The organism is Streptomyces sp. CB02058 (genome assembly GCF_001905505.1).
GTDB lineage: Bacteria > Actinomycetota > Actinomycetes > Streptomycetales > Streptomycetaceae > Streptomyces.
Window position 1 is genome coordinate 1 of the sequence record NZ_LIPG01000006.1, and the last position, 461,373, is coordinate 461,373.

A 461,373-nucleotide genomic window follows, 5' to 3' on the forward strand; every position below is an offset into this window, starting at 1 on the left:
TCAACAGCGTGCCAAAAGTCAACGCCAGATATGTTGATACCCCGGCCTGCATCGCAGGTTGGTGGTTCCTTTGAAAAGTCCTGCTGGTCCTTCGGGTCCGGTGGGCAACAACAGCGAGGACGCTGTGAACGACCGGTCATATTCCGACCTGGTCGTTCCGCTCTCGTGTTGTGATCCCGATTACGGGAAAACATTCACGGAGAGTTTGATCCTGGCTCAGGACGAACGCTGGCGGCGTGCTTAACACATGCAAGTCGAACGATGAAGCCCTTCGGGGTGGATTAGTGGCGAACGGGTGAGTAACACGTGGGCAATCTGCCCTTCACTCTGGGACAAGCCCTGGAAACGGGGTCTAATACCGGATAACACTCTGTCCCGCATGGGACGGGGTTAAAAGCTCCGGCGGTGAAGGATGAGCCCGCGGCCTATCAGCTTGTTGGTGGGGTGATGGCCTACCAAGGCGACGACGGGTAGCCGGCCTGAGAGGGCGACCGGCCACACTGGGACTGAGACACGGCCCAGACTCCTACGGGAGGCAGCAGTGGGGAATATTGCACAATGGGCGAAAGCCTGATGCAGCGACGCCGCGTGAGGGATGACGGCCTTCGGGTTGTAAACCTCTTTCAGCAGGGAAGAAGCGAAAGTGACGGTACCTGCAGAAGAAGCGCCGGCTAACTACGTGCCAGCAGCCGCGGTAATACGTAGGGCGCAAGCGTTGTCCGGAATTATTGGGCGTAAAGAGCTCGTAGGCGGCTTGTCACGTCGGATGTGAAAGCCCGGGGCTTAACCCCGGGTCTGCATTCGATACGGGCTAGCTAGAGTGTGGTAGGGGAGATCGGAATTCCTGGTGTAGCGGTGAAATGCGCAGATATCAGGAGGAACACCGGTGGCGAAGGCGGATCTCTGGGCCATTACTGACGCTGAGGAGCGAAAGCGTGGGGAGCGAACAGGATTAGATACCCTGGTAGTCCACGCCGTAAACGTTGGGAACTAGGTGTTGGCGACATTCCACGTCGTCGGTGCCGCAGCTAACGCATTAAGTTCCCCGCCTGGGGAGTACGGCCGCAAGGCTAAAACTCAAAGGAATTGACGGGGGCCCGCACAAGCAGCGGAGCATGTGGCTTAATTCGACGCAACGCGAAGAACCTTACCAAGGCTTGACATATACCGGAAAGCATCAGAGATGGTGCCCCCCTTGTGGTCGGTATACAGGTGGTGCATGGCTGTCGTCAGCTCGTGTCGTGAGATGTTGGGTTAAGTCCCGCAACGAGCGCAACCCTTGTTCTGTGTTGCCAGCATGCCCTTCGGGGTGATGGGGACTCACAGGAGACTGCCGGGGTCAACTCGGAGGAAGGTGGGGACGACGTCAAGTCATCATGCCCCTTATGTCTTGGGCTGCACACGTGCTACAATGGCCGGTACAATGAGCTGCGATGCCGCGAGGCGGAGCGAATCTCAAAAAGCCGGTCTCAGTTCGGATTGGGGTCTGCAACTCGACCCCATGAAGTCGGAGTTGCTAGTAATCGCAGATCAGCATTGCTGCGGTGAATACGTTCCCGGGCCTTGTACACACCGCCCGTCACGTCACGAAAGTCGGTAACACCCGAAGCCGGTGGCCCAACCCCTTGTGGGAGGGAGCTGTCGAAGGTGGGACTGGCGATTGGGACGAAGTCGTAACAAGGTAGCCGTACCGGAAGGTGCGGCTGGATCACCTCCTTTCTAAGGAGCATCTAGATTCTCTTCGGGGAATCCAGAGGCCATTACGTCGGCAAATGTTCGACGGTGGTTGCTCATGGGTGGAACGTTGACTATTCGGCACGACAGGTTGGCCACTACTAGTACTGCTTCGGCGTGGAACGTATGGGTGATCGGTCGGGTCGGGCACGCTGTTGGGTATCTGAAGGTATGGCCGTAAGGCTGCCTTCGGTTGCCGGCCCCAGTGCACTCACCTGTAAGGGTGGGGTGATGGGTGGCTGGTCGTTGTTTGAGAACTGCACAGTGGACGCGAGCATCTGTGGCCAAGTTTTTAAGGGCGCACGGTGGATGCCTTGGCACCAGGAACCGATGAAGGACGTGGGAGGCCACGATAGTCCCCGGGGAGCTGTCAACCAAGCTTTGATCCGGGGGTTTCCGAATGGGGAAACCCGGCAGTCGTCATGGGCTGTCACCCGCTGCTGAACACATAGGCAGTGTGGAGGGAACGAGGGGAAGTGAAACATCTCAGTACCCTCAGGAAGAGAAAACAACCGTGATTCCGGGAGTAGTGGCGAGCGAAACTGGATGAGGCCAAACCGTATGCGTGTGATACCCGGCAGGGGTTGCGCATGCGGGGTTGTGGGATCTCTCTTTCACAGTCTGCCGGCTGTGAGGCGAGTCAGAAACCGTTGGTGTAGGCGAAGGACATGCGAAAGGTCCGGCGTAGAGGGTAAGACCCCCGTAGCTGAAACATCAACGGCTCGTTTGAGAGACACCCAAGTAGCACGGGGCCCGAGAAATCCCGTGTGAATCTGGCGGGACCACCCGCTAAGCCTAAATATTCCCTGGTGACCGATAGCGGATAGTACCGTGAGGGAATGGTGAAAAGTACCGCGGGAGCGGAGTGAAATAGTACCTGAAACCGTGTGCCTACAAGCCGTGGGAGCGTCGCGCATCGAGCTTGCTCGGTGCGTCGTGACTGCGTGCCTTTTGAAGAATGAGCCTGCGAGTTAGCGGTGTGTAGCGAGGTTAACCCGTGTGGGGAAGCCGTAGCGAAAGCGAGTCCGAATAGGGCGATTGAGTTGCACGCTCTAGACCCGAAGCGGAGTGATCTAGCCATGGGCAGGTTGAAGCGGAGGTAAGACTTCGTGGAGGACCGAACCCACCAGGGTTGAAAACCTGGGGGATGACCTGTGGTTAGGGGTGAAAGGCCAATCAAACTCCGTGATAGCTGGTTCTCCCCGAAATGCATTTAGGTGCAGCGTCGTGTGTTTCTTGCCGGAGGTAGAGCACTGGATAGGCGATGGGCCCTACCGGGTTACTGACCTTAGCCAAACTCCGAATGCCGGTAAGTGAGAGCGCGGCAGTGAGACTGTGGGGGATAAGCTCCATGGTCGAGAGGGAAACAGCCCAGAGCATCGACTAAGGCCCCTAAGCGTACGCTAAGTGGGAAAGGATGTGGAGTCGCAGAGACAACCAGGAGGTTGGCTTAGAAGCAGCCACCCTTGAAAGAGTGCGTAATAGCTCACTGGTCAAGTGATTCCGCGCCGACAATGTAGCGGGGCTCAAGCGTACCGCCGAAGTCGTGTCATTCACACATATAGGGCCAACGCCTGTGTGGATGGGTAGGGGAGCGTCGTGTGCCGGGTGAAGCAGCCGCGGAAGCGAGTTGTGGACGGTTCACGAGTGAGAATGCAGGCATGAGTAGCGATACACACGTGAGAAACGTGTGCGCCGATTGACTAAGGGTTCCTGGGTCAAGCTGATCTGCCCAGGGTAAGTCGGGACCTAAGGCGAGGCCGACAGGCGTAGTCGATGGACAACCGGTTGATATTCCGGTACCCGCTTTGAAACGCCCAATACTGAATCAGGCGATGCTAAGTCCGTGAAGCCGGCCCGATCTCTTCGGAGTTGAGGGTAGTGGTGGAGCCGACGAACCAGACTTGTACTAGGTAAGCGATGGGGTGACGCAGGAAGGTAGTCCAGCCCGGGCGGTGGTTGTCCCGGGGTAAGGGTGTAGGCCGTGTGGTAGGCAAATCCGTCACACGTTAAGGCTGAGACCTGATGCCGAGCCGATTGTGGTGAAGTGGATGATCCTATGCTGTCGAGAAAAGCCTCTAGCGAGTTTCATGGCGGCCCGTACCCTAAACCGACTCAGGTAGTCAGGTAGAGAATACCGAGGCGTTCGGGTGAACTATGGTTAAGGAACTCGGCAAAATGCCCCCGTAACTTCGGGAGAAGGGGGGCCATCACTGGTGATCCGATTTACTCGGTGAGCTGGGGGTGGCCGCAGAGACCAGCGAGAAGCGACTGTTTACTAAAAACACAGGTCCGTGCGAAGCCGTAAGGCGATGTATACGGACTGACGCCTGCCCGGTGCTGGAACGTTAAGGGGACCGGTTAGCTGACTTTCGGGTTGGCGAAGCTGAGAACTTAAGCGCCAGTAAACGGCGGTGGTAACTATAACCATCCTAAGGTAGCGAAATTCCTTGTCGGGTAAGTTCCGACCTGCACGAATGGCGTAACGACTTCTCGACTGTCTCAACCATAGGCCCGGTGAAATTGCACTACGAGTAAAGATGCTCGTTTCGCGCAGCAGGACGGAAAGACCCCGGGACCTTTACTATAGTTTGATATTGGTGTTCGGTTCGGCTTGTGTAGGATAGGTGGGAGACTTTGAAGCGGCCACGCCAGTGGTTGTGGAGTCGTCGTTGAAATACCACTCTGGTCGTGCTGGATGTCTAACCTGGGTCCGTGATCCGGATCAGGGACAGTGTCTGATGGGTAGTTTAACTGGGGCGGTTGCCTCCTAAAGAGTAACGGAGGCGCCCAAAGGTTCCCTCAGCCTGGTTGGCAATCAGGTGTTGAGTGTAAGTGCACAAGGGAGCTTGACTGTGAGACCGACGGGTCGAGCAGGGACGAAAGTCGGGACTAGTGATCCGGCAGTGGCTTGTGGAAGCGCTGTCGCTCAACGGATAAAAGGTACCCCGGGGATAACAGGCTGATCTTCCCCAAGAGTCCATATCGACGGGATGGTTTGGCACCTCGATGTCGGCTCGTCGCATCCTGGGGCTGGAGTCGGTCCCAAGGGTTGGGCTGTTCGCCCATTAAAGCGGTACGCGAGCTGGGTTTAGAACGTCGTGAGACAGTTCGGTCCCTATCCGCTGTGCGCGTAGGAATATTGAGAAGGGCTGTCCCTAGTACGAGAGGACCGGGACGGACGAACCTCTGGTGTGCCAGTTGTCCTGCCAAGGGCATGGCTGGTTGGCTACGTTCGGAAAGGATAACCGCTGAAAGCATCTAAGCGGGAAGCCTGCTTCGAGATGAGTATTCCCACCACCTTGAGTGGTTAAGGCTCCCAGTAGACGACTGGGTTGATAGGCCAGATGTGGAAGCCCGGTAACGGGTGGAGCTGACTGGTACTAATAGGCCGAGGGCTTGTCCTCAGTTGCTCGCGTCCACTGTGTTGTTCCCAGGCCACGAACAGTCGTGCTGGTTGAACAGCTTCACTACTTAACTGAAAAGTGTGCTTGTTCGCTAAGTGCCGATCTCCGCATTGCTGCGGAGTGGCCGATAGTGTTTCGGTGGTCATTGCGTTAGGGAAACGCCCGGTTACATTCCGAACCCGGAAGCTAAGCCTTTCAGCGCCGATGGTACTGCAGGGGGGACCCTGTGGGAGAGTAGGACGCCGCCGAACAATCTTTCAGGACCCTTGGTCCCAGCGTTCATGCTGGGACCAAGGGTCCTTTTTTTGTGCCGAAGCGCGTCGGATGGTCGGCTGCGCGAGAATGTCTTGTGGTACCCGATGACAGGAGTCACCCCCCATGTCCACCAACTCTTCCGACGACCGTCCGGAGCGCGAGCCGCGTCGCCGGGACGGCGGTGACAGGGGCGGCTTCCGGGGCGGCCGTGACGACCGGTCCGGCGCACCTCGCCGTGACAACGACCGTGACCGTGGCTTCCGTCGTGATGACAGCCGTGGTGCGGGCACCGGTGGTGGCGGTTTCCGCCGTGACGACCGTGCCCCGCGTCGTGAGGACGACCGTGGTGGCTACCGCGGCGGCCAGCGTGACGACCGTCGCGATGACCGCGGTGGCCGTCCCGGTGGTGGCTTCGACCGCCGTGATGACCGTCCCCGTGGCCCCCGTCGTGACGACGACCGCCCCGGCGGCTTCCGTCGCGACGACAGCCGTGGCGCTGGCGGCGGTGGCTTCCGGCGCGATGACCGCGAGCGTGGTCCGCGCCGTGACGACGACCGGTCGGGCAGCTTCCGCCGTGACGACCGTGCCCCGCGTCGTGAGGACGACCGTGGTGGCTACCGCGGCGGCCAGCGTGACGACCGTCGCGATGACCGCGGTGGCCGTCCCGGTGGTGGCTTCGACCGCCGTGACGACCGTCCCCGTGGCCCCCGTCGTGACGACGACCGCCCCGGCGGCTTCCGTCGCGACGACAGCCGTGGCGCCGGCGGCGGTGGCTTCCGGCGTGACGACCGTGCCCCGCGTCGTGAGGACGACCGTGGTGGCTACCGCGGCGGCCAGCGTGACGACCGTCGTGATGACCGTGGTGGCCGTCCCAGCGGTGGTTTCGACCGCCGTGACGACCGTGGCGGCAGCCGTCCCAGCGGTGGCTTCGACCGCCGTGATGACCGTCCCCGTGGCCCCCGTCGTGACGACGACCGCCCCGGCGGCTTCCGCCGCGACGACAGCCGTGGCGCCGGCGGCGGTGGCTTCCGGCGCGATGACCGCGAGCGTGGTCCGCGCCGTGACGACGACCGGTCGGGCAGCTTCCGCCGTGACGACCGTGCCCCGCGTCGTGAGGACGACCGTGGTGGCTACCGCGGTGGTCAGCGCGATGACCGTGGTGGCCGTCCCAGCGGTGGCTTCGACCGCCGCGACGACCGTGGTGGCTACCGCGGCGGCCAGCGTGACGACCGTCGCGATGACCGCGGTGGCCGTCCCAGCGGTGGCTTCGACCGCCGTGACGACCGTCCCCGAGGCCCGCGCCGTGACGACGACCGCCCCGGCGGCTTCCGCCGCGACGACAGCCGTGGCGCCGGCGGCGGTGGCTTCCGGCGTGACGACCGGAGCCGCGACCGGGACCGTGGTCCCCGTCGTGACAACGACCGTCGCGACGATCGCGGTGGCTACCGTGGCCGCGACGACCGTGGCGGCTACCAGGGCCGTGACGACCGCGACCGCGAGCCCATCAAGCGGCTCCCCATCCCTGACGACGTCACCGGCGACGAGATCGACAAGGACGTTCGTCAGGAGCTGATGAGCCTGCCGAAGACCCTGGCCGAGGATGTCGCACGGAACCTCGTCATGGTCGCCCGTCTGATCGACGAGGACCCCGACCAGGCCTATGCGTACTCCCGCATCGCCCTGCGTCTGGCGTCGAGGGTCGCCGCAGTGCGTGAGGCCGCCGGCTTCGCCGCGTACGCCACCCAGAAGTACGCCGAGGCGCTGGCCGAGTTCCGCGCTTCGCGCCGGATGACCGGCTCCGTGGAGCTCTGGCCCGTCATGGCCGACTGCGAGCGCGGCCTGGGCCGTCCCGAGCGGGCCATGGCCATGGCCGGTGAGCCCGAGGTGCAGAAGCTGGACAAGGCCGGACAGGTCGAGATGCGTCTGGTCGCCGCGGGTGCCCGCAGGGACATGGGGCAGATCGACGCCGCGATCGTCACACTGCAGAGCCCCGAGCTCGCCTCCAGCGCGGTTCACTCGTGGACCCCGCGTCTGCGGTACGCCTACGCCGACGCGCTCCTCGAAGCGGGCCGTGAGGACGAGGCCCGTGAGTGGTTCGGCAAGGCGCTGGAGGCCGACAAGGACGGCGCGACCGACGCGTCCGACCGTCTGGCCGAGCTCGACGGTGTCGAGTTCGTCGACGCGCTCGGTGACGACGACGAGCAGTCCGACGCACCGGCCGATGCCGATGCCGATGCCGAAGTTGCCGAAGTCCGGAACGAGCAGGACGACGACGAGGACGGGCAGTCCGACGAGGACGACGACGAGCAGGACGACGCGGACGGATCCGCCAAGGCCTGATCGCTGCTGACACGGCGTCACGAAGAAGGGCGGCACCCACCACGGGTGCCGCCCTTCTTGCGTTCGGCGCAGTTCGGCGCCGTCACCGCGCTCTGCTCGTCAGCCGATGTCCAGACTGCGCAGCACCAGCCCCGTCGCCGGCTTGGGGCCGAAGGAGGTCGACTTGCGCGGCATCGTGACGCCCTGCCGGGCCAGGTCCCGCACGACGTCCTCCCGTACCGGATGCATGAGGACCGCGGTGGCGCCGTGCCGCTCCGCCTGCTCGACCGCCGCCGACGCGTCGTGGAGGTAGGCGATGTGCTCCGGGGCGTCGGGGATCTCCCAGACGTCGTCCAGCAGCGTCGAGTGCAGCACCGTCGCGTCGAGCGCGCGCCACGCGTCGGGACGGTCGGTCCGGACCGTGCGGGCCAGCAGGCGCTCGTCCGGCCGGTCGGCCAGATGGAAGCGGCCGTCGCCCGCGAGGAGAAAGGCGTTGCTCTCCGACGCGGCCTCCGCCAGCGCGTCCAGTGCCCGGGGCAGCGGCCCGTCGACGGACCGCACGCGGAAGCGGCCGTCGAGGGCGCTCAGCGCCCGGTCGACCGGCAGCCGGTGCAGCAGCCGGTGGATCGCGCGGACCTGAAGCGGATAGCGGGCCGTGTCGACGAGCAGGACGAGACCGAAGTCCCAGGGGCCGGGGGCGGTCTGCTCCCCCTGGAGCCTGAGATAGGTGGCCCAGCGGTGGTGGCCGTCGGCGATCAGGGCCTGGCGGTGGGAGAGGTCGGACTCGATCTCCGCCCGCTCCGCGGGATCGGTGACCGCCCAGAGCCTGTGGCCGACGCCGTCCTCGGTCGTCGTCGTGAGCAGCGGAAGACGCGCCACCACGCGCTCGATGACGGCCGTCGCTCCCGTCGGCCCGCCGTCGCCCGCGTAGCTGAGCAGCAGCGGTTCGAGGTGGGCCGCTGCCGCGCGCATCAGGTCGGCTCGGTCCGCCACGACATCGGCCATGACGTCCTCGTGCGGCAGCACGATGCCCTCCGAGGCGGGCGACAGTCCGAGGGCCCCGATCACCCCGCGCTGGAGCGTGTCGCCGGTCCGCTGCTCGTAGACGTACAGCGCGGGCACCGGATCCGGGGCCAGGATGCCCTCGGCGAGCCAGTGCTTCAGGGTGTCGGCGGCCCGCCGGTTGCGTTCGGCGGCCGTGCCGGCCTGCGGGAGGATCAGCCGCACGATGTTGTGCGGGTCCGAGGACTCGAGGTGGTGCAGCCCGTCGGGCCGCACCACCACGTCGTACGGGGGCGAGGTCACCGCCGCCAGACTGCCGACCCGTTCGGGGACGTACCGCAGACCGCGGAAGGGGATCAGCCGCAGTCCCTGGTCGAGGGCGGGGCCGGTTGTGTTCATCCGGGCATCGTATGTGCGCTCGCGTGATGCGCGATGATCGGGGGAGAAGCTTGGAAAGAGGAGCGCAGGCATATGAGTCAGCAGTACAGGTCCCGGCCGCTCGGGAGCAGCGCGGTGCTGAGCGAGGCGTACGACACGGCCCTGCTCGACCTCGACGGGGTGGTGTACGCGGGCGGGCACGCCATCGTCCACGCCGTCGAGTCGCTGGGCACCGCGCGTGAGGGCGGCATGCACCTGGCCTACGTGACGAACAACGCCCTGCGCACCCCGGACGCGGTGGCTGCGCACCTGACGGAGCTGGGGGTGCCGGCCGAGCCGTCCGACGTGATCACGTCGGCGCAGGCGGTCGCCCGGCTGATGTCCGATCAGCTTCCGGCCGGGGCCAAGGTCCTCGTCGTCGGTGGTGAGGGGCTGCGGGTCGCCCTGCGCGAGCGCGGTCTGGTCCCCGTGGAGTCGGCGGACGACGAGCCGGTCGCGGTCGCCCAGGGGTTCGGAGGGCCGGACCTCCCGTGGGGCCGGTTCGCGGAAGCCGCGTACGCCATCGCGGGCGGGGCCGTGTGGTTCGCGTCCAACACCGACCTGACGATCCCGGGTGCCCGTGGCATCGCGCCGGGCAACGGCGCCGCGGTGGAGGTCGTCCGGATCGCCACCGGCGCCGAACCCCAGGTCGCGGGCAAGCCGCTGCCTCCGATGCACCGCGAGACGGTCCTGCGGACCGGGGCCGAGCGGCCGCTGGTCGTCGGGGACCGGCTGGACACGGACATCGAGGGCGCGTTCAACGGCGGCGTCGACTCGCTGCTCGTGCTCACCGGGGTGACCGACGCGGCGCAGCTGCTGGCTGCCGAGCCCAAGTACCGCCCGACCTATGTGGACAGGGACCTGCGGGGCCTGCTCACCGGTCAGCCCGAGGTCACCGCGGAGGGCGGGGCGTTCCGCTGTGGCGGCTGGACGGCCCTGGTGCGGGACGACGCGCTGGAGCTGGAGGGCGAGGGCGACGCGCTGGACGGTCTGCGTGCCCTGTGCGGAGCGGCCTGGACGCATGCCGGGGAAGGTTCGTGCGGCCTGGACGCGGGGAAGGCGGTGGCCAGGCTGGGGCTCCAGGGCCCGTCGGCCTGCGGCTCCGGGGAGTTGTCGCAGTAGGAGGATAGGCTAACCTAACCGCGTGTTGGTCGACAGTCCCCCCGAATCCGAACCCGGCCCCGCCGCGCCGGACAAGCCCGCTCGCGCCCGGCGCCACGCGGTCCGCGCCGCGGGCCTGCTGGTCGCCGTGGGCGTGCTGGTGCTGGTGTGCCTCGCGAGCGTCGCGGTCGGCGCCAAGGCCCTTCCGCTCTCCGAGGTGTGGCACGGTCTGTTCCACTACTCCGGGACCGGCGGCGACGTACTCGTCCGGGACGTGCGGGTTCCGCGCACCGTGCTCGGGCTGATCGTCGGAGCCGCGCTGGGGCTCGCCGGTGCGGTGATGCAGGCGCTGACCCGCAACCCGCTCGCCGAACCCGGACTGCTGGGCGTCAACGCGGGCGCTTCGGCGGCCGTCGTCTCGGCCATCAGCTTCTTCGGCGTCACCTCGCTGACCGGTTACGTCTGGTTCGCTTTCGCCGGTGCCGCGATCGTGTCCGTCGCGGTGTACCTCCTCGGCGGCAGCCGGTCCGCGAACCCCGTGCGGCTGGCTCTCGCCGGTACGGCGGTCACGGCGGCGCTCTACGGATACGTCAACGCCGTACAGCTGCTGGACGCCGCCGCGCTCGACCGGCTGCGCTTCTGGACCGTGGGGTCGCTGGCCTCCGCGAACCAGGAGACCGTCGGCAAGGTCTGGCCGTTCATCGCGCTCGGCGTCCTGCTGTCCCTGCTCATCGCACGGCCGCTCAACGCGCTGGAGATGGGCGACGACACGGCCAGGGCGCTCGGTGCCCATCTGACCCGTACCCGCGTCCTCGCGATGGTGGCCGTCACCCTGCTCTGCGGGGCCGCGACCGCCGCCTGCGGGCCGATCGTCTTCATCGGGCTGATGATCCCGCATCTGGTCCGCACCATCACCGGGCCCGACATGCGCTGGATACTGCCGTACGCGGCCGTGCTCGCCCCCGTGCTGCTGCTCGGCGCCGACGTCGTGGGCCGAGTCGTCGCCCGGCCGTCCGAGCTCCAGGTCGGCATCGTCACCGCGCTGCTCGGCGGGCCCGTCTTCATCCATCTCGTACGACGCAAGAGGATGGCCCAGCTGTGAAGGCCGCGCAGAACACCACCAGGACGGTCCGCGCCGTGCGGACGGCCGGAGGGTTCTCCTTCCGGGTGGACGCGCGGGCGTTCACCGTGATCGCGCTGCTCGTCGCCGCCGCGGCGTTCATGGCCGTGGTGCTCATCGGCAGCGGCGACTTCTCGATGTCGCCGGGCGAGGTCGTCAGCACGCTGTTCGGGAACGGCACCTTCCAGCAGGAGTTCATCGTCACGGAACTCCGGCTGCCCAGGGTCCTGGTCGCGCTCCTCGTCGGTGCCGCGCTCGGCATCGGCGGCGCCGTCTTCCAGAGCGTCTCCCGCAACCCGCTCGGCAGCCCAGACGTGCTCGGCTTCGGCCAGGGATCGGCGGTCGGCGCCCTCGTCGTCATCGTGCTCTTCCACGGCGACCCCACCGCGGTCGCCCTGGGCGCCGTCGGCGGCGGCCTGCTGACCGGCGTCGCCGTCTATCTCCTCGCCTGGAAGCGTGGTGTGCACGGCTACCGTCTGGTGCTCGTCGGCATCGGCGCCGCCGCCATGCTCACCGCCGCGACCCACTATCTGATCACCAAGGCCAACCTCGTCGACGCCACCCGCGCCGTCGTCTGGATGACCGGCTCGCTGGACGGCAGGGACTGGGCACAGGTCTGGCCCCTGCTGGCCGTCTGCTGCGTACTCATCCCCGTCGTCCTGGGCCACGGCCGCCCGCTGCGGATGATCGAGATGGGTGACGACTCGGCGCACGCCCTGGGCGTACGGGTGGAACGCACCCGCCTCGTCCTGCTGGGCTGCGCCGTGCTGCTCGTCGCCGTCGCGACCGCGGCGGCGGGCCCCATCGTCTTCGTCTCCCTCAGCGCCCCCCAGGTCGCCCGCAGGCTCACCCGCGCACCCGGCCCCAACCTGGCCGCCGCGGCCGGCATGGGCGCGGCCCTGCTGCTCGTCGCCGACTGGACGGCGATGAACGCCTTCGGCGACCGCCAGCTCCCCGTGGGCGTGGTCACCGGCGTGCTGGGCGGCTGCTACCTGCTGTGGCTGCTGGTGTCGGAGCGCAGAGCGGGACGGATATGAGACCGGGCACCCCGCACACCACCCCCATCGATTCCGGGAGTACGACCATGCAGCGCCTCACCGCAGACTCGGTGACCCTGGGCTACGACCAGCGGACCATCGCCGAGAACCTCTCGGTCGAGATCCCCGACAACTCGTTCACGGTCATCGTCGGACCCAACGCCTGCGGTAAGTCCACCCTGCTGCGCGCGCTCTCCCGGATGCTGAAGCCGAGCAGCGGAGACGTCCTGCTGGACGGGCAGTCCATCCACCGGATGCCCGCGAAGAAGGTCGCGAGGACGCTGGGCCTGCTGCCCCAGTCCTCCATCGCCCCCGACGGCATCACCGTCGCCGACCTCGTCGGGCGCGGCCGCTACCCCCACCAGGGAATCCTGCGCCAGTGGTCGCCCGAGGACGAGCGGATCGTGAAGGAGTCCATGGAGTCGACCGGCGTCGGCGAGCTCGCCGACCGTTACGTCGACGAACTGTCCGGCGGCCAGCGCCAGCGGGTCTGGATCGCCATGGCGCTCGCCCAGCAGACCCCGCTGCTGCTGCTCGACGAGCCGACGACGTATCTGGACATCCAGCACCAGATCGACGTGCTCGACCTCTGCGCCGAACTGCACGAGACCCGGGGCCGGACCCTGGTCGCCGTGCTGCACGACCTCAACCACGCCGCCCGGTACGCCACGCACCTCATAGCCATGCGCGAGGGCACCGTCGTGGCCGAGGGCGCTCCCGGCGACATCGTCACCGCGGAGCTGGTGGAGGAGGTCTTCGGGATGCGGTGCCAGATCATCGACGACCCCGAGACGGGAACCCCGCTCGTGATCCCGGCCGCCCGCAGGAAGCGCGCCGAGGCCGCCGTCTGAGCCCGGCGCGGGGCCGTCGTCCGGGCAAGGGGAACCGAGGCGGTCGCCCGGGCCCGGCAACTCCTACAGCAGGGACTTCAGCTTCAGGAGATCGCGGAAGCCCGCCTCCAGCCTGACGCGGCCGGACCCCCAGGCCTTCGCGAAGTTCAGCTCGCCCTCGACCATGGCCACCAGGTCGTCCCCGGTCATCGCCAGCCGGATCTCGGCCTTCTCCCTGGGCGGGCCCTCCAGCGTGTCCAGCACCCGGATCCTGCCGTCCGCCAGCCGTCCGGTGAACGTGACGTCGAGATCCTTGATGTGGCAGCTCAGCGAGCGGTCGAGGGAGGCGGCACCGCGCACGTCGCCGTCCGCGCCCGCCAGATTGTCGGAAAGTGTGTCGAGTGCGCTGCGGCACTCCTCCATGGTCGCCATCGTCACCGACCGTACACCGGCCCTTCGAGGTAGCGTTCCCGCATGAGCGACTGGATGCCGGAGCCGGACACGGCGCAGCGGGGCGAGGCGGGCGAAGCGGCCGAGGGGGTGCCCGCCGCACCCGACCTGCCCTCCTTCGCCCCCGCCCCGCCCGCACCCCTCGGTGTCACGCGCACCCCGACCGGGCACGCCGGTGTCGACGCCCGGCTGGACCGGCTGGCCGACGCCGACCACCTCGCGGCGGACGGTCACCACGAGGTGTACGAGGATGTACACCGTGGGCTGCGCGACGAGCTGACCGCGCTGGACGCCCGGCCCGCACCCGCACCGACGCCCGCGCACGACAACAGGAGCTGAACGAGAAGTGGCAGGAGTGGCACGTCGCCGCCTCGACGCCGAGCTGGTACGCCGAAAGCTCGCCCGCTCGCGGGAGCACGCGAGCCAGCTGATCGCAGCGGGGCGGGTGACCGTCGGCGGCAACACCGCGACCAAGCCCGCCACCCAGGTCGAGACCAGCGCCGCGGTCGTGGTCGTCAAGGACGACAGCGACCCGGAGTACGTCTCGCGCGGCGGGCACAAACTCGCGGGCGCCCTCGCCGCCTTCGGCCCCCTGGGACTGAGGGTCGAGGGACGGCGGGCACTGGACGCCGGGGCCTCCACGGGCGGGTTCACCGACGTACTGCTCCGGGCCGGGGCCGGCCATGTCGTCGCCGTGGACGTCGGCTACGGGCAGCTCGCCTGGTCGCTCCAGTCGGATGAACGCGTCACCGTCAAGGACCGTACCAACGTACGGGAGTTGACGCTGGAGCAGATCGACGGGAAGGCGGTGGACCTGGTGGTCGGCGACCTGTCCTTCATCCCGCTCGGCCTGGTGCTGCCGGCGCTCGCGCGCTGCGCCGCGCCCGACGCCGACCTGGTGCTCATGGTCAAGCCGCAGTTCGAGGTGGGCAAGGAGCGCCTCGGCAGCGGCGGTGTGGTCCGCAGCCCCGAGCTGCGGGCCGAAGCGGTACGGGAAGTGGCGCGCCGGGCCGGTCTGCTGGGCCTCGGTGTCCAGGGCGTCACGGCGAGCCCGCTCCCCGGACCGTCGGGAAATGTCGAGTACTTTCTGTGGCTGCGGGCCGGAGCACCTGAGCTGGATCCCGCGGACGTCGACCGTGCAGTGGCGGAGGGGCCCCGTTGACGACGCATGCGGCACAACCAGGGAACGCGGAACGGACCGTCTTCCTGCTGGCACACACCGGCCGCCCGGCCGCGATCCGCAGCGCCGAGCTCGTCGTCCAGGGCCTGCTGCGCAACGGCCTGGGCGTGCGGGTGCTGGCCGTGGAGGCCGAGGACCTTCCGCTGCCGCCGTCCGTGGAGACGGTCACGGACGCGACCCCCGCGGCCGTGGACGGCTGCGAGCTGCTGATCGTGCTCGGCGGGGACGGGACGCTGCTGCGCGGCGCCGAGATCTCCCGTGCCTCCGGCGTCCCGATGCTCGGCGTCAACCTCGGACGGGTGGGATTCCTCGCCGAGGCCGAGCGTGATGACCTGGACAAGGTCGTCGACCGGGTCGTCACCAGGGCCTACCAGGTCGAGGAGCGGATGACGCTCGACGTGACCGTGCGGAGCAACGGCGACGTCGTGCACAACGACTGGGCGCTCAACGAGGCCGCCGTGCAGAAGGTCTCGCCCGAGCGGATGCTGGAAGTCGTCCTGGAGATCGACGGCCGCCCGGTCACCGGCTTCGGCTGCGACGGGATCGTCTGCGCCACCCCGACCGGATCGACCGCGTACGCCTTCTCGGCGGGCGGCCCCGTCGTCTGGCCCGAGGTCGAGGCCCTGCTGATGGTGCCGATCAGCGCCCACGCGCTGTTCGCGAAGCCACTGGTGACCTCGCCCGACTCGGTGCTGGCCGTGGAAGTCCAGCCGCACACCCCGCACGGGGTGCTGTGGTGCGACGGGCGCAGGACCGTGGAGCTGCCCGCCGGGGCCCGGGTCGAGGTGCGGCGCGGCGCCGTGCCCGTACGGCTCGCGCGGCTGCACCAGGCCTCGTTCACCGACCGGCTGGTCGCCAAGTTCGCGCTGCCCGTGCAGGGCTGGCGGGGCGCTCCGCACTGATGGGCGGGACGCCCGGGGGACCTCTGCTCACACCCGCGTGAGTGAACCGGTCACCGGGGTCCGTCGCACACCGGGCCCCGGACCTCGTAAGGTCATGTCCGTGTTGGAGGAGATGCGGATACGGTCGCTCGGAGTCATCGACGACGCGGTGGTGGAGCTTTCACCCGGTTTCACCGCGGTGACGGGTGAGACCGGCGCGGGCAAGACCATGGTCGTCACGAGCCTCGGGCTGCTGCTCGGCGGGCGCGCCGACCCCGCCCTGGTGCGGATCGGCGCCAAGGCCGCCGTCGTCGAGGGGCGCATCACGGTGTCCCCGGGCGACGCCGCGGCGGTGCGCGCCGAGGAGGCCGGGGGCGAGATCGAGGACGGTGCGCTGCTCGTCAGCCGCACGGTCTCCGCGGAGGGGCGCTCCCGCGCCCATCTCGGAGGCAGATCCGTGCCCGTGGGCGTGCTCGCCGAGCTCGCCGACGAACTCGTCGCCGTCCACGGCCAGACCGACCAGCAGGGGCTCCTCAAGCCCGCACGGCAGCGGGGGGCCCTCGACCGGTACGCCGGCGACGGGGTGGAGGTCCCGCACACCAAGTACGCCGCCGCGTACCGGCGGCTGCGCGCGGTCGTCACGGAGCTCGACGAACTGACCACCCGCGCCCGGGAGCGGGCCCAGGAAGCGGATCTGCTGCGCTTCGGCCTCGACGAGGTCGCCGCCGTGGAGCCGCTGCCCGGCGAGGACACCGAGCTCGCGGCCGAGGCCGAGCGGCTCGGGCACGCCGAGGCGCTCGCCTCCGCCGCTGCCCTCGCGCACGCCGCGCTCGCGGGCGATCCGGAGGACCAGGAGGGCGTGGACGCCACCACGGTGGTGGCCGCGGCCGGACGGTCCCTGGACTCCGTGCGGGCGCACGACCCGGCGCTCGCCGCGCTGGCCGACCGGATCGGCGAGATCTCGATCCTGCTCGGCGACGTGGCCGGGGAACTCGCCGGATACGCCGACCAGCTCGACGCCGACCCGCTGCGCCTGGCCGCCGTGGAGGAGCGCCGCGCCGCTCTCACCGCGCTGACCCGCAAGTACGGCGAGGACATCGGCGCCGTGCTCGCCTGGGCCGAGGAGGGTGCCGGCCGGCTGACCGAGCTGGAGGGCGACGACGACCGGATCGGCGAGCTCACGGCCGAGCGCGACGCGCTGCGCGCCGAACTCTCCGTCCTCGGGCAGGAACTGACCGACGCCAGGACGGAGGCGGCGGCGCGCTTCGCCGGAGCCGTCACCGAGGAGCTGGCCTCGCTCGCGATGCCGCATGCCCGGGTCTCCTTCTCGATCGGCCAGACGGAGGCGCCCGACGAGGCGTCCGGCATCGACATCGGCGGCCGGAGCGTGCTCTACGGGCCCTCGGGGGCGGACGAGGTGGAGCTCCTGCTCGCCCCGCACCCCGGTGCTCAGCCCCGGCCGATCGCCAAGGGCGCGTCCGGCGGTGAGCTGTCCCGGGTGATGCTCGCCGTCGAGGTGGTCTTCGCGGGCTCCGACCCCGTGCCGACGTATCTCTTCGACGAGGTCGACGCGGGCGTGGGAGGCAAGGCCGCGGTCGAGGTCGGCCGGCGGCTCGCCAAGCTCGCCCGGTCCGCCCAGGTCGTCGTGGTGACCCACCTCCCCCAGGTGGCCGCCTTCGCCGACCGGCAGTTGCTGGTCGAGAAGACCGTCGACGGATCGGTGACCAGGAGCGGGGTCACGGTCCTGGAGGGCGAGGACCGGGTGCGGGAGCTCTCCCGGATGCTCGCCGGCCAGGAGGACTCGGAGACCGCCAGGGCACACGCGGAGGAACTGCTGGAGACCGCGCGGGCCGACGGATAGCGGCCGACGGACGTCAGCACGGCGCCGCCCTGCTCACTCGAACGAGTGGGGCGGTTCCGCTCGTCGGCGACGTGACGACGGGAAGAACGTTTCGTCGGTCCCGGAACGCGCGTACGGACTGGCATCCTTGGCGCTGTACATACCACCGACTCGGGAGCCCCGGGAGCCGATCAACGTGTCACAGCTGCGTACGGTCCAGGTACTGGGCGGCGGTGCCGGAAGCAGCGCTCATGTCAGCTCGCTCGCCGCGGGCCTGATCGCCCGGGGGGTGCAGGTCACCGTCTGCGCGCCCGCCGGCGCGGGCCGCGCCCACGGCCTCCCGGCGACCGGCGCACGCTTCGTCGCGGTGCCCCGGCGCAGTGACCCCGCGGCCGTCGCCGCTCTCCGCACGGCGTGCACCGGCGCGGACATCGTCCACGCCCACGGCCTGCACGCCGCCCTGCGCGCCGGGATCGCGCTCAGCGGCCGGGGGACCCCGCTCGTCGTGACCTGGCACTCCCGCGTCCACGCGGAGGGCGCCAGGGGCCGGCTCCAGCGACTGCTGGAGCGAAGGGCCGCCCGCGCGGCGGCCGTTGTGCTGGGCACCTCCTGGGACCTCGTCGACCGGGCCCGCCGCAGGGGAGCCAGGGACGCCCGGCTCGCCCCGGCCGCGATCCCGGCGGGCCGCTTCGCCGGTACGGCCGACGGCGGCAAGCTGCGCGCCGAACTGGGCGCGGTGGGCAGGCCGTTGCTGGTCTCCGTGGCCCAGCACGGCCATGACGCGCTGCTGGACGCCGCTCGTGAGTGGCGGGCGCTCGACCCCGTACCCCTGCTGGCCGTCGTGGGGGAGGGGGCCAGGACCGGCGCTCTGCGGCGCAGGGTCGCGGAGGAAGGGCTCCCCGTCGTCCTCGCCGAGGGCCGGGACGGCATCGGCGACCTGCTCGCCGCCGCCGACCTCGCGGTGCTGGCGGGCCGGGGCGAGGCCGGACCGCTGCTCGCCCAGGAGGCCTTGCGGCTCGGCGTCCCGCTGGTCGCGGCCAGGTCCGGCGGCCTGCCCGAACTCGTGGGCGACGCCGCCGAGCTCGTCACGTACGGCGACGCCGCCGCGCTGGCCGGCGCCGTCACCCGGCTCCTCGGCGACCCCGGGCGGCGCGAACACCTCGCCGACGCCGGGCGCGAGCAGGCGGCCGGATGGCCGACCGAGGACGACACCATCGCCCATGTGCTCTCCGTGTACGACGAGCTGGCGACGCCCGTGGCGGCAGGCTGACCCGGGTCCGGCGGTCCAGCCCCGGAGACCGGGAGCGCGGGCGTCAGAAGGTGTGGCGCCGGGCCCGCAGGGCCAGGCTCAGGGCCAGCACGGATTGCGGGTCGTCCAGATCGGTGCCGAGCAGCTCCCCGATCCTGGCCAGCCGGTTGTACAGGGTCTGCCGGTTCAGATGCAGTTCGCGCGCGGCCTCCGCCTTGCGGCCCGCGTGGGCGAGATAGGCCTCCAGCGTCGGCAGCAGCGGCGGTCGTGACGTCCGGTCGTGCTCGCGCAGCGGCCCGATCGCCCGGTCCACGAAGGACGCCAGATCCGGGTGGTCCCGCAGCCGCCACAGCAGCAGGTCGATGTCCAGACTGCGCGCGTCGTACCAGGGGCGCTCCCCGAGCCCCTGCGCGGCCGTCGCCGCCTCGGCCGCGTGCCGCAGCCCCGCGCCCGCCGCCGCCCAGCCGCCCGCCGCCCCGACGACCACGACCACCGGCGTCCGGTCCCCGGCCCGTTCGAGCCCCGCCCGCTCGGCCCCGGCCCGCAGCGCCGCCGCCACCCGGTCACCGAGCGCTGCCCGGTCCGTGCCCTCGCGCAGGGCCAGCAGCAGCGGAACCCTGCCCTCCACGGGGCGCACCCCCACCAGCACCGGTACGCCCACCGCCGTGAGCTCCTCACCCACGGCGCGGGCCAGCAGCGCCCAGCTGCCCGAGGGCGCCGACTCCGGGGCCAGCCGCATCACCACGGGCAGCAGCGCGTCGGAGCCCGGCCTGAAGCCCAGCACCCCGGCCTGCGCGGGCGCGTCACCGGGGGCGATCCGGCCCTCGGCGAGATCCGTGAGGAAGTCACCGCGCCCACGCGCCGCGACCTCCTCCTCCTGGCGGGCCTGCATCAGCACGACGGCGATGATGCCCGCCGCCCGCTCGGCCGCCATCCGGTGCACCGCCGCCAACGGCCCCGACACGGCGAGCAGCGCCAGCCGGGCGCGTACGGAACCGGTGCCCGGCCCGCCTCCCGGCACATCCACCAGGACCGTGCCGGCCGGGGGAGCCTCCCGGGCCGCACGCCCGCCGCGCAGCCCCTCCCAGACCTGGAGCGGCTCGGCGCCCACCGGACCGGTCCCGGAGCCCGCCGCGTACAGGAGCCTGCCGTCCGGGGTCTCCAGGAAGACCGGGTTGGCGGCGAAGTCCGCCAGAATCCCCAGGACCTGAGGCACCCCGCCGCCGCCGAGCACGGCGCGCGTACACCTGCTGTGGACCTCGTCGGCCCGCTGGAGCAGTGCGTAGTGGCCGTTGACGATCTCGGTGTGGATCGCCTCGGTCACCGCCACGAACGGCACCTCACGGTGCAGCTGCACGAGCGGCAGCCCCGCCGTCCGAGCCGTGTCCACGATCGCGGCCGGCAGCCGGGTGAAGCGCGGACCGAGCTCCACCACCAGGGCGGCGATGCCGCTCTCGGCCAGTCTGCGGACGAAGGCGCGCTGCTCGGCGGGGCGTGATCCGATGCCGATCCCGGTCGTGAGCAGCAGCTCCCCGCCCTTGAGCAGGGCGGGGATGTTCGGCGCCTCGCCCGCGTGCACCCAGCGCACCACACGGTCCAGCCGGTTCTCGCAGGTCAGGACCTCGGGGAGCCCGGCGCGCAGGCCCGGCAGCTCCAGCGCCCGCCGCACGGTGATCCCGCCCTCTGTCTCCACTGGCCCCGGCCTCGTGCTTCCACTCGTGTGCGACGGGCGAACGCCCTGGCCAGGAAGCTACCGGGCGGGGACCGGCGCGTCACACCAGGGCCACCGCCGGCCTGATGTTGTGGTTCAGGTGGAAGACGTTGTCGGGGTCGTACCGGGCCTTCACGCGGGACAGCCGCTCGTAGGCCTGCTCACCGAAGCCGGCGACGACCCGCTCCTGGCCCTCCCGCCCGATGAAGTTGAGGTAGACGTCCCCGCTGGCCCACGGCATCGCGGCGGAGCGCACCCCGCGCACCCACTCCTTGACCCGCTCGTCGTCGGCCGCGTCCTCCCAGACGCCGAAGGGGTGCACGGCCCAGGGGGAGGAACGCCAGGGCAGCGGATAGTCCGACGGGCCGCGCGCCACCGCGCCGCCCATCGGGAACAGCACGTGCTGCGTGCCGGTGGGCACCGGCATCGTGGCCGCAGCGGCGCAGTAGGCGGCCGCCGCCTCGTCGGGGAAGCCGTTCAGATACTCCGCCGACCAGTAGTTCCGCATCCCGGGCGGGTCGTCGAGCAGGCACTGCAGATCCGCGTACGGGATCTCGTCGATCACTTCCGCCTCGTGCTCCAGCGCCAGCACCGGTGCCATCACGTCACGCAGCTCCGCCAGGGTGCCCGCGAACGTGAACAGCATCCCGAGCGCGAGCTTCCCCACCATGGGCTCGGGCACCCACTCCTCCGGCGGGCCGGTGAGGTAGATGCAGCCGCCACCCGTCTCGTCGGGGGCGGACTCCATGACGTCCCGGTAGGTGCGGACCGCCTCGGGGCCGTTCTCCGGGCGGAAGAGGAGCAGCGCCATGCTCATCGTGGGCAGCTCGTGGAGCCGCAGCGTCAGCGAGGTGACCACCCCGAAATTGCCGCCGCCGCCGTGCAGGGCCCAGAAGAGCTCGGGATTCTCCTCCGCGCTCGTGCGCACGGTGCCGCCGTCCGCCGTCACCAGATCGGCGGCCAGCAGGTTGTCGCAGGCCAGCCCCCACTTGCGCTCCAGCCAGCCCGACCCGCCGCCCAGCGTGAAGCCGCCGACGCCGGTGGTGGAGACCCGCCCGCCCGTGGTCGCCAGGGCGTACGGCTGGGTGGCCCGGTCGAGATCGCTCATGGTGGCGCCCCCGCCGACGCGGGCCGACCGGGCGTCCCGGTCGACGCCCACCGTGTGCATCCGGCGCAGGTCGATGACCACACCGCCCTCGCTCAGGGCCATGCCCGCCACGCTGTGACCCCCGCCGCGCACGGCGACCTCGAGGTCGTGGTCCCGGGCGAGACGCAGAGCCCGCGCGACATCCGCCTCGGTGGCGCACTGGGCCACCACCGCGGGTCTGCGGTCGATCATGCCGTTGAAGACGGTCCGGGCCTCGTCGTAACCCGGGTCGCCGGGTGTGTGGACCTCACCGGCGAAATCACTACGGAGGCCGGTCAGAGCGGCGTCCGTCAAAGGTGTACGGGGCGTCATGCGGTGCCCCCTTCGCAGGGCGTGACAGGACCCTCCCATCGTAGGCCCGGCCGACGGTATCGGCCGTTCCGCGGGGAGGGTCCCGTCACGGTCCCGGGTCAGCCGACGTACGCCCCGCTGGCCGTCAGCCGCAGCGCGGTGTCGATGAGCGGCACATGGCTGAACGCCTGCGGGAAGTTGCCCACCTGGCGCTGGAGCCGGGAGTCCCACTCCTCGGCCAGCAGCCCGAGGTCGTTGCGCAGGGACAGCAGCTTCTCGAAGAGCCTGCGGGCCTCGTCGACCCGGCCGATCATCGCCAGGTCGTCGGCCAGCCAGAACGAGCAGGCGAGGAACGCGCCCTCGTCGCCCTCCAGGCCGTCCACACCCGCGTCGTCGCCCTCGGTGGGGTAGCGCAGGACGAAGCCGTCCTCCGTGGACAGTTCCCGCTGGATCGCCTCGATCGTGCCGATGACCCGCTTGTCGTCCGGCGGCAGGAAGCCCATCTGCGGGATCAGCAGCAGCGACGCGTCCAGCTCCTTGGAGCCGTAGGACTGCGTGAAGGTGTTGCGCTCCGGGTCGTAGCCCCGCTCGCAGACATCGCGGTGGATGTCGTCCCGCAGCTCGTACCACCGCTCCAGCGGGCCGTCCGTGTCGCCGGACTCGATCAGCTTGATCGTGCGGTCCACCGCGACCCAGGCCATGACCTTGGAGTGCACGAAGTGCCGGCGCGGCCCGCGCACCTCCCAGATGCCCTCGTCCGGCTCGTCCCAGTGCTTCTCCAGGTAGCTGATCAGCTTGAGCTGGAGGCCCATGGCGTAGTCGTTGCGGGTCAGACCGGTCATGTGCGCCAGGTGCAGCGCCTCGGTGACCTCGCCGTAGACGTCGAGCTGGAGCTGGTTCGCCGCGCCGTTGCCGACCCGGACAGGGCCGGAGTTCTCGTAGCCGGGCAGCCAGTCCAGCTCCGCCTCGCCGAGCTCCCGCTCACCGGCGATGCCGTACATGATCTGCAGGTTCTCCGGGTCGCCCGCGACCGCCCGCAGCAGCCACTCGCGCCACGCGCGGGCCTCCTCGCGGTATCCCGTGCGCAGCAGCGACGAGAGGGTGATCGCCGCGTCGCGCAGCCAGGTGTAGCGGTAGTCCCAGTTCCGCGAACCGCCGATGTCCTCCGGGAGCGAGGTCGTCGGGGCGGCCACGATGCCGCCGGTCGGCGCGTAGGTGAGCGCCTTCAGGGTGATGAGCGAGCGGACGACGGCCTCACGGTAGGGGCCGTGGTACGTGCAGTGCTCGACCCACTCGCGCCAGAAGTTCTCCGTGGCCTCCAGGGAGTTCTCCGGCTCGGGCATGGCGGGCGGCTCGTGGTGCGAGGGCTGCCAGCTGATCGTGAACGCCACCCGGTCGCCCGGGGACACGGTGAAGTCGGAGTACGTGGTCAGATTCTGGCCGTACGTCTCCGCGTCGGTGTCCAGCCAGACCGAGTCGGGGCCGGCGACGGCGACCGTACGGCCGTCGACCTTGTGGACCCACGGGGTGACGCGTCCGTAGCTGAAACGCATCCGGAGCTCGGAGCGCATCGGAACCCGGCCGCTCACGCCTTCCACGATGCGGATGAGTTGCGGGGCCCCGTCACGCGGCGGCATGAAATCGGTCACGCGGACCGTGCCGCGGTCCGTGTCCCACTCCGACTCCAGGACGAGCGAGTCGCCGCGATAACGGCGCCGGTCGGCCGCCGGGGGCTCGGCGCCCTCGGGGCGGGCGGGACCGAGCCGCCAGAATCCGTGCTCCTCGGTGCCGAGAAGTCCGGCGAAAATCGCGTGCGAGTCGAAGCGGGGAAGGCACAGCCAGTCAGCTGTGCCGTCCCGGCAGACCAGGGCGGCGGTCTGCATGTCTCCGATGAGTGCGTAATCCTCGATGCGCCCGGCCACGTGCGTCTCCAGTCGAACGGCCATGTCGCCCCGCAGGGCGCTTACTGCTGGTCAAGGGGTCGTTGTAATAGAACCGACGAGCTCTTGCACGGGTGAGCGGGCTGGGGTGGAGCCGCTGGGCCGGCCAACTCGGCAGCGAGTGTCCGAGCAGGATACGACGCACCGTGGAGATCCGCGCGCCTGTCCACAAGTTGTCCGTCGCCCGTCCTCGGCGAATGGGTGGGACCTGTAAACGGTCGTGATGATCTTGTGTCGGGAGTGGACGGGGCATGGCCGGAAGCAGCCTCTCCTCGTCGCTGTTACCCTGGTAGCCCGTGGACCGGTGGTCGTCCCGACAGTGGACGAGGCCCCCGAACCGCAGCGACGGCGCCTCCGGAACTCCGGACGGCACGCCGGCACGCACCTCACGATCGCGACCACGGGAGCCCCCTTTGGCTATGCAGCCCACATCCACGACGACCAAGCACATCTTCGTCACCGGGGGTGTCGCCTCCTCCCTCGGCAAGGGTCTGACTGCCTCCAGCCTGGGTGCCCTGCTCAAGGCACGTGGCCTGCGGGTCACCATGCAGAAGCTCGACCCCTACCTGAACGTCGACCCCGGCACGATGAACCCCTTCCAGCACGGAGAGGTGTTCGTCACCAACGACGGCGCCGAGACCGACCTGGACATCGGCCACTACGAGCGCTTCCTCGACGTCGACCTCGACGGCTCGGCCAACGTCACGACCGGCCAGGTCTACTCGCAGGTCATCGCCAAGGAGCGGCGCGGCGAGTACCTCGGCGACACCGTCCAGGTCATCCCGCACATCACCAACGAGATCAAGCACCGCATCCGCCGCATGGCCACCGACGACGTGGACGTCGTCATCACCGAGGTCGGCGGCACCGTCGGCGACATCGAGTCGCTGCCCTTCCTGGAGACGGTCCGCCAGGTCCGTCACGAGGTCGGCCGCGACAACGTCTTCGTCGTGCACATCTCGCTGCTGCCCTACATCGGCCCCTCCGGCGAGCTGAAGACAAAGCCCACCCAGCACTCCGTCGCCGCCCTGCGGAACATCGGTATCCAGCCCGACGCCATCGTGCTGCGGGCCGACCGCGACGTCCCGACCGCCATCAAGCGCAAGATCTCGCTGATGTGCGACGTCGACGAGGCCGCCGTGGTGGCCTGCGTGGACGCCAAGTCGATCTACGACATCCCCAAGGTGCTGCACACCGAGGGCCTGGACGCCTACGTCGTGCGCAAGCTGGACCTGCCGTTCCGCGATGTCGACTGGACCACCTGGGACGACCTGCTGGACCGCGTCCACAACCCCGACCACGAGGTCACCGTCGCCCTGGTCGGCAAGTACATCGACCTGCCCGACGCCTACCTCTCGGTCACCGAGGCCATCCGGGCCGGCGGCTTCGCGAACAAGGCCCGCGTCAAGGTCAAGTGGGTCGCGTCCGACGACTGCAAGACCCCGGCCGGCGCGCAGAAGCAGCTCGGTGACGTCGACGCCGTCTGCATCCCCGGCGGCTTCGGCGAGCGCGGTGTGATCGGCAAGGTCGGCGCCATCCAGTACGCCCGCGAGAACAGGGTGCCGCTGCTCGGCCTCTGCCTGGGCCTCCAGTGCATCGTGATCGAGGCCGCGCGCAACCTCGCCGGGATCGCCGACGCCAACTCCACCGAGTTCGACGCCGCCACGGCCCACCCCGTCATCTCGACGATGGAGGAGCAGCTCGCGTACGTCGAGGGCGCGGGCGACCTGGGCGGCACCATGCGGCTCGGCATGTACCCGGCGAAGCTCGCCGAGGGCTCCCTGGTCCGCGAGGCCTACGCGGGCGAGCCGTACGTCGAGGAGCGCCACCGCCACCGCTACGAGGTGAACAACGGCTACCGCGCGGAGCTGGAGAAGAAGGCCGGTCTGGTCTTCTCCGGCACCTCCCCGGACAACAAGCTCGTCGAGTACGTCGAGTACCCGCGTGAGGCGCACCCCTACCTGGTGGCCACCCAGGCGCACCCGGAGCTGCGCTCCCGCCCGACCCGCCCGCACCCGCTCTTCGCCGGTCTGGTGAAGGCCGCCGTCGAGCGCAAGGTCGCCGCACAGGAGAAGGGCGCCGACGCGTAAGGCGCCGACGCGTGAAGCGATACGGTTGACCGGGGTACGCGTCCTTCAGGGACACGTACCCCGGTTTCTGTTTGTTCGTGGGAGGACGTACATGGGTTTCCAGGACACGCCCGAGGAGTGGCAGGTCACCGCGACGGTGACCCCCTTCACCGGTAACAAGACCAGCGTCCGCACCGACGACGTCGTGATGCCCGACGGAAGCGTCCACAGCCGCGACTACCAGGTCCACCCCGGGTCCGTCGCCGTGCTCGCCGTCGACGACGACGGCCGCGTCCTCGTCCTGCGGCAGTACCGCCACCCGGTGCGCCACAAGCTCTGGGAGATCCCGGCCGGACTGCTCGACATCCCCGGCGAGAACCCGCTGCACGCCGCACAGCGCGAGCTGTACGAGGAGGCCCACGTCAAGGCCGAGGACTGGCGGGTGCTGACCGACGTCTACACCACGCCCGGCGGCTGCGACGAGGCCGTGCGCATCTTCCTCGCGCGGGACCTCTCGGAGGCCGAGGGCGAGCGCTTCGCGGTCTCCGAGGAGGAGGCCGACATGGAGCAGGCCCGGGTGCCCCTGCAGGAGCTCGTCCGGGGCGTGCTCGCCGGTGACCTGCACAACAACTGCCTGGTCGTGGGCGTCCTCTCGCTCACCGCGGTGCTCGCGGGCGACGGGGTGGACTCGCTGCGCCCCGCCGAGGCGCCCTGGCCGGCCCGGCCGTTCGAGGCCTGACCCGGGGACGCCCCCCGGCCGCCGTCGGTCCGCTCCCTCGCGGGACGTGGCCGACGGGCCGGCCGTACGGGGAGGACCGCCGGCAGGGTCCGGCCGTACGGAGCCGATTCACTGATGGACCGTCACGGATGGCCGTACGGTCGCCCGTAGAACATCGGCAGATCGTACGAAACGCTGATCCTTTCGGGGGATCCGCCCGCCGCGCTCGGCCGTGATCGTCCGCACCACTGAACTACGCTCGAAAGGTCCCGCCCGGAGTTCCGGCGGGCAACCGCGTGCAGCGAAGTGGAGCGTGGCCCGTGACCGATCAGGCGGTGGACACCAACGGCCCGGCCGGAGCGGCGGGGACGGCGGGAGCCAAGGAACCGCCCGAGTCCACGCCACCCCGGTTCTTCGGCCGCGCACGCGAGCTGAAAGCCCTTCAGGAGGACATCGAGGGAGCGGGCCTGGACACCCTGGCCGGCCGCAAGGCGGCCCGTGCCAGGGTCCTGCTCATCGCGGGCAGGCCCGGATCCGGACGCACCGCCCTCGCCGCCGAACTCGCCCGCAGGCTCGCGGAACCCGGCGACTACCCCGACGGGGTGTTCCGTGTCTCGCTCACCGACCCGGGAGGCGAACGCGTCACCGGTGAACGCACCGCGCGCGAACTCCTGGACACACTCCGCGTCGCCGCCCCGCCGGGCGCCGACGAGGACGAGCTCTCCGAGATGGTCCGCGAGGCGTTCGCCGTACGCCGCGCCCTGATCCTGCTCGACGACGCCGTGGACGCCGAACAGGTCGATCCCCTGCTCCCCGACAACCCGGACTGCCTGGTCGTCGCCACCTCGACGGGCCCCCTCACCGGGATCTCCGGGGTCCGCCCGTGCACCATCGGCGGGCTCGACACGGGCGCCGCCGTGCAGCTGCTCGCCCACACCATCGGCCAGGTCCGCATCACCGTCGACCCCCGGACCGCCGAGACGCTCGCGGAGGAGTGCGGAGGGCTGCCCGCCGCACTGACCCTTGTCGCCGGATGGCTCGCGGCCCGCCCGGGCGCCTCCGTCGCCGACGTCACCAAGCAGCTGTGCGACCAGCAGGACGATCCCGAACAGCCCACCGGGGCAAGGCCGCTGGCCCGCGCCTTCCGTCTCGTCCACGACTCGCTGCCCGCGGTCGCCGCCCGGATACTGCGACTGCTCGCCCTGGCGCCCGCCGGACTCGCCGACGCCCACACCGCGTCCGCGCTGGCCGGGTGCTCCGTGTCCGCCGCCCAGACGACCCTGGACGACTTCGTCCGCTTCGGGCTGCTGCGGACCAACGGCGCCGCGCTCCCGCAGTACGAGGTGCCCGGCTGCCTCGCCCCCCTGGTGCGCGCCGTGCTGGAGGAGCGGGAACGCCCCGCCGAGATCCAGCTCGCACGGGCCAGGATGCTGGAGCGGACCGTGCGCCGGCTCCAGGCGTGCCGCGCGGTCACCGACCCCGAGGACTCCCCGGCCCGCCGCAGGCTCGCCGGGCTGCCGCGCTCGCTGCGCTTCCCCAACCCGGAGTCCGCCGCCGAGTGGCTGCGCATCCGTGAGCCCGCCCTGGTGGCCTCCGCCAGGCTCGCGGTGCGGGACGGCGGTCTGGACACCCTCGCCCGGCGGCTGGTCGCCGCGCTGGTCCGGGCCCTCGCCGTGCACCGGGGCACCGAGGACGCAGCTCCCGTGCTGTACGGGCTGCACGGGCTGGTCCTGGACGTGGCCGAGCGCCGCGACCTGCCCAGGGAGAAGGCCGCCGCGCTGCTCAATCTGGCCGATCTGGACGCCAGGACCGGCCGTACGCGCGAGGCGCTGGCCCGCTACAGGGCCGCGCTGGACGCCGGACGCGCGGCGAACGACCTCTACGCGACCGGCCGCGCGATGGAATCCGCAGGCGGCGCCTACGCGGAGCTGGGGGACTACAACCGGGCCTCCGACTGGTACGGCCGGGCCCTCGCCCAACGCCTCACGCAGGGGGAGCAGGCCGACGCGGCACGCCTGTACGGACGGCTCGGGGCCGTCCACACGTACACCGGGCGCTACGGCGAGGCGCTGCGCGAATGGCGGGCCGCGGCCGCCGGCCACCGCAGGCTCGGGGACCTGCCGGCCCAGGCGCGGGCGCTCAGCGAGGCCGCCCGTGTGCAGGAGTACGCGGGCCGGCCGCAGGAGTCGCTGCACACCTGCCGCGAGGCGGTCGACCTGGCGCGCAGGGCGGGTGACGTGCGTCTCCAGGCGGCGCTGGAGCTCAGACTCGCGGACACCCTGGACCGGCTCGGGGACCCCGCGGCGGCCCGGCTGCACCGCTCGGCGGCCGACAGATTGCTGGGCGAGGAGAGTCCAGCCTACGAAATCCGTAGTGCTTCGAACGAAACTTAATGCTTTGTAAGGCTAGACAGCGGGAAGCCCTTCATTAATGATGGTTCTGCCGCAGATCTCTGCGGTGTCTCCCTTTATGCTTGGTTCATACGGGTATGACCCGCTATGCCCCGGCGACCCTCTGAGTCAAGGACCGTGATCGACGTGAAGGTCGGCATCCCCCGCGAAGTCAAGAACAACGAGTTCCGGGTGGCGATCACCCCCGCCGGAGTGCATGAGCTCGTACGCCACGGCCACCAGGTCCTCGTCGAGCGGCACGCCGGTGAGGGATCGTCCATCCCGGACGAGGAGTACGTCGCCGCGGGCGCGAGCATCCTGCCCACCGCCGACGAGGTCTGGGCCGCCGCCGACCTGCTGCTCAAGGTCAAGGAGCCGGTCGCCGAGGAGTACCACCGCCTCCGCAAGGGCCAGACGCTCTTCACCTACCTGCACCTCGCCGCCTCCCGCGCGTGCACGGACGCCCTGCTCGCGTCGGGCACGACCGCCATCGCGTACGAGACCGTCGAGACCGCGAACCGCGCGCTGCCGCTGCTCGCCCCGATGTCCGAGGTCGCCGGCCGCCTCGCCCCGCAGGTCGGCGCGTACCACCTGATGCGCTCGGTCGGCGGGCGGGGTGTGCTCCCCGGTGGCGTCCCGGGCACGGGCTCGGCCAGGGCCGTCGTCATCGGCGGCGGTGTCTCCGGCTGGAACGCGACGCAGATCGCCGTCGGGCTCGGCTTCCACGTCACGCTGCTCGACAAGGACATCAACAAGCTCCGCGAGGCCGACAAGGTCTTCGGCACCAAGGTGCGCACGGTCGTCTCCAACGCCCTCGAGCTGGAGAAGGCCGTCGTCGAGGCCGACCTCGTCGTGGGCGCCGTGCTGATCCCCGGAGCGAAGGCCCCCAAGCTGGTCACCAACGAGCTCGTCGCCAAGATGAAGCCCGGAAGTGTTCTTGTCGACATTGCGATCGACCAGGGAGGCTGCTTCGAGGACTCGCATCCGACCACGCACGCCGAGCCGACCTTCACCGTCCACAACTCGGTCTTCTACTGTGTCGCGAACATGCCGGGCGCGGTGCCGAACACCTCCACCTACGCGCTCACGAACGCCACGCTGCCCTACATCCTGGAGCTCGCGAACCGGGGCTGGGCCGACGCCCTGCGCCGTGACGCCGCGCTGGCCAAGGGTCTCAACACCCATGACGGCCAGGTGGTTTACCGCGAGGTGGCCGAGGCGCACGGTCTCGACCACGTGGAACTGAGCACGCTTCTCGGCTGAGCGGTCAACCCCCTCCGTCAACCTCATGCGTCCGGCCGGACCTTGCCCAGCAAGGTCCGGCCGGACGCATGAGCGGCCCCGGCTCAACTCGCCGGAGACGTAACCCTCTACCCTTTTTGCACCCCGGCGAAAGGTGCGCCTCGGGCGCTCCGCACCCTTGACAGCGGGGTGTTCGATTGCCGACACATCGGGCCGGGTCCGGCGGATTGTGTTGCTGCGAACCGGTGACACGCCATAGAGTCGCCAATCGTCGGCATGGTGCCACGCTGACCTATCGATAAGTTTCCTGGTCACATCCAAGGAGGTAAGACGACTTGTGAATGAGTCGACAATTACTCCCGGGGGTGGTCAACCAGGGATGCCTGCACGGGGTCTGAGCCCGATCGGGCTCGAAGCTGTCGGCTCCGTCGCTGTCCGCACCTTCGCCACCCACCAGCACATGACGACAGCCCCCCAGATGATGGACGGCCTACACGTGAACGCCATGGCCGGCAACGAAAGTGGCCGAGAGACCGCCCACTTCGCCGACTTCGCCGAGGTGCCCGAGGGGCACTTCTACGACCCCGATGCCGAATACGAGCCCGATCCGGAGTACGCGGCCACCCTCGCGCCCGACGCCGCCCGTCAGCGCCGCGAGCGGATCGGCCCCACCGGCCGGCCCCTGCCGTACTTCCCGATTCCCGGTCCGCTGACCGATCACGGCCCCGCGAAGATCATCGCGATGTGCAACCAGAAGGGCGGCGTCGGCAAGACCACGTCGACCATCAACCTGGGCGCCGCACTCGCCGAGTACGGCCGACGCGTCCTGCTCGTCGACTTCGACCCGCAGGGAGCCCTGTCGGTCGGCCTCGGGGTCAACCCGATGGAGCTCGACCTCACCGTCTACAACCTGCTCATGGAGCGGGGCATGGCGGCGGACGAGGTCCTGCTGAAGACCGCGGTGCCCAACATGGACCTGCTCCCCAGCAACATCGACCTCTCGGCCGCCGAAGTGCAGCTGGTGAGCGAGGTGGCCCGGGAGTCGACGCTCCAGCGCGCCCTGAAGCCGCTGATGGCCGACTACGACTACATCGTGATCGACTGTCAGCCCTCGCTCGGTCTGCTCACGGTGAACGCCCTGACGGCGGCTCACAAGGTGATAGTCCCGCTCGAGTGCGAGTTCTTCGCGCTGCGCGGTGTGGCACTGCTCACCGAGACCATCGAGAAGGTCCAGGAGCGGCTCAACCCCGAGCTGGAGCTGGACGGCATCCTCGCCACCATGTACGACTCCCGCACGGTGCACAGCCGTGAGGTGCTCGCACGCGTCGTCGAGGCCTTCGACGACCACGTCTACCACACGGTCATCGGGCGCACCGTGCGCTTCCCGGAGACCACGGTCGCGGGTGAGCCCATCACCACGTACGCGTCCAACTCGGTCGGTGCCGCCGCCTATCGCCAGCTCGCCAGGGAGGTGCTCGCCCGGTGTCACGCCGAGTGAGTCTGCCGGGGGCCGACGAGCTGTTCCGTACCACCGGGGGCATGGGCCTGCAGGCCTCGTCCCCAGCCGAGAGGCGACGCAAGGCGAACGGTGAGGCACGGGTGCCCGCACCGACCGGGCCGAACGATCCGGCGGAGCAGGGCGGCGCACCCGGAGGCGGCGGTGAGACTCCCGCCGGGGCGTCCCGGGAGGAGCACGCCGCGGCGGACGCCGACGGCGGCGGCTCGCGCGGCCGCGCCGAGGGTGAGGAGCGCGGCGCGCCCGTCCCGCCCCGCACGGCACCGCCCCAGGAGGCGGCGGCCACCACCGTGCAGCCCCAGCGGGCACGCGGAGGAGGCCGGGGGGCCAACCGCCGGCCCAGCGGCCGGGAGCGGCACGACGAGAAGATCACCGTCTATGTCTCGGCCGAGGAACTGATGGACCTCGAACACGCGCGGCTCGTGCTGCGCGGCGAGCACGGTCTGGCCGTGGACCGTGGGCGCATCGTCCGTGAGGCGGTCGCCGTGGTGCTCGCCGACCTGGAGTCGCGGGGCGACGCGAGCATCCTCGTGCGGAGGCTGCGCGGCCGCTGAGCGGCGCGACGCCGGTAGCCTGCCGGGGGAGGGGAGCCGCCGAGGGCGGCCCCGCCCCAGGGCCACCGCCCGATTCCCCGCCGGACCTCTGGACCCCAGCACATGCCGACTGCCGACGACCCGCCCCGCCCGACCCGCCGTGCTCTCGGCCGGGGGCCGGGGATACGGCCGGCGAAGGCCCCCGTGGACGCCGGGACGCCTGCGGGCCCGCCCCGGGCACCCGCGGACCTCCATGGGGCCCCTGCGGCCCTCCAGAAGGCCTCCGAGGGCCTCGCGGCCCCTGCGGCTCCCCAGGAGGCCCCTGAGGGCCCCACGGCCCCTGCGGACCTCCACGACGGCTCCGCGGGCCCTGCCGGCGCCGCTGCGGCTGCCGCGGACCCCGTGGCACCTGCCGGCCCCTCCGCGCCGTGCGTGGATCCGCCCTCCGGACCTCCTGCGGCCACTGAGGTCCCCGGGGCCCCCGAGGCCCAGGCGGACGCTCCGGGCGCGGTCGGGAGCGCGCCCGGAGAGAACGACGGGGCCGGTGAGGCGTCCGCCGTTCCCGAGGCCGGTGACGACCGCCGTTTCACCGTGCGGCTGGTCAACTTTGAAGGCCCCTTCGACCTCCTCCTCCAGCTGATCTCCAAGCACAAGCTCGATGTGACCGAGGTCGCGCTCTCGAAGGTCACCGACGAGTTCATGGCCCACATCCGTGCCATGGGGCCCGACTGGGACCTCGACCAGACCACCGAGTTCCTCGTCGTCGCCGCGACCCTGCTCGACCTGAAGGCCGCCAGGCTGCTCCCCACCGCCGAGGTGGAGGACGAGGCCGACCTCGCCCTCCTGGAGGCGCGGGACCTGCTCTTCGCGCGGCTGCTCCAGTACCGCGCGTACAAGCGGATCGCCGAGATCTTCAGCGACCGCCTGGAGTCCGAGTCCCGCCGCCACCCCCGCACCGTCGGCCTGGAGCCCCAGTACGCCGAGCTGCTGCCCGAGGTCGTGATCAGCATCGGCCCCGAGGGCTTCGCCCGGCTCGCGGTGAAGGCGATGCAGCCGAAGCCGAAGCCGCAGGTGTACGTCGACCACATCCACGCGCCGCTGGTCAGCGTGCGCGAGCAGGCCGGGATCGTCGTGTCCCGGCTGCGCGCGGAGGGCGCGATCAGCTTCCGGGAGCTCACCGAGGACGCGGCGGACACCCTCACGGTCGTGGCCCGGTTCCTGGCGCTCCTGGAGCTCTACCGGGAGAAGGCGGTCGCCCTCGACCAGGAGGAGGCGCTCGGCGAGCTGATGGTCCGCTGGGCTGGGGGAGAGGGAGCCGAACCGCTGGTCACGGACGAGTTCGACCAAGAGGTGCACGAGGCGGAGGAGGACGTACGGGAATGAGCACGGACGACGACGGGCGCGAGGGCACGGTGGCCGGGCTCGACCTCAAGCCCGCCCTGGAGGCGGTCCTCATGGTCGTGGACGAGCCCGCCACCGAGGAACACCTCGCCAAGGTCCTCCAGCGCCCGCGCCGGGCCGTGGCGGACGCGCTGCGGGAGCTGGCCGACGAGTACACCGTCCAGCGTCGCGGGTTCGACCTCAGGCTCGTCGCCGGGGGCTGGCGCTTCTACACCCGCCCGGAGTACGCGCCGGCCGTCGAGGGCTTCGTCCTGGACGGCCAGCACGCCCGGCTCACCCAGGCCGCGCTGGAGACCCTCGCGGTGGTCGCGTACCGCCAGCCGGTGAGCCGGTCGAGGGTCTCGGCGGTACGCGGAGTGAACTGCGACGGCGTCATGCGGACCCTGCTCCAGAGGGGTCTCGTCGAGGAGGCGGGCGCGGAACCCGAAACAGGTGCGATCCTGTACAGGACGACGAACTACTTTCTGGAGCGCATGGGCCTGCGAGGCCTGGACGAGCTCCCGGAGCTCGCGCCCTTCCTCCCGGAGGCGGACGCGATCGAGGCTGAGACGCTAGAGGGTGTGCCGTCGTTCGATCCGGACGCACCGGACACCCCGGATACTCACGCAGACGACAAGACGGATTTTTGATGCGAAGCAGTGGCAGGAACAGCGGAAGCGGCAGCGGCGGCAGCAGGAGCGGCGGCAACAGCGGCGGCGGCCGGAGCGGTGGCGGCAGCCGGAGCGGCGGCAACAGCGGTGGCGGCGGCTGGAGCGGCAACAGGAACAACGCCGGCACCGGCAGGAACAGCAACCCGAACCCCCGGGTCTCCCGCTCCGAGCGTGACGACAAGCAGCAGGAGCAGCGCCCCCGCCGGCCCCGCCCCGAGGAGCGCCGCTACGACGTGGGCTCCGACAGGCCCGGCGGCGACGGCGGTCCCCGCAAGGGCCGCGGTGCCGCGGCGCGCGGCGGCGCCAAGGGCGGTCCGAAGCCCGCACAGAACGTGAGCAAGGGCGGCCGTCGCCAGGGCGCCCCCAGCCGCCCGCGCGAGCTCGACGCCAAGATCGAGCAGCGCAACCGCGACCGTTACGCGGACAAGCCCGAGATCAGGACGCCCAAGACGCACCCGGGCGCCGAGCAGGAGGGTGAGCGTCTGCAGAAGATCCTCGCCCGTGCCGGCATGGGCTCCCGCCGGGCGTGCGAGGAGCTGATCGAGCAGGCCAGGGTCGAGGTCAACGGCGAGATCGTCCTGGAGCAGGGCATGCGCGTCGACCCGCAGCACGACGAGATCAAGGTCGACGGCCTGACGGTCGCCACCCAGTCGTACCTCTTCTTCGCGCTGAACAAGCCGGCCGGTGTCGTCTCCACCATGGGGGACCCGGACGGCCGCCAGAACCTCGGTGACTACGTCACCAACCGCGAGACCCGCTTGTTCCACGTGGGGCGCCTCGACACCGAGACCGAGGGCATCATCCTGCTCACCAACCACGGCGAGCTGGCCCACCGTCTCACGCACCCCAAGTACGGCGTGAAGAAGACCTACCTGGCCGCCATCCAGGGCCCGCTGCCGCGTGACCTCGGCAAGCGCCTCAAGGACGGCATCCAGCTGGAGGACGGCTACGCCCGCGCCGACCACTTCCGGGTCGTCGAGAACACCGGCAAGAACTACCTCGTCGAGGTCACCCTCCACGAGGGCCGCAAGCACATCGTCCGCCGGATGCTGGCCGAGGCCGGCTTCCCGGTCGAGCGGCTCGTGCGGACGTCCTTCGGCCCGATCCCGCTGGGCGACCAGAAGTCCGGCTGGCTGCGCCGCCTGACCAACACGGAGGTCGGCATGCTGATGCGCGAGGTCGGCCTGTAGCCGCCCGATCCCGAACGGCCCGCGGCCGGTTCCTCGTTCATTTTTCCGAACGGGAACCGGCCGCGGGCCTTTTGCCGCCGCCGTTCCTTCTTTATAGTCAGAGTGACCATAAAGAAGGAGGTGGCGGCGTGTCGCTCGCGGACATACTCGAACCCCTGCAACAGCCCCTGGTGACGGTCCTGGGCACCCCGGTCAGCTGGACCGAGGTGCTCGGCTTCGGCAGCGGTGCGCTGTGCGTCTGGCTCGTGGCCCGCCAGCACCTCGCCAACTGGCTGATCGGCATCGCCAACAACCTGTTCTTCATCCTGCTGTTCACCCAGTCCGGTCTGTACGCCGACGCCGGCCTGCAGATCGTCTTCATCGCCCTCGCCGCGTACGGCTGGTGGACCTGGACCCACGGGGGTGGACCAGGTGCATCCGTCCTGCCGGTGCGCAGCACGAGCCGCACCGAATGGACCTGGCTGCTCGCGGCGGGGGCGGCGGGGACACTCCTCCTCACGCTCCTGCTGTCCCGGGCCACGGACTCGACCGTGCCGTTCTGGGACGCCCTGACCACCTCGCTGTCCCTCATGGCGACGTACGGGCAGTGCCGCAAGCGCGTCGAGTCCTGGTGGCTGTGGATCGCCGCCGACGTGGTCTACATCCCGCTGTACGCGTACAAGGAGCTCTACCTCACCTCCCTGCTCTACCTGGGATTCCTCACGCTCTGCCTCATCGGGCTGCGCGGCTGGAGCCGGGACCTCGCCGCGGACCGCCGCGAGGGCGTGGTGGTGCCGGTATGAAGCGCCACGGGCACGGTCTGGTCCTCGGCAAGTTCTATCCGCCGCACGCGGGGCACCACCATCTCGTCCGCACCGCCACGGACCGCTGCGAGCGGGTCACCGTCCTGGTCTGCGCCGCGTCCGTCGAATCCGTCCCGCTCGCCGACCGGGTCGCCTGGATGCGTGAAGTGCACCCGGACGTAAGGGTGGTGGGCGCCGTCGACGACATCCCGATGGACCTGGAGGACCCGGCCGTCTGGGACGCGCACATGGCCGTCTTCACCTCGGCCGTCCCCGGACGCGTCGACGCCGTCTTCACCTCGGAGGAGTACGGCGACGAACTCGCCCGCCGCTTCGGCGCGGAGCCCGTCCTCGTCGACCCCGCCCGCACCGTCTTCCCCGTCTCCGGCACCGCCGTCCGGGCAGACCCCGCCGGCTGCTGGGACTTCCTCGAACCACCGGTCCGGGCCGCGCTGACCCGCCGCGTCGTCGTGCTCGGCGCCGAGTCCACCGGCACCACGACCCTGGCCCGCGCCCTGGCCGCGCACTACCGCCGGCGCGGCGGAGTGTGGGCGCGGACGCTGTGCGTCGACGAGTACGGGCGGGAGTTCAGCGAGTCGAAGCTCGCCGCCCTGCGCAGGCGATGGCCGGGCGCCCAGTGGGAGGACGTCGGCTTCACCACCGACGACTTCCCGCTCATCGCCGAGACCCAGAACGCCAGGGAGGACGCCGCCGCACGGGTCGGCTCCCCGGTGCTCTTCTGCGACACCGACTCCTTCGCCACCACCGTCTGGCACGAGCGCTACATCGGCGGACGCAACCCCCTCGTGGAGAAGACGGCCGACCGCAACACCCACCATCTCTGGCTGCTCACCGACCACGAGGGCGTCGCCTTCGAGGACGACGGACTGCGGGACGGCGAGGAACTGAGGCCCTGGATGACCGGCCGCTTCCGCGCCGAACTCACCCGTACAGGACGCGGGTTCATCGAGATCACCGGTTCCCGCGACGAGCGCCTCGCCACGGCCGTCGACGCCGTCGACGGACTGCTCGCCGCCGGATGGCACTTCACCGCACCCCTGCCGGAGCGCCGATGAGCACCGTCCCCGAGGGCTACGACCCGCACGCCTTCACCCCGTTCGCCGTCACCGTCGACCTGGCCGTCTTCACCGTCCGCGAGAGCAGGCTCCACGTCCTGCTCGTGGAGCGCGGCGAGGACCCGTACAAGGGCAGCTGGGCGCTCCCGGGCGGTTTCGTGCTGCCCCGCGAGTCCGCCGAGGAGGCGGCCCGCCGCGAGCTCGCCGAGGAGACCGGCCTCACCCAGAACACGGTCTGCGCCTTCCACCTCGAACAGCTGCGCACCTACAGCGATCCGGACCGCGACCCCAGGATGCGGGTCGTCTCCGTCGCGTACGCCGCGCTCGTCCCCGATCTGCCGGAACCGCGAGGCGGCGGTGACGCGGCGCACGCCCGGTGGTGGGAGGCGGGCGGCACCGTGCCGCTGGCCTTCGACCACGACCGCATCCTGGCCGACGCCTACGACCGGATCGGAGCCAGGCTGGAGTACTCCTGCCTGGCCACGGCGTTCTGCCCGGCCGAATTCACCCTCGGCGAGCTCCAGCAGGTCTACGAGACCGTCTGGGGCGTCGAGCTCGACCGGCCCAACTTCAGGCGCAAGGTCCTCACCACGCCCGGCTTCGTGCAGGCCGTGGACGGACCGCCGCGCCGCACCGGCGGACGGGGCAAACCGGCCGCCCTCTACCGGGCGGGTGCCGCTACCGCCCTGCACCCACCACTCCTGCGCCCGGAAGGACGCCCGGAAGGACGGACATCATGATCCCGACAAGGATTCTCACGAAACAGGCGGCCACGGGCGCGCTGACCGGGCTGGCGCTCGGCGACGCGCTGGGCTTCCCCACCGAGTTCGACAACGTCCCGGCGATCCTCGCCAAGTGCGGGCCCTGGCGCCAGATGCGGCTGCCGAAGCCCGCCTTCGTCACCGACGACACCCAGATGACGCTCGCCCTGGGGCGCGGCATACGCACCGCGATGGACCGGGGGCTGCTCACCCCGCCGCGGCTGGTGCGCCCCGTCCGCGAGGAGTTCGTCGACTGGTACCACTCGCCCGACAACAACCGCGCCCCCGGCCGCACCTGCATGACCGCCTGCCGCCTGCTCGACAGTGAACGCCCCTGGCAGGAGGCCAGCCAGACCGGCTCCAAGGGATGCGGCGCCAACATGCGGGTCGCACCCGTCGGCCTCGTGCCGGGTCTCAGCGAGGAGCAGCGCGCCGGCGCCGCACAGCTCCAGGCCGCGCTGACCCACGGTCACCCCACCGCGCTGGCCGCCTCCGACCTGATGGCGCGCGCGGTGTACCTGCTGGCGCAGGGGGCCGAACCGATGGGCCTGGTCGGCCAGTTGCGCAGTTACGCCTACGAGAACAGCGACCGCTATCCGGAGCGCTGGCTGGGAGACCTCTGGCGCTACGCGGGCGACGCCTCCCCCGAGGCGTACATCCGGCGCGGCTGGGAGGAGTGCCTCACCGCCCTCGCCCGGGTCCAGGACGCCCTGCGGAATCCGTCCCCCGAGACCGACCCCTGCGAGACGACCGGCGACGGCTGGATCGCGGAGGAGGCCCTCGCCACAGCCCTGCACTGCTTCCTGCTCTTCCCCGAGGAACCCGTCACCGCCCTTCGCCGGGCCGCCTGCACCCGGGGCGACTCCGACTCGCTGGGCTGCCTGACGGGAGCACTGGCCGGAGCGCACCTGGGAGCGGACGCCTGGCCCAAGGAATGGTCGGAGCGCATCGAATACCGCAGCGACCTGCTGTCGCTGGCCGCGCTCTGGGACGCGTGACCGGCTCCCCCTCACGGAGCCCGGACGCGGACCTGCGGGGGGTCCACGTCCTGTCCGCGGAGGACCACGTCCGCGGGCGGCCGGGGGAGAGGGACGCGTACTGACGGCCCGGAGGCCGCCCTCTCACTCGCTCTCGCGCAGGTGGGAGCGGCGGCCCTCCCGGTCGAAGATGCCGAGGACCTCCGCCGGGCCGCCGACGGCGCCCAGCGCGTGCGGGAGCATCGTGGTGAACTCCGCCGCCTGCCCCTCCTCCATCCGCAGCCGCCGTTCCCCAAGCAGCAGCACGACCGTGCCGGACAGCACCGTGAACCACTCCCTGCCCGGGTGCGCCTTGAGGGCCGACGGGCCCTCGGGCGGCGGTTCGGTCAGCCGCATCCGCGCCACGGTGACGCCCGGCTCACCGCGCAGGGCCCACTGGGTCAGGCCCCGCCCCGGATGACGCGTGGGGTTCGTGACCACGTCGTCGGGAGCCGACTCGACGAGCTGGTCGAGCGAGGTGCCCAGCGCCCTGGCGATCACGGTGAGCTGGTCGAGCGCGATCCTGCGGTGCCCCGTCTCGATCCGGCTGAGCGTGGAGGGGCTGAGGTGGCAGCGGGCGGCCAGATCGTCGAGCGACCAGCCGTGCGCGGCCCGCAGGGCGCGGATTCTTTTGCGTACGAGGCTGTCGAGAGCACTGCCTTCTTGCGTCATGGGCAAGACGGTATGCGCTGGAGGCAAAGGTTCGTAGGCTCGGTCCCATGACACCCAGCACCTCCCACTCGGGCGCCCCGCACGCGCACCACCACGGCCACGACCACCACGACCACGGGACCCCGGACCAGCAGGACGGCCTCGCCGAGGTGCTCGACCTCGACGCCGAGCTGTTCGCCCCGTACCTCACCTCGGTGACCGCCAGGGTCGCCGACGCGGCCGGGGACGGCGGTGTCACCCGGATCGTCGACCTCGGGGCGGGCACGGGCACCGGCACCTTCGCCCTGCTGGAGCGGTTCCCCGGCTCCCGGGTGACCGCCGTCGACAGCTCCCCCGACATGCTCGCCCGGCTCGCCGGGGCCGCCCGCGCCAAGGGCCTGGGCGACCGGGTGCGCACCCTGGAGACGGACGCGGGCACCGGGCTCGCCGGCATCGAGGACGCGGACCTCGTCTGGGCGTCGGCCTCCCTGCACCACGTGGACGACCCCGCGGCGGCGCTCGCCGGGGTCCGCGCGGCGCTGCGCCCCGGCGGACTGCTCGCCGTCGCGGAGATGGACGGGATGCCTCACTTCCTGCCCGACGACGCCGTGGCGGAGCGCCCCGGGCTGGAGGCGCGCTGCCGCGAGGCGCTGAGCGCCCTCCACGCCGAGCGGCTGCCGCACCTGGGCGCCGACTGGGGCACCCTGCTGACCGCGGCGGGGCTCACCGTCGAGCAGGAGCGCACGGAGCACCTGGAGCTGCGCGCCCCGCTGCCCGCCTCCGCCGGGCTGTACGCGCACCTCGTGCTCAGCCGCATCCGCGAGGCACTCGACGGCCGGGCGGACCCCGCCGACCTGGCCGCGCTCGGCACCCTGCTGGACGGCGGCCCGCAGGACGTGCGCCACCGCGACGACCTCGTCGTCCGCTCCACCCGGCAGCTCTGGGTGGCCCGCCGCCCGGCGGACGGCAGCTGACGGACCCTGCGGACGGAGGCCGGGGAGGGCCCCTGCGGACGGAGGCCGAGCCCTACCCGGCCGCCGCCGAAGCCCTCCGGGTCCGGACCAGGAAGGCCTCCACGCGCTCCCGGTCCGGCTCCGGAGGCAGCGGTGAGCCGGAGACGGCCTCGTCGCTCTCCTCGGCCAGGCGCGTCATCCTGCGCTCCACCTCGGCCCACGGGACCTCGCCCCGCTTCACGGCCAGCAGGTCGTCACGGGCGTCGCCCACACCGATGACCAGCTCGCCCGTCCGCAGCAGGTCCCGGCAGCTCGTCAGCAGCCGCAGCAGATGCATCGCGTGCTTCCAGCGCGGAGCCCCGTACTGGCGCACATCCGCCTCCAGCTTCCGCCGCTGGCCCAGCGCGTAGCGTACGAACGTCGTGTGGGCGTGCCGGGAGAGGAAGGCGCCGCGCAGGTCCAGGAGCTCGCGGCCCGTGGCGTCGATCCGCTCCACGAGCGGCGAGTGCAGGCACTCCAGAACGTTCGGGTTGCCGCGGATCGCGAGCTCGCAGAAGCGCTCCAGCTCCCAGGAGAACTGCTCGTCCGCCGGCCCCTCGACATGGGTCGGCGGCTTCGTGAAGCCCCAGAACAGCGGCGTCGGCGCGAGGAAGACCCCGCGCCGGTCCGTATCGCTGTCCTCGGTGGCCAGTCCGAAGGCGCGGGAGCCCATCACGCAGGAGTAGACGGTGTGATCCCGCACGAGCCGTGTGCCGTCAGGGGTGATCATTCGCGCGAGCGTACGCAGTCCCGCCGACGGCCGCGCCCCGTTTTCCGCCCCGACGGGGCAGCCCTCAGCCCTGACGGATGCTGTCCCCGTCCACGGTGATCTTCTCGGCGGGCAGCGCGCGTGTCGCCGGGCCCTGCTCGACGGCCCCGTCCGTGATGCTGAACCGGCTGCCGTGGCACGCGCAGTTGATCGTGCCGTTCTCGACCGTCGCGACGATGCAGCCCGCATGGGTGCACACCGCCGAGAACGCCTTGAACTCACCGTCGGCCGGCTGGGTCACCACGATCTTCTGCTCCTTGAAGATCGTGCCGCCGCCGGACGGGACGTCGGAGGTGCTGGTCAGCTCCGCGCCGCCGGACGCGGGGGCGGAGCTCTCGTCGCCGCCCCCGTCGCCGTCCGACGAGCCGCAGCCGGTCACCAGGGCCGCGGCTCCCGCCGTCCCCGCGGCCAGGACCGTCCTTCGTCGTGCGTTCATGGCTCTCCTCGTGTGGTGGTCGCTGAGAGGCATCGTGGTGCCCCTGGCCGCCCGGGCGAAGCCACCGCGCCCGGGAGCCCGCCGACATCGCCGCGGTCCACGCGGGGATTCCCCCGGGAGGCGGGCACCCGCCGCGTCTCACGTACAGAGCGGGGTGACCACGTCTCCCGCAGCCCCTCTAGGCTGAAAGGGCACGCAGCACGAGGCGACGAGGGGTACGACGTGGCGGTACGAGCGGTCCGTGGGGCAGTCCAGCTGGATCGGGACGAGGCCGGGCACATGGACGAGCGGGTGAGCGAGCTCCTCACCGCCGTCCTGGAGCGCAACCAGATCGTCGCCGACGACCTGATCAGCGTCTGGTTCACGGCCACCCCGGACCTGCACAGCGACTTCCCCGCGGCGGCGGCCCGGGGCCTGGGCATCGTCGACGTACCGCTGATCTGCGCGCAGGAACTCGACATCACGGGGGCCATGCCCCGCGTGGTCCGCATCCTCGCCCATGTGGAGACGTATCTCTCCAAGGCCGAGATCAGCCACGTCTACCTCGGCGCCACCGGCGCCCTGCGCAAGGACATCGCCCAGTGAGAACAGCCCTCGTCATCGGAACCGGCCTGGTCGGGACCTCCGCGGCCCTAGCCCTCGCGGGGCGCGGCATCCAGGTGCACCTGGCCGACAGCGACGCGTCCTCGGCGCAGACCGCCGCCGCGCTCGGAGCGGGCACCGGCGAGGCCCCCGAGGGCCCCGTCGACCTGGCGGTCGTCGCCGTTCCGCCCGCCCACACCGCGTCCGTGCTCGCCAGGGCCATGCGCGAGGGGATCGCCCGCGCCTATCTCGACGTCGCCAGCGTCAAGGGCGGCCCGCGCCGCGAGCTGGAGGCGCTCGGCGTCGACCTCGCGCCGTACATCGGTACGCACCCCATGGCGGGCAAGGAGCGCTCCGGCCCCCTCGCCGCCACCGCCGACCTCTTCGAGGGCCGGCCCTGGGTCCTGACCCCGACCCGGGACACCGACACCGAGGTCCTCAACCTGGCGCTGGAACTGGTCGCGCTCTGCCGGGCCGTCCCGGTCGTCATGGACGCCGACGCCCACGACCGCGCGGTCGCCCTGGTCTCCCACACCCCGCAGCTGATCTCCTCCATGGTCGCCGCCCGGCTGGAGGAGGCCGACGAGACCGCCGTACGCCTGTGCGGGCAGGGCATCAGGGACGTCACCCGCATCGCCGCGTCCGACCCCCGGATGTGGGTGGAGATCCTCTCCGCCAACCCCGGCCCGGTCGCCGACGTGCTGGCCGGCGTCGCCGCCGACCTGGACGAGACGGTACGGGCGCTGCGCGGCCTGCAGTCCGGCGACGAGGACGAGCGCCGCAGCGGCACCGAAGGCATCGAGGACGTCCTGCGCCGGGGCAACGCGGGCCGGGTCAGGGTGCCGGGCAAGCACGGGGCCGCCCCGGCGTCGTACGAGATCGTCGCCGTGCTCATCAGCGACCGGCCGGGCGAGCTGGCCGCGATCTTCGCCGACGCGGGCAAGGCCGGGGTCAACATCGAGGACGTCCGCATCGAGCACGCCACCGGCCAGCAGGCCGGACTGGTCCAGCTGATGGTCGAGCCGAGCGCCGCACCCGCGCTGAGCGCCGCCCTGAGGGAGCGGGGCTGGTCGATCCGCCCGTGAGGCGCGGACGGGACGAGCCCCGGAGACAGGGGTACAAACGCGCTTCGCGCACTCGGTAACCTTGTGGGGAGGGCGCCCCGGTCTGCCCTGCCCCGCTCAGCCCACCCCCGTGTACCAGGAAGGTGTCCACCACCGTGGAAACCGTAAGCGCCGCCGCCCGGACCGCCCCGGCCGCAGTGATCGTCGCCATCGACGGCCCCTCCGGCACGGGCAAGTCGAGCACCTCCAAGGCCGTCGCAGCCCAGCTCGGCCTGAGCTACCTGGACACCGGCGCCCAGTACCGCGCGATCACCTGGTGGATGCTGAACAACGGCATCGACGTGCGGAACCCGGCGGAGATCGCCACGGCCGCCGCCAAGCCGGTCATCGTCTCCGGCACGGACCCGTCCGCCCCGACGATCACCGTGGACGGCGAGGACGCCTCCGGCCCGATCCGCACCCAGGAGGTCACCTCCCAGGTCAGCGCCGTCAGCGCGGTGCCCGAGGTGCGCGCCCTGATCACCGAGCTGCAGCGCTCGATCGCCAAGGAGGCCGAGCGCGGCATCGTCGTCGAGGGCCGGGACATCGGCACGACCGTGCTGCCCGACGCCGACATCAAGATCTTCCTGACCGCCTCCCCGGAGGCGCGCGCCGCCCGCCGCAGCGGCGAGGTCAAGGGCTCCGATCTCGCCGCCACCAAGGAGGCGCTGATCAAGCGGGACGCGGCCGACTCCGGCCGCAAGACCTCGCCGCTCGCCAAGGCGGGCGACGCCGTCGAGGTGGACACCACGGAGCTGACCCTCTCCCAGGTCATCGAGTGCGTCGTCACCCTCGTCGGGGAGAAGCAGGCCGCGAAGTGACCGAAGCCACCGCCGCGCCCACGCTGCGCGGAGCGGCCGTCGGGCGCGGGATCGGCATCGGGCTCATGTACGGGCTGTTCAGGCCCCGTGTGCTCGGCGCGTGGCGGGTCCCCGCCTCGGGACCCGTCATACTCGCGGTGAACCACGCGCACAACATCGACGGGCCGATGCTGATGGGCACCGCGCCCCGGCCCGTCCACTTCCTGATCAAGAAGGAGGCGTTCGTCGGCCCCCTCGACCCGTTCCTGCGCGGAATCGGGCAGCTGAAGGTGGACCGCACGACCGCCGACCGCACCGCCATCACGCAGGCACTCGGCGTGCTGGAGGACGGCGGGGTCCTCGGGATCTTCCCCGAGGGCACCAGGGGCGAGGGAGACTTCGCCTCCCTGCGTGCGGGGCTCGCGTACTTCGCGGTGCGCGGCGGGGCGCCGATCGTCCCCGTCGCGGTCCTGGGAAGCACCGAGCGGCGCGGACGGTTGATATCGGCACTGCCTCCGCTGCGCAGCCGGGTCGACGTCGTCTTCGGCGACGCCTTCCAGGCCGGTGACGGCAGCGGGCGGCGGACCAGGAAGGTGCTGGACGAGGCGACGCTGCGCATCCAGGCCGAGCTGACCGCGCACCTGGAGAACGCCAGGCGTCTCACCGGACGTCCTGTTAAGACTTGAGTAGTGGGCCGCGCCATCGTGGCCCATCGATGATGATGCAAAGAGGAACGGACTTCATGAACGACCAGATTCACTCCGACGGCTCGGACCACGAGCACGGAGCACTTGGCGATGCCGAGTACGCGGAGTTCATGGAGCTCGCCGCGCAGGAAGGGTTCGATCTCGAGGAGGTCGAGGGCGCGATCGGTGAGGCCGGTCACGGCCCGCTTCCCGTGCTCGCCGTCGTCGGCCGCCCGAACGTAGGCAAGTCGACCCTGGTGAACAGGATCATCGGCCGCCGCGAGGCCGTCGTCCAGGACAAGCCCGGCGTCACCCGTGACCGCGTGAGCTACGAGGCCGAGTGGGCCGGTCGCCGCTTCAAGGTCGTCGACACCGGCGGCTGGGAGCAGGACGTGCTGGGCCTCGACGCCTCCGTCGCCGCCCAGGCGGAGTACGCCATCGAGACGGCCGACGCGGTCGTCTTCGTGGTCGACGCCACCGTCGGGGCCACCGACACCGACGAGGCCGTCGTCAAGCTGCTGCGCCGCGCGGGCAAGCCCGTCGTCCTGTGCGCCAACAAGGTCGACGGACAGAGCGGCGAGGCCGACGCCACCGCCCTCTGGTCGCTGGGCCTCGGCGAGCCGCACCCGGTCTCCTCCCTGCACGGCCGCGGCACCGGCGACATGCTCGACGCCGTGCTGGAAGCACTGCCCGAGGCCCCCGAGCAGACCTTCGGCACCGTGCTCGGCGGCCCGCGCCGCATCGCACTCATCGGCCGCCCCAACGTCGGCAAGTCCTCCCTGCTGAACAAGGTCGCGGGCGAGGATCGGGTCGTCGTCAACGCCCTGGCGGGCACCACCCGCGACCCGGTCGACGAGCTGATCCAGCTCGGCGGGACCACCTGGAAGTTCATCGACACGGCGGGCATCCGCCGCAAGGTCCACCTCCAGGAGGGCGCGGACTACTACGCCTCGCTGCGCACCGCCGCCGCCGTCGAGAAGGCGGAGGTCGCCGTCATCCTGATCGACGCGAGCGAGTCGATCAGCGTGCAGGACCAGCGCATCGTCACCATGGCCGTGGAGGCGGGCCGCGCCGTCGTCGTCGCCTTCAACAAGTGGGACACCCTCGACGAGGAGCGCCGCTACTACCTCGAGCGCGAGATCGAGACCGAGCTCGCCCAGATCGCCTGGGCCCCGCGCGTCAACGTCTCGGCCGTCACCGGCCGGCACATGGAGAAGCTGGTCCCGGCGATCGAGACCGCCATCGAGGGCTGGGAGACCCGCGTCCCCACCGGCAGGCTCAACGCCTTCCTCGGCGAGATCGTCGCCTCCCACCCCCACCCGGTGCGCGGCGGCAAGCAGCCCCGCATCCTCTTCGGCACCCAGGCGGGCACCAAGCCCCCGCGGTTCGTGCTCTTCTCCTCCGGCTTCCTGGAGCACGGCTACCGGCGCTTCGTCGAGCGCCGCCTGCGCGAGGAGTTCGGCTTCGAGGGCACCCCGCTGCACATCTCGGTCCGGGTCCGCGAGAAGCGCGGCCGCAAGAAGTGATCTGAGGGCGTACGGCGAAGCCCCGGTCCCCCGCGCAGAGCGGGTGGGCCGGGGCTTCGCCGTACGCCCTCAGGAGTCCGTCGACCCGGGCGGCAGCGCCGCCGGCCTGCCACGGCCCGCGTGGCGCCCGACCCGCTGCCAGGAACCCGGGTTGCCGCCCGAGGCGCTGTGGCTGCCCTGGGCGTTCGCCGCCGTACGGCTGTTCAGCGGTGCGCGGCTGCCGAACATTCCGATGCCGAACGTTCTGAAGCCGAGATTCTCCTCACCGGTACGGTCCCCGGGAAGCGCCCTGAACGAGCGGCGGTACTCGGAGTACAGCGCGTCGTAGATCGGCGTCGCGGACTTGCCGCCCGCCGGTTCCCGTGACGGGCGCATGGCCGGGATGGGGGGCTGCTGCTGGCGAGAAGGGTCGTATGAGTGCACGTAGGTGCCAACGACCTCATCGCCCGTCGGATGCGGGCCGGGCGGAGAAAACGATGTTCGGCGGGCCGGGGAGGGCGGAGCCGCCACCGTCAGGTCCCGGCCAGCGGCATCGTCGCGGCGACCAGCAGACCGTTGATCGCGGCCTTGTCCAGTGCGTCCCGGAGCAGGTCCTCGCGCGGCTGCTGGCCGATGGAGCCCGCCGGTGCGGCGAAGACGAGCACGCTCTGCGCCTTGTTCGCCGCCGTACGCCAGCCGTCGGTGACCTGGAGCGGCTGATGGGCCTGCCACCAGGCGACCGGGCTGCCGCCGCCGGCGCCCGGCTGGAGCACGGCGTGGAGCTGGCCCATGGCGAGCAGCACCGACCAGCCGGGGAGCACACCGGGCAGCCTGTTCAGATGGGGCGTGGGCTGGAAGCCCTGCTCCAGCAGCAGCTGGAGGAACTGGTCGCCGCTGCTGCCGTCCGTGCCGGGCCGGGCGATCGGCCCCGTCGGTTCGACGACCAGGGCCGGACGGAGGTCGTCCTCGATCAGGACGAGACCGCTGGTGATGCCGAGGACAGCCTGTTCGGGCATGAGGCCCTCCGGATTCTGTGGCTCGCTGCCGGTGATGGACCGCACGGCGCCCTGGAGCTGGTCCTCCGCGACCTGGACGACCTGCGAGGGGATGCAGGTCGCGTGGGCGAAGGCGAGCACGGCGGTCTCGTCGCCCACGAACAGCACCGTGCTGGTGCGTTCCTGGTCGGAGTCGCCGGGAGTGCGGCAGGAGGTGCAGTCGTAACTGCCTGGGGCACTGTCGCCGACGAGCAGCCGGTCGGCTTCGGCGTCGCCGATCTCGGCACGTACGTCCTCGCTGACGTCGAGCATGCGCGGCACGGGTGGCTCCTCGAACTCGGTGCGTGGGCCGGGTGGTTCCCGGCTCATGAAGAGACAACGGACGACCCGGGGCCTGGGTCACGCGCGAATCGGGAGATTAAAGCGGGGGAACCGGCGGGCCGATGCACCGACAGATCGAGAGGGAGACATGGAGCCGAACATTCCGCCCGTGGACCCCTGGTGTGCGTGTGTCAGTTCGAAACGTCACGGCTTTGTGCGACTCCTGTGCGAAAGCTGTGCCCCTTCCTGACGCCACGTAAGGTCCGACGCAGACCAGTCGAACAGGGGAAACGACTACGTAATGCATATTTCATTTCTGCTCCATAATGCGTACGGCATCGGGGGAACGATCCGTACGACCTTCACGCTCGCGGGGACCCTGGCCGAGCAGCACGACGTCGAGATCGTCTCCGTCTTCCGGCACCGGGACGCACCGGCGCTCGGCGCACCGGGCGGCGTACGCATGAGGCACCTCGTCGATCTGCGGAAGTCGAGCCCCGGATACGAGGGGGACCACGCCGAACACGCGAAACAGGCCTCGGTCTTCCCGCGCGGCGACACCAGGCACCGGCAGTACAGCAGGCTCACCGACCGGCGCATCGCGGCCCATCTGGGGGCGGTCGAGGCCGACGTCGTCGTCGGTACACGTCCCGGACTCAACATCCACATCAGCAGGCAGGCACGGCGCGGACCGGTGCGCGTCGGCCAGGAGCACCTCACCCTGGAGAGCCACAGCTACCGGCTGCGCCGGGAGATAAGCCACCGGTACGGACTGCTCGACGCCGTCACGACCGTCACCTCCGCCGACGCCAGGGACTACCGCGCCAGGCTGCGGCTGCCCGGCGTACGTGTCGAGGCCATCCCGAACAGCGTGCCCGAGCCGAGCGGCCCGCCCGCCGACGGCGACGCCAAGTGGATCGTGGCGGCCGGCCGGCTGCACCGGGTCAAGCGCTACGACGTACTGATCCGGGCCTTCGCCGAGATCGCGGCCGCACGTCCCGAATGGCGGCTCCGGATCTACGGCGCCGGCGACGCGTCGGGCAACGAGCAGCGGCCGCTGCGCGCGCTCGTCGAGGAGCTGGGGCTCCGGGAGCGGGTGCGGCTCATGGGCTCGGCCGATCCAATGGAGAAGGAGTGGCCCAAGGGCTCCATCGCGGCCGTGACCTCCGAGCGGGAGTCGTTCGGCATGACCATCGTGGAGGCGATGCGCTGCGGGGTGCCGGTCGTCTCCACCGACTGCCCGCACGGGCCCGCCGAGATCATCGACGACGGGACCGACGGACGTCTGGTGCCGCTGGGCGACACCGGGGCCTTCGCCAAGGCCCTGCTCGGCCTGATCGACGACGACGGGCTGCGGCACCGGATGGGACGTGCCGCGCGGGCTTCCGCCGCGCGCTTCGATCCCGCACCGATCGCCGAGCGGCACGAGAGGCTCTTCGCCGAGCTGGCCGCGCGGGGATCGAGGGGCCGCTCGCAGGGCGCGCTGCGCAACGCGCTGCACCGCTCCAGGGGCAGCGCGCTGGACGGGGCGTATGCGCTGCGTTACCTGGCCTCCTCGGCGATCCGCCGCGGAAGGGCCTGAACCCGGGGCACCCGGACCGCGGTCCGGGTGCCCCGCGCCCCGCGTCCCGGACCGTTCCATTCCGGATGGTCCGGCGGTGCGGGGCCGCTCTCCGGCGGGGGAGGTACGGACGTGGGGCGGCGGAGAGTAAGAGTGGCATAAGGGCGAGTTAATTCCAGGTTGCGTGGTCGTATATTCTCCATTCGGCCCGGTCCGGAAAAGCTCTGGAGCGTGACGTCCACCCGTGTGCAATTTCCCGCCGAAGGCCGCCGGGGCGCCCATTCCTTGAGCGGGTGAATTCCGGTTTCCAGGCCTTCCGTGTGTCCGTTCGGGTGAAGTGCTCCGGCGTAAACGGGCGTGGGGATCCTGTGACACAAGCGTGACCGCCGAGGTACATGGGGCCGCTCCGGCATCCGCGGGCGTGATCGCTTCCGCCCCGGTCCGTGACGGCCTACGGTGAGAGGTATGGCACCTCTACCGAACTCTCCCGCCCAGCCGGACGACGCTCCCGAGTCGTATGTCGGCCTCGACGCCGAGGCCGCCGAGCGGCAGGCCAGAGCGCGTGGCTGGAGCACGGTCCGGGCCCTGCCGCCCGGCACCGTGATCACCATGGAGTTCCGCGGCGGACGCATCAACTTCGAGGTGGACGGGGCGACCGTGACACGCTGCTGGGTCGGCTGAGACCGCCCCGCACGACGAAGGCCCCGACATCCGTCGGGGCCTTCGTCGTGTGCTGTCCGGGCAGGTCAGGGGGCGACCGAGCCGCCCGTCACCGGGCGGGCCTGGGTCCCGTTGCTCCGCGGGGCGCGGTCCGCGTGCGGCGGACGGCGTGAGCCCGCGGGGGTGACCGGAGTCCGCTCCGAGCGCAGGGGATGCCCCTGGTGGGCCCTGGCGCGGGCGCCCGGGTGGCCGATGGCTCCCTGTCCCTCCGGCGCCGGCTCGACGCTCACGGCCTCCAGGGCTCCTTCCGCGCCCGTCCCGCCGCTCAGCGACTGCGGGAGCAGCACGGGCTCCGGCGCCGCCGGGGCGGCCGGGGCGGACGCCCGCAGCCTGCGGCGAGCCCGCCACTGCTCGCGGACCGAGAGGACCAGGACCTCGGCACGCGTGATCAGCGGCTCGAACCACGGCAGGGCCAGCAGGATCAGCAGCCCGGCCGCCCAGCCCAGCAGGACGTCGCTGAGCCAGTGGGTGCCGATGTAGACGGTGGTGAGCCCCACGCCGAGGGAGACGAACGCCGACAGGGCCGACAGATAGCGCCTCGCGCGCGGGGTGGTGGCCAGGTAGGCGAGGATTCCCCAGGTCACCACGGCATTGGCGGTGTGCCCGGAGGGAAATATATCGCCGCCGGCGAAGAGCTCCGCCGAGCCGATCTGAGTGGCGTAGTGCGGGCCGAGCCGCCCCAGGCCGAGCTTGACCGCGCCCACCGACAGGTTGAGCAGCAGCAGGGAAGCGCCCAGCGTCAGCAGCGGACGCAGCGTGTGCTGGCGCCAGGAGCGCCAGCCGAGCCAGGAGGCGACCATCACGGCCGTGGGGCCACGCTGGCCGAGCACGACGTAGTAGTCGAGGAAGGCGTGGAGTTCCGGCCACTGCTGATAGGGCCGGAACAGCATGACCTTCCAGTCGAGGGCCACCAGCCAGGACGAGACCAGCACGGCGACGACGATGGCGACATAGAACGCCAAAGTCCCGCCGAAGAGAGCGATGCGGTGACGACTCATCCGCGGGGTCTCTATCTTCGGCGGTTCCGGCTCCCGGTCCAGACGGGCAAAGATGTCGGTACGCACGCAATGGACGTTACAGCGAGTGAGTGTGTGATCCGGCCGATCCCGCGTCTTTGTGATGACGATGTGATGTGGACTTTGTCTCAGACAGGCATCTATTCCCTCTGCTCCGGGGAATCGTTTCGACCCCTCCGGCTATTCGTTCCTCGCATTAATCGCAGAAATGTTTGATCGTCGAAGAAAGTGGTGCGGCGTGACACCGCCGGGTATGCGCGGGGCCATTCGGGGCAGGGGCCGCGCGGCGCCCGGCCGTCCGGCGGGGGTCTCCGGCGTGGCGGCGGAGGGGTTGCCCCGCGTGGGCGGTGAAGTGGTGTACGCCACACTCGGTGGCCCGTGAACGTATGAGCTGCACCACGTGTGACCATCTGGAACTCGCGTACTCTGGCGGCTCACTCGCCCGTCGATGCCGGGCCCCGGGGTGCCGGAACGGACCCCAGCAGGTCTGCCGAGCGCGAGGGACACATTGTGGGAGGTACGTACATGACTGGGACGTCCACGGCCGTGAGCAGGCTGCGCGCTGCAGCCGGCGGTGCCAACCGCTGGGTCGTCCTGGTCGTCCTCTGCCTCAGTCTTCTGCTGGTCGCGCTCGACGCGACCGTGCTGCACGTCGCCGTCCCCGCCGTCACCGAGGACCTGCGGCCCAGTGCCGTCGGGCTGCTCTGGATCGTGGACGCCTACCCGCTGGTCTGCGCCTCGCTGCTGATCCTCTTCGGCACGCTCGGTGACCGGATCGGCAGACGCCGTGTCCTCCTCTTCGGCTACGCGATCTTCGGGATCGCCTCCGCCGTCGCGGCGGCGGCCGACAGTCCCGGTGTGCTGATCGCGGCCCGCGCGCTGCTCGGCGTCGGCGGCGCGATGATCATGCCGGCCACGCTGTCGATACTCCGCCAGGTCTTCCCGGACCGGCGCGAGCGGGCCCTGGCCATCGGGATATGGACCGCGGTGGCCGCGGTGGGCGCCGCGACCGGGCCGGTCATCGGCGGATTCCTCGTCGAGCACTACTGGTGGGGCTCGGTCTTCCTGATCAACATCCCGCTCATGGCCGTGATACTCCCCGTCGGACGCTGGCTGCTGCCCGAGTCGCGCGGCGGGGAGGACGGCCCCTGGGACGTGCTCGGCGCGCTGATGGCCGCGGCGGGTGTGCTCGGCGTCGTCCTCGGCATCAAGCGGATCGGCGGCGGCGAGGGACTGCTGAACCCCGCCACCCTCGTGCCGCTGCTCGCCGGGGCGGCTCTGCTCGCCCTCTTCGTGCGCAGGCAGCGGCGGCGCACCCATCCGCTGATCGACATCGCGATGTTCTCCCGGCCCGCCTTCACCACCGCCGTCGGCTGCATCGTGCTGGCCATGCTGGCGCTGGTCGGCCTGGAGCTGATCGCCGTCCAGTACCTCCAGCTGGTCCTGGACCTCAGCCCGCTGGAGACCGGTCTGCGGCTGCTGCCGCTCACCTTCGCCGCGATGGCCGCGGGCGCCACCGGCTCGTACACCCTGAGCAGGATCGGGCCGCGCCGGATGGTCGGCTGGGGCTTCGTGCTCACCGCGGCCTCGGTGCTCCTGCTGACCCTGATGGGCCAGCACGACCGGCCCGTGCTGCTCACCACCGGCTTCGTGCTGCTCGGCTTCGGGCTCCAGTCCACGCTGTTCGGGGCGTACGAGTCGATGCTGAGCGAGGCCCCCGCCGAGCGCGCCGGAGGGGCCGCCGCGATCGGCGAGACCTCCTACCAGCTGGGCGCGGGCCTGGGGATCGCGCTGCTCGGCAGTGTCATGAACGCCGCCTACGCGCCCGGACTCTCCCGGCTCCACGAGGAGGGCGTGCCCGCGTCCGCCGGATCGGCGGCCTCGCATTCGCTGGGCGAGGCGTACCAGGTGGCCGGCCGGCTGGGCGGGCCCATGGGGGACCTGGTGCGCGACACGGCCCGGCACGCCTTCGTCGACGGTCTGCACCTCACGCTGCTGGTCAGTGCGGGGCTGCTGCTCCTCGGGGCGCTGGCGGCGCTGCGGCTGCCACGCGTCATGGAGTGCCCGCCTGCCGTCAAGGCGTGCCGGGAGCCGGTCGCCGGGGTTCCCGCGCAGGCGGGCGAGCCCGACGCGGCCGCGTCGGGGACCCGCCGGGAGCCCCGTACGCCGAAGCCGCTGCCGCGTCCCGCGCGGCGCGAACCGGCCGAGGCCACCGGCTCTGGACGGGCCGCACGCTGAGCCGTAACGTCGGCGGGGCGCCATAACTATCACTGCTAGTTTCAGTACGGTGGCGCGTTTCCGTACCGTGCGAGCCGCCGGAGGCATCCTTGTCCACCACCGAGTCCTCGAAGCCGAAGCCCCCGCCCTTCGATCCGCGCGACCCCCTCGGCATCGACGACCTCCTCGACCCGGAGGACCTCTCGATCCGCGACACCGTGCGCACCTGGGCCGCCGACCGGGTCCTCCCGCACATCGCCGAGTGGTACGAGAAGGGCGAGCTCCCCGGCATCCGCGAGCTGGCCCGCGAGCTCGGCTCGCTCGGAGCGCTGGGCATGTCCCTCCAGGGCTACGGGTGCGCGGGGGCCAGCAGCGTGCAGTACGGCCTGGCCTGCCTGGAGCTGGAGGCCGCCGATTCCGGGATCCGCTCACTGGTCTCCGTACAGGGCTCCCTCGCCATGTACGCCATCCACCGCTTCGGCTCCGAGGAGCAGAAGCAGCGGTGGCTGCCCGGCATGGCGGCCGGCGAGACCATCGGCTGCTTCGGCCTCACCGAACCGGACCACGGCTCGGACCCCGCCGCGATGCGGACGTATGCGAAGCGGGACGGCGACGACTGGATCCTCACCGGCCGCAAGATGTGGATCACCAACGGATCGGTCGCCGGGGTCGCCGTCGTCTGGGCCCGGACGGACGAGGCGGACGGCGGCTCCGGCATCCGCGGATTCGTCGTGCCGACGGACAGTCCCGGCTTCTCCGCGCCGGAGATCCGGCACAAGTGGTCGCTGCGCGCCTCGGTCACCAGCGAGCTGGTCATGGACGGCGTACGGCTGCCCGCCGACGCCGTCCTGCCCGGCGTCACCGGGCTGCGCGGGCCGCTCAGCTGCCTCGGCCACGCCCGCTACGGCATCGTCTGGGGAGCCATGGGCGCGGCACGCGCCAGCTTCGAGGCGGCGCTGGACTACGCGAAGTCCCGCGAGCAGTTCGGCAGGCCGATCGGCGGATTCCAGCTCACCCAGGCCAAGCTCGCGGACATGGCCCTGGAACTCCACAAGGGAATTCTGCTCGCCCACCATCTGGGCCGCCGGATGGACGCGGGCAGGCTCCGCCCGGAGCAGGTCAGCTTCGGAAAGCTCAACAACGTGCGGGAGGCGATCGAGATCTGCCGCACCTCGCGGACGATCCTCGGCGCCAACGGAATCTCGCTGGAATATCCGGTGATGCGGCATGCGACGAATCTGGAGTCGGTGCTCACCTACGAGGGAACCGTGGAGATGCACCAGCTCGTGCTGGGCAAGGCGCTCACCGGCCTGGACGCTTTCCGGTAGGGCTCTCCGGCGAGCGCCCCGCTCAGCTCTGGTTGAAGAAGCCGTCGGCGGGCCGGCCGGCGGCTTCGCCGTTGACCACCTGGGTGTGGGCGGGAGTCAGCAGGAAGACTCTGGTCGCCACACGCTCGATGGAGCCGCGCAGCCCGAAGGTCAGACCCGCGGCGAAGTCCACGACGCGCTTCGCGTCGGTGGGGTCCATGGACGTCAGGTTGACGATCACCGGCACGCCGTCCCGGAAGAGCTCGCCGATCCCACGGGCGTCCCGGAAGCTGTCGGGGGTGACGGTGGCGATCCGGCGGCCCGTGTCCTCGGCCTTCTCGGACGCCACCTGGACGCGGGGGTCGGTCACCCAGGCCTGGCCGGTGCCGGTCTCCGCGTCCTCGGAGTACTCGTCGTCGTAGTACCGCTCGTCGTTGTCCTCCACGAGGCCCAGCCAGGCACTTGCCTTGCGCACCGATCCCATGGACGCCTCCTCTCACCGCGGTTCGTTCGTGTTCCGCATCTCTTTCCTATCCCTATGGTCGTCCATGATGCGGATACAGCGCCAAGGGGATAGGCGGCGCGCACGCGATTCGTGACGCTACTGGTGCAGAGCATGTGGCGATTCGTCAGGGTTCCTCCCGCATAAGGGGGGTTGCAAAAGGAAAATATGATGCGCCGGGCCGTACGGGTGACATGGCGTGCGTACGGGTGAACGGAGAGCTCGGTACGATGCACGCCGCGCGGGCGCACGAGTGCCGCGGCATCGGTTGAACGGCTCTCGGGGGATCGTCGTGTTCGGAATCGTCAGGCCCTGCACCCATCGGCTGTCCGAAGGGCTCAAGGCCGAGTGGATGGCCCATCTCTGCGGGCTCTGTCTCGCGCTGCGCGCGGATCACGGGCAATTCGCCCGGATCGTGACCAACTACGACGGCCTGATCGTCTCGGTCCTGACGGAGGCTCAGTCCGCGCGCACCCGCGGGCAGCGGCGCACCGCGGGCCCCTGCCCGCTGCGCTCGATGCGCACGGCGCCGGTCGCGCGCGGCGAGGGGGCCAGGCTGGCCGCCGCCGTGTCGCTCGTGCTGGCCTCCGCCAAGGTCCGCGACCATGTCGCCGACGGCGACGGGCTGTTGAGGCGCCGTCCGGTCGCCGCCGCCGCACGCAGGGTCGCCGCGGGCTGGGACAGGGCCGGGGCGCGCACCGGGGCCGAGCTCGGCTTCGACACGGCGGTCCTGGTCGACGCCGTCGACCGGCAGACCGGAATCGAGTCGCTCGCCGGGCCGGGTACCCCGCTGCTGGCGGTCACCGAACCCACTGAGACGGCGACGGCCGCGGCCTTCGCGCACACCGCCGTCCTCGCCGGCAGGCCGGGGAACGCCGAGCCGCTCGCCGAGGCCGGCCGGCTCTTCGGACGGCTCGCGCACCTCCTGGACGCCGTGGAGGACCGGGAGGCCGACGCCGCGTCGGGTGCCTGGAACCCGCTCGCCGCGACCGGCACCACGCTCCCGGAGGCCCGCCGGCTGTGCGACGACGCGCTGCACGGGGTGCGCCTCGCGCTGCGGGACGCGCAATTCACCGACGGCACCCTGGCGCATGTGCTCCTGGTGCACGAACTGCGGCGCTCCGTGGACCGGGCCTTCGGTCCGGCGTCCTGCTCGCACCACCCGGCCGGGCAGCCGGAGGGGAGCTTCGGGCCGCCGCCCGGCAACCCGTACGCGCCGGGCGGACCCTCCTCCCCGCCCGGACCGCCGCTCCCGCCCGAGCCGCCCCGCAACCGGCGCGGCCTCGTCGCGGGCTGCCTGGTCTGGGCCGGGCTCGCCTGCACCTGCCAGCTGTGCTGCTCCGGGAGCTTCCACGACCCGTGGAGCGGTCAGGAGCGCGAGGGGCTCTGCCACAAGTGCGACTGCGGGGACTGCTGCGATGCCTGCGACTGCTGCAACACCTGCTGCGGTGACGGCGGCTGCTGCGACTGCGACTGCGGGTGCGACTGCTGAGGCCGAGGGCACGGTCCGCACCCGCCGGGCTCACCTGATCTCGGGCGGCGAGATCTGCGAGGTCTCGATCGCCGACTTCTCCGTGCCCCACTTCTTCAGGATGCGGTCGTAGGTCCCGTCCTCCTTGAGGCCGTTGACCGCGGCCTGGAAGGCGGGCGCCAGCGGGGAGCCCTTCTTGAAGGCGAAGCCGACGTCGAGCCGCTTGTACTCGTTGAGGAAGCGCAGCCCGTCCAGCTGGGTCACCGCGTAGCGCAGTCCGTTGATCGTAAACATCAGCACATCGCTGCGGCCCTGCTGGAGCGAGCTCCAGACGGCGGCCTGATCGGCGTACGTCCTGACCTCGTACGCCTCCTTGCCCGCGTCGCCGCAGACGTGCTTGTTCTCCTCCAGGGTCGCCTCGAAGGTGGTCCCGGCGCCGGTGCCGACGGTCAGGCCGCAGAGCTGCGTGAGATCGGTGACCTCCTTCAGATCGCTGTCGTCACGGACGGCGAACCCCTGCCCGTCGTTGATGTACGTCACGAAGTCGATCGTCTTCCGGCGCTCGTCGGTCACCCCGAAGTTGCCCGTGCCCACCTCGTACTTCCCGCTGCCGAGCGCCGGCAGGATCGCCTCGAAGGAGGCGACCTCGCGCTTCAGCTCCAGTCCCAGTGCCTTGGCCACCGCGTCCGCGAAGTCGATGTCCGCGCCCGCGAGCGTCTTCCCGTCCGCCTCGTAGAACGCTCCGGGCGGGGCGCCCACGCTGGAGGCGAGGGAGAGGGTGCCCGAGGAGCGGACCCCGGCGGGCAGCAGCTCCGCCGCGGCGTCGTTCTTCTTCACCGCCGAGACCACGTCGGTGGTCGGGGTCTTCCCCCTGCCCGCGGAACCCGCTCCGGCCGGGGCGGCCGCAGGGTCGCCCGATCCGCATGCGGTGAGCGTCAGGGTGGCCACGGTGATCAGTGCGAAGGCAGCGGTGTGCCGGGTTCGGGGCATGACGGAGTTTCTCCGGGTTCGTCGACCGCGCTCGCGTGCTGCGGCAGCACGGAGCGGCGGGGCGGGAGATCAACGGTGCGAGGGGAGGGCGGAGCGGCGTCGTGTACGCGAAGGAACGCGGAGGAAGGTGCTCGAGCGCCCAGCGGGGCGCGAGCAGGGGTGGGGCAGACGCAGGGGGTCAGCTCAACAGGAGGAGGACCACACGCGACCGAAGTCGATGTGGGAGCGGGTGACCAGCCACTGCTGCGCATGCATGGCCCAAGTGGAACAGGCATCCGGTTGCACGTCAACCGAGGTGAGACGTACGGCTCACACTGTGGACAGGCTTGACAACACAGCCCTGTTGGGGCTTTTCTCGAGAACGGACCGGCGCTGAGGGGCCCGGTCCACGTTGTGTTCCGCGCTGAAGGCACGCCCCGTGTTCGATCTCTGCATCCACGGAGCCTTCGTATGTCCGCGCAGACAGACAGCCTTCCCTCCCCGCTCGCACCCCCGCCCCGCAAGGACACCGGGGACCCCGTCCCGCGCATCGTGCCCGTACGCCGAACAGGCCGCTGGGCAGCGGCGGTCGCCGTCCTGGTCCTGCTCGCGGGCGCCCTCGTCTCCGTCGTGCGCAACGACGCCTTCCAGTGGGACGTCGTGGGCACCTACCTCACGACCGGCTCCGTGCTGCGGGGCCTCGGCCTGACCCTGTGGCTCACCGCTCTCGTCATGGTGCTCGGCTTCGCCATCGGCACCCTGCTCGCGGTGTTCAGGCTCTCGGGGAACCCCGTCCTGCAGGCGGTGAGCTGGGGCTACATCTGGCTGTTCAGGTCCACCCCGATCCTGGTCCAGCTGCTCTTCTGGTTCAACATCGGCGCCCTCTACCCGCGGATCCTCGGCGTCGAGACCGTCGACCTGCTCGGGCCCGTGACCGTCGCCATCATCGGACTGACGCTCCACGAGGCCGCGTACGCCGCCGAAGTGGTCCGCGGCGGCATCCTCTCCGTCGAACGCGGACAGATCGAGGCGGCCCAGTCGCTCGGCCTCGGGCCCTGGCGGCGGCTGCGCCGCATCGTGCTCCCGCAGGCCATGCGCTCCATCGTCCCGCCCGCGGGGAACATGCTGATCGGGACGCTGAAGGGCACCTCGATCGTCAGCATCATCGCCGTGCAGGACCTGCTCTACTCGGTCCAGCTCGTCTACCACCGCACGTACGAGGTCATCCCGCTGCTGCTGGTCGCCACCCTCTGGTACGTGGCCGTGACCTCGCTGCTCTCCCTCGGCCAGTACTACGTCGAACGCCACTACGCGCGCGGCACGGCGGACGCCCGATGAGCGGCACACCGACGCTCGTCGTCATAGGCGCGGGACCGCGCGGCACCGGAGTCGTCGAACGCATAGCCGCCAACGCCGCCGAGCTCTACGACGGCCTGCCGCTGGACATCCACCTCGTCGACCCGTATCCGCCGGGCGGCGGCCGGATCTGGCGGGAGGACCAGTCGCCGCTGCTCCGGATGAACTCCATGGCCGAGGACGTCACGATGTTCACCGACGACACCGTCCAGCTGGACGGCCCGGTGATCCCCGGCCCCGACCTGCACACCTGGGCCGGGGACGTCCGCGAGGGGCGGGCGGCGGCCGCCGCCGGACCGGAGGTGCTGGAGGAGATCCACGGTCTCGGCGGCCAGGACTTCCCCAGCCGGCGGCTCCAGAGCGCCTATCTGCGCTGGGTGTACGAGCAGGCGCTCGCCGCGCTGCCGCCCGGCATCACCGTCCACGAGCACCAGGGCACCGCCCTGCGCGTCCAGGGTCCCCGCGACGGCCGGCAGAAGGTCTGGATCGAGGGCCGCGCCGAGCCGCTCGCCGCCGACCTGGTCGTCCTCACCGTCGGCCATCTCGACTCCGAACTCCCCGCGGAACAGCGGGAACTGGCCGCGTTCGCCGCGCGCCACGGGCTGGTGCACCTGCCGCCCGACTTCACCGCCGACAGCGACCTCTCGGCACTCCGGCCGGGCGAACCCGTCATCGTGCGCGGATTCGGACTCGCCTTCATCGATCTGATGGTGCTGCTCACCGAGGGCCGCGGCGGACGGCACGAGAACGGGGTCTACGTGCCCTCCGGGCAGGAGCCCGTCCTCCACGTCGGATCACGGCGAGGCGTCCCCTACCACTCCAAGATCGGCTACACCTGGCAGGGCGAACGGCCGCCCCTGCCCCACCACTTCGGCCCGGAACAGGTGACGGAGATCCTCGACCGGCCCGGCCCCGTCGACTTCCGGCGGGACGTGTGGCCGCTCGTCGCCAAGGAGCTCGGCCACGCCCACTACCACCGGCTCTTCACCGCCCATCCCGAGCGCACCGCCGTGGACCGGGGCGACTTCGAGGAGAAGTACGCAGTCGCCGAGCCCGGCAGCCCCGAGCTCGCGGCCCTCGTCGCCTCGGCGGTCCCGGACCCCGCCGACCGGCTCGACCTCGACGCCCTGGACCGCCCGCTCGACGGAGTGCGCCACGCCTCCTACGACACGCTCCAGGACGGGCTGCGCGCCTACATCGGCGCCGACCTCGCCCGCCGGCACGACACCCGGCACAGCCCCGACCTCGCCGTGTTCCTCGGACTGCTCTCCGTCTACGGCCAGTTGACCGGCCTCGGCGACATCGGGGAGACGTGGCACGGCTTCTTCAGCTACCTCGCCTCCGGGCCTCCGGGACCCCGGCTGCGGCAGCTGCTGGCCCTCTCCGACGCCGGGATCGTCCGCTTCCTCGGCGCGGGGATGACCGTCGAGACCGACGAGCGGGAGGGCGTCTTCCGGGCCGGCAGCGCCACCGTCCCCGGTGCGTACACGGAAGCCCGCGCCCTGGTCGAGGCCCGGCTGCCCGACCCCTCCCTGCTCAGGACGCGCAGCCCGCTGCTGAGCGGGCTGTACGCGGACGGGGCCGCCGGCACCGACACCGGCCTGCTCTCCGTCGACCCCGCCGACGGCCGCGTCCTGTACCGCGACGGCCGCCCCCACCCGCGCCGCTTCGCCCTCGGCCCGTACACCACCGCACGCTCCAGCGGCGCCTTCACCCGGCCGCGCACCGGCGGCCCGGCCTTCCGGCAGAACGACGCCACCGCCCGCACGGCGCTCGCCTTCCTGCGGGACCTCTCCTGTAGGGACCGCGTCACCGTCCGAGCCCGGCCCCCGTTCGTACCCCTGTCGCAGAAGGAACCTCCACCATGGCGCTGACCAGCGATCCACCCGTCCGTCCACCGGCGGCCGACCCGGGCAAGGAGCAGGACACCGACGACTACGCGGCCCTGAAGGTCGTCCCCGTACGCCATCCCTGGCGCTGGGTCGCGGTGGTGGCCACGGCCGTGCTCCTCGCCCAGTTCCTCAACGGGCTGATCACCAACCCCGGCTGGGAATGGGACGTGTTCGCCCGCTTCGTGACCACCGAGACGATCCTGCACGCCGTCTGGGTGACCCTTCAACTGACCTTCTACGGAACGGTGATCGGCTTCGCGCTCGGCATCGTCCTGGCCTTCATGCGGCTCTCCGCGAGCCCGTTCCTCAGGGCGGTCGCGTACGCCTACATCTGGGCGTTCCGCTCGATCCCGCTCATCGTGCAGCTGCTGTTCTGGTTCAACCTGGCCTATCTCTACAAGGAACTGGAGTTCGGCATCCCCTTCGGGCCCGGCTTCCTCACCTTCGACACGATGAACCTCGTCGGCGCGATGAGCGCGGCCGTCCTCGGGCTCGCCCTGCACCAGGCCGCCTACGCCGCGGAGATCGTCCGGGGCGGCGTACTCGCCGTGGACGGCGGACAGCTGGAGGCAGCTGCCGCACTCGGGATACCCCGGCTGCGGCAGCTGCGGCGGATCGTGCTGCCGCAGGCGATGCGCTCCATCCTGCCGAACGCCGCCAACGAGATCATCTCCCTCTTCAAGGGCACCTCGATCGTCTCCGTGATGGCGATCGGCGAACTCTTCTACCAGGTCCAGGTCGTCTACGGGCGCAACGGCCGGGTGGTGCCGCTGCTCATGGTCGCCACGGTCTGGTACATCCTCCTGACCACCGCGCTCTCCGTCCTCCAGCACTACGTCGAACGCCACTACGCCAAGGGGGCCGTGCGATGAGCGCACCCACCGAAGAACGCAACGCCGACGAGGCCATGGTCGAGATCCGGGGGGTGCACAAGAGCTTCGGCCCGCTCGAGGTGCTCCGCGGCATCGACCTGTCCGTCCGGCCCGGAGAGGTGACCGTCGTCCTCGGCCCCTCGGGATCGGGGAAGTCCACCCTGCTGCGCACCATCAACCACCTGGAGAAGGTCGACCAGGGCTGGATCAGCGTCGACGGCAGCCTGGTGGGCTACCGCAGGTCCGGCAACAAGCTGTACGAACTGCGCGAACGCGAGGTCCTGCGCCAGCGCACCCGGATCGGCTTCGTCTTCCAGAACTTCAACCTCTTCCCGCACCTCACCGTCCTCGACAACATCATCGAGGCCCCGGTCGCCGCCCTCGGCCGCCCCCGGAAGGAGGCCGTGGCCGCCGCGGAGAAGCTCCTGGCGCGCGTCGGCCTCGCCGACAAGGCCGGGTCCTACCCCAAGCAGCTCTCCGGCGGCCAGCAGCAGCGCGTTGCCATCGCCCGCGCCCTCGCGCTGGAGCCGAAGCTGCTGCTCTTCGACGAGCCCACGTCCGCCCTCGACCCCGAGCTCGTCGGCGAGGTCCTCGACGTCATCAAGGACCTGGCCCACGGCGGGACCACGATGATCGTCGTCACGCACGAGATCGGCTTCGCCCGTGAGGTCGCCGACACCGTCGTCTTCATGGACGAGGGGCGGATCGTCGAGCAGGGCACGCCCGCCGAGGTACTCGACCGCCCCGTCCAGGAACGCACCCGCGCCTTCCTCTCCAAGGTCCTCTGACCCATGTCCCGCCAACCGAGGAGCAGTCGCATGTCCGTCCGCCGCACCCTCACCGCCGCCCTCGCCGTCCTCACCGCCGCGGGGCTGCTCGCCGCCTGCGGCGCCAGCGACGCGACCGAGGACGTGATCCGCCCGAAGGGCCAGAAGGACACGGGCATCAACATCGGTCCCGACCAGGACCGGATCAGGGGCAAGAAGGTGGACGCCATCGCGGCCCGGGTGCCGGCCGCCGTCCGCGAACGCGGCACGCTGAGACTCGGCGCGAGCGCCGACGCCTCGCCACCGCTGGGCTTCTACGCGACCGACGACAAGACCCGCATCGGCAGCGAGATCGACCTGGCGACCCTGATCGCCGACACGCTCGGCCTGAAGCCGGAGTTCGAGGAGGTCTCCTGGGAGAACCTCTTCGTCGGCCTCGACAGCTCCAAGTTCGACGGGGTCCTCTCCAACGTCACCGTGACCGAGGAGCGCAAGGAGAAGTACGACTTCGCGACCTACCGGCTCGACAACATCGCCTTCGAGGCCAAGAAGGGCTCCGGCTGGAAGGTGAAGGGCCCAGCCGACGTCGCGGGCAGAACCATCTCCGTCGCCTCCGGCACCAACCAGGAGAAGATCCTCGTCGACTGGAGCGAGGAGAACGTCAGGGCCGGGCGGAAGCCGGTGGAGATCACGTACTTCCAGAAGGACACCGACTACTACCTGGCCCTCCAGTCGGGCCGCATCGACGCCTATCTCGGCCCGAGCCCCTCCGCCAACTACCACGTGGCGTCCGCCGGGCAGTCCGAGATCATCGGCACGCTCTCCGGCGGCGGCGACGGCGTCCAGGGGAAGATCGCCGCCACCACGAAGAAGGGCAGCGGACTGGCCGAGGCGTACGGCGCCGCCATCGACCACATCATCGAGGACGGCTCGTACGCCGAGGTGCTGGGGCGCTGGGGCCTGTCCAACGAGGCCGTCGAGAAGTCGGAGATCAACCCGCCCGGCCTCCCCAAGACCGAGAACTGACCCCGAGAGGTCCGCATGTCCGCCACCAGGCCACTCCACCTCGCCGCCGAGATCGGCGGCCCCCCGCGCTACGACGCCGGCTCCCATGTCGCGCTCGCCCGCCTCGCCGAGGGAGGCGCGCTCGACTTCGTCACCCTGAGCGACTCCTTCGCCCGCCCCGGCCCCGACGCGCTCGCCGTACTGGCCCGTGTCGCCCCGGCCACCACCAGGATCGGCCTCGTGCCGACCGTGACCACCACCCACACCGAGCCCTTCCACGTCTCGTCCGCCGTCGCCACCCTCGACTGGGTCAGCAGGGGCAGGGCCGGCTGGCACGTCGACGTGTCGACGACCGAGGCCGAGGCCAGGCTGTTCGGCCGGCGCCCGGCCGCCCCCGCCACCGCGCTGTGGCAGGAGGCGGGCGAGGTGGCCGACGCCGGGGCACGCCTCTGGGACAGCTGGGAGGACGACGCCGAGATCCGCGACGTCGCCACCGGCCGCTTCATCGACCGCGACAAGCTGCACTACATCGACTTCGAGGGCAGCACCTTCTCCGTCAAGGGACCGGCCATCGTGCCCCGGCCGCCCCAGGGCCGTCCCGTCACCGTCGTCGACGCCACCGGCGTTCCCGCCAGGGGACCGGCCGCGCTCCACGCCGACGTCGTCTACGTACGGGCCACATCGCCCGAACAGGCGGCCTCGCTCCGCGACGAACTGCGCCGCGCCGCCGCGGCGCACGGCAGGGACCCCGACACCCTGCGGGTCCTGGTCGCGCTCACCGTCGACCTCGGGGACGCGGAGACGGCACCCGAACCGGGACTGGAGAGCGGACCACAGCTCGCCGGCCGGGGGACCTACTTCCGGGGCGGCCCCGTCGACCTCGCCGAACTCATCACCCAGTGGCACCGGGGCGGCGCCGTCGACGGCTTCCACCTCACCCCCATCACACCGGAACGCGACCTCGAACGGATCGTCAACGGGACCGTGGCCCTGCTCCAGCACCGCAGTCTGTTCCGCACCTTCTACCCGGGCGGCACACTCCGCGAGCACCTGGGCCTGGGCAGGCCGGCCAACCGCTACGTGTCCGCGAGGACCTCAGGGGGGACTTCATGAAACAGATGCACCTCGCCGCCCACTTCCCGGGCGTCAACAGCACCACCGTGTGGACCGATCCCCGCTCCCGGAGCCAGATCGACTTCAGCTCCTTCGAGCATTTGGCCAGGACGGCCGAGCGCGGGAAGTTCGACTTCTTCTTCCTCGCGGAAGGGCTGCGGCTGCGCGAGCACAACGGCCGCGTCCACGACCTGGACGTGGTGGGCCGCCCCGAGTCCCTCACCGTCCTGGGCGCCCTGGCCGCCGTCACCGAACGCCTCGGCCTCGCCGCCACGGTGAACGCCACCTTCAACGAGCCGTACGAGCTCGCCCGCCGCCTCGCCACGCTCGACCACCTCAGCGCGGGCCGCGCCGCCTGGAACGTGGTGACCTCCTCGGACGCCTTCACCGGCGAGAACTTCCGCCGCGGCGGATACCTCGACCGGGCCGACCGCTACACCCGGGCCGCCGAATTCGTCGCCACCGCCCGGGAGCTGTGGGACTCCTGGACCCCGGACGGGACCTCGCGCCCCTTCGCCCACTCGGGGCAGCACTTCGAGATCTCCGGGGAGTTCACCGTCCCCCGCTCGCCCCAGGGGCACCCCGTCGTCATCCAGGCGGGGGACTCCGACGAGGGCAGGGAGTTCGCCGCGTCCGCCGCCGACGTCATCTTCACCCGGCACGGCACCCTGGAGGCAGGCCGGATCTTCTACGCCGACGTCAAGGCACGCCTGGCGAAGTACGGCAGGCGGCCCGAGGACCTGAAGATCATGCCCGGGGTCACCGTCGTGCTCGGCGACACCGACGCGGAGGCCCAGCAGAACGCCGCCGAGATCCGCAGGCAGCAGGTCTCCCCGCAGAACGCCATCCTCGCCCTCGAACAGGTCTGGGGCCGCGACCTCTCCTCGTACGATCCCGACGGGCCCCTGCCGGAGACCGACCCGGACCCCGAGTCCGAGCTGGTCCAGGGCAGGGTGCGGATCGCGGACCCGCTCGCCGTCGCCGCGAAGTGGCGGGCGCTCTCCGAGGCCAAGGGGCTGTCCATCCGCCAGACGGTCATCGAGTCCACGGCACGCCAGTCCTTCATCGGCTCCCCGGAGACGGTCGCCGCCGAACTGGAGACGTTCGTCTCCACCGACGCGGCCGACGGCTTCATCCTCGTACCGCATCTCACCCCGGGCGGCCTCGACGGCTTCGTCGACCGGGTCGTCCCACTCCTCCAGGAACGCGGAGCCTTCCGCTCCGAATACACCGGCTCCACGCTGAGGTCGCACCTCGGGCTGGCGGAGCCGGTATGGAAAGGTTGACCGCATGAGCACGGACGCACAGCAGGACAGCGAGGAGTTCCACGCCTGGCAGCGCTGGCACGAGGGGCGGATCGTCGCCGTCGCCGCGCCGCACGGCCCGCTCTCCCTCACCGGCACCCACTGGCTCGCCGACCACCCGGAGGGTCGAATTCCGGCCGTGCCGGGGCTGTGGCGCGCGGAGGACGACGCGGTGGTGCTCACCGCCACCCCCGACGAGGGGCTGACCGTCGACGGGAAGCCGCCGACCGGCGAGGTCCGCCTGGGTGCCGACCGGGGCCCCATCGACGAGTCCCGGGTGGCGCAGGGGCAGCGACGGCTGGTCGTCCTGAGCCGTGAAGGACTGTGGGCCGTACGGGACTTCGACCCCCAGTCACCGGCCAGGCACGCCTTCCGGACCATCGACGCCACCCCCTACGACCCGCGCTGGTCGCTGGAGGGCACCTTCCGGCCGTACGAGAGCGACCGCACCATCCGCGTCGAGAACGCCGACGGGCGGGAGCGGGGGCTCGGGCTCGCCGGTGAGATCGCCTTCACCGTGGACGGGACCGAGCACACCCTCCAGGCCGCGGTCGAGCCCGACGGCTCGCTCTGGGCCGTCTTCGCCGACACCACCAGCGGGAACGGCAGCTACCGCTTCCGCTTCCTGCGGCCCCCTGCGCCCGGTCCCGACGGCAGGGTCCGGGTCGACTTCAACCGCGCGCTGCTGCCCCCGTGCGCCTTCGCCGATCACTTCATCTGCCCCTTCCCGCCGCCCGGCAACACCCTGACCGTGGGCGTCCCGGCGGGGGAGCGGAACCGTATCGACGGCTGATCCGTCCCACCCCGGACGCAAGCACGCGGGAGCACCGGCCCCGGCAGCCCCAGCGCTGCCGGGGCCGGTGCTCCCGCGTGCCGGGGCGGCCGAAAGGCGCCCTTGCGCGGCCGGTTGACGCCCCGAATACTCCCGAGCAGCGCTCGCCAGGAGCACGACGCATCCGGATCACCGAACACCTTCCCCGGAGCGTCGCCGTGCCCCGGGCCGCGCCTCACGGGTCCGGCCACCCCACAGGCGGGCCCCCGATTCCCCTCGGGAGGAACGAAAAGTGAGGATCAAGCGCACCAACCCCCGCAACGCCGGCACGGCGAGACGAAGCCGCGTCACCGCCGTCACCGCAGGTCTCGTCGCCGTCGCCGCCCTCGCCGTCCCGGCGGCCAACGCCGACCAGGCCGCGACGTTCGGCGCCGATCAGCTCAGCGCGGCGGGAGAAGCCGTGCTCGACGCGGATGTCGCCGGCACCGCCTGGAACGTCGACCCGGCGACCGGACGGCTCGTGGTCACGGTGGACAGCACCGTGTCGCAGGCGGAGATCGACGAGATCAAGGAAGCCGCCGGAGCCAACGCCGGCGCCCTGCGCATCGAACGCACCCCCGGGAAGTTCAGCAAGCTCATCTCCGGCGGCGACGCGATCTACGCCTCCAGCTGGCGCTGCTCCCTCGGCTTCAACGTCCGCAGCGGCAGCACCTACTACTTCCTGACCGCCGGTCACTGCACCGACGGCGCCGGTACCTGGTGGTCCAACTCGGCCCGCACCACGGTCCTCGGCACGACCACGGGATCCAGCTTCCCGACCAACGACTACGGCATCGTCCGCTACACCAACACCTCGGTCACCAAGTCCGGCACCGTCGGCAGCCAGGACATCACCAGCGCGGCCAACGCCACCGTGGGCATGGCCGTCACCCGCAGGGGTTCCACCACGGGCACCCACAGCGGCTCCGTCACCGGCCTCAACGCCACGGTCAACTACGGCGGTGGCGACATCGTCTACGGCATGATCCGCACCAACGTGTGCGCCGAACCCGGGGACTCCGGCGGCCCCCTCTACTCCGGCACCAGGGCGATCGGCCTCACCTCCGGCGGCAGCGGCAACTGCACCAGCGGTGGGACGACCTTCTTCCAGCCCGTCACCGAAGCGCTGAGCGCGTACGGAGTCAGTGTGTTCTGACCCGGCAGGGCATCGCCGCACTCCCGTGAGCCCCCGCCGATCCCCGGCGGGGGCTCCCCCTGGGGCCCCCGCTCTTGAGAAGATGTCAGGACGGTCGGTCGCAGAGGCATCACGGGGGCGGATACTGTGCCGGACCGGAGGGATGCCCTCCGGGCCCCCGTCGACACCAGGGGGTTCCAGGTCCGTGAAACGCATCGGAGTGACCGGTCATCGCTCCATCCCCCAAGAGGTCCACGACCATGTGCTGGAGCAGCTGCGGGCGGCGCTCTGCGGCCACGAGGGCTCCCTGGAGGCGCTCTCCAGCCTGGCGGTCGGCGCCGACCAGCTCTTCGCCGACCTGGCGCTCGCCCACGGCGCGGAGCTGACCGTGGTCGTCCCCAGCGGGGACTACGAGGCCGGCTTCGACGAGGCGGAACTCGCGCGCTACCGGTATCTCAAGGCCCGTGCCACCCGCGAGATCCTGATGGACTTCCCGCACTCCACCGACGAGGCCTACTACGCGGCGGGCGCCTACATCGCGGACCACTGCGACCGGCTGCTCGCGGTCTGGGACGGCAGACCCGCCCGGGGCCTCGGAGGCACGGGCGACATCGTGACGTACGCCCGAAGTCTCGGACGGCCGGTCACGGTGATCTGGCTGGACGGCGTGGAGCGCGGCTGACCGCACGGTCCTCGTGGTGATCCGGCCGGACGGGCGCCGACCGGTCCCACGGGTCCTCACATCCGGTGCCTGACCAGCCAGTCCGTGTGTTCGGGCGAGACGATCCGCTCGGTCTCGAAGACGGCCGCCGCCCACTGGCGCTCGGTGAGGGTGGTCTCCATCGCGGCTTGCATGTTCTCCAGGTCGTCCTCGACCAGCGAGTGGGCGGTCACCAGCGGGTGGTGGCGGCGCATCTCGTTCCAGGCGAGGCACGCGGCAGCGGCGGCGGAGAAGGTCCCCGTCAGCGCGAAGGACCCGGCACCGCCGAAGGTCTGCGACACCGCCAGGACCAGTGCGGGCAGCGTGAGCGCGGCGATGGTGCTCGACCACACGAGCGCTCCGCGCCGCGACACCAGCCTGCGCCTGCGGTACCAGCGCCGCTGCTCGATCAGCCGGTCCCGGATGTAGGTCTCCTTGCGTACGGTGAACGCCTTGTCCCGCAACTCCCGCATGGACGCGGTGATGAGACCGCCACCCGAATCGCCCAGATCCTCCCTGGGGTCGTCCCACCCCACCTTCCGCAGCTCCTGGAGCCCTTCCTCCAGCCGGCTGGCGAACACCGCCTCCGGGTGCTGGGTGCCGGTGTCGAAGGGGGAGCCGTGGACGGCGTAGCGCCAGCAGTTCGACTTGATGAACTCCGCTGCGGAGCGGTTGAGTTGCCAATGCGACTTTGCTTTGCGGCGGGAGGCGAGGTAGGTCGTGATCAGGACACCGAGGTACGCCAACACAGCGATGGCGTCCAGGAGTTGTAGATTTTCACCGACCTCGATGTGCCAGGGCAGGGCAGCGGGTACGGTGCCCAGTACGAGCAGGACCAGCTGCCCCCGGGTGGTGTTGACCGCCTCACGCTGGCGTGCGACGGCGACGGCATCGGTGTGGTGGAAGAGTGCGGGCAGATCAGCGCTTCGGAAGACCATGCTCTGCAGAGGTCCGGGAATCGCTGCCATGGTCACTCCTGTATTCGATGTAGGTGGTCCCCCGGCCTCGGATGAAAGGGTTCCCATCCATTTGGAGTAGTCCTGGAAATCACTCGGGTTACGGCTGTACGAGCCGAGTTGCACACCGGGGCCATGAGAGTAAAGTCGTGCCGCCGGACACTGCAATGGTGCAGGTGCCGGTGCTGTTTCCGTGTCCGGAACGAGCCCATCAAGGACGGCCGTGAAGACCTACGAATCCACCCCGAACTTCGCTGTAGCGAAGAGTCGTGTGCCGCTTGCGAAGATCGAAGCAACCGGCAGTGCAGCAGCCGAGAAGATGGGCAGGGTGCTCGCGACGGCAGGCGGCCGCCCGACGCAGATCTCCACTTTCAACTCCTCGCTGTAGACGCGGTGCGGGCCCTCGGAGCCGTAAAGCTGTAAGAATTCCACCCTTTCGGTCGGTCCCGGTGGTGGACCGCCGGAATCAAGGCACTGCTGCACTAGAGTGGTGGAATGACAGGCCCCGCGGTCCCGTTCCGCGAAATCATTCTGAAGGTTCACAGCAGGTGTGACCTCGCCTGCGATCATTGCTATGTCTACGAACATGCGGATCAGAGCTGGAGAACCCGGCCGAAGACGGTTTCTGATCAAGTCATCTCCAAGACGGCTCAGCGCCTTGCCGAGCACGCGAAGACACACGCACTGCCCTCCGTGTCAGTGATCCTGCACGGAGGGGAGCCTCTGCTCGCCGGTCCGGCCCGACTCCGACGCGTCTGCGAGGAGTTCGGATCAGCCCTCGCCGGCATCGCCGAGCTCGATCTCCGGATCCACACCAACGGCCTCCAGCTCAGCCCCCGCTATCTCGACCTCTTCGACGAGTTCGACGTCAAGGTGGGCATCTCCCTGGACGGAGACCGCGAGGCCAACGACCGCCACCGGCGCTTCGCCGACGGACGCAGCAGCCATCCACTGGTCCTGAAAGCGGTCGAACTGCTCCGGCAGGACCGCTACAGCCACCTCAACCTCGGCCTGCTGTGCACCATCGACATCGAGAACGACCCGCACGCGGTGCTCGACGCCCTGGTCGCACTCGACCCCCCGCTGATCGACTTCCTCCTGCCGCACGCCACCTGGGAGGAGCCGCCGCCCCGCCCCGACGGATCGCCCACGGCCTACGCCGAGTGGATCCTCGCGATCTTCGACCGCTGGCAGGACCAGGGGAGGCCGGTGCCGGTGCGGCTGTTCTCCTCGGTGCTCTCCACACTGGGCGGCGGCCCGAGCCTCACGGAGTCCCTGGGCCTCGCCCCCACCGATCTGGTGGTCGTCGAGACGGACGGCCAGCTGGAGCAGGTCGACTCGCTCAAGAGCGCCTACGAGGGCGCGGCCGCCACCGGCTTCGACGTGTTCTCCCACTCCTTCGACGACGTCGCCGCCCACCCCGGGGTCCAGGCGCGGCAGCTCGGCCTCGCCGGCGTCAGCGAGACGTGCCGCAAGTGCCCCGTCGTGCGCTCGTGCGGCGGCGGGCTCTACACGCACCGGTACAGCCCGGCGAACGACTTCGACAACCCGTCCGTCTACTGTGCCGACCTGGAGGCGCTGGTACGGGGGATCGAGGCGCGCACGGGCGCGGCCATGGTGTCCCCGGCACTGTCCGGCCCGCGGGAACTCGCCGCCGGGCAGCACGACCTGACCCGCACGCTGCTCGCCGCCCTCCACGGCACGCTGGACGGCCGCGGCGGCGCCCGGTGGGACGAGGCGTGGGGGCTCGCGGGCGCCCTGGAGGCATCCGCCGAGGGCGCCGCGGGACTCGACCACGTCCTGGCGCACCCGTACACGCGCACATGGCTGCTGGACGTCCTGGAGGGGTTGCACGCCGAGCGGCCCGAGGCCGTCGGCCAGGCGCTGAGGCTGCCGTCGTACGTCGCGGCGGCGGCGGTGCGGGCCGGCACCGGCCTCGAGGTCCCGGCGGACTTCCGGGACGGCAGGCTCTTCCTCCCCACGCTCGGCGAGCTGCGCGTCGGCGGGCCCGGCGAGGCGGGCAGGGTCCGGGTGCGGGCCGAGGGTGAAGGGTTCACGGTCCGGCGGGAGGACGGCGGTGGGTCCAGGACGGTCCGGAGCGCGGCGGAGGGTCCCGGCTGGCTCCCGGTGCGGCACTTCGCCCTGGGCGGCACACCCGGCTTCGTCCTGGACGACCTCGATCCCTACCGCGACTGCTTCGAGGCTCCCGCGGCGCCGAGGCTCGGGCCGGCCGAGGCAGAGGCCTGGATCGAGGCCGTCGGCCGGGCGTGGGAGCTGCTGGAGCGGTCCGCGCCCGGGCAGACGACGGACGCCGTGGAGCGGCTGACCACGCTCACCCCACTCGTCGAGGGCCGGAACACGGGGCGGCCACACGGCTACGGCTCCATCGGCCTCGTGATGACCGGAGACACCCGGGAGCTCGCCCTCTCGCTGCTGCGGGCGCTGCGGCGCGCCCGGCTGCGGGCGCTGCTGGACGTGACCGATCTGTACGCGCTGGACGGCGCCTGGAAATACCGGTCCCCCTGGGATCACCATATGAAGATCCCTTTTTCCGGACTGCTGTCCATCGCTTATGAACGGGTGGGTCTCTCCGCACTCGATCCCGCATTCATGGACGGTGTTCCGGAGGCACTCGACATGATGGAACGGGCCGCCGAACCGACCGTGGGAGGAAAGAGGCTGCTCGTCTCACTCCGGGACGAGGTGAGAGGTGTACATGGGACAAGTGGGATGAACATCCGCACGAATACGGTGGATCAAGAACCTGTTCGATGAATCCTGGGTATGGATGACTGAAAAGCGGCGTTGAATGACCGAACGCCATGGGGGTGGAGCACAGTCCGCTCCGGAATGATGAATTCGCTCGCACCCTCTCCATTGTCCTGGGATGCGGGTGCTCACACAGGACGGGGGTCGTGTGCACGCATGACGCAACAGCGAGCGGACCATCGGCCGTACTTTTTTCTGAGCTACGCGCATACACCGGGGTACGGCGGTGGATCGGACCCAGACATGTGGGTCGAACGGCTTTTCCAAGATCTCTGCGGTCATGTGATGGCCATGACCAATCTGCCCGCGGGTGCGGCGGCCGGATTCATGGACCGGGAGATACGCTCCGGCGAGGGCTGGTCCGAGCGGCTCGGCAGCGTGCTGGCGAGCTGCCGGGTCTTCGTACCGCTGTTCTCGCCGCGCTACTTCGCCAGCGAGATGTGCGGCAAGGAGTGGTACGCCTTCGAGCAGCGGGCCATTCACCACAGGGCCCGGTCCAACCAGCCGGCCGAGGCGATCGTGCCGGCGCTCTGGGTTCCGGTTCCGCCGAGCCAACTCCCGGGCCCCGCAGAGCGGTTGCAGTTCAATCACCGTGACTTCGGGGACCGCTACGTCAGCGACGGGCTCTACGGTCTGATCAAACTCAGGCTGTTCGCCCAGGAATACGAACGGGCCGTCTACGAACTGGCCAAACGCATCGTCAACGTCGCCGACACCGTGCGGCTCGACTCCGGCAGGCCGTTCGACTACCGCCTCGTCCCCAGCGCCTTCGGCCCTCCGGACAGCGGCGTGGGCGCACCGAGGCCGATGCGGATCACCATCGCCGCACCGACCCGCCACGACCTGCCTGAAGGCCGCAACCCGGAGTACTACGGGGACAATCCGCAGGAGTGGAATCCCTACCACCCGGCCGCCGCCCGGCCCCTGGCCTACGTCGCCGAGGAACTGGTGCGCTCCCTCAACTACCAGGCGGTCATAACGTCGTTCGACGAAGGGCCCGGGCAGCCGGAGGGAAAGCAGTCCCCCAGCACCCCGGAAATACTCGTCGTCGACCGCTGGGCCCTGGAGGACGAGGACCGCAGGCGCAGGCTCGCCGCGTTCGACGCGGAGAACCGGCCCTGGGTGACCATGGTCGTGCCATGGTGCCGGGAGGACCATCAGAGCAGAGCCTCAGAGGCCGCACTGATCGAGAAGCTCGAACAGACGATGCCGGTCAAGATGCGGCAGGGGCGGGCCTTCTGCCGTGCCGCGGCCAAGGGGGTACCCAGCATGGAGGCGTTCGGACAGGTCCTTCCCCAAGTGGTCGAGGTGGCCGCCCAGCAGTATCTGAGACATGCCACGGCCTACCCGCCAGCGGGTGGGCGACACAGTGAACGGACGCGCCTGATGGGGCCCATGGGCAGCACGCAGTTCATACCCGACATGCACGACCCTGCGATGGATGCGGAGGACGTATGACAGCCGGTCGTGACGGGCGCATCGTCACTTTCTACTCGTACAAGGGCGGCACGGGGCGCACCATGGCCCTGGCCAACACCGCCTGGATCCTCGCGGCCAACGGCAAACGGGTGCTGGCCGTCGACTGGGACCTGGAAGCCCCGGGACTCCACCGCTTCTTCCACCCCTTCCTCGACCCCTCGACGCTCGGGGCCACCACCGGGGTGATCGACCTGATCACCGAATACGCCTGGGCCGCGACCAACCCCGCCCAGCGGTCCGAGGACTGGCACCGGGACTACGCCCGTATCCAGCCGCACGCGGTCTCGCTCACCCCGGAGGCGCTCGGCTGGGAGTTCCCGAGGGGCGGCACCCTCGACTTCGTCTCCGCGGGCCGGCAGAACCGCGAGTACTCCGCGACCGTCTCCACCTTCGACTGGGACAACTTCTACGACCGGCTCGGCGGCGGCCACTTCTTCGACGCCCTGCGGGACGACATGAAGGCCAACTACGACTACGTCCTCATCGACAGCCGTACGGGCCTCAGCGACATCGCCGACATCTGCACCGTCCACCTCCCGGACGTACTCGTCGACTGCTTCACCCTCAGCGACCAGTCCATCGACGGCGCTGCCTCCGTCGCGCGGCAGATCGCCGAGCGCTACACGGGGCGGCCCATCGCCATCTTCCCCGTCCCGATGCGCATCGACGAGGGCGAGAAGGAGAAGGCCGACGCCGGCCGGGCCCTGGCGCGACTCAAGTTCGACCGGCTGCCCCGGGACCTCTCCGGGGACGAACTCACCGCCTACTGGGGCGCGGTGGAGATCCCCTACCGCCCGTACTACGCGTACGAGGAGACCCTCGCCACCTTCGGCGACGAGGCCGGGCTCAGCAACTCCCTCCTGTCCGCCTTCGAACGTCTCACCGCTGTCGTCACACAGCAGGAGATCACCTCCATGCCGCAGGTGGGCGAGGAGGTGCGGCTGCGCATCCGTGACGCGTTCACCCGGCGCAGGCCCGCGCTGCCCGCGGATCTCTTCCTCAGCTATGTGGCGGAGAACCGGATGTGGGCCGACTGGATCGAATCGGTCCTGACCCGCGCGGGCTTCCGTGTGGTTCCGCGTGACGTCTCCGCCGACAACGGTGCCGCCGACGCCACGCAGGCCGTGGCCGAGACGGCGGCCCGGACCGTCGTGCTGCTCTCCAGCGCCTACCTCAAGTCCCAGCGCGCGGTGGACCTGTGGGAGCGCTCGGTCTCCGAGGATCCCGGTGGGGGCAGGCGCCAGCTGCTGCCGCTGAGGGTCAGCGACGTCCGTCTCTCCGCGCCGTACATCGACCGCAACCCGGTCGACCTGTTCCGGCTCGACGAGGTGCACGCCACCACGGCCCTGATGCGCGCTCTGGACCGGCCGGTGCAGCTCGGTGACGGCGCCGCGCCCGGCCCCAGGTTCCCCGGCACCGTGCCGAGGATCTGGAACGCACCACCGCGCAACCCCGGCTTCACCGGGCGCTCCCTGGTCCTGGAGCGGATGCGCGACCAGCTCGGCGGAGGCATGGCCGTCGTACTGCCGCAGCCGCAGACGCTGTACGGCCTCGGGGGAGTGGGCAAGACCCAGGTCGCCCTGGAGTACGTGCACCGCTTCATGGCCGACTACGACCTGGTGTGGTGGATATCCTCCGAACAGATCGACGACGTCGTGGCCAGCCTCGCCGAGCTCGCCGTACGGCTGGGCGCCCAGGGAGGCGACGACATGGGGGCCGCCTCGCAGGAGGCGGTGGACCTGCTGCGCCGGGGCGTGCCCTCGGAGCGCTGGCTACTGGTGTTCGACAACGCCGACGATCCCGAACGCCTCAGGCGCTACTTCCCCCAGGGCGGCTCGGGGCACATCCTCGTGACGTCCAGGAACCAGACCTGGTCCCAGCACGGTGACGCGCTCCCCGTCGACGTCTTCCTGCGGGAGGAGTCGATCGAGCACCTCCAGCGCCGGGCGCCGGGACTGAGCAACGAGGACGCCGCACAGGTGGCCACGGCGGTCGGAGACCTTCCGCTCGCCGTCGAGCAGGCGGCTGCCTGGATCGCGGAGACCGCGACCCCGATCGACACCTATCTGGAGCAGCTCGCGCAGCAGGCCCCGCAGGTCCTGGCCCTGAACCAGCCGGCCGGTTACCCCCAGCCCGTCGCGGCCACGTGGAACATCTCCATCGAGCGTCTCAAGGAGCGCTCGCCCGCCGCGGTGCGGCTGCTCCAGCTCTGCGCGTTCTTCGCACCCGAGCCGATCTCCGCGAATCTCCTCTACAGCAAGGAGATGATCGAGGCGCTGAAGCCGTACGACGCCTCGCTCCAGGAGAAGCTGGTCCTGGGCCGGGTCATCCGGGAGATCGGCCGTTTCGCCCTCGCCAAGGTCGACCAGGTGTCGAACTCCATCCAGGTGCACCGCCTGGTGCAGGCGGTGATCAGGGCCCAGCTCAGCGACGAGGAGCAGCGGGAGGCCCGGCACGTCGTCCACCGGATCCTGGCCGGTGCCAGGCCCGATGACGACGAGCCGATCGACAACCCCGAGACCTGGCCGCGCTTCTCCACGATCTGGCCGCATCTCGGCCCGTCCGACGCGCGCAACTGCAGGGAACCGGAGACCCGCAGGCTTCTGATCGACCGCGTGCGCTACCTCTGGAAGCGCGGGGACGTCAGGACGGCGGGCCGGCTCGGCGACGAGCTCCGCGAGACCTGGGAGGAGATGCTCGGGGAGCGGGACCTCCAGTACCTGTACCTCTGCTTCCACCTCTCCAACATCATGCGTACCCGTGGCCGGTACGTGGAGGCCAAGGAGCTCGACGAGTTCACGCTGAGCCGGCAGCGCGAGGTGCTGGGGCCGGAGCATCCGCACACCTACATGACCACCAGCAGCCTGGCCATCGACCTGGGTCTGCTCGGTGACTACACCAAGGCCATCGAGCTGGCGACCGCCGCGCACGAGGGCTTCAGCCAGATCTTCCACGACCGGCACCCCAGGACGCTGGCCGCGGCCAACAACCTGGCGCTCAACCTGCGCAGCGTCGGGCAGTACGCCCGGGCCAGGGAGATCGACCAGGACGTTTATGACCTCCGGTCCGAGGTCCTGGGCCCCGAGCACCCGTACAGCCTCTCCTCCGCGATCAGCCTGGCCCGCGACCTGCGTGAGGTCGGGCGCTACGAGGACTCTGTCGGGCTGCTCAGCCGTACGTACGACAGCTACAAGGCCACCCTCGGCCGGACCTACCCCACGACGCTGACCGCTGCCAAGAGCCTGGCGGTGTCCCTGCGCAGGGCGGGCCAGCTGGAGGACGCGCGCAGGCTGACGGTGGCCACCCGGGCCAGGTACCGGTCCAAGTACACCTCGGCCAACCCCGAGTCGCTGGCCTGTGACCTCAACATGGCGGCCGACCTCTACGCCGCGGGGGACGCCGGCGCGGCCAGGGACGCCGCGCAGGAGGTGGTCGACCAGTACATGAAGGTGCCGGGCGAGCGGCATCCGTACACCCTGGCCGCCCAGAACAACCTCGGTGTCTACCTCTCCGGCGCCGGCGCGTCCCAGGAGGCGGAGAAGCTGCTGACGCGGGTGGTCGGTCTGATGCGTGAGGTGTTCGGGCGTGAGCACCCGAACACCCTGCTCTGCGTGATGAACCTGGCCAACGCGACGGCGGAACGGGGCGAGCTCGACATCGCACTGGAGACGGAGCGCAAGGTGGCCGGGCAGCTCAGGGAGGTCCTCGGGGCGCACCACCCGGAGACCCTGGCCATGACCTCGAACCTCGCGGTCACGCTCGACGCGATGGGACGCGGTGACGAGGCGCTGAGGCTGCGGGTGGAGACAGGCGACGAGCTGGCCCGGCAGCTCGGTGACGACCACCCGCTGACGCGGATAGCGAGGACGGAGGAGAGGTTCCAGCGCGAGCTGGAACCCATGTCGGTGTGAGCCCGAGGGCTCCGGGCTCCTGGAGCCCGGAGCCCTCGGTGGTCAGCAGACCGCGGCTTCCCGCTCGTCCAGCAGCCAGTTGAGCACGGTGGGAAGCACGGACAGCGCGTCGAAGTGCGCCGCCGCCGGCTCCAGGACCGCGGTGGCGCCCGGGATCTGCCCGGCCAGCCAGCGGGAGTGCCCGACCGGGGAGAACACGTCCTTCACGCCGTGCCACAGCATCACCGGGCACGTGATGTCGGCGGGGTCGAACCCCCACGGCCGGGAGAACGCGAGCGCGTCGTCGATCCAGCCGTACGCCGACGTGCGCAGCCCTTCGCGGAAGTTGTCGAGGAGCATGGTGCGGATTCCGGCGTCGTTGACCACGGTCCGGTCGGAATCGGTCAGTTCCCGACGCAGATCGTCCAGGAGCTGGACCGGGTTCTGCCGGATCTCCGCCGAGCGGCTGATGAAGGACTCCGCCAGCCCTTCCGGGTCCAATGCGGCCCGGGAGTAGGCGAGCACGTTCGAGGCGGCCATCCCGTCGAACCAGTCGAGCCCCTCGGCATCCCGGGGGGCCAGACTCACCAGCGCGGCGGCACGGGTGACCCGTTCGGGCATCAGTGCCGCGCAGGCCAGCGCGTGCGGGGCGCCGCCGGAGCGCCCGACCACGGCGAAGCGCTCCAGATCGAGAGAGTCGGCGATGGTCCGCACGTCTTCGGCAACGTCCATCACCCGGCGTCCCGGCAGCCGGTCCGAGCCGCCGTAGCCGGGGCGGTCGTAGGAGATCAGCTGCATGTTGCGCTGGTAGAGGACCATCCCGCGAGGAGCGGGGCCCAGCCTGCTGCCCGGCATCCCGTGGAGGAGGAACACCGGTCTGCCTCGTGGGTCCCCCTGACGTACGACCGTCAGATGCCGTCCGTCCGCCACGCGAACTCGATTCGGCACGCCGCCCCCTCCACTCGGTCACCAAGTGCGCGGACCGGGCACCAAGTGCCCGATGTGTACTGCCTGTTCGATGATGACCTATCGCGAGCGATACCGGCACTCCCTTTCGCAACCGACCGGTGGTGTCGGGGACGTTCGGTGACGTTCGGGGGGCGCTCGCCGGGTGTTCGGCTTCAGGAGCGCTCTGCACAGCATGCGGACTCCAGGGGCGATTACAGGACAGGACTAGTCCTCACCCGCCGGCCATCTCCGGTTGCACCGGGTGTTCGCGAACGGAACCGACGTGTGCGGCAGCCGCTTGTGAACGCGTCGCGGGTGAACGGTTGCTGTCGTGTGCGCGTCCTGAAGTCGACCTTGTGTGCTATCCGCCGCGTCGGAATAGTGGGCGCCCCATCCTCCGTGTTCCGGGTACCCCACTTGCCCGAGCACGGCCCCACAGGAGGTCGTAAGTTGAAGCACCGACGCATATCCAGGAAGCGTGTGACCCTGGCCGGATCGGCCGTCCTCGCCCTGGTCGCGGCTGGAGTCACCTTCCAGTCCGCGAACGCCAGTGATGACGTTCCCGAGTTCACCGCGCGCACCCTCACCGCTCACGCGGCCGGAAATCTCGCCTCCACCCTGCACAAGACCCTGGGCGGCGACACGGCGGGCGCCTACTACGACGCCGAGGCCGAGAACCTCGTCGTGAACGTCGTCGACGAGGCGGCGGCCGAGGAGGTCCGTCAGGCGGGCGGCAAGGCCAGACTGGTTCAGCACACGCTCGCCGAGCTGACGACCGCCAGGCAGACCCTCGCCGACAAGGCCACCATCCCCGGTACCTCGTGGGCCGTCGACCCGGTCAGCAACAAGGTCGTCGTCACCGCGGACCGCACCGTCGAAGGCGCGGCCTGGGACAAGCTCGGCAAGGTCGTCGAAGGTCTCGGCTCCAAGGCCGAACTCAAGAAGTCCGCAGGGGAGTTCAAGCCCCTCATCGCGGGCGGCGACGCGATCTGGGGCGGCGGTGGACGCTGCTCGCTGGGCTTCAACGTCGTCAAGGACGGCGAGCCCTACTTCCTGACCGCCGGCCACTGCACCGAGTCGATCACCAGCTGGTCCGACACACAGGGCGGCGCGGAGATCGGCGCCAACGAGGGCTCCAGCTTCCCCGACAACGACTACGGCCTGGTCAAGTACACTTCCGACGTGGAGCACCCCAGCGAGGTGGACCTCTACGACGGTTCCACCCAGGCGATCACCAAGGCGGGGGAGGCGACCGTCGGCATGTCGGTGACCCGCAGCGGCTCCACCACCCAGGTCCACGACGGTGAGGTCACCGCCCTGGACGCCACCGTCAACTACGGCAACGGCGACATCGTCAACGGCCTCATCCAGACCACGGTCTGCGCCGAGCCCGGCGACAGCGGCGGCTCGCTCTTCTCGGGCGACACCGCGATCGGCCTGACCTCGGGCGGCAGCGGCGACTGCTCATCGGGCGGCGAGACGTTCTTCCAGCCGGTGCCCGAGGCGCTGGCGGCGTACGGCGCCGAGATCGGCTGACGCCCGCCCGCTCCCGCGCGTGCTTCTGAGCGAAGGGTCCGCCCACCCCATGTCCGGGGTGGGCGGGCCCTTCGCCGCCGCGAGCACGTGCGTGCCGCGAACCCCACGAGCTCCGCGCCCTACGGCTCGATGAGGATCGAGTTGATCGGCGAGAGGTTCACCCACCACAGGTAGTCCGGCTGGAGGGCGGTCCCGCAGCCCGTGCCGTTGCCGCCCGTGCACAGCCGCACGGTCCAGCCGTCCGTCTGGTTGTTGTAGACCCAGTGGAAGTTCTCCTGGTTGTAGAGCTTGTGCACCCCGCGGGAGTAGTAGATGTTGGTCGGTTTGGTGGTCTTCTCGCTCTTGCCCTCGGGGTAGATGCACACGGCCCCGACGGGACAGTCGCTCTGTGCGGCGGACGCCGGACCCGCGCCGGCGGCCAGCAGCCCGGACGCGAGAGCGAGGGACGCGGCACCGCCCGCGAGCGCACGCTTGAAGTGGTTCATCGGATTCCCTCCGTCGTGGTTTCCCTGCACCAGCAGGTTCCGGCCGCGGCCACCCGCCGCGCACCACACTTCGGCCTCAGCCAAATCGGCCGCCGAGCAGGCGGAGCCCCAGCGGCGTCACCGAGTGCAGGACGTGCCTGCCCGCCCGGCGGCTCGTCAGCAGGCCCGCGTCCCGCAGCACCGCCAGCTGCTGGCTCCCGCTGGGCAGGGAGATCCCCACCGCCGCCGCCAGCTCGGACGTCGTCCCGCACGTCTGCTCGGCGGCCTCCTTGAGCAGCGCCGCACGGGTGGGACCGAGCAGCCCGGTGAGTGGGGTGGCACCGGTGTCCGGCACCGGGAGCACCGTCTTGTCGACGGGGTAGACCAGTACGGGCCGCAGGGAGTCGTCGACGAGGCTGATCGGCCGCCGCCAGCAGAAGTACGAGGGCACGAGCAGCAGCCCCCGGCCCTCCAGGCGCAGATCCCGCTCGACCGGGTAGTCCACTTCGAGTACCGGCGGGCGCCACACCGCCATCGGCCGGAAAGTGGCGAGCAGCCCCCGTGTCCCGCCGGTCACCAGGGCTCGGGAGCGCCAGGCGACATCCGCGCTGACGGCCGCACCGATCCGCTCGCGCGCCGGATCGAGGAACGCCTCGTGGTAGACACGCAGTCCGCTTCCCAGCTGCTTCATCGCCTCCGCGTCACCCCGCGCGAGCGCCGCTCCGGCGAAGGGCTTCCCGCCCGAGGCCGCCAGCAGGCCCAGCTCGCGCCGGAGTTGCCGGCGCGGAGTCACCAGCACCCGCTCGACCCCGTCCCGCAGACCGGTGCTCCCGCCTTCGACGGGCGGGGTCAGGAAGTCCGGGATGTACGTGGCGTACGGCACCAGACTGCGCAGCGCCATCGCGGCACGGCGGGCCGGCCCGTCCCGTCCGAGCCGGTCGCGCACCTCCCGGCGCCACGGACCGAAGGCGAGGACGCCGTCTCTCGTCTGAAGGCGGCACAGGCTGCACACGATCTCCCAGAGCGGATCGGGGCCCCGCGCGAGGCTGATCCGTTCCAGGTCCTGGCCGGTGAAGTGGATCCGTAACACGATGTCCCCCGCTGTTCGGACGCAGAGCCTGCGTACGGCCAGGCTGGGCCCTTCCCATGGACATACGGTTGATCCGGGATAAACGGTGCCGCCGCCCGACCGGGGCCGGGACGATCCGGGCGGCCCGTCGCGTCAGACCCGGGTGGTGTGCTGGTCCAGGAGGGCCCGCAGCCGGTCCAGGTCGCCGGCGTCCCGGGCGGCGCGCTTGGGAAGGACGTCGAGGCACATGATGTTGGGGTCCTTGCTGAGCAGGACGAAGTGGTCCGGCGCCTCCCGGTAGCCCCGGAAGAGGGACCACTTCTGGGTCAGCGTGCTGTGGTCGTTCGTACAGCTCACGCCGGCCGGGGAGACGGTGACCCGGTACTCGCCCTGCCACCCGACGAGCCGCTGCACCTGGGCGGCCTGGGTCCGCGGGTAGCCCCACACCATCAGGACGACGAACACGGTCAGAAGGGTCGAGACCGCGTCGGCACTTCCCCTGCCCGCGGTCGCGAGCAGCCACTGACCGGCCCACAGGCCGGCGAACGCCCAGCGCAGCACCAGCCCGGTCTTCTTGATCCGCGCGCGTACCCGGAGACCGGCCAGGGTGTCCGAAGGCTGCGGCAGATACGTCAGCCGGACGTCGGCGGCCTCGTCCACGGCCGCCCGGGGGACGTCTGCGCCGCCGTCGGTGCTGCCGGTACCTCTGCTGATGCCGCCCTCGGTCATGGAGCCCTCCCCGGTGTCGCTGCCGCGATGAGCCGTGATCGTAGCGGCAGGCCCGGCCGTCCGGCATGCGAGGAGCCGGACTGCCGGGCCCGCGCCGTTCAGGAGGCCACCGACTCCAGGTGGTACGTGGTGTCGACCCAGAAGCCGTTCGTGGCCCTGGCCTTGATCTCCAGTACGTACTGGCCGGGAAGCAGCGGCGAGACACCGCCCCAGATACCCCACGCGTAGCGCTGCGTCAGCCCCGTCCTGAACGGTGCGGTGAACTCCCGCAGCGGCAACGCGATGCCGTTGAGCGACGCGGTGGCTTCCGCCACCTGCATCGATCGCGGCACCCTCGAGTACGAGCGGGTGTGCTGCATGTTGAGCACCGGGAAGAAGACCGGCCGGTCCGAGGGGAGCGCACACCGCCGCACGACACGGCCACCGTAGGTTCCGGCCAGGAACCACAGGTCGTCCGGCTGGTTCCAGGCGGCGTGCTCACCCGTCGTGTCCTCGACCGGGCTACGGCCCTCGGGGGCGGCCAGTGCCCACTGCCACCACCGGCCCGCGAGCCTTCCGCCCTCTTCACCGCTCAGCTTCCACTCGCTGTCGACCGACCCCGTACCGCTCATGACACCCCTCCCGCGCGGCCCCTGACGCGGGGCCCGTCCCGAACGAGCAGACAGTACCCGGGCGAACGACCGGCTCTCCGTCGGCCTCCACGTCGACTCAGGCGGCGGGCGAGGGCGATGCCTCGACCACGGGGTCCTTGGCGAGGGGGTCGTTCTCGCAGCCGAGTGCCTCGGTGGCCCTGCGGGTCATGAGGTAGAGGAAGGTGACCTGCTGGTCCACCGTCCTCTGCTCGACGTCGGTGCCGATGAGGAGGGTGTTGGAGACCTGCCCCTCGAGCATGACCTTGGCGGACGGGTCCCCGAGGTCACCCGGCATCCTGCAGGGTACGGTGAGCTTCGCGTTGATGTCGTTGGCCTGGACGGTTGCGCCGTTCAGGTCGTAGTGACGGACCTGCCCCGGCAGTTCGTTCGCCTCGTCGAGGGGCAGCCAGCCGAACTCCAGGCTCACCGTGCGCGCTCCGGTGGCCGCCTCCGGGCGGTACGAGCACATGCGCAGCGGGAGCGCGGACTTCTCCGCGCCGCCCGGCTTCAGCCAGTTCTCCATGCTCTCGACGAGATCGCCGTCGTCGTTGGAGATCTCCGTCCTGATGTCGTTCCCGCCGACCAGCCCGCGCAGCGACGTGCTCTCGGCGGAATCCTGGCCGAGCCGGCACAGCTCGCCGTTCGACCGGGGCTCGGCGGTGTCACCGGACGTGCACCCGGACACCGCGATCGCCAGCGACACCACCGCACACGCGACAGCCGTACCGCCGCGCCCGCTAACCAAGGTGGGCTTCCGCGGCCGAGCGCCCGCTGGAGTATCCGCCGTTCGCCTCGTCCTTGGCCGTGGTGTGAGCCCCGCTGCCGGAGATCCCATTCTGTTCTCCCCACTTGTCCATGAGCTTGTTCGTTCCGTCCTTTCCCTTGGAGTAGTTCTCGCTGGAATCCTGCTTGCCCTGCTCCTCGGCCGCGTCGGTGACGTCCTTCGTCCAGTCGTACTTGACGGAGTCGATCAGCGCTCCACCCGCGGTGCCCACGATGGGGATCTCGCCTATGAGCCCGTTGGCCCCGATGGCTGAGTACTCAGCGGTGTCCTCGGCCCATTCGACCCGGTCCTCCTCCTTGTCCTTGTAGACGTCGGCGCCGATGCCGTTCATGGCCCCCATGGCCGTTCCGACTTCGTGTCCGCGGTGGTTCCAGTCCGCGCTCACACCATGGGCGGGGTCACCGCTGAACCTGGGCGCCTCGGCGAGGACGTCCGCCGAATAGGCCCGCTCCGCTTCGTACAGCAGGGAGAAGGAGGGCGCGTCGTCCGCGATGCCCCGCATCACGCGGATGAGGCTTCCCTGGCCGACGGCGATGTGGGACTTGTCGCCCGATCCGTAGATGGAGTCCTGGCCGCCGGAGCCGCCGTAGTTCGAGTCCTCACCGTTGAGAATGATGTGGGTGTCGGAGACGTAGTCCGCCATCGCCTTGGCCATCGGCTGGCGCAGGTTCTCCAGGTCCTCCGGGAACTCGTCGCCGCCCATCTCGCTGTCCAGGTAGCGGATGGCGTTGTGCATGACACGCGCCTGGCCCTCGCTGTGCGGACCGGCCTCGCCCAGCTTCTCTCCCGGCTCGTGCCCGGTGGCGGCGGCCTGGATGGCCGCTCCCAGCCCCGTGGCCTTGCCCTGGTCCTCGACGTCCATGACCGCGCCGGGGCCCGAGAAGTACTCGTCGGGCCATTCCTTGCGTTCCGTCAGCAGGTACTTGAGGTGCTCGTTCTTGTTTCCCTCGGCCTCCGGGTCGAGGAAGTACGTCGCCGCTTCCGGGTCCTTGCTCATGATGCCCAGGAGCCCGTCCAGCGGGTCGTTCTCCAGGGTGGGGCGGCTGGAGTCGACGTGGTGCAGCCAGACGTTCGGGTTGGCCTTCTCGGCGGCGATGACGTCGTTCGCGACGTCGTTGAGGAACTGCTTCCCGTAACCGTTGCCGTGCTGCATGAGGGTGACCGCGGTCTGGTAGCCGTTCACCGGCCGCAGATTGTCGCCCATGTTGTCCGTGCCGATGTCCTTGAGCCCCTCGACGAAGGGCTTGTAGGCGTAACCGGACGGATCCTTCGTGCCCGAGGCGACGGTGTTCGCCAGGCTGGTGTTGATCGAGTCGTAGAGCTTCTGGTCCGCCTTCGAAGCGCCCCGTTCGTTGGCCGCGAGCTCCATCTTGTCGGCCAGCTCCAAGGTGCCTTTCGCGCCGAGGCCGTGGATGTAGGCCTCGCTGAAATGCTGGTCCTTGGAGTTCTCGTTCATGATGTCCCGGTACTGCTTCAGCTCCTTCTCGGAAGCATCGCCGGAACGGACCTTCTCCGTGAGGTTGAGCGCTTCGACGGCCTCGACGTCGTTCACCGGGTTCGCGTTGAATCCGAAGGGGCCCGGCTTGTCGGCCCCCGACGCCTGCAGCAGGGCCACCTTGATGTCGTGATCGTATTCCGTCACGGCCTTGACCGCGTCGGCGATCTTCTGGGTGTAGGAATTCTCGACGTTCCGGAGTTCGGGGTCGTGCTGGATGGTGTATTTCGTCTGCGCGTCGACCTTGCTGAAGTCATAGCTCGCGGTGCCCTGGCCCGAAACCTTCATCCCGGCTTCCTTGGCCTCCGTCACCGCGGACTTGACCCGGCCGATCAGCTCGGTGAGCTGTCCATGGGCGTCGCGAAGGAGTGACTCCATCGCCTTCGCCTCTTTTTGCGCGGCGTCGTACTCATTGCGCGTCATCGAGAAGTTCGTCGAGGAGACGGAGGCGCTCTCACCCGTCCAGAGCTGCCCCTTGGATATGCTCTGCACGTCGTCCTCGTACAGGTCTTCCAGCGTCTTGAACTTGCCCGCCATCGTCTTCCAGCCGTCCGCGGCCGTGGTGAGCACGGACAGCTTTATCTGCATGATCTCTTCGTACGTAGGCATCGGTTCCCCCTAGATACCCGACACCTTGGACGACTTCACCGGCGCGAAGCCGGCCTCGGTCTCCAAGTCGTTGTTGCTGAAAAGGACGGCCGTGTCGCGGAGCGCCGACTTCTCCTGGCTCAGGCGCCCCATCAGCCTTTTGACCTGCTCGTCCCACTGGTGGTGGGCCTTCTTCAGTCCGGTGGCCGTTTCCCATCCCGTGAACTCGGCGATGGCGCCGCGGACCGACTCGTCGGCGGCGTCGGCGGCGGTCCTGGTCCCCGGCTCGATGTTGTTCTCGATGCTGTTCGCCGCCTTCTTCTTCTTGGCGGGCGTGGTGGCCAGGTCCGGGGAGCTGCTGCTGCCCAGCAAGGGCGGCTGCGGGGTGGCCCCTTGGTCGGCGGGGAGCTGGTTCAACCGCGTCTGCGACGAGTGGCGCTCGGCCACCTCGCCCTTCTGCTGAGCCCACTCTTCCTCGAACGACACGGGTCCCCCTTGCTGCGCCACGCTCTGCCGGACTGTTCAGGTGGCTCACTCTACCGAGTGACCCACCCCCGGAGCGCCGGTGGCATTGCACATGTAACCGACCCCACGCGCACCGTATTTGCTGGCCTCCGTCCTCTCCGGCGCCCTTCGGGGCAGGGTGTTTTCCGTCCTGCGAATTCGCAGGAGCGCCACAGTGTGCGGGACGTGTGAAGTCCGCCGTGCCCGCCACCCGGCCGGGCGGAGATCCGTCAGCCGTGCGCGCCGTTCCCCGGGGCGGTGGGCGCCGGCTCCGGGATGCCGTCCCGGTCCCGGCGGCGCATCGACAGCAGCAGGGTCAGAGCCGTACCCACCACCGCCCAGGCGGAGAGCACCAGCAGGGGGCCGGTGACCGCGTTGCCGTGGAAGTACGCGATCGAGCGGGCCACCCAGGTTCCCGCGCCGGGTGGCAGCGCGGGGCCGATCGCCCGCCAGAAGTCCGGCAGCATCGGCAGCGGGAACGCGCCGCCCGCGCTCGGGTTGCCCGCGATCACGATGAGCAGGACGGCGAGGCCGATGCCGACGATGCCGGTGAGCGCCTCCAGGGCGAGCGTGATCATGCCGACGGCGAAGACGACCAGGGCGCCCAGACCGGCCAGGGCCCACACGCTGCCCGGCAGGGCGCCGAGGATCGGCCCGATGATCACGGCCCCGCCGATCCCGCCCGCGATCGAGTACAGCGCCATCACGGCGGTGCGGATCGCCGCTCGCTGCCGGTTGGCGGGCTTGGTGCCCGCGCTGATCGCCAGGATGGAGGCGCAGAGGTAGCCGCCGACGCACCAGCCCACGACCAGGTAGAACGAGGAGAGCCCGTCGAAGTCGTCGGGGGAGGCGGGAGCCACGTCCACGGTCCGCAGCGCGCGCTTCCGGGGCGTCTCCACCTGCTCGACGATCGATTCCAGGGACGTGGCCAGCACGGTGCCGCCGCCGGAGGCGACGAGCAGGGTGTCGGTCCTCCCCGTGGGGCCGACGATCAGGGCGCCGTCGATGTCGCGGTTCTCGATCTGCCGGCGGGCCTCGGCGGCGTCGGAGACCGCGCGGGTGTCCAGCGGGCCGCCCGGCAGGCCGCCCAGCTGGGTGACGAGCTGCCCGGACACCTGCTGAGGGGCGACCACTCCGAAGGGGACGTCCGTCGGGTCCGGCCTGTGCAGGGCGCCGACGTAGGAGGCGATGAACAGCAGCTGCAGTCCCAGTACGCCGATGACCAGCAGTGCGGCCCGTGCGGTGACGGCGTTCTTCACCTCGTCAGCGAAAGTCATGCCCCCACGCTCCGGGGAGAGGGCTGTACGCGCAGTCGGGGGCGGGCCGAATGGCGGAGGGGGTGGCCGCCCATCCGGTTATCGTACGAACGTTCGAAACTTGGTCTATGGTGGAGAGCGAGGGGTGGTGAGCAAGGATCGGTCCAGGAGGTGCGGATGCCAGGGTTCACGCATCTGCATACCGTTTCCGGGTTCTCCCTGCGGTACGGGGCCTCGCACCCGGAGCGGCTGGCCGAGCGCGCCGTCGAGCGGGGGATGGACGCCCTCGCGCTGACCGACCGCGACAGCCTCGCGGGCACGGTCCGCTTCGCCAGGGCCTGCGAGAAGGCCGGTGTCCGGCCGCTCTTCGGGGCCGAGCTCGCGGTGGCACCGTGGGCGGGCGGGGGAGACCGTACACACCGGACGCGCACCCCGGCCCGCGGAGGTGCCTTTGTCGATGAATCCGCACCCCGGGTCACCTTCCTTGCCAGGGACGGCGCACACGGCTGGGCCGAGCTGTGCCGGCTGGTCACCGCCGCCCACGCCCCCGGTGGAGCCCCGGACGCCGGCCGGCCCCTGGTCGGCCGGGACGCGCTGTCCGCCGAAGGGCTCACCGTGCTGCTCGGCCCCGCCTCCGAGGTGGGCGCCGCGCTGGCCGCCGGCCGGCCCGACCGCGCCGCCGCCCTGCTCGCGCCCTGGCGGGAGATCTACGGCGACGCCCTGCGCCTCGAAGCCGTCCACCACGGCCGCGAGGGCACCGGGCCCGGCTCGCTGCGGCTCGCCGCCCGCACGCTCGGCTTCGCCGCCGAACAAGGGGTGCGGGCCGTGCTGACCAACGCCGTCCGGTACGCCGACCCCGGGCAGGGCCCCGTCGCCGACGTGCTCGACTCGGCCCGCAGGCTCGTCCCGGTCGACCCGCGCCGCTCCCCCCTCGACAGGGGGGAGCGCTGGCTCAAGGACGCCCGCGCGATGCGGGAGACCGCCGAGCGGATCACCTCCGCCGCGGGGCTCGGCCGGGGCGCCGGGGAGCGGCTGCTCGCGGAGACCCGGCACACCGCCGACGCCTGCCGCGTCGACCCGGCGGACGACCTGGGACTGGGCAGCGTCCACTTCCCCGAGCCGCGCCTGGTCGGCGCCGGGCGGCGCACCGCGCAGCGGGTGCTGGCCTCCCGGGCCGCCGCGGGCATGGTGCGGCTCGGCTACGACCGCAGGCGCGACTACTGGGAGCGGATGCACCACGAGCTGGACATCATCGCCCACCACGGCTTCGCCACCTACTTCCTCACGGTCGCCCGGGTCGTCGACGACGTGAAGGAGATGGGCGTACGGGTCGCCGCGCGCGGCTCCGGGGCGGGCTCCCTCGTCAACCATCTGCTCGGGATCGCCCACGCGGACCCGGTCGCACACGGGCTGCTCATGGAGCGGTTCCTGTCCAAGAGGCGCTTCGTGCTGCCCGACATCGACATCGACGTCGAGTCCGCCCGCCGTCTCGACGTCTACCGCGCGATCATCGGCCGCTTCGGCGCCGAACGGGTCGCGACCGTCTCCATGCCCGAGACCTACCGGGTGCGCCACGCCATCCGCGACGTCGGCGCCGCGCTCTCCATGGACCCGGCCGAGACCGACCGGCTCGCCAAGGCGTTCCCGCACATCCGGGCCAGGGACGCCCGCGCCGCCATGGAGGAACTGCCCGAACTGCGCGCCGTGGCCGGGACGAAGGAGAAGTACGGCCGTCTCTGGGACCTGGTGGAGTCGCTGGACGCCCTGCCGCGCGGCATCGCCATGCACCCGTGCGGGGTGCTCCTCTCGGACGACTCGCTGCTGCGGCGCACCCCGGTCATGCCCACCAGCGGCGAGGGCTTCCCGATGGCGCAGTTCGACAAGGACGACGTGGAACACCTCGGGCTGCTCAAGCTCGATGTGCTCGGCGTGCGCATGCAGTCGGCGATGGCCCACGCGGTGACCGAGGTGAAGCGGGCCTCCGGGCGGGAGATCGACCTGGACGCCGTGCCGGAGGGCGACCCGGAGACGTACCGGCTGATCAGGAGCGCCGAGACGCTCGGCTGCTTCCAGATCGAGTCGCCGGGCCAGCGCGACCTGGTCGGCCGGCTCCAGCCCGCCACCTTCCACGACCTGGTGGTCGACATCTCGCTGTTCCGGCCGGGGCCCGTCGCCGCCGACATGGTGCGACCGTTCATCGAGGCCAGGCACGGCCGCGCGCCCGTGCGCTACCCGCACCCCGACCTGGAGGAGGCGCTGCGCGGCACCTACGGGGTGGTCGTCTTCCACGAGCAGATCATCGAGATGGTGGACATCATGACCGGCTGCGGACGCGGCGAGGCCGACCGGGTGCGGCGCGGGCTCTCCGATCCCGAGTCGCAGGACCGGATCAGGGTCTGGTTCGCACGGCGGGCGGCGGAGCGGGAGTACGGCGCCGAGGTGATCGCCCGTGCCTGGGAGATCATCGAGGCGTTCGGGAGCTACGGCTTCTGCAAGGCGCACGCGGTCGCCTTCGCCGTGCCGACGTACCAGTCGGCCTGGCTCAAGGCGCACCACCCGGCGGCCTTCTACGCCGGGCTGCTCACGCACGACCCAGGGATGTACCCGAAGCGGCTGCTGCTCGCGGACGCGCGGCGGCGCGGGGTCCCGGTGCTGCCGCTGGATGTGAACCGGTCGGCAGCCGCCCATCGGATCGAACTGGTGTCTGGCGATAACGGTGACAAATGGGGATTGCGGCTGGCGCTCTCGGACGTCCACGGCATCAGTGAGGCCGAGGTCGCCCGGATCGAGGCCGGGCAGCCCTACACCTCGCTGCTGGACTTCTGGCAGCGGGCCAGGCCCGGGAAGCCGGCCGCCGAACGGCTGGCCCAGGTCGGCGCGCTGGACGCCTTCGGCGGCAACCGCCGGGACCTGCTCCTGCATCTGTCCGAGCTCCACCGCGCCCAGCGGGGCTCCGGCTCCGGTGCGGCGGGCGCCCAGCTCCCGCTCGGCGGCGGGCACAGGACCGGCACGGTCGGGCTGCCCGATCTCAACGACGCCGAGCGTCTCAGCGCCGAGCTCGGCGTCCTCAGCATGGACGTGTCCCGTCATCTGATGGGCGATCACCACGCCTTCCTGGAGGAGCTGGGCGCGGTCTCCGCCAAGCGGCTGCGGGAAGCCAGGCACGGGGAGACCGTGCTGGTCGCGGGCGCCAAGGCGGCCACCCAGACCCCGCCGGTCCGCTCCGGGCGCCGGGTCATCTTCACCACCCTGGACGACGGGACGGGCCTGGTCGACCTGGCCTTCTTCGACGACAGCCACGCGGCCTGCGCGCACACCGTCTTCCACTCCTGGCTGCTGCTGGTGCGCGGGGTGGTCCAGCGGCGCGGCCCGCGCAGCATGAGCGTGGTCGGCTCGGCGGCCTGGAACCTCGCGGAACTGGCCGAACTCCGGCGCACCGGCGGCCTCGACGCCGTCGCGGCACGCCTGGCGGAGGAGCCCGCCACCGGCGAGGAGGAGGCACCGGACGACGGCCGCCGCATCCAGCTGCCGACCGGCTACGAGATGAACCCCTGGTCCGACCTCCAGCCCGCCGGTGAAGGGACGCCCACCGGAAGGAAGCTGTGGCACCAGAGCCCGGGGAGCGCGGGATGAACGACGAACCGGCCGTCCTGTGCCTGCGGTTCCGCCGTATCGGCGGCGGGCTGCCGGACAGCGCGGACTACGAGGGACTGCTCGCCCTGCTCGGGGCGTTCACCCCGGTCGTCGAGGCGGCCCCGCCCGGCGCCGCGCTCGCCGATGTCGGCGGCGCGCTGCGCTACTTCGGCCAGGACGCGGCCGGCCTGGCCTCCGTGATCCGGGTGCGCGCCCTCGCCCTGCACGGGGTGGACTGCGCGATCGGGGCGGCCTCCAACCCCATGCTGGCCAGGATGGCCGCACGGCAGGCGGCGACCGGAACCACTTTCGTGGTGGCCCCCGGCGAGCACGCCGGCTTCCTCGCGTCCAGGCCCGCCGCGGCGCTGGACGGTGTCGGGGCGGCGACCGCGCGCACCCTGTGCGGATACGGGCTGGACTCCATCGGCCGGATCGCCGCCGCGCCCCTCGCCACCCTCCAGCGGATCACCGGCGTACGGACGGGGCGCGAGCTGTGGGAGCGGGCCAACGGCATCGACCGTACGCGGGTCGTGCCCAACGCCGCGGCCCGGTCGATCGCCGCCGAACGCACCTTCCCCCGCGACGAACTGGACCCCGGGCAGCACCGCCGCGCGCTCCTCTCGCTCACCGAGGAGCTGGGGGCCAGGCTGCGCGCCGACGGCCAGGTGTGCCGCTCGCTCGCGGTCTCCGTGCGCTACGCGGACCGGACCGGCTACGCGACGCTGACCCGCAGCCGTACGCTCACGGAGCCCACCGCCCACTCGGCGGCGCTCACCTCGCTCGCGTACCGGATCCAGGACTCGTTCGCCCTGCAACGGGCGCGGGTGCGGGGGATCGGGCTGCGGGCGGAAGGGCTCCACGGAGCCGAACGGGCCGCCCATCAGCTGACCTTCGACCCGGTGGACGAACGGGCCCGGCGGATCGAGGCGGTGTCCGACAGGCTGCGGGCCAGGTTCGGCCCGCAGGCGGTGAAGCCGGGGCGCCTCGCGGCCTGACCAGGGGCAGGGATTTTTTACCGACGCGTAACTTCCCCCGGCACTTTACCCGTGCGTAACTTGGCATGAGCACGTGAAAACGTGCCATCCGCTGTGGTCCGGACCGCAGGGCGCACCGACATCGCAACTCCCTTGAGCCGCAAGGAGAACACCCGATGCTGCCCTGGACCCGTGCCCGCACCCCACGCGCACGCCGCCTGCTCGCCGCGCTGCTCCTCACCCTCGCCGCGCTCGCCGCCCCCACGGCGACCGCGACCGCGGCCACGACCGCCTCCCCGTCCCGTGGCTGGAACGACTACTCCTGCAAGCCCTCCGCCGCCCACCCCCGCCCCGTCGTCCTCGTCCACGGAACCTTCGGGAACTCGGTCGACAACTGGCTGGTCCTCGCGCCGTACCTCGTCAACCGGGGCTACTGCGTCTTCTCGCTCGACTACGGCCAGCTCCCCGGCGTGCCGTTCTTCAACGGACTCGGCCCGATCGACAAGTCGGCCGGACAGCTCGACGTCTTCGTCGACAAGGTGCTCGGCGCCACCGGCGCACCCGAGGCCGACCTCGTCGGTCACTCCCAGGGCGGCATGATGCCCAACTACTACCTGAAGTTCCTCGGCGGCGCCGACAAGGTGAACGCCCTCATCGGGATCGCCCCCGACAACCACGGCACCACGCTCCTGGGACTCACGAAGCTGCTGCCGTACTTCCCCGGGGCCGAGGACCTGCTCACGGCGAACACCCCGGGTCTCGCCGACCAGATCGCGGGATCGGCCTTCATCACCAAGCTCAACGCGGGCGGCGACACCGTGCCGGGCGTCCGCTACACCGTCATCGCGACCCGGTACGACGAGGTCGTGACCCCGTACCGCACGCAGTACCTGAACGGGCCGGACGTACGCAACGTCCTGCTCCAGGACCTGTGCGCGGTCGACCTGTCCGAGCACGTCGCGATCGGGACCATCGACAGGATCGCCTTCCACGAGGTGGCGAACGCCCTCGACCCGGCGCACGCCACCCCGACGAACTGCGCCTCGGCCATCGGCTGAGCACGCGCTGCCGGTCCCCCGGTCGCCCGGGGGACCGGCGGTCGTCGGATCAGGCGCGGTGCGCGCCGCCCGCCGACCGGCGCCGCACCGAGACGAACAGGGCGCTCGCGCCGAGGGCCAGCGCGGCGGCTCCGCCCATCGCGAGGTACGAGGTGCTGCTGCTGCCACCCGTCTCGGCGAGGACGTCGCCGGCGGGCGCGGCGTCCGCCCGGGGCGCGGCGACGTTGTTCGGCTCGGGGGCGTTGGCCCCGGTGTCCTCGGCCGGGGCGGCCGCCTCGGTCACCTCCGCGTTGGTCGCCGCGTCGTCGTCACCGTGCCCGTTGTGCTCGACGGACGACTTGTCGGCGCCCGCGTCGATGTCCTCGTCGGACGGGGCGGACGCGGCCGGCGCCGGCGCCTCCTCGGCGGTGTCGCCCTCCGTGCTCGCGCCGCTTCCGGTGCTCCCGCCTCCGAAGACCACGTCGGAGCAGGCGTAGAAGGCCTCGGGGGAGTCCGACCGCTGCCAGACCGTGTAGATCAGCTGCCGCCCGGACGCCTGTGGCACGGTGCCGTCGAAGACGTACGACCCGTCCTGCAGCGTCGGGTCGGTGGCCGTGGCGAACGGCTTCTCCTGGAGGTCCGACCACTTCAGGGGCTGCGTGGGGTCGTAGCTCGCCTTGGTCAGGTACAGCTCGAACTTCCCCTTGTGCGGGGCGGTGGCCCGGAACTTGAAGGTGTGGCTGCCCGCCTCCATGGGCGTGGACGGCCAGTCGGCGCGCGGGAGGTCGAGCCCCTTGAACTTGTCGTTGGCCGCGCTGCACAGCTTCCCGTCGGGAATCAGCTGACGGTGGTTGCCCGCCGCGTTGGCGATGTTCACCCCGTTCCAGTCGTACAGCGCCTGGGTGCCGCCCGCCGCCACCGCCGCCTTGCACGCCGCGGACTGCGGGTTCTCCGGCCCCTCCGCGAAACAGGCCGAGACCCGGCTGACCGGGTCGCTCAGCGAACCATGGGCGGCGGCCGGGGCGGCGGAGAGCCCGGTCAGCGCGAGCGGCGCGACACCGAGCGCGACGATGCTTCCGGCGAGCCTGCGGCGGGTGGTGGTGATGACGGCCATGGTGGTGGTTCTCCTTCGGCGACACGGCTGTTGACCAGGTCTGGTGATCAGCAAGCTAGTCGCCGTCAGGAGGTGGATCGGGGCTGAAAAGGCGCAGGTGGGGATCGTTATGGTGCTCTTAAGGAAGGGTTAGGAGAGGGCTCAGGAAGGCGGCCCGCGAAGCCTGTCCGCCGCGGGTGGGGGGCCGTGTGTGTCATGCGTCCGGCACGGGCCACCGCACCTTCACCTCCTTGCCCTGCCAGGACGACAGGACGGAGACCTCCGCGTCCGGAGCCAGCCGCAGGCCGGCCAGGGCCAGGAAGTCGGGCAGGGTGATCTCCCCGTCGTCGGTCCCGTCCTCCCAGAGCGTCCAGAGCCTCGACTCCTCGCCGTCCCAGGTGTCGGTGTCCGCGCTCGGGTGCTGTTCGACGGTGCCCTCGCCGTGCCTGTACCGGAAGTAGAGGTACTGGCCCTCGGTCGTCCACGCGTCCCACTGCGAAGGGGAGGCCAGGCAGGTCCGGACGACCCGGGCCAGCGTCACGTCCTCGTACAGATGGGCTTCGACGGCGCCCAGGTGCTGGTCGTGGGCGACGACGAGCCCGCCGTCGAGCGCCAGTACGCGGACGTTCCCTCCGGGGAAGTGGAAGGTGAGGCCGGCCACCCGGTCGACGCCGTCGTGCCGGTGGCGGATCTCCCGGACCGAGCGGATCGGGGAACCGGTGAAGCGGGCCATCGCGTTGTCCGGCGCCTCCTCCTCCGCCGCCGGAGTGCCCTCGCCGGGCAGGACGGCGGCCGTCAGCGACAGGGTGTCCCCGTGCGGCTGGAGGCTGACCGGCCCCTGCCCCTCCGTGTGGAGCACCAGGCGCGACGGACTCCCGCCCGGACCGGTCCGCGAGAGGGCCGCGCCCAGCAGCTGCTTGCCGAGCAGATCGGAGAGGTACGGTTCGTCGTCGTCCATCCGCCGATGGTCGCACCCGCCCCGTCGCGCGGAAACCGGATTACGCGGTGATCCGCCCGGACCCGCTCCTGACCAGCAACGATCACGTGGGCGCGCCCCGTCGGGACACTGCGCCCGGCCATCGTCACGCTACGGCCGCCGATTCATCCGAGGGCTGTAACAACCTCGGCTTTCGTGTTACGCGACCGGCCGACGCGATCAGAATGACTGCGTCGCATGCAGACCGACCGGTCCTGCGGGCTGGTCACGGGGGAGTGGGAAAAGGCATGAACTCGAAGACAGCCAGAACCGGTTCGGTACGCAAGGGACTGCGGGGCGCCCTCCTGGGGACGGCCCTGGCCGCCGCCCTGCTGGCGACCACCGCGTGCCAGTCCTCCGAGGACGACGGCAAGGCCGCCTCCCCGGGCTCCGCGTCGGCCGGGGCGAGCAAGCCGAAGAACGCCGAGCCTTCCAACGACTCCGGGACCGGCACTGTCAGCCCCGCTGACGAGACGTCCGGGGACAGCGGCGAGACCAACGGCGGCAACGGCACCAGCCATCCGGACTGCGTGGTCACCGACCTCGTCACCGCGGTCGAGCTCCAGGACCCGGCGGGTGAGACGCCCCGGCACTTCCTGCTGACCGTCACCAACGGCAGGAGCACACCGTGTGTCCTCAACGAAGCACCGCTGGTCCGGCTGGCGGCAGGCAACGACGCCTCGGTCGTCGAGTCGCTCGGAGAGCCGGACACCGAGCCCGTCGTCGTCGAAGGAGGCGGCAAGGGGTACGCCGGTCTCTATGTCTTCGGCAACGACGAGGGCGGCGAGGCGGAGTACGACCAGGCCGACCGGTTCACCGCCACCCTGGTCGCCGGTGAGGGCACCGAGCACAACGGCACGCTCGTCTTCGACCTGCCCGACGGCCTCGACTCCGTCTCCTACGACGACGCGGCACGGGTGAACGGCTGGGCCGGCACCGAGGGACTGGCGATGCGCCCGGTCAACCAGCTCTGACCGCCCCACGCACCGGCGTGGGCGCCCTCGTACAGGCTGCCGTTCCGACCGACGTACCGTGACACCATGCACAGCACCACGATCCGACTGATCGAGCCCGCCGACGCCGCGCCGATAGCCGCGCACCGGGTGCGGGACGTCGAGGCCTTCCGGCCGTGGGAACCGGACCAGCCGGCCGGCTTCTTCACCCCGGAGGGCCAGGAGGAGCGGATCGACGGCCTGCTGGCCGGACACCGGGCCGGCACGGTCTGGCCCGGTGCGGTCCTCGCCGACGGCCGGGTGATCGGGCAGGTCACCGTCGGGGGCATCCTGCCCCAGCCGCATCTGCGCCGCGGCTCCGTCGGGTACTGGATCACCGGCGCCGCCCAGAACCAGGGGCACGCGGGGCGCGCCGTGGAGCTCGTCCTCCGGGTGATGGCGGACGAGCTCGGGCTGCACCGCGCCGAGGCGTCCACCAACCTGGCGAACCTGCCCTCGCAGCGCGTGCTGCGCCGCAACGGGTTCAGCCCCTACGGCGTCTCCCACTCCTCGATCCTTCTCGACGGGAGCTGGCGTGACGCGCTGCTCTGGGAACGCATCCTCGGGGACTGAGCGTGTCCCCGGCCCCGGTGGCGCCCCGTCAGACCTGGACGCCCGGCGTGCCGTCCTCGACGACCACGCTCGCGCGGGTGCTGATCGTGGCGTCCGGCTTCGTCACGAACGGCAGGACGCGGAAGTCGCTCGTCCACCGGTCCCGGTCCACCGTGACGCGTACGTAGCCGCGCTGGCTGTTGAAGAACTTCATGTGCGGGTTCGCCGCGAGGAACGTCTCGCCCTGGGCCGTCATGTCGGCGCCGTCGCCGCCGCTCGTGATCGAGGTGCCCACGAACTCCGAGCCGACGGTCGCCGATCCGGGGTCGGCGTAGTCGCGCTTCAGGTCCCAGGCGTAGTTCTGGTGACGGTCGCCCGTGATGACGACCAGGTTGCGCACCCCGCGGGTGTCCGCCTCGGCCAGCAGCCGGTTGCGCTCGGCGACGTAACCGTCCCACGGGTCCATCCAGACCGTCGTGCCGGGACCCGGGTCGTGGTCGGTCTGGCCCATCGGGGCCTGGTTGCCGAGGATCTGCCAGCGTGCCTGCGAGCGGCTGAAGCCCTTGAGTACCCAGTCGCGCTGCCGGGCCCCGAGCAGGGTCCGGTCCGTGTCGAAGCGGTCCGCGCAGTCGGCCGACACCCCGTCGCCGCACGGCTGGTCGTCGCGGTACTGGCGGGTGTCGAGCATGGTGAAGTCGGCGAGCCGGCCGTAGGAGAGCCTGCGGTACATCTGTACGTCGGGGCCGTCCGGCAGCTGGGTGCGGCGCAGCGGCGCGTGCTCGTACAGCGCCTGGAAGGCGGCGGCGCGGCGCAGCAGGAAGGTCTCCGGGTCCTCGTTGTTCTCGGACGTCTCGTCCGCCCAGTTGTTCTCCACCTCGTGGTCGTCGAACGTCATGATCCACGGGAAGTTCGCATGCGCCTCGCGCAGCGGTGCCTCGGACTTGTAGAGGCCGTACTGGAGGCGGTAGCGGGCGAGGTCGAGGGTCTCCGTGTGGAACTTCGGGTCGGTCGTCACGCCCCGCTTGTTCGTCTTCACGCCCGACTCGTAGAGGTAGTCACCGAGGTGCACCACCAGGTCCAGGTCCTCCTGCGCCATGTGGTGGTACGCCGTGAAGTAGCCGTCCTGCCAGGCCTGGCAGGAGGCGAAGGCGAACTTCAGCTCGCGGGGGGAGTCCGAGGGGGCCGGGGTGGTGCGGGTGCGCCCCACCGGGGAGATCGCCGAGCCGGCCCTGAAGCGGAACCAGTACGTGCGGTCGGGGGCGAGCCCGTGCACCTCGGGGTGGACGGAGTGCGCCAGTTCGGGAGTCGCCACGACACTGCCGCGGCGCACCACGCGGCGGAACCGCTCGTCGAGCGCCACCTCGTACTGGACGCGGACGGGCGTGGCGGGCATCCCGCCGAGGCCGTCCTGTGCGAAGGGCTCGGGGGCCAGACGTGTCCACAGCACGACGCCGTCCGGCCTCGGGTCGCCCGACGCGACACCCAGGGTGAAGGGATCTCCCTTCAGGGCGGGCGCGGCGTACGCCGACCGGGTGTCCCACGCCCCCGTCCCGAGCATCAGCGCGACGGCTGCCGCCCCGCCGTAGCCGAACATCTGCCTGCGGGACACGGAATTCGCGATCACGGGTCCGTCCTCCTCGGTCGAGTGCGCCAACCTCGGAAACGGTGCCGGGAGTTGATGTCATGCTCACGCGCAGCGCATGGCCGGGGGCCGAGCGGTACATGAACAGGACAGCCATATGGGGACCGGGCCGCTCAGGACACCGCGCGGTAGCGCCGCTCGGGGCGGCCCGTCCCGCCGTAGCGCAGCGACACCTCGGCGCGGCCCGTCTCCGCGAAGTACTCCAGGTAGCGGCGCGCGCTGACCCGTGACAGGGCGCCCGCCTCGGCGCACTCGGAGGCGGACAGGCCCGCCGGGTGTTCCCGCAGGACGCGCTCCACCAGTTCCGCGGTGCGGACCGCCAGGCCCTTGGGGAGCTCGCGGGAGCCCGGGGGGCGGGTGCCGAAGATGCGGTCCACGTCCTCCTGGCGGGCCTCCTGGCACGCCTCGTCCAAGGCGTCCAGACGGTTGCGCAGCGAGGCCACGTGCTGCAACTGCTCCTGCAGGGCCGTGCGGTGGAAGGGCTTGATCAGATAGTGCAGGGCGCCGGCCCGCAGGGCGGCCCTGACCACCCCGGCGTCGCGGGCCGCCGTGATGAAGAGCGCGTCGGCGCTGTGCCCGGCCCCGCCCCGCTCCTCCTCCGCCCGCAGCTCCCGCAGCACCTGGATCCCGTCCATGTCGGGGAGGTAGATGTCGAGCAGGACCAGGTCGGGGCGCAGCAGCCGGGCCGCGCGCAGGGCCTCGGTGCCGGTGTGGGCCACGCCGACGACCGTAAAACCGTCCATTGCGGACACGTAGCGGCTGTGGAGCTTCGCGACCATGAAGTCGTCGTCCACCACCAGCACTTTCGTCACGCCGGACACGGTAGGGCGCGACCACAACGACCACAACGTCCATTGGTTCCGGAACGGCGACAGCCCGTTTACGCGCAGGCAACATGTGGGCCACCTCACATCCGTCCCCACCCAGCTCGAAAGGCGGCATCCGGTGCGACTGCGCACTCCACTCGCCCTGTTCGGGGCAGCGCTGCTGGTGGTCGTCGGGCCGCCGCTGCTCTCCACCGGCAGCGGTTCCGACACCGGCACGCAGATCCCGGGACTGCGCCTCATGGTCCCCAACACACCCGGCGGCGGCTACGACATCACCGCGCGCACCGCGGCGAAGAACGCCGAGGACGCCGGACTCACCCACGGCATCGAGGTGTTCAACCTGCCTGGTGCGGGCGGCACCGTCGGGGTGACCCGGCTCGCCGCCGAGCACGGCAACGGCAAGCTCGCCATGTCCATGGGCCTCGGCGTCGTGGGCGCGGTCCACACCAACAAGTCGCCCAGGACCCTGGCCGACACGACCCCGATCGCCCGGCTCACCGAGGAGCAGGACATCGTCGTCGTCGCCAAGGACTCCCCGTACAGGACGATCGGCCAGCTGCTCACCGCCTGGAAGAAGGACCCGGGAAAGATCCCGGTCGGCGGCGGTTCCTCACCCGGAGGACCCGACCACCTGGCGCCGATGCTGATGGCGAAGGCCGCCGGGATCGCGCCCAGGCAGGTCAACTACATCCCCTTCGACGGCGGCGGCGAACTGCTCGCCTCGATCCTCGGCGACAAGGTCGGCTTCGGCGTCTCCGGCGTCGGCGAATACCTCGACCAGATCGAGGCCGGTGAGCTGCGGCTGCTCGCCGTCACCGGGCCGAAGCGGGTCCCGGGCCTCGACGCGCCCACCCTCCGCGAGGCCGGACTCGACACCGAATTCACCAACTGGCGCGGCATCGTCGCCCCGCCCGGACTCTCCGACGCCGAACGGGACAAGCTGATCGGGCTGGTGAGCGAACTCCACGACTCGAAGCAGTGGCGCGACTCCATGAAGAAGAACGGCTGGGACGACGCCTTCCTCACCGGCGACGACTTCGGTGACTTCCTGGACGGCCAGGACCGCCGTGTCGCCACCGTCCTCAAGGAGCTGGGACTGTGAACGACCCGAGCACCTCCCCCCGGCCCGGCACCGCCCGCGCCTGGCTGCGCGAGCACTCCGAACTCGGCGTCTGCGTCATCCTGCTCGTGCTGGGCGTCCTCGTCCTGACCGACGCCCTCACGATGAGCGTGGACATCACCCAGCGGGGCCCCGTCGGCCCCAGGACCGTCCCCGTCGTGGTCGGCACCGGACTGCTGGCCGTCGCCGTGCTGCTGGCCGTCGACGTCCTGCGCGGCGGTCGCGGCGAGGCGGAGGGAGGCGAGGACGTCGACCTCGCCGAACCCGCCGACCGGCGCACCGTCGCCCTCCTCACCGGCGTCTTCCTCGCCTTCGCCGTCCTCATAGGCCCGCTCGGCTTCCCCGTCTCCGGCGCCCTGCTCTTCTGGGGCTCCGCCTACGCACTGGGCAGCCGCCACCACGACCGCGACCCGCTGATCGCGGCCGGACTCTCCCTCGCGACCTACTTCGTCTTCGACAACCTGCTCGGGGTGCCCCTCCCGGGCGGCCCGCTGATGGGGGTGCTCTGACCCGTGGATTCCCTCAACTCCCTGATCGACGGCTTCGGTACGGCGCTCACGCCCGTCAACCTGCTCTGGGCCGCGCTGGGCGTGCTCCTCGGCACCGCGATCGGCGTGCTGCCCGGCATCGGACCCGCCATGGCCGTGGCGCTGCTGCTTCCCGTGACGTACGGGCTCGAACCGACCGGCGCCTTCATCATGTTCGCCGGGATCTACTACGGCGCGATGTTCGGCGGCTCCACCACCTCGATCCTCCTCAACACCCCCGGGGAGAGCGCGGCCGTCGTCGCCGCGATCGAGGGCAACCCGATGGCGAAGGCCGGACGCGGCGCCCAGGCGCTCGCCGCCGCGGCCATCGGACACTTCGCGGGCGGCATGATCGGCACGATCCTGCTGGTCGTCCTCGCCCCGACCGTCGCCTCGCTCGCCGTCGACATCGGCGCGCCCGACTACTTCGCGATCATGGTGCTGGCCTTCATCGCCGTCACCTCCGTCCTCGGCTCCTCACGGATCCGCGGCCTCGCCTCCCTCCTCATCGGCCTCACCATCGGCCTCGTCGGCCTGGACCAGATGACCGGCCAGCAGCGGATGACCTTCGGCTCGCTCCAACTGGCCGACGGCATCGACGTGGTGATCGTCGCGGTCGGCCTCTTCGCCATCGGCGAGGCACTCTGGGTCGCCGCCCATCTGCGCCGCACCACGGGCAGGCCCATTCCCGTGGGCCGCCCCTGGCTCGGCAGGTCCGACGTCCGGCGCACCTGGAAGTCCTGGCTGCGCGGCCCCTTCATCGGCTTCCCGTTCGGCGCGATCCCGGCGGGCGGCGCGGAGATCCCGACCTTCCTCTCGTACGTCACCGAGAAGCGGCTCTCCAAGCACCGGGACGAATTCGGCAAGGGCGCCATCGAGGGCGTCGCGGGACCGGAGTCCGCGGCCTCCGCGTCCGCCGCCGGGACCCTGGTCTCCATGCTCACCCTCGGCCTGCCCACCACGGCCGTCGCCGCCGTCATGCTGGCCGCCTTCCAGCAGTACGGCATCCAGCCCGGCCCGCTCCTCTTCGAGCGTGAACCGGAGCTGGTCTGGGGGCTGATCGCCTCGCTCTTCGTCGGCATGGTGCTGCTGCTCGCGCTGAACCTGCCCCTTGCGCCGGTCTGGGCGAAGCTGCTGCGCATCCCGCGCCCCTATCTCTACGCGGGCATCCTGTTCTTCGCCGCCGTCGGCGCGTACGCGGTCGGCGGGGAGGCCGCCGACCTGGTGATCCTCCTGGTGATCGGTCTGATCGGCTTCGGGATGCGGCGGTACGGGCTTCCCGTGCTGCCCGCGATCATCGCCGTCATCCTCGGCCCGTCCGCCGAACAGCAGCTGCGGCGCGCCCTCCAGATCAGCGACGGACGTGTGAGCGGTCTGGTCGACACCCCCTTCTCCGTGACCGTGTACGTGATCGTCGTCCTGATCCTGCTCTGGCCGCTGGTGAGCAGGGTGAGGGGACGGAACAAGGCGTGACGGACTGTCGGCGGCGGCTGCGACAATCGTCGGTATGACCACGACCGACTGGGACGCCGCCGCCGAATCGTTCGACGACGAGCCCGACCACGGGCTCCTCGACCCCGTGGTCCGCAGCGCCTGGGCCCGGAGGATGGAGACCTGGCTGCCCGCCGCGCGCTCCGCGGTCCTCGACCTCGGATGCGGTACGGGCAGCCTCTCCCTGCTCGTCGCCGGGCAGGGACACCGCGTCACTGCCGTCGACCGGTCCCCGCGCATGGTGGAGCAGGCGCGGGCCAAGCTGGCCGGCACCGGCACCGAGGTGCTCGTCGGCGACGCGGGGCACCCTCCCGTCGGCAAGCAGCGGTTCGACGTGATTCTCGCCCGGCACGTGGTGTGGCTGCTGCCCGACCCCGAGGCCGTCCTCCGGCACTGGTTCTCGCTGCTGAGGCCGGGCGGGCGGCTGGTGCTGATCGAAGGCGTGTGGAACGGCACCGGGCTCTCCGCCGCCCGCCTCACCGAACTCCTCGCCGCGCACACCGAGCGCGTCCACCACGAGCCGCTCTCCGGCGACCCGCTGCTCTGGGGCAAGGAGGTCGACGACGAGCGGTACGCCCTGGTCGCCCGCGCCGAACCCCCGCGCCGGCACAGGGAGGTCGTCGACGTCCACCTGATCCTGCGCCGGGGCCCGGACGTGCTGCTCGCCCGGCGCGACGGCACGGGATACGCCGACGGGCTGCTCCACGCCCCCTCCGGCCACGCGGAGGACGGCGAGGACGTCCGGGAGGCGATGATCAGGGAGGCGGCCGAGGAGATCGGCGTCGAGCTGGACCCGGACGAGCTCCGGGTCGCCCTGGTCATGCAGCACAGGGGCCCGGGCGGCAACCCCAGGATGGGCTGGTTCTTCGAGGCGGACCACGATCCTTCGCGCCCGCCCCGCAACGCGGAGCCGGACAAGTGCTCCGAGCTCGCCTGGTTCCCCCTGGACGCGCTGCCGGACGACATGGTGGCGTACTGCCGCGCCGCACTCGACGGTTACCGCGCGCAGGAGCGCTTCCTGATCCACTGGCACGAGGACGGCGACCCCGTCGCCCACGCCCCGAGCGGGCCGCGCCGCGTCGTTCCGTTGCCGGTCGCGGGACCCCGCACCGGCCGGGTGCACCACATCGAGCTGTGGGTGCCCGACCTGGCCCAGGCCGAGGCGGAGTGGGGCTGGCTGCTGGGCGAGCTCGGCCATGTCCCGTACCAGCACTGGGCGCACGGCCGCAGCTGGCGGCGCGGCGACACCTATGTGGTGGCCGAGCGCTCACCCGACCTCACGGACACCACCCACGACCGGCTGCGCCCGGGCCTCAACCACCTGGCGTTCCACGTCGAGGACCGCGCCACCCTCGACGCCCTGGTGGCGCGCGCCCCCGCACACGGCTGGCGCCCGCTCGTGCCCGGAGCCCGCCCGCAGGAGAGCAGCGGGCACCACACGGCGTGCCTGGAGAACACCGCGGGATACGAGGTGGAGCTGGTCGCCCCCTGAGGGCGCCCCGCCCGTACGCCCCCGGGCCGGGTCAGCCCACCGGCACGGGCGCGCTCCCGAGCAGCCTCGCGACGAGGTCCTCCTCCGCGATCCGGGTGCTGCGCCCGTCGACGACCACGGCCTCCCCGTCGACGAGCACCGCCGCGACGGTCCGGCCCCCCGCACAGGTCAGCAAGGTCGCGCCGGGATCGCGCACCGGGAGCACCGCGTAGTCGCGGGAGAAGCGGTGCAGCACCAGGTCGGCCTGCACACCCGGCACGATCCCGAGCGGCCTGGACTCCAGCCCCAGGGCGGCGTTGGCCCCGTCCGTACCGATCGCGATCATCTCCTCGAAACCCAGCAGATCGGCCTGGCGGCGGGAGGCCCGCTGGAGGTAGGAACCGATCCGCAGGGCCTCCATCGCGTCCTGTGTGTCGTTGCTCGCCGCACCGTCCACGCCGATGCCGACCCGGAGGCCCGCCGCGAGGAATTCCGGGACCGGAGCGATGCCGCTGCCCAGCCGCATGTTGCTGAGCGGGTTGTAGGAGACGGCCACGCCGTGCGCGGCGAGGGCCCGCTGCCCGGCCGCGTCGAGTTCGACGCAGTGCACCGCCAGCAGCCTGTCCCAGAGGAAGCCCGACTCCGCCAGATACTCCACCGCGCCGAGCCCCGCGTGCTCACGGCACATGACCTCGTCGGTCGGGGTCTCCAGCAGATGCAGGGAGACCGGCATGCCACGCTCCTCGGCGAACGCCCGTACCTCCCGCATGCCGTGAGGTGTCAGCGTGCGCGGGTTGGGGACCGCGAGGCCGACACCGATCCGGGTGGAGCGCGCGGCCGCGGCGAGCGCGTCGGTGTGCGTGAAGACCTCGTCGAGAGGTTGCATCAGCCGGGGGTCCATGCCCCAGCGGCGGGTCGGGTCGGGCCGGTCGCACACACCCCGGCCGAGCACGGCGCGGATGCCCGAGTCGTCCAGGGCGCGCAGCACGGCGTCGTGGACCTCGGTCGAGGGGTGGGGCCACATGTGCTCGACCAGGGCGGTGGTCCCGCTGCGCAGTGCCTCCAGCGCCGCCGCCGCGGCGGCCGTGTACGCCTGCTCGGGGGTGAGGTCCACGGTCTCCTCACCGACCAGGTGCAGCCAGGCGAGCAGCGGCTGCCCCTCACCGATGCCGCGCATCCGGGCCTGGTGGAGATGGGTGTGCGTGTTCACGAGCCCAGGGATCAGATGGCCGTCCGAACCGTCCAGGACGCGCGCTCCCTCCGGTACGGGCACGCTGCCGGTGGGCCGGAGCGCGGCGACCCTGCCGTCCGCGATCTCCACGTCCTGCCCGGGCAGCCACGCGCCCCGGCTCCACACGGTGACGTCGGTGACGAGGTCGATGTGCGTCACGGCGCCACCCCCTCATGGCCGCGAGCGGTGCGGTGCCCGGGGCGGGCGGGGTACGGGACGAGGCAGCCGTGTGCCATCGCTCCTCCTCGAATCGACGCAGGGGAAGGGACGGCTGGTTCGCGAAGCCGGCGCCCGGCGAGGTTCCCGCGCGGGGTGGCGGCGCACACCGGCCGTTGCAGCCATGACCGGTGTGGCCCCGACGGTAGACACCTTTTGTTTCCGCCCCGTTGCGCGCCCGCGACGCGTCACCGCCGCCGGATCGGAACATGTGCGTAACGCGCCGATACGCGTCCGCAACACGCTCCGGGCAGGCTCGGACCCATCGCGTACGACCCAGGTCGTGCCAGCCGCGCCCCCGGTTCCCGGCCCTCATGGCCTCCGGCAGGCGCAGCCGCGGTCCCGTACGGACCCGGGCAACCGGTCCCGTCCGGCTGCGGACGAGGAGCAGGGGCGGTGACTGCACCTCGCACCCACATCCGCGAGCAGCGCACAGGGAGACACCGCGATGGGACAGGACACCCAGCACACCGCTCCGCCCGGACCCGCCACCGCCGCCATGGTCGAACTCGACCGGGAGTCGGCGATGGGCGGGCTCGGCGCGGAGACCGCACGACGCGAGATCCGCCGTATCGACCTCACCGGCTTCGAGGAGCGGCGCGCCGAGATCACCGACCAGCTCTGGGAGGCCGCCACCGACATCGGGTTCTTCCAGATCACCGGGCACGGCATCACCCCGCAGGAGACCGACGCCGCCTTCGAGGCCGCGGCGGCGTTCTTCGCCCTGCCCGCCGCGACCAAGCAGCGGTACACGATGGCGCCGGGCACGAACGCGGGCTGGGAACACCGCAGCCAGGTGCGGCCGTCGGTCGGCATCCCCGACGAGAAGGAGTCGTACCAGCTCACCCGGCCGCGCATGGAAGGGCTGTGGCCCGCCGACGAGGAGGCGGCCGGCTTCCGCGACACCGTCCTCGCCTTCGAGTCGCACTGCCGGGAGGTGGCGATGCGGGTGCTGTCCTGCTTCGCCGACCGGCTCGGCATGGAGCGGGACTTCTTCGCCCGCGCCCACGATCCGCTCAGCGCCGGACACCAGTCGACGCTGCGCCTGCTCCACTACTTCGAGGCGCCGAAGGCCCCGGACGGCTCCGGGGTGTGGTGGCGGGCCGGCGCCCACACCGACTTCGACTGCCTCACCCTCCTCTTCCAGCGGGAGGGCCAGGGCGGCCTCCAGGTCTGCCCGGGCGCCGAGCGCGACGCCCAGGAGTGGACCCCGGTACCCGCCACCGCCGACGCCATCACCTGCAACATCGGGGACATGCTGATGCGGTGGAGCGACGACCGGCTGCCGTCGAACTTCCACCGGGTCAAGGCGCCCGGCCCGGGTGACGACCACGGGGCACGCCAGTCCATCGCCTACTTCGCGCAGGCGGACCGGGACGTGCTCATCGAGAGCCCGCAGGGGCTGTACCCGCCGATCACGGCGGGCGACTACATCAAGCAGCGCATCGCAGCGAACTTCGCCGGCGCCCCGCGCGACTGACCCCCGGCCGTATACGGCCCGGTGGGTGAAGGCCCCGCGGCACGTGGTCCCCGAGGACCACCGCCGCGGGGCCTTCTCGCGTGCCCCGGCCACGGAAGGCCCATGCGCACGATCGCCGCGAAGAGCCGCGAAGAGCCGCGAAGAGCCGCGAAGAGCCGCGAAGAGCCGCGAAGAGCCGGGACGGCCGGGAAGAGCCGCGCGCACCGGCGCCGGGGCCCGTGCCCGCGCGGTTCGCGCGGTACGGACCCCGGCGTGAGGGGACGGGGTGCGGATCCGGGGTCAGCCGATGCCGACGGAGTGATCGGTGTAGGCGTCGGAGAAGACGTCCCCGGGCTTCAGCCCCGTCGGCACGGCGGACCCCTTCTCCCTTATCACCGGCGCGAGTTCACCGACGAACGAGGCCACGCGCTTCATGTCGTACGTCCCGAGCGAACCGTCCGCCTCCTCGGCGATCAGGCCCTCGTCCTTCAGGAACGCCGCGCTGTAGTCGGCCTCGCCCTGGGTGTACGGAGAGTAGGAGCTGTCCTGCGCGACCACGTCGACGATGGTCCTGTTCGCGGCCTTCGGGGAGCCGATGTAGGCGGCGCCCGCCTTCTGCACGATCGGGACCAGCTTCTCCAGACAGGGCGCCAGCTTCTCCAGCCGGTCGGCGCGGACCGTGAGGTTGGACGCGTAGATGTCGTAGCCCGCGTCCTTCAGGAGCTGGAACCCCACCTTCCTGCCCCAGGCCGGCGTCTCCTTCTCGTAGGTGTACGGCTCCGAGTTCGCGAAGCCCTGCTGGACGACCTCCGGGTCGCCGACGAAGCGGGCCGGGTTGCCGTCGTAGCCGGTGTCGAGCTGCTTCTTCTTCACCAGGCCCTTCGCGACCAGCCAGTCCGGGTAGAACTGGTCCTTGGAGACCAGCACCGTCGCCCCCGAGCCGGCCAGCGAGCCGAGGGTCAGCCCCGGATGCGCCGACGGATCCCACATCAGCATCGCCGGGCTGTACTTGAGCAGCGGGGTGACACCCACGACGCGCTGGGTGCCCGAGGCCGCTATGAGCTGGTCGGAGTGGACGAGACCGAGGTGCACGGAGTCGTCGGCGTACATCTGGGAAGGCACGGACTGGAAGCCGATGGCCGGTCCGCCCGCCTTGAGCGTCAGATCGACGCCCGTGTCCTTGCCGCCCGCCACCAGGGGGCCCGTCACGGACTTGTCGGAGCTGTCGACCCGGTAACCGGGGCCCAGCATCTCGAAGAGCGCGCCCATGTCGGACTGGGGCTGCCACTGGAGCTGGACGACGACGGTGGAGGGACAGACCCCGTCGAGCCGGTCGGCCGCCGCGGCGGGCGCGATGTCGACGGACGCCGTGGCCGAGCCGCCGCCTCCCTCTCCGCAGGCCGTGGCGGCCAGGAGCGGGCCGAGAGCGAGGGCGAGTGCGCCGAAGCGGCGGAACGTCATGGGCCTCATGCGGTTCTCCAGGGAAGGTCGCGCCGGAAGGGGCGGGATTCGGATGCGCCGGGGGGCGAGGTCGCGGTCGGCAGGGGAGTGACCGACTGCCTCGATGCGCCACTGTGGCCGAACCCTGTTACGACGTCATTACATGCAACCAGTTGGATTCTGTCGTTCTGGAAAGTTGATTGCATGTTCTGTCTCGGAGGCGAGTGTTGGTCGCCCGGTGAGCTCGTATCTCGCTTCAACTTGGGATTATCTGGGATCTGGGCGGCCGCGTCACGAGAAGTTAACGCGAGTCTTCTTGTGTCGGGTTACATGCAGTTCCAGACTGGCAGACATTCCGGCGCCCCGGTCTCCCCGGTGGCGCCGGGACCCCGCCACCAGCAGAACGGAGAGCCCGTGCACCTCGTCGACACCCTGCGGAACGTGGACGCCAGCCATCTGATGAAGGGGGTACGGGTCTCGTTCGACCACGTCGGTGTCCGCTATCCCACCGGCACCCAGGCGCTCGACGACGTCACCCTCGCGGTGCCGGACGGCCAGTTCACCGCCATCGTCGGACCGTCCGGCTGCGGAAAATCCACCCTGCTGCGCCTCGCCGCCGGACTGGAGAAGCCCACCGCCGGCTCCGTCGCCCTGGACACCTCCTCCGTCGGATTCGTCTTCCAGGAGGCGACGCTCCTGCCCTGGCGCACGGTCAGGCGCAACATCGGCCTGCTCGCCCGGCTGGCGAAGGTCCCGAAGGCGGAACGTGAGGCGCGCGTCGACGCCGTCATCGACGCCGTCGGCCTCGGTGACTTCGCCGGCCAGCTGCCCCGCGCACTCTCCGGCGGTATGCGCATGCGCGTCTCGCTCGCCCGGGCCCTCGTGCTCCGCCCCGATGTGATGCTGCTCGACGAACCCTTCGGCGCCCTCGACGAACTCACCCGCCAGGACATGCAGGTCGAGCTCCTGCGCCTGTACGAACAGAGCCGGTTCACCGCCCTGTTCGTCACCCACTCCGTGGCCGAGGCCGTCCTGCTCGCCCAGCGCGTCGTCGTCATGTCCCCGCGCCCCGGAAGGATCGCCGCGGTCGTCGACATCGACCTGCCCGCTGCCCGGGGCCCCGAACTCCGCTACGACCCGCGCTACGTCGAACACGTCGCGGCCGTCTCCGCACTGCTCCAGGAGGTCCGATGACCAGCACAGCCGCCCCCACCGGCACGGCACCCGCGCCCTCCGCCGAACGGGCCGCCGAAGAGCCCTCCGAGAAGCCCACCGGGAAGCCGGCCGGTAATCTCACCGCGCGCCCCTCCGAAGAAGCCCCGGCCGCCGCCCCCGGCTCACCCTCCCGGGCGCGCCGGGCCCTCGCCGCCGTCGCGGTGCCCGCGCTCGCCCTGGCCCTCGGCATCGGGGTCTGGTACGCCGTCAGCTATCTGCTCCTGGACCCCGCCCGGCGCTTTCTGCTCCCGCCCCCGCACCAGGTGGTCTCCAGGTCACTCGCCGATCCCGTCCATCTGGAACCCATGCTGCAGGCCCTCGGGGTGACGGCCAGGATCGCCGCCATCGGCTTCGTCCTCGCCGCACTGATCGGCATCGGCACCGGCTCACTCATGAACCAGGCCCGGTGGGTCGAACGCCTCGTCTACCCGTACGCCGTCATGCTCCAGGTCATCCCCGTCCTCGCGATCGTCCCGCTCATCGGCCTGTGGTTCGGCTTCGGCACCGGCTCCCGGGTCATCGTCTGCGTGATGATCGCGCTGTTCCCCGTCATCACCAACACCCACTTCGGCCTCCGCTCCGTCGACCGGGGCCTGCACGAGCTCTTCACCCTCGGCCGGGCCTCCAGGCTCCGCCGCCTCGTCAGCCTCGAACTTCCCGCCGCGCTGCCCTCGGTGTTCACCGGGCTGCGCATCGCCTCCGGGCAGGTCGTCATCGGCGCCATCCTCGGCGACATGTTCTTCGCCAAGGGGGAGCCCGGCATCGGAACCCTGCTCGACACCTACCGGGCGACCCTGCGCTCCGAGGACCTCATCGCCGCGATCGCGCTCGCCTCGCTGTTCGGCATCGCGGTGTACACCGTCTTCACGCTCGCCTCACAGGCCGTCGTGGGCCGCTGGCACAGCTCGGGCGACCGCCGCTGAGACCGTGTCGCCAGCCGCCAGCCGCCAGCCGTCAGCCCGTGCGATCCGGTGACAACAGCCACCGCCACCGCGGCTGTTCGGTGACGAGCACCGAGGCCGCCAGCACGGACACCGGGACCGCCGCCCAGGCGGGCCAGGCCAGCCACGCGAAGACCACGGCCGCCGCGAGCTGGAGCAGGACCAGCAGCACCGTGACCGGGCCCGGCACCGCCACGATCACCTGCGCCTTGTCGCCGGGGGTCGAGAAGACCGTGGGCAGACCGATCAGGAGGAGGACGGCCACGACGGCGAGGACCCAGGAGTACGCGGCCAGTGCCCAGGGGGTCGCGACCCAGGCGACGAGTTCGGCGGAGAAGCGCAGGACCGACGCGGCGCGGTCGGGCGGTCGTTCCATGAGAGTCCCCCGGGTCACTGGTTCCGATGAGCGACAGCAACCTACAGCCCGGCGCGCGAGCCCGCAGGGCCACGCAACCCGTCAGCCGGCCGGGCGCACTATGCTCGGCCCCGGAACGTGAGGGACGACCACCCCGCATGACCACCACACCGGCACCCACCGTCCCGGCGCCGGGACGCAGACCCGCACGCCCGGCGGCCGGCACCGCGCCCAGGAGAACCATGACCCTCGACAGCGGCGAACTCCTGGCCGACGCGGTCTACCAGCGCCTGCTGGACCGGATCTTCGGCGGCGACCTCGTCCCCGGCGCCCCGCTCAGCGTCCCCGCGCTCGCCGCCGAGATGGACGTCAGCCGCAGCCCCGTACGCGAGTCGGTCCAGCGCCTCATCTACGACGGCCTCGCCGTGCACATCCCGCACGCCGGAGCGAAGGTCGCCCAGCTCGACCAGGAGTCCGTCTTCGCCGTGCTCCAGGTCCGCGAGGTGCTGGACGGCCTGGCGGCGAGGGAGGCCACGCTCCGCGCCCGTACGAGCGATGTCGCCGTCCTCGAAGCGCTCGTCGCACAGCAGGAGGCGCTGCTCGGCGAGGCCCCCGACCCGCAGCGCGAGGCCGCTCTCGACCTGGAGTTCCACACCGCGATCCGGGCGCTCGCTGCCAACACCGCCCTCAGCGACGCCCTGCACCGCCTCGACGCCCAGGCCCATCTCTACCGCTCGGCCCTCTGGTCCTCGCAGCACAACAGGGAACTCGCCCTGCGGGAACACCGCACCATTCTGGCCGCCATCGACGCGGGGGACGCGCCCACCGCCCAGACGGCGGCCGCCGCCCATGTCGCCGCCCTCACCGTCCGGATGCGCCGCTGGACGGCCGAGAGGAGCTGAGCCGGGCCCGGATCAGCGCACCAGCCCAGCCAGACCCTCGGTGCGGGCCAGGTGTTCCAGCTCGTCCAGCGCCCGGACGGCCGCCTCGGCCGCCGCCGGGTCGCGGTCGGCGAGGCCGCTCTCCTCGAACTCGTCCTCGTCCAGACGCAGTACGGACGAGCGGTCCGCCGACACCCACAGGTCGAGATCCAGGTCCTCGACCAGGAGCTCCGCGCCACGCAGCACGGCGGGCCGGGTGATGTCGCAGTACCAGCCCTTCAGCTCCCCCTCACCGGTGCGGACCTCCTTCACGGCGTACCACCGGTCGCGCCAGTAGTGCTCGGTGAAGACATCGCCCGGCTCGAAACGTACGAAGCCGAAGTCCCGGACCCCGGGGGCCGCCCAGGGAGCGCGGACGGTGATCCGGGCCCCGTCGTCGCGCACCTGCTCGGCCGGGTAGCGGATCTTGGTGCGGCCGGCCTTGACCAGGGCGACCGTCACCGTGGCCGGGGAGTCAGACGAGTTCGCGGACATGACGTACCTCCGTGGCGCAGATCTCGTAACCGAACCCCCGGTTGATGGCCAGCATCGGGGTGTTGCCGGCGTCGTTGCCCGTGTAGGCGTCGGTGTATCCGGCGGCCCGCGAGCGGTGCAGCGAGTCGTTCTTGGCGAGCTTGGCCAGACCTCGTCCGCGGAAGGCACGCACGGTGCCGGTCATGCCCGACCAGTAGCGGGTGCGGCCGTCGGTCTGCGCCACGCTGAACGCCGCGACCTTCCCGTCGACCACGACGACCGAGGTGAGCTCGTGGTCCAGGCCGGGCGCCCGCCAGGTCATGCTGAGCCAGCCCTCGTAGTCGGAGAACTCCACCGGGACGTCGCTCGGTTCGTCCGCCGTTGCCTCCGCGTCGGCCTCGAACAGCGGCCGGGGATCGTCCTCGAAGTCGGCGCCCGTGCGCAGCTCCACCCCGGCGGGCAGTTCCGGGAGCGGCGGCAGCGTGCCGTTCGCCAGGTCGAGACGGGAGAAGTGAGCCTGCCTGCGCGGCGCGTAACCGCGCTTCTCGGCGAACGCGCGGTTCGCCGGCTCGTCGAGCACCCAGCTGTACACGGCCCTCGCACCGGCAGCGGTCAGATGCTCCTCGGCGGTCCGCACCAGCAGCGACCCCGCGCCCCGGCCCGTCCTGCCCGGAAGCACATACGGATTGCAGAACCCCTGGCCGGGCTCCGTGCTCTCGTGGGAGATCCCCACCTGCGCGGTGCCGATCATCTCGCCGTCCTCCTCGGCGACCAGGAGCCGGAAACGCCGGTCCGGAGGGGAGTTGGCCAGATCGCTCAGGACCTGCTCCGGAGTCGTCACCATGAACGGGAGCGCGGCACGCCGCACCCGTACCCAGTCATCCGCGTCGCCGGGCAGGAAGTCACGCACGAGAACGGTCATGGGCCGGACGCTAACGCGGTGCGCGGCCAGGCCGCCTCCGAATTTCCGGCGGCGCCACGGGTCGCGCCACGCGGGGTGCGAGAGAATCGGCGCGTGACCCTGAAGATCGCCGTTGACCCGGACTCCGCCACCGCCCCGTACGAGCAGCTGCGCGCCCAGCTCTCCGAACAGGCCCGGTCCGGTGCCCTGCCCGTCGGCTACCGGCTACCGACCGTGCGCGGCCTCGCGGGCGAACTGGGCCTCGCCGCCAACACCGTGGCCAAGGCCTACCGCGCGCTGGAGACCGACGGGGTGATCGAGACGCGGGGGCGCAACGGGACCTTCATCGCCGCCGCGGGCGACGCGGCCGCCCGCCACGCGGCGACGGCGGCCCAGGAGTACGCCGAACAGGCCCGGCGCCTCGGTCTGTCCCGTGCCGACGCGCTGGCCCTCGCCGAGGACGCCGTACGGGCGGCCTACGGGAGCTGACGCCCGGCAGCCCGGCCGCTCACAGGTACAGCCCCGCGTCCGCCCCCGCGTCCTGCTTCGGTACGGACGCGGGGGCGTTGCCGCGCCGCAGCGCGAAGAGCTCCGCGAGCGTGCTGCCCTCCCGGCCGAGCCCCTCCTCCGTGCCCAGCCAGGAGACCGACTCCGCACGGGTCAGCGGGCCGACCTCGATGCGGGCCAGGCACCGGCCCGGCCTGACCACCGCGGGGTGCAGACGTTCCAGGTCCTCGTTGGTCGTCACGCCCACCAGCACGTTCCGGCCCTGACCCAGCAGACCGTCCGTCAGATTGAGCAGCCGGGACAGCGCCTGCCCGGCCGTGTGCTTCGCCTCGCCGCGGATCAGCTCGTCGCAGTCCTCCAGGAGCAGCAGCCGCCACCGGCCCTTCGCCGAACCGTCGTCCTCACCGATGGCGATGTCCATCAGATAGCCGACGTCGTTGAAGAGCCGCTCCGGGTCCAGCACGCAGTCGACCTGGCACCAGTCGCGCCAGGACCGGGCGAGGGTACGCAGCGCCGAGGTCTTGCCGGTGCCCGGCGGGCCGTGCAGCAGGAGCAGCCGGCCGGCGATGTCGTCGGGCGTGACCTTCATCAGCCGGTCCATCGCGTCGGCCACCGGAGCGGTGTAGTTGGGACGGACCTCGTCCCAGGTGCCCGCGGCGATCTGCCGGGTGGTGCGGTGCGGCCCGCGGCGCGGCGAGACGTACCAGAAGCCCATGGTCACGTTCTCGGGCTGCGGCTCCGGCTCGTCCTGTGCGCCGTCGGTGGCCTCGGACAGCACCTTCTCGGCCAGCTCGGAGCTGGTCGCCGTCACGGTCACATCGGCGCCGCGGTTCCACCGTGAGACCAGCAGCGTCCATCCGTCGCCCTCGGCGAGCGTCGCGCTGCGGTCGTCGTCCCGTGCGGCGCGCAGCACCTTGGCCGCCGAGGGCAGCAGGGTCGCACCCGACTTGACCCGGTCGAGGGAGGAGCTGTGCGAATAGGGCTGCTCGCCCGTCGCGAAGCGGCCCAGGAACAGTGCGTCCACGACGTCCGACGGCGAATCGCTGTCGTCGACGTTGAGCCGGATCGGCAGAGCGGATTCGGGGTTGGCAGACATGGCGCCCATGATCCGACACCACGGCACCCCGCGCACCCAGGTTTCGCGAGCCCGCGGAGGAGACCAGCCGGAGGGCCGGACGGGCACCCGCGCCCGCCCGGCCCTCCGGGATCAGCCCCGGCCCGCGGCCGCCCCGGGCGCGGCGAGCCTCCGCCGCGCCCGGCGTGCGCCGCGTACGACGGCGAACCCCTTGGTGAGCACCCGGTCGGCCGCGAACGTACGGGCGACATCCCGGCCCTCGACCAGCCGTGCGAACTCGGCGGCCCCGGTGCTCCGGCGCACGGTCACCCGCTCCAGGGCGTACGGCCCCTGGCGGCGGCGGGCCAGCGCGTTTCCCACGGCGAGGGACTGCGCGAAGCCCGCCGCCCTGACCGACCGTCTCACCCGGCGGCTGGAGTAGCCGTAGGGATAGGCGAAGGAGACCGGAGGCGCGTCCAGTTCGGCGCCGACGATCTCCCGGCAGCGCACGGCCTCCACCCGCAGTGCCGCGTCGCCGAGCTGGTCCAGCTGCGGGTGCGTATGGCTGTGGCCGCCGATCTCCACACCCGTGGACGCGAGTTCGCGCACCTGGCCCCAGTCGAGCATGGTGTCCAGGGCGCCTCCCTCGTCGTACGTCCCGCGCAGCCAGCCCGTGGTGACGAAGACGGTCGCCGCGAAACCGTGCTCGGCGAGCACCGGCAGGGCGTGCCGGTGCACCCCCTCGTAACCGTCGTCGAACGTGATCAGCACCGGACGGGACGGCAGGGGCCGCCCCGTGCGCCAGCACTCGCCCAGCGCCGCCGTGGTCAGCGGGGTGTACCCCCGCCCGGCGAGGATCTCCATCTGCGTCCGGAACGCGCCGGGCGACACCGACAGGCCGTACACGGCATCGGCCGGGCGGCGGCTGACGGCGTGGTACATCAGGATCGGCACGGCGCCGTCCGGCGGACTCACCGCACCTCCTCACCCACGACCGCCGCCGGGCGGGCCCCCGGTACGGCGAAGGACGTGCCGTCGCGCCGGGCCCGGACGCTGCCCACGGCGTAGCCGGCCGCCGCGGCGAGCACCCCCGTCACGATGGCACCCGCGCGGCCCGCCCCGCCGGGACGGCCGAGCAGACCGTCCCGCAGGCCCCGCAGCACCCCGGCAGGGAGCACCCGGGTGGTGTAGCGGCGCTCGGACTCGAGACCCCGGGCCGCCCCGACGCTCCGGGACACGAGGGCCTTGGAGAGCCCCTCGGCGTAGGTCCTCGTACGGAAGTAGCCGAACCGCTCCCTGGGCGCCGGGACCTTGTGGTGGATCACCGCGCGGTCGTCGATCAGCAGCACCGCCCCCGGGAGCGCGCGGGTGAGCCGGATGCACAGCTCGGCCTCCTCGCCGCCCAGCGGGCGCCTGTCACCGTTCCGTCCGATGCCGGTGGCGAAGCCGCCCGCCGCGTCGAAGGCCGTACGCCGGAACGAGGCGTTGCCGCCGAGGACGTTGCGGACCCTGACCGTGCCGGGCGGCAGCCCCCGGTAGGTGCAGCCGACCACCCAGTCGAACTCCTCCGGGAACCATGCGGGCCGGCGGCCCGAGGCCCAGGACGGCAGGGTCCGGCCGCCGACGGCCATCACCCCCGGATCGTCGTAGCCCTTCTCGAAGTGGCGCAGCCAGTCCCGCTCGGCGACCGCGTCGTCGTCGAGGAACGCGACGAAGCCGCCCCGGGACGCGGCGATGCCCGTGTTGCGGCCCGCCGAGAGGCCGCGGGGACCCGCGTTCGCGAGCACCCGCACATCCGAGGAGTCCCCGTACTCCTCGGAAAGGCGGTCCAGCAGTGGACTGTTGTGGTCCACCACCAGCAGGATCTCCTCCGCGGGGAGGGACTGCTCCCGTACGGAACGGACGGCCGCGAGGATGTCCTCCCAGCGCTCCTCGGTGTAGACGCAGATGACCACGGAGAAGCCGCGCCTGCTCACAGGGCCCGCCCCCGGCCGATGACGGCGGGCAGTGCCGCCGGGCGGCGGACCCGGCGTACCCGCTTCTCCCGGAGGATCACCCTGAGCACCCGGAGCCCGTCGCGCACCGCGCTGAGATTGCTCACCCCGTGGATGCGGTTGTACTCGTGGCTGGGCACCTCCTGGACGCGGAGACCCGCCTTGACCACCCGGATGTTCATCAGGGTCTCGATCTCGAAGCCGGTGCAGTCCAGGGTGATCCTGTCCAGACAGTGCTTCCAGAAGGCGTTGTAGCCGTAGCAGAGGTCGGTGTAGCGGGCCCCGAACTTGCGGTTGACCACCGTGCACAACGCCCGGTTGCCGAGCTTGCGGACGGGTGTCATGTCGTCCGTGCCGCCGCCGTTGGCGAAGCGCGAGCCCTTGGCGAAGTCCGCGCCGCCGACCAGCGCGGAGACGTAGCTGACGATCTCCTCGCCGTCCGCCGAGCCGTCCGCGTCGACCATCACGATGATGTCGCCGGTGCAGGCGGCGAAGCCACTGATCAGGGCGTCGCCCTTGCCTTTGCCGACCTGCTTCACGACGACGACGTCCGGCCTGAGTTCACGGGCGACCCGGATGGTGTCGTCGGTGGAATTCCCGTCGACGAGCACGACTTCATGAATCCAGTCGGGCAGGGTCTTGAACACATGGGGAAGATTCTCCGCCTCGTTCATGGCGGGGATCACGACACTTACCGGCGGCGCTATCGCGAGATGGGAAGAGATCGGTCGGTATTCGCTCTCCATTCGAGCGACTTCGGTCTCTTCGGTGGCGGATCTGGTCGAGGAAGGCAGAACTGAACTCATGAGTCGTTTCCCTCTCGTCCGGTGGACGGCCCGCCCCCGGGCCGTCCGGATAAAGGTCCGGTTCGAAAGGGGGGTCCTCATTCCGGCCATGGCGGAGCCACGCTCCGAGCAGGCTGGATGAGCTGGCACAACTGGCCGCACGGCGACCGGCTCGAACGAGCACGGCCGCTTGGCGCGGCACCCCCCTGACGCGCACCGCTCCGGTATCCACCGCGGCTGCCTGAGCCCTCCCCTGGAGCCGCTGCGTGATGGGCCGTTGCGAGTGGATGCGCGACGTTATGAACGAGGGGAACTGTATGCCAAGACCTGTGGTGAGGTCTCGGCTTTTCCGGACTTTGACGGAACTGTCACATTCTGCCGTGGAATTGATGCTTCCTATTCCCTCGCGTTTTGCGGATCACCGGGAGCCGCGCCGCCGGGAAAATGATCAGAGTGAATACGGGAATGATCAGGACGGAATTCCGTGCTGACCTGCTGCCCGGTGCCGCCGGGGTGCGCGCCGCCGCGAGATCGACGACGGGCGGTCCGGTGGCCGGGACGGTCGGCCGTCCTGCCTGCTCCGGGCCCGGCGGGCAGGCGTGGAGTGCGGCAACCGGGTCGCGAAGGGGTGGAACGGCGCAAAGGGCGCATGCGGTGGTGAATCGAGGTCCGCGAGAGCCGGAATCGCACGCACCCCTGCCGCCGCCGCACCGCCCGGCGGAACGTGCGGCGCGTCCGCCTCTGCTGTCCCCTTCTCATCGGTGATGATCCGCATTGGCGACTTTGCCCCCCGGTGCGCCGGATGCCGGATTTCAATGTGACGCAACGCCACGAGCCCGTCAAGAAGACCTTGTTCAAGCTTCTTGGCATGGACACTTCCGGGACCCGGGCTCGTACTGCTACCACGGAGTAGGCAGAGATCCTGCCCAAGGAGGTCCCATGAAAATGTCCAGACTCGTGGCGTTCTCGTCCTCTCTCCTGCTCGGCACCGTCCTCGCCCTGACCGGTGCCGGCGTCGCCCAGGCCAAGGAATCCGCGGCCGTCGACTACGTCGCCCTCGGTGACTCGTACTCCTCCGGGGTCGGCGCCGGCAGCTACGACAGCGCGAGCGGCGACTGCAAGCGCAGCACCCGCGCCTATCCCGCCCTCTGGGCCGCCGCCAACAGCCCCGCCTCGTTCTCCTTCAAGGCCTGCTCGGGAGCCAGGACCAACGATGTGACGGCCGGTCAGCTCGGCACGCTCAGCTCCTCCACCGACCTCGTCTCGATCTCCATCGGCGGCAACGACGCGGGCTTCGCCGACGTGATGACCACCTGCGTCCTGCAGTCCGAAGCCACCTGTCTGAGCCGGATCGCCACCGCCCGCGCCTACGTCGACTCGACCCTCCCCGGCCGGCTGGACTCCGTGTACACGGCGATCAGCGCCAAGGCGCCCGCCGCGCGGGTCGTCGTCCTCGGCTACCCCCGCTTCTACAAGCTCGCCGGCAGCTGCATCGCCGGTCTGAGCGAGAAGGAGCGTTCCGCCATCAACGGCGCCGCCGACTACCTCAACGCGGCCACCGCCAAGCGCGCCGCCGACCACGGCTTCACCTTCGGCGACGTCACCACGACCTTCACCGGGCACGAGATCTGCTCGGGCAGCGCCTGGCTGCACAGCGTGAACTGGCTGAACATCGGTGAGTCCTACCACCCCACTGCCGCAGGGCAGTCGGGCGGCTATCTGCCCGTCCTCAACTCGAAGGCCTGACCGGAACCCGAGGCGGGTCGCCCGGAGCCCGGGACCCGAAGACCGGAGCGGCGGGAAGCGATCCCGCCGGGAGGAGGTCCCGCCGTGCCGGGGCTCCTCCCGGCGGGCTCGTCCCCGCGGATCAGGGGCGGCGTACGGAAGCACTTCGAACCACCGGTCGGCGGATGAAGCCCCGGCGTGCGCCCCGGCGCGCGGATCTCCGTGTACCGGTCGCGCGCATCCCCGTGAACCGGTGAGGGCGCCGCGAGCAGCCGGATCCCCGCTGATCCCCCCATTTCGGCCCGGAACAGGCGGGGTCCGGTAACGGGCCGTCAACCCCCGTACACGGGTGTGCAATCCTGCGGCCGGGATACACGGGTGTAGTCGGGGGACGATAGGGTTAACCTGCCCGGGCCGGGTGCCCTCGTACGGGTGGGGAGTGACATGGAACAGATAACGGTGCGCAGCAGGCCGCGTGTGCCTGCCATTACATGTGGGAGCGGTGCGACCAGTTCGCGCCTCGACCGCCATCTCGCAGTGCTGGGCGGCCCCGCCGTTCCGCAGCGCGAGTCGGCCGAGGCGACGCTGCTGATGCTCGAACTCACCTCGCGCGACGCCGCGCACAGCCGCAGGAGCAGGAGCGCGCGTGTCTCGCTCTTCGCCCCGCTGCGGCGGCTGCGGCGCTCGCTCTTCGGCAGCCGCCACTGACCGGAGGCTGTCACGACCGGTCCGGCCCTCCGCTCAGGGCCGCGTCCACGATCACTCCGTCCCGGCGCAAGGCTGCCGTCTGCCCGTCCGTCATCCCCAGGGCGCGCAGCGTTGCGTCGGTGTGTTCCCCCAGCGCCGGTACGGCACCCATCGGCGTCGGCGCTCCGCCCGGCAGCGTGATCGGGGGCATCAGGGCACGCAGTTCGCCGACGGGCGTGGTCACGTCCCGCCATCGGTCCCGCGCGGCCAGCTGAGGATGTGCGGCGACGTCCGCGACCGTGTTCAGCCGCGCGCAGGCGATCCCCGCCGCGTCCAGCCGCGCCAGCGCCTCCTCCCCGCTCAGCGCCGCGAGCGCACCGGCCACCACCGCGTCCGTCCGCTCCCGGTTGGCGGTCCGCGCGGTGTTCGTCGCGAAGTCCGGATCGCCGGCCAGCCCGGGCCGCTCCAGCACCTGTTCCGCGAGCCGCCGCCACTCCCGGTCGTTCTGCACGGAGAGCAGCACCCGCTCCCCGTCGGCGGTGGCGTAGGCGTCGTACGGTGCGATGACCGCGTGCGCGAGCCCGGTGCGTGCCGGAGTCCCGCCCCCGTGCATCCCGTGGTGCAGCGGGTGCCCCATCCACTCGGCCAGCGAGTCCAGCATCGAGATCTCCACCGGGCCCCCGCGCCCGGTCGTGGCGCGCCTCAGCAGAGCGGCCAGGACACCGGAGAAGGCGTACATGCCGGCCGCGATGTCGGCGGCGGGAATCCCGGCCTTCACGGGCTCCCCGGGGGTTCCCGTGACGGACACCAGGCCCGCTTCGCACTGGACGAGCATGTCGTAGGCCCGCTTGTGGGCGTACGGACCGTCCGCGCCGTAGCCGGAGATGTCGACGGCGACCAGCCGGGGGTGCGCGGCGCAGAGGGTGGCGGCATCCAGGCCCAGCCGGGCCGCGGCCCCCTGTGCCAGGTTCTGCACGAACACATCGGCCCCGGCCACGAGCCGGCGCACCACCTCCAGGCCGCGCGGGTCCTTGAGGTCGACCGCGACGGACTCCTTGCCCCGGTTGCACCAGACGAAGTGGGAGGCGAGCCCGCGCGCCGCGGTGTCGTAGCCGCGCGCGAAGTCGCCCCCGTCCGGGCGCTCGATCTTGACGACCCGCGCGCCGAGGTCGGCGAGCTGCCGGGTGGCGAAGGGCGCGGCGACCGCCTGTTCGACGGCCACCACGGTGACACCGTACAGGGGGAGGGGCTGTGTGCTCATGAGGAGCGTGCTTACCGTGTACGCGGCCCTCCTGTCACGCAGGGCGCCGGTGACCGGGCGGTCAGAGCAGCGCGAACTGCCCGTCCGGGCCCTCCTCCTGGTGGTCGAGCACGGACGCGGGGCGCCGGGCCGCCGCGGGCACGGGGAGCACTCCGGCGGCGCGCAGCGCGTCCCGGGTCGGGGCGTCCGCCCGGTCCGGTCCGTCCGCCCCCTCCAGCCGGTCACGCAGTGCCGCCCGGCGCGGCCCGAGGCCGTCGAGCAGGGCGAGCACGGTGATCAGTTCGAGCAGCTCCGAGGTCCGTTCGCGCGGCCAGTCGCGGGGCCCGACCGCCGCGAGGCCCTCGGCCGGCGCCGTGCGCCGCTCGAACCAGATCTCCAGCATGCGCACTCCGCCGACCCGGAAGTCCCAGGCTCCCGGGGGCACGGGCGAGACGCGCCCCTCGCCGAGGAACAGCGTCTCCTCGGCGGCGTCGTAGCGCAGACCGTCCGGCCGGGCCGGGATCGCGGCCCGCACATACGGGCGACGGCCGCCCGGCAGCCGGGGGCGTTCCCCGTCGCGCGCCCCGCGCAGGTGCAGCCGCAGCAGCTCCCGGCCCAGCTCGACGCCGTCCGCCCACAGGTCCCCGTCGGCCGGCAGGGGCACCAGGGGCCCGGCAGGGGAGGGCAGTGCGGCGGCGAGGGCCCAGCAGAGGACGGACTCGGCGGTGACGGGGGCCCCGTAGCGGGCAGCGAGCAGGGCGGACAGGCCGGGGGCGAGATTGGGTTCGAGGCCGCCGGGCCGCCGGTAGAGCGGGCGTATCCGCCCAGGGCGCCCGGCGGGGGAGTGACCGTCGGGCAGCAGCGCGGTCGCGGACAGCGCGGGACCGGCGCCCTGCGGCACATGGCCGTGCTCCACGGCGAAGAGCTGGTGCCCGTCGGCGACCCGCCACAGCTCGGGGCGCGCGGCGTCCAGCAGCCGGTGGTCCGGTATCAGCCACTGCTCGTCGAAGGGGCCGTGCAGGATGCGCACCGGTTCGGGATACGGCCCCGGGTCCCGGGCGAACGCGCTCGTCCCGGTGGACCGGCCCGGCAGCGCGGCGGCCGGGGTCATCGGCGTACGGGAACGGCTCGTCCCGAACAGCCGCTCCCGCTCGGCGCCTTCGGCCCGTACGAGCAGGTCCCAGCGGGCCCTGAGCGAGGCGGCCTCGGGGGCGGTCACCCAGGCGCGGCCCGTTCTCAGCGGGCGCACGGACCAGGGCATGAGGTCGTCCAGCAGAGGGAGCGCTCCGCGCCCGCCCGCCATGGCCGCCGCCCGTGCTGCCACCGTGTCGTCCTCCCCGTCACCAGGTCCGCCGCCCCAGCATCGTAACGACCGCCCGCCGCGCGCCGCCGCCGGTGCGCGGACCTCACGGAGTCAGTGGGCGTCCACCGTCACGGAGAAGGCGAAGCGGTCACCCCGGTAGCGGATGCGGGCCACGTCCACCACCGTGCCGTCCTCGTCGTACGTCACGCCGGTGTAGTGGAGGATCGGGCTGAGCAGCGGCACCTGGAGCAGCTCGGCCGTGACGGGGTCGGCGAGGCGGGCCTCGACGGTGTCCGTGATCCGGGAGATCCGTACGCCGACGGCGTCGCGCAGCACCTTCGTCATCGGCCAGCGCTCCAGATCGGTCACGTCGATCCGGGCGGCGATCTCCGGACGCACCGCGTTCTCCGCCCAGTTGGTGGGCTCCCCGGTCCCCTCGTCGCAGCGCAGCCGCCGGTAGCTGACGACCTCGGGGCAGCCGGGGAAGTACTCGGCGAGATCACCCGGGACGGGCGCCCTGCCGTGGCCGAGCACGGTCGTCCGCTCGCCCGACTGCTGGGCGACGATGGCGTCGATCGACCCCAGCAGCCTGACCGGCGACACCCGCCGGGCGCGCGGCTCGATGAACGTTCCGCGCCGCCTGTGCCTGCTGATCAGCCCCTCGGTCTCCAGCTCCTTGAGCGCCTGGCGCATGGTGAGAACGCTGACGCCGTAGTGCGCGGCGAGCTGCTCCTCGGTGGGCAGCCGCGTCGACGCGTCCTGGGGGCGGCCCAGTATGGAGGCGCGCAGGGACTGCGAGACCTGGTACCAGAGGGGCAGTTTCCGGTTCAGCACCAGGGAGTCGGGGGCGAAGCCGGGCGTCCGGCTCGCCTCGTTGACCTGATCCATCCGGTTCACCTGAGCTCTCTGGGCTGCGGCCGGCCGCGCGGTGTCACGGCCGGAAGTTGCGGCTCAGACCCTGCCACACCTCGTCGTATCCGCGCTGGAGATGGCCGGCGCCCGCGGCCTGCGCGGTCGCCGTGACGGGCCAGCGGGTCTCGAACATGAAGGCGAGGCCGTCGTCGATCTTCTGCGGCTCCAGCTCCGCGGTGCTCGCCCGGTCGAAGGTCTCACGGTCCGGGCCGTGCGCCGACATCATGTTGTGCAGGGAGCCGCCGCCCGGCACGAAGCCGCCCGCCTTGGCGTCGTACGCGCCCTCGATGAGGCCCATGTACTCGCTCATCACATTGCGGTGGAAGTACGGCGGGCGGAAGGTGTCCTCTCCGACCAGCCAGCGCGGGGCGAAGACGACGAAGTCGACCCCGGCCAGGCCCGGGGTGTCGGACGGCGAGGTCAGCACGGTGAAGATCGACGGATCGGGGTGGTCGTAGCTGATCGTGCCGATGACGTTGAAGCGGCGCAGGTCGTAGACGTACGGAGTGTGGTTGCCGTGCCAGGCGACGACATCGAGCGGTGAATGGCCGTACGTCGCCGACCACAGGTTTCCGCAGAACTTGTTGACCACCTCGACCGGGCCCTCGCGGTCCTCGTACGCGGCGACGGGCGCCAGGAAGTCCCGGGCGTTCGCCAGGCCGTTGGCGCCGATCGGGCCCAGGTCGGGCAGGACGAACGGCTGCCCGTAGTTCTCGCAGACATAGCCGCGGGCGGTGGCGTCCAGCAGCTCGACGCGGAAGCGCACGCCGCGCGGGATCAGCGCCACCTGGCCCGGACCGGCGGCCAGCAGGCCCAGCTCGGTGCGGAGCAGCAGTCCGCCGCGCTCGGGGACGATCAGGAGCTCGCCGTCGGAGTCGCTGAAGACCCGGTCGGTCATGGAGGCGTTCGCGCTGTAGAGATGCACGGCCATGCCGGTGCGCCGGGTGACGTCGCCGTTGCCGCCCAGCGTCCACAGGCCGGTCAGGAAGTCCGTGCCGGACGCGGGTTCGGGGAGCGGGTCCCAGCGCAGCCGGTTGGGGTCGGGCACCGACTCGGTGAACGGCGCGCTGCGCAGGGCGCCGTTGTCGATGCGGACGAAGGCGGGATGGGCGGCCGAGGGACGGATCCGGTAGAGCCAGGACCGGCGGTTGCGGGCACGGGGTTCGGTGAACGCGGAGCCGCTGAGCTGTTCCGCGTACAGCCCGAGAGGGGCGCGCTGGGGGGAGTTGCGGCCGTGCGGCAGGGCGCCGGGGACGGCCTCCGAGCTGTGCTCGTTGCCGAAGCCGGGACTGTGGCCGAGGCCCCGTGCCGTCTTCCTCGCCTGCTCGATGCCACTCATCATGCGCTCCCGTGGATGAGGAATCCCATGGATCCCCTGACGAAGAATCCTATGCATCACCGTAGGAATCGAAACGTTGCCCGTCAACGGCATACGGGCATCATGGGGTCCGTGTCCCACGCTCATACGAACCTCCGACGCGTCCCCGTGCAGCAGCGCAGCGCCGACCGGCTCGCCCGGATCCTCGACGCCGGTGCGGAACTGCTCGACGAGACCGGCTACGAACTGCTCTCCACCCGGGCGGTCGCCGACCGTGCCGGGGTGCCCATCGGCTCCGTCTACCGCTTCTTCCCCAACAAGCGGGCCCTCGTCGACGCCTTGGCCGAGCGCAACCTCGACGTCTACGCGGGGCGGGTCGTCGCCAGACTGGAGGCGATACCGGAGCGGGAATGGCGGGCGGCCATCGACGCCGTGCTCGACGAGTACCTCGCGATGAAGCGCTCCGTCCCCGGCTTCGCCCTCGTCGACTTCGGGCCTCCCGCGCCCGTCGCCGGTCCGCAGGACGAGGCGAACCGGCGCGTCGCGGACCGGCTGGCCGGGCTGCTCTCCGGCCATCTCGGGCGGGGCGGCGACGGAGCCCTGTCGGATGCCGGGCTGCTCCGGACGGTGCTGGTCTCCGTGCAGGCGGCCGACGCCCTGCTCCAGCTCGCCTTCCGCTCCGACCCGGAGGGCGACCCCGAGCTGATCGCGGAGACCCGGGTGCTGCTCCAGGCGTATCTGGCGCGTGTCCTGGCCTGATCCGGACGGGAGGCTCCTTCCCGGCCGGGTGGCATGACCCTCGCCCGCCCCGCCCCTCGCCGGGAGCCTCGTTACTTGCCGGGAGCCCCGTCCCTGTTCGGGAGCCCCGTCCCCCGCCGCGAGGCCCGGAACCGGTGGCGTCCGCGTCTCGCCTCCATCCGTACCGGTCGGTATGCTCGGTGCGGCCGGAGCCCGCGTCCGCCGTGCGGGCGGCGGGCGGCCGGATCACGCCCGCGCGCCACCGCTGCCGCCGCCCCGGGGAGGACCCATGTCCCACGATTCCCGCACCGCCCTGCGTGTCTGCCCGCTCTGCGAAGCCACCTGCGGGCTGACCCTCACCATCGAGGGGACCACGGTGACCGGTGCCCGAGGTGACCGCGACGACGTCTTCAGCCAGGGCTTCATCTGTCCCAAGGGCGCCTCCTTCGGCGGGCTCGACGCCGACCCCGACCGGCTGCGCACCCCGCTCGTCCGCACGGACGGCGTCCTGCGCGAGGCGACATGGGACGAGGCCTTCGACGTGATCGCCGCGAAGATCACGGCACTGATCGACGAGCACGGCAAGCAGGCCGTCGGCGTCTTCCTCGGCAACCCCAACGTGCACACGATGGCCGGCGGGCTCTATCCGCCGCTGCTGCTCGCCGCGCTCGGCACCCGCAACGTCTTCACCGCCAGCACCCTGGACCAGATGCCCAAGCACGTCTCCAGCGGGCTGCTCTTCGGCGATGCCCAGGCCATCCCCGTACCCGACCTGGACCGTACGGCCCATCTGCTGCTGATCGGTGCCAACCCGCTGGAGTCCAACGGCAGTCTGTGCACCGCCCCCGACTTCCCCGGCAAGCTCAAGGCCCTGCGCCGGCGCGGCGGCACCCTCACCGTCATCGACCCGCGCCGCACCCGCACCGCGCGCCTCGCCGACCGGCACGCCGCGATCCGGCCCGGCACCGACGCCCTCCTGCTCGCCGCACTCACCCAGGTCCTCCTGGAGGAGAAGCTCGCCGACCCCGGGACGCTCACCGAGCACCTGGACGGTTTCGACGAACTGGCCGAGGCCATGGCCGACTTCACCCCCGAGGCGGTGTCGGCCGCCTGCGACCTGGAGCCGGACACCATCCGCGGGATCGCCCGCGAACTGGCCGCCGCGCCCTCCGCCGCCGTCTACGGGCGCATCGGCAGCTGCACCGTCGAGCACGGCACGCTGGCCAGCTGGCTCGTCGACGTACTCAACATCCTCACCGGCAACCTCGACCGCCCCGGCGGGGCCCTCTTCCCGCTCTCCGCCACCGGCCGCGCGCCCCGTCCCGCGGCCCCCGGCAAGGGCTTCGCCCTCGGCCGCTGGAGGAGCAGGGTCTCCGGACACCCCGAGGCCAAGGGCGAACTGCCCGTCGCCGCGCTGGCCGAGGAGATCGAGACCCCGGGGGAGGGCCGCATACGCGCCCTCGTCGTCATCGCGGGCAACCCCGTGCTCTCCGCCCCCGACGGGGACCGGCTCGACCGGGCGCTCGCCGACGGCCTCGACTTCATGGTCAGCGTCGATCCGTATCTCAACGAGACCGCTCGCCACGCCGATGTCGTACTGCCCCCGCCGCCGCCCTCGCAGAGCGCTCACTTCGACTTCGCCCTCAACTCCCTGGCCGTCCGCAACCAGGTCCGGTACGGCAGGGCCGCCGTGCCGCTGGAGGAGGGCGGGATGGACGAGTGCGAGATCCTGGCCCGGCTCGTCCTCGCCGTGGGCGGCAACCACGGCGCGCCGCCCGAGTCCGTCGACGACCTGGTCATCGCGGCGACGCTCGCCAAGGCGGGCGCACCCGAGACCCTCGCGGCCGAACTGACCGGCCTCACCGGCGCCGAGCGCCGCCTCGACCTGATGCTGCGCATGGGACCGTACGACCTCACGCTGGAGCAGCTCCTCGCGCATCCGCACGGGATCGACCTCGGTGCGCTCAAGCCGCGCGTCCCGCAGGTCCTCAGGACCCGCACCGGCCGCATCGAGCTCTTCCCCGAGCCCATCGCGGCCGACCTGCCCCGGCTGCGTGCCTCGCTCGGCGCCCGGCCCGCCGGGTTGGTCCTCGTGGGCCGCCGCCATCTGCGGTCCAACAACAGCTGGCTGCACAACGTCGCGGCGCTCCGCGGCGGTTCGAATGTCTGTACCCTCCAGATCCATCCCGAGGACGCGGCCAGGCTCGGTCTCGCCGAAGGGGACACGGCCCGGATCAGCGCGGCGGGCGGGGAGGTCGAGGCGCCCACGGAGATCACCGACTCGGTACGGACCGGGGTCGTGAGCCTCCCGCACGGCTGGGGCCACAGCCGCGCGGGCACCCGTCTGACGGTGGCCGGTGCCGATCCCGGCGTCAATGTGAACCAGCTCCTGGACGGCAGCCTGCTGGACCCGCTGTCCGGGACCTCGGTGCTCAACGCCGTCCCCGTCTCCGTGACCGCGGTGCGCGGCGCCGTCCCGGTCTCCGTGACGTCAACTCGTTGACCTGGGGTTTTGCTCGTATTGCTCACACGTCAACATCTTGTTAACGCCGATTGGGGGCACCTAACGTCATCCGGACCGCCGGCTTCGGTCAGGGTTCAAAGGTGAACGTTAGGTATCCCATATGTTGACAATTCTCGGCTTTGCCATGATCGCGACCTTCCTGGTCCTGATCATGACGAAGAAGATGTCGCCGATCGCGGCGCTGGTCCTGATCCCCGCCCTGTTCTGCGTGGCCGTAGGACAGGGCGCGAAGCTCGGTGACTACGTCATCGAAGGGGTCGGCAACCTCGCGCCGACCGCGGCGATGCTGATGTTCGCCATCGTCTACTTCGGCGTGATGATCGACGTCGGCCTCTTCGACCCGGTCGTCCGGGGCATCCTGCGCTTCTGCAAGGCAGACCCGATGCGGATCGTCATCGGCACGGCGCTGCTCGCGGCGGTGGTCTCGCTGGACGGCGACGGCTCCACCACCTTCATGATCACCGTCTCGGCGATGTATCCGCTCTACAAGCGGCTGAAGATGAGCCTGGTCGTGATGACCGGTGTCGCCGCCACGGCCAACGGTGTCATGAACACCCTTCCCTGGGGCGGTCCCACCGCCCGTGCCGCCACCGCCCTCAAGGTGGACGCGGCCGACATCTTCGTCCCGATGATCCCGGCCCTCGCCGTCGGCCTGCTCGCCGTCCTCCTGCTGGCCTGCGTCCTCGGCCGCCGCGAGCGCAAGCGGCTCGGCATGCTCACCCTCGACGAGGCGCTGGTCACCGAGCCCGAGACTGTCCTGGTCGGTGCGGGCGGTGGAGGGGACCGGCTCACGAAGGCCCCGAAGGGCACCGGGGCCGGGACCTCGAGCGGTACGGGCGGCGCCGAAGACGCGGAGGCGGACGAGGAGTTCAAGGGGCTCGACCCCCACCGGTCCACCCTGCGTCCCAAGCTCTACTGGTTCAACGCCGGTCTCACCGTCGTCCTGCTGGCCGCGATGATCCTCGAACTGATGCCGATCCCGGTGCTCTTCCTGCTCGGCGCGGCCCTCGCCCTGACCGTCAACTTCCCCCACATGCCCGACCAGCGGGCCAGGATCGCGGCCCACGCCGACAACGTGCTCAACGTCTCCGGCATGGTCTTCGCCGCCGCCGTCTTCACCGGCGTGCTCACCGGCACCGGTATGGTCGAACACATGGCGGACTGGCTCGTCGGGGCCGTTCCCGACGGCATGGGCCCGCACATGGCCCTGGTCACCGGTCTGCTGAGCCTCCCCCTGACGTACTTCATGTCCAACGACGGCTTCTACTTCGGAGTCCTGCCCGTGCTTGCCGAGGCCGGCGCCGCCCACGGCGTCTCCCCCCTGGAGATCGCCCGCGCCTCCATCGCGGGCCAGCCGCTGCACATGTCGTCCCCGCTCGTGCCCGCCGTCTACGTCCTGGTCGGCATGGCCAAGGTCGAGTTCGGCGACCACACCCGGTTCACCGTCAAGTGGGCCGTGCTCACCTCGCTGGTGGTGCTCGGCGCGGGCATCCTGTTCGGAATCATCTGATGCCTCCGGAACCCCGGCCCGGCAGGGGCTGGCTGCTGCGCCTCGTCATCGCCTTCGCCTTCGCGCAGGGGGCGGTGTCGATGGCGCGGCCCGCCGTCTCCTACCGGGCCCTCTCGCTGGGCGCCGACGAGCGGGCGATCGGCGTCATCGCCGGTGTCTACGCACTGCTGCCGCTCTTCGCCGCCGTACCGCTGGGCCGGCGCACGGACCACGGCCGCTGCGCGCCGCTGCTGCCCGTCGGGGTCCTCCTGATCGGCGGCGGCTGCGCGCTCAGCGGCACCTCGGGCTCCCTGGCCGCGCTGGCGGCGTGGAGCGGGGTCATGGGCCTCGGCCACCTCTGCTTCGTCATCGGCGCCCAGTCGCTCGTCGCCCGGCAGTCGGCCCCCGCCGACCAGGACCGCAACTTCGGCCACTTCACCATCGGGGCCTCCCTCGGCCAGCTCGTCGGGCCGATCGCCGCGGGCTTCGTCATCTCCGAGCAGGACGGTGCGATGGCGCGCACGAGCGCCCTGGCCCTGCTCGTCTCGGCGGTCGTCGCCGCTGTCTCCCTCACCTCGCTCTGGCGCATCGAGCACCGGCGCACCGCCGTGACCGCCCGGAAGGAGGCGCAGAAGGTGCCCGTGGGCGCCATCCTGCGGACCCGGGGTGTCCCGGCCGGCATCTTCATCAGCCTCGCCGTGCTCAGCGCCACCGACATCCTCACCGCCTACCTGCCGGTCGTCGGCGAGCACCGGGGCATCGCACCCGCCACCGTCGGGCTGCTGCTCAGCCTGCGGGCCGCCGCGACCATCGCGTGCCGGCTGGTCATGACGCCGATGCTGCGCAGGGTGGGCAGGGCCGCCCTGCTCTCCACGACCTGCCTGCTCGGCGGGCTCCTCTGCGCGGCGATCGCCCTGCCCGTCCCCGTGTGGGGCCTCGCTGTGATGCTGGCCGTGCTCGGCTTCTGCCTGGGCGTCGGCCAGCCGCTCTCGATGACCACCGTCGTCCAGGCCGCGCCCGAGGCGGCCCGTTCCACCGCGCTCGCGCTCAGGCTCACCGGCAACCGGCTCGGCCAGGTCGCCGCGCCCGCCTCGGCCGGGCTGATCGCCGGAGTGGCGGGCACCGCCGCCCCGTTCGTGATGCTGGGCGTGCTGCTGGTCGGGGCGGCGGGACTCGGCCTGCGGGGCGGCGGACGCAAGGCGCCGGTACCGGCCGCCGAGGCGCCCGCACCCCGAGCCGAGGCACCCGGCGTCGAGGCACCCGGCGTCGAGGCATCCCGAGCCGAGGCACCCCGAGCCGAGGCATCCGGCGTCGAACGGCCCCGCGCCGAGCGGGACGCCTCCTGATCCCCGGCTCCTGAAGTCCCGCCCCGCTGGATTCCGCCCCGCCGCGCCCCGGACACCGGCCCGCCCGGCGTGGGACGGTTGCCGTGGTCGGTGCGTGACCTGTGTCTCCGGCAGTTCCCTGGCGCCCAAAAACTAACAGCGCTAGTTTGGGCCCGGGACGGCATCCGTCCGTACGACGCACGGCTTCGGCGGCAGGCACAGCGAGCCCGGGAGGAACAGCATGAAGGCGCATGACGGGATGTACATCGGCGGGGAGTGGCGGCCCGCCTCGGGCCAGGACACGATCGCGGTCCTGAACCCGGCGGACGAGCAGGTCGTCGGGCACGTCCCCGCGGGCACCGCCGAGGACGTCGACGCCGCGGTTCGCGCCGCGCGCGCCGCGTTCCCCGGCTGGGCGGCCACCCCGCCCGCCGAACGCGCCGCGAGGATCGGCGCCCTGCGTGACGTGCTCGCCGCCCGCAAGGACGAGATCGCCGAGACCGTCACCGCCGAACTCGGCTCGCCGCTTGCGCTGTCCCAGATGGTGCACGCGGGAGTGCCGGTGCTGGTCGCCGGTTCGTACGCCGAACTGGCCGCCTCCTACTCCTTCGAGGAGAAGCTGGGCAACTCCACCGTCCTGCTGGAACCCGTCGGTGTCGTCGGCGCGATCACGCCCTGGAACTACCCGCTCCACCAGATCGTCGCCAAGGTGGCCCCGGCGCTCGCCGCCGGTTGCACCGTCGTCCTGAAGCCCGCCGAGGACACCCCGCTCACCGCGCAGCTCTTCGCCGAGGCGACCCACGAGGCGGGACTGCCCCCGGGCGTCTTCAACCTGGTCACCGGGATCGGCGCGGTCGCCGGACAGGCGCTCGCCGAGCACGAGGGCGTCGACCTGGTCTCCTTCACCGGTTCCACGGCTGTGGGCAAGCAGATCGGCGCCACGGCGGGAGCGGCCGTCAAGCGCGTCGCACTGGAGCTCGGCGGCAAGTCCGCCAACGTGATCCTCCCGGGCGCCGACCTCGCCAAGGCCGTCAACGTCGGTGTGGCCAACGTGATGTCCAACTCCGGCCAGACGTGCAGCGCCTGGACCCGGATGCTGGTCGACGCCGAGCGCTACGAGGAGGCCGTGGACCTCGCCGCCACCGCCGTCGCCAAGTACGTACCGGGGGAGCGGGTCGGCCCCCTCGTCAACGCCAAGCAGCAGGCCCGGGTGCGGGGTTACATCGAGAAGGGCATCGAGGAGGGCGCCCGCCTCGTCGCAGGAGGCCTCGAGGCGCCGAAGGAACAGGGCTACTACGTCAGCCCCACCGTCTTCGCCGACGTGACCCCCGACATGACCATCGCGCAGGAGGAGATCTTCGGCCCGGTGCTCTCGATCCTCCGGTACGAGGACACGGACGACGCGCTGCGGATCGCCAACGGCACCGTCTACGGACTCGCGGGGGCCGTCTGGGGCGCGGACGACGCGGAGGCCGTGGCCTTCGCCCGCCGCATGGACACCGGCCAGGTGGACATCAACGGCGGGCGCTTCAACCCGCTGGCTCCCTTCGGCGGCTACAAGCAGTCCGGGGTGGGCCGCGAACTCGGCCCGCACGGCCTCTCCGAGTACCTCCAGACCAAGTCCCTGCAGTTCTGATCCCCGCCGATCCCACCGATCCACCGAGGAGTCTGTTCGTGGTCCGCGCCGCCGTACTGCCCGCTGTCGGAGCTCCGCTGGAGATCACCGACATCGAACTCCCGGAGCCCGGTCCCGGCCAGGTGAGCATCAGCCTCGCCGCCGCCGGTGTCTGTCACTCCGACCTGTCCCTGTCCAACGGCACGATGCGCCTGCCGGTGCCCGCGGTCCTCGGCCACGAGGGCGCGGGCACCGTGCTGGCCGTGGGCGAGGGCGTCACCCACGTCGCCGCTGGCGACCCCGTCGTCCTCAACTGGGCGCCGTCCTGCGGGGCGTGCTTCCACTGCGGGATCGGCGAGGTCTGGCTCTGCGCCGACGCGCTCAAGGGCGCGGCGAACATCCACGCCCGCACGGCCGACGGCACCGAGCTCCACCCCGGCCTGAACGTCGCGGCGTTCGCCCAGGAGACCGTCGTCGCCGCCAACTGCGTGCTGCCCGCCCCGGCCGGCATCCCGCTCGACGACGCGGCCCTGCTCGGCTGCGCGGTCCTGACCGGCTACGGCGCGGTCCACCACTCGGCCCGGGTGCGCGAGGGCGAGAGCGTCGTCGTGTTCGGCATCGGCGGGGTCGGCCTCGCGGTCCTCCAGGCCGCCCGTATCGCCGGGGCGTCGAAGATCATCGCCGTGGACGTGTCACCGGAGAAGGAGGAGCTGGCCCGCCGGGCCGGCGCCACCGACTACGTCATCGCCTCCGACACCACCCCGCGCGCCGTCCGCAAGCTCACCGGCGGTCAGGGCGCCGATGTCGCCGTGGAATGCGTGGGCCGCCCCGCGACGATCCGCGGCGCCTGGGAGTCCACCCGCCGGGGCGGCCGTACGACGGTCGTCGGCATCGGCGGCAAGGACCAGCAGGTCACCTTCAACGCGCTGGAGATCTTCCACTGGGGCCGCTCCCTCACCGGCTGCGTCTACGGGAACAGCGACCCGGCACGCGACCTCCCGGTGCTCGCCGAGCACATCCGCGCGGGCCGGTTCGACCTGTCCATGATGGTGACGGAACGGATCTCGCTGGACGGCATCCCGGCCGCGTTCGACAACATGATCGCCGGCAAGGGCGGACGCGCGCTGGTCGTGTTCTAGCCGACGCCACGAAAGGCGGGGCCGCACGACACGCGGCCCCGCCGCAGGCACCGGCCGCACGCCCGGCGGCCGGGCCTCGGCTCGGGAGGCCCGGCCCCCGGGGACGGCACTCCACGCACGGCGACGCGCACGGACGGGCCGGTCCCCCTGCGCCTCAGTGCGCGGGTTCCGCCGCCGCCCGGGCGCGGCGTGAGCGCGTCCGCGAGACCGCGACCCCCGCCAGACAGAGCAGCCCGCCCGCGACGGTCAGCAGCGCGGGCACCTCGTCCAGCAGCAGCCACGACATCAGCACCACCAGGGCGGGCACCGCGTACGTCGTCGCGCCCATCCGGCCCGCGGTCGTCCTGGCCAGGGCGTACGCCCAGGTGGTGAAGGCCAGCGCGGTCGGGAACACCCCGAGGTAGACCATGTTCAGCGTGGCGGACAGCGGGGCGTCGGCCGCCTCGGAGACCAGCACGCCGCTGAACGGCAGACAGGCGACCGTGCCGATCAGGCAGCCGAACGTGGTGATCTGCAGGGCCGATCCGTGCCGGAGCGCGGGCTTCTGGCTGACCACGCCACCGGCGTACGTCACCGCGGCCACCAGGCAGAGCACGACGCCCAGGACCGACGAACCCCCGTGCTCCGACATGGAGAGCCCGACCACCGCCGCGCCACCGAACGAGACGGCCATCCCGACGAGCAGTCTGCGGGGGAGTCCCTCGCCGAGGAGCCCGGCGCCGAGCAGGGCGATCAGGATCGGGCCGATGTTCACCAGCATCGCGGCGGTGCCCGCGTCGACCAGCTGCTCACCCCAGTTGAGCGCCACCATGTAGAGCCCGAACCAGAGCAGGCCCGAGCCGATGATGCCCGGCCATGCCGCCCGGGACGGCAGCCCCTCGCGGCGCACGAGCAGGATCGCGCCGAGCGCCAGGGTGCCGGCGAGCAGCCGGCCCAGCGCCAGCGCTCCTGGTGAGTACGCCTCGCCGGCGCTGCGGATGGAGACGAATGCGGAGGCCCAGAGGACGACCGTGGTGCACGCGGCGGCAGGGGCCCGCCAGTCGCGTTCCGCGGTGTCCGGCGCGGCGGGGCGCGCTGCAGGTGTCGTCATGGGGTCGACGGTAGGGCGGGAACCGTTCGGCGCGTACCGAATTGTCATCCGCCGGCAAGCGTCGCGGGCTCGATGCCCAGATGCAGCGAGAACGCGCGCAGCCCGGCAGGCGTCGGGCGCACCGCCCGTCCCGTCCCGACCCGTTCGCACCACCCGGCGTCCAGCACGTGCCGGCACAGGGCGGCGCCCGAGGCTCCCGCCAGATGCGGCCGCCGTTCGGTCCAGTCCAGGCAGCCGCGCGCCAGCGGACGCCGTGACGCCGTGCCGAGGCGGACACCGAGGCCGCCGAACCACTCCAGGCCCTCGTCGGTCAGCGCGAAGCCGGTGTCCTGCCGCAGCAGTCCGCGTTCGGTCATCGCGTCGGTGATCCGGATGCCGAGGCGCCCGGCGAGGTGGTCGTAGCACGTCCGCCCCCGGGCCAGCGCGTGCTGGAGGCTCGCCTCGCGCAGGCTGCGCGGGGGATGCGCGGCGCGCGGGGCGGCGTGGGCGGCCAGTTCCTCGATCAGCTGGGCGGTCCGCCCGTCGGTCAGCCGTACGTAGCGGTGACGGCCCTGGCGTTCCTCGGTGAGCAGGCCGCCCTCGACCAGCTTCCCCAGATGCTCGCTCGCCGTGGACGGCGCCACCCCCGCGCTCCGGGCCAGCTCACCCGCCGTCCAGGACCGCCCGTCGAGCAGGGCGAGGCAGAAGGAGGCGCGGGTCTCGTCGGCCAGCAGTGCGGCCAGCGCCGCGAGCCGGGGCACGGCGGGATCGTTCGGTCTCGTACGGGCCATGCGTCCAGGATGCGTCAGGCACCGTTCGGCGCGGGCCGAACCGTGCGGGTGGCGACCGTCTCCTCGTACTGGAGCGCGAGGCCGTCCAGCAGGGCCCGCAGGCCCGTCTCGAAGGCGCCCTCGTCGACCTGCTGGCGACGGTCGGCCAGCAGGTGGGCCTGGCCGAGGTGCGGATAGTCGGCGGGGTCGTACGCCGTCTCGTCGTCGACGAAACCCCGGGCGAAGGAGCCGAGCGCGGAGCCGGTGATGAAGTAGCGCATGAGGGCGCCGATGTACGTCGCCTGCGCGGGCGGCCACCCCGCCTCGACCATCGCGCCGAAGACCGCGTCGGCCACCCGCAGACCGGCCGGACGGCGGCCGGGGCCCCGGGCGAGCACCGGGACGATGTGCGGGTGCGCGGCGAGCGCGGCGCGGTAGGAGACGGCCCAGTCGTGCAGGGCGGCGGGCCAGTCCCTGGGGTCGGACTCCTCGAACATCGACAGGTCGACCTGTGCGGACACGGCGTCGGCGACCGCGTCGAGGATCTCGTCCTTGTTCCGGAAGTGGTTGTAGAGCGAGGGCCCGCTGACGCCCAGCTCGGCGGCGAGGCGGCGGGTCGACACCGCGTCCAGTCCCTCGGCGTCCACGAGCGCGCTCGCCGCCTCGACGATGCGGTCTCTGCTGAGGAGGGGCTTGCGCGGTCGGGCCATGCGGCACATAGTAGGGCCTGCAAGCGAAAAACTAGCAGTGCTAATTTAAAGTGGGGTGTCGCAGGATGAACCTGGAGCTGAGCGAGGAGCAGGATGCCGTCCGGCAGCTCGCCGAGGACTTCGTCGCGCGGGAGATCACCCCGCATGTCGTCGAGTGGGAACGGGCCGAGAGTGTCGACAAGTCGATCGTGAAGAAGCTGGGTGCCCTCGGCTTCCTCGGGCTGACGATTCCGGAGGAGTACGGCGGCTCCGGTGGCGACCACCTCGCCTACTGCCTGGTGACGGAGGAGCTCGGCCGGGGCGACTCCTCGGTCCGCGGCATCGTGTCCGTCTCCCTCGGTCTGGTCGCCAAGACGATCGCCTCCTGGGGCGACGAGGAGCAGAAGCGGCAGTGGCTGCCGAAGCTCACGGCCGGCGAGGCCGTCGGCTGCTTCGGTCTCACCGAGCCCGGCACCGGCTCCGACGCGGGCAATCTCAGCACCAGGGCCGTGCGGGACGGTGACGACTACGTCATCAACGGCTCGAAGATGTTCATCACCAACGGGACCTGGGCCGATGTCGTCCTGCTGTTCGCCCGTACCAACGACACCCCGGGACACCGGGGCGTCTCAGCCTTCCTGGTGCCGGCCGACGCCCCCGGGCTGACCCGGCGCACGGTCCACGGGAAGCTCGGGCTGCGCGGCCAGGCCACCGCCGAACTGGTGCTGGAGGACGTCCGGGTGCCCGCCTCCACCCTCCTGGGTCCGGAGGGCAAGGGCTTCTCCATCGCCATGTCCGCCCTGGCCAAGGGCAGGATGTCGGTCGCGGCGGGCTGCGTCGGCATCGCCCAGGCCGCTCTGGACGCCGCCGTGCGCTACGCGGGCGAGCGTGAGCAGTTCGGGAAGTCCATCGCGAGCTACCAGCTCGTCCAGGAGCTCATCAGCGACATCTCCGTGGACGTCGACGCCGCCCGGATGCTGACCTGGCGCGTCGCCGACCTGATCGACCGCGGCCAGGACTTCGCCACGGCCGCCTCCACGGCCAAGCTGTTCGCCTCCGAAGCAGCGGTCCGGGCCGCGAACAACGCCCTCCAGGTGTTCGGCGGCTACGGCTACATCGACGAGTACCCGGTCGGCAAGCTGGTCAGGGACGCGCGCGTGATGACGCTGTACGAGGGCACCAGCCAGATCCAGAAGCTGATCATCGGCCGTGCGCTGACGGGGGTCTCCGCCTTCTGAGGCCAGGGGCACGTACTGAGTACCGGATGAGTACGCCGGCGGATACCGGCGTACGCCACCGCGCCGGATGCTGTGCGGCATGAGTGACACGACATCGGTCAAGCAGCAGAGCACCGCCGCCTTCTACGGCCAGGCCGTCCTCTCCTTCGGAGTGGCGATGGGCGCGGTGGCCCTCGGTATCTTCTTCCTCGACGCCGACGCCTGGGTGCGGGCCTTCCTCGCCATCGGCGTCCTCTATCTCGTCACGTCCTGCTTCACCCTCGCCAAGGTCATCAGGGACCGCCAGGAGGCCGGCCAGATCGTCAGCCGCGTCGACCAGGCCAGACTGGAGAAGATCCTCGCCGAGCACGACCCCTTCCAGAAGCTCTGACGTCTCACCCCACGAGCGCTCTAAGCGCTTGCTCAGGTTCGCGGTATGGTGTTCGTCCTGCCAGCGGAAAGGGGCACGTGGCGATGAGCACGGCGGAGGAGACCCACGGCGACGACACGCCGTGGAGCGAGGTCACACCCGAGGCGGCCAGGAGGCTGCTCGTCGCGGCGGTCGAGGCCTTCGCCGAGCGCGGCTACCACGCGACCACCACCCGTGACATCGCAGGCCGCGCCGGGATGAGCCCGGCCGCTCTCTACATCCACTACAAGACCAAGGAAGAGCTGCTCCACCGGATCAGCAGGATCGGTCACGACCGGGCGCTGCTCCTCCTGGAGACGGCGGCCGAGAAGGACGGGACGGCGGCCGACCGGCTCGCCGACGCGGTCCGGTCCTTCGTCCGCTGGCACGCGGAGCGGCACACCACGGCCCGGGTCGTGCAGTACGAGCTGGAGGCGCTCGGCGACGAGCACCGTACGGAGATCGTCGCCCTGCGCAGGAGGAGCGACGCCGTGGTGCGCCGCATCATCGGGGAGGGCGTCCGGGCGGGCGAGTTCGACGTGCCCGACGTCCCGGGCACCACGCTCGCCGTGCTCTCCCTCTGTATCGACGTGGCGCGCTGGTTCAGCGCGCAGGGCAGCCGGACGCCGGAGGAGGTCGGCACCCTCTACGCGGACCTCGTCCTGCGCATGGTGGGCGCCCAGAAGTGACGCCGGCCGGCCGGAGCTGACGCCGGGCGCTCCCGCGGGCCCGGCGCACTCCGCGAGCGGCGGCGCGGCCGGTGGCCGCGGGGTCCGCGGCCGCCGGCCGCGCACGCACCGGCCCGGCGGCTGCTGTCCGGCAGCGGCTCAGAAGTAGTAGCGCGACACCGACTCCGCGACGCAGGCCGGCTTGTCGCCGCCCTCGCGCTCGACCGTGACCAGGGCGGTCACCTGTACGCCGCCGCCCGCCTCCTCGACGTTCTTGAGCACGGCCGTGGCACGCAGCCGGGAGCCCACCGGGACCGTCGAAGGGAAACGGACCTTGTTGGTCCCGTAGTTGATGCCCATCTTCGCGCCGTCGACCTGAAGGATCTGCGGCACGAGCACGGGCAGCAGCGACAGCGTCAGATAGCCGTGCGCGATCGTCGTCCCGAAGGGGCCGCTCGCGGAGCGCTCCGGGTCCACATGGATCCACTGGTGGTCGCCCGTGGCCTCGGCGAACTGGTCGATCCTCTTCTGCTCGATCTCCAGCCAGTCGCTGTGCCCGAGCTGCTCGCCCACCGCGTCCAGCAGCTCCTGTGCGGACGTGAAGATCTTCGGCTCTGCCATGTTCCTGGTCCCTGCCTTCCGGCTGTCGGCCGCCCACTCCCGGGGCGATGTCTAAGCGCTTGCTCAGCATGGTTGGGCCGCGCGCCCCTGTCAACGACGGACCGGTGGGGTTTTCGAAGCGGGCGGCCGGGGCCGAGGCGCGGCCGCTAGGGTTCGGGGAGTGCCACAGATTCCGCAGACATGCCAAGAACTCACCGTCGGCCAGCTCTCCGCGCGCAGCGGCGCCGCGGTGTCGGCCCTGCACTTCTACGAGGCCAAGGGCCTGATCAGCAGCAGCCGCACCAGCGGCAACCAGCGCCGCTACACGCGGGACGCGCTGCGCCGGGTGGCGTTCGTCCGTGCCGCCCAGCGGGTGGGCATCCCGCTGGCCACGATCAGGGAGGCGCTGGCCGAGCTCCCGGAGGAGCGCACGCCGAACCACGAGGACTGGGCGCGGCTCTCCCGCGCCTGGCGCTCGGAGCTGGACGAGCGCATCAAGCAGCTCGGGCGGCTGCGGGACCACCTCAGCGACTGCATCGGCTGCGGCTGCCTCTCGCTGGAGACCTGTGTGCTGTCCAACCCCGACGACGCGTTCGGCGACAGGATGGCCGGCTCGCGCCTGATGCCCGAACGGCGGGGCGCGACGGACCGCTCCTGAACCCGGCCGTGCTCCGGGCGGCCCCTTTGCGTGCCCGCGTCCCTCAGGCCGCCGACGCGGTCAGATTCCGGGTGTGGCCGCCTCCGGCCCGGGCCAGCGCGCCCGCCGTCAGCACCGGCCTGGGGACGAGGATGCCGCACCCCGTGCAGACCGGCCCCGACCATGGTTCGCGTTCCAGGTCCTGCCGCCAGACGATCCCGGTCCCGGCGCAGACCGGGCAGACCGCGCCGGGCTTCGCGCCGAGGGCCGCTATCAGCCTGCCCAGGACCTCGGCCAGCGGTGCGTTCGGGTGGACCCCCGGATCGTCGCAGTGCGCGATCCCGTTGCCGCCCCACGTCAGCCGGTGCCAGTCGTCGAAGGTGCCGGGCCTGCGCAGCCCGTCGTGTTTCTCGCGGCGCCGCCGTTCGGCGAAGCCCGTCTCGTACGCGAGCCAGACGGCCCGCGCCTCCTCCAGTTCCTCCAGTGCGCGGATCAGGCGCGCCGGGTCGGGGGCCCGGTCCTCGGGCTCCATGCCGTGCCGGGCGCACAGATGGTCCCAGGTCGCCCGGTGCCCGTAGGGGGCGAATCGTTCCAGGCATTTGCGCAGCGAGTACCGCCGCAAAGCCAGATCGCCCCGTGGGTCGCGGACCTGTCTCGCGAGACTCCGGAAACCGGCCATGGCACTGCCACCTCCGTCGGTCGTACTTCGGCGTCAAGGGATGGACGTACGACTGCCCGATTCGGCTCCATCGAAAGGTGAAAACCGTCCACGGATCGAGATGGTCCATGTGAGGCCATGTGCGAGAGGGTGAACCGGCGTGTGGCGATTCGGAAAAAGTGACTGATGTTCATCTTACCGGCGGGGCGTACCGCCAGTAACCTCCGGCGCACCGTCCACCCGGAGGAGCATGCATGCCCCCACGCACCCGCACCCTCAGAACCGCCGCGGCCGCCGCGGTTCTCGCACTCGGCACGTCCCTTCTCGCCTCGGTCCCCAGCGCCGGAGCGGCGGAAACGGAGACCCTCGCGGTCACCGACCACTGCGGCAGTCAGTGCGCGGACATCCTGCCGCCCGGTGAGAACGGCAACGCCACCCTCGTCGAGATCCTCGGCAACAAGGCGTTCGGCACCCACCCCGCGCACAGCGACGACCAGCTCGACCGCTACAACGGCCTGGTCGCGGGCCATACGAGCCTCACCGACCAGAAGCTGAACGACTTCTTCAACGACGCCTCCTTCGGAGTCGCCGCCGGCCAGGTGGAGTCCGTCATCTCGCCCCGGTCGGACGTCACCATCACCCGGGACAAGAAGAGCGGCGTTCCCCACATCAAGGGCACCACCCGCTACGGCACCGAGTTCGGCGCCGGCTTCGCCGCCGGCCAGGACCGGCTCTGGCTGATGGACCTCTTCCGGCACATCGGACGGGGCGAGCTGACCTCGTTCGCCGGGGGAGCGCTCGCCAACCAGGGCCTGGAGCAGCAGTTCTGGCCGCAGGCCCCCTACACCGAGGCGGATCTCGAAGCCCAGGTCGAGCGGATCAGGGCCACCGAGGGCGCACGCGGCGAACAGGCCATGGCCGACGCCCAGGCCTATGTCGACGGCATCAACGCCTACCGTGAGAAATCCAAGAAGGGCCGCTACTTCCCCGGCGAGTACGTCCTCACCGGGAAGATCGACTCCATCACGAACGTGGGCGAGATCCAGCCGTTCAAGCTGACCGACCTGATCTCGATCGCCTCGGTCGTCGGCGGACAGTTCGGCGGCGGAGGCGGCGGCGAGGTCCAGGCCGCGCTCTCCCTGCTCGCCGCCCAGCAGAAGTACGGCGTCGCCGAGGGCACCCGCGTCTGGGAGTCCTTCCGGCAGCGCAACGACCCCGAAGCCGTCCTGACCGTCCACGACGGCACCAGCTTCCCGTACGCGACCAAGCCCGACCAGGCGCGCGGCACCGCCCTGCCCGACGCCGGCTCCGTCACCGCCGAACCGCTGATCCACGACCGCACCGGCTCGGCGGGCACGAACAGGAAGGACCCCGTCGACGCCCCGGCGAACCTCAAGGCCGCCCAGGGCATGTACGACGACGGGGTCATCCCCGAGGGCTCGCTGCCCGGCTCGGGCGACGGCGCCCAGAAGCGGGGCATGTCCAACGCGCTGCTGGTCTCCGGGAAGCACACCGCGAGCGGGAACCCGATCGCCGTCATGGGCCCCCAGACCGGCTACTTCGCCCCGCAGCTGATGATGCTCCAGGAGCTCCAGGGCCCCGGCATCAGCGCACGCGGTGTCTCCTTCGCGGGCGTCGGCATGTACATCCAGATGGGCCGCGGCCAGGACTACGCCTGGAGCGCCACTTCGGCCGCCCAGGACATCACCGACACGTACGCCGTCGAACTCTGCGAGCCCGACGGCTCCACGCCCACCAAGGCGTCCACGCACTACCGCTTCCGGGGCGCCTGCACCGCGATGGAGAAGCTGGAGCGCACCAACTCCTGGAAGCCCACCGTCGCCGACTCCACCGCCGCGGGCTCCTACCGGATGCAGGTGTGGAGGACCGGCTACGGCATCGTCACCCACCGGGCCACGGTGGACGGCAAGCCCGTCGCCTACACCTCGCTTCGCACCACCTACCGCCACGAGGCCGACTCCATCATCGGCTTCCAGATGCTCAACGACCCGGCGTACGTGACGGACGCGGCCTCCTTCCAGCAGGCAGCGAGCCACATCGACTACGCCTTCAACTGGTTCTACGCGGACTCGCGCACGACGTCGTACTACAACAGCGGGATGAACCCCGTGCGCGCGGCCGGAGTGGACGCCGCCCTGCCGGTCAGGGCCGAGAAGGCGTACGAGTGGCGGGGCTACGACCCGGCGGCCAACACCACCGACTACACGCCCTTCGCCGAACACCCGCACTCCAGCGGCCAGGACTACTACATCTCCTGGAACAACCGTCAGGCCCGGGACTACTCCACCGCGGCGTTCGGCTTCGGCTCGGTGCACCGGGGCGATCTGCTCGACGACCGGGTGTCCGCACTCGTCGCGGACGGCGGCGTGACCCGCGCCTCCCTCACCCGCGCCATGGCGGAAGCGGCGCTCACCGACCTGCGCGGAGAACAGCTGCTGCCCGAACTGCTGAAGGTGCTGCGCTCCCAGCCGGTCACCGACCCGGCGCTCGACGCGGTGGTCCAGCAGCTCGACTCCTGGCGGGCGGCGGGCGCGCAGCGCAAGGAGACCAGCCCGGGATCGCACACGTACACCCACGCGGACGCGGTACGGATCATGGACGCGTGGTGGCCGAGGCTGATCGAGGCGGAGTTCCGGCCGGGGCTCGGCGACGGGCTCTGGTCGGCGCTGACCGCGAACCTGGCCACGGACGAGTCACCGGCCGCCAGCCACGGGCCGAGCGGGGCGCACAGCGGGTCCGCCTTCCAGTACGGCTGGTGGGGCTTCGCCGACAAGGACCTGCGCCAGGTGCTCGGACAGTCCGTCAAGGGGCCGCTGGCGAAGACGTACTGCGGCAACGGTGACCTCAGCAGCTGCCGTGCGGCACTCCTGAGCACCCTGAAGGAGGCGGCGGCCGTTCCGGCGGCCACGGTCTACCCCGCCGACGACAGCTGCTCGGCGGGACAGCAGTGGTGCACCGACTCCATCGTGCACCGGCCGCTGGGCGGGATCTCGCAGAAGTCCCTGCACTGGCAGAACCGGCCGACGTACCAGCAGGTCGTGGAGTTCCCCTCGCACCGCTGACCGGGGCGCGAGTGCCGTACGGACCGGGGCCTCCCGGTCCGTACGGCGGCACCCGCCGGCCCGTCACCGGTAGAGCAGGTACTCCTTGCGCTTCGCGCGGAACGCCGCCAGATCCGCCGACCAGGCGCCCACGACCTCGTCCGTGTCCGCACCCGCGTCGATCATCGTGCGGACGCGCGTGTTGCCCGTGAGCTTGTCGATCCAGTTGTCCGCACGCCACGCGAACCCGCTCCACGACCGTTTCGCGGTCACCAGCAGTGCGATGCCCGTGCGGACCGGGTCGAAGACCTCGCGGTCCTGGACGTGCACCTGCACCCCGCCCACCGTCCTGCCCTGGAACTTGGAGAACGTCGGCGCGAAGTACGCCTCACGGAAGGCGACCCCGGGCAGCTCCAGCGCGTTCGCCGCCGCCGCCCACCGGTGGTCGACGCCCTCCGCGCCCAGCAGCTCGAACGGACGTGTCGTCCCGCGCCCCTCCGAGAGGTTGGTGCCCTCGAAGAGGCAGGTGCCCGGGTAGACCAGCGCGGTCTCGGGCGTCGGCATGTTCGGGCTCGGCGGCACCCACGGCAGGCCCGTCTCGTCGAAGAAGTCGGACCGCCGCCAGCCGGACATCCTCACGACGTCCAGCTCCAGCGGCCGGGCCGTCAGGAACTCCCCGTCGAAGAGCAGGGCCAGCTCCGCCACCGTCATGCCATGCGCCTGGGAGATCTCCCGGCGCCCCACGAACGTGCCGAAGGCCGGATCGAGCACGGGCCCCAGCGCCGCCCGCCCGGTCACCGGGTTGGGCCGGTCCAGGACGACGAACCGCTTGCCCGCGAGCGCCGCCGCCTCCATGCAGTCGTACAGCGTCCAGATGTACGTGTAGAAGCGGGCGCCCGCGTCCTGGATGTCGAACACCACGGTGTCCACACCGGACGCGGTGAAGACGTCGGCGAGCGGCTGACCGCTCTTCAGATACGTGTCGTAGACCGGCAGCCCCGTCGCCGGGTCGTCGTAGCGCCCCTCCGAACCGCCCGCCTGCGCCGTCCCGCGGAAGCCGTGCTCCGGGCCGAAGACGGCGGTCAGGTCCACCCGGTCGTCGGGGTGCATCACATCGACGATGTGGCCGACGTCCGAGGTGATCCCGGTGGGGTTGGTGACGATGCCGACCTTCTGCCCGGCGAGCAGCCCGTAGCCGTCGGCGGCCAGCCGGTCGAAGCCGGTGCGGACCCGGGTGCGCGTGGCCCCGGAACCCCGGCCCGCGGCCGATGCGGTCCCGGGCCCGGCGGTCGCGGCCAGGGCCCCCATCGCACCGCCGGCGGCCAGCACACCACGTCTGGTCAGGGTCATTCCGCTACCTCCATGATCGCGCCGACTGTCATGGTCACGCACGCTAGCGCGGGTGCGGGCCACACGGAACGGCCATGACTGGGCAGATTCCCAGTCCTGCCCCGAACCCCTTCCCGGATCACATACCGACTGGTTAGTCTGCCGGGGAAGACGGCTGAGAGAGGCGGGACCGATGAGCACGGTGCAGGGCGCTGGCGTAGTGGTAACGGGAGCCGGAGGCGGCATCGGCGCCGCGCTGGCCCGCAAGTTCGCCGCGGAGGGCGCACGGGTCGTCGTCAACGACCTGGACGCCGACCGGATCAAGCCCCTCGCCGAGGAGATCGGCGGCACCGTCGTGGCGGGCGACGCCTCCACGATCGTGGAGGCCGCGCGGGACGCGCTCGGCGGCACGATCGACGTCTACTGCGCCAACGCCGGCCTCGCGTCGGGCGGGGACGCCTTCGCGGAGGAGGACGTCTGGGCCAGGGCCTGGGACGTCAACGTGATGGCGCACGTCCGCGCGGCCAGAGCCCTGCTGCCCGAGTGGCTGGAGCGCGGCAGCGGCCGTTTCGTCTCCACGGCCTCGGCGGCCGGGCTGCTGACGATGATCGGGGCGGCCCCGTACAGCGTCACCAAGCACGGCGCCGTCGCCTTCGCCGAGTGGCTCTCGCTGACCTACCGGCACCGGGGCGTCAAGGTCCACACGATCTGCCCCCAGGGCGTGCGCACGGACATGCTCACCGCGGCCGGCTCCGCGGGCGACCTCGTCCTCGCCCCGACCGCCATCGAGCCCGAGGCGGTCGCCGACGCCCTGTTCGAGGCCATCGAGCAGGACCGCTTCCTGGTCCTGCCGCACCCCGAGGTGGCCGGCTACTACCGCGCCCGCGCCAAGGACCCGGACCACTGGCTCGGCAACATGAACCACTTGCAGCAGAAGTGGGAGGAGGCGGGAGCATGACCGGGTCGATCTACGCCGCGAAGCCCTGGACCGCCCTCCTCAGCGAGGCCCAGCTCGCCCCCGTCCATCCGGCCGAGACCATGGTGCACGCCTTCCGCGCGGCCGTCGGCCGGGCCCCGGACCACACCGCCCTCGCCTACTTCGACGGGCGCCTGAGCTACCGCGAGACCGACGAGCTGTCCGACTCCGTGGCGGGCCATCTCGCGGCCGAGGGGCTGCGGCACGGCGACCGGGTCGCGATCATGCTCCAGAACACCCCGCACTTCGTGCTGGCCCTGCTCGGCGCCTGGAAGGCCGGAGCCACGGTCGTCCCGCTCAACCCGATGTACAAGTCCGGCGAGGTCGGGCACGTGCTGAAGGACGCCGGGGTGACTGCGCTGATCTGCTCGGACCGGGCCTGGGAGTCCTATCTGCGGGACACCGCCGAGGCCGCCCCGAGCGTCCGGATCGCCGTCACCGCCTGCGAGCTCGACCTCCAGTCGGCGGACGACCCGCGCGTGCTCGGCTTCGAGAGGCTCCCCGCGCCCGGCCCCGGCGACCGGGCCTCCGATCTGGTGGCCGTCGCCCGTCTCGGTCTCGCGGCGCCCGGGGGCCGGGAGCTCACCGCGTCGGACACCGCACTGATCAGCTACACCTCCGGGACGAGCGGCACCCCCAAGGGCGCCATGAACTCCCAGGGCAACATCATGGTCAACGCCGAGCGGCAGCGCGCCGGACACCCCATCGAGGAGGGCTCCGCCTACTTCGCGCTCGCCCCGCTGTTCCACATCACCGGCATGGTGTGCCAGCTGGCCGCCTGTATCGCCAACGCGGGCACCCTGGTCCTCGCGTACCGCTTCGAGGCGAGCGTCGTCCTGGAGGCCTTCGCCGAGCACCGCCCCGCCTACACCGTGGGCCCCTCGACCGCCTTCATGGCACTGGCCGCGCACCCCGGGGTCACCCGGGAGCACTTCGCCTCCTTCAAGGTGATCTCGTCGGGCGGTGCGCCGCTCCCGCCGGCGCTGGTCGAGAAGTTCCGCGACGGCTTCGGCCCGTACATCCGCAACGGCTACGGCCTCACCGAGTGCACCGCTCCCTGCGCGTCCGTGCCGCCGGAGCACGAGGCCCCCGTCGACCCGGTCTCCGGAACGCTGTCCGTCGGGGTGCCCGGGCCCGACACGCTGGTCCGGATCATCGACGAGCAGGGCGACGACGTCCCCTTCGGCGAGCAGGGCGAGATCGCCGTACGGGGACCGCAGGTCGTCTCCGGCTACTGGAACCTCCCCGACGCCACCGAGGCGGCCTTCCCGGGCGGTGAGCTGCGCACCGGGGACATCGGCTTCATGGACACGGCGGGCTGGCTCTACGTCGTCGACCGCAAGAAGGACATGATCAACGCCTCGGGCTTCAAGGTCTGGCCCCGGGAGGTCGAGGACGTCCTCTACACCCACCCGGCGGTCCGCGAGGCCGCCGTCGTGGGCGTTCCCGACGCCTACCGCGGCGAGACCGTACGGGCCTACGTCAGCCTGCGGCCGGGGGCCGAGGTCGCCGACGGAGAGCTCGGCGCGTACTGCAAGGAGCGGCTGGCGGCGTACAAGTACCCGCGCGAAGTGGAGATCCTGACCGAACTCCCGAAGACCGCGAGTGGGAAGATCCTCAGGCGGGAACTGCGTTCCCCCCGTTAGAACAGTTCACGCGTGGTACGAGAGGGCAGGTGGCGGCACATGGCCAAGGCGACGGACGGGAACGGTACGCCCGTTCCCCAAAGGCTGCTGGCCGCCGCCACCCGGCTCTTCGCGGAGCGGGGCTACGACCGCACCTCGGTGCAGGAGATCGTCGAGGCGGCGGGGGTCACCAAGGGGGCGCTGTACCACTACTTCGGTTCCAAGGAGGACCTCCTCCAGGAGGTCTACGCCCGGGTGCTGCGGCTCCAGCAGGAGCGGCTCGACGCCTTCGCGAACGCCGACGCCCCCGTCGAGCGGCGGCTGCGTGACGCGGCGGCGGACGTGGTCGTCACGACCATCGAGAACCTCGACGACGCCTCGATCTTCTTCCGCTCCATGCACCATCTGAGCCCGGAGAAGAACAAGCAGGTGCGGATCGAGCGCCGCCGCTACCACGAGCGGTTCCGTGCCCTGATCGAGGAGGGCCAGCGGACCGGTGTCTTCTCCTCCGCGACCCCGGCCGACCTGGTCGTGGACTACCACTTCGGCTCGGTCCACCACCTCTCCACGTGGTACAGCCCGGAGGGCCCGCTCACCCAGCAGGAGGTCGCGGACCACCTGGCGGACCTGCTGCTGAGGGCTCTGCGGCCCTGACGGCCTCCCGGGCGCACTCCCGGCCGCGCCCTGCGCGCAGGGCGCGGCCCCCGGGTCGTCGCGGTCCCTCCGCGCGGGACGACGCGGCACGGACCGGCACCACGCGTCCGGGCCCCCGTGCGTCCGGCGTCAGGAGACGGGCGGGCAGAGCACCAGCAGACAGCTGTGGACCCGCACGTCGTCGATGACCGGACCGCCGACCCCGGGAGTGCTGCTGGCGAAGGTGAGGGTCACGGAGGTCTTCAGGAGGCTGGTGAAGACGGCGGTCTGCCTCGTGTAGCCCATGTTCCGGAAACCGTGGCCCGTGATGTCGAAGGAGAACGTCTTCACCGGGACGCCGTCGACTCTGAGCTCACCCGTCTTCAGGGCGGGAGCCCAGGCGGGGTTGCCGGCCAGCTCGAAGCTGACGATGTACGAGGTCAGGGGGAGCGTCGCTATCTCCTGCGAGACGCTGCCGGCCGCACTGCCGTTCAGGTCCAGCGACTGGCTGCCCTCGGCGGCGTCCCACAGGCGGTCGGAGGTCAGGTCGACGCTGTGGCCGCCGGACGCCCAGGGGCCGACGGCCTGTCCGCCGGTGTAGCTGCTGAAGGGGGACGAAGCCGGGACCACCGGCGTCTCGAAGCCTCCGCCGGTAATGGCCGGCACGGTGGTGTGGGTCTGCGTGCCGAGCGTCCGTGTGCCGTGCGTCTGCTCGTCGTGCGGGTGGGCGGACGCGGTCGTGGAGGCGGCGGCCAGCAGGAGGGCCGCGGCGGACAGGGATGCTGCGGACAGGCGGAGCGGGAACATGGAGGGCCTCTCGTTTCGCGCTGCGTGGACGTCATGGCCGGGCCCCGTGGGGAGCCCTTTCGGAGTCTGCGGCCACCCGCACACCCCGCCAAGAGGCCGGAGCACGGCGCGCGAATCGCGTTGAGCAGGCAGAACACCCTGAACGAGCGCCCCCGGCGCGTGGTCCTCCGCCCGACGCTCCGGCACACGCGTGAGCCGGCTCCGGGAGACGCGGTGTCCGTTCAGCGAACACGTCTGTCCGGATTCCACCCTTGACGGTGCTCGGTCATCTCCCCGAGCATCGGGGGCGCACTTCCAGCCCCACCGCTCCAGGTCCAGGGCCGTGCACTGCCCTGGGACCCCCCGCACGTTCCGTCAGTCCCCGAACGGAATCCGGAGCCCCAGATGAGACCCGCACGACTCAGATCCCTGCCCGCCGCCGCACTCGCCGTCGCGGCCCTGCTGGCGACCGCCGCGCCGGCCGTCCAGGCCGCGCCCGTGGCCGCTGCAGCCGCCCCCGACATCCCGCTCGCCAACGTCAAGGCGCACCTCACCCAGCTCCAGTCGATCGCCACTGCCAACGGCGGCAACCGGGCCCACGGCCGGACCGGTTACAAGGCGTCCGTCGACTACGTGAAGGCGAAGCTGGACGCCGCCGGATACACCACCACGCTCCAGCAGTTCACCTCCGGCGGAGCCACCGGCTACAACCTGATCGCCGACTGGCCTGGCGGCGACCCGAACCAGGTCCTCATGGCCGGCTCCCACCTGGACTCGGTGACCTCGGGCGCCGGGATCAACGACAACGGCTCCGGATCGGCCGCCGTGCTGGAGACCGCCCTCGCCGTCTCCCGGGCACAGCTCGCCCCGGACAAGCACCTGCGCTTCGCCTGGTGGGGAGCCGAGGAGCTGGGCCTCGTCGGATCGAAGTACTACGTCAACAACCTGGCCACCACGGAGCGCGCCAAGCTCGCCGGGTACCTCAACTTCGACATGATCGGCTCGCCCAACCCCGGGTACTTCGTCTACGACGACGACCCGGTCATCGAACAGACCTTCAAGGACTACTACGCGGGTCTGTCGATACCCACCGAGATAGAGACCGAGGGCGACGGCCGCTCCGACCACGCCCCGTTCAAGAGTGCCGGCGTCCCCGTCGGTGGCCTGTTCACCGGGGCGAGCAACACCAAGTCCAGCGCCCAGGCCCAGAAGTGGGGCGGCACGGCGGGCCAGTCCTTCGACCGCTGTTACCACTCCTCGTGCGACACGACGGCGAACATCAACGACACGGCACTGGACCGCAACAGCGACGCGATCGCCCACGCCGTCTGGACCCTGTCGGCGGGTACGACGACCCCGCCGACCGGCACGGTCTTCAGCAACGCAGCCGATGTCGCGGTGCCCGACAACGGCGCCGCGGTGACCTCGTCGGTCGCGGTCACCGGACGTACGGGCAACGCACCGTCAGCCCTCAAGGTCGGCGTGGACATCAAGCACACCTACCGCGGTGACCTCGTCGTCGACCTGCTGGCGCCCGACGGGACGGCCTACCGGCTCAAGAACTCCAGCAGCAGTGACTCCGCGGACAACGTGATCGCGACGTACACCGTCAACGCGTCGAGCGAGGTCGCCAACGGCAGCTGGAAGCTCCGGGTCCAGGACGTCGCCGCCCAGGACACCGGCTACATCGACAGCTGGCAGCTCACCTTCTGACCCACGGGAGACCGGCGGGAGACCCACGGGGGAGGCGCCTTCAGGGCGCCTCCCCGCACCGGGACCACCGGGGCTCAGAGGTACTTCTTGATCTCCCGCCGCGCCAGCGACCGCTGGTGCACCTCGTCGGGACCGTCCGCCAGCCGCAGCGTCCGCGCCGACGACCAGAGTTCGGCCAGGGGGTAGTCCTGGCTGACGCCCCCGGCGCCGTACAGCTGCACCGCCTGGTCGAGGATGTCCACCACCGCGCGCGGGGTGGCGATCTTGATCGACTGGATCTCGGTGTGCGCGCCCCGGTTGCCCACCGTGTCCATCAGCCAGGCCGTCTTCAGCACCAGCAGCCGCAGCTGCTCCACCGTCACCCGGGCGTCCGCGATCCAGTTCTGGACGACGCCCTGCTGGGCCAGCGGCTTGCCGAAGGCCGTACGGGCCACGGCGCGCCTGCACATCAGCTCGATCGCGCGCTCGGCCATCCCGATCAGCCGCATGCAGTGGTGGATGCGGCCCGGACCCAGCCGCGCCTGGGCGATGGCGAAGCCGCCGCCCTCCTCGCCGATCAGGTTCGCGGCGGGCACGCGTACATCGGTGAAGACCACCTCGGCGTGGCCGCCGTGCGAGTGGTCCTCGTAGCCGTACACCTGCATCGCCCGGCGCACCTGGAGGCCGGGGGTGTCGCGCGGCACGAGGATCATGGACTGCTGGCGGCGGATGTCCTCGTTGTCCGGGTCCGTCTTGCCCATCACGATGAAGATCGCGCAGTCCGGGTTCATCGCCCCGGAGATGTACCACTTGCGGCCGTTGATGACGTAGTCGTCACCGTCCCGCGTGATCCGGGTCTCGATGTTCGTCGCGTCCGACGAGGCCACCTCGGGCTCGGTCATCGCGAACGCCGAGCGGATCTCCCCGGCGAGCAGCGGCTCCAGCCACTGCTTCTTCTGCGCCTCGGAACCGAACTGGAAGAGGACCTCCATGTTCCCGGTGTCCGGCGCGGCGCAGTTCAGCGCGGTCGGCGCCAGATGCGGGCTGCGGCCGGTGATCTCGGCCAGCGGGGCGTACTGGAGGTTGGTCAGCCCGGCGCCGTACTCGGCGTCGGGGAGGAAGACGTTCCACAGGCCCTGCTTGCGCGCCTCGGCCTTGAGGTCCTCCACGATCTGCGGGGTGTCCCACGGGGAGGCCAGCGCCGCGCGCTGCTCCTCGGCGACCTCCTCGGCCGGATACACGTGCTCGTCCATGAACGTGAGCAGCCTGGTGCGCAGCTCTTCGGTACGGGCGTCGAATGCGAAGTCCACGGGGGGATCAGCCTTCCTGGAGGGTGGTGAGGCCGTGCGCGATGAAGACCGGGACCAGGTCGCCGATGCGGTCGAAGCCGGCGCCGACGGTCTGGCCCAGGGTGTAGCGGTAGTGGATGCCCTCCAGGATCACGGCGAGCTTGAACCACGCGAAGGCCGTGTACCAGGAGATGGCGGAGGTGTCGCGGCCCGAGCGGGCGGCGTAGCGCTCGATCAGCTCGGCGGGGCTCGGGTGGCCCGGGGCGCCGCTGGTGGTGGAGACGGGCGACTCGGGCAGGCCCAGGTCGGAGCTGTACATCACGAGCAGACCGAGGTCGGTCAGCGGGTCGCCCAGCGTGGACATCTCCCAGTCCAGCACCGCCTTGATCCGGTCGTCCCGGCCGATCAGCACGTTGTCCAGGCGGTAGTCGCCATGGACGACGGTGGGCGCGGGGGAGACGGGCAGGTCCCGGCCCAGCGCGGCGTGCAGCTCGTCGATCCCGGCCAGTTCACGGTTGCGCGAGGCGTCCAGCTGCTTGCCCCAGCGCCTCAGCTGCCGGTCGAGGAAGCCCTCGGGCCGGCCGAAGTCGCCGAGGCCGACGGACGCCGGGTCGACGGCGTGCAGGTCCACGAGGGTGTCGACGAGCCCCAGCACGACCGCCCTGGTGCGCTCGGCGCCGAGCGGGGCGAGCTGCTCTGCCGTGCGGTACGGGGTGCCCTCGACGTACTCCATGACGTAGAAGGGGGAGCCGATGACGGCGTCGTCCTCGCAGAGCAGGAGCGTCTCCGGCACCGGGACCGCCGTCGGGTGAAGGGCGCTGATCACCCGGTGCTCGCGCTTCATGTCGTGCGCGGTGGCGAGCACATGGCCCAGCGGAGGCCGGCGCACGACCCACTGTCCGGTGCCGTCGGTGACGATGTAGGTGAGGTTCGAGCGGCCGCCCTCGATCACCCGGGCTTCGAGCGGTCCGTTCACCAGCCCCGGCCGCTCGCGGTCGAGATGGCCGCGCAGCAGGTCGAGATCGAGACCTGGCGGGTGGACTGGGCTCATGGTGCGCACCTCCGGGGCGGTTGGACGGTCGGGACCATGATGCCGACCAGTCGGTATGTCGTCCAGTGCCCTCCCGGAATCCGAGAAGTGATCTCCGGCTCCTCCCCGGCGCCGGGGGAGGGGCTCAGTCGTCCCAGCCCTGCGCCGCCACGAACGCGTCCCCGTGCGCGGCGGACCAGCGGCCCAGCGCCTCGATCGGCTCCAGCAGCGTCCGGCCCAGCCCGGTCAGCGAATACTCCACGCGCGGCGGGGCCTCGGCGTACGCCCGGCGCTCCACCAGCGCGTACTCCTCCAGCCTGCGCAACGTCTCGGTGAGCACCTTCGCGCTGATGCCGCCGATCTCCGTACGCAGCTCACGCGGCCTGCGCGGGCCCGCCGCCAGCGCGTACAGGACCACGGGATTCCAGGTGTTGCCCAGCAGGTCGAAGCCGAGCCGTGCCCTGCAGTCGGCGAGCAGCCGGTCCATGCGTTCCCCTTCCCCCGCCCGTTCGGCACCGAACGGTGCGCAACGGATCTCCTAACGTCCCCATCGGCACGACGCTACGTGACCGCCCTGTGGAGGAGAGAGACATGCGTATCGGCATCATCGGGACCGGCAACATGGCGGACGCACTGGGAGGCCGGTGGGCGGAGGCCGGCCATCAGGTGCTCTTCGGCGGCAGGTCCGCCGCACGGGCACGAGCGCTCGCGGAGCGCACCGGCCAGCGGGCCGGCACACCGGCGGAAGCGGTGGCCCACGGCGACGCGGTGCTGCTCGCCCTCCCCCACGCGGCCGTGGCCGGCGTGCTGGACGCGCTCGGCGCGGCGGACGGAGCGCTGCGTGGCCGGCTCCTCGTCGACTGCACCAACGCCGTCGGCCCGGGCTTCCGGCTCACCACCGGTACGGGCCCCGGCGCCGCCCGTGCGATCGCCGATGCCACCGGGGCGCGGGTCGTGAAGGCCTTCAACCACCTGCCCGACTCCGTGTGGAGGCTCGCCGCGCCCTCCTTCCCCGAGGGCCCCCTCGCCGTCCCGCTCTGCGGCGACGACGCGTCGGCCCTGGAGACGGTCGGGACCCTGGTCCGGGACCTGGGCTGTGTGCCCCTGACCGTGGGCGGGCTCGACCGGGCCGCGTATCTGGAGGCGGCCACGGCCTTCCTCATCGGGCTCTGGCACTCCGGGCACGACCCGCGCACACTGCTGCCGCCCTTCGACGTGGTCACGGCCTGAGTTGCGGGGACCCCGGGGCGCCCCGATCGTCGGAGGATGAAGGCGATCAGCTACAGCAGGTACGGCTCGGCCGACGTCCTGGAGTACGGCGAGCGGCCCGACCCGAAGGTCGGCCCCGACACGGTCCTGGTGAAGGTCCGGGCCGCGGCCGTGAACCCGGTCGACTGGAAGGCCCGCGAGGGCTACCTCCAGGCCGGGCTGGAAGCCGTCTTCCCCGTCATCCCCGGCTGGGACGTGTCGGGGGTCGTCGTCCAGCCCGGCGCCGCCGTCGACGAGTTCGAGGTGGGGGACGAGGTCATCGGCTACGTACGCGAGGACTTCCTCTCGCGCGGCACCTTCGCCCAGTACGTCGCCGCCCCCGTGCGGACCCTCGCCCGCAAGCCGCTGAGCCTGAGCTTCGAGGAGGCCGCGGGCCTTCCGCTGTGCGGCCTCACCGCGCACCAGGTGCTGCACCGCACGCTCAGGATCCAGGAGGGCGAGACCGTTCTCGTCCACGCGGCCGCCGGCGGGGTCGGCTCCCTCGCCGTCCAGCTCGCCCGGCACGCGGGCTGCCGGGTCATCGGCACCGCGGGGCCCCACAACCACGACTACGTGCGCACCCTGGGCGGCGAGCCCGTGGAGTACGGCGAGGGGCTGGCCGCCCGGCTGCGGGAACTGGTGCCCGAGGGCTTCGACGCCGCGTTCGACACGGTCGGCGGTGAAGCGCTCCGCGCCTCCGCCGAGACCCTCGCCGCCGACGGCCGGCTCGCCTCCATCGCCGACGCCGAGGTCTTCTCCTACGGCGGGCACTACGCCTTCGTACGGCCCGACGCCGCCGACCTCGCCCATCTCGCGGAGCTCGCCGAGCAGGGCATCGTCTCCGTGAACGTGGACCGGGTCTTCCCCCTGGAACAGGCCATGGACGCCTACCGGCTCAACGAGCAGGGACGCACCCGGGGCAAGATCGTCGTCACCGTGGACTGGGAGGGCTGACGGCGGCGGGCCGGAGACGGGTCAGAACAGCGCCGTCGCGGCGAACACCGCGAGCGCCACCGTGCACGCCGCGGCCGCCAGCGCATGGCGCGGCGACAGCGTGGCCGGTTCGGCCCCCATGGAGGACACCCGGCGGTGCGCCACCACGAGGAACCCGAGCCAGGCCAGCAGGCTCAGCGCCACCGCGAGCACCCCCGCCCCGGCCGTCCCGCCGTACAGGCCCTGCCGGACCGCCAGCAGGGCCACCACCGTGCACGCCAGCGTGGTGCGCCGCCAGGCCAGCCGCGTCCGCTCCGGCTGCAGGCCCGGATCGCGCGTCCGGGAGGTCACCTGCCCTCCCAGCCGAACAGCACGACCACCACCATGGCCACCGCCACCACGGCGACGACGAGACTGAGCAGTGCGGGGAAGCGCGACACCGGCAGATCCTCACCGCGCCGCATCGCCCGCTCGCACCGCACCCAGTGGCTGACGGCCCGCAGCGCGCAGAGCACCCCCGCCGCCAGCAGCCCGAGCGCGAGACCCGCCCGGACGCCCCAGGCGAGATCCGGCAGGAACTGGTCGACGGCGAATCCGCCTCCGATCAGGGCGAGTGCCGTACGGATCCAGGCGAGGAAGGTGCGCTCGTTGGCGAGGGAGAAGCGGTAGTCGGGGGTGTCGCCCTCCTCGCTGATCCGTCCCGGCGCGAACCACAGCCGCAGCCCGCGCGCGAAGCCGCTCACGCGGTGGCCCCCGGCCCGCCGTCCCGGAACCGGCGCAGCCGGTGGTAGGCCTCCAGGCCGTCCGGCACCCAGGTCCACTCCCCGAGGTGCCGCTCCAGCTCCTCATCGGTCAGGAAGGCGTGCCAGTCGACCTCCTCCACCTGCGGATCGACGGGGAGCCCGCAGCGCACCTCGTAGACGTACGACCACCAGCTGTGCCCGGGGCTCCGGTAGAGGAACTTGAACAGCGGCACGGGCCGGGAGAGCCCGGAGACCCCGAGCTCCTCCTCGGCCTCCCGCAGCGCCGCCTCGTCGTAGGACTCGCCCGCGCCCACGACCCCGCCGACGAACATGTCGTAGTGGGAGGGGAAGACCAGCTTCGTGGCCGTCCTGCGGTGCACGAACAGCCGGCCCTCCGCGTCCCTCGCCTCGATGAAGACGCAGCGGTGGAGGAGGCCGCGCTCGGTCGCCTCGCCGCGGGGTGCCTGCCCCACGACCTGGTCGTTCTCGTCGACAATGTCCAGGATCTCGTCAGCCGGAGTCATGAGGTCCATCCAACATCAACCGGTCGGCGGCCGTTGATCCGTGCCTGTCCTTGCCCTCCGGCATCGCCGGGTGCAGCCCCAGCAGCACGATCCCCCCGACGATCGCGGCGAGCCCCGCCGCCTGCCAGGCCAGGGCGGCCGTGTCGGTGCGCACCTGGTCGCCGAGGAAGCCGATCCCGCACACGATCCCCGCCAGCGGCTGCGCGGCGGTCAGCGCGGGAAGCGACTGCCGCAGCGGGCCCGCCTCGAACGCGCTCTGGACCAGGAGCAGTCCGGTCAGCCCGATGACGACGACGGCGTACGGCTGCCAGCTGGTCAGCAGTGCCGTCCAGCCGTCCTCGGTCAGCCGCACCCCGCTGACCCTGGTCAGGGCGTCCTGGAGCCCGTAGAGCAGCCCCGCCGCCAGGCCGAGCATCACGGGCGTGCCCCGGGCCCTGGGGTGCCGGGCGAAGGCGGTGAGGAGCAGGGCGACCCCCGCCACCACACCGATCACCAGCCAGTGCCGCAGGGGTGCCGTCACCGCCTCCCCGCCACGCGGCTGTCCGGCCAGCAGGAACGCGGTGACACCACCCGCCAGGAGGGCGAGGCCTCCCCAGCCCTGCCTGCCGAGCGGCTGGCCGGTGCGGTGGCGCGAGAGGGCCATCGCGAAGAGCAGATTGGTCGCGAGCAGCGGCTCCACGACCGACACCTCGCCCTGGCCGAGCGCCAGGGCACCCAGCACCATGCCGCAGACCATCAGGCCGATCCCGACGAGCCAGCTCGGCACCCGCATCAGGTCCAGGAGCAGCCGGGGGGAGAGGAAATCGCGCAGGGGCGCGCGGCGGGCGGCGTCCTGCTGGAGGACGAAGCCGAAGCCCAGACAGCAGGCGGCGCTTACGGAGAGCAGGATTACCAGCACCGACACGGTCCGACGATAGCCCCGAGGCCGCGCCGGATCGGTGAGGGCGCCACCGACCGGACGGTTGACGTGGGCGCGGCCCGTACCGAAGATCTGACCCACAAGTAACTTTGCCGCCCCGGCCCGCCGCTGCCCCGCACCGCCCCGAAGGATGGAACCCATGGCGTACGACGCTGATGTGATCGTGATCGGGGCAGGGCTCGCGGGGCTCGTGGCCACCGCTGAACTCGTCGACGCGGGCCGCACGGTGATCCTGCTCGACCAGGAGCCCGAGCAGTCCATCGGAGGCCAGGCGCACTGGTCGTTCGGCGGGCTCTTCCTCGTCGACTCGCCCGAGCAGCGCCGCTTCCGGATCAAGGACAGCCACGAGCTGGCCCTCCAGGACTGGTACGGCACGGCCGGCTTCGACCGCGAGGAGGACCACTGGCCGCGGAAGTGGGCGGAGGCGTACGTCGACTTCGCGGCCGGGGAGAAGCGGTCCTGGCTGCACGCCCAGGGGCTGCGGTTCTTCCCCGTCGTCGGCTGGGCGGAACGGGGCGGATACGACGCGACGGGCCACGGCAACTCCGTCCCCCGCTTCCACATCACCTGGGGCACGGGTCCCGGCGTCGTCGCCCCCTTCGAGCGGCGGGTCCGCGAGGGCGTGGCCAAGGGCCTCGTCCAGCTGCGCTTCCGCCACCGGGTGACCGGCCTCGGCCGCTCGGCCGGGGCCGTCGACACGGTCACCGGCGAGATCCTTCAGGAGAGCGGCGCCGAGCGGGGCACCGCCAGCAGCCGCGAGGTGAAGGGCGCCTTCGAGCTCAGGGCCCAGGCCGTGATCGTCACTTCCGGCGGCATCGGCGGCAACCACGACCTCGTCCGCGCCCAGTGGCCCGAGCGGCTGGGCACCCCGCCCGAGAAGATGCTCTCCGGGGTCCCCGCGCACGTCGACGGGCTGATGCTCGGCGTCGCCGAGAAGGCGGGCGGCCACCACATCAACCGCGACCGGATGTGGCACTACACCGAGGGCATCGAGAACTGGAACCCGATCTGGGACAGGCACGGCATCCGCATCCTGCCCGGCCCGTCCTCCCTCTGGCTGGACGCCCGCGGCAAGCGTCTGCCCGTCCCGCTCTTCCCCGGCTTCGACACGCTGGGCACGCTCGAACACATCATGAGGTCCGGCCACGGATACACCTGGTTCGTCCTCGACCAGAAGATCATCGGCAAGGAGTTCGCGCTCTCCGGCTCCGAGCAGAACCCGGACCTCACGGGGAAGTCCGTGCGCGACGTGATCGGCCGGGCGCGCGCCGACGTACCAGGGCCCGTGAAGGCGTTCATGGACAAGGGCGTCGACTTCGTCGTCGAGAAGGACCTCGGCGCGCTCGTACGGGGAATGAACGCGCTCACCGGCGAGGACCTCATCGACGAGGACGGGCTGCGCCGCGAGATCACCGCCCGCGACCGCGAGATCGCCAACCCCTTCACCAAGGACCTCCAGATCACGGCGATCAACGGCGCCCGCTCCTACCTGGGCGACAAGCTCATCCGCACGGCGAAGCCGCACCGCATCCTCGACCCCGCGGCCGGCCCGCTGATCGCCGTACGACTGAACATCCTGACCCGCAAGTCCCTCGGGGGGCTGGAGACGGACCTGTCCTCCCGCGTCCTGACCGAGGACGGTTCCCCGCTGGCCGGGGTGTACGCGGCGGGGGAGGCGGCGGGCTTCGGCGGCGGCGGGGTGCACGGCTACCGCTCGCTGGAGGGCACGTTCCTCGGCGGCTGCATCTTCTCGGGCCGCGCGGCGGGCCGGGCCGCGGCGAAGGCCGTCGGCTGAGGAAGCGGCCGGAGACACCGGCGCCCGGCACACCACCGGTGTGCCGGGCGCCGGGGCCGTGGATCAGGAGAAGTCGGTGATGACGACGCGCGCGGTGCTGCCGTCCTTCAGCGACTCGTAACCCGCCTCGATCTCGCCGAGGCCGATCTCCTTGGACACCAGGTCGTCGAGGTTCATCCGGCCCTGGAGGTACATCGAGGCGTAGAACGGGATGTCCCGCTTCAGGTGGGACGAGCCCATGTAGACGCCCTGCACCTTCTGCGAGGCGCTCAGCGTGGCGATCGAGTTGACGTCGACACCGGCGTCGTTGGCGCTCACGCCGATCAGGTACAGGCCACCGCCCTTGCCGAGCATCTGCATGCCCTGTGCCGTGACGGGGCGGACGCCGACGAAGTCGAAGACGTGGTCCGCGCCGTGCCCGGTGATCCCGCGTACGGCCTCGACCGGGTCGTCGGTACGGGAGTTGACGACGTGCGTCGCGCCGAACGCCTTGGCGCGCTCCAGCTTGCCGTCCTCGATGTCGGTCACGATGATCTTCTCGGCGCCGGCGATCCGGGCGCCGCTCACCGCGTTCATGCCGACGCCGCCCGCGCCGATCACCACCACGGTCTCGCCCTGCTGGACGTTCGCGCTGTTCAGCACGGCGCCCGCGCCGGTGAGCACACCGCAGCCGATCAGCGCGGCCGGTGCCCAGGGCATCTCGTCCGGTACGACGGCGAGCTGGTTCTCGTGGATCAGCGCCTCCTGGGCGAAGCCGCCCAGGCCCATGCCCTGCGCGACCGGCGCGCCGTTCCAGGAGATCCGGGGCGGCTGACCGGGGGCACGCAGGGTGCTGTCCGGGTTCAGACAGATGTGGGTGCGGCCGCCGAGGCAGTTCACGCACGCCCCGCAGTACTGGATCAGGCTGGCGACGACGTGCTGGCCGACCGCGACCTGGGTGACCTCGGGGCCGACGCCGACGACCACACCGGCCACCTCGTGCCCGAGCACGACGGGGAACTCCCCGCCGATGAAGGTGGCGACGCTCAGGTCGGAGTGGCACAGGCCGGATGCCTCGACCTTCACGCGGACCTCGTGCCCGATCGGGTCGGCGAGGTCGACCTCCTCGACGACGAAGCCCTGGCCGAGACCCTTGGTGACGGATGCCTTCATGATGCTGCTTCTTTCGATGTCCGGACCATCGGCGTCGCCTGGTGCGGCGGTGCCGGGGAACAGGCCGCGCGAGCCCGGGACTCGAGGAGCGCCGACGCGGGCACGGTCGGAGGCATGGCCCTGGAGGGTGTTCCCGGGCGGCTCTGCCCCTGAGGCGATTGTGGCACCGTGTGAACGAAAAGAAAAGAGACAGGTGTCGATCAGTGCACGTCATAAGGGTGCGATAAGCTCTCCGCGTGTCAGGTGATGTGCAGACCCCCCCGCCCTCCCACTCTCCGGACGAGGCCGGGCGGAGCGATTCCGACGACGGGTCCGCACTCGACGTCCGCGTCCGGCGCACCCGGAACCGTCTGCGGGAGGCCGCCGTCCGGCTGGCCTCGCAGCGCCCGGTCGAGGACGTGGCGGTCGCCGACCTCGTGCGCGACGCCAGGGTCAACCGCACGACGTTCTACAAGCACGCGGCCAGCCCGGCCGAGGTGCTGGAACAGGTGCTGTACGCCGACCTGGACCGGGTCCGCGCCGGCTGGATCGCCGACACCCTGGCCGCGGAGCTGCCGGTGGGCGAGATCTGGGAGCGGGCGTCCGGCGCCCTGCTCGACCATCTGGAGCGTTACGACGCCCTCTACACGGCCGGGCTGGTGGGGCGGCGCAGCGCGGTGCTCCACCGGCTCCTGGTCGACCACTTCGCCGCTTCGGTGCGCGACCTGATCGCCCGTGACCCGGCGATCCTGCCCGCCGGGGAGGGCCCGGCCGCCTGGCGCCTGGAGGCCTACAGCCGGTTCGTCGCCCATGGGGAGGCGGGCCTCGTCGAGGCATGGCTGGCGCTCCCCGCCCCACGCGACCGCAGGCTGTTCGTCTCCGCCGTGGTCTCCGTGCTGCCGTCCTGGCTCGCGTCCAGGCCGCACCCGCCGACGGAGGACGCGGCGTCCGGCTGAGGCGCCCGCGGCGGCCGGGGTGTGGCCCGGCCGGGACTCTCGCGAGCCGCCGTCGGGCGACCCGCGCGCGCCGGATCAGGCTGTTCGGCCGTCGGGCGACCCGTGCGCGTCGGGTGAGGCGTTCCGGCCGTCCGTCGGGCGACCCGTGCGCGTCGGACGCGGCTAGCCGGCCGTCAGGAGAGCCGCTCCACCACCCGGAAGCGCTCCGCCACGATCATCGTGTCGTCGTCCACGGTGAAGTGCGGGTCGTCCAGGGCGTCCCGCATCTCCTCGCTGTGCCAGAACTCCTCGTGCCCCGCCCGCCACTCGGCCACGGACGCGTAGCCCTCGCCCTCGTCGAGCGCGTGCTGCAGCCCCACCGACCCCAGGGGCAGCACCCGTACCTCCGTCAGCTCGACCACGGCGACCTCCCGCCCGTCGGAGTCGATGAGCGCGGACCGCTCGCCCACCGGCGGGAGCTCCTCCCGCTCGGCCTCGTACTCCACGAGCAGCCCGGACGTGGAGACCTTCTCGCCGGAGAGGACGGCCGCCACCAGACGGTCGCGCAGGGGGCCGGGAAAGGCGAGAAGGAAGGGCTTGAGCGGTTCGCGGTTCTCCATGGCGGCAGTGTGGCACGCGTCACGCCGCCCCCACCCGTCACACCCGTGGCGGTGTGACGAACTGCGCGAACGGCCCAGGTCGCCCCTTGTGAACGTCAACTACATGTTAAACACAAGCAGTTGGGCCAAAGCCGCCCTTGACTCGGAGCAACGCCTGCCGCTTTGCTGTGCGCGATCGTTTGCTCGCACACAGCATCGAAATGTGCTGGTGTCATGTCGAAGTCGAGAAGGAAGCCTGCGGATGTCTCCGCCTCCGCCGCCCCTGGGCCGCTCCCGCCGCCGGGGCGGACGCCCGGACCACACGTTCGATCCGGCCCTCGACGACAGCGAACTCATCGGCGTACGGGACCAGTTCACCCAGGGGCGATGGACCAGGGCCCGGTCCCTGCTCGTCTCGACGGGGGCGGACTGGGACCGGCGGGGCCATCGCGTCCTCGCCCTCGCCGCCGTACCGTCCGCCGCGGGCTGGGCCGGTGACTGGCTGCTCGCCGAACCCGACAGTCCCGACGCCGCCACCCTCCTCGCCCTGGCCGCCGTCGCCCGCGCCCAGCGCCCCAAGGCCCGCCCCGGGGACGAGGACCGGGCGCGCGAGGCATGCCGGGCCGCCGCCGCTCTGGCACCCGCCGACCCCACCCCGTGGCTCGGGCTGATGAGCCTGGAGCGTACGCACGGGACCCAGGAGCAGACCGCCCGGTACTTCGAGGAGATCCGGGCCCGCCACCCCGAACACCACCAGGCCCACCACCTGATGACGGCCGGGCTCGCCGAGTCACGTCCCGAGAGCGACCCGCTCCACGAGGTGTACGACTTCGCGGCGTGGGCGGCCGAACAGGCCCCGGCCGACTCGCCCCTGGCCGTCCTCCCCGTGGTGGCGCACGCCGAGCGCTACCGCGTCCTCGTCGCCGCCGGAGCGGTGTCAGGCGACCCGGCCTCCTCCGGCCACTGGACCGGCCGCCGGGCCCGACAGGTCATGAAGGCCGCCTTCGACTGGTGGCTCGAATGGGAACGCGAGGACCACCCCCGCCACCGCGCCGACCTCAACTTCCTCGCCCACGCCAAGATCTGCGAGGGCCGCCCCGCCGAGGCCGCCGCGCTCTTCCACCGCATCGGCCCGCACGCGACCGAGGCCCCGTGGTCCTACTCCGGCCGCGACGCCCACCAAGAATTCCTCGCCGCGCGCACCTACGCGCTCGGTGCCCCCTGATGCACGTTGCTCTCAACGAAGGGACCACCCCCGCCATGTCGACGGGCACATCGGATACGAGCGAGACCGGCACCACCAGGACCGCCGGCGGCACCGGCGGGATCAACACGTACAAGGGGGAGGAGCGCGCCCTGCGCGCCGACCGGCTCGGCACCCCCGGTCTGCTCCTCTCCGTCCTGGCCGCCAGCGCGCCGCTGATGGTCGTCGCCGGGGTGATGCCGACCGTGTTCGGCGTGATGGGCATCGTGGGGCAGCCCCTGCTCTACGTCATCCTCGGCATCGTCCTGATGCTGTTCGGCGTCGGCTACGCGGAGATGAGCCGGCACGTCCACAACGCCGGTGCCTTCTACGCGTACATCGCCCGGGGCCTCGGCCCGACGGCCGGCGCGGGGGCCTCGCTCGTCGCCCTGGTCGCGTACAGCGCCATGCAGGTCGGCATCTACGGCATCCTCGGCTTCGAGGTCTCCGGGCTCTTCGCCACCTATCTGGACATCGAACTCCAGTGGTGGATACCGGCCCTCGCCTCCGTGGCCGTCGTCGGCGTACTCGGCTGGCTGAAGATCGACCTCAACGCCAAGGTCCTCGGTGTGCTGCTCGTCGTCGAGTGCGCCCTCGTCGTCATCTTCGACATCGCCGCCGTGAGCGACCCCGGCCCCGAGGGCCTGTCCCTGCACGCGTTCAACCCCGAGACCCTCACCGGAGCGGGCCTCGGCACCGCCCTCTGCTTCTGCATCGCGGCGTTCGTCGGCTTCGAACAGGCCCCGGTGTACGCCGAGGAGACCAGCCGCCCGCAGGTCGTCGTCTCCCGCGTGATGTTCCTGGCCGTCGGATACGCCGCCCTCTTCCTCGCCGTCAGCTCCTGGGCGCTGACCGTCGCGGCCGGACCCTCCTCCGTCGCCGACACCTCGCTCAAGGAGGGACCGGGGATGCTCTTCGGCCTCACCGCGGAGCGGCTCGGCACCACCTTCACCGACGTCCTGCACGTCCTCTTCGTCACCGGGATGTTCGCCGCGCTGCTCAGCTTCCACAACGTGGTCGCCCGCTACGCCTTCGCCATGGGCCGCGAGGGCCTGCTGCCCTCCGGCTTCGGCCGCACCAACAAGACGAGCGGTGCCCCCGCCACCGGCTCCATGCTCCAGTCCGCCGTGTCCGTCGTGATCGTGCTGGCCTTCGCCTTCACCGACGACAACCCGGCCGGCGACCCCACGGCGCCCGTCCTGCACCTGTTCACCTGGATGGGCAACGTCGGAGCACTCGGCGTCATCGTGCTGATGGCCGCGGCCTCCTTCGCCGTCATCGCGTTCTTCGTACGGCGCGGAGCCGGCCGTGCCCAGGCCCCCAGGCTCGTCGCCTCCGGGCTCGCCGGACTCGCCCTGCTGGCCATCGCCGTCTTCACCGTCCGGGACTTCGACGTCCTGGTCGGCTCCGGCCCCGGCTCGGCGCTGAACTGGCTGCTGCCCGGCGTCATCGTGCTGGCCCTCGCCGCCGGCCTGGCCTACGGCGAGGTGCTGCGCCGCACCAAGCCGGAGGTCCACGCGCGGATCGGCCTCGGCAACGAGGCGTTCCAGCTGGAGAAGGCCGCCGGGACCGCTCACGACCCGCGCTGATCTCCCGGCGTGACGACGTACACCCGCGGCCCCTGGTGAAGGACGGCCGCGGGTGTTCAATGGGCGGGTGGACACTTCCCCTCCCGACGAGGGCGGCACGCCCGTCGGCCGCCGCCTCGTCCTCGGCATGCTCGGTCTCGGGGCCGTGGGCGTCGCGGCGGCTCCCGTGCTCCAGCACGGTCTGGAGAGCGGCCTCGGTGCCGTCGCCGACAAGGACCCGACCGGCCTGACCGGGCTCCTGCCCAACGGAGGGGGCTTCCGCTACTACTCCGTGACCACGTCGGTGCCGGAGAAGGACGCCTCGGACTACCGCCTGACCGTGGACGGTCTGGTGGACCGCCCGGCGACGTACACACTGGACGCTCTCGAGGCCCTCCCGCAGACCCGCATCGTGCGCGACGTCCAGTGCGTGACGGGCTGGCGGGTGCCCGAGACGCCGTTCGAGGGCGTCAGGCTCTCCGCGCTGCTCGACGCGGCCGGTGTGCGGCCCGGAGCGAAGGCGGTCAGGTTCACCTGCTTCGACGGGGCGTACAGCGAGAGCCTCACCCTCGAACAGGCCCGCCGCGACGACGTCATGGCCGCCCTGCGGATGCAGGACGAGCCGCTGGCCCACGCCCACGGCGGCCCGGTCCGGCTGTACGTCGCCCCCATGTACTTCTACAAGTCCGCCAAATGGCTCTCCGGGATCACCGTCACCGACTCCGTGCGCCCCGGCTACTGGGAGGAGCTCGGCTATGACGTCGACGCCTGGGTCGGCCGGTCCAACGGCCGGGACGACGCCCCCACCGTCTGAACCCGCCCCGAGGATGCGGCGCTTCAGCACCGCCGAGCGCTGGGTGCACCGCACCACGGCCTGGCTGGTGCTGCTCTGCGTGGCCACGGCCGCCTGTCTGTACGTCCCGCAGCTCGCCGAACTCGTCGGCCGCCGCCACCTCGTGGTGACCGTCCACGAATGGTCCGGGCTGCTCATCCCCGTACCGCTGCTGGCGGGGCTGGTCTCCAGGGCCCTGCGGGCCGATCTCTCCCGGCTCAACAGGTTCGGGCCGCACGACCGGCAGTGGCTGATGTCGGTCCTGCGCCGCGACCGCACGCCGGGCGCGCGGCCGGCCGGGAAGTTCAACGCGGGCCAGAAGCTGTACGCCGCGTGGATCGCGGGCGCCGTGCTCGTGATGACCGGCACCGGACTGCTGATGTGGTTCACCGGCCTCGCCCCGCTGGTGTGGCGGACCGGCGCGACCTTCGTCCACGACTGGCTGGCGCTCGCGATCGGTGTCGTGCTCGCCGGGCACATGGCGAAGGCGCTCGCCGACCCGGAGGCACGCCGTGGCATGCGCACCGGGTCGGTCGAGCGCCTGTGGGCCCGTTCCGAACACCCGCTGTGGCGGGAGCCGGGGGAGTAGCGCCGGCTACAGCACCAGCGACAGCAGCATGATGAAGCCCAGCGCGACGACGGAGATGATCGTCTCCATCACCGACCAGGTCTTGACCGTCTGCGGGACGTCCATGCCGAAGTACTCCTTCACCAGCCAGAAACCCGCGTCGTTGACGTGGCTGAAGAAGAGCGAACCGGCGCCGACCGCGAGGACGAGCAGCGCGACGTGCGACGAGGACAGGTCGGCGGCCAGCGGGGCGACCAGACCGGCGGCCGAGATGGTCGCCACGGTCGCCGAGCCCGTCGCCAGCCGTATCGCCACGGCGATCAGCCAGCCGAGCAGCAGGGCGGGGATCGACCAGTTCTGCGAGAACTCCAGGATCATCTGGCCGACACCGGCGTCGATGAGGGTCTGCTTGAACCCGCCGCCGGCGCCCACGATCAGGAGGATGCCCGCGATCGGGGCGAGCGACTTCTCGACGGTGGTGGTGATGCGGCCCTTGGTGAATCCGGCCGCGCGGCCCAGGGTGAACATGCCCACGATGACGGCCGCGAGCAGCGCGATGAGCGGCGAGCCGATGACATCGGTGATGCGCTGGACGTGGTTCTCGGGGTCGTCCACCACGATGTCCACGAGCGCCTTGACCAGCATCAGGACGACGGGCAGCAGGATGGTCACCAGGGTCGCACCGAAGCTGGGCCGGCGGTCCAGGTCCTCGGACGGGCGCTGCGGGATCATCTTCTCCGGCGCTTCGATGTCCACCCAGCGGGCGGCGTAGCGCGAGAAGACCGGGCCCGCGATGATCACCGTGGGGATGGCGACCAGCACACCGAGGGCCAGCGTGATGCCCAGGTTGGCGCCGAGGGCGTCGATGGCCACCAGCGGGCCGGGGTGCGGCGGGATCAGCCCGTGCATCACCGAGAGACCGGCGAGCGCGGGGATGCCGATCCGCATCAGCGAGTAGTTGCCCCGCTTGGCGACCAGCAGCACCACCGGAATCATCAGCACGATTCCGACCTCGAAGAACAGCGGAAGCCCGATGATCGAGGCGATCAGGACCATCGCCCACGGCATCGCACGGCCGCTGGCCTTCGCGAGGATCGTGTCGACGATCTGGTCGGCGCCGCCGGAGTCGGCGAGCAGCTTGCCCAGGATGGCGCCGAGGGCGATGAGGACACCGACACTCGCGACGGTCGAGCCGAGGCCCGTGGTGAAGCTGGTGATCGTCTTCGCCGGGTTGGCGCCGGCGAAGGAGCCGAGGGCGAGCGAGCCGATGGTCAACGCGAGGAACGCGTGCATCTTGAGCTTGGTGATGAGCAGGACGATGACGGCGATGCCCGCCAGGACGGCGATGCCCAGCTGCGCGTTGCCGGCCGAAGTGATGGGTTCGACGGCGTCCGCTGCCAGCATCTCGACGCTGAGACTGGTCACGGTGGTGATCCTTAGTTCGCGAGCCGGCGCAGCGCGGCGACGGCCCGGTCGGTGATTTCCTCGGGGGTGCCGGACACGTCCACACAGACGCCCGCCTCATCCTCCTGCAGCGGCTGCAGGGTGGAGAACTGGGAGTCGAGGAGCGCGGTCGGCATGAAGTGGCCCTTGCGGTCCGCCATGCGGCGTTCGATGAGGGACCGGTCGCCGGTCAGATGCAGGAAGACGGCACCGGGGGCCTCGGCCCGCAGCCGGTCACGGTAGACGCGCTTGAGAGCGGAGCTGCTGACGACACCGCCGAGCCCCGCCCGACCGTGCGCCCACTGCCCGATCGAGTCGAGCCACGGCCAGCGGTCGTCGTCGTCCAGGGGCGTTCCGGCGGTCATCTTGGCGATGTTGGCCGGCGGGTGGAAGTCGTCGCCCTCGGCATAGGGGACGCCGAGTGCTTCGGCGAGCAGGGGGCCGATCGTGGTCTTGCCGGTCCCTGCTACGCCCATCACCACGACGACGTGGGGGGTGCTCATTGGTGCCTCGCTGTCTTCATCGACATCGGTCCGTCGACATCGGTCCGTCGCGCTACTGAAACCCATTACATACGACTTATTCAAGAGGCTGTGACATAAACGTCGTACTTTTTGTTCCTCAAGGGCGCCCCGTAGGCTTGTGGGCATGACCACACCTGCCCAGGGACTCCATACGCATGTGCTGGACACCCTGGGTCTGGCGATCGCCGCCGGTGAGTCCCCGCCCGGCCTGGTCCTGCGCACCGACGAGCTCGCCCAGCGCTTCGACGTGTCCCGCACCGTCGTCCGCGAAGTGGTCCGCGTCCTGGAATCCATGCACCTCGTCGAGTCCCGGCGCCGGGTGGGGGTGACCGTGCTGCCCACCGAGGAGTGGAACGTCTACGACCCCCAGGTCATCCGCTGGCGCCTGGCGGGCGCCGACCGGCCCCGGCAGCTGCGGTCGCTCACCGTGCTGCGGTCCGCCGTCGAGCCCGTGGCCGCGGGCCTCGCGGCCCGTCACGCCACCGCCGAGCAGTGCGCCGCGCTCACGGAGTGCGCCCTCGGCATGGTCGCCACCTCGCGCGGCCAGCAGCTGGAGGGCTACCTCCGCCACGACATCGCCTTCCACCGCATCGTGCTCAACGCCTCGGGCAACGAGATGTTCGCGCGGCTCGGCGACGTCGTCGCCGAGGTCCTCGCCGGGCGCACCCACCACCAGGTGATGTTCGAGGACCCCGACCCCGCGGCCGTCACGCTCCACGTCCGGCTCGCCGAAGCGGTGCGCGAGGGGGACGCCGAGGGCGCCGAGCGGCTCACCAAGGAGATCGCGGTCGGCGCGCTGCACGAACTGGACGTCCTGGCCCCGTGAGCGGGTCCCCGCCCGGGTACGGTGGGCGGGTTCGATCTTTGTCATCACGGGGCAGTCGGGATGGGAGCCAGGGCATGGCGCAGCAGGTACAAGGGGTCATCGCACCGGGGAAGAACGAGCCCGTGCGGGTCGAGACGATCCTCGTGCCGGACCCCGGCCCCGGCGAGGCCGTGGTCAAGATCCAGGCGTGCGGCGTCTGCCACACCGACCTGCACTACAAGCAGGGCGGGATCAACGACGACTTCCCCTTCCTGCTCGGCCATGAGGCCGCGGGTGTCGTGGAGTCCGTCGGCGACGGCGTCACCGACGTCGCGCCCGGCGACTTCGTCGTCCTCAACTGGCGCGCGGTGTGCGGCCAGTGCCGCGCCTGTCTGCGTGGACGCCCGCAGTACTGCTTCGACACCCACAACGCGAAGCAGAAGATGACCCTCCTGGACGGCACGGAGCTCTCCCCGGCGCTCGGCATCGGCGCGTTCGCGGAGAAGACCCTCGTCGCCGCCGGACAGTGCACCAAGGTCGACCCCGAGGTCTCCCCGGCCGTCGCCGGACTGCTCGGCTGCGGTGTCATGGCGGGCATCGGCGCCGCCATCAACACCGGCCAGGTCGGCCGGGGCGACTCCGTCGCCGTCATCGGCTGCGGCGGCGTCGGCGACGCGGCGATCGCGGGCGCCAGGCTCGCGGGAGCGGCGAAGATCATCGCGGTCGACATCGACGACCGCAAGCTGGAGACGGCGAAGAAGATGGGTGCCACCCACACCGTCAACTCCCGCTCCGGCGACCCCGTCGAGGCGATCCGCGCGCTGACCGACGGCAACGGCGCGGACGTCGTCATCGAGGCGGTCGGCCGCCCGGAGACGTACAAGCAGGCCTTCTACGCCCGCGACCTCGCCGGCACCGTCGTCCTCGTCGGTGTCCCCACCCCGGAGATGCAGCTCGAACTCCCGCTGCTCGACGTGTTCGGCCGCGGCGGCTCGCTCAAGTCCTCCTGGTACGGCGACTGCCTGCCCTCGCGCGACTTCCCGATGCTGATCGACCTGCACCAGCAGGGCCGCCTCGACCTGGGCGCGTTCGTCACCGAGACCATCGCGCTCGGCGAGATCGAGCAGGCCTTCGACCGGATGCACGACGGCGACGTCCTGCGCTCGGTGGTGGTCTTCTGATGGCCGCCCGCATCGACCACCTGGTCACCTCCGGCACCTTCGCCCTCGACGGCGGCGAGTGGGACGTCGACAACAACGTCTGGATCGTCGGCGACGACACCGAGGCCGTCGTCATCGACGCCGCCCACGACGCAGCCGCGATCGAGGCCGCACTCGGCGGCCGTACGCTGCGCGCGATCATCTGCACCCACGCGCACAACGACCACATCGACGCGGCCCCGGCCCTCGCCGACGCGACCGGCGCGCCGATCCTGCTGCACCCGGACGACCTGCCGCTCTGGAAGCAGACGCACCCGGACCGGGCGCCCGACGGCGCACTGGCCGACGGCCAGGAGCTGGAGGTCGCCGGGACCCGGCTGACGGTCCTGCACACCCCGGGACACGCACCCGGCGCCGTCTGCCTCCACGCCCCCGAGCTGGGCACCGTCTTCACCGGCGACACCCTGTTCCAGGGCGGCCCCGGCGCCACCGGACGCTCCTTCTCGCACTTCCCGACGATCATCGACTCGATCAGGGACCGGCTGCTCGCCCTTCCGCCGGAGACGGCCGTGCGCACCGGCCACGGGGACTCCACCACCATCGGCGCGGAGGCTCCGCAGCTGGAGGACTGGATCGCCCGCGGACACTGACCGCGGACCGTCTCACCGGTCCGGCCACGCGGCCAGCCGCAGCCCGCTCCCGAAGCGGCGCGGCTCACCCGTGACCGGATCGGTGAACTCCAGTACCTTCGCCAGCAGTTGCAGCGGCCGGCCGTAGTCCACGGCCGCCGGCTCGGGCTCCACCACCGGATAGACCGGATCGTTCACCAGAGGCAGCCCCAGCGCGTTCATATGGACCCGCAGCTGATGGGTGCGCCCGGTCGCGGGCAGCAGCCTGTACCGCCCGAGCCCGCCCCGGTGCTCCAGCAGCTCGATCCGGCTCTCGCTGTTCGGCGCCCCGGGTTCCTCACGCGCGGCGATCACCCCGCGCTCCTTCACGATCCTGCTGCGCACCGTGCGGGGGAGCGCGAGAGCGGGATCGTACGGCGCCACCGCCTCGTACTCCTTGCGTACCTGCCGGTCCCTGAACAGTGTCTGGTAAGCGCCCCGGTCCTGGGGCCGTACGACACAGAGCACCAGACCCGCCGTCAGCCGGTCCAGCCGGTGGGCGGGCTGGAGCTCCGGCAGCCCCAGTTCGTCGCGCAGCCGCGCGACCAGGGTCTGGGTGATGTGCCGGCCGCGCGGGGTGGTGGCCAGGAAGTGCGGCTTGTCCGCGATCACCAGGTGTTCGTCGCGGTGGACGACACCGACGGGGAAGGGCACCGGCTCCTCGGGCGCGAAGTCCCTGTGGAAGAAGAGGTGGCGTCCGGCGGTGTACGGCTCGTCGGCCCGCACCGGGGCCCCGTCGGCCCCGACGAAACGGCCGTCGGCCAGCATGGCGTCCACCCGTCCGGCGCCGACCGCCCCCGCGAACCGGTCCAGCAGATGGTCCCGGACGGTGGGCCAGGCACCGGCCGGGTCGGCGGGGAGACGGACCCGCACCGGGTCCACTCCCGCGCGCTGGGGGAGCGGGGCGGCGGGCGGTCTGGCCCGTCCTCTCATCGCATGGTCCTTGTCGCCGGAGGGGCCCGGCACGGACGGGCGCAGCCCCTCCATCATCCCACCGGCGCGCGCGCTCGTCGGCCGTGCCTCCGTCAGCCGCGTCCGCTCCGGCCGCTGCGGGCTCCCGGCTTCCCGGCGCATTCGGTGCTGTGCACGGGGTCCTGTGGATGTTCGTGATACCGGACGGCGTTCGCGCAACCGGACTGACCGTATGGGGGTCGGCGGGGCGCGTCAAGGGTGCGGGGCGGAATCGTCCGCACCGTAGAAAGCGCTTGCCGATGCCGCTAGGGTTCCCGCTCGTTGAATCCATTCAACGAGCGGCTCGCCGAGCCGTCCGCCCGATCAGCCGAACCCGTTCTTCGACGAGGAGCCCGTCATGCGCCGAACCGGAACAGCCCTGCTGGCCGCCTGCACCGCCGTTGCCGCCGTCGCCGTCCTGACCACCACCGCCGCCGCACCCGCCCTCGCGCGGGACGCCGTCCCCGGCGCGGGGAGCGGCCTCGCCGGCTGCGCGGGCGACTCACCCGTCGTCTGCCACTTCGACGTCGCACCCGGCACCTACCGCGTCCGGCTCGTGCTGGGCGGCGGCTCCGTCGCGGGCTCCACCGCCGTGACCGCCGAGACCCGCAGAGCCATGCTTGCCGAGACGCCCACCGCCCCGGGCGAGACGGTCCGCCGCAGCTTCACCGTGGACGTCCGCGACCCGGAGGGCGAGCCCACCGGGGCCACCGGCAGCCCCGGTCTCGACCTCGTCGTCGGCGGCGCCGCCCCGCAGCTCGCCGGGCTGCACGTCGAGCGCGTCCGTACGCCCCAGATCCTCCTGGCGGGCGACTCCACCGTCTGCGACCAGGCCGGCGAACCGTACACCGGCTGGGGCCAGCAGCTCCCGCAGTACCTCACCGACCGTGTGACGGTCGCCAACTACGCCGCCTCCGGGGAGGGGTCGCAGTCCTTCCTCGACAAGCCCGTGCTCTTCCCCGCGCTGCGCGCCCGCATCCACCACGGCGACCTGGTCCTCGTCCAGCTGGCCCACAACGACAAGCAGACCGACCGCGAGACCTACCGGGCCAACCTCACCACGATGATCGAGAACGTACGCGCCGAGGGCGGGCGGCCCGTGCTCGTCACGCCGATCGTCCGCCGCTGGTTCAACACCGACGGCACGCTCGACAACGGCACCGCGCTGCTCGTCAACGGCCTGGGGGTGGACCTGCCCGCCGAGATGCGCGCGCTCGCCGACGAGCAGGACACCCCGCTCGTCGACCTCACGGCCCTGACCAAGGCCCGGGTCGAGGAGCTCGGTCCTGAGGGATCCAAGGCCCTCTACCTCTACGACGAGAAGCGCGACAACACCCACACCTCGGTCCGCGGTGCCGGTGAGTACGCCGCCCTCGTCCTCGCCGGACTCCGCGACCAGGGGCTGCTCGCGCCCCGCGCGGTCCGATGAGCCCCCGCCCCGCGGACCGGCCGGCCTTCCGCGACCCGCTGGCCGAGCGGCGCGCCGACCCGCACATCACCCGGCACACGGACGGCCGTTACTACTTCACGGCGAGCGTCCCCTCGTACGACCGGATCGTCCTGCGCTCCTCCCGCACCCTGGACGGACTGGCCACGGCCGAGGAATCGGTCATCTGGACCAGGCATGCCACCGGTGACATGGGAGCCCACATCTGGGCCCCGGAGCTCCACCACGCCGACGGCGCCTGGTACGTCCACTTCGCCGCCGCGCCCGCCGACGACGTATGGAAAATACGGATCTGGGTGCTGGAGAACACCCACCCGGACCCGCTCAGGGGCACCTGGACCGAGAAGGGGCGGATCGCCACGGCCTGGGACACCTTCTCGCTGGACGCCCACACCTTCACGCACCGGGGCGAGCGCTACCTCGCCTGGGCCCAGCAGGAGCCCGGGCAGGACGCCAACACCGGGATCTTCCTCTCCAGGATGGCCGACCCCTGGACCCTGAAGGGACCGCAGATCCGCCTCAGCACGCCCGAGTACGCCTGGGAACGCGTCGGCTTCGCGGTCAACGAGGGCCCCGCGGTCGTCCATCGCAACGGCCGGGTCTTCATGACGTACTCCGCGAGCGCCACCGACGCGAACTACTGCATGGGCCTTCTCGACGCGGACGAGGGGAGCGACCTGATGGACCCGGCGTCCTGGACCAAGTCCCCGGAGCCGGTCTTCGCGAGCAGCGCGGCGACCGGGCAGTACGGCCCGGGCCACAACTCCTTCACCGTCGCCGACGACGGCCGCACGGACGTGCTGGTCTACCACGCCAGGCCGTACGAGGTGATCACCGGCGACCCGCTGGACGACCCCAACCGGCACACGCACGTCCAGCCGTTCGGCTGGCGCGCGGACGGCACCCCGGACTTCGGGACCCCCGGGCGCTCCTGAGGCCGGTGCTCCGGCCGGTACCGGCTCCCGGTTCCGGAGTCCGCCGGGTTCGGGCGAGGGAGCCGGTGGCGGGGTTTCCGGGGCCCGCCGGGTGTCCGGTCCACCGGCCCGTGGGCTCCGCGGACTCCTTGGACTCCTTGGGCTCCGCGCGTCGGCGGAGTGCCAGGGCGAGCGGCGGGCCGGCCGCCAGCAGGATCGCGAGGGCGTCGTAACCGGCGGTGAGGGTCGAGACGGTGGCGACACCGGCGACGAGCAGGGGGCCTCCGGCGTCACCGAGTTCGCGGCCGAGTCCGGCCGATCCCATGGTCCGGCCCATGCGTTCCCCGGGCGTGGAGGCGGCCGGGGCGGCGAAGCCGAGCGGGCTGATCAGGCCGGTGCCGCCTCGGGCCGACCCCCGAGTCGGGGTGAGGGATTACGGTCTGGGGGTGGGCGCGATCCGGATCTCCCGGCTCGACCCACGCGGCGGTGTCCCGGCGGCCACTGAGCGGTTCCACGGCGCCGCGGGGCCGCCTGCCCGACGGGCCGCCGCCCACCGCCCCCGGTCCGCACCCCCGCGGCCCGGAGGTCCGTCCCGCCGTTTCCCAGGAGGAGTACGTACGTTGCCGCAGTCATCCGGCCCGATCGACGTCATGGAGCGCCATCAGGTCGCCGTCTACATCGGCGCCCTGGCGGCCGGCGGCCTGGTCGGCCGGGTGGCTCCCGGTGCCGGTCCGGGCCTGGAGCACGCCATCAACCCGGTGCTCGCCGTGCTGCTCTACGTGACGTTCCTGCAGGTGCCCGCGGCCGAGCTGCTCCGCTCGCTGCGCGCGGGCCGGTTCCTGGCCGCGGCCCTGGTGGTCAACTTCGTGGTGGTGCCGCTGCTCGTGGCGGCCATGTTCCCCTTCCTGCCCGCCGGCCAGGCCGTCCGCCTGGGGGTGCTGCTGGTCCTGCTGGCCCCGTGCGTCGACTACGTCATCGTCTTCAGTGGGCTGGCCGGCGGCAGCAGCCGGCGGCTTCTGGCCGCGACCCCGCTGCTCCTGCTGGCCCAGATGATCCTGCTGCCCGTCTTCCTGCTGCTGTTCATGGGCTCCGGCCTGGCCGACGTCGTGGAACCCGGCCCGTTCCTCGACGCGTTCCTGATCCTGATCGTCATCCCGCTCGCCCTGGCCTGGCTCACCCAGGCGTGGGCCGCCCGCCGCGCCGCCGGGCGGAAGGCGGCTGACGCGATGGGCGCCACGATGGTCCCGCTGATGGCCGCCACCCTTTTGACCGTGGTGGCCTCCCAGGTCCCCAAGCTCGGCGACAGTCTGGCCGACGTGGGGCGGGTCGTCCCGTTCTACGTCCTGTTCCTGCTCGTGATGGCCTTCATGGGGCGGGCCGTCGCCCGTCTCTTCCGCCTCGACGCCCCCGACGGGCGGGCCGTCGTGTTCACCGGCGCGACCCGCAACTCCCTCGTCGTCCTCCCGCTCGCCCTGGCCCTGCCCGACTCCCTGGCCGTCGCCGCGGTCGTCGTGGTCACCCAGACCCTCGTCGAGGTGATCGGCATGGTCGTGTACGTCCGGGCGGTTCCGCGGCTGCTTCCGGCCCACGACGCCCGAGCGGGCCAGGAGTAGGGGCGCAGACCGGAAGGTCCCCGCCCCCGGAGCGCCGACCCGGGCCGGCGGTGCGTCGTGCGCCGCCGAGCGGCCGGGCCATGGGGTGCGTGGGTCAGGAGAGGCAACCGGTAACCGCGATACGGATGTTGGCCGATCCGTTGACGCGCTGCCGAGCCCTGCCTATCTTACGTTCGAAGTTCTGGGCAACGTCCGATATCTCGAACAATGATCCCTGGAGCGTCCATGCCGCACCCGCACCTGTGGCCGAGACTCACCGTCCCGGTCATCGCCCTCATGCTCGGCACGCTGGTGGCAGCGCCCACCCGCGCCGACGACGGCGCCCCCGTGGCGGAGCCGACCGACTACTCGCTCACCGTCCACCCGGACCGCACGGGCCCTGTGATCAGCGACTCGATGTACGGGGTCTTCTACGAGGACATCAACCACGCGGCCGACGGCGGCCTCTACGCCGAGCTCGTCCAGAACCGCTCCTTCGAGTACGACCGCGCCGACAACGCCGCGTACTCGCCCATGACCGCGTGGAGCGAGACCTCTGTGGCGGGCGGCACCGGAAGCGCCGGGACCGTGGACGACGAACAGCGGCTGGGCGAGCGCAACCGGCGCTACCTCCGCCTCGACCTCGAAGGCACGGGGGAGCGCGACGGCGGCTTCGGCGTCACCAACTCCGGCTACAACCAGGGCCTGACCCTGCGCAAGGGCGAGCGTTACGACTTCTCCGTCTGGGCCCGCACCGACCGCCCCTCGACCGCGCTGACCGTCGCCGCCACAGCGGCCGACGGCACCGCGCTCACCGCACCCCTGCGGATCACGGCCCGCGGCGACCGCTGGAAGAAGTACACCGGCACCCTCACCGCCCGCACCTCCGCGCCGGACGGCCGGCTGACCGTCACGGCGGGCGGCAGCGGCACCGTACGGCTCGACATGATCTCGCTCTTCCCCCGCGACACCTACAAGGGCCGGGCCAACGGCCTGCGCAAGGACCTCGCGGAGAAGACCGCCGCCCTGAACCCGGGCTTCCTGCGTTTCCCCGGCGGCTGCATCGTCAACACAGGGAGCCATGAGGCCTACGAGGCGCCGGGCTGGGAGCGGAAGCGCTCGTACCAGTGGAAGGAGACCATCGGGCCCGTCGAGCAGCGCCCCGTCAACGCCAACTTCTGGGGCTACAACCAGACCTACGGCCTGGGTTACTACGAGTACTTCCAGTTCGCCGAGGACATCGGCGCGACGGCCCTCCCGGTCGTGCCCGCCCTCGTCACCGGCTGCGGCCAGAACAAGGCGACCGACGACCCCGCCCTGCTGCGCCGGCACATCCAGGACACCCTCGACCTGATCGAGTTCGCCAACGGCCCGGCCGACTCCACCTGGGGCGCCGCGCGCGCCGCCATGGGGCACCGCGCGCCCTTCGGCCTCACCCACCTCGCGGTCGGCAACGAGGAGAACCTCCCCGACGAGTTCTTCGCCCGCTTCACCGAATTCCGCGAGGCCATCGCGGCGAAGTACCCGGACATCACCGTCGTCAGCAACTCCGGCCCCGACGACAGCGGCACGACGTTCGACCGCGCCTGGCAGCTCAACCGCGACGCGGACGTGGCCATGGTCGACGAGCACTACTACAACAGCCCGCAGTGGTTCCTGGAGAACAACGGGCGCTACGACACCTACGACCGCCAGGGTCCGAAGGTGTTCCTCGGCGAATACGCCTCCCTCGACAACCGCTTCTCCAACGCGCTCGCCGAAGCCGCCTTCATGACGGGGCTGGAACGCAACGCCGACGTCGTGAAGCTCGCCTCCTACGCCCCGCTCCTCGCCGACGCGAACGACTCCCAGTGGCGGCCGGACCTGATCTGGTTCGACAACGAGAAGTCATGGGGATCCGCGAACTACGAGATGCAGAAGCTCTTCATGAACAACGTCGGCGACCGCGTCGTGCCGAGCACCGCCTCCACGACACCCGCCGCCACCGCCCCGATCACGGGCGCCGTGGGGCTGTCGACCTGGGCGACCAGCGCCGCGTACGACAACGTCCGGGTCACCGGGGAGGACGGTGCGCCGCTGCTGAGCGACGACTTCTCCGGCGGCGACGCACAGTGGACGCGGGCGACGGGAACGGGCACCTGGGCCGTCGAGGACGGGGCGTACGTCCAGAGGGACGAGACCGCCGAGAACACCCTGGTCACGGCGGGGGACCCCGGCTGGCAGAACTACGACCTGCGGGTCGAGGCCACCAAGAAGTCGGGCAAGGAGGGCTTCCTCGTCGCCTTCGGGGTCAAGGACACCGGCAACACCTACTGGTGGAACCTCGGCGGCTGGGGCAACACCCGCTCCGCCGTGGAGAAGACGGTCGACGGCGCCAAGCAGACGATGACCGAGGACGCCACCACGATCGAGACGGGACGCACGTACGACATCCACATCCAGGTGCGCGGCCGTCAGGTCACCCTCTTCCTCGACGGTGAGCAGTGGGGCACCTTCACCGACGACAAGCCGGCCGAACCCTTCCGGCAGGTGGTCACCCGGGACGACGCCACGGGCGAGCTCGTCGTCAAGGTCGTGAACGCCCAGGCGGCCGACGCCAGGACCCGGATCGACCTGGGCGCGGAACCTGCCTCGTCCCTCGCGCGGCTGACCACCCTCCGAGCGGCCCCGGACGCGGTGAACACCGCCGACGACCGCCCGGTGGCCCCGAGGAAGTCGACCCTGCGCATCGACGGGGCGCGATTCACCCATACGTTCCCGGCGCACTCCGTGACGTTCCTGCGCATCAAGGACTAGGCACGGGAGAAGGCGGAGACCTCCGGGCGGGCCGCGCCCGGGGGCTTCGTCCGTCCCCGGCCCGCCCGCCGGGGCCGGCGGGTCACCCGGGCGCGGGCCCGCCGGTGGAACGCCTGGCCGGCCGAGGGTCCCGGAAACGCGAAAACCCCCAGGTGACCTGGGGGTTTTCCGCTGTGTCCGAGGGGGGACTTGAACCCCCACGCCCGATAAAGGGCACTAGCACCTCAAGCTAGCGCGTCTGCCATTCCGCCACCCGGACCGGGTGTGTCTTCCGGGCGGTGCCCGTTCCGACGTGGAAAACCATAGCAAACATTCGGGGGTGCTCGATCACGCCCCCGGGCATGTGAAAGGCGCATGACGGTGGCCGGGCGGCCTTGGGTGTGCGGGGCGGGCGCGGGAGGATGAGGGGGAGTACCACCGCGACAGTGGAAGGAAGCAGCGTGAGCGAGAGCAACACGGCCCCGGCCGGCATCGGCAAGTCCGCCGAGAGTGAGGTCGTGGACCTCTGTCGTGACCTGATCCGTATCGACACCAGCAACTACGGCGACCACTCCGGCCCCGGGGAGCGTGCCGCGGCCGAGTACATCGCCGAGAAGCTCGCCGAGGTCGGTCTGGAACCGAAGATCTTCGAGTCCCACAAGGGCCGCGCCTCGACCGTGGCCAGGATCGAGGGCGAGGACCCCTCCAGGCCCGCGCTGCTGATCCACGGGCACACCGACGTCGTGCCCGCCAACGCGGCGGACTGGACCCACGACCCGTTCTCCGGGGAGATCGCGGACGGCTGCGTCTGGGGCCGCGGCGCGGTCGACATGAAGGACATGGACGCGATGACCCTCGCGGTCGTACGCGACCGGATGCGCACCGGCCGCAAGCCCCCGCGCGACATCGTCCTGGCCTTCCTCGCCGACGAGGAGGCGGGCGGCACGTACGGCGCTCGCCACCTCGTCGACAACCACAGGGACCTCTTCGACGGCGTGACCGAGGCGATCGGCGAGGTCGGCGGCTTCTCCTTCACCGTCAACGAGAACCTGCGCCTCTACCTGGTGGAGACCGCGGAGAAGGGCATGCACTGGATGCGGCTCACAGTGGACGGCACCGCCGGGCACGGCTCGATGACCAACACCGACAACGCGATCACCGAGCTCTGTGAGGCCGTCGGGCGGCTCGGGCGCCACAAGTGGCCGGTCAGGGTGACCAAGACCGTACGGTCCTTCCTCGACGAGCTCTCCGACGCGCTCGGCACGGAGCTCGACCCCGAGGACATGGAGGCGACGCTCGCCAAGCTCGGCGGGATCGCCAAGATGATCGGCGCGACCCTGCGCAACTCCGCGGCGCCCACCATGCTCGGTGCCGGTTACAAGGTCAACGTGATCCCCGGGCAGGCCACCGCCCACGTCGACGGCCGCTTCCTGCCCGGCTTCGAGGACGAGTTCCTGGCCGACCTCGACCGCATCCTCGGCCCGAAGGTGAGGCGCGAGGACGTCCATGGCGACAAGGCCCTGGAGACCAGCTTCGACGGCTCCCTCGTCGACGCCATGCAGCTCGCGCTGAAGGCCGAGGACCCGATCGCGCGCGCGGTGCCCTACATGCTCTCCGGCGGCACCGACGCGAAGTCCTTCGACGACCTCGGCATCCGCTGCTTCGGTTTCGCCCCTCTGAAGCTCCCGCCGGAGCTGGACTTCGCCGGCATGTTCCACGGGGTGGACGAGCGGGTTCCGGTGGAGGGCCTGACCTTCGGGGCCCGGGTGCTCGACCGGTTCATCGATCACTCCTGACGTCGCCCGCGCGACCGGATTCGCCCGCCTGTACGCACCTCACCGGAAAGGGTGAAAGAGATCGTCCGCTCGTAGCCCCCTCACCACCTCCTCGTTACACGTGATGCGGTCCGCGGCTGGGACCGCACTTGTCAACACAGGAGGAATAATGATCAAGAAGGTCGTCGCAATCGCGGCTGCTACCGGTGGTCTCGTGCTCGCGGGTGCGGGTATGGCTTCCGCCGACGCCGGTGCCCAGGGTGCCGCCATCGGCAGCCCCGGCGTGCTCTCGGGCAACGTCATCCAGGTTCCGGTCCACGTTCCGGTGAACGTGTGCGGCAACACCATCTCCGTGATCGGGCTGCTGAACCCCGCCTTCGGCAACACCTGCGTCAACGCGTGACGATGCGCGTCAACCCGTGAGGGTTTGAGTCCGGTCGGCCCCGGAGTGCGCGCCATGCACTCCGGGGCCGCTGGGCATTCGGCCCCGCGCACGGCTGTGCCCGGGGCATTTCGGTAGGCAGAAGGCAGGAAAGCAACCTATGCGACAGGTCACACGTAAAGGCCTGATCACCATGGCAGCGGCGGGCGGAGTGCTCGCGCTCGGTGGTGGCTACGCACACGCCGACGCGGGAGCGTCCTCAGGTGCGTCGAACTCACCGGGAGTGCTCTCGGGGAACTCGATCCAGGTCCCGATCGACGTTCCCGTCAACGTCTGCGGCAACTCCGTGGACGTCGGCGGTCTGCTCAATCCCGCGAGCGGGAACGAGTGCGGAAACGGCTCCTCGGGCTCCGGCCACACGTCCACCTCGGACGGCGGCGCCGCCGGGCACCACTCCGGCAGCCAGGCGTCCGGCCACCAGGGCGGGCGCGACGGCGGTGAGGGAACAGGCAGGCACCGGGCCCCCGGCACCTCGGCACAGGCGGAGACGACCGGTTCGCCCGGCATCCTCTCCGGCAACCAGGTGCAGGCGCCGGTGGAGATCCCGGTCAACGTCTGCGGCAACAGCGTCTCCGTCGTCGGACTGCTCAACCCGGTCTTCGGCAACGACTGCGAGAACGGCGACGAGGCGGCCCCACCCCCCGTCGTCCCGCAGACGCCGCACACCCCGGAGACCCCGGTCACGCCGGAATCCCCCCATGCTCCCGAGACCCAGCTCGTACCGGGCGAGCAGCTCGCGCAGACCGGTGCGGGCGGGCTCGGCCTGCTGATCCCGGCGAGCGCGGGCATGCTGCTCGCCGGCGCGGGCACGGTCCTGTACCGGCGGTCGCGCAGCGCCGCGTAACGGCATCACGACCCGGTGCGACGAGCGGGTTCCGCGCACGCGGAACCCGCTTCGTGCTACCAGGTGGCCCGGAGCTGGCGGATGATGCGGCGGCGCAGCCGCACCCGGCGGCTGCCGTCGAGGCGCAGCGTCAGCCGGTCCAACTCCCAGTGCCCGTACTCGGCATGGTCGGTCAGCAGTCGGGTCGCCTCCTTGCGGGACACCCCGCGCGGCACGTACACGTCGATAAATTCGTATTCCGGCATCGCATCTATTGTGCGGGCAGACCCCCGGTACGGATAGCGTCTGTCCCATGTCTGATGCTGCGCAGCCCACCGCTGCCGAGGTACGCGCCGCCGCCGATGCAGTCAAAACCGCGCTCGACCGCCACCTCGAGGCCGTCGAACGCCGTACAGGAGACGACGACCCCGCCGTCTACGACGCGTTCAACGCACTGGCCGCCGCGGCCGAGGTCTACGACGAACTGCTCTACGACCGTTACGACGAGGTCACCCCCTTCGAGATCCCTGGCGCCGAGGACTCCCTCCCGCCCTACGCGGGCCCGGAGGAGCCGCACGCCCTCAGTGTCCTGATCAGGCGCGACTACGCGGTGGCCGAGCCGGAGCGGCTGATCGCCCAGGCGCAACGGCTCGCCGACCTCGACCCGGACGCCCAGGACGCCGCCCCGGTCACGGTCGCGGGTGCCGGGGTGCACGCCGCGATCGGTGTGCTGTTCGGCGAGTACGAGGCGGACGAAATCGCCTCCCGGCACAAGGAGTTCGGCCTGGAGGAGGGCGATTCCACCCTCTGGGTCTCCGCCCTGGAGGACCTTCCCGAGCCGGGGGAGTGGCTCGGGGCGCCCTTCGAGGACGCCGACCCCGCGCTGGTGGTCTGCCGCTTCGACGTCAGCGCCGTCTTCGACGAGGACGACGAGCTGGACGGCGACCGGCAGGAACGGCCCGGCATCCTCCCGGGCCGTCCCTGACCGCTACGAGGCGTCCGGCGTCGGCAGCGCCTCCAGCAGGGGGCGCAGCCGGGTCGTGCGCTCCTGGGCCGGGACCTCGGCCACCGCGCGCGGCAGGGCCTGGTCCACGCCGTGCACCACGGACAGGTGCCGTTCCCCACGGCTGAACGCGGTGTACACCCAGGGCCTGCTGAGCCCCTGAGCCGCGTCGCCCGGCAGGACGACGACGGCGGCGGGCCAGCGGATCCCGGCCGCCTGATGGGCGCTGAGCGCCCAGCTGTGGCGTACGGAGGACTCCACGCGGTCCGGCGGTACGACGACGGGGGTGCCACCGCAGTCCAGATGGAGGCCCTCGGCGTCGGCCGAGACCACCGAGCCGGGCACCGCCCTGCCCGGCGCGGGCACGTGGACCACGCGGTCCCCGGGGTCGAAGCCGCCGAACCGGCCCGGCCCCGGATTGAGCCGCTGCTTGAGCGCGGTGTTCAGCGCCCTCGTGCCCGCCGAGCCGCCGTGGCCGACGGTGATCACCTGAGTGTCGGCCGAGGGCACGCCGATGGCGCGCGGCACCGAGTCGGCCACCAGCTGGACCGTGCGGTGGACCGCCTCCCCCGCGTCACGCACGGGCACGATCACCACTTCCTTGCCCGGCGCCTCGACCTGGGCCAGCTCGCCGATGCCGATGCCCGAGACCAGTTCGCCGATCGGTCCGGGATCGGGCGTGCGCGAGACCACGTGAGGACAGGCGCGTGCCGCGATCACGTCCGCGAACACCCGCCCCGCACCGGCGGATCCGAGCACCCCCGGATCACCGCTCAGCACCAGCCGGGTCCCGTCCGCGAGGGACTCCACCAGCATCGCGGCCGTCTCCACGTCGAGCTGAGGGGCGTCCAGCACGACCAGCAGGTCGAGCGCGAACGCGCCGTCCGCGTCCCGGCCGTGCCCGCTCTCGCCGGAGAGCAGGGCGGACAGGGTGGCGGCGGACCGGGGATCGCCGACGGCGTCCGCAAGCCGGCGCAGCCCGTCGGTGCTGTGCGTGGTGCCGAGGGCCCGCAGCCCGAGCCCGTGCGCCGCGGTGATCAGGGCGGCGGGCTCGGCCCGGGCGCTCTCGCCGCCGCTGTGGACGACGAGGCCCGCGGTGGCGGCCGTCCGGATCAGCTCGGCCGCCGAGGGCGAGGAGGCGGCGGCAGCCGCGTCGGCCCAGTCGCCGCCCTTCTCGCAGGAGTTGACCAGCCGGGCCAGGCCGTCGGCCAGGCTCTCCTCGGCCAGGGCGTAACGGTCGAGCCCGAGCAGCACCTGCACCGGCTCCTCGTCGCCCCCCGTCCCCTCCTCGTCGCCCTCGGGGTGCTCGGCGGACTCCTCCGCGGCTTCCGGCTCCCCGGTGGCGTCCACGCCTTCCTGGAAGACCAGCACGACGCCCTCCGCTACGGCGTTCTCGACGGCCGCCCCGGGATCGGTCACCGCGAACCCGGCCAGGCCCTCGCGCACCGCGTCCGCGTCCAGCGCGGTGTGACCACGCAGCGCGGCCCGCTCCAGAAGCCAGGCCACGAGAGCAGCCGTACGCCGCTCGTCGTCGGGGCCGCACTCCGCGCCCAGCAGCGCCCGCGCGAAGCCGTCCGCCTGTTCCGGCCGGACGCCCGGCACGGACAGCAGCTGCCAGGGGTCCTGTCGCAGGAGGTCCGCGGCCTGCTCGCCCAGCGTCGCGGCGGCCGGGCCCGCCAGGGCCTCGGGAGCCCCGCCCTGGGCGAGCACCGACGCGACCGATGCCGCCGCCTCGGGGGAGGCCACCCGCGCGGCGGGCCGCTCCGGGACGTGCGACGGACGCACGGGCTCGGGCGTGGGAGCCGTGCGGCGGGGTGCGGGCGCGGACCCGGGGGAGTCGAAGAAGGCGGCGCCGGACTTCTCCCCGCTCTCCACGGCCCGTACGGCCGCGAGCAGGTCGGCGGCCGGGCCGCTCAGCTTCGTGCCGGCCTCGATGGGCCCGTCCTTCTCGGCCTTGCGCTGCTCGATGCGCCGGCGCAGCTCGCGCTGTGCGGCCAGCTCCGCCTCGGCCTCCGACAGCCCGGCCGCGCCGGGAGTTTGCTCCGCGTCCCCCGTGCTCCCGTCGGTCTCCTCGGTCTCCTCGGTCCCCTCCGGGGTCGCCGCACCCGCCTCGTCGGCGTCCTCGGACGCACCGGCCGGGTCCGCGTCCGGCGCACCGGCCGCGTCCGCCGTGCCGGGCGTGCCGGCGGCCCCGGGGCCCGCGTCCTCGCGGTCCTCGTCGTTCTCGGCCGCGGGGTCCGGGGTCTCTCCCCGGGGATGCGCAGTCACAGCGTGCTCCAGTCCTGGTCGGGATAGCGGTGCACGGGCGCCGACACATCGTCGAGCGCCTGGCAGATCTCGTCAGGAAGACTAAGCGCCTCCACCGACAACGCCTCGGTCAGCTGCTGCGCGTTGCGTGCGCCGACCACCGGAGCCACCACCCCCGGCCGGTCCCGCACCCAGGCGAGCGCGACCTGGAGGGGCGTCGTGGCGAGGCCGTCGGCGGCCGTGGCGACCGCGTCCACGATCCTGCTCGCGGGCTCGTCGAGATACGGCTCGACGAACGGGGCCAGCTGCTCCGACGCGCCGCGCGAGCCGGACGGCGTACCCGTGCGGTACTTGCCGGTCAGCACCCCGCGGCCGAGCGGGGACGACGGGAGCAGGCCCACGCCGAGGTCCAGCGCCGCGGGCAGCACCTCCCGCTCGACGCCCCGCTGCAACAGCGAGTACTCCATCTGCGTGCACGCGAGCCTCGTGCGCTGCCCGGGCGCGGCGAGCTGCCACGTCGCCGCCTTGGCCAGCTGCCAGCCGCTGAAGCCAGACACCCCGGCATAGCGGACGCGCCCCGACGACACCGCCAGGTCCAGCGCCTGAAGGGTCTCCTCCAGAGGGGTCACCGGATCGAAGGCGTGGATCTGCCACAGATCGACGTAGTCCGTCCCCAGCCGCCGCAGCGACGCGTCGAGCGCGGCGAGCAGATGCCCGCGCGATCCGTCGGAGCGGCGGTACGGATCGGGCACGCTGCCCGCCTTGGTCGCGATGACCAGATCCTGGCGCGGCACCAGATTGTCCAGAAGCCGCCCCAGGAGGTACTCGGCCTCCCCGCCGCCGTAGACGTCGGCGGTGTCGACGAGAGTGCCGCCCACGTCCCAGAAGGCCTTCAGCTGGTCGGCGGCGTCGTGTTCGTCGGTGTCCCGGCCCCAGGTGAGGGTGCCCAGCCCGATCCGGGACACGCGAAGGCCGGTACGGCCGAGATGCCTCTGCTCCATGGGCGCTGAGATTACTGGCCAGGGCCCGACAGGGTGGAAGCCTGTGGACAACGGGCCGCACCCGGGCGAGCCTGCCGGATTCCGGCCACCCGCGCTAGAGTCCGGGACACAGAACGTTACTGATCAGTAGAGGGAGTGTGGGTATGCGGCTCGGCATCAATCTCGGTTACTGGGGTGCGGGCATGGACGGCGACAACCTCGCCGTCGCCCAGGAGGCCGACCGGCTCGGCTACGACGTCTGCTGGGCGGCCGAGGCCTACGGCTCCGATGTGCCGACGGTCCTCGCCTGGGTCGCCGCCCAGACCGAGTCCATCGACGTGGGCTCCGCCATCATGCAGATCCCCGCCCGCCAGCCCGCCATGACGGCGATGACCGCGGCCACCCTCGACTCCATCTCCGGGGGCCGGTTCCGCCTCGGTCTGGGCGTCTCGGGGCCGCAGGTCTCCGAGGGCTGGTACGGCGTCAAGTTCGACAAGCCGCTGGCCCGCACCCGCGAGTACGTCGAGATCGTGCGCAAGGCGATGTCCCGTGAGCGGCTGTCCTACGAGGGCGAGCACTGGACGCTGCCGCTGCCCGACGGCCCCGGCAAGCCCATCAAGCTGACCGTCCACCCGCAGCGCGAGCACATTCCGCTCTACATCGCCGCCATCGGACCGAAGAACCTCGAACAGACCGGTGAGATCGCCGACGGCGCTCTGCTGATCTTCCCGGCCGCCGAGCACCTCGAGGAGACCGCGGTGCGGCACCTGCGGGCCGGACGCGAGAAGGCGGGGAAGACGATGGAGGGCTTCGACGTCTGTCCGACCGTCCCCCTGGCCGTCGGCGACGACATCAACGGCCTGGCCGACATGTTCCGCCCCTACACCGCCCTGTACGTCGGCGGCATGGGCAGCCGCAAGCAGAACTTCTACAACCAGCTCGCCCAGCGCATGGGCTACGAGAAGGAAGCCGCCGAGATCCAGGACAAGTACCTCTCGGGGGACAAGACCGGCGCGGCGGCGGCCGTACCGCACGAGCTCATCGACAAGACCACGCTGCTCGGCTCGGTGGAGCGCATCGCCGACCGGATGCGGGCCTACGCGGCGGCCGGTGTCACCACACTGACCCTCGCACCGGCCGGCTTCACGCTCGACGAGCGGATCGCGGCCCTGCGCGCGGGCACCGAGGCCCTGGAGCGCTCCGGCCTGGCCGCGTGAGCCGTACCGGCCCCGTGACCGCCACGGAGCGGTAGTCCCGGGCGCAGCACTACGGCCGTGGTGGGGGCTCGGGGGTCCTCCCCGCCACGGCCGTCGTACGGAACAACGCGCCCGGCCCCCTCCCGGTTACGGCCCGTCCCCCTGCCGGGACACCGGAGCAGGTCCGGGCGCCGCGCGGCGCCCGTTCGGACCCGCCCGGACCCCCTCGTGTTGCCTACCGACGCGTACCGAATTTGACTGTGCCTCTGCGGACACCGGTGCGAAAGGTGGCAGTGATGCTCTCGGCAAAGAGTCTGTTCCAGGAGATCCTCGACAACGACGAGTCGTTCCGGCTCTTCTGCTCGATCGCGGCCGGCGGGGAGTCGCAGGGGGGCTGGGAGAACGGGCGCATCGCCGCCCTGGTCCCCGCCGGACTGCGCGAGCTCGCACCCAAGATCACCCGGCACGGTGCCGACGAGGACAAGCACGGCCGGATCTTCAACGCCCTGCTGAAGCAGCGCGGGCTCGAACCCGTCGCGGTGCCGTACGAGACGGACTACACCCTCCTGCTGGAGCGCCAGGGCATCGGTCTCTCCCACGAACGGCTCGGCGGCGAGACGCCGCTCACCGAGCGCGACATCATCGTCTACCTGTCCCACAGCCGGGTCACCGAACAGCGGGCGTCCGAGCAGATGCGGCTCCTGCTCAAGTACTTCTCCGACCACCCCTCCATCGGCCGCGCCGTGCGGATGATCTCCCGGGACGAGGACAACCACCTCGCGTACTGCCACGAGGAACTCCTCCGCTTCGCCAGGGCCGGGCACGGCCGGACCATCCAGTCCGTGCTGCGCGACTGCGCCCACGCCGAGATCCGTGTGTACCGCGACGTCAGCCTCGCCGTCATGAGCCACATGGGAGACGTGCTGGGCTGGCCCCGCGCCAAGGGAGCCGTGCTGGCGGCCGGCATCCACGCGATGTACGCCTACGAGCGGCTGGTGGGCTGGCGGCGCATGGTGAGCCTCGAACAGCCCTCACTGGTGAACGCGCTGGGCGGTCCGGCCGTGCCGGAGACCGAGTACGCCTGAGACCGGGCGGGCTACAGCCAGCCCCGGCGCTTGAACAGACGGTGCAGGCCGAAGACCGCGAAGCCCATCAGCGCGATCACCGTCGGATACGTCCACACGTAGTCGAGCTCCGGCATGTGGCGGAAGTTCATGCCGTAGATCCCGGCCACCATCGTCGGTACGGCGGCCATGGCGGCCCACGCCGAGATCTTCCGCATGTCGTCGTTCTGCCGCACGCCGACCTGCGCCAGGTGCGCCGACAGGATGTCCGAGAGCAGCCGGTCGAGCCCTTCCACATGCTCGACGGCGCGGGTCAGATGGTCGTTCACGTCGCGGAAGAAGGGCTGCGAGCCGGAGTCGACGAAGGGCACGCCCGGACTCGCCAGCCGCGCCATCGGGGCGCTCAGCGGGTTGGTCGCCCGGCGGAACTCGAGCACCTGCCGTTTGAAGGTGTAGATGCTCGCGGCGGTGTTCGAGGAGTCCCCCGAGCCGGTCGGGGCGAACACCTGGGCCTCCAGCTCCTCCAGGTCGATCTGGAGCTCCGCGGCGACCTCGATGTAGTGGTCCACCACCGCGTCGCTGACCGCGTAGAGCACCGATGTGGGCCCGTGCCTGAGGACTTCGGGCTCGGCCTCCAGGCGCCGGCGCACCGCCGCGAGAGGCGCGCCCTCGCCGTGCCGCACCGTCACCACGAACGAATCCCCTATGAACAGCATCAGCTCACCGGCGCTCACGGTGTCGCTCTTCTGCTCGTAGACCACGGGCTTGATCACCACGAACAGCGAGTCGTCGTAGATCTCCAGCTTGGGCCGCTGATGGGCGCGCAGCGCGTCCTCGACCGCCAGCGGGTGCAGGGAGAACTCGCTGGTGACGAGGTCGAACTCCTTCTCCGTCGGCTCGTGCAGCCCGATCCAGAGGAACGCGTCCCCGCTCGCACGTGCCTCGTCGAGGGCATCGGAGAAGTCGGCGGGACCCTCGGTCCTGCGCCCGTCCCGGTAAATTCCGCAGTCGACGATCATCCCGCGCATTCTTCCCTGCCGCGGACCGTTCACGCACCTCTACGCTGGCACGTATGCCCACGCTCATCCTCGTACGCCACGGACGCTCGACCGCCAACACCTCCGGAGTGCTCGCCGGGCGGACCCCCGGCGTCGCCCTCGACGAACGCGGTGCCGAACAGGCCGCCGCGCTCCCCGGCCGGCTGGCCGCCCTCGAATTCGCCGCGGCCGTCAGCAGCCCCCTGCAGCGCTGCCGCGAGACCCTCCAGCCGCTGCTCGACGCCCGCCCCGGGCTCCCGCTGCACACCGAGGAGGGGATCAGCGAGTGCGACTACGGCGACTGGTCGGGCCGCAAACTCGCCGAGCTCTCCGACGAACCGCTGATGACCGTCGTGCAGCAGCACCCCTCCTCCGCCGCGTTCCCCGGCGGTGAGTCCATGCGGGCCATGCAGGCGCGGGCCGTCGAGGCCGTGCGGGAGTGGAACGCCCGGATCGGCGCCGAGCACGGGGACGACGCCACCTACGTGATGTGCTCGCACGGCGACATCATCAAGGCGCTCGTCGCCGACGCGCTCGGCATGCATCTCGACCTCTTCCAGCGCGTCCACGTGGACCCGTGCTCCGTCACGGCGATCCGCTACACGAGGCTGCGCCCGTTCCTCCTCCGCCTCGGCGACACCGGGGACCTGGCCTCCCTGGCGCCCCGGGAACAGTCCATCGGGGCCGACGCGGCGGGGGACACGGCAACGGATGCGGCCGTCGGGGGCGGCGCTGGGGCACCGTGATCTCTCCGCGCAGTAGGGTGGACGCGCCGTAGGTGGCCTCGTGGGGCATCCCGCGGTGCCCCGGGGCCGCCCCCATCCGCCATCTCATTGTCAAGGGAGACAGGACGTGTCCCGTCAGGTGTTCCTCTACGACCCGCCGGACCGCTTCGTGGCCGGCACGGTCGGGCTGCCTGGCCGCCGTACGTTTTTCCTCCAGGCATCCTCCAGAGGACGGGTCACGAGCGTGGCCCTGGAGAAGACCCAGGTTGCCGCGTTGGCCGAACGGATCGACGAACTCCTCGACGAGGTCGTCCGGCGGACCGGAGGCAATTCACCGGTGCCCGCCGTGGCCCCCATGGACGTCACCGACACCGCCCCGCTCGACGCCCCCGTCGAGGAGGAGTTCAGGGTCGGCACGATGGCACTCGCCTGGGACGGCGAGGAGCAGCGCATGATCGTCGAGGCGCAGGCCCTGGTCGAGCTCGACGCCGACTCGGAGGACGACCTCGCGGAGGCGGAGGAAAGGCTTCTGCAGGACGAGGAGAACGGCCCGCCGATGCTCCGCGTCCGGCTGAGCGGCGCACAGGCGCGGGCCTTCGCCAAGCGCGCCCTGGACGTCGTGAACGCCGGCCGGCCGCCCTGCCCGCTGTGCAGCCTGCCCCTCGATCCGGAAGGACACGTATGCCCGCGCCAGAACGGATACCGTCGCGGGGCCTGACGGAGGCCGGGCTGCGCACCCTGCTCGCCGAGGGGGAGCTCACCGTCCTCGGCCAGGTCCGGGGCGCGTCGAACGCGGTGCTGTACTGCACCGTCGCGTACGAGGGCGAGCAGCGCCCCTGTGTCTACAAGCCGGTCGCCGGTGAGCAGCCGCTCTGGGACTTCCCCGACGGCACGCTCGCCCAGCGCGAGGTCGCGGCGTACGAGATCTCCGAGGCCACCGGCTGGGGTCTCGTGCCGCCGACCGTGCTGCGCGAGGGCCCGTACGGCGAGGGCATGTGCCAGCTCTGGATCGAGGCCGACGAAGCCGACGGGAGCGCCGGGGCGTCCGGGGCCGACGAGGCGCACGGACTGCCGCCGCTCCTCGCGCTCGTGGAGGGCGAGGAACCGGGGAACGGCTGGAAAGCGGTGGGCTTCGCCGAGGTGGGGGAGGGGAAGACCGCGCTGCTGGTGCACGCGGACGACCCCCGGCTGCGCAGGCTCGCGGTCCTGGACGCGGTGATCAACAACGGTGACCGCAAGGGCGGGCACCTGCTGCCCGCACCGGGCGGCCGGCTCTACGGCATCGACCACGGAGTCACCTTCAACGCGGACGACAAGCTGCGGACACTGCTCTGGGGGTGGGCGGGCGAGCCGCTGACGACGGAAGCGGTCGAGGTGCTCGACCGGCTGTCCGCGGGACTGGAGCAGGGCGGTGGGCTCGCCACCCGGTTGGGGGAACTGATCACCCCGGCGGAACTCGACGCCCTGCGGGCCCGTGTGGAGGACCTGCGCAGTTCCGGCCGCCACCCGCAGCCGAGCGGGGAATGGCCCGCGATCCCCTGGCCGCCGGTGTGAGCGGGCGCCTGGCGTGAGGGCTGTCGCGCGCTCTCCGGAGGGCGCACGGCGACAGCTACGGCCTACCCCCGGACTCCGTCCGGGGGTACCCCCCGCCGCGTCGTCGGACCGCCCGGATGCTCCGGTACGCGGACGTTCCTCCGCCGTGCGCCGCACCGCGTCCGGCGCCCCGCGCCGACCCACCGGGGAAGAGAGGGCGGCCCTTAGGTGAGAAACGCCATCCGCGCAAGACCGCGAATTCGGCCGCTCTGCGCCATCCGGTTCGTATCCGGAAGCATCATCCGGTTACGCTCATGACATGCATGCCTGGCCCGCTTCTGAGGTCCCCGCCCTGCCTGGCAAGGGCCGCGACCTTCGGATCCACGACACCGCGACCGGCGGACGGATCACCCTTGACCCCGGTCCCGTCGCCCGCATCTACGTCTGCGGCATCACGCCGTACGACGCGACCCACATGGGTCATGCGGCGACCTACAACGCGTTCGACCTCGTTCAGCGCGTGTGGCTCGACACCAAGCGGCAGGTTCACTACGTCCAGAACGTGACCGACGTGGATGATCCGCTGCTTGAGCGGGCCGTGCGCGACGGCGAGGACTGGACCGAGCTCGCGGAGCGCGAGACGGCGCTCTTCAGGGAGGACATGACCGCTCTGCGCATGCTTCCCCCCAAGCACTACATCGGCGCGGTGGAGGCGATACCCGGCATCGTCCCGCTCGTCGAACGTCTCAGGGACGCGGGCGCCGCCTACGAGCTCGAGGGCGACGTGTACTTCTCGGTGGAGTGCGATCCGCACTTCGGCGAGGTCTCCAACCTCGACGCCGAGGCGATGCGGAGGCTCTCCGCCGAGCGCGGCGGAGACCCGGAGCGCCCCGGCAAGAAGAACCCGCTCGACCCGATGCTCTGGATGGCCGCCCGTGAGGGCGAGCCGAGCTGGGACGGCGGCAGCCTCGGCCGTGGCCGGCCCGGCTGGCACATCGAGTGCGTCGCCATCGCCCTGGACCACCTCGGCATGAGCTTCGACGTGCAGGGCGGCGGCTCCGACCTCGCCTTCCCCCACCACGAGATGGGTGCCTCGCACGCCCAGGCACTGACCGGCGAGTACCCCTTCGCCCGCGCCTACGTGCACGCGGGCATGGTCGCCCTCGACGGCGAGAAGATGTCCAAGTCCAAGGGCAACCTCGTCTTCGTCTCGGCGCTGCGCCGGGCCGACGTGGACCCCGCCGCGATCAGGCTCGCCCTGCTCGCGCACCACTACAGGTCCGACTGGGAGTGGACCGACCAGGTCCTCGCCGACGCCGTCGAGCGTCTGGCGCGCTGGCGCGCCGCGGTCTCCCGGCCCGACGGGCTGTCCGCGGACGCCCTGGTCGAGGAGGTGCGGGAGGCGCTGGCCGACGACCTGGACGCCCCGGCCGCACTGGCCGCGGTGGACCGGTGGGCCGAGCGGCAGAGCGCCGGCGGCGGGACGGACGAGGGCGCGCCCGGTCTGGTCTCGCGCACGGTCGACGCGCTGCTGGGCGTCGCTCTGTAACCCGCACACCCGTACCCGTACGACATGGAACGGCCCCGGACCTCGCGCGTGATCGCGGGGGGTCCGGGGCCGTTCTTCCGTCACAGGGCCGGTCCGGGCGTCCGAGGCGTCCTCGTCGGTCCGGCAGGCCGTCCGGACGGTCCGGTCAGCTCTCCGAGGAGTCCTCGTCCGGCCCGGCCGACGGCGGGTCGTCCGACGCGCCCTCGTCGCCGTCCTTCGGCCGGCCCTTCTCCGGACGCTGCGGCTTCGGCGGTCGTGTACGGCCGCCGGAGGTGTCCCGCAGATAGGGCACGTCACCGCTCTCGGTGGCGTGACCGCCGGGCGCCTGGCCGGGCCCGCCGATGTCCCTGCGCCTCAGATATCGCTCGAACTCGCGGGCGATGGCCTCGCCAGAGGCCTCGGGAAGCTCGGCGGTGTCCCGCGCCTCCTCCAGCGTCTGCACGTACTCCGCGACCTCGCTGTCCTCGGCGGCCAGCTGGTCGACGCCGAGCTGCCACGCGCGGGCGTCCTCGGGCAGCTCGCCCAGGGGGATCCGCAGCCCGAGCAGATCCTCCAGGCGGTTCAGCAGCGCCAGCGTCGCCTTCGGGTTCGGCGGCTGCGAGACGTAGTGCGGGACCGCCGCCCACAGGCTCACCGCGGGGACCCCCGCGTGCGTGCAGGCTTCCTGGAGGATGCCCACGATGCCGGTCGGGCCCTCGTATCTGGTCTCCTCCAGGTCCATGGTCCTGGCCAGGTCGGGGTCCGAGGTGACCCCGCTGACCGGCACCGGCCTGGTGTGCGGGGTGTCGCCGAGCAGCGCCCCCAGGATGACGACCATCCCGACGCCGAGCTCGTGGGCGAAGCCCAGGATCTCGTTGCAGAACGAACGCCAGCGCATGGAGGGCTCGATGCCCCGGATCAGGACCAGGTCACGGGGCTTGTCGCCGCCGACCCGGACCACGGAGAGCCGGGTGGTGGGCCAGGTGATCTTGCGTGCCCCGCCCTCCATGAACACCGTGGGCCGGTTGACCTGGAAGTCGTAGTAGTCCTCGGCGTCGAGCGCCGCGAAGACCTCGCCCTTCCACTCCCGGTCCAGATGTCCGACCGCTGTGGAGGCGGCGTCACCGGCGTCGTTCCAGCCCTCGAACGCGGCCACCATGACCGGGTCGATCAGCTCGGGTACCCCCTCGAGCTCGATCACCCAGGCCTCCTTCCGAAGTTCCCTTGTGTACGGACCAACCTTACGGCTTCCGCCCTGTTCCGCCGCAGTCCGTTTGCCTCCTGGGCTGAACCGTGCCACCTCCGGATTCATCCGAGCTGTAGGGAGAGAAGTTGATCTATTTTCCCCTGCACCCTGGACTCTCGACCCTCAGGGAGGCTATACATCGGATGACCATGCAGAGATCCGATGTTATGCCTTTGGGGGCGCACCCATGAGTCCGATCGTCACCGACTTCGAGGTCGACGACATCCGGTTCCCCACCTCGGAACAGCTGGACGGCTCGGACGCGATGAACACCGACCCCGACTACTCCGCCGCCTATGTCGTGCTGCGCACCGACGGCGCGGGCGAGGAGGGGCACGGCTTCTGCTTCACCATCGGGCGTGGCAACGATGTCATGGCCGCCGCCGTCGAGGCGCTGCGGCCCTATGTGGTCGGCAGGCCCGCACCGCGCACCGCCGCCGACCTCGGTGAGCTGTACCGCCTGCTCACGCACGACTCCCAGCTGCGCTGGCTCGGCCCCGAGAAGGGCGTGATGCACATGGCGGCCGGCGCCGTCGTCAACGCCGCCTGGGACCTCGCCGCGCGGCTGGCCGGCAAGCCCGTCTGGCAGTTCCTCGCCGGGATGACACCGGAGGAGCTCGTCTCCCTCGTCGACTTCCGCTACCTCACGGACGCGCTCACCCCGCAGGAGGCGCTCGGCATCCTCCGGGCCGCCGAACCGGGCCGCGCCGAGCGCGCCGAGCAGCTGCTGGCCGAGGGCTATCCCGCGTACACCACGTCGCCCGGCTGGCTGGGTTACGACGACGACAAACTCGTGCGCCTCTCCAAGGAGGCCGTCGCCGACGGCTTCACCCAGATCAAGCTGAAGGTCGGCGCCGATCTCGACGACGACATCCGGCGGCTCTCGCTCGCCCGGCAGGCCGTCGGACCCGGCGTCCGCATCGCCGTCGACGCCAACCAGCGCTGGGACGTGGCCGACGCCGTCTCCTGGATGAACGCGCTCGCCCCCTACGACCCGTACTGGATCGAGGAGCCGACCAGCCCCGACGACGTGCTCGGCCACGCGGCCGTGCGCGCCGGACAGCCGGTCAAGGTCGCCACCGGTGAACACATCGCCAACCGGGTCGTCTTCAAGCAGCTCTTCCAGGCGGGCGCGGTCGACTTCGTCCAGATCGACGCCGCACGGGTCGCGGGGGTCAACGAGAATCTCGCCGTCCTGCTGCTCGCCGCCAAGTTCGGGGTCCCGGTCTGCCCGCACGCGGGAGGCGTCGGGCTGTGCGAACTGGTGCAGCACCTCTCGATGTTCGACTACGTCGCCGTGTCCGGTACCTGGGAGGACCGGGTCATCGAATACGTCGACCACCTCCACGAACACTTCGCCGACCCGGCCGTCATCGAGAACGGCCGCTACGTCACCCCGCGCACACCGGGCTTCTCCGCCCGGATGCTCCCCGCCTCGATCGCCGCCCACCGCTACCCGCAGGGCCCCGTCTGGCAGGCCCGTCGCACCCCCGAGGAGACCGACTGATGCCTGATACACAGGATTTCGACGGACTGTCCGCCCTGGTGACGGGCGGGGCGTCCGGAATCGGAGCAGCCGTGACCGCCCTGCTGCTCGCCAGGGGCGCCCGCGTCGCCGTGCTCGACCGCGATCCGAAGGGCGCGCCCGCGGGGGCGCTCGCGATCGAGGCGGACGTGACGGACGACGACGCCGTACGGAGCGCCGTCGACCGGGCCGCGGAGGAACTGGGCGGCCTGCACACCCTGGTGTCCAACGCGGGCATCGGCTCGATCGGCACCGTGGAGGACAACTCCGACGACGAGTGGGCCCGCGTCCTGGACATCAACGTGCTCGGCATGGTCCGCACCGCCCGCCACGCCCTGCCCCATCTGCGCCGGTCGGCCGCCGGACTCCCCGGGGCCGTGTCGATCACCCAGACCTGCTCGATCGCCGCAACCGCGGGCCTGCCGCAGCGTGCCCTGTACAGCGCGAGCAAGGGGGCCGTGCTCTCCCTGACCCTCGCGATGGCGGCCGACCACGTCCGCGAGGGGATCAGGGTCAACTGCGTCAACCCCGGTACGGCCGACACCCCCTGGATCGGCCGGCTGCTCGACCGGGCCGACGACCCGGCGGCGGAGCGCGCCGCGCTCGACGCCCGCCAGCCGCTGGGCCGGCTGGTCTCCGCCGACGAGGTGGCCGCGGCCGTCGTCTATCTGGCGAGCCCGGCGGCGGCCTCCGTCACCGGCACCGCGCTCGCCGTCGACGGAGGGATGCAGGGCCTGCGGCTGCGCCCCGCGACCTGACCGCCCGCCGGGTCAGCCGAACCGCTCGATCCTGATCCGGTCCACCGGCATCCCGAGGCCCACCACCAGCCGGGAGGCGTGCTCTGCGAAGGCGTTGGAGCCGCAGATGTACGTCTCCCAGCCGCCCGGCGGCTGTTCGGCCACGACCTGTTCGAGGTGCTCGGACGACAGTCGCTTCCGCGCCCCCGCGCGGGTCAGGACGGTGGTCGTCTCGTCCCCGTACTCCTGGGCGTAGATCAGGCTCTCGGGGGTGCGGGCCGAGACGATCAGGCGCAGCGGCACGCCGGGGGCGCTCCGGCGGCGGTGGCGGAGCATCGACATCAGCGGTACGACGCCCGAGCCCGCGCCCAGCAGCAGCGCGGGCCGGTCGCCCGGCCAGGCGAAGAAACCGCTGACGGGACCCCGCACCTCCACGGTGTCGCCGGGGCGCGCCACCGTGTGCAGATGACCGGAGACCTCACCGCCCCGCACATGGTCGAGGGTCAGCTCGACCTGGCCGTCCGCGTCCGGCGCCGAGGCGATCGAGTAGTGGCGCTGCGCGGTGTAGCCGTCCTCGGCGGTGAGCCGCAGCATCAGGTGCTGGCCGGGCACATGGCCGCTCCAGCCCGGCACGTCGAAGCGGAAGGTGGCGGCGTCCGGGGTCTCGTGGCGGATCTCCGTGAGGGTGGCGCGCTGCCAGGACGCGGCGGCGCGGTTGCTGCTCACGATCCGGCCGGGCACGGCGAAACGGGTGGCAGGGGTGAAGGTGTCAGTCATCGGAGTATCGCTGTTCCTGCCAGGGGTCGCCGCGGTGGTGATAGCCGTTCTGCTCCCAGAAACCGGGCTCGTCGTGGTCGAGGAGCCGGATGCCCGCGATCCACTTCGCGCTCTTCCAGAAGTAGAGGTGGGGCACGATCAGCCGTGCCGGGCCGCCGTGCTCGGGGGCCAGTGGGCCTCCGTCGTACTCCCAGACGATCCACGCTCGGCCGCCCGTCAGATCGGACAGCGGGAGGTTGGTGGTGTACCCGGTGTGCGCGTAGGCCACGGCGTGCGTGGCCGTGGGCAGCGGACCCGCCCGGTCCAGGAAGGCGTCCAGGGACACACCGGCGAAGCGCACCCCGAACTTCGACCAGCTGGTGACGCAGTGGATGTCGCCCTCGTACGCCGAGGGCGGCAGGGCGTGGGCCTCGTCCCAGGACCAGGTCCCGGGACGGGCGACCAGGCCGTCGACGCGGAAGGACCAGTCCTCCGGCGCGAGTCCGGGTGTGACCTCGGCGGAGAGGACCGGCCAGGAGTCGCCCGCGTCGTACTGCCCCGGAGGGAGCCGCGGATCGCGCTCGTCGGCGCGGGAACGGCCGGTGAAGCCGCGGGTGACGTTCACCGCGCACGCTCCGTCGCGCGCAGGACGGAGGGCTCGTCGAGCGTCAGGAGGACACGGTCCCGCATCAGCACACGGCCGTCGACGACCGTGTCGCGCACATCGGACGCCTGTGCGGCGTACGCCAGCATCGACCAGGGGTCGTGGCGGGGGGTGAGATGCGGCCGGCCGAGGTCCAGCACGATCAGGTCGGCGCGCTTGCCGGCCTCCAGGGAGCCCAGCAGGTCGCCGAGCCCGAGTGCCCGCGCGCCCTCGATCGTGGCCATCCGTACGGCCTGTTCCGCGCCGACCGCCGTCGGGTCGCCGCCCGCCTTGTGGACCAGCGCCGCCTGGCGGACCGCGCCGATCATGTCCAGGGTGTTGGAGCTGACCGCCCCGTCGGTGCCCAGCCCGACCGTCACCCCCGCCCGCAGCAGCGCGGGTACGGGCGCGATGCCGCAGCCGAGCTTCAGGTTGGAGACCGGGCAGTGCGCGACGGACGTGCCCGTCCCGGCGATCGCCGCGATCTCGGCCCCGGTCAGATCGACCGCGTGGGCGAGCAGCGTGTCGGGGCCGAGCAGCCCGAGCGATTCGAGGAGCTCCACGGGCCGCTTGCCGTGGCGCTGGAGGACGGTCTCCACCTCGGCCGCGTTCTCCGCCGCGTGGATGTGCAGGAGCGCCCCGAACTCCCGGGCGAGCGCGCCGATACCGGTCAGCTGGTCGGGCGTCAGCGTGTAGGCGGAGTGGGCGAAGACCACCGGCCGGGTGCCGGGCGCCGGAATCCGCGCGGTGAGATGGTCCCTGGCCCAGGCGAGCCGGTCCCCGTAGACGATCGTGTCGGCGGGGTCGGGCACGTCCATGAAGGTCGGCCCGCCGTGCAGCCGCCAGCCCGCCTCGCGCGCCGCCTCCTCGGCCGCCGCGTGGAACCAGTACATGTCGAGCGCGGAGGTCACCCCCGCCCGGATGCTCTCCGCCATCGCGACCCGCACGCCGGCCGCCACGTTCCGCGGGTTGAGCAGCGCGGCCTCGGCGGGTATCACGCGGGCCAGGAACTCCTGGAGGTCCACATCGTCGGCGAGACCCCGCAGAAGGGTCATCGCCAGATGCGTGTGGGTGTTGACCAGGCCGGGGGCGACCAGGCAGCCGCGGGCGTCGATCTCCTCGGCGGCCGTGACCCCCAGGTCCCGTCCGACCGCGACGATCTCCCCGTCACGCACCGCGACCGAACCGCCGGGCACGACCGTGCCCTTGTCGTCCACGGTCAGCACATCGCCGCCGTGGACCAGCAGATCGACCCTTCCGTCGCTCATCGGGCACCCTCGGCCAGCAGCCGCAGCGCCTCCAGGCCGACGACGCTGCCGCGCGCCACGCCCTCGGCGACGACGGCGCGGTGCGGGTCGTAGCCGCCCGTCGTCTCCTCGTCCACCAGGTCGTCCGCGTTCACACCGTCGATCACCAGCACGCCGCCCGCGACCAGCCCGCGCAGCGACGCGGTGACGTACAGAGCGGAGAGCTCCATCTCGATCGCCGCGAGCCCCGCCTTCTCGTACGCGGCCGTCGGCAGCGGAATCAGGCCGGGCTGGAAGGCGGCCCGCGTCCACACGATGCCCCGGTGGTACGGAGCCCCGGTCGTCTCGGCGGCCCGCTGGAGCGCGAGCACGGCCTCCGGCGCGGACACGGCCGGATACTCGGCGGGCAGCAGCTGCTGGGTGACGCCGTCGTCGCGCACCGCGGCCTCGGCGATCACCAGGTCGCCGTCACCGATGCCGCGCCGCATGGCCCCGGCGGTCCCGAAGCGGATGAACGTACGCACACCCGCGTCGGCGAGCTCCTGGAAGAGCAGGATCGCGCCCGGGCCGCCCACACCGTGCGAGGCGACGACGACGGGCAGGCCCTTCCACGTGCCGGTGAAGGTGCGGTACTCGCGGTGGTACGCCACCTCCTTCGCGTCCTCCAGCAGATCGGCGACGGCGGCCGCGCGGGCCGGGTCGCCGACCACCAGGGCCTGGGCGGGCAGCCCCGTGCGGGGTATGCGGGTGACGGGCAGCAGGGACGGGGTGGTCATGCGGAAGCTCCAGCGGGGGTGCGGCGACGGCGCTTTGCCGTGGTCAGGAAGAGGGCGACGAGAGTGACGGCGTACGGTGCGGCGTCCGTCGCCTGTTGCGGAAGGCCGAGGCCCTGCAGCCGGAATCCGGCCGCTTCCGCGATGCCGAAGAGGAGCCCCGCGAGGAGCACCCCGACGGGGGCGGCGCGGCCGAGCATGACCGCGACGACGGCGATCCAGCCGCGGCCCGCGGTCATGTTCTCCGAGAACAGCGTGACGTTGCCGAGCGCCAGCTGGGCGCCCGCGAGACCGCACAGCACACCGGAGACGAGGATCGCGGCGTACTTGTACCGCGCGGGGCTCACCCCGAGCGTCGCCGCCGCGTCCGGCGTCTCGCCGACGCCGCGCAGCCTGAGGCCCCACGGGTGGCGGAAGAGCAGCACCGCGGCGACCGGTACGGCGATCCAGGAGAAGTAGACGAGGGCGGAGTGCCCGGACAGGGCGGGACCGACGAACGGGATCGAGGCGATGCCCGGGAGGTCGACCGTCCCGAGGCCCGCCAGCGCGGGATCGTCGAAGGTGCCCTGCACTCCGAAGGTCGTACGCAGCAGAAAGCCCGTCAGCCCGACGGCGAGGAGGTTCATCGCGACGCCGAGCACGACCGCGTCGCCCTTGAGGGTGACCGTGCCGACGGCGAGGATCAGCGAGTAGGCCGCCGCGGCGAGGGCCGCGACCAGCACGCCGAGCCAGGGCGAGCCCGAGAACCAGCTGACGGTGACCGCGGTGAAGCAGCCCATCAGCATCATGCCTTCGAGGCCGATCATGAAGACACCCGCGCGCTCGCAGATCGCGCCGCCGAGGGCCGCCAGCAGGATCGGGGTGAGCGCGCGGAGTGCCGAGAAGAGGAGATCGGAGTCGAGGAACATCAGGCGGTCTCCTTCTCGGGGGCGGCGGCCGGAACGGCCGGCGTGGGCGCCTGTGCCGGGGACTCGGGTGAAGAGGCGGCACGCCTGCGCCGCTTGAGGGTGAAACGCGCCGCCAGGAAGACGATCACGATGGCCTGGAGGATGTCGGTGAGCTCGCTCGGCACCTCGGTGACCCGCTCCATGTTGAGCCCGCCGACCTTCAGGGCGGCGAAGAACAGCGCGGCCAGCGCCGTGCCGACCGGTGCGGCGGAGGCGAGCAGCGCCGCCATCAGACCGGTCCAGGTGTCCCCGGACGCGGTCAGCGAACCGTCGGTGAAGCGGAAGGGGAAGGCCAGCACGCCGACCGCGCCGACCAGACCGGCCACCGCGCCCGACACGGCCATCAGCCGGAGCGTCAGCCGGGGGCGGTCGATGCCCGCGTAGGAGGCGAACCGGCTGTTGAGGCCGGTCATCCGGATCTCGTAACCGGCCGGGGTGCGGGTGTCCACGAAGTAGAACGCGGCGGCCACCGCGGCCACCAGCACGAGGCCCAGCGTGACCGTGGACGTGCCGAACTCCGGCAGCGCCACACCGGCCGGGAGCCGCCGGGTCTGCGGGAGGCTGGAGGCGGGGTCCTTCAGCGGATAGCGCGCCAGATACGAGGCGAAGGACACCGCCGGATAGCTGAGCAGCAGGCTGGTGACCAGCAGCGGAACCCCGAAGCGGTTCTGGCAGACGGCCGCGAGCGCGGCATAGGCCGCGCCCGCCGCCATGCCCGCCAGCAGGCACAGCGGCACGGTGAGCACCGCGGGCAACGGCGCGTACAGCCCGACGGCCGCGGCGGTGATGCCCCCCAGCACCATCTGCCCGTCACCGCCCAGGTTGATCAGCCCCGCCCGCAGCGGGATCGCCAGGGCGACGGCCAGCCCGATGACGGCGGTCGAACTCGACAGGGTGGACCCGATGCCGTCGGCGCCGAACGCCCCCTCCACGACCGCGCCGTAGGCCGTCACCGGGTCCGAACCCGTGGCCAGCAGGAACAGCGTGCCGACGACGAGCGCGCCCAGCACGGAGAAGGGGACGGGGGACCTCAGGACCCGGCCGAAGGGGGATGGATTCGGACTCTCGGTGGCCATGTCAGCGCTTCTCCTGGGCGGGCACGGATGCGGCGGGCACGGACGCGGCTGGGGCGGATGCGGTGGACTCCTCGCCGGGCCGGGGCCCGGACGCTCCGGAACCCCCGCCGGACGGCGGTGCCGCACCGCCCGCCATCGCGAGGCCGAGAGTGCGCTCGTCGGCAGCCTCGCGGTCGTACTCCGCCGCGATCCGGCCCTCGTACATCACGAGCACCCGGTCGGACAGGCCCCGGATCTCGCTCAGTTCGGCGGAGACCAGGAGCACGGCGTGCCCGGCGTCGCGGTAGGCGACGAGCTGCCGGTGGATGTTCTCGATCGCGCCGATGTCCACCCCGCGGGTGGGCTGCTCGACGATCAGCAGGGGGGCCTCGTGGGCCAGTTCACGGCCGATGACGAGCTTCTGCAGATTGCCGCCGGAGAGGGCGCCCGCCGGGATCTCGGGCGAGGACGCCTTGATCCCGAAGCGCTCGATGAGCTCCATCGCGTGGCTGCGGACGGCGGCGCCCGGCAGCAGGCCCCGCCGGGACCTGAGCCCCTTGCGGTGATGCCCCATCGCGAGGTTCTCGGCGACGGACGCGGCACGCGCCGTGCCGACCTCCCCGCGGTCCTCGGGGACATAGGCGAGCCCGGCGGCACGCCGCTCTGCGGCCGTCGCGCCGGTGACCTCGCGGCCCGCGACACGCACCTCGCCCGAGACGGCGGGGCGCAGCCCGGCGAGGGCCTCGACCAGCTCGCCCTGGCCGTTCCCGGCCACGCCCGCCACTCCGACGATCTCCCCGGCCCGCACCGACAGCGACACATCGGTGAGGCCCGGCAGGCTCAGGTTCCGTACCGTCAGCACCTCCTCGCCCGGGGTGCCGCCCGGGTGCATCCGGTCCAGCTCGACGTCACGGCCCGTCATCGCGGCGGCGATCTCCTCCGCGGTGGTCGCCGCGGTGCGCAGCCGGGCGGCGACCCGGCCGTCCCGCAGCACGGTGACGTTGTCGGAGCCTTCGAGCACCTCGCGCAGCTTGTGGGTGACCAGCAGCACCGTGCGGCCCTGGTCGGCGAGCCCGCGCAGCACGGCGAAGAGGGAGTCGGCCTCGGCGGGGGTCAGCACCGCCGTCGGCTCGTCCAGGATCAGCACCTGGGCGCCCCGGTGCAGCAGCTTGAGGATCTCCACCCGCTGCCGTACGCCGACGGGCAGGTCGCCCACGCGGGCGTCGGGGTCGACGTCCAGTCCGTGCTCGGCGGCGAGTTCCGCCGTACGACGGCGTGCCGCCGCCCGGTCCACCAGGCCGAAGCGGCGCGGCTCGGCCCGGTAGACGACGTTCTCGGCGACGGTCAGCGACGGGAACAGCTTGAAGGACTGGTGCACCATCCCGAGCCCGGCCGCGATGGCCCGGCTCGGGTCGGCGAACGAGACCTCGCGTCCGTGCAGCAGGACCGTGCCGGAGTCGGGCCGCTCCATGCCGTACAGCACCGACATCAGCGTGGACTTGCCCGCGCCGTTCTCACCCATGAGGGCGTGGATCTCGCCCCGCCGCACGGTCAGGTCCACATGGTCGTTGGCGACGACGCCGGGGAACGCCTTGACGATCCCCCGCATCTCGACCGCGGGGGACTCAGGCCGCGGGGTCATCGACCGTCAGCTTCCCGGTGACGATCTGCTCGCGCAGCTTCTCGACCTCGGCGATGACGTCGGTGTGCTCGGCGATCACACAGCCGGAGTCCGCGACGCCGTCCTCCAGGCCGGTGAGGCTCATGCCGCCCTCCTTGAGACCGTAGGAGACGGTCCTGCCGGTGGTCCCGGAGAGGATCGTCCCGATGCCCTTCTCCACGGCGACATCGGTCCGCTTGACGACGTTGTCCACGACGGTGCCCTCGGCGGCCGAGCACTGGTTGACGTCGACGCCGTACGCGAACGCGCCCTTGGCCTGCGCGGCCTCGAAGACGCCGTAGTTGCCCGCCGCGGCGGCGGCCATGATGTGGTCGACCCCGCCGGAGATCAGCGAGCTCGCCTGCTCCTTGGCGCGCGCGGCGTCGTTGAACGGGGAGTCACCGCCCACGAAGCGGGTCGTGGACTTCGTGCCGGACGCGGTCTTCTTCGCACCCGCCGCGAACGGCTCGCTGTAGCGGCGGAACTGCGGGGTGTCCAGCACGTCCACCGCGCCGACCTTGCCGCTCTCGCTGAGCAGCCCCGCCTCGGCGCCGGCCAGATAGACCGCCTCCTGCTCGCGGAAGGTGGCGCAGGTCACGTTCTCGTACGTCTTCGTGGTGCAGGAGTCGACCAGCAGGAACTGCTGGTCGGGGCCGGCCTCGGCCTGCTGGGCCGCGAGGTCGGCGAACTCGAAGCCGATCAGCACGATGACGTCGGGGGAGGCGTTCACCGCCGCCTTGACGTTCTGCTGGCGGGAGGCGTCGTCGGTGGACTCGTAGACCTTGGAGGAGGCGTCGTGCGCCTTCGCGGCCGACTTCACACCCGCCACGGCGAGCTTGAGGAACTCGTTCTGGGCGACCGCGTCCGGGGTCACCAGGACGAAGGACTTGCCGCTGCCGGCGGAGCCGGAGGCCGGGTCCGACTTCGAGGCGGACGCGTTGCAGCCGGTGGCCAGGAGGACGGCGCCGGTCGCGACGGAGGCGGCCCGGAGGGCGGTACGGAGTCTCTTCGACATGAGTGGGTCAATGCCTAACGGGCGGGCCCGGCACGGGAGTCGCGCTCGGGCGGCAGCGGGGGAGTGGAGATCGCACGCACGGGGGCGGGGGTGCGGGCGGGAACGACGGGAGCCCGGCGCCTCAGAGACAACAGCCGGCGGCGGCGCATCGGCAGAGGTCGATGTGGCGGCGCGAGGTGAGCGTGCCCTGGGCTCGGGTTCCCCCGGGCATTCGGTGTTCGCACACCGCTGCGGGACGCGCTCCGGTCGTGAGTACGTCCATGAGAACCCCCCTCCAGTGGCTTGATCCGGCGTCGTGCCGAGGACATTAACACCCGCTCACGACGTGATTGAGCGTCAGTCCGAATTGCGGACAAGCATCTCAAAGGACCATCACCGCAGCTCATGTACGGTGACCGGGACTCAGCAGGACCGCCCGGGAGGAAGCCCAGATGACCCAGCCCGCAGCGCACGGGGAGCTCCGCGCCGTCGAGTGGGCCGCAGGCCGTCTGCGCCTCATCGACCAGACCGTCCTCCCGCACCGCCTCGAACACATCGAGATCGAGGACACCGAGGGGCTCCGCGACGCGATCGCCGCTCTGGTGGTCCGAGGGGCGCCCGCGATCGGCGCGGCCGGTGCCTACGGCGTGGCCCTCGCCCTCATCGAGGGCGAGCGCGAGGGCTGGAGTCGCGAGCAGGTGCTCGCCGCGGTCCACCGGGTACGCGAGGCCCGGCCCACCGCGGTGAACCTCGCCGTCTGCGTCGACCGCGTCCTGCCGTTCGTCGAGAAGGGCCTGGACGCGGTGCTTGCCGAGGCGGCGGCCATCCAGCGCGAAGACGTCCAGGCCAACCGGGACATGGGCGTCTTCGGCGCGGACTGGCTCATCGCCCGCACCGGCCTCGACCGCCCCCTGCGCCTGCTGACCCACTGCAACACCGGCGCGCTCGCGACCGCCGGGTGGGGAACCGCCCTGGGCGTCATCCGCGAACTGCACTCCCGCGGTCTGGTCGAGCTGGTGTACGCCGACGAGACCCGCCCGCTCCTCCAGGGATCCCGGCTGACCGCCTGGGAGCTGGACTACGAGGGCATCGAGCACTACGTCCAGGCCGACGCGGCGGCGGCCGGGACCATCCTCAGGGGCGAGGTGGACGCCGCGGTCGTCGGCGCCGACCGGGTGGCGGCCAACGGCGACACCGCCAACAAGGTGGGGACCCTCGGCGTCGCGCTCGCCTGCGCCGACGCGGGCATCCCCTTCCTGGTGGCCGCCCCCACGACCACGGTGGACGTCGCCACCGGGTCCGGCGACGACATCCACATAGAACTCCGCGACGGCGCCGAGGTCGTGGAGTGGGGCGGCGTCCGTACGGCGCCGCCCGCCACCCGCGGCCACAACCCGGCCTTCGACGTCACCCCCGGCCGGCTGATCACGGCCCTGGTGACCGAGCGCGGTGTGCTGGACTTCACTGCGGGCGAACTCCCCGGCACGCACCTGAAGTGACGGTGGCGCCGGGGTGCGCGCCGCGCGCTCCGGCGGCTACCGGTTCGTCAGGGTGAGTTCGAGGAGCCACTCCACGACCTCGGTGTGGTGGCGGGCCTGCCGGGGATCGGCGCCCCAGACGTACAGGCCGTGCCCGGCCACGACCACCGCGGGCATCCGCGGGTCGCGGGCCGCCTCCAGCCGGTCGCCCAGCACCTTCATGTCCTGGCTGTTGGCGATGACCGGAAGGGTGACCTCCACGCCCTCGGCGCTCTGGCCGACGCCCTTCAGCATCTCCAGGTCCTTGAAGACGATCCCGCCCGGTTCGCGGTGCCCCATCGCGACCGAGGCGACCGTGTGGACGTGCACGACGGCGCCCGCACCGGTCAGCCGTGCCACACGCGCGTGCAGTTCGGCCTCCGCGGACGGCTTGCCCTCGCCGGTCGCCCTGCCCTCGCCGTCGACGAGGACCACGTCGTTCTCCGTGAGCTCACCCTTGTCGTGGCCGCTGGCGGTCACCGCGAGGAGAAGCGGGTCCCGGGAGAGCACCTGGGAGAGGTTGCCCGAGGTGCCTCGCATCCAGCCGAAGGACGCGAAGCGCGCCGACTCGGCGGCCAGCACGGCACCCGCCGCCCTGAGAGTCTGTTCCGTCACGTCACTCATCGTCCTGCTCGCCCTTCAGATGGATCCCGGCGAACGAATCCGCCTCGGGGTGGTCCCCCACCCCGCTCGCGTAGTACGGCTCCCCGGTCCGCCGGATGCCGAGGGTCTGCCAGCCCGCCGTGCGCGCCGCGTCCAGCTCGGCGGCGCGGTCGGACAGGAAGAGCGTGCGGCCGGCCGGGACCCCGGTCGCCGCGGTGATCGCGCGGTAGGAGTCCGGCTCCTGCTTCGGGCCCGCGTTCTCGGTGTCGTACAGTCCGGACAGCAGTCCGGTCAGGTCGCCCTCGGGGGTGGAGGAGAACCAGGCGCGCTGGGCCGCCACCGAACCGGACGAGTACACGTGCAGGGCGAACCCGGCGCGGTGCCAGGCGCGCAGTGCGGGCAGCACGTCGTCGTAGAAGTGGGACACCAGGTCGCCGCGTGCGAAGCCCTCCGCCCAGACGACGCCCTGGAGCGTCTTGAGCGGGGTGGCCTTGCGGTCCTCGTCCAGCCAGCCGTTCAGGATCTCCTCGATCCGCGCGGCGGAGGCGTCCGGCTCCCCGGCGAGCTCCCGCACCTGCGCGACGGCCCGGGCCACCGCGGGCTCGGCCGCCCTCGTGGTGAGCAGGGACGCGAACCGGCTGCGGGAGTAGGGGTAGAGCACATCGACCACGAACCCCGTGGCGCTCGTGGTGCCCTCGATGTCGAGCACCACGGCGTCCACGGCGAAGACCCTGCTCACGCCCGGTACTCCGCGTCGATGGTGTCGAAGTCCGGGAAGCGCCCGGCGATCGGGTCGCCCGTGAAGTTCCCGATCCAGCCGTCCTCCTCGTGGAAGAAGCGGATCGCGGTGAACGAGGGGCTGGTCCCCATGTCGAACCAGTGGGTCGTGCCGCGCGGAACGCCCAGCAGGTCGCCCTTCTCGCACAGCACCGCGTGCACCTGGCCGCCGGCGTGCAGATAGAAGATGCCCGACCCGGCGACGAAGAAGCGGACCTCGTCGTCGTCGTCGTGGGTGTGCTCCTGGAGGAACTTCGCGCGGGCCGCCTTCGCCTGCTCGGGGAAGCCGGGGTCGTCGCTGGGGTGCAGCGCGATCACGTCGACCATCTTGAACGCCTCCTCCTCCGTCAGCTTGTCGATGTCCTCGCGGTACGCGGCGAACACCGTGTCGCTGTCGGCGTCGGGCGCCACGTGGTCCAGGACCGGCCACTGCTCGTAGCGCACGCCGATCGGTGCCAGGGCGGCGGCGATCTCGGCGGGGTCGGTGGTGCGGCGTACGACGGTCCCGGGTCCGGACTCGGGCCAGGTGGTGAGAAGGGTCATGATGACTCCCGGAAAACTGGAAAGTGGGGTGCGCGGCGGGGGAGATGCGGTGGTGCCAGGACGGGAAGGCGCGTCAGGCCGTGCGGCGGCAACAGGTGCCGGTGCGGCCGGGACCGGGCAGGCGGCGTCCGGCCGGGAGGCGGGTGCGCCCGGTTCCCGGCTGTGCCGCTCGTGCGGTCGTGAGTGACGTCAACGCTTGCTCCATGGCTTCCGGGCCCGTGCGAGGACACCGGTTTCCACCGGATCGTAACCCGAGTGTCCGGGCACGGGAATGCGGCAGTCATCAGGTGGGACGGAGGGGCTGCGGACCGATGTCCCAGCTCAGAGCATCGACCGCAGCCACTGCTCGACGCTCGCCACGTGCACGGTGGCCCACGAGCGGGCGGCGTCGGCGTCCCGGTCCCGCAGCGCGGCCAGGATCGCCCGGTGCTCCCGAAGGGTGCGGCCCACCGCGTCCTCCTGCGTCAGTCCGCGCCACACCCTCGCCCGGGTGGTCGGCCCCGACAGGCCGTCCAGCAGGGAGCAGAGCACCGAGTTGCCGCAGGACCTGACGATGCCGCGGTGGAACTCCAGATCGCAGGCGACCAGCTCCTCCACGGACGGGTTCTCGCCCAGCGCGTCCAGCTGGGCGCTCAGGGCGTCCAGTTGCTCGTCCTCGATGCGCAGCGCGGCCATCGCCGTCGCCGCGGGCTCCAGGATGCGGCGGACCGCGAGGAACTCCAGGACCGTGTCGTCGCGGTGGAAGTCCACCACGAAGCTGAGCGCCTCCAGCAGGAGCTGCGGGTCGAGACTGGTGACGTAGGTGCCGTCCCCCTGGCGGACGTCGAGGATCCGGATCAGCGACAGCGCGCGCACCGCCTCGCGCAGCGAGTTGCGCGACAGGCCCAGCTCGGCCGCGAGCTCGCTCTCCTTGGGAAGCCGGTCCCCGGGGGCCAGAGCACCCGAGACGATCATCCCCTTGATCTTCTCGATCGCTTCGTCGGTGACGGCCATGGAGGGCCTCCTCGTACAAGACATCCGATGTATGGCCTCATTATGCGTCCGTGGCCACCCGCGCCGTGCCCCGCGCCTCCCCGTACCGTCCTAGAGGTTCCGCGCCTGCTCCACGAGGAGGCGGTGCAGGTCACGGGCCGCGCGGGGGAGGGAGCCCGAACTCCGCCGCTGGAGCATCAGGAGGACGGCGGCGCCCTCGTCCTCCAGCGGACGCCAGACGATCGTCCCGCCGCGCTCCAGCGGATCGCCGACGATGCTGAAGTCGGGGAGCACCGTCGCGCCGAGTCCCTCCGCCACCATCAGCTTGCCCATCTCCGCGCCGTCCGTGGAGTACGAGAACGCGGGCGTCCGGCCGTCCAGCAGCCGGTGCATGTACCGGTGCATCACATAGCCGGCCCGCATCACCACCAGAGGCACGGCGAGCAGATCGTCCACCCGTACGGTCTCCCTGGCCGCCAGCGGGCTGTCCGGGCGCACGCACACCACGGCCCGCCCGCGCAGCAGCTCCGTCGTCCGGAAGTCCGGCGGCAGGTCGTCGCCCTCCAGGTAGTTGACGAGGCCCAGGTCGAAGCCGCCCTCCAGGAGGGAGCGGTGGATGTCGTCCTGCTGCGCCCCGACGACCTCCACCTGCGTCATGGGATGTGTCTCACGGAACGCGCGCACCGCCGGGACGAGCAGCGGGACCGTCGCGGCGTTCACCGTTCCGAGACGGACCATCCGGCTGGTGCGGTGCTGATGGCCCGCCGCCTCGCGCAGCCGGTCCACCGCGTCGATCACACCGATGATGTGCGGGAGCAGCTCCCGCCCCTCGTCGCTGATCTTCGCTCCGGAGCGCCTGCGGTCCAGCAGGTCCACGCCCAGCTCGCGTTCGAGGTTGCGCACGGTCTCGCTGAGCGCGGGCTGCGAGAGATGGAGCTCCTCGGCGGCCCTGCGCAGTGATCCCAGACGGGTCACCGCCTCGATGTACTCGAGCTGTTCCACACGCACGTCCACGCACCCCCGGGACCGGGAACGGCCCATGAACCAGGCCTGTTGAAAGGGAAACCCTATCAACGCCTCGTGAATGCCTACTCGACCGCCGACGCCCGCCACGACTAACCTGACCGGCATGAAGGACCGACGGAATCTCACGCGGCGACGTCACATCGACCTCGCCCGCGTCGCCAGTTCCTTCTGTTGTCGCGCTTTCTGACCGCCGTCGCGGAGTCCGAGGCACCCCTCCTCCGCGCCCGCCCGCACACACCCTCCTGAGCAGGACCGGCCCGTCCTTCCCCCGGGCCCGTTCCCACCCCTGATCCACCGTCGTCCGTACCCGCCCGGCTCCGCCGTGCACCGCCGTGCCCCGGCATCCCGTCGCACGCGCCCCGCGCCGGACGCGGGGGCGGCCCCGCCATGCCCTCTTCCCCACCACCGGGAGTCCTCATGTCCCTTCCCCGCTCCGCCGGCCCCGTGAGCTTCGCCTACTGGGTGCCCAACGTCAGCGGCGGCCTCGTCACCAGCCGGATCGAGCAGCGCACCGACTGGGGTTACGACTACAACCGTGAACTGGCCGTCCTCGCCGAGAACAACGGCTTCGACTACGCCCTCAGCCAGGTCCGCTACATGGCGAGCTACGGCGCCGAGTACCAGCACGAGTCGACCTCCTTCAGCCTGGCCCTGCTGCTGGCCACCGAGCGGCTCAAGGTCATCGCCGCCGTCCACCCCGGCCTGTGGCACCCGGGCGTCCTGGCCAAGCTCGGGGCGACCGCCGACCACCTGTCCAAGGGGCGGTTCGCCGTCAACGTCGTCAGCGGCTGGTTCAAGGACGAGTTCACCGCGCTCGGCGAGCCCTGGCTCGAGCACGACGAGCGCTACCGCCGCTCCGAGGAGTTCATCCGCGCCCTGCGCGCCCTCTGGACCGAGGACCACGCCGAACTCGCCGGGGACTTCTACCGGATCCGGGACTTCTCGCTCAAACCCAAGCCCCTCACCACCGCCACCCGCCCGCACCCGGAGATCTTCCAGGGCGGCAACTCCAGCGCCGCCCGGGCCATGGCGGGCCGGGTGTCCGACTGGTACTTCAGCAACGGCAAGGACTTCGACGGCGTCACCGAACAGATCGCGGACGTCGCCGCCTCGGCCGCCGCAGCCGGACGCACCGCTCCGAAATTCGGCCTCAACGGCTTCCTGATAGCCCGGGACACCGAGGCCGAGGCCCGGGAGACGCTCCGCGAGATCGTCGCCCTGGCCGACTCCGAGGCCGTCGAGGGCTTCGGCGCCGCCGTCAAGCAGGCCGGACGGTCCACCGCCGACGGCAAGGGCATGTGGCAGGACTCGTCCTTCGAGGACCTCGTCCAGTACAACGACGGATTCCGCACCGGCCTGATCGGCACCCCGGAGCAGATCGCCGAGCGGATCGTCGCCTACAAGCGGCTCGGCGTCGACCTCTTCCTCCTCGGCTTCCTCCACTACCTCGAAGAGGTCGAGTACTTCGGCAAGAAGGTCCTCCCGATCGTCCGGGAGCTGGAAGCCGCCCGGCCGGCCCCCGAACCCGCCCGCGCCTGACCTCCCCGGCACGTCACCACCGCGCGGGGCACGCCACCCCCGCAGCGCCTCACGAGAAGAGGGCCCATGGCCACCGTCCTGTCCGTCTCGGGAAGTCCCTCCGCCACCTCACGCACCGCCCGGCTGCTGCGCCATCTCGACGCACAGCTCTCCGACCGGGGCCACACCGTCATACCGCTCGACGCCCGGTCCCTGCCCGCCGAAGCCCTGCTCCGCGCCGACTTCGGGCATCCGGCGGTGGTGGGCGCCACCGAACTGTTCGCGCGGGCCGACGGAGTCGTCATCGGTACGCCGATCTACAAGGCCGCGTACTCCGGACTGCTCAAGTGCCTGCTCGACCTGCTGCCGCAGTACGCCCTCGCGGGCAAGACCGTCCTCCCGCTCGCCACCGGCGGCACCACCGCCCACGTCCTGGCCATCGACTACGCGCTGAGGCCCGTGCTCAGCTCGCTCGGCGCGTCCCACATCACCCAGGGGTGGTTCGTCCTCGACCGCAACATCAGCGTCTCCGGCGACGGAGTGCTCACCGTCGCAGCGGCGGACGCCGAGGCGCTCGGCGCGACCGTCGACCGGTTCGCGACCGCGCTCGAGAGCACCGGGCGGGTGGCCGTCCGTGGCTGAGATCATCCGCGACGACGCGCAGGCGCTGAAGAAGGCCACCGAACTCGCCGCCGAGTTCCGCACGGGCGCCTCCCGGCGCGACAGGGAACGGCTGCTGCCCCGGGCGGAGCTGGAGAAGCTCTCGGCGTCGGGGCTGCTCGCCGTCACCGTCCCCGCCACCCATGGAGGCGCGGACGTCGGCGCCCTCACCCTGGCCCGTGTCTTCCGGGTGCTCGCCTCCGCCGACGCCAGCCTCGCGCAGATCCCGCAGAGCCACTTCGCCTACGTCAACGTGATCCGCAGACAGGGCACCGCCGGACAGCAGGACTTCTTCTACGGCGAACTGCTGGCCGGCAAGCGTTTCGGGAACGCCCAGTCGGAGGCGGGGACCAGACACGTCCAGGACTTCCGCACCCGGCTGGAGCCGCGACCCGACGGCTCGTACGTCCTCACCGGGGTGAAGAACTACGCGACCGGCGCGCTCTTCGCCCACTGGATCCCCGTGCTCGCCCTCGGCGCCGGGGACAAGCCGTACGTCGCCTTCGTCCGGGCGGACGCGCCCGGAGTCACCGTGACCGACGACTGGGACGGCATGGGCCAGCGCACCACCGCCAGCGGCACGGTGCGCCTGGACGGGGTACGGGTGGCCGCCGACCGGGTGTTCGCGCACCACCTCACCTTCGAGGGCCCTCAGCTGCACGGCGCCCACGCCCAGCTGCTGCACGCCGCCATCGACGCGGGCATCGCCGCCGGAGCCCTGGCCGAGGCCGCCGAGTTCGTCAGGACGAAGAGCCGGCCCTGGTTCGAGAGCGGATTCGAGACCGCGGCCGAGGACCCCCTGCTCATCCAGCGGTTCGGCGAACTCGACCTGAGGGTACGGGCGTCCGACGCGCTCCTGGAGACCGCGGCCCGCGCCGTGGACACCGCGAGGGCCACCCTCACCGACGAGTCCGCGGCCGACGCGTCCCTCGCCGTCGCCGCCGCGAAGGCCTACGCGGCGGACGCGGCGGTCGAGGTCGCGGGGGCGCTCTTCGAGGTCGCGGGCACCCGCTCCGCGCTCGACTCGCTCAATCTCCACCGGCACTGGCGCGACGCCCGCACCCACACGCTCCACGATCCCGTCCGCTGGAAGATCCAGCACCTCGGCCGCCACGCCCTGCAAGGAACCCGCCCGCCCCGCCACGGCCTGCTGTGACACACCCGATCGGAGAACACCGGTGACCCTCACCTTCCACTGGTTCCTGCCCACCAACGGCGACAGCCGCCATGTCGTGGGAGGCGGACACGGCACCCCCGTCACCGCGGCCGGCGGCGACCGGCCGCCCACGGTCCGCTACCTCGCCCAGATCGCCCGCGCCGCCGAGGACCTCGGCTTCGAGGGCGTGCTGACACCCACCGGCGCCTGGTGCGAGGACGCCTGGCTGACCACGGCCATGGTGAGCCAGCACACCGAGCGGCTGAAGTTCCTCGTCGCCTTCCGGCCCGGCTTCGTCTCGCCCACGCTCGCCGCGCAGATGGCCTCCACCTACCAGCGCCAGACCGGAGGCCGGCTGCTGCTCAACGTGGTCACCGGAGGCGAGAGCCACGAGCAGCGCGCCTACGGCGACTTCCTCGGCAAGGACGCGCGCTACGCCCGTACCGGCGAATTCCTCGAGATCGTCCGCGGCCTCTGGGACGGCAAGACCGTGAACCTCGACGGCGAACACCTCACCGTCGAGGAGGCCCGGCTCGCCCGGCTCCCCGACCCGGTGCCCGAGGTGTACTTCGGCGGCTCGTCGCCGGCGGCGGGCGAGGTCGCGGCCCGCCATGCCGACGTCTATCTCACCTGGGGCGAACCCCCCGCCCAGGTCGAGGAGAAGATCGCCTGGGTGCGCGGGCTCGCGGAGCGCCAGGGCCGCACCCCGCGCTTCGGGATCCGGCTCCACGTCATCGCCCGGGACACCTCCGAGCAGGCCTGGGCCGAGGCACGCCGGCTCCTCACTGGCTTCGACCCCGCCACGGTGCGCGCGGTCCAGGAGGGCCTGGCCCGCAGCGAGTCCGAGGGGCAGAAGAGGATGCTCGCCCTGCACGGCGGCGGGCGCGACGGCCTGGAGATCCACCCGAACCTCTGGGCCGGCATCGGCCTGGTCCGGGGCGGCGCGGGCACCGCGCTGGTCGGCAGCCACGACGAGATCGCCCAGCGGATCGAGGAGTACCACCGGCTCGGCATCGACGAGTTCGTCCTCTCCGGCTATCCGCACCTGGAGGAGGCGTACTGGTTCGGCGAGGGCGTCCTGCCCCGGCTCGCCGCCCGGGGACTGTGGAACCACCCGGGCGGTCCGGCCGACCCCGGAACCGCCCAGGTGCCCTTCGCCGAGGCCCCGCCCCGGCGCTGACCCGGGAGGTCAGCCGCCGGCCGGGGCCGCCGGCGGGTCCCAGAGGGTCGAGGGCGCCTCCCGTCGCACGACGGGGGCGACCTCCTCGGCGAACCGCTGGAGCGTCTCCAGCTGTTCGCCCTGCGACAGGCCGAACCCGTCGACGGTGACCGACTGGAGATCGTGCCCGTACACCTCGTGGTAGCCCAGGATCTTGTCGATGATCCGCTGCGGGGAGCCGATGAGCTGGGGCCCGTCGGCTATCGCGTCCTCGATGGTGCGGAACGGCGTGTTGTAGCCGGCCCTGCCTTCGAGGTGCGGTCTGAAGGACTGGGCGACCTTCGCCTCGTACAGCTCCTTGTAGCGTTCGACGGCCTGCCCCGTGGTGTCCGCGATCAGCAGGCCGCCGGACCCGGCCGCGACCCGCGCGTCCGCCGGGTCGTGGCCATGCGCCTCGAACCGCTCCCGGTAGTGGGCGATCAGCCGGGCGTACGCCTCACGGGGCTGGATCGCGTTGGCCGTGAACAGCGGGTCGCCGTGCCTGGCCGCCAGTTCGGGGGAGTTGAGACTGGTCGCCGAGCCGTGCCAGACGCGCGGGGGACCGGCGTACGGACGGGGCACCGTCGTCACGTTCTTCAGCGGCGGACGGAACTCCCCCTCCCAGTCGACCCCTTCCTCGGTCCACAGCCGCCTCAGCAGCTCGTACTTCTCCTTCTGCAGATCCCACTGCCGCTCCTCGTCCAGCCCGAACAGGCTGAAGTGGCCGGCCTCGGCGCCCTTCCCCACGACCAGCTCGATCCGGCCGCGCGCGATCTGGTCGAGCGTCGCGAAGTCCTCCGCCACCCGCACCGGATCGAGGATCGCGACGACCGTGACCCCGGTCAGCAGCCGGATGGTGGAGGTCCGTGCGGCGAGCGCGCCGAGCACCACGCCCGGGCTCGACGAGAGGAACGGCCCGGCGTGCCGTTCCCCGATCGCGTACGCGTCGAAGCCGAGCCGCTCCGCTGCCGCACCGGTCTCGATCACCTCGGTGAACCGCTCTGCTGCTGAGGGGAGTTCGCCCGTGAGCGGATGCGGGGCGTGCCCGATGAGGGAGAGTACGGAGAACTTCAAGGCGGGACTTCCTTCCGTCGCGGGCAGGGTCAGGCGGCGGCGAGGCCGAGGTGGCCGCGCAGGGTGCGGGCGGTGTACCCCGTACGGAAGAGCCCGCGTTTCTGCAGGACGGGCACCAGCCCGGTGGCGATCGCCTCCAGGTCGTCGGGGATCACCGCGGGGCGCAGCCGGAAGCCGTCCGCGCCGCCGTCGACGAACCACTCCTGCAGAAGGTCCGCCAGCCCCTCCGGGGTGCCGGTGAACACGAGGGCGTCCGAGGTGAAGGGCGCGCCCGCGGCCTCCTCCAGGGCCGCCGCGCGCGCCTCGGCCGCCTCCTGGCTCCCGCCCAGCACCACATCGACGTCCGCGAAGACGCGGAGCGCGCCCGCCGGGCGCCCCGCCTCCTCCCGCAGGGTCCCGACCTCCTCGCGGATGGAGACCAGGTCCGCTGTGTCCGCCGGGGTCACGAACACGACGTCACCGTGGGCGGCCGCCAGCCGGTAGGGGATGGTCGCGTGCGCGAGCAGGGCCACCGGCGGCCTGGCGTGCCCGGCGGGCAGGACACCGTCCAGCGCCCCGACGGCCTCGGTGAGGAAGTCGCCCGCCTCGCCGAAGAGCCCGGCCAGCAGCCGGTCGCCCTCGGGAGTGCCCAGCAGCGCCACGAGCCGGGCGTGCTCCGCGTCGCTCGTCGTGGCCCGGGGACGCACCCCGGCCCGTCCCGCGCTCAGATGGTCGAGCGTCGCTATCCGGGTCGCCCACGCCGTGGGGTCACCCGTCGTCGGCCCCAGCGGTACGAGTCCGATCCGTTCGGTGGCCTGTGCGGCGTGGGCGAGCAGCAGGGTGGAGTCCAGCCTCCCGGGGCCGTCCTCGACCGTGATGAAGTCGAGCAGTCCCGTCTCGGCGACGCGCACCAGCCGGGCGTACTCCTCGGGCGTGAAGGTCCTGACCGGCGCGGCCGGGTGCGAGCCGCCGCCGTTCAGTGCCACTGACAGATGGAATCCCTGGTGTTCGGCCATCTCTCCACTGTCCCCGCGTCACATTGCACCCGTATGGCGGCTGCATGGCACGTCCGGGGACCGACGGCCGCAGGGGCGGTCCCCCGCACCGGGGACCGCCCCTGCCGACCGCCGCCGTCAGCGTCCTTCGCCGAGCATCTCCTCGACCCGGGTCCGGATGCCGTCCGTGGCGAGCCCGCGGATGGTCAGCGTCGTCCGGCGGCGCAGCACGTCGTCCGCCGTCTCGGCCCACTCACGGTCGCGGGCGTACGCCACCTGCGCCCAGATCTCCGGGGCGTCGGGGTGGACGCGCTCGGCCAGCGCCGGGTCCTCGTTCGCGAGGCGCGCGATGTCGAAGGCGAGCGAGCCGTAGTGGGTGGCGAGGTGCCGTGCGGTGTCGGCCGCCATCCTCGGCCCCGGCGTACCGCCGTCGACCAGCAGCCGGTGCGCGACGGCGTTCGGGCTGGCGATACCGGGCAGCGGCATCTTCCTCGGCAGCCGGGCCATCGGCTCCATGTCCTCGGAGAGCGGGTGCCCGGGGAGCTCCGCCAGCTTGTTCATCACCGTACGGCCGATGTGACGGAACGTCGTCCACTTGCCGCCCGCGACCGACAGCATCCCGCCGCGTCCCTCGGTCACGACCGTCTCACGCTTGGCCTTGGAGGTGTTCCCGGGACCGCCCGGCAGCACCCGGAGCCCCGCGAAGGAGTAGGTGATCAGATCGCGGGACAGCTGCTGGTCGCGTACGGAGAACGCCGCCTCGTCCAGGATCTGCGCCGTGTCCTTCTCGGTGACCGCGACGTCGGCCGGGTCGCCCTCGTACTCCTCGTCGGTCGTGCCGAGCAGCAGCATGTCCTCCCAGGGCAGGGCGAACGTGATGCGGTACTTGTCGATCGGCGTCGCCAGCGCCGCCTTCCAGGGGCGGGTCCGCTTGAGGACCAGGTGCGCGCCCTTGGACAGGCGTATGGAGGGCGCCGCGTTCGGGTCCTCCAGCTTCCGCAGGTGGTCGACCCACGGGCCGGTGGCGTTCAGCACCAGCCGGGCGTCGATGCCGAACTCCGTGCCGTCCTGACGGTCCTCCAGCTCGGCGCCGGTGACCCGGCCCCTGGTGAACCGGAGTCCGGTGACGGCGGCGTGGTTGAGGACCTCGGCGCCCGCGTCGACGGCCGCGCGGACGGTCATCAGCGCCATCCGGGCGTCGTTCATCTGGTCGTCGCCGTAGACCGCGACGGCCTTCAGACCGTCCGTACGCAGCTCCGGCACGTCGCGCTGGGCGCGTGCGGGGCTGATCACATGCCCGACGCCGTCACCGAACGCGGACAGCGCCGAGTAGGCGAAGACGCCCGCGCCGAGCTTGGCCGCGCCGTGCGGGCCGCCCTTGTAGACGGGCAGGTAGAAGGTGAGCGGGTTGGCCAGGTGCGGGGCGACCTGGCGGGAGACCGCGCGCCGCTCGAAGTGGTTCTCCGCGACCAGCTTCACCGCGCCGGTCTGGAGGTAGCGCAGACCGCCGTGGAGCAGCTTGGAGGAGGCGGAGGAGGTGGCGCCGGCGAAGTCACCGGCGTCCACCAGGGCCACCCGCAGTCCGGACTGCGCGGCGTGCCAGGCGGTGGAGATGCCCAGGATGCCGCCACCGATCACCAGGAGGTCGTACGTCGCCTTGGAAAGCCGCTCCCGGGTCTCGGCACGGCTCGGGAGGGAGCCGGAGGCCGGATGCGTCCCGAGGGCGGGGACGCTCTGCAGGGTGGTCATGTCGGTTGCTCCTCAGCTTTCTTCGTCCTCGATCCAGCCCATGGTCCGTTCGACGGCCTTGAGCCAGCTCTTGTACTCGCGGTCACGCGTGGCCGCGTCCATGCGGGGTGTCCACTCGGCGGCACGGCGCCAGTTGGCGCGCAGCGCGTCGGTGTCCGGCCAGAAGCCGACGGCGAGTCCGGCGGCGTAGGCGGCGCCGAGGCAGGTGGTCTCGGCGACCATGGGGCGCACCACGGGCGCGTCCAGGAAGTCGGAGAGGGTCTGCATCAGCAGGTTGTTGGAGGTCATTCCGCCGTCGACCTTGAGCGCGGTCAGCTCGACACCGGAGTCCTTGGTCATGGCGTCGCTGATCTCGCGGGTCTGCCAGGCGGTCGCCTCCAGCACGGCACGGGCGATGTGCGCCTTGGTGACGTAACGGGTGAGACCGGCGATGACACCGCGGGCGTCGGGACGCCAGTACGGGGCGAACAGACCGGAGAACGCCGGCACGAAGTACGCGCCGCCGTTGTCCTCGACGGAGGAGGCGAGCGTCTCGATCTCGGCCGCGGACTTGATCAGGCCCATCTGGTCGCGCATCCACTGGACGAGCGAACCGGTGACGGCGATCGACCCCTCCAGGGCGTACACCGGCTTCTGCTCGCCGATGCGGTAGCCGACGGTGGTCAGCAGCCCGTTGTAGGAGTTCACCGGGGTGTGGCCGGTGTTGATCAGCATGAAGGTGCCGGTGCCGTACGTGGACTTCGCCTCGCCCGCCGCGAAACACGTCTGGCCGAACAGGGCGGCCTGCTGGTCGCCGAGCGCGGAGGCGACCGGGACACCGTCCAGCACCCCGCCCTTGGCGGTGCCGTAGACCTCGGCGGAGGACCGGATCTCCGGCAGCACGGCGGAGGGGATGTCGATCGAGCTGAGGATCTTGTCGTCCCACTGCATCGTGTGCAGGTTCATCAGCAGGGTGCGCGAGGCGTTGGTGACGTCGGTGACGTGGACGCCGCCCTCGGTGCCGCCGGTCAGGTTCCAGATGACCCAGGAGTCCATGGTGCCGAAGAGGATGTCGCCCCGCTCGGCGCGCTCGCGCAGCCCCTCGACGTTGTCGAGCAGCCAGCGGACCTTGGGCCCGGCGAAGTAGGAGGCGAGCGGCAGCCCGGTCTCCCGGCGGAAGCGGTCCTGGCCGACGTTGCGGCCGAGCTCCTTGCAGAGCGCGTCGGTCCGGGTGTCCTGCCAGACCAGGGCGTTGTAGACCGGCTCACCGGTGTTCTTGTCCCAGAGCAGCGTGGTCTCGCGCTGGTTGGTGATGCCGATCGCCTTGACGTCGGCGGCGGTGATGCCCGCCTTGACGATCGCCCCCGCGACGACCTCCTGGACGTTCTCCCAGATCTCCTTGGCGTCGTGCTCGACCCAGCCCGGCTTGGGGAAGATCTGCTCGTGCTCCTTCTGGTCGACGGAGACGATCCGGCCGTCCTTGTCGAAGACGATGCAGCGGCTGGACGTGGTGCCCTGGTCGATGGCCGCGATGAACGGGCCTGTGGTGTGTGCGTCGGTCACGGTTGGCTCCCGGAAGTCTGTGTGGTGTGGAAGGTGCGGCTCAGGCGAAGGCGAGGTTGTAGAGCCCGCCGGCCAGTGCGGCCCCGATGAGCGGTCCTACCACCGGTACCCAGGCGTAGCCCCAGTCCGACCCGCCCTTGTTCGGCAGAGGCAGCAGTGCGTGCACGATGCGCGGACCGAGGTCGCGTACCGGGTTGATCGCGTAGCCGGTCGGCCCGCCGAGCGACAGGCCGATCCCGACGACCACCAGAGCGGTGATCAGGGCGCCGAGCGCACCGAGGCCGTTGCCCTCGTCGTTGAGGCCCTGCGTGAGGATCGCCAGGACCAGTACGAAGGTCGCGATGACCTCCGTGACCACGTTCTGCACCGCGTTCCGGATCTCCGGGCCCGTGGTGAAGATGCCGAGCACGGGACCGGCCTTCGGTGCCGCCGTCTGGTCGACCAGGCCTTCCTCGGCCGGCTGGGCCTTCACGATCTCCGGATCGGTGAGGTGCGCGTGGAACTGTCCGTAGTAGACGGCCCAGACGAGCACGGCGCCGATCATCGCGCCGAACAGTTCGGAGGCGAGGTAGAGGGGCACATCGCTCCAGGCGGTGCCGCCCTGGATCGCGAGGCCGATCGTGACCGCCGGATTGAGGTGGGCGCCGGATACACCGGAGGCGATGTAGGCGCCCGTCAGCACGGCGAAACCCCACCCGAAGGTGATGGCGAGCCAGCCGGCGTTCTGCGCCTTCGAGCGCTTGAGCGTGACGGCGGCACAGACACCGCCGCCGAGCAGGATGAGTATGGCGGTACCGATGGTCTCGCCGATGAAGATGTCGGAGCTGGACACCCGCGACTCCTTTGTCCTTCGTCCAGGGGAAGGCGAAACACCGGGTCCCTCCGGTGGATCGCGCCCCAGATGGGTACCTCTCAGGAGAGGGCAGCCCACCTGTAGGGCTTGACCGGCCCTCGGCACTGTCACACCCTAACGCGTATTGCCGTTAGGTGTTCGGCAATGCCGACCGGTGAGCGGCAATGTTTCTCCCCGATGGGTGGTGCGTCAAGGGGTGTGTGACGTGCGACTCGATCGTTACGGACGCGGCGGGGTGTGCCCGGAAGCCTCAGAAGCGCCCGGCGCCGAGATCGCGGGACACGGCCCGCGCGCAGTCCCGGACGGCCGCGACCAGCTCGGGGCGCAGCTCGCCGCCGGCGCAGACGCGCTCCACGGCGCCGGTCACCGCCACGGCGCCGACCGGCATCCTGCGCCGGTCGTGGATGGGCGCCGCCACGGCGGCCACGCCCTCCCAGGTCTCCTCGACGTCGGCCGCCCAGCCCTGGGCCCGGATCAGGTCGAGCAGCGACTCGAACTCCTCCTCGCCCGTGACGGTGCGCGGCGTGAAGGACCGCCGCTCCACCTCCGTGACCTCGCTGTGCGCGACCGGGTCGTATGCGGAGAGCACCTTGCCCAGGGCGGTGGAGTGCAGCGGCTGCATGGCGCCCACCTCCAGCACCTGGCGGCTGTCGTCGGGCCGGAAGACGTGGTGGACGATCAGTACGCCGTGCTGGTGCAGCACGCCCAGGTGGACGCTCTCGCCGCTGGACCGGGCCAGGTCGTCGGTCCACACCAGCGCGCGGGCCCGCAGCTCGTGCACGTCGAGGTAGCTGTTGCCCAGGCGCAGCAGCTCCGCGCCCAGCTGGTAGCGGCCGGACGCCGTGTCCTGCTCGACGAAGCCCTCGTGCTGGAGGGTGCGCAGGATGCCGTGCGCGGTACCTTTGGCCAGGCCGAGCGAGGACGCGATGTCGGACAGGCCGAGCCGGCGCTCGCCGCCCGCCAGCAGACGCAGCATCGCCGCCGCCCGCTCGAGCGACTGGATGTTCTTCGCCATCGCGCCGTACTCCTCCACCTCGGTTCGACAATGCTGAACACTATCGGTCGATGCCGACCTCTGTCCGGTGGCGCGAAGATTATGCGTCACACCCGCGAGTGGGCCCGTTCCCCGCACAGCATGCAGTCCGCCCCGTGGGACGCGACGACCGCCCCGGCCGCCTCCCGGCTACGCTGGCCGCGTGCCCCCTCCGTAGAAGGGCGCAAAGCCGACAGCCGTCGCATCCCAGGGAGAACATCCATGGCCTCGTCGCCGACCCCCTCAGCTGACAGCCGGACCCGAGCCGCAGCGCTCCGTGAGGCGCTCGCCACCCGGGTGGTGGTGGCCGACGGTGCGATGGGCACCATGCTCCAGGCCCAGGACCCCACCCTCGAGGACTTCGAGAACCTCGAAGGGTGCAACGAGGTCCTGAACGTCACCCGCCCCGACATCGTCCGCTCGGTGCACGAGGAGTACTTCGCGGTCGGCGTCGACTGCGTCGAGACGAACACCTTCGGAGCCAACGCCTCCGCCCTGGGCGAGTACGACATCCCCGGCCGGATCCACGAGCTCTCCGAGTCCGGCGCGCGCATCGCCCGCGAGGTCGCCGACCGCTTCACCGAGTCCACCGGACAGCAGCGCTGGGTCCTCGGCTCCATCGGCCCCGGCACCAAGCTGCCGACGCTGGGCCACGCCCCGTACACCGTGCTGCGCGACGGCTTCCAGCAGAACGCCGAAGGCCTCATCGCGGGCGGCGCCGACGCGCTGATCATCGAGACCACGCAGGACCTCCTCCAGACCAAGGCGGCCGTGCTGGGCGCGCGCCGGGCCCTGGAGGCCATGGGGAGCGACCTCCTGGTGCTGTGCTCGCTGGCCTTCGAGACGACCGGCACCATGCTGCTCGGCTCCGAGATCGGCGCCGCGCTGACCGCGCTCGAACCGCTCGGCGTCGACATGATCGGCCTGAACTGCTCGACCGGCCCCGCCGAGATGAGCGAGCACCTGCGCTACCTCACGCGCCACTCCCGTATCCCGCTGCTCTGCATGCCGAACGCCGGGCTTCCGGTGCTCACCAAGGACGGCGCGCACTTCCCGCTCGACGCCGAGGGGCTGGCCGACGCCCAGGAGACCTTCGTCCAGGAGTACGGCCTCTCCCTCGTCGGCGGCTGCTGCGGTACGACGCCCGAGCACCTGCGCCAGGTCGTGGAGCGCGTGCGCGGCACCGTGCCGGGGACCCGTGACCCGCGCCCCGAGCCGGGCGCCGCCTCGCTCTACCAGACCGTCCCGTTCCGCCAGGACACCTCGTACCTCGCGATCGGCGAGCGTACGAACGCCAACGGCTCCAAGAAGTTCCGTGAGGCCATGCTTGACGCCCGCTGGGACGACTGCGTGGAGATGGCCCGCGACCAGATCCGCGAGGGCGCGCACATGCTCGACCTCTGCGTCGACTACGTGGGCCGCGACGGCGTCGCCGACATGGAGGAGCTGGCCGGCCGCTTCGCCACCGCCTCCACCCTGCCGATCGTCCTGGACTCCACCGAGGTGCCCGTCCTGCGCGCCGGTCTGGAGAAGCTCGGCGGCCGGGCCGTGCTCAACTCCGTCAACTACGAGGACGGCGACGGCCCCGAGTCCCGCTTCGCGAAGGTCGCCGGGCTGGCCTCCGAGCACGGCGCCGCGCTCATCGCGCTGACCATCGACGAGGAGGGCCAGGCCCGTACCGTCGAGCACAAGGTCGCCATCGCCGAGCGGCTCATCGACGACCTCACCACCAACTGGGGCATCCACGAGTCGGACATCCTCATCGACTGTCTGACCTTCACCATCTGCACCGGGCAGGAGGAGTCCCGCAAGGACGGCATCGCCACGATCGGAGCCATCCGCGAGCTGAAGCGCCGCCGCCCCGACGTGCAGACCACCCTGGGCCTGTCCAACATCTCCTTCGGCCTGAACCCGGCCGCCCGCGTCGTGCTGAACTCCGTCTTCCTCGACGAGTGCGTCAAGGCGGGACTGGACTCCGCGATCGTGCACGCCTCCAAGATCCTGCCGATCGCCCGGCTGGAGGAGGAGCAGGTCAAGGTCGCCCTCGACCTGATCCACGACCGCCGCGAGGAGGGTTACGACCCCCTGCAGAAGCTCATGGAGCTCTTCGAGGGCGTCAACATGAAGTCGATGAAGCAGGGCAAGGCCGAGGAACTCCTGGCCCTGCCGCTCGACGAGCGGCTCCAGCGCCGCATCATCGACGGCGAGAAGAACGGCCTGGAGGCCGACCTCGACGAGGCCCTGCGGACCCAGCCGGCCCTCGACATCGTCAACAACACCCTGCTCGAAGGCATGAAGGTCGTCGGAGAGCTGTTCGGCTCCGGCCAGATGCAGCTGCCCTTCGTGCTCCAGTCCGCCGAGGTCATGAAGAGCGCGGTGGCCTACCTCGAACCGCACATGGAGAAGACCGACGACGACGGCAAGGGCACCATCGTCCTCGCCACCGTGCGCGGCGACGTCCACGACATCGGCAAGAACCTGGTCGACATCATCCTGTCGAACAACGGGTTCAACGTGGTCAACCTGGGCATCAAGCAGCCCGTCTCCGCGATCCTGGAGGCCGCCGAGGAGCACCGCGCCGACGTCATCGGCATGTCCGGCCTCCTGGTGAAGTCCACCGTGATCATGAAGGAGAACCTGGAGGAGCTGAACCAGCGCAAGCTGGCGGCCGAGTACCCGGTGATCCTGGGCGGTGCCGCCCTCACCCGTGCCTACGTCGAGCAGGACCTGCACGAGATCTACGAGGGCGAGGTCCGCTACGCCCGCGACGCGTTCGAGGGGCTGCGGCTGATGGACGCCCTCATCGCCGTCAAGCGGGGCGTCCCGGGGGCCAGCCTCCCCGAGCTGAAGCAGCGCCGCGTCCCCAAGCGCGACACCGCGGTGCTGGAGGTCGCGGAGCCGGAGGAGGGCGTGCGCTCCGACGTCTCCGTCACCAACCCGGTCCCCGAGCCGCCGTTCTGGGGCACCCGCGTCGTCAAGGGCATCCAGCTCAAGGAGTACGCGTCCTGGCTGGACGAGGGCGCCCTCTTCAAGGGCCAGTGGGGCCTCAAGCAGGCGCGCGCCGGTGACGGACCGACGTACGAGGAGCTCGTGGAGCGGGAGGGCCGCCCGCATCTGCGCGGCTGGCTCGACAAGCTCCACACCGAGAACCTGCTGGAGGCCGCCGTCGTCTACGGCTACTTCCCGTGCGTCTCCAAGGGCGACGACCTGATCCTGCTGCACGAGGACGGCTCGGAGCGCACCCGTTTCACCTTCCCGCGCCAGCGCCGCGGCCGCCGGCTCTGCCTCGCGGACTTCTTCCGTCCCGAGGAGTCGGGGGAGACGGACGTGATCGGCCTCCAGGTCGTCACCGTCGGCTCGAAGATCGGCGGGGCCACCGCCGAGCTCTTCGAGTCGAACTCCTACCGTGACTACCTGGAGCTGCACGGCCTGTCCGTGCAGCTGGCCGAGGCCCTCGCCGAGTACTGGCACGCGCGGGTCCGCAGCGAGCTCGGCTTCGCCGGGGAGGACCCCTCCGACGTCGAGGACATGTTCGCGCTGAAGTACCGCGGCGCGCGTTTCTCCCTCGGCTACGGGGCCTGCCCCGACCTGGAGGACCGGGCGAAGATCGCCGAGCTCCTGGAGCCCGAGCGCATCGGGGTGAAGCTCTCCGAGGAGTTCCAGCTGCACCCCGAGCAGTCCACGGACGCGATCGTCATCCACCACCCCGAGGCGAAGTACTTCAACGCGCGGTAGGGCGGTGTTCAACGCGCGGCAAGCGGCACTCCGCGCGCCGTGCGCGGGCGAGTCGTAGAATGGTCGGTCCAGTGCAGGCCGGTCGCCGTTCCCACCGGGAAGGCGGCCGGCCTTCTCGTCCCTCTTGGAGGTGTGCCGGATGACCAGTACGGTCCCCGCGTCCCTGACCCGTACGGCCGAAGGGTCGGCGCTGCAAGCAGTCCTGCTCGACATGGACGGCACCCTGGTCGACACCGAGGGATTCTGGTGGGACGTGGAGGTCGAGGTCTTCGCGGACCTCGGTCACCGGCTGGACGAGGCATGGCGTGACGTGGTCGTCGGCGGCCCGATGACCCGGAGCGCGGGGTACCTCATCGAGGTCACGGGCGCGGGCATCTCCCTGGAGAAGCTCACGGTGCTCCTCAACGACCGCTTCGAGGCGCGCATCGGCGACGGGGTGCCGCTGATGCCGGGCGCCGCCCGGCTGCTCGCCGAGCTGGCGGCGCACGAGGTACCCACGGCCCTCGTCTCCGCCTCCCACCGGCGCATCATCGACCGGGTGCTGGACTCGGTCGGCCGCCACCACTTCGCGCTCACGGTCGCGGGCGACGAGGTGACCCGCACGAAGCCCCACCCCGAGCCCTACCTCGTCGCCGCCGCGGGCTTCGGGGCGGAACCCTGGCGCTGCGCGGTCGTCGAGGACACCGCGACCGGGGTCGCCGCGGCGGAGGCGGCGGGCTGCCATGTCGTCGCCGTCCCCTCGGTCGCGCCCATCGCCCCCGCGCCCGGGAGAGCGGTGGTGCCCTCCCTGGAGCACGTGGACCTCGCCTTCCTGCGCGGCCTCGTCTCCGCCGAGTGAGGGCTGCGGATCTTGCCGCAGAACAGGTCCATGTCAATGCGTACGCCCGGACCCGGGCGTGATGTTCGTCACTCCATGTGACATTCGGGCCCTCCGAAGATCGGCCCCGCTGTCCGTTTTGGGCTCCCATACGTCCCGCTTGGTGGACTCGTGCACGAAACATTCCTGGGCGCTACATGGACAACCCGTCATCGGTGATCACCGAGTGGATACGCCCCTGATCGGCACCGGTCAAGGCCCCCCGGAACGCCAACTAACCTCGGTTTTCTCACGTGTCGGACCGAGGGAGAACGTCCAGATGAACCGCAAGACGCTGGTGTTGCCGGCCGTAGTCGGCCTGCTCGCGCCCGTGCTCGCCGCCTGTGGTGGGTCGGAGGACGGGGGCGATGCCATCGTTGTCGGGACGACGGACCAGTTCATCGCCTCGGCCGACAACCCGGCCCCGCTCGACCCCGCGATCGGATACGAAGCGGGTGTCTGGAACGTGCTGCGCCAGACCGTGCAGACCCTGACCCACATTCCGCGCGGCGGCGGCGAGCCGGTCCCCGAGGCGGCAGAGAGCTGCGCCTTCACGGACACCGAGAACGAGAGCTACCGCTGCACGCTGCGCGAGGGGCTCACCTTCGCGGACGGCACACCCGTCACTCCGGACGACGTGAAGTACTCCATCCAGCGCGTCCTGGACATCAAGGACGAGAGCGGCCCCGTCGGCCTGCTCGCCAACATCGACACGATCGAGACCAAGGGCGAGGACCAGGTCGTCTTCCACCTGAAGACCCCGGACGCCACGTTCCCCTACAAGCTCGCCACGCCGTCCGCCGGCATCGTCCAGCAGGACAAGTACCCGGCGAAGTCGGCCCGCAAGGGCTTCCAGGTCGACGGGTCCGGCCCGTACACCATGAAGCCCGAGGTCGAGGGCGACCAGGTCGTCAAGGTGGTCTTCACCAAGAACCCGAAGTACAAGGGCGATCTGAAGGTCAGCAACGAGAAGGTCGAGCTGGACCTCTTCCCCGACGCCGCGGCGATGGGCAAGGCGCTCGACGACAAGAAGATCGACATGATGACGCGCACCATGTCGCCCGAGCAGGCCCAGGGCATGCTGGAGACGCCGAAGGACGGCATCAAGCTCACCGAGATGCCCGGCCTCGCCATCAGCTACCTCGCGTTCAACACCGAGGACCCCGCGGTGAAGGACAAGGCCGTACGCCAGGCCATGGCCCAGGTCATCGACCGCGGGGCCATCGCCAGCAAGGTCTACGGCAGCACCGCCGACCCGCTCTACTCGCTGATCCCGTCCGGCATCACCAGCCACTCCAACTCGTTCTTCAACAAGTACGGCGAGCCGAGCGTGGGCCAGGCATCGGAGATCCTGGAGAAGGCCGGCATCAGTACGCCGGTGAAGTTCACCCTGCACTACACGACGGACCACTACGGCCCCGCGACCAAGGCCGAGTTCGAGGCGCTGGCCAAGCAGCTCAACGCCACGCGGCTCTTCGACGTCGACGTCGAGGGCACCCCGTGGGCCAAGTACCGCCCCGCGCAGAAGAACGGCGACTACGCGGTCTACGGCATGGGATGGTTCCCCGACTTCCCGGACGCGGACAACTACACCGCGCCGTTCCTCGACGACAACAACTTCCTCAACTCGCCGTACAAGTCGGCGCTCGCGCAGGACACGCTGATCCCGCAGTCCCGCCGCGAGGCCGACCGCAGCGCGGCGAGCCCGGTCTTCGAGAAGCTCCAGGAGATCGTCGCGGACGACGTCCCCGTCCTCCCGATCTGGCAGGGCAAGCAGTACGTCGCCTCGCTCGACGGGCTGACCGGTGTGGAGTGGGCCGTCAACTCCTCGGCCGACCTCCAGCTCTGGGAGCTGGGCCAGGGCGACGCCTGACGAGGCACCTGACGAGAACCGGCGAGGGCCGGGGCCGACCGGCCCCGGCCCTCGCCGGTTTCCACGTTCCGCCCCCCGCGCCTCACTGGGCCCCGGGGCGCACCAGCCCGCTCTCGTAGGCGTAGACCGCGGCCTGGACGCGGTCGCGCAGACTCAGCTTCGTCAGCACATGACCCACATGGGTCTTCACGGTCGTCTCGCTCACGAACAGATCGGCCGCGATCTCCGCGTTGGAGAGGCCGCGCGCCACCAGCTTCAGCACCTCCACCTCACGCTCGGTGAGGGTGTGCAGGGCGTCCGGGACGGGGTCCTCGCCCGAGGGCAGATGGTCGGCGTACTTGTCGAGCAGCCGGCGTGTGATGCTCGGGGCCAGCATCGCCTCTCCGGCCGCCACCACCCGGATGGCCTGCACCAGCTCGTTGGCCGGCGCGTCCTTCAGCAGGAAGCCGCTGGCCCCGGCGCGCAGCGCCTCGACCACGTACTCGTCGAGGTCGAACGTCGTCAGCACCAGGACCTTGGCCGGACCGTCCCGGCCGGGACCCGTGATCTGGCGGGTCGCCTCGACGCCGTCCATCCGCGGCATCCGGATGTCCATGAGCACGACATCCGGCTGCAGGGCCCGCACCTGGTCGATGGCCTGCAGACCGTCACCGGCCTCACCGACCACCGCCAGATCGCCCTCGGCCTCCAGGATCATCCGGAAGCCCGTGCGCAGCAGTGGCTGATCATCGACCAGCAGGACGCGGATAGCCACGTAATCTCCTTAAGGACCTTCGAGGGCCACCGGTTGGCCGGCCTCGGGCCGCACCGGCTCCATTCTGCCCTGCACACCCTCCACCGATTCCGCCGGGCGGACGGACAGGGGATAGACCGGGGGAGTCCCACCGAACTCGGGGCAGACCGACCGGTGATCGCACCAGCCGCACAGCTTCGTCGGCCTCGGCCGCCACTCGCCCGTCTCGGTGGCGAGCCGGATCGCCTCCCACAGCGCCAGCAGCTTGCGCTCCACCCGCTCAAGGTCGGCGGGCACGGGGTCGTACGTCAGGACGTCGCCGCTGCCCAGATAGACGAGCTGGAGCCGGCGGGGCACCACCTTCTTCAGGCGCCAGATCACCAGGGCGTAGAACTTCATCTGGAACAGCGCGCCCTCCGCGTACTCCGGCCGCGGCGCCTTGCCCGTCTTGTAGTCCACGATCCGGACCTCGCCCGTGGGAGCCACGTCGATCCGGTCGATCACACCGCGCAGCCGCAGGCCCGAATCCAGCTCCGTCTCGACGAAGAGCTCCCGCTCCGCGGGCTCCAGGCGCGTCGGGTCCTCCAGCGAGAACCACCGCTCCACGAGCCGCTCGGCCTCGCCCAGCCACCCTGCGAGCCGCTCGCCCTCCGGATCCCCCTCGAACAGCTCCGTGAGCTCGGGCTTCGACTCCAGCAGCCGGTCCCACTGACCCGGGATCAGCGCCTTCGCCCGCGGCGCCGTACGGTCCACCGCCGGGGCGTCGAAGAGCCGTTCGAGCACCGCATGCACGAGCGTGCCCCGGGTAGCAGCCTCACTGGGCTTCTCGGGCAGTTTGTCGATGACCCGGAAGCGGTACAGCAGGGGGCACTGCATGAAATCGCTCGCGCGCGACGGCGACAGGGACGAGGGTGGCTGAGGCGGGCGCGGTACGGACGTCATGTCGCAGACCCTACGGCCCGCCACTGACAGCACGCGGCATACCATCGACCACAGAGCTCGTACACAGCAAGACCGTGGCACAGGCCACCTACCGAAGGGACCCCGTGGACGAGAGCGGCGACAGCGGGCGCCCGCAGCCCGGCGCAGGGGGAACCGACCCCGGCACCGGACCGGACAAGGGCAAACCGCGACGCCCGGAAGATCCCGGCGGCGGCCTCCTGATGGGCCGCCCCTTCGGCGTGCCCGTCTACGTGGCGCCCAGCTGGTTCGTCGTCGCGGCCCTGATCACCTGGGTCTTCGGCGGCCAGCTCGACCGCGTGCTGCCGGAGCTCGGCGGAGCCCGCTATCTCGTCGCGCTCTTCTTCGCGATCGCGTTCTACGCCTCCGTCCTGGTGCACGAGCTCGCCCACACCGTCGCCGCGCTGCGCTACCAGCTGCCGGTACGCCGCATCCAGCTCCAGTTCTTCGGCGGTGTCTCCGAGATCGAGAAGGAGACCGAGACCCCCGGCCGCGAATTCGTCCTCGCGTTCGTGGGCCCGCTGCTCTCCCTGGTCCTCGGCGGCCTCTTCTACATCCCGCTCCAGTTCGTCGAGGCCGGCACCGTCCCCGGAGTGCTCCTCGCGGGGCTGATGATCTCCAACCTCATCGTCGCGGCCTTCAACCTGCTGCCCGGCCTCCCGCTGGACGGCGGACGCATGCTGCGCGCCGTCGTCTGGAAGATCACGGGCAAGCCCATGAGCGGCACCGTCGCCGCCGCGTGGGTCGGCCGCGGTCTGGCCATCACCGTCTTCGTCGGCCTCCCGCTGCTCACCCATACGGGTGTCCTCGGGAACGCCACCGGCGAGATCAGCGGATTCGAGACCGTCACCGACGCCCTCCTCGCGGCGATCCTCGCGGCGATCATCTGGACCGGGGCCGGGAACAGCCTGCGGACCGCCCGGCTCCGCGAGCACCTCCCCGAACTGCGCGCCCGCACCCTCACCCGGCGCGCCGTGCCCGTCGAGGCGGCCACCCCGCTCTCCGAGGCGCTCCGCCGCGCCAACGAAGCGGGCGCCCGCGCCCTGGTCGTCGTCGACGGACTGGGCAGCCCCAAGGGCCTCGTCCGGGAGGCGGCCATCGCGGGCGTGCCCGAGCACCGCCGTCCCTGGGTGGCCGTCAGCGGCCTCGCCCAGGACCTCACCGACGGCATGAAGGTCCCCGCGGAGCTCGCGGGCGAAGCCCTCCTGGACCGGCTCAAGGCCAACCCGGCCACCGAGTACCTCGTGGTCGAGGACACCGGCGAGATCTACGGCGTCCTCTCCACGGCCGACGTCGAACGCGCCTTCATCAAGGCCATGGCCCGTCCTTCCGCCTGAGAGCGGTGAGCCCGGGGCCCGAGGCCCCGGGAAGCGGCCCCCGGATTACCGGTAGGCTGGTCACATGTCCGAACCGACCGGTGCCGCCCGCCGTCGCGGCCCATTCAAAGTCGGGGACCAGGTCCAGCTCACCGACCCCAAGGGACGCCACTACACCTTCACGCTCGAAGCCGGAAAGAACTTCCACACCCACAAGGGTTCTTTCCCGCACGACGAGCTGATCGGTGCTCCCGAGGGCAGTGTTGTCCGTACCACGGGAAACGTCGCCTACCTCGCGCTGCGCCCCCTGCTCCCCGACTACGTCCTGTCCATGCCCCGCGGTGCCGCCGTGGTCTACCCGAAGGACGCGGGCCAGATCCTCGCCTTCGGTGACATCTTCCCCGGCGCCCGTGTCGTCGAAGCCGGCGTCGGCTCGGGTGCCCTGAGCACCTTCCTGCTGCGCGCCATCGGCGAGCAGGGCATGCTGCACTCCTACGAGCGCCGCGAGGACTTCGCCGAGATCGCCCAGCAGAACGTCGAGCGCTACTTCGGCTCGCCGCACCCGGCCTGGCAGCTCACCGTCGGAGACCTCCAGGACAACCTCTCGGACACCGACGTCGACCGCGTCGTCCTGGACATGCTCGCCCCCTGGGAGTGCCTGGAGGCCGTCTCCAAGGCCCTCGTGCCCGGCGGCATCCTCTGCGCCTACGTCGCGACCACGACCCAGCTCTCGCGGACCGTCGAGTCCATCCGTGAGATCGGCTGCTTCGCGGAACCGCAGCCCTGGGAGTCGATGATCCGGAACTGGCACGTCGAGGGTCTGGCCGTGCGGCCCGACCACCGGATGATCGGCCACACCGGCTTCCTCGTCACCGCCCGCCGCCTCGCGGACGGCGTCGAGCCGCCGCTGCGCCGCCGCCGCCCGTCCAAGGGCGCCTACGGCGAGGACTACGACGGTCCCGGCAAGCGGAGCGGATCGGACGCGGGCCGCGACTGACCCGTGCAACGCGCAGGCGCCGCCACCGAGTTCCCCGGACCGACCCGGGAGCCCGGCGGCGGCGCCTTTCCGCTGCCCGGGACGCCCCCGCCGTTCCCCTCGGGTGTGAGGTGTGGCACGATGCTGGCCACCCCCGCCCGCCGGCCCCGTCCGGCACCGCCTGTCCAGGCATCCAGGAACCACAGGAGACATACCGCGTGCAGACCTCCGCGCTCCCGGACCTCGCGCACACCGACGCCAAGCCGGTGCACTGGCTCGCCACGGCCACGGCGATGGCCGCCGTCGTCGCCCTCGCCGGAATGCTCCAGCCCGACGCGGCCACCGCGACGGCCTCGGCGTCCGAGCACCGCGCCACCACCCAGCAGGGCGGCGCGCCGGCCGCGCAGGCACCCGACCCGGCCGGTGTGTCCTTCCCGCTGGACTGCGGTGCCGCCGGGCAGACCGTGGCCGAAAGCGCCCCGGGAGACCTCGACGGTGACGGCGGTCCCGAGACCGTCGCCGTGGTCCACTGCGCCGCGGGCTCCGGCACCCCGCCCAGCGGCATCTACGTCCTGACACAGGCGAGCGGGGCCGCACCCAGGGTCGTGGCGACCCTGGTGGACCCCGCTCAGAAGCTGACGGTCACCGACTTCGCCGTCCGTGACGGCCGGGTGTCGGCGACCCTGCTCGGCTACTCGTCGGCCGACGTGCCGCGCTGCTGCCCCGACGAGCGGGAGACCGCCGGCTGGGAGTGGAAGGGCAACGCCTTCATCAAGTCGGCCGGCCCCGTCGGGAGCGCCGCGCGGGACGTCTGAGCCGTCACTCGGCGTCCGGCCCGAAGACTTCCACGTTGTCCGAGACGCGACGTACATGGATGCAGTCGCCCGGGCATTCCTTGGCCGAGTCCACCACGTCCTGGAGCAGGGGCAGCGGCACCGGCGTGGTGGCCCCCACCTCCTGGAGCAGCTCGTCGTCGGCGCTCTTCACGTAGGCCAGACCGTCGATGTCCAGCTCGAACACCTCGGGGGCGTACTGCACGCAGATGCCGTCGCCCGTACAGAGATCCTGGTCGATCCAGACCTCGAGGTCCTGCGTTCCGCTGTCGCCCGGAGCGTCCTGCTGCACGGTCATGTGTCCTGCCGTTCCCTGCGTATCTGCACCAATTGAAGCCAGCCCTGACGGGTGTTGAACACTTCGACGATACAACCGGCGGCTTTCCGGTGGCGAAGGGTGGGTATTCCCTTGGCGTGAGGGAGAGCGCAAGGGTGAAGATCGGACAGAGTCCCGGGTCTTTGTGATCTAGGGGTTTCAATCATCACCCACCCAGGTAGGGTCAGGAAGCGTCCAGCTCCCCTTGGAGGAGGTGAGGACCGTGGCAGCCCACGACGACGACATCAACCGCGGCATCCGGCCCGGGCGGGGGTCAGAAGACCCAGCCGGCCAGGTTGCCTATCTCGAGCAGGAAATCGCCGTCCTGCGACGTAAGCTCGCCGACTCTCCGCGTCATACGAGGATTCTCGAAGAGCGGATCGTCGAGTTGCAGACCAACCTGGCAGGCGTGTCCGCGCAGAACGAGCGGCTCGCCAACACACTCCGGGAGGCCCGCGACCAGATCGTGGCCCTCAAGGAGGAGGTCGACCGGCTCGCACAGCCGCCGGCCGGCTTCGGTGTCTTCCTGCAGGCCAACGAGGACGACACCTGCGACATCTTCACCGGGGGCCGCAAGCTCCGGGTGAACGTCAGCCCCAGCGTCGAGCTCGAAGGCCTCCGGCGAGGCCAGGAAGTCATGCTCAACGAGGCGCTCAACGTGGTCGAGGCCATGGAATTCGAGCGGGCCGGGGACATCGTCACCCTCAAGGAGATCCTCGAGGACGGCGAACGCGCCCTGGTGGTCGGGCACACCGACGAGGAACGGGTGGTGCGGCTCGCCGAGCCGCTGCTGGACATCACCATCCGTCCCGGCGACGCCCTCCTGCTCGAACCCAGGTCCGGCTACGTCTACGAAGTGGTCCCCAAGAGCGAGGTCGAAGAGCTCGTCCTCGAAGAGGTCCCGGACATCGACTACAACAAGATCGGCGGTCTGGGCGACCAGATCGAACTGATCCGCGACGCGGTCGAGCTCCCGTACCTCCACCCGGACCTCTTCAAGGAGCACGAACTGCGTCCGCCGAAGGGCATCCTGCTCTACGGCCCACCGGGCTGCGGCAAGACGCTCATCGCCAAGGCCGTCGCCAACTCGCTGGCCAAGAAGGTCGCCGAGGTCACAGGACAGCCCGCGGGGAAGAGCTACTTCCTCAACATCAAGGGGCCCGAGCTCCTCAACAAGTACGTCGGCGAGACCGAGCGGCACATCCGCCTCGTCTTCCAGCGTGCCCGGGAGAAGGCGAGCGAGGGTACCCCCGTCATCGTCTTCTTCGACGAGATGGAATCCCTCTTCCGCACCCGTGGTTCCGGTGTCAGCTCGGACGTGGAGAACACCATCGTCCCCCAGCTGCTCGCCGAGATCGACGGTGTGGAGGGCCTGGAGAACGTCATCGTCATCGGCGCCTCCAACCGTGAGGACATGATCGACCCCGCGATCCTGCGGCCCGGCCGTCTCGATGTGAAGATCAAGATCGAGCGTCCGGACGCGGAGGCCGCGAAGGACATCTTCGCGAAGTACCTCACGCCCTCGCTGCCGCTTCACTCGGACGACCTGGCGGAGCACACGGGCTCCAAGGAGGCCGCCGCCCACGCGATGATCCAGTCGGTCGTGGAGCGGATGTACACGGAATCCGAGGAGAACCGCTTCCTCGAGGTCACCTACGCGAACGGCGACAAGGAAGTCCTGTACTTCAAGGACTTCAACTCCGGAGCGATGATTCAGAACATCGTGGACCGGGCAAAGAAAATGGCCATCAAGGCATTCCTCGAGCAGGGCCAGAAGGGCCTGCGCGTCTCCCACCTCCTCCAGGCCTGCGTGGACGAGTTCAAGGAGAACGAGGACCTGCCCAACACGACCAACCCGGACGACTGGGCCAGGATTTCCGGCAAGAAGGGCGAGCGGATCGTCTTCATCCGCACGCTTGTCACCGGAAAGCAGGGCGCGGACACCGGTCGCTCCATCGACACGGTGGCAAATACCGGACAGTACCTGTAAAACGCAGACCGGCTGCGGATTCCCGGAAGGGCGTCCGCAGCCGGGCGTTTTCCCGGAAGTCCGGCCACACCCGAACAATGACGTAATTGATCTCCCCACCGGCGCAGAGGCGCTCTAGGCTCTGCGGTACCGCCGAGTCGCGCAGCGCGGGTACGGGCACCGCACGCGTACCGGACCAGCAGCGGTACTTGAGCGCCGCTCCCGGACGGGAGCGCCGCCGGGCAAGGAGGGCCGCATGACCGTACGGCGAGTAATGGGCATCGAGACGGAGTACGGGATCTCCGTCCCCGGTCAACCCAACGCCAATGCCATGCTCACCTCGTCCCAGATCGTCAACGCCTACGCGGCGGCGATGCACCGGGCGCGCCGCGCCCGCTGGGATTTCGAGGAGGAGAATCCGCTGCGCGACGCGCGAGGCTTCGACCTCGCCCGTGAAACCGCGGACTCCAGTCAGCTCACCGACGAGGACATCGGCCTGGCCAATGTCATCCTCACCAACGGTGCGCGGCTGTACGTCGACCACGCGCACCCCGAATACAGCTCACCGGAGATCACCAACCCGCTCGACGCGGTGCTCTGGGACAAGGCCGGCGAGCGGGTGATGGCGGAGGCGGCCGAACGGGCCGCAGCCATCCCCGGCGCCCAGCCGATCCACCTCTACAAGAACAACACCGACAACAAGGGCGCGTCCTACGGCACGCACGAGAACTACCTGATGAAGCGGGAGACCCCCTTCTCGGACATCGTGCGCCACCTGACGCCGTTCTTCGTCTCCCGCCAGGTCGTCACCGGCGCGGGCCGGGTCGGCATCGGCCAGGACGGCCATGAGCACGGCTTCCAGATCAGCCAGCGCGCCGACTACTTCGAGGTCGAGGTCGGCCTGGAGACCACGCTCAAGCGCCCCATCATCAACACCCGCGACGAACCCCACTCCGACGCCGAGAAGTACCGCAGGCTGCACGTGATCATCGGGGACGCGAACCTCTCCGAGATCTCGACCTATCTGAAGCTCGGCACCACCTCGCTCGTGCTGGCCATGATCGAGGACGGCTTCATCAACGTCGACCTGGCCGTCGACCAGCCGGTACGCACCCTGCACCAGGTGTCGCACGACCCCACGCTGAAGCAGCTGGTCACGCTCCGCAGCGGCCGGACACTCACCGCCGTACAGCTCCAGATGGAGTACTTCGAGCTCGGCCGCAAGTACGTCGAGGAGCGGTACGGGGCGGACGCCGACGAGCAGACCAAGGATGTCCTGGCCCGCTGGGAGGACACCCTGAACCGCCTGGAGAACGACCCGATGAGCCTGTCGGGGGAGCTGGACTGGATCGCCAAGCGGGAGCTCATGGAGGGCTACAGGCGCCGCGACGGCCTGGACTGGGACGCCCCCCGCCTTCACCTCGTGGACCTCCAGTACGCCGACGTACGGGCCGACAAGGGCCTGTACAACCGCCTGGCGGCCCGGGGGAAGATCAAGCGCCTGCTCGACGAGAGCGACGTCGAGCGGGCCCGTACGAAGCCGCCCGAGGACACCAGGGCCTATTTCCGGGGCCGCTGCCTGGAGCAGTACGCGGACGACGTCGCCGCGGCCTCCTGGGACTCCGTGATCTTCGACCTGCCCGACCGTGACTCTCTGCAACGGGTGCCCACGATGGAACCGCTGCGGGGTACACGTAGTCACGTCAAGGACCTCCTGGACCGCTGCCGCACGGCGGAAGAGCTGGTCCGGACGCTGACGGGGGGCTGAAAGGCGCTCCGGCTGGGAATCAATCAGATGACCTCCGGACGTTGAGGAAAGTACCGGGCCAATGTCGGACCCCGTAGGTAGGGTCTGATCAAGTGCTTCGAACCGAGCGGGGTGAGCTACATGGCGACCAAGGACACCGGCGGCGGACAGCAGAAGGCGACACGTTCCACCGAGGAGACCGAGGAGCAGGCGCAGGAGGCGCAGGCGTCCGAGGACCTCGCGGAGCGACAGGAGAAGCTCAGCGACGACGTCGACGACGTCCTCGACGAGATCGACGACGTGCTCGAGTCGAATGCCGAGGATTTCGTTCGAAGCTTCGTCCAAAAGGGCGGCGAGTAACAGCCGGAGATCGTGACCGCTCGCCGGCGGATCGCTCCGTCGGCCGGCGCATTCCGTGGGATGTCCCCGCCCCTGCAGGGGCATCCCACGGATGTGCTTCGGCACCCGGGATCATGTTGATCACCGTCACAGGGCGGGTAGGGTCCGTGGCGTACTGCTTCAACTGCAATTCGGCCATCGGCAAGTTGGGGGATGATCCTGACTCCTTGCGCAGGGCCATCGCATACCTGGAGGGAAACGCGTGGAAGCCAACACTCGTAGCACCGGGCGTCTACCAGCTGCCTTCCTGACGCCGGGTTCGTCCTCGTTCATGGACTTCCTGTCCGACCACTCACCCGAGATCCTTCCCGGCAACCGCAGCCTGCCGCCGCTGCAGGGCGCCATCGAGGCGCCGCACGGCACCACGATCGTCGCGGCCTCGTTCCCCGGCGGAGTGGTGCTCGCCGGTGACCGGCGCGCGACCATGGGGAACATGATCGCGCAGCGGGACATCGAGAAGGTGTTCCCGGCCGACGAGTACTCCGCGGTGGGCATCGCCGGCACGGCGGGCCTGGCCGTGGAGATGGTCAAGCTGTTCCAGCTGGAGCTGGAGCACTTCGAGAAGGTCGAGGGCGCCTCCCTCTCCCTGGAGGGCAAGGCCAACCGGCTCTCCACGATGATCCGCAGCAATCTGGCGATGGCCATGCAGGGGCTCGCGGTCGTCCCGCTCTTCGCGGGGTACGACCTCGACCGCGAGAGAGGCCGCATCTTCTCGTACGACGTCACCGGCGGGCGCTCCGAGGAACACGGCTACGCGGCCACCGGCTCCGGCTCCGTCTTCGCCCGTGGATCGATGAAGAAGCTGTACCGCGACGACCTGACGGAGGAGCAGACACTCACCCTGGTCGTGCAGGCGCTGTACGACGCGGCCGACGACGACTCGGCGACCGGCGGTCCCGACGTGGCCCGCAGGATCTATCCGATCGTCACCGTCATCACCGACGAGGGCTTCCGCAAGCTGAACGACACGGAATCCTCGGAGATCGCGCGCGCGATCCTGGAGCGCAGGCTGGAGCAGCCCGACGGCCCGCGCGCCGCGCTTCTCTGACCGGTCCTGATGCTTCTCCGATGCACTCGTCACTGACAGAAAGGGACGGATAGCCGGTGTCGACGCCGTTCTATGTCTCACCCCAGCAGGCCATGGCCGACCGGGCGGAATACGCCCGGAAGGGCATCGCCCGTGGTCGCAGCCTGGTTGTGCTGCAGTACGCCGACGGCATTGTGTTCGTCGGCGAGAACCCGTCCCGCGCGCTGCACAAGTTCAGCGAGATCTACGACCGGATCGGCTTCGCCGCCGCCGGCAAGTACAACGAGTACGAGAACCTCAGGATCGGCGGTGTGCGCTACGCGGACCTGCGCGGCTACACCTACGACCGCGACGATGTGACGGCGCGTGGGCTGGCCAACGTCTACGCGCAGACGCTCGGCACGATCTTCTCCAGCGCGGCCGAGAAGCCGTACGAGGTGGAGCTGGTGGTCGCCGAGGTCGGCGCCGGGCCCGAGGGCGACCAGATCTACCGGCTGCCGCACGACGGCTCGATCGTGGACGAGCACGGCTCGGTCGCGGTCGGCGGCAACGCCGAGCAGATCAGCAGCTTCCTGGACCAGCGCCACCGCGACGGGATGTCGCTCGCCGAGGCGCTGAAGCTGGCCGTGCAGGCCCTGTCCCGGGAGGCCAACGGCAACGAGCGGGAGATCCCCGCCGAGCGGCTCGAGGTCGCGGTGCTGGACCGCACACGGCCGCAGCAGCGCAAGTTCAAGCGGATCGTCGGACGGCAGCTGGCACGGCTGCTGGAAGCGGACGGCGCCGGGGCCACCCCGACGGACGCTCCGTCCGACACGGAGGAACCGGAGGGCACCACGGCCCCCGGGACCGGGACCGACACCCCGGCGAAGGGCGCCGACGGCACGGACGGGTCCGGCAAGGAGTAGCCGGTTCCACGACGGCTCGTGACGATGCCCCCGGACGCGCACCGCGCGTCCGGGGGCATCGTCACGCGGTGGGCGCGGGCGCGGTGGAGCCGCGTACCACCAGCTCCACCGGGAGATCGCGGTGCTCCTCCGGCAGGCCCTCCAGGACCGCCAGCAGCGCCGTCATGCCCCGCTCGCCGACCTGCTCGGCGGGGAGGCGCACGGTGGTGAGCTCGGGCTCCACCGCCGTCGCGAGCGCCAGGTCGTCGAAGCCCGTCACGGAGATGTCGTCGGGCACCCGCAGCCCCCGCCGGCGTACCGCCTTGCAGGCGCCGGCCGCCAGGATGTCGTCGTCGCAGACGATCGCCGTCGGCCGCGGGCCGGGAGAGGCCAGAAGCGCCTCGACCGCCTCCCGCCCCGCCCCGACGTCCAGCGGGGCCGTGACGGTGCGCAGAACGGCTCCCGGGACGTCCCGGGCGGCCTCCCGCAGGGTCCGGGCGCGCACCGCGAAGGTCCAGGTCTCCACGGCGGACGCCAGATGGACGATCCGGCGGTGGCCGAGGTCCAGCAGATGCCCCGCCACCTGGCGCATGCCGTCCGCGATGTCGAGGTTCACCCGGGCCGCCGCGCCGCGGTCCCCCGGGTCGCTGTCCAGCATCACCAGCGGCAGGCCGGTCTCCCGCAGCGCGCCGAGGGCGCCGGTGGCCATCGAGGACGCGATCACCCCGTCGAGGGCGGCGCTGGCGGAGGCGAACGGGTCCCTGGCGGGGCCTGTGCCGTCCGGGGAGGGGTAGAGGACCACGCCGAAGTCGTGCTCGGCCGCCACGGCGGCGGCGCCGGTGTAGACCCGGGCGAAGAACTCGTTGGTGAGCGCCGGGACCACCAGAAGGGCCGTGCGCGTGCGGCCCAGCCGGAGGCTCCGGGCGGCGAGGTTCGGCCGGTAGCCGAGCTCACGGGCACTGCGGCGCACCCGCTCGGCGGTCGTCGCGGAGACCCGCCCGCGCCATTTGTCGCCGAGCACGAGGGAGACCGTGGCCTGGGAGACGCCCGCGGCCCGTGCCACGTCTCGGCTGGTGGGCCGGGGTGGGGCGGGCTGCCGCGCGCTGCTCACTCGTGCCTCCGTGCTGCCGTTCGGGGATGTCGCGGGATGGACTCGCGGACTGCCCACATGGTACGTATGGACACTGAAGTTATACGTAAAACCCCGAGGCTGTGACTCCGTCGGGGGAGAGGGGCGGACATGGCCGCGGGATATCTGGACATCCTCCGGACGCGGCACGCCGCCCGGCTGCTGGCCGGGACGCTGGTGGGGAGGCTGCCGAACGGCACCGCCCACATCGCGATCGTGCTGTTCACGAGGGCCGAGGGCGGCAGCTACACCCTGGCCGGAGCCCTCGCGGCGGCGTACGGCCTCGCCACGGCCGTGGGTCAGCCCCTGCTCGGCCGGGCCGTGGACCTCCACGGCCAGCCGCGCGTCCAGCTCCCCGCCGCGGTCGTCTCGGCGCTCGGCATGGCCGCGCTGGCCCTGCTGGGCCTCGGCTCGCTCCCGGCGGCGTACGCGGCGGTCGTCGTGGCCGGCGTCTTCACGCCACCGCTGGAGGGCGGGCTGCGTGCCCTGTGGCCGACGGTCCTCGGCCGGGAGGACCGGGTGCACCGGGCGTACGCCATGGACGCGGTGGCCCAGGAGGTCATGTTCACCGTCGGGCCGCTCCTCGTGACCGTCCTGGTGTCGCTCTGGTCACCCGCCGCCGCCCTTCTGGTCATCAACGCCATCGGAGTCCTGGGGGCGCTGTCCGTCGTCCTGTCCGAGCCCTCCAGGGCCTGGCGCTCGGCACCCCGCGAGGCGCACTGGCTCGGCGCCCTGCGCTCCCCGGGACTGCTCGCCCTGCTCGGGGCCTTCTTCTTCGTCGGGCTCGCCCTCGGCTCGATCACCGTGGCCGGTGTCGCCTACGCCGACGACCACGGCCGGGAGTCCGTGTACGGCTGGCTGATGGCCGCGCTCGGCCTCGGCGCGCTGATCGGCGGAGCGGTGTACGGGGCGCGGCAGTGGGCCGGGGCGCCCGAACGGAGGCTGCGGGTCATCGTCGCGCTCCTGGCCCTGGGCTACCTGCCGTTGACGCTGACGCCCGGGGTGCCCGCCATGACCGCGCTGGCGGCACTGGCCGGAGTGTTCCTCGCGCCCGCGATCGCCTGCTCGTTCATCGTCGTGGACCGGCACACCCCGCGGGGCACGGTGACCGAGGCCTTCTCCTGGCTCGTGACGACCTTCGGCGTGGGGGCGGCGGCCGGAACGGCGGTGGCGGGCCCGGCCGTCGAGCTCGGCGGGACGGCGTGGAGTTTCGCCGTGGCGGGGGCCGGTGGAGTGGCGGCGCTGCTGGTTCTGCTGGCCACCGGAAGGGTCCTCGCAGCTCCCGGCCGTACGCCCGCGGTTGTGGCCGGTTCGGAAAATGATCGAAACGGTGCTGCCGAACCCGGTTTCAGCTCAGGCCATAAGGCGTAATGTTCAGTCATGGACCGCCGCATTTTCGGGCTGGAGAACGAGTACGGCGTCACGTGCACGTTCAGGGGACAGCGCCGACTGTCACCTGACGAAGTGGCGCGCTACCTCTTCCGCCGTGTTGTGTCATGGGGCCGCAGCAGCAATGTCTTCCTGCGGAACGGCGCCCGCCTGTACCTCGACGTGGGATCGCATCCGGAATACGCGACACCCGAATGCGACAACGTGACCGAACTGGTCACGCACGACAAGGCCGGCGAACGCATTCTCGAAGGACTGCTCGTCGACGCCGAACGCCGCCTGCACGAGGAGGGAATCGCGGGCGACGTCTATCTCTTCAAGAACAACACCGACTCGGCTGGAAACTCCTACGGATGCCATGAGAACTACCTCGTGGCCCGGCACGGAGAATTCTCCCGGCTCGCGGACATCCTCATTCCGTTCCTCGTCACCCGTCAGCTGATCTGCGGTGCCGGCAAGGTGCTGCAGACGCCGCGCGGCGCCGTGTACTGCGTCAGCCAGCGGGCCGAGCACATCTGGGAGGGCGTCAGTTCCGCGACGACGCGCTCCCGTCCGATCATCAACACCAGGGACGAACCCCACGCCGACGCGGAGCGGTACCGCCGCCTCCACGTCATCGTCGGTGACTCCAACATGTCCGAGACGACCATGCTCCTCAAGGTCGGCGCCACCGACCTGGTGCTGCGCATGATCGAGGCGGGCACGGTGATGCGCGACCTGACCCTGGAGAACCCGATCCGGGCCATCCGCGAGGTCAGCCACGACATCACGGGACAGCGCAAGGTCCGTCTCGCCAGCGGCCGGGAGGCCTCGGCCATCGAGGTCCAGCGGGAGTACTACGAGAAGGCGGTCGACTTCGTCGAGCGCCGCGGCATCCGCACCGGCACGGTGGACCAGGTCCTGGAGCTCTGGGGCCGCACCCTGGACGCCATCGAGGCCGAGGACCTCGACCGGATCGGCACCGAGATCGACTGGGTCATGAAGTACAAGCTCATCGAGCGGTACCGGGCCAAGCACAACATGACCATGTCGAACCCGAGGGTCGCTCAGATAGACCTCGCCTACCACGACATCCACCGGCGCCGCGGGCTCTACTACCTGCTGGAGCGCAAGGGGCAGGCCACCCGCATCTGCAACGACCTGAAGATCTTCGAGGGCAAGTCCGTGCCCCCGCAGACGACCAGGGCGCGGCTGCGCGGCGACTTCATCCGCCGGGCCCAGGAGCAGCGGCGGGACTTCACCGTCGACTGGGTGCACCTCAAGCTCAACGACCAGGCGCAGCGCACCGTGCTGTGCAAGGACCCCTTCCGTTCCGTCGACGACCGGGTGGAGAAGCTGATCGCCGGCATGTGATCCGGGACGTGAATGTCCCACCCTGCACGCGACCGGGCCCCGTACGTTCCTCGTACGGGGCCCTTCGCTCGGCCTAGAGTGTCGGGGACCATTCACGTGTCGTCTGAGATCTGAGGAACCAGTGCGCCGACTTGCCGGCCTTCTCGTTGTCCCCCTACTGCTGCTGTCCGCAGTGGCATGCGGCGACGACAAGGCCTCCGACTCCGCCTCGTCCGAGAACGGCGTTCCCGCGATCACCGCGGGAGCGAAGTTCGGCGAGAAGCCCACCCTGTCGAAGGGCGAAGGTGACCCACCCAAGGAACTGAAGACCGAAGTCATCAGTGAGGGTGACGGCGCGAAGCTCAAGAACGGCGACGCGATCCAGGTGAACTACCTCGGGCAGGCGTGGGACTCCGCCAAGCCGTTCGACAACAGCTTCGACCGCGGGCAGCCCTTCGACCTGACGCTCGGTGCGGGCATGGTCATCCAGGGCTGGGACAAGGGCCTCGTGGGCCAGAAGGTCGGCAGCCGCGTCGAGCTGGTCATCCCGCCGGACCTCGGTTACGGCGAGCAGGGCCAGGGCGACATCAAGCCCAACGCCACCCTCGTCTTCGTCGTCGACATCGTGAAGGCCACGCAGATCCCGGCCTCCGCCGAGGGCACCCCCGTCGCGCAGGACAACATCGACCTGCCCAAGGTCGGCACCAAGACGGACGGCAAGGCCCCCACGGTCACGATCCCCAAGAGCGATCCGCCGAAGAAGCTGGTCTCCAACTACATCCTCGAGTCCAAGGGTGAGGTCATCAAGGAGACCGACAGCGTCGTCGTGAACTACGTGGGTCTGCTCTGGAAGGACAGCAAGGCCTTCGACAGCACCTACGAGGCGGGCAAGACCCAGACCTTCCCGCTCGCCCAGGTCACCCTCAAGGGGCTGAAGAACGGTCTGGTCGGCAAGAAGGTCGGCAGCCGTGTGCTGCTCGTCATCCCGCCGGACCAGGGCTTCGGTGACGAGGCGCAGCAGACCGTCCCCGCCAAGTCCACTCTCGTGTTCGCGGTGGACCTCCTGGCAAAGATGTAAGACTGTCCCGGTTGCGCAGTTCATCATTCAGAGGAGCAAGTCAGTGAGCATCGAGAAGCCCGAGATCGACTTCCCGGGTGGCGAGCCGCCGGCCGACCTGGAGATCAAGGAGATCTGGGAGGGCGACGGACCGGTGGCTCAGGCGGGCCAGACCGTCTCCGTGCACTACGTCGGCGTGGCGTTCTCCACCGGCGAGGAATTCGACGCCTCGTGGAACCGCGGCACCCCGCTGCAGTTCCAGCTCGGTGCCGGTCAGGTCATCCAGGGCTGGGACAAGGGTGTCCAGGGCATGAAGGTCGGCGGCCGTCGCCAGCTGACCATCCCCGCGCACCTCGCCTACGGCGACCGCGGTGCCGGCGGCGGCGCCATCGCGCCGGGTGAGACGCTGATCTTCGTCTGCGACCTCGTCGGCGTCTGATCCGTCCGTCTACAGCAGTCAGGGCCCGTGCCGCAAGGCACGGGCCCTCGCTTTGGCCCGGACACCCCGGGGCGGTACGGTCGACGGTCACGGAGCACGTCGAGAAAGGGCGTCGATGGCGATTGCCAAGGCCGAACGGCTGATGAACCTGGCACTGTGCCTGCTGGGTACCCGGCGCCCGCTCAGCAAGCGCGAGCTCCGCGGGTCCATCGAGGCCTATCTGGAGGCGGGCTCCGACGAGTCCTTCAACCGGATGTTCGAGCGCGACAAGGACGATCTGCGCGAACTCGGCCTGGTCATCGAGACCGTGGAGAACCTGGACGGCGACACCGGCTACCTCGCGCGCCGCGACAGCAACCGGCTGCCCCCCATCACCCTGGACGCCGAGGAGGCAGCCGCCCTCGGGCTGGCCGCCAAGGTCTGGCAGCAGGCGAGGCTCGCCGGAGCCGCCAGCGGCGCCCTGCAGAAGCTGCGTGCCGCCGGGATGCCCGTGGCCGAGGACGCCTACGAGCCGCACAGCGCCCTCGAACCCCGCATCCCGGTCCACGAGGCCGCCTTCGAACCACTGATGCTCGCCTGCCGGGACCGCCGCCCGGTCACCTTCGACTACCGCAAGGGCAATGCCGCACGGCCCGAGCAGCGCCAGGTCGAACCCTGGACGCTCGAATGCTGGCGCGGCCACTGGTACCTCGCCGGATGGGACCGCGACCGGGGCGCCGAGCGTGTCTTCAGGCTGTCCCGGATCTCGGGCCGCGTCCGCTCCCGTGCCGGCGCCTTCACGGCCCGGGTGCCCGACGCCGTCACCGTCCGTGAGACCGTCGAGAGCTGGGCGGGGGAGACCGCGACCAGGACCGCCCGCATCAGGCTCCGTACCGGCTCCGGCTACCCGCTGCGCTCCCGCGCCATATCGGTACGGGAACTCGGTGACGGCTGGGACGAGTTGGAGATTCCGTACGGGCACGGGCTGGACGCCTGGCTCGTGGAGTTCGGCCCCGACGTGATCGTCAGCGAACCGGCCGATCTGCGGGCCGATGTGATGGACCGGCTGCGCGCCGTGGCCAAGGACTGAGGGGAGCCGCGACCGTGGCCACGAACGCCATCGACCAGACCCGGCGGATGCTCTCCCTGGTGACGTATCTCCGTGAGCGCCCCGGCGCACACGTGCAGGACGTGGCCCGGGCCTTCGGGATCACCGAGGACGAGCTGATCTCCGACCTCGACGTGCTTCCCATGTGCGGGACCAGCTTCCGCGGCGGGGACCTGCTGGACATCGACACCGACGGCGACCGGATCTGGTGGCACAACCCGGACGACGTCGCCGAGCCCCTGAGGCTCGCCGCCGACGAGGCGACCGCGCTGCTCGTCGCCGCCCGTGCCGTCGCCACCCTCCCCGGCCTGCGGGAGAGCGACCGGCAGGCACTGGTGCGGGCGACCGCGAAGCTGGAGACGGCGGCCGGCGAGGTGGGTGCCGCCAGCTCGCGGCTCTCGGTCACCTTCGAGTCCGAGGGCGGTGTCTTCGCCGACGTGGACCGGGCGATCTCCGAGCGGCGCAGACTCTGGCTGCGCTACTACTCGCCCGCCCGCGACGAGCTGACCGAGCGCGAGGTGGACCCGATCCGGCTCTTCGCAGTCGGGCACACCTATATGGAGGGCTGGTGCCGGCTCACCGAGGCCCGGCGTACGTTCCGGCTCGACCGGGTCGCCGAGATCAGGCTCCTCGACGCCCCGTCCGCCCCGCCCGAGCTGGAGCTGCGCGATCTCTCGGAAGGGCTCGTCCAGCCGGCGGCCGAGGACCCGGAGGTCGTGATCGAGGTCGGCCCCGGCGGCCGGTGGGTCGCCGAGTACTACCCGCACGACAGCGCGGAGGAGCTGCCCGACGGCGGCCTGCGGATCACGCTGCGCACCCCCGACCCGGCCTCCCTGCGCAGGCTCGCCCTGCGGCTGGGCGGCGAAGGCCGCATCACCGCGCCCGAGGAGCTGGCCGAGAGCGCCCGGCTGGCCGCGCGTGAGGCACTGGCCGCCTACGACGGCGCTCTCTGAGAGGCGGCCACCGGTGCACCGAGGAGACAGACGTCACATGACCGCGATATCGAGCACCCGGACCGGACCCGTTCCCGCCCCGGTGCCCGCCGCCGTACGGTTCCGGGCCGCTTGCCCTGACTGCCGTGAGCGGTTCGAGCTCCCGTCGGCCGCGCTGCGCCTGGCGATAGGAGCCAGCCGGCGTACGACCTTCTACTCCTTCACCTGCCCCGCGTGCGGCTCCGCGGTCCGCAAGCCGGCCGGGGAGCGCATCATCGAACTCCTCAGCGGCGGAGGCGTGCGGACGCTGCGTCTGCACACCGCGCTGGGGTAACGAGACACCGAGGACCGCACATGTTCTGGCCCATGCTCGCCATCGCCCTGGGATTCGCCGGCCTGGCCGTGCTCGGGGTGCTGGCCGTCAAGGTCTACGTCGAGGCACAGCGGCTCGCCGGTCAGGTCACCGAGACCACACGGCGGATCAACCGAGCGGCGGAGGATCTCGAACGAGCGGCGACCACCCTCTCCGATACCGGTGAGGCCCTGAGATAGCGGAGCGCGGCCTCCAGATTCACTGGTTCGGGGGGTACGCTGCTTGAGCGGCCCAGGCAGGGAGGTGTGGGCCGCAATCGGGAGTACGCACGGGCATTGCCTCGTGTTTACCCCTGCGGGTTACGATCGCTGCCAGCGCGAAGGTCGGACATGTGTCCGTTCGAACGGGCGGCGAGCCCACCCTCCAGACGCCTCAGTGAGAAGGAAGTCGCACATGATCGGCAATCTGAAGCCCCTCGAGATCGTTCTGATCATCGCTGTCATCCTGCTGCTCTTCGGTGCCAAGAAGCTTCCCGACATGGCGCGTTCGCTCGGCAAGTCGGCCCGCATCCTCAAGAGCGAGGTCAAGGCCATGAAGAAGGACGACGCGGAAGCCGCGGCGCCCACCACGGAGACCGTGGCGGACACCACCCCGCCCGCGACCACCGCGCGCACGATCCAGGCCGCCCCGGGAGACGTCACCAGCTCCCGCCCGGTCAGCGAGGCCAAGCCCACCACCCAGAGCTGACAGCTGATCCGCACCACCGGAAGCTGCCGCACGAGACGAGGGAAGTGGGTTGCTCAAGTCTGCCCGCAAGCAGGAGAAGGACGACGAGGGGCGGATGCCCCTCCTCGATCACCTGCGTGAGCTGCGCAACCGGCTGCTGAAGTCGGTCCTGGCGATCGTCGTCGCCGTGATCGTGGCAGCGTTCTTCCAGAAGGAAATCTTCGAGTTCCTGATGAAGCCGATCCTTGACTCGGTCGGCTGCAAGAACGGTGCCGTGACCATGGTCAACGGTCGGCCCTGCGCGGAGATGACCACCAACGGTCTGCTGTCGCCCTTCACCATCGCGCTGAAGGTGTCCCTGATGGCGGGCGTGCTGGTGGCCACGCCCGTGTGGCTGTACCAGCTGTGGGCGTTCGTCGCCCCGGGTCTGCACAAGCAGGAGAAGCGCTACTCGATGGCGTTCGTCGCGGCGGGCGTCCCGCTCTTCGTCGGCGGCGCCTACCTCGCGTACTCGATCCTTCCGCAGACCGCCGAGATCATGCTCGGCTTCACGCCGGACAACGTGAAGAACCTGCTGCCCCTCGACGACTTCCTGGACCTGATCACCCGCATGGTGATCGTCTTCGGGCTCGCCTTCGAACTGCCGCTGCTGCTCATCCTGCTCAACATGACCGGCGTGCTGTCCGGTGTCCGCATGCTGCGCTGGTGGCGCGGGATGATCGTGGGCCTCACCGCCTTCGCGGCCATCGCCACTCCCGGTGGCGAGCCCATCTCGATGCTGCTGCTGGCGGGTCCGCTGGCCGTGCTGTACTTCATCGCGGTCGGTGTCTCCCTGCTCAACGACAAGCGCAAGCAGCGTGCCAACCCCGACGCCGAGCTCGACGACGACGAGGCTTCGCGCCTGGACCTCACCCCCGAGGCCGTCGGCGCGGTCGAACCGGTCTCCTCCCGCCCGGCCCTGCCCGAGCAGGCGGACGGCGAAGCGGACGGCGGGCGTTCCCACCGGCTCAACGGTTACGACGACATCACCTGACCTTGTAAGGTCCGGCGGGTGACCAGCGAGATCACCCTCTTCGTCAATCCCACCGCGGGAAGCGGCCGGGGCGCGCGTGCCGCGCAGCCGGCCGCTTCCGCTTTGCGGGACGCCGGATTCTCCGTACGGACGGTGCTCGGCGAGGACGCCGACGACGCGCTGCGGCGCGCCCGGGAGGCGGTCGCGGGCGGGACCGGGGCACTGATAGCCGTGGGCGGGGACGGCATGATGTCCCTCGCCCTCCAGGCCGTCGCCGGGACCGACACCCCGCTCGGCGCCGTGGCCGTCGGCACCGGCAACGACTTCGCCCGCGCCCTCGGGCTCCCCGTCCGCGATCCGGCCGCCGCCGGTCGGCTCGCCGCCGAGGCGCTCAAGGCGGGAACGGCGCGCACGATCGACCTGGGCAGGGTCGGGGAGCGCTGGTTCGGCTCCGTGCTCGCCTCCGGCTTCGACTCACGGGTCAACGACCGGGGGAACCGGATGCGCTGGGTCGGCGGACGCTTCAAGTACGACCTGGCCATCCTCGCCGAGCTGGCGGCGTTCAAGCCCGTCCCGTACCGCCTGCGGCTGGACGGCGGCCCGGTGCGCGAGATCGAGGCGACGCTGATCGCGGTCGGGAACGGGACCACCTACGGCGGCGGCATGCGGATCTGCGCCGACGCCCTCATGGACGACGGCCTCTTCGACGTGACCGTGGTCGGCGACTGCAGCAGGACCACCCTGCTCAAGGTCTTCCCGAAGGTGTACAAGGGCACGCACCTCGGGCACCCCAAGGTCACCGTGCACCGGGTCTCCTCGATCGAGCTGGCCGCCGCGGGGGTCACGGCCTACGCGGACGGCGAACCGCTGGGCGCGCTGCCGCTCACCGCCACCTGCGTACCCGGCGCGGTCAGGGTCCTCGTACCCTGAGACACCGGGGTCCGGGAGCCGGGACCGACGGTCCTTGCACCATGAATTAAAGATCGGGCTGACTGTCATACGAGGCGGGTAGGCTCGTATCAAGATGACAGAGGACCTCTCACCAGCTGAGCGATACCAGGCGTCCCGGGTCCGTGCGGCCGAGCGGGCCACGGCTCTCGCGCCCTTCCGCGACATGTACGAATTCGGGCTGGATCCGTTCCAGATCGAGGCATGCAAGGCCCTGGAGGCGGGCAAGGGGGTGCTGGTCGCCGCCCCCACCGGTTCGGGCAAGACGATCGTCGGTGAATTCGCCGTGCACCTGGCCCTGCTGCAGGGCCGCAAGTGCTTCTACACGACGCCCATCAAGGCCCTGTCCAACCAGAAGTTCACCGATCTCGTCCGGCGTTACGGCGCGGACAAGGTCGGTCTGCTGACCGGTGACAACAGCGTCAACGCGGACGCGCCGGTGGTCGTCATGACCACCGAGGTCCTGCGCAACATGCTGTACGCGGGCTCCCAGTCGCTCACCGGCCTCGGCTATGTGGTCATGGACGAGGTGCACTACCTCTCCGACCGCTTCCGGGGTGCCGTGTGGGAGGAAGTGATCATCCACCTGCCGGAGTCGGTGACCCTGGTGTCCCTGTCGGCGACGGTGTCCAACGCCGAGGAGTTCGGCGACTGGCTGGACACCGTGCGCGGCGACACGCAGGTGATCGTCTCCGAGCACCGCCCCGTGCCGCTGTGGCAGCACGTCATGGCCGGGCGGCGGATGTACGACCTCTTCGAGGAGGAGACGGACCACGGCGGCAGGGGCACCGGCCGGCGGGAGGTCAGCCCGGATCTCGTGCGCCTCGCCCGGATGGAGAACCAGCGCGGGTACAACCCGCGCGAGCGTCGGCGCGGGAAGATGGTGCGCGAGGCGGACCGCGAGCGCGAGCGCCGTCAGCGCAGCCGCATCTGGACCCCCTCCCGGCCCGAGGTCATCGACCGCCTCGACGCCGAGGGGCTGCTGCCCGCCATCACCTTCATCTTCAGCCGGGCCGGCTGCCAGGCGGCCGTGCAGCAGTGCCTCCAGGCCGGGCTGCGGCTCAACGACGAGGACAAGCGCACCCTGGTGCGGGAGATCGTCGAGGAACGCACGGCGTCGATCCCGCCCGAGGACCTCCACGTCCTCGGCTACTACGAGTGGCTGGAGGGCCTGGAGCGGGGCATCGCCGCGCACCACGCCGGGATGCTGCCGACCTTCAAGGAGGTCGTGGAGGAGCTGTTCGTCCGGGGCCTGGTCAAGGCGGTCTTCGCGACCGAGACACTGGCGCTCGGCATCAACATGCCCGCGCGCTCCGTGGTGCTGGAGAAGCTCGTCAAGTGGAACGGCGAGCAGCACGCCGACATCACCCCCGGCGAGTACACGCAGCTGACCGGGCGGGCGGGGCGCCGCGGCATCGACGTCGAGGGCCACGCGGTCGTCCTGTGGCAGCGGGGCATGGACCCCGGCGCGCTCGCCGGGCTCGCCGGTACGCGTACGTATCCGCTGCGGTCCAGCTTCCGCCCGTCGTACAACATGGCGGTCAACCTCGTGCAGCAGTTCGGCCGGCACCGGTCGCGCGAGCTGCTCGAGACCTCCTTCGCGCAGTTCCAGGCCGACCGGTCCGTCGTCGGGATCTCCCGCCAGGTCCAGCGCAACGAGGAGGGGCTCGCCGGTTACAAGGAGGGCATGACCTGCCACCTCGGGGACTTCGAGGAGTACGCGCGGCTCCGCCGCGACCTCAAGGACCGCGAGACGGACCTGGCCAAGCAGGGCGCGGCCCAGCGGCGCGCGGCGGCCGCCGCCTCCCTGGAGAAGCTGAAGCCCGGTGACGTCATCCACGTGCCCACCGGCAAGTTCGCCGGGCTCGCCCTGGTCCTCGACCCGGGTCTGCCCGCGGGCCGGACCAACGGCCACCGCGGGCTGGAGTACCACGACGGACCGCGCCCCCTGGTGCTCACCGCGGAGCGGCAGGTCAAGCGGCTGGCCGGCATCGACTTCCCGGTGCCGGTCGAGGCGCTGGAGCGGATGCGGGTGCCCAAGTCCTTCAACCCGCGCTCCCCGCAGTCCCGCCGTGACCTGGCGTCGGCGCTGCGGAGCAAGGCGGGCCACATCGACCCGGGACGCCACCGCAAGCAGCGGGCCGCGGCGGCCGACGACCGGGAGATCGCCCGGCTGCGCACGGAGCTGCGCGCCCACCCCTGCCACGGGTGCGACGAACGCGAGGACCACGCCCGCTGGGCGGAGCGGTACCACCGCCTGCAGCGGGACACCCGGCAGCTGGAGAACCGCATCGAGGGCCGGACGAACACCATCGCCCGGACCTTCGACCGCATCGTCGCGCTCCTGACCGAGCTCGACTACCTGCGGGGCAACGAGGTCACCGACAACGGCAGGCGGCTGGCCCGGCTCTACGGCGAGCTCGACCTGCTGGCCAGCGAGTGCCTGCGCGAACGCGTCTGGGAGGGGCTCAACCCCGCCGAGCTCGCGGCCTGTGTCTCCGCCCTGGTCTACGAGGCGCGCCAGGCGGACGACGCCGTGGCGCCCAAGCTGCCCTCCGGGCCGGCGAAGGTCGCGATGGGCGAGATGGTCCGCATCTGGGGCCGGCTCGACGCCGTCGAGGAGGACTTCAAGATCAGCCAGACGGAAGGGGTCGGCCAGCGCGAACCCGACCTCGGCTTCGCCTGGGCGGTCTACATGTGGGCCTCGGGCCGCACGCTGGACGAGGTGCTCCGCGAGGCGGAGATGCCGGCCGGCGACTTCGTGCGGTGGTGCAAGCAGGTCATCGACGTGCTCGGCCAGATCGCGGCCGCCGCACCCCGGGACGGGAGTTCCGTCGCGAAGAACGCCCACAAGGCCGTCGACGCGGTGCTGCGGGGCGTGGTCGCGTACAGCTCGGTGGGCTGAGCGGGACCGGGGGACGAGGTGGGCCGACGAGTGGCCACAGGCGGAGTGTGCGCGCCTGTGGCCGCTCCGGCGTGTCCTCCCGTCAGGTCTTCTTGCTGTTCTTCATCGAAAGTCCCGCGCAGGCTGCCCCCAGCACGATCGCCAGACCACCGACGATGACGTTGTTGAGGATGACGCCCGTGTCCGGGCTCTGGCCCACGACCCAGGTCGACACGATCAGCCAGGCGCCCAGGGCGACGATGGCGATGCTCATCCCGGTCATCCGCTCGGGCATGGCGGTGAAGCAGAGCGCCAGCACGGCTATCGCGATACCGATGACCAGGTTGTGCGTCACCAGTGAGGGCTGGCTCGCGGTGAAGTGAAGCACCCACGGCGAGACGGCGCAGTACAGACCGAGCAGAAACACCGGTGCGTCCGCCATGGCCGTGGTCCGGCCGCCGCTCATCACGCGATCGTGGCGGGCCCGCATTTCTTCGGCATCGGGATGGGCGGAGATGTCCCTCCCGGTGTGCGAGATGTTACTCATGAGGATGTTCTCCTTCGCACTTGCTGGAGCGACCGCTGTGAGCAACGCGGTCATCAGCTCTCCTTGCCCAGTGTGCTCTTATATGTCCCTTATGTGTAGTGCTCCGGGCGGTTGATTCCTGCGGTTCCGTCGAGCCGGAGTGCAAGCCTTTCCAGGTCCCCCGTCCGCAGGACCCTGCCCCCGTGACCCGGCAGCGGTACGTGCAGCAGACGCGTCCAGCGCTCCGGGACGGCGCCGGCCCCGTACACCGCGCCGGCCAGCCCGCCGGTGACCGCCGCGACCGTGTCGGTGTCCCCGCCCCTGTCCACGGCCGCCCCCAGGGCCTCCTCGAACCCGTCGGTGGTGCGCAGCGCCCACAGCGCCGTCCCGAGGCACGGCCACACCGCGCCGTTGAACTCGGTGGCGTCGTCCGGATGCCAGTCGGGGGCCAGGACGACGGCCCAGCGGGCCCGGTGGTCCGGGTGGACGGCGGCCAGCGCGTCGTCGACGGCGGCGAGGGGATCGCCGCCCTCCAGCGCCACCCGCACCAGCTCGTGGAAGACGGCCGTGCCCTCCCAGGCCGCCCGGTCGCCGTGCGTCAGTGCCGCGATCCGGCGCGCCGCGTCCATCGTCGCCGTCCGCCCCGAGCCGGCGAAGTACACCGCCGAGGTGGTGGCGCGCATCAGTGAACCGTTGCCCGCGGCGCGGGTGTTGACCTGGAAGTGGAGTGCGGCGGCCAGGTCCCAGGGATCGCCGCTCGTGAGCACGTCCTCGGTCTGCAGACCGATGTCCTTCGGCTCGGCCGCCGCCCACCGGCGGAACCGGCCGAAGATGTCCGGGAGGTCCAGGCCGCCCCGCTCCAGCAGCGACTCCCCGACGAGGACGGCCATCTGCGTGTCGTCCGTCGCCTCGCCCGGATCCCAGCCGCCGCCCCCGCACATCGTGCCCGCCCCGTCCGGGAACCTGGCGCCGTAGACGCCCGGGAGCCCGAACTCGAAGGGGGCGCCCAGGGCGTCACCGGCCGCGGACCCGACGACCGCGCCCACCGCACGAGCCCCGCGGTCCGTGCCGCTCCGGTCGGGTCGGAGAGCGCGGTCCTCGGGGCTCGTGGGAGTCGTCATCCCGTCAGCGTACCGACGGGGGCACGACGGGTCAGGCGGCCGGCATCAGGACGGTGTCGACGATGTAGACCGTGGCGTTGGCGGTCGGGACGTTGCCGCAGACGACCTTGGAGGAGTCGTTCACGGTGTACTCCTCGCCCGAACCCGCGGTCGTCAGCTTGGTCTTGGCGAGGGTGTCGAACGAGCCCTTCTCCAACTGCTGCGGCGTCAGCTTCTGGCCGACCACGTGCGCGGTGAGCACCTTGGTGAGCTCGGCCTTGTTCGCGAGCAGCTTGTCCAGGTCGGCCTTCGGGATCTTGGCGAAGGCGTCGTTGGTGGGGGCGAACACCGTGATGTTCTCGGCGCTGTTCAGGGTGTCGACAAGACCGGCCTGCTTGACGGCGGCCACCAGCGTGGAGAGCGCCGGGTTGTTCGACGCGGCCGTGGCGACGGGGTCCTGGGCCATGCCCGCGAAGGAGCCCGCACCCTCCTTCGGCACCGACGCACAGCCCGGACCGAACGGCTCGTCCATCGTCGAGGCGCTCTCGGTCTCCTTGGCCGGCGCGCTCGACGCGGCCTTGTCGGCGCCGGAGTCCGAGGAGGAGCTGCCCGAGTCGGAGGAGCAGGCGGTCAGCGCGAGGGGCAGCAGGGCCGCGGCGGAGACGCTGACGGCGATACGGCGGAGGTGACGGGTGTTCATGGTGTTCTCCTGGATGGATCGTTGTTCGAATGAGGAAAGAAAGAAAGGGGAGCGGTCCGGTGCCGGGCACCGGTGGTCAGGCCACGTCGACCACCACCGAGTGCCACCCGGTCGCACCGTCGGGGACGGTGCCGACCCGCTTGTCGGTCTGTGTGGCGCCGGTACGGTCCGTCGCGCGGACCTCGAGGGTGTGGTGACCGCTCGTGGCGGGCCACTCCCACACCCACTGGCGCCAGGTGTCACGGCCGGCCTCGGCGGCCAGCCGGGCGGTGTGCCACTCGCCTCCGTCGACCCGGACCTCGACCCGGGCGATGCCCCGGTGCTGGGCCCAGGCGACACCGGCGACCGGTACGGTCCCGGCTCGCGGAGAGGCGAAGGGACGAGGTGTGTCGATCCGTGACTGGGTCTTGACCGGAGCCTCGCGGGACCAGTCCCGCTCGACCCAGTAGGCGTCGTACGCGTCGAACGTCGTGAGCTCGATGTCCTGGATCCACTTGCACGCCGAGACGTAGCCGTAGAGGCCGGGGACGACCATCCGGACGGGGAAGCCGTGGTCGAACGGCAGAGGTTCGCCGTTCATGCCGAGCGCGAGCAGCGCGTCGCGACCGTCCATGACGTCCTCGACCGGGGTACCGATCGTCATGCCGTCCACGGAGCGCGACACGATCTGGTCCGCCGGCCCGCCCTTCGACGGAGGCTTCACGCCCGCCTCGCGCAGCAGATCGGCCAGACGTACGCCGATCCACCGGGCATTGCCGACGTACGGACCGCCGACCTGGTTGGACACGCAGGTCAGCGTGATGTCGCGCTCGACGAGCTCGCGCCCCAGGAGGTCCTGGAAGCTGAGGGTGACGGGTCGCGCCACCCCCTTCCCATGGATGCGCAGCCGCCACCGGTCCGCGTCGACACGCGGCACCACCAGGGCGGTGTCCACCCGGTAGAAGTCCTTGTTCGGGGTGGTGAACGAGCTCAGGCCACGGATGTCCAGCTCCGCTCCGCCCGGTATCGCGGTGGCGGGCGAGGCCGGCGCGGGGAGCACGACGTCACCCCGCGAGGCGGAGACCCCGGCCAGCCGAGACGCCTGGAGCCGTCGCCCCAGAAGTCCCGCACCGGCCGAGGCCGCCGCTGCTGCGGTCGCCGCGAGGACGAATCCGCGGCGGTCGAAGGCGCCCTGTTCCCCGCCGTCGCCCGTCTCCCCAGCCGCGGGAGGCGGGACGTCGACGGGGGCCAGCCGTCCGGTCAGGAGATACAGCACCCCTGCGGCCACCAGCGCGCCCACGACCGAGGGCAGCACGTCGGCGGGGCGGCCCTCCGGCCGCCCCGCCGCCGACACTGCCCCGACCACACCGAAGACCAGGACGGCCGCGGCGCCGGCCCACCGGTGCCGCAGCGCGAGAACCCCCACCGACATGGCGAAGGCCGCCAGGAGGACGAGGATCCCGAGCTGCAGGACCAGCTTGTCGGCGGTGCCGAAGTTCCGTACGGCGAAGTCCTTCACGGCCGGGGGAGTGCGGTCGATGACCGCCCCGCCCACGGCCGTCACGGGACCCGCCTCGGGACGCACGGCTGCCGCGACCAGTTCGGCGACGCACAGGGCGGTGAACCCGGCGATCAGACCGCTGAGCGCGGCGGACGAGGCGCGCACCCAGCGGGATCGCCGGGAGCCGCCGGCCCCGTGCTTCAGCGAAGTGTCTTGGTCTCTTGTCACGCCGGGAATTCGGCGCGGATCGCCCGGCGGATTGGTCGTTCACTCGATCGAGGGAAGTCCGATCATCGGCCAATCCAAGACGTCCGCTGTCTCGAATGACCTCTGAGGAGCACTGGGGAACGACCCCGGCCAGGCACGCACGACCGGAGGGAACACGGATGTCAGGGGAGCGGCGGCGCACAGCCGTAGTGGGCAGCGGGGTGGCGGGACTGACCGCCGCGCACGTCCTGGGGAAGGCGCACGACGTGACGCTCGTCGAGGCGGACGAGCGCGCCGGCGGACACGCGCACACCCACGACCTGACCTCGTCGGACGGCCGGACACACCGCGTCGACTCGGGCTTCATCGTGCACAACCGGCGGACGTATCCGCATCTGCTCCGGCTCTTCCGTGAACTCGGAGTGGAGACGCAGGAGTCCGAGATGAGCATGTCCGTGCGCTGCGAGGGGTGCGGACTCGAGTACGCGGGCGCCCGGGGCGCCGCCGGGCTGTTCGCCCGGCCCGGCTCCGCCGTACACGGCCCCTACCTGCGGATGCTGACCGAGGTGCCGCGCTTCCACCGGGCGGCCAGGGCGCTGCTCGCCATGCCGGAGGGGACCGGGGACATGACCCTGGGGGAGTTCGCGGAGCGCGGGCGGTTCTCCGCCTACTTCCGCGCGCACTTCCTGACCCCCATGGTCTCCGCCGTCTGGTCCTGCGACCCGGTGACCGCGACGCTCTACCCCGCCCGCTACCTCTTCCGGTTCCTCCAGCACCACGGGATGCTCTCGATCGGCGGTTCCCCGGTCTGGCGGACCGTCACCGGCGGGTCGCGCTCGTACGTCGACCGCGTCGTCAAGCAGGTGTACTCCGTGCGGACGGCCACCCCGGTCAGGACCGTCCGCAGGCACAGCGACGGCGTGGAGATCGTCACCGAGGACGGCGCGACCGAGGAGTACGACGCGGTGGTCCTCGCCACCCATCCCGGCCAGGCACTCCGGCTGCTCGCCGACCCGACCGACGAGGAACGGCGCACGCTCGGGGCGTTCCGCTACACCCGCAACCCCACGCTGCTGCACACCGACACCACGCTGCTGCCCCGCAGCCGGGGGGCCGCCGCCTCCTGGAACTATCTGATGCCGTCCTGCGCCGCCGACGCCGACCGGGTCACCGTCAGCTACGACATGAACCGCCTCCAGCGGCTGGACGCCCCCGAACGGTTCGTCGTCACGCTGAACGGCGCGGACCGGGTCGACCCGGACTCCGTACGGGCCCGCATGGTGTACGAACACCCGGTGTTCACGCCGGAGTCGGTGGCCGCCCAGGCCCGGCTCCCCGCGCTCTCCGGGCCGGTCACCGCCTTCGCGGGCGCCTACCACGGCTGGGGGTTCCACGAGGACGGCTGCCGGTCCGGCGCCGAGGCCGCCGCCGCGCTGGGGGTGACATGGTGAGCAGCGCCCTCTACCCGTGCACCATCACCCACGTACGGACCGCGCCCCGCCGGTACGCCCTGCGGCACCGCACCTATCTGTGGCTCATCGACCCGGACCGCCCGCCGGAGCTGCCCGCGCTCCTGCGCCCGCTGGCCGGCTTCGACGCCCGTGACCACTTCGGCGGCACGGCGCCCACGGTGCGGGCCGGGCTCGAACGGTTCCTCTCGGCCCAGGGCGTCGACCTCGCCGACGGCACCGTCACCATGCTCACCCAGGCCCGCGTCCTCGGGCACGTCTTCAACCCGCTGACCGTCTACTGGTGCCGCCGCCCCGACGGCAGCCCCCTCTGCGTGGTCGCCGAGGTGCACAACACCTACGGCGAACGCCACTGCTACCTGCTGCGCCCCGACGCCGAGGACCGGGCGGCCACCGGCAAGGACTTCTACGTGTCGCCGTTCTTCCCGGTCGACGGCGACTACCGCATGCGGCTGCCGGAGCCGGACGGACGGCTCAGCCTGACGGTCCATCTGGAGCGCGAGGCCGCCCGCCCGTTCACCGCGACCGTACGCGGGACACGGCGCCCCGGCACCCCCGCCCAGCTGCTGCGGCTGTTCCTGCGCCACCCCTTCTCCACCGCGGTCGTGTCCGCCGCCATCCGCCTGCACGGCATCCGGCTGTTCCTGCGCCGGCTGCCCGTCCAGCCCCGCCCCCGTCACCACACCCAGGAAGGCATGCAGTGAAGGTGCCCACCTCTCCCACCTCTCCCACCCCGCCCCTCTCGCCCGTCGCGCCCGCCCCCGGCGGCCCGATCCCGGCCCAGACGCGGGCCACCACGACGACCCCCCTCACCGGCGTCGATCCCGGCCGATGGCCCGACGTCGCCGCCCAGCCACGGGCCTCCGGCATCAGGACGGCCGTGGCCGAACGGCTCGTACGGCACGCGCTGTCCAGGCTTCCGCTGCGCGCCCGGTTCGCCGGCCGCGACAGCATCGGGCTCGGCGGACCGCTCATGGAGATCCGCCGGCCCGACGCGTTCTTCCGGCGGATCGGCGCGGGCGGCCTCGTCGGGTTCGGCGAGTCGTACATGGCCGGGGAGTGGGACTCGCCCGACCTCGTCGGAGTGCTGAGCGTCCTCGCCGGGAACGCCGCGGACCTCGTCCCCGCACCGCTGCAGAAGCTGCGCGGCCTCTGGGCCCTGCGGCAGCCCGCGTCGCAGGCCAACACCCCCGAGGGCTCACGGGAGAACATCAGCCACCACTACGACCTGTCGAACGACCTCTTCGCCCTCTTCCTCGACGAGACGCTGAGCTACTCCTCGGCGGTCTTCCGCGGCTTCCCCGCCGAGCAGGGCCTGCTCCCCGCCGCCCAGCACCGGAAGATCGACCTCCTGCTCGACCTGGCCGGCGTGGGACCCGGCACCGAACTGCTGGAGATCGGCACCGGCTGGGGCGAACTCGCCATCCGCGCCGCCGCGCGGGGCGCCCGCGTCACCACCCTCACGCTCTCCCGGGAACAGCGGGAGCTGGCCAGGGGCCGCATCCGAGAGGCCGGTCACGAGGACCGCGTCGACGTGCGGCTCTGCGACTACCGGGACGCCGCGGGGGAGTACGACGCGATCGTCAGCGTCGAGATGATCGAGGCCGTCGGCGAGGAGTTCTGGCCGGTGTACTTCCGGACGCTGGAGCGCTGCCTCGCCCCGGGCGGGCGTATCGCGCTCCAGGCCATCACCATGCCGGACGACCGGATGCTCGCCAGCCGCAGCACCTACACCTGGATCCAGAAGTACATCTTCCCCGGCGGGCTGCTCCCCTCCACCGAGGCCGTCGAACGCGTCACCACCGCCCACACCGGACTGCGGATCAGACAGCGCGGCGCCTTCGGCATGCACTACGCCGAGACCCTCAGGCTGTGGCGGGAACGCTTCGAGGAGCGCGCCGCCCAGGTCGACGCGCTCGGCTTCGACGCGACCTTCCGCCGGATGTGGACCTTCTACCTCGCCTACTCCGAGGCCGGATTCCGGTCCGGCTACCTCGATGTGCAGCAGATTCTCCTGACCCGTGAGGACACCGCGTGAACACCTTGACCGACACCCCGGGAACCGGAGCCGCGCAGCGGATCGCGCCGGTCGTCGAGCAGTTCCTCGGCGGTCCGCCGCCGGTCAGGATCAGGATGTGGGACGGCAGCGAGACCGGCCCCGAGGACGCCCCCACCGTGCACGTACGCTCCCGCCGCGCGCTGCGCAGGCTCCTGTGGCAGCCGGGCGAACTCGGCCTCGCCGAGGCCTACATCACCGGTGACATCGACATCGCCGACGACCTCGGTGAGGGTCTGCGCGCCATGCGCCGCGCGTCACGGGAACAGGGCCTCGACCTGCCCCGTCCCCGTGTCGCCGACCGCCTGCGGGCGGCCGGGACCGCACTGCGCCTCGGCGCGGTCGGCCCCCGCCCGCCGGTTCCCGCCGCCCGGGCGGGGCTCAGCGGCGCCCTGCACAGCAAGGCCCGCGACCGGGCGGCCATCAGCCACCACTACGACCTGTCGAACGCCTTCTACTCCCTGCTGCTCGACGAGACCATGGCCTACTCGTGCGGCTACTGGACCGGCACCGGCCCCGAGTACGGGCCGGCCGACGCCCAGCGCGACAAGCTGGAGCTGATCTGCCGCAAGCTCGGACTGCGGCCCGGCGCCCGGCTCCTCGACATCGGCTGCGGCTGGGGGTCCCTGACCCTCCACGCGGCGGGCAGGCACGGGGTCCGCGTCACAGCGGTCACCCTGGCGCGGGAGCAGGCGGCGTACGTACGCGGACAGGTGGCGGAACGCGGCCTGGAGGACCTCGTCGAGGTGCACTGCTGCGACTACCGCGACGTCCCCGGCCTGCCGGACTTCCGGGGCGGGTACGACGCCGTGTCCACCGTGGAGATGGGGGAGCACGTCGGGGACGCCGAGTACCCGGCCTTCACCGCGCTGCTCCACTCCGTGCTCCGGCCGGGCGGCCGGGCCCTGGTCCAGCAGATGTCCCGGGGCACCACCGCTCCCGGCGGCGGGGCCTTCATCGAGTCCTACATCGCCCCGGACATGCACATGCGCCCGCTCGGTGAGACGGTCGGTCTCCTCGAAGGGGCGGGGCTGGAGGTCCGTGACGTGGAATCGATGCGCGAGCACTACGTGCTGACCGTCGAGGCGTGGCACCGCACGCTGGAGGAGCGCTGGCCCGAGTTCACGGCCCTGGTCGGCGAGGAGACCGCCCGGGTGTGGCGCCTCTACCTGGTGGGCGGCGCCCTGGCCTTCGAGGAGCGGCGCATGGGCGTGGACCAGATCCTCTCCGTCCGGCCCGGTGCGGAGGGCTCGGCGGGCATGCCCCTCACCCGCCACGGCTGGTACGAGGGCCTCGGCCGGGCGGCCGGAGAGGGCGGCCGTACCCAGGCCGGATCCGGCGTCGCGGCGCCACGCACCGGGGCCGGCCGGTGAACGGCTTCGCCTGGCAGGAGTTCGCCACGAACCTGGCGGCGGCGGCGGGCGCCGCCCTCGCCGTCATGCTCGTGACCTTCCTGATCGCCCTGCGCAAGGGGATGCACAGGATCGTCGACGTCGCGTGGGGCCTCGGCTTCGCGGCCGTCGCCCTCGTCTCGTACGCGATGTCGGCCGGCGGGGGCAGCGACGCGCGCCGGCTCCTGGTGACCGTGCTGACCGTGGTGTGGGGCGGGCGGCTGGCCGTGCACATCGGCCGTCGGGGCCGGGGCCACGGGGAGGATCCGCGCTACGAGGCCATGCTGGCCAAGGCGCCGGGCCACCCCGCGCTGTACGCCCTGCGGAAGGTCTATCTGCTCCAGGGCGCGCTGGTCTGGCTCATCTCCCTGCCGGTGCAGGCCGGGTACTACCTTCCGGGGCCGCTCGACGCGTGGGCCTGGGCCGGTGCGGCGCTCTGGGCGGTGGGACTCGTCTTCGAGGGGGTGGGCGACGCGCAGCTCGCCCGCTTCAAGCGCGACCCGGCGAACAAGGGCCGGATCATGGACCGGGGGCTGTGGTCCTGGACCCGGCACCCGAACTACTTCGGCGACTTCTGCGTCTGGTGGGGGCTCTTCCTCGTCGTCTGCGGCGACCCCGCGGTCGCGGCCACCACGCTCGTCTCGCCCGTGGTCATGAGCCTCCTGCTGACCAAGGGCAGCGGCAAGGCCCTGCTGGAGCGGCACATGGAAGGACGGCCGGGATACGCCGAGTACGTCGCCCGCACCAGCGGCTTCCTCCCGCTGCCCCCGGGCACGCCCCGCCGGGGCTGAACCACCGGACAGGGGTGTGCCCCCGGCCTCGCGCTCGGGCCGGGGGCACACCCGCGTGGTGAGGGCTCAGGCGTCCCGGAACTCCATCAGCGCCACCGGCGCGGAGGTCGGCTGATCGGATCCGCCCGTCGGTTCGACGGTGATGCCCATGCCGGAGGCCCGGTCCACGGGCCCGTCCAGCAGGACCGCGTCGTCCGTCGCGGACGGATTCATCAGCCCGGCCGACCGCATGCCGCCGGCGTCGTCGAACCACAGCTGGTACACCTTGCCGCCGGGCGGCGGTGCCATGTCCGAGGCGAGGAACACCGCCCGGTTCACGCTCTTCGAGACGACCACGGTGCCCCGGGCGCCGTTCCCGAGATCCGCGGCGGTGGTCGTGGCGTCCGGCGCGGTGAGCACCCGCGCCACCTGCTCGTTGTGCCGCTGGGCCCGGTCGGTCTCCTGCCGGGCGTCCTGGGCGACCTGGTTCTGCCACACGGCGACCCCGCCGAACGCGGCAGCGGCGGCGACGCAGGCGGCGAGCGCGTACGTCGACCAGCGGCCGGCCCGCCCGGAGGGGGACCCGGCGCGCGGGCTCCCGGCATGGGGCGGCGGATCCTGCCGTACGGTCGAGATCTCCCGCAGCACCCGCTCCCGCAGCGCGGGCGGCGGGGTGGCGGAGACGGCGAGCCCGAGCCGGGCGGCGGTGGCCGACAGCTCGCGCACCTCCTGGGCACACGCCTCGCAGGCGCCCAGATGCCGTTCGAACTCGACGCGCTCGTCCTCGGGCAGAGCGTGCAGGGCGTAGGCCCCGGTCAGTGTGTGCAGTTCGGCCGTGCTCATGCGCTCACCCCCAGGCAGTCGCGCAGCCGGATCAGTCCGTCGCGCAGTCGTGTCTTGATCGTTCCCAGCGGTACGGAGAGCAGCTCGCCGACCTCGCGATACGTCAGTCCGCGGTAGTACGCCAGTGTCACCGACTCCCGCTGGAGCTCGGAGAGGGTCCGCAGACAGCGCCGGACCTGCTCCCTCTCCAGCCGGGACTCGACCTGCTCGGACACCTCGTCGAAGTCCGGGGTGCGGTCCAGCAGCGCCGCCTTGTGCTCCCGCGCGGCGGCGGCCTCGGCCGAGCGGACGCGGTCCACCGCGCGGCGGTGCGCGAGGGTCAGCACCCAGTTCATGGCGCTGCCCCGGGACGGCTGGTAGCGGGCGGCGGTACGCCACATCTCGACCAGGACCTCCTGGGCCACCTCCTCCGACTGGGCCGGGTCCCGGAGCACGCTCCGCACCAGACCGAGGACCGGCCCGCTGACCTGGTCGTACACCTGGTTGAAGGCGTCCTGGTCGCCACGGGCGACCTGGACGAGCAGGTCGTCCAGGCGGGGGCCCGGCGAGGGGACCCCACTGATGTGTACGGCTTCTCTCACGCGGACGATCCTCCCGGAGCACGCATCGGTTTCCTGACTGATTCGGAGCCGGCGTCTCTCCGGATTGGTCGAACAGGATACGGATTTCAGGGACCGGCCCCGGCCGAGGCCCTCGCCTGCCCGGTCCGGGACCCCACGGCCGCGCGGACGACCAGGAAGACCACCAGGCCGATCGGTGACAGAAGGATCGTCAGCACCAGCACGGGGCCCATGACGAGTGGGTGCACCCCCCTGCGGCGCGACTCCAGGAAGATCCATTGTCCGAGCAGCAGATCCCACGCGATGATCTGCGCCCAGACCGCGCCGGCGCCGTTCGCCGACGCCGTGAGCTCGCGGAACGTGTCGATGTCGGGGCTGCTCACCGCCGCCCACAGCTCGGGGAACACCGGGACGGCCATCACGGCCCAGAGGGTGAGCACCGGAAGGACGGTGAGCGGGGACGCGGCCACGCGGGCGGTCAGGGGCCGGTGCGGCGCGAAGATCATCAGCAGCCAGACGGGGGCCACCGCCATGAACGTGATCTCGAAGAGGGCGCCGGTCATGACACGAGCTCCTTGTCCTGCGCTCCGGCCGACGGGGTGGAGCCGTCACGCCGCAGCGCGACGAGGGATCCGGCGGCCGTGGCGGCGGCGATCAGACCCGCGGCGGCGAGCGTCGCCCCGTCGGGGTGGACCAGCGGCTGACCGCGCAGCGCCTGCCAGGTCACCAGGGCCACGACGGCGGCGTACGAACCGGAGGCGACGAGCACCAGACGCAGACGCACGCGGGGGTCGCGCAGCCGGGTGATCCGGGGCGCGAGAAGCATCAGGGCGAGCAGGAACAGCGGGAGCAGCTGCAGGGCGTGCATGCCCACGAAGTGCGGGACGCGCAGGTCGCCGCCCGTCGTCGACCAGCCGGTCAGGGCCATCGAGGGGCCGCCGTCCGGCACACCGACCGCGTGGGCGCCGACCACGTCGGCGGTGTCGAGACCGCCCGCCGCCCGCTGTCCGGCGGAGGGCTGGGTCATGAGGTAACCGAACGCGGCACCCACCAGGGCGATCAGCACCCCGGACCGTACGGCCCAGGCGGAGGCGCGGTCGGCGATCCGTGCCCGGAACAGCAGGACCGCGATGACGAGGGTGCCCGTCCAGAGGATCACGATGGTGACGGCCATGACGTCGTAGAGCGTCGAGTCGAGCGGGGTCGCCTGGTTGAAGTGGCTCCGCCTGCCCCTGATCACCTGGCCGGTGATGACCGCCATCTCCCCCGCGCACGCGAGAGTGACGACGGTGCCCGCCCACCACCCCACGCGCCGGGCACGGGTCAGGAGCGTCAGCATCCACGCCAGGGCCAGGGCGTACACCACGAAGGAGACGGCGAACTTGAACGGCTTGGCCCAGATCGCCGAGCCCGCCAGGACCCGGTCGTCCACCAGGATCCCCACCGCGGCGACGACGGCCATCACGGCCATCGCGGCGGCGAAGAGGACTAACGGCCGGTGCCATGTGCGCCAGGACTGCATGAAAACCCCCCCAGAAAGAATAGATAGCGGTACTGTCCACTATCGGATAGTGAAACTATCTATGATGGAGGTCGGCCTGGCAAGCTCCTGAGAGGTGAACGCACAGTGCGCATCGGTGAATTGAGCCGGCGGTCCGGGGTTCCGGTACCGACGATCAAGTACTACGTACGGGAAGGGCTGCTGCCCCCGGGCGAGCTGACCAGCCCGAACCAGGCGCGGTACGGCGACGGGCACGAGCGCAGGCTGAGACTGATCAGGGCCCTCCTGGACGTCGGAGGGCTGTCCTTGTCCGCCATCGCGGAGGTCCTGACGACGATCGACGACCCGGGGCAGCCGGTGCACGAGGTGCTCGGAGTGGCGGCCAACCGCATCACCTCCGCAGAGGTCGCGGAGTGCGGGGAGTCCGATGAGTCCGATGAGGCGGGGCCCGGGTCGGCCGAGGCGTGCGAGGAGGTCGCCGCGCTGCTGGCGCGGCGCGGCTGGCGGGTGAGCGAGGACAACCCGGCGGCCCGTTCCTTGGTGGGTGTGCTGGCCGCCCTGCACAGGGTGGGCCACGGCGGATTCGCCGAGCTGCTCGACGTCTACGCGGACGCGGCGGAGCCCGTCGCCCTCGCCGACCTCGACTACGTTCGGCGGCGGGTGGCCCGCGAGGACCTGGTGGAGACTGCCGTCGTCGGCACGGTGCTCGGGGAGGCCATGTTCGGTGCCCTGCGGCGGCTCGCCCATGTCGAGGCCTCCGCCCGTGCGTACGGGGAGACGGACGTGGCGGAGGGGGCCGAGGGGGCCGAGCGGCCGTGAGGCGGGCCGGGCGGTGGGGCGGCACGGCGGAACCCGGTCACCGTCCACGACGGTGACCGGGTTCCGGGGTCTTCGGGGGCCGGTCCGGCCCGATCCGGACGGCCCCTACGCGGCGCTCTCCTGCTCGCGCTCCACCTGCTCGTTCCACTCGCGCTTCACCGCGCGCCAGGCGTCGTCGTTCTGGCCGAGGCGCCAGTAGCCCGAGATCGACAGCTGCTGGAGGGGGATGCCGCGCTCCAGACGCAGATGGCGCCGGATCTCCTTCACGAATCCCGCCTCGCCGTGCACGAAGGCCTGTACCTCGCCCTCGGGGAAGTCCAGCCCGCTCACCGCGGCGATCAGGGACTCGCCCACGGGGCGGTCCCCGCGGTGCAGCCAGGTCACCGAGACGCCGTCGGGCGCCACGAGCTTCTGCTCCTCGGAGGCGTCCGGCACCTCGATGAACGTGTGCACCAGTGCGCCCTGCGGCATCTGCTCCAGCGAGGCGGCGATCGCGGGGAGGGCGCTCTCGTCCCCCACCAGCAGGTGCCAGTCGGCCGATGCCTCCGGTACGTAACCCCCGCCGGGGCCCAGGAAGGTCACCTGGTCACCGGGGGTCGCCCGTGCCGCCCAGGGGCCCGCGAGGCCCTCGTCGCCGTGCACCACGAAATCGATCGCGAGCTCGCGGCTGCCCGGGTCCCAGGAGCGCACCGTGTACGTACGGGTGGTGGGCCACAGCTCGCGGGGGTACTCCTCGCGGATGGCGGCCATGTCGAAGGGGTGGGCGTAGTCCGCACCCTCGGGCGCGAAGCACAGCTTGACGTAGTGGTCGGTGTAGCCCGCGAGGGCGAAATCGGCCAGGCCGTCGCCACCGAGGACCACGCGCACCATGTGCGGGGTGATCTGCTCGGTGCGCAGGACCTGCGCCCCCTGCGCCTTCGGTGCCCGGCGTTGCGGCCGCTCTGCCACGAGGTTCTCCCTGCTCTGGACCAGCTCTTGACCCGTATGGGGTACTGAGTACTTAGGTTTACCTAAGCTAGCACCTTCAGGTCTGGAGCGTGAGAAGCAGGCGCTGCAGCGCCCCTCCCAGGCCCCACCGGGTGGCGAGGGTCTCCAGGGCCGCCGGATCGCGCGGTTCACGGGGGAGGGCGGGGTCGAACGGGGGCAGGGGCACGTCGTCCGCGACCCGGACCACCTTGGGGGCCACGGCCACGTAGTCCCGCGCCTCGTCCAGCCGCTTGCGCTGGGACGGGGTGAGCCGGGCGGCCGGGTCGTCCACCGCGGCCATGATCCCGGCCAGGTCGCCGAAGGCGTCCAGCAGCTTCGCCGCCGTCTTCTCGCCGATCCCGGGGACGCCCGGCAGGCCGTCGCTCGGGTCGCCGCGGAGCAGGGCCAGATCGACGTATCCGGCGCCGTCCACGCCGTACTTCTCGCGCAGCCAGGACTCGTCGGTCAGCTGGAGCGACCCCACGCCCTTCAGGGGGTAGAGCACGCGCACCCCCCGGGCGTCGTCGACCAGCTGGTAGAGGTCGCGGTCCCCGGTCACGATGTCCACGGGGCCGTCGGCCCGCCGGGCCAGCGTGCCGATCACGTCGTCCGCCTCGTACGGCGAGACGCCCACGCGGGCGATGCCCAGGGCGTCGAGCACGGCCTCGATGACGGGGACCTGAGGGGAGAGGGTGTCCGGGGTCTCCTCCTCGTCGGGCACGCCGGCCGGAGTCTCGGCCGCCACGCGGTGCGCCTTGTACGTCGGGATCAGCTCGACCCGCCAGTGCGGACGCCAGTCCGCGTCCATGCAGGCCACCAGGTCGTCCGGCCGGTGGTCCTGCACGAGCCTGGCGATGAAGTCGAGCAGTCCGCGCACGGCGTTGACCGGCGTCCCGTCCGGTGCGCGCACCGAGTCCGGGACGCCGAAATAGGCGCGGAAGTAGAGGGAGGCGGTGTCGAGGAGCATCAGGCGTCGCGTCACACCCCGATGATGCCGCACCCCTGTGACAGTCGGCCCGCTGGTGCGGGAGGGGCGCGCGGTTCCCGTGATGCCGGTTTCTTTCGGGTGAGCTGGATCACACAAGTGTTTGGGTCGCGTAAGTGGGGGCAGGCGCGCCACCGGAGCGGACCACGTCCATTTTTCAACGAATGCGCGTGCTCTGCGGGCCGAATCCGCACCGCTCCACGGTCTGCTGCGGGGGCGGCAGACCGTTTCGGTTCAACGCGTGAGGTGTATGTGTCAAGGCTGCAAGCGGAACACCTGTACAAGGTGTTCGGCAGACGACCCGATCAAGCCGTGCAGAGGCTCGAAGGCGGTACCCACCGCGACGAGCTGCGCGCCGACGGAACGACCGCAGCGGTGATCGACGCCTCGTTCACCGTGGAGCCGGGCCAGATCTTCGTCGTCATGGGGCTCTCGGGATCCGGGAAGTCCACCCTGCTGCGGATGCTCAACGGCCTGCTGGAGCCCACCGCCGGGCGCGTGCTCTTCGACGGCCAGGACCTGACCGCCCTGAGCCCCCGTGAGCTGCGCAGCGTCCGCTCCACCAAGATCAGCATGGTCTTCCAGCACTTCGCGCTCTTTCCCCACAGGAGCGTCCTGGAGAACGCCGCGTACGGCCTGGAGGTCCAGGGCGTGGCGCGTGCCGAGCGTGAGGAACGCGCCGCCCAGGCACTGGAGCTGACCGGCCTCGCCGGCTGGGAGAAGTCCTGGCCCGACGAGCTGTCCGGCGGAATGCAGCAGCGGGTGGGCCTCGCCCGCGCGCTCGCCACCGACGCCGACCTGCTCCTCATGGACGAGTCCTTCAGCGCGCTCGACCCGCTGATCCGCCGCGACATGCAGGACCAGCTCCTGGAACTCCAGAAGCGCCTGAAGAAGACCATCGTCTTCATCACCCACGACCTCAACGAGGCCATGCGCCTCGGCGACCGTATCGCCGTCATGCGCGACGGCGAGATCGTCCAGCAGGGCACCGCCGAGGACATCCTCGTGCGGCCCTCCAACGACTACGTCGCCTCGTTCATCCAGGACGTCGACCGCTCCAGGGTGCTCACGGCCGGTTCCATCATGGAGGCGCCCGCAGCGGGTAGCGCCGACGAGGACCTGCTGGCCGAGGCGCCCGCGACGGTGACCTCGGAGACTCCGATAGCCGAGCTCTTCGCCCCCTGTTCCACCAGCGGTGCGGCCGTCGCCGTGACCGACGAGGACGGCGGTGTCATCGGCCTCGTGCAGCGCGAGACGCTGCTCGCCGCGCTCGGCGAGGAACCGCAGGTGGAGCCCCAGGCCGACACCCAGGTGCCGGCTCCCCGGGACGAGGCCGAGAAGGTGATCGCCGGTGCCTAGGCTCTCCTTCGGCAGCTGGGTCGAGGACGCGGTCGACTGGCTCCAGTCGAACCTGACCTGGATCTTCGACTTCATCAAGACCGTCCTCGGCGGCATGTACGACGGCGTCAACGCCGTGCTCAGCGGTGGTGAACCGCTCCTGATGGCCGGCATCTTCGCCGTCGTCGCCTTCTGGCTGCGCGGTGTGATCCCCGCCGTGCTCACCTTCGTGGGCTTCGCGCTCATCGACTCCCTCGCCCTCTGGGACGAGGCGATGGCCACGCTCTCGCTGGTCGTCGTGGCCGCCGTCATCACCATCGTGATCGCGGTGCCCACGGGCATCTGGGCGGCGCGCAACAACCGGGTCAGCGCCGCGCTGCGGCCCGTCCTGGACGTCATGCAGACGATGCCCGCCTTCGTCTACCTGATTCCCGGCGTCATGTTCTTCGGCGTCGGTGTCACCCCCGGCGTCATCGCCACGATCGTCTTCGCGATGCCGCCCGGCGTCCGGATGACCGAGCTCGGCATCCGCCAGGTCGACGGCGAGCTGGTCGAGGCCGCCGAGGCCTTCGGCACCACGCCCAAGCACACCCTCACCCGGGTGCAGCTGCCGCTGGCCCTGCCGACGATCATGGCCGGAATCAACCAGGTCATCATGCTGGCCCTGTCGATGGTCGTCATCGGCGGCATGGCCGGCGCCGGCGGCCTCGGTGAGAAGGTCTACGCCGCGATCACCCAGCTCCAGGTCGGCCTCGCCGCCGAGAGCGGGATCGCCGTCGTCATCCTCGCCATGTACCTGGACCGGATGACCGGAGCGCTCAACGAGCGGGTCTCCCCGCTCGGCCGCCGCGCCGCCGCCAAGGTCGCGGCAGGTGCCCGCCGGCTCAAGTTCACGCACTACAAGCCCGGCACGGCCGTCGCGATGACCGGTGTCATCGTCCTCGCGCTCGTCGCGGGCGGCCTCAACATCGCCGGTTCCTCCGACTCCGAGGGCGCGAAGGCCGACGCCTCGAACGTCGGCCAGGGCCAGAAGATCAACATGGGCTACATCCCCTGGGACGAGGGCATCGCCTCCACGTTCCTGTGGAAGGAGATCCTGGAGCAGCGCGGCTACGAGACCGGGATCACCCAGCTCGACGCCGGCCCGCTCTATTCCGGTGTCGCCCGCGGCGACATCGACTTCCAGACGGACTCCTGGCTGCCGACCACGCACAAGGACTACTGGGACAAGTACAGCGACCAGCTGGACGACCTCGGTTCCTGGTACGACCCCACCTCGCTGGAGCTGACGGTTCCCTCGTACGTGAAGGGCATCGACTCGCTCGAGGACCTCAAGGGCCAGGGCAAGAAGTTCAACGGCAAGATCATCGGCATCGAGGCCAGTGCCGGGATGATGGGCACCCTCAACAAGAAGGTGCTCAAGGAGTACGGCCTGGAGGGCGAGTACGAGGTCGTCTCCTCCAGCACCTCCTCGATGCTGGCCGAGCTCAACGCCTCCATCAAGAAGAAGGAGCCGGTCGTGGTGACCCTGTGGTCGCCGCACTGGGCCTACGGCAAGCACGACCTGAAGAAGCTCGCGGACCCGAAGGGCGCCTGGGGCAAGGGCGAAGAGGTCCACACCGTCGCGCACAAGGGCTTCGCCAAGAAGGCGCCCGCCGTCGCCAAGTGGCTCAAGGACTTCGAGCTCACCGAGAAGCAGCTCACCAGCCTCGAGAACGAGATCCAGAACGCCGGCCAGGGCAAGGAGCAGGACGGCGTCCGCACCTGGCTGAAGAAGAACCCGGGCCTGGTCGACAAGCTGGCCCCCGTGCCGGGCGGCGGCAGCTCGCAGCAGGGCAAGGACGCGGGCAAGACCGTGAACATGGGCTACTTCCCGTGGGACGAGGCCATCGCCTCCACCTACCTCTGGCAGAACATGCTGGAGGACCGGGGATACAAGACCACGGTCAAGCAGCTCGACCCGGGACCGCTCTACACGGGTCTCGCGCAGGGCCAGCTCGACGTCCAGTTCGACTCCTGGCTGCCGACGACGCACAAGGACTACTGGGACCGGTACAAGGACAACCTGACCGATCTCGGCTCCTGGTACGGGCCGACCTCGCTGGAGCTGACGGTTCCCTCGTACGTGAAGGGCATCGACTCGCTCGAGGACCTCAAGGGCCAGGGCAAGAAGTTCAACGGCAAGATCATCGGCATCGAGTCGAGCGCCGGGATGATGGGCACCCTCAACAAGAAGGTGCTCAAGGAGTACGGCCTCGAAGGTGAGTACGAGGTGGTCTCCTCCAGCACCTCGTCGATGCTGGCCGAGCTGAACCGGTCGATCAAGAAGAAGGAGCCGGTCGTGGTGACCCTGTGGTCGCCGCACTGGGCCTACGGCAAGCACGACCTGAAGAAGCTCGAGGACCCGAAGGGCGCCTGGGGCGACGGCGAGCAGATCCACACGGTCGCCAAGAAGGACTTCGCCAAGGACTTCCCGGAGCTGACCGGCTGGCTGAAGGACTTCAAGCTCAGTGAGGCGCAGCTCGCCTCGCTGGAGGTGGAGATCCAGAAGGGCGGCGCGGGCAAGGAGAAGGAGTCCGCCCGCCGCTGGATGGACGCCAACCCGGACGTGGTGGAGAAGCTGACGCCCGTCGGCAGCTGATCCGCCCGCCTCGCGGCGGCTGGTCCGCGAGCCCCTCGGAGGCAGGTCCAGCAGTTCGTCCCATGAAGGGGGCGGCCCCGGTAGCGAACCGGGGCCGCCCCCTTCAGGCTGGTCGAAGGGAGTCCCCGAAGGTTCTCCGTCCCTCCACTTCCGCTCCATCCTGCCGACGACATGCGTAGGGTGCTGGCAACCGGGAGGATGGCGATCCGGGGAGGGAGCCGGACATGGACGACAAGGAAGCCCTTCGAGTGGGTGCCGCGGTTCGCCGACGCCGCAGGACCCTCGGACTCACCCTGGCCGCGGTCGCCGGGCGCAGCGGTCTGTCCGTACCGTTCCTCAGCCAGATCGAGAACGAACGGGCGAGACCCAGCCCCCGGTCCCTGGACCGGGTGGCCGAGGCGCTGGAGACCACGACCGAGCGGCTGAGGGCCGCGGCGGACTCGGCACGCGCCGTGGACGTCGTGCGGGCGGACGACGAGAACGGCGTACGCCGGCTCGTGCGGGGCCGCCACCAGCTCAGCGCGCTGGAGTTCGTCGGGGAGACGGACCTCGGGCAGGAGTTCCAGCACCGCAACGACGAGGTGATGTACGTCGTGGAGGGCGCCGTCGAGGTCGAGGCGGAGGGGCAGGCCCATCGGCTCGGCCGGGGCGACACCCTCTTCCTGTCCGGCGGGGTCCGGCACCGGTGGCGGGCGACCGTCCCGGGCACCCGGCTGCTGGTGGTCTCGGTCGCCGAGCACATCGACGCGACCTACGACTCGCGCCGCTGACCCCGCCGGCGGCGCTCACCGCGCGGCGCGGATCATGTGGCGCGGACCGCCGCCGGGCGCAGCTGCCGGGGCGCCGCGAGCAGCGCCCCGCTGAACAGCCCGCCCAGCGTCCGTACGCCCGCCAGCGCCCAGGCGGTCACCAGCAGCGCGTAGAGCCCCACCGCCAGCCAGGTGAACGCGTCCAGCCCGGTGTGCCGGGCCAGTCCCGCCGCGCCCGTGACGCATGTGCCGACCGGGAAGGTGAACCCCCACCAGGTCATCGTGAACCCCATGCCGCGCCGGACCGCGCGCACCACCATCGCGCCGGACAGCGCCAGCCAGAGCAGGGCGAAGCCCATCACCGGTACCCCGTACAGCACGGCGAAGGCGCCGAAGGCCGAGGCGTACGGCGCCCCGATCGCGCCCGGCGCCACATCGGCCAGCTGATTCACCGCGGTCGTGGACTGGCCCAGCGGGCCGAGCACCAGGAACAGCGTCGGGGTCGCCGCGAGCGGCAGCGGGCCCTCGTGCACCAGCCGCGCGAAGACCAGGGGCACGACCACCAGGGTCGCCAGGATGGACAGCCCGAACATCGCGTAGCAGGCCAGCAGCAGTGCCTCGCGCGCCTGGCCGGGAGGCAGCTCGGGCACCAGCAGCGGCCCGACGGCGGCGGACACCATCGGGGCCACCAGGGGCAGCAGCCAGACCGGCGAAGCGGTACCGGCCGCGGGGCGGTGGCGTACGACCATCAGATACGGGATCACCACGGCCGCCGCGAGCCCGGCCGCCGTGCCCGCCGTGAACAGCACCGCGTCCACGGCGACGGCCGCCGGGCGCCCGACGAGGTCCCGGCCCACCACCAGGGTGCCCGCGCCCACCGCGAGCAGCGCCATGGACAGGCAGCCGTGGAAGGGGGCGACGGCGGGGTCGAGGAGGTGCGCGCGGGCCTGGTCCCGGTGGGCGATCCAGTGCCCGGCACGGGCCACGAGGACGGTCACCAGCAGGACGGCGGACAGCGCCCACACCCCGAGGCAGACCGTGCGCAGGCCCGGCACGTCCACGGGCAGCGCGACGCCCGCGGTGGCCACGATGGCGGTGCCCATGACGGTCGCGTACCAGTTCGGGCCCAGATGCCGGAGCGAGGGAAGCCGTACGGCGGCGGGCCGGAGGGCGGGGGTCCGGGTCTTGGTATGCGGAAAGATGGCCATGCCACGATTCTCACCGGGCGGCCCGGGGCCCACCAGGGAGCACGCGGCTATGGGGTCATAGGCTGGGGTTATGACCAGCCCGGAGCCCCTGCCCGCCGCCCTGCCCCATCGGGTCCCCGACCTGGGAGCCATGGTGCTGCTCCTCGCCGTCGCACGGCACGGGAGCCTGGGCCGGGCGGCACGGGAGGTCGGCATCACCCAGCCCGCGGCCTCCAGCCGCATCCGGTCGATGGAGCGGCAGCTCGGTGTGGCGCTCCTGGACCGCTCGCCGCGCGGCTCCCGGCTCACCGACGCCGGGGCCCTGGTCACCGACTGGGCACGGCGGGTCGTCGAGGCCGCCGAGGCCTTCGACGCGGGGGCGCAGGCGCTCCGCGACCGGCGGGACTCCCGGCTGCGGGTCGCGGCCAGCATGACGATCGCGGAGTACCTGATGCCCGGCTGGCTGATCGCCCTGCGCGCGGGCCGTCCGGACACGGCGGTCTCCCTGCTCGCCGGGAACTCCGCCGCCGTCGCGCAGCGGCTGCTCACCGGCGAGGCCGACCTCGGCTTCGTCGAGGGCCTCTCCGTACCGGAAGGGCTCGACGGCACCGTCATCGCGCACGACCGGCTCGTGGTCGTGGTCGCCCCCTCCCACCCCTGGGCCCGCCGGCGTACGCAGCTGACCCCCCGGGAACTCGCGGCGGCCCCCCTGATCCTGCGCGAACGGGGCTCTGGCACCCGCCAGGTCCTGGACGCCGCGCTCGCCGTGCACGGCGGCCTCGCGAGCCCGCTGCTCGAACTCTCCTCCACGACCGCGGTCAAGGGAGCGGCGGAGAGCGGTGCAGGGCCCTGCGTGCTGAGCGAACTCGCGCTGGACGAGGAGCTGTCGGCCAGGCGCCTGGTCGAGATCCCCGTGGCGGGCGTCCGGCTGCGCCGTCAGCTGCGCGCGGTCTGGCCCGCCGGCCATCGCCCGACCGGCCCGGCCCGCGATCTGCTCTCCCTGACCGCGCATCCCTCGGGCCCGGCGCGGGGCTGAGGACTCGGGTCCCCGGGACGGTGTCGGGCGGGACGCGCGTCCGGCCGCCGGTTCATGTGCCGGACACCTTCGGTTGACCCCACGTCAGGGCGGTCGTCCCCGGCCGGATTTCCATGAGACGAAGATCACTTCTGCATGTGTGGTCGGCGTGTGGATGTCGGTCGAATGTACCCATCTGTGCAGGTGGACGCGTTCATTCGCCGTCCCTACGGTCACTTGGCAGTCACATCATGTGATCTTGTTCTGGGGGCTCTGGGGAGGGCTGGGGGATGTTTCGTCGTGCCCGCGCACGCAGGGGGGCCGGTGGACCGGCGGCGTTGACGCTCGCCGTCGCACTGGTGGCCGGTACGGCTTCGGTGGCGGGCGTCGCGCCTGCCAGGGCGGAAGCGCCGCTCGCGGCGCCCCGCTCCGCCGCGGCCGACGAGGGGGCGGAGGTGGCGGTGTCCGAGGACGAGGCGCTGGCCGAGGCCCGGCGTACCGGCAAGAACGTCGAGGTCACCTCGGCACGCGGTGAGAGCCGCGACGTGTTCGCCACGCCCGAGGGGCGCTTCGAGGCGCGCGAGTACATGCGCCCGGTCCGCACACGTGCCGGGGGCGCCTGGGTGCCGATCGACACCACCCTCGCGGTGACCGCCGGGGGAGCGGTCGAACCGAAGGCCGTCTCCGGGGGCCTGTCGTTCTCCGGCGGCGGGGACGGCCCGCTGGTGCGCATGGAACGCGCCGGACGCACGCTGGAGTTCACCTGGCCCGCGGACGTGCCGAAGCCGACGCTGGAGGGCGACACCGCGACGTACGCCGACATCCTCCCGGACGTGGACCTGCGGCTCGGTGCCCATGAGGACGGCTTCACGCAGCTTCTCGTCGTCCGGTCCGCCGAGGCCGCCGGGAGCCCCGCGCTGGCCGAGCTGCGGATGGGCCTGGCGGCCGACGGCATGACGGTGCGGGAGACCGCGGAGGGCGGCCTGGCCGCCGTCGACGACGGAGCGGGAACACCGGTCTTCGAGGCCGCGAAGCCGATGATGTGGGACTCGAGCCCCGGTGCCGCACCGGCGGCCGGCGTCGCGCGGTCCGCCGCCCAGGAGTCCGCCGCCGCGACGGGGGACGAGCCGGCCGCGGGGGAGTCGGGGCAGCTGGCTCCCGTGGGCGTGGAGGTGGCGGCCGGCGGTGAGGAGCTGGTCCTCACCCCCGACCAGGAGGTACTGGCGGGTGACGGCACGGTCTACCCGGTCTTCATCGACCCGCAGTGGTACTCGCCGAAGACCTCGGCGTGGACGATGGCGTCCGAGTACTGGGCGAGCTCACCGCAGTGGAAGTTCAACGGTGATCCGGACGCGGGCCTCGGCTACTGCGGGTGGGCCTACTGCAAGCCGTACGACACCAAGCGGCTCTTCTACCAGATCCCCACCTCGCAGTTCGCGGGCAAGTCGATCCTCTCGGCGGAGTTCGTGGTGCGTGAGACGCACGCGGCCTCCTGCGACAAGCGCGAGGTGCAGCTCTGGCGTACGAAGGGGATCAACTCCTCGACCACCTGGAACACACAGAAGGCCTCCGGCTTCTGGGTGGACCACCTCGAGACCCGCAGCTTCGCCTACGGGTACGACGGATGCTCGGCGGCGGACGCGGAGTTCGACGTCAAGGGCGTGGTGGCGCAGGCCGCGGCCGGGAAGTGGTCGAGCCTCACCTTCGGCATGCGGGCCACGAGCGAGTCCGACATGTACACCTGGAAGCGGTTCTCCGACGACGCCTTCCTCCGGGTGAACTACAACCGTCCGCCGGGGCAGATCAGGACCTCGCAGCTGACGCAGGACCCGGGCGGCGCGTGCGGCACGCCCGGTTCCCCCAAGCGCGTACGGACGCTGCCGACGATGCGGGCGAACGACGTGACCGACCCGGACAAGGACCGGGTGCGGGTGCAGTTCGAGGCGTCCTGGGACAGCGGGGACGGCAAGGGCTTCACCTCCCGGTGGACCTCGGCCGCTTCCACCTACAAGGCCTCGGGCTCCGACTTCTCGCTGTCGCTGCCCAGCACCCTCCCGAAGAACAGGACCGTCGGCTGGTCGGCCCGTTCGAACGACGGTGCCCAGTGGTCGCCCTGGTCGTGGGCCGGTTCCGCCACGGCGTGCAACACCGTCTACGACACCTCCGTACCGGCCGGACCGTCCATCACGTCCGCCCAGTACCCGGCCTCCGACCCGGAGGACCCGCAGGACCCGTGGCTGGACGGAGTGGGGCGGTACGGCACGTTCACCGTCGACTCCACGTCCACCGACGTCTCGAAGTACTGGTTCGGCGTCAACGGCGACCCGAGCAGCGCGCACACGCTGACCACCTCCGGTGGCGGCGCCAGGACGATGAAGTTCATGCCGACCAGACCCGGCGTCAACTTCATCACCGCGCAGGCCTTCGACACCGCGGGCAACGGCAGTGAGATCCGCACCTACCAGTTCCGCGTCCGGGCCGGCCAGCCGGACCGGCTGACCTGGGACCTCGACGAGCCCGCGGGAGCGACCGGCGCCGCGGGCGAGGGCGGGGCCTGGCCCGCGGAGCTGGCGGGCGGCGCGCAGCCCGGCGTCGAAGGCGTGTCCGGCAAGGGGCTGCGCCTCGACGGAGTCGACGACCACGGGGCCACCGTGTCCCCCGTGCTGAACACCGGCAAGAGCTTCTCGGTGTCGCTGTGGGCCAAACTGCCCACGGACAAGCGGGACGCCGCGACCGTCGCCGTGTCCCAGGCCGGGCACAACACGAGCGGCTTCGAGGTCTACCACTCCAGCGCGATGGGCGGCTGGGTCTTCCTGCGCCACTCCGTGGACGCCGCGGGCGCCACATCGGTGCGCGCGGCCCAGCCCGCCTGCCCGGCCGGCGACACCGCGTGCGTGAGCGGACGGCTCGGCGTCTGGACCCATCTCGTCGGGGTGTTCGACAACCCGGCCCAGCAGCTGAAGCTGTACGTCGACGGAGAGCTCGTCGGCACCGCCCCCTTCACGGCCCCGTGGGACGCGCGCGGCAGCACCATCCTGGGCGCGGCCTCGCACTACGGCACGATGGGCAACTTCTTCCAGGGCGACCTGGACGAGGTGCAGCTCTTCGACTACCAGCTCTCGCAGGATCAGGTCACACGCCTGCACTCCGAACAGCCCGTGAACACCAACCGCCCCGCCAAGCTGGCCTGGCCCCTGGACGAGGACTCCACCGCCACGGCCGTGACCGGTCGCGCCCAGCCGGTGGTCGCCACGCTGAAGGGCGGAGCGACGAGCGGCGCGGCCGGCGTGGACGGCAAGGGCCTGCAGCTCGACGGCGTCGACGACCACGCCACCAGCGGCCGTCCCCTCCTGGACACCTACCAGAGCTTCGCGGTGTCCGCCTGGGCCAAGCTGCCGAAGGACAAACCCAACAGGGCCATGGTGGTGGCGCACCAGAGCGGGGCCGCCAACCGGGGCTTCGAGCTCTACCACACCTCCACCGGATGGGTCTTCCAGCGAGCCACGGCCGACACCGGCGACGCCACCCTGGTCCGCGCGCTGGAGAACGCCACCAGCGACCCGAAGTGCCCGATCGCCCCGCTGGGCGAGTGGGCCCACGTGGTCGGCGTGTACGACATCGACGCCCAGCAGATCCGCCTCTACGTCAACGGCTGCCTGAAAGGTACGCAGCCCTTCACCACCCCCTGGCTCGCCTCCGGTCCGCTCACCCTGGGCGCCTCCGGATATCCGGGCGGCGTCGCCAACTTCTTCCAGGGGACCCTGGACGACGTCCGCCTCTACGACCGCACCGTCACCGACGACGAGGTACGTCAGCTCTTCAAGCAGCGCCCCCTCGTCAAGTCCCGCTGGCTGCTCGACTCCGCCACCGGCACCCCCGCCGCCTCGCCGAACGCCGTCGGCGGTGCCCCCGCCCTCACCCTGGGCGGCCAGGCGGCCGTCGGGCCCGGCTGGGTCGACGACGCGGCACTGTTCCTCGACGGCGTCGACGACTACGCGTCCACCACGGGCGTCCCGGTGGACACCGGTGCCAGCTACACCGTGACCGCCTGGGCACAGGCCGCGGCGGCACCCGGCCGGCCGGCCACCGTGATCAGCGCGGAGGGCGCCACCAGGAGCGCCTTCGCGGTCCGCTACGCGCCGGCGGCCGATCCCGCGGCGGGTCCGGGAAGCTGGCAGATCCAGATACCGGGAGCCGACTCCGCGGCGGCGACCACGGTGACCGTGGACAACCACCAGTTCTACGACCCCACCGAGTGGAACCACCTGGCCCTGGTCTACGACGGTTTCGCCGACCAGGTGCAGCTCTACGTCAACGGGCAGCTCGAACAGGTCGCCTGCGCCGACGCGGACGCGGACGGCAGCCCGGACGACGCCACGTGCGGCGACCAGGTCTCCTGGGCGTCCAACACGCCCGCCTTCACCGCGACCAAATCCCTGCAGTTCGGCCGCAGCAAGGCCGGCTCCACGGCCGGTGACCACTGGGCGGGCGGGATCGACGACGTGTGGACGTTCCAGGGAGCCCTGACAGAGTCGCAGATCGCCCACCTGTCGCTGGGCATGCCGGGCGTCGCCACCGAGGTGCCCGGCACCGACTGACCGGACACGGTGGCGGACCCTCGCCCGCGGGGCACGGTCCGCCACCGCACCGCACCGGACCGTCGCCACCGGCCCCGGTCCGGCACCGCACCGCGGCTCCCGCCGCACCGACCCATGCACCAGGCCAACCGCCCAGAGCCGCCGGGTCCTGTCCCGCGCGGCCGGGCGCGAGCGGATCCGAGGGGAACAATGAGGCAATCGTCATCAAAGGGATGGGCGGTGCGGTGGAGACACCGGGCCGCGCTCGCCTCCGCCGTCGTCATGACCGCCACGCTGCTCCAGGGCGTCGTCGCCCCCGCCGGTTCGGGAGCGGTCGCCGACGACGGGCGCGGCCGGCCGGCTCTGCCGAAGGCCGAGCGGCCCGTGGCCGGTTCCGCCGCCGGGGCGGCGAAGCCGCGCACCGTGGAGCGCGGGCCGCGCACCCCCCGTACCGCGCCCGAGGACGCGTGGCCGGCTGCGGGCTCGGCCGATGTGACGCTCCGCCGGCCGCCGGAGGGCGCGAAGGCGGCGGCACCGGAACAGGCCGGCGGCCTGCCCGTGTACGTCGGCCCCCGCAAGGCGACCTCGGCGCACGCTGCGGGGACGGACAGGAGAGCCGTGGCGGCCGAGCCCGCCGACGGCCGGATGCGTGTCCGGGTCGCCGGACACGACCAGGCCCGGCAGGCCGATGTCGACGGGCTGGTTCTCGCACTCACCCCGGACCGCGAGGAGTTCACCGACGGCGCCGCCCTCGTCCGGGTCGACTACCGCCGGATCGCCCAGGCGTACGGCGGCGGCTACGGCGCGCGGCTGACCCTGGTGCAGCTCCCCGCCTGCGCGCTGACCACCCCCGAGGCGGAGCGCTGCCGCACCCGGACACCGGTCGAGACGGTGAACGACACGGAGAAGGGCACGCTCACCGCCCCGGCCGTGCGGGTCGCCGCCTCCGGAGCCACCGTGCTGGCCGCGGTGGCGGACGACACGGCGGCCATCGGCGACTACAAGGCCACCCCGCTCTCCCCGTCCGCCACCTGGCAGACCAACCTCAACACGGGTGACTTCGCCTGGTCCTACGAGATGGGTGTCCCCGACGTACCGGGCGGGCTGAAGCCGAGCATCGGCCTCGGGTACTCCTCGGGCTCGGTCGACGGCCGCACCGGGGAGACCAACAACCAGTCCTCCTGGATCGGCAGCGGCTTCGACCTGTGGCCCGGCTACATCGAGCGCCGCTACAAGCCGTGCGCGGACGACGGTGTCGAGAACAGCGACGGCATGAAGCCCGGTGATCTCTGCTGGGGCTACGACAACGCCTTCATCAGCTTCAACGGCAAGGGCGGCGAGCTGGTCCCCCTCGGCTCCGACCAGTTCAGGCTCCGCCAGGACGACGGCACCCGGATCGCCCGGCTCACCTCCGCGGACCGGGGCAACGGCGACGACAACGGTGAGTACTGGCGGCTGACCGACCCCGACGGGGTGCAGTACTACTTCGGCTACAACCGCCTGCCCGGATGGAGCGACGGGAAGAAGACCACCGCATCCACCTGGACCGCCCCCGTCTTCGGTGACGACTCGGGCGAGCCCTGCCACGCGTCGGCCTTCGCGGACTCGTGGTGCCAGCAGGCCTGGCGGTGGAACCTCGACTACGTCGTCGACCCCCGCGCCAACGCCATCTCCTACACCTACGTCCAGGAGCAGAACTCCTACGGCCGCAACCTCGAGGCCGCCGACGACACCCGCTACACCCGCGGCGGCTACCTCGACGAGATCCAGTACGGCCTGAAGTCCACGTCGATGTACACCACCCCCGCCCTCGCCAAGGTGGTCTTCTCCAACGCGGAGCGCTGTCTGCCCGACGCCCTCACCACCTGCTCCTCCATCGGCACCGACGCCGCGTACTGGTACGACACGCCCTACGACCTCAACTGCGAGCAGGGCAAGGACTGCGACCAGGGCCGGCTCTCGCCCTCCTTCTGGACGCGCAAGCGCCTCGCCGAGGTGACCACCCAGGTCCGCGACGCCTCCGGTGTCTACCAGAAGGCCGACTCCTGGAAGCTGGCCCACCGCTGGGGCACGGCGGACATCGACTACCAGCTGCTGCTCGACTCGATCCAGCACACCGGCCACACCGCGACACCCGCGATCACCCTCCCGAAGACCACGTTCGCCTACACGCAGCTGGCGAACCGGCTGGACCGGACCGGTGACGGCTACGCGCCGTTCATCAAGGACCGGCTCTCCACGATCGCGGACGAGTACGGCGGCCAGACCGACGTCGACTACTCGGCCGCGGCCTGCGACTGGGCCGCACTGCCCACCCCGCAGACCAACACCACGCGCTGCTTCCCGCAGTACATCGGCGGCAGCTCCACCGTCGACCCCGAGATCCACTGGTTCAACAAGTACGTCGTCACCTCCGTCACGGCGACCGACCGCACGGGCGGCGCCCCCGACCAGGTCACGGCGTACACGTACATGGGCCCGGCCGCGTGGCACTACGACGACGACGACGGCCTGACCAAGGAGAAGTCCAAGACCTGGTCCCAGTGGCGGGGGTACGGGCAGGTCCGCGTCAAGACGGGCGGCCAGGGCGGTGACGCGGCCATGAAGTCGCAGTCCGACTCCTACTTCCTGCGCGGCATGGACGGCGACCGGGAGACCCCCTCCGGGGGCACCAAGAACGTCGCCGTGACCCTCGGCGACGGCGAGGGCGACCCGATCACCGACCACGAGGCGTTCGCCGGCTACGCGTACAAGACGGCCACCTACTCCGGCAACGGCGGCAAGATCCTCGGCAAGACCGTCAACCGCCCCTGGCGCCACGAGACAGGGAAGCGGACCCGGGACTGGGGCACCGTCACCTCCAACTTCACCGGTACCGCGGACACCACCTCCTGGACGTCCCTCGACGGCGGGGCGGGAGCGTCCTGGCGGACCACCTCCAGCTCCTCCACCTACGACACCGTGGCGGGGCGGGTCACCCGGACCGACGACCGGGGCGACGAGTCCACCGCGACGGACAACCGCTGCACCCGGACCACCTACGCCACCAACGACAGCGCCAACATCCTGACGCTGCCCGCACGGGTCGAGACCGTGTCGAAGGCGTGCGACGCGACCGTCGACCGCACGAAGGACGTCATCGCCGACGTCCGCTCGGCGTACGACGGCGGAGCCTACGGCGCGGCTCCCACCAAGGGGGACGCCACCGCCACCGCCCTGCTGAAGAAGCACGACGGCACCACGGCCACCTATCTGGAGTCCGGCGCCACCTTCGACTCCTACGGCCGGGTCCTGACCAGCACCGACCTGACCGCGAACGTCACGGTCACCGGCACCGCCGCACCGGTGCGCACCGCGCGCGCCGACGGGCGGACCACGACCACGGTCCGCACCCCGGCCACGGGGTTCGTCACGAAGACGGCGACGACCACACCCCCGGCCAAGGCCGGTGACGCGACGACGGCCCTGACCAGCTCCGCCACCCACGACGCACTGCGCGGGCTGCCGCTGACGCAGACCGACGCCAACGGGAAGGTCACGACCTTCACCTACGACGCGCTGGGCCGCTCCTCCAAGGTCTGGCTCGCCGACCGCCTGACCACGCTGTCGCCGAGCTACGAGTTCGGCTACCTGATCACGGAGGGGCAGCCGGTCGCCGTCGTCACGAAGGCCCTCGGCACCAACGGGACCCAGGTCGCCGCCTACAGCCTGTACGACGGGTTCCTGAGGCAGCGGCAGACCCAGAAGCCCGGGCCCGACGGCGGGCGGCTGCTCTCCGACGTGTTCTACGACGAACGCGGCCTCCAGGCCAAGAGCTTCGACACCTACTACGCCACGGGCGCGCCCTCACCGACCCTGTTCAAGCCCACGGACGCACTCGCGGTCGAGACCCAGACCCGCACCACGTACGACGGCACCGGCCGCCCGACCGTCACCGACCGGATCGCGGGCAACGGGGACGGCGGCGCGGTGCTGGCCACCACCCGCACGCTTTACGGCGGCGACCGCTCCACCGTCATCCCGCCGGAGGGCGGGACGGCGACCACCACGCTGACCGACGCCCGCGGCCGGACCACCGAACTGCGCCAGCACCTGACCCGTTCGGCGGACGCCGCGTACGACACCACCCGCTACGCCTACACCCCGCGCGGTGAGCTGGCGAAGCTGACCGACCCGGCCGGCAACGACTGGACGTACACCTACGACCTGCTCGGCCGCCTCACCGCGACGACCGACCCCGACAAGGGCGCGGGCTCCACCGTCTACGACGACCGCGGCCAGGCCGTCTCCGTCGAGGACGACCGGGACACCGGTCTGTACTACGCCTACGACGGACTCGGGCGGCAGACGGAACTGCGGGAGACCAGCGCCACCGGGCCGCTCCGTGCCAGCTGGACCTACGACACGATCAGTGGTGCCAAGGGACACCTCGCGGAGTCGGCACGCTTCGCGGACGGGCACGAGTACACCAGCAAGGTCGTCGCCTACGACCGGCTGTACCGCGTGCTGCGCTCCACCGTGACCGTCCCCGAGGCCGAGGGAGCGCTGGCCGGCACCTATCTGTCGGCGTCGGCCTACAACGTCGACGGCTCCGTGCGCACGACCGGCTCCCCGGCGGCTGGCTCCCTGCCCGCCACCACGGTGGCGTTCACCTACGAGGAACAGACCCAGCGGCTCGTCGCGCTCAGCGGCAGCCAGGGGATCGACGCGACCACCCGCTACAGCCTGACCGGCAGCCCCCTCCAGCACGAACTCTCCGACAACGGGGGCAAGAAGGTCTGGGCGACCAACACCTACGAGTGGGGCAGCAGGCGTCTGGCCACCGCCCGGGTCGACCGCGAGGACGTGCCCGGCGTCGACCGCCAGAACACCTACCGCTACGACCAGGCGGGCAACGTCCTCTCGGTCTCGGACGTCTCCCGCTCGGGCACCGACACCCAGTGCTTCGGCTACGACCATCTGCGCCGGCTGACGGACGCCTGGACCCAGGCCACCGGCACCTGCGCCGGTGCCCCGGCCGGGGGGCAGGCGGGCGGCCCCGCGCCGTACTGGAACTCCTACACCTACGACAAGGTGGGGAACCGGCTCACCGAGACGCTCCACGACCTCTCCGGTGACGCCACGAAGAACACCGTGCGCACCTACGACTACCCCGACGCGGGGGCGCCGCGCCCCCACGGTGTCACCTCCGTGACCCAGAGCGGACCCGGCGGCACTGCCCGGGACTCCTACGGCTACGACGAGACCGGCAACACGGACACCCGCACCCTTGCGGGCACCAGCCAGAAGCTCGACTGGGACGCCGAGGGCCGTCTGGCCAAGGTGACCGAGCCGGTGGAGGGCGGGGCGGACGAGATCACCTCGTACGTCTACGACGCCGACGGCAACCGGCTCATCGCCCGTACGGCGAAGGAGACCACGCTCTACCTCGGTGCCACCCGCGTCACCCTCGCCAAGGGCGCCACCGCTCCCGAGGCCACCCGCACCCTCGACGTCGGGGGCGGCAACCAGGCGGTGATCGAGGACGACGGTTCGGTCTCCTTCACGATCGCCGACCACCAGGGCTCCGGACAGCTGGCCGTCGACGCGGACGACCAGAGGCTGGACCAGCGCCGCACGCTCCCGTTCGGCGGCATCCGGGGCACCCGGCCGAGCGCCTGGCCGGGAGTACAGGGATTCGTCGGCGGGGTGGACGACTCCGAGTCCACCGGGCTCACGCATCTGGGCGCCCGGGAGTACGACCCGGCGACCGGCCGGTTCATCTCCGTCGACCCGCTGCTCACGCCCGACGACCCGCAGGCGCTGAACGGCTACGCCTACAGCAACAACAGCCCGGTCACCTTCAGCGACCCCGACGGACTGGGCTGCATCCACGGTGCGCCCGGCGGCGGAGCCGACGGCATCTGCGCGGGTGTCGAAGGCGACACCGACGGGGTCATCGGCCCCGATTCCAACAACTGCCAGCGCACCGCCGCCTGCTACGACACCGCCGTACAGATGTCCAAGAAGGCGAGGAAGAACGGCACCTACGGGAAGAAGCCGATCGTCATCCAGCCCAAGGGTGACTCGATCACCATCCAGGGCGTCTACGTCCCGACCCAGGCGGAACTCGCCGAGCACTTCCCCTACTACCACGAGCGCCTGGACTACCAGCACAACGTGCAGAACTGGGCGCGGGCCCGGTGCAGCAGCCTGGAGGCATCGAGTTCGGAGTTCTGCACCGCGGTCGGCAAGCTCGGCTGGTTCGGTGACCAGAACGGCCCCGGCATCCTGGAGGTCCTGGGCGTCGACGACTACGTCGGCTGCGTCCAGGGGTCCGGCAGTGCCTGCAAGTCGGCGGCCGTCGACGCCGCCGTGTCGGCGGGCACCGGCCTGCTCGGCAAGGGGGCGAAGGTCGTCTTCAAGGGCTTCAAGGCGGCCCTGAAGAAGGCCGACTCGGTGCCCATCCAGTGCCTGGTCGGAGGAGGCCGGCACAGCTTCACCCCGGGCACGCTCGTCCTGATGTCCGACGGGTCCACCCGTCCCATCGAGGACGTCGCCATCGGGGACGAGATCGTCGTCACCGACCCGGAGAGCGGACTCACCACGACGCGGACCGTGGTCGCCACCATCGTCACCGAGGACGACAAGGACTTCGTCGACCTCACGGTGTCCCGCAAGGGCGTCAGCGGTACTCAGTCGCTGACCTCCACCACCACGCACCCCTTCTGGTCCCCCTCGGAGAAGGCATGGGTGGACGCCGGGCACCTCGAGCCCGGCATGACCCTGCGCACCGTCGACGGCACCACCGCCGAGGTCGGGAGGACCTGGGCCCACCGCGCGCGGCAGCGCACCCACGACCTCACGATCGACGACATCCACACGTACTACGTCGTCGCCGGCACGACCCCGCTGCTCGTCCACAACGACGACGGCGGATTCGACTGGGAGAAGGGGCTGGAGGACCTCAGGAACGACTGGGACTCCGGTGACCTGGACGACGACGGCTATCACGCGCCGCGCGGCAACCAGGCCGAGAACCGGGAGTTCAAGGACGCGCTCAAGGAGATCGAGCGGGGGCTCGGACGCGACGTCACGCCCGCCGAGCGGCGCATGCTGCACGACCGGATCACCGGACAGGGCTACGGTTACCACCGGATCATCGAGGAAGGCAGGGGGCTGTTCGGTGGCTGCTGAGACATCGCCCGGCGCGGTCACCGGGCTCCTGGAGGGCGCCGTCGTCCGCTCCGTCGGCAGGGCCGCCGACATGGGCGTCGTCGAGCTGGAGAGCCCCTCGGGCGAGACGGTCATGATCCACGCGCAGTGCCCCTTCCGTGTCGTGCACGAGGGGAGGACGCTGCTCGGCTCGGCGGACATGAGATTCGCCCGGAAGGGGGCGGGGGACAGCGCCTTCGACGACTTCCGCACGGTCTACGACGCCCGGGCGGAGACCCTCAACAAGGTCCTCGGGCAGCTGCGTCCCCGTGTCGACGACGTGGCCGTCGGCGAGGCGGGGGAGCTCGCACTGAGCTGGGCGCCCGCCTTCCGGCTCGCCCTGTTCCCCGACTGCTCGGGCGCGATGGAGGCCTGGCGGGTCTTCGTCCGGGGCGGCGCACACCACGGATTCCCGCCCGACTCCGTGTGACGCACGGGTGAGGGCACCGGCGCCCCAGGGGCCGGTGCCCGCCCTGCGGGTGGACACGCGCGGTGCGTACGCGCGTGTCCACCTCGTCGTACCGGGCGCCGTGACCGGTCACCGGCGCCCCGCGCGGTCAGCCCCGGCTGACCGCCGGTGTCCTCGCCCCGGCGCGGGCCGCCTCCACGAGGGCCCGCATGATCCGCAGGTCGTCACCCATCTCCGGGTGCCACTGCACGCCCAGCACCCACTGGTCGCCCGGCAGTTCGACCGCCTCCACCGTGCCGTCCGCCGCGTGCGCGGACGCCACCAGTCCCGGCGCGAGCCGGTCCACTGCCTGGTGGTGGTACGTCGGTACGGACGCCTCCTCCGGTACGAGCGAGGCGTACAGCGTGCCGGGGACCGGTGCCACCGTGTGCTCGCCCAGGACCCCGGCCTTGCCGAACGGGCCCGTGTGACCGTCGAGATGCTGGGTCAGAGTCCCGCCCAGCGCGACGTTGAGCAGCTGCATCCCGCGGCAGATCCCGAGGACCGGGGTGCCCGCCTCACGCGCCGCGCGCAGCAGGGCCACCTCCCAGCTGTCGCGCTCGTGCGCCGGAGGGCCGGTCCTGAAGTCACGCTCCGCACCGTACAGTCCGGGATCGACGTCCGCGCCGCCCGCGATCACCAGACCGTCCAGCCGGGCCACGACCGCCGCGGCCCGCCCGGCCTCGTCCGGGGGGAGCAGTGCGGCCAGGCCGCCGGAGCGCTGGACCAGCCGTGGATAGGCGGAGGGGAGCACCGCCGCGGGGAGTTCCCAGACGCCCCAGCGAGCCGCCGGCTCCAGATAGGTCGTGACGCCGATGAGCGGTTCGTGCATGGTGCGGTCCCTCCGGCGGCCGGTCTGCGGACCGGCCCGGTGCAATGGTGTTGCGTCATACCTTTGTTCGTGCCGGGCCGACGCGCAAGAGCAGTGATCCGGAAGGGCTGGATCAAGCCAGGAAGCCCCGGAGCAGTGCCGCCGTCCCCGCGCAGTGCTCCCGCATCACCGCACGGGCCGCCTCCTCGTCGCCGTCGAGCACCGCTTCGACGAGCGCGGTGTGCTGGTGCTGCGAATGCTCCAGGTTCCGTACGAGCAGGGGTATGCAGTCCAGCAGGTCGTTGACGCTCGCCCGGACGGCCGCGTGACGCGCCGCGAGGGAGGGGGAGCCGGAGAGCTCGGCGAGCGTCAGATGGAGGAGGGTGTCGAGCCTGCGGTATTCGGGCAGAGGTGCCTCGTGTGTCGCCGCCAGAGCCGCCCGCAGCCGCTCCGCCCCCTCGTCGTCCAGGCCACGCGACGCGCACAGACCGGCCGCGCCCGTCTCCAGCACCTCACGGAACAGCAGCAGGTCCTCGATCCCGGCGTCCGCCACCCGGCGGCGCAGCTCACCGCCGTCGGCCGGGCGGCTGCGGGGCAGCACGAACGTACCGCCGTACCGGCCGCGCCTGGACTCCACCAGCCCTTGGTCCTGGAGCACCTTCAGCACCTCGCGCAGGGTGACGCGGCTGATCCCGAGGAGCGCGGCCAGCTCGCGCTCGGCCGGCAGCCGTCCGCCCGCGGGCACCAGGCCGAGCCGGACCACCTGGAGGATCTGCTCCAGCGCCTCCTCGAAGCCGTTGCCCGCGCGGACCGGCCGCAGTGCGGGCAGCAGCGGGCCCGGGAGCCCGGGCTCCCCGTTCTCCTCCGCCACGTCCCGATTCCCTTCCCCCCAATGGTTTTCTCCCATACCTTAGACCGACCCAACGAGGAGTGTCCCGTGGCAGACCGAACACCTCCGCTCCGGATCGAGGAGCTGCGCGTGCTCGTCGGGAGCGGAGAGATCGACACCGTCGTCCTCGCCTTCCCCGACATGCAGGGCCGGTTGCAGGGCAAGCGGTTCGCGGCGTCCTTCTTCCTCGACGAGGTGCTGGAACACGGCACGGAGGGCTGCAACTACCTGCTCGCCGTCGACACGGACATGAACACCGTCGACGGATTCGCCATGTCCTCCTGGTCCAACGGCTACGGCGACTTTGCGATGCGCCCCGACCTCGCCACCCTGCGCAGAATCCCCTGGCACGAGGGGACGGCCCTGGTCATGGCCGATCTCGCCTGGGAGGACGGCACACCGGTCGTCGCCGCGCCCCGCCAGATCCTCGGGCGGCAGCTGGAGCGGCTCGCCGCACACGGACTGACCGCCCACGTCGGCACCGAACTCGAGTTCATCGTCTTCAAGGACACCTACGAGCAGGCGTGGGACGCGAACTACCGCGGGCTCACCCCGGTCAACCAGTACAACATCGACTACTCCGTCCTCGGCACCGGCCGCATCGAGCCCCTGCTGCGCCGCATCCGCAACGAGATGGCGGCCGCCGGGCTCACCGTGGAGTCCGCCAAGGGCGAGTGCAATCCCGGCCAGCACGAGATCGTCTTCCGCTACGCCGAGGCCCTCACCACCTGCGACCAGCACGCCGTCTACAAGACGGGTTCCAAGGAGATCGCCGCCCAGGAAGGCGTCGCGCTCACCTTCATGGCCAAGTTCAACGAGCGCGAGGGCAACTCCTGCCACATCCACCTCTCGCTCAGGGACACCTCGGGACACAGCGTCATGGCGGACCGGGACGGCGCGATGTCGCCCCTGATGCGCCGCTTCCTCGCGGGCCAGCTCGCCGCCCTGCGCGACTTCTCCCTGCTCTACGCGCCGAACATCAACTCCTACAAACGCTTCCAGCCCGGCTCCTTCGCCCCGACCGCCGTCGCCTGGGGCCACGACAACCGCACCTGCGCCCTGCGCGTCGTCGGACACGGGCGCTCACTGCGCTTCGAGAACCGGCTGCCCGGCGGCGACGTCAACCCGTACCTCGCGGTCGCCGGCCTCGTCGCCGCCGGACTCCACGGCATCGAGAACGAACTCGAACTCCCCGAGGCCTGCGAGGGCAACGCCTACACCGCCGGATACGACCAGGTCCCCACCACACTCCGCGAGGCAGCCGGGCTCTGGGAGAGCAGCGGCATCGCCCGCGCGGCCTTCGGCGACGAGACCGTCGCGCACTACCGCAACATGGCCCGCGTCGAACTGGAGGCCTTCGACGCCGCGGTGACCGACTGGGAGCTCCGCCGCTCCTTCGAACGTCTGTGAGGCACCCCGTGATCCACGAGCACCGCGTCCTGAACCCGGCGACCGAACAGCTCGTCGCCACCGTCCCCGCCACCACCGCGGCCGAGGTCTCCGCCGCCGTCACACGCGCCGCCGCGGCCCAGCGCGTCTGGGCCGCCCTGGCACCCGCCGACCGAGCCCGGCTGCTGCGCCGCTTCGCCGTCCTCGTCGACGAACAGGCCGAACGGCTGGCCCTGCTGGAGGTCACCGAGGCGGGCCACACCCTGGGCAACGCGCGATGGGAGGCGGCCAACGTCCGGGACCTGCTGGACTACGCCGCCGGGGGAGTGGAGCGCCTGACGGGGCGCCAGATCCCCGTACCGGGCGGCATCGACCTCACCCTCCTCGAACCGCTCGGCGTGGTCGGGGTGATCGTCCCGTGGAACTTCCCCATGCCGATCGCCGCCTGGGGCGCCGCCCCGGCGCTCGCCGCCGGGAACGCCGTCATCCTCAAGCCCGCCGAGACCACCCCGCTCACCGCCCTGCAACTGGCCCGCATCGCGCTCGACGCCGGCCTGCCCGAGCACCTCTTCCAGGTGCTGCCCGGAGCCGGGGACGTGACGGGCAGCGCCCTGGTCGAGCACCCCGGTGTCGCCAAGATCGTCTTCACCGGATCGGCCCGCGTCGGCAAGCAGATCATGGCGAGATGCGCGGACCGGGTGAAGCGGCTGACCCTCGAACTCGGCGGCAAGAGCCCCAACATCGTCTTCGCCGACGCCGACATCGAGGCCGCCGCGGCCTCCGCGCCCATGTCCTTCCTGGACAACGCGGGCCAGGACTGCTGCGCCCGCACCCGCATCCTGGTCCAGCGGTCCGTCCACGAACGCTTCATGGAACGCCTCGTACCGGCCGTCGCCGCCGTCGTCGTGGGGGACCCCGCGGACGAGAAGACTCAGATGGGCCCCCTGATCTCCCGGGCCCAGCTGGAGCGCGTCCGCGCGCTCGTCCCCGGCGACGCGGACGGCATCCGTGGCAGCGCGCCCTCCGGCCCCGGCTTCTGGTTCCCGCCGACCGTCCTGACCGGGATCGCCCCGGACGCGCCCGTGGCCACCGAGGAGGTCTTCGGACCGGTCGCCGTGGTCCTTCCCTTCGACGACGAGGAGGACGCCGTACGGCTGGCCAACGCCACCGAGTACGGGCTGGCCGGCTCGGTCTGGACCCGCGACGTGGGCCGCGCCCTGCGGGTCTCCCAGGCGGTCAGAGCAGGGAACCTGTCCGTCAACTCCCACTCCGCCGTCCGCTACTGGACACCCTTCGGCGGCTACAAGCAGTCCGGGCTCGGCCGTGAACTGGGGCCCGACGCCCTCACGGCCTTCACCGAGACCAAGAACGTCTTCATCGGCACGGAGGCCTGACACATGAGCACCGACACGGGGAACATCTGCCGCCGGCTGACCGGCCGGACCGCCGTCATCACCGGCGCGGGCAGTGGCATCGGACTCGCCACCGCCCGCCGGCTGGCGTCGGAGGGGGCGCACGTCGTCTGCGGCGACATCGACGAGAGCGCGGGCAGGGCCGCCGCGGAGGAGGCCGGGGGCACCTTCGTGCGCGTCGACGTCACCGACCCCGGCCAGGTCGAGACGCTGTTCGCGACGGCGCACGAGACCTACGGCTCCGTCGACATCGCCTTCAACAACGCGGGCATCTCGCCGCCCGACGACGACTCCATCCTCACGACCGGCCTCGAGGCGTGGAAGCGGGTCCAGGACGTCAACCTCACCTCCGTCTACCTCTGCTGCAAGGCCGCCCTGCCCTACATGCGCCGCCAGGGGCGCGGCTCGATCATCAACACCGCCTCCTTCGTGGCCAGGATGGGCGCGGCCACCTCCCAGATCTCCTACACCGCGTCCAAGGGCGGCGTCCTCGCGCTCTCCCGCGAACTCGGGGTGCAGTTCGCCCGCGAGGGCATCCGGGTCAACGCGCTGTGCCCCGGACCCGTCAACACCCCGCTGCTCCAGGAACTGTTCGCCAAGGACCCGGAGCGCGCCGCCCGCAGGATCGTGCACATCCCCCTCGGAAGGTTCGCCGAGGCGACGGAGATCGCCGCGGCCGTAGCCTTCCTGGCGAGCGACGACTCCTCCTTCGTCAACGCGACCGACTTCCTCGTCGACGGCGGGATCTCGGGTGCGTACGTGACACCGCTCTAGGCGCGTGCCGCCCGCGTACGCGACACCGCTCCAGGCGCGCCCCGCCCGCGTACGCGACACCGCTCCAGGCGCGCGCCACCCGGGTGTGCGACACCGCTACGGGGCGCGCGCCGCCGAGGACGGCGGGATCCCGGGTACGGGACACCGCCGCGGGCGCTCTCCCTACAGTGGTGCCATGAGCAACGCGACCCCGCCCGGCTGGTACCCGGACGTGAACGTGCCCGGCACCGAGCGCTGGTGGGACGGCGCGGCCTGGACGGCGCACACCCGCGCCCCCGCCGTCCCCCGGCCGCTGTCCGTGCCCCGGCCGCCCGCGGCACCCGCCCGCCGGGCCGGCCGGACCGTCGTGCTCACCGTGGCGGCTCTGGCCGTCGTCGCCGCGGCCGTCACCGGCGGTCTGATGCTCGGCGGCGACGGGGGCGCGACCCCGGAGACGGCGCCGACCGCGGCGCCGCCGCCCACCGCGACGGACAGCGCGAGCGCGCCCGCCCCGTCGCCCGCCGGGGGCCCGGAGGAGGACCCCGCGGTGCTGACCGACCAGCTCAACGGGGTCACGCTGCCCGTCCCCGACGGCTGGGAGAAGCCCGAGAGCACCCTCGACGACGTCACCACGATGCGCACCGTCGACTCCTACACCTGCCCCGGCGACTCGGGGAGTTTCTGCTACCACGGGACCGTCACGGTGCGTACGGCCGGCGGGACCGACCTCACGGTGATGAAGACCCTGGCCGAGCAGGACATCGAGAAGGCCGCGGAGCTCGCCTACGGGGAGAACCTGACCGGCGACCTCGTCCACGGCGGCATCAGGTCCCACCGGACGCTGGCGTCGAAGCCCGTGACCGTGGCCGGGCGCACCGGGCACCTGGTGCGGTGGCGGGTGACCACGGGCAAGGGCCCCGGCGGATACGTGCAGTCGCTCGTCTTCCCCTCCGCGGTGGGCAGCGAGACACCGGTCATCGTGCGCTTCGCGTTCGACGCGGACCAGGACGGGCTGCCGCTCTCCCTCATGGACACCCTCACCGGGGGCATCCGCCCGGTCGGTGACGCCACGGGCGGCGGCGTGGGCAGCACCGTGGCGCCCTGAGGGGGCCTACAGGAACGTCCGGCCCTCACCGCGATACGTCGGCACGGTCGCCGTGATCCGCTCGCCCTCGATCAGCCGCAGTTCGTCGAACCGCTCGCACAGCTCACCGGCCTTCGCGTGCCGGAACCACACCTTGTCGCCGATCAGCAGATCGTCCGCCGGGGCGCCCAGCAGCGGAGTCTGGACCTCACCGGGGCCCTCCTGCGGGTCGTAGCGCAGCCCCTCCGGCAGATACGGGACCGGCAGCCGGTCCGCGCCCGCCGCCCCCGACGCCGGATAGCCGCCGCCGAGCACCGTCACCACACCCACGCCCGGCCGGCGCACCACCGGCTGCGCGAAGAGCGCGGCCGGACGGCCCGTGAACGACGTGTAGTTGTCGAACAGCCTCGGCACGTACAGCCCGGAACCCGCCGCGATCTCGGTCACCGCGGACTCCGCCGCGGTGTGCTGCACACTGCCGGTGCCGCCCCCGTTCACGAACTCCAGGCCCGGGGCCACCGCCCGTACCGCGCGCACGACCTCCGCCCGCCGGGCCGCCAGCTCCCTGCGCGCCACCGTCTGCATCAGCCGGACCGCGCGCGAGCGCAGCGGACGGCCCGCCAGCGAGTCGCCGACACCGGCCACATGGCCCTCGTACGCCATCAGCCCCACCAGCCGGAAGCCCGGCCTGCGCTCCACCGAGCGGGCCAGCTCGGCCAGTTGGTCCGGGGAGCGGAGCGGGGAGCGCAGCGCGCCGACCCTGACCCGGCCGCCGAGCAGCCGCAGCGAGGTGTCCAGCTCCAGGCAGACCCGGATCTCCTCGGTGCCGCCGGACCGCGCCGCGTCGATCAGTTCGAGCTGCGCGGGATCGTCCACCATCACCGTGACGTTCGCCGCGAGCTTGGGATCGCCCGCCAGTTCGGCGTACGCGGCGCGGTCGGCCGACGGATAGGCCAGGAGTACGTCGTCGAAGCCGGCCCTGGCCAGCCACAGGGACTCCGCGAGGGTGAACGACATGATCCCCGCGAACCCCGGACGCGCGAGAACCCGCTCCAGCAGGGCACGGCAGCGCACCGACTTGCTCGCCACCCGGATCGGCTTCCCGCCGGCCCGGCGGACCAGATCGTCGGCGTTGGCGTCGAAGGCCTCCAGATCGACGACGGCCACCGGGGCGTCGAGATGGGCGGTGGCCCGGTCGTAACGGGTCCGGTCAGTGGCGCGGGCAGTCATGGCCGCAGCTTGCCAGACGGCCGTACCACTGGGTAGGGGGATGTTCGGCGCAGATCGTCCCGCACCTCCTCTCCCCGTCCCACGGGGCGCCGTCCACCCCGTAGAGTGAACGTCACGCGAGCGAACGACGGGCCCGTGCGACACGGTGGCCCGCGGGCGGTACGGGGACGTGGACCAGGGGGACGGATGAGTACCGAAGCGCAGCGCGCTCCAGTGCCGCCCCGCCCGGCCGGTCCGCCGCCCGTCCCCGGACAGGCCCCCGCGCCGCACGCCGAGCCGGCACCCCCCGCGCCTCCCGCCCCGCAGGCCCAGCCGGTGCGGCCCGCGCCTCCCGCGCCCGGCTCCGAGCCCACTCCGGCGGAGACCACCACCAGGCTGCGCCGCGTGCCCCCCGCGCCGCCCGTTCCCCCGGCGCCGCCCGTCACCCGGCGACGGCCCGTCGGCGCCGTGGACCTCACCCCGCGCCCCGACGCCACCCCCGCTCCGCCCGGCGCGTACTACGCCTACGCGGAGACCCCCGCCGAGACCACCACCCGGCTCCGCCCCGTCAAGGCCCGGCGCCCCGTCAGGACCGTGGCCGCCGCGGTCTGCGCGGTCCTCGGCCTCGGGCTCATCGGCGGTGCCGTCACCGGCAGCTGGCTCACCGGCGACTCCGCCGCCGAACCCGGCGAGGACGGCGCGTACACCGTCGGCCGCTCCCTCTGGCACAGCGTGCCCGTCGACACCCTTTTCCCCCGCACCCTCAAGGGCGCGGGCGCGGGACCGGGAGCCACCGACCGCGTCTGGACGAGGGTCGCCGTCGCGGGCGACAGCGGCTGCGCCGCCGGACTGGACCCGCTGCTGCTCAAGACGCTCGGCCCGGTCGGCTGCGAACGCCTGGTGCGCGCCACGTACACCGACGCCACCCGCAGCAGCGTCACCACCGTCGGCCTGGTCTTCACCGAGGCGGACACCAAGGGGATGAACGCGCTCAGCACCCGCTTCACCACCCAGAAGCTCGACGCGCGTACCGACCTGATGCCCCGTACCTACCCGGCCGACAACACCGTCGCCGCCGGGTTCGGGGCCGGGCAGCGCGCGAGCTGGACGGTGCACGTGCTGACCGAGGTCCCCGTCGTCGTCTTCGCCGTCTCCGGCTTCGCCGACGGCCGGCCGGTCGCCGACCCGCAGCCCGTCGCCGAGGCCATGGGCTCCGGCGCCACGACCGCCGTCGCCCAGGCCGGGCTCGGCCACGAGGCGAAGGGCATCGCCGACCGGGTGGAGCGATCACTGCGCAGGACCGTCACCGACCTGACGGAGAAGCCGGAATGACCCGTCCCCGCCGGCTCCGGGCGCTCGCCGCCACCACCGCGGCCACCGCCTTCGCGCTGCTGCCCGCCGTCCCCGCCCACGCGGACGCCATCCGCGACCAGCAGTGGGGCCTCGAGGCGCTCCACACCGACCAGGCCTGGCGCACCACGAAGGGCGAGGGCATCACCGTCGCCGTCCTGGACACCGGGGTCGACGACCAGCACCCCGACCTCACCGGCCAGGTGCTCCCGGGCAAGGACCTCATAGGCTTCGGCGCCGGCCGCGGCGACCGCTCCTGGGCGCTGCACGGGACGGCCATGGCCGGCATCATCGCCGGCCGGGGCAACGGCCCGGGACGCGGCGACGGGGTGCTCGGTGTCGCCCCGGAGGCGAAGATCCTGCCCGTCCGGGTGATCCTGGAGTCCAACGACCCGTCCCGCACCAAGGCCCGCGAGTCGCGCGGCACCGCCCTCGCGGACGGCATCCGCTGGGCGACGGACCACGGCGCCGACGTCATCAACCTCTCCCTGGGCGACGACAGCAAGTCCGCCCACCCGGAGCCGGGCGAGGACGCCGCCGTCCAGTACGCCCTCGGCAAGGGCGTCTCCGTCGTCGCGTCGGCCGGCAACAGCGGGGAGAAGGGCGACCGCGTCTCCTACCCCGCCGCCTACCCCGGCGTGATCGCCGCCGCGGCGGTCGACAAGTACGGCACGCATGCCTCGTTCTCCACCCGCCGCTGGTACGCCACCGTCAGTGCGCCTGGGGTCGACATCGTCGTGGCCAATCCGGACCAGCACTACTACATCGAGTGGGGCACCTCCGCGGCCTCGGCCTTCGTCTCCGGGGCCGTCGCCCTCGTACGCGCCGCCCACCCCGGCCTCTCGCCCGCGCAGATCAAGACCCTGCTCACCGACACCGCCCGCAACGCCCCCGACGGCGGTCGCGACGACGCCCGGGGCTACGGCCTGATCGACCCCGCCGCCGCCATCGAGGCCGGGGCGAAGCTGCGCCCGGAGGACCTGGGCGCCCGGTCCGCCGCGGTGGGCCACACCGAGCGGTACTTCGGCTCCGGTCCCACCCCGAAGCGGGAGGACGAGGACCCGGTGGGATGGCTGGCCCCCTCGGCGGGTGGCCTCGGAGCCGTGCTCCTCGCCCTGGCCGTGGTGCTGTGGCGCGGCCGGAACCCCGTCAGCCGGACCCGCTGACCGCACCGGTCACCCCGGCCGCGGCCCTGGCCACGGACTCCACGAGGGCGATGCCCGCCTCCTTCGTCGCGTGCCCGCGTGACAGCACCGCCACCAGCAGGGTGTGCCCGCCGCTCCGCACCCGCCCGATGCTGTTGACGTCCCACAGCCCCGTCGTGGTCCGGGGCATCCAGCCGTTCTTCAGCACCGCGCCGGTGCCCGCCGCGGACACCCCCCACCGCTGATCCGCCTCGACCTGGCCCATCAGCTCGGCCAGATACGCGCGCGAGGCCGCCGACAGCTCCGAATCCGTACCGGACACCGCCTCCAGCAGCCGCACCTGGTCGGCGGCCGTGGTCTGGGTCAGCCCCCAGGCGTGGACGGCGCGCGTCTCGGTCAGGCCCAGCCGTTCGTTGGCCTCGTCCAGTCCCTCGGCGCCGCCGATCACCTTGAGCAGCTCGGTGGCCGACGTGTTGTCGCTGCGCTCGATCATGGCCTCGGCGTACGCGTGCTCGGCCCCGCTCAGCTCCCGGTCCTCGTCCTGCGCGCGCAGCAGCAGCGCCGCGAGGATGTCCACCTTGACGATGCTCGCGGTGTCGTACGCACCGTCGCCGTAGGTCGCGTGCGCCCCGGTCTCCGTGTCCAGCACGGAGACGGACACGTCGGCGTCCCCGGCCAGGTCCGCCAGCGCGTCGGCCAGCTCCGCGTCGAGATCCACCTCTGGCTCCTCGCTCGCGCCCGCCTCGGCCGGCGGGCTCGACGGGGACGATACGGCGGCCACGGCCGAGGGCGCGTCATCCGGCGGGCGACCCACCAGCCAGGCGCCCCCCGCGGCGGAACAGGCCAGCAGCACGGCGGCGGTCACCGAGGCGGACAGCGCGGACCTGCGCGTTCTGTGACGGGGCATGGCCCGGACGCTAGGGAGCGGACCTGGCAGTCACCTGTGCCCGACCTGTCGCCCGGTTGAGAGAACACACCCACTACGCTCGTCGTGTGGAGCTCAAGAACATTCCGGACCCTGGTTTCTCCGACGACGACGGCACCGCCGCCCCCGAGCTGACGGCGGCCCTCGCGGCGTGGGCCGGGGACCGCACGGCGGTCGGCCCGGTCCTGGCGGCACTCCGCGACGCCAGGCTGCTCGTCCCGGTCGTCGCCGTCCTCGGCGAGGTCGAGGAGGACGAGAAAGGGCTGCGGCGCGAGAAGACCAGCGACATGGCCGTGCCGACGCTCCAGGCCGGTGACCGGCGCGCGCTGCCCGCCTTCACCTCCACCGCCTCGCTGGCCCTCTGGGACCCCCAGGCGCGCCCCGTCGCCGTACCCCTGCACCAGGCGCTCCAGGCAGCCGCGCACGAGAAGGCGGACACGGTGGTGCTCGACCTCGCGGGACCCGTCCCCTTCGAGCTGACCGGCCCGGCGCTGCTGGCCCTGGCCGAGAACCGCGCCAGCGCCGACCCGCTCGACGACCCCGCCGTCGTCGCCGCCGTACGGGAGGCGGTGGCCGCCGAGCCCGCCGTGCTCCGCGCCCATCTCGGCCCGGGCACGGCCGACGGCACCCTCGCGCTGGTCCTCGACCGGGACGCGGTGGTCGCCGACGCCGCCCGCCGGGTCGCCGACGCGCTGTCCGCCAGCGAGGTGCTGCGCGCCCGGCTGGTGCGCGGCATCGACCTGGCGCTCCTGCCCGCCGGCGCCGAGGCCCCGGGCGAGCCGCTGTTCAGCCGCTGACGCCCCCGAGCACACGAGCCCGCCGCCTGCGACAGGCGGCGGGCTCGTGTGCTCGGGGGCGGCGCCCTCTAGCCGTAGACGGGGCCGGTGTACTTCTCGCCGGGGCCCTGGCCGGGCTCGTCCGGTACGAGCGAGGCCTCGCGGAAGGCCAGCTGGAGCGACTTCAGGCCGTCGCGCAGCGGGGAGGCGTGGAAGGTGCTGATCTCCGTGGCGCTCGCGTCGAGCAGCCCGGCCAGCGCCGCGACCAGCTTGCGGGCCTCGTCGAGGTCCTTGTGCTGCTCGCCCTCCTCGGTCAGCCCGAGCTTCACGGCCGCCGCGCTCATCAGGTTGACGGCGACGGTCACGATCACCTCGACCGCGGGAACCTCCGCGATGTCGCGGGCCATGTCGTCGAAGCCGGGGTTCTCGGTGCTGGGAGTGGTCGCGTCGCTCATGCCCCACACGATAAGGCCACGTGGGCGCTGTCCCGCCCGCGGGAGCGGTGCGGGGCAGTGGTTAGCCGTCGCCCCCGGGAGCTGCTAACCTTGTGTAACGACCGGCCGGACACCTATGTGCTCGGCCCACAAGTGGAGGCTCCGATCTCCCACCTGACCGTCCTCACGGACGGCGGGTCACCGGTCAGGTGGCAGCCATCGTTCCGTACGGACGATGGGGCCGCCCGATGCGCCCCGCGGTAGACGCGGCGGTGTTCCGGTAGTTCCTGGAGCCCCGCCTGTGTCCCGTCCGGGGCATTTTTGGTATCCCGGCTCGGTTGGTCTTACGAAAAGACGTTACGTGGCTGTCCGCCAGGCGGTCGCGTGGTGCTACCGAGGAGGATCCATCAGCGCCGAGCCCCGCATCAACGACCGGATTCGCGTTCCCGAGGTGCGACTTGTCGGTCCCAGCGGCGAGCAGGTCGGGATTGTTCCGCTTGCCAAGGCCCTGGAGCTCGCACAGGAGTACGACCTCGACCTGGTCGAGGTGGCGGCGACAGCCCGTCCCCCCGTGTGCAAGCTCATGGACTACGGGAAGTTCAAGTACGAGTCGGCCATGAAGGCCCGTGAGGCGCGCAAGAACCAGGCGCACACGGTCATCAAGGAAATGAAGCTCCGGCCGAAGATCGACCCGCACGACTACGACACCAAGAAGGGTCACGTCGTCCGGTTCCTCAAGCAGGGGGACAAGGTCAAGATCACGATCATGTTCCGCGGTCGTGAGCAGTCCCGCCCCGAGCTGGGCTTCCGACTGCTCCAGCGTCTCGCTTCGGATGTCGAGGACCTCGGCTTCATCGAGTCCAACCCGAAGCAGGACGGCCGGAACATGATCATGGTTCTGGGCCCGCACAAGAAGAAGACCGAAGCCATGGCCGAAGCCCGCGAGGCCCAGGCCGCCCGCAAGGCGGAGCGTCAGGGATACACCCCCGACGCCGAGTCCGAGGGTGAGACCGCTGAGGCCCCGGCCGCAGCGGGCGAGGCTCCGGCCGAGACACCTTCCGAGGCGTGACCTCCGGGGGCCGCCACCCAGGCGCCCCCGGGTCCCTCGGGAACCACCCAAAGATCTGACGCCCCTGCAGTCCGGTGCCCGCACCGAGAGGGGCGCCACTGACGAGGAGATAACGGCGCGATGCCGAAGAACAAGACGCACAGCGGTGCCAGCAAGCGCTTCAAGATCACCGGCTCCGGCAAGGTGCTTCGCGAGAAGGCCGGCAAGCGCCACTACCTCGAGCACAAGTCGTCCAAGAAGACCCGCTCGCTGACCGGCACGGTCGTCGTGGCTCCGGCCGACGCCAAGAAGATCAAGAAGCTTCTCGGCAAGTGAGGTCCGGCCTCCGGTGAACCCGGGGGCGCGCGATCTCGATCCGACCGGGACCAATTCGTTTCCGGGCCGGGGTGAGTCCCTACTGCGACCACCCGGCCCCGCTGCAAGGAGTTAAAAGTGGCACGCGTCAAGCGGGCGGTCAACGCCCACAAGAAGCGCCGGGCGATCCTCGAGGCCGCCAGCGGTTACCGCGGTCAGCGTTCGCGCCTGTACCGCAAGGCCAAGGAGCAGGTCACCCACTCCCTGGTCTACAACTACAACGACCGCAAGAAGCGCAAGGGCGACTTCCGTCAGCTGTGGATCCAGCGCATCAACGCCGCTGCCCGCCAGAACGGCATGACGTACAACCGCCTCATCCAGGGTCTGAAGGCCGCCAACATCGAGGTGGACCGCAAGATCCTGGCCGAGCTCGCGGTCAACGACGCCAACGCGTTCGCCGCCCTCGTCGAGGTCGCCCAGAAGGCCCTCCCGAGCGACGTCAACGCCCCGAAGGCCGCCTGACCCAGGCAGCACTTCAAGCGTCCCAGCGTTTGAGCCGGACCCGCAGGCGCGCGCCGTCTGCGGGTCCGGTGCGTTGCACGACGTCCGCGTACGTAGTCAGCCGTACGCAGAGAAACGTACGCAGAGAAGCCGACTTACGCAGAGAGGCTCGCCGCCGACCATGGGCACCCCCGAACTGATCTCCGCGCGATCGCCGCGCGTCGCCGCCGCACGCCGGCTGGCCAGGCGCAATTTCCGCGGCAAGGAGCGCAGGTTCATCGCCGAGGGGCCGCAGGCCGTGCGGGAGGCCGCCGCGCACCGGGGCGGCGACGGCCAGCCCACCCTGATCGAGCTCTTCGCCACCGTCGAGGCCGCCGACCGGTACGCCGACATCGTCGACGCCGCCCACGCGGCCGGGGCCCGCGTGCACCTCGCGGACAGCGAGGTCCTCGCCGACGTCTCGCAGACCGTCACCCCTCAGGGCCTGATCGGCGTCTGCCGCTTCCTGGACTCGCCCTTCGAGGACATCCTCGCGGCGAAGCCCACCCTGGTCGCGGTCCTCGCCCACGTACGTGACCCCGGGAACGCCGGCACCGTGCTGCGCTGCGCGGACGCCGCGGGAGCGGACGCGGTCGTCCTCACCGACGCCTCCGTGGATCTCTACAACCCCAAGTCGGTACGCGCCTCCGTGGGTTCGCTCTTCCATCTGCCGGTGGCCGTCGGCGTGCCCGTGGAGCAGGCCGTACAGGGCCTGAGGGACGCCGGGGTGCGCATCCTGGCGGCCGACGGCGCGGGCGAGGACGACCTCGACGACGAACTCGACGCGGGCACCATGGGCGGGCCCACCGCCTGGGTGTTCGGCAACGAGGCGTGGGGCCTGCCGGAGGAGACGCGCGCCCTGGCCGACGCCGTGGTCCGGGTCCCGATCCACGGCAAGGCCGAGAGCCTGAACCTCGCCACCGCCGCCGCCGTGTGCCTCTACGCCTCCGCGCGGGCGCAGCGCCCCCGGCGCGAGGGCTGACCCCGCGGCCCACCGGCCGTTACGCGCCACACCCCGCCCGACGCCCGCCCCGAGGGTGTCGCACGGCCGCCGACGCCTAGTAGGGTGACGAACTCGGGGGCCCACTGCACCGGTTCGAGAGGTGGGGTACGGGAAGATGGCTGTCGGCATGAGCAGGCCGCGAGCGGCACGCACGGCCGCTGTGCGCGCCCTCTCCGACGGGGCGGGCGAGAGTCAGGCCACCGGGGACCTCCCCATGGGCATCGACCCGGACGATCTGCCCGACGGCCTCGTCGTCGCCGACGAGAGCGGCACGGTCATCTGCTTCAACAGGGCCGCCACCCGGATCACCGCCACCCCCCGCACCGCCGCGATCGGCAGCCCACTGCACCAGGCGCTGCCGCTGGAGGACCTCAAGGGGCGGCGCTGGTGGGAGCTGACCGACCCGTACGGCGGCCTCGCCACCCGGGTCGGCCAGCCGGAGCGGAACCTGCTGCTCCCCGGCGGCCGCGAGGTCCTGGTCTCCGCGCGCTACGTGCGGGAGACCCCGACCGGGCCCCTGCGCCGGCTCGTCGTCTCGCTGCGCGGCACCGAGGCCCGCAGACGCACCGAACTCAGCCATGCCGAGCTGATCGCCACCGTCGCCCACGAGCTGCGCTCCCCGCTGACCTCGGTCAAGGGCTTCACCGCCACCCTGCTGGCCAAGTGGGAGCGGTTCACCGACGACCAGAAGCGGCTGATGCTGGAGACCGTCGACGCCGACGCCAACCGCGTCACCCGGCTCATCGCCGAACTGCTCGACATCTCCCGCATCGACTCCGGCCGGCTGGAGCTGCGCCGCCAGCCCGTGGACATCTCCGCCGCCGTCGAACGCCACGTCCAGGCACTCACGGCGAACGGCCAGGCGCCGGACCGTTTCCTCGTGCACACCAGGCAGCCGCTGCCCGCGCTCTGGGCGGACCCGGACAAGGTCGACCAGGTCCTCGGCAACCTCCTGGAAAACGCGGTGCGCCACGGCGAGGGAACCGTCACTATTGAGATCGCCCCTGCACCCGCACCGGCGAAGAGCGACGAGAGCGGAACGGCTGTCACCGTGAGCGACGAAGGCCCCGGCATCCCAGAGGAGTCGATGGGCCGCGTCTTCACCCGCTTCTGGCGGGGCAGCAAACGTGGCGGGACCGGCCTCGGTCTGTACATCGTCAAGGGCATCGTCGAGGCCCACGGCGGCACCATCACCGTCGAGAGGGCGCCCGGCGGCGGGGCCGAATTCCGATTTATCCTGCCCGTGAGCGCGCCGGCCTATCTGGCCTGAGCGGCCCACGGGCTTCTTCGCCCCCCGGCGGCCCGTAGACTCGACTTTTGGCACCTTTGCGTCCTCAGTCGTCGAACCAGGGTCGCCTCCAGCCAATCGGAAGCACGGGAAGAGATGTCGGCACCGAACAAGTCGTACGACCCAGTCGAGGTCGAGGCACTGAAACCGGAAGAGATCGAGCGCATGCGGGACGAGGCGTTCGCCGCCTTCGCCGCCGCGGGCGACCTCGACGCGCTCGCCCAGGCGAAGACCGCGCACACCGGTGGCACCTCGCCCCTCTCGCTCGCCAACCGGGAGATCGGCGCACTGCCGCCCCAGGCCAAGGCCGAGGCGGGCAAGCGCGTGGGCCAGGCCCGCGGCGCCGTCTCCAAGGCGCTGGCCGCCCGCCAGGCCGAGCTGGAGGCCGAGCGTGACGCCCGCGTGCTGGTCGAGGAGGCGGTGGACGTCACACTGCCCTACGACCGCGTCCCGGCCGGTGCGCGCCACCCCCTGACGACCATCATGGAGCGCGTCGCCGACGTCTTCGTCGCCATGGGCTACGAGATCGCCGAGGGCCCCGAGGTCGAGGCGGAGTGGTTCAACTTCGACGCCCTGAACTTCGTGCCCGACCACCCGGCGCGGCAGATGCAGGACACCTTCTTCGTCCAGGGCGCCGACGGTGCGAAGAGCGACGAGTCCGGTGTCGTGCTGCGCACGCACACCTCGCCGGTCCAGGCCCGCTCGCTGCTCAGCCGCAAGCCCCCCGTCTACGTGGTCTGCCCCGGCCGGGTCTACCGCACCGACGAGCTCGACGCCACGCACACCCCGGTCTTCCACCAGATCGAGCTGCTCGCCGTCGACGAGGGCCTCACCATGGCCGACCTCAAGGGCACCCTGGACCACATGGTCCAGGCGCTCTTCGGCCCGGACATGAAGACCCGGCTCCGGCCGAACTTCTTCCCGTTCACCGAGCCGTCCGCCGAGATGGACATGGTCTGCTACGTCTGCCGCGGCGAGTCCGTCGGCAACCCGGACCGCCCCTGCCGCACCTGCGGCAGCGAGGGCTGGATCGAGCTCGGCGGCTGCGGGATGGTCAACCCGAAGGTGCTCGTCGCCTGCGGTGTGGACCCCGACAAGTACAGCGGATTCGCCTTCGGGTTCGGCATCGAGCGGATGCTCATGTTCCGCCACAACGTAGAGGACATGCGAGACATGGTCGAGGGTGACGTCCGGTTCACCCGGCCGTTCGGGATGGAGATCTGATGCGCGTCCCGCTTTCCTGGCTGCGGGAATACGTCGACCTGCCGGTGACGGAGACCGGCCGTGACGTACAGGCCAAGCTCGTCTCCGTGGGCCTCGAGGTCGAGACCGTCGAGCAGACCGGAGCCGGCCTCAAGGGCCCCCTGGTCGTCGGACAGGTGCTCACCATCGAGGAGCTGGAGGGCTTCAAGAAGCCCATCCGCTTCTGCACCGTCGACGTCGGCTCCGCCAACGGCACCGGTGAGCCGCAGGAGATCGTCTGCGGCGCCCGCAACTTCGCCGTCGGCGACAAGGTCGTCGTGGTCCTCCCGGGCGCCGTCCTGCCCGGCGACTTCGCGATCGCCGCGCGCAAGACGTACGGCAAGACCTCGCACGGCATGATCTGCTCCACCGACGAGCTCGGCATGGGCGACGACGGCACGCACGGCATCATCGTGCTGCCGCCGGAGTACGAGCCCGGCACCGACGCGATCGAGCTCCTGGAGCTCGTCGACGAGGTGCTCGACATCGCCGTCACGCCGGACCGCGGCTACTGCCTCTCGATGCGCGGCGTCGCCCGCGAGACCGCCATCGCGTACGGGCTGCCGCTGCGCGACCCGGCGCTGCTGGACGTGCCCGCGCCCAACGCGTACGGCTACCCGGTGAAGGTGTCCGACCCGATCGGGTGCGGCAACTTCACCGCCCGCACGGTCACCGGCCTGCGGCCCGAGGCGCGCTCCCCGATCTGGATGCAGCGCAGGCTGCAGAAGGCCGGGATGCGCACCGTCTCGCTCGCCGTGGACATCACGAACTACGTGATGCTGGAGCTCGGCCAGCCGCTGCACGCCTACGACCGCTCCCGCGTCGAGGGCGCGATCGGCGTGCGCCGTGCCGAGCAGGGCGAGAAGCTCACCACGCTCGACGGCGTGAAGCGCGTCCTGGACGCCCAGGACCTGGTCATCACCGACGACCGCGGGCCGATCGGCCTCGCGGGCGTCATGGGCGGCGCCGACACCGAGATCGCCGACCACGCCGAGGAGGCCGGGACGACCGAGGTCGTCATCGAGGCCGCGCACTTCGACGCGATCGCGATCGCCCGGACCGCGCGCCGCCACAAGCTGAGCTCGGAGGCGTCCAAGCGCTTCGAGCGCGGCGTCGACCCGCAGGCCGCATCCGCTGCCGCGCAGCGCACCGTCGACCTGCTGGTCCTCCTCGCGGGCGGTACCGCCGAGGCCGGGGTCACGGAGATCACCGCCCCGTCCGCACCCCGCAGCATCGCGATGCCCGCGAACCACCCCGACCGGGTGGCGGGTGTGGAGTACGGCCGTGAGACCGTCGTACGCCGCCTCCAGCAGGTCGGCTGCGACGTCTACGGGCAGGACGAGCTGATCGTCACGGTGCCGTCCTGGCGCCCCGACCTCGCCGAGCCGAACGACCTGGCCGAAGAGGTCATCCGGCTGGAGGGCTACGAGAACCTCCCCTCCACGCTGCCGACCCCGCCGTCCGGCCGCGGGCTCACCGACCGCCAGCGGCTGCACCGCCGCGTCGGCCGGGCGCTCGCGGGCGCCGGTTACGTCGAGGCGCTCAGCTACCCGTTCATCGGCGACGCCGTCCTCGACCAGCTCGGCCTGGAGAAGGACGACGCCCGCCGCCGTACGGTCGCCCTCGTCAACCCGCTCTCCGACGAGGAGCCCGCGCTGCGCACCACGCTGCTGCCGGGCCTCCTCGGCGCGCTGCGGCGCAACGACGGCCGGGGCAGCCACGACCTGGCGCTCTTCGAGACCGGCCTCGTCTTCAGGCCGACCGGCGAGGAGACCAAGGCCGTCCGGCTGCCCGTCGACCGCCGTCCCACCGACGAGGAGATCGCCGGTCTGGACGCGGCGCTGCCGCGCCAGCCGCGCCGCGCCGCCGTCGTCCTCGCGGGCGCCCGCGAGCAGGCCGGCTGGTGGGGCAAGGGGCGTCCCGCGACCTGGGCGGACGCCGTCGAGGCGGCCCGCACGATCGCCGGTGAGGCGGGCGTCGAGCTGACCGTCCGCGCCGACCGGCACGCCCCGTGGCACCCCGGCCGCTGTGCCGCGCTGTACGTCACGGTCGACGGCGAGGAGACCCTCTTCGGACACGCGGGCGAACTGCACCCGCGCGTCGTCAAGGAGCTCCACCTGCCCGAGCGGACCTGCGCCATGGAGGTCGAACTCGACGTCCTGGAGCGGGCCGTGGACGGTGCGCTCCAGGCGCCCCGGATCTCCACCTTCCCGGTGGCGACCCAGGACGTCGCGCTCGTCGTCGCCTCGGACGTGCCCGCCGACGCCGTGGAGGAGGCGCTGCGCGAGGGCGCGGGCGACCTCCTCGAGTCGCTGCGGCTGTTCGACGTCTTCACCGGTGAGCAGATCGGCGAGGGCCGGAAGTCCCTGGCGTACGCGCTGCGGTTCCGTGCCCCGGACCGGACGCTGACCGTCGAGGAGGCCTCCGCGGCCCGTGACACGGCGGTGGCCCTGGCCACCGAGCGCACCGGCGCGGTGCTGCGCGGAGCGTAGCCGTCACCGAGCGGTGAGAAGGGGCGTATCCGGCCACCGGATACGCCCCTTCTGTTCTCGCCGGACGGCCCGGGGACCGCACACGGCCCGTCTGTCATCGGGGCAGTGGGCCGCGCGGTCCGGCGCCGTCCGCCCTGCCACGGAGTGTCGGGCAGGCCGGCAGAACGAACGGCGCGGGGGCGGGTCGTCGAGCTGTTACGAGGGGGAGCCGACGACCCGGCCGCCTCTTGCGAGGGACTTATTCAACCGAGCGGTGCCCCGGTGCGGCAGAGTGCACAGCAGGATGGTTCGGGCATTCCGTTCACACCCCGTGTGAATCGTGCTCCACTAGGCTCATTGCGACGCGCACATGGGGGGGCAATGGAGCCCAACGTCCTGCTCGAATCCCTGATCGACGAGGCGGGCGTGTCCCGCGCGGGGCTCGCCGGTCATGTCAACCAGGCCGGCCGTGGCCGCGGGCTCCGCCTGCGCTACGAGCACACGGCGGTCGCCCGCTGGCTCAAGGGCCAGCGCCCGCGCGGGCAGGTGCCCGACCTGATCTGCGAAGTCCTCGCGGCCCGGCTGGACCGTCCGGTCACGCTCGACGACATCGGCATGGGGATCGCGGGGGCGGACACCGCGCAGGGCGACACGGGGCTCTCCGGCTTCGTCGAGCACGCGACCGCCCTGTGGCGCTCCGACGACCAGCAGCGCCCGCATCTGGCCACCGCGCCCGCCGTCACGGGCACGCGTGCGGTGATGCCGGTCTGGGAGTGGGAGAACCCTCCCGAGGACGCCGATGTCTCCCGCCCCGGCCCCTGCCGGGTGAGCATGGCGGACATAGCGATGCTCCGCGCCGCCCGCGCCCACTACGAGCAGATGTACCGGAAGGCCGGCGGCATCGCGACCAGGTCGCGCATCGTCGGATTCCTGAACGCCGAGACCGCGCCGCTGCTGCGGGGCGGGTACAGCGACGCCACGGGCCGCAGCCTCCATCGCGCGACCGCCGGTCTGGTGGCCGTCGCCGGAATCTGCGCCTACGACTCCGACGCCCATGGACTCGCCCAGCGCTATTTCCACCAGGCCCTGCGTCTGGCCAAGGCCAGCGGCGACCGAGGGCTCGGCGGCTATGTGATCGCGCTGCTGGTCAACCAGTCGCTCCACCTGGCCGACTTCCGCAGGTCGGTCGCCTTCGCCGAGGCGGCCCTGCGGGCGGCGGGCCCGCACATCACCCCGGCGCTGGCCACCGACCTCCACGCGATGCAGGCCAAGGCCTACGCGCAGCTCGGGGACCACCGCGGCGCCCTTGAGTCGATCCACCGCGCCGAGGCCGAGGCCGCCCGCATCCGCGCCGTCCACGAACCCGACGAGACCGGATACGTCCAGCCGGGCCTCGTCAACGTCCAGGTGGCGGAGGCGCTGCTGAGCCTCGGGGACCTCGCCGGGGCCCGGGAGCACGCCGCGGCGGCCGTACGCTCCCCGGCGCACGATCGCGGCACGGTGCACCGGCTCGCCATGCTCACGCATCTCCAACTGCTCCAGGGAGACGCCGACAAGGCGGCCCGCACCGCCTCGGAGATGGCGGAACGCACCCGGGGCATGGAGTCCCAGCGGCTCCGCGACCGGCTGCGCTCGGTCCGGGAGCACCTGGCCGCGAGCGGCTCCGCCGAGGCGGAGGCCGCCGCCGGACTCATCGACGGGGCGCTGCGCGTGCCCCTGTGAGCCTCGGCACGGGAGCCGCACCGCGTTCCCCTGCGGGGCGGACCCTGCTCCGATGTTGCCATCGACCAGTCGGAAGGTGGCAGAACTGTGCAGTGGACGAACTTAAACGAACAGACCGTGTACGAGAATCGCTGGTTCCGGGTCAATCTGGCGGATGTCGTACTCCCTGACGGAAGGCACCTGGACCACTTCCTCATCAGGCTCCGGGCGGTCGCCGCGGCGACGGTGGTCAACGAGGCCAACGAGGTCCTGCTCCTGTGGCGGCACCGCTTCATCACCGACAGCTGGGGCTGGGAACTCGCCGCCGGCGTCGTCGAGGACGGCGAGGACATCGCCGTGGCGGCGGCGCGCGAGATGGAGGAGGAGACGGGGTGGCGGCCCGAGGGACTGCGTCCGCTGATGACCGTCGAGCCGGCCAACGGCCTGATCGACGCCCGGCACCACTTCTACTGGTGCCATGAGGCGGAGTACACCGGGCACCCGGCGGACGACTTCGAGTCCTCGCGCCGCGCGTGGGTCCCGCTCAAGCTGGTGCCGGACATGATCGCGCGGGGTGAGATACCGGCGGCCAACATGGCGGCGGCCCTGCTGATGCTCCATCACATGCGACTGGACTGACGGCTCCTGCCCGTGCGGTACGCGGTCCTGCCGGTCCGGGGGGCCTGGAGCGCCTGCCGCGCGGGCGGAGGGGGGCGCCGCGGCCCGCGTGCCCCTGCGCCGGGGCGGGCCGGAGGGAGTCGCGTGACCCGAGTGGGTGAAGTCGTTGCAGGGCCCCCCGGGCTGCAGCAGCTCACGAGTGACGGCTGACGGATCGAAGAAGTCACCTCCGGCACAGCAGTCCCCGTCGCCTCTGACGTACCGTCAAAAATCTTTCTTCGAACGTGGACTCGGCAGGTTGCCAGGTAGCAGAATGAGAGGCGACGAGAAGGTGGTCGGCCATCTGGTGGCAACCTGAACGCCAGAGTCACACTGATGGGTGCCTTCTTGCTCAACCACGAGTTGCGAGGCGACTGATTGGCCTAGGCTTCCGATTTTCGGGACGGATCTGCCGGTGTTCCGGCGGGCCGTCGGTCGGACGTGGGTCAACGGAAGGCGAAGAAGTGGCGGCAGAGGAACAGCGGCAGGACCCGGTATACCAGGGCCACCGTCTGAGGAAGCGTCTGAGGGCGGCGAGGGAGGCTGCAGGCTTCACGCACGTGGATGTGGCGGAGAGGCTGGAGTGGTCACCCTCCAAGATCAACCGCATCGAGACGGGCAAGGTGGGCCTCTCCATCACGGACGCCCGCGTGCTGCTGGAGCTCTACCGGATCACCGGTGAGGACGAGGTCCAGGAGATCACCGCCCTCGCCCGCGCGGCCCGCCGTCCACCGTGGTGGGCGCCCTACCGTCACGCCGCGCCGCCGGAGTTCATGCGCCACCTGAGCTACGAGTCCTCGGCGAGCCGGATCTCCGCCTTCCAGTGCACCGTCATTCCCGGACTCCTGCAGACGGAGGAGTACGCCAAGGTCGTGCTGCAGGGGTCGACCGACCCGGAGCAGCAGCTCGAACTCCGCCTGCAGCGGCAGGAGCGCCTGGTGCACTCGGAGGGGCCCCGCCTCAACTTCATCCTCGACGAGGCCGCGGTCCGGAGGGTGATCGGTGGCGAGCGCACGATGAAGCAGCAGATGGAGAAACTGCTGGCGGTGCAGGAACTGGAGAACGTCCAGATCAAGGTCGTCCCCTTCGCGGCCGGGATGTACCCGCAGTTCCGCGCCCCCTATGTCCTTTTCGAATTCGAGGACGAGGACGAGGACCTGATCGCCTACCTGGAGAAGCCGGACGGCCAGGTCTTCTTCAGTGAGCGGTCCTCGTATTCGGGTATGGGGAATGACCCGTCGGACTATCTGGACGCGTTCTGGACCGTGAGCAGGACCGTCGCCGAGGACCTCACGCCGGAATTCCTGTTCGGCAACGTGGCTTAGGGGGAGGCGTGCGGGATGGGTGAGATACGAAAGCCGTCGACAGGGCTCCCGGCCCGGCGTCACGCATTCTCGTCGATGGCCGACGACTCCTTGACGAAGCTCACGAAGGCATGCCAGCTCCCTTGCGACAGGGAAAGAACGGCGTGTTCGGGACAGCTCGAATTCCTCACCCAGACCTTTTCGGAAAGGGCAACCTCGACGCAGTCCGCCCCATTCGCGCACGAGGAACTCCTACGCCACCGTAAGGTCGATATCTCCATACTGCCGCGACCCCCGCCTTCTGCAGCACACAGAAAACCGCAAACTCGTCCAAGCCGAGTATGCGGCAGGTCATTGTGCATGCCAAGAGCGTCGCACGCGCAGAGGAATCCCGATAAAGCACTGGAAATCGGGACAAAATGTGGCCATGGGTGAGAGTTGTCCGAAAAGCGTGGCACTGTCTTGAACCCAATGGCACAGCAAAAGGGGAGCTCCGTGGCCTTGCCGGCAAGCATCCGGCCGCGGACTCCCCTGAGCGAAGCAACCCCTGATGAGGTCAGGAAAGGAAGCTCCAGCCATGCAGTTTAGCGGCTTACCCCAGGACGGACACCCCGCAGGCACGAAACGGAAGGTGCGCACCAGGACACGGTGGGTGCGCATGGCGGGTGTCCACGCACTCCGCGGCGCCGCCTCGGCGTTCGGTGCGGGGGCCGTGTCCCTGGTCCTCTGGTGGATCCAGAGCCGGTGATCCGAGCACCCGTCGCCGCTGCCGTCCCGCATCCGCGTGGCGGCAGCGGCCCCGGACGTGAGCGGCGCGCCGGGTGCCGGGCCGGGCTCCCGGCCCGGCACCCACGGACGGCCCGTCAGTCGTACGGGTAGAAGCCCGAGCCCGTCTTGCGGCCGAGGCGGCCCGCGTCGACCATGCGCTGGAGCAGCGGGGGAGCGGCGTACAGGGGCTCCTTGTACTCGGCGTACATCGAGTCGGCGACCGAGGCCACGGTGTCCAGGCCGATCAGGTCGGCGAGCTTCAGCGGGCCCATCGGATGGGCGCAGCCCATCTCCATGCCGTTGTCGATGTCCTCGCGGCTGGCGATGCCCGACTCGAACATCCGGATCGCCGAGAGGAGGTACGGGATCAGCAGGGCGTTGACGACGAAGCCGGACCGGTCCTGGGCGCGGATCGCGTGCTTGTCGAGCACGTCGTGCACGACGGCTTCGGCACGCTTTATGGTCTCGTCGGACGTCGTCAGCGCGGGAATCAGTTCGACGAGCCGCTGCACCGGGGCCGGGTTGAAGAAGTGGATGCCGATGACCTGGTCCGGCCGGGAGGTCGCCACGGCGAGCTTCACCAGCGGGATGGACGAGGTGTTCGAGGCGAGGATCGCGTCCGGCCGGGTCACCACCTGGTCGAGCACCTGGAAGATCTCGGTCTTGACCTGCTCGTTCTCCACGACGGCCTCGATCACGAGATCGCGGTCGGCGAACTCCCCGAGGTCGGTGGTGAAGCTGAGGCGCGCGAGGGTCTCGTCGCGCTCCTCCTCGGTGATCTTGCCGCGCTCGGCCGCCTTCGAGAGCGAGTTGTGCAGCCGGGTACGCCCTATCTCCAGGGCCTCGCCGGTGGTCTCCGCCACCTTGACCTCGAGGCCGCTGCGGGCGCACACCTCCGCGATGCCTGCGCCCATCTGGCCACAGCCGACCACTCCGACGCGTGCAATGTCGGCCATAGAGTCCGTCACCTCGTGCCTTTCGCTGATCTTCGTGCGGCAGTCCCGTTTGATTCCGGTGCCCGCCTCGACCCCACGACGTTACTCCGCGATCCGGCTCCGGTGAGCTGCGGGTCGCGCGGGCCGGGGGCGGGCATGATCTGCGTCACGCAATGGCGGAGTGACACACGGGAACAGCGGAACGAGAGGTGGGCACATGCGTCGTATGGGCCGAAGGTCATTCGTGGTGGGCGCGGCCGGGACGGTCGCCGCGCTGATGACGGCGGGCGACGCCGTCGCGGCGCACCGGCACCCTCGCAGGCGCCGCAGGGCCGGGGCGGGGGAGATGCGCGGCATGTGGATCGCCACCGTCGCCAACATCGACTGGCCGTCCGCGCCCGGCCTGAGCGCCGCCGTCCAGCGGGCCGAGCTGATCGCCCATCTGGACCGCGCGGTGGAGCTGCGGCTGAACGCCGTCGTCCTCCAGGTCCGGCCGACCGCGGACGCCCTGTGGCCGTCGCCGTACGAGCCGTGGGCCCAGTGCCTCACCGGAGTCCAGGGCAAGGACCCGGGGTGGGACCCGCTGGGGACGGCGGTGAGCGAGGCGCACGCCCGCGGTCTGGAGCTGCACGCGTGGTTCAACCCGTACCGGATCGCCAACCACACGGACCCCTCGCGTCTCGTCGCCTCCCACCCTGCACGGGTGCACCCGGACTGGGTCCTGCCCTACGGCGGGAAGCTCTACTACAACCCCGGGCTGCCCGAGGTCAGGTCCTTCGTGCAGGACGCCATGCTCGACGCGGTGAGCCGTTACGCGATCGACGCGGTGCACTGGGACGACTACTTCTACCCCTACCCGGTGGCCGGACAGGTCTTCGCCGACGACGAGGCGTACGCGATGTACGGCGGGGACTTCCCCGACCGGGCCGCCTGGCGCCGCGACAACACGGACCAGCTGGTGCGGGAGACCGCCGAGCGCATCAAGGAGGTCAGGAGCGGGGTCAGGTTCGGCATCAGCCCCTTCGGGGTGTGGCGCAACGCCTCGACCGATCCGCTGGGCTCGGCGACCTCGGCGGGCGTGCAGACGTACGACGACCTCTACGCCGACACCCGGAAATGGGTGAAGGAGGGCTGGATCGACTACATCTGCCCGCAGATCTACTGGAACATCGGGCTCCCCGCCGCCGACTACGCGAAGCTGCTGCCCTGGTGGGCCGAGACGGTCCGGGGCACGGGCGTCGGGCTCTACGTGGGGGAGGCGCTGTACAAGGCGGGCGACCCCGCCCAGCCGGCCGCCTGGCAGGACCCGGCCGAACTCTCGCGGCACCTCGACTTCGCCGCCGGGTACCCCGAGGTGGGCGGCCACATCTACTTCTCCGCGAAGCACGTGAAGGCCGACCCCGTCGGGGCCATGGCCCGAGTGGTGGCCGACCACTACCAGGTGCGGGCCCGCGCCCCCCGCTGAGCCGGGCCGCCGCGCCTGATCCGCGCGTGCGCCGGGAACCACTCGTGCCCCCGGCGCACGCGCGCTCTACCGCTTCCGGTCCTCGGGGGCGGCGTGCTGGACGACGCTGTCGGGGCCCGGGGACCTGATCGATTCATGACCGTCCTCGAAGCGCAGGCGGTACGGGGGACCGCCCTGGTCGCCGAGCACTTCGATGATCTCTGCGACCCGGTCGTGCTGTCCCACGGTCCTGCCGTGCGTCAGCAGCCGGTCGCCCGCGTGTGCCTCCATCGGGAGTGACCTCCTCACGGGTGGCGGTCCATGTGGACAAGTCTATGACCGGATGCGCTCACCGTCCTTCGGCGCGGCGGGCCCCGTCTCCCGGGCGGCCTTCGCGCTGCCCGGCCGGCGGACCCCGGAAGTGCCCGTCCGCCGGGCCCCGGCACGGCCCGCCCGCTGGGTGACGGCGATGCAGACCAGGACGGCCACCGCGGCCACCGGGGCCGCGGCCGACACCTCCTCGCCGAGCGCCAGGAACGACCAGACCAGCGTGAGCAAGGGCTGTGCCAGCTGGAGCTGGCTGGCCCGGGGGACGCCGATCTGCGCCATGCCCCGGTACCAGACGTACAGGCCGAGGAAGGTCGACCCGGCGGCCACCCAGACCAGCCCGACGACCCCGCGCACCGTGAGGTGCACCGGCTCGAACGGCAGGGCCGCGGCGGCGCCGGCCGCCGCGAGCGGCAGAGCGAGGATCAGCGCCCAGCCGATCACCTGCCAGCCGGGCATCACCCGGGCCAGCCTGCCGCCCTCCGTGTAGCCGGCCGCGCAGACCAGCAGCGCGCCGAAGAGGTACAGATCGCCGCCCGAGAGGGTCCCGCCGCTCTGCTGGACCGTGAAGACGATCACCACGGCCGCCCCGGCGAGGGCCGCCGCCCAGAAGGCGCGGGGCGGGCGCGAACCGGTGCGCAGCGCCGAGAAGAGGGCGGTCGTCAGCGGCAGCAGACCCACCACCACGGCCGCGTGCGAGCTCGTGGAGGTCTGCAGGGCCAGCGTGGTCAGCAGGGGGAAGCCCACCACCACACCGCCCGCGACGACCGCGAGGCCGGCCCAGTGGCGGCGCTCGGGCGGTGCGACCCGGCCCACGAGCAGGGCGCACCCCGCGATCAGCGCCGCGAGCAGGCTGCGCAGCGCGACCAGGGACCAGGGTCCGAAGCTGTCGAGGCCCCACACCGTCGAAGGGAAGGTCAGCGAGAAGGCGACGACGCCGAGTCCGGCGAGCAGGACACCGCCCGAGGGCTGGTCGCGCACCGCCGGGCCGGGGTCCACCGCTATCGTCGTCCGGCCGGTAGCGCTATTCTGTGCTGTCATGCACGAGCGTAGCAGTGTGGCAGAGCTGGTGAGTTCCCTTCGGAGTGAGCTCAACCGCTACTCACCTGGTGGAAAGCTGCCGTCCAGCCGGGCCCTCGTCGAGCGCTACAGGGTCAGCCCCGTGACCGTCTCCCGGGCCATCGCGCAGCTCGCCGCCGAAGGCCTCGTCGTCACCCGCCCCGGCTCCGGCGCCTTCCGCGCCGAGGCGCGCGCCGCGCTCCCCGCCCCCGGTGACACCTCCTGGCAGGAGGTGTCCCTCAGCGGTGACAGCGGACCCGAGGTCGTCCCGCGCACCGTCGACGCGTCGGGGGTCCTCGTCACCCTCGCCGCACCGCCGCCCGGAGTGATCGAGTTCAACGGGGGCTACCTCCACCCAGGCCTCCAGCCCGAGCGGGCCCTGGCCGACGCCCTGGCCCGGGCCGGACGCCGGCCGGGCGCGTGGGGCAGGCCGCCCACCGACGGGCTGGCCGAACTGCGCTCCTGGTTCGCCCGGGAGATCGGTCCCTCCGTCACCGGGGCCGACGTCCTGGTCACCGCCGGAGGGCAGAGCGCCCTGGCCACCGCGCTGCGGGCGCTCGCCCCGCCCGGTGCTCCCGTCCTCGTCGAATCGCCCACCTATCCGGGCATGCTGGCCGCCGCCCGCGCCACCGGGCTGCGGCCGGTCCCGGTACCGGTGGACGCCGACGGGGTGCGGCCCGACCTGCTCGAAGCCGCGTTTCGCGCCACCGGGGCCAGGGTCTTCGTCTGCCAGCCGCTCTTCCAGAACCCGACGGGCGCGGTTCTCGCCCCGGAGCGGCGCGAACGGATCGTGCGGGCCGCCCGCGAGGCCGGAGCCTTCGTCGTCGAGGACGACTTCGCCCGCCATCTCGTCCACGCGGACGCCGGCCCCCTGCCCGAGCCCTTGGTGGCGCACGACCCGGACGGTGTCGTCGTCCATGTGCGCTCGCTCACCAAGATCACCTCGCCCAGTCTCCGGGTCGGCGCCCTGGCCGCCCGCGGCCCCGTGCTGGAACGGCTGCGCGCCATCCAGGTCGTCGACAGCTTCTTCGTGCCGCGCCCGATCCAGGAGGCCGCGCTCGAACTCGTCGGCTCTCCTTCCTGGGAGCGCCATCTCCGCACCGTGGCAGCCGAACTCGCCGCGCGCCGCACCGCGATGACGGCCGCCGTCCGCAGCGAGCTGCCCGAACTCGCCCTGCCGCACGTGCCGTCGGGTGGCGGCAGCATCTGGCTCCGGTTGCCGGGCCCGGTGGCCGGAGAGCCCGCCCTGGTCTCCGCCGCCCTGCGGGCCGGCGTCGCCGTGGCTCCCGGCAGCCCGTACCACTGCGCCGAACCCCCCGCCGGACACATCAGGCTGAGCTTCGCGGCGGTGTCCGGTCCCGCCGAGATCGCCGAGGGCGTGCGCAGGCTGCGTGCCGCCTGCGACGAGCGGGGGGTAGCCTCCCCGTCATGACGGTCGACGACACGCCCGAGCGGCGTCACGAGATCTCCAGCGACCCCGCCCGCCTCGACGCGGCCCGCATCCACCACTGGCTCTCCACGGACGCGTACTGGGCCCTCGGCCGCACCCGCGCGTACCAGGACCGTGCCATCGCGGGCTCGCTCAACTTCGGTGCGTACGACGTCGTGACGGGCGAACAGGCCGCCTACGCCAGGGTGGTCACCGACCACGCCTCCTTCGCGTGGCTCTGCGACGTGTACGTCGACCGGGAGGCCCGGGGCAGCGGCCTCGGGACCCGGATCGTCACCGCCGTCCGTGACCACCTGGAGCCGCTGGGAGTGCGCCGGATACTCCTCGCGACGAACGACGCCCACGGGGTCTACGCGAAGGCGGGGTTCGAGCCGCTCGCCGAACCGGACATGTGGATGGCCCTCAAGCTCGGCTGACCCGGAGGGCGTTCGCACAGACGGCCCGTCCCCCTCTTGACCGGTGCGGCGCCGGGCCCCACGATCGCGCCCATGAGTGTTCGGGTGTCCCTGGTCGCCGCAGCGCGCAGCTCCGCCCTCCTCGCCGAGCGTTTCGACGACGACCGGCCGCTCGACCACGCCGGCTGGCGTGAGGTCCAGCTCGCCGCCCACACCCTGGTGCGGCTCGGCGCCGCGGAGCTGCGCTACTGCTCGCCGACCCCGCGCAGCCGCGCCACGGGCGACGCCCTGGGCTTCGCCCCGCTCGTCCAGCTCGCACTGCGCGACTGCGACATGGGCCGCTGGAGGGGGCTGACCCTCTCGGAGGTCGCCGCCCGTGAACCGGCCGCGGTGGATGCCTGGCTCGCCGACCCGCGCTCCGCCCCGCACGGCGGGGAATCCCTGCTCGCCTTCATATCCAGGGTGGGGAGCTGGCTCGACACCCGGCCGGTCCAGGAGGGCGCCCTCGTCGCCGTCGCCGAACCCGCGGTCGTGCGCGCGGTCCTGGTGTACGCCCTCAAGGCCCCGCCGTCGACGTACTGGAACGTCGACGTCCGCCCGCTCTCCGCCGTGACGATCACCGGACTCCCGGGGCGCTGGAGCGTCAGCTTCGAGGCGCTCCCCCGCTGACCGGGTCACCCGGTCGAAGGAACGGGCCGTACAGCGCCTTCCCGCCAGTCCGACCAGTCGGTATGGTGCGTGCCACCGAGACGAGGAGAGACCTGTGCCGCAGATCCATGGCCACTGTGACGACCGGTTCGCGGCGGTACGCGACGCGTTCGAGGCGAACTTCGCCGAGCGCGACGAACTGGGCGCCGCGGTCACCGTCCTGCTCGACGGCGCCCCCGTGGTGGACCTCTGGGGCGGCTGGGCCGACGGGGAGCGGACCCGCCCGTGGGAGCGGGACACCGTGGTCAACGTCTGGTCCACGACGAAGGGCCCGACCGCGCTCTGCGCCCACGTCCTCGTCGACCGCGGCCTCCTGGACCTGGACGCCCCCGTCTCCGCGTACTGGCCCGAATTCGCCGCCGCGGGCAAGGAATCCGTCCGCGTACGCCATCTGCTCTCGCACCGCTCCGGGGTCGCGGGCCTGCGCGATCCGCACACCCTCGCCGAGCTCTACGACTGGGAGCTGACCACGGCGCGCCTCGCGGCCACCGAGCCCTGGTGGGAGCCGGGTACCCGCTCCGGCTACCACGCCATCTCGTACGGCTTCCTCGTCGGCGAGGTCGTCCGCCGGATCACCGGTCTGCTGCCCGGGGAGTTCCTGCGGCAGGAGATCACCGGACCGCTCGGCATCGACTTCACCGTCGGCTTCCCCGAGAAGGAGGCAGGCCGGGTCGCCGAACTCGTCCAGCCCAAGGACGTCTCCCGCGAACAGGCCGCCCTCTTCGCCACGATGGAGCCGGTGGCCATCGCCTCCCTGCTCAACCCCGGCACCGGCACCGCCGCCGCCAACACCCCCGAGTGGCGTGCCGCCGAGATCCCCGCCGCCAACGGCCACGGAACGGCCCGCGGGGTCGCCGCCCTCTACGGCATCCTCGCCGGACGCGGCAGCCTCGACGGCAGGCGCGTCCTCTCCGAGGAGGCGGCCGAGCGGGTCCGCGAGGGCCAGGGCAGCTGCCGCGACCTGGTGCTCGGAGCCGGCTTCGCCCACGAGACCGAGCTGGGCCTCGGCCTCTGGCTGAGCGGCCCCAACGCCAGCTACGGCCCGAACCCGCGTGCCGTGGGCCATGACGGTGCGGGCGGCTCCTGCGGCCTCGCCGACCCGGAGGCCGGGATCGCGCTCGGTTACGTCATGAACCGCATGGGCCCCCACATCGCCGACGACCCGCGCAAGATGGCGCTGGTCGACGCGGTGTACGGAGCGCTCCCGGCTCAGTAGCCCGACGGCCGGACCAGCCCCGACTCGTACGCGAACACGGCGGCCTGGGTCCGGTCGCGCAGGCCCAGCTTGACCAGGATCCGGCTCACATGGGTCTTCACCGTCTGTTCCGCGACGATCAGCCGGGCCGCGATCTCGGCGTTCGACAGGCCCTGCGCGATCAGGGACAGCACCTCGGTCTCCCGCTCCGTCAGGTCGCCGACGCGCTCCTTCCGGGGAGCGCGCGGCCCGGTGCTCACCCGCGAGAACTCGGCGATCAGACGCTTGGTGATGTTCGGGGCGAGCAGTGCGTCCCCGGCCGCCACCACCCGCACCGCCTGGGCGAGTTCGTCGGCCGATGCGTCCTTCAGCAGAAAGCCGGAGGCGCCCGCGCGCAGCGCCTCGTACACGTACTCGTCGAGGTCGAAGGTGGTCAGGACGAGGACGCGGACGGCCGCGCCAGGTGTCCCGGTGATGCGGCGCGTGGCGTCGATACCGCCGAGGCGTGGCATCCGTATGTCCATCAGGACGACATCGGGGGCGAGTTCGTCCGCCTTCTCGACGGCCTCCACACCGTCCACCGCCTGGCCGACGACCTCGATGCCCTCCTCGGCGTTCAGCAGCACCGTGAACCCCTGGCGGACCATCATCTGGTCGTCGGCGATCAGCACGCGGATGGTCATGAAGGTTCCTCCAGGGGAAGCGTCGCCACTACTTCGTAACCCCCGCCGGGGGTGGGGCCGTGGGTGAGGTCGCCGCCCAGCATGGCGGTGCGTTCGCGCATGCCGAGCAGCCCGTGCCCGACGCCGTCCATCGGCCGGCCCGGCGCCTCCGGGGCCGTGTTGGTGACCCGGACCGTCACGGCCGAGGAGTGGTAACCGACCTCCACCCGGGCGCCGGCCCCCGGAGCGTGCCGCAGCACATTGCTCAGCGCCTCCTGCACGATCCGGAACGCCGACAGCTCCACGCCCGGTGGGAGCGGGCGCCGTCTGCCCGTCGTCCTCGTCGCGACGGAGACGCCCGCGCTCCGCACCTTGCCGACCAGCTCGTCCAGCCGGTCCAGGGTGGGCTGCGGGGCGTGCCGGCCCCCGTCCGCCGGCGCGTCCTCCGAGCGCAGCACACCGAGCACCCGGCGCAGTTCGACCAGCGCCTCCACGGCGCTCTCCCGTATGCCGGCGAGGTTCTCCCTGAGCTCGGCCGACGGATTCTCGACGAGGTGCGGGGCCACCTGCGCCTGGATGGAGATCACCGACATGTGGTGGGCCACCACGTCGTGCAGCTCGCGCGCGATCCGGTTGCGCTCCTCCAGGAGGGTGCGCCGGGCGCGTTCCTCCTCCGTCAGTTCCGACTGCTCGACCAGCTGGCCGCGGGCGACCCTGAGGGCGCGCAGTGCCGCGCCGATCACCACGGCCGTGATCACGACCAGTGCGCCGACGTCCAGGGAGTAGTTGTGGGCCCTGGTGGTGAATCCGCTGGAGACCAGCCCCGCCAGCAGGCTCAGCGTCAGCGCGAGGACCGCCCTGCGCGGCTGGACCCGCAGGGTCAGGAGGAACAGCGCACCGCTCTGCAGCGCGATCTCGGCACCCGTCCACGGGAACATCTCGCCGGGCGTCATCGCGGACTCCGCGATCCGGACGCTGACGACCATCAGGACCAGCGAGGCCCACCAGGCGTACAGGGGCTGCCACATGCCCGCCAGGAGCGCGAGCGACTGGCACACGACGAGGAGCACCGCGTACTCGGGCACGCCCGCACCGTTCCGGACCAGGTCGGGCACGTGCCACAGGGCGACCGCCGTGACCCCCAGCGTGAGCAGCATCCCGAACGCGGGCCGCCACACCGGGGCACCGGGCGCGCCCATGGGCGGCACCGGATCGACGGGCGAGGTCCACAGATCCTCGCGCAGCCTGCGCGGCAGCCCGCGCAACGCCGCTGTGATCCGCCCCCCGGCCCCGGTCATACCGCTCAGCTTAGACACCGCGCGCCTCCCTCACCCGGTCGGGGGAACCGGACCGTACGACGGTCGAACTCCCGCCGCTCCGCTGCTCGTACGCCCCGAACGCCGCCCGGCACAGCAGCAGCGCCAGTGCGAACACCGGCAGCCAGGCGAGCCTGGCGAGCACCCAGCCGGGGCCGTCGGGGACCGTGTGCAGACCGGGCAGCGGCCCGCCGCTCAGGAACAGCGCGGTCGACGTGACCGCGATCATCGCGGTCTGGTGCCACAGGAACACCGTCATCGCGGACAGATTCAGCAGAGCCACCGCCGCCCAGACCGCCGGCCGCGCGAGGACCCGCCGCAGCGGCCCGAGCAGCAGCAGGGCCGCACCGCACTGGGCGAGGCCGAAGGTTACGGCCGCGAGCGACGGCGGGTCGAGGTTGGAGAGAGTCCCGCCCGGCACCCCGACCATGGAGGCGGGGTACCCGGCGAACAGCACCAGCCCGGCCGTCGCCCCGGCACCCCCGAGCAGCAGTACCCATCCGGTCCGGCGGTCGCCCAGCCCGCCCCGGGCCCACGCCGCCCCCAGACAGTAGGGGACCAGCCAGCCCGCGGCCACGTTGATCCAGCCCAGGGAGGCGGGGCCACCGCCCCCCAGCCTCAACAGGTCGACGTACAGGACGACGGCCAGCGGCCACAGCGGGTGCAGTCGCGCGACCAGCGGGGTCGCCGCCGTCAGCGCGGCGAACACCAGGAGGAACCACAGCGGCGACCACACCAGCTTGCCGAGCGCGCGCACCGACGCCCCGTCCACCCCCGAGGCCAGCATCACGGCAGCGGCCACGGCCCATACGGCCGTGACGACGGCGACCGGGCGGAACAGCCTGGCCATCCGCGCCCCGAGCCAGTGACCGTAGGACTCGCCCCTGGCCCGGGCCGAGGCGTAGCCCTTCGCGCCCACCTGACCGCCCACCAGGAAGAAGACCGCGAGCGTCTGGAACACCCAGGAGACCGGGGTGAGTCCGGGCATGTACCGGAGCGGACTCGCGCCGTGGACCGTGCCGCTGTCGGCGACCAGCGCCGTCACCAGCCAGTGGCCGCACACCACCCCCAGGATGGCGACGGCCCGCAGGGCGTCGACCGCGCGGTCGCGGTCCGGGGGAGTGGCCGCGTCGATCCGCCGGGCGAGGGAACGCAGCTCCGTGCGCCGCACGAGGTCACGCATGACGGGCACCCGCCGTCCCCGCGACGATCGAGGCGATGCCGCGCAGCGCCACGCTCCCCGGTCTCAGATAGTCGCTGTGCGCGGCGTCGCCCGCGTCGAAGACCTCCGCGCCGAACTCCGGCGCCACCGGGTCCGTCCCGAACCCGACGGTGCCGAACGGCAGCGTCAGGACCGTGTGCGGGACCCGGCCGATCCAGTCCTCCCCACCCCGGCCCGCCCAGACCGTGGCCCGGGTGCCGAGGGAGGCCGCGGCCTTCGCGCCGGTGCCGGGACTGCCGTACAGGACGATGTCCGCCACCTCGAGCCCGGACGCGGCCCGGGCGCAGACCACGGAACCGTAGGAGTGGCAGAGGAGGGAGACCCGGGCGGCGGGCCTGACCCGGCGCACCTCCCGTACGAAGGTCCGCAGACCGGGAGCCGCCCCTTCGGCACGTGCCGCCGTCAGGGAGGAGGGGCCCAGCGCGGTGGGTGTCCGGTAGCCGAGCCAGGCGACGACGGCGGTCCCGGGGCCCAGTTCACCGAGGAGCGCCTCGGCGCCACGCCGTAAACGGATGTAGTGGTCGAGGTCCACACCCGCTCCCGGCACCATTACGGCGATCCGTCCGGCCCGCGACAGGTCCCCGAAGACCTCCACCCCGCGGCCGCCGTCGCGCCCGTCGAACATCAGGAAGGCGCGCCCCGGAGCCGCCATGGCCGTGAGCGCGGCGGCCCGACGCCGGTCGCCGTGGCGGGCGGCCATGTTCCGCGCCGCGCGGATCTCCTGCCGGGCGGTGGTGTACCTGGCCTGAAGTGCCGGGGGCTCTGCCGTGTCCAGCGGCGCGAGGCGCGCGGGGACGGGTGCGGGAACGGCGGCCGGGCGGGCCGCCCCCGACACCGGCAGCGCCACGGACGCGGTGACGAGCGCGGCGAGCAGGGCGCGGGCCGGGCGGCCGGCGCGTGGGCGGGACACCATGGGTGGTCCTTCCGTACCGGGGTTCGAGCTGAATCCGGTACCGAAGGTAGGGAGCGACCCGTGTGGCCGGCGTCCCGCCAGGGAGTGCACCTCGCGCGTAGCTCCGGAGTATGACGGGTAGCCCGTCGGCCGGCGAGGTCTCAGCGGCCCTGCGCGAAGACCGGGTTCGAGCGGAACCGCGGGGCGTCCCGCGGACGCTCCGGGCCGTCGGCGAGCGGCTCGGCCTCGTCCGTGCCCGTGCGGCGCACCCGGGCGTGGAGGCCGCCCTCCACGGCACGCCGCCTACCGGCGGGGCTTGCCGCGCTTGCCGCCGCCCTTGGCGTTCTTGGCACCGCCCGAGCCGCCCCGGGGGTTCCGCCCCGCCGCGGGCTTGCGCGGGGCGCCGCCCTTCTTGTCGCCGGCCTTCGCCGTCCTGGCCCTGGCGGCCTTGGGCTGCGGCGGTGTCGGGGGACGTCCCCGGGTGCTGTTGACCGTCCGGCCCCGGACGATCCCGATGAACTCCTCGACGAGGTCGGTCGTCTTCTCCTCCGGCCACGAGAGCGCGATCCGCGACTCGGGGACACCCGTCAGCGTGCGATAGGTGAGGTCCTTGCGGTGGTACAGGCGCGCCAGCGACTGCGGTACGACGAGCAGACCGATGCCCGCGGCCACCAGTTCCACCGCGTCCTCGGTCGTGGCGGGCCGTTCGAACGCGGGCCGGCCCGGCGGGCGCTCCCAGTCGAGGGTGTCGTCGAGGGGATGCAGCACGATCTCCTCGGCGAGGTCCTCGGCCGACATCTCCTCGACGGCCGTCCCCTCATGATCCTTGGGGATGACGACCACGGTCGTCTCCGTGTAGAGGGGGATCGCGCTGAGGTCCGTACGGTCGACGGGCAGCCGCACGAAACCGGCGTCGGCGCCGCCGTCACGCAGCAGACCGGCGGCCTCCGCGGCGGGGACGCCCACGAGGGTCAGCGGTGTACCGGGCAGTCGCTCGTTCCAGATCCGCACCCACTTGGTCGGGGTCACGCCCGGGACGTAGGCGAGCCGGAACGCAGGGGGTTCTTCCGAGCCTGTCACTCCGCCAGGTTACCGGCCGTGGTCGGAGGGGGCGCACATGCTCGATACCCTGGACACCATGACGTCGCACCAGACCACCCAGACGATGAAGCCCGCCACCGCGGCGAAGAAGCTGGGTGTGTACCTCGAAGCCACCCCCGCCGAGTTCCAGGAGGGCGTCGTCTCGCGCGCCGAGCTGAACGCGCTGCAGTCCGACCCGCCCCAGTGGCTGCAGGACCTGCGCCGCAACGGCCCGCACCCCCGGCCCGTGGTCGCGTCGAAGCTGGGCGTCTCCATCGCCGGGCTCGCGCGCGGCGGTGTCACCGAGCCGCTCACGACCGAGCAGATCGACGCGCTGAAGCAGGACGACCCGGAGTGGCTGCAGAAGGAGCGCGCCACCCAGGCCGAGGTCCGCAAGGAAGCGGCACGCATCAAGGAGCGCAACGCGGCACGCGCCGAGCAGGCCGACCGCGACTGACCTGCCCTCGGCGGTCCGACCTTCCTTCCGGCGGCACCCGGTTCGTCGTGGCCGTCCGCCGGAAGGACGCGTCGCGGCGGTCGGGCGAACGGGCCGCACCCTCGCCGGACACGCTTCCGCCTTCTCCGGCCGGACCGGTCGCTCCCCGGGACCGGTCCGGTCACTGCCCGGCGACCGGTCCGGTCACTCCCCGGTGTAGAAGGCGATCGTCGCCACCGTCGTCGCGGTCACGGTCTCCGGGTCCGCGCCGGATGCGGCGAACGCACGGCCCCATTCCTCGCCCGAGCGAGCCACGAAGGCCCTCGCCTCGGGCGAGGTCTGCCACTCCACGGCGTCCTGAGGGCTGAGCCCGCCGCCCGTCAGGTGCCATCCGAGTCCCAGCAGGGCCAGGTCCCAGCCGACCCCGGCCGCGCCCGGACCGTACTGGCTGCGGAACTCCTCCGGGATCACGGCGACGTGCTCCAGCTCCAGCACCGTCCGGTCGTCGCCCTCCGCCGCGAGGCGTACCTCGACCTCGCTGAAGCCCGGAGCGGAGCCGGGTTCGATCAGCCAGGACACGCGCAGCCGCTCCCCGGGCAGGCATTCGAGGATCTCGCCGCCCGCGTTGTCCTCCAGCTGGTAGCGCCCGCCCACCCGGAACTCCCCGGTCACCGGCAGGAACCACCGGGCGATCCGCTCCGGAGAGGTCACGGCGTCCCAGACATCGGCGACACCCTTGTCGAAGGTGCGCCGCAGCAGCACCGAGCCCGCCTCCTCCGAGGCCACCCGGCAGGTGCCGACCTCACGGTGCACCCGGCCGATCTCGTCGGTGATCTCACTCATGGCCGCTCGCTCTCCTTCTGCGTGTCCGCGCACGCGCGTACCCCGTCGGCCATGTAACCGAAGTTCCGCCCGGCCCGCCTCACGGGGCGCGTACGGCCCCCTCGGCTTCGGCCTCGGGCACGCCCATCTGCCGGCCCTCGACGGCAACCCGGGCTTCGAGGCCACGGCCGACATGAGTACGCACCCGCCCAGGTGGACGGGTGCGTACGCGCCGACGACCTCCGGTCCACCGGCTGGCGCCGTGGCGACTTCCGGTCCACCGGGACGCCGCGGACGATCTCCGGTCCACCGGCTGACGCCGGAACCGAGACGGAAGCCGGAGCCCGCCGTCCCGGCCCCCGGTCAGCCGTTGGCCAGAAGCTGGAGCGTGTCGATCACGCGGTTCGAGAAGCCCCACTCGTTGTCGTACCAGGCGACGACCTTGACGTGGCGGCCGTCGACACGCGTGAGGGCCGAGTCGAAGATCGACGAAGCCGGATTGCCCGTGATGTCGGACGACACGAGCGCGTCCTCCGAGTATTCGAGGACCCCGGCGAGCGGGCCCTGTGCCGCGGCGCGGTACGCCTCCAGCACGTCCTCGCGCGTCACGTCGCGGGCGACGGTCGTGTTGAGCTCGACGATCGAGCCGACCGGAACCGGAACCCGGATCGAGTCGCCCGACAGCCTGCCGTCGAGGTTCGGCAGCACGAGGCCGATCGCCTTCGCGGCGCCCGTGGTGGTCGGCACGATGTTGACGCCGGCGGCACGGGCGCGGCGGGCGTCGCGGTGCGGGCCGTCCTGGAGGTTCTGCTCCTGCGTGTAGGCGTGCACAGTCGTCATGAAGCCGTGCTCGATGCCGGCGAGGTCGTCGAGCACGGCGGCGAGCGGCGCGAGGGCGTTCGTCGTGCACGAGGCGTTGGAGACGATCGTGTGGAGGGCCGGGTCGTACGCGCCGGTGTTGACGCCGAACGCGAGCGTGACATCGGCGCCGTCCGCGGGTGCGCTGATCAGCACCTTCTTCGCGCCCGCGTCGATGTGGGCGCCCGCGGCCCTGGCCGACGTGAAGCGGCCGGTCGCCTCGAGCACGATGTCGACGCCGAGCTCGGCCCACGGCAGCTGTGCCGGTTCACGCTCGGCGAGCACGGTGATGCGGCGGCCGTCCACGACGAGGGTGTCCCCGTCGACGCTCACCGGGCGGCCGAGCCGGCCCGCCGTCGAGTCGAAGGCGAGCAGCCGCGCGAGGGCGGCGGGCTCCGTGAGGTCGTTGACGGCGACGACCTCCAGGTCGCTGTCGCGTTCGAGCAGGGCGCGCAGCACGTTGCGTCCGATGCGGCCGAATCCGTTGATGGCGATGCGAGTCATGAGTGGTGTCCCTTCTGGTTCGCCACCAGGTTCGCGCGCCGCCCGGGCCGGTGACAGCGGCGTGATCGCCACGGTCCGAAAGGATCGCGCCAGGCGCGGACGGCGGGCTACCCGCCCTCGGTGAAGGTGCGCCGGTACTCGCTCGGAGTGGTGCCGAGGATGCGGTGGAAGTGCAGCCGCAGATTCGTCCCCGTGCCGAGACCCGTCTCGGCCGCGATCTGCTCGATGCTCCGCTCCGAGCGTTCGAGCAGCTCCCTGGCCATGTCGATCCGGGCGCGCATGACCCACTGCATCGGCGTGTACCCGGTGTCCTCGACGAAGCGCCGCGAGAACGTGCGCGGCGACACCGCCGCGTGGCGGGCGAGCGCTTCGAGGGTGAGTGTCCCGCCGAGCCGGTGCAGCGCCCACTCCCGCGTGGCGGCGAACCGCTCGCCCAGCGGTTCGGGCACGCTGCGCGGCACGTACTGCGCCTGCCCGCCGCTGCGGTAGGGGGCCGCCACCAGGCGCCTGGCCGCGTGGTTCGACGCGGCCACTCCGAGATCGCCGCGCAGGATGTGCAGGCAGAGGTCGATGCCCGACGCGGCACCGGCCGACGTCAGCACGCTGCCCTCGTCCACGAACAGGACGTTCTCGTCGACCTGGACGAGCGGATGCTTCGCGGCGAGCGCCCGTGTGTAGTGCCAGTGCGTCGTGGCGCGCCTGCCGTCGAGCAGGCCCGTGGCGGCGAGCGCGAAGGCGCCCGTCGAGATCGCGGCGAGCCGCGCGCCCCGGTCGTGGGCGCCGACCAGCGCGTCGACGACGGCCCGCGGCGGGTCCTCGCGGTCAGGGAACCGGTAACCGGGGACGAAGACGATGTCGGCCCACTCGAGTGCCTGGAGGCCGTGGGCGACGGAGTACGACAGGCCGTCGCCACCGGTCACGGGACCGGGCCGCGCGCCGCACACCCGCACCTCGTACGGCATGCTCGCGCGCGTGGTGAAGACCTGTGCGGGAATACCGACATCGAGCGGCTTCGCACCTTCGAGCACGAGGACCGCTACGCGATGCGGGGATGAGGCCGGCACAGGGAAGAGGGTACGCGGATACCCGCACGGCTTTGCATAAAACTGCAATGGTGCGTATAGTCATGCCATCGACGAGGAGGATTTCCGATGGTGGTACGTGCGGCAGTGGCAGGAGCGAGCGGATACGCCGGCGGAGAACTGCTCCGTCTGCTCCTCACCCACCCCCAGGTGGAGATCGGAGCCCTCACCGCCCACTCCAACGCGGGGGAGCGGCTCGGCGCCCTGCAGCCGCACCTGAGGCCGCTCGCCGACCGGGTGCTCCAGCCGACCACGGCCGAGGTGCTCGGGGGACACGACGTCGTCTTCCTGGCCCTTCCCCACGGGCAGTCCGCCGCCGTCGCCGAGCAGCTCGGCGACGAGGTGCTGGTCGTCGACATGGGCGCCGACTTCCGGCTGAAGGACGCCGCCGACTGGGAGAAGTTCTACGGCTCCGAGCACGCCGGTACCTGGCCCTACGGTCTGCCCGAGCTTCCCGGTGCCCGCGCGGCCCTGGAGGGGACCAAGCGCATCGCCGTTCCCGGCTGCTACCCGACCGCCGTCTCGCTGGCGCTCTTCCCGGCGTACGCCGCCGGTCTCGCCGAGGCCGAGGCCGTCGTCGTCGCCGCGTCCGGCACCTCCGGCGCGGGCAAGGCGGCCAAGCCGCACCTGCTCGGCTCCGAGGTCATGGGCAACATGACCCCGTACGGCGTCGGTGGGGTCCACCGCCACACCCCCGAGATGATCCAGAACCTCGGCGCCGCCGCCGGCGAGCCCGTCTCCGTGTCCTTCACCCCGACCCTCGCCCCCATGCCCCGCGGCATCCTCGCCACGTGCAGCGCGAAGGCGAAGCCGGGCGTGAGCGCCGAGTCCCTCCGGGCGGTCTACGAGAAGGCGTTCGCCGACGAGCCCTTCGTCGACCTGCTGCCCGAGGGCCAGTGGCCCTCCACCGCGGCCGTGTACGGGTCCAACGCCGTGCAGGTCCAGGTGGCCCACGACGAGGCGGCCGGGCGGATCGTCGTGATCAGCGCCATCGACAACCTCGCCAAGGGCACCGCGGGGGGCGCCCTGCAGAGCATGAACATCGCCCTCGGGCTTCCCGAGGACACAGGTCTTTCCACGATCGGCGTCGCCCCGTGAGCGACGCACACGCAGCCGTTCGGCTGCGGGCCACGACGAAAGCCGCGCCGCTGCGCTGCGTGGGCGGAGAAGCGAACGAGGAGATGCAGTGAGCGTCACGGCAGCCAAGGGATTCACGGCGGCGGGCATCGCCGCCGGAATCAAGGAGAGCGGTAACCCGGACCTGGCCCTCGTGGTCAACGACGGCCCCCGCCGCGCCGCGGCCGGCGTCTTCACCTCCAACCGCGTCAAGGCCGCGCCCGTCCTCTGGTCGGAGCAGGTCCTCAAGGGCGGCGAAGTGACCGCCGTCGTCCTCAACTCCGGTGGCGCCAACGCCTGTACGGGCCCCCAGGGCTTCCAGGACACCCACGCCACCGCCGAGAAGGCCGCCGAGGTCCTCGGCGGCCACAGCGCGGGGGAGATCGCGGTCGCCTCGACCGGTCTCATCGGCGTACTCCTGCCCATGGACAAGCTCCTGCCCGGCATCGAGAAGGCGGCAGAGGCCCTCAGCGAGCACGGCGGCGAGAAGGCCGCCATCGCGATCAAGACCACCGACACCGTCCACAAGACCGCCGTCGCGAGCGGCGACGGCTGGACCGTCGGCGGCATGGCCAAGGGCGCGGGCATGCTCGCCCCCGGCCTCGCCACCATGCTGGTCGTCCTCACCACCGACGCCGACGTCGAGGCACCCGCCCTCGACGCCGCGCTGCGCGCCGCGACCCGCACCACCTTCGACCGGGTCGACTCCGACGGCTGCATGTCGACCAACGACACCGTGCTCCTGCTCGCCTCGGGGGCGAGCGGAACCACCCCCGCGCAGGCCGACTTCGAGCAGGCGGTGCAGAGCGTCTGCGCCGACCTCGCCCGGCAGCTCATCGGCGACGCCGAGGGCGCGTCCAAGGACATCCGGATCGAGGTGGTCAACGCGGCGACCGAGGCGGACGCCGTCGAGGTCGGCCGGAGCATCGCCCGCAACAACCTCCTCAAGTGCGCCATCCACGGTGAGGACCCCAACTGGGGCCGGGTGCTCTCCGCGATCGGCACGACGAAGGCCGCCTTCGAGCCCGACCTGCTGAACGTCGCCATCAACGACGTCTGGGTGTGCAAGAACGGCAGCGTCGGCGAGGACCGCGACCTGGTCGACATGCGCTACCGGGAGGTCCGGATCACCGCGGACCTCGCCGCGGGCGACGAGTCGGCCGTGATCTGGGCCAACGACCTCACCGCCGAGTACGTCCACGAGAACAGCGCGTACAGCTCATGAGCGCCGCGAGGAAGCACACCGCGCTGCCCAAGGCGCAGATCCTCATCGAGGCGCTGCCCTGGCTCACCCGGCACAACGGCAAGACCGTCGTCATCAAGTTCGGCGGCAACGCCATGATCGACGAGGAGCTGAAGGCCGCCTTCGCCCAGGACGTCGTCTTCCTGCGGCACGCCGGCCTCAAGCCCGTCGTCGTGCACGGCGGCGGCCCGCAGATCAGCGCCCAGCTCGACAAGCAGGGCCTGGTCAGTGAGTTCAAGGCCGGACTGCGGGTCACCACGCCCGAGGCCATGGACGTCGTACGCATGGTGCTGGCCGGACAGGTACAGCGCGAGCTCGTCGGTCTGCTGAACCAGCACGGTCCGCTCGCCGTCGGTATGACGGGCGAGGACGCGCACACGATCACCGCCGTGCAGCACCGCCCGGTGATCGACGGTGAGGCCGTCGACATCGGCAGGGTCGGTGAGATCACCGCCATAGACACCGGTGCCATCCAGGCGCTGCTGGACGACGGACGGATCCCGGTGATCTCGTCCATCGCCCGCTCCTCCGAGGACAACCACGTCTACAACGTCAACGCCGACACGGCCGCCGCGGCCCTCGCCGCGGCGCTGGGCGCCGAGACGCTGATGGTCCTGACCGACGTCGAGGGCCTCTACGAGGACTGGCCCAACAGCGACGACGTCATCAGCCGCCTCACCGCCACCGAGCTGGAGAAGCTGCTGCCCGATCTCTCCAGCGGCATGGTGCCCAAGATGCAGGGCTGCCTCCACGCCGTACGCAACGGCGTCGAGACCGCCCGTGTCATCGACGGCCGGGTCCAGCACTCGATCCTGCTGGAGATCTTCACCGACGAGGGAATCGGCACGATGGTCGTGCCGGACGCGACATCCGCCGCACAGCCGGAAGCAGAGGGGGAGTCATGAACAACGAGGAGATCACACAGCGCTGGCAGGGTGCGCTGATGGACAACTACGGCACCCCGCAGCTGCCTCTGGTGCGCGGCGAGGGCGCCCGGGTGTGGGACGCGGACGGCACCGAGTACCTCGACTTCGTCGGCGGTATCGCGGTCAACGCGCTCGGCCACGCCCACCCCGCGGTGGTCGAGGCCGTGTCCCGGCAGATCGCCTCCCTCGGCCATGTCTCCAACCTCTTCACCGCCCAGCCGCCGATCGAGCTCGCCGAACGGCTCCTCCAGCTCTTCGGCCGGAAGGGCAGGGTCTACTTCTGCAACTCCGGCGCCGAGGCCAACGAGGCCGCCTTCAAGATCGGCCGGCTCACCGGGCGCACGCACATGGTCGCCACCCACGGCGGCTTCCACGGCCGGACGATGGGCAGCCTCGCCCTGACCGGCCAGCAGGCCAAGCGCACCCCGTTCCTGCCGCTGCCCGGCGACGTCACCCACGTGCCGTACGGCGACATCGAGGCGCTCCGGGCCGCCGTGACGACCGACACCGCACTGCTGATCATCGAGCCGGTGCAGGGCGAGATCGGCGTCGTCGTACCGCCCAAGGGCTATCTGGAGGCGGCCAGGGAGATCACCCGGGCCACCGGGACGCTGCTCGTCCTGGACGAGGTGCAGACCGGGATCGGCCGCTGCGGCACCTGGTTCGAGTACCAGGCCCACCAGGGGGTCGAACCCGACCTGGTCACGCTCGCCAAGGGCCTCGGCGGCGGACTGCCGATCGGCGCCACCGTCGCGTTCGGTGAAGCCGCCGAACTGCTGAAGCCCGGGCAGCACGGCACGACGTTCGGCGGCAACCCCGTCGCGTGCGCCGCCGGTCTCGCGGTGCTGGACACCCTCGCCGCCGACGGCGCCCTGGACGACGTGAAGCGGCTCGGCGAGCGGATCAGGGAGGGCGTGGAGGGCCTCGGCCATCCGTTGGTCTCCCACGTACGCGGCTCCGGACTGCTGCTGGGTATCGTGCTCACCGGGCCCCTCGCACCCCAGGTGCAGCAGGCGGCTCAGGGAGCCGGTCTCCTGGTGAACGCGCCCGCCCCCGACGTCGTACGGCTCATGCCGCCGCTGATCATCGGTGACGCCGAGGTGGACGCGTTCCTGCGGATTCTGCCGGGAGCTCTCGACGCGGCTTACGGGGACGGACGATCCGGGGAGTGACGATCCGGAGAATGAGGCGACGACGATGACCGAGGCGCAGGACACGGACCACGGCGGGCCGTCGGTGCCGCAGACCCGCACCGCACGCCACCGCAGGATCGTGGACATCCTGAACCGGCAGCCGGTGCGCTCGCAGAGCCAGTTGGCCAGGCTCCTGTCCGACGACGGGCTGAGCGTCACCCAGGCGACGCTCTCGCGCGACCTGGACGAGCTCGGCGCGGTGAAGATCCGCAACACCGGCGGTGAGCTGATCTACGCCGTGCCGAGCGAGGGCGGATTCCGCACCCCGCAGGCGCCGCTGGGCGGCTCGGCCAAGGAGGAGCGGATGCGCAGGCTCTCGGCCGAGCTGCTCATCTCGGCGGAGGCCTCGGCCAACCTCGTGGTGCTGCGCACGCCTCCGGGCGCCGCGCAGTTCCTCGCCTCGGCCATCGACCAGGCCGAACTCCAGGCGATCCTGGGCACGATCGCGGGTGACGACACACTGATGCTGATCAGCCGCGACCCGAACGGCGGTCAGGCGCTGGCCGACCATCTGCTGCGGCTGGCCCAGAACGACCGCTGACGGGTCCTCAGTAGCGGACGATCGCGGTCGGTCCGGACTCCGTACCGACCGCGATGTGCGGGCGGCGCGCCGGATCGGCCCAGGCCAGGATCCGGTCCATCGCGGCCGCCGGCACGGACACACAGCCGGCGGTCGCGCCCTTTCCGTCGACGTGGAGGAAGATCCCGGCGCCCCTGCCCCGCACCGGCCGGTGGTAGTTGAAGCCGATGACGAGCGCGCGGGCGTACTGGGTGGCGTAGGCGACGAGGTGCTCGGACTCCTCCGCGCGGCAGTCGGAGGGCCTCGGCTCCACCCAGCGGTTGTAGGCCGTGGACGCGTTGTCCTGGCACCACCACGAGTCCTCACCGATCCGCCGGTACGGGTAGCGGGCCCCCTTCGGGGCCTGACCGGTCCCGAAGGCGTACGGAAGGCCGTAGAGCCCGGTGGGCGTGGTGTTCGTGCCCTGTTCACGGGTCGCGCCCTCGGCCAGCCCGTTCGCCCCGAAGCGGGCGGGTGCCGAACCCGCCGCCACCCAGCCGTCCCCGCGCCGGTCCCACCAGGTCACCGTGCCCGTCGTGGAGCCCGTGCCGGGAGCCTCGGCGGTGATCAGCTGCGTACCGCCGCCGGTGTCGGCCAGCCGCTCCGGAAGGGGCGGCGGCTCCGCGGGCCGGGCGGCGAGCGAACCGGCCAGGGCGAGCAGGACCGAGGCGGTCACCAGGAGTCTGCGCATGCTCCGGACCGTACGGCGCACGGCGGCCCGCCCCCACCGCGCCTGCTCCGTACGGCCCAGCGCCCCACCCCGCCGGGGCGCGAGGGCACCGCGGGCGCCCGACATCTCACAGCCCGGAGTGGCCTCGCTCCCGGGCGAGGAGCTGGGCATCCAGCAGCAGCCGTGCCGCCTTCCTGGTGGCCGGAAGCCGGTCCGGTGCGAGCCGCGCACGCAGCCGGCCCTCGTCGAGCCCCGCCGCGTACGGCCGCAGGGCGCGTGCCGCGGCCCGGACCACCGCGGGCACCGGGTCGTCGAGCAGCGGCTCCACCCGCTCGGACCGGACGGCGTCCAGCGCGCGCAGTCCGGACACGGCGTGGGCCCGCACGGCGGCCAGGGGATGGGCCGTGAGAGCCGACAGCGTGTCCGCCTCCGGAGGTCCGCCGCATTCGCCGAGTCCGGCAGCCGCCGGAGGGCGGGCCGCCGGTTCGGCGCACATGGACCGGTACAGCGGGAGGGGATCGATGCCTGCCTGTCGCAGGACGTACCGGGCACAGGCCCGGACCATGGCCGACCGGTCGGCGAGGTGGGGGACGGCCTTCTCGTGCCGTCCGGTCCGCCGCAGGCCGGTCACACCCGCCGACCTGACCATGGCCGACCGGGCGGACAGCAGCGGCACCACCACCTCCTCGTGATCGCCGCCGTCCGTCCTGGCGAGGGCGGCCTCCGCGCACAGGATCTGGAGCCGTACGTCGTCCGTCGCGCCGACCGCCGTTCGGGCGAGCTCCGCCGCGGTCAGCAGCCGCCGGTCGATCGCCAGGCCATGGCCGAACCGGCGCACCTCACGGTCCCCACTGGTCAGCAGTGCCCTGACATCCGCGTCAGGTCCCTTGCGCAGTGCACCTTCCAGCAAGGTGAAGGCGAAGCCGCCCCGGTCGCGCCGGCGCAGGAACAGGATGAGGCCGGACAGGGCGATCAGCTCGGTTCCGGGGACGTCCGCGAGGAGGGCCTGCGCCCGGTCGCGGACCGGCCCCGCCCAGTCGGCGCAGCGGATGGCCAGCAGGGGCCGCAGCTGCCGGGACCCGGCTGCCCGCTCCAGGGCCGCCGAGCGCACCCTGCCGTTGGGGTGGCACAGGGCCAGCGCGATCACGGGCTCCACCACGGGGGACGGCGGACCGGGCGGGAGGCTCCTGAGCCGGTGACGCGTCGGCAGCGAGTCGGCGATCCGAAAACCCGGGGTCCGCACCTCCGCGTCCAGGGCCACCCAGGACGCGGGATCGGTGGTGTCCAGTGCGGAGCCCAGCGGTGTCCCCCGGGCCAGGCGTTCGGCCGCCCCGAGTCCCTCGTCCATGCGTCCCCCTGCGATCCGTGCGCGGACTGCCGATCGTAGGCCCGGCCCCCTCCCGGGCCCACCGGATTTCACCGCCCCGACCAGCAACTTTGACAAGGCATGCATACCACTGCATAGTTATGCCATCACGCCGTGAGGCGGACGTACATCCCTTGCACCCCCGAGGAGCACGCAGTGAGCAACGGCACCGGAAACAGCGACGTACGCCTCTGGGGTGGCCGTTTCGCCGATGGTCCGGCCGAGGCGCTGGCCAAGCTGTCCGCGTCCGTCCACTTCGACTGGCGGCTCGCGCCGTACGACATCGCGGGCTCCCGCGCCCACGCGCGCGTCCTCACCAAGGCGGGGCTGCTGACCGACGACGAGCTGGCCCGCATGATCGAAGGGCTGGACTCGCTCGAAGCGGCGGTCGCCGACGGCTCGTTCACCGGCACCATCGCCGACGAGGACGTCCACACCGCCCTGGAGCGCGGTCTCCTGGAGCGGCTCGGTCCCGACCTCGGCGGCAAGCTGCGGGCCGGCCGGTCCCGCAACGACCAGGTCGCCACGCTCTTCCGGATGTACCTGCGCGACCACGCCCGGATCATCGGCGGGCTGATCGCCGAGCTCCAGGACGCGCTGGTCGGCCTCGCCGAGGCGCACCCCGGTGTGGCCATGCCCGGGCGCACGCACCTCCAGCACGCCCAGCCCGTCCTCTTCGCCCACCACATCCTCGCGCACGTGCAGCCCCTGGCCCGGGACGCCGAGCGGCTGCGGCAGTGGGACGAGCGGACCGCGGTGTCCCCGTACGGCTCCGGCGCACTGGCCGGCTCCTCCCTCGGGCTGGACCCGGAGGCGGTCGCGGCGGACCTCGGCTTCGAGCGCGGCTCCGTCGCCAACTCGATCGACGGCACCGCCTCCCGTGACTTCGTCGCCGAGTTCGCCTTCATCACCGCGATGATCGGGGTCAACCTCTCCCGCATCGCCGAGGAGATCATCATCTGGAACACGAAGGAGTTCTCCTTCGTCACCCTCCACGACGCCTTCTCCACCGGCTCCTCGATCATGCCGCAGAAGAAGAACCCGGACATCGCCGAGCTGGCGCGCGGCAAGGCCGGCCGCCTCATCGGCAACCTCACCGGGCTGATGGCGACCCTGAAGGCCCTCCCGCTCGCGTACAACCGCGATCTCCAGGAGGACAAGGAGCCGGTCTTCGACGCCTGCGACCAGCTGGAGATACTGCTCCCCGCCTTCACCGGCATGATGGCCACGCTCACGGTCAACCGGGAGCGCATGGAGGAGCTGGCCCCGGCCGGCTTCTCGCTCGCCACGGACATCGCCGAGTGGCTGGTCAAGCAGGGCGTCCCCTTCCGGGTGGCGCACGAGGTCGCGGGCGAGTGCGTGAAGGTGTGCGAGCAGCAGGGCATCGAGCTCGACGAGCTGACGGACGAGCAGTTCGCGAAGATCTCCGAGCACCTCACCCCCGAGGTACGCACGGTCCTCAACGTGCCCGGCGCGCTCGCCTCCCGTGACGGCCGGGGCGGGACCGCCCCCTCCGCCGTCGCCGTCCAGCTGGCCGAGGTGAAGGCCGACCTGGTGACGCAGCACGCCTGGGCGACCGCGCGCGGATGATTCACGGGCATCGCGGGCTACGTTGACGGGAAGGCGTTTCGGAACGACCGACCCAGAGGAGCCCGCGATGCCCTTCGCCCGCCTGAACCGAGCGACCACCCCGACCTCCCACATCGGGCTCGGCCTGGCCGCCGTCGGCAGGCCCGGCTACATCACCCCGCACCGTGACCGCGACCTGCCGGGCGACCGCAGCGTCGACGCGCTGCGGGCCCGTACCCATGAACTCCTGGACGCCGCCTACGCGCAGGGCGTCCGCTACTTCGACGCGGCCCGCTCCTACGGCCGCTCCGAGGAGTTCCTCGCCGAGTGGCTCACCGCCCGCCCCGATGTGACGGACGTGGTCATCGGCAGCAAATGGGGCTACACCTACACCGCCGACTGGAGCACCGACGCCGAGACCCACGAGGTGAAGGACCACAGCCTCGCCTCGTTCGAACGCCAGCGCACCGAGACCGCCGGACTGCTCGGTGAGCGGCTCGACCTCTACCAGATCCACTCGGTGACCCCGGACAGCCCGGCGCTGAGCGACAAGGAACTGCACGCGCGGCTCGCCGGGCTCGCCGCCTCCGGCACCACGGTCGGGTTCTCCGTCAGCGGTCCCGGCCAGGCCGACGCCATCAGGGCGGCCCTGGCGGTGACCGTGGACGGCGAGCCCCTCTTCCGTACCGTCCAGGCCACCTACAACGCCCTGGAGACCTCCGCCGCGTCCGCGCTCGCCGAGGCCCACGACGCGGGGCTCACCGTGATCGTCAAGGAGGTCATGGCCAACGGCCGGCTCGCCGGGACCGAGGCGCCCGCCGCCGTACAGGAGATCGGCGCAGACGCGGGGCTGGACGCGGACGCCGTCGCCCTGGCGCTCGCGCTCCACCAGCCGTGGGCCGGAGTCGTCCTCTCCGGCGCGGCCACGGTCACCCAGCTGGCGGCCAACCTGCACGCCCCGCTCCTCGACCTGGACCCCGGCCGCCTCGACCGGCTGGCCTCGCTGGTGGAGGAGCCGGAGGCGTACTGGCGCCACCGCGCGTCACTTCCCTGGAGCTGAGGGCCGAGCCGGACCCAACCTCACGCCCAGTCGGCGAGCGCCTCGAAGTCCGCCCGCGCCAGCCCCACCCAGGGGTCGATCCGCCGCAGCAGGGCCCGCCCCGGGTGGTGCGCGGCCACCCAGGCCCTGTCGGGCTCCTTGATCTCGTCGTCGACCCAGGCGAACGGCCTCCCGTCGGCGTACTGGACGACGTACCGCGTCTTCCAGTACGTCCCGTCGGTCATGACCGCGTGCATCGCGGGCCAGTCGATGTACGGCAACCGCGGCAGCCCGAGACGGGGGCCGACCCACTCGTTGGCCTCGTCCTTCCAGGTGGTCGCCCAGACGAGTTCGTACCGGCCGGCCAGCGCCAGCAGCGCCTCGCCGTGGCCGGGGCTGAGCAGGACGGGCAGCGGCGTCCCCACCGTCCATCCCGTCGGCCGCATCCGGTGGAGCAGATAGCCCTCCGGGGGAGTGGTGCGGGCCAGGGCCGCGTAGGGGTTGAGCGGACCGTTGATGTCGATCAGCAGCAGCGGCTTCATTCCCTGATGGTGCCCGGTGGACCACGCCCCGCACCGCTGTGGGGTGCCCGGTGCCCCGGGTGGAGGCCGCATCACCCGGCCGGTGGGACGTCGCTGTCTCATTTGATCTATTGTCGTCTCATGACTCTTGATCGTGAGCAGGTGCTGCGCAGCGCCGCCGCACTGCTGACCCGTAAATCCACGGCGACCATGGACGAGGTCGCCCGGGCCGCGGGCATCGGCCGTGCCACCCTGCACCGGCACTTCGCCGGGCGGGACGCCCTCGTGGGCGCGCTGGAGAACCTCGGGATCCAGGAGTTCGAAGCAGCCCTGGACGCCGCCGGGCTCGACGAGGGCAGCGCCGAGGACGGGCTGCGGCGGCTGATCACGGCCGTCGAGCCGAGCGCGGGACTGCTGTCCTTCCTCGTCACGGAGAACCAGCTCTTCGAGGGCGACGACGTCAACGAGGGCTGGAGCCGTCTCGACGCGCGGGTGTCGGCGTTCTTCCGGCGCGGCCAGGAGGGCGGCGAGTTCCGGATCGACCTCACCCCGGCCTGGCTGACCGAGGCACTGTACGGCCTGATCAGCAGCTGCGCGTGGTCCGTGCAGACGGGGCGGGTCGCCGCGCAGGACTTCCCCTACATGGTCGTCGAGTTGCTGCTCGGCGGAGCACGCCGGAGCGTGGAGAAATGAGCAGCACCGATCAGCGGGCAGGCATCACGGGCGACACCCACTACCAGGGGCGGTGGATCGCCCTCGCCGTCCTCGTCCTGGCCGTGCTGCTGGTCGCCGTCGACGCCACCGTCCTCGGACTGGCGACCCCGTTCCTCAGCGAGGATCTCGAACCGACCGGCACCCAGCTGCTCTGGATCGGCGACGTCTACTCCTTCGTGATCGCCGGACTCCTCGTCTCGATGGGCAGTCTCGGCGACCGCATCGGCCGTAAGAAGCTGCTGCTGACCGGCGCCACCGCCTTCGGCGCCGTGTCCGTGCTCAACGCCTACGCCACCAGCCCCGAGATGATGATCGTGGCCCGGGCGCTGCTCGGTGTCGCGGGCGCCACCCTGATGCCGTCCACCCTCGCCCTGATCCGCAACCTCTTCCACGACCCGCGCGAGCGCAGCCTCGCCGTCGGCATCTGGGGCGCGATGGCCTCGGCGGGCGCGGCGGTCGGACCGGTCGTGGGAGGGCTCCTGCTGGAGCACTTCTGGTGGGGTTCGGTCTTCCTGATCAACCTGCCGGTGATGGCCGTCCTGGTGGTCGTCGGCATCAAGATGATCCCCGAGTCGAAGAACCCGGCGCCCGGCCCCTGGGACCTGCCGAGCGTGGGGCTCTCCCTGGTCGGCATGATCGGCGTCGTGTACGCCATCAAGGAGGCCGCCTCACACGGTGTGAGCTGGGTGAACGTCGTGGCGGCCGTCGGCGGGATCCTGGCCCTCACCTGGTTCGTGCGCCGTCAGCTCAAGCTCCCCGCGCCCCTGCTGGACATGCGGCTCTTCCACCACCGGGGCTTCTCCGGCGCGGTCCTCGCCGACCTGCTGACCATCCTGGGCCTCTCCGGGATCGTCTTCTTCCTCTCCCAGTTCCTGCAACTGGTCCAAGGGCGCGGTCCGCTCGAGGCCGGTCTCGCCGAACTGCCCGCGGCGGTCGGCGCGGTGACCGCCGGTCTCCTGGCGGGACGGGTGGCCCGCCGCTACTCCGTACGCTCCGTCGTCGCCCTCGGGCTCGGAGCGATCGGCGTGTCGCTCGCCGTGGTCACGGTGATCCACAAGGAGACCGGCTACCCCCTGATCGGGGTGCTGCTCCTGGTGGTGGGTGTCGGCGCGGGCTTCGCCTTCACCGTCACCTCCGACGTCATCCTCTCCAGCGTCCCGAAGGAACAGGCCGGCTCGGCGTCGGCGGTCTCCGAGACGGCGTACGAACTCGGCGCGGCCCTCGGCATCGCGCTGCTCGGGTCCGTCGTCACGGGGGTCTACAAGGGATTCGGCATCCCCGAGGGCACCCCGGCCGCTGCCGCCGCTGCCGCCCACGAGTCGCTCGGCGGCGCCGTGGAGACGGCCGAGCACCTGCCGGCGGAGCTGGGCGACAGCCTCGTCGTCGCGGCCCAGGAGGCCTTCGTCAACGGACTGCGGGTGTCGGCCGCGGTCGGCGCGGTCGTCCTGCTCGCGACCGCCGTGGCCGCGTGGTTCCTGCTGCGCGACCAGAAGCTGGAGGACGGCATCGTCGCGGACGAGTGAGCCGGCATCCGGACGGGCGAACGGCCCCGTACGGCCCGGACACCCGGACGGACGCGGGGCCCGACGCCCGGACAGGGGAACGGCCCCGGACGCCCGGATCGATGAGCGGCCCTACGCCCGGACGGACGAGTGGCCCGGCGCGAACCCGCGCCGGGCCACCGCGACACCCGTCCGGCTCAGGCGGCCTTGGCCTTCGTGGCGTACATGTCGACGTACTCCTGGCCCGACAGCCGCATCACCTCGGTCATCACCGAGTCGGTCACCGCCCGCAGCACATAGCGGTCGCGGTCCATGCCCTCGTAGCGCGAGAACTCCATCGGCTCGCCGAAGCGGACCGTGACCTTGCCCGGGCGGGGCAGTCCGGCGCCGCCCGGCTGCAGCTTGTCCGTGCCGATCATCGCGAACGGGACCACCGGCGCGCCGGTCATCAGGGTCAGTCGCGCGATGCCCGTACGGCCCCGGTAGAGCCGGCCGTCGGGGGAGCGGGTGCCCTCGGGGTAGATGGCGAAGGCCTGTCCCTCCTCCAGCACCCGGCGGCCGGTCATGAGCGCCGCGACGCCTCCGCGTCCGCCGTCCCGGTCCACCGGGATCATGCCGCAGCCCGTGAAGAACCAGGCCATGAGCCGGCCCTTGAGCCCCTTGCCGGTGACGTACTCGTCCTTGCCGATGTAGAACACCGGCCGGTCGCAGCAGATCGGCATGATCATCGAGTCGATGAACGTCAGATGGTTGCCCGCGAGGATCACCGGCCCGTCACCCGGGATGTTCTCGGCGCCCTCCACCTGTGGCCGGAAGAGCAGGCGCAGGATCGGTCCGAGCACTGCCTTGATGACCGTGAGTCGGGACAACGCTTCCTCCGGTGTCGTGGCCGGGCGGCCGGTGCGGGTATTCACGAGGGTCTGTGCAGGTGAGGACGATACTCGCGGGTACCGCCTCCACGCACATCGGGTTCACCGAGCCGATACGCAGTGTTGACGTGTGTTTCCGCCATGTTCGTCCACGGGCCGCCCCACCGATGGCGTAGCTGCCTACGATCAAGCCTCCCCAGAAGGTGCCGGACATCACATGCGAGGAGCATTCATGACAGAGCGCGCGCAGACTGCACCCGGACGGCGGACCCTCCTCGGGGCGGCCGTCCTCGGTACGGCGGCCCTCGGACTGTCCGGAACGGCGCACGCCGCCATGCCCGGCACCACGCGGGGCGGTGGCCACGGCTCCTACCGGGACCTGCCCGTCCCCACCGTCATAGGCCACCGCGGCGCCAGCGGCTACCGCCCCGAGCACACCCTCGGCTCCTACCAGCTGGCCCTGGACATGGGTGCGCACATCGTCGAGCAGGACCTCGTGCCGACCAAGGACGGCCACCTCGTCTGCCGCCACGAGAACGACATCACCGGCACCACGGACGTCGCCGAGCACCCTGAGTTCGCGAACCGCAAGGCCACCAAGCAGGTCGACGGGGTGTCGCTCACCGGCTGGTTCACCGAGGACTTCACCCTCGCCGAGCTCAAGACCCTCCGGGCGAAGGAGCGCATCCCCGGCACCCGCCAGGAGAACACGCTGTACGACGGGCGCTGGGAGATCCCCACCTTCGAAGAGGTCCTGCGCTGGGCCGAGGAGCAGGGGCGCAGGAGGGGCAAGCCCGTCTGGCTCTACGTCGAGACCAAGCACCCCTCCTACTTCCGGGGACTCGGGCTCGGCCTGGAGGAGCCGCTCGCCCGTCTGCTGCGCCGCCACGGCCGGCACCGCGCGGACTCCCCGCTGATCCTCCAGTCCTTCGAGCCCACCTCCGTGCAGCGGCTGTCGAAGCTCGTCGCGACCCCCCGGGTGGTCCTGCTGTCCGGGCCGAAGGAGCGGCCCTGGGACTTCGTGGAGGCCGGTGATCCCCGTACCGTCGCCGATCTGGTGAAGCCCGCCGGGCTGAAGTGGATCGCCTCGTTCGCCCAGGGCATCGGCCCCACGCTCGACCTGGTGATCCCCAAGGACGCGGCGGGCAGGCTGACCACCCCCACGACCCTGGTGGCCGACGCGCACGCCCGGGGCCTGATCCTGCACCCCTACACACTGCGCAACGAGAACTCCTTCCTGCCGGCGGACTTCCGGCGCGGCACGGACCCGAACGCGTACGGCGACGCGTTCGGCGCCCTCCGGGCGTACTTCGAGGCGGGCATCGACGGGGTGTTCTCCGACAACCCGGACACCGCCCTGCTCGCCGCGGCCGACTTCGCCAAGGACTGACGACGTCAGCCTCCCGGCCCACGTGCCCCGGACGGGTGGAGCTCTCCGCGTGCGGCAACCGGCCGCGCGCGGGGAGCGTTGACGGGACATGACTCTTCTTGATCATGCTCCAGGGGCATCGAACGGGGTCCCGGCCGGGGTGTCCACAGAGGCTCTCGCCCAGGTTCCGGCCAGGGCGTCCGCGGAGGTTCCCGCCGGGGTGTCCGCGGAGGCCCCGGCCCAGGTCCCGGCCGGGGTGTCCTCCTTACCCTCGGCCGGTACATCCGCCGAGGCGGCGGGCGACGGTGGGCGGGCAGTCGTCCACGCCCTGCACGCGCTCGTGCGCGCTGAGGCGAGGGCCGAGGCCCAGGCCGCCGGTGTCGAGGCGGCGGACCTGGAGCAGGCGGTGTGGCTGCGGCTGCTGGAACGCCGGACCGGGCCCGGCATGCCCGACGACCCCGCCCGCTGGGTCCGCGCGGCCGTACGGGCCGAGGCGCGCACCGCCCGCCGCAGGGCCCGGCGCGAGCGCGCCTACACCGGGGGCGAGTCCCCGGCCGACTGGAGCGGCTGCCCCGAGCGCATCGCCTTCGGGGCCGACGAACGCCGGGCGCTGCGCACCGCGGTGGGCCGGCTGCCGGGCAGGTGCCCGCGTCTGCTGGAGGCGATGCTGGCCCCCCACGATCCGACCTACCGTGAGATCGCAGGGGAGTTGGGTATGTCACAGGGCAGTTTGGGCCCTATGCGTTCCCGATGCCTGGGATGTCTGCGCAGAATGCTCGCGGCGGAGGTTGTAGCTCCTGAACTGCGGGGAAAGGAGCGGTAGACAACCGGCGGACCAGGTGAGCGGGAGGCATGCACACATGGGCATGAGCGTGACCATCTCGGCGGCGACAGCGCAGGACGTCGAGCAGATCTTCAGACTCCAGTACCTCTGCTTCCAGAGCGAGGCGGAGCTCTACGGCAACTACCGGATCGATCCACTCGTCCAGACACTCGATTCCGTCCGCGACGAAGTCGCCGCGGATCTGGTGTTCGTGGCCCGGCTCGGCGAGGAAGTCGTCGGTTCCGTACGCGGCTTCACCGATGAGGACGGCGCGGGACGGATCGGGAAACTCTGCGTCCACCCCCGGCTCCGCAACCACGGTCTCGGCACCCGGCTGCTGCGGGCCGTCGAATCGGGTCTGGCGGACGGGCGTTCGGCCACCCGCTTCCGGCTGCACACCGGCGAGCGCAGCGAGGGAAACCTGCGGCTCTACCGCAAGGCCGGTTACGCCCTGGTCGGCAACGCCACCGGAGGCGACGGCGTCAGGCTGGTGCTGCTGGAGAAGGAGGCCACCGCGCCGGCGTACGTGGCCAGTGCCTGAACCGCTCCTGTGAGGCCCGGTGTCACGCGGTCCGCGCGCGGCGCAGCCACATCATCCCGGTGACCGGAAGGATCACCGGGATGAACAGGTAGCCCATGCCGAATCCCGACCACACCGTGCTGTCCGGGAACGCGGACGGCTCCACCAGCGTCCAGGTGCCGACGATCAGCACACCCGCGAGCTCGGCGGCGCAGCACATCAGCGCCGCCCTGCGCGCCTTCTCCCCGCCGCGCACCAGCGAGTAGGTGATGAAGCCGTATACGACCGCGGCGAGGGCCGAGAGCACGTACGCGAGCGGCGCCTTCTCGAAGTCCAGGATCATCTCGACGATCGAGCGGGACGCGGCGGCCACGGTGAACACGCCGTAGAACCACACCAGTACCCGGCCGGGCCCGGTGCCGAGCTCGAACTGCCGCTTCTGCTGCGGGGCAGGCGTGTCCGTGCGGTCGGTGTCGCTCATGGTCAGTTTCCCCAGATGTCGTAGAGCCGCACTTCGAGGACGGCGAGCACGACCGCGCCGGCCGCCACCGTCACCGAACCCCAGCGGGTCCGTTCCGACAGCGAGAGGAAGCCCGCCGCGGGAACGGCCGCGAAGGCGCCGATCAGATAGGCGATGAAGATCGTCATGCCCTGTTCCGGCCGCTCACCCCGCGCGAGCTGCACGATTCCCACGAACAGCTGCGCCAGCGCCAGGACGGAGACGACCGCCATCCCGATGAAATGCCAGTCCTTCGTGGGCTGGTCCCGGTAGGCGGCGAGTCCGCACCAGGCGGCGAGGGCGAGCGCGGTCACGGCGACCGCGACCGTCAGGGCGTCAAGCATGAGCCGAGGGTATTACGGACGGCGGGAGCCGCCGCGTGCGGGCCCGGCGGCGGGGCGGGCCGGGCGGCGGCGGGAGAGCGGTGGGGCGGCCCCCGGGATCGTGGCCTTTGCCACAGCGTGCCCACAGCGTGATCGCCCGGCCTCCTGACGCACAGGCCGGATGTACCCGGCGTTCACGCAGGTCGGAGCCGCATCCTCCGGTATTCCGGCACGCGCCGCACACCCTCCGGTCCGTCCGCTATCCGGACACCTCGGCTCGGCGGAACGTTACGTCTGTTTTACTTGGCCCATGACCACGACGAGCTACCGCAGCCCTGCGACCGAGGCGATCACCGCGCCCGGTGCTCGTTGTATGTGTCGAATGCGCGCCTTCTGAGGGCCCCCGCCTGAGCCTCGCGCCCCGAAGCGAGACCGAGCCCGGTGCCGTCCGCATCCAGCGGACCGAGCCCGCCCGGCTCCCTGCCCTTCCCGGCCGTCCGCCGGTCCGGGCCCATGCCGAGACTCCCACCGGTCGACCACTGAGAACAGTCTCAACAGACGAATGCCCCGTGCCCGGCGGACACCGCGCCGTGCACTCGACAGTGACGGAAACCCTGTGATCACCACTTCGGGCCTCACGAAGGTCTACCAGTCACGCGGCCGTGAGGTCACCGCCCTGGACGGCGTGAACCTGCACGTCCGCGAGGGCGAGGTCTACGGCGTCATCGGACAGAGCGGCGCCGGCAAGTCCTCCCTCATCCGCTGCGTCAACCTCCTCGAACGCCCCACGTCGGGCACCGTGACCGTCGCCGGCCAGGACCTCACCGCCCTCGCCGGCCGCGGCCGGCGCGCGGGCAAGGAGCTCCGCCAGGCACGCAGCCGTATCGGCATGGTCTTCCAGCACTTCAACCTGCTGGACTCGCGCACCGTCCGGAACAACGTCGAGCTGCCCCTGGAGATCCTCGGGGTCTCCGGCCAGGCGCGCACCCGCAAGGCCCTGGAGCTCCTCGACCTCGTCGGCCTCGCCGACAAGGCGAAGGCCTACCCCGGGCAGCTCTCCGGAGGCCAGAAGCAGCGCGTCGGCATCGCCCGCGCCCTGGCGGGCGACCCCAAGGTGCTGCTCTCGGACGAGGCGACCTCCGCGCTCGACCCCGAGACGACCCGCTCCATCCTCCAGCTCCTGCGCGACCTCAACCAGGAACTCGGCCTCACCGTCCTGCTCATCACGCACGAGATGGACGTCGTCAAGACCGTCTGCGACTCCGCCGCGCTGATGAAGAAGGGCCGCGTCGTCGAGGCGGGCACGGTCGGCGAGCTGCTGGCCACCCCCGGCTCCGAGCTGGCCCACACGCTGTTCCCCGTCGGTGGCTCCCCCTCCGCCCCCGACCGCACCGTCGTCGACGTCACCTTCCACGGCGAGGCCGCCGCCCGCCCGGTGATCTCGCAGCTCTCCCGGACGTACAACATCGACATCTCGATCCTGGGCGCCGCGATGGACACCGTCGGCGGCAGGCAGATCGGCCGCATGCGCATCGAGCTGCCCGGCCACTTCGACGAGAACGTCGTCCCGATCGGCTTCCTGCGCGAGCAGGGCCTCCAGGCCGAAGTCGTGAACGGCGACACCGCCGCCGTACCCGCCCAGACCCCCGCACCGCTCACCAAGGAGGTGGCGAAGTGACCTGGTCCGAAATGCAGCCACTGCTCACGCAGGGAACCATCGACACCCTCTACATGGTGCTCTGGTCCACGCTCGTCACCGTCGCGGGCGGCCTGCCGCTCGGCATCCTGCTCGTCCTCACCGACAAGGGCGGACTGCTGCAGAACACCGTGGTGAACAAGGTCATCGGCGTGATCGTGAACATCGGCCGCTCGCTGCCGTTCATCATCCTGCTGATCGCCCTGATCCCCTTCACCACCTGGGTCGTCGGCACCTTCATCGGCCCCTCCGCGATGATCGTCCCGCTCGCCGTGGGCGCCATCCCCTTCTTCGCGCGCCTCGTCGAGACGGCGGTGCGCGAGGTCGACCACGGGCTCGTCGAGGCCGTCCAGTCGATGGGCGGATCGATCCCCACGATCGTCCGCAAGGTCCTGCTGCCGCAGGCCCTGCCCTCCCTGGTCTCCGGCGTCACCACCACCGTCATCGTCCTCATCGGCTACTCCGCCATGGCCGGCGCGGTCGGCGGCGAAGGGCTGGGCTCCAAGGCGATCACGTACGGATTCCAGCGCTTCGACGACCAGTTCATGCTCATCACCGTCGTGCTGCTGATCGTCATCGTGACCGTGGTCCAGCTCATCGGCGACGGCGCCGTGCGGCTGCTGGCCCGCCGGGGCCGGACCGCCTCCTGAACCTCATCTCCCCATGAAGCCCGAACTCCTTGTCCGGGCGCACCACCATCACCACCGGAAAGAGGCACTCTTCGTGCGTAAGAACATCAAGATCACCGCTGCCGCAGCCGCCACCGCCGCTCTGGCCTTCGGGCTCAGCGCCTGCGGAACCGACTCCGACCCGGCCTCCAAGAGCGAGTCCGGTGCGAGCGCGGACAGCTCCAAGGCGCTCGTCGTCGCCGCGTCCCCGACGCCGCACGCCGACATCCTGAACTTCGTCAAGGACAACCTGGCGGAGAAGGCGGGCCTCAAGCTCGAGGTGAAGGAGTTCACGGACTACGTCCTGCCGAACACCGCCACCGAGAACGGCCAGGTCGACGCCAACTTCTTCCAGCACAAGCCCTACCTGGACGACTTCAACAAGAAGAACAACACCCACATCGTCCCGGTGGTGAACGTCCACCTGGAGCCCCTCGGCCTCTACTCCAAGACGGTCAAGGACCTCAAGGACATCAAGGCCGGCCAGACCATCGCCGTCCCGAACGACACCACCAACGAGGGCCGCGCGCTCCAGCTGCTCGCCGACAACGGGCTGATCACCGTCAAGGACGGCGTCGGCACCAACGCCAAGCTCAGCGACATCACGGACAAGAAGGGCCTGGAGTTCAAGGAGATCGAGGCCGCGACCGTGCCCCGTGCCCTGGACGACGTCGACGCCGCCGTCATCAACGGCAACTACGCGATCGAGGCCGACCTCCAGCCGGCCACGGACTCCCTCGCCCTGGAGAGCGCCGACAGCAACCCGTACGCCAACCTCCTCGCCGTCAAGGAGGGCAACGAGAAGGACGCCCGCGTCCAGAAGCTCGTGAAGCTCCTGAACTCCGACGAGGTCAAGAAGTTCATCGAGGACACCTACAAGGGTTCGATCATCCCCGCCTTCGGTGAGCCCGCCAAGTCCTGACCCCCGGGCGCCACTTGCCCCGCGAGCCCCGCACACCCCCTCCGGGTGTGCGGGGCTCCGCCGTGCCGACCCGGCCATGCACATCATCGGCCCGATGCTGCATGCTGTGTCTTCACACGGTCTTCGGCATGGAGCTGCGCATGACTCTCACCTTCCCGTCCATCTCCATCAGCACGGACAGGTTGGTGCTGCGCCCCTTCGACATGGCCGACGTGCCGTCGTACATCGAGATGATGAACGACGAGCTGGTCACGGCCTGGACCGACGCCCCTCACCCCTACACCCAGGTCGACGCCGAACGCTGGGTCCGCAGGATCGCCCCGGCCGAGCGCACCCAGGGCGGCGGGATCGTCTTCGCCGTGACCGAGTTCCTCACCCAGCGGCTCGTCGGCTCCGTACGGCTCCTCAACACCGACCGGCGCACCCTGGCCACCGAGGTCCGCTACATCACCGCCCCCTGGGCTCGCGGTGAGGGATACGCCACCGAGGCCGTGCTGGCAGTCGCCGAGTGGCTCTTCCGCGACCAGGGCTTCGAGCGCATCGAGCTGCGCACCCCCGCGGGCAACACCGCCTCCCAGCAGGTCGCCCAGAAGCTCGGCTGCATCAGCGAGGGCGTCCTGCGCAACGCCCGCATAGCCCGCACCCGGACCGAGAACGGCACCGACGGCGGCTGGACCGACATCAGGACCGATCTCATCGTGTGGGGGCTCCTGCCCGAGGACCTGGAGGGCGTCGCCGAGCAGCTGGCCGACGCGGGAGGCTACGGCACGTACAACGACTGGAACTGACGCCCTTCCCGGGCCCGGGGAGCCCCTGGCAGGGCGGTGGTACGGACCGGATACGCTCACCCTTGCTCCGCGCACCCCCGCGGGGACCCCGCCTGCTCACACCTCAGGAGACTGACGACGATGGCCGACCGGGTCACGGTGATCGGCTGGGACGGCTCGCCACTGACCAGAGCGGCCACGGCCGCGCTCTCGGCCGCCACGCTCGTCGCGGGCGCCGCCCACCACCTCGCGCTGCCCGAAGTCCCAGAGGACGCGGAGCGCATCCGCCTCGGCAGCGTCGACCTGGCCGCCCGCAGGATCGCCGGACACCGCGGCAGCGCCGTGGTCCTCGCCGACGGCGACCCCGGCTTCTTCGGCGTCGTACGCACCCTGCGCGCCCCCGAACACGGCCTGGAGGTCGAGGTCGTCCCCGCCGTCTCCTCGGTCGCCACCGCCTTCGCCCGCGCCGGAATGCCGTGGGACGACGCCGAGATCGTCGTCGCCCACCCGCGCACCCTGCGCCGCGCGGTCAACGTCATCCGCGCCCACCACAAGGTGGCGGTCCTCACCTCGCCGGGCGCCGGCCCCGCCGAACTGGCCCTGCTCCTCGAAGGCGTCCACCGCACCTTCGTGATCTGCGAGGAACTCGGCACCGTACGCGAACGCGTCACCGTCCTCACCTCCGACAAGACCGCCGACCACACCTGGCGCGACCCCAACGTGGTCATCGTCGTCGGCAGCGGCCCCGAGGCCACCGCGAACGGCGCCTGGATCGCGGGGCGCCGCCCCGCGAACCCGGAGGGCGTCAGGGGCTGGGCCCTGCCCGCCTCGTCCTACGGCCCCGCCCGTGAGGGCGCGGTGGAGGGCGGCGAGGGCGAGTCGCCCGGGCTCCGCGCCGCCCAGCTGGCCCGCCTCGGCCCGCGTACCGGCGACCTGGTCTGGGACATCGGCTGCGGCAGCGGAGCACTCGCCGTGGAAGCGGCCCGCTTCGGCGCGGCGGTCCTGGCGGTGGACAGCGACCCCGACGCCTGCGCGCGCACGGCTGCCGCCGCCCGCACCTTCCAGGTCGCCGTCCAGGTCGTCCGCGGCACCGCCCCGCACGTCCTGGAGAGCCTGCCCGAACCCGATGTCGTACGGATCGGGGGCGGCGGTGTCAGGGTCGCCACCGCGGTCGCCGACCGGCGGCCGGAACGTATCGTCACCCATGCCTCGAACCGTGACGAGGCGGAGGCGCTGGGCGCGGCCCTCGCCGAGAACGGCTACACGGTCGAGTGCGCGCTGCTCCAGTCCGTCGAACTGGACACCGCCGCCTGGGCGGAGCGCGAACGCTCCGTCGTGTTCCTGCTCTCCGCGGTGCGTTCCGACCTCGCCCCCTGAGCCGCCCGCGCCGAGGCGCGAGGTAGGCTGACCGATTGTTGTACCGCGCCCGGCTGTTCGACGCTTCGTTCGTCAATGTCCGGAAAAGTGGACCGTTTTGGTCCGCGATGTGGTACGGCGCAACCGGGGGACGCGCAACGTGGCGCAGTCCACAGCGAGCCGAGGCGGAACTGTCCGCCGCGGTGGCGAACGGCCGCGAGAATGTATAGCTCCGCGCGCGTTTCGTGCCGCGCGGGGGGCCCGCTCGTTCTTGTTGACGAGCGCCGGCGTGCCGTGGTTCGGGCATCCCGGGCGAAGGGCGAAGGAGCACTGACGATGGGCGAGGGGTACGCATGACTGACACCGGCCAGATCCCGGGCGAGGGACTGCCGGAGAACGCAGGCATGGTGGAGCAGCCGGGCGTCCCCGCCCCGGACGCCTACACCTACCTCGAACCCTCCGAGCACGCCCCCGAGGACGACGACCTCCTGCTGATGCCCGCGCCCCAGGGCGCGTGGAGCGACGCGCCGGTCGCCCCCGCGGGCCAGCACGAGCCGTACCCCGCACACGCGTCCGTGCAGGTCCCGGCGGCCGCCGCGCCTTCCCGCCGCCCGTTGCACCGTGGCCCTTCGTCCACCGAGGCGCCCTCCTACGGGGGGACGCCGACCGGGGGAGTGGTCCGCTCGCTCGCGGACCGCGGCCCGGCCGGCGCACCGCAGACGCCCATGCCCGCGCGGCACGCGGGACCGCCGACGACGGGTCCCGAGTACTTCGACCTCCCGGCGGACGACGCGGCACGGCTTCCCGGACCGCAGCTGGGCGAGATCCCGCCCCAGGGCGCACCCGCGTGGGGCGCGCCGGCGCCCGAGCCGGTGGCCGTCCCCGAGGCGCCGGTGACGCCCGAGCCCGTTGCCGCGGCCGAGCCGGTGGCGGAGCCTGTCTCCACGCCCGAGCAGACCGTGGTTCCCGAGCCGGTCGCGGTGCCCGAGCAGGCGGCGGTTCCCGAGCAGGCCGCCGCTGCGGAGGCGGTCGCCGCCCCCGCCCCGGCCGAGCCCGTGGTGCCCGTCGAGGCGGTGGTGCCGGCTCCCGCTCCCGCCGAACCTGTCGCTCCGGTGGAAGCCGTCGCCTCTGCCGCACCTGCCGCTCCCGCAGAAACGGTCGCCCCGGACCCCGCTCCCGCAGAAACGGTCGCCCCCGACGCCGCTCCCGTGGAAGCCGTGGTGGAGACGGCCGATGTGCCTCCCCCGGCGGCCGTGGCCGAGGTCCCGGCGCAGGCCCAGCAGGCCGCCCCTGCCGAGGTGCCCGCCGAGGTGCCCGCCGCTCCGGTCGTGGACGCGCAGGTGGACGCGGCCTTCGCCCAGGCCCCGCACACCGGTCAGTTCCTGCCGGCCGAGGGTTCCGTACCGACGACTCCGCACCTCGCGCCGACCCCGCCGGCCGGGACACCGATCGCCCCCGTGGCCGAGCCCGAGCAGGCCGCCGAGGTCCCGGCGCCGCCCGTGGCCGCCGTGGCGGAGCCGGTGGCACCGGTGCCGGCCGAGCCCGTACAGGCGGTGCCCGAGGCCGTGGAGGCGCCGGAGCCGGCCGCCGTCCAGCAGCCGGAGCCCGCCCCCGTGGCCCAGGCCGAGCCCCAGCTCCCCGCGGAGCCCGAGCCCGGCCCGGAGATCATCGAGACCCCGGAAGCGGAGATCCCGCAGGCACAGATCCAGCTGCCCGAGGCCGCCCAGCCCGAGGCAGCCCAGCCCGAGGCCGGGCAGGCGGAGGCCATGGCCGAGGCACCGCAGGCCGACGCTCCGGCCGACACCGACACCGACACCGACACCGATGCCGATGCCGAGGTCGCCCCGCTCGCCGAGGCCCCCGAGGCGGCGGCCCCCGCCGAGACCGCTGAACCCGCCGATTCCGTGGAGTCCGAGCCGATCCCCGCCGGCCCGCCCGCCCCCGGTTACGACGACGCCGAGCGTGAGGCCGTCCTCCGGGTCATGCGCGAGCGGCGCGACATCCGCAACGGCTTCCGCAGCGACCCCATCCCGCACGAGGTCCTCCTCCGTGTCCTCGAAGCCGCGCACACCGCGCCGAGCGTCGGCCACTCGCAGCCGTGGGACTTCGTCGTCATCCGGTCCGCGGAGACCCGCCGCTCGATGCACGAACTGGCCCAGCGTCAGCGCGAGGCGTACGCCAAGTCGCTGCCCAAGGCGCGGGCCAAGCAGTTCAAGGAACTGAAGATCGAGGCCATCCTCGACACCCCGGTGAACATCGTCGTCACCGCCGACCCCACCCGCGGCGGCCGTCACACCCTCGGCCGGCACACCCAGCCGCAGATGGCGCCGTACTCCTCGGCACTCGCCGTGGAGAACCTGTGGCTCGCCGCCCGCGCCGAGGGCCTCGGCGTCGGCTGGGTCAGCTTCTTCGACGAGCGGGAGATGGTCCGCGCGCTCGGCCTGCCCGAGCACCTCGAAGTCGTCGCCTACCTCTGCGTCGGTTACGTCGACGAGTTCCCCGAGGAGCCCGAGCTGATGCAGGCGGGCTGGTCCAAGCGCCGCCCGCTGTCCTGGGTCGTCCACGAGGAGACGTACGGCCGCCGCGCCCTGCCCGGCGAGGAGCCGCACAATCTGCTCCAGGAGACCATCTCCAACATCCGCCCCCTGGACGCCAAGGCGCTCGGCGAGGCGTGGGAGCGCCAGAAGCGGATGACGAAGCCCGCCGGTGCGCTCGGCATGCTGGAGATCATCTCCGCGCAGCTGTCCGGACTGTCCCGGCTCTGCCCGCCGCCGATCCCGGAGCCCGCGGCCGTGGCGATCTTCGCCGGTGACCACGGGGTGCACGCCCAGGGCGTCACCGCGTGGCCGCAGGAGGTCACCGGCCAGATGGTCGCCAACTTCCTCGGTGGCGGCGCCGTCTGCAACGCCTTCGCCGCCCAGGTCGGCGCCGAGGTCTGCGTCGTCGACGTCGGCGTGGCCACCGAGCTCCCCGCCACCCCCGGCCTGCTGCCGAGGAAGGTCCGTCCCGGTACGGCCGACTTCACCACGGGCCCCGCGCTCACCCGCGAGGAGGTGCTCGCGGCGATCGAGGTCGGCATCGAGACCGCCCGCGACCTGGTGGCGGCCGGCAACAAGGGCCTGCTCACCGGCGAGATGGGCATCGCCAACACCACCGCGTCCGCCGCGCTGATCTGCGTCTACACCGGGCTGGACCCGGCGGAGGTGACCGGTCGTGGCACCGGCATCAACGACGAGATGCACGCTCGCAAGGTCGATGTGGTCCGCCGTGCCCTGGACCTCCACCAGCCCGACCCCACCGACCCGATCGGGGTGCTGGCCGCGGTCGGCGGCCTGGAGCACGCCGCGATGGCGGGCTTCCTGCTGGGCGGCGCCTCACTCCGTACGCCGGTGATCCTGGACGGCGTGAGTGCGGGCGCGGCGGCCCTGGTCGCCCGGGCGATCGCCCCCGAGGCGCTCGCCGCGTGCATCGCGGGCCACCGCAGCGCCGAACCCGGCCATGTCGCCGCCCTCAACAAGCTGGGCCTGCGCCCCCTGGTCGACCTGGACCTCCGGCTCGGCGAGGGCACCGGCGCCCTGCTCGCGCTGCCCATCGTGCAGAGCGCGGCCCGCGCGATGCACGAGGTGGCGACCTTCGACTCGGCAGGCGTCACCGAGAAGTAGCGACCGCTGTGCCCGGACGCGCCCACCGGCGGGTCCGGGCACACCGGCTCGCCCCGCGCCCCGTCCGGGCACACCCGGCGCGGCTCGGACGCCCCTCAGGACCCGTACGCGTACGGGCCCCGGCCCCGTGCGGTCCTGCCGCTACGGGGCCGAGGCCCGGGCGCGGTCCGTGCCGGTTCGGGGCCGACCCCAGGGCGTGACCCGTCCCGTACGGGCCGAGCCCGGGCCTCGGCCCGCCCCCGTCACAAGGCCCGCCCCCCCCCCGTAAAGGCCCGGGCCCGGGACGAGGCCCCGCCCGGACCCGTCGGCACGAGGGCCGGGCACCGGGCCGGACGGGCGCCACCGTTCGGACCCCCGCTCCACGCACCCCGTATCGTGGTCCCACGCGTCACCCGCTCCACCCAGCCCACGTCACAGCCGCTCCACCGCCGCAGCGGCCCGCAGCACACCGCACCCTGCACGAGGAGCCCGCCCGACCATGGCCGAGCATGACGATCACCCTGCCTACCCCGTCGGACTGCGCCTGAACGGGCGCCGCGTCGTCGTCGTCGGCGGCGGCCAGGTCGCACAGCGCCGGCTGCCCGCCCTCATCGCGGCAGGGGCCGACATCACCCTGGTCTCCCCGTCCGCCACCGCGTCCGTCGAGGCGATGGCCGACACCGGTGAGATCCGCTGGGAGCGGCGCCGGTACCAGGACGGGGACCTCGCCGACACCTGGTACGCCCTGGTCGCCTCGTCCGACGCCGCCGCCAACGACGCCGCGTCCGCCGAGGCCGAGCGCACCCGCACCTGGTGCGTCCGCAGCGACGACGCGGAGGCGGCCACCGCCTGGACCCCGGCCACCGGCCGCAGCGAGGGCATCACGATCGCCGTGCTCACCACGACGTCGCAGGGGCGCGACCCCCGGCACTCCGCCGCCGTCCGCGACGCGATCGTGGAGGGCCTGCGTGACGGCACGCTCGCCGCCCCGCACCACCGCACCCGCGCACCCGGCGTGGCCCTGGTCGGCGGCGGACCCGGCGACCCCGACCTGATAACGGTCCGGGGCCGCCGCCTCCTCGCCGAGGCCGACGTGGTCATCGCCGACCGGCTCGGCCCCCGCGACCTGCTCGACGAGCTCCCCCCGCACGTCGAGGTCATCGACGCCGCGAAGATCCCGTACGGCCGCTACATGGCCCAGGAGGCGATCAACCAGGCGCTGATCGACCACGTCAAGGCCGGCAAGTCCGTGGTCCGTCTCAAGGGCGGCGACCCGTTCGTCTTCGGCCGGGGCATGGAGGAGGCCCAGGCGCTGGCCGCGGAGGGCATCGCCTGCACCGTCGTCCCCGGTATCTCCAGCTCGATCTCCGTGCCGGGCGCGGCAGGGATCCCCGTCACCCACCGCGGAGTGGCGCACGAGTTCACCGTGGTCAGCGGCCATGTGGCCCCCGACGACCCGCGCTCGCTGGTCGACTGGGAGGCCCTCGCACGGCTGCGCGGCACCCTGGTCCTCCTGATGGCCGTCGACAAGATCGGTGCCATCGCCCGGGCGCTCATCACGCACGGCAAGTCCCCCGACACCCCGGTCGCCCTGGTCCAGGAGGGCACCACGGCCGCCCAGCGCAGGGTCGACGCGACCCTGGCGACGGTCGGGGAGCGGGTCGTGGCGGAAGAGGTCCGCCCGCCGGCCGTCATCGTCATCGGCGACGTCGTCGGAGTCGTCACGGACCCGGCCGGTCTGCTCGAAGGCTGAGCGGACCGGCGGTACTCCGCATCCCACCCCACTCGACAAGGCAGTAGCACCCCGTGGCTGAACTCATCACCGTCGACGACCCGGACGACCCCCGGCTCGGCGACTACACCGGCCTGACCGACGTCGAACTCAGGCGTCGGCGGGAGCCCGCCGAGGGCCTCTTCATCGCCGAGGGCGAGAAGGTGATCCGGCGCGCCCTGAACGCCGGTTACACGATGCGGTCCATGCTGCTCTCGGCCAAGTGGACCGAGGTCATGCGCGATGTGATCGACGAGGCCACCGCACCGGTGTACGCGGTCACGCCTGAACTCGCCGAACGCGTCACCGGCTACCACGTGCACCGGGGGGCGCTCGCCTCCATGCAACGCAGGCCGCTGTCCGACGTGCGCACCCTGCTGGCCCCGGCGGAGGGCGGAGTGCGGCGGGTCGCCGTGTTCGAGGACATCGTCGACCACGCCAACCTCGGCGCCGCCTTCCGCAACGCCGCCGCGCTCGGCGTCGACGCGGTCCTGCTCACCCCGCGCTGCGCCGACCCGCTCTACCGGCGCGCGGTGAAGGTCTCCATGGGGTCCGTCTTCCACGTCCCGTGGACCCGTCTGACCTCATGGCCCCAGGACCTCGGGCTGCTGCGCGAGGCCGGCTTCACCACGGCCGCGCTCTGTCTCAGTGACCGGTCGATCACGCTGGACGAGCTCGTCGCGCGGCGCCACGAGAAGCTGGCCCTCGTCTTCGGCACGGAGGGCGACGGCCTCACGCCCCAGGCGCTGGCCGAGGCCGACGCCCACGTACGGATCCCGATGGACGCGGGTGTCGACTCGCTCAACGTCGCGGCGGCCTCCGCCGTCGCCTTCTACGCGACCCGGACCGACCCCGCCTGAGCCCTCAGGCCCCGTCCGCCCGCGTGAGGTCCGGGGCGGCGGCGTCGGACGTCTGCGACGGCGAGCCGCCCAGCCCGCGTGCGGGGCCCTGGCAGCCCTGGGCCGCGGCGATCCCCAGCGCCACCAGCAGGGTCACCACGACGAAGACGACGAGCCGCTGGCGCAGCAGCCGGGGATTCGCCGGCCGCCGCTTCCCGCCGTTCCCCGCGGACGTCGTGCGCACACCGGACCGTGAGGCGGGCCTGCCGTTCGTACCGTTCGTGGCCTTGGGGCCGTGCGGCTGCTGACCCGGCCGGGTGCCGCTGCGCGAGGGCCGGGACTGCGAGCCGCCGGTGCGGGGGGCCGTCGAGCGTGACGGCGCGGGACGCCGGCCCTGCGACCGCGTGGGCTGAGGCGGGCCGCCGGCCGTACGCCGGGTGGACTGCTCGGTGTAGGAGCCCTCCAGACGGCCGGTCGGCCGGTCCAGCTCCTGCTCGCCGCGCTGCGCCGGAGGACGGCGCTCCTGCAGTCCCTGGGCCTCGCGCGCCGCGATCTCCTTGAGCCGCATGGACAGCTGAAGGGTGCTCGGCCGCTCCTCGGGGTCCTTCGCCAGACATGCCCGTACGAGCGGGGCGAGCGCGTCGTGCACATCGAACAGATGCGGTTCCTCGTGGACCACGCGGTAGAGCATCACCTCGGAACTGCCGTGCCCGAAGGGCGAATCGGCCATCGCCGCGTACGCCAGGGTGGCGCCCAGCGAGAACACGTCCGTCGCGGGTGTCACGGCGGCCCCGCGCACCTGCTCGGGTGCCAGGAAGCCGGGCGAACCCACCGCCGTCCCGACATGGGTGAGCGTGCTGGCGCCGGTCGCCCAGGCGATGCCGAAGTCGATGATCCGGGGGCCCTTGGGGGAGAGGAGGATGTTCGACGGCTTCAGGTCGCGGTGGACGACACCGGCCTCGTGCACGGCGACGAGCCCCTCCGAGAGCGCCGCCCCGATCGAGGCCACCTCAGCCGCCGCGAGCGGCCCCTCCTCGACGACCTTGTCGTGGAGCGAGGGCCCGGGGACGTACTGCGTGGCGAACCAGGGACGGTCCGCCTCGAGATCTGCGGCCACCAGGCGCGCCGTGCAGCCGCCACGGATCCTGCGGGCGGCGGACACCTCGCGCGCGAAACGCGAGCGGAACTCCTGATCCTCCGCCAGGTCGGGCCTGATCACCTTCAGGGCGACACGCTGGCCCCTGCGGTCGGAACCGAGATAGACGACGCCCATGCCACCCGCGCCGAGCCGCCGGTGCAGCCTGAACGAACCGACGACACGCGGGTCCTCGCGCCGGAGCCGCATCATCGCCATCGTCTGCCCATCCCCGCTGCCGGTCCGCCTGACGAGGCACAGCTTACGTACCCGTGGCGCGGCGCGCTCAGAGGCCGCGCCCTCGCCGCCCCATCGATTGTCAGTACCCGGTGGGAGAATTGAGAGGTGGTCAGGGAGCCGGAGATCCAGACTCCCCGGCCTGTGCGAGATCTCAAAGGTCCGTCGCTGAAGGGGGAGTTGGATCAATGAAGGGCGATCGTGTGGAAATAGTCGTGGACGCGGGTGACACGACGAGGACGTACGAAGTGGTGGCCTCCAGGGCAGGCCGCCGGGTGGAGACAGCGGTCCGCCGGGGTGTGGTGGAAGTGAGTGAAGTCACCCGAAGTGGATCAGTTGTCCGTACCGCCCGCTTCATGGCGACCAGGGTGCTCGCCCTGGTCGAGCAGCCGGTCCCCCGGGAGGACGCCTCCGAGCGCCCCCGGGAGGAGGAACGCTCGTAACTCCTCCTGACCCCTCCTAGCTCTCTCCCCGGGTGGACCCGGCTTGCCGGCCCCCCCGACCGTGGAGGGACACGAAGACCTCCGTCGTGCGGTGAGCCCGGACACCTCACCGCACCGGAGGTCTTCGCGCTGTCACCCCCGGGGTGTCCGGCACGCCCGCACGCCCCGGCCCAAGCGCTCGCCCCCGCACCCGCACGAGCCCCGCCCCGCCGCCGTGCAAAATCTCCCGGCACACCCTTGACACGTGGTCCATGCACCCGCATTCTTTCGCCAGAAAACGCAACGGCGTTGCGATTTCCGCACCGATACAAGCCCGGAGCACCCCCGGTTCGAACCCGGGAGTCCGCCCCCGGCCACCGGTCGGCGCACGAACCACCTGTACGGAACGAAGGAGGCCGGCCCATGGCGGACCACGGCACCGACACCACCCCGGTCGCGGCCGCACCCCAGGCACCCGGCGTCCTCCAGACCGTGGACAGGGCCCTCGCGGTCCTGCTCACCTTCACCGAGCAGCGCCCCGAGTGGGGCGTCAGCGAACTCTCGCGCCACCACGGCTGGGACAAGGCGGTGATCCAGAGACTGCTCACCACCCTCACCGCCCGCGGGTTCCTGATCTGCGACGACGTCAGCCGCCGCTACCGCCCGGGCCCCGCCCTCTCCCGGCTCGCCCGGGTCGGCGAGCACAGCGGTGTCCTGCCCTCGCTCGCGCGCCCGATACTCGCCCGGCTGCTGCGCGAGACGGGCGAGAGCATCGTGCTGAACGTTCCGCACGGCTCCAGCTACCGTTGCGCCGCCGCCGTCGACGGCACGGGCCCCGTCCGCTACACCGCCATCATCGGCGCGGTCATGCCCGGCCACGCCGGGGCGTCCGGCCACACCATCTTCGCGTACCATCCCGAACGCGAGATCCGGCAGATGTTCGGGCCCACCGGGCTCTCCCGCTTCAACGACCGCACCATCACCGACCTGGACGCCCTGCTCGCCTGCTACGCCCAGGTCCGCTCCGACGGCCACTGCGTCAGTTACGGCGAGTACGACGAGGCCGTCACCGCGGTCTCGGCCCCCGTCCTCCAAGGGGGAGCCGTGGCCGCCTCCCTCACCGTGATCGGCCCCTCCCACCGCGTGGACCGGGCCGTCGACACCCTCGTACCGCTGGTACGCGCCGGGGCAGCGGAGATCACCGCGGCTCTCGGCGGCTGAACCCGCCCGATCGTCCACCGCTCGATCCCGCGGCACCCCCGTGCCGCCGGTGCGCCCTGCTGCCCGCGCGCCGACGGGAGACGGCGTCTCCCCAGCCCTGCTCACCGAAGGGGGTGCCCTGTGGCGCACCAAGCCTCCGCCCCGCACCGCGTTCCGCCACCGTCCGGATCCCACCCCGACGACCACGGCTCACACCCCCGGGTCTTCGAACCCGTGCTGCTGGTCATCCTGGTGCTGCTCGCCGCCGTCGGTGCCGTGATCGGCATCGACCTGGTGTCCAAGCTGGGCATCTCCGCCAACACCTCGGTCGTCGGCGCGCTCGTCGCCATGCTCATCGGCCGCATTCCGCTCGGGTTCCTGCGCCGGATGCGGTCCGTGCACCGGCAGAACCTCGCCCAGAGCGCCATCTCCGCAGCCACCTTCGCCTCGGCGAACGCGCTGCTGACCTCCGTCGCCATCCCGTACGTCTTCGGACGGCAGGACCTGGTCTGGCCCATGCTCGCCGGATCGTTCATCGGCCTGCTCGTGGACGCCTGGGTGCTCTACCGCGCCTTCGGCTCCCGGCTGCTGCCCGCCGACGCCGCATGGCCGCCCGGGACGGCCGCCGCCGAGACCATCAAGGCCGGCGACCGGGGAGGCCGCCGGGCGCTGATCCTGGCCGGCGGCACCGCGGTCGGGCTCGCCGGAACGCTGCTCGCCCTGCCGCTCTCCGCGGCCGGTGTCGCCTTCCTGGGCAATGTGTGGGCGCTGATGATGTTCGGCATCGGTCTGATGCTGCGCCAGTACAGCCCCGACCTCTTCGACACCGACCTCGGGGCCGGCTTCATCCCGCACGGCGTCATGGTCGGCGCGGGCGTCGTCGCCCTGGGGCAGGCGGTCCACATGCTGGTCGGCCGCCGTGCCCGCAAGAAGCGGAAGGCGGACCAGGAGCCCGCGAGCACCCGCGTCGTGACCGACCCGACCGTCGAGTACACCGTCGACGAGCGGGGCCTGCGGCTCGCACTGATCCGCGGCTACGCGCTGTTCACCGCGGGCGCCGTCGTGCTCGCCGTACTCGGAGGGCTCATCGGGGACATGAGCCCGCTGGGGATCGTCGGCTGGGTCCTCTTCGCCGCCTTCGCCGCGCTGGTCCACGAACTGATCGTCGGCCTCGCCGCCATGCAGTCCGGCTGGTTCCCGTCCTTCGCCGTCACCCTGATCTTCCTGATCCTCGGGCTCGCCATGGGCATCCCCTCCGTGCCGCTGGCCCTCCTGATCGGTTACGTCTCCGCCACCGGCCCCGCCTTCGCCGACATGGGCTACGACCTCAAGGCGGGCTGGCTGCTGCGCCGCGACCACCGCCCCTGGGACCCGTACGAGCGTGAGGGCCGCCGCCAGCAGTTCCTGGCCGCCCTGATCGGCTTCGGTGTCGCGCTGCTCGTCGTCGCCGTCGCCTGGCGCTCCTACTTCGGGCAGGGGCTCATCCCGCCCGTCGCCAAGGTGTACGCCGACACGATCAAGACCGGACTCAGCGACCCCGACGCGGTGCGCACCATGCTGCTCTGGGCCATTCCCGGCGCGGCCATCCAGCTGCTCGGCGGCACCCGGCGCCAGATGGGCGTCATGCTCGCCACCGGCCTCCTCATCCTCACCCCGCAGGCCTGCTGGCTGGTCCTGGGCGCACTCGCCGTCCGGGTCGTCTACCGCAAGCTGCGCGGCCCCGCCGCCGACGAGGAACTGAACCTGATCGGCGCCGGTGTGATCGCGGGCAGCTCGCTCGGCGACTCCGCCCAGATCCTCAAGACCTGACCCCCGAAGCCACCACCCCGCACCACCCGCAAGGCAAGGAGAACCCCCACCGTGGACATGTACAGCAGGCTCGAACCGCGTCCCGAGTACCTCAGCTTCGAACTGGCCCTGGCCGCACGCAAGCTCGTCGAGGAGGTCATGCTCGTCAAGCGGGGCGAGCACGTCGTCCTCACCGGTGACACGAGCAGCGACCGCCGGGTCGTCGAGGCCACCGCACAGGCCGTCGCCGCCGCCGGCGCGCACCCCGTCATCGTCTGGTACGAGACGATGCCCGGTGCCTCCATGGAGCCGCCCCGCCCCGTGGCCGGCGCGATAGCCGACGCGGACGTGTGGATCGAGTTCGCCGTCTCCTACGTCATGCACTCCGACGCCTTCCGCGCCGCCATGGCGAACGGCTGCCGCTACACCAACCTCACCGCCATGGACGTCCAGATGCTGGTCGCCACCGTCGGCCGCCCCGACTTCCAGGGCGTCATCCGCCTGGGCAAGGCCCTCGTCGCCCTCCTGGAGGCCGCCGACGAGGTCCGTATCACCTCCGCCAACGGCACCGACCTCGTCGGCCGCAACGGCGACCGCCCGATCAACCTCCGCGGAAAGCCCGCCGAGAAGCCCGGCGAGACGGTCATGCTGTCCGGCCAGATCTCCTGGAACCCGCTGGAGGAGACCCAGGACGGCATCCTCGTGTTCGACGGCGCCCTGTGGCCGCCGGACGAGATCGGCCTGCTGCGCTCCCCGGTCCGCTGCACCGTCGAGAAGGGCGTCGTCACGAAGATCGAGGGCGGCGCCGACGCCGACACCTTCCGCCGCTGGATGGAGTCCTTCGACGACCCGAACATGTTCCGCGTGGCCCACTGGTCGCTCGGCTTCAACCCGGGCGTCCTCGCCCCGACGGGCCGCATCGTGGAGGACGAGCGCGTCTTCGGCTGCGTCGAGCTCGGCATCGGCACCAAGGGCGCCTGGATCGGCGGCGAACCGTGGGTCGCCGCCGCGCACACCGACGGCAGCGTGCTCGGCCCGTCCATCTACCTGGACGGTGTCGCGATCGAGGAGAACGGGCGCTACGTGCACCCCGAACTCGTCGAGATCTGCCGCGACCTCGGCGTCGCCGGCTACTGAGCCCCGGGCGGCGGCGGGCAGGCACAGGAAGCCTGCCCGCCGCCGCTTCTCCGCGCGTGCCCCCTTGCACGCCCCGACGAGCCCCTCCCCGCGACAAGGAGCGCCCATGTCCACGCCCCCGCCCGTCTCCTACCGCCACGGCGGCCTGGTCTGCACCGACCTCACCCTCGACGTGCCGCTCGACCACGGCGATCCCGGCTCCCCGGCCATCAGCCTGTTCGCCCGCGAAGTGGTGGCCGAGGGGCGGGAACACGAGAAGCTGCCCCGGCTGCTCTGGCTCCAGGGCGGCCCCGGCGGACGCGCGGAACGGCCCAACGCCGCGGGCGCCTGGCTCCGCCGCGCCCTCACCGGCCACCGCGTCGTCCTGATGGACCAGCGCGGCACGGGACGCTCCACCCCCGCCGACCGGCTCACCCTCGCCCGGTTCGGCACGGACCACCGGGCAGCGGCGGCCCACCTCGGACTCTTCCGGGCCGACTCGATCGTCCGCGACGCCGAACTGCTGCGCCGGCACCTCCAGGACGACCGCCCGTGGAGCGTCCTCGGGCAGAGCTTCGGCGGCTTCGCCACCCTCACCTACCTCAGCCTCGCGCCCGAAGGGCTGACCCGGGCGTTCATCACCGGCGGCCTGCCCACGCTGACCGGCCACGCCGACGACGTGTACCGCGCCGCCTACGCCCGCACCCTCTCCCACAACGCGCGGTACTTCGCCCGCTACCCGGGCGACCAGCCGATCGCCGACGCCGTCGCCGCGCACCTCGAGGCGAACGACGTACGCATGCCGACCGGCGAACGGCTCACCGTGCGCCGCTTCCAGACGCTCGGCATCACCTTCGGCACCTCCGCCAAGTTCGACTCGCTCCACTACCTCCTGGAGACCGCCTTCGCCGACGGTGTCCGCGGCCCCGAGCTCACCGACACGTTCCTGCGGGGCGTCGACGCCGCGGTGTCCTTCGCCGAACGCCCCCTCTACGCGGCACTGCACGAGCCGATCTACGCCCAGGGGTCCCGCCCCACCGACTGGTCGGCGCACCGGGTCCGGCAGGAGTTCCCCGCCTTCGACGCCCGGCCCGGCAGCCCGGTCCGCTTCACCGGCGAGATGGTCTACCCCTGGCAGTTCGACGAGGACCCCGCACTCGTCCCGCTGCGGGGCGCCGCGGAAGTCCTCGCCGCGCGCACGGACTGGCCGCCCCTCTACGACCTCGGCCGGCTGGCGGCCAACGAGGTCCCCGTGGTGGCGGCCGTCTATCAGGACGACATGTACGTCGACCGCGAACACTCCCTCGCCACCGCCGAAGCGGTACGGGGCCTGCGTACCTGGGTCAGCCCCGATCACGCCCACGACGGCGTCCGGGCCGACCCGGCCGTCCTCGACCGGCTGCTCGCCATGGCGGACGGCGACCTCTGACGCCCACCCGGCGCAGGCCATGGGCCAGGTCCCGACAAGTACACGTCAGGGCCCCGGGGGCGCCCCCTAGGTGCCGGGTACCGCATCCGTGACCGCCTCTCCACCCAGGGGAGTACACCGAAGGCCGTCGGCTCATCCTCCGGGAGGCCCGGCATTCGGTACGCGGGCATGACGCCGGGCGGTTTCCGTCTCCCTAGTCTTGAACGTGAGCGGTGGGCGTGGAACTCGTCCCCCGAGGCCAAGCGCCCGCCGCTCCAGATCTTGACCGGGAGAGGAACCATGGCCGACACGGCAGCACGGACGATGGTCCGCACGCGGGGACGCAGGGTCTACGCCTCGTTCGGCGTACGGCCGTCCGGCCGTCGCCACCCGCTGGTGGCGACGGCGATGGTTCTTCCCCTGGCGGCCCTGCTCGTCGTCGTCTTCGGCGGCTGGGAGGCAGTGGTCACACAGGCGTCGTCCGTGGGCGTGATGCTGGGGCGCTGAGCGGCGCCCCGGGTCCGGAAGAGCGGTCCGGACCGGACATCCCGGCCAACAGCCCCGTGGGGACGGGGGTGCGGCGGGCGGCAGCGTTTGTCCGGCCAGCTGGGGAGCTGGCCGGACATCGCGCTGTCCGGGGCCGTCCGCCGGGCTCTTCGGACCACGCGAGCCCGGCGCGATCCGGCCGGGAGGCCCTTCGCGGCGGACGCGTACGATCACCGCCGGGACCGGCCGTGCGGCCGGCCGACCACCGCCGGGGGAGCCGAGCAGATGACCACCACCCCTGTCGTCCGCGCACTGGGCGATCTCGCGCACGACGGCGCCCACACGACGCAACCAGCGCACACCGGCGCCCGCGCCGCCACCACCGCGTGCGCCTGCGCCCCGCCCGAGGTGCTCGCCGACCGGCCCGACGGCACGGTGGTCCGCGTCGGTGCCGTCGTCGCCAAGGCCCACGCCCCGGACACCGAACCCGAGGAGCTGGCCGCCCGCCTGTCCCTGGCCGCGTCCCCCGGCCTCGCGGGCATCCTGCTCCCGCCGCTGCGAGCGCGCGACGCGCCGCTCCCGGCCCAGGCCGGTCCGTCGTCCGCCCGGCACGAGCAGCCCCCCGCCCACGAAGCGCCGCTCCACGCGGAGGGCCGCGCCGTGAGCCTCTGGCCGTACGGCGTACCGGTGGACCCGTCGGACCCCGATGCCGCCCCCTGGGAGGAGGCCGCACTCCTCCTGGCCCGGCTGCACCGCACCCCGCCGCCCCACCCGCTCCCGCCGATGCGCGGACCGGCCAAGGCCGCCAGAGCCGTCGCGCGGATGTGCGACGCGCTGCCCGGGAACCCGGCCGTCGCACCCGTGCTCGCCGCCTGGCACGGGCTGCCCGGCTGGGCCCGCGCCGAGGAGCCGGGCCGTGCGGGCCGGGACGGATTCCTCTGCCACGGGGACCTGCACCTCGGCCAGCTCGTCCGCCACCCCGCCCCGCACGGCCCCTGGCTGCTGATCGACGTCGACGACACGGGCCCGGGCGACCCCGCCTGGGACCTCGCCCGGCCCGCCGCATGGTACGCGGCGGGGCTGCTGCCCCCCGAGGTCTGGCTGCGCTTCCTGGACGCCTACCGGGCCGCCGGGGGCCCGGCGGTACGCGCCGAAGGGGACCCCTGGCCCGAACTCGACGTCCCCGCGCGGGCGCTCACCGTCCAGACAGCCGCCCTCGCTCTCGCCAGGTCCGCGGCGGAGGGGCGCGGTCCGGATGAGGTGGAACAGTTGATGATCGATGCATGTGTCCGAATTGCTTCCCTCCCGCCCGAGTTGGCCGACGGACGGGCGTCGTAGGGTGAACTGATCGCCGCCGGGCATGCATTCCGGCGACGACTTCACGACCGGAGGAGCCGACCCGATGATCCAGTGCCCCAAGTGTCATGCCCAGATGCACACATACAACCGCAACGGTGTCCAGATCGAGCAGTGCAGCGGCTGCCGCGGGATATTCCTCGACTACGGCGAGCTGGAGTCCCTGACCCGCCTGGAGTCGCAGTGGGCCCAGCAGGCCCCGCCCCCGCCGCCCGCCCCGCAGGCCTACCCCGCCGCACAGGCTCCCGCCTGGGGTGCGCCGCACCAGGGCGGCCACTACGGCGGCCACCACCGTCAGAAGAGCTTCGGCAGGATGCTGTTCTCCTCCTGACCGGTCAGCAGCGCGGCCGTTGCCGCAGGGCGGGTCCGGGCCGAGCGCCCGGACCCGCATTGCATACGGTCGACGGACTTCGTTCATGATCTAGTCATGGCCATGGCTGGTGCCTAGAGTTCGGGTCCATGAACTTCCTCGACAGGTCCCGAACTGTCGCGCCCCCGGGGTGGAGCCGCTGGCTCGTACCGCCCGCCGCGCTCGCCGTACACCTTTCCATCGGACAGGCCTATGCCTGGAGCGTGTTCAAGCCGCCGCTCGAATCCGCTCTCGACCTCTCGGGCACCGCGAGCGCCCTCCCGTTCCAGCTGGGCATCGTCATGCTCGGGCTCTCCGCGGCCTTCGGCGGCACCCTCGTCGAACGCAACGGCCCCCGCTGGGCGATGTTCGTCTCCCTCGTCTGTTTCTCCTCCGGCTTCCTCGTCGCCTCGCTCGGCGCCGCGACCGGCCAGTACTGGCTCGTCGTCGTCGGCTACGGATTCATCGGCGGCATAGGCCTCGGCATCGGCTACATCTCCCCGGTCTCCACGCTCATCAAGTGGTTCCCCGACCGCCCCGGCATGGCGACAGGCATCGCCATCATGGGCTTCGGCGGCGGTGCCCTCATCGCCTCGCCCTGGTCCACCGGGATGCTGGAGAGCTTCGGCACCGACCGCTCCGGCATCGCCACGGCCTTCCTCGTCCACGGGGTCGTCTACGCCGCCTTCATGACGCTCGGCGTCCTCCTCGTGCGCGTACCGCCCGAGGGCTGGCTCCCCGAGGGCTGGCAGCCGAAGCAGGAGACCCGCAGGCTCGTCACCAACGCCCAGGTCTCCGCACGCAACGCCCTGCGCACACCCCAGTTCTGGTGCCTGTGGGTGGTCCTGTGCATGAACGTCACGGCGGGCATCGGCATCCTGGAGAAGGCCGTCCCCATGATCCAGGACTTCTTCTCGGACACCTCCACCCCGGTCTCGGTCTCCGCGGCGGCCGGCTTCGTCGCGCTGCTCTCGCTGGCCAACATGGGCGGCAGGCTCCTCTGGTCCTCCACGTCGGACCTGATCGGCCGCAAGAACATGTACCGGATCTACCTCGGCGTCGGTGCTCTCATGTACGTCGTGATCGCCCAGCTCGGCAACGACTCCAAGCCGCTCTTCATCTGCTGTGCGCTGGTGATCCTGTCCTTCTACGGCGGAGGATTCGCGACCGCCCCCGCCTATCTGCGGGACCTCTTCGGCACGTACCAGGTGGGAGCCATCCACGGCCGGCTGCTGACCGCGTGGTCCACGGCCGGTGTGCTCGGCCCGCTGATCGTCAACCGCGTCGCGGACGCGGGGGAGCGCGCGGGCCACACCGGGCCCAGCCTCTACACGACCTCGCTGACCATCATGATCGGACTGCTCGTCGTCGGCTTCGTCGCCAACGAGTGCATCCGCCCCGTCCACGCACGATTCCACGAGGCACAGGAAGGGAGCCCCCGTGTCCACCAGCAGTCGTAAGCCGCTCATGGTGTTCGTCTGGCTCTGGGTCGCCGTGCCGTTCGCCTACGGGCTGTACGAGCTCGCCCGCAAGGCCACCCAGCTCTTCACCGGCTGAACCCGCCACACACGACGAAACCCCCGGTCGTCGAGACGACCGGGGGTTTCGGCTGGTGCGCGATACTGGGATTGAACCAGTGACCTCTTCCGTGTCAGGGAAGCGCTCTCCCGCTGAGCTAATCGCGCAGGGTGACCCTGCGTGTACTGCGTGCGCGATACTGGGATTGAACCAGTGACCTCTTCCGTGTCAGGGAAGCGCTCTCCCGCTGAGCTAATCGCGCGGGGATCCTTGCGGATCAGTGGACGATACTGGGATTGAACCAGTGACCCCTTCCGTGTCAGGGAAGTGCTCTCCCGCTGAGCTAATCGTCCTTGGAGGTGGAGACGGGATTTGAACCCGTGTAGACGGCTTTGCAGGCCGTTGCCTCGCCTCTCGGCCACTCCACCAGGGGCGGGGGTTCGGGAAGATCCCCCACCTTCTGCGAGCGGACGACCAGGTTCGAACTGGCGACCTCAACCTTGGCAAGGTTGCGCTCTACCAACTGAGCTACGTCCGCTTGTCTTTCCCGGTCCGCTTGCGCGTCCCGGCGACGTGTTGAACTCTAGCGGATTCCCGGGCCAGTACAAAAACGCGTTTGCGCAGCGTGCTGCGCCACCGCCGCCCACCCGCAGGTCACCGCCCGCCGTCCTAGACTCGACGGCGTGCACGACCTCACCCCCCTCGCCCGCTTCAGCGGCCTCGTAGCCACCGGTCTGCGGGATGTGACCAGCGATCCCGCGGCCCTCGGGTCATCCGGTTTCTGGGCCGTCTCCGCCGACTTCGAGGGCCGCCTCGTCTGCGCCCGCTTCGCCGATGTGCGGTCCGAGGAGGTCCCCCTCCCGGTGCCGGGTGCCTGGCGGGGCCCCGCTCCGGCGGACTGGACGTCATCACTGGACGAGGACGCCTACACGGCGGGCGTACGACGGATCCGTGAACACATCGCGGCCGGCGAGGTCTACCAGGCCAACCTCTGCCGGGTGCTCTCCGCGCCGCTGCCCGACCCCGCCGCCGACGTGGACGCCCTCACCGCCCTGCTCGCCCGGGGCAACCCGGCCCCGTACGCGGGCACGATCCGGCTCCCCGCACACGGCGTGGAGATCGCGACCGCTTCCCCCGAGCTCTTCCTCGCACGCGACGGCCGCACCGTCGAGTCCGGCCCGATCAAGGGCACCGGCCGCACCGAGGACGACCTGCTGGACAAGGACCACGCGGAGAACGTGATGATCGTGGACCTCGTCCGCAACGATCTGGGCCGCGTCTGCGCCACCGGGAGCGTGAGCGTCCCCGACCTCTGCGCCGTGGAGAAGCACCCGGGACTCGTGCACCTCGTCTCCACCGTGCGCGGACGGCTCGCCGACGGCGCCGACTGGCCCGAGCTCCTCGGCGCCGCGTTCCCGCCCGGGTCGGTCACCGGCGCGCCCAAGTCCAGCGCGCTGCGGATCATCGAGGCGCTGGAGACGGCCCCCCGGGGCCCCTACTGCGGAGCGGTCGGCTGGGTGGACGCCGACCGGGGCACCGCGGAACTGGCCGTCGGGATACGGACCTTCTGGATCGAGCGGACCGGCCCCGCGACCCTGCTCCGCTTCGGCACCGGCGCCGGGATCACCTGGGGATCGGACCCGGCACGCGAATGGGCGGAGACCGAGCTCAAGGCCTCCCGGCTGCTCGCTGTAGCGTCAGGCGCCTACGAGGAGACAGGAAGGACCGCGTCATGAGGATCTGGGTCAACGGCGGGCTGCGCGATGCCGATGACGCACGGCTGTCCGTGCTCGATCACGGGCTGACCGTGGGTGACGGCGTCTTCGAGACCGTCAGGGTCGCGGGGGGCCGCCCCTTCGCCCTGACCCGGCACCTCGACCGGCTGACGCGCTCGGCCAGGGGTCTCGGTCTGGCCGACCCGGACCACGACGAGGTCCGCCGCGCGGCGGCGGCCGTCGTCGAGGCCAACCCCATGGAGCTCGGCCGGCTCCGCATCACCTACACCGGCGGACTCTCCCCGCTCGGCTCCGACCGAGGCGACGCGGGCCCCAGCCTGGTCGTCGCCCTGGGGGAGGCGGCCCGCCGCCCCGACAGCACGGCCGTGGTCACCGTCCCCTGGACGCGCAACGAACGCGGCGCGGTGACGGGACTCAAGACCACCTCGTACGCCGAGAACGTCATCGCTCTCGCGCGCGCCCACGAGCAGGGCGCGTCGGAGGCACTGTTCGCCAACACGGTCGGGCAGCTCTGCGAGGGCACCGGCTCCAACGTCTTCGTCGTCCTGGACGGCCGCGTCCACACCCCTCCCGTCACCTCGGGATGCCTCGCCGGGATCACCCGCGCCCTGGCCGTGGAGTGGACGGGCGCCCAGGAGACCGACCTCCCGCTGGATGTGCTCGAACGGGCCGACGAGATCTTCCTGACCTCCACGCTCCGCGACATCCAGGCCGTCCACCGGGTCGACGGACGGCAGCTGCCGGGTGCCCCGGGGCCGGTCACCGCCAAGGCCATGCGGGTATTCGACGAGCGCTCGGCGGACGACCTCGACCCGTGAGCCCGGCGGCCCGCGATCCGCAAACGGGGTGACGTGCCGCCCTCCAGCGGATAGAACACCCTGATGACCACGACCCTCCGGCCGTCCGGGCCGATCCAGCAAGGCGCCGACGGCGCACAGGAACGCATGTACGACGTGTGCGACAACGGGCGGGCCGTGGGGACCGTCGGCGTCTCCACCGACCCGGCGTTCGGGCCCACGGCGGGGATACTCCACTCGCTCGGCATCGAGGAGGCGCACCGCAGGCGCGGGCGCGGCACGCTCGCCGCGCTCGCCGCCGAGGAGGTGCTGCGGAGCTGGGGCTGCACCCAGGTCCGCCTGGTGGCTCCGGTGGACAACGACGCCGCCCGGGCCCTGGCCGCCGTGCTCGGCTACACCGAGCGCAGCCGGAACATGCTGAAGCCCCTCCGCCGGACCGCCCCCGCGCTGCCCGCCGGGGTCACGGGGCGTCCGATGACGGAGCAGGAGTACGCCGCGTGGGCGGCCACCAGCGTCGGGACGTACGCGCGGGAATGGATGGCGCGCGGCGTTCCGGAGGAGCAGGCCCGGCGCAAGTCCGAGAGCGACCACGCCACGAACCTGCCGGACGGCCTCGCCACCCCCGGCATGTACTTCCATGTCCTCGCCCACGACGGCGTCGTCGTCGGCTACGTCTGGGTGGCCCGGCGCGAGAGGACGGACGGCGACGACCTCGGTTACGTGTTCGACGTCGAGGTGAGCGAGGAGCACCGGGGGCGCGGATACGGCCGGGCGCTGATGCACCTGGCGGAGGACGTCACGCTGGACGCGGGTCTCGGCCTGCTCGGCCTGCACGTCTTCGCCTCGAACACGCCCGCGCTGCGCCTGTACGAGTCGCTCGGCTACGAGGTGACCCAGTACAACCTGGCCAAGGCGCTGTGACGGACCGCCCGCCGACCGCCGGCCCCCCCGCGTCGGCGGGGCGGGCAGCCGGCGGGCCGGGGCCGGTGCTCAGTCCTGGGCGGCGAGCAGCCGGTCGGCGATCTCTTCGATCCGCGCGCGCAGCCCGTGCTGGCTCTTCCCGCCGTCCAGCCGCTCGTCGCCGATCACATAGGTCGGAGTCCCGGTGACCCCGATCGCCTTGCCCTCGGCCTGGTCGGCGTCCACGATCAGCAGATGGCGGCCGTCGATCAGTGCCGTGTCGAACTCCTCGGCGTCGAGACCGAGTTCGCCCGCGATGTCGACCAGCAGCGGCTCACCGGTGCGGGCGAGGTCGGCGGTGCGGGCCAGGACCGCTTCGACGTACGGCCATCCCTTGCCCTGGACGACGGCCTCCTCCGCCGCCTGCGCCGCCGCGTACGCGTGCTTGTTCTTCTCCAGCGGGAAGTGGCGCAGCCGGATCTCCAGGCGGTCGCCGTAGCGGGCGCGCAGGGCGCGCACGTCGGAGAGGGCCAGGTGGCAGTCGGGGCACTGGAGCTCGCACCAGAGGTCGAGGACGACCGGCGCTGCGGAGGGGGAATCGCTCATGGAATCAGTCTTTCAGGCGTGACCCACGCGTCCCAATCGGGACCTGGGGAGGACAGCGGCCCTGAAATGTCCCTGATGTGGTCCGCAACCGTGGCCCCGCCGGCCACGACCGGTGCAGGATGGAAGGGACGTTTCCCGATCGCTGGAGGCCCCGATGCTTGCCGAGACCATCTGTTCCGCGGTGTCCGCGGCCGGCCTGGGCATCGCCGCGATCACCGCGTACCGCAAGCGGTTCCTCACGGCGACCCGGATCGCCGCCTACTCGCTGGTGCCGGTCGGCCTGGTGATGACCGGTGTCGTCGAGTGGCTGTCCGACGTCGTCTTCAAGCCGAGTGTCTGGCTCGGCTTCGGTCTGCTGGCCCTGGCCTGGCTGCTCTTCATGACCACGCGCGCCGTGGAGCGCCGCTCCGGCTCGACCCGCGCGGAGCGCAAGGCCGCACGGACCGCGGCGAAGGGCGCGGCGGTCGCCCCGGCCGCGTCGTCGCCCTCACTGACCTCCGGCACGGGGGCGACGGCCCCGCAGGCGCAGGGCGGCCCGGAGAAGAAGCGGCAGAAGGCGGCCGCGCCCGGTGACGACTTCAGCGACATCGAGGCCATCCTGAAGAAGCACGGCATCTGAGGTCCGGAAGAGGCCCCCCCCGGCCTCCGAGGGCGGCTGAGCGACATCGAGTGTATGAATCGATTCATGCCCGAACCTCGCGTCGTGGGGGTCGCAGGGGCCGTGCACGTCGGTATATTCGGGTTGCGCCGTCCCGATCTTGACGGTATCCCGGGGATGCGGCTAGCGTCCCCGGAGGATTGAAACAATTCAATCCATGGGCGCGGTCGGGGCGACGGTGCGACGGACCACTCCGGTCGTCCGTCCGCAGACCAGGAGACCCGGCGCCGACGCGCGGCGGCCGAACGCATCAGTGGGGCAGGGCAAGTGGGGCGTGTGGCAGGGATCAAGGACGTGGCCCGGCAGGCCGGAGTCTCGGTGGGCACGGTCTCCAATGTGATCAACCGCCCCGAGGCGGTGCTCCCCGACACCCGCGCCCGGGTCCTCGCGGCGATCGAGGAGCTCGGATACGTACGCAGTGAGTCGGCCAGGCAGCTCAGGGCGGGCCGCAGCCGCATCATGGCCCTGCTGGTCCTGGACATGGGCAACCCGTTCTTCGTGGACATCGCCCGTGGCGCCGAGCGGGCCGCGCGGGAGGCCGGGCTCGGCGTGATGGTCTGCAACAGCGGCCAGAGCCAGGAGGAGGAGGCCGAATACCTCGGACTCTTCGCCGAGCAGCGGGTCTGCGGAGTCCTGGTCACCCCGGCCGACGCCACCGGCGGAAACCTCGAAGCCTTCGCGCGCCACCGGATTCCCCATGTGCTGGTCGACCGGGTGGCGGGGTCCACCGAGGCCTGCGCCGTCTCCGTCGACGACGTGCGGGGCGGCATGCTCGCCGTCGGTCACCTCGTCTCGGCGGGCCATCGCTCCGTCGCCTACGTCAGCGGACCGGGCGACCTCCACCAGATCCGGGACCGGCGCGAAGGGGCCCACGCGGCGCTCACCGAGGCCGGGCTCGGCCCCGAGGCGCTGGTGGAGATCCCCTCGGACCGCCTGGACGTGGCGGCGGGCCGTGACGCCGGGGCCCGGCTGCTCGGCCTCGTGCCCCGTCCCACCGCGGTCTTCTGCGCCAACGACCTGCTCGCGCTCGGTGTCCTGCAGTCGCTGTACGCCGCGGGTGTGCGGGTGCCGCAGGACGTCGCGATCGTGGGGTACGACGACATCGAGTTCGCCGCTGCCGCCGCCGTACCGCTCACCTCGGTCCGGCAGCCCGCCGTGGTCATGGGGCGGATGGCCGCCGAGCTGCTCCTGGAGGAGGCGGACGACGAGGACGGCAGCCACCGGCACCGCAGTGTGGTGCTCCAGCCGGAACTCGTCGTACGCGCCTCCAGCGCCGCCCCGCGCTGACCGTCCGAGGGTGCGGGAGGGGCATGGTGCGCGAACAGGTGGGGGGCGTTCGGACGAGGAAGCGATTTCAGGTATCCCGGAGCGGGTGAACTCGCCCTGCAAAAGGGTCTGTTGATCGCCAAGTGGGCCCGCTCTGCGTCATGATCACCACGAGATGGTGGACACCTCCCGGGGCGACGCCCCCGCATCCCCTGCCGAAGAGCCGCGCGGCTGCCTCTTCGCGCTGTCCCAGCCGCCCCTGATGATCTTCCTGACGGTGGTCGGCGGCCTGTTGCTGATGGCCGCCCTGCACGATCTTTTACTGCTGTGAGGCGCCCACGGCCCCGGGGCACGGGCCGGGGCCGGTCCTCCGGGCGGTCAGCCCGCCGCCTCCCGGCGCCGGGCGCGGTAGGCGGCGACGTGCAGCCGGTTGCCGCAGGTGCGGCTGGAGCAGTAGCGCCGGGAGCGGTTGCGCGAGAGGTCGACGAAGGCGTCCCGGCAGTCCGGCGCCTCGCAGCGCCGCAGTCGCTCCTGCTCGCCCGCCACCACGATGAAGGCCAGGGCCATCCCGCAGTCGGCCGCGAGGTGGTCCGCGATCGAGGCGTCCGGCGCGAAGTAGTGGACGTGCCAGTCGTAGCCGTCGTGGTTCGTGAGCTGCGGGGTGGTGCCGGCGGCGGCCACCAGGCCGTTCACGAGGTCCGCCGCGGTACGGGCGTCGGGTGCCGCGAATATCTCGGCGAACCTGCTCCGTACGTCGTGCACCGCGCGCAGGTCCTTCTCGCCGAGGGCGCCGACGCCGCTGATGCGGTGGCGCTCCGCGAAGCCGTAGAGCGTGGCGATGTCGGCGAGACCGTCGCCCGCGTCGCTTTCCGGTGCGGTGTTCACCAGATCGACCACCGTTTCGAGGGCGATCCGGGTGTCGTGTGGGATCAGCACGCTTCGCTCCCTGGCCTCCGGCGGGCGGGCGCCCGCCGATGCGGGCTGACTCTACTGGCTCGGCGAAGGCGTCCACGGCCCGGTGCGGGCTTACGCGGGCCGGGCGGCCCCTTGTGGCCACCGGGACGGCCCCGGGGTACACGAGGCGCTCCTGGCGCCCCTGAGGCGTTCTGGGCTCCACGGGTGGGGCGGGTGATGCGGATGGTGCGCGTGTGGCGCCGACCGTCCCGGCCTGGTGCCCCGTGGGCGGCCTCGCACCCGGGGGTGTGCTCTGCGGCTGTGCCGGACCGTGCTCCGGCACAGCCGCAGAGCCCCGGACGCGCGCCGGCGCCGCCGCCGCGGTGGGTTCCGCGGCGACGGCGCCGGTGTCAGCCCTATGAGGTTGTCCGCGCGACGCCGTCTCCCCGAGTCGGACGGCGCCCCGCAGCTCTCTGCCTGGCTCAGCTCTCGGCCAGGATGTGTGAGAGCTCCGTATCGAGGTCGAAGTGACGATGCTCGGTGCCCGGCGGAACCGCGGCGTCGGTCCTCTTCAGGAACGACTCCAGGGCCCGAGCCGGGGCTTCGAGCAGCGCTTCTCCCTCCGGGGAGCTCAGCGCGATGCAGACGACGCCTTGGCCGTGACTACGTGATGGCCAGACGCGGACGTCACCGGTGCCGGTGGGCCTGTGCAGCCCCTCGGCAAGGAGGTCACGGGCGAAAACCCACTCGACCGTCTCCTCCGCTCCGGTGTGGAAGGTGGCGTGCACGGCATAGGGATCGGCCGTGTCATACCGCAGGCCCGCGGGTACAGGCAGTGAGGACTCGCTCGACACAACGAGGCGCAGGTGCAGCTCGCAGCTGACCGTGGTGTTCATAAGCGCCAGGGCCTTTCGCTCAGTGTGCGCTCGGGGATTCGCACGTCGGCGAAATCGACATGCCACCTACGGTGGCGTTGTAAACCCCTCTGACCTATTTGTGTCGCTTCGGGTCGCTCGTACGGCGGTGTGTAACTTTGGGTCATGCGTCCATTCCGGTGACGATCGCCGTTCCGGTAGGTTGGGCTCCATGAACGCGGAGAGTGACGAGCGGAAAGAGGTCGCCGCGACGGTGGCCGACGACTCCGCCACGGGGGACGGCAGGACGGCGGAGCGCGAGCTGGGATCGCGCGCGCCGGGGTTCATCAGGGCCTCGCGGGTGCTTCACCTGAGCTGGCAGGTCGGGATCTTCGTCCTCGGCCTCGCCGTGGTCGGCGCGGGCATCGTGATGCTGCCCCTGCCAGGCCCCGGGTGGCTGGTGATCTTCGGCGGCATGGCGATCTGGGCGACCGAGTTCGTCTGGGCGCAGCTCGTCCTGCGCTGGACCCGGCGCAAGGTCACCGAGGCCGCCGAGCGTGCTCTCGACCCCAAGGTCCGGCGGCGCAACATCATCCTCACCACGATCGGGCTCGTGATCATCGCGGTGCTGGTCGGGATCTACGTCTGGAAGTTCGGCATCGTGATGCCGTGGAAGATCGACCAGTGACCCGGTGATGGTCCGGAGGCCCGGCTGACATGGGGTAATGTAAGCCGTGCGCCGGGGCGATTAGCTCAGTGGGAGAGCGCTTCGTTCACACCGAAGAGGTCACTGGTTCGAACCCAGTATCGCCCACCCCGGACCGACGGCCCGGAAGCTTCAGAGAAGCTTCCGGGCCATCGGCGTTTCCGCGTGCGTGGCGCGGCCCCGAGGCCCGTTCTGTTCGGCCCGTCGTCAGGCCGCCGAATTTTCGTCCGAACCGTTGACGTGCTGGGTGTGGCTCCTTACTTTGACCCAGCAAGCGCTTTCTAAAACGATTCAATGCGAATGGATGGGGGCGAGCCATGTCTCGGAACAGCGGCATCGACCGTAGGCAGATGCTGAAGCTGGCCGGCTTCTCGGCGGCCGGTCTCGGATTGACAGCGGCCGGGTGCGGCTCGGGCGGAGGCAGTGGCTCGGGGGGCCCGGTCACCATCCGGCACTCGTGGTGGGGCGCGGACGACCGGGCCAAGAAGATCCAGCAGTGCATCACCCTCTTCGAGAAGAAGCACCCGAAGATCAAGGTGAAGACGGACTTCCAGCAGTACCCGGACTTCTGGAAGAAGTTCAACACCCAGGCGGCCGGCGGCAACCCGCCCGACGTCATCCAGAACGCCGTGACCTTCCTGCGCAAGTACGAGGCGAAGAACGTCCTCCTCGACCTCAACCCGCAGGCGAAGGCCGGCAACCTCGATCTCACCGGCTTCCGCTCCGGGCTGGAGAAGTTCGCCGAGATCGACGGCAAGCTGCTCGGAGTGCCGGTCGGCAGCAACTCGATGGCCCTGGTCATCGACGAGAAGGTCTACGAGAAGGCCGGGATCACCCCCGAGATCGGCTGGACCTGGGACGACTGGTACGCCGGTCTCCAGAAGATCAAGAACGGCCAGAAGATAGCCGGTGACGCCGGGCCGCACGGGGTGATGTACCTCTACGACCTGATCCTCCGCCAGAACGGCAAGGCCTTCTTCACCGAGGACGGCATGGGCTTCGGCGAGGCCGAGCTGCTGCCGTACTGGACCGAGGCGCTGGAGCGGGTCAAGGCGGGAATCTACGCCGACCCCAAGAAGGTCGAGCAGCTCAAGCCGGCCTCCGCGACGGCCAAGGGCCTGTCCGCCGGTGAGTTCACCTGGGACAACTTCTCGGTGCGCTACAGCGCCGAGGGCAAGAGCAGTTACGGTCTCGCGCCCATCCCCAGCACCGACGGCAAGAAGACCGGCCAGTACCTCGGCTCGCTGATGCTGAGCGGCACGGCCCGCACCAAGCACCCGGCCGAGGTGGCGACCTTCATCAGCTTCATGACGCACGACCCCGAGGTCGCCCGGATCATGGGCTACGACCGCGGAGTGCCCGCGACCACCGCGCAGTTCGAGGCGTACGAGCCCGCCGACGCGCCCAGCAAGGCGATCGGCGCGTACGAGACCGCGATCGCCGAGGCGGGCGTGCTGGAGCCCATCACCCCGCACCCGGCCGGCGCCGACGTCGTCGAGGCCGCCTTCCTGCGTATCGGTGCCGACCTCGCCCTGGGCAAGACCTCGCCGAAGGAGTCCGTGCAGCAGTTCTTCTCCGAGGCGAAGACCGCCCTCGCCGCGAACTGAGAGGAAAGCGGTGACTCACATCCACACCTCCCCGGGCGTGCTCGCCCCGGGGGACGACCGGCCCGCCGAGAAGCGGAGCGGTCCCGGAGGAAGCGCGCCGCCCGCCGCCCGCAAGCGGCACAACCGCGGGGAGAACCTGGCCGGCTATCTGTTCATGTCGCCCTGGATCGCGGGCTTCCTGTTCCTGATCGCCGGGCCCATGGTCTTCTCGCTGTACCTCTCGTTCACCGAGTACAACCTCTTCGAGGCGCCCCGCTGGATCGGCCTCCAGAACTTCACCGACATGTTCGCGGACCCCCGCTGGCGCCAGTCGGTCAAGGTCACCTCCTGGTACGTGCTGATCGGCACCCCGATCAAACTGGCCGCCGCACTCGCCGTCGCCATGCTGCTCGCGCAGAAGCGGTGGGGCCAGTCCTTCTACCGGGCGGCCTTCTACGCCCCCTCCCTGATCGGCGCGAGCGTCTCGGCGGCCATCGTCTGGCGCGCGCTCTTCTCGGACGACGCGCTCGTCGACCGTACGCAGAAGGTGTTCGGCGTCGAGGTCGGCGGCTGGATCGGCGACCCGGCGATGATCATCTACGCGCTGATCGCCCTCACCGTCTGGCAGTTCGGCGCGCCGATGGTCATCTTCCTGGCCGGGCTCAAGCAGGTCCCGCAGGAGCTGTACGAGGCCGCAGAGATGGACGGAGCCGGACGCTGGCGGAAGTTCTTCAACATCACCCTGCCGATGATCTCGCCGGTGCTGTTCTTCAACGTCCTGCTGGAGACCATCCACTCCTTCCAGGTCTTCGGCTCGGCCTACATCGTCAGCAACGGCAGCTGCGGACCCGCCGACGCGACGCTCGTCTACACCTGCTACCTGTACGAACAAGGCTTCGTGAACAGCCGCATGGGCTTCGCCTCCGCCATGGGATGGCTGCTGCTCGTCGCCGTGGGCCTGGTCACCGCCGTGCTGTTCTGGTCCCAGAAGCGCTGGGTGCACTACGAGGAGGGCGGCCGATGAGCCTCCTGACAGCTGCCGTACGGCGCCGGGGACCCGGCGCGATCGCCTGGCACCTCGGTGCGCTGGTCATCCTCGCCGTGGTCCTGTATCCGGTGGTGTGGACGGTCGGAGCCTCGTTCAAGCCGAGTGCCGAGATCATCGGCGCCCTGGACCTGTTCCCGGCCGACCCCATCGGTGACAACTACACCCGGCTCACCGAGGGCATCGCCGACATCCCGATCTCGACGTTCTTCCTGAACTCGACCTACATCGCGCTCGGTTCCGTGGTCGGTGTGGTGCTGTCCTGCTCGCTGACCGCCTACGCCTTCGCGAAGGTGCGGTTCGCCGGCCGCAACGCCATGTTCGCCATCATGATCGGCACGCTGCTGCTGCCGTACCACGTGCTGATCATTCCGCAGTACGTGATGTTCCAGAAGCTGGAGCTGATCAACACCTTCACCCCGCTGCTGATCGGCAAGTACCTGGCCACCGACGCCTTCTTCGTGTTCCTGATGGTGCAGTTCATGCGTGGCCTGCCCAAGGAGCTCGACGAGGCGGCGCGGCTGGACGGCTGCGGGCACCTGAGGACCTACTGGTCCATCGTCATGCCGCTCTGCCGGCCGGCGCTCGTCACGAGTGCGATCTTCACCTTCATCAACGCCTGGAACGACTTCATGGGCCCGCTGCTCTACCTCAACGAGCCGGACAAGTACACCGTCTCGATGGGCCTGAAGATGTTCATCGACCAGGACGCCGTGGCCGACTACGGCGGCATGATCGCCATGTCCCTGGTGGCCCTGCTGCCGGTGCTGGCCTTCTTCGTGGCCTTCCAGCGCTATCTGATCGACGGCATGGCCACCTCGGGCCTGAAGGGCTGACGCACCATGGCGACGAAGACCCGCACCCGGGCCGGGCGCACGCGCGTGATGGACCGCTTCGCCCTGTTCTCCGAATGCCTGCTCGTCGGCGTGTGGATCGCCGTCGCCGCCCTGCCGCTGTTCACGTTCCCCGCGGCGTTCGCCGCGGGGACCCGGCACCTGCGCCGCTATCTCGACGGCGAACAGGGCGGCCTGCGCGAATTCGCCGCCGACGCCCGGTCCGCCGCCCGCGGCGGGTGGCTCGTCGGCGCGGCCGTGTGGGCCGCCGGAGCCCTGCTCTGGCTCGACCTCGCGGCCGTGCGCGCCGGCCTGCCCGGCGGCCCCCTCGTGGGCGCCGTCGGCATCCTCGCCCTGATCGGCTTCCTGGTGGCCGTGCTCCGCGCCGCCACCTGCTGGAAGCCCGGTGCCCTCTGGCGCACCCTCCTGGCCGACGCCGGCCGCGACACGGTCCGCGACCCGGCCGGTTCCCTCCTGCTGGTCTGCGGGATGGCCGTCGTCGCGCTGTCCGGCGCCATGATCCTGCCGCTGGCCGTCCCCGTCGTCGGGGCCGTCGCCGCAGCGGCCACCGCGGTGCACGCGCGCCGGTTCTCGCGCTGACCCGCAGAAACACCCGTACGTCTCCTGTCCCGATCCCCGCACGGAGAGAGGCACAACCATGTCCAGGATGCCCCGCAGAACGCTCCTGAAGGCCGCGGCAGCGGCCGGCGCGGCCGCGCAGCTCAGCTGGTCCCTCGGTACCACCTCCGCCTCCGCCGCCCAGAGCGCGGAGCAGGCCGCCGAGCCGGTGGACCTGACCTGGCTGGAGTCCGGCGGCCTCGGAGCCGCACCCGGCTCCACGCTCGGCGTGCCCTGGCCCAAGGGGCAGTACGCCAAGGACCAGACGTTCGCGCTCTCCACGGAGGACGGCAAGGACGTCCCCGTGCAGACGTGGCCGATCGGCTACTGGCCGGACGGCTCGCTCAAGTGGACCGCGCACGCGGTCGGCCCCGAGGTCACCGCCAAGAAGTTCTCCCTCACCGCCGGTTCCCCCGCCGCCCCCTCCAAGAAGGTCACGGCGGTCCGCAAGGGGGGCGTCATCACCGTCTCCACCGGGGTGATCACGGCCAGGCTCGGCACCAGCGGCTCCGCCCTCGTCAAGACCGTCACCCGGGGCTCCACCGAGATCGCGCGGGACGGCCGCCTCGTCCTCGTACGCCAGGGGGAGATCGAGGACGGCGACCAGGGCAGCGAGAAGTTCGAACGCTTCGAGAGCGTCGTGGAGGAGGCCGAGGTCGAGCAGGACGGACCGGTCCGCGCCGTCGTCCGCATCGACGGCAGGCACCGCAAGGGCTCGCGGTCCTGGATGCCCTTCTCCGTACGCTTCTACTTCTACGCGGGCGGCGAATCGTTCCGGATGGTGCACACCATCACCTACGACGGCACCGTGGAGCCCGGAAAGGCGAGCGGCGACTTCGTGCGGGGCCTCGGTGTCCGCTTCACCGTGCCCATGCGCGACGCGGCCTACGACCGCCACATCCGCATCGGCGGCGACGGCACCGGGCTCCTGCGGGAAGCGGTCAAGGGCATCACCGGGCTGCGCCGCGACCCCGGCGCGGCCGTCCGCGAGGCGCAGTTCGCCGGCCAGAAGCTCCCCGACCCCGCCACCTGGGACCAGCGGGTCACCACCCGTCTCCAGTACATCCCCGAGTGGGGCGACTACACCCTCTCCCAGCTCTCCGCCGACGGCTTCGGCCTGCGCAAGCGCACCAAGAAGGGACACGGCTGGATCGGCGCGGGCGGAGGCAGGCGGGCCTCGGGCTTCGGATACGTCGGCGGCCCCAGCGGCGGATTCTCCTTCGGGCTGCGCGACTTCTGGGAGAAGCACCCCGCCCAGCTCGACATCCGCGACGCGCACACCGACCAGGCCGAGGTCACCCTCTGGCTCTGGTCGCCCGAAGCCCAGCCCATGGACCTGCGCTTCTACCACGACGGCATGGGGCAGGACACCTACCCGGAGCAGGTCGAAGGCCTCAACATCACCTACGAGGACTACGAACCCGGCTTCGGCACCCCGTACGGCATCGCCAGGACCAGCGAACTCCTCTTCTGGGCCAACGAATCCACCCCCGCCCCCGAGGTGCTCGCCCAGCAGGTCGACGCCGTACGCACACCGCCCCAGCTCGCCGCCCCGCCCAAGCAGCTCGTCAAGGCGAAGGTGTTCGGCGGACTCTTCGCCGAACCCGACCGCTCCACCGCCGCGAAGTCGAAGATCGAGGACCACCTGGACTTCCTCTTCACGTACTACAAGGACCAGGTGGAGATGCGCCGTTGGTACGGCTTCTGGGACTACGGCGACATCATGCACACCTACGACCCCACCCGCCACCAGTGGTGCTACGACGTCGGCGGCTATGCCTGGGACAACTCCGAGCTCTCGCCGGACCTCTGGCTCTGGTACGCCTACATGCGCTCCGGCCGTGCAGACATCTACCGCTTCGCCGAGGCCATGACCCGGCACACCGGCGAGGTCGACGTCTACCACCTCGGCAAATGGGCCGGCCTCGGCACCCGCCACGGTGTCCAGCACTACGCCGACAGTGCCAAGCAGCAGCGCATCGCCAACACCACCTACCGGCGCATGTTCTACTTCCTCACCGCGGACGAGCGCGTCGGCGACCTCATGCACGCCAACGTCGACTCCGACGAGACCTTCCTGGCCCTCGACCCCATCCGCAAGATCCGCACGGAGCCGTACACCCCCGACCGCCACGCCCTGTCCATCGGATTCGGCACCGACTGGAGCGGCCTCGTCTCCGCCTGGCTCACCGAGTGGGAACGGCGCGGCCCCAAGTGGGAGAAGGCCAGGGACCGGGTCCTGTCGACCATGGAGACCATCGCGGCCCAGCCCAACGGCTTCGTCCAGGGCACCGGGCTGTACGACCTCGACACCGGGAAGTTCGCCATCGCCGACGCGCCCGCGGTCGGCGTCTCGCACCTGTCCGCGATGTTCGGCCTGGTCGAACTCAACGCCGAACTCATCGACATGATCGACATGCCGGCGTTCAAGGCCGCCTGGATCGACTACTGCCGCTACTTCAACGCCACCAAGGCCGAACAGGCCGCGCGCTACGGAAGCAACTTCGGCACGCTCCTGCTGTTCCAGGGCCACTCGCGCCAGGACGCCTACGCCGCCGTGCAGACGGGCGACGTCACCCTGGCCACCCGCGCCTGGAAGCAGTTCTACAGCAGCGCCGACGCCTGGGACTACAAGGAGAGCACCGACTGGAGCACCAAGAAGATCGACGGGCCCACCGGGCCCGTACCGGGCAGTGAGGCGGCCTGGGTCAGCACCAACACCACCGCCCTGTACGGCCTGGCGGCCATTCAGAATCTCGCGCTCGTCGGCGACAAGATGCCGTAGACCCCCGCGGACGCGCGGGTCAGCGCATCCGCCCGAAGCTCTCCCGCACCCGGCGCGCGTCGCGCAGCCGCTGCTCGTACGTCGCACCGACGGCCAGCAGCAGCAGCCCGGCGAGCGCCGGGGGCGCCCAGCGGGGGAGCGCGTCGAACACCTGCACCACGTGCGGGGCGAGCTCGTGCAGCCCGTCCAGCGCCAGCACCGAACCGCCCAGCACCAGGGGCGCCTGGAGTCGCAGCCGGGCGCCCACCAGCGTGACCACCAGCGCCGCGACACCCAGCAGCAGGGGCCGCAGCCAGTGCGGATCGGCCCACGCCACGGCCAGGCTCGGCACCATCGTCGTGGACAGGGCCGGACCGTACGCCACCCATGACGACGCGGCCGGGTCCCGGCGCCGGCGCAGATACCCCACCACGAACGCGGCCACCGAGACCGGCAGCGTGTACGCCTCGGGGTCCGTCACGCCCGAGGCCGCCAGCCGCACCCAGGCCGCGGCCACGAACAGGGCCGCCGCCGGATACCCGGCCGCCCGACGGCGCTCCTTCCGCAGCGCCGTGCCCGTGGCCAGCACACCGCACAGACCCAGCACCAGGGACAGGAACGGCGCGTCGGACACCGCCAGCATCACCGCCACCAGCGCGGCGAACGCACCCGTGAGCTCCACCGGCACCGCGACGGCGGGCCCGCTCAGCCGCGCCCCCAGCACCACGGTCGCCGCCGTCACGAGCAGCACCAGGGGGGCCGTGTGCGGAGCGCTCCACCCGAGCGAGGTCCCCGCGGCCACCGCGACGGCCGTCGCGCACAGCAGCGCGCCGCAGGCCAGGACCGACCGCACGGCGGGCACCGCCGACATGGCCGCCGCACCCGCAAGGAGCACCGCCAGTGTCAGGAGGACCGCGTACGTCGCGGGCTCGGCGGCCAGCCCGAGCATTCCCGCGCTCACCGCCCCGGCCGCCGCGCACACCAGGCACGTCACCGCGAGGGCGTCCGCTCCTCGGCGTACGCCGGTCGCCAGCAGCGCCGCGACCAGCAGCAGTTCCGCGGCGACCGCCACCGCGTACGGCACATCCGCCACGGCGAGCAGCGCGAGCACGGCGCCCCAGCCCAGGACCGCGGCACCCGCCGCCGCAGCGATCCGCCACCCGTCACGCGGGACGGCCGCCGGCCACCTCACGTACAGCGCGACGGCCAGGCCCGCGGCCAGCGCCAGCACCACGGGCGAGGAGGCCGACGCCGACCACAGCGCCGACTGCCCCAGTGCGTCCCGGAAGCCCTCCGGCGCCCCGGACCACACCCCCGCCGACAGCGACGCCGGCCCCAGCAGCACCGCGGCCACCACCGGAACCGCCCACAGCACCGCGCCCGCGACCACTGCGGCCGACGCCGCCAGGACGCCCCGGCCCAGGGGCCGGGGGACCCGCAGCCGCAGCACCACCGGCAGCCCCGCCCCGCACACCAGATACACCACGACCGCCCAGCCCCACGGCAGCTCCGCGGCCGGCACACCGCCCACCGCGGCCACCGAGGCGAGACCCGCCACGACACCCCCGAGCACGGCCATCGCCTTCGGCGCGCGCCATGCCCCGGACACCGCCACCGCCGCACCGGCCAGAAGCAGGGCGCCGGGGGCCAGCGCCTCCGGCGCGCCACCCGCCGACACCGACAGCCCCAGGCCGAGCCCCAGCGCGATCAGCCCCGTCAGCAGCGCACCGGCGCACGCCGTGGCCCGCACCGCGAGACCCCGGCCCCACAGCGCCACCGCGACATCCGCGGCGGCCGTCACCATGAGCGCCCAGCCGAAGCCCGCCGCGGACGCCCCCGCGGCCCAGGCGCCGAACACCAGCGGCAGCTGCCCCGCCACCACGGCCGAGGGCAGCGGCACCCGCAACCGGCCCAGCAGCAGCCCGTACGCGGTCCACACCACCACCAGCACCGCCGAGGCGACCGCCGAGAAGACCAGCCCGTCCGTGTCCGGCGCGGCCACCGAGTGCAGCGCGATCGCGTCCAGCACCGTCAGCACGAGGGCCAGGGAGGCCACCGCCTCCGCCGTCGAGGGCAGCCTGCGGCCCAGCAGCAGTGAGGGCGCCACCAGCGCACCGGCCGTCACCGCCGCGAGCACCGCCGAACGGCCGGCGATCCCCATCTCGCCCCAGCTGAACAGGGTGAAGGCGATCGCCGCGACCGTCAGCAGCAGACCGCCGAGGACCAGCAGCACGTTCTGCGTGCCGTGCGCCGGAGTCCTGCGGACCGGCGGCGCGAACGGCCGGGCGGCAGGCGTCGCGGGGCCCGGCGGGACGACGGGCGTACCCAGCACCCCGAGCAGCCAGGCGCGGCGATTGAGCAACTGGAGCCGGCGGGTGTCCAGCCAGGCCAGTTCACGGTCGAGGAGCGCCAATTCCTCGGCGGGCGGCGGCACATGTTCCATGTACGGGAGTGTGGCGGCGGCCACATCCGGGTGCATGGGCGCGGATACTCAGATCCGCCACTGAGTAGGAGTTTGAACCAGGGGCGCCGGGCCCTGTATGGTTCAACCCGTTCCCGGGCGATTAGCTCAGTGGGAGAGCGCTTCGTTCACACCGAAGAGGTCACTGGTTCGAAACCAGTATCGCCCACCCGGGAAGAGCCGGTCCGTCAGTGTCATCGACGGACCGGCTTTCGCGTACCCGGAGTGCCCGGACGGACCGGAGCGCCCGGACCCGGTTCAGGCGGCCGCGGGCAGCTCCGGGCGCAGCGGCCATGCCGGGTCGACCGTCTCCGGCGCACCGCTCTTCTCGAACCACGCCTGGAGCCCGCGCGCCTGCGCCGCGTGCCACACCGCCTGGAGCGAGTGCACCTCCGCCGGTGACAGCCGCTCCAGCCGGGCGGAGAACCGCCGCCCCACCGCGCGCACCAGCTCCAGCGAGGCCGCCGCGTCGGCCGCCGCGTCGTGCGCGCCGTCCAGCGTCACCCCGTACAGCTCGCAGAGGTCCGTCAGCGTGCGGCGGCCCTTGCGGTAGCGGTCCAGGTGCTTGTCCAGCACCCGGGGATCCAGCACGCACAGCGGCTTGGTCCCCAGATACCCGGCCAGCGACGACGCCCGGTGGCGCCTCAGCTCCCGGTCCAGGAGCGTCAGATCGAACGGCGCGTTCATCACGACCAGGGGCCGGCCCGTCACGCACTGCTCCGCCAGCGCCCGGGCTATCTCCTCGACGACCGGCGCGGGCCACCGGCCGTTGCGCTGCAGATGGTCGTCGGTCAGACCGTGGATCTCGGTGGCGCCGGGCGGCACCGGAATCCCCGGATTGACCAGCCAGCGGGTGACGCGGAGCCGTCCGCCCGCGGTGTCCTGGAGCACGAGTGCGGCCGAAACGATCCGGTCCTCCTCGACGTCCACGCCTGTTGTCTCGGTGTCAAAAGCCGCCAGCGGCCCCTCGAACCAATGCATCATCCCCGAACTCCTCGCGCCTGCACGGCAGATGACGGGATTCCTCTGCCCGGTTCGGTGATACCCGCACCCTATGCCTGATACGCCGTTTACGGGCCTTCTCCTGCGGTGACAACACAAGTGACGGGCACGGAAGTTGACCAGCCCGGCAGCGGAGACCGGGCAACCGGTCGGCACAGCCCGGAAGGCACGGAGCCATGGCGCTCGCGCAGCCGAACCCAGGGAGTCCCGCCCGCACCGAGGACCACGGGGGAAAGCCGCCGTCGCAGCGGAACGCACCACCGCTGCGCGGCACACTCGCCACCACCGCCTGCATGGAGACCCTCCAGGTGGGCTACCTCCACGCCGTGGCCGCGGCGGCGGGCTGCTCGCTCTCGCAGCCCTTTCCCGACAACGGCATCGACTGGCACGTCAGCCACGGCGCCCCGGACCACACCGTCGACGACGAAGTGACCATAAAGGTGCAGCTCAAATGCACCTACCAGATCCCCGCGCACCCGCCCGGCGCCGCGTTCTCCTTCACCCTCGACAACGCCCATCTGGTGAAGCTCGCCCGCACCCCGGTCTCGGTGCACAAGATCCTGGTCGTGATGCTCGTACCCCGCAGCCAGGACGACTGGCTGCGGGCCGGGCACGACCGGCTCGACCTGAGGCACTGCTGCTACTGGACGAACCTGGCCGGCCACCCGGTGACGGGCAGGTACCGGACCACCGTGCGGATCCCGACCTCGCGGATCTTCGACGACCGCGCGCTCTGCGACATCATGGCCCGGGTCGGGGCGGGAGGGAGACCCTGATGCACCGCTCGACGGACGAGCCCACCGGAGGAACGGTCCCGGCGGGCTCGCGCGCACACCCGTACGCGGAGGAAGCCGGAGGCGGCCCGTTCCCGGACCCCGCGCGCGTCGACCCCGCCGTCCTCGCCGCGCTGCTGCGCAGGCACGGCTGGCACCGCCGCGGAGGCGCCCACGGCCGCTACGGCCGCTGGGTCCCGCCCGGATCCGCCGCCGGCGGCACCAGCCTGCTCGTCCCGGACACCACCGCCTTCCCCGACAGCGAGGACCTGCTCGCCGAGGCCCTCACCGCGCTCGCCCGCAGCGCCACCCCGTCCGCCCGGGACATCCTCGTCGCCCTCACCGTGCCCAGCGACGAGATCCGCTGGTGGCGGGAGGTGCCCGAGGAGACCGCCGGGGCGGCTGACTGGACCGGCAGCGACCAGCTGCGCACGGCGGCCCGGCAGATCCTCCTGGCCGGAGCGCTCGCCGTGCGCGGCCGGGCCGGCTACCACGGGGCGCGCCACCTCAGGAAGGCCCGTACGGCGCTGGACGGCACGCTCGTCGGCCCGGCCGGCCGCGGGGGCGGCCTCACCGCGTTCGTCCCCGTCGCGGAGGGGCGCGAGGTCGCCGTACAGCTCTACTCCGCGCTCCACGCCACCCGGGAGGCCGTCGACTACCAGCGGGCCACCGGCGGCATGGAGGCCTTCGACGCCGCCGTCGCGGCCGGGGTGAGCCGCGAGCTGACCGAGGCGGTCGTCGCGCTGGTCAGGGGGGCGGAGGGCGCCAGGATCACGCTGGCCTGGGCGCCCGCCGCGGGAACACCCCACGGCTGCCCGGCGAGCCCCGAGCCCGTCGAATTCTCACCGGGCGACCTGCCCGCCCTCCGGCTCGCCGGGGTGCGCTACCTCCAGGACGAGCCCGCGGTGCCCGTACGGATCACCGGGGCCGTGGTACGGCTGCGCCGCTCGGGCCCGCGCGGTCCCGGCGTCGTACGGCTGCGGGTGCTCGCGGGGGCGGAGGTCGCGCACGTACGGATCGAGCTCGACGAGGAGGCCTACCGGATCGCCGGCCACGCCCACCTGGTGGGGCTGCCCCTGCGGGTGGAGGGCAGGCTGGAGAACCGCGGCGGCTTCCGGCGGCTCACCGGCGCCTCGCAGGTCGCCCCGGTCCAGGTGGACGAGGCCGAGCGGGACCGGCTGATGAAGTCGCTCCAGGAGAACGTCGACTTCTTCGAGGAGGCGTGCACGGGGGACGAGGAGTAGGCGGCCCGGTATCCCTTTCGCGTCGAGGCCCCCCGGCTCGGTACGATTCCTCTTGCGCGCGCAGGAGGAATGCGACGCACCCCCTCAGTCAGGAGAGACCGGTGTCAGACGTCCGTGTGATCATCCAACGCGATTCCGAGCGGGAAGAGCACGTGGTGACGACGGGCACGACGGCCGCCGAGCTCTTCCCCGGGCAGCGCACCGTCGTCGCCGCGCGGATCGCCGGCGAGCTCAAGGACCTCGCGTACGAGCTCAAGGACGGCGAGACCGTCGAGCCCGTCGAGATCTCCTCCGAGGACGGCCTGAACATCCTGCGGCACTCCACCGCGCACGTGATGGCGCAGGCCGTGCAGGAGCTCTTCCCCGAGGCCAAGCTGGGCATCGGCCCGCCGGTCAAGGACGGCTTCTACTACGACTTCGACGTCGAGAAGCCGTTCACGCCCGAGGACCTCAAGGCCATCGAGAAGAAGATGCAGGAGATCCAGAAGCGGGGCCAGAGGTTCTCCCGCCGGGTCGTCACCGACGAGGCCGCCCGTGAGGAGCTCGCCGACGAGCCCTACAAGCTGGAGCTCATCGGCATCAAGGGCTCCGCCTCCACCGACGACGGCGCGGACGTCGAGGTGGGCGGCGGCGAGCTGACCATCTACGACAACCTCGACGCCAAGACCGGCGACCTGTGCTGGAAGGACCTCTGCCGGGGGCCGCACCTGCCCACCACCCGTTTCATCCCCGCGTTCAAGCTGATGCGGAACGCGGCGGCGTACTGGCGGGGCAGCGAGAAGAACCCGATGCTCCAGCGCATCTACGGCACCGCGTGGCCCACCAAGGACGAGCTCAAGGCGCACCTGGAGTTCCTGGAGGAGGCCGCCAAGCGCGACCACCGCCGCCTCGGCAACGAGCTGGACCTGTTCTCCTTCCCCGACGAGATCGGCCCCGGTCTCGCCGTCTTCCACCCCAAGGGCGGCATCATCCGCCGGGCCATGGAGGACTACTCGCGGCGCCGCCACGAGGAGGAGGGCTACGAGTTCGTCTACAGCCCCCACGCGACCAAGGGCAAGCTCTTCGAGAAGTCCGGCCACCTGGACTGGTACGCCGACGGCATGTACCCGCCCATGCAGCTCGACGACGGGGTGGACTACTACCTCAAGCCGATGAACTGCCCGATGCACAACCTGATCTTCGACGCGCGAGGCCGCTCCTACCGTGAACTGCCGCTTCGCCTCTTCGAGTTCGGCACGGTGTACCGCTACGAGAAGTCGGGCGTCGTCCACGGCCTGACCCGCTCGCGCGGCTTCACCCAGGACGACGCGCACATCTACTGCACCAAGGAGCAGATGGCGGAGGAGCTCGACCGGACGCTCACCTTCGTCCTGAACCTCCTGCGCGACTACGGGCTCACCGACTTCTACCTGGAGCTCTCGACCAAGGACCCGGAGAAGTTCGTCGGCTCCGACGAGGTCTGGGAGGAGGCCACCGAGACGCTGCGCCAGGTCGCCGAGAAGCAGGGTCTCCCGCTGGTCCCGGACCCGGGCGGCGCCGCGTTCTACGGCCCGAAGATCTCGGTGCAGTGCAAGGACGCCATCGGCCGGACCTGGCAGATGTCGACCGTGCAGCTCGACTTCAACCTCCCGGAGCGCTTCGACCTGGAGTACACCGGCCCGGACGGTTCCAAGCAGCGCCCGGTCATGATCCACCGCGCCCTGTTCGGCTCCATCGAGCGCTTCTTCGCCGTGCTGCTGGAGCACTACGCGGGCGCGTTCCCGGTCTGGCTCGCCCCGGTCCAGGCGGTCGGCATCCCGATCGGCGACACCCACATCCCGTACCTCCAGGAGTTCGCCGCCGAGGCACGGAAGAAGGGGCTGCGGGTCGAGGTGGACGCCTCCTCCGACCGGATGCAGAAGAAGATCAGGAACCACCAGAAGGCCAAGGTGCCGTTCATGGTCATCGTCGGCGACGACGACATGAACGCCGGCACGGTGTCCTTCCGCCACCGCGACGGCTCGCAGGAGAACGGCATCCCGCGCGACGAGGCGATCGCCAAGCTCCTCGACGTGGTGGAGCGCCGCGTGCAGGTCTGACCCGACGGCCGAGGAGCGGCCCCCGGGGAGCTACGGGCTCCCCGGGGGCCGCTTCTTCTCGTCCTCCCGCTTGAACACCTCCACGAGCCACGACGAGAACGACCCCGTCACCGCCCCCAGCAGCGCCAGCCCGCAGGCCATCAGGAACGCCGCGATCACCCGGCCCGTCGGAGTCACCGGCACGGCGTCGCCGTATCCCACCGTCGTGAGCGTTGCGCACGCCCACCACACCGCGTCGCCGAACGTGCGGATCGAGGCGCCCGGGGCAGCCCTTTCCTGGTAGTAGACCGCCAGCGCCGCGGAGAAGCCCAGCAGCGTCGCGGTGAGGCCGGCGTACGTCATCACCCGTGCGTACAGGCTCAGCCTCGGTCTGTCGGTGTGCTTCTGGACCGCCGTGTAGACCTTGACCATGCGCAGCGGGCGCAGCAGTGGCAGGAGCAGGACCACGGTGTCCAGCCAGTGGACGTGGACGAAGCGCCTGCCGAGGCCGCTGAGCCGGAGCCGCACGACGTAGTCCACCGTGAAGAGCAGCCAGGTCGCGGCGACCAGGGCGAGGGCGATGTCGCGCCAGGGCTGGGCGCCGACGGGGGCGAGGACGCGGACCGCGTAACCGGCCAGGAAGACCATGGCCGCGAGGAAGAGCGGCACCTCGGTTCGCTGCTCCCATTCCTTGAGCCGGTCGGGGACGGGGGCCGTGGGGCGGTCGCTCATGGCGCCAGCATCGCCGTGCCGTGGCCGCGACCGCCCCGGCGACACGCGCGGCGGGAGTGAAGCAATATGCTGACCGGCATGACGAGTGAGCCGGAGCAGCAGATCGGAGTGGGGACGCCCGACGCGTTCCAGCGCCTGTGGACGCCCCACCGGATGGCCTACATCCAGGGTGAGAGCAAGCCGAGCGGCCCGGGAGCGGGGGACGGCTGTCCGTTCTGCGAGATTCCGTCGAAGTCGGACGAGGACGGGCTGATCATCGCGCGTGGTGAGAAGGTCTACGCGGTGCTGAATCTGTACCCGTACAACGGCGGGCACCTGATGGTCGTGCCCTACCGCCACGTGGCCGACTACACCGAGCTGGACGCCGAGGAGACCGCCGAGCTGGGCGACTTCACCAAGCGGGCGATGGTCGCGCTGCGGGCCGCCTCCGGGGCGCACGGCTTCAACATCGGGATGAACCAGGGCGCCGAGGCCGGCGCGGGCATCGCCGCGCACCTCCACCAGCACGTGGTGCCCCGCTGGGGCGGGGACACCAACTTCATGCCGGTCGTCGGTCACACGAAGGTGCTCCCGCAGCTGCTGGGGGACACCCGGACGATGCTGGCCGGTGTGTGGCCGGCCGAGCTGCCGTCCGTCTGAGCCCGCACCCCGTCCGTACCCCGCCCCCGGCGGTCAGGCGTCGTAGACGTCGGCCTTCCTCGGGGCGGGGTCCTGCACCATGCCGCTGAGGATCATGGAGCGGTTGTCGAAGCGCTCGGTGTCGACGCCGTGCTCCTTCAGGACCCGCATCGTCGCCGAGTGGACGACGCGCAGCACGGGGGTCGCCGTCCGCATGGCGTCGTCGGCCATGAAGCGGTGGCCCCACGGCTTGGCCGCCCAGGCGTGGCGCAGCCCGAAGGGCTCGGGCAGGACGATCTTGCCGCCCAGGTAGTCGAGCAGCGGCGGGTACCAGGTGAAGGGCGCGCGCAGCGCCTGCCTGACGACCTCGCTCGCCGTGACGAGGGGCAGGGAGATGCTCCGGGTCTCCCAGAACCGGACGGCCTTCTTGACCGTCTTCGTCGGCGCCTCCGGCTTGGTCAGGAAGAGACCGTGGACCGGGCCCAGCGCGTGTCCCGTGACCTCGATGCGCAGCGTCTCGTGGAGCACGGTGACGGTGATCAGCATCGTGATCACCAGCTGGCCGTCCCAGAGGGTGAACTGGACGCCCAGGTAGTGGCGGTCGCCGCTGCCGAACTGCTGGTGGTTGCAGATGCGCTGTATCTCGTGGGGCTTGATCTGGAAGGTCGCGACGTCCTCACCGTCGGGCCGGGAGACGGAGCCCGCGTTCTCACCGACCGGGGAGACGATCCAGTGCTTCACGGACGGTGTGGGGAAGCCGCCGGTGTTCAGCGGGCCGCGCTCCAGCATCTTCAGCTGGTCGTGGATGGCGCGCACGACGTCCCAGCTGCGGAACTGGTGGATCTCCTTCGTGGGGTCCTCGGGGGTGAGCTCCTCGGCGAGCTGCCAGCTGCCCCAGCGGGTGCCCATGCCGAGGACGCCCTTGGGGCCGGCGTAGAAGACGGAGTTGGACTGCTGCTCGGCCGAGAGCTTCTCCAGGCCCTGGCGCAGCGCCTCGCGGGCCGTCTCGTTGGGGTTCTTGGGCACGGCTTCGGGGATCTTCGCGCTGACGCCGGAGCCGGAGAGCAGCCCTTCCCAGCGGGCTCGCAGGTCCTTGGTCGAGCTCTCCGCGACCCGCTTGGCGAGCAGCCAGCCGATCAGCGGGGCGACGGCGGCGGCGCGCAGATAGAGGGCCAGGAAGCCGGTCAGCGGCATGGTGATCAGGAAGAACGCGGCGGCGGCGCCGAGTACGACGAGCAGGACGCCGCCCAGTGACTGGAAGAACTTGTCCTTGGACTTGTTGAGCGAGTCGCGCAGCCGGAAGCCGAGCACCCACAGCAGCAGGCCCGGAAGGAAGAGGAAGCCGCAGACGGCGGTGATCAGGGTGAGCTTGGTGTCACGTGCCTTGCGCAGCCGGGTGGCGGACAGGCAGTGCTCGACGACCGTCTGCGGGTCGGTGCCGAAGGACTGGATGAGCGCGTTCCGGCCGCCGCCGAGCATGCGTTCCTGGACGGCCCTGGAGAAGGCCTCGCCCAGATTCGGCTTGAAGTAGTCGGACTTGAACAGCTTGGACTCGCCCGGTTTCACCTCGGACTTGTGCCATTCGCTGTTGGCCTTCAGGATCTCCGTCACGTCGCTGTCGCGGTACGCCGCGGAGGCGAGGGCGTTGGTCGCCACCGCCTGTCCGCCCGAACCCTGGAGCGGGATCTGCGCTCCAGGAGAGAAATCGAATCCGTCGTTGGCCACTGTCGCCCCCACTCGCCCGCACGGCCTGCTCCTGCGGCTGTTCCCAACTACCGTACGTCGCACACCTTCTGAGCTGGGACCACAGACTATCGTCCGGGCCGTGCGCCCGCCCGGAGGACGTGGCCGGGGCGGGCGGAAGTCGCCATATCCGGTCCGCTAGCTGACTTTTGCGGTGTTTTCCTGTGATTCGCGGATGCGGTCGGCGAGCTGTGCGGGCATGGGTTCGTGCCGGGCGTACGCCCGGTCGAACCGCCCGGTGCCGTGCGTCAGCGAGCGGAGGTCGACGGTGTACCTGCCGATCTCGATCTCGGGGACCTCGGCGCGCACGAGCGTGCGCTCCCCGGCGGCCTGTTCGGTGCCGACGACCCGGCCGCGCCGGCCCGCGAGGTCGCTCATGACGGCCCCCACGTAGTCGTCGGGGACCAGTACGGAAACCTCCGCGACGGGCTCGAGCAGCTGGATACGGGTGTCGGCGGCGGCCTCGCGCAGCGCCAGCGCACCCGCGGTCTGGAACGCGGCGTCGGAGGAGTCCACCGAGTGCGACTTCCCGTCCAGCAGGGTCACGCGTACGTCGACGAGCGGATGCCCCGCCGCGACCCCCCGGGCCGCCTGGCCGCGTACGCCCTTCTCCACGGACGCGACGAACTGGCGCGGTACGGAGCCTCCGACCACCTTGTCGACGAACTCGATGCCCGTCCCGGGAGGCAGCGGCTCCACCTCGATCTCGCAGATGGCGTACTGGCCGTGGCCGCCCGACTGCTTGACGTGCCGGCCGCGCCCGACGGTCCGGGAGGCGAACGTCTCGCGCAGGGGGACGCGATGGGGCTCGGCGTCGACCTGGACGCCGTACCGGCTGCGCAGGCGTTCGAGGGCGACGTCCGTGTGCGCCTCGCCCATGCACCACAGGACGACCTGGTGGGTGTCCTGGTTCTGTTCGAGGCGCATGGTCGGGTCCTCGGCCACCAGACGCGCCAGGCCCTGCGAGAGCCGGTCCTCGTCGGCCTTGCTGTGGGCGCGCACCGCCAGCGGGAGCAGGGGGTCGGGCATGCTCCAGGGCTCCATCAGCAGTGGTTCACCCGTGCCCGAGAGGGTGTCGCCGGTCTCCGCCCCGCCCAGCTTCGACACACAGGCCAGGTCCCCGGCGACGCACCGGTCCACGGGGCGCTGCTGCTTGCCGAAGGGTGCGGTGAGCGCACCCACGCGCACGTCGGCCTCGTGGAAGGGGCGGGTCGCCCCGCCGGGTTCGGTGAGCCCGTGGCCGCACACGTGCACGGTCTCGTCGGGGCGCAGGGTGCCGGAGAAGACACGGACCAGGGAGACCCTGCCGACATAGGGGTCGGAGGCCGTCTTCACGACCTCAGCCACCAGCGGCGCGCCTGGATCGCAGGCCGGGGAGGGGCGCGGAGCGCCGTCCGGCGTGCTGACGGCGGGGAGGGCGCGTTCCACGGGGGAGGGGAAGCCCTTGGTGATCAGGTCCAGGAGCTCCACGGTGCCGATTCCCTGGGAGGCGCCTTCGGCGGCCGGGGCGGCCGTGAGGACGGGGTGGAAGGAGCCGCGCGCCACGGCGCGTTCCAGGTCGCCCATGAGGGTCGCCACGTCGATCTCGCCGCCGCCGAGGTAGCGGTCCATCAGGGTCTCGTCCTCGCTCTCGGCGATGATCCCCTCGATGAGCCGGTTGCGGGCGTCCAGGAGCGGTGCCCGCTGCTCGTCGGCCGGCGGGTTCTCCTTCCGTTCGCCCGAGGAGTAGTCGAAGATCCTCTGGGTCAGCAGTCCGGTGAGCCCGGTGAGCGGGGCGTGTCCGTCGGGGCCCTCCGGACCCTGCACCGGCAGATAGAGGGGGAGTACGGCGTCGGGGTCGTCGTTGCCGAAGATCCGGCCGCAGACACCGGTCATCTCCTCGAAGGAGGTGCGCGCGGTGTCGAGGTGCGTGACCACGATGGCGCGGGGCATCCCGACGGCCGCGCACTCCTCCCAGACGGCGCGGGTGGTCCCCGCCACGGCGTCGGCCTCCTGGGCGGCCGAGACGACGAAGAGGGCCGCGTCCGCCGCGCGCAGGCCGGCCCTGAGTTCCCCGACGAAGTCCGCGTAGCCGGGGGTGTCCAGCAGATTGATCTTGTGGCCGCCCCATTCGACGGGGACCAGCGAGAGCTGCACGGAACGCCGTCGGCGCTGTTCGATCTCGTCGTAGTCGGAGACGGTGGCCCCGTCCTCGACCCGGCCCGCCCGGTTGAGCGCCCCGGCCGTCAGCGCGAGTGCCTCGACCAGAGTGGTCTTGCCCGAGCCGCTGTGGCCGACCAGCACCACGTTCCGTACGGAAGCGGGCCGGACGGCCGTCGATGCCCTGCCGGCGGCCCCGGTGTGCGTATGTGTCCTGTCGCCCATGATGCGTGCCTCCCGATAGGTGGCGCAGTGCCGCGATGTCCGGGGAGTGATGCACGGGCGGGGCGGAGCCGTCGCGGCGGCTTCGGCGACGCCCGCGGTCCTTCGAGCTTTTCACCGGTGTCCGGTGCCGTCCATACGTCGCACACGGGGAGGCGTGACTTCGGGGACATCCGGCGGGACGGGGTGCCCCGGCCCGGCCCGGCACGGCTCGTGACTACGATGGGCCAGCCGGTGGCCGAAGGGGTCGCACGGCGCCCACCGAACCTCGGGAAGGCCATGCTGAACAAGTACGCGCGTGCATTTTTTACGCGTGTCCTCACACCGTTCGCCGCTCTGCTGCTCCGCCTCGGGGTCAGCCCCGACGCGGTCACTCTCGTCGGCACGGCCGGAGTGATGGCAGGTGCGCTGGTCTTCTTCCCCATGGGGGAGTTCTTCTGGGGCACGATCGTGATCACGGTCTTCGTCTTCTCGGACCTGGTCGACGGCAACATGGCCCGGCAGGCCGGGATCTCCAGCCGGTGGGGCGCGTTCCTGGACTCGACGCTCGACCGGGTCGCGGACGGGGCGATCTTCGCCGGGTTCGCGCTCTGGTACGCGGGCAGCGGTGACGACAACGTCCTCTGCGCGGTGGCGATCTTCTGCCTGGCCAGCGGCCAGGTCGTCTCGTACACCAAGGCGCGCGGCGAGTCGATCGGCCTGCCGGTCGCCGTGAACGGGCTCGTGGAGCGCGCCGAGCGGCTCGTGATCTCGCTGGTCGCCGCCGGCCTCGCCGGACTGCACGGCTTCGGGGTGCCCGGCATCCAGGTCCTGCTGCCGATCGCGCTGTGGATCGTCGCCGCGGGCAGCCTGGTGACGCTGATCCAGCGGGTGGTGACCGTGCGCAGGGAGTCGGCCGAGGCCGACGCCGCCGCGGCCGCCGTCGAGGGCGGGGCCGCGGAGCAGGGGAGCGAGGCCGCGCAGTGAGCGGCACGGGATCCGGCCTGCGGGGACGGCTGACCGACGGGCTGTACGGCCTCGGCTGGGGCGCGGTCAAGAAGCTTCCCGAGCCGGCCGCCGCCGCGCTCTTCCGCACCCTGGCCGACCAGGTCTGGAAGCGGCGCGGGAAGTCGGTGCTGCGCCTGGAGTCGAACCTCGCGCGGGTGGTGCCGGACGCGGACGCGGCGAAGCTCGCCGAGCTGTCCAGGGCCGGGATGCGCTCGTACATGCGGTACTGGATGGAGTCCTTCCGGCTGCCGACCTGGAGTCCGCGGCGGATCAAGGACTCCATCGACGTCAGCGACGCCCACCGGCTCACCGAGGGGCTGGACGCGGGCCAGGGCGTCATCCTGGCGCTGCCGCACCTGGGGAACTGGGACCTGGCGGGCGCGTGGGTCACCACCGACCTGAAGGTGCCCTTCACGACGGTCGCCGAGCGGCTGAAGCCGGAGACCCTCTACGACCGCTTCGTGGCCTACCGCCAGGGCCTGGGCATGGAGGTCCTGCCGCACAACGGGGGCGCCGCGTTCGGCACGCTGGCCCGCCGGCTGCGCGCGGGCGGTCTGGTCTGCCTCGTCGCCGACCGCGATCTGTCGGCCTCCGGCGTCGAGGTGGACTTCTTCGGCGACACCGCGCGGATGCCCGCGGGCCCCGCGCTGCTGGCCCAGCAGACCGGAGCGCTGCTGCTGCCCGTCACCCTCTGGTACGACGGCACGCCGGTCATGCGGGCACGGGTCCATCCGCCCGTCGCCGTACCGGAGTCAGGCGATCGCGCCGAGAAGACGTCCTCCATGACACAGGCGCTGGCCGACGCCTTCGCCACCGGGATCGCCGAGCATCCGGAGGACTGGCACATGCTGCAACGGCTCTGGATCTCCGATCTGGAACCCCAGGGAGAAGCTCCGTGAAGATCGGCATCGTCTGCCCGTACTCCTGGGACGTGCCGGGCGGGGTGCAGTTCCACATCCGCGACCTGGCGGAGCACCTGATCCGCCTCGGCCACGACGTCTCGGTGCTCGCGCCCGCCGACGACGAGACGCCGCTGCCGCCGTACGTCGTGTCCGCCGGCCGAGCCGTGCCCGTCCCCTACAACGGCTCGGTCGCCCGGCTGAACTTCGGCTTCCTCTCCGCCGCGCGGGTCCGGCGCTGGCTCAACGACGGCACCTTCGACGTCATCCACATCCACGAACCCACCTCGCCCTCGCTGGGGCTGCTCACCTGCTGGGCGGCGCAGGGGCCGATCGTGGCCACCTTCCACACGTCCAACCCCCGCTCCCGGGCCATGATCGCGGCGTACCCGATCCTCCAGCCCGCGCTGGAGAAGATCAGCGCGCGGATCGCGGTCAGCGAGTACGCCCGGCGGACCCTGGTCGAGCACCTCGGCGGGGACGCCGTGGTCATCCCCAACGGTGTCGACGTGGACTTCTTCGCGGGCGCCGAGCCCAAGGCGGAGTGGCAGGGCGGCACGCTCGGCTTCATAGGGCGCATCGACGAACCGCGCAAGGGACTGCCCGTCCTGATGAAGGCGCTCCCCGCCATCCTCGCCGCCCGCCCGGAGACCCGGCTGCTCGTCGCGGGACGCGGCGACGAGGAGGAGGCCGTCGCCTCACTGCCGAAGGAGATGCGGGAGCGCGTCGAGTTCCTCGGCATGGTGAGCGACGAGGACAAGGCACGGCTGCTGCGCAGCGTCGACGTGTACGTCGCGCCCAACACCGGCGGCGAGAGCTTCGGCATCATCCTGGTCGAGGCGCTCTCGGCGGGCGCGCCCGTGCTCGCCAGCGACCTGGACGCCTTCGCGCAGGTGCTCGACCAGGGCGCCGCGGGCGACCTGTTCGCCAATGAGGACGCGGACGCGCTGGCCGCCGCGGCGATCCGGCTGCTCGGCGACCCCGAGCGGCGCGAGGGGCTGCGGGAGAGGGGCAGCGCGCACGTGCGCCGCTTCGACTGGACGACGGTCGGCGCGGACATCCTCGCGGTGTACGAGACGGTCACGGACGGGGCGGCGGCCGTGGACACCGACGAACGCAGCGGGCTGCGGGCGCGCTTCGGCCTCGCAAGGGACTGACGGCCGCACCGGGGCGCGGCGGCGGGTCCGGGGGCGTACCGCGGCCGGGGCGTAGCGGTCCGAGGGCGTACCGGCTTCCGGGGCGTACCGGCGGGTCCGGGCGGGGCCCGCCGACGGTAGCCTTTCCGCCCGTGATCGAAATCATCGTCTGGACCGTCGCCGCGCTCGTCGCGATCGGCCTGTACCTCAGCTGGACCGCCGGGCGGCTCGACCGGCTCCACGCCCGTATCGACGCGGCCCGCGCGGCACTGGACGCCCAGCTGCTGCGACGCGCCTCGGTCACCCAGGAGCTGGCCACCTCCGGTGTCCTGGACCCCGCGGCGTCCATCGTCCTGTACGAGGCGGCGCACGCGGCGCGGCAGGCCGAGGAGGAGCAGCGCGAGGTCGCCGAGAGCGAGCTGAGCACCGCCCTGCGGGCCGTGTTCGGCGAGACGGCGCAGGTCGACGCGGTGAAGGAGGTCCCGGGCGGCGAGGACGCGGCGAAGGAGCTGGCCGCCGCCGTACGCCGCGTACCGATGGCCCGCCGCTTCCACAACGACTCGGTGCGTGCCGCCCGGGCGCTGCGCAGGCACCGCACGGTGCGGCTGTTCCGGCTCGCGGGGCACGCCCCGTTCCCGCTCGCGTTCGAGATGGACGACGAGCCGCCGGTCGCCCTGGCGGACCGCCCCGGCAGCTGAGGAGGGCACCGGCGGGGAGCCGCGGGGCGCAGAACGATCCACAGGGTGCTCATTGGCCCTTGCTGTGGACTGCTTCCGGAGCGTTTGCTCAGGTCTGCAGAATCCAGTTCTTCCACCCCAGTGAGGTCCTTCCGTGTCCACGCTTCCCAGCACCCCGCAGTCCACCGAGTCCCCGGCCACCGGCACCGCCCGAGTCAAGCGCGGCATGGCCGAGCAGCTCAAGGGCGGCGTGATCATGGACGTCGTCAACGCCGAGCAGGCGAAGATCGCAGAGGACGCGGGCGCCGTGGCCGTCATGGCCCTGGAGCGGGTGCCGGCCGACATCCGCAAGGACGGCGGCGTGGCCCGGATGTCCGACCCCAACATGATCGAGGAGATCATCGAGGCGGTCTCCATCCCCGTCATGGCCAAGTCCCGCATCGGGCACTTCGTCGAGGCCCAGGTGCTCCAGTCCCTGGGTGTCGACTACATCGACGAGTCCGAGGTCCTCACCCCGGCCGACGAGGTCAACCACAGCGACAAGTTCGCCTTCACGACCCCCTTCGTCTGCGGCGCCACCAACCTGGGCGAGGCCCTGCGCCGCATCGCCGAGGGCGCGGCCATGATCCGCTCCAAGGGCGAGGCCGGCACCGGCAACGTCGTCGAGGCCGTCCGGCACCTGCGCCAGATCAAGAACGAGATCGCCCGGCTGCGCGGCTACGACAACAACGAGCTGTACGCCGCCGCCAAGGAACTCCGCGCCCCGTACGAGCTGGTCAAGGAGGTCGCCGAGCTCGGGAAGCTGCCCGTCGTCCTGTTCTCGGCCGGCGGCGTGGCCACCCCCGCCGACGCCGCCCTGATGCGCCAGCTCGGCGCCGAGGGTGTCTTCGTGGGCTCCGGCATCTTCAAGTCCGGCGACCCGGCCAAGCGCGCCGCCGCCATCGTGAAGGCCACCACCTTCTACGACGACCCGAAGATCATCGCGGACGCGTCCCGCAACCTGGGCGAGGCCATGGTCGGCATCAACTGCGACACGCTGCCCGAGGGCGAGCGCTACGCCAACCGCGGCTGGTAAGCACAGATGACCGACACCCCTGTCATCGGAGTCCTGGCTCTCCAGGGCGACGTACGGGAACACCTGATCGCCCTGGCCTCGGCGGACGCCCTGGCCAGGCCGGTCCGGCGGCCCGAGGAACTCGCCGAGGTCGACGGTCTCGTCATCCCCGGCGGCGAGTCCACCACGATGTCCAAGCTGGCCGTCCTCTTCGGCATGCTGGAACCGCTGCGCGAGCGGGTCGCCGCCGGGATGCCGGTCTACGGCACCTGTGCCGGGATGATCATGCTCGCCGACAAGATCCTCGACCCGCGCTCCGGCCAGGAGACCGTCGGCGGCATCGACATGATCGTGCGCCGTAACGCTTTCGGGCGGCAGAACGAGTCCTTCGAGGCGGCCGTCGAGATGGACGGAGTGCCCGGCGGACCCGTCGAGGGCGTCTTCATCCGGGCACCCTGGGTGGAGTCGGTCGGTGCGGCCGTGGAGGTCGTCGCGGTGCACGGTGGCCATATCGTGGCCGTACGCCAGGGAAACGCCCTGGCGACGTCGTTCCACCCGGAGCTGACGGGCGACCACCGTGTGCACGCGCTCTTCACCGACATGGTGCGCGCCGTGGGCTGATTCGATCCCGGTAGGATCTCTCGGGTTCGGATCGATTTTGGTGACGCGAAGGAGAAGGCAGATGTCCGGCCACTCTAAATGGGCTACGACGAAGCACAAGAAGGCCGTGATCGACGCCAAGCGCGGCAAGCTCTTCGCGAAGATGATCAAGAACATCGAGGTCGCGGCCCGCACGGGCGGCGCCGACGTGTCCGGCAACCCGACCCTCTTCGACGCCATTCAGAAGGCCAAGAAGAGCTCGGTCCCGAACAAGAACATCGACTCCGCGGTCAAGCGCGGTGCCGGCCTCGAAGCCGGTGGCGCCGACTACGAGACGATCATGTACGAGGGCTACGGCCCGAACGGCGTCGCGGTGCTCATCGAGTGCCTCACCGACAACCGCAACCGTGCCGCCTCCGACGTCCGCGTCGCCATGACCCGCAACGGCGGTTCGATGGCGGACCCGGGCTCGGTCTCGTACCTGTTCAACCGCAAGGGCGTCGTGATCGTCCCCAAGGCCGAGCTGTCCGAGGACGACGTGCTCGGCGCGGTGCTCGACGCGGGTGCCGAGGAGGTCAACGACCTCGGTGACACCTTCGAGGTGCTCAGCGAGGCCACCGACATGGTCGCGGTCCGCACCGCGCTCCAGGAGGCCGGCATCGACTACGACTCGGCCGAGGCCAACTTCGTCCCGACCATGCAGGTCGAGCTCGACGAAGAGGGCGCGCGCAAGATCTTCAAGCTGATCGACGCGCTGGAGGACAGCGACGACGTGCAGAACGTCTTCGCCAACTTCGACGTCTCCGACGAGGTCATGGAGAAGGTCGACGCCTGAGGGCGCTGAACCGGGACGGGCCGACGGGACACACCCCGTCGGCCCGTCGCATTGTCGGTGCGACCCGATAGCCTGCGGGAACAAGTGACCGAGCGGCGGAGGGGGCCCTTTCATGCGGGTGCTGGGAGTGGACCCGGGACTGACCCGGTGCGGCGTCGGAGTCGTCGAGGGGGTCGCGGGCCGGCCGCTCACGATGGTCGGCGTCGGGGTCGTGCGCACCCCGGCCGACGCGGAGCTCGGCCACCGGCTCGTCGCCATCGAGCAGGGCATCGAGCGCTGGCTCGACGAACACCGGCCCGAGTGCGTCGCCGTGGAGCGGGTGTTCGCCCAGCACAACGTCCGTACGGTCATGGGCACCGCCCAGGCCAGCGCGGTCGCCATGCTCTGCGCGTCCCGGCGGGGCATCCCCGTCGCCCTGCACACCCCCAGCGAGGTCAAGGCCGCCGTCACGGGGTCGGGGCGCGCCGACAAGGCCCAGGTCGGGGCGATGGTGACCCGGCTCCTGCGGCTCGACGCACCACCGAAACCCGCCGACGCCGCCGACGCGCTCGCCCTCGCGATCTGCCACATCTGGCGCGCACCCGCGCAGAACCGACTGCAGCAGGCCGTCGCCGCCCACCGCACGCTGAAAGGCCGCACCGCATGATCGCCTTCGTCTCCGGCCCGGTGGCCGCCCTCGCCCCGGCCACGGCCGTCATCGAGGTCGGCGGCATCGGCATGGCCGTCCAGTGCACGCCCGACACCCTCGCCGGCCTGCGGATCGGCAAGGAGGCCAGGCTCGCCACCTCCTTGGTCGTCCGCGAGGACTCGCTCACCCTCTACGGCTTCGCCGACGACGACGAGCGCCAGGTCTTCGAGCTGCTCCAGACCGCCAGTGGCGTCGGCCCCCGGCTCGCCCAGGCCATGCTCGCCACCCACAGCCCGGACGCCCTGCGCATCGCGGTCGCCACCGGGGACGAGAAGGCCCTCACCGCCGTCTCCGGCATCGGCAAGAAGGGCGCCCAGAAGCTCCTCCTGGAGCTCAAGGACCGGCTCGGCGAGCCGGTCGGGGCGCACATCGGGCAGCAGGGCATCGGCACCGCCGTCAGCTCCTCCTGGCGCGATCAGCTGCAGGCCGCCCTGATCGGCCTCGGATACGCCACCCGCGAGGCCGACGAGGCGGTGAGCGCCGTGGCACCGCAGGCCGAGGCCGCACTCGCCGAGGGCGGCCAGGCCCCCGTGCCGCAGCTGCTGCGCGCCGCACTGCAGACACTCAACCGCGCACGCTGACTCCCGGGGGCCCACACGCCCCCGTACACCGGCCGGAACACCGCACGGACCGGTACCGAAACACCCGAGGCGGGACTGACGAGATGAACTGGGACGAGACCGGACCCGAAACCGGCGACCTGGCCGACGAGCGGCTGGACGACCGCCTGGTCGCCGGTGTCGCGGACGGCGAGGACACCGCGGTCGAGGCCGCCCTGCGCCCGAAGGACCTCCACGAATTCGTCGGCCAGGAGAAGGTGCGCGAACAGCTCGACCTGGTCCTCAAGGCCGCCCGCGCCCGGGGCGCCACCGCCGACCACGTCCTGCTCTCCGGCGCCCCCGGCCTCGGCAAGACCACCCTCTCCATGATCATCGCCGCGGAGATGGGCGCCCCGATCCGGATCACCTCCGGTCCCGCCATCCAGCACGCGGGGGACCTCGCGGCGATCCTCTCCTCGCTCCAGGAGGGGGAGGTCCTCTTCCTCGACGAGATCCACCGCATGTCGCGGCCCGCCGAGGAGATGCTCTACATGGCGATGGAGGACTTCCGCGTCGACGTCATCGTCGGCAAGGGCCCCGGCGCCACCGCCATCCCGCTGGAGCTCCCCCCGTTCACCCTGGTCGGAGCGACCACCAGGGCCGGACTGCTGCCGCCCCCGCTGCGCGACCGCTTCGGCTTCACCGGGCACATGGAGTTCTACGCCCCCACCGAGCTGGAGCGGGTCATCCACCGCTCCGCCGGACTGCTCGACGTCGCCATAGACCCGGCGGGCGCCGCCGAGATCGCCGGACGCTCCCGGGGCACGCCCCGTATCGCCAACCGGCTGCTGCGCCGCGTCCGGGACTACGCCCAGGTCAAGGCCGAGGGCCGGATCGACCGGGACATCGCCGCCGCGGCCCTGCGGGTCTACGAGGTCGACGCCCGCGGCCTGGACCGGCTGGACCGCGCGGTCCTCGGCGCCCTGCTGAAGCTCTTCGGCGGCGGCCCCGTCGGGCTCTCCACCCTCGCGGTGGCGGTGGGGGAGGAGCGCGAGACGGTCGAGGAGGTCGCCGAGCCCTTCCTGGTACGGGAAGGACTGCTCGCCAGGACGCCGCGCGGCCGGGTCGCGACCCCCGCCGCATGGGCCCACCTCGGGCTCGTCCCTCCGCAGCACGGCGTAAAGGGACAACAGGGCCTGTTCGGGGCGTGACACAGGACGGGTTGGCCAGGAGGGGAACCACGGTGCCATGCTGGACGTTGTTCCAATGATGCGGACTCGCTTAGACTCCGCCGATGCCGCCCGTACAGGTCGGTGTACCCACCCCCGTAGACCAGGCCGCGTGAGTTCAGCGTGGTCGTGCGAAGGAAGTTCCGTCCCGTGAGTATCGTGACCCTCCTCCCCTTCATCGTGCTCATCGGGGCCATGTTCCTGATGACCCGGTCCGCCAAGAAGAAGCAGCAGGCGGCTGCGCAGATGCGCAACGAGATGCAGCCCGGCACCGGCGTCCGGACGATCGGGGGCATGTACGCCACCGTCAAGGAGGTCCAGGAGGACACGGTTCTCCTCGAGGTCGCGCCCGGCGTCCACGCCGTCTACGCCAAGAACGCCATCGGTGCCGTCCTCGAAGACGCGGAGTACAACCGCATCGTCCACGGCGACGACGAGCTGGAGACGGACGGCACCGTGGTGCCGGACGACGCCTCCTCGCTCACCGAGGGTGAGACCGCCGCGGCGGACGACGACGCGAAGATCGACCTCGGCAAGAAGGCCGAGGACGCCGCGCCGAAGGACGCCGATGCCAAGGGCTCCGAGGTCAAGGACGCCAAGGCCGACGGCGAGAGCGACGCGAAGTAGTTCCACGTTCCCCGGACGCCGGACGCCTGCGGGTGTCCGGCGTCTCGCGGGCCGTGGACCCTTCTGCGGGGTCGGGTCCCCACATCACTCAGTGGCCGCTCGGGCGCATACCCGGCGCGGGGCGGTTGGACAGGGAGAAACGAAAAGGTGGCAGCACCGAAGAAAAGCCGGGGCTCAACCGGTCAGGGCAGGCCGGGCCGCGCCCTGGCTCTGATCCTCATCGCCATGGTCGCGCTGACCGGCGGGATGTTCCTGTCCGGTCACACCACGCCCCGGCTCGGGATCGACCTGGCAGGCGGCACCTCGATCACGCTCAAGGCGAAGAGCCAGCCCGGCAAGCCTGACGCGATCAACGAGACCAACATGAACACCGCGGTCAGCATCATCGAACGCCGTGTCAATGGTCTGGGTGTCTCCGAGGCCGAGGTTCAGACGCAGGGCGCGTCGAACATCATCGTGAACATCCCCAAGGGGACGAATTCGAAGCAGGCCCGGGAGCAGGTCGGCACGACCGCCCAGCTCTACTTCCGGCCCGTGCTCACGGTCACCAACGGCGCACCGACGCCCGAAGGCTCCGCGAGCCCGTCCGCGAGCGGCTCCGGTGAGGCGAGCGCCACGCCCAGCGCGAAGGCGACCGACCCGGAAACGGCCTCCGATTCGAAGGCGACGCCCTCGGCGAGCGCCACCACCCAGGGCCGTGCCGTCACCGACGCCCTGAAGAAGGACGCCACGCCGACCCCCTCCGCCAGCGCCTCCGGTGCGGCGGAGTCCTCGGAGACCCCCGCCGCGACCGAGACGCCCGACGCCGCCACCGCGGCGCTCGAGAAGAAGTTCACGGCGCTGGACTGCACCGACACGGCCGCCCGCGCCAAGGCGGGCGACGGCGTCAAGCCCGAGGACCCCACCGTCGCGTGCAGCTCCGAGGGCGACGCCAAGTACCTCCTCGGCCCCGCCGAGGTCTCCGGTACGGACGTCGACGACGCGAAGGCCCAGTTCGATCAGCAGCGCGGCATCTGGCTCGTCTCCATGGAGTTCACCGACAAGGGCTCCAAGAAGTTCCAGACGATCACGAAGAAGCTGTCGACGCAGACGTCGCCGATGAACCAGTTCGCGATCTCCCTCGACGGCGAGGTCGTCTCCGCGCCCCAGGTGAACGAGACGCTCAGCGGCAGCGCCGAGATCTCCGGCAGCTTCACCCAGCAGTCGGCCGAGGACCTCGCGAACGTCCTGTCCTACGGTGCGCTCCCGCTGTCCTTCAGCGAGGACACCGTCACCACGGTCACCGCCGCGCTCGGCGGCGAGCAGCTGGAGGCCGGCCTCATCGCCGGCGCCATCGGCCTCGCCCTGGTCGTCATCTACCTGGTGGCCTACTACCGCGGCCTGGCCCTCATCGCGCTCCTCAGCCTGCTGGCCTCCGGCATCCTGACGTACACGATCATGGCCCTGCTCGGCCCGGCCATCGGCTTCGCGCTGAACCTCCCGGCCGTCTGCGGTGCCATCGTGGCGATCGGTATCACCGCGGACTCGTTCATCGTGTACTTCGAACGCATCCGGGACGAGATCCGGGAAGGCCGCACGCTCCGTCCGGCCGTCGAGCGCGCCTGGCCCAGGGCCCGGCGCACCATCCTGGTCTCCGACTTCGTCTCGTTCCTCGCCGCGGCCGTGCTCTTCCTCGTCACGGTCGGCAAGGTCCAGGGCTTCGCGTTCACGCTCGGCCTCACGACCCTGCTCGACGTCGTCGTGGTGTTCCTCTTCACCAAGCCCGTCATGACGCTGATGGCCCGCACGAAGTTCTTCGGCAGCGGTCACCCGTGGTCCGGTCTGGACCCGAAGCGGCTCGGCGCCAAGCCGCCGCTGCGCCGCTCGCGCCGCGTCAACGTCCGTACCGACCACCCGAAGGAGGCGTGAGATGTCGCGACTCGGCAATCTCGGCGCCCGGCTCTACCGTGGCGAGGTCGGTTACGACTTCATCGGCAAGCGCAAGATCTGGTACGGCGTCTCGATCCTGATCACCATCACGGCCATCCTCGGCCTGGCGGTCAGCGGCCTGAACATGGGCATCGAGTTCAAGGGCGGCGCGGTCTTCACGACCGACACCAAGGCCAAGGTCTCGGTCTCCCAGGCCCACGAGGACGCGGTCGCGGCCTCCGGCCACGAGGCGATCGTCCAGGAGCTCGGCAACGGCGGGCTCCGGATCCAGATCACCGAGGTCGACACCGCCAAGGCGGACGAGATCAAGGCCCAGCTCTCCGAGGACCTCGGCATCCCCGAGGCGCAGATCAACGCGGACCTCGTCGGCCCCAGCTGGGGTGAGCAGATCGCCAACAAGGCCTGGGCGGGCCTCGGCATCTTCATGGTCCTGGTGGTGGTCTACCTGGCCATCGCCTTCGAATGGCGGATGGCCGTCGCCGCGCTCATCGCGCTGATCCACGACATCACCATCACGGTCGGTGTCTACGCCCTCGTCGGCTTCGAGGTCACCCCGGGCACCGTGATCGGTCTGCTGACCATCCTCGGTTACTCCCTCTACGACACGGTCGTCGTCTTCGACAGCCTCAAGGAGGGCACGAAGGGGATCACCAAGCAGACCCGCTGGACCTACAGCGAGATCGCCAACCGCTCCATCAACGGCACGCTGGTGCGCTCCATCAACACCACCGTCGTGGCGCTGCTGCCGGTCGCCGGTCTGCTGTTCATCGGTGGCGGTGTCCTCGGCGCCGGCATGCTGAACGACATCTCGCTGTCCCTCTTCGTCGGCCTCGCCGCCGGTGCGTACTCCTCGATCTTCATCGCCACCCCGCTGGTGGCCGACCTCAAGGAGCGCGAGCCGCAGATAAAGGCACTGAAGAAGCGGATCCTCGCCAAGCGTGCCGCCGCGGCGGCCAAGGGCGAGTCCGTCGAGGACGAGCGTGACGACCGGGAGCAGGAGGGCGTCGAGGACGGCGAGCCCGCAGGCGCCGTGATCGGCCAGCGCCGCCAGCCCGGCGGACACGGCCGGACCCCGAGGAACCGCCGATGACCAGCACGGACATCGACGAGACGACCCGGGAGCTCCTGCTCAGCCGGATCCGTGACGTACCGGACTATCCGAAGCCGGGAGTGCTGTTCAAGGACATCACCCCGCTGCTCGCGGACCCGGTGGCCTTCACCGCGCTCACGGACTGGTTCGTGGAGCTGTGCGTACGCCACGGGGCCACCAAGATCGTCGGCCTGGAGGCGCGCGGCTTCATCCTGGCCGCGCCCGTCTCCGTCCGGGCCGGGATCGGCTTCGTACCGGTGCGCAAGGCCGGGAAGCTCCCCGGCGCCACCCTCGGGCAGGTCTACGAGCTGGAGTACGGCACCGCGGAGATCGAGATCCACGCCGAGGACCTGTCCGCCGACGACCGGGTCATGGTCATCGACGACGTCCTGGCCACGGGCGGCACCGCCGAGGCCTCGCTGGAGCTGATCCAGCGGGCCGGTGCCCAGGTCGCGGGGGTGGCGGTCCTCATGGAGCTCGGCTTCCTCTCGGGCCGTGCCCGGCTGGAGACGGGGCTGCGTGAGGCCCCGCTGGAGGCTCTGATCACCCTCTGAGCCGCAGCCGCGCGGTCACAGCGCGTGCAAGGTCGTAACAGGACGGGCACCCGGGAACATCCGGGTGCCCGTCCCGTGTTGTGAGGGGTTCCACACTCCCCGGGCGAGGACCCGCTCCGGGGTCGTTACCATGGGCTTTCCGGTAGCCCGGATCCGCACGAGGAGCGCTCTTGCCAGACGAGGCCCAGCCAGTCGCCGCCCCGCAGCCCGAAAAGCCCGCTGCGGGCTCCGCCACGCCCGGAAAGGCGCGGCCCGACGCGGCAGCGGCCGAGCCCGCGCCTGCCGGCGAGCACACGCAGGGCCCCGCCCAGGCTCCCCAGCCGTCCTCCGGACCGGCGAAGCCGGCCCCGCCGCCCGGCACGAAGGCGGCGCCCGGACCCTCCGCGGCGAAGCAGACACCCCCGGCGAAGCCCGCCACCGGGTCGCCCGCGCCGCAGAGCCAGGCACCGGCTCCCGCTCCCGTGACGAAGCCTCCTGCCGCCAAGCCCCCGGCCAGGCCCGCCGTCGCACCCCCGCCGGCGACGGCCCGCTCCGGCGGCTCGTCCAACCGGGTCCGGGCCCGCCTCGCCCGTCTGGGCGTGCAGCGCTCCAGCCCGTACAACCCGGTCCTCGAACCCCTCCTGCGCACGGTCCGCGGCAACGACCCCAAGATCGAGTCGGCCACGCTGCGCCAGATCGAGAAGGCCTACCAGGTCGCCGAGCGGTGGCACCGGGGCCAGAAGCGCAAGAGCGGCGACCCCTACATCACCCACCCCCTCGCCGTCACCACGATCCTGGCCGAGCTCGGCATGGACCCGGCGACGCTGATGGCCGGGCTGCTGCACGACACCGTCGAGGACACCGAGTACGGCCTCGACACCCTGCGCAAGGACTTCGGCGACCAGGTCGCGCTGCTCGTCGACGGCGTCACCAAGCTGGACAAGGTCAAGTTCGGCGAGGCCGCCCAGGCCGAGACCGTGCGCAAGATGGTCGTTGCCATGGCCAAGGACCCCCGGGTCCTGGTCATCAAGCTCGCCGACCGCCTGCACAACATGCGCACCATGCGCTATCTCAAGCGGGAGAAGCAGGAGAAGAAGGCCCGCGAGACCCTCGAGATCTACGCGCCGCTGGCCCACCGCCTCGGCATGAACACCATCAAGTGGGAGCTGGAGGACCTCGCCTTCGCGATCCTCTATCCCAAGATGTACGACGAGATCGTCCGCCTCGTCGCCGAGCGAGCGCCCAAGCGCGACGAGTACCTCGCCATAGTGACCGACGAGGTCCAGGCCGACCTGCGCGCCGCCCGGATCAAGGCCACCGTCACCGGCCGGCCGAAGCACTACTACAGCGTCTACCAGAAGATGATCGTGCGGGGCCGCGACTTCGCCGAGATCTACGACCTGGTGGGCATTCGCGTCCTCGTCGACACCGTCCGCGACTGCTACGCGGCGCTCGGCACCGTCCACGCCCGGTGGAATCCGGTGCCCGGGCGGTTCAAGGACTACATCGCGATGCCCAAGTTCAACATGTACCAGTCGCTGCACACCACGGTGATCGGTCCCAGCGGCAAGCCCGTCGAGCTCCAGATCCGTACGTTCGACATGCACCGCCGTGCCGAGTACGGCATCGCCGCGCACTGGAAGTACAAGCAGGAGGCCGTCGCGGGCGCCTCCAAGGTGCGCACGGACGTGCCCAAGAACACGGGCGGTGGCCGGGGCCAGGACACCGTCAACGACATGGCGTGGCTGCGTCAGCTCCTCGACTGGCAGAAGGAGACGGAGGACCCCAGCGAGTTCCTGGAGTCCCTGCGCTTCGACCTCTCGCGCAACGAGGTCTTCGTCTTCACGCCGAAGGGCGACGTGATAGCGCTGCCCGCCGGTGCGACGCCGGTCGACTTCGCGTACGCGGTCCACACGGAGGTCGGCCACCGGACCATAGGAGCACGGGTCAACGGACGGCTCGTGCCCCTGGAGTCGACGCTCGACAACGGCGACCTGGTGGAGGTCTTCACCTCGAAGGCGGCGGGCGCCGGGCCCTCCCGGGACTGGCTCCAGTTCGTCAAGTCGCCCCGGGCGCGCAACAAGATCCGGGCCTGGTTCTCCAAGGAGCGCCGGGACGAGGCGATCGAGCAGGGCAAGGACTCGATCGCGCGGGCCATGCGCAAGCAGAACCTGCCGATCCAGCGCATCCTGACGGGCGACTCGCTGGTCACGCTGGCGCACGAGATGCGCTACCCGGACATCTCCTCGCTGTACGCGGCGATCGGCGAGGGCCATGTCGCCGCTGCGGGCGTCGTCCAGAAGCTGGTCCAGGCCCTCGGCGGCGAGGACGCGGCCAACGAGGACCTGGCGGAGAGCTCACCGCCCTCGCACGGCCGCAGCAAGCGCCGGTCCAAGGGGGATCCGGGTGTCGTGGTCAAGGGCGTCGAGGACGTCTGGGTCAAGCTGGCCCGCTGCTGCACGCCCGTTCCCGGCGACCCGATCATCGGATTCGTGACCCGGGGCAGCGGAGTCTCCGTGCACCGCGCGGACTGCGTGAACGTCGACTCGCTCTCGCAGCAGCCCGAGCGCATCCTCGACGTCGAGTGGGCACCCACCCAGTCGTCGGTCTTCCTCGTCGCCATCCAGGTCGAGGCGCTGGACCGGTCGCGGCTGCTCTCGGACGTCACGCGTGTCCTGTCCGACCAGCACGTGAACATCCTGTCGGCGGCCGTGCAGACCTCCCGCGACCGGGTGGCCACCTCGCGCTTCACCTTCGAGATGGGCGACCCGAAGCACCTGGGACACGTCCTGAAGGCCGTACGGGGCGTGGAGGGCGTGTACGACGTCTACCGCGTCACCTCGGCCCGTCGGCCGTAGGAGGGGAGACCAGGACCGGCGGCGAAGCCGTCGAGGTGCTCGGGCCGGCCCTCCAGCAGGCCAGTCCGAGGCCGACGCCGTCGGTTCCGGCAGCCGCGGGGCCGCCTGCGCGGGGATCTCCCCGTGCCGCCCGACGGAGGACCGCCCGACGGAGGTTCCCTGCACGGTTCCGGCCGCTGTGACGCCCCCCCCTGGCTGCTGCCGCGGCACGCGTGAGGGGCCCCAGGCACGTGTCACGTACCCGAGGCCCCTCCCGAGGAGTCCCGCGTCAGCCGCCGAACTCCTCCAGGCCCTTCAGCGCCTGGTCCAGCAGCGCCTGACGGCCCTCCAGCTCACGGGAGAGCTTGTCGGCCCGGGCGTTGTTGCCCGAGGCGCGTGCCGTGTCGATCTGCGTACGCAGCTTGTCGACGGCCGCCTGGAGCTGACCGGTCAGACCCGCGGCACGCGCACGCGCCTCCGGGTTCGTCCGGCGCCACTCGGCCTCCTCGGCCTCCTGGAGCGCGCGCTCCACCGCGTGCAGCCGGCCCTCGACCTTGGGGCGGGCGTCACGCGGGACGTGGCCGATGGCCTCCCAGCGCTCGTTGACCGAACGGAACGCGGCCCTGGCCGCCTTCAGATCCGTCACCGGGACGAGCTTCTCGGCCTCGGTCGCGAGCTCCTCCTTGAGCTTGAGGTTCTCGCCCTGCTCCGCGTCCCGCTCGGCGAAGACACCGCTGCGAGCCGCGAAGAAGACGTCCTGGGCGCCGCGGAAGCGGTTCCACAGTTCGTCCTCGGCCTCGCGCTGCGCGCGCCCCGCCGCCTTCCACTCGGTCATCAGGTCGCGGTAACGGGCCGCCGTCGCACCCCAGTCGGTCGAGCCCGAGAGCGACTCGGCCTCGGCGACCAGCTTCTCCTTGGCCTTGCGGGCATCCTCGCGCTGCGCGTCCAGCGCGGCGAAGTGCGCCTTCCGGCGCTTGGAGAAGGCGGAACGGGCATGCGAGAAGCGGTGCCACAGCTCGTCGTCGGACTTGCGGTCCAGACGAGGCAGCCCCTTCCAGGTGTCGACGAGCGCCCTCAGGCGCTCACCCGCGGACCGCCACTGCTCGCTCTGCGCGAGCTCCTCCGCCTCGACGACGAGCGCCTCCTTGGCCTGACGGGCCTCGTCGGTCTGCTTCGCCTTCTGGACCTTGCGCTCCTCACGGCGGGAGTCGACCGTCGCGACGAGGGTGTCCAGCCGCTTGCCGAGCGCCGCGAGGTCACCGACGGCGTGGTGCTCGTCGACCTGCTGACGCAGGTGCTCGATCGCCGCCGTGGCGTCCTTCGCCGAGAGGTCGGTGGTCTTCACCCGCCGCTCGAGGAGACCGATCTCGACCACCAGGCCCTCGTACTTGCGCTCGAAATAGGCCAGGGCCTCCTCGGGGGAACCGGCCTGCCACGATCCGACGACCTGCTCGCCCTCGGCTGTACGCACGTACACGGTGCCCGTCTCATCGACACGGCCCCACGGGTCGCTGCTCACAGCGCCTCCTCCACCTGATGCATCGAGGGGGTTGGCCCCCCGTGCATCGTCCACAGTTTCCTGGGGCGGGCAGCGCCCGCCCTCCACAACGCCAATCTAGGCGACCGGCCACCCGGCTGTCCGCACTCAGCGCGGCTGAAATTCTCCGGTCCGCCCCGGGGACGGACGCCGGGTGGCCACGTCGGGGGTCAGGCCTTCTCGACGGTCCCCTTCTCGACGGTGACGGTCTTCTTCGGAGCACCGTCACCCGCACCGTCCACGACACCCGCCTCGGCGATCTTCTTGACGGCCTTCAGACCGGCCGCGTCCATGGTGCCGAACGGCGTGTAGCTGGGCGGCAGTTTGGTGTCCTTGTAGACCAGGAAGAACTGGCTGCCACCGGTGCCCGGCTGGCCGGTGTTCGCCATCGCGACGGTGCCCGCCGGATAGGTCACCGCCCCGTCGTCGCCCGCCTTGCCCAGCGCCGTCAGGTTCTCGTCGGGGATCGTGTAGCCGGGACCGCCCGTGCCGTCGCCCTTCGGGTCACCGCACTGCAGGACGAAGATGCCCTCCGTGGTCAGGCGGTGGCACTTCGTGCCGTCGAAGTACTTCTTGTCCGCCAGGGCCTTGAAGGAGTTCGTGGTGTGCGGGGTCTTGGCCGCGTCCATCCCGATCCCGATGTCACCCTGGCTCGTCTCGAGCGCCAGCGTGTACTTCGCCTTCTTGTCGATCGTCATCTCGGGCTCGGGCTCACTGCTCTCGCTCGCCGAGGGAGACTCCGAGGGGCTCGCGCTCGCGGCCGCGTCCGCGGAGTTCTTCGTGTCGTCGCCGTCGCTGAGGACGTACGCGCCCACGCCGATGACCGCCACCACGGCCACCGCCGAAGCGATGATCGCCGTGAGGCGCCTGGTCCTGCGGCGGGCCTCCTCCCGGCGCTGCTGCTGCCGCTCGAACTTCTCCCGGGCGAGCTGCCGCCGCCGCTGATCGCTGCTGACCACCGGATGGTCTCCTTGTACGTCGTGTGATCGGGCCTGGATTGCCCCGTACGGTATATGGGTTAGCTGTGGAATGAGGAGCGCCGGTAGGCTCTGATCTGCCGCCTTCCCCTCCGCGGCCCTCCTCGTCGGACGAACACTAAGGACGATCGTGCTCATTGCCGGGTTCCCCGCCGGGGCCTGGGGGACCAACTGCTACCTGGTCGCCCCCGCCGCAGGCGAGGAGTGCGTGATCATCGACCCCGGCCACCAGGCCGCCCAGGGCGTCGAGGAAGCACTGAAGAAGCATCGGCTCAAGCCCGTCGCCGTCGTGCTCACCCACGGCCACATCGACCACGTCGCCTCGGTCGTCCCCGTCTGCGGCGCCCATGACGTCCCCGCCTGGATCCACCCCGAGGACCGCTACATGATGAGCGACCCGGAGAAGGCCCTCGGCCGCTCCATCGGGATGCCGCTCATGGGCGAGCTGACCGTGGGCGAGCCCGACGACGTCAAGGAGCTGGCCGACGGTGCCCGGCTGAAGCTGGCGGGCATGGAGTTCGGCGTCGCGCACGCGCCCGGCCATACCAAGGGGTCGGTGACGTTCAGGATGCCCGAGGCCGCGGATGTCCCGCAGGTCCTCTTCTCGGGCGACCTGCTCTTCGCCGGCTCCGTCGGACGCACCGACCTGCCCGGCGGCGACCACGCCGAGCTGCTCGAGTCGCTGGCCCGTGTGTGCCTGCCGCTCGACGACTCGACCGTGGTGCTGTCCGGCCACGGCCCCCAGACGACCATCGGCCGCGAGCGCGCCTCCAATCCGTATCTGCACGGCCTGGACGCGCCCCGCCGAGGAATGTGACGAGAGAAAGAACCGTGAGCACCTTCCAGGCCCCCAAGGGCACGTACGACCTGATCCCGCCGGACTCCGCGACGTACCTCGCGGTGCGCGAGGCGCTCGCCGAGCCCCTCAAGAACTCGGGCTACGGCTACATCGAGACGCCCGGCTTCGAGGACGTCGCCCTGTTCGCACGCGGAGTCGGCGAGTCCACCGACATCGTCTCCAAGGAGATGTACGCCTTCGAGACCAAGGGCGGCGACAAGCTCGCGCTGCGCCCCGAAGGCACGGCGTCCGTACTTCGCGCGGCGCTGGAGGCCAACCTGCACAAGGCGGGCAACCTCCCCGTCAAGCTCTGGTACTCCGGCTCGTACTACCGCTACGAGCGCCCGCAGAAGGGCCGTTACCGCCACTTCTCGCAGGTCGGTGCCGAGGCCATCGGCACCGAGGACCCCGCGCTCGACGCCGAGCTGATCATCCTCGCCGACCAGGCGTACCGCGCGCTCGGGCTCACGCAGTTCCGCATCCTGCTGAACTCGCTCGGCGACAAGCAGTGCCGCCCCGTCTACCGCGAGGCGCTCCAGACGTTCCTGCGCGACCTCGATCTCGACGAGGAGACCCGTCGCCGCATCGAGATCAACCCGCTCCGGGTGCTCGACGACAAGCGGCCCGACGTCCAGAAGCAGCTGACCGGCGCCCCGATGCTCCGTGACTTCCTCTGCGACGCCTGCAAGGCGTACCACGAGGAGGTCCGCGATCTGCTGACGGCTGCGGGCGTGGTGTACGAGGACGACGAGAAACTGGTCCGCGGCCTCGACTACTACACGCGCACCACCTTCGAGTTCGTCCACGACGGCCTGGGCTCCCAGTCCGCCGTGGGCGGCGGCGGCCGGTACGACGGCCTGTCCGAGATGATCGGCGGCCCGGCCCTGCCGTCCGTCGGATGGGCCCTCGGCGTCGACCGCACGGTGCTGGCACTGGAGGCCGAAGGCGTCGAGCTGGAGATCCCCTCCACCACCAGCGTGTACGCCGTCCCGCTCGGCGAGGAGGCCCGGCGGGTGCTCTTCGGCCTGGTCACCGAGCTGCGGAAGGCGGGGGTCGCCACGGACTTCGCGTTCGGCGGCCGTGGGCTGAAGGGCGCGATGAAGAGCGCGAACCGTTCCGGCGCACGCTTCACGATCGTGGCCGGTGAGCGTGATCTCGCCGACGGCGCCGTCCAGCTCAAGGACATGGAGTCCGGCGACCAGGAACCGGTCGCGCTGGACGCGCTCGTGGCCACGGTCCGGGCCAAGCTGGCCTGATCCGCTCCCTGCTCCACCCCTGTGCCCGCCCGGTCCGACCGGGCGGGCACAGTGCGTCCCGGCCCGAGCGGGCGGGCGCAGGGCGCCCCGGACCCGTCGGCCGTCAATGACAGGGGCGGGGATTCACCCTCCGGCCCGATTTCGGGTACGGGACCGCCGTCGCGCGCCGGGGAAGCGGCGCCCCGCCCGCGCCGTGGGGACCGCGCGTCCGGGCGTGCCCGGGCGGGCCCTCCCCGCGCACACCTTTATGCCGATCGAACGGATGGCCACGACGGCTGTGCGGCACAATGACCGGTGCCCGGCTGGCTACTCAGTGATGGAACGGCGATATGACGATGGCAGCGGTAGATCATCCCTCCTCCGAACAGGACGAGGACAACGGAGCCAGGACCTTCGGCGGCAGCCGTGCGCTCGCACTGCTGCTGGTGATCACCGGCGCCGCCGGACTGCTCGCCGCCTGGGTGATCACGATCGACAAGTTCAAGCTGCTGGAGGACCCGAGCTTCACGCCGGGATGCAGCCTGAACCCGGTGGTCGCGTGCGGCAACATCATGAAGAGCGAGCAGGCCTCCGCCTTCGGCTTCCCCAACCCGATGCTCGGCATCGCCACGTACTCCGTGGTCATCGGCATCGGCATGGCGCTCCTCGCGGGTGCCCGCTTCCGCGCCTGGTACTGGCTGGGCCTCAACGCGGGCACGCTGTTCGGCGTCGGCTTCTGCACCTGGCTCCAGTACCAGTCGCTGTACAACATCAACTCGCTCTGCCTCTGGTGCTGCCTGGCCTGGGTCGCCACGATCTTCATGTTCTGCTACGTCACCACGCACAACATCAAGCACGGCATCCTGCCCGCGCCCGCCTGGCTGCGGAACGCCCTCAGCGAGTTCCACTGGGTGCCGCCGGTGCTCTGGATCGGGATCATCGGCATGCTGATCCTGACCCGCTGGTGGGACTTCTGGACCAGCTGACGCGGCAGGCGGGTCTGTCGGTGGGGTGACATAGGCTTCACGCGTGGAGCCCGACCTCTTTACCGCAGCAGCCGAAGACCGCCAGGAGAAGGACCCGTCCAGCAGCCCTCTGGCTGTCCGGATGCGCCCCCGCACGCTGGACGAGGTCGTCGGCCAGCAGCATCTGCTCAAGCCGGGCTCGCCGCTGCGCCGCCTCGTGGGCGAGGGCAGCGGAGGCCCGGCGGGCCCCTCGTCGGTGATCCTCTGGGGTCCGCCCGGCACGGGGAAGACGACCCTGGCGTACGTGGTCAGCAAGGCCACCAACAAGCGCTTCGTCGAGCTCTCCGCGATCACCGCGGGCGTCAAGGAGGTCCGGGCCGTCATCGAGGGCGCGCGCCGCGCCACCGGCGGCTTCGGCAAGGAGACCGTCCTCTTCCTCGACGAGATCCACCGCTTCTCCAAGGCCCAGCAGGACTCCCTGCTCCCCGCCGTCGAGAACCGCTGGGTCACGCTGATCGCGGCCACCACGGAGAATCCGTACTTCTCGATCATCTCCCCGCTGCTGTCCCGCTCGCTGCTCCTCACCCTGGAGCCGCTCACCGACGAGGACCTGCGCGCGCTGCTGCGGCGGGCCCTGACCGACGAGCGGGGTCTGGGCGGTGCCGTCACCCTGCCCGAGGACGCCGAGGCGCATCTGCTGCGGATCGCCGGCGGCGACGCCCGGCGCGCGCTGACCGCCCTGGAGGCCGCTGCCGGAGCCGCCCTCACCACGCACGAGCGGGAGATCACGCTCACGACGCTCGAGGAGACCGTCGACCGCGCCGCCGTGAAGTACGACCGTGACGGCGATCAGCACTACGACGTCGCGAGCGCCCTGATCAAGTCGATCCGCGGATCCGACGTGGACGCCGCCCTGCACTATCTGGCCCGGATGATCGAGGCGGGGGAGGACCCGCGCTTCATCGCCAGGCGGCTCATGATCTCCGCCAGCGAGGACATCGGCCTCGCCGACCCGACGGCGCTGCCCACCGCGGTGGCGGCCGCCCAGGCCGTGGCCATGATCGGCTTCCCGGAGGCGGCGCTCACCCTCAGCCACGCCACGATCGCGCTGGCGCTCGCCCCCAAGTCCAACGCGGCGACGCTCGCCATCTCCGCGGCGCAGGAGGACGTGCGCAGGGGCCTCGCGGGCCCCGTCCCCGCCCATCTGCGCGACGGCCACTACAAGGGCGCCGCCAAGCTGGGCCATGCCCAGGGCTATGTCTACCCGCACGACGTCCCCGGCGGTATCGCCGCCCAGGAGTACGCCCCGGACGCCGTCCGCGGCAGGCGCTACTACGAACCCACGCGGTACGGCGCGGAGGCGCGCTACGCGGACGTGGCGGACCGGGTCCGCGAGCGGCTCGGCCGCGTCGGTCCGGACGGTCCCGCGTCCTCGTGACGGCCGCGGACCGGGTGTGCGCCGCCTGACGGCCGCGGCTCAGCAGGCCGCCGCCTCGAAGAGCGTGTGCATCGCGCGGCGCAGCTCCGCGATGTCGCGTACGGGATCGGGGAACTCGAAGCGGGCGTCGAAGCAGGCCCCGCCGCCCTCGACGAACCGCACCCGCAGGCCGAAGCGGTCGAGTGCGACGGGCACGGCCCGCGGCCGGTTCTCCGGGCAGTCGCACTCCGCCCGCTCGCCGAGCAGCGCGGACAGCGTCGCCATCTGCTCGCCGTGGGCGGCGTGCAGATGCTGGAGCAGCTCGGCCTCGTGGTCCACCATCGGATCGGGGACGGCGTCCCTGAAGTCCTCGGGCTCGACCTCCTCGTATCCCCACAGGTCGTCGATCGACGCGTCCCCGAACTCCAGCCGGAGCATCATCCGGCCGGGCTGCGCCAGCCCCGGCACGGAGGTGAGCCAGCCGGCGACGCGGGCCCGGCCGCGGATCCGGTGCGGGACGGAGACCGGTGCGACGTCGGTGATCTCCAGCACGGCGGTCAGCTCGTCGCCCTGGGCGTGCGTCGCGGCCCGTACGAGCGGCGAATCCGCGGGGAATCCGAGGAAGAGGTCCCCCTCGGGACCGACGCTCCTGGAGTCGGGCATCAGCTGGTCCGGGTGGACCACCGACAGCCCCGGTACGAGCAGCACCGCGGAGCAGGTACTCTGTACGAGAGTTCGTGTGCGCTCGGCTGCTGACGGCATCCGAGTGTTTTCAAGCCCGCTGGGACGCGGCTGACCACGATCAGATCGGCCTTCCGTCGTAGCAGCACCTTCTGGTGTGCTGCCGCTGTCTGTGCTGTCCGTGACGTGTGTGGTGTTCCCAGGGCGAGACATGCGATCTCCTTGAGTAAGGTAAGCCTAACCTAACCTACAACGGAGGTCTGGAGAACGTGCCTAACCAGTCGCGTCCCAAGGTCAAGAAGTCGCGTGCCCTCGGCATCGCCCTGACGCCGAAGGCTGTCAAGTACTTCGAAGCCCGCCCCTACCCGCCGGGCGAGCACGGCCGTGGCCGCAAGCAGAACTCGGACTACAAGGTCCGTCTGCTCGAGAAGCAGCGTCTGCGTGCGCAGTACGACATCAGCGAGCGCCAGATGGCGCGTGCCTACGACCGCGCCCGTAAGGCCGAGGGCAAGACGGGCGAGGCGCTGGTCGTCGAGCTCGAGCGCCGCCTCGACGCCCTGGTCCTGCGTTCGGGCATCGCCCGCACCATCTACCAGGCCCGCCAGATGGTCGTCCACGGCCACATCGAGGTCAACGGTGGCAAGGTCGACAAGCCGTCCTTCCGCGTGCGCCCCGACGACGTCGTGCAGGTCCGCGAGCGCAGCCGCTCCAAGGTCCCCTTCCAGGTGGCCCGCGAGGGTGGTTACGACACGGACGGCGAGACCCCGCGCTACCTCCAGGTGAACCTGAAGGCCCTGGCCTTCCGCCTGGACCGTGACCCGAACCGCAAGGAAATCCCGGTCATCTGCGACGAGCAGCTCGTCGTCGAGTACTACGCCCGCTGACGCAGGCGCAGCTCTCAACCGAGCTCGGGCCCGCCCCTCCCTGTCGTACGGGAGGCGGCGGGCCTTCGCGTTTCCCCCGCGCCCGAGCCGCCGGGCCCCGGATCGGGGAGCGCCCCCGCCTCCCCGCCGGTGCCGAGGGCCCGTGCCACCGCCCCCCGGGTGTCCAGCAGACGGCCCGCCCTGCGCGCGGCGTCGTACCGTACGTCGCCCAGTACCGCCCTGGCCCGCTCCTCGCACTGCAGCCGGGGCCTGCCGTAGTGGGCGGAGCCGAACAGCGGCAGCCCCACCGAGGGCCAGATCCGGTCCGCCGCCCCCTGCAGCACCGCCGCCTCGGTGGCGTCGCCCTCGACCGCCGTGATCAGGGCGAGCAGCTCCAGCGAGAGGGCCGTGCCGAGCAGGTCGTCGAAGGTGTGCCCGATCGACAGGGCCTCCTCCAGCATCCGGCGCGCCCGCCCGCTCAGTCCCGCCTCCAGCGCGGTGAAGCCCAGGACGTACAGCGCGTAGGCCAGGGCCCACCGTTCGCCGTGGTCCTCGCAGATCTCGCGGACCTCGGCACAGATCGCCGCGGCCCCGTCCAGGTCCCCTAGGAAGGCCACGGCCATGCCCAGTTCGACCTGGGCCATCAGGACGTTGCTGTTCAGCTCGCCGATCTCCCGGTAGCGCGTGAGCGCCTCGCGCAGCAGTTCCTCGGCGCGCCCCGGGTCGTCCGTGACGATCGAGAGGCAGCCCGTGCGGTGCACGGCGTAGGCCACGGCGGCGGCGTCCCCCGAGCGTTCACCCTCCTCGCGGCACTCCTGAAGGGCGGAGACCGCGCCGACCGGGTCCCCCTGGAGCACCGCCACATAGCCCAGCACCCACAGGGCCTTCAGCCGTGAGTGGTCGTAGGGGGACTCCTCCTCCAGGACGTGCTCCAGCCAGTGGCGGCCCTCCGACAGACGGCCGCATCCGGTCCAGTAGAACCAGAGGGTCCCCGCGAGGTACTGCGCGAGATGCACCTCGTCGGGGCTCTCCATCGAGCACTCCATCGCCTGGCGGAGGTTGGGCAGCTCGCTGTCGATCCGGGCGGCGGCGTCGGCCTGTCTGGGGCTGAACCAGTCGAGCTCGCACCAGGTGGCGAGCCCCAGGTACCAGTCCCGGTGTCTGCGGCGCAGGCGGTCCGCGTCACCGGTCGCCCGCAGCCACTCGGCGCCGTACTCCCGCACGGTGTCCAGCAGACGGTAGCGGCAGCCGAGGGCCGAGTCCTCGCGCAGCACCACGGACTGGGCCAGCAGTTCGTCGAGGACGTCGAGCACCGAGTCGGCCGGCAGTCCGGCGCCGCCGCAGATGTACTCGACGGCCTCCAGGTCGAACTGCCCGGCGAACACCGAGAGCCTCGCCCACAGCATCCGCTGCTCGGGGGCGCACAGCTCATGGCTCCAGCCGATGGCCGTACGCAGCGTCTGGTGGCGGGGGAGCGCGTTGGGGCTGCCTCCCGTCAGCAGCCGGAAGCGGTCGTCGAGGCGTTGCAGCACCTGCTCCACGGTCAGGGCCCGCAGCCGTCCCGCCGCCAGCTCCAGGGCGAGCGGGATGCCGTCGAGGCGCCGGCAGAGCTCGCGTGCCGTCTCCCGGTCGCCGTCCGCCAGCCGGAAGCCGGGCCGTACCGCCGCGGCGCGCCGGGTGAAGAGCTCCATGGCGTCGTCGTCGCCCATCGGCGCCAGGGTGAAGGTGCGTTCACCGTCCACCCGCAGCGGACGGCGCCCGGCGGCGAGCACCTGGAGGCGCGGCGCCCGGCGCAGCAGTTCCCTCACCAGCCCGGCGCACGCGTCGAGGAGATGTTCGAAACCGTCGATCACCAGAAGGAGGCTGCGTTCCGAACAGTGTTCGACCAGAACGGCGCGCGGAGGCCGGTGGGTGTGATCGGTCAGCCCCAGGGCGTCGACCAGGGCGTGTTCGAGCAGCTCGGGATCGTGGACGGACGACAGCTCGGCGATCCACACGCCATCGCAGTACCGTTTCTCCATGAGCGCCGCGACCCGTGACGCGAAGCGGGTCTTCCCGACCCCGGCGACTCCGGCCACGGTGACGAGCCTGGACTCCCGCAGGAGCGAGTCGAGTTGTTGCAGCTCGTCGTGGCGGCCCACGAAGGTGTCCAGCTCGGCCGGGAGATTTCCGCGTACGGGGACGGGCTCCGCGTCGTCGGGCGTGGGGGAGGGGCGCTGAGGGCGTCGCATGAAACACGCAGAGTACTGGCACATAAGCTCTCCGTACAATCTCCCCGCTCCCGGGGCCCGCTCCACGACCCGTGCCGCGGTCCGCTCGACGGGCCGCGCCGCCCGCCCGTAATGCGGTACGGCGCGTGACGCCCGGCGCGATAGGCTCGGGGGACGACGATCGGCAGTGGTGGCAGTGCGCGCCGGCCGAACAGAGACAGGCAGAACGCCGGCCGGGAGATGCCCCGGCCGATGCGGGCGACGAGCAGAGAGCGGTGCACTGTGTCCGGTGGAGAGGTGGCCGGCATCCTGGTGGCTGTCTTCTGGGCGATCCTGGTGTCCTTCCTCGCCGTGGTACTGGTGAGGCTGGCCCAGACGCTCAAGGCGACCACCGCGCTGGTGGCGGACGTGACCGAGCAGGCGGTCCCGCTGCTCGCCGACGCCTCCGCCACGCTGCGCTCCGCGCAGACCCAGCTGGACAAGGTCGACGCCATCGCGAGCGACGTCCAGGAGGTCACCTCCAACGCCTCGGCGCTCTCCACCACCGTCGCCTCCACCTTCGGCGGTCCGCTCGTGAAGGTCGCGGCCTTCGGCTACGGGGTGCGGCAGGCGATCGGCCGCCGTACCTCGGCGGAGCCGGAGCCGGACCGCAAGGCCGCCCGCCGCACCGTGATCGTCGGCCGTACCGTGCCGTCCGCCCGCGACAAGAAGCGGACCGGCCGAAGCTCCCGCGGACAGAAGGACTGACGCAGCGATGTTCCGCCGTACGTTCTGGTTCACCGCCGGCGCAGCCGCCGGTGTGTGGGCCACCACCAAGGTCAACCGCAAGATCCGGCAGCTGACCCCGGAGAGCCTCGCGGCGCAGGCCGCCGACAAGGCACTCGAAGCGGGCCACAAGCTGAAGGACTTCGCCCTCGACGTGCGTGAGGGCATGGTCAGGCGCGAGGCGGAACTGGGCGGAGCACTCGGCATCGAGGCGCCGCGCGACCCCGAACTCGTCCCCCATCGGACACTTCCCTACAACTCGAACAACCGGAATGAGGACCACTAATGGAGTCGGCTGAAATTCGCCGCCGCTGGCTGAGCTTCTTCGAGGAGCGCGGTCACACCGTCGTGCCTTCGGCGTCGCTCATCGCGGACGACCCGACTCTGCTGCTGGTCCCCGCGGGCATGGTTCCCTTCAAGCCCTACTTCCTCGGCGAGGTCAAGCCGCCCGCCCCGCGCGTCACCAGCGTGCAGAAGTGCGTGCGTACGCCGGACATCGAAGAGGTCGGCAAGACCACCCGGCACGGCACGTTCTTCCAGATGTGCGGCAACTTCTCGTTCGGCGACTACTTCAAGGAAGGCGCCATCGAGTTCGCCTGGGCGGCGCTCACGAGCTCCGTCGAGGACGGCGGCTTCGGGCTCGACCCCGAGCGCCTCTGGATCACCGTCTACCTCGACGACGACGAGGCCGAGCAGATCTGGCGCGACAAGATCGGCGTCCCCGCCGAGCGCATCCAGCGCCTGGGCAAGAAGGACAACTTCTGGTCCATGGGCGTCCCCGGACCCTGCGGCCCGTGCTCCGAGATCAACTACGACCGCGGCCCGGAGTTCGGTGTCGAGGGCGGCCCCGCCGTCAACGACGAGCGCTACGTGGAGATCTGGAACCTGGTCTTCATGCAGTACGAGCGGGGCGCCGGCGACGGTAAGGAGGACTTCCCGATCCTCGGGGACCTGCCGTCGAAGAACATCGACACCGGTCTCGGCCTCGAACGCCTCGCCATGATCCTGCAGGGCGTGCAGAACATGTACGAGACCGACACCCTGCGCGTCGTGATGGACAAGGCCACCGAGCTCACCGGCGTCCGCTACGGCGCCGACCGGGGCTCCGACGTCTCCCTCCGGGTCGTCGCCGACCACATCCGTACGTCGGTCATGCTCATCGGCGACGGCGTCACCCCCGGCAACGAGGGCCGCGGCTACGTCCTGCGCCGCATCATGCGCCGTGCCATCCGCAACATGCGCCTCATGGGCGCCACCGGGCCGGTCGTCCGCGAGCTCGTCGACGTCGTCGTCGACACCATGGGGCAGCAGTACCCGGAGCTGATCACCGACCGCAAGCGCATCGAGACCGTCGCCCTCGCCGAGGAAGCCGCCTTCCTGAAGGCCCTCAAGGGCGGCACGAACATCCTCGAGACCGCCGTCACCGAGACCAAGGCCGCCGGCGGCAAGGTCCTGGCCGGCGACAAGGCGTTCCTGCTCCACGACACCTGGGGCTTCCCGATCGACCTCACGCTGGAGATGGCCGCCGAACAGGGCCTCTCCGTGGACGAGGACGGCTTCCGCCGGCTCATGCAGGAGCAGCGGGACAAGGCCAAGGCCGACGCCAAGGCCAAGAAGACCGGGCACGCCGACCTGTCCGCCTACCGCGAGGTCGCCGACAACTCCGGCGTCACCGAGTTCACCGGCTACACCAGCATCGAGGGCGAGTCGAAGATCGTCGGCCTGCTCGTCGACGGTGTGCCCTCGCCCGCCGCCTCCGAGGGCGACGAGGTCGAGGTCGTCCTCGACCGCACCCCCTTCTACGCCGAGGGCGGCGGCCAGCTCGCCGACCAGGGCCGGATCCGGCTCGACACCGGCGCCGTCATCACGATCCGCGACGTGCAGCAGCCCGTCCCGGGCGTCTCGGTCCACAAGGGCTCGGTCCAGGTCGGCGAGGTGACCGTCGGCGCCTCCGCCTACGCCGCCATCGACAACACCCGCCGCCGCGCCATCGCCCGCGCCCACAGCGCCACGCACCTCACCCACCAGGCGCTGCGCGACGCTCTCGGCCCCACGGCCGCCCAGGCCGGTTCGGAGAACTCGCCCGGCCGCTTCCGCTTCGACTTCGGCTCGCCCGCCGCCGTACCCGGCACGGTCCTCACCGACGTCGAGCAGAAGATCAACGAGGTCCTCGCCCGGGAACTCGACGTCCAGGCCGAGGTCATGTCCATCGACGACGCCAAGAAGCAGGGCGCCATCGCGGAGTTCGGCGAGAAGTACGGCGAGCGGGTCCGCGTCGTCACCATCGGCGACTTCTCCAAGGAGCTGTGCGGCGGTACGCACGTCGGCAACACCGCCCAGCTGGGCCTGGTGAAGCTGCTCGGCGAATCGTCCATCGGCTCCGGGGTGCGCCGCATCGAGGCCCTGGTCGGCGTGGACGCGTACAACTTCCTCGCCAAGGAGCACACGGTCGTCGCCCAGCTCCAGGAGCTGCTCAAGGGCCGCCCCGAGGAGCTCCCCGAGAAGATCTCCGGCATGCTCGGCAAGCTGAAGGACGCTGAGAAGGAGATCGAGAAGTTCCGCGCGGAGAAGGTGCTCGCCGCCGCCGCCGGGCTCGTGGAGTCCGCCAAGGACGTACGGGGCGTCGCCCTGGTCACCGGGCAGGTGCCGGACGGCACCACGGCCGACGACCTGCGCAAGCTGGTCCTCGACGTGCGCGGGCGCATCCAGGGCGGCCGGCCGGCCGTCGTGGCCCTGTTCACCACCGCCAACGGCCGCCCGCTGACGGTCATCGCCACCAACGAGGCCGCCCGAGAGCGCGGCCTCAAGGCCGGTGACCTCGTCCGCACCGCGGCCAAGACCCTCGGTGGCGGTGGCGGCGGCAAGCCGGACGTCGCCCAGGGCGGCGGCCAGAACCCGGACGCCATCGGCGACGCCGTCGCCGCTGTCGAACGCCTCGTCACCGAGACGGCGTGACGCCGGAGATGTCGCAGATGCGCAGGGGACGCCGACTCGCGATCGATGTCGGCGATGCCCGGATCGGGGTCGCCTCGTGCGACCCCGACGGGATCCTCGCCACGCCGGTGGAGACCGTGCCGGGACGTGACGTCCCGGCCGCCCACCGGCGGCTCGGCCAGATCGTCGAGGAGTACGAGCCGATCGAGGTCGTCGTCGGGCTTCCCCGCTCCCTCGGGGGCGGGGAGGGCCCGGCCGCCGCGAAGGTCCGTGCGTTCGCCCAGGTGTTCGCCCGTGCGATCGCACCGATTCCTGTACGTCTCCTGGACGAGAGGATGACCACAGTGACGGCCACTCAGGGCCTGCGCGCTTCGGGCGTGAAGTCCAAGAAGGGCCGGTCTGTCATCGACCAGGCTGCCGCTGTGGTGATCCTTCAGAACGCTCTGGAGTCCGAACGGGCGTCAGGCGTTGCTCCGGGCGAGGGCGTCGAAGTGGTTGTCTGATCGCGATACGGTAACGTTCCGCGCGATGCGCCGGTGTTCGAACAGACACCGCACAGCAAAGCGAAGAGACGGAGCGTCGTCTCGCGGCTCAAGGGGATCGATGACTGAGTATGGCCGGGGCCCCGGCTCCGAACCGTGGCATCCCGAGGACCCCTTGTACGGGGACCAGGGATGGGGAGGCCAGCAGGCCGCCCACGGCCAGGGCCAGTACGACGGCCAGCAGCAGCCCTACGCGCAGGACCCGTACGCCCAGCAGGGCTACCAGCAGGACCCGTACCAGCAGCACCAGCAGCAGGACCCGTACCAGCAGCAGCACCAGCAGCAGCCGTACGACCCCTACGGCCAGCAGCAGCCCCCTCAGCACCACCAGCCCCAGCAGCCGCAGTACGACAACGGCGGCTGGGACACCGGCCAGCAGGCGGCGATGCCGTACGGAGCGCAGCAGCAGCCCCCGTACGGAAGCGATTCCGGCGGCTACGGCGAGCAGGCCGACTACTACGGCACCCCCGAGGCCTACCCCCCGCCGCAGCCTCCGGGGCGCCGTGAGCAGGCGCCCCAGCAGCAGGGCCAGGACTGGGACCCGGACGTGCCGCAGGAGGAGACGCATCCTTTCTTCACCGGCGCGGACGAGCCGGCCGAGGAGCGCGAATCCCGGAGCTCGCGCGGGTCGCGCGGCTCGCGGGGCGACGATGACGACTACGACGACGACCCGCGCGAATCCCGGCGGGGCGGCGACCGTCGCGGCAAGGGCAAGAAGAAGAGCCGCAACGGCTGCGCGTGCCTCGGTGTCGCCGCGGTCCTCGTCGGGGGGCTCGGCGGGGTGGGCTACTTCGGTTACTCGTACTACCAGAGCCAGTTCGGCGAGGCCCCCGACTACACGGGGAGCGGCTCGGGCTCGGTCCAGGTGGAGATCCCCGAAGGTGCCCTCGGGTACGAGATCGCGAACACCCTGAAGAAGGCCGGTGTCGTGAAATCGGTCGATGCCTTCATTTCCGCGCAGAACGGGAATCCCAAAGGGAAGTCCATCCAGGCCGGCGTCTATCTCCTGAAGAAGGAGATGTCCGCCGACAGTGCCGTCGAGCTGATGCTGAGCCCGTCCAGCCAGGACGCGATGATCATTCCCGAGGGCACCAGCACCACCGGGGTCTACGCGGCGATCGACAAGAGGCTGAAGCTCAAGCCCGGTACCACCGCCGGTGTCGCGAAGACGAAGGCCGAGAGCCTCGGGCTGCCCGAATGGGCGGACGACGACCCGGGCATCAAGGACCCGCTGGAAGGATTCCTCTTCCCGGCGGCGTACGCGGTCCCCAAGGGCTCCAAGCCCGAGGACGCGCTGAAGAAGATGGTCACCCGGGCCAACAAGGAATACGGGAAACTCGATCTCGAGGCGAATGCCGAGAAGCTGAATCTGGACTCTCCGCTCGACGTCATCACCGTGGCGAGCCTCGTCCAGAAAGAAGGCAAGTACAAGCACGACTTCGACAAGGTCGCGAGGGTTGTCTACAACCGGCTCAAGCCGGACAATCTCGAAACCGTCGGAAGGCTCGAATTCGACTCGACGATCAATTACATCCGGGCGGAGAGCACGCTGGATGTGGGAGCCGTCGACGATCTGCGGAAGATCGACGATCCGTACAACACGTACAGCATCAAGGGCCTGCCACTCGGCCCGATCTCCAATCCGGGCGCGGACGCACTGCACTCGGCGATCAGCCCCGCGTCCGGTCCCTGGTACTACTTCGTCTCCGTCACCGAGGACAAGACGCTGTTCGCCGTGACGAACGAGGAGCACGAGCGCAACCGCAAGCAGTACGAAGAGAACAAGGCCAACCAGTGAGCACCACCCGCCGCGCCGCCGTCCTCGGCTCGCCCATCGCCCACTCCCTCAGCCCGGCCCTGCACCGCGCCGCGTACGCGGAGCTCGGTCTGGAGGGATGGTCGTACGACAGCTTCGACGTCGACGAGGCGGCGCTGCCCGGCTTCGTCGAGGGGCTGGACCCGTCCTGGGCGGGGCTCTCCCTGACCATGCCGCTCAAGCGCGCCGTCATCCCGCTGCTGGACGAGATCAGTCCGACAGCGGCTTCGGTCGAGGCCGTCAACACCCTGGTCCTCACCGAGGACGGCCGGCGCCTCGGCGACAACACGGACATCCCCGGGATGATCGCGGCCCTGCGTGAGCGCGGGGTCGAGAAGGTGGAGTCAGCCGCTGTCCTCGGAGCCGGAGCGACCGCGTCCTCCGCGCTGGCCGCCCTCGCCGAGATCTGCACCGGGCCCGTCACGGCCTATGTGCGCAGCGCGGCACGGGCCGACGAGATGCGCGGCTGGGGCGAGCGCCTCGGGGCCGACGTCCGCATCGCGGACTGGGCCGAGGCCGAGGAGGCGCTGCACGCCCCCCTGGTCGTCGCCACCACCCCGGCCGGCACCACGGACACCCTTGCGGACGTGGTCCCGTCGGCCCCCGGAACCCTCTTCGACGTGCTCTACGAGCCCTGGCCGACCGCCCTGGCCTCGCGCTGGGCGGCCACGGGCGCCGGTGTCGTGGGAGGCCTCGACCTCCTCGTGCACCAGGCGGTCCTCCAGGTGGAACAGATGACCGGTCTGGACGCGCCGGTCGCCGCCATGCGGGCGGCCGGTGAAGCGGCGCTCGCGGCACGGAGCCACTAGGCATCCCGTCCGTACCCGGCCCTTCATCCCGTGGAGACAGGGCCGAAACGTCCGTCTGCTGGACCGGCGGCAGGGCGGCCCTCCCGATCGTGGGAGGATCGGACATGGCGGGCCAGGGCCGCGCACCCGGTCGCGCCGTCGCAGTATCAGGCGCGAGCATGAGGAGCACCGTTGAGCAGGTTGCGCTGGCTGACCGCGGGGGAATCGCACGGCCCCGCACTGGTGGCGACGCTGGAGGGTCTTCCCGCCGGCGTCCCGGTCACCACGGAGATGGTGGCGGACGCGCTCGCCCGGCGACGGCTCGGTTACGGGCGCGGCGCGCGGATGAAGTTCGAGAAGGACGAGGTCACCTTCCTGGGCGGCGTCCGGCACGGCCTCACCATGGGCTCGCCCGTCGCCGTCATGGTGGGCAACACCGAGTGGCCCAAGTGGGAGCAGGTCATGTCGGCCGACCCGGTCGACCCCGAGGTGCTGGCCGAGCAGGCCCGCAACGCTCCGCTGACCCGCCCCCGGCCCGGCCACGCCGACCTGGCCGGCATGCAGAAGTACGGATTCGACGAGGCTCGGCCCGTCCTGGAGCGCGCCAGCGCCCGGGAGACCGCGGCCCGTGTGGCCCTCGGCGCCGTCGCCCGCTCCTACCTCAAGGAGACCGCGGGCATCGAGATCGTCTCCCACGTCGTCGAGCTGGCCGCGGCCAAGGCGCCCTACGGTGTCTACCCGAAGCCCTCCGACGTCGAGCGGCTCGACGCCGACCCGGTGCGCTGTCTGGACGCGGACGCGTCGAAGGCGATGGTCGCGGAGATCGACCAGGCCCACAAGGACGGCGACACCCTCGGCGGGGTCGTCGAGGTGCTCGCGTACGGCGTGCCGGTCGGACTCGGCTCGCACGTGCACTGGGACCGCAGGCTCGACGCCCGTCTGGCCGCGGCGCTGATGGGCATTCAGGCCATCAAGGGGGTCGAGGTCGGCGACGGCTTCGACCTGGCCCGGGTTCCCGGCTCCAAGGCGCACGACGAGATCGTGGCCACCCCGGACGGGATCAGGCGCACCTCCGGCCGCTCCGGCGGCACCGAGGGCGGGCTCACCACCGGTGAGCTGCTGCGGGTCCGCGCCGCGATGAAGCCCATCGCGACCGTCCCCCGCGCGCTCGCCACGGTCGACGTCGTCACCGGCGAGGCGGCCAAGGCGCACCACCAGCGCTCCGATGTCTGCGCGGTCCCCGCCGCCGGGATCGTCGCCGAGGCGATGGTCGCCCTGGTGCTGGCCGACGCGGTCGCGGAGAAGTTCGGCGGCGACAGCGTCCCCGAGACCCACCGCAACGTGCAGTCGTACCTCTCGCACCTCCAGATCCGGTGAGCGGCCCGCTGATCGTCCTGGTCGGCCCGATGGGCGTCGGCAAGTCGACGGTGGGCGAGCTGCTCGCCGAGCGGCTCGGCACCAGCTACCGCGACACCGACGCGGATGTCGTGGCCACGGCCGGCAAGTCGATCCCGGACATCTTCTTCGACGAGGGCGAGGAGCGCTTCCGCGACCTGGAGCGCCAGGCCGTACGGGACTCGCTCGCCGGGCACCCGGGTGTCCTCGCGCTCGGCGGCGGTGCCGTGCTCGACGAGTCGACGCGTGCGCTGCTCGCCGGCCACCGGGTGGTCTACCTCTCCATGGGAGTGGACGAGGCGGTCAAGCGGGTCGGGCTGAACACCGCCCGCCCCCTGCTCGCCGTCAACCCGCGACGCCAGTGGCGCGAGCTCATGGAGGCCAGGCGCCGCCTGTACGAGGAAGTGGCCGGTGCGACCGTCGCGACCGACGAACGCACCCCCGAGGAGGTCGCCCAGGCGGTCCTCGACGCAACGGAACTGCCGGAGCGCGCGGTCCAGCCCGTGCAGCCCGGCCGGGAGAACACACGCATGAGCGAGCAGGCCACCACGCGCATCCGGATCGCCGGCACCGCGGGCACCGACCCGTACGAGGTGCTCGTCGGCCGCCAGCTCCTCGGCGAGCTGCCGAACCTCATCGGTGACCGCGCCAAGCGGGTCGCCGTCCTGCACCCCGAGGCGCTCGCCGAGACCGGCGAGGCGGTCCGGGAGGACCTTGCCGCGCAGGGGTACGAGGCCATCGCGATCCAGCTGCCCAACGCGGAGGAGGCCAAGACCGTCGAGGTCGCCGCCTACTGCTGGAAGGCGCTCGGCCAGACCGGCTTCACCCGCACCGACGTCATCGTCGGCGTCGGCGGCGGCGCCACCACCGACGTCGCCGGGTTCGTCGCCGCCTCCTGGCTGCGCGGGGTGCGCTGGATCGCCGTACCGACGACCGTGCTCGCCATGGTCGACGCGGCGGTCGGGGGCAAGACCGGCATCAACACCGCCGAGGGCAAGAACCTCGTCGGTGCCTTCCACCCGCCGGCCGGGGTGCTCTGCGACCTCGCCGCGCTGGACTCGCTGCCGGTCAACGACTACGTCTCCGGAATGGCCGAGATCATCAAGGCCGGCTTCATCGCCGACCCGGTCATCCTCGACCTCGTCGAGGCGGACCCCCAGGGCGCCCGCACACCCGCCGGACCGCACACCGCGGAGCTCATCGAGCGCTCCATCCGGGTCAAGGCCGAGGTCGTCTCCAGCGACCTCAAGGAGTCCGGTCTGCGGGAGATCCTCAACTACGGGCACACCCTGGCCCACGCGATCGAGAAGAACGAGCGCTACAAGTGGCGCCACGGCGCGGCTGTCTCGGTGGGCATGGTCTTCGCCGCCGAGCTGGGCCGGCTCGCCGGACGCCTCGACGACGCCACCGCCGACCGGCACCGCGCCGTCCTGGAGTCCGTCGGACTGCCGCTCACCTACCGCGGTGACCAGTGGCCCAAGCTCCTGGAGAACATGAAGGTCGACAAGAAGTCCCGCGGCGACCTCCTGCGCTTCATCGTCCTGGACGGCGTCGGCAAGCCCGCCGTGCTGGAGGGCCCCGACCCGGCCGTCCTGCTCGCCGCCTACGGGGAGGTCTCCGCGTGAGCACCCGCAGGGTCCTCGTGCTCAACGGCCCGAACCTCGGACGTCTCGGCTCCCGTGAGCCCGACGTCTACGGAGCGACGTCCTACGCCGGTCTCGTCGACACCTGCCGGACCCTCGGCAAGGAGCTGGGCTTCGACGTGGACGTCCGGGAGACCAACGACGAGGGCGAGCTGATCCGCTGGCTGCACGAGGCGGCGGACGGTTCGATTCCGGTCGTTCTCAACCCGGGTGCCTTCACGCACTACTCGTACGGAATGCGGGACGCGGCAGCGCAGCGCACCGCCCCGCTGATCGAGGTGCACATCTCGAATCCGTACGCACGGGAGGAATTCCGCCACACCTCGGTGGTCGCCCCCGTGGCCACCGGCACCGTGGCAGGGTTCGGGATCGGCTCCTACCGGCTCGCCCTGCGGGCCCTGGCCGACGAACTGACGGACTGACACACCGGGCACTTCGTGCCTTCCCCGCCCGTTCACAGCGTGGCGGCCGGGGAAGGTACGGTTGCCGTCGACCAGCGCCAGTTGCCTGCACGAGACGGAGTGGCACCGGATGCAGCACGCAGTGGGGGCCCCGCTGCCGCCGCCCCAGGGTCCCGGGAACGGGCCGTGGACGCACCAGGCCCAGCACTCGAACCACCCCGGCAGGCCGACGCCGCCGCCCCTTCCTCCCATGGCGCCGGCGCCCGGGGCACCCGCGCCCCAGGCGCCCGTGCCCCAGCACGCTCCTGTGCCGCCCTCCCGGGAGACCACCGGGCACATCCAGCTCCCGCCGGGCGGCCCCGTGCCGCTGCCGGCGCCGCCGGCCGAGCCGGGTACGGGCGCGGCGACCCTCGCCGTGCTCCTGATCGGCCCCGCCGGGGCCGGCAAGACCACGGTCGCCAAGCTCTGGGCGGGCCGCCGCCGGGTCCCCACCGCGCACGTCTCCCTGGACGACGTGCGCGAGTGGGTCTGCTCGGGCTTCGCCGACCCGCAGGCCGGATGGAACGACCACTCGGAGGCGCAGTACCGCCTGGCCCGGCGCACCTGCGGCTTCGCCGCCCGTAATTTCCTGGCCAACGGCATCTCGTGCATCCTCGACGACGCCGTCTTCCCCGACCGGCCCGTCGTCGGCCTCGGGGGCTGGAAGCGGCACGTCGGTCCCGGGCTGCTGCCCGTGGTGCTCCTGCCCGGCCTGGAGGTCGTCCTGGAGCGCAACGCGGCCCGCAGCGGGAACCGCAGGCTCTCCGACGAGGAAGTGGCCAGGATCCACGGCCGGATGGCCGGGTGGTACGGCTCGGGTCTGCCGATCATCGACAACAGCACCTACGACGTCGAGACGACCGCCCGGGTCCTGGACGACGTCCTGGCGCGCTCCATAGCCAGCCCGCCCGCCTGGTAGCGGCCCTGCCGTTCCCGGTCGGGTGCGCTGACCGGGCGGGCCGGCGCCGTCGCTCGTAGGCTCGAAAACATGTCAGAGGTGTACGCCGTCCGACGCGGGCTGCTGCGTGACCGGTACGCCGCCGCCGGATCCGCGGCCGCCCTGGTCTCCCGCCCCGCCAACGTCCGCTATCTCTCGGGAGGGGCCCCGCCGGGCGCCGTGCTGCTGCTCGGCCCCGGTGCGGACGTGCTGCTCTGCCCCCGGGTGCCGTCCGGCGACACCTCCCACGGGCGGCCCGACGAAAGGCTGCGGCTGGAGGTGCTGCCCGATCCGGCGGGCGACCCGGTCGTCGCCGCGGCCGGACTGGCCCTCTCGCTGGACGCGGACTCCCTCGCCGTCGAGGAGCACGACCTCACGGTCTCCCGGCACCGCGCCATGCTCTCCGTCGCCCCGCGTCTGCGGCTGGCCGACCTCGGCTCCACGGTGGAGCAGCTGAGGATCGTCAAGGACGAGGAGGAGATCGCCTGTCTGCGGATCGCCGCCGAGATCACCGACCAGGCGCTCGGAGAGCTCCTGGAATCGATCCTGGTGGGCCGCACCGAGCGTCACCTCGCCCTGGAACTCGAACGCAGGCTGGTGGACCACGGCGCGGACGGCCCGGCGTTCCCCACCTCCGTCGGGACCGGCCCCCACTCGGGCCAGGCCCGCCACCGGCCCACGGACCGCAGGGTCGAGGAGGGTGATTTCCTCTCCGTGTGCCTCGGAGCGAACTACCGCGGATACCGCTGCGAGATCGGCCGGACGTTCGTCATCGGGACCAGCCCCGCGGACTGGCAGATCGAGCTCTACGACCTTGTTTTCGCCGCTCAGAGGGCCGGACGGGAGGCCCTTCTCCCCGGCGCCGCCTACCGTGACGTGGACCGCGCCGCCCGCCATCTCCTGGACTCGGCGGGCTACGCGGACGGCCTCCAGCCCAGCACCGGGCACGGGGTCGGGCTCGAAATCGACGAGGACCCGCAGTTGGCACCGACAGCCATGGGTAAACTGGACGCTTGTGTGCCGGTCACCGTCGAACCGGGGGTCCACCTCCCGGGCCGGGGCGGTGTCCGGATCGATGACACGCTCGTCGTGCGCCCCGAGGCGGACGGCGGACCCGAGCTACTCACCATTACGACCAAGGAGCTGCTCGCGCTCTAGCGCGCGTTCGTTGGTTGTCCACCAGCTTTCAGTCCAGGAGATTCCGCAACCGTGGCTTCCACGAACGACCTCAAGAACGGCCTGGTGCTCAAGCTCGACGGAGGCCAGCTCTGGTCCGTCGTCGAGTTCCAGCACGTCAAGCCCGGCAAGGGCCCCGCCTTCGTGCGCACCAAGCTCAAGAACGTGCTCTCCGGCAAGGTCGTCGACAAGACGTTCAACGCCGGTGTGAAGGTCGAAACGGCCACCATCGACCGCCGGGACATGCAGTTCTCGTACATGGACGGCGAGTACTTCGTCTTCATGGACATGGACACGTACGACCAGCTCATGGTCGACCGCAAGGCCGTCGGCAACGCCGCCAACTTCCTGATCGAGGGCTTCACCGCCTCCGTCGCCCAGCACGAGGGCGAGGTGCTGTACGTCGAGCTGCCCGCCGCGGTCGAGCTGACCATCAAGCACACCGACCCCGGTGTCCAGGGCGACCGCTCCACCGGTGGCACCAAGCCCGCCACCCTGGAGACCGACTACGAGATCGGTGTCCCGCTCTTCATCACCACCGGCGAGAAGATCAAGGTCGACACCCGCACGGGCGACTACCTCGGCCGGGTGAACAGCTAACCGTGGCTGCCCGGAACAAGGCCCGCAAGCGCGCCTTCCAGATCCTCTTCGAGGCCGACCAGCGCGGTGAGTCCGTGCAGACGGTCCTCGCGGACTGGGTACGGCTCTCGCGGACCGACGACCGTCAGCCGCCGGTCGGCGAATTCACGATGGAGCTGGTCGAGGGGTACGCACAGTACGCGGACCGGATCGACGACCTCATCGTCACCTACGCCGTGGACTGGGAGATCGACCGCATGCCGGTCGTCGACCGGAGCATCCTGCGGCTCGGCGCGTACGAGCTGATCTGGATGGACTCCACCCCGGACGCCGTGGTGATCGACGAGGCGGTCCAGCTCGCCAAGGAGTTCTCCACGGACGACTCCCCGACCTTCGTGAACGGCCTGCTGGCCAGGTTCAAGGACCTCAAGCCGAACCTCCGCCGGGAGCAGTGACCCCGGCGGCGTAGAGCCGAACGATGGGCCCACGGTCGACCTGACCGTGGGCCCATCGGCGTACCGGAGAGGCCGTACCAGAGGCTGCGGCGGGGCCGTCAGAGGCCCGTGCAAGGGCCGCGCAGGCGCCCGTCCGGGTCGTCGGCCCGGGCATCGCCGGGGCATGGGACCGGACATCGCACGGCACGCGCGAAAAGCCGGGCCGGCGGAGTCCTCAGGACCCCGCCGGCCCGGCGGTACGTTCGTCGGTCAGGGCTGGTCAGCCCTCTTCGTGGGCGACCGCGCGGCGCGCGTCGGCGTCCAGCACGCCCCAGCTGATCAGCTGCTCCGTGAGCACGGACGGCGACTGGTCGTAGATCACGGCAAGGGTGCGCAGGTCGTCCTGGCGGATCGAGAGCACCTTGCCGTTGTAGTCGCCACGCTGGCTCTGGATCGTCGCGGCGTAACGCTGCAGCGGTCCGGCCTTCTCCGGCGGCACGTGGGCGAGGCGCTCCAGGTCGAGGACGAGCTTCGGCGGCGGCTCGGCGGCACCACCGGGGGTCGTGCCGGGCAGGAGCTCCTGCACCGGAACGCCGTAGAAGTCGGCCAGCTCGGCAAGGCGCTGCACGGTCACGGCGCGGTCGCCGCGCTCGTAGGAACCGACCACGACGGCCTTCCAGCGGCCCTGCGACTTCTCCTCCACGCCGTGGAGGGAGAGGCCCTGCTGGGTGCGGATGGCGCGGAGCTTGGCCCCGAGCTGCTTTGCGTATTCGCTGGACATAAGGCTCCCCGGACGCTGGAACATTCTGCGGCTGGGCCGCGTGGCTGGTAACTCACTGTGAGGTTACGCAGCGTTACTTGGCTGCGTCAAGCCGAAAGGTCCGGACTGCCACCTCCTGGGGGCGGGGCCTGGGCGTCGCACAAGCCCTGGTAACGTGGATGACGCAATTTCGACGTCCTTTAACGTCCGTCCAGTGAGGCGGAGAAGGAGGTCCGTTTCTTATGGACGCACAGCATGACCACACCGGCAATGCGGCACGCCCCGTTCTCGAGGCTCCCGACATCGCCCGGGTGCTGACCCGAATCGCCCACGAGATCGTCGAACGCGCCAAGGGCGCCGACGACGTGGTGCTCCTCGGCATCCCGACACGCGGGGTCTTCCTCGCCGGCCGGCTCGCCGCGAAGCTCGAAGAGATCACCGGCCGGAAGACGCCGGTCGGGTCGCTCGACATCACGATGTACCGCGACGACCTCCGGATGCGCCCCGCGCGCGCCCTGGGACGCACCGAGATCCCCGGTGAGGGCATCGAGGACCGACTGGTCGTCCTCGTCGACGACGTGCTCTTCTCCGGCCGCACGATCCGCGCCGCACTCGACGCGCTCGGCGACATCGGCCGGCCCCGTGCCGTGCAGCTCGCGGTCCTCGTCGACCGCGGCCACCGCGAACTCCCGATCCGTGCCGACTACGTCGGCAAGAACCTCCCCACGTCGCTGAGGGAGACGGTCAGGGTCCAGCTCGCCGAGGAGGACGGCCGCGACGCCGTGCTGCTCGGCGTCAAGCAGACCGTCCCGGCAGGCGAGCAGTAGCAGCGTCCCGTCCCGTGCGCCCCATCGGTCGCACGGCCGCTTCCGCACGCCCGCCTGCCTGAATCCTCCACCCTTCACGGAGACCCCAGATGCTGCGCCCTCCCGGGGGAAACCCCCGGACCCCCCGTCACCTGATCTCGGCCGCCGACCTCACCCGCGACGACGCCGTCCTGATCCTCGACACCGCCGAGGAGATGGCACGGGTCGCGGACCGGCCGATCAAGAAGCTCCCCACACTGCGTGGACGCACGGTCGTCAACCTGTTCTTCGAGGACTCGACGCGGACCCGGATCTCGTTCGAGGCGGCCGCCAAGCGCCTCTCCGCCGACGTCATCAACTTCTCCGCGAAGGGCTCCTCCGTCTCCAAGGGCGAGTCGCTCAAGGACACCGCCCTGACCCTGGAGGCGATGGGCGCCGACGCCGTCGTCATCCGGCACGGCGCCTCCGGAGCCCCCTACCGCCTCGCCACGTCCGGCTGGATCGACAGCGCCGTCGTCAACGCGGGCGACGGCACGCACGAGCACCCCACCCAGGCCCTGCTGGACGCCTTCACCATCCGCCGCAGGCTGGTCGGGCACGACGCCGGGATCGGCCGTGACCTCGAAGGCCGCCGGATCACGATCGTCGGGGACGTCCTGCACAGCCGGGTCGCCCGCTCCAACGTCCATCTGCTGCACACGCTCGGTGCGCACGTCACCCTGGTGGCCCCGCCCACCCTCGTGCCGGTCGGCGTCGAGCAGTGGCCCTGCGACGTCAGCTACCGCCTCGACGACGTGCTGCCGAAGTCGGACGCGGTGATGATGCTGCGTGTGCAGCGTGAGCGGATGAACGCCGCGTACTTCCCGACCGAGCGCGAGTACTCCCGCCGCTACGGCCTGGACGGCGAGCGCATGGCCCGGATGCCGGAGCACGCCATCGTCATGCACCCCGGCCCGATGGTCCGCGGCATGGAGATCACCGCCGAGGTCGCGGACTCCGACCGCTGCACCGCCGTCGAGCAGGTCGCGAACGGCGTCTCCACCCGTATGGCCGTCCTGTACCTGCTGCTCGGCGGCTCCGAGACCGCCCTGCCCTCCGCCTCCGCCCGTACCGAGGAGAACAAGTAACCATGAGCAAGATCCTGATCCGCGGTGCGAAGGTCCTCGGCGGCGAGCCTGGGGACGTCCTCATCGACGGCGAGACCATCGCCGAGGTCGGCACCGGCATCGAAGCGGGCGACGCCACCGTGATCGAGGCGGCCGGCCAGATCCTGCTGCCCGGCCTCGTCGACCTGCACACCCATCTGCGCGAGCCCGGCCGCGAGGACTCCGAGACCGTCCTCACCGGCACCAAGGCTGCCGCGGTCGGCGGCTTCACCGCCGTCCACGCCATGGCCAACACCTTCCCCGTCGCCGACACCGCGGGCGTCGTCGAGCAGGTCTGGCGGCTCGGCAAGGAGTCCGGCTACTGCGACGTGCAGCCCGTCGGCGCCGTCACCGTCGGCCTGGAGGGCAAGCAGCTCGCCGAGCTCGGAGCCATGCACGACTCCGCCGCCGGGGTGAAGGTCTTCTCCGACGACGGCAAGTGCGTCGACGACGCCGTCATCATGCGCCGCGCCCTGGAGTACGTGAAGGCCTTCGACGGCGTCGTCGCCCAGCACGCCCAGGAGCCCCGCCTCACCGAGGGCGCCCAGATGAACGAGGGCGTCGTCTCGGCCGAGCTCGGCCTGGGCGGCTGGCCCGCCGTCGCCGAGGAGTCGATCATCGCCCGCGACGTGCTCCTCGCCGCCCACGTCGGCTCCCGGGTCCACATCTGCCACCTCTCGACCGCCGGCTCCGTCGAGATCGTCCGCTGGGCCAAGTCCAAGGGCTGGAACGTCACCGCCGAGGTCACCCCGCACCACCTGCTGCTCACCGACGAGCTCGTCCGGTCCTACAACCCGGTCTACAAGGTGAATCCGCCGCTGCGCACCGAGGCCGACGTCCTGGCCCTGCGCGAGGCGCTCGCGGACGGCACCATCGACTGCGTGGCCACCGACCACGCCCCGCACCCGCACGAGGACAAGGACTGCGAGTGGGCCGCCGCCGCCATGGGCATGGTGGGCCTCGAGACCGCGCTCTCCGTGGTCCAGCAGACCATGGTGGACACCGGACTCATCGACTGGGCGGGCGTCGCCGACCGCATGTCGTTCCGTCCCGCGGTCATCGGCAGGCTCGAAGGACACGGCCGGCCCGTCTCGGCGGGTGAGCCCGCCAACCTCACTCTGGTCGATCCGGCATACCGTGGAGCAGTGGACCCCGCGGGCTTCGCCTCCCGCAGCCGCAACACTCCGTACGAGGGTCGCGAGCTGCCCGGCCGAGTGACCCACACCTTCCTGCGGGGCCGTGCAACGGTCGTCGACGGGAAGCTCGCGTGACAACACTCAACCCCCTGTACCAGCTGGCCGCCGAGCAGAAGTCGGCCGAAGTGACGGACTGGTCCGCCCGCATCAGCTGGGTCGTCGGACTGCTCGTCCTCGTCGCCTTCGTCTACTGGCTGATGCGCCAGGGATGGAAGTGGCGGGGCCGCCTCCAGTCCGGCCTGCCCGAGCTCGCGACCACCCCCGACGGGTTCGCCGACGGCGAGAAGCTGCTCACCCTGGAGGGCCGCTACCACGCCTCGACGACCGCCGGGCAGTGGCTCGACCGGATCGTCGCGCACGGCCTCGGCACCCGCAGCAGGGTCGAGCTGACCCTCACGGAGCAGGGCCTCGACGTCGTACGCCCCGGAGCGGCGGACTTCTTCGTACCGGCCGCCGCCCTGCGCGAGGCCCGGCTCGACAAGGCGCTCGCGGGCAAGGTCCTGCCCGAGGGCGGCCTCCTGGTCATCACCTGGGCGCACGGCGACCAGCTGATCGACTCCGGGTTCCGCTCCGACCACGCGGCCGAGCACCAGGCCTGGGTCGACGCCGTCGGCCACCTCACCGGCTCAGCCGGCAAGAACCTCACCAGCACAACGGAAGGCACCGCACGATGACGATCTCCACCCGGGGAGCAGCGCAAGCTCCCGCCGTACTCGTCCTGGAGGACGGCCGCTCCTTCCGCGGCCGCGCCTACGGGGCCGTGGGGGAGACCTTCGGCGAGGCGGTGTTCTCGACCGGCATGACCGGCTACCAGGAGACGCTGACCGACCCCTCGTACCACCGCCAGGTCGTCGTCATGACCGCCCCGCACGTCGGCAACACCGGCGTGAACGACGAGGACCCCGAGTCGAAGCGCATCTGGGTCTCCGGCTACGTCGTGCGCGACCCCGCCCGCGTGCCCTCCAACTGGCGCTCCCGCCGTTCGCTCGACGAGGAGCTCACCAGCCAGGGCATCGTCGGCATCAGCGGCGTCGACACCCGCGCGCTCACCCGCCACCTGCGCGAGCGCGGCGCCATGCGCGTCGGCATCTTCTCCGGGAACGCCCTCCAGGACGAAGGCATACTGCTCGCCAAGGTGCGCCAGGCCCCCGAGATGGCCGGCGCCGACCTCGCCGCCGAGGTCGCCACCAAGGAGACGTACGTCGTCCCCGCCATCGGCACCAAGAAGTTCACCGTCGCGGCGATCGACCTCGGCATCAAGGGCATGACCCCGCACCGCATGGCCGAGCGCGGCATCGAGGTGCACGTCCTGCCCGCCACCGCCACCCTGGAGGAGGTGTACGCGGTCGAGCCCGACGGAGTCTTCTTCTCCAACGGCCCCGGCGACCCGTCCACCGCCGACCACCCCGTCTCCGTCATGCGCGGTGTCCTGGAGCGGAAGACCCCGCTCTTCGGCATCTGCTTCGGCAACCAGATCCTCGGCCGCTCGCTCGGCTTCGGCACCTACAAGCTGAAGTACGGCCACCGGGGCATCAACCAGCCCGTGCAGGACCGCACGACCGGCAAGGTCGAGGTCACCGCGCACAACCACGGATTCGCCGTCGACGCTCCGCTCGACAAGGTCTCCGACACGGAGTTCGGCCGCGCCGAGGTCTCCCACGTATGCCTGAACGACCAGGTCGTCGAAGGGCTCCAGCTGCTCGACCAGCCGGCCTTCAGCGTCCAGTACCACCCCGAAGCAGCCGCGGGCCCGCACGACGCCGCGTACCTCTTCGACCGTTTCGTCACCCTGATGGAGGGCCAGCGTGCCTAAGCGCTCCGATATCCAGTCCGTCCTGGTCATCGGCTCCGGTCCGATCGTCATCGGGCAGGCCGCCGAGTTCGACTACTCCGGCACCCAGGCCTGTCGCGTCCTCAAGGCCGAGGGCCTGCGCGTCATCCTGGTGAACTCCAACCCGGCGACGATCATGACCGACCCGGAGATCGCCGACGCCACGTACGTCGAGCCGATCACCCCCGAGTTCGTCGAGAAGATCATCGCCAAGGAGCGCCCCGACGCGCTGCTCCCCACCCTGGGCGGCCAGACCGCGCTCAACACCGCGATCTCCATGCACGAGAACGGTGTCCTGGAGAAGTACGGCGTCGAGCTCATCGGCGCCAACGTCGAGGCCATCAACAAGGGCGAGGACCGCGACCTCTTCAAGGGGGTCGTCGAGGCCGTCAAGGCGAAGATCGGTTACGGCGAGTCCGCCCGCTCCGTCATCTGCCACACCATGGACGACGTCATCGCGGGCGTCGACACGCTCGGCGGCTACCCCGTCGTCGTCCGCCCCTCCTTCACCATGGGCGGCGCCGGCTCCGGCTTCGCCCACGACGAGGAGGAGCTGCGCCGCATCGCGGGACAGGGCCTCACCCTCTCGCCGACCACCGAGGTGCTCCTGGAGGAGTCCATCCTCGGCTGGAAGGAGTACGAGCTGGAGCTGATGCGCGACAAGAACGACAACGTCGTGGTCGTCTGCTCCATCGAGAACTTCGACCCGATGGGCGTCCACACCGGTGACTCGATCACCGTCGCCCCCTCGATGACGCTCACCGACCGTGAGTACCAGCGGCTGCGCGACATCGGCATCGCGATCATCCGCGAGGTCGGCGTCGACACCGGCGGCTGCAACATCCAGTTCGCCATCGACCCCACCGACGGCCGGGTCATCGTCATCGAGATGAACCCGCGCGTCTCCCGCTCCTCGGCGCTCGCCTCCAAGGCCACCGGCTTCCCGATCGCCAAGATCGCCGCCAAGCTGGCCGTCGGCTACACGCTGGACGAGATCCCCAACGACATCACCGAGAAGACGCCGGCCTCCTTCGAGCCGACCCTCGACTACGTCGTCGTCAAGGCCCCGCGCTTCGCCTTCGAGAAGTTCCCGTCCGCCGACTCCACCCTCACCACCACCATGAAGTCGGTGGGCGAGGCCATGGCCATCGGACGCAACTTCACCGAGGCGCTCCAGAAGGCCCTGCGCTCCCTGGAGAAGAAGGGCTCGCAGTTCGCCTTCACCGGTGAGCCCGGCGACAAGGCCGAGCTGCTCGCCGAGGCGGTCCGCCCCACCGACGGCCGCATCAACACCGTGATGCAGGCGATCCGCGCGGGCGCCACCCAGGAAGAGGTCTTCGACGCCACGAAGATCGACCCCTGGTTCGTCGACCAGCTCTTCCTGATCAAGGAGATCGCCGACGAGCTGACCTCCGCCGAGCGCCTCGACACCGAGCTGCTCGCCGAGGCCAAGCGGCACGGCTTCTCCGACGCCCAGATCGGCGAGATCCGCGGCCTGCGCGAGGACGTCGTGCGCGAGGTCCGGCACGCGCTCGGCATCCGCCCGGTCTACAAGACGGTCGACACCTGCGCCGCCGAGTTCGCCGCCAAGACGCCGTACTTCTACTCCTCCTACGACGAGGAGAGCGAGGTCGCGCCGCGCACCAAGCCCGCGGTGATCATCCTCGGCTCCGGCCCCAACCGCATCGGCCAGGGCATCGAGTTCGACTACTCGTGCGTCCACGCCTCCTTCGCGCTGAGCGACGCGGGCTACGAGACCGTGATGGTCAACTGCAACCCGGAGACCGTCTCCACGGACTACGACACCTCCGACCGGCTGTACTTCGAGCCGCTCACGCTGGAGGACGTCCTGGAGATCGTGCACGCGGAGTCGCTCGCGGGCCCGATCGCCGGTGTCATCGTCCAGCTCGGCGGACAGACGCCGCTCGGCCTCTCCCAGGCGCTCAAGGACAACGGCGTGCCGGTCGTGGGCACCTCCCCGGAGGCCATCCACGCCGCCGAGGACCGCGGCGCCTTCGGCCGGGTGCTCGCCGAGGCCGGACTGCCGGCCCCGAAGCACGGCACCGCCACCACGTTCTCCGAGGCCAAGGCCATCGCCGACGAGATCGGCTACCCCGTCCTCGTACGCCCCTCGTACGTGCTCGGCGGCCGGGGCATGGAGATCGTCTACGACGAGACCCGCCTCTCCTCCTACATCGCCGAGTCCACCGAGATCAGCCCCACCCGGCCGGTCCTGGTCGACCGCTTCCTCGACGACGCGATCGAGATCGACGTCGACGCGCTCTACGACGGCACCGAGCTCTACCTCGGCGGCGTCATGGAGCACATCGAGGAGGCCGGCATCCACTCCGGCGACTCCGCCTGCGCGCTGCCCCCGATCACCCTCGGCGGCTTCGACGTGAAGCGGCTGCGCGCCTCCACCGAGGGCATCGCCAAGGGCGTCGGCGTACGCGGACTGATCAACATCCAGTTCGCGCTGTCCGGTGACATCCTCTACGTCCTCGAGGCCAACCCGCGCGCCTCGCGGACCGTCCCCTTCACCTCGAAGGCGACCGCGGTCCCGCTCGCGAAGGCCGCCGCCCGCATCTCGCTGGGCGCCACCATCGCAGAACTGCGCGCGGAGGGCCTGCTGCCCAAGCAGGGCGACGGCGGCACGCTGCCGCTGGACGCGCCGATCTCCGTCAAGGAGGCCGTCATGCCGTGGTCGCGCTTCCGCGACATCCACGGCCGCGGCGTCGACACGGTCCTCGGCCCGGAGATGCGCTCCACCGGTGAAGTCATGGGCATCGACTCCGTGTTCGGCACGGCGTACGCCAAGTCGCAGGCCGGCGCCTACGGTCCGCTGCCCACCAAGGGACGTGCCTTCATCTCCGTCGCCAACCGCGACAAGCGCTCGATGATCTTCCCGGCGCGCGAACTCGTCGCGCACGGCTTCGAGCTGATGGCCACCTCCGGCACCGCCGAGGTGCTCAAGCGCAACGGCATCAACGCCACGATCGTGCGCAAGCAGTCCGAGGGCGAGGGCCCGGACGGCGAGAAGACCATCGTCCAGCTGATCCACGACGGCGAGGTCGACCTCATCGTCAACACGCCGTACGGGACGGGCGGCCGGCTCGACGGCTACGAGATCCGCACCGCGGCCGTCGCCAGGTCCGTGCCGTGCCTCACCACGGTCCAGGCGCTCGCCGCCGCCGTCCAGGGCATCGACGCGCTCAACCACGGAGGCGTCGGCGTACGTTCCCTCCAGGAACACGCTGAACATCTGATCGCGGCCCGCGACTAGCAGCCAGGACGCCCAGGGGGACACCGGAAACGGTGTCCCCCTCTTCATGAGGACACCGTGATGTACAAACTCTTCTTCCAGCTGGTCTTCAAGCGGATGGACCCGGAGCAGGCCCACCACCTGGCCTTCCGCTGGATCCGTCTCGCCGCCCGCGTGCCCGTGCTCCGCACCTTCGTCGCCGCCGCGCTCGCCCCCCGCCACGAGGAACTGCGCACCGAGGCACTCGGCCTGCGGATGCACGGCCCCTTCGGGCTCGCGGCCGGCTTCGACAAGAACGCCGTGGCGATCGACGGCATGTCGATGCTCGGCTTCGACCACATCGAGATCGGCACCGTCACCGGCGAGCCCCAGCCCGGCAACCCGAAGAAGCGGCTGTTCCGCCTCGTCGCCGACCGGGCGCTCATCAACCGCATGGGCTTCAACAACGAGGGCTCAGCGGCCGTGGCCGAGCGTCTCGCCGCCCGCAACCCCGTCTTCCGCACGACCGTGGGCGTCAACATCGGCAAGACCAAGGCCGTCCCCGAGGCCGAGGCGGTGGGGGACTACGTGAAGTCCACCGAGCGGCTCGCCGCCCACGCCGACTACCTCGTCGTGAACGTCTCCTCGCCGAACACCCCCGGCCTGCGCAACCTCCAGGCCACCGAGGCGCTCCGCCCGCTGCTCAGCGCCGTGCGCGAGGCCGCCGACCGCACCGTCACCGGGCGGCGGGTCCCGCTGCTCGTCAAGATCGCCCCGGACCTCGCCGACGAGGACGTCGACGCGGTCGCCGACCTCGCCGTCGAGCTCGGTCTGGACGGCATCATCGCCACCAACACGACCATCGCCCGCGACGGCCTCGGCCTGAAGTCCGACGCATCCCTGGTCCAGGAGACCGGCGGGCTCTCCGGCGCACCCCTCAAGGAGCGCTCCCTGGAGGTCCTGAGCCGCCTGTACGCGCGTGTGGGCACCCGGATCACCCTGGTGGGTGTCGGAGGCATCGAGAACGCCGAGGACGCCTGGCAGCGCATCCTCGCCGGTGCCACGCTCGTCCAGGGCTACAGCGCCTTCATCTACGAGGGCCCGTTCTACGCCCGCGCGATCCACAAGGGCCTGGCCGCCCGGCTGGCCGCATCCCCGTACACCACCCTCGCCGAAGCCGTCGGCGCCGAGACACGGAAGGTCATGCAGTGACCCCTGAACCCTTCGGCGCGCGCCTGCGCCACGCCATGGACACCCGCGGACCGCTCTGCGTGGGCATCGACCCGCACGCCTCCCTGCTCACCTCCTGGGGCCTGAACGACGACATCGCGGGCCTGGAGCGCTTCACGCGCACGGTCGTCGAGGCACTGGCCGACCGGGTCGCCGTGCTGAAGCCGCAGTCGGCCTTCTTCGAGCGCTTCGGTTCGCGCGGCATCGCCGTACTGGAGAAGGCCGTCGAGGAGGCCCGTGCGGCCGGGGCGCTGGTGCTCATGGACGCCAAGCGCGGGGACATCGGCTCCACGATGGGCGCCTACGCGGCGACCTACCTCGACAAGGACTCCCCGCTCTTCTCCGACGCGGTCACCGTCTCGCCCTACCTCGGCTTCGGCTCGCTGCGCCCGGCGCTCGACGCCGCGGCGATCTCCGGCGCGGGCGTCTTCGTGCTCGCCCTCACCTCCAACCCGGAGGGCGCCGAGGTGCAGCGCGCCACCGCCGCCGACGGGCGCTCGCTGGCGCAGGTGATGCTCGACCACATGGCCGTCGAGAACGCGGGCGCGACGCCGCTCGGTTCGGTCGGCGCGGTCGTCGGCGCCACGCTCGGGGACGCGGGCGTCGATCTGGCGGTCAACGGCCCGCTGCTCGCTCCCGGCATCGGAGCCCAGGGCGCCACTCCCGCGGATCTTCCCCGCGTGTTCGGCGCCGCGGTGGGCAACGTGGTGCCGAGCGTGAGCCGGGGCGTGCTGCGCCACGGTCCGGACGCGTCAGGGCTGCGCGAAGCCGCCGGACGGTTCGCGGACGAGGTCCGTACGGCCGTCTCGGAAAGCTGACCATGCCACGTAACAGCCTGTTGACGGAATCCTGACCAGAATTCCGGGTTGTTATGGCTGAAATGTCCGGGTCGGTCAAGGCTGACCAGGACTTTTCGTCTGTTCTCGCTGACTCAGGCGGCCATGGCCGCTAGTCTCCGTCGAGAGCCAACGAGTACAGGTTGTTTCGTTGCTCACCAGGTGTGGAGCCACCAGGGTCCACACCGGTCCGTATCCGACAGATCGACATCCGAGGTGACGTAGGCGTGGCTCTTCCGCCCCTTACCCCTGAACAGCGCGCAGCCGCGCTCGAAAAGGCCGCCGCGGCTCGCCGGGAGCGGGCCGAGGTCAAGAATCGACTCAAGCACTCCGGCGCCTCCCTCCACGAGGTCATCAAGCAGGGCCAGGAGAACGACGTCATCGGCAAGATGAAGGTCTCCGCCCTCCTGGAGTCCCTGCCGGGCGTGGGCAAGGTCCGCGCCAAGCAGATCATGGAGCGGCTCGGCATCTCCGAGAGCCGACGGGTCCGGGGTCTCGGCTCCAACCAGATCGCATCCCTGGAGCGTGAGTTCGGCGGCAGCGCCGCCTGACGTTCTCAGGCACCCCTGAGAACCTGGATAATCGCCCCATGGCTGCAACATCCCGGGGGACGTCCCCCGTACCCCCGGACGTACGTCCGCGGCTGACCGTGCTCTCCGGCCCCTCCGGGGTCGGCAAGAGCACGGTCGTCGCGCATATGCGCAAGGTCCACCCCGAGGTCTGGCTCTCGGTGTCCGCGACGACCCGTAAGCCCCGCCCCGGCGAGCGCAACGGGGTCCACTACTTCTTCGTGGACAACGAGGAGTTCGACAAGCTGATCGCCAACGGCGAGCTGCTGGAGTGGGCCGAATTCGCGGGCAACCGCTACGGCACGCCCCGCCGTGCCGTGCTCGACCGCCTGGAGTCGGGCGAGCCGGTGCTGCTGGAGATCGACCTCCAGGGCGCCCGGCTGGTCCGCCAGTCGATGCCTGAAGCGCAGCTCGTCTTCCTCGCGCCGCCCAGCTGGGACGAGCTGGTGCGCCGGCTCACCGGCCGGGGCACGGAGGAGCCCGACGTGATCGAGCGCCGGCTCGCGGCCGCCAAGGTGGAACTGGCCGCCGAGGAGGAGTTCGACACGACCCTCGTCAACACCTCCGTCGAGGACGTGGCACGCGAGCTGCTAACGTTGATGCTGCAGGCTTCCGGCCTCCGCGGCATCGACGACTGACCTCACCGGTCCCTCGTCGCTGCACGGACGCAGAGCATCACCACTGCGGAACCAGCATGATCAAAGATCTCTTTGATCTCTATCCCCTTCGGAAGGCAGAGAGTGTCCTCTTCCATCACCACGCCCGAGGGCATCATCAACCCGCCGATTGATGAGCTCCTCGAGGCCACCGACTCGAAGTACAGCCTCGTGATCTACGCCGCCAAGCGCGCGCGCCAGATCAACGCGTACTACTCGCAGCTCGGTGAAGGCCTCCTCGAGTACGTCGGTCCGCTCGTCGACACCCACGTGCACGAGAAGCCGCTCTCGATCGCGCTCCGCGAGATCAACGCGGGCCTGCTGACCTCCGAGGCCATCGAAGGCCCCGCGCAGTAATCAGGCGGTACGCAGGAAACGCACCTTCACCACAGGCCCGGCGGCCTTTGCCGCCGGGCCTGTGGTGTGTCCGCAGCGGGCCCGCCGCGGGGCCGCGGGCGCGGTGAGGCAGCATGGAGTACGTACGTCATGAGGCCGCACGCGAGTGCGCGGAGACACGAGTGCGGGGAGACGCAGTGGAGAAGCCGAAGGTCGTCCTGGGGGTCAGCGGAGGCATCGCCGCCTACAAGGCGTGCGAGCTGCTGCGCAGGCTGACCGAGTCGGGCCACGACGTACGGGTCGTGCCGACCGACGCGTCGCTGAACTTCGTCGGGGCGGCGACCTGGTCCGCCCTCTCCGGGAACCCCGTCTCGACCGAGGTCTGGGAGAGCGTCCACGAGGTGCCGCACGTCAGGATCGGCCAGGCCGCCGACCTCGTGGTCGTCGCCCCCGCGACCGCGGACATGCTCGCCAGGGCCGCCCACGGCCTGGCCGACGACCTCCTCACGAACACCCTGCTCACCGCGCGCTGTCCGGTCGTCTTCGCGCCCGCGATGCACACCGAGATGTGGGAGCACCCCGCCACCCAGGAGAACGTCGCCACCCTGCGCCGCCGGGGCGCCGTCGTCATCGAGCCGGCCGTCGGCAGGCTCACCGGTGTGGACACGGGCAAGGGCAGGCTGCCCGACCCGGGGGAGATCTTCGAGGTCTGCCGCGCCGTCCTGACGCGCGGTCCCGGCGCGCCCGACCTCGCGGGCCGGCATGTGGTGATCAGCGCGGGCGGCACCCGTGAACCCCTCGACCCCGTCCGCTACCTGGGCAACCGCTCCTCGGGCAAGCAGGGCTACGCCCTCGCCCGCACGGCGGTCGCCCGGGGCGCCCGGGTGACGCTGGTCGAGGCCAACACGGGGCTTCCCGACCCCGCGGGCGCCGACGTGGTGCGCGTGGGAACCGCCGTGCAGCTGCGCGAGGCCGTGCTGAAGGCCGCGGCCGACGCCGATGTGGTGGTCATGGCGGCGGCGGTCGCCGACTTCCGTCCCGCCGTCTACGCCGGCGGCAAGATCAAGAAGAAGGACGGCCAGAAACCGGCCGCCGTCGAGCTCGTCCGCAACCCCGACATCCTCGCCGAGGTCGCCGCGGAACGCGCCCGGCCCGGACAGATCGTCGTCGGCTTCGCCGCCGAGACCGACGACGTCCTCGCCAACGGACGCGAGAAGCTCCGCCGCAAGGGCTGCGATCTCCTCGTCGTCAACGAGGTGGGGGAGCGCAAGACCTTCGGCTCCGAGGAGAACGAGGCGGTCGTGCTCGCCGCCGACGGAGGCGAGACCGTGGTGCCGTTCGGTCCCAAGGAAGCGCTCGCCGACACGGTGTGGGACCTCGTGGCGGCACGTTTCGGCCAGATTACATAGGTCCGAGCTGATGGGAGGAATCTCACGATAATCGGCCATATTGTGCACCCGAAAGGATGGATTTTCATACCGCCGTCAACGGTGCCGCAGGTCACAGACCTCCCAAGGGGCGAGACGCGTGGCCCATTCACCGGGAGCGACCGATAAACTGGTCGACGGAATGTGCCGGGCGCAGCTCCCGGTGGTCCATCAATGATCAGCCAGCAGCCGCTGCAACCCCAGGGAGCGATGTGTCCCGCCGTCTCTTCACCTCGGAGTCCGTAACCGAGGGCCACCCCGACAAGATCGCTGACCAGATCAGCGACACGATTCTCGACGCGCTCCTGCGTGAGGACCCTTCCTCGCGCGTCGCCGTCGAGACTTTGATCACCACTGGTCTGGTGCATGTCGCGGGTGAGGTCACGACCAAGGCCTACGCCGACATCCCCAACCTTGTGCGCAACAAGGTCCTGGAGATCGGCTACGACTCCTCCAAGAAGGGCTTCGACGGAGCCTCCTGCGGCGTCTCCGTGTCCATCGGGGCACAGTCCCCGGACATCGCCCAGGGCGTCGACACCGCTTACGAGAAGCGCGTCGAGGGCGACGAGGACGAGCTCGACAAGCAGGGCGCGGGCGACCAGGGGCTGATGTTCGGCTACGCCTGCGACGAGACGCCCGAGCTGATGCCGCTCCCGATCTACCTGGCGCACCGGCTCTCCCGCCGGCTGTCCGAGGTCCGCAAGAACGGGACCATCCCGTACCTGCGCCCCGACGGCAAGACCCAGGTCACCATCGAGTACGACGGCGACAAGGCCGTCCGCCTCGACACGGTCGTCGTCTCCTCGCAGCACGCCTCCGACATCGACCTCGACTCGCTGCTCGCGCCCGACATCCGCGAGTTCGTCGTGGAGCACGTCCTCGCGCAGCTGATCGAGGACGGCATCAAGCTGGACACGGAGGGCTACCGCCTCCTGGTGAACCCGACCGGCCGCTTCGAGATCGGCGGCCCGATGGGCGACGCCGGCCTCACCGGCCGCAAGATCATCATCGACACGTACGGCGGCATGGCCCGCCACGGCGGCGGCGCCTTCTCCGGCAAGGACCCGTCCAAGGTCGACCGCTCGGCCGCCTACGCCATGCGCTGGGTCGCCAAGAACGTCGTCGCGGCCGGCCTGGCCACCCGCTGCGAGGTCCAGGTCGCCTACGCGATCGGCAAGGCAGAGCCGGTGGGCCTGTTCGTCGAGACCTTCGGCACCGCCGCGGTCGACACGGAGAAGATCGAGCACGCGATCGGCGAGGTCTTCGACCTCCGCCCGGCCGCGATCATCCGTGACCTCGACCTGCTCCGCCCGATCTACGCCCAGACCGCGGCGTACGGGCACTTCGGCCGCGAGCTCCCCGACTTCACCTGGGAGCGCACCGACCGCGTGGACGCGCTGCGCGAGGCGGCGGGGCTCTAGGCACCGCCGACCCGTCCCGTACGCCGGGGCCCGGACACCGTGACGCGGTGGCCGGGCCCCGGCGCGCGTGTTCCGTCCGGCGCCCGACGCCTCCCGGCGGCCCGATTCCTCGCGTGGGCCGCGTGGGCTGCGGAGTCCACGTGCCGTGCGTGGGGAGAAATGCGGGGTGCGGCGCCCACGTGCCGTGCCCCATAATGGCGTCGGCTCCCGGTGCGGAGGCCGCGGATACTTCTGGAGCGGGGCACTGCCCCGTGTTGAAAGGACCCTCCCGTGGCCGGACATGATCTCGGGAGCCGTTTCGGTGTCCGGCGCCGCTGTCGGTGGCGTCTGGTAGGAATTTGGCTGTGAGCAGCGACGACGAGCGTTCCGACGAGCCCGAGGCCGGGGCACCGGAGCAGCTTGCGCTGATCCGGGAGACGGTGCGCCGGGCCAAGGTGCCGCGCGCCAAGCCCCGGACCTGGCGGGGCGCCCCGCTCGCCGCGGAGCTCCCGGTCGCCCGCGTCCTGGTGAACAAGGGCGCGCTCCACCTCGACCAGTATTTCGACTACGCCGTCCCTGAGGAGCTCGACGCCGAGGCCCGCCCCGGTGTCCGGGTCCGGGTGCGGTTCGGCGCCGGGGGACGGCAGGTCCGCGGCGGCAGGCGCGAGGGCGGCGGCCTGATCGACGGCTTCCTGATCGAGCGCCGCGCCTCCTCGGACTATCAGGGCGCCCTCGCCGCCCTCGCCTACGTCGTCTCGCCGGAGCCGGTGCTCGGCCCGGAGCTGCTGGAGCTCTCGCGAGCCGTGGCCGACCGTTACGCCGGCAGCCTCGCCGATGTGCTCCAGCTCGCCGTGCCGCCCAGGAACGGCCGGGCGGAGTCCAAGCCGTCGCCCGTGCCCCTGCCGCCGCCCCCGGCCCCGGAGCCCGGCACCTGGGAGCGCTACACCCAGGGGCCCGGATTCCTGCGGGCGCTCGCCGAGGGCGGCGCGCCCCGGGCCGTGTGGACCGCGCTGCCCGGACCGCACTGGCCCGAGGAGATCGCCCGTGCCGTGGCCGCCACCCTCGCCTCGGGACGCGGCGCGCTCGTCGTCGTACCGGACGGGCGCAGCGCCGGGCGGGTCGACACCGCCCTGACCGGGGTGCTGGGGGAGGGCCGGCATGCGCTGCTGACCGCCGACTCGGGCCCCGAGAAGCGCTACCGCCAGTGGCTCGCGGTCCGGCGCGGCTCGGTGCGCGCGGTGGTCGGGACCAGGGCCGCGATGTTCGCGCCCGTCGCCGATCTGGGGCTGGTGGCCGTCTGGGACGACGGCGACTCCAGCCACAGCGACGACAACGCCCCGTTCCCGCACGTCAGGGAGGTCCTGGAGCTCCGGGCCGCGCACGGCAGGTGCGCCTTCCTGCTGGGCGGGACGAACTGCACCGTCGAGGCCGCGCAACTGGTCGAGAGCGGCTGGGCCCTGCCCCTGCGCGCGGACCGGGAGCAGCTGCGGATTGCCGCGCCTCTCGTGCGTACGGTCGGGGACGGAGAGCTGGCGCGGGACGGCGCGGCCCGCTCGGCGCGGCTGCCCAGCCTGGCCTGGCAGACCGTGCGGGACGGCCTGCGCAGCGGCCCGGTGCTGGTCCAGGTGCCGCGCCGCGGTTACGCCCCCCGGCTGGCCTGCGAGCGCTGCCGGGAGCCCGCACGGTGCCGTCACTGCGCCGGGCCGCTCCAGGCCCCCGACCAGCGGGACCTCGACTGCGCCTGGTGCGGGCGGGCCGAGACGGCCTGGAGCTGCGTGGCCTGCGGCGGAGTCCGGCTGAGGGCACAGATCGTCGGGGCCCGCAGGACCGCCGAGGAGCTGGGTCGGGCCTTTCCCGCCGTCCCGGTGCGGACGTCCGGGCGGGACCATGTGCTGGACTCCGTGCCCGGGCAGCCCGCCCTGGTCGTCAGCACCCCGGGGGCCGAACCGGTGGCCGAGGGCGGTTACGCCGCCGCCCTGCTGCTGGACGGCTGGGCGATGGTGGGCAGGCCCGACCTGCGGGCGGGCGAGGAGGCGCTGCGCCGCTGGACGGCCGCCGCCGCACTGGTGCGCGGCCAGCCCGAGGGCGGCACGGTCGTGATCGTGGCCGAGCCGACCCTGCGGCCGGTCCAGGCGCTGGTCCGCTGGGACCCGGTCGGCCACGCCCGCCGTGAACTCGCGGAGCGGGCCGAGCTCGGATTCCCGCCCGTGTCCCGGATGGCTTCGGTGACAGGCCCTGCCGAGGCGGTGGCCGCCTTCCTCGCGGGGACCGAGTTGCCCCCGGAGGCGGAGGTGCTGGGCCCGGTGCCGGTGCCGGGCGGCGCTCCCGGCAGGCCCCGCAGGCAGGGGGACACCCCGCCGGGCGAGACCTGGGACCGGGCGCTGGTCAGGGTTCCGCCCGGGCGCGGAGCGGCTCTGGCGTCCGCGCTCAAGGCGGCGCAGGCGGCCCGGACGGCCAAGGGCACCGGAGATCCGGTGCGGATCAGGATCGATCCGCCGGACATCGGCTGACGGAACCGGTGCCACGAGCCGTGCCACGGGACGCCGGGCAGGCGAGGAGGGCCGTCGCCCCCTCCCGGGTCAACCGTTGCGCGGGCCGGGGAACGCGCCCGGGCGGTCCGACGGCTGCGGCGGCATGGAGCGGGCCGCGGGCACGACGGGCAGCGCGGGGGAGGAGCTCTGCGCCGTGGGCAGCGGGCGGTTCACGGTCTCGGGAGCCTGCTCCGCCGTACCCGGCTGCGGGGTGTTGCGGCGAGCGCCGTAACGGCGGTGCACCGCCTGCTTGGTGACCCCGAGCGCGGAACCAACCGCGTCCCACGAGAAGCCCAGCGAGCGGTCGAAGTCCACCGCCGCCGTCACCAGCGTCTCGACGCTGTCCCGCAGTTCCTGGGCGAGCCGGACCGTCGGGGCCGGCGCCCTCCCGTAGACGACGAAGCCCGCGGAGGGGCCGGAGCGGCGCGGACGGTAGACGTTGCCCAGCTGCGCAGTGAGGGTGCGCAGGGCGTCCACCTGCCGCCGGACCCGCTCGATGTCCCGCACCAACAGATGCAGGCTGGCGCGCGCTTGGGCGTCATGGGTTGCGTGGTCGGCCATGAAGAAGCCTCTCGAACCGGCGTTGAAAGGGATCGGACCGCGTGAGGGCGGTCCACTTCGGTCAATCTCACTTGACCAACGCCTCACCCGGCCATGTGGTCACGCAATAGGGGCGTATGTGCATATGCGCGGGGCGCACGCACCCCCGCACGCTCCCCGTCGCCGCACGGCCACGGGCCTGCGTACGCTCCCCGGGGCCGGGCCCTAGACTGGTGTGCTGCTCGCCACGTACGTACCGGCCCGAGAGGCAGTCCGCCACCCATGAAGCTCGTCTTCGCAGGCACCCCCGAGGTCGCCGTTCCCGCCCTGGACGCCCTGATCGCCTCCGAGCGCCACGAGGTGGCCGCCGTGGTGACCCGACCCGACGCCCCGGCCGGGCGCGGGCGCAGGCTCGTCGCCAGCCCCGTGGCCGAGCGCGCCGAGGAGGAGGGCATCGAGGTGCTCAAGCCCGTCAGGCCCCGCGACGAGGACTTCCTGGCGCGGCTGCGCGAGATCGCGCCGGACTGCTGCCCCGTGGTCGCGTACGGCGCCCTGCTGCCGAAGACCGCGCTGGACGTGCCGGCCAGGGGCTGGGTCAATCTGCACTTCTCCCTGCTGCCCGCCTGGCGAGGTGCCGCGCCCGTGCAGCACGCGGTGATGGCCGGGGACGAGGTCACCGGCGCCTCCACCTTCCTGATCGAGGAGGGGCTGGACTCCGGGCCCGTCTACGGCGTCCTGACCGAGGAGGTCCGGCCCACCGACACCAGCGGTGACCTGCTCACCCGGCTCGCCTTCGCGGGCGCCGGGCTGCTCGCGGCGACCATGGACGGCATCGAGGACGGCACCCTGCACGCCGTCCCGCAGCCCGCGGAGGGCGTGACCCTCGCACCCAAGATCAGCGTCGATGACGCCCAGGTGCAGTGGTCCGCGCCCGCGCTCAGGGTCGACCGGGTGGTGCGCGGATGCACCCCCGCCCCGGGGGCGTGGACCCTCTTCCGCGGGGAACGCCTCAAGCTGGTCCAGGCCGTGCCCGTCCTGGACCGCACCGACCTGGCCCCGGGCGAGCTGTCCGCCGGCAAGAACAACGTGTACGTGGGCACCGGCTCGCACGCCGTGGAGCTCCTCTGGGTCCAGCCCCAGGGCAAGAAGCCGATGCGGGCCGCCGACTGGGCCCGCGGAGTCCGTATCGCCCACGGGGAGCTGCTGGGCCTCTGACGAGGCCCGGTGGGGCTCCGGGCTCCTGACGGAGGGCGCCCGGGAGCCGCCACGGCCCAGGACGGGTCCCGGGGCGGGCGACCCCGCGCCGGACGGCGCCCCGGGGCGGGGGACGTACGCTGGACGGGTTCGCCCCCTCACCATCAGCGGAGCACCTTTCACGTGAACGACCAGCAGCGTCGCCGTCCCGCCAAGCCGCACCGCCGTCCCCAGAAGGACCCGGTCCGCTTCCTCGCCTTCGAGGTGCTCCGGGCCGTCGACGAGCGCGACGCCTACGCCAACCTCGTCCTGCCCCCGCTGCTGAAGAAGGCACGCGCCAAGGGCGACTTCGAGGGCAGGGACGCGGCCCTGGCGACCGAGCTGGTATACGGGACGCTGCGCCGCCAGGGCACCTACGACGCGATCGTCGCCGCGTGCATCGACCGGCCGCTGCGCGAGGTCGACCCGCCGGTGCTCGACGTGCTCAACATGGGCGTCCACCAGCTGCTCGGCACCCGCATCCCGACCCACGCCGCCGTCTCCGCCAGCGTGGAGCTCGCACGGGTGGTGCTCGGCGAGGGCCGCGCCAAGTTCGTCAACGCGGTGCTGCGCAAGGTCACCGCGCACGACCTCGACGGATGGCTGGAGCGCGTCGCCCCCTCGTACGAGGAGGACGCCGAGGAGCACCTCTCCGTCGTCCACTCGCACCCCCGCTGGGTCGTCTCCGCCCTCTGGGACGCCCTGGGCGGCGGCCGGGCCGGGATCGAGGACCTGCTGGAGGCGGACAACGAGCGGCCCGAGGTGACGCTCGTCGCCCGCCCCGGCCGCTCCACCACCGACGAGCTGCTGGACGCCCTCGGAGAGGAGAGCGGCCTTCCCGGCCGCTGGTCGCCCTACGCCGTGCGGATGGCCGAGGGCGGCGAGCCCGGAGCCCTGGCGGCCGTGCGGGACGGCAGCGCCGGTGTGCAGGACGAGGGCAGCCAGCTCGTCGCCGCCGCCCTGGCCAACGCCCCCGTCGAGGGCGACGACACCCGGTGGCTCGACGGCTGCGCCGGCCCCGGCGGCAAGGCCGCCCTGCTGGCCGCGCTCGCCACCGGACGCGGCGCGACCCTCCTCGCAGCGGAGAAGCAGCCGCACCGCGCACGGCTCGTCGAGCGCGCGCTCGCGGGCAACCCCGGGCCGTACCAGGTGATCACCGCCGACGGGACCCGCCCGCCGTGGCAGCCCGGCTCCTTCGACCGGGTCCTGATGGACGTGCCCTGCTCCGGCCTCGGCGCGCTGCGCCGCCGCCCGGAGTCCCGCTGGCGCCGCCGCGCCGAGGACCTGGAGGGCTTCGCCCCGCTGCAACGCGGTCTGCTGCGCGAGGCGTTGAAGGCCGTACGGGTCGGAGGGGTCGTCGGATACGCCACCTGCTCCCCGCACCTCGCCGAGACCAGGGTCGTCGTCGAGGACGTGCTCAAGGGGCGCGGCGGCGCGTCCGCCGAGGCCGAGTGGATCGACGCACGTCCGCTGATCCCGGGCGTGCCCGCGCTGGGCGACGGGCCCGACGTCCAGTTGTGGCCGCACCTGCACGGCACGGACGCGATGTACCTCGCGCTGCTGCGCCGCACGGGCTGAGCGCGGGGTGGAATAGCCGGGAATGCGCGAACCGTAATGATCCCGTGAGGCTTTGGGACGCACCGAGGCGGGGAAGTGGCCCGGAGCATGGCAGGCTTGGGTGCATGGCCCAGATCAACCCCAGCATCCTGTCCGCCGACTTCGCACGTCTCGCCGAGGAGGCGAAGGCCGTCGAAGGCGCCGACTGGCTCCATGTCGATGTCATGGACAACCACTTCGTGCCCAACCTGACGCTCGGCGTTCCCATCGTGGAGGCGCTGAGCAAGGCCACGGACACCCCGCTGGACTGCCACCTGATGATCGAGGACGCGGACCGCTGGGCGCCGCAGTACGTCGAGGCCGGCGCGGGCTCGGTGACCTTCCACGCGGAGGCCGCCGCCGCGCCCGTGCGGCTGGCGCGGGAGATCAGGGCCAAGGGGGCGCGCGCCTCCATGGCCCTGAAGCCCGCTACGCCCATCGAGCCCTACGAGGACCTGCTCCCCGAGCTCGACATGCTGCTGATCATGACCGTGGAGCCGGGATTCGGCGGCCAGGCGTTCCTGGACATCATGCTGCCGAAGATCCGCCGCACCCGTGAGCTGATCGCCAAGCACGGTCTCGAGCTGTGGCTCCAGGTCGACGGCGGCGTGTCCGCCTCCACCATCGAGCGGTGCGCCGAGGCCGGCGCGGACGTGTTCGTCGCGGGTTCGGCCGTGTACGGGGCCGAGGACCCGGCCGAGGCGGTGCGGGCACTGCGCGCCCAGGCGGAGACGGCCACCGCCGCCGCCCCCTGGGCGTGCGGCCACTGAGACAAGAGCAGATGAACGCGGCCCGACGGGCCGGATCAAGGATCGCCGGATCTGACAGGATGAACGGCGTATCGGGCGTGTGAACAGCAGTGAGGAGATCGCGGTGTCTGGCATCTCGGCGGGTCGGTCAGCCATGCGGATGGGACCCGCGGAGCTGGTGCAGGCGGCGGCCATGGCCCGCCGGTTCTACCTCGAGGGGAAGTCCAAGATCCAGATCGCCGAGGAGTTCGGCGTCAGCCGCTTCAAGGTGGCCAGGGTCCTGGAGACCGCCCTCGAGCGTGATCTCGTACGGATCGAGATCCGGGTACCGGCGGAGCTGGACGCGGAGCGTTCCGACGCGCTCCGGGCACGCTACGGCCTGCGGCACGCTGTCGTGGTCGAGTCCCCGGCGGAGGAACAGGACGACGCGGCCGACCCGGAGAACCTGGGTGAGGTCGCGGCCGAGCTGCTCGGCGAGCTGGTGAACGAGGGCGATGTGCTGGGGCTGGCCTGGGGCCGCTCCACCATCCACATGGCGGCGGCGCTGGACCGGCTGCCGCCCTGCACGGTCGTGCAGCTGACGGGCGTCTACGACGCGGGGACGGCCGAGCGCGGCTCGGTCGAGGCGGTCCGCCGCGCCGCACAGGTGTCCGGCGGCGAGGCGCATCCCATCTACGCGCCGATGCTGCTGCCCGACCCGGCGACGGCGGCGGCGCTGCGCCATCAGACGGGTATCGCCCGCGCCTTCGAGTACTTCGACAAGGTGACGGTCGCCGCGGTCTCCATCGGATCGTGGGAACCCGGGATCTCGACCGTCCACGACATGCTCTCCGACGAGGAGCGCGGCCACTACGCCTCGCTCGGTGTGGCGGCGGAGATGTCGGCGCACCTCTTCGACGCGAACGGACGCCGGGTCGGCCGGGACCTCGGCGAGCGGTGCATCACCGTGGAGGCCGACAGGCTGCGCCGGATTCCCGAGGTGGTGGCCATCGCCGGGGGCCAGCGCAAGGCCGCCGCGATCGGTGCCGTGCTGCGATCGGGCCTGGTCACCAGCCTGGTCACGGACACGGCGGCGGCCGACTACCTCCTGACGGAGTCCGCCGCGGGCCAGCGCCCCGCCCTGGAGCGGGCCGACCCCGACGACTGAGCCGGGACACGACCGAGCCGGGACATGACGGAGGCCGGGCACCCCGCGGGGTGCCCGGCCTCCGTCATGTCCCGGCTCAGCGGCTGTCACCCGCGGTCTGCCGCGCGCGCTCCGCGCCCACACCGAGCACGGCATCCTCCAGATACGCTCCGGGCTCCTCGTACTGGCCGACGGCCGCGGGGTTGTAGCGGGGGGTCTGCCGCGACCAGTCGAGGTTCCCGCGCATCCAGCTCCGCATCCCGTCGAGGTAGGGCACGAGCACGCCCGAGAGCTGCGGGTAGAGGTCGAGCAGTTCCTCCTCCGCCGTGAGGAACCGTTCCGTCTCCGTGGCTATCTCCGCGCAGACGTGTTCGAGTGCCTGCTGCTTCCCGTAGCCGCGGTGGTGGCGGACGAGGTGGACGAGGTTGTGGATCTCGCCGAGCACCTGCTCCTTCTCGTAGGAGTAGACGTCGTTCGCCCAGCACACGACGTTGCAGGAGGCTTCGAGCGCCGTGATGAAGCGGGGGTCGTTGTGGACCCACTCGGGGGCCCCGATCCCGGCCACGATCTCGATGAGGTCCATGCAGACGTGGATCGCCCCGGTGTGCCGGCGCCGGGTGATGTAGGTGGCCTCGGAGGGCACGACGCCGTCGGCGCGGTTGCCCGCCTCCCAGGTGGTGGCGGTCGTGAGGTAGGTCATCAGATGCCAGGTGAACCGGCTGCGCCAGTGCGGGGCGGCCTTCGGGATCGTACGTTCCCACAAGTCCACCAGGGCGACGACGGCGGCGGGGGCCTCCTCGCCCGGCAGGAGGCCGGGAGCCGTGCCGTCGACCACGGCGCGCATGCGTTCCACCACGTGGCGTACCCGGTCGGGATCGCTTCCCAGGTCGCCGTCGTCCAGCTGGTCGTCGACGAGGAAGAGCCAGACGAACCAGTCGGCGACGAGATCGAGGTGCTCGCCGTTCGCCGTCGGGTAGACCATGCCGACGAAGGAGCCGAAATCGGCCTGTTCGAAGCGCTCCCTGGCGGACTTCCGGTGGACCAGGCCGGTGCGTCGCGTCCAGCGGTCGAGATGCTCGCGGGTGTGCCCCACGTGCGGATTGCTCCGCTGGGGGAACGGGCAGTAGATGTCCGGCAGTTCGCTCTCCACAGGCAGACCCCATCCTCTCCGGTCGAGCGCGTGGCAGGTGTTCCGGATGGTGGCGGCGTTGCCTTTACCCCAGAGACCTGCGCATTTGAAGCTACCTGACCCCTCGTCACCTGGTCCAGGGATAATGATCGCGAGTGCTCGAATCCCGTTCGGGTAGGGTCCATGGGTAAGGCAGGTCTCCACTTGCCCCGCCCCCGGAGCGGCTCCTTGGAGGAACCGACGAACGCGGGGGCGCATTGCTGTGTCTTCGTGGAAGCGACCTGCGCCGATTCATATGAAAAAATGGGTGTTATGCGTTTTCTTGAACCCGGCACCGGTCGTTACACGGCCTCTCCCTCGGTCCCTTACGACCTGACGTACGACGACGTCTTCATGGTTCCCGGCCGTTCCTCGGTCGGATCCCGCCAGGCGGTGGACCTCTCCTCGCCGGACGGCAGCGGTACGACCATTCCCCTCGTCGTCGCGAACATGACCGCGATCGCCGGCCGCCGGATGGCCGAGACGATCGCCCGGCGCGGTGGCCTGGTCGTGATCCCCCAGGACATCCCGATCGAGGTCGTCACCGAGGTCATCAGCTGGGTGAAGAAGCGTCACCTCGTCCTCGACACGCCGATCGTGCTGGCCCCCGGCCAGACCGTCGCCGACGCGCTGTCCCTCCTGCACAAGCGGGCCCACGGAGCCGGTGTCGTCGTGGACGAAGGGCACCGGCCGGTCGGTGTCGTCACCGACCACGACCTGAGCGGCGTGGACCGCTTCACCCAGCTGTCCGAGGTCATGTCCAAGGACCTGGTCGTGCTGGACGCGGACATCGACCCGCGCGAGGCCTTCAACCGCCTCGACGGGGCCAACCGCAAGCTCGCTCCGGCGGTCGACGCGGACGGCCGGCTCGTCGGCATCCTCACCCGTAAGGCCGCGCTCCGCGCGACGCTCTACACCCCCGCGACCGACGCGGACGGCAAGCTGCGGATCGCCGCCGCCGTCGGTATCAACGGCGACGTGGCGGGCAAGGCCAAGCAGCTCCTCGACGCGGGTGTGGACACCCTCGTCGTGGACACCGCGCACGGCCACCAGGAGTCCATGATCAGCGCGGTCGCCGCCGTGCGGGCGCTCGACCCGGGTGTGCCGATCGTCGCGGGCAACGTCGTGGCCGCCGAGGGTGTGCGCGACCTCATCGAGGCGGGCGCCGACATCATCAAGGTCGGCGTCGGCCCCGGCGCGATGTGCACGACCCGGATGATGACCGGTGTCGGCAGGCCGCAGTTCTCCGCCGTCCTGGAGTGCGCCGCCGAGGCGAGGAAGCACGGCAAGCACGTCTGGGCCGACGGCGGCGTGCGGCACCCGCGCGACGTGGCGATGGCCCTCGCGGCCGGCGCGTCCAACGTCATGATCGGGTCCTGGTTCGCCGGAACGTACGAGTCGCCCGGCGACCTCCAGCAGTCCGCCGACGGGCGGTACTACAAGGAGTCGTTCGGGATGGCCTCGGCGCGAGCGGTCAAGAACCGGACCTCGGAGGAGTCCGCCTACGACCGGGCCCGCAAGGGACTGTTCGAGGAGGGCATCTCCACCTCGCGGATGTTCCTCGACCCGGCCCGCCCGGGTGTGGAGGACCTGATCGACTCGATCATCGCCGGTGTCCGCTCCTCCTGCACCTACGCCGGTGCGGCCTCGCTGGAAGAGTTCGCCGAGAAGGCGATCGTGGGTGTCCAGAGCGCCGCCGGTTACGCGGAGGGCAAGCCGCTGCACGCCAGCTGGAGCTGATCGCGCGGCCCTGCCGGGCCTCGTGCCACAGGTGCCCCT

The 461,373-nt window shown here is 71.6% G+C and carries 408 protein-coding genes, 8 tRNA genes, 3 rRNA genes and 2 pseudogenes; 277 read left to right on the forward strand and 144 right to left on the reverse strand.

Translation table 11 applies throughout. The annotated features are described in order from the left end of the window. The first annotated feature begins 193 nt into the window (after positions 1-193). The 5 genes and pseudogenes from AMK10_RS28140 (at position 194) to AMK10_RS37790 (ending at position 7,736) form a co-directional block, all read left to right on the forward strand. Positions 194-1,719, forward strand: a 16S ribosomal RNA gene (locus tag AMK10_RS28140). Between the two features lie 297 nt (positions 1,720-2,016). Continuing rightward, positions 2,017-5,141 (forward strand): 23S ribosomal RNA (locus tag AMK10_RS28145). 134 nt (positions 5,142-5,275) lie between these two features. Then, positions 5,276-5,392, forward strand: a 5S ribosomal RNA gene (rrf, locus tag AMK10_RS28150). The 16S, 23S and 5S rRNA genes sit together here, the layout of an rRNA operon. A gap of 127 nt (positions 5,393-5,519) precedes the next feature. Then, a pseudogene (locus AMK10_RS38760) lies at positions 5,520-6,893 on the forward strand (hypothetical protein); the annotation flags it as partial. Between the two features lie 75 nt (positions 6,894-6,968). Beyond that, positions 6,969-7,736 (forward strand): tetratricopeptide repeat protein, encoded by a 768-nt coding sequence (locus tag AMK10_RS37790; protein ID WP_198959811.1) that lies wholly within the window; start codon positions 6,969-6,971, stop codon positions 7,734-7,736. A 99-nt stretch (positions 7,737-7,835) separates the two neighbouring features. Here the strand turns inward: AMK10_RS37790 and AMK10_RS28160 are convergent, their stop codons facing one another. Continuing rightward, a complete protein-coding gene (locus AMK10_RS28160; protein ID WP_073751082.1) occupies positions 7,836-9,116 on the reverse strand; it encodes a DUF1015 family protein in 1,281 nt (426 codons plus the stop codon). 72 nt (positions 9,117-9,188) lie between these two features. On the opposite strand from AMK10_RS28160, the gene AMK10_RS28165 reads away from it, so the two are divergent. Genes AMK10_RS28165 through AMK10_RS28180 form a run of 4 tightly spaced genes read left to right on the forward strand, consistent with a single transcriptional unit; the run spans position 9,189 to position 13,243 of the window. Further along, positions 9,189-10,256 (forward strand): HAD hydrolase-like protein, encoded by a 1,068-nt coding sequence (locus AMK10_RS28165; protein WP_073751084.1) that lies wholly within the window; start codon positions 9,189-9,191, stop codon positions 10,254-10,256. Between the two features lie 22 nt (positions 10,257-10,278). Next, positions 10,279-11,337 (forward strand): FecCD family ABC transporter permease, encoded by a 1,059-nt coding sequence (locus AMK10_RS28170; RefSeq protein ID WP_107428521.1) that lies wholly within the window; start codon positions 10,279-10,281, stop codon positions 11,335-11,337. Beyond that, on the forward strand, positions 11,334-12,392 hold the full coding sequence (locus AMK10_RS28175) for a FecCD family ABC transporter permease (RefSeq protein WP_073751088.1): 1,059 nt from the start codon (positions 11,334-11,336) through the stop codon (positions 12,390-12,392). Before AMK10_RS28170 ends, AMK10_RS28175 begins: the two co-directional genes overlap by 4 nt. A 47-nt stretch (positions 12,393-12,439) precedes the next feature. After that, positions 12,440-13,243: an ABC transporter ATP-binding protein gene (locus tag AMK10_RS28180; protein WP_073751090.1), complete on the forward strand. Its 804-nt coding sequence runs from the start codon at positions 12,440-12,442 to the stop codon at positions 13,241-13,243. A gap of 63 nt (positions 13,244-13,306) precedes the next feature. Here AMK10_RS28180 and AMK10_RS28185 read toward each other — a convergent pair whose 3' ends face one another. Further along, a complete protein-coding gene (locus AMK10_RS28185; protein WP_073751958.1) occupies positions 13,307-13,654 on the reverse strand; it encodes an SCP2 sterol-binding domain-containing protein in 348 nt (115 codons plus the stop codon). Between the two features lie 42 nt (positions 13,655-13,696). Here AMK10_RS28185 and AMK10_RS28190 point away from each other — a divergent pair, with 42 nt between their 5' ends. From AMK10_RS28190 to AMK10_RS28210, 5 genes are all read left to right on the forward strand, one after another. Then, a complete protein-coding gene (locus AMK10_RS28190) occupies positions 13,697-14,011 on the forward strand; it encodes a hypothetical protein (RefSeq protein ID WP_073751092.1) in 315 nt (104 codons plus the stop codon). A gap of 7 nt (positions 14,012-14,018) precedes the next feature. Then, complete coding sequence (locus AMK10_RS28195; protein ID WP_073751094.1) at positions 14,019-14,834, forward strand: TlyA family RNA methyltransferase; 816 nt, start codon at positions 14,019-14,021, stop codon at positions 14,832-14,834. Next, a complete protein-coding gene (locus tag AMK10_RS28200) occupies positions 14,831-15,754 on the forward strand; it encodes an NAD kinase (RefSeq protein WP_073751096.1) in 924 nt (307 codons plus the stop codon). The genes AMK10_RS28195 and AMK10_RS28200 overlap by 4 nt, the downstream gene beginning before the upstream one ends. A gap of 94 nt (positions 15,755-15,848) precedes the next feature. Continuing rightward, positions 15,849-17,594, forward strand: a complete 1,746-nt coding sequence (gene recN / locus AMK10_RS28205) for a DNA repair protein RecN (protein WP_073751098.1) — start codon at positions 15,849-15,851, stop codon at positions 17,592-17,594. 175 nt (positions 17,595-17,769) lie between these two features. After that, positions 17,770-18,843, forward strand: coding sequence for a glycosyltransferase family 4 protein (locus tag AMK10_RS28210; protein ID WP_073751100.1), 1,074 nt, complete (start codon positions 17,770-17,772; stop codon positions 18,841-18,843). Positions 18,844-18,886: 43 nt separating this feature from the next. Here the strand turns inward: AMK10_RS28210 and AMK10_RS28215 are convergent, their stop codons facing one another. The 3 genes from AMK10_RS28215 to AMK10_RS28225 form a co-directional block, all read right to left on the reverse strand. Beyond that, positions 18,887-20,515, reverse strand: coding sequence for a PucR family transcriptional regulator (locus AMK10_RS28215; protein WP_073751102.1), 1,629 nt, complete (start codon positions 20,513-20,515; stop codon positions 18,887-18,889). Positions 20,516-20,594: 79 nt separating this feature from the next. Next, positions 20,595-21,992, reverse strand: a complete 1,398-nt coding sequence (locus AMK10_RS28220) for an FAD-binding oxidoreductase (protein WP_073751104.1) — start codon at positions 21,990-21,992, stop codon at positions 20,595-20,597. A 98-nt stretch (positions 21,993-22,090) separates the two neighbouring features. Then, positions 22,091-23,893 carry a glycoside hydrolase family 15 protein gene (locus tag AMK10_RS28225; RefSeq protein WP_073751106.1) on the reverse strand — a complete coding sequence of 601 codons (1,803 nt, stop codon included), beginning with the start codon at positions 23,891-23,893 and terminating at the stop codon, positions 22,091-22,093. Positions 23,894-24,330: 437 nt separating this feature from the next. Here AMK10_RS28225 and AMK10_RS28230 point away from each other — a divergent pair, with 437 nt between their 5' ends. From AMK10_RS28230 to AMK10_RS28290, 13 genes are all read left to right on the forward strand, one after another. Then, complete coding sequence (locus AMK10_RS28230; RefSeq protein WP_073751108.1) at positions 24,331-26,001, forward strand: CTP synthase; 1,671 nt, start codon at positions 24,331-24,333, stop codon at positions 25,999-26,001. Positions 26,002-26,092: 91 nt separating this feature from the next. Then, positions 26,093-26,719, forward strand: coding sequence for an NUDIX domain-containing protein (locus tag AMK10_RS28235; RefSeq protein WP_073751110.1), 627 nt, complete (start codon positions 26,093-26,095; stop codon positions 26,717-26,719). Between the two features lie 299 nt (positions 26,720-27,018). Beyond that, a complete protein-coding gene (locus AMK10_RS28240; protein ID WP_073751112.1) occupies positions 27,019-29,091 on the forward strand; it encodes a tetratricopeptide repeat protein in 2,073 nt (690 codons plus the stop codon). 144 nt (positions 29,092-29,235) lie between these two features. Continuing rightward, a complete protein-coding gene (gene ald, locus AMK10_RS28245) occupies positions 29,236-30,351 on the forward strand; it encodes an alanine dehydrogenase (protein WP_073751960.1) in 1,116 nt (371 codons plus the stop codon). Positions 30,352-30,709: 358 nt separating this feature from the next. Next, entirely contained in the window at positions 30,710-31,828 is a 1,119-nt protein-coding gene (locus AMK10_RS28250) for a ParA family protein (protein WP_073751114.1), read from the forward strand. Then, positions 31,813-32,400 carry a hypothetical protein gene (locus AMK10_RS28255; protein WP_079180900.1) on the forward strand — a complete coding sequence of 196 codons (588 nt, stop codon included), beginning with the start codon at positions 31,813-31,815 and terminating at the stop codon, positions 32,398-32,400. The genes AMK10_RS28250 and AMK10_RS28255 overlap by 16 nt, the downstream gene beginning before the upstream one ends. 102 nt (positions 32,401-32,502) lie before the next feature. Then, the gene (locus AMK10_RS28260) at positions 32,503-33,762 is read left to right on the forward strand and encodes a segregation and condensation protein A (RefSeq protein WP_198959812.1); all 1,260 of its coding nucleotides are present in this window, start codon (positions 32,503-32,505) and stop codon (positions 33,760-33,762) included. Beyond that, on the forward strand, positions 33,759-34,409 hold the full coding sequence (scpB, locus tag AMK10_RS28265; protein ID WP_073751120.1) for an SMC-Scp complex subunit ScpB: 651 nt from the start codon (positions 33,759-33,761) through the stop codon (positions 34,407-34,409). Before AMK10_RS28260 ends, scpB begins: the two co-directional genes overlap by 4 nt. Further along, positions 34,409-35,620 (forward strand): pseudouridine synthase, encoded by a 1,212-nt coding sequence (locus AMK10_RS28270; RefSeq protein ID WP_073751122.1) that lies wholly within the window; start codon positions 34,409-34,411, stop codon positions 35,618-35,620. Before scpB ends, AMK10_RS28270 begins: the two co-directional genes overlap by 1 nt. 128 nt (positions 35,621-35,748) lie before the next feature. Further along, on the forward strand, positions 35,749-36,402 hold the full coding sequence (gene pnuC / locus AMK10_RS28275) for a nicotinamide riboside transporter PnuC (RefSeq protein WP_073751124.1): 654 nt from the start codon (positions 35,749-35,751) through the stop codon (positions 36,400-36,402). Next, complete coding sequence (locus AMK10_RS28280; RefSeq protein WP_073751126.1) at positions 36,399-37,478, forward strand: AAA family ATPase; 1,080 nt, start codon at positions 36,399-36,401, stop codon at positions 37,476-37,478. The genes pnuC and AMK10_RS28280 overlap by 4 nt, the downstream gene beginning before the upstream one ends. Beyond that, positions 37,475-38,218 carry an NUDIX hydrolase gene (locus AMK10_RS28285; protein ID WP_073751128.1) on the forward strand — a complete coding sequence of 248 codons (744 nt, stop codon included), beginning with the start codon at positions 37,475-37,477 and terminating at the stop codon, positions 38,216-38,218. The genes AMK10_RS28280 and AMK10_RS28285 overlap by 4 nt, the downstream gene beginning before the upstream one ends. Then, the gene (locus tag AMK10_RS28290) at positions 38,215-39,237 is read left to right on the forward strand and encodes an ADP-ribosylglycohydrolase family protein (RefSeq protein ID WP_073751130.1); all 1,023 of its coding nucleotides are present in this window, start codon (positions 38,215-38,217) and stop codon (positions 39,235-39,237) included. The genes AMK10_RS28285 and AMK10_RS28290 overlap by 4 nt, the downstream gene beginning before the upstream one ends. 123 nt (positions 39,238-39,360) lie before the next feature. On the opposite strand, the gene AMK10_RS28295 is transcribed toward AMK10_RS28290, so the two are convergent. Further along, positions 39,361-39,927, reverse strand: a complete 567-nt coding sequence (locus AMK10_RS28295) for a helix-turn-helix domain-containing protein (RefSeq protein ID WP_073751132.1) — start codon at positions 39,925-39,927, stop codon at positions 39,361-39,363. A gap of 47 nt (positions 39,928-39,974) precedes the next feature. On the opposite strand from AMK10_RS28295, the gene AMK10_RS28300 reads away from it, so the two are divergent. Beyond that, a complete protein-coding gene (locus tag AMK10_RS28300; RefSeq protein WP_073751134.1) occupies positions 39,975-40,880 on the forward strand; it encodes a class I SAM-dependent methyltransferase in 906 nt (301 codons plus the stop codon). Between the two features lie 52 nt (positions 40,881-40,932). Here AMK10_RS28300 and AMK10_RS28305 read toward each other — a convergent pair whose 3' ends face one another. Both AMK10_RS28305 and AMK10_RS28310 read right to left on the reverse strand, forming a co-directional pair. Next, positions 40,933-41,628: a nucleotidyltransferase domain-containing protein gene (locus AMK10_RS28305; RefSeq protein WP_073751136.1), complete on the reverse strand. Its 696-nt coding sequence runs from the start codon at positions 41,626-41,628 to the stop codon at positions 40,933-40,935. 64 nt (positions 41,629-41,692) lie between these two features. After that, positions 41,693-42,103, reverse strand: coding sequence for a Rieske (2Fe-2S) protein (locus AMK10_RS28310; protein WP_073751138.1), 411 nt, complete (start codon positions 42,101-42,103; stop codon positions 41,693-41,695). Positions 42,104-42,325: 222 nt separating this feature from the next. Here AMK10_RS28310 and aroH point away from each other — a divergent pair, with 222 nt between their 5' ends. The 5 genes from aroH (at position 42,326) to der (ending at position 46,800) form a co-directional block, all read left to right on the forward strand. Next, on the forward strand, positions 42,326-42,688 hold the full coding sequence (aroH, locus tag AMK10_RS28315) for a chorismate mutase (RefSeq protein WP_073751140.1): 363 nt from the start codon (positions 42,326-42,328) through the stop codon (positions 42,686-42,688). Then, a complete protein-coding gene (locus AMK10_RS28320) occupies positions 42,685-43,770 on the forward strand; it encodes a prephenate dehydrogenase (protein ID WP_073751142.1) in 1,086 nt (361 codons plus the stop codon). Before aroH ends, AMK10_RS28320 begins: the two co-directional genes overlap by 4 nt. Positions 43,771-43,892: 122 nt before the next feature. Beyond that, positions 43,893-44,609, forward strand: a complete 717-nt coding sequence (cmk, locus tag AMK10_RS28325; RefSeq protein WP_073751144.1) for a (d)CMP kinase — start codon at positions 43,893-43,895, stop codon at positions 44,607-44,609. Beyond that, positions 44,606-45,274 carry a lysophospholipid acyltransferase family protein gene (locus AMK10_RS28330; RefSeq protein ID WP_073751146.1) on the forward strand — a complete coding sequence of 223 codons (669 nt, stop codon included), beginning with the start codon at positions 44,606-44,608 and terminating at the stop codon, positions 45,272-45,274. Before cmk ends, AMK10_RS28330 begins: the two co-directional genes overlap by 4 nt. Positions 45,275-45,330: 56 nt before the next feature. Beyond that, complete coding sequence (gene der / locus AMK10_RS28335; RefSeq protein ID WP_073751148.1) at positions 45,331-46,800, forward strand: ribosome biogenesis GTPase Der; 1,470 nt, start codon at positions 45,331-45,333, stop codon at positions 46,798-46,800. 69 nt (positions 46,801-46,869) lie between these two features. On the opposite strand, the gene AMK10_RS28340 is transcribed toward der, so the two are convergent. After that, a complete protein-coding gene (locus AMK10_RS28340) occupies positions 46,870-47,175 on the reverse strand; it encodes a hypothetical protein (RefSeq protein ID WP_073751150.1) in 306 nt (101 codons plus the stop codon). Between the two features lie 137 nt (positions 47,176-47,312). Further along, positions 47,313-48,095 (reverse strand): hypothetical protein, encoded by a 783-nt coding sequence (locus tag AMK10_RS28345; RefSeq protein WP_073751152.1) that lies wholly within the window; start codon positions 48,093-48,095, stop codon positions 47,313-47,315. Between the two features lie 301 nt (positions 48,096-48,396). Here AMK10_RS28345 and AMK10_RS28350 point away from each other — a divergent pair, with 301 nt between their 5' ends. Then, a complete protein-coding gene (locus AMK10_RS28350; RefSeq protein WP_073751154.1) occupies positions 48,397-49,677 on the forward strand; it encodes a glycosyltransferase in 1,281 nt (426 codons plus the stop codon). A 444-nt stretch (positions 49,678-50,121) separates the two neighbouring features. Continuing rightward, on the forward strand, positions 50,122-50,337 hold the full coding sequence (locus tag AMK10_RS28355; RefSeq protein WP_073751156.1) for an I78 family peptidase inhibitor: 216 nt from the start codon (positions 50,122-50,124) through the stop codon (positions 50,335-50,337). Between the two features lie 65 nt (positions 50,338-50,402). On the opposite strand, the gene AMK10_RS28360 is transcribed toward AMK10_RS28355, so the two are convergent. Next, positions 50,403-51,440, reverse strand: coding sequence for a phosphatase PAP2 family protein (locus tag AMK10_RS28360; protein WP_073751158.1), 1,038 nt, complete (start codon positions 51,438-51,440; stop codon positions 50,403-50,405). Between the two features lie 477 nt (positions 51,441-51,917). Here AMK10_RS28360 and AMK10_RS28365 point away from each other — a divergent pair, with 477 nt between their 5' ends. Continuing rightward, a complete protein-coding gene (locus AMK10_RS28365; protein WP_073751160.1) occupies positions 51,918-53,630 on the forward strand; it encodes an MFS transporter in 1,713 nt (570 codons plus the stop codon). An 89-nt stretch (positions 53,631-53,719) separates the two neighbouring features. After that, positions 53,720-54,937: an acyl-CoA dehydrogenase family protein gene (locus tag AMK10_RS28370; RefSeq protein WP_073751162.1), complete on the forward strand. Its 1,218-nt coding sequence runs from the start codon at positions 53,720-53,722 to the stop codon at positions 54,935-54,937. Between the two features lie 22 nt (positions 54,938-54,959). On the opposite strand, the gene AMK10_RS28375 is transcribed toward AMK10_RS28370, so the two are convergent. Further along, the gene (locus AMK10_RS28375; protein WP_073751164.1) at positions 54,960-55,400 is read right to left on the reverse strand and encodes a cell division protein SepF; all 441 of its coding nucleotides are present in this window, start codon (positions 55,398-55,400) and stop codon (positions 54,960-54,962) included. A 310-nt stretch (positions 55,401-55,710) separates the two neighbouring features. Between AMK10_RS28375 and AMK10_RS28380 the strand changes: the two genes are divergently transcribed. Beyond that, a complete protein-coding gene (locus AMK10_RS28380) occupies positions 55,711-56,910 on the forward strand; it encodes a DUF5685 family protein (protein WP_198959813.1) in 1,200 nt (399 codons plus the stop codon). A gap of 30 nt (positions 56,911-56,940) precedes the next feature. Here AMK10_RS28380 and AMK10_RS28385 read toward each other — a convergent pair whose 3' ends face one another. After that, a complete protein-coding gene (locus AMK10_RS28385) occupies positions 56,941-57,879 on the reverse strand; it encodes an ABC transporter substrate-binding protein (RefSeq protein WP_073751166.1) in 939 nt (312 codons plus the stop codon). Between the two features lie 450 nt (positions 57,880-58,329). Between AMK10_RS28385 and AMK10_RS28390 the strand changes: the two genes are divergently transcribed. The 10 genes from AMK10_RS28390 (at position 58,330) to AMK10_RS28435 (ending at position 68,795) form a co-directional block, all read left to right on the forward strand. Beyond that, positions 58,330-59,196 (forward strand): amino acid ABC transporter permease, encoded by an 867-nt coding sequence (locus AMK10_RS28390; protein ID WP_073751168.1) that lies wholly within the window; start codon positions 58,330-58,332, stop codon positions 59,194-59,196. After that, complete coding sequence (locus AMK10_RS28395) at positions 59,193-61,088, forward strand: FAD/NAD(P)-binding protein (protein ID WP_073751170.1); 1,896 nt, start codon at positions 59,193-59,195, stop codon at positions 61,086-61,088. Before AMK10_RS28390 ends, AMK10_RS28395 begins: the two co-directional genes overlap by 4 nt. After that, entirely contained in the window at positions 61,079-61,978 is a 900-nt protein-coding gene (locus AMK10_RS28400; protein ID WP_073751172.1) for an amino acid ABC transporter permease, read from the forward strand. Before AMK10_RS28395 ends, AMK10_RS28400 begins: the two co-directional genes overlap by 10 nt. A gap of 35 nt (positions 61,979-62,013) precedes the next feature. Then, a complete protein-coding gene (locus AMK10_RS28405) occupies positions 62,014-62,766 on the forward strand; it encodes an amino acid ABC transporter ATP-binding protein (RefSeq protein WP_073751964.1) in 753 nt (250 codons plus the stop codon). A 30-nt stretch (positions 62,767-62,796) separates the two neighbouring features. Continuing rightward, positions 62,797-63,771 carry an ABC transporter substrate-binding protein gene (locus AMK10_RS28410; protein WP_073751174.1) on the forward strand — a complete coding sequence of 325 codons (975 nt, stop codon included), beginning with the start codon at positions 62,797-62,799 and terminating at the stop codon, positions 63,769-63,771. A 15-nt stretch (positions 63,772-63,786) separates the two neighbouring features. Continuing rightward, positions 63,787-64,863: an LLM class flavin-dependent oxidoreductase gene (locus AMK10_RS28415; RefSeq protein WP_073751176.1), complete on the forward strand. Its 1,077-nt coding sequence runs from the start codon at positions 63,787-63,789 to the stop codon at positions 64,861-64,863. Beyond that, positions 64,860-66,149 carry an NtaA/DmoA family FMN-dependent monooxygenase gene (locus tag AMK10_RS28420; protein ID WP_073751178.1) on the forward strand — a complete coding sequence of 430 codons (1,290 nt, stop codon included), beginning with the start codon at positions 64,860-64,862 and terminating at the stop codon, positions 66,147-66,149. The genes AMK10_RS28415 and AMK10_RS28420 overlap by 4 nt, the downstream gene beginning before the upstream one ends. A gap of 4 nt (positions 66,150-66,153) precedes the next feature. Beyond that, the gene (locus AMK10_RS28425; protein ID WP_073751180.1) at positions 66,154-66,960 is read left to right on the forward strand and encodes a DUF1684 domain-containing protein; all 807 of its coding nucleotides are present in this window, start codon (positions 66,154-66,156) and stop codon (positions 66,958-66,960) included. 271 nt (positions 66,961-67,231) lie between these two features. Continuing rightward, on the forward strand, positions 67,232-68,134 hold the full coding sequence (locus tag AMK10_RS28430; RefSeq protein ID WP_073751182.1) for a S1 family peptidase: 903 nt from the start codon (positions 67,232-67,234) through the stop codon (positions 68,132-68,134). 184 nt (positions 68,135-68,318) lie between these two features. Continuing rightward, positions 68,319-68,795 carry a hypothetical protein gene (locus AMK10_RS28435; protein WP_073751184.1) on the forward strand — a complete coding sequence of 159 codons (477 nt, stop codon included), beginning with the start codon at positions 68,319-68,321 and terminating at the stop codon, positions 68,793-68,795. 56 nt (positions 68,796-68,851) lie between these two features. On the opposite strand, the gene AMK10_RS28440 is transcribed toward AMK10_RS28435, so the two are convergent. Continuing rightward, complete coding sequence (locus tag AMK10_RS28440; protein ID WP_073751186.1) at positions 68,852-69,781, reverse strand: DUF4231 domain-containing protein; 930 nt, start codon at positions 69,779-69,781, stop codon at positions 68,852-68,854. Positions 69,782-69,992: 211 nt separating this feature from the next. On the opposite strand from AMK10_RS28440, the gene fxsA reads away from it, so the two are divergent. The 4 genes from fxsA (at position 69,993) to fxsT (ending at position 77,928) form a co-directional block, all read left to right on the forward strand. Next, on the forward strand, positions 69,993-70,157 hold the full coding sequence (fxsA, locus tag AMK10_RS28445) for an FxSxx-COOH cyclophane-containing RiPP peptide (protein WP_073751188.1): 165 nt from the start codon (positions 69,993-69,995) through the stop codon (positions 70,155-70,157). Between the two features lie 107 nt (positions 70,158-70,264). Then, on the forward strand, positions 70,265-72,544 hold the full coding sequence (gene fxsBH, locus AMK10_RS28450; RefSeq protein WP_073751190.1) for a radical SAM/SPASM protein FxsBH, inactivated beta-hydroxylase extension form: 2,280 nt from the start codon (positions 70,265-70,267) through the stop codon (positions 72,542-72,544). A 150-nt stretch (positions 72,545-72,694) separates the two neighbouring features. Next, positions 72,695-73,996, forward strand: coding sequence for an FxsC protein (gene fsxC, locus AMK10_RS28455; protein WP_158070908.1), 1,302 nt, complete (start codon positions 72,695-72,697; stop codon positions 73,994-73,996). Further along, complete coding sequence (gene fxsT / locus AMK10_RS28460) at positions 73,993-77,928, forward strand: FxSxx-COOH system tetratricopeptide repeat protein (protein WP_073751194.1); 3,936 nt, start codon at positions 73,993-73,995, stop codon at positions 77,926-77,928. Before fsxC ends, fxsT begins: the two co-directional genes overlap by 4 nt. A 42-nt stretch (positions 77,929-77,970) precedes the next feature. Here fxsT and AMK10_RS28465 read toward each other — a convergent pair whose 3' ends face one another. Next, the gene (locus AMK10_RS28465; protein ID WP_073751196.1) at positions 77,971-78,855 is read right to left on the reverse strand and encodes an alpha/beta fold hydrolase; all 885 of its coding nucleotides are present in this window, start codon (positions 78,853-78,855) and stop codon (positions 77,971-77,973) included. A gap of 450 nt (positions 78,856-79,305) precedes the next feature. Between AMK10_RS28465 and AMK10_RS28470 the strand changes: the two genes are divergently transcribed. Next, entirely contained in the window at positions 79,306-80,391 is a 1,086-nt protein-coding gene (locus AMK10_RS28470; RefSeq protein WP_073751198.1) for a S1 family peptidase, read from the forward strand. Between the two features lie 119 nt (positions 80,392-80,510). Here AMK10_RS28470 and AMK10_RS28475 read toward each other — a convergent pair whose 3' ends face one another. The 8 genes from AMK10_RS28475 to AMK10_RS28510 form a co-directional block, all read right to left on the reverse strand. Continuing rightward, on the reverse strand, positions 80,511-80,876 hold the full coding sequence (locus AMK10_RS28475; RefSeq protein WP_073751200.1) for a hypothetical protein: 366 nt from the start codon (positions 80,874-80,876) through the stop codon (positions 80,511-80,513). 76 nt (positions 80,877-80,952) lie between these two features. Then, a complete protein-coding gene (locus AMK10_RS28480) occupies positions 80,953-81,945 on the reverse strand; it encodes an ArsR/SmtB family transcription factor (protein ID WP_073751202.1) in 993 nt (330 codons plus the stop codon). A 132-nt stretch (positions 81,946-82,077) separates the two neighbouring features. Beyond that, a complete protein-coding gene (locus AMK10_RS28485) occupies positions 82,078-82,653 on the reverse strand; it encodes a YcxB family protein (protein WP_107428523.1) in 576 nt (191 codons plus the stop codon). Between the two features lie 98 nt (positions 82,654-82,751). Further along, on the reverse strand, positions 82,752-83,264 hold the full coding sequence (locus AMK10_RS38285; protein ID WP_073751204.1) for a hypothetical protein: 513 nt from the start codon (positions 83,262-83,264) through the stop codon (positions 82,752-82,754). Between the two features lie 97 nt (positions 83,265-83,361). Next, on the reverse strand, positions 83,362-83,988 hold the full coding sequence (locus tag AMK10_RS28495; RefSeq protein WP_143194992.1) for a hypothetical protein: 627 nt from the start codon (positions 83,986-83,988) through the stop codon (positions 83,362-83,364). A gap of 34 nt (positions 83,989-84,022) precedes the next feature. After that, on the reverse strand, positions 84,023-86,173 hold the full coding sequence (locus AMK10_RS28500) for a DUF6571 family protein (RefSeq protein ID WP_073751208.1): 2,151 nt from the start codon (positions 86,171-86,173) through the stop codon (positions 84,023-84,025). A 9-nt stretch (positions 86,174-86,182) separates the two neighbouring features. After that, complete coding sequence (locus tag AMK10_RS28505) at positions 86,183-86,638, reverse strand: hypothetical protein (RefSeq protein ID WP_073751210.1); 456 nt, start codon at positions 86,636-86,638, stop codon at positions 86,183-86,185. Positions 86,639-86,886: 248 nt separating this feature from the next. After that, complete coding sequence (locus tag AMK10_RS28510) at positions 86,887-87,933, reverse strand: DUF3533 domain-containing protein (RefSeq protein ID WP_073751212.1); 1,047 nt, start codon at positions 87,931-87,933, stop codon at positions 86,887-86,889. 156 nt (positions 87,934-88,089) lie between these two features. Between AMK10_RS28510 and AMK10_RS28515 the strand changes: the two genes are divergently transcribed. From AMK10_RS28515 to AMK10_RS28525, 3 genes are all read left to right on the forward strand, one after another. Then, positions 88,090-91,545, forward strand: a complete 3,456-nt coding sequence (locus AMK10_RS28515) for a DNA polymerase III subunit alpha (protein ID WP_073751214.1) — start codon at positions 88,090-88,092, stop codon at positions 91,543-91,545. After that, positions 91,542-92,540: a DNA polymerase Y family protein gene (locus AMK10_RS28520; RefSeq protein WP_073751216.1), complete on the forward strand. Its 999-nt coding sequence runs from the start codon at positions 91,542-91,544 to the stop codon at positions 92,538-92,540. The genes AMK10_RS28515 and AMK10_RS28520 overlap by 4 nt, the downstream gene beginning before the upstream one ends. 155 nt (positions 92,541-92,695) lie before the next feature. Next, positions 92,696-93,577, forward strand: a complete 882-nt coding sequence (locus AMK10_RS28525; RefSeq protein ID WP_073751218.1) for an esterase/lipase family protein — start codon at positions 92,696-92,698, stop codon at positions 93,575-93,577. Positions 93,578-93,626: 49 nt separating this feature from the next. On the opposite strand, the gene AMK10_RS28530 is transcribed toward AMK10_RS28525, so the two are convergent. Both AMK10_RS28530 and AMK10_RS38290 read right to left on the reverse strand, forming a co-directional pair. After that, complete coding sequence (locus tag AMK10_RS28530; protein ID WP_073751220.1) at positions 93,627-94,670, reverse strand: lytic polysaccharide monooxygenase auxiliary activity family 9 protein; 1,044 nt, start codon at positions 94,668-94,670, stop codon at positions 93,627-93,629. A 193-nt stretch (positions 94,671-94,863) separates the two neighbouring features. Further along, positions 94,864-95,607 (reverse strand): hypothetical protein, encoded by a 744-nt coding sequence (locus tag AMK10_RS38290; protein WP_241839706.1) that lies wholly within the window; start codon positions 95,605-95,607, stop codon positions 94,864-94,866. Positions 95,608-95,873: 266 nt separating this feature from the next. Here AMK10_RS38290 and AMK10_RS28540 point away from each other — a divergent pair, with 266 nt between their 5' ends. Continuing rightward, entirely contained in the window at positions 95,874-96,599 is a 726-nt protein-coding gene (locus AMK10_RS28540; RefSeq protein ID WP_073751222.1) for a DUF4232 domain-containing protein, read from the forward strand. A gap of 66 nt (positions 96,600-96,665) precedes the next feature. Continuing rightward, complete coding sequence (locus tag AMK10_RS28545) at positions 96,666-97,190, forward strand: GNAT family N-acetyltransferase (RefSeq protein WP_073751224.1); 525 nt, start codon at positions 96,666-96,668, stop codon at positions 97,188-97,190. A gap of 28 nt (positions 97,191-97,218) precedes the next feature. Here the strand turns inward: AMK10_RS28545 and AMK10_RS28550 are convergent, their stop codons facing one another. Both AMK10_RS28550 and AMK10_RS28555 read right to left on the reverse strand, forming a co-directional pair. After that, positions 97,219-98,793 (reverse strand): alkaline phosphatase D family protein, encoded by a 1,575-nt coding sequence (locus AMK10_RS28550; RefSeq protein ID WP_079180903.1) that lies wholly within the window; start codon positions 98,791-98,793, stop codon positions 97,219-97,221. Between the two features lie 131 nt (positions 98,794-98,924). Next, complete coding sequence (locus tag AMK10_RS28555; RefSeq protein ID WP_073751972.1) at positions 98,925-99,623, reverse strand: response regulator; 699 nt, start codon at positions 99,621-99,623, stop codon at positions 98,925-98,927. 133 nt (positions 99,624-99,756) lie between these two features. Here AMK10_RS28555 and AMK10_RS28560 point away from each other — a divergent pair, with 133 nt between their 5' ends. Genes AMK10_RS28560 through AMK10_RS28575 form a run of 4 tightly spaced genes read left to right on the forward strand, consistent with a single transcriptional unit; the run spans position 99,757 to position 104,268 of the window. Beyond that, a complete protein-coding gene (locus tag AMK10_RS28560; RefSeq protein WP_073751974.1) occupies positions 99,757-100,740 on the forward strand; it encodes a Bug family tripartite tricarboxylate transporter substrate binding protein in 984 nt (327 codons plus the stop codon). After that, a complete protein-coding gene (locus AMK10_RS28565; protein WP_073751226.1) occupies positions 100,737-101,267 on the forward strand; it encodes a tripartite tricarboxylate transporter TctB family protein in 531 nt (176 codons plus the stop codon). The genes AMK10_RS28560 and AMK10_RS28565 overlap by 4 nt, the downstream gene beginning before the upstream one ends. 3 nt (positions 101,268-101,270) lie before the next feature. Beyond that, positions 101,271-102,758, forward strand: a complete 1,488-nt coding sequence (locus tag AMK10_RS28570; RefSeq protein ID WP_073751228.1) for a tripartite tricarboxylate transporter permease — start codon at positions 101,271-101,273, stop codon at positions 102,756-102,758. A gap of 34 nt (positions 102,759-102,792) precedes the next feature. Next, positions 102,793-104,268 (forward strand): trifunctional class I SAM-dependent methyltransferase/NUDIX hydrolase/VOC family protein, encoded by a 1,476-nt coding sequence (locus AMK10_RS28575; RefSeq protein WP_073751230.1) that lies wholly within the window; start codon positions 102,793-102,795, stop codon positions 104,266-104,268. A 31-nt stretch (positions 104,269-104,299) separates the two neighbouring features. On the opposite strand, the gene AMK10_RS28580 is transcribed toward AMK10_RS28575, so the two are convergent. Next, positions 104,300-105,637: an amidohydrolase family protein gene (locus tag AMK10_RS28580; RefSeq protein WP_073751232.1), complete on the reverse strand. Its 1,338-nt coding sequence runs from the start codon at positions 105,635-105,637 to the stop codon at positions 104,300-104,302. Between the two features lie 505 nt (positions 105,638-106,142). Here AMK10_RS28580 and AMK10_RS28585 point away from each other — a divergent pair. Continuing rightward, positions 106,143-107,174, forward strand: coding sequence for an isopenicillin N synthase family dioxygenase (locus AMK10_RS28585; protein WP_073751234.1), 1,032 nt, complete (start codon positions 106,143-106,145; stop codon positions 107,172-107,174). Positions 107,175-107,453: 279 nt separating this feature from the next. On the opposite strand, the gene AMK10_RS28590 is transcribed toward AMK10_RS28585, so the two are convergent. Continuing rightward, complete coding sequence (locus AMK10_RS28590) at positions 107,454-108,623, reverse strand: nitrate ABC transporter substrate-binding protein (protein WP_073751236.1); 1,170 nt, start codon at positions 108,621-108,623, stop codon at positions 107,454-107,456. A 300-nt stretch (positions 108,624-108,923) separates the two neighbouring features. Here AMK10_RS28590 and AMK10_RS28595 point away from each other — a divergent pair, with 300 nt between their 5' ends. Both AMK10_RS28595 and AMK10_RS28600 read left to right on the forward strand, forming a co-directional pair. Further along, positions 108,924-109,787, forward strand: coding sequence for an ABC transporter ATP-binding protein (locus AMK10_RS28595; protein ID WP_241839707.1), 864 nt, complete (start codon positions 108,924-108,926; stop codon positions 109,785-109,787). Beyond that, positions 109,784-110,731 carry an ABC transporter permease gene (locus AMK10_RS28600; RefSeq protein WP_079180905.1) on the forward strand — a complete coding sequence of 316 codons (948 nt, stop codon included), beginning with the start codon at positions 109,784-109,786 and terminating at the stop codon, positions 110,729-110,731. The genes AMK10_RS28595 and AMK10_RS28600 overlap by 4 nt, the downstream gene beginning before the upstream one ends. A gap of 31 nt (positions 110,732-110,762) precedes the next feature. On the opposite strand, the gene AMK10_RS28605 is transcribed toward AMK10_RS28600, so the two are convergent. Next, a complete protein-coding gene (locus AMK10_RS28605; RefSeq protein ID WP_073751240.1) occupies positions 110,763-111,125 on the reverse strand; it encodes a hypothetical protein in 363 nt (120 codons plus the stop codon). Between the two features lie 221 nt (positions 111,126-111,346). On the opposite strand from AMK10_RS28605, the gene AMK10_RS28610 reads away from it, so the two are divergent. After that, positions 111,347-112,006 carry a GntR family transcriptional regulator gene (locus tag AMK10_RS28610; protein ID WP_073751242.1) on the forward strand — a complete coding sequence of 220 codons (660 nt, stop codon included), beginning with the start codon at positions 111,347-111,349 and terminating at the stop codon, positions 112,004-112,006. A 12-nt stretch (positions 112,007-112,018) separates the two neighbouring features. Here the strand turns inward: AMK10_RS28610 and AMK10_RS28615 are convergent, their stop codons facing one another. After that, on the reverse strand, positions 112,019-112,519 hold the full coding sequence (locus tag AMK10_RS28615) for a DUF402 domain-containing protein (RefSeq protein ID WP_073751244.1): 501 nt from the start codon (positions 112,517-112,519) through the stop codon (positions 112,019-112,021). Next, positions 112,500-113,420, reverse strand: coding sequence for a GNAT family N-acetyltransferase (locus tag AMK10_RS28620; RefSeq protein ID WP_073751246.1), 921 nt, complete (start codon positions 113,418-113,420; stop codon positions 112,500-112,502). Before AMK10_RS28620 ends, AMK10_RS28615 begins: the two co-directional genes overlap by 20 nt. A 93-nt stretch (positions 113,421-113,513) precedes the next feature. Here AMK10_RS28620 and AMK10_RS28625 point away from each other — a divergent pair, with 93 nt between their 5' ends. Further along, entirely contained in the window at positions 113,514-113,888 is a 375-nt protein-coding gene (locus AMK10_RS28625) for a GntR family transcriptional regulator (RefSeq protein ID WP_073751248.1), read from the forward strand. A 19-nt stretch (positions 113,889-113,907) separates the two neighbouring features. Here AMK10_RS28625 and AMK10_RS28630 read toward each other — a convergent pair whose 3' ends face one another. The 4 genes from AMK10_RS28630 to AMK10_RS28645 all read right to left on the reverse strand — a co-directional run bounded on the left by AMK10_RS28630 (position 113,908) and on the right by AMK10_RS28645 (position 117,700). Further along, positions 113,908-115,002 (reverse strand): DUF5925 domain-containing protein, encoded by a 1,095-nt coding sequence (locus tag AMK10_RS28630; protein WP_073751978.1) that lies wholly within the window; start codon positions 115,000-115,002, stop codon positions 113,908-113,910. Positions 115,003-115,113: 111 nt separating this feature from the next. Next, a complete protein-coding gene (locus AMK10_RS28635) occupies positions 115,114-115,902 on the reverse strand; it encodes a polysaccharide deacetylase family protein (protein ID WP_073751982.1) in 789 nt (262 codons plus the stop codon). Positions 115,903-115,931: 29 nt separating this feature from the next. Further along, a complete protein-coding gene (locus AMK10_RS28640; RefSeq protein WP_241839708.1) occupies positions 115,932-116,936 on the reverse strand; it encodes a glycosyltransferase family 2 protein in 1,005 nt (334 codons plus the stop codon). Continuing rightward, positions 116,933-117,700: a glycosyltransferase family 2 protein gene (locus AMK10_RS28645; RefSeq protein WP_073751250.1), complete on the reverse strand. Its 768-nt coding sequence runs from the start codon at positions 117,698-117,700 to the stop codon at positions 116,933-116,935. Before AMK10_RS28645 ends, AMK10_RS28640 begins: the two co-directional genes overlap by 4 nt. Before the next feature lie 978 nt (positions 117,701-118,678). Between AMK10_RS28645 and AMK10_RS28650 the strand changes: the two genes are divergently transcribed. Both AMK10_RS28650 and AMK10_RS28655 read left to right on the forward strand, forming a co-directional pair. Further along, positions 118,679-119,485, forward strand: a complete 807-nt coding sequence (locus tag AMK10_RS28650; protein ID WP_073751252.1) for an SGNH/GDSL hydrolase family protein — start codon at positions 118,679-118,681, stop codon at positions 119,483-119,485. A 423-nt stretch (positions 119,486-119,908) separates the two neighbouring features. Next, positions 119,909-120,172, forward strand: coding sequence for a hypothetical protein (locus AMK10_RS28655; RefSeq protein WP_073751254.1), 264 nt, complete (start codon positions 119,909-119,911; stop codon positions 120,170-120,172). Positions 120,173-120,182: 10 nt separating this feature from the next. Here the strand turns inward: AMK10_RS28655 and AMK10_RS28660 are convergent, their stop codons facing one another. The 4 genes from AMK10_RS28660 to hmgA all read right to left on the reverse strand — a co-directional run bounded on the left by AMK10_RS28660 (position 120,183) and on the right by hmgA (position 124,945). Continuing rightward, complete coding sequence (locus tag AMK10_RS28660) at positions 120,183-121,412, reverse strand: CaiB/BaiF CoA transferase family protein (RefSeq protein ID WP_073751256.1); 1,230 nt, start codon at positions 121,410-121,412, stop codon at positions 120,183-120,185. Positions 121,413-121,473: 61 nt separating this feature from the next. Then, entirely contained in the window at positions 121,474-122,715 is a 1,242-nt protein-coding gene (locus AMK10_RS28665) for a type ISP restriction/modification enzyme (RefSeq protein WP_073751258.1), read from the reverse strand. 90 nt (positions 122,716-122,805) lie between these two features. Continuing rightward, entirely contained in the window at positions 122,806-123,582 is a 777-nt protein-coding gene (locus AMK10_RS28670) for a GntR family transcriptional regulator (protein ID WP_241839709.1), read from the reverse strand. Positions 123,583-123,625: 43 nt separating this feature from the next. Next, a complete protein-coding gene (gene hmgA, locus AMK10_RS28675) occupies positions 123,626-124,945 on the reverse strand; it encodes a homogentisate 1,2-dioxygenase (protein WP_073751262.1) in 1,320 nt (439 codons plus the stop codon). Between the two features lie 102 nt (positions 124,946-125,047). Here hmgA and AMK10_RS28680 point away from each other — a divergent pair, with 102 nt between their 5' ends. The 6 genes from AMK10_RS28680 to AMK10_RS28705 all read left to right on the forward strand — a co-directional run bounded on the left by AMK10_RS28680 (position 125,048) and on the right by AMK10_RS28705 (position 133,754). Then, the gene (locus AMK10_RS28680) at positions 125,048-125,683 is read left to right on the forward strand and encodes a TetR/AcrR family transcriptional regulator (RefSeq protein WP_073751264.1); all 636 of its coding nucleotides are present in this window, start codon (positions 125,048-125,050) and stop codon (positions 125,681-125,683) included. A 268-nt stretch (positions 125,684-125,951) separates the two neighbouring features. Continuing rightward, positions 125,952-128,165 (forward strand): molybdopterin oxidoreductase family protein, encoded by a 2,214-nt coding sequence (locus AMK10_RS28685; RefSeq protein WP_073751266.1) that lies wholly within the window; start codon positions 125,952-125,954, stop codon positions 128,163-128,165. 121 nt (positions 128,166-128,286) lie between these two features. Next, entirely contained in the window at positions 128,287-129,696 is a 1,410-nt protein-coding gene (locus AMK10_RS28690) for a CitMHS family transporter (protein ID WP_073751268.1), read from the forward strand. Further along, the gene (locus AMK10_RS28695; protein WP_073751270.1) at positions 129,696-131,021 is read left to right on the forward strand and encodes an MFS transporter; all 1,326 of its coding nucleotides are present in this window, start codon (positions 129,696-129,698) and stop codon (positions 131,019-131,021) included. Before AMK10_RS28690 ends, AMK10_RS28695 begins: the two co-directional genes overlap by 1 nt. A gap of 220 nt (positions 131,022-131,241) precedes the next feature. Then, positions 131,242-132,636, forward strand: coding sequence for an aldehyde dehydrogenase family protein (locus AMK10_RS28700; RefSeq protein ID WP_073751273.1), 1,395 nt, complete (start codon positions 131,242-131,244; stop codon positions 132,634-132,636). 38 nt (positions 132,637-132,674) lie between these two features. Then, on the forward strand, positions 132,675-133,754 hold the full coding sequence (locus AMK10_RS28705; RefSeq protein ID WP_073751274.1) for a Zn-dependent alcohol dehydrogenase: 1,080 nt from the start codon (positions 132,675-132,677) through the stop codon (positions 133,752-133,754). Positions 133,755-133,908: 154 nt separating this feature from the next. Here AMK10_RS28705 and AMK10_RS28710 read toward each other — a convergent pair whose 3' ends face one another. From AMK10_RS28710 to AMK10_RS28720, 3 genes are read right to left on the reverse strand one after another with little or no spacing between them, the layout of a single operon-like run. Continuing rightward, entirely contained in the window at positions 133,909-134,844 is a 936-nt protein-coding gene (locus AMK10_RS28710; RefSeq protein WP_073751275.1) for a DMT family transporter, read from the reverse strand. Positions 134,845-134,888: 44 nt separating this feature from the next. Next, positions 134,889-135,614 carry a helix-turn-helix domain-containing protein gene (locus AMK10_RS28715; RefSeq protein WP_073751276.1) on the reverse strand — a complete coding sequence of 242 codons (726 nt, stop codon included), beginning with the start codon at positions 135,612-135,614 and terminating at the stop codon, positions 134,889-134,891. Positions 135,615-135,628: 14 nt separating this feature from the next. Further along, positions 135,629-136,303, reverse strand: a complete 675-nt coding sequence (locus AMK10_RS28720; RefSeq protein ID WP_073751277.1) for a TetR/AcrR family transcriptional regulator — start codon at positions 136,301-136,303, stop codon at positions 135,629-135,631. Between the two features lie 65 nt (positions 136,304-136,368). On the opposite strand from AMK10_RS28720, the gene AMK10_RS28725 reads away from it, so the two are divergent. The 3 genes from AMK10_RS28725 (at position 136,369) to AMK10_RS28735 (ending at position 138,597) form a co-directional block, all read left to right on the forward strand. Further along, positions 136,369-137,520, forward strand: a complete 1,152-nt coding sequence (locus AMK10_RS28725; protein WP_073751278.1) for an acyl-CoA dehydrogenase family protein — start codon at positions 136,369-136,371, stop codon at positions 137,518-137,520. 79 nt (positions 137,521-137,599) lie between these two features. Then, positions 137,600-137,890 carry a YiaA/YiaB family inner membrane protein gene (locus tag AMK10_RS28730; protein ID WP_073751279.1) on the forward strand — a complete coding sequence of 97 codons (291 nt, stop codon included), beginning with the start codon at positions 137,600-137,602 and terminating at the stop codon, positions 137,888-137,890. Positions 137,891-137,973: 83 nt separating this feature from the next. Beyond that, positions 137,974-138,597: a TetR/AcrR family transcriptional regulator gene (locus AMK10_RS28735; RefSeq protein ID WP_073751984.1), complete on the forward strand. Its 624-nt coding sequence runs from the start codon at positions 137,974-137,976 to the stop codon at positions 138,595-138,597. Between the two features lie 138 nt (positions 138,598-138,735). On the opposite strand, the gene AMK10_RS28740 is transcribed toward AMK10_RS28735, so the two are convergent. Continuing rightward, entirely contained in the window at positions 138,736-139,197 is a 462-nt protein-coding gene (locus AMK10_RS28740) for a MaoC family dehydratase (protein WP_073751280.1), read from the reverse strand. 160 nt (positions 139,198-139,357) lie between these two features. Here AMK10_RS28740 and soxR point away from each other — a divergent pair, with 160 nt between their 5' ends. After that, positions 139,358-139,834 (forward strand): redox-sensitive transcriptional activator SoxR, encoded by a 477-nt coding sequence (gene soxR / locus AMK10_RS28745; RefSeq protein WP_073751281.1) that lies wholly within the window; start codon positions 139,358-139,360, stop codon positions 139,832-139,834. Between the two features lie 43 nt (positions 139,835-139,877). On the opposite strand, the gene AMK10_RS28750 is transcribed toward soxR, so the two are convergent. Beyond that, positions 139,878-140,492 carry a hypothetical protein gene (locus AMK10_RS28750; protein ID WP_073751282.1) on the reverse strand — a complete coding sequence of 205 codons (615 nt, stop codon included), beginning with the start codon at positions 140,490-140,492 and terminating at the stop codon, positions 139,878-139,880. A 233-nt stretch (positions 140,493-140,725) separates the two neighbouring features. Here AMK10_RS28750 and AMK10_RS28755 point away from each other — a divergent pair, with 233 nt between their 5' ends. Continuing rightward, positions 140,726-143,554: a penicillin acylase family protein gene (locus AMK10_RS28755; protein WP_073751283.1), complete on the forward strand. Its 2,829-nt coding sequence runs from the start codon at positions 140,726-140,728 to the stop codon at positions 143,552-143,554. Between the two features lie 63 nt (positions 143,555-143,617). Here AMK10_RS28755 and AMK10_RS28760 read toward each other — a convergent pair whose 3' ends face one another. Then, complete coding sequence (locus tag AMK10_RS28760; protein WP_073751284.1) at positions 143,618-144,883, reverse strand: exo-beta-N-acetylmuramidase NamZ family protein; 1,266 nt, start codon at positions 144,881-144,883, stop codon at positions 143,618-143,620. A gap of 172 nt (positions 144,884-145,055) precedes the next feature. On the opposite strand from AMK10_RS28760, the gene AMK10_RS28765 reads away from it, so the two are divergent. From AMK10_RS28765 to AMK10_RS28775, 3 genes are read left to right on the forward strand one after another with little or no spacing between them, the layout of a single operon-like run. Further along, a complete protein-coding gene (locus AMK10_RS28765; protein ID WP_073751285.1) occupies positions 145,056-145,820 on the forward strand; it encodes an SDR family oxidoreductase in 765 nt (254 codons plus the stop codon). Beyond that, entirely contained in the window at positions 145,817-147,484 is a 1,668-nt protein-coding gene (locus AMK10_RS28770; RefSeq protein ID WP_073751286.1) for an AMP-binding protein, read from the forward strand. The genes AMK10_RS28765 and AMK10_RS28770 overlap by 4 nt, the downstream gene beginning before the upstream one ends. A gap of 39 nt (positions 147,485-147,523) precedes the next feature. Further along, entirely contained in the window at positions 147,524-148,117 is a 594-nt protein-coding gene (locus AMK10_RS28775; RefSeq protein ID WP_073751287.1) for a TetR/AcrR family transcriptional regulator, read from the forward strand. Between the two features lie 129 nt (positions 148,118-148,246). Here the strand turns inward: AMK10_RS28775 and AMK10_RS28780 are convergent, their stop codons facing one another. Then, complete coding sequence (locus tag AMK10_RS28780) at positions 148,247-148,903, reverse strand: DUF642 domain-containing protein (RefSeq protein WP_073751288.1); 657 nt, start codon at positions 148,901-148,903, stop codon at positions 148,247-148,249. 384 nt (positions 148,904-149,287) lie between these two features. On the opposite strand from AMK10_RS28780, the gene AMK10_RS28785 reads away from it, so the two are divergent. Continuing rightward, entirely contained in the window at positions 149,288-150,595 is a 1,308-nt protein-coding gene (locus AMK10_RS28785; RefSeq protein WP_073751289.1) for a M28 family metallopeptidase, read from the forward strand. A 74-nt stretch (positions 150,596-150,669) separates the two neighbouring features. Here the strand turns inward: AMK10_RS28785 and AMK10_RS28790 are convergent, their stop codons facing one another. The 3 genes from AMK10_RS28790 to AMK10_RS28800 form a co-directional block, all read right to left on the reverse strand. Continuing rightward, positions 150,670-151,884, reverse strand: a complete 1,215-nt coding sequence (locus tag AMK10_RS28790; protein ID WP_073751290.1) for an acyl-CoA dehydrogenase family protein — start codon at positions 151,882-151,884, stop codon at positions 150,670-150,672. 7 nt (positions 151,885-151,891) lie between these two features. After that, complete coding sequence (locus AMK10_RS28795; protein ID WP_073751291.1) at positions 151,892-152,914, reverse strand: phosphotransferase family protein; 1,023 nt, start codon at positions 152,912-152,914, stop codon at positions 151,892-151,894. Positions 152,915-153,038: 124 nt separating this feature from the next. Continuing rightward, positions 153,039-153,380, reverse strand: a complete 342-nt coding sequence (locus AMK10_RS28800) for a winged helix-turn-helix transcriptional regulator (RefSeq protein ID WP_073751292.1) — start codon at positions 153,378-153,380, stop codon at positions 153,039-153,041. 104 nt (positions 153,381-153,484) lie between these two features. Here AMK10_RS28800 and AMK10_RS28805 point away from each other — a divergent pair, with 104 nt between their 5' ends. Together AMK10_RS28805 and AMK10_RS28810 are read left to right on the forward strand one after the other, a co-directional pair. Next, entirely contained in the window at positions 153,485-154,123 is a 639-nt protein-coding gene (locus AMK10_RS28805; RefSeq protein WP_073751293.1) for an NADPH-dependent F420 reductase, read from the forward strand. A 36-nt stretch (positions 154,124-154,159) separates the two neighbouring features. Then, complete coding sequence (locus tag AMK10_RS28810; RefSeq protein ID WP_073751294.1) at positions 154,160-155,095, forward strand: NADP-dependent oxidoreductase; 936 nt, start codon at positions 154,160-154,162, stop codon at positions 155,093-155,095. A 21-nt stretch (positions 155,096-155,116) separates the two neighbouring features. On the opposite strand, the gene AMK10_RS28815 is transcribed toward AMK10_RS28810, so the two are convergent. Genes AMK10_RS28815 through AMK10_RS28830 form a run of 4 tightly spaced genes read right to left on the reverse strand, consistent with a single transcriptional unit; the run spans position 155,117 to position 157,245 of the window. After that, positions 155,117-155,425 (reverse strand): DUF202 domain-containing protein, encoded by a 309-nt coding sequence (locus tag AMK10_RS28815; protein WP_073751295.1) that lies wholly within the window; start codon positions 155,423-155,425, stop codon positions 155,117-155,119. Continuing rightward, positions 155,422-155,817: a YidH family protein gene (locus AMK10_RS28820; protein WP_073751296.1), complete on the reverse strand. Its 396-nt coding sequence runs from the start codon at positions 155,815-155,817 to the stop codon at positions 155,422-155,424. The genes AMK10_RS28815 and AMK10_RS28820 overlap by 4 nt, the downstream gene beginning before the upstream one ends. After that, the gene (locus tag AMK10_RS28825; protein WP_073751986.1) at positions 155,814-156,341 is read right to left on the reverse strand and encodes an NUDIX hydrolase; all 528 of its coding nucleotides are present in this window, start codon (positions 156,339-156,341) and stop codon (positions 155,814-155,816) included. Before AMK10_RS28825 ends, AMK10_RS28820 begins: the two co-directional genes overlap by 4 nt. After that, entirely contained in the window at positions 156,328-157,245 is a 918-nt protein-coding gene (locus tag AMK10_RS28830; RefSeq protein WP_073751988.1) for a DMT family transporter, read from the reverse strand. The genes AMK10_RS28825 and AMK10_RS28830 overlap by 14 nt, the downstream gene beginning before the upstream one ends. 154 nt (positions 157,246-157,399) lie before the next feature. Here AMK10_RS28830 and AMK10_RS28835 point away from each other — a divergent pair, with 154 nt between their 5' ends. Then, on the forward strand, positions 157,400-159,055 hold the full coding sequence (locus tag AMK10_RS28835; protein ID WP_073751297.1) for an FAD-binding dehydrogenase: 1,656 nt from the start codon (positions 157,400-157,402) through the stop codon (positions 159,053-159,055). A gap of 63 nt (positions 159,056-159,118) precedes the next feature. On the opposite strand, the gene AMK10_RS28840 is transcribed toward AMK10_RS28835, so the two are convergent. Next, positions 159,119-160,207 carry a zinc-binding dehydrogenase gene (locus AMK10_RS28840; RefSeq protein ID WP_073751298.1) on the reverse strand — a complete coding sequence of 363 codons (1,089 nt, stop codon included), beginning with the start codon at positions 160,205-160,207 and terminating at the stop codon, positions 159,119-159,121. Between the two features lie 236 nt (positions 160,208-160,443). On the opposite strand from AMK10_RS28840, the gene AMK10_RS28845 reads away from it, so the two are divergent. Next, the gene (locus AMK10_RS28845) at positions 160,444-161,142 is read left to right on the forward strand and encodes a TetR/AcrR family transcriptional regulator (protein WP_073751299.1); all 699 of its coding nucleotides are present in this window, start codon (positions 160,444-160,446) and stop codon (positions 161,140-161,142) included. Between the two features lie 173 nt (positions 161,143-161,315). On the opposite strand, the gene AMK10_RS28850 is transcribed toward AMK10_RS28845, so the two are convergent. Further along, positions 161,316-161,741: an ASCH domain-containing protein gene (locus AMK10_RS28850; RefSeq protein WP_073751300.1), complete on the reverse strand. Its 426-nt coding sequence runs from the start codon at positions 161,739-161,741 to the stop codon at positions 161,316-161,318. A 241-nt stretch (positions 161,742-161,982) separates the two neighbouring features. Here AMK10_RS28850 and AMK10_RS28855 point away from each other — a divergent pair, with 241 nt between their 5' ends. The 4 genes from AMK10_RS28855 (at position 161,983) to AMK10_RS28870 (ending at position 165,952) form a co-directional block, all read left to right on the forward strand. Then, positions 161,983-162,945, forward strand: coding sequence for a hypothetical protein (locus AMK10_RS28855; RefSeq protein WP_073751301.1), 963 nt, complete (start codon positions 161,983-161,985; stop codon positions 162,943-162,945). Positions 162,946-162,980: 35 nt separating this feature from the next. Continuing rightward, the gene (locus tag AMK10_RS28860) at positions 162,981-164,552 is read left to right on the forward strand and encodes an APC family permease (protein ID WP_073751303.1); all 1,572 of its coding nucleotides are present in this window, start codon (positions 162,981-162,983) and stop codon (positions 164,550-164,552) included. Between the two features lie 127 nt (positions 164,553-164,679). Next, entirely contained in the window at positions 164,680-165,345 is a 666-nt protein-coding gene (locus AMK10_RS28865; protein WP_241839717.1) for a molybdopterin-dependent oxidoreductase, read from the forward strand. Positions 165,346-165,358: 13 nt separating this feature from the next. Further along, positions 165,359-165,952 carry a cytochrome b/b6 domain-containing protein gene (locus AMK10_RS28870; protein WP_073751307.1) on the forward strand — a complete coding sequence of 198 codons (594 nt, stop codon included), beginning with the start codon at positions 165,359-165,361 and terminating at the stop codon, positions 165,950-165,952. 6 nt (positions 165,953-165,958) lie between these two features. Here the strand turns inward: AMK10_RS28870 and AMK10_RS28875 are convergent, their stop codons facing one another. Then, the gene (locus tag AMK10_RS28875) at positions 165,959-167,356 is read right to left on the reverse strand and encodes a GntP family permease (RefSeq protein WP_073751309.1); all 1,398 of its coding nucleotides are present in this window, start codon (positions 167,354-167,356) and stop codon (positions 165,959-165,961) included. Positions 167,357-167,367: 11 nt separating this feature from the next. After that, positions 167,368-167,877, reverse strand: a complete 510-nt coding sequence (locus tag AMK10_RS28880) for a gluconokinase (protein ID WP_073751311.1) — start codon at positions 167,875-167,877, stop codon at positions 167,368-167,370. 145 nt (positions 167,878-168,022) lie between these two features. On the opposite strand from AMK10_RS28880, the gene AMK10_RS28885 reads away from it, so the two are divergent. The 3 genes from AMK10_RS28885 (at position 168,023) to AMK10_RS28895 (ending at position 170,513) form a co-directional block, all read left to right on the forward strand. Continuing rightward, the gene (locus tag AMK10_RS28885) at positions 168,023-168,724 is read left to right on the forward strand and encodes a FadR/GntR family transcriptional regulator (RefSeq protein WP_073751313.1); all 702 of its coding nucleotides are present in this window, start codon (positions 168,023-168,025) and stop codon (positions 168,722-168,724) included. Between the two features lie 74 nt (positions 168,725-168,798). Further along, a complete protein-coding gene (locus tag AMK10_RS28890; RefSeq protein ID WP_073751315.1) occupies positions 168,799-169,884 on the forward strand; it encodes an S-(hydroxymethyl)mycothiol dehydrogenase in 1,086 nt (361 codons plus the stop codon). After that, complete coding sequence (locus AMK10_RS28895; protein WP_073751317.1) at positions 169,884-170,513, forward strand: MBL fold metallo-hydrolase; 630 nt, start codon at positions 169,884-169,886, stop codon at positions 170,511-170,513. Before AMK10_RS28890 ends, AMK10_RS28895 begins: the two co-directional genes overlap by 1 nt. A 12-nt stretch (positions 170,514-170,525) precedes the next feature. Here the strand turns inward: AMK10_RS28895 and AMK10_RS28900 are convergent, their stop codons facing one another. Beyond that, the gene (locus AMK10_RS28900) at positions 170,526-171,464 is read right to left on the reverse strand and encodes a pseudouridine synthase (protein ID WP_073751990.1); all 939 of its coding nucleotides are present in this window, start codon (positions 171,462-171,464) and stop codon (positions 170,526-170,528) included. A 376-nt stretch (positions 171,465-171,840) separates the two neighbouring features. Here AMK10_RS28900 and AMK10_RS28905 point away from each other — a divergent pair, with 376 nt between their 5' ends. From AMK10_RS28905 to AMK10_RS28925, 4 genes are all read left to right on the forward strand, one after another. Then, a complete protein-coding gene (locus tag AMK10_RS28905) occupies positions 171,841-172,911 on the forward strand; it encodes a rhamnogalacturonan acetylesterase (RefSeq protein WP_073751319.1) in 1,071 nt (356 codons plus the stop codon). Then, the gene (locus AMK10_RS28910; protein ID WP_073751321.1) at positions 172,908-173,864 is read left to right on the forward strand and encodes a glycoside hydrolase family 43 protein; all 957 of its coding nucleotides are present in this window, start codon (positions 172,908-172,910) and stop codon (positions 173,862-173,864) included. Before AMK10_RS28905 ends, AMK10_RS28910 begins: the two co-directional genes overlap by 4 nt. A gap of 629 nt (positions 173,865-174,493) precedes the next feature. Continuing rightward, positions 174,494-175,456: an arsenic resistance protein gene (locus AMK10_RS28920; protein WP_079180923.1), complete on the forward strand. Its 963-nt coding sequence runs from the start codon at positions 174,494-174,496 to the stop codon at positions 175,454-175,456. Between the two features lie 225 nt (positions 175,457-175,681). Beyond that, a complete protein-coding gene (locus AMK10_RS28925; RefSeq protein WP_073751325.1) occupies positions 175,682-178,231 on the forward strand; it encodes an alpha-L-arabinofuranosidase C-terminal domain-containing protein in 2,550 nt (849 codons plus the stop codon). 174 nt (positions 178,232-178,405) lie between these two features. Here AMK10_RS28925 and AMK10_RS28930 read toward each other — a convergent pair. Then, positions 178,406-178,490, reverse strand: a tRNA-Leu gene (locus tag AMK10_RS28930). A gap of 181 nt (positions 178,491-178,671) precedes the next feature. Here AMK10_RS28930 and AMK10_RS28935 point away from each other — a divergent pair. The 3 genes from AMK10_RS28935 (at position 178,672) to AMK10_RS28945 (ending at position 181,271) form a co-directional block, all read left to right on the forward strand. Then, complete coding sequence (locus AMK10_RS28935; protein WP_073751327.1) at positions 178,672-180,006, forward strand: M20/M25/M40 family metallo-hydrolase; 1,335 nt, start codon at positions 178,672-178,674, stop codon at positions 180,004-180,006. Between the two features lie 148 nt (positions 180,007-180,154). Beyond that, positions 180,155-180,388 carry a chaplin ChpH gene (gene chpH / locus AMK10_RS28940; RefSeq protein ID WP_073751329.1) on the forward strand — a complete coding sequence of 78 codons (234 nt, stop codon included), beginning with the start codon at positions 180,155-180,157 and terminating at the stop codon, positions 180,386-180,388. Positions 180,389-180,527: 139 nt separating this feature from the next. Further along, on the forward strand, positions 180,528-181,271 hold the full coding sequence (locus AMK10_RS28945; protein WP_073751331.1) for a chaplin: 744 nt from the start codon (positions 180,528-180,530) through the stop codon (positions 181,269-181,271). A 56-nt stretch (positions 181,272-181,327) separates the two neighbouring features. On the opposite strand, the gene AMK10_RS28950 is transcribed toward AMK10_RS28945, so the two are convergent. Beyond that, positions 181,328-181,516, reverse strand: a complete 189-nt coding sequence (locus AMK10_RS28950) for a DUF5703 family protein (RefSeq protein WP_073751333.1) — start codon at positions 181,514-181,516, stop codon at positions 181,328-181,330. Positions 181,517-181,563: 47 nt separating this feature from the next. Here AMK10_RS28950 and AMK10_RS28955 point away from each other — a divergent pair, with 47 nt between their 5' ends. Further along, the gene (locus AMK10_RS28955) at positions 181,564-182,235 is read left to right on the forward strand and encodes a hypothetical protein (RefSeq protein WP_073751335.1); all 672 of its coding nucleotides are present in this window, start codon (positions 181,564-181,566) and stop codon (positions 182,233-182,235) included. 3 nt (positions 182,236-182,238) lie between these two features. Here AMK10_RS28955 and AMK10_RS28960 read toward each other — a convergent pair whose 3' ends face one another. Together AMK10_RS28960 and AMK10_RS28965 are read right to left on the reverse strand one after the other, a co-directional pair. Further along, positions 182,239-184,521 carry an ATP-dependent DNA helicase gene (locus tag AMK10_RS28960; protein ID WP_073751336.1) on the reverse strand — a complete coding sequence of 761 codons (2,283 nt, stop codon included), beginning with the start codon at positions 184,519-184,521 and terminating at the stop codon, positions 182,239-182,241. Further along, a complete protein-coding gene (locus AMK10_RS28965) occupies positions 184,518-185,501 on the reverse strand; it encodes an aldo/keto reductase (protein WP_073751337.1) in 984 nt (327 codons plus the stop codon). The genes AMK10_RS28960 and AMK10_RS28965 overlap by 4 nt, the downstream gene beginning before the upstream one ends. A gap of 143 nt (positions 185,502-185,644) precedes the next feature. On the opposite strand from AMK10_RS28965, the gene AMK10_RS28970 reads away from it, so the two are divergent. Together AMK10_RS28970 and AMK10_RS28975 are read left to right on the forward strand one after the other, a co-directional pair. Continuing rightward, positions 185,645-186,697: an LLM class F420-dependent oxidoreductase gene (locus tag AMK10_RS28970; protein ID WP_073751338.1), complete on the forward strand. Its 1,053-nt coding sequence runs from the start codon at positions 185,645-185,647 to the stop codon at positions 186,695-186,697. A gap of 275 nt (positions 186,698-186,972) precedes the next feature. Further along, positions 186,973-187,761 carry a ferritin-like domain-containing protein gene (locus AMK10_RS28975; protein WP_073751339.1) on the forward strand — a complete coding sequence of 263 codons (789 nt, stop codon included), beginning with the start codon at positions 186,973-186,975 and terminating at the stop codon, positions 187,759-187,761. An 11-nt stretch (positions 187,762-187,772) separates the two neighbouring features. Here AMK10_RS28975 and AMK10_RS28980 read toward each other — a convergent pair whose 3' ends face one another. Further along, the gene (locus AMK10_RS28980; RefSeq protein ID WP_073751340.1) at positions 187,773-188,768 is read right to left on the reverse strand and encodes a magnesium and cobalt transport protein CorA; all 996 of its coding nucleotides are present in this window, start codon (positions 188,766-188,768) and stop codon (positions 187,773-187,775) included. A 44-nt stretch (positions 188,769-188,812) separates the two neighbouring features. Between AMK10_RS28980 and AMK10_RS28985 the strand changes: the two genes are divergently transcribed. The 4 genes from AMK10_RS28985 (at position 188,813) to mshC (ending at position 192,584) form a co-directional block, all read left to right on the forward strand. Next, the gene (locus AMK10_RS28985) at positions 188,813-189,523 is read left to right on the forward strand and encodes a histidine phosphatase family protein (protein ID WP_073751341.1); all 711 of its coding nucleotides are present in this window, start codon (positions 188,813-188,815) and stop codon (positions 189,521-189,523) included. A gap of 106 nt (positions 189,524-189,629) precedes the next feature. Then, positions 189,630-190,220, forward strand: coding sequence for a DUF3090 domain-containing protein (locus AMK10_RS28990; protein WP_033304581.1), 591 nt, complete (start codon positions 189,630-189,632; stop codon positions 190,218-190,220). Further along, positions 190,184-191,056, forward strand: a complete 873-nt coding sequence (locus AMK10_RS28995; protein ID WP_073751342.1) for an SCO1664 family protein — start codon at positions 190,184-190,186, stop codon at positions 191,054-191,056. The genes AMK10_RS28990 and AMK10_RS28995 overlap by 37 nt, the downstream gene beginning before the upstream one ends. Before the next feature lie 298 nt (positions 191,057-191,354). Then, positions 191,355-192,584 (forward strand): cysteine--1-D-myo-inosityl 2-amino-2-deoxy-alpha-D-glucopyranoside ligase, encoded by a 1,230-nt coding sequence (mshC, locus tag AMK10_RS29000; RefSeq protein ID WP_073751343.1) that lies wholly within the window; start codon positions 191,355-191,357, stop codon positions 192,582-192,584. A gap of 145 nt (positions 192,585-192,729) precedes the next feature. Here the strand turns inward: mshC and AMK10_RS29005 are convergent, their stop codons facing one another. After that, entirely contained in the window at positions 192,730-193,764 is a 1,035-nt protein-coding gene (locus tag AMK10_RS29005; RefSeq protein WP_073751344.1) for a PAC2 family protein, read from the reverse strand. A 232-nt stretch (positions 193,765-193,996) separates the two neighbouring features. On the opposite strand from AMK10_RS29005, the gene AMK10_RS29010 reads away from it, so the two are divergent. Continuing rightward, positions 193,997-195,316: an L-fuconate dehydratase gene (locus AMK10_RS29010; RefSeq protein ID WP_073751345.1), complete on the forward strand. Its 1,320-nt coding sequence runs from the start codon at positions 193,997-193,999 to the stop codon at positions 195,314-195,316. Next, positions 195,316-196,092: an SDR family NAD(P)-dependent oxidoreductase gene (locus AMK10_RS29015; protein ID WP_073751346.1), complete on the forward strand. Its 777-nt coding sequence runs from the start codon at positions 195,316-195,318 to the stop codon at positions 196,090-196,092. Before AMK10_RS29010 ends, AMK10_RS29015 begins: the two co-directional genes overlap by 1 nt. 12 nt (positions 196,093-196,104) lie before the next feature. Here the strand turns inward: AMK10_RS29015 and AMK10_RS29020 are convergent, their stop codons facing one another. Genes AMK10_RS29020 through AMK10_RS29055 form a run of 8 tightly spaced genes read right to left on the reverse strand, consistent with a single transcriptional unit; the run spans position 196,105 to position 204,167 of the window. After that, entirely contained in the window at positions 196,105-196,848 is a 744-nt protein-coding gene (locus tag AMK10_RS29020; protein ID WP_073751347.1) for a ferredoxin reductase, read from the reverse strand. Next, entirely contained in the window at positions 196,841-197,452 is a 612-nt protein-coding gene (locus AMK10_RS29025) for a sulfite oxidase-like oxidoreductase (RefSeq protein ID WP_073751349.1), read from the reverse strand. The genes AMK10_RS29020 and AMK10_RS29025 overlap by 8 nt, the downstream gene beginning before the upstream one ends. Then, complete coding sequence (locus AMK10_RS29030) at positions 197,449-198,738, reverse strand: amidohydrolase (RefSeq protein WP_073751351.1); 1,290 nt, start codon at positions 198,736-198,738, stop codon at positions 197,449-197,451. The genes AMK10_RS29025 and AMK10_RS29030 overlap by 4 nt, the downstream gene beginning before the upstream one ends. Then, positions 198,735-199,493, reverse strand: a complete 759-nt coding sequence (locus tag AMK10_RS29035; protein WP_073751353.1) for a nucleoside phosphorylase — start codon at positions 199,491-199,493, stop codon at positions 198,735-198,737. Before AMK10_RS29035 ends, AMK10_RS29030 begins: the two co-directional genes overlap by 4 nt. Beyond that, on the reverse strand, positions 199,490-200,398 hold the full coding sequence (locus AMK10_RS29040; RefSeq protein ID WP_079180908.1) for an ABC transporter permease: 909 nt from the start codon (positions 200,396-200,398) through the stop codon (positions 199,490-199,492). Before AMK10_RS29040 ends, AMK10_RS29035 begins: the two co-directional genes overlap by 4 nt. Further along, on the reverse strand, positions 200,398-201,513 hold the full coding sequence (locus tag AMK10_RS29045; RefSeq protein ID WP_073751355.1) for an ABC transporter permease: 1,116 nt from the start codon (positions 201,511-201,513) through the stop codon (positions 200,398-200,400). Before AMK10_RS29045 ends, AMK10_RS29040 begins: the two co-directional genes overlap by 1 nt. A gap of 1 nt (position 201,514) precedes the next feature. Next, complete coding sequence (locus tag AMK10_RS29050) at positions 201,515-203,134, reverse strand: ABC transporter ATP-binding protein (protein ID WP_073751358.1); 1,620 nt, start codon at positions 203,132-203,134, stop codon at positions 201,515-201,517. Next, complete coding sequence (locus tag AMK10_RS29055; RefSeq protein ID WP_073751360.1) at positions 203,118-204,167, reverse strand: BMP family ABC transporter substrate-binding protein; 1,050 nt, start codon at positions 204,165-204,167, stop codon at positions 203,118-203,120. The genes AMK10_RS29050 and AMK10_RS29055 overlap by 17 nt, the downstream gene beginning before the upstream one ends. A gap of 431 nt (positions 204,168-204,598) precedes the next feature. Between AMK10_RS29055 and mtnA the strand changes: the two genes are divergently transcribed. Then, positions 204,599-205,645, forward strand: a complete 1,047-nt coding sequence (gene mtnA / locus AMK10_RS29060) for an S-methyl-5-thioribose-1-phosphate isomerase (RefSeq protein WP_073751362.1) — start codon at positions 204,599-204,601, stop codon at positions 205,643-205,645. Positions 205,646-205,681: 36 nt separating this feature from the next. Here mtnA and mtnB read toward each other — a convergent pair whose 3' ends face one another. The 5 genes from mtnB to AMK10_RS29085 form a co-directional block, all read right to left on the reverse strand. After that, positions 205,682-206,287, reverse strand: coding sequence for a methylthioribulose 1-phosphate dehydratase (gene mtnB, locus AMK10_RS29065; RefSeq protein ID WP_073751364.1), 606 nt, complete (start codon positions 206,285-206,287; stop codon positions 205,682-205,684). Continuing rightward, a complete protein-coding gene (mtnC, locus tag AMK10_RS29070) occupies positions 206,280-207,005 on the reverse strand; it encodes an acireductone synthase (protein ID WP_073751366.1) in 726 nt (241 codons plus the stop codon). The genes mtnB and mtnC overlap by 8 nt, the downstream gene beginning before the upstream one ends. Continuing rightward, positions 207,002-207,586 (reverse strand): 1,2-dihydroxy-3-keto-5-methylthiopentene dioxygenase, encoded by a 585-nt coding sequence (locus AMK10_RS29075; RefSeq protein WP_073751368.1) that lies wholly within the window; start codon positions 207,584-207,586, stop codon positions 207,002-207,004. Before AMK10_RS29075 ends, mtnC begins: the two co-directional genes overlap by 4 nt. A gap of 321 nt (positions 207,587-207,907) precedes the next feature. Further along, complete coding sequence (locus AMK10_RS29080; protein WP_073751370.1) at positions 207,908-208,579, reverse strand: FadR/GntR family transcriptional regulator; 672 nt, start codon at positions 208,577-208,579, stop codon at positions 207,908-207,910. A gap of 90 nt (positions 208,580-208,669) precedes the next feature. Next, positions 208,670-209,566 carry a LysR family transcriptional regulator gene (locus AMK10_RS29085; RefSeq protein WP_073751994.1) on the reverse strand — a complete coding sequence of 299 codons (897 nt, stop codon included), beginning with the start codon at positions 209,564-209,566 and terminating at the stop codon, positions 208,670-208,672. Between the two features lie 121 nt (positions 209,567-209,687). Here AMK10_RS29085 and AMK10_RS38765 point away from each other — a divergent pair, with 121 nt between their 5' ends. The 5 genes from AMK10_RS38765 (at position 209,688) to AMK10_RS29105 (ending at position 214,098) form a co-directional block, all read left to right on the forward strand. After that, positions 209,688-209,771 (forward strand): putative leader peptide, encoded by an 84-nt coding sequence (locus AMK10_RS38765; RefSeq protein WP_354006224.1) that lies wholly within the window; start codon positions 209,688-209,690, stop codon positions 209,769-209,771. A gap of 230 nt (positions 209,772-210,001) precedes the next feature. After that, positions 210,002-211,123, forward strand: a complete 1,122-nt coding sequence (gene sfnG / locus AMK10_RS29090; RefSeq protein WP_073751372.1) for a dimethylsulfone monooxygenase SfnG — start codon at positions 210,002-210,004, stop codon at positions 211,121-211,123. Positions 211,124-211,189: 66 nt separating this feature from the next. After that, positions 211,190-211,744 carry an NADPH-dependent FMN reductase gene (gene ssuE, locus AMK10_RS29095; protein WP_073751374.1) on the forward strand — a complete coding sequence of 185 codons (555 nt, stop codon included), beginning with the start codon at positions 211,190-211,192 and terminating at the stop codon, positions 211,742-211,744. Next, positions 211,737-212,918 (forward strand): SfnB family sulfur acquisition oxidoreductase, encoded by a 1,182-nt coding sequence (locus AMK10_RS29100; RefSeq protein ID WP_073751376.1) that lies wholly within the window; start codon positions 211,737-211,739, stop codon positions 212,916-212,918. The genes ssuE and AMK10_RS29100 overlap by 8 nt, the downstream gene beginning before the upstream one ends. A gap of 22 nt (positions 212,919-212,940) precedes the next feature. Then, a complete protein-coding gene (locus tag AMK10_RS29105; protein ID WP_073751378.1) occupies positions 212,941-214,098 on the forward strand; it encodes an LLM class flavin-dependent oxidoreductase in 1,158 nt (385 codons plus the stop codon). A gap of 9 nt (positions 214,099-214,107) precedes the next feature. On the opposite strand, the gene AMK10_RS29110 is transcribed toward AMK10_RS29105, so the two are convergent. The 6 genes from AMK10_RS29110 to AMK10_RS29135 form a co-directional block, all read right to left on the reverse strand. Further along, positions 214,108-215,190 carry an LLM class flavin-dependent oxidoreductase gene (locus AMK10_RS29110; protein ID WP_073751380.1) on the reverse strand — a complete coding sequence of 361 codons (1,083 nt, stop codon included), beginning with the start codon at positions 215,188-215,190 and terminating at the stop codon, positions 214,108-214,110. A gap of 29 nt (positions 215,191-215,219) precedes the next feature. Then, positions 215,220-216,185 (reverse strand): LLM class flavin-dependent oxidoreductase, encoded by a 966-nt coding sequence (locus AMK10_RS29115; protein WP_073751382.1) that lies wholly within the window; start codon positions 216,183-216,185, stop codon positions 215,220-215,222. Positions 216,186-216,302: 117 nt separating this feature from the next. Then, positions 216,303-217,913, reverse strand: coding sequence for a glycerol-3-phosphate dehydrogenase/oxidase (locus AMK10_RS29120; RefSeq protein ID WP_073751384.1), 1,611 nt, complete (start codon positions 217,911-217,913; stop codon positions 216,303-216,305). A gap of 12 nt (positions 217,914-217,925) precedes the next feature. Beyond that, the gene (gene glpK / locus AMK10_RS29125; RefSeq protein ID WP_073751386.1) at positions 217,926-219,455 is read right to left on the reverse strand and encodes a glycerol kinase GlpK; all 1,530 of its coding nucleotides are present in this window, start codon (positions 219,453-219,455) and stop codon (positions 217,926-217,928) included. A 40-nt stretch (positions 219,456-219,495) separates the two neighbouring features. After that, complete coding sequence (locus tag AMK10_RS29130) at positions 219,496-220,287, reverse strand: MIP/aquaporin family protein (protein ID WP_073751388.1); 792 nt, start codon at positions 220,285-220,287, stop codon at positions 219,496-219,498. Positions 220,288-220,558: 271 nt separating this feature from the next. After that, positions 220,559-221,323, reverse strand: a complete 765-nt coding sequence (locus AMK10_RS29135) for an IclR family transcriptional regulator (protein ID WP_073751390.1) — start codon at positions 221,321-221,323, stop codon at positions 220,559-220,561. A gap of 240 nt (positions 221,324-221,563) precedes the next feature. Between AMK10_RS29135 and metH the strand changes: the two genes are divergently transcribed. The 3 genes from metH (at position 221,564) to AMK10_RS29150 (ending at position 227,805) form a co-directional block, all read left to right on the forward strand. Continuing rightward, a complete protein-coding gene (metH, locus tag AMK10_RS29140; protein ID WP_073751392.1) occupies positions 221,564-225,076 on the forward strand; it encodes a methionine synthase in 3,513 nt (1,170 codons plus the stop codon). A 139-nt stretch (positions 225,077-225,215) separates the two neighbouring features. Next, positions 225,216-225,914, forward strand: a complete 699-nt coding sequence (locus AMK10_RS29145) for an HAD family hydrolase (protein ID WP_073751394.1) — start codon at positions 225,216-225,218, stop codon at positions 225,912-225,914. Between the two features lie 298 nt (positions 225,915-226,212). Then, positions 226,213-227,805 (forward strand): ABC transporter substrate-binding protein, encoded by a 1,593-nt coding sequence (locus AMK10_RS29150; RefSeq protein WP_073751396.1) that lies wholly within the window; start codon positions 226,213-226,215, stop codon positions 227,803-227,805. Between the two features lie 82 nt (positions 227,806-227,887). On the opposite strand, the gene AMK10_RS29155 is transcribed toward AMK10_RS29150, so the two are convergent. Then, entirely contained in the window at positions 227,888-228,559 is a 672-nt protein-coding gene (locus AMK10_RS29155) for a response regulator (RefSeq protein WP_073729189.1), read from the reverse strand. Between the two features lie 9 nt (positions 228,560-228,568). Then, complete coding sequence (locus tag AMK10_RS29160) at positions 228,569-229,414, reverse strand: RecB family exonuclease (RefSeq protein WP_338014677.1); 846 nt, start codon at positions 229,412-229,414, stop codon at positions 228,569-228,571. Positions 229,415-229,584: 170 nt separating this feature from the next. Between AMK10_RS29160 and AMK10_RS29165 the strand changes: the two genes are divergently transcribed. The 3 genes from AMK10_RS29165 (at position 229,585) to AMK10_RS29175 (ending at position 232,605) form a co-directional block, all read left to right on the forward strand. Continuing rightward, positions 229,585-230,835, forward strand: a complete 1,251-nt coding sequence (locus tag AMK10_RS29165) for a site-2 protease family protein (RefSeq protein ID WP_073751400.1) — start codon at positions 229,585-229,587, stop codon at positions 230,833-230,835. Between the two features lie 64 nt (positions 230,836-230,899). After that, positions 230,900-231,811: a tRNA (adenine-N1)-methyltransferase gene (locus AMK10_RS29170; RefSeq protein ID WP_073751402.1), complete on the forward strand. Its 912-nt coding sequence runs from the start codon at positions 230,900-230,902 to the stop codon at positions 231,809-231,811. A 197-nt stretch (positions 231,812-232,008) separates the two neighbouring features. Beyond that, positions 232,009-232,605 (forward strand): hypothetical protein, encoded by a 597-nt coding sequence (locus tag AMK10_RS29175; protein WP_073751404.1) that lies wholly within the window; start codon positions 232,009-232,011, stop codon positions 232,603-232,605. A 4-nt stretch (positions 232,606-232,609) separates the two neighbouring features. Here AMK10_RS29175 and AMK10_RS29180 read toward each other — a convergent pair whose 3' ends face one another. After that, positions 232,610-232,921, reverse strand: a complete 312-nt coding sequence (locus AMK10_RS29180; RefSeq protein ID WP_073751405.1) for a ferredoxin — start codon at positions 232,919-232,921, stop codon at positions 232,610-232,612. A 241-nt stretch (positions 232,922-233,162) separates the two neighbouring features. Here AMK10_RS29180 and arc point away from each other — a divergent pair, with 241 nt between their 5' ends. The 6 genes and pseudogenes from arc to prcA all read left to right on the forward strand — a co-directional run bounded on the left by arc (position 233,163) and on the right by prcA (position 238,986). Beyond that, positions 233,163-234,929: a proteasome ATPase gene (gene arc, locus AMK10_RS29190; protein ID WP_033304549.1), complete on the forward strand. Its 1,767-nt coding sequence runs from the start codon at positions 233,163-233,165 to the stop codon at positions 234,927-234,929. A gap of 235 nt (positions 234,930-235,164) precedes the next feature. Continuing rightward, on the forward strand, positions 235,165-236,676 hold the full coding sequence (gene dop / locus AMK10_RS29195; RefSeq protein WP_073751406.1) for a depupylase/deamidase Dop: 1,512 nt from the start codon (positions 235,165-235,167) through the stop codon (positions 236,674-236,676). Between the two features lie 120 nt (positions 236,677-236,796). Then, the gene (locus AMK10_RS29200) at positions 236,797-237,015 is read left to right on the forward strand and encodes a ubiquitin-like protein Pup (RefSeq protein WP_073751996.1); all 219 of its coding nucleotides are present in this window, start codon (positions 236,797-236,799) and stop codon (positions 237,013-237,015) included. 112 nt (positions 237,016-237,127) lie between these two features. Continuing rightward, positions 237,128-237,305, forward strand: a pseudogene (locus tag AMK10_RS38295) (endonuclease domain-containing protein); the annotation flags it as partial. Beyond that, a complete protein-coding gene (gene prcB, locus AMK10_RS29210; protein WP_073751407.1) occupies positions 237,257-238,102 on the forward strand; it encodes a proteasome subunit beta in 846 nt (281 codons plus the stop codon). The pseudogene AMK10_RS38295 and the gene prcB, both read left to right, overlap by 49 nt. Before the next feature lie 56 nt (positions 238,103-238,158). Next, positions 238,159-238,986, forward strand: coding sequence for a proteasome subunit alpha (gene prcA / locus AMK10_RS29215; protein ID WP_073751408.1), 828 nt, complete (start codon positions 238,159-238,161; stop codon positions 238,984-238,986). Between the two features lie 61 nt (positions 238,987-239,047). Here prcA and AMK10_RS29220 read toward each other — a convergent pair whose 3' ends face one another. Then, positions 239,048-240,076 carry a LacI family DNA-binding transcriptional regulator gene (locus AMK10_RS29220; protein ID WP_073751409.1) on the reverse strand — a complete coding sequence of 343 codons (1,029 nt, stop codon included), beginning with the start codon at positions 240,074-240,076 and terminating at the stop codon, positions 239,048-239,050. A 129-nt stretch (positions 240,077-240,205) separates the two neighbouring features. On the opposite strand from AMK10_RS29220, the gene AMK10_RS29225 reads away from it, so the two are divergent. From AMK10_RS29225 to AMK10_RS29280, 12 genes are all read left to right on the forward strand, one after another. Beyond that, complete coding sequence (locus tag AMK10_RS29225; protein WP_073751410.1) at positions 240,206-241,465, forward strand: MFS transporter; 1,260 nt, start codon at positions 240,206-240,208, stop codon at positions 241,463-241,465. A gap of 9 nt (positions 241,466-241,474) precedes the next feature. Beyond that, positions 241,475-242,836 (forward strand): Pup--protein ligase, encoded by a 1,362-nt coding sequence (gene pafA / locus AMK10_RS29230; RefSeq protein ID WP_073751411.1) that lies wholly within the window; start codon positions 241,475-241,477, stop codon positions 242,834-242,836. 121 nt (positions 242,837-242,957) lie between these two features. Continuing rightward, positions 242,958-243,893, forward strand: a complete 936-nt coding sequence (locus AMK10_RS29235) for an FKBP-type peptidyl-prolyl cis-trans isomerase (RefSeq protein WP_073751412.1) — start codon at positions 242,958-242,960, stop codon at positions 243,891-243,893. 43 nt (positions 243,894-243,936) lie between these two features. Then, the gene (locus tag AMK10_RS29240) at positions 243,937-244,311 is read left to right on the forward strand and encodes an FKBP-type peptidyl-prolyl cis-trans isomerase (RefSeq protein WP_073751413.1); all 375 of its coding nucleotides are present in this window, start codon (positions 243,937-243,939) and stop codon (positions 244,309-244,311) included. A 115-nt stretch (positions 244,312-244,426) separates the two neighbouring features. Then, positions 244,427-245,380 (forward strand): helix-turn-helix transcriptional regulator, encoded by a 954-nt coding sequence (locus AMK10_RS29245; RefSeq protein ID WP_073751414.1) that lies wholly within the window; start codon positions 244,427-244,429, stop codon positions 245,378-245,380. A 14-nt stretch (positions 245,381-245,394) separates the two neighbouring features. Next, the gene (locus tag AMK10_RS29250) at positions 245,395-246,351 is read left to right on the forward strand and encodes a helix-turn-helix transcriptional regulator (RefSeq protein ID WP_073751415.1); all 957 of its coding nucleotides are present in this window, start codon (positions 245,395-245,397) and stop codon (positions 246,349-246,351) included. A 37-nt stretch (positions 246,352-246,388) separates the two neighbouring features. Beyond that, positions 246,389-246,664 carry a hypothetical protein gene (locus tag AMK10_RS29255; protein WP_073751416.1) on the forward strand — a complete coding sequence of 92 codons (276 nt, stop codon included), beginning with the start codon at positions 246,389-246,391 and terminating at the stop codon, positions 246,662-246,664. Positions 246,665-246,684: 20 nt separating this feature from the next. Continuing rightward, positions 246,685-246,882, forward strand: coding sequence for a hypothetical protein (locus tag AMK10_RS29260; protein WP_073751417.1), 198 nt, complete (start codon positions 246,685-246,687; stop codon positions 246,880-246,882). A 214-nt stretch (positions 246,883-247,096) separates the two neighbouring features. Then, on the forward strand, positions 247,097-247,390 hold the full coding sequence (gene tatA, locus AMK10_RS29265; protein WP_073751418.1) for a Sec-independent protein translocase subunit TatA: 294 nt from the start codon (positions 247,097-247,099) through the stop codon (positions 247,388-247,390). Positions 247,391-247,439: 49 nt separating this feature from the next. Beyond that, positions 247,440-248,402 carry a twin-arginine translocase subunit TatC gene (gene tatC / locus AMK10_RS29270; RefSeq protein ID WP_073751419.1) on the forward strand — a complete coding sequence of 321 codons (963 nt, stop codon included), beginning with the start codon at positions 247,440-247,442 and terminating at the stop codon, positions 248,400-248,402. An 18-nt stretch (positions 248,403-248,420) separates the two neighbouring features. Beyond that, on the forward strand, positions 248,421-249,311 hold the full coding sequence (locus AMK10_RS29275; RefSeq protein WP_073751420.1) for a diacylglycerol kinase: 891 nt from the start codon (positions 248,421-248,423) through the stop codon (positions 249,309-249,311). A 94-nt stretch (positions 249,312-249,405) separates the two neighbouring features. Next, positions 249,406-252,234, forward strand: coding sequence for a DEAD/DEAH box helicase (locus tag AMK10_RS29280; protein ID WP_073751421.1), 2,829 nt, complete (start codon positions 249,406-249,408; stop codon positions 252,232-252,234). An 82-nt stretch (positions 252,235-252,316) separates the two neighbouring features. On the opposite strand, the gene AMK10_RS29285 is transcribed toward AMK10_RS29280, so the two are convergent. The 4 genes from AMK10_RS29285 to AMK10_RS29300 all read right to left on the reverse strand — a co-directional run bounded on the left by AMK10_RS29285 (position 252,317) and on the right by AMK10_RS29300 (position 256,184). Continuing rightward, the gene (locus tag AMK10_RS29285) at positions 252,317-252,760 is read right to left on the reverse strand and encodes an SPW repeat protein (RefSeq protein ID WP_073751422.1); all 444 of its coding nucleotides are present in this window, start codon (positions 252,758-252,760) and stop codon (positions 252,317-252,319) included. Positions 252,761-252,849: 89 nt separating this feature from the next. Next, positions 252,850-253,860: an ADP-ribosylglycohydrolase family protein gene (locus tag AMK10_RS29290; protein WP_073751423.1), complete on the reverse strand. Its 1,011-nt coding sequence runs from the start codon at positions 253,858-253,860 to the stop codon at positions 252,850-252,852. A gap of 31 nt (positions 253,861-253,891) precedes the next feature. Then, on the reverse strand, positions 253,892-254,539 hold the full coding sequence (locus AMK10_RS29295) for a fasciclin domain-containing protein (protein WP_073751424.1): 648 nt from the start codon (positions 254,537-254,539) through the stop codon (positions 253,892-253,894). Positions 254,540-254,615: 76 nt separating this feature from the next. Further along, positions 254,616-256,184 (reverse strand): molybdopterin-dependent oxidoreductase, encoded by a 1,569-nt coding sequence (locus tag AMK10_RS29300; RefSeq protein ID WP_073751425.1) that lies wholly within the window; start codon positions 256,182-256,184, stop codon positions 254,616-254,618. Between the two features lie 221 nt (positions 256,185-256,405). On the opposite strand from AMK10_RS29300, the gene AMK10_RS29305 reads away from it, so the two are divergent. The 5 genes from AMK10_RS29305 to AMK10_RS29325 all read left to right on the forward strand — a co-directional run bounded on the left by AMK10_RS29305 (position 256,406) and on the right by AMK10_RS29325 (position 261,933). Then, on the forward strand, positions 256,406-257,677 hold the full coding sequence (locus AMK10_RS29305; protein WP_073751426.1) for an NAD(P)/FAD-dependent oxidoreductase: 1,272 nt from the start codon (positions 256,406-256,408) through the stop codon (positions 257,675-257,677). Further along, positions 257,671-258,399 (forward strand): DUF1365 domain-containing protein, encoded by a 729-nt coding sequence (locus AMK10_RS29310; RefSeq protein ID WP_073751428.1) that lies wholly within the window; start codon positions 257,671-257,673, stop codon positions 258,397-258,399. Before AMK10_RS29305 ends, AMK10_RS29310 begins: the two co-directional genes overlap by 7 nt. Positions 258,400-258,467: 68 nt before the next feature. Then, complete coding sequence (locus AMK10_RS29315; RefSeq protein ID WP_198959823.1) at positions 258,468-259,733, forward strand: SAM-dependent methyltransferase; 1,266 nt, start codon at positions 258,468-258,470, stop codon at positions 259,731-259,733. Beyond that, the gene (locus AMK10_RS29320; protein ID WP_073751432.1) at positions 259,730-261,124 is read left to right on the forward strand and encodes an SAM-dependent methyltransferase; all 1,395 of its coding nucleotides are present in this window, start codon (positions 259,730-259,732) and stop codon (positions 261,122-261,124) included. The genes AMK10_RS29315 and AMK10_RS29320 overlap by 4 nt, the downstream gene beginning before the upstream one ends. Beyond that, entirely contained in the window at positions 261,121-261,933 is an 813-nt protein-coding gene (locus AMK10_RS29325) for a DUF1295 domain-containing protein (protein ID WP_073751434.1), read from the forward strand. The genes AMK10_RS29320 and AMK10_RS29325 overlap by 4 nt, the downstream gene beginning before the upstream one ends. Positions 261,934-261,999: 66 nt before the next feature. Here AMK10_RS29325 and AMK10_RS29330 read toward each other — a convergent pair whose 3' ends face one another. The 4 genes from AMK10_RS29330 to AMK10_RS29345 form a co-directional block, all read right to left on the reverse strand. Then, positions 262,000-262,755 (reverse strand): anti-sigma factor, encoded by a 756-nt coding sequence (locus AMK10_RS29330; RefSeq protein WP_073751436.1) that lies wholly within the window; start codon positions 262,753-262,755, stop codon positions 262,000-262,002. After that, entirely contained in the window at positions 262,752-263,336 is a 585-nt protein-coding gene (locus AMK10_RS29335) for a sigma-70 family RNA polymerase sigma factor (protein ID WP_073751438.1), read from the reverse strand. Before AMK10_RS29335 ends, AMK10_RS29330 begins: the two co-directional genes overlap by 4 nt. Before the next feature lie 86 nt (positions 263,337-263,422). Then, positions 263,423-263,878 carry an ABA4-like family protein gene (locus AMK10_RS29340; protein WP_073751440.1) on the reverse strand — a complete coding sequence of 152 codons (456 nt, stop codon included), beginning with the start codon at positions 263,876-263,878 and terminating at the stop codon, positions 263,423-263,425. Next, a complete protein-coding gene (locus AMK10_RS29345) occupies positions 263,875-264,837 on the reverse strand; it encodes a hypothetical protein (protein ID WP_073751442.1) in 963 nt (320 codons plus the stop codon). Before AMK10_RS29345 ends, AMK10_RS29340 begins: the two co-directional genes overlap by 4 nt. Before the next feature lie 105 nt (positions 264,838-264,942). On the opposite strand from AMK10_RS29345, the gene AMK10_RS29350 reads away from it, so the two are divergent. Then, positions 264,943-265,635, forward strand: a complete 693-nt coding sequence (locus AMK10_RS29350; RefSeq protein WP_073751444.1) for a MerR family transcriptional regulator — start codon at positions 264,943-264,945, stop codon at positions 265,633-265,635. 105 nt (positions 265,636-265,740) lie between these two features. Here AMK10_RS29350 and AMK10_RS29355 read toward each other — a convergent pair whose 3' ends face one another. Continuing rightward, positions 265,741-266,583, reverse strand: a complete 843-nt coding sequence (locus tag AMK10_RS29355; RefSeq protein WP_073751446.1) for a siderophore-interacting protein — start codon at positions 266,581-266,583, stop codon at positions 265,741-265,743. A 76-nt stretch (positions 266,584-266,659) separates the two neighbouring features. Next, positions 266,660-267,568, reverse strand: a complete 909-nt coding sequence (locus AMK10_RS29360; protein ID WP_073751448.1) for a 5'-3' exonuclease — start codon at positions 267,566-267,568, stop codon at positions 266,660-266,662. A 270-nt stretch (positions 267,569-267,838) separates the two neighbouring features. Between AMK10_RS29360 and AMK10_RS29365 the strand changes: the two genes are divergently transcribed. The 3 genes from AMK10_RS29365 to AMK10_RS29375 all read left to right on the forward strand — a co-directional run bounded on the left by AMK10_RS29365 (position 267,839) and on the right by AMK10_RS29375 (position 272,335). Continuing rightward, positions 267,839-268,945, forward strand: coding sequence for a quaternary amine ABC transporter ATP-binding protein (locus AMK10_RS29365; RefSeq protein WP_073751450.1), 1,107 nt, complete (start codon positions 267,839-267,841; stop codon positions 268,943-268,945). Continuing rightward, positions 268,938-271,565: an ABC transporter permease/substrate binding protein gene (locus AMK10_RS29370; protein ID WP_073751452.1), complete on the forward strand. Its 2,628-nt coding sequence runs from the start codon at positions 268,938-268,940 to the stop codon at positions 271,563-271,565. Before AMK10_RS29365 ends, AMK10_RS29370 begins: the two co-directional genes overlap by 8 nt. 224 nt (positions 271,566-271,789) lie before the next feature. Next, positions 271,790-272,335 (forward strand): helix-turn-helix domain-containing protein, encoded by a 546-nt coding sequence (locus tag AMK10_RS29375; protein ID WP_073751454.1) that lies wholly within the window; start codon positions 271,790-271,792, stop codon positions 272,333-272,335. 32 nt (positions 272,336-272,367) lie between these two features. Here AMK10_RS29375 and AMK10_RS29380 read toward each other — a convergent pair whose 3' ends face one another. Continuing rightward, positions 272,368-273,522: a TDT family transporter gene (locus AMK10_RS29380; RefSeq protein WP_073751456.1), complete on the reverse strand. Its 1,155-nt coding sequence runs from the start codon at positions 273,520-273,522 to the stop codon at positions 272,368-272,370. A 70-nt stretch (positions 273,523-273,592) separates the two neighbouring features. Between AMK10_RS29380 and AMK10_RS29385 the strand changes: the two genes are divergently transcribed. The 4 genes from AMK10_RS29385 to AMK10_RS29400 all read left to right on the forward strand — a co-directional run bounded on the left by AMK10_RS29385 (position 273,593) and on the right by AMK10_RS29400 (position 286,717). Beyond that, positions 273,593-274,537: a LysR family transcriptional regulator gene (locus AMK10_RS29385; protein WP_073751458.1), complete on the forward strand. Its 945-nt coding sequence runs from the start codon at positions 273,593-273,595 to the stop codon at positions 274,535-274,537. A gap of 317 nt (positions 274,538-274,854) precedes the next feature. Next, positions 274,855-279,114 (forward strand): LamG-like jellyroll fold domain-containing protein, encoded by a 4,260-nt coding sequence (locus AMK10_RS29390; protein WP_338014668.1) that lies wholly within the window; start codon positions 274,855-274,857, stop codon positions 279,112-279,114. Positions 279,115-279,375: 261 nt separating this feature from the next. Continuing rightward, entirely contained in the window at positions 279,376-286,269 is a 6,894-nt protein-coding gene (locus tag AMK10_RS29395) for a polymorphic toxin-type HINT domain-containing protein (protein WP_079180925.1), read from the forward strand. Then, positions 286,259-286,717 carry a hypothetical protein gene (locus tag AMK10_RS29400; RefSeq protein WP_073751462.1) on the forward strand — a complete coding sequence of 153 codons (459 nt, stop codon included), beginning with the start codon at positions 286,259-286,261 and terminating at the stop codon, positions 286,715-286,717. Before AMK10_RS29395 ends, AMK10_RS29400 begins: the two co-directional genes overlap by 11 nt. A gap of 127 nt (positions 286,718-286,844) precedes the next feature. Here AMK10_RS29400 and AMK10_RS29405 read toward each other — a convergent pair whose 3' ends face one another. Then, positions 286,845-287,567, reverse strand: coding sequence for a gamma-glutamyl-gamma-aminobutyrate hydrolase family protein (locus tag AMK10_RS29405; protein WP_073751463.1), 723 nt, complete (start codon positions 287,565-287,567; stop codon positions 286,845-286,847). A 112-nt stretch (positions 287,568-287,679) separates the two neighbouring features. Continuing rightward, entirely contained in the window at positions 287,680-288,417 is a 738-nt protein-coding gene (locus AMK10_RS29410; protein ID WP_073751465.1) for a FadR/GntR family transcriptional regulator, read from the reverse strand. Between the two features lie 66 nt (positions 288,418-288,483). Between AMK10_RS29410 and AMK10_RS29415 the strand changes: the two genes are divergently transcribed. The 4 genes from AMK10_RS29415 to AMK10_RS29430 all read left to right on the forward strand — a co-directional run bounded on the left by AMK10_RS29415 (position 288,484) and on the right by AMK10_RS29430 (position 293,094). Next, positions 288,484-289,845 carry a glutamine synthetase family protein gene (locus AMK10_RS29415; RefSeq protein WP_073751467.1) on the forward strand — a complete coding sequence of 454 codons (1,362 nt, stop codon included), beginning with the start codon at positions 288,484-288,486 and terminating at the stop codon, positions 289,843-289,845. Between the two features lie 8 nt (positions 289,846-289,853). Beyond that, positions 289,854-291,218, forward strand: coding sequence for an aldehyde dehydrogenase family protein (locus AMK10_RS29420; RefSeq protein WP_073752001.1), 1,365 nt, complete (start codon positions 289,854-289,856; stop codon positions 291,216-291,218). Positions 291,219-291,221: 3 nt separating this feature from the next. Beyond that, positions 291,222-292,010, forward strand: coding sequence for a 3-oxoacyl-ACP reductase (locus AMK10_RS29425; RefSeq protein WP_073751469.1), 789 nt, complete (start codon positions 291,222-291,224; stop codon positions 292,008-292,010). 175 nt (positions 292,011-292,185) lie between these two features. Beyond that, positions 292,186-293,094 (forward strand): DUF2510 domain-containing protein, encoded by a 909-nt coding sequence (locus AMK10_RS29430; RefSeq protein WP_073751471.1) that lies wholly within the window; start codon positions 292,186-292,188, stop codon positions 293,092-293,094. A gap of 6 nt (positions 293,095-293,100) precedes the next feature. On the opposite strand, the gene AMK10_RS29435 is transcribed toward AMK10_RS29430, so the two are convergent. Then, positions 293,101-294,303: an amino acid deaminase/aldolase gene (locus tag AMK10_RS29435; RefSeq protein WP_073751473.1), complete on the reverse strand. Its 1,203-nt coding sequence runs from the start codon at positions 294,301-294,303 to the stop codon at positions 293,101-293,103. 447 nt (positions 294,304-294,750) lie between these two features. Between AMK10_RS29435 and AMK10_RS29440 the strand changes: the two genes are divergently transcribed. Together AMK10_RS29440 and mycP are read left to right on the forward strand one after the other, a co-directional pair. Beyond that, positions 294,751-295,614, forward strand: coding sequence for a hypothetical protein (locus AMK10_RS29440; protein ID WP_073752003.1), 864 nt, complete (start codon positions 294,751-294,753; stop codon positions 295,612-295,614). After that, positions 295,611-296,798, forward strand: coding sequence for a type VII secretion-associated serine protease mycosin (mycP, locus tag AMK10_RS29445; RefSeq protein ID WP_073751475.1), 1,188 nt, complete (start codon positions 295,611-295,613; stop codon positions 296,796-296,798). The genes AMK10_RS29440 and mycP overlap by 4 nt, the downstream gene beginning before the upstream one ends. Here the strand turns inward: mycP and AMK10_RS29450 are convergent. Beyond that, the gene (locus tag AMK10_RS29450; RefSeq protein ID WP_073751476.1) at positions 296,782-297,684 is read right to left on the reverse strand and encodes a serine hydrolase; all 903 of its coding nucleotides are present in this window, start codon (positions 297,682-297,684) and stop codon (positions 296,782-296,784) included. The genes mycP and AMK10_RS29450 overlap by 17 nt on opposite strands. Before the next feature lie 86 nt (positions 297,685-297,770). Here AMK10_RS29450 and AMK10_RS29455 point away from each other — a divergent pair, with 86 nt between their 5' ends. Next, complete coding sequence (locus tag AMK10_RS29455; protein ID WP_073751477.1) at positions 297,771-298,499, forward strand: SseB family protein; 729 nt, start codon at positions 297,771-297,773, stop codon at positions 298,497-298,499. 68 nt (positions 298,500-298,567) lie between these two features. Here the strand turns inward: AMK10_RS29455 and AMK10_RS29460 are convergent, their stop codons facing one another. Continuing rightward, a complete protein-coding gene (locus tag AMK10_RS29460; protein WP_073751478.1) occupies positions 298,568-298,933 on the reverse strand; it encodes a DUF1844 domain-containing protein in 366 nt (121 codons plus the stop codon). Between the two features lie 340 nt (positions 298,934-299,273). Between AMK10_RS29460 and infC the strand changes: the two genes are divergently transcribed. From infC to AMK10_RS29510, 10 genes are all read left to right on the forward strand, one after another. Beyond that, positions 299,274-299,981, forward strand: coding sequence for a translation initiation factor IF-3 (gene infC / locus AMK10_RS29465; protein WP_073751479.1), 708 nt, complete (start codon positions 299,274-299,276; stop codon positions 299,979-299,981). A 120-nt stretch (positions 299,982-300,101) separates the two neighbouring features. Further along, complete coding sequence (rpmI, locus tag AMK10_RS29470) at positions 300,102-300,296, forward strand: 50S ribosomal protein L35 (RefSeq protein ID WP_073751480.1); 195 nt, start codon at positions 300,102-300,104, stop codon at positions 300,294-300,296. 117 nt (positions 300,297-300,413) lie between these two features. Continuing rightward, a complete protein-coding gene (gene rplT, locus AMK10_RS29475; RefSeq protein WP_003970214.1) occupies positions 300,414-300,797 on the forward strand; it encodes a 50S ribosomal protein L20 in 384 nt (127 codons plus the stop codon). Between the two features lie 160 nt (positions 300,798-300,957). Further along, a complete protein-coding gene (locus AMK10_RS29480) occupies positions 300,958-301,797 on the forward strand; it encodes a TrmH family RNA methyltransferase (protein WP_073751481.1) in 840 nt (279 codons plus the stop codon). A 136-nt stretch (positions 301,798-301,933) separates the two neighbouring features. Further along, positions 301,934-303,088, forward strand: coding sequence for a sensor histidine kinase (locus AMK10_RS29485; RefSeq protein ID WP_073752005.1), 1,155 nt, complete (start codon positions 301,934-301,936; stop codon positions 303,086-303,088). 114 nt (positions 303,089-303,202) lie between these two features. Then, positions 303,203-304,330, forward strand: a complete 1,128-nt coding sequence (pheS, locus tag AMK10_RS29490) for a phenylalanine--tRNA ligase subunit alpha (protein WP_073751482.1) — start codon at positions 303,203-303,205, stop codon at positions 304,328-304,330. Beyond that, a complete protein-coding gene (gene pheT / locus AMK10_RS29495) occupies positions 304,330-306,840 on the forward strand; it encodes a phenylalanine--tRNA ligase subunit beta (RefSeq protein ID WP_073751483.1) in 2,511 nt (836 codons plus the stop codon). The genes pheS and pheT overlap by 1 nt, the downstream gene beginning before the upstream one ends. Positions 306,841-307,200: 360 nt before the next feature. After that, positions 307,201-308,541 (forward strand): transcriptional regulator, encoded by a 1,341-nt coding sequence (locus AMK10_RS29500; protein ID WP_073751484.1) that lies wholly within the window; start codon positions 307,201-307,203, stop codon positions 308,539-308,541. 87 nt (positions 308,542-308,628) lie between these two features. Further along, complete coding sequence (locus AMK10_RS29505) at positions 308,629-309,159, forward strand: NUDIX hydrolase (RefSeq protein ID WP_073751485.1); 531 nt, start codon at positions 308,629-308,631, stop codon at positions 309,157-309,159. A 482-nt stretch (positions 309,160-309,641) separates the two neighbouring features. Continuing rightward, entirely contained in the window at positions 309,642-310,502 is an 861-nt protein-coding gene (locus tag AMK10_RS29510) for a helix-turn-helix domain-containing protein (RefSeq protein ID WP_073751486.1), read from the forward strand. Between the two features lie 59 nt (positions 310,503-310,561). On the opposite strand, the gene AMK10_RS38770 is transcribed toward AMK10_RS29510, so the two are convergent. Continuing rightward, the gene (locus AMK10_RS38770) at positions 310,562-310,996 is read right to left on the reverse strand and encodes a DUF397 domain-containing protein (RefSeq protein WP_079180912.1); all 435 of its coding nucleotides are present in this window, start codon (positions 310,994-310,996) and stop codon (positions 310,562-310,564) included. A gap of 348 nt (positions 310,997-311,344) precedes the next feature. Beyond that, positions 311,345-312,205: a 3-hydroxybutyryl-CoA dehydrogenase gene (locus tag AMK10_RS29520; RefSeq protein ID WP_073751490.1), complete on the reverse strand. Its 861-nt coding sequence runs from the start codon at positions 312,203-312,205 to the stop codon at positions 311,345-311,347. Positions 312,206-312,401: 196 nt separating this feature from the next. Between AMK10_RS29520 and AMK10_RS29525 the strand changes: the two genes are divergently transcribed. Then, positions 312,402-313,649 carry a glycoside hydrolase family 10 protein gene (locus AMK10_RS29525; protein ID WP_073751492.1) on the forward strand — a complete coding sequence of 416 codons (1,248 nt, stop codon included), beginning with the start codon at positions 312,402-312,404 and terminating at the stop codon, positions 313,647-313,649. A gap of 66 nt (positions 313,650-313,715) precedes the next feature. Here the strand turns inward: AMK10_RS29525 and AMK10_RS29530 are convergent, their stop codons facing one another. Both AMK10_RS29530 and AMK10_RS29535 read right to left on the reverse strand, forming a co-directional pair. Then, positions 313,716-313,919, reverse strand: coding sequence for a DUF1918 domain-containing protein (locus AMK10_RS29530; protein WP_073751494.1), 204 nt, complete (start codon positions 313,917-313,919; stop codon positions 313,716-313,718). A 42-nt stretch (positions 313,920-313,961) separates the two neighbouring features. After that, complete coding sequence (locus AMK10_RS29535; protein WP_079180913.1) at positions 313,962-314,996, reverse strand: DMT family transporter; 1,035 nt, start codon at positions 314,994-314,996, stop codon at positions 313,962-313,964. Between AMK10_RS29535 and AMK10_RS29540 the strand changes: the two genes are divergently transcribed. The 4 genes from AMK10_RS29540 (at position 314,995) to AMK10_RS29555 (ending at position 318,783) form a co-directional block, all read left to right on the forward strand. Further along, positions 314,995-316,446, forward strand: coding sequence for an aminotransferase-like domain-containing protein (locus AMK10_RS29540; protein ID WP_198959815.1), 1,452 nt, complete (start codon positions 314,995-314,997; stop codon positions 316,444-316,446). The genes AMK10_RS29535 and AMK10_RS29540 overlap by 2 nt on opposite strands. After that, entirely contained in the window at positions 316,443-316,880 is a 438-nt protein-coding gene (locus tag AMK10_RS29545) for a GNAT family N-acetyltransferase (RefSeq protein WP_073751498.1), read from the forward strand. The genes AMK10_RS29540 and AMK10_RS29545 overlap by 4 nt, the downstream gene beginning before the upstream one ends. Before the next feature lie 72 nt (positions 316,881-316,952). Further along, positions 316,953-317,528: a histidine phosphatase family protein gene (locus AMK10_RS29550; RefSeq protein ID WP_073751500.1), complete on the forward strand. Its 576-nt coding sequence runs from the start codon at positions 316,953-316,955 to the stop codon at positions 317,526-317,528. A gap of 94 nt (positions 317,529-317,622) precedes the next feature. Continuing rightward, positions 317,623-318,783: a serine hydrolase domain-containing protein gene (locus tag AMK10_RS29555; protein WP_073751502.1), complete on the forward strand. Its 1,161-nt coding sequence runs from the start codon at positions 317,623-317,625 to the stop codon at positions 318,781-318,783. Here the strand turns inward: AMK10_RS29555 and AMK10_RS29560 are convergent. The 6 genes from AMK10_RS29560 to AMK10_RS29580 form a co-directional block, all read right to left on the reverse strand. Continuing rightward, the gene (locus tag AMK10_RS29560; RefSeq protein ID WP_073751504.1) at positions 318,777-319,445 is read right to left on the reverse strand and encodes a response regulator; all 669 of its coding nucleotides are present in this window, start codon (positions 319,443-319,445) and stop codon (positions 318,777-318,779) included. The genes AMK10_RS29555 and AMK10_RS29560 overlap by 7 nt on opposite strands. Continuing rightward, on the reverse strand, positions 319,442-320,722 hold the full coding sequence (locus AMK10_RS29565) for a sensor histidine kinase (protein ID WP_073751506.1): 1,281 nt from the start codon (positions 320,720-320,722) through the stop codon (positions 319,442-319,444). The genes AMK10_RS29560 and AMK10_RS29565 overlap by 4 nt, the downstream gene beginning before the upstream one ends. A gap of 10 nt (positions 320,723-320,732) precedes the next feature. After that, positions 320,733-321,923, reverse strand: a complete 1,191-nt coding sequence (locus tag AMK10_RS29570) for an acyltransferase family protein (RefSeq protein ID WP_073752009.1) — start codon at positions 321,921-321,923, stop codon at positions 320,733-320,735. Next, the gene (locus AMK10_RS29575) at positions 321,916-322,875 is read right to left on the reverse strand and encodes an alpha/beta hydrolase (protein ID WP_073751508.1); all 960 of its coding nucleotides are present in this window, start codon (positions 322,873-322,875) and stop codon (positions 321,916-321,918) included. The genes AMK10_RS29570 and AMK10_RS29575 overlap by 8 nt, the downstream gene beginning before the upstream one ends. A 140-nt stretch (positions 322,876-323,015) precedes the next feature. Next, positions 323,016-323,147, reverse strand: coding sequence for a hypothetical protein (locus tag AMK10_RS38555; protein ID WP_274535362.1), 132 nt, complete (start codon positions 323,145-323,147; stop codon positions 323,016-323,018). A 10-nt stretch (positions 323,148-323,157) separates the two neighbouring features. Further along, positions 323,158-323,934 carry a LysR family substrate-binding domain-containing protein gene (locus AMK10_RS29580; RefSeq protein WP_073751510.1) on the reverse strand — a complete coding sequence of 259 codons (777 nt, stop codon included), beginning with the start codon at positions 323,932-323,934 and terminating at the stop codon, positions 323,158-323,160. Positions 323,935-323,992: 58 nt separating this feature from the next. On the opposite strand from AMK10_RS29580, the gene AMK10_RS29585 reads away from it, so the two are divergent. Further along, positions 323,993-324,391, forward strand: coding sequence for a DUF5997 family protein (locus AMK10_RS29585; protein ID WP_198959816.1), 399 nt, complete (start codon positions 323,993-323,995; stop codon positions 324,389-324,391). Positions 324,392-324,574: 183 nt separating this feature from the next. Here the strand turns inward: AMK10_RS29585 and AMK10_RS29590 are convergent, their stop codons facing one another. The 3 genes from AMK10_RS29590 to AMK10_RS29600 form a co-directional block, all read right to left on the reverse strand. Then, entirely contained in the window at positions 324,575-325,213 is a 639-nt protein-coding gene (locus tag AMK10_RS29590; RefSeq protein ID WP_073751514.1) for an SRPBCC family protein, read from the reverse strand. A gap of 342 nt (positions 325,214-325,555) precedes the next feature. Next, on the reverse strand, positions 325,556-326,554 hold the full coding sequence (gene gap / locus AMK10_RS29595; protein ID WP_073751516.1) for a type I glyceraldehyde-3-phosphate dehydrogenase: 999 nt from the start codon (positions 326,552-326,554) through the stop codon (positions 325,556-325,558). Between the two features lie 107 nt (positions 326,555-326,661). Next, positions 326,662-327,618 carry a GlxA family transcriptional regulator gene (locus AMK10_RS29600; protein WP_073751518.1) on the reverse strand — a complete coding sequence of 319 codons (957 nt, stop codon included), beginning with the start codon at positions 327,616-327,618 and terminating at the stop codon, positions 326,662-326,664. Positions 327,619-327,705: 87 nt separating this feature from the next. Between AMK10_RS29600 and argC the strand changes: the two genes are divergently transcribed. From argC to AMK10_RS29625, 5 genes are all read left to right on the forward strand, one after another. Further along, positions 327,706-328,734 carry an N-acetyl-gamma-glutamyl-phosphate reductase gene (argC, locus tag AMK10_RS29605; RefSeq protein WP_073751520.1) on the forward strand — a complete coding sequence of 343 codons (1,029 nt, stop codon included), beginning with the start codon at positions 327,706-327,708 and terminating at the stop codon, positions 328,732-328,734. 88 nt (positions 328,735-328,822) lie between these two features. Beyond that, on the forward strand, positions 328,823-329,977 hold the full coding sequence (argJ, locus tag AMK10_RS29610; RefSeq protein WP_073751522.1) for a bifunctional glutamate N-acetyltransferase/amino-acid acetyltransferase ArgJ: 1,155 nt from the start codon (positions 328,823-328,825) through the stop codon (positions 329,975-329,977). Next, a complete protein-coding gene (gene argB / locus AMK10_RS29615; RefSeq protein WP_073751524.1) occupies positions 329,974-330,900 on the forward strand; it encodes an acetylglutamate kinase in 927 nt (308 codons plus the stop codon). The genes argJ and argB overlap by 4 nt, the downstream gene beginning before the upstream one ends. Further along, positions 330,897-332,093 (forward strand): acetylornithine transaminase, encoded by a 1,197-nt coding sequence (locus tag AMK10_RS29620; RefSeq protein WP_073751526.1) that lies wholly within the window; start codon positions 330,897-330,899, stop codon positions 332,091-332,093. Before argB ends, AMK10_RS29620 begins: the two co-directional genes overlap by 4 nt. 25 nt (positions 332,094-332,118) lie before the next feature. Continuing rightward, positions 332,119-332,655, forward strand: a complete 537-nt coding sequence (locus AMK10_RS29625; RefSeq protein WP_073751528.1) for an arginine repressor — start codon at positions 332,119-332,121, stop codon at positions 332,653-332,655. Between the two features lie 7 nt (positions 332,656-332,662). Here the strand turns inward: AMK10_RS29625 and AMK10_RS29630 are convergent, their stop codons facing one another. After that, positions 332,663-333,364 (reverse strand): L,D-transpeptidase family protein, encoded by a 702-nt coding sequence (locus tag AMK10_RS29630; RefSeq protein ID WP_073752011.1) that lies wholly within the window; start codon positions 333,362-333,364, stop codon positions 332,663-332,665. A 106-nt stretch (positions 333,365-333,470) separates the two neighbouring features. After that, positions 333,471-334,691 carry a hypothetical protein gene (locus AMK10_RS29635; protein WP_073751530.1) on the reverse strand — a complete coding sequence of 407 codons (1,221 nt, stop codon included), beginning with the start codon at positions 334,689-334,691 and terminating at the stop codon, positions 333,471-333,473. Positions 334,692-334,865: 174 nt separating this feature from the next. On the opposite strand from AMK10_RS29635, the gene argH reads away from it, so the two are divergent. Both argH and AMK10_RS29645 read left to right on the forward strand, forming a co-directional pair. Next, the gene (argH, locus tag AMK10_RS29640) at positions 334,866-336,299 is read left to right on the forward strand and encodes an argininosuccinate lyase (protein ID WP_073751532.1); all 1,434 of its coding nucleotides are present in this window, start codon (positions 334,866-334,868) and stop codon (positions 336,297-336,299) included. Between the two features lie 67 nt (positions 336,300-336,366). After that, a complete protein-coding gene (locus AMK10_RS29645; protein WP_073751534.1) occupies positions 336,367-337,338 on the forward strand; it encodes an aldo/keto reductase in 972 nt (323 codons plus the stop codon). A gap of 20 nt (positions 337,339-337,358) precedes the next feature. On the opposite strand, the gene AMK10_RS29650 is transcribed toward AMK10_RS29645, so the two are convergent. Beyond that, a complete protein-coding gene (locus tag AMK10_RS29650) occupies positions 337,359-337,859 on the reverse strand; it encodes a hypothetical protein (RefSeq protein ID WP_073751536.1) in 501 nt (166 codons plus the stop codon). Between the two features lie 120 nt (positions 337,860-337,979). Between AMK10_RS29650 and AMK10_RS29655 the strand changes: the two genes are divergently transcribed. Both AMK10_RS29655 and AMK10_RS29660 read left to right on the forward strand, forming a co-directional pair. After that, positions 337,980-338,531, forward strand: a complete 552-nt coding sequence (locus AMK10_RS29655) for a TetR/AcrR family transcriptional regulator (protein WP_073751538.1) — start codon at positions 337,980-337,982, stop codon at positions 338,529-338,531. Continuing rightward, complete coding sequence (locus AMK10_RS29660) at positions 338,528-340,075, forward strand: MFS transporter (RefSeq protein WP_073751540.1); 1,548 nt, start codon at positions 338,528-338,530, stop codon at positions 340,073-340,075. Before AMK10_RS29655 ends, AMK10_RS29660 begins: the two co-directional genes overlap by 4 nt. Before the next feature lie 176 nt (positions 340,076-340,251). Here AMK10_RS29660 and AMK10_RS29665 read toward each other — a convergent pair whose 3' ends face one another. Beyond that, on the reverse strand, positions 340,252-340,923 hold the full coding sequence (locus AMK10_RS29665) for a lysophospholipid acyltransferase family protein (RefSeq protein WP_073751542.1): 672 nt from the start codon (positions 340,921-340,923) through the stop codon (positions 340,252-340,254). A 232-nt stretch (positions 340,924-341,155) separates the two neighbouring features. On the opposite strand from AMK10_RS29665, the gene AMK10_RS29670 reads away from it, so the two are divergent. The 3 genes from AMK10_RS29670 (at position 341,156) to AMK10_RS29680 (ending at position 343,656) form a co-directional block, all read left to right on the forward strand. After that, positions 341,156-342,313, forward strand: a complete 1,158-nt coding sequence (locus AMK10_RS29670; protein WP_073751544.1) for a glycerophosphodiester phosphodiesterase — start codon at positions 341,156-341,158, stop codon at positions 342,311-342,313. 307 nt (positions 342,314-342,620) lie between these two features. Next, a complete protein-coding gene (locus AMK10_RS29675; protein WP_382567028.1) occupies positions 342,621-343,115 on the forward strand; it encodes a sigma-70 family RNA polymerase sigma factor in 495 nt (164 codons plus the stop codon). A 37-nt stretch (positions 343,116-343,152) separates the two neighbouring features. Continuing rightward, a complete protein-coding gene (locus tag AMK10_RS29680; RefSeq protein WP_073751547.1) occupies positions 343,153-343,656 on the forward strand; it encodes a GNAT family N-acetyltransferase in 504 nt (167 codons plus the stop codon). Between the two features lie 22 nt (positions 343,657-343,678). Here AMK10_RS29680 and AMK10_RS29685 read toward each other — a convergent pair whose 3' ends face one another. Both AMK10_RS29685 and AMK10_RS29690 read right to left on the reverse strand, forming a co-directional pair. Then, a complete protein-coding gene (locus AMK10_RS29685) occupies positions 343,679-344,116 on the reverse strand; it encodes a hypothetical protein (RefSeq protein ID WP_073751549.1) in 438 nt (145 codons plus the stop codon). A gap of 2 nt (positions 344,117-344,118) precedes the next feature. Continuing rightward, entirely contained in the window at positions 344,119-344,478 is a 360-nt protein-coding gene (locus tag AMK10_RS29690; protein ID WP_073751551.1) for a hypothetical protein, read from the reverse strand. 595 nt (positions 344,479-345,073) lie between these two features. Here AMK10_RS29690 and AMK10_RS29695 point away from each other — a divergent pair. From AMK10_RS29695 to AMK10_RS29730, 8 genes are all read left to right on the forward strand, one after another. Beyond that, positions 345,074-346,135, forward strand: a complete 1,062-nt coding sequence (locus AMK10_RS29695; protein WP_073751553.1) for a methionine ABC transporter ATP-binding protein — start codon at positions 345,074-345,076, stop codon at positions 346,133-346,135. After that, positions 346,132-346,803 carry a methionine ABC transporter permease gene (locus tag AMK10_RS29700; RefSeq protein ID WP_073751555.1) on the forward strand — a complete coding sequence of 224 codons (672 nt, stop codon included), beginning with the start codon at positions 346,132-346,134 and terminating at the stop codon, positions 346,801-346,803. The genes AMK10_RS29695 and AMK10_RS29700 overlap by 4 nt, the downstream gene beginning before the upstream one ends. Before the next feature lie 73 nt (positions 346,804-346,876). Then, entirely contained in the window at positions 346,877-347,743 is an 867-nt protein-coding gene (locus AMK10_RS29705) for a MetQ/NlpA family ABC transporter substrate-binding protein (RefSeq protein WP_073752015.1), read from the forward strand. Between the two features lie 101 nt (positions 347,744-347,844). After that, on the forward strand, positions 347,845-348,531 hold the full coding sequence (locus tag AMK10_RS29710; RefSeq protein WP_073751557.1) for a GNAT family N-acetyltransferase: 687 nt from the start codon (positions 347,845-347,847) through the stop codon (positions 348,529-348,531). Between the two features lie 120 nt (positions 348,532-348,651). Next, the gene (cbiE, locus tag AMK10_RS29715; RefSeq protein WP_073751559.1) at positions 348,652-349,887 is read left to right on the forward strand and encodes a precorrin-6y C5,15-methyltransferase (decarboxylating) subunit CbiE; all 1,236 of its coding nucleotides are present in this window, start codon (positions 348,652-348,654) and stop codon (positions 349,885-349,887) included. Positions 349,888-350,219: 332 nt separating this feature from the next. Continuing rightward, positions 350,220-353,528: a nicotinate-nucleotide--dimethylbenzimidazole phosphoribosyltransferase gene (gene cobT / locus AMK10_RS29720; RefSeq protein WP_073751561.1), complete on the forward strand. Its 3,309-nt coding sequence runs from the start codon at positions 350,220-350,222 to the stop codon at positions 353,526-353,528. Between the two features lie 478 nt (positions 353,529-354,006). Then, positions 354,007-355,260 (forward strand): uroporphyrinogen-III C-methyltransferase, encoded by a 1,254-nt coding sequence (gene cobA, locus AMK10_RS29725; protein WP_073751564.1) that lies wholly within the window; start codon positions 354,007-354,009, stop codon positions 355,258-355,260. A gap of 53 nt (positions 355,261-355,313) precedes the next feature. After that, on the forward strand, positions 355,314-356,138 hold the full coding sequence (locus AMK10_RS29730; RefSeq protein WP_073751566.1) for a TrmH family RNA methyltransferase: 825 nt from the start codon (positions 355,314-355,316) through the stop codon (positions 356,136-356,138). 4 nt (positions 356,139-356,142) lie between these two features. Here AMK10_RS29730 and AMK10_RS29735 read toward each other — a convergent pair whose 3' ends face one another. Beyond that, a complete protein-coding gene (locus AMK10_RS29735) occupies positions 356,143-357,471 on the reverse strand; it encodes a serine/threonine-protein kinase (RefSeq protein WP_073751568.1) in 1,329 nt (442 codons plus the stop codon). A gap of 206 nt (positions 357,472-357,677) precedes the next feature. Between AMK10_RS29735 and AMK10_RS29740 the strand changes: the two genes are divergently transcribed. The 10 genes from AMK10_RS29740 to AMK10_RS38775 all read left to right on the forward strand — a co-directional run bounded on the left by AMK10_RS29740 (position 357,678) and on the right by AMK10_RS38775 (position 367,171). Further along, positions 357,678-357,932 carry a hypothetical protein gene (locus AMK10_RS29740; RefSeq protein WP_073751570.1) on the forward strand — a complete coding sequence of 85 codons (255 nt, stop codon included), beginning with the start codon at positions 357,678-357,680 and terminating at the stop codon, positions 357,930-357,932. Between the two features lie 402 nt (positions 357,933-358,334). Further along, a complete protein-coding gene (locus AMK10_RS29745; RefSeq protein WP_073751572.1) occupies positions 358,335-359,132 on the forward strand; it encodes an IclR family transcriptional regulator in 798 nt (265 codons plus the stop codon). A gap of 213 nt (positions 359,133-359,345) precedes the next feature. After that, complete coding sequence (locus tag AMK10_RS29750) at positions 359,346-360,920, forward strand: OPT/YSL family transporter (protein ID WP_073752017.1); 1,575 nt, start codon at positions 359,346-359,348, stop codon at positions 360,918-360,920. A 57-nt stretch (positions 360,921-360,977) separates the two neighbouring features. Then, positions 360,978-362,036, forward strand: a complete 1,059-nt coding sequence (locus tag AMK10_RS29755; RefSeq protein ID WP_241839720.1) for a hypothetical protein — start codon at positions 360,978-360,980, stop codon at positions 362,034-362,036. Positions 362,037-362,142: 106 nt separating this feature from the next. Further along, the gene (locus AMK10_RS29760) at positions 362,143-363,444 is read left to right on the forward strand and encodes an alpha/beta fold hydrolase (RefSeq protein ID WP_073751576.1); all 1,302 of its coding nucleotides are present in this window, start codon (positions 362,143-362,145) and stop codon (positions 363,442-363,444) included. Positions 363,445-363,723: 279 nt separating this feature from the next. Continuing rightward, entirely contained in the window at positions 363,724-363,930 is a 207-nt protein-coding gene (locus tag AMK10_RS29765; protein ID WP_073751578.1) for a hypothetical protein, read from the forward strand. Positions 363,931-364,194: 264 nt separating this feature from the next. Beyond that, the gene (locus AMK10_RS29770) at positions 364,195-365,247 is read left to right on the forward strand and encodes a phosphotransferase family protein (RefSeq protein ID WP_073752019.1); all 1,053 of its coding nucleotides are present in this window, start codon (positions 364,195-364,197) and stop codon (positions 365,245-365,247) included. A gap of 64 nt (positions 365,248-365,311) precedes the next feature. Further along, positions 365,312-365,596, forward strand: coding sequence for a TFIIB-type zinc ribbon-containing protein (locus tag AMK10_RS29775; RefSeq protein ID WP_073752021.1), 285 nt, complete (start codon positions 365,312-365,314; stop codon positions 365,594-365,596). Between the two features lie 128 nt (positions 365,597-365,724). Further along, positions 365,725-367,074, forward strand: coding sequence for an L-lactate MFS transporter (locus tag AMK10_RS29780; RefSeq protein WP_073751580.1), 1,350 nt, complete (start codon positions 365,725-365,727; stop codon positions 367,072-367,074). Between the two features lie 7 nt (positions 367,075-367,081). Continuing rightward, a complete protein-coding gene (locus AMK10_RS38775) occupies positions 367,082-367,171 on the forward strand; it encodes an MFS transporter small subunit (RefSeq protein WP_413251899.1) in 90 nt (29 codons plus the stop codon). A 53-nt stretch (positions 367,172-367,224) separates the two neighbouring features. On the opposite strand, the gene AMK10_RS29785 is transcribed toward AMK10_RS38775, so the two are convergent. The 5 genes from AMK10_RS29785 to AMK10_RS29805 form a co-directional block, all read right to left on the reverse strand. Next, positions 367,225-367,299, reverse strand: a tRNA-Val gene (locus AMK10_RS29785). Between the two features lie 23 nt (positions 367,300-367,322). Then, positions 367,323-367,394, reverse strand: a tRNA-Val gene (locus AMK10_RS29790). Between the two features lie 19 nt (positions 367,395-367,413). Further along, positions 367,414-367,485 (reverse strand) — tRNA-Val (locus AMK10_RS29795). A 1-nt stretch (position 367,486) separates the two neighbouring features. Next, positions 367,487-367,560: transfer RNA gene (locus tag AMK10_RS29800), tRNA-Cys, on the reverse strand. A gap of 37 nt (positions 367,561-367,597) precedes the next feature. Then, positions 367,598-367,670: transfer RNA gene (locus AMK10_RS29805), tRNA-Gly, on the reverse strand. A 145-nt stretch (positions 367,671-367,815) separates the two neighbouring features. On the opposite strand from AMK10_RS29805, the gene AMK10_RS29810 reads away from it, so the two are divergent. The 3 genes from AMK10_RS29810 to AMK10_RS29820 all read left to right on the forward strand — a co-directional run bounded on the left by AMK10_RS29810 (position 367,816) and on the right by AMK10_RS29820 (position 370,586). After that, positions 367,816-368,868 carry a chorismate-binding protein gene (locus AMK10_RS29810; RefSeq protein WP_073751582.1) on the forward strand — a complete coding sequence of 351 codons (1,053 nt, stop codon included), beginning with the start codon at positions 367,816-367,818 and terminating at the stop codon, positions 368,866-368,868. Then, positions 368,865-369,686 carry an aminotransferase class IV gene (locus AMK10_RS29815; RefSeq protein ID WP_073751584.1) on the forward strand — a complete coding sequence of 274 codons (822 nt, stop codon included), beginning with the start codon at positions 368,865-368,867 and terminating at the stop codon, positions 369,684-369,686. The genes AMK10_RS29810 and AMK10_RS29815 overlap by 4 nt, the downstream gene beginning before the upstream one ends. 63 nt (positions 369,687-369,749) lie before the next feature. After that, positions 369,750-370,586: a GNAT family N-acetyltransferase gene (locus AMK10_RS29820; RefSeq protein WP_073751586.1), complete on the forward strand. Its 837-nt coding sequence runs from the start codon at positions 369,750-369,752 to the stop codon at positions 370,584-370,586. A 69-nt stretch (positions 370,587-370,655) separates the two neighbouring features. Here AMK10_RS29820 and AMK10_RS29825 read toward each other — a convergent pair whose 3' ends face one another. Then, positions 370,656-371,171, reverse strand: a complete 516-nt coding sequence (locus AMK10_RS29825; protein WP_073751588.1) for a DsbA family protein — start codon at positions 371,169-371,171, stop codon at positions 370,656-370,658. A 154-nt stretch (positions 371,172-371,325) separates the two neighbouring features. Between AMK10_RS29825 and AMK10_RS29830 the strand changes: the two genes are divergently transcribed. The 3 genes from AMK10_RS29830 to AMK10_RS37800 all read left to right on the forward strand — a co-directional run bounded on the left by AMK10_RS29830 (position 371,326) and on the right by AMK10_RS37800 (position 373,426). Continuing rightward, positions 371,326-371,790 carry a hypothetical protein gene (locus AMK10_RS29830; RefSeq protein WP_073751590.1) on the forward strand — a complete coding sequence of 155 codons (465 nt, stop codon included), beginning with the start codon at positions 371,326-371,328 and terminating at the stop codon, positions 371,788-371,790. A gap of 306 nt (positions 371,791-372,096) precedes the next feature. Continuing rightward, positions 372,097-373,116, forward strand: coding sequence for a LacI family DNA-binding transcriptional regulator (locus AMK10_RS29835; RefSeq protein WP_073751592.1), 1,020 nt, complete (start codon positions 372,097-372,099; stop codon positions 373,114-373,116). A gap of 154 nt (positions 373,117-373,270) precedes the next feature. Then, positions 373,271-373,426, forward strand: coding sequence for a hypothetical protein (locus tag AMK10_RS37800; protein ID WP_198959817.1), 156 nt, complete (start codon positions 373,271-373,273; stop codon positions 373,424-373,426). A 47-nt stretch (positions 373,427-373,473) separates the two neighbouring features. Here AMK10_RS37800 and AMK10_RS29840 read toward each other — a convergent pair whose 3' ends face one another. Together AMK10_RS29840 and AMK10_RS29845 are read right to left on the reverse strand one after the other, a co-directional pair. Then, positions 373,474-374,031, reverse strand: coding sequence for a CGNR zinc finger domain-containing protein (locus AMK10_RS29840; RefSeq protein WP_073751594.1), 558 nt, complete (start codon positions 374,029-374,031; stop codon positions 373,474-373,476). A 440-nt stretch (positions 374,032-374,471) separates the two neighbouring features. Beyond that, positions 374,472-374,885, reverse strand: a complete 414-nt coding sequence (locus tag AMK10_RS29845) for an SsgA family sporulation/cell division regulator (RefSeq protein WP_003959770.1) — start codon at positions 374,883-374,885, stop codon at positions 374,472-374,474. Between the two features lie 190 nt (positions 374,886-375,075). Here AMK10_RS29845 and AMK10_RS29850 point away from each other — a divergent pair, with 190 nt between their 5' ends. The 7 genes from AMK10_RS29850 to AMK10_RS29880 all read left to right on the forward strand — a co-directional run bounded on the left by AMK10_RS29850 (position 375,076) and on the right by AMK10_RS29880 (position 382,416). Further along, positions 375,076-375,531 (forward strand): TIGR02611 family protein, encoded by a 456-nt coding sequence (locus tag AMK10_RS29850; protein WP_073751596.1) that lies wholly within the window; start codon positions 375,076-375,078, stop codon positions 375,529-375,531. A 54-nt stretch (positions 375,532-375,585) separates the two neighbouring features. Continuing rightward, a tRNA-Val gene (locus AMK10_RS29855) sits at positions 375,586-375,657 on the forward strand. A gap of 209 nt (positions 375,658-375,866) precedes the next feature. Then, a complete protein-coding gene (locus AMK10_RS29860) occupies positions 375,867-377,156 on the forward strand; it encodes an ABC transporter substrate-binding protein (protein ID WP_073751598.1) in 1,290 nt (429 codons plus the stop codon). A 10-nt stretch (positions 377,157-377,166) separates the two neighbouring features. Further along, positions 377,167-378,159 carry a carbohydrate ABC transporter permease gene (locus AMK10_RS29865; RefSeq protein WP_073751600.1) on the forward strand — a complete coding sequence of 331 codons (993 nt, stop codon included), beginning with the start codon at positions 377,167-377,169 and terminating at the stop codon, positions 378,157-378,159. Next, positions 378,156-379,016, forward strand: a complete 861-nt coding sequence (locus tag AMK10_RS29870) for a carbohydrate ABC transporter permease (RefSeq protein WP_073751602.1) — start codon at positions 378,156-378,158, stop codon at positions 379,014-379,016. Before AMK10_RS29865 ends, AMK10_RS29870 begins: the two co-directional genes overlap by 4 nt. Before the next feature lie 6 nt (positions 379,017-379,022). Next, on the forward strand, positions 379,023-379,613 hold the full coding sequence (locus AMK10_RS29875) for a hypothetical protein (protein ID WP_073751605.1): 591 nt from the start codon (positions 379,023-379,025) through the stop codon (positions 379,611-379,613). A gap of 58 nt (positions 379,614-379,671) precedes the next feature. Then, on the forward strand, positions 379,672-382,416 hold the full coding sequence (locus tag AMK10_RS29880) for an exo-rhamnogalacturonan lyase family protein (RefSeq protein ID WP_073751607.1): 2,745 nt from the start codon (positions 379,672-379,674) through the stop codon (positions 382,414-382,416). A 19-nt stretch (positions 382,417-382,435) separates the two neighbouring features. Here AMK10_RS29880 and AMK10_RS29885 read toward each other — a convergent pair whose 3' ends face one another. Then, entirely contained in the window at positions 382,436-384,838 is a 2,403-nt protein-coding gene (locus tag AMK10_RS29885; RefSeq protein ID WP_198959818.1) for an SCO7613 C-terminal domain-containing membrane protein, read from the reverse strand. 115 nt (positions 384,839-384,953) lie between these two features. On the opposite strand from AMK10_RS29885, the gene AMK10_RS29890 reads away from it, so the two are divergent. After that, positions 384,954-385,025, forward strand: a tRNA-Val gene (locus AMK10_RS29890). 89 nt (positions 385,026-385,114) lie between these two features. On the opposite strand, the gene AMK10_RS29895 is transcribed toward AMK10_RS29890, so the two are convergent. Next, a complete protein-coding gene (locus tag AMK10_RS29895) occupies positions 385,115-385,840 on the reverse strand; it encodes a 3'-5' exonuclease (RefSeq protein ID WP_073751611.1) in 726 nt (241 codons plus the stop codon). A gap of 194 nt (positions 385,841-386,034) precedes the next feature. Between AMK10_RS29895 and AMK10_RS29900 the strand changes: the two genes are divergently transcribed. The 3 genes from AMK10_RS29900 (at position 386,035) to thrS (ending at position 389,953) form a co-directional block, all read left to right on the forward strand. After that, positions 386,035-386,634 carry a DUF4365 domain-containing protein gene (locus tag AMK10_RS29900; protein ID WP_073751613.1) on the forward strand — a complete coding sequence of 200 codons (600 nt, stop codon included), beginning with the start codon at positions 386,035-386,037 and terminating at the stop codon, positions 386,632-386,634. Continuing rightward, on the forward strand, positions 386,634-387,875 hold the full coding sequence (locus tag AMK10_RS29905) for a hypothetical protein (RefSeq protein ID WP_073751646.1): 1,242 nt from the start codon (positions 386,634-386,636) through the stop codon (positions 387,873-387,875). The genes AMK10_RS29900 and AMK10_RS29905 overlap by 1 nt, the downstream gene beginning before the upstream one ends. A gap of 101 nt (positions 387,876-387,976) precedes the next feature. Beyond that, positions 387,977-389,953 carry a threonine--tRNA ligase gene (gene thrS / locus AMK10_RS29910; protein ID WP_073751648.1) on the forward strand — a complete coding sequence of 659 codons (1,977 nt, stop codon included), beginning with the start codon at positions 387,977-387,979 and terminating at the stop codon, positions 389,951-389,953. Positions 389,954-389,983: 30 nt separating this feature from the next. Here the strand turns inward: thrS and AMK10_RS29915 are convergent, their stop codons facing one another. Further along, the gene (locus AMK10_RS29915; protein ID WP_073751650.1) at positions 389,984-390,664 is read right to left on the reverse strand and encodes a potassium channel family protein; all 681 of its coding nucleotides are present in this window, start codon (positions 390,662-390,664) and stop codon (positions 389,984-389,986) included. 66 nt (positions 390,665-390,730) lie between these two features. Between AMK10_RS29915 and AMK10_RS29920 the strand changes: the two genes are divergently transcribed. Further along, complete coding sequence (locus AMK10_RS29920) at positions 390,731-391,303, forward strand: HIT family protein (RefSeq protein ID WP_073751652.1); 573 nt, start codon at positions 390,731-390,733, stop codon at positions 391,301-391,303. Positions 391,304-391,336: 33 nt separating this feature from the next. On the opposite strand, the gene AMK10_RS29925 is transcribed toward AMK10_RS29920, so the two are convergent. Both AMK10_RS29925 and AMK10_RS29930 read right to left on the reverse strand, forming a co-directional pair. Further along, positions 391,337-393,007 carry a hypothetical protein gene (locus AMK10_RS29925; RefSeq protein ID WP_073751654.1) on the reverse strand — a complete coding sequence of 557 codons (1,671 nt, stop codon included), beginning with the start codon at positions 393,005-393,007 and terminating at the stop codon, positions 391,337-391,339. Positions 393,008-393,163: 156 nt separating this feature from the next. Beyond that, a complete protein-coding gene (locus tag AMK10_RS29930; protein WP_073751656.1) occupies positions 393,164-395,389 on the reverse strand; it encodes an elongation factor G-like protein EF-G2 in 2,226 nt (741 codons plus the stop codon). A gap of 276 nt (positions 395,390-395,665) precedes the next feature. Between AMK10_RS29930 and pgsA the strand changes: the two genes are divergently transcribed. The 15 genes from pgsA (at position 395,666) to AMK10_RS30005 (ending at position 411,067) form a co-directional block, all read left to right on the forward strand. Beyond that, positions 395,666-396,352: a phosphatidylinositol phosphate synthase gene (pgsA, locus tag AMK10_RS29935; protein WP_073751658.1), complete on the forward strand. Its 687-nt coding sequence runs from the start codon at positions 395,666-395,668 to the stop codon at positions 396,350-396,352. After that, on the forward strand, positions 396,349-397,272 hold the full coding sequence (locus AMK10_RS29940; protein WP_073751660.1) for a phosphatidylinositol mannoside acyltransferase: 924 nt from the start codon (positions 396,349-396,351) through the stop codon (positions 397,270-397,272). Before pgsA ends, AMK10_RS29940 begins: the two co-directional genes overlap by 4 nt. Beyond that, positions 397,269-398,429, forward strand: a complete 1,161-nt coding sequence (locus tag AMK10_RS29945; RefSeq protein ID WP_073751662.1) for a glycosyltransferase family 4 protein — start codon at positions 397,269-397,271, stop codon at positions 398,427-398,429. The genes AMK10_RS29940 and AMK10_RS29945 overlap by 4 nt, the downstream gene beginning before the upstream one ends. A gap of 131 nt (positions 398,430-398,560) precedes the next feature. Further along, a complete protein-coding gene (locus AMK10_RS29950; protein ID WP_073751664.1) occupies positions 398,561-399,106 on the forward strand; it encodes a hypothetical protein in 546 nt (181 codons plus the stop codon). A 133-nt stretch (positions 399,107-399,239) separates the two neighbouring features. Next, positions 399,240-400,160, forward strand: a complete 921-nt coding sequence (pdxS, locus tag AMK10_RS29955; protein WP_073751666.1) for a pyridoxal 5'-phosphate synthase lyase subunit PdxS — start codon at positions 399,240-399,242, stop codon at positions 400,158-400,160. Positions 400,161-400,166: 6 nt separating this feature from the next. Then, positions 400,167-400,760, forward strand: coding sequence for a pyridoxal 5'-phosphate synthase glutaminase subunit PdxT (pdxT, locus tag AMK10_RS29960; RefSeq protein ID WP_073751668.1), 594 nt, complete (start codon positions 400,167-400,169; stop codon positions 400,758-400,760). Between the two features lie 61 nt (positions 400,761-400,821). Then, positions 400,822-401,574, forward strand: coding sequence for a YebC/PmpR family DNA-binding transcriptional regulator (locus tag AMK10_RS29965; RefSeq protein ID WP_073751670.1), 753 nt, complete (start codon positions 400,822-400,824; stop codon positions 401,572-401,574). A gap of 112 nt (positions 401,575-401,686) precedes the next feature. Then, positions 401,687-402,220, forward strand: coding sequence for a crossover junction endodeoxyribonuclease RuvC (gene ruvC, locus AMK10_RS29970; protein WP_073751672.1), 534 nt, complete (start codon positions 401,687-401,689; stop codon positions 402,218-402,220). Then, positions 402,217-402,843, forward strand: a complete 627-nt coding sequence (ruvA, locus tag AMK10_RS29975) for a Holliday junction branch migration protein RuvA (protein WP_073751674.1) — start codon at positions 402,217-402,219, stop codon at positions 402,841-402,843. The genes ruvC and ruvA overlap by 4 nt, the downstream gene beginning before the upstream one ends. 83 nt (positions 402,844-402,926) lie before the next feature. Beyond that, on the forward strand, positions 402,927-404,012 hold the full coding sequence (gene ruvB / locus AMK10_RS29980; protein ID WP_073751676.1) for a Holliday junction branch migration DNA helicase RuvB: 1,086 nt from the start codon (positions 402,927-402,929) through the stop codon (positions 404,010-404,012). Positions 404,013-404,180: 168 nt separating this feature from the next. Then, positions 404,181-404,657 carry a preprotein translocase subunit YajC gene (gene yajC, locus AMK10_RS29985; protein ID WP_073751678.1) on the forward strand — a complete coding sequence of 159 codons (477 nt, stop codon included), beginning with the start codon at positions 404,181-404,183 and terminating at the stop codon, positions 404,655-404,657. A 147-nt stretch (positions 404,658-404,804) separates the two neighbouring features. Then, the gene (gene secD / locus AMK10_RS29990; protein WP_073751680.1) at positions 404,805-406,565 is read left to right on the forward strand and encodes a protein translocase subunit SecD; all 1,761 of its coding nucleotides are present in this window, start codon (positions 404,805-404,807) and stop codon (positions 406,563-406,565) included. A gap of 1 nt (position 406,566) precedes the next feature. Continuing rightward, positions 406,567-407,676, forward strand: coding sequence for a protein translocase subunit SecF (secF, locus tag AMK10_RS29995; RefSeq protein WP_073751682.1), 1,110 nt, complete (start codon positions 406,567-406,569; stop codon positions 407,674-407,676). Further along, entirely contained in the window at positions 407,673-408,230 is a 558-nt protein-coding gene (locus tag AMK10_RS30000) for an adenine phosphoribosyltransferase (RefSeq protein WP_073751684.1), read from the forward strand. Before secF ends, AMK10_RS30000 begins: the two co-directional genes overlap by 4 nt. A 170-nt stretch (positions 408,231-408,400) precedes the next feature. Continuing rightward, entirely contained in the window at positions 408,401-411,067 is a 2,667-nt protein-coding gene (locus AMK10_RS30005; RefSeq protein WP_073751686.1) for a RelA/SpoT family protein, read from the forward strand. A 268-nt stretch (positions 411,068-411,335) separates the two neighbouring features. Here AMK10_RS30005 and AMK10_RS30010 read toward each other — a convergent pair whose 3' ends face one another. Both AMK10_RS30010 and AMK10_RS30015 read right to left on the reverse strand, forming a co-directional pair. Continuing rightward, positions 411,336-412,565, reverse strand: coding sequence for a DUF349 domain-containing protein (locus AMK10_RS30010; RefSeq protein WP_073751687.1), 1,230 nt, complete (start codon positions 412,563-412,565; stop codon positions 411,336-411,338). 188 nt (positions 412,566-412,753) lie between these two features. Next, the gene (locus AMK10_RS30015) at positions 412,754-413,542 is read right to left on the reverse strand and encodes a peptidylprolyl isomerase (protein WP_073751688.1); all 789 of its coding nucleotides are present in this window, start codon (positions 413,540-413,542) and stop codon (positions 412,754-412,756) included. A 148-nt stretch (positions 413,543-413,690) separates the two neighbouring features. On the opposite strand from AMK10_RS30015, the gene AMK10_RS30020 reads away from it, so the two are divergent. The 4 genes from AMK10_RS30020 (at position 413,691) to AMK10_RS30035 (ending at position 418,036) form a co-directional block, all read left to right on the forward strand. Continuing rightward, complete coding sequence (locus AMK10_RS30020) at positions 413,691-414,377, forward strand: MBL fold metallo-hydrolase (protein WP_073751689.1); 687 nt, start codon at positions 413,691-413,693, stop codon at positions 414,375-414,377. 14 nt (positions 414,378-414,391) lie between these two features. Further along, positions 414,392-415,654, forward strand: a complete 1,263-nt coding sequence (gene hisS, locus AMK10_RS30025; RefSeq protein ID WP_073751690.1) for a histidine--tRNA ligase — start codon at positions 414,392-414,394, stop codon at positions 415,652-415,654. Positions 415,655-415,983: 329 nt separating this feature from the next. Further along, a complete protein-coding gene (locus AMK10_RS30030) occupies positions 415,984-416,619 on the forward strand; it encodes a vitamin K epoxide reductase family protein (protein ID WP_073751691.1) in 636 nt (211 codons plus the stop codon). 43 nt (positions 416,620-416,662) lie between these two features. After that, complete coding sequence (locus AMK10_RS30035) at positions 416,663-418,036, forward strand: replication-associated recombination protein A (protein ID WP_073751692.1); 1,374 nt, start codon at positions 416,663-416,665, stop codon at positions 418,034-418,036. Positions 418,037-418,075: 39 nt separating this feature from the next. On the opposite strand, the gene AMK10_RS30040 is transcribed toward AMK10_RS30035, so the two are convergent. Further along, positions 418,076-418,777, reverse strand: coding sequence for a DUF2470 domain-containing protein (locus AMK10_RS30040; protein ID WP_073751693.1), 702 nt, complete (start codon positions 418,775-418,777; stop codon positions 418,076-418,078). A 188-nt stretch (positions 418,778-418,965) separates the two neighbouring features. On the opposite strand from AMK10_RS30040, the gene rpsD reads away from it, so the two are divergent. Then, entirely contained in the window at positions 418,966-419,580 is a 615-nt protein-coding gene (rpsD, locus tag AMK10_RS30045; protein WP_014157362.1) for a 30S ribosomal protein S4, read from the forward strand. Positions 419,581-419,594: 14 nt separating this feature from the next. On the opposite strand, the gene AMK10_RS30050 is transcribed toward rpsD, so the two are convergent. Then, positions 419,595-421,790 carry an ATP-binding protein gene (locus AMK10_RS30050; protein ID WP_073751694.1) on the reverse strand — a complete coding sequence of 732 codons (2,196 nt, stop codon included), beginning with the start codon at positions 421,788-421,790 and terminating at the stop codon, positions 419,595-419,597. Positions 421,791-422,066: 276 nt separating this feature from the next. Here AMK10_RS30050 and AMK10_RS30055 point away from each other — a divergent pair, with 276 nt between their 5' ends. From AMK10_RS30055 to nusB, 13 genes are all read left to right on the forward strand, one after another. Then, the gene (locus AMK10_RS30055) at positions 422,067-422,516 is read left to right on the forward strand and encodes a DUF948 domain-containing protein (protein WP_073751695.1); all 450 of its coding nucleotides are present in this window, start codon (positions 422,067-422,069) and stop codon (positions 422,514-422,516) included. 7 nt (positions 422,517-422,523) lie between these two features. Then, entirely contained in the window at positions 422,524-422,820 is a 297-nt protein-coding gene (locus AMK10_RS30060) for a hypothetical protein (protein ID WP_073751696.1), read from the forward strand. Then, positions 422,820-425,489 (forward strand): alanine--tRNA ligase, encoded by a 2,670-nt coding sequence (gene alaS, locus AMK10_RS30065; RefSeq protein WP_073751697.1) that lies wholly within the window; start codon positions 422,820-422,822, stop codon positions 425,487-425,489. Before AMK10_RS30060 ends, alaS begins: the two co-directional genes overlap by 1 nt. An 8-nt stretch (positions 425,490-425,497) precedes the next feature. After that, a complete protein-coding gene (ruvX, locus tag AMK10_RS30070; RefSeq protein WP_198959825.1) occupies positions 425,498-425,971 on the forward strand; it encodes a Holliday junction resolvase RuvX in 474 nt (157 codons plus the stop codon). 100 nt (positions 425,972-426,071) lie between these two features. Next, positions 426,072-427,808: an endolytic transglycosylase MltG gene (gene mltG / locus AMK10_RS30075; RefSeq protein WP_073751701.1), complete on the forward strand. Its 1,737-nt coding sequence runs from the start codon at positions 426,072-426,074 to the stop codon at positions 427,806-427,808. Beyond that, a complete protein-coding gene (locus AMK10_RS30080; RefSeq protein WP_073751704.1) occupies positions 427,805-428,635 on the forward strand; it encodes a shikimate dehydrogenase in 831 nt (276 codons plus the stop codon). The genes mltG and AMK10_RS30080 overlap by 4 nt, the downstream gene beginning before the upstream one ends. A 171-nt stretch (positions 428,636-428,806) precedes the next feature. Continuing rightward, positions 428,807-429,991: a chorismate synthase gene (gene aroC / locus AMK10_RS30085; protein ID WP_073751706.1), complete on the forward strand. Its 1,185-nt coding sequence runs from the start codon at positions 428,807-428,809 to the stop codon at positions 429,989-429,991. Next, entirely contained in the window at positions 429,988-431,634 is a 1,647-nt protein-coding gene (gene aroB, locus AMK10_RS30090; RefSeq protein WP_073751708.1) for a 3-dehydroquinate synthase, read from the forward strand. The genes aroC and aroB overlap by 4 nt, the downstream gene beginning before the upstream one ends. Continuing rightward, entirely contained in the window at positions 431,631-432,074 is a 444-nt protein-coding gene (aroQ, locus tag AMK10_RS30095) for a type II 3-dehydroquinate dehydratase (protein ID WP_073751710.1), read from the forward strand. The genes aroB and aroQ overlap by 4 nt, the downstream gene beginning before the upstream one ends. Positions 432,075-432,183: 109 nt before the next feature. Then, positions 432,184-433,011, forward strand: a complete 828-nt coding sequence (locus AMK10_RS30100; protein WP_073751712.1) for a Pro-rich N-terminal domain-containing protein — start codon at positions 432,184-432,186, stop codon at positions 433,009-433,011. Between the two features lie 69 nt (positions 433,012-433,080). Next, on the forward strand, positions 433,081-434,187 hold the full coding sequence (locus AMK10_RS30105; protein ID WP_073751714.1) for an aminopeptidase P family protein: 1,107 nt from the start codon (positions 433,081-433,083) through the stop codon (positions 434,185-434,187). 51 nt (positions 434,188-434,238) lie between these two features. Continuing rightward, the gene (efp, locus tag AMK10_RS30110) at positions 434,239-434,805 is read left to right on the forward strand and encodes an elongation factor P (protein ID WP_073751716.1); all 567 of its coding nucleotides are present in this window, start codon (positions 434,239-434,241) and stop codon (positions 434,803-434,805) included. Positions 434,806-434,807: 2 nt separating this feature from the next. After that, complete coding sequence (nusB, locus tag AMK10_RS30115) at positions 434,808-435,239, forward strand: transcription antitermination factor NusB (protein ID WP_073751719.1); 432 nt, start codon at positions 434,808-434,810, stop codon at positions 435,237-435,239. A 259-nt stretch (positions 435,240-435,498) separates the two neighbouring features. On the opposite strand, the gene bldD is transcribed toward nusB, so the two are convergent. Next, a complete protein-coding gene (bldD, locus tag AMK10_RS30120; protein ID WP_014044812.1) occupies positions 435,499-435,999 on the reverse strand; it encodes a transcriptional regulator BldD in 501 nt (166 codons plus the stop codon). Between the two features lie 221 nt (positions 436,000-436,220). On the opposite strand from bldD, the gene pyrR reads away from it, so the two are divergent. From pyrR to AMK10_RS30190, 14 genes are all read left to right on the forward strand, one after another. Further along, entirely contained in the window at positions 436,221-436,805 is a 585-nt protein-coding gene (gene pyrR, locus AMK10_RS30125; protein ID WP_073751721.1) for a bifunctional pyr operon transcriptional regulator/uracil phosphoribosyltransferase PyrR, read from the forward strand. 89 nt (positions 436,806-436,894) lie between these two features. Next, positions 436,895-437,911, forward strand: a complete 1,017-nt coding sequence (locus AMK10_RS30130; protein ID WP_073751724.1) for an aspartate carbamoyltransferase catalytic subunit — start codon at positions 436,895-436,897, stop codon at positions 437,909-437,911. A gap of 2 nt (positions 437,912-437,913) precedes the next feature. Beyond that, positions 437,914-439,200: a dihydroorotase gene (locus tag AMK10_RS30135; RefSeq protein ID WP_073751726.1), complete on the forward strand. Its 1,287-nt coding sequence runs from the start codon at positions 437,914-437,916 to the stop codon at positions 439,198-439,200. Then, on the forward strand, positions 439,197-439,799 hold the full coding sequence (locus AMK10_RS30140; RefSeq protein ID WP_073751728.1) for a PH-like domain-containing protein: 603 nt from the start codon (positions 439,197-439,199) through the stop codon (positions 439,797-439,799). Before AMK10_RS30135 ends, AMK10_RS30140 begins: the two co-directional genes overlap by 4 nt. Continuing rightward, on the forward strand, positions 439,796-440,938 hold the full coding sequence (gene carA, locus AMK10_RS30145; protein ID WP_073751730.1) for a glutamine-hydrolyzing carbamoyl-phosphate synthase small subunit: 1,143 nt from the start codon (positions 439,796-439,798) through the stop codon (positions 440,936-440,938). The genes AMK10_RS30140 and carA overlap by 4 nt, the downstream gene beginning before the upstream one ends. Next, positions 440,931-444,239 (forward strand): carbamoyl-phosphate synthase large subunit, encoded by a 3,309-nt coding sequence (gene carB / locus AMK10_RS30150; RefSeq protein WP_073751731.1) that lies wholly within the window; start codon positions 440,931-440,933, stop codon positions 444,237-444,239. Before carA ends, carB begins: the two co-directional genes overlap by 8 nt. Positions 444,240-444,299: 60 nt before the next feature. Further along, positions 444,300-445,409 (forward strand): quinone-dependent dihydroorotate dehydrogenase, encoded by a 1,110-nt coding sequence (locus tag AMK10_RS30155; protein ID WP_073751732.1) that lies wholly within the window; start codon positions 444,300-444,302, stop codon positions 445,407-445,409. Beyond that, entirely contained in the window at positions 445,406-446,245 is an 840-nt protein-coding gene (pyrF, locus tag AMK10_RS30160) for an orotidine-5'-phosphate decarboxylase (protein WP_073751733.1), read from the forward strand. The genes AMK10_RS30155 and pyrF overlap by 4 nt, the downstream gene beginning before the upstream one ends. A gap of 245 nt (positions 446,246-446,490) precedes the next feature. After that, entirely contained in the window at positions 446,491-446,814 is a 324-nt protein-coding gene (locus AMK10_RS30165; protein WP_014157387.1) for an integration host factor, read from the forward strand. A gap of 38 nt (positions 446,815-446,852) precedes the next feature. Then, the gene (gene gmk / locus AMK10_RS30170) at positions 446,853-447,470 is read left to right on the forward strand and encodes a guanylate kinase (protein WP_073751734.1); all 618 of its coding nucleotides are present in this window, start codon (positions 446,853-446,855) and stop codon (positions 447,468-447,470) included. A 102-nt stretch (positions 447,471-447,572) separates the two neighbouring features. Beyond that, positions 447,573-447,845 carry a DNA-directed RNA polymerase subunit omega gene (gene rpoZ, locus AMK10_RS30175; protein WP_003970369.1) on the forward strand — a complete coding sequence of 91 codons (273 nt, stop codon included), beginning with the start codon at positions 447,573-447,575 and terminating at the stop codon, positions 447,843-447,845. A gap of 176 nt (positions 447,846-448,021) precedes the next feature. Then, a complete protein-coding gene (gene coaBC, locus AMK10_RS30180) occupies positions 448,022-449,233 on the forward strand; it encodes a bifunctional phosphopantothenoylcysteine decarboxylase/phosphopantothenate--cysteine ligase CoaBC (protein ID WP_073751735.1) in 1,212 nt (403 codons plus the stop codon). Positions 449,234-449,463: 230 nt separating this feature from the next. Further along, positions 449,464-450,672 (forward strand): methionine adenosyltransferase, encoded by a 1,209-nt coding sequence (gene metK, locus AMK10_RS30185; protein WP_073751736.1) that lies wholly within the window; start codon positions 449,464-449,466, stop codon positions 450,670-450,672. A 344-nt stretch (positions 450,673-451,016) separates the two neighbouring features. Next, positions 451,017-453,161: a primosomal protein N' gene (locus AMK10_RS30190; protein ID WP_073751737.1), complete on the forward strand. Its 2,145-nt coding sequence runs from the start codon at positions 451,017-451,019 to the stop codon at positions 453,159-453,161. 69 nt (positions 453,162-453,230) lie between these two features. Here the strand turns inward: AMK10_RS30190 and AMK10_RS30195 are convergent, their stop codons facing one another. After that, positions 453,231-453,743, reverse strand: coding sequence for a hypothetical protein (locus AMK10_RS30195; protein WP_073751738.1), 513 nt, complete (start codon positions 453,741-453,743; stop codon positions 453,231-453,233). A gap of 261 nt (positions 453,744-454,004) precedes the next feature. Here AMK10_RS30195 and fmt point away from each other — a divergent pair, with 261 nt between their 5' ends. The 4 genes from fmt to AMK10_RS30215 all read left to right on the forward strand — a co-directional run bounded on the left by fmt (position 454,005) and on the right by AMK10_RS30215 (position 458,447). Beyond that, positions 454,005-454,937: a methionyl-tRNA formyltransferase gene (gene fmt, locus AMK10_RS30200; RefSeq protein ID WP_073751739.1), complete on the forward strand. Its 933-nt coding sequence runs from the start codon at positions 454,005-454,007 to the stop codon at positions 454,935-454,937. A 162-nt stretch (positions 454,938-455,099) separates the two neighbouring features. Next, complete coding sequence (locus tag AMK10_RS30205) at positions 455,100-456,533, forward strand: RsmB/NOP family class I SAM-dependent RNA methyltransferase (protein ID WP_073751741.1); 1,434 nt, start codon at positions 455,100-455,102, stop codon at positions 456,531-456,533. Between the two features lie 104 nt (positions 456,534-456,637). Continuing rightward, on the forward strand, positions 456,638-457,321 hold the full coding sequence (gene rpe, locus AMK10_RS30210) for a ribulose-phosphate 3-epimerase (protein WP_073751743.1): 684 nt from the start codon (positions 456,638-456,640) through the stop codon (positions 457,319-457,321). Between the two features lie 133 nt (positions 457,322-457,454). Further along, positions 457,455-458,447, forward strand: a complete 993-nt coding sequence (locus tag AMK10_RS30215; protein ID WP_443333125.1) for a sugar-binding transcriptional regulator — start codon at positions 457,455-457,457, stop codon at positions 458,445-458,447. A 76-nt stretch (positions 458,448-458,523) separates the two neighbouring features. On the opposite strand, the gene AMK10_RS30220 is transcribed toward AMK10_RS30215, so the two are convergent. Beyond that, positions 458,524-459,576 carry a terpene synthase family protein gene (locus AMK10_RS30220; RefSeq protein ID WP_073751747.1) on the reverse strand — a complete coding sequence of 351 codons (1,053 nt, stop codon included), beginning with the start codon at positions 459,574-459,576 and terminating at the stop codon, positions 458,524-458,526. A gap of 291 nt (positions 459,577-459,867) precedes the next feature. Here AMK10_RS30220 and AMK10_RS30225 point away from each other — a divergent pair, with 291 nt between their 5' ends. Further along, positions 459,868-461,334, forward strand: coding sequence for a GuaB1 family IMP dehydrogenase-related protein (locus AMK10_RS30225; protein WP_073751749.1), 1,467 nt, complete (start codon positions 459,868-459,870; stop codon positions 461,332-461,334). The last annotated feature ends 39 nt before the right edge of the window (positions 461,335-461,373 follow it).

Bases quoted from the DNA above. Each gene is read 5' to 3' on its own strand.
- AMK10_RS29830 (WP_073751590.1), top strand. From the start codon at position 371,326: ATGCTTGCCGAGACCATCTGTTCCGCGGTGTCCGCGGCCGGCCTGGGC.
- AMK10_RS29965 (WP_073751670.1), top strand. From the start codon at position 400,822: ATGTCCGGCCACTCTAAATGGGCTACGACGAAGCACAAGAAGGCCGTG.
- AMK10_RS29120 (WP_073751384.1), bottom strand. From the start codon at position 217,913: ATGACCACCCTGCAGAGCGTCCCCGCCCTCGGGACGCATCCGGCCTCC.
- AMK10_RS28840 (WP_073751298.1), bottom strand. From the start codon at position 160,207: ATGAAGGCATCCGTCACCAAGGGTCTCGGCCAGGGCTTCGTCGTCGAG.
- AMK10_RS29535 (WP_079180913.1), bottom strand. From the start codon at position 314,996: ATGACAGCACAGAATAGCGCTACCGGCCGGACGACGATAGCGGTGGAC.
- AMK10_RS28680 (WP_073751264.1), top strand. From the start codon at position 125,048: ATGGGGTCCGTGTCCCACGCTCATACGAACCTCCGACGCGTCCCCGTG.
- AMK10_RS28390 (WP_073751168.1), top strand. From the start codon at position 58,330: ATGTCCGCGCAGACAGACAGCCTTCCCTCCCCGCTCGCACCCCCGCCC.
- AMK10_RS28715 (WP_073751276.1), bottom strand. From the start codon at position 135,614: ATGGCCCGTACGAGACCGAACGATCCCGCCGTGCCCCGGCTCGCGGCG.
- AMK10_RS30050 (WP_073751694.1), bottom strand. From the start codon at position 421,790: ATGCGACGCCCTCAGCGCCCCTCCCCCACGCCCGACGACGCGGAGCCC.
- AMK10_RS29040 (WP_079180908.1), bottom strand. From the start codon at position 200,398: ATGTTCCTCGACTCCGATCTCCTCTTCTCGGCACTCCGCGCGCTCACC.
- AMK10_RS29435 (WP_073751473.1), bottom strand. From the start codon at position 294,303: ATGACTGCCCGCGCCACTGACCGGACCCGTTACGACCGGGCCACCGCC.
- AMK10_RS29630 (WP_073752011.1), bottom strand. From the start codon at position 333,364: ATGCGCAGACTCCTGGTGACCGCCTCGGTCCTGCTCGCCCTGGCCGGT.
- AMK10_RS29550 (WP_073751500.1), top strand. From the start codon at position 316,953: ATGAGTGTTCGGGTGTCCCTGGTCGCCGCAGCGCGCAGCTCCGCCCTC.
- AMK10_RS29770 (WP_073752019.1), top strand. From the start codon at position 364,195: ATGACCACCACCCCTGTCGTCCGCGCACTGGGCGATCTCGCGCACGAC.
- AMK10_RS29075 (WP_073751368.1), bottom strand. From the start codon at position 207,586: ATGACCCTTCTCACCACCTGGCCCGAGTCCGGACCCGGGACCGTCGTA.
- AMK10_RS28785 (WP_073751289.1), top strand. From the start codon at position 149,288: ATGAGACCCGCACGACTCAGATCCCTGCCCGCCGCCGCACTCGCCGTC.
- pafA (WP_073751411.1), top strand. From the start codon at position 241,475: ATGGACCGCCGCATTTTCGGGCTGGAGAACGAGTACGGCGTCACGTGC.
- AMK10_RS28895 (WP_073751317.1), top strand. From the start codon at position 169,884: ATGGCCGCCCGCATCGACCACCTGGTCACCTCCGGCACCTTCGCCCTC.
- AMK10_RS28725 (WP_073751278.1), top strand. From the start codon at position 136,369: ATGAACCTGGAGCTGAGCGAGGAGCAGGATGCCGTCCGGCAGCTCGCC.
- AMK10_RS29850 (WP_073751596.1), top strand. From the start codon at position 375,076: ATGAACGCGGAGAGTGACGAGCGGAAAGAGGTCGCCGCGACGGTGGCC.
- AMK10_RS30155 (WP_073751732.1), top strand. From the start codon at position 444,300: ATGTACAAACTCTTCTTCCAGCTGGTCTTCAAGCGGATGGACCCGGAG.
- AMK10_RS29330 (WP_073751436.1), bottom strand. From the start codon at position 262,755: ATGAGCACGGCCGAACTGCACACACTGACCGGGGCCTACGCCCTGCAC.
- AMK10_RS28375 (WP_073751164.1), bottom strand. From the start codon at position 55,400: ATGGGATCGGTGCGCAAGGCAAGTGCCTGGCTGGGCCTCGTGGAGGAC.
- AMK10_RS28295 (WP_073751132.1), bottom strand. From the start codon at position 39,927: ATGACGCAAGAAGGCAGTGCTCTCGACAGCCTCGTACGCAAAAGAATC.
- AMK10_RS28595 (WP_241839707.1), top strand. From the start codon at position 108,924: ATGCAGTTCCAGACTGGCAGACATTCCGGCGCCCCGGTCTCCCCGGTG.
- AMK10_RS28520 (WP_073751216.1), top strand. From the start codon at position 91,542: ATGAACGACGAACCGGCCGTCCTGTGCCTGCGGTTCCGCCGTATCGGC.
- AMK10_RS28585 (WP_073751234.1), top strand. From the start codon at position 106,143: ATGGGACAGGACACCCAGCACACCGCTCCGCCCGGACCCGCCACCGCC.
- AMK10_RS28755 (WP_073751283.1), top strand. From the start codon at position 140,726: ATGCCCCCACGCACCCGCACCCTCAGAACCGCCGCGGCCGCCGCGGTT.
- carA (WP_073751730.1), top strand. From the start codon at position 439,796: ATGACGATCTCCACCCGGGGAGCAGCGCAAGCTCCCGCCGTACTCGTC.
- AMK10_RS29590 (WP_073751514.1), bottom strand. From the start codon at position 325,213: ATGAGTGAGATCACCGACGAGATCGGCCGGGTGCACCGTGAGGTCGGC.
- AMK10_RS29500 (WP_073751484.1), top strand. From the start codon at position 307,201: ATGGAGCCCAACGTCCTGCTCGAATCCCTGATCGACGAGGCGGGCGTG.
- AMK10_RS29015 (WP_073751346.1), top strand. From the start codon at position 195,316: ATGCCTGATACACAGGATTTCGACGGACTGTCCGCCCTGGTGACGGGC.
- AMK10_RS29575 (WP_073751508.1), bottom strand. From the start codon at position 322,875: ATGGTGTCCCGCCCACGCGCCGGCCGCCCGGCCCGCGCCCTGCTCGCC.
- AMK10_RS29710 (WP_073751557.1), top strand. From the start codon at position 347,845: ATGCTGTGTCTTCACACGGTCTTCGGCATGGAGCTGCGCATGACTCTC.
- mtnA (WP_073751362.1), top strand. From the start codon at position 204,599: ATGACCCAGCCCGCAGCGCACGGGGAGCTCCGCGCCGTCGAGTGGGCC.
- AMK10_RS29150 (WP_073751396.1), top strand. From the start codon at position 226,213: ATGAACCGCAAGACGCTGGTGTTGCCGGCCGTAGTCGGCCTGCTCGCG.
- AMK10_RS28160 (WP_073751082.1), bottom strand. From the start codon at position 9,116: ATGAACACAACCGGCCCCGCCCTCGACCAGGGACTGCGGCTGATCCCC.
- AMK10_RS28720 (WP_073751277.1), bottom strand. From the start codon at position 136,303: ATGGCCCGACCGCGCAAGCCCCTCCTCAGCAGAGACCGCATCGTCGAG.
- AMK10_RS29520 (WP_073751490.1), bottom strand. From the start codon at position 312,205: ATGGCCGACATTGCACGCGTCGGAGTGGTCGGCTGTGGCCAGATGGGC.
- fmt (WP_073751739.1), top strand. From the start codon at position 454,005: ATGAAGCTCGTCTTCGCAGGCACCCCCGAGGTCGCCGTTCCCGCCCTG.
- AMK10_RS29680 (WP_073751547.1), top strand. From the start codon at position 343,153: ATGGGCATGAGCGTGACCATCTCGGCGGCGACAGCGCAGGACGTCGAG.
- AMK10_RS30100 (WP_073751712.1), top strand. From the start codon at position 432,184: ATGCAGCACGCAGTGGGGGCCCCGCTGCCGCCGCCCCAGGGTCCCGGG.
- AMK10_RS29815 (WP_073751584.1), top strand. From the start codon at position 368,865: ATGAGGATCTGGGTCAACGGCGGGCTGCGCGATGCCGATGACGCACGG.
- AMK10_RS30030 (WP_073751691.1), top strand. From the start codon at position 415,984: ATGACGATGGCAGCGGTAGATCATCCCTCCTCCGAACAGGACGAGGAC.
- AMK10_RS28685 (WP_073751266.1), top strand. From the start codon at position 125,952: ATGTCCCACGATTCCCGCACCGCCCTGCGTGTCTGCCCGCTCTGCGAA.
- AMK10_RS29740 (WP_073751570.1), top strand. From the start codon at position 357,678: ATGAAGGGCGATCGTGTGGAAATAGTCGTGGACGCGGGTGACACGACG.
- AMK10_RS29145 (WP_073751394.1), top strand. From the start codon at position 225,216: ATGACCAGTACGGTCCCCGCGTCCCTGACCCGTACGGCCGAAGGGTCG.
- AMK10_RS28920 (WP_079180923.1), top strand. From the start codon at position 174,494: ATGGAGCGCCATCAGGTCGCCGTCTACATCGGCGCCCTGGCGGCCGGC.
- AMK10_RS30060 (WP_073751696.1), top strand. From the start codon at position 422,524: ATGTTCCGCCGTACGTTCTGGTTCACCGCCGGCGCAGCCGCCGGTGTG.
- AMK10_RS28310 (WP_073751138.1), bottom strand. From the start codon at position 42,103: ATGAACGCACGACGAAGGACGGTCCTGGCCGCGGGGACGGCGGGAGCC.
- AMK10_RS29280 (WP_073751421.1), top strand. From the start codon at position 249,406: ATGACAGAGGACCTCTCACCAGCTGAGCGATACCAGGCGTCCCGGGTC.
- AMK10_RS29385 (WP_073751458.1), top strand. From the start codon at position 273,593: ATGACCAGCCCGGAGCCCCTGCCCGCCGCCCTGCCCCATCGGGTCCCC.
- AMK10_RS29620 (WP_073751526.1), top strand. From the start codon at position 330,897: ATGAACAACGAGGAGATCACACAGCGCTGGCAGGGTGCGCTGATGGAC.
- AMK10_RS28650 (WP_073751252.1), top strand. From the start codon at position 118,679: ATGAAAATGTCCAGACTCGTGGCGTTCTCGTCCTCTCTCCTGCTCGGC.
- AMK10_RS29380 (WP_073751456.1), bottom strand. From the start codon at position 273,522: ATGGCCATCTTTCCGCATACCAAGACCCGGACCCCCGCCCTCCGGCCC.
- AMK10_RS29765 (WP_073751578.1), top strand. From the start codon at position 363,724: ATGGCCGACACGGCAGCACGGACGATGGTCCGCACGCGGGGACGCAGG.
- AMK10_RS29030 (WP_073751351.1), bottom strand. From the start codon at position 198,738: ATGAGCGACGGAAGGGTCGATCTGCTGGTCCACGGCGGCGATGTGCTG.
- AMK10_RS28700 (WP_073751273.1), top strand. From the start codon at position 131,242: ATGAAGGCGCATGACGGGATGTACATCGGCGGGGAGTGGCGGCCCGCC.
- AMK10_RS28645 (WP_073751250.1), bottom strand. From the start codon at position 117,700: ATGGAGAGCGAATACCGACCGATCTCTTCCCATCTCGCGATAGCGCCG.
- AMK10_RS29170 (WP_073751402.1), top strand. From the start codon at position 230,900: ATGTCCGAACCGACCGGTGCCGCCCGCCGTCGCGGCCCATTCAAAGTC.
- AMK10_RS28190 (WP_073751092.1), top strand. From the start codon at position 13,697: ATGAGCGACTGGATGCCGGAGCCGGACACGGCGCAGCGGGGCGAGGCG.
- AMK10_RS38290 (WP_241839706.1), bottom strand. From the start codon at position 95,607: ATGGACGACGACGAACCGTACCTCTCCGATCTGCTCGGCAAGCAGCTG.
- AMK10_RS29115 (WP_073751382.1), bottom strand. From the start codon at position 216,185: ATGGCCGAACACCAGGGATTCCATCTGTCAGTGGCACTGAACGGCGGC.
- AMK10_RS29745 (WP_073751572.1), top strand. From the start codon at position 358,335: ATGGCGGACCACGGCACCGACACCACCCCGGTCGCGGCCGCACCCCAG.
- AMK10_RS29200 (WP_073751996.1), top strand. From the start codon at position 236,797: ATGGCGACCAAGGACACCGGCGGCGGACAGCAGAAGGCGACACGTTCC.
- AMK10_RS28415 (WP_073751176.1), top strand. From the start codon at position 63,787: ATGTCCGCCACCAGGCCACTCCACCTCGCCGCCGAGATCGGCGGCCCC.
- fsxC (WP_158070908.1), top strand. From the start codon at position 72,695: ATGACGCAACAGCGAGCGGACCATCGGCCGTACTTTTTTCTGAGCTAC.
- AMK10_RS28365 (WP_073751160.1), top strand. From the start codon at position 51,918: ATGACTGGGACGTCCACGGCCGTGAGCAGGCTGCGCGCTGCAGCCGGC.
- AMK10_RS29310 (WP_073751428.1), top strand. From the start codon at position 257,671: ATGGTGAGCAGCGCCCTCTACCCGTGCACCATCACCCACGTACGGACC.
- AMK10_RS29425 (WP_073751469.1), top strand. From the start codon at position 291,222: ATGAGCACCGACACGGGGAACATCTGCCGCCGGCTGACCGGCCGGACC.
- cobT (WP_073751561.1), top strand. From the start codon at position 350,220: ATGACTGACACCGGCCAGATCCCGGGCGAGGGACTGCCGGAGAACGCA.
- pheT (WP_073751483.1), top strand. From the start codon at position 304,330: ATGCGCGTCCCGCTTTCCTGGCTGCGGGAATACGTCGACCTGCCGGTG.
- AMK10_RS29585 (WP_198959816.1), top strand. From the start codon at position 323,993: ATGACGTCGCACCAGACCACCCAGACGATGAAGCCCGCCACCGCGGCG.
- AMK10_RS29345 (WP_073751442.1), bottom strand. From the start codon at position 264,837: ATGCAGTCCTGGCGCACATGGCACCGGCCGTTAGTCCTCTTCGCCGCC.
- AMK10_RS28855 (WP_073751301.1), top strand. From the start codon at position 161,983: ATGTCTCCGCCTCCGCCGCCCCTGGGCCGCTCCCGCCGCCGGGGCGGA.
- AMK10_RS29655 (WP_073751538.1), top strand. From the start codon at position 337,980: ATGACTCTTGATCGTGAGCAGGTGCTGCGCAGCGCCGCCGCACTGCTG.
- AMK10_RS28800 (WP_073751292.1), bottom strand. From the start codon at position 153,380: ATGGACCGGCTGCTCGCCGACTGCAGGGCACGGCTCGGCTTCGACCTG.
- AMK10_RS29245 (WP_073751414.1), top strand. From the start codon at position 244,427: ATGGCGATTGCCAAGGCCGAACGGCTGATGAACCTGGCACTGTGCCTG.
- AMK10_RS29375 (WP_073751454.1), top strand. From the start codon at position 271,790: ATGGACGACAAGGAAGCCCTTCGAGTGGGTGCCGCGGTTCGCCGACGC.
- AMK10_RS28235 (WP_073751110.1), top strand. From the start codon at position 26,093: ATGGGTTTCCAGGACACGCCCGAGGAGTGGCAGGTCACCGCGACGGTG.
- AMK10_RS29760 (WP_073751576.1), top strand. From the start codon at position 362,143: ATGTCCACGCCCCCGCCCGTCTCCTACCGCCACGGCGGCCTGGTCTGC.
- sfnG (WP_073751372.1), top strand. From the start codon at position 210,002: ATGTCCCTTCCCCGCTCCGCCGGCCCCGTGAGCTTCGCCTACTGGGTG.
- AMK10_RS28905 (WP_073751319.1), top strand. From the start codon at position 171,841: ATGCGCCGAACCGGAACAGCCCTGCTGGCCGCCTGCACCGCCGTTGCC.
- der (WP_073751148.1), top strand. From the start codon at position 45,331: ATGAACGACCAGATTCACTCCGACGGCTCGGACCACGAGCACGGAGCA.
- AMK10_RS29825 (WP_073751588.1), bottom strand. From the start codon at position 371,171: ATGAGCGATTCCCCCTCCGCAGCGCCGGTCGTCCTCGACCTCTGGTGC.
- AMK10_RS29460 (WP_073751478.1), bottom strand. From the start codon at position 298,933: ATGAGCGACGCGACCACTCCCAGCACCGAGAACCCCGGCTTCGACGAC.
- AMK10_RS28355 (WP_073751156.1), top strand. From the start codon at position 50,122: ATGGCACCTCTACCGAACTCTCCCGCCCAGCCGGACGACGCTCCCGAG.
- AMK10_RS28185 (WP_073751958.1), bottom strand. From the start codon at position 13,654: ATGGCGACCATGGAGGAGTGCCGCAGCGCACTCGACACACTTTCCGAC.
- ruvC (WP_073751672.1), top strand. From the start codon at position 401,687: ATGCGGGTGCTGGGAGTGGACCCGGGACTGACCCGGTGCGGCGTCGGA.
- AMK10_RS28540 (WP_073751222.1), top strand. From the start codon at position 95,874: ATGAACTCGAAGACAGCCAGAACCGGTTCGGTACGCAAGGGACTGCGG.
- AMK10_RS29545 (WP_073751498.1), top strand. From the start codon at position 316,443: ATGACGGTCGACGACACGCCCGAGCGGCGTCACGAGATCTCCAGCGAC.
- AMK10_RS28775 (WP_073751287.1), top strand. From the start codon at position 147,524: ATGGCCAAGGCGACGGACGGGAACGGTACGCCCGTTCCCCAAAGGCTG.
- AMK10_RS29480 (WP_073751481.1), top strand. From the start codon at position 300,958: ATGGGCACCCCCGAACTGATCTCCGCGCGATCGCCGCGCGTCGCCGCC.
- AMK10_RS28950 (WP_073751333.1), bottom strand. From the start codon at position 181,516: ATGCCGGAATACGAATTTATCGACGTGTACGTGCCGCGCGGGGTGTCC.
- AMK10_RS28870 (WP_073751307.1), top strand. From the start codon at position 165,359: ATGCGGCGCTTCAGCACCGCCGAGCGCTGGGTGCACCGCACCACGGCC.
- AMK10_RS28405 (WP_073751964.1), top strand. From the start codon at position 62,014: ATGGTCGAGATCCGGGGGGTGCACAAGAGCTTCGGCCCGCTCGAGGTG.
- AMK10_RS29055 (WP_073751360.1), bottom strand. From the start codon at position 204,167: ATGTCGAAGAGACTCCGTACCGCCCTCCGGGCCGCCTCCGTCGCGACC.
- AMK10_RS29180 (WP_073751405.1), bottom strand. From the start codon at position 232,921: ATGACCGTGCAGCAGGACGCTCCGGGCGACAGCGGAACGCAGGACCTC.
- pdxT (WP_073751668.1), top strand. From the start codon at position 400,167: ATGACCGACACCCCTGTCATCGGAGTCCTGGCTCTCCAGGGCGACGTA.
- AMK10_RS28270 (WP_073751122.1), top strand. From the start codon at position 34,409: ATGCGAAGCAGTGGCAGGAACAGCGGAAGCGGCAGCGGCGGCAGCAGG.
- AMK10_RS38765 (WP_354006224.1), top strand. From the start codon at position 209,688: ATGAAGGACCGACGGAATCTCACGCGGCGACGTCACATCGACCTCGCC.
- AMK10_RS29650 (WP_073751536.1), bottom strand. From the start codon at position 337,859: ATGAAGCCGCTGCTGCTGATCGACATCAACGGTCCGCTCAACCCCTAC.
- AMK10_RS28695 (WP_073751270.1), top strand. From the start codon at position 129,696: ATGCCTCCGGAACCCCGGCCCGGCAGGGGCTGGCTGCTGCGCCTCGTC.
- AMK10_RS29340 (WP_073751440.1), bottom strand. From the start codon at position 263,878: ATGACCGGCGCCCTCTTCGAGATCACGTTCATGGCGGTGGCCCCCGTC.
- AMK10_RS29160 (WP_338014677.1), bottom strand. From the start codon at position 229,414: ATGCAGTGCCCCCTGCTGTACCGCTTCCGGGTCATCGACAAACTGCCC.
- AMK10_RS28605 (WP_073751240.1), bottom strand. From the start codon at position 111,125: ATGGAACGACCGCCCGACCGCGCCGCGTCGGTCCTGCGCTTCTCCGCC.
- argB (WP_073751524.1), top strand. From the start codon at position 329,974: ATGAGCGCCGCGAGGAAGCACACCGCGCTGCCCAAGGCGCAGATCCTC.
- AMK10_RS28985 (WP_073751341.1), top strand. From the start codon at position 188,813: ATGCCCACGCTCATCCTCGTACGCCACGGACGCTCGACCGCCAACACC.
- recN (WP_073751098.1), top strand. From the start codon at position 15,849: ATGTCCGTGTTGGAGGAGATGCGGATACGGTCGCTCGGAGTCATCGAC.
- AMK10_RS28610 (WP_073751242.1), top strand. From the start codon at position 111,347: ATGACCCTCGACAGCGGCGAACTCCTGGCCGACGCGGTCTACCAGCGC.
- AMK10_RS29845 (WP_003959770.1), bottom strand. From the start codon at position 374,885: ATGAACACCACGGTCAGCTGCGAGCTGCACCTGCGCCTCGTTGTGTCG.
- fxsT (WP_073751194.1), top strand. From the start codon at position 73,993: ATGACAGCCGGTCGTGACGGGCGCATCGTCACTTTCTACTCGTACAAG.
- AMK10_RS28890 (WP_073751315.1), top strand. From the start codon at position 168,799: ATGGCGCAGCAGGTACAAGGGGTCATCGCACCGGGGAAGAACGAGCCC.
- dop (WP_073751406.1), top strand. From the start codon at position 235,165: ATGACCGTACGGCGAGTAATGGGCATCGAGACGGAGTACGGGATCTCC.
- AMK10_RS28730 (WP_073751279.1), top strand. From the start codon at position 137,600: ATGAGTGACACGACATCGGTCAAGCAGCAGAGCACCGCCGCCTTCTAC.
- AMK10_RS29915 (WP_073751650.1), bottom strand. From the start codon at position 390,664: ATGAGCGACCGCCCCACGGCCCCCGTCCCCGACCGGCTCAAGGAATGG.
- AMK10_RS28955 (WP_073751335.1), top strand. From the start codon at position 181,564: ATGTCTGATGCTGCGCAGCCCACCGCTGCCGAGGTACGCGCCGCCGCC.
- AMK10_RS29670 (WP_073751544.1), top strand. From the start codon at position 341,156: ATGACAGAGCGCGCGCAGACTGCACCCGGACGGCGGACCCTCCTCGGG.
- AMK10_RS28670 (WP_241839709.1), bottom strand. From the start codon at position 123,582: ATGGATCAGGTCAACGAGGCGAGCCGGACGCCCGGCTTCGCCCCCGAC.
- hmgA (WP_073751262.1), bottom strand. From the start codon at position 124,945: ATGAGTGGCATCGAGCAGGCGAGGAAGACGGCACGGGGCCTCGGCCAC.
- AMK10_RS28880 (WP_073751311.1), bottom strand. From the start codon at position 167,877: ATGAGCACCCCCCACGTCGTCGTGGTGATGGGCGTAGCAGGGACCGGC.
- AMK10_RS30130 (WP_073751724.1), top strand. From the start codon at position 436,895: ATGCTGCGCCCTCCCGGGGGAAACCCCCGGACCCCCCGTCACCTGATC.
- AMK10_RS29775 (WP_073752021.1), top strand. From the start codon at position 365,312: ATGATCCAGTGCCCCAAGTGTCATGCCCAGATGCACACATACAACCGC.
- AMK10_RS29540 (WP_198959815.1), top strand. From the start codon at position 314,995: ATGCACGAGCGTAGCAGTGTGGCAGAGCTGGTGAGTTCCCTTCGGAGT.
- AMK10_RS28900 (WP_073751990.1), bottom strand. From the start codon at position 171,464: ATGAGAGGACGGGCCAGACCGCCCGCCGCCCCGCTCCCCCAGCGCGCG.
- AMK10_RS28485 (WP_107428523.1), bottom strand. From the start codon at position 82,653: ATGACCGAGGGCGGCATCAGCAGAGGTACCGGCAGCACCGACGGCGGC.
- AMK10_RS28530 (WP_073751220.1), bottom strand. From the start codon at position 94,670: ATGGCCGTCATCACCACCACCCGCCGCAGGCTCGCCGGAAGCATCGTC.
- AMK10_RS28995 (WP_073751342.1), top strand. From the start codon at position 190,184: ATGCCCGCGCCAGAACGGATACCGTCGCGGGGCCTGACGGAGGCCGGG.
- AMK10_RS28410 (WP_073751174.1), top strand. From the start codon at position 62,797: ATGTCCGTCCGCCGCACCCTCACCGCCGCCCTCGCCGTCCTCACCGCC.
- AMK10_RS28965 (WP_073751337.1), bottom strand. From the start codon at position 185,501: ATGGAGCAGAGGCATCTCGGCCGTACCGGCCTTCGCGTGTCCCGGATC.
- AMK10_RS38770 (WP_079180912.1), bottom strand. From the start codon at position 310,996: ATGCTTGCCGGCAAGGCCACGGAGCTCCCCTTTTGCTGTGCCATTGGG.
- AMK10_RS38775 (WP_413251899.1), top strand. From the start codon at position 367,082: ATGGTGTTCGTCTGGCTCTGGGTCGCCGTGCCGTTCGCCTACGGGCTG.
- AMK10_RS29860 (WP_073751598.1), top strand. From the start codon at position 375,867: ATGTCTCGGAACAGCGGCATCGACCGTAGGCAGATGCTGAAGCTGGCC.
- AMK10_RS28600 (WP_079180905.1), top strand. From the start codon at position 109,784: ATGACCAGCACAGCCGCCCCCACCGGCACGGCACCCGCGCCCTCCGCC.
- AMK10_RS28910 (WP_073751321.1), top strand. From the start codon at position 172,908: ATGAGCCCCCGCCCCGCGGACCGGCCGGCCTTCCGCGACCCGCTGGCC.
- ssuE (WP_073751374.1), top strand. From the start codon at position 211,190: ATGGCCACCGTCCTGTCCGTCTCGGGAAGTCCCTCCGCCACCTCACGC.
- AMK10_RS28740 (WP_073751280.1), bottom strand. From the start codon at position 139,197: ATGGCAGAGCCGAAGATCTTCACGTCCGCACAGGAGCTGCTGGACGCG.
- mtnB (WP_073751364.1), bottom strand. From the start codon at position 206,287: ATGAGTGACGTGACGGAACAGACTCTCAGGGCGGCGGGTGCCGTGCTG.
- AMK10_RS28285 (WP_073751128.1), top strand. From the start codon at position 37,475: ATGAGCACCGTCCCCGAGGGCTACGACCCGCACGCCTTCACCCCGTTC.
- AMK10_RS28340 (WP_073751150.1), bottom strand. From the start codon at position 47,175: ATGCGCCCGTCACGGGAACCGGCGGGCGGCAAGTCCGCGACGCCGATC.
- AMK10_RS28300 (WP_073751134.1), top strand. From the start codon at position 39,975: ATGACACCCAGCACCTCCCACTCGGGCGCCCCGCACGCGCACCACCAC.
- AMK10_RS28425 (WP_073751180.1), top strand. From the start codon at position 66,154: ATGAGCACGGACGCACAGCAGGACAGCGAGGAGTTCCACGCCTGGCAG.
- AMK10_RS28620 (WP_073751246.1), bottom strand. From the start codon at position 113,420: ATGACCGTTCTCGTGCGTGACTTCCTGCCCGGCGACGCGGATGACTGG.
- AMK10_RS28630 (WP_073751978.1), bottom strand. From the start codon at position 115,002: ATGTCTGCCAACCCCGAATCCGCTCTGCCGATCCGGCTCAACGTCGAC.
- AMK10_RS29645 (WP_073751534.1), top strand. From the start codon at position 336,367: ATGCCCTTCGCCCGCCTGAACCGAGCGACCACCCCGACCTCCCACATC.
- AMK10_RS28690 (WP_073751268.1), top strand. From the start codon at position 128,287: ATGTTGACAATTCTCGGCTTTGCCATGATCGCGACCTTCCTGGTCCTG.
- AMK10_RS28850 (WP_073751300.1), bottom strand. From the start codon at position 161,741: ATGGAGAACCGCGAACCGCTCAAGCCCTTCCTTCTCGCCTTTCCCGGC.
- AMK10_RS28525 (WP_073751218.1), top strand. From the start codon at position 92,696: ATGCTGCCCTGGACCCGTGCCCGCACCCCACGCGCACGCCGCCTGCTC.
- AMK10_RS29880 (WP_073751607.1), top strand. From the start codon at position 379,672: ATGTCCAGGATGCCCCGCAGAACGCTCCTGAAGGCCGCGGCAGCGGCC.
- AMK10_RS28510 (WP_073751212.1), bottom strand. From the start codon at position 87,933: ATGACTTTCGCTGACGAGGTGAAGAACGCCGTCACCGCACGGGCCGCA.
- AMK10_RS38285 (WP_073751204.1), bottom strand. From the start codon at position 83,264: ATGAGCGGTACGGGGTCGGTCGACAGCGAGTGGAAGCTGAGCGGTGAA.
- mltG (WP_073751701.1), top strand. From the start codon at position 426,072: ATGACTGAGTATGGCCGGGGCCCCGGCTCCGAACCGTGGCATCCCGAG.
- AMK10_RS29450 (WP_073751476.1), bottom strand. From the start codon at position 297,684: ATGCCCCGTCACAGAACGCGCAGGTCCGCGCTGTCCGCCTCGGTGACC.
- ruvA (WP_073751674.1), top strand. From the start codon at position 402,217: ATGATCGCCTTCGTCTCCGGCCCGGTGGCCGCCCTCGCCCCGGCCACG.
- AMK10_RS29690 (WP_073751551.1), bottom strand. From the start codon at position 344,478: ATGCTTGACGCCCTGACGGTCGCGGTCGCCGTGACCGCGCTCGCCCTC.
- AMK10_RS29225 (WP_073751410.1), top strand. From the start codon at position 240,206: ATGGCCGCGGGATATCTGGACATCCTCCGGACGCGGCACGCCGCCCGG.
- tatA (WP_073751418.1), top strand. From the start codon at position 247,097: ATGATCGGCAATCTGAAGCCCCTCGAGATCGTTCTGATCATCGCTGTC.
- AMK10_RS28885 (WP_073751313.1), top strand. From the start codon at position 168,023: ATGACCACACCTGCCCAGGGACTCCATACGCATGTGCTGGACACCCTG.
- AMK10_RS37800 (WP_198959817.1), top strand. From the start codon at position 373,271: ATGGTGGACACCTCCCGGGGCGACGCCCCCGCATCCCCTGCCGAAGAG.
- AMK10_RS30225 (WP_073751749.1), top strand. From the start codon at position 459,868: ATGCGTTTTCTTGAACCCGGCACCGGTCGTTACACGGCCTCTCCCTCG.
- AMK10_RS28575 (WP_073751230.1), top strand. From the start codon at position 102,793: ATGACCACGACCGACTGGGACGCCGCCGCCGAATCGTTCGACGACGAG.
- AMK10_RS28385 (WP_073751166.1), bottom strand. From the start codon at position 57,879: ATGCCCCGAACCCGGCACACCGCTGCCTTCGCACTGATCACCGTGGCC.
- AMK10_RS28590 (WP_073751236.1), bottom strand. From the start codon at position 108,623: ATGAGGCCCATGACGTTCCGCCGCTTCGGCGCACTCGCCCTCGCTCTC.
- AMK10_RS29305 (WP_073751426.1), top strand. From the start codon at position 256,406: ATGTCAGGGGAGCGGCGGCGCACAGCCGTAGTGGGCAGCGGGGTGGCG.
- AMK10_RS29895 (WP_073751611.1), bottom strand. From the start codon at position 385,840: ATGATGCATTGGTTCGAGGGGCCGCTGGCGGCTTTTGACACCGAGACA.
- gap (WP_073751516.1), bottom strand. From the start codon at position 326,554: ATGACTCGCATCGCCATCAACGGATTCGGCCGCATCGGACGCAACGTG.
- AMK10_RS28750 (WP_073751282.1), bottom strand. From the start codon at position 140,492: ATGGCCGGTTTCCGGAGTCTCGCGAGACAGGTCCGCGACCCACGGGGC.
- AMK10_RS29660 (WP_073751540.1), top strand. From the start codon at position 338,528: ATGAGCAGCACCGATCAGCGGGCAGGCATCACGGGCGACACCCACTAC.
- AMK10_RS28795 (WP_073751291.1), bottom strand. From the start codon at position 152,914: ATGAGCCCAGTCCACCCGCCAGGTCTCGATCTCGACCTGCTGCGCGGC.
- AMK10_RS30040 (WP_073751693.1), bottom strand. From the start codon at position 418,777: ATGCCGTCAGCAGCCGAGCGCACACGAACTCTCGTACAGAGTACCTGC.
- AMK10_RS28660 (WP_073751256.1), bottom strand. From the start codon at position 121,412: ATGAGCACACAGCCCCTCCCCCTGTACGGTGTCACCGTGGTGGCCGTC.
- AMK10_RS28925 (WP_073751325.1), top strand. From the start codon at position 175,682: ATGCCGCACCCGCACCTGTGGCCGAGACTCACCGTCCCGGTCATCGCC.
- AMK10_RS28440 (WP_073751186.1), bottom strand. From the start codon at position 69,781: ATGGCAGCGATTCCCGGACCTCTGCAGAGCATGGTCTTCCGAAGCGCT.
- AMK10_RS28710 (WP_073751275.1), bottom strand. From the start codon at position 134,844: ATGACGACACCTGCAGCGCGCCCCGCCGCGCCGGACACCGCGGAACGC.
- AMK10_RS28655 (WP_073751254.1), top strand. From the start codon at position 119,909: ATGGAACAGATAACGGTGCGCAGCAGGCCGCGTGTGCCTGCCATTACA.
- AMK10_RS29565 (WP_073751506.1), bottom strand. From the start codon at position 320,722: ATGACCGGGGCCGGGGGGCGGATCACAGCGGCGTTGCGCGGGCTGCCG.
- AMK10_RS29045 (WP_073751355.1), bottom strand. From the start codon at position 201,513: ATGGCCACCGAGAGTCCGAATCCATCCCCCTTCGGCCGGGTCCTGAGG.
- bldD (WP_014044812.1), bottom strand. From the start codon at position 435,999: ATGTCCAGCGAATACGCAAAGCAGCTCGGGGCCAAGCTCCGCGCCATC.
- AMK10_RS28350 (WP_073751154.1), top strand. From the start codon at position 48,397: ATGCATATTTCATTTCTGCTCCATAATGCGTACGGCATCGGGGGAACG.
- AMK10_RS29885 (WP_198959818.1), bottom strand. From the start codon at position 384,838: ATGGAACATGTGCCGCCGCCCGCCGAGGAATTGGCGCTCCTCGACCGT.
- AMK10_RS28260 (WP_198959812.1), top strand. From the start codon at position 32,503: ATGCCGACTGCCGACGACCCGCCCCGCCCGACCCGCCGTGCTCTCGGC.
- AMK10_RS28805 (WP_073751293.1), top strand. From the start codon at position 153,485: ATGCGTATCGGCATCATCGGGACCGGCAACATGGCGGACGCACTGGGA.
- AMK10_RS29735 (WP_073751568.1), bottom strand. From the start codon at position 357,471: ATGGCGATGATGCGGCTCCGGCGCGAGGACCCGCGTGTCGTCGGTTCG.
- AMK10_RS29625 (WP_073751528.1), top strand. From the start codon at position 332,119: ATGACCGAGGCGCAGGACACGGACCACGGCGGGCCGTCGGTGCCGCAG.
- rpmI (WP_073751480.1), top strand. From the start codon at position 300,102: ATGCCGAAGAACAAGACGCACAGCGGTGCCAGCAAGCGCTTCAAGATC.
- metH (WP_073751392.1), top strand. From the start codon at position 221,564: ATGGCCTCGTCGCCGACCCCCTCAGCTGACAGCCGGACCCGAGCCGCA.
- mycP (WP_073751475.1), top strand. From the start codon at position 295,611: ATGACCCGTCCCCGCCGGCTCCGGGCGCTCGCCGCCACCACCGCGGCC.
- AMK10_RS29525 (WP_073751492.1), top strand. From the start codon at position 312,402: ATGCGTCGTATGGGCCGAAGGTCATTCGTGGTGGGCGCGGCCGGGACG.
- AMK10_RS37790 (WP_198959811.1), top strand. From the start codon at position 6,969: ATGAGCCTGCCGAAGACCCTGGCCGAGGATGTCGCACGGAACCTCGTC.
- AMK10_RS29905 (WP_073751646.1), top strand. From the start codon at position 386,634: ATGCACCGCTCGACGGACGAGCCCACCGGAGGAACGGTCCCGGCGGGC.
- AMK10_RS28180 (WP_073751090.1), top strand. From the start codon at position 12,440: ATGCAGCGCCTCACCGCAGACTCGGTGACCCTGGGCTACGACCAGCGG.
- AMK10_RS29820 (WP_073751586.1), top strand. From the start codon at position 369,750: ATGACCACGACCCTCCGGCCGTCCGGGCCGATCCAGCAAGGCGCCGAC.
- AMK10_RS28515 (WP_073751214.1), top strand. From the start codon at position 88,090: ATGCCAGGGTTCACGCATCTGCATACCGTTTCCGGGTTCTCCCTGCGG.
- ruvX (WP_198959825.1), top strand. From the start codon at position 425,498: ATGTCGCAGATGCGCAGGGGACGCCGACTCGCGATCGATGTCGGCGAT.
- AMK10_RS28395 (WP_073751170.1), top strand. From the start codon at position 59,193: ATGAGCGGCACACCGACGCTCGTCGTCATAGGCGCGGGACCGCGCGGC.
- AMK10_RS28220 (WP_073751104.1), bottom strand. From the start codon at position 21,992: ATGACGCCCCGTACACCTTTGACGGACGCCGCTCTGACCGGCCTCCGT.
- AMK10_RS28475 (WP_073751200.1), bottom strand. From the start codon at position 80,876: ATGAACCACTTCAAGCGTGCGCTCGCGGGCGGTGCCGCGTCCCTCGCT.
- gmk (WP_073751734.1), top strand. From the start codon at position 446,853: ATGGCTGCAACATCCCGGGGGACGTCCCCCGTACCCCCGGACGTACGT.
- AMK10_RS29080 (WP_073751370.1), bottom strand. From the start codon at position 208,579: ATGGCCGTCACCGACGAAGCGATCGAGAAGATCAAGGGGATGATCGTC.
- pgsA (WP_073751658.1), top strand. From the start codon at position 395,666: ATGCTGAACAAGTACGCGCGTGCATTTTTTACGCGTGTCCTCACACCG.
- AMK10_RS29135 (WP_073751390.1), bottom strand. From the start codon at position 221,323: ATGGCGAAGAACATCCAGTCGCTCGAGCGGGCGGCGGCGATGCTGCGT.
- AMK10_RS28165 (WP_073751084.1), top strand. From the start codon at position 9,189: ATGAGTCAGCAGTACAGGTCCCGGCCGCTCGGGAGCAGCGCGGTGCTG.
- AMK10_RS29900 (WP_073751613.1), top strand. From the start codon at position 386,035: ATGGCGCTCGCGCAGCCGAACCCAGGGAGTCCCGCCCGCACCGAGGAC.
- AMK10_RS29570 (WP_073752009.1), bottom strand. From the start codon at position 321,923: ATGCGTGACCTCGTGCGGCGCACGGAGCTGCGTTCCCTCGCCCGGCGG.
- pyrR (WP_073751721.1), top strand. From the start codon at position 436,221: ATGGACGCACAGCATGACCACACCGGCAATGCGGCACGCCCCGTTCTC.
- AMK10_RS28250 (WP_073751114.1), top strand. From the start codon at position 30,710: ATGCCTGCACGGGGTCTGAGCCCGATCGGGCTCGAAGCTGTCGGCTCC.
- AMK10_RS29050 (WP_073751358.1), bottom strand. From the start codon at position 203,134: ATGACCCCGCGGCCTGAGTCCCCCGCGGTCGAGATGCGGGGGATCGTC.
- AMK10_RS28765 (WP_073751285.1), top strand. From the start codon at position 145,056: ATGAGCACGGTGCAGGGCGCTGGCGTAGTGGTAACGGGAGCCGGAGGC.
- AMK10_RS28545 (WP_073751224.1), top strand. From the start codon at position 96,666: ATGCACAGCACCACGATCCGACTGATCGAGCCCGCCGACGCCGCGCCG.
- AMK10_RS29395 (WP_079180925.1), top strand. From the start codon at position 279,376: ATGACCGCCACGCTGCTCCAGGGCGTCGTCGCCCCCGCCGGTTCGGGA.
- AMK10_RS28980 (WP_073751340.1), bottom strand. From the start codon at position 188,768: ATGCGCGGGATGATCGTCGACTGCGGAATTTACCGGGACGGGCGCAGG.
- AMK10_RS29405 (WP_073751463.1), bottom strand. From the start codon at position 287,567: ATGCACGAACCGCTCATCGGCGTCACGACCTATCTGGAGCCGGCGGCT.
- secF (WP_073751682.1), top strand. From the start codon at position 406,567: ATGTCGCGACTCGGCAATCTCGGCGCCCGGCTCTACCGTGGCGAGGTC.
- AMK10_RS28865 (WP_241839717.1), top strand. From the start codon at position 164,680: ATGCTCGGTCTCGGGGCCGTGGGCGTCGCGGCGGCTCCCGTGCTCCAG.
- AMK10_RS29920 (WP_073751652.1), top strand. From the start codon at position 390,731: ATGCTGACCGGCATGACGAGTGAGCCGGAGCAGCAGATCGGAGTGGGG.
- AMK10_RS29255 (WP_073751416.1), top strand. From the start codon at position 246,389: ATGACCGCGATATCGAGCACCCGGACCGGACCCGTTCCCGCCCCGGTG.
- mshC (WP_073751343.1), top strand. From the start codon at position 191,355: ATGCATGCCTGGCCCGCTTCTGAGGTCCCCGCCCTGCCTGGCAAGGGC.
- scpB (WP_073751120.1), top strand. From the start codon at position 33,759: ATGAGCACGGACGACGACGGGCGCGAGGGCACGGTGGCCGGGCTCGAC.
- AMK10_RS28305 (WP_073751136.1), bottom strand. From the start codon at position 41,628: ATGATCACCCCTGACGGCACACGGCTCGTGCGGGATCACACCGTCTAC.
- AMK10_RS29560 (WP_073751504.1), bottom strand. From the start codon at position 319,445: ATGACCATCCGCGTGCTGATCGCCGACGACCAGATGATGGTCCGCCAG.
- AMK10_RS29260 (WP_073751417.1), top strand. From the start codon at position 246,685: ATGTTCTGGCCCATGCTCGCCATCGCCCTGGGATTCGCCGGCCTGGCC.
- AMK10_RS29360 (WP_073751448.1), bottom strand. From the start codon at position 267,568: ATGCTCCTCGACACCGCCTCCCTCTACTTCCGCGCCTATTTCGGCGTC.
- cbiE (WP_073751559.1), top strand. From the start codon at position 348,652: ATGGCCGACCGGGTCACGGTGATCGGCTGGGACGGCTCGCCACTGACC.
- ruvB (WP_073751676.1), top strand. From the start codon at position 402,927: ATGAACTGGGACGAGACCGGACCCGAAACCGGCGACCTGGCCGACGAG.
- AMK10_RS28635 (WP_073751982.1), bottom strand. From the start codon at position 115,902: ATGTACCACGCCGTCAGCCGCCGCCCGGCCGATGCCGTGTACGGCCTG.
- alaS (WP_073751697.1), top strand. From the start codon at position 422,820: ATGGAGTCGGCTGAAATTCGCCGCCGCTGGCTGAGCTTCTTCGAGGAG.
- AMK10_RS29870 (WP_073751602.1), top strand. From the start codon at position 378,156: ATGAGCCTCCTGACAGCTGCCGTACGGCGCCGGGGACCCGGCGCGATC.
- AMK10_RS29755 (WP_241839720.1), top strand. From the start codon at position 360,978: ATGTACAGCAGGCTCGAACCGCGTCCCGAGTACCTCAGCTTCGAACTG.
- AMK10_RS28860 (WP_073751303.1), top strand. From the start codon at position 162,981: ATGTCGACGGGCACATCGGATACGAGCGAGACCGGCACCACCAGGACC.
- AMK10_RS28400 (WP_073751172.1), top strand. From the start codon at position 61,079: ATGGCGCTGACCAGCGATCCACCCGTCCGTCCACCGGCGGCCGACCCG.
- AMK10_RS28810 (WP_073751294.1), top strand. From the start codon at position 154,160: ATGAAGGCGATCAGCTACAGCAGGTACGGCTCGGCCGACGTCCTGGAG.
- AMK10_RS29285 (WP_073751422.1), bottom strand. From the start codon at position 252,760: ATGAGTAACATCTCGCACACCGGGAGGGACATCTCCGCCCATCCCGAT.
- AMK10_RS28290 (WP_073751130.1), top strand. From the start codon at position 38,215: ATGATCCCGACAAGGATTCTCACGAAACAGGCGGCCACGGGCGCGCTG.
- AMK10_RS28835 (WP_073751297.1), top strand. From the start codon at position 157,400: ATGGCGTACGACGCTGATGTGATCGTGATCGGGGCAGGGCTCGCGGGG.
- AMK10_RS29930 (WP_073751656.1), bottom strand. From the start codon at position 395,389: ATGGGCGACAGGACACATACGCACACCGGGGCCGCCGGCAGGGCATCG.
- fxsBH (WP_073751190.1), top strand. From the start codon at position 70,265: ATGACAGGCCCCGCGGTCCCGTTCCGCGAAATCATTCTGAAGGTTCAC.
- AMK10_RS29430 (WP_073751471.1), top strand. From the start codon at position 292,186: ATGAGCAACGCGACCCCGCCCGGCTGGTACCCGGACGTGAACGTGCCC.
- AMK10_RS29295 (WP_073751424.1), bottom strand. From the start codon at position 254,539: ATGAACACCCGTCACCTCCGCCGTATCGCCGTCAGCGTCTCCGCCGCG.
- AMK10_RS28500 (WP_073751208.1), bottom strand. From the start codon at position 86,173: ATGCCTACGTACGAAGAGATCATGCAGATAAAGCTGTCCGTGCTCACC.
- AMK10_RS30215 (WP_443333125.1), top strand. From the start codon at position 457,455: ATGCGGATGGGACCCGCGGAGCTGGTGCAGGCGGCGGCCATGGCCCGC.
- AMK10_RS28825 (WP_073751986.1), bottom strand. From the start codon at position 156,341: ATGACTCCGGCTGACGAGATCCTGGACATTGTCGACGAGAACGACCAG.
- AMK10_RS28945 (WP_073751331.1), top strand. From the start codon at position 180,528: ATGCGACAGGTCACACGTAAAGGCCTGATCACCATGGCAGCGGCGGGC.
- AMK10_RS28770 (WP_073751286.1), top strand. From the start codon at position 145,817: ATGACCGGGTCGATCTACGCCGCGAAGCCCTGGACCGCCCTCCTCAGC.
- AMK10_RS30000 (WP_073751684.1), top strand. From the start codon at position 407,673: ATGACCAGCACGGACATCGACGAGACGACCCGGGAGCTCCTGCTCAGC.
- AMK10_RS29780 (WP_073751580.1), top strand. From the start codon at position 365,725: ATGAACTTCCTCGACAGGTCCCGAACTGTCGCGCCCCCGGGGTGGAGC.
- AMK10_RS30195 (WP_073751738.1), bottom strand. From the start codon at position 453,743: ATGGCCGACCACGCAACCCATGACGCCCAAGCGCGCGCCAGCCTGCAT.
- cobA (WP_073751564.1), top strand. From the start codon at position 354,007: ATGGCCGAGCATGACGATCACCCTGCCTACCCCGTCGGACTGCGCCTG.
- AMK10_RS28970 (WP_073751338.1), top strand. From the start codon at position 185,645: ATGCGGCTCGGCATCAATCTCGGTTACTGGGGTGCGGGCATGGACGGC.
- AMK10_RS29290 (WP_073751423.1), bottom strand. From the start codon at position 253,860: ATGACGACTCCCACGAGCCCCGAGGACCGCGCTCTCCGACCCGACCGG.
- AMK10_RS29485 (WP_073752005.1), top strand. From the start codon at position 301,934: ATGGCTGTCGGCATGAGCAGGCCGCGAGCGGCACGCACGGCCGCTGTG.
- AMK10_RS29035 (WP_073751353.1), bottom strand. From the start codon at position 199,493: ATGACCACCCCGTCCCTGCTGCCCGTCACCCGCATACCCCGCACGGGG.
- AMK10_RS29530 (WP_073751494.1), bottom strand. From the start codon at position 313,919: ATGGAGGCACACGCGGGCGACCGGCTGCTGACGCACGGCAGGACCGTG.
- AMK10_RS29010 (WP_073751345.1), top strand. From the start codon at position 193,997: ATGAGTCCGATCGTCACCGACTTCGAGGTCGACGACATCCGGTTCCCC.
- pheS (WP_073751482.1), top strand. From the start codon at position 303,203: ATGTCGGCACCGAACAAGTCGTACGACCCAGTCGAGGTCGAGGCACTG.
- AMK10_RS28780 (WP_073751288.1), bottom strand. From the start codon at position 148,903: ATGTTCCCGCTCCGCCTGTCCGCAGCATCCCTGTCCGCCGCGGCCCTC.
- AMK10_RS30105 (WP_073751714.1), top strand. From the start codon at position 433,081: ATGTCAGAGGTGTACGCCGTCCGACGCGGGCTGCTGCGTGACCGGTAC.
- rpe (WP_073751743.1), top strand. From the start codon at position 456,638: ATGGCCCAGATCAACCCCAGCATCCTGTCCGCCGACTTCGCACGTCTC.
- AMK10_RS29020 (WP_073751347.1), bottom strand. From the start codon at position 196,848: ATGACTGACACCTTCACCCCTGCCACCCGTTTCGCCGTGCCCGGCCGG.
- AMK10_RS28760 (WP_073751284.1), bottom strand. From the start codon at position 144,883: ATGACCCTGACCAGACGTGGTGTGCTGGCCGCCGGCGGTGCGATGGGG.
- AMK10_RS30135 (WP_073751726.1), top strand. From the start codon at position 437,914: ATGAGCAAGATCCTGATCCGCGGTGCGAAGGTCCTCGGCGGCGAGCCT.
- argC (WP_073751520.1), top strand. From the start codon at position 327,706: ATGGTGGTACGTGCGGCAGTGGCAGGAGCGAGCGGATACGCCGGCGGA.
- AMK10_RS28735 (WP_073751984.1), top strand. From the start codon at position 137,974: ATGAGCACGGCGGAGGAGACCCACGGCGACGACACGCCGTGGAGCGAG.
- AMK10_RS29875 (WP_073751605.1), top strand. From the start codon at position 379,023: ATGGCGACGAAGACCCGCACCCGGGCCGGGCGCACGCGCGTGATGGAC.
- AMK10_RS29685 (WP_073751549.1), bottom strand. From the start codon at position 344,116: ATGAGCGACACCGACCGCACGGACACGCCTGCCCCGCAGCAGAAGCGG.
- AMK10_RS28230 (WP_073751108.1), top strand. From the start codon at position 24,331: ATGCAGCCCACATCCACGACGACCAAGCACATCTTCGTCACCGGGGGT.
- AMK10_RS28280 (WP_073751126.1), top strand. From the start codon at position 36,399: ATGAAGCGCCACGGGCACGGTCTGGTCCTCGGCAAGTTCTATCCGCCG.
- AMK10_RS28420 (WP_073751178.1), top strand. From the start codon at position 64,860: ATGAAACAGATGCACCTCGCCGCCCACTTCCCGGGCGTCAACAGCACC.
- AMK10_RS29635 (WP_073751530.1), bottom strand. From the start codon at position 334,691: ATGGACGAGGGACTCGGGGCGGCCGAACGCCTGGCCCGGGGGACACCG.
- AMK10_RS28615 (WP_073751244.1), bottom strand. From the start codon at position 112,519: ATGTCCGCGAACTCGTCTGACTCCCCGGCCACGGTGACGGTCGCCCTG.
- AMK10_RS28975 (WP_073751339.1), top strand. From the start codon at position 186,973: ATGCTCTCGGCAAAGAGTCTGTTCCAGGAGATCCTCGACAACGACGAG.
- chpH (WP_073751329.1), top strand. From the start codon at position 180,155: ATGATCAAGAAGGTCGTCGCAATCGCGGCTGCTACCGGTGGTCTCGTG.